Below are 338630 nucleotides of genomic sequence, written 5' to 3' on the forward strand. Positions count from 1 at the left end.
TGATGAGAATAGACTATTTGTTTTGTGATATATGATAAAGACAAATCATTTTTTACAATCTCGTAACCATATATAGTATGCTTCTTTACTATTTCTTTTTCTTCTTCTGTCACTTCATCTGATTTATTTAATATCTCTGGATCAATTTTACTTTTGCCAATATCATGAAGCATAGCTCCTAGAGCTATTTCTTTAATATCCTTTTCTTTTATTCCTAGTGACCTTGCTGTAAGCATAGATAGTATTGCTACATTAACACTATGCTTATATGTATACATATCCGTACCCATAAGCTCTGTCATAGTATATAATACATTTTCATTTTCTTTTAAATTATTTAATATATTCTCTATAATATTTTCAACCTCAAGATGGGCTTGAAGTGGTATCCATTCTATTTTTTCTTTTCCTCTACTCTTATACATAGCCATTTCAAATAATCTTTTTACAGTACTAATAGCTTGAATTCTAACTTTATCATCAACTATACTATGAATCTCTATTCCTTCTGATATTTCATCTTCTATATAAATATATAATATTTGATGCTTTTTTAAGATACTAATTAATTTTTTATCTAATTGAATCCCTTTACTTAGTAATAATCGCCCATCAGAAGAATATATTGACTTTCCTAAGAATACGCCTTCTTTCACATGACTTACACTTACGGGGCGCATATTTTGCCTCCTCTTCAATCATAATATATTTATAATAAAATTTTTCCAATATATATATAATTATATATTACATATTTTAAATTTACAATAAAAATACCTAGAGTTAAAAAACCTCTAGGTATCTATTTTAAATTATATTATACTAATATTGACTTTTATTCGAAGCTGATTTTGCATTTAATTGTTTAGTTTTTTCTAATACTTGAGTATTTGAACTTGATGGAGTACTTGTTATATTGCTCATTCCTGCTGATGCATTACTAGTTGTACTTCCTGTAGTTATATTTGATGTTGTAGCATTTGAAGCAGATTGTGCATTTAATTGTCTTGTTTCTTCTAATGTTGAGTTATTAGTACTGCTAGTCATATTTCCTGTACTAAAATTAGTAGTTGCTGTATTAGTCATTCCTGATCCATTAGCTTTTGATGCCGATTCTGCATTTAATCTTTTTGTTTCTTCTAATTCATAATTATTATTCATATTTTATATCCCTCCAGCAATAATTTTATTATTTTTCTTTGTGTTTTTCAGCACAAATATATCTTATCCATTTTGGATTGCTACATACTTATAAAATCTTGTTAAGTTAGGAATTTAACTATTCTTTATCCGCAAAACAGGATGATATATAATTTAATGTTTTATTTTCATTCAACAAAATTACTTTAAAACATATATTATATATGTAGTAAAATAATTAGATGAGGTGTAATCGATGAGTAAGTACCCTAGAAAATATGAAAACTTATTTCGTAATAATGAGGATTCTATGAATCTCATGGAATATATAGATGAAAATCATGATTTAATATCCCCTATTCAACATATGTGTGGAATGTGTCCTATGTATCCTATAAGTGGTTATCCAATGCAATGTATGCCTATGCAAAATATGGGTCTTCATCCTATGTATAATATCGCTGGTATGAATAACATGCCTATGAATCCTTTTGAAGATGATGATTATGATCATGACGATTATATGGATTTTGACTAAAATATTACTAAATAATTAAGAAGGTGCTCTTCATAAATGAAGAGCACCTTCTTTATACTTAAAACATATCTTTTCTGTATAAATATATAGTTACAATAGTTGCTACGATCATAGTTATTGAAACTACAATCCAAAAAGCATTAGGTTGTGATGAAAAAGGGATTCCTGAAACATTCATACCAAACAAACCAGAAATCATTGTAGGAATGGACATTACAATAGTAATAGATGCTAAAAGCTTCATTACTATATTTAGATTATTGGATATTACAGAGGCAAATGCGTCCATTGTTCCACTTAAAACATCACTATATATACTTGCCATTTCGATAGCCTGCTTATTTTCTATAATTACATCTTCAAGAACATCTTGATCTTCAGGGTATTTTTGCATTAGCTCCATCTTTAACATTTTCTCTAAGGTAACTTCATTAGATTTAAGTGAAGTTGAAAAATAAACAAGAGATTTTTCTAGGGATAAAAGCTGTATTAACTCTCTATTTTTCATAGACTTTTGAAGTCTATTTTGTATTAATGTACTCTTCTTATCTATTTGACGAAGATATATTAAATAAAAACTAGCAATTCTGTATATAATTTGCAATATAAATCTTGAACGTTTAAAAGTGTAAAATGATTTTATTTTACCTACCACAAAATCATTTATTATCTTGCTATCCTTTAAACAAACAGTTATAATGGCTAGCTTCGTATGTATAATTGCAAATGGATAGGTGTCATATACTAATGAATTGTCCTCCATATCTGTAAAAGGAATATCTAGAATGATAAGAGTATTACCATCTTCTATATCTATACGAGAAGTTTCTTCCTCATCTAAGGCTGACCTTAAAAATTCCATTGGAACCTCAAACTTTTTAGATATTAAGGATAGTTCGGCATCAGAAGGATTAACCATATTAATCCAATATCCTGAATCACTAAAATTTATATCCTCAATTTTTTTTAGCTCTTCTCCTACAGTTTTAAATATCGAAATCATATTAAAACCTCCACTATAAAAAGCCTTTGTAAATACAAAGACTTTATATTTTTCCACTTTTTATATTATTACTAATATGGTTTTATGTCAATAAAGATTACTTAGTTAAGTCAAAAACATAATAGCTCTAAGCACTTCAAAATAGTCTTTTGTATTTAATACTATAGACTTAGGTGATGCTAATTTTGCTCCTGGATAAAATGAAAATCTATATGCCTTTGTATGAAGTGTATATCCTATCTCCAACTCAAAGTTCTCAGGCAGTTCAATCTTATATAAACTAAAATCTTCATTTAATGCCTCTTCTACTCTTTTTTCTATAAGTTCAACTGCGAGATCTGGATGAATACTTAAAGTTGATCCTCCTACTCCTTTTAACACAGAAACAGTTTTTATGTTTTCATTTAAGGATTGTACTTCTTCACAAATTCCCGTGTCTCCACTTAAAAATGCACAAGGTACTCCAATATAAGCTGCTGCATAAGCATGAATAATAAATTCACTAGCATTTTGTCCATTTATTTTTATGTAATCTACTTCAAAAGGGTTCATGCTGTGTGCTAAAGGATTTGTATTAGCTCCTCCCCTTGAATGATAACCTGTAAACAGTACTGCATCAAAGGTATCATCTAGTTCCTGCACCATACAGAAAGGATGCCCAGCCCATCCTCTTATTATGTTAACATTCCTTGGCAGTAGCCTTGCATCAAGATTTCTTCCACTATCATGTGCATCCTTAATTAATATCTCTTTAGCTCCAGCTTTTATTGCTCCTTCACATGCAGCTCTTACTTCTCTATTCATTTGCTCTGCAAACTTTTCATAATCTTCCTTGGACTTTTCAGTTTCATCCCAATGAGCTATCCCTGTAGTTCCTTCAATATCAGCGCTGATATATATCTTCATTTCTTAAGTTCATCCTTTCTATTTTTAGTTAGAAGCTTTATCCACATGAAACCAGAAATTCACACCATCTTCTAAATTCTCAACCCCATATTTATTTTTATGCAAATCTTGAATTCCTTTAACTATAGATAGTCCTAAACCTGATCCCCCATACTTCCTTGTTCTTGCCTTGTCTACTTTATAAAAACTGTCCCAAATCTTATCAAGAGCCTCTTCAGGAATGGCCTTACCTGAATTAAATACATCCACACATATTTTATCCTCACCTTGTTTTATAGTAACATTTATAACTCTTTTATCATCTACATGATTTAATGCATTGTTTATATAATTAATAACTATTTGTTCAATTCTCACCATATCTCCATAAGCAATTGCCTCTTCATCTTTTATTAAACTTAGCTTTATCTTTTTTTCTTCAAGGATTGCTCTATACCTATTAATTACTGATTCTATCATTGAAGATATATTGAAAACCTCTTTTTCAAGCTGAAAGTATCCTGATTCAATTTGTGATAAATTTAAAAGATCTTTAACTAATTGATTCATTCTACTAGATTCATTTACTATAACGTTACAATAAAAATTCTTGCTATCATCATCCTCTATTACATTGCTTCTTAAGCCTTCAGCATATCCTTGAATTAACGCAATAGGAGTCTTTAATTCATGAGATACATTTGATACAAATTCTTTTCTTATCTCATCAATTTTTCTTTCTTTTTCTATATCTTCTATTAACCTTTGATTTTTTTCATTTAATTCAGATATGGTACTATCTAATTTACCTGAAAGAAAATCTATATTTTTGCTAAGTTCACCGATTTCATCCTCACTCTCTATACTGCTTATATGTGAAAAATCAAGATTTGCCATACTTTGAGTTATACGATTAAGCTCTAATATAGGCTTTGTAAACTTATTAGAGAATAGATAAGCTACTATGCTTCCTAAAATAAGTGCAATAAACCCAATGAATATTATAAATCTATTAGCAATAGATGCATTTTCAGTAATAGCTGGCAGTGGGGTTCTTATTATAATTATATCTCCTCCATTTAGTCTTCTTATTATAGTTAGAAAGTCCATTTTTGATTTTATATCACTTTGAATCTCAAATACAGTTTTCTTTCCATAGGGTAAATCTGATACATTATATAACTCTATGTGTTGATTTTCATTAAGAGAGGTTTTTATTTTAAGGTCCAAAGAAGTTCTTCTTTCAAATCTTTTTTCCTCTATATTTCTTATGAATGTGCTATATTTTGCCCTGCCCTTATTACTAACAATCAATATATTTGCTCCTGAAGCATTTTCAAACTTTTCTAGTTCTAAAGCAATGTCTATAGGATTTCCTTCATACATTTCATTAATTTTATCTGTACTTTTAATAAGCAAATTCTTTTTTTCATATATGTAGTACTCTTCTAAAAATTGAGTGTTCAAAAACCAAAATAGAAGAACAAAAATTACAACTAAGGTATTTATCCATATAAATAGCTTATATTTTATTGACCTTTTCATTTTTCACCTCAAATTTATATCCATACCCTCTTACCGTTTGAATATATTCTTCTTTTTCTTCTAGTTTAATTCTAAGTCTATTAATGTGGGTATCTACAGTTCTTAATCCCCCAAAATAATCATACCCCCATACTTGATTCAGTATTTGTTCTCTACTTAGAGCTTTCCCCATATTATCAACAAGATATGATAGCATTTCATATTCCTTTGGACTTAAATCAACTTGATTCCCTTCAATTAGTACTGTCCGAGCTCCTTCATCAAGGACAAGCCCATCAAAGGTTTTTACTGATTTCCCATCACCTTGAGTTCTTCTTAGAACAGCATTTACTCTAGCAACGAGAATATTAGGATTAAAAGGTTTTGTAACATACTCATCAACTCCAAGTTCAAAACCATAGAGTTCATCAAATTCCTCACTTCTTGCTGTAAGCATAATAATAGGAACTTTAGATGTTTTTCTAACTTCCCTACATACTGTCCATCCATCATAACCCGGTAGCATTACATCTAGAATTACAAGATTTATATCTTCACACTCCAATATCATATTAAGAGCCTGTTTACCATCTTCAGCCTCAAGTATTGTATATCCTTCTTTTTTCAAAAAATCTCTTACTAATTTTCTAATAAGCATTTCATCATCTACTATTAATATTTTCTTCGATGTCAAAGCTTTCACCTCCAATAATAGGCTAATGCCATATTCATTATACACTATGTTTGTTACAGTTTCGTTACACAGCATTATTTTCCCATAGAAACATTATGCTATAACATAATGTTTCTATGGGAAAATTTAAAAAATCACCCTTTACAGATTTCAGAGTAAAATAAAAACAAGTATTTTACTCTAAACTCCTTATAGGTGATTTAATATTTTCCTTAATATTCAGTTAACTATTCTTGAGCAACCTTTAAAGTTGTTGATTTATCTCCTCTTATTTTTATAGTTTTATCTCTTTTTAATTCTTTATGTTGTGGAAGTAATTTTTTTGCTGCATCTGCTTGTGCTTGGTTAAGTATACCTGCATCTACTAATTCTTTAAATAAATCAATTCTTACTTTAGCAGTATTTGTTTCAAAATAAGCTTTTCTCTCTTCCTCTGTCATTGCTTTAACTTTTTCCCTTTCAGCTTCTCTTGCTTCAGTTCTTTCTTTCACAAATTCTACCATTTTATCTTCTTGTGATTGTGTAATTGTTCCATCTTTCACTAAAGTATCAAAAGCTGTTGCAAAATCTACATTATCTCTCATTTCAACTTTATGTCCTCTTCCTTGAGGAAGTGCAGCCTTAACTTTGTCTGCTTGTGCTTGATTAAGTATTCCTGCATCTACTAACTCTTTAAACAAATCTATTCTTATTTTAGCTGAATTTGTTTCAAAATAAGCTTTTCTCTCTTCCTCTGTCATTGCTTTTATTTTTTCCATCTCAGCTTTTCTTGCTTCATCTTTTTTGTTCATATATTCAACAACTTTATCTTTTTGTGCTTGTGTAATTGTTCCATCCTTTACTAAGGTATCAAGCTGAGCTTTTATATCTCCTCCAAAGAAACCTTGTTTGAATGCTTCTCTCTTTTCTGTTCCAAGTGTTTGTATTTTACTACTTACTTTATCCTTAGTATTTGCAAAAGCTGTTGTTCCTGCTGATAAGGTTACTCCTGCAATAATTACCCCTGCCATCAATTTTACTACAATTTTGTTACTTTTCATTTTTCATTACTCCTTTCAAATATGTTGTATTTCATTTCATACTCTTATTGTATCTATCTATTGTTACAGTTTCGTCACAGGCTCTTGTATTTTCTATAAAAAAATCCTCAGAGCAAAAATACTATTTGCCCTGAGGATTAAATTTATATAAATATGTTTTTTCATTATCATATAATAAAGTAATCATTTAACTTTCTTGGTCCAGCAAGTATATCTCTACCAATAAATAAGGTACCATTGTCCTTTGTCTTAACACTCCATTTCACAAGTATAATATTACCTTCTACGATCTCAATTCCCGTTATGCAACGAGGATGTACACAGCTTCCATCATTAAAATATAATAGTTCACCTACTTCTGGAAACATAGGTCTATGAGTATGTCCAGCAATAAGCATATGCTTTTCTTTTCTTACCCATTCAATAAGCCTTTTTTCTACCGAATCTTTCTTTTTATAATTCTTTGCTGTACTTGTGGGATCATTTACTCCTAATAAATTTAGTGGTCTCCATAAATATCTAACTAAAAATCTACTTAACTTCCATAGTTCATTATTTAAATAATCTAGTTGATGTCCATGCACTAAGAAAACTTTATTGTTTGTATCACTATGCTTTAAAACTAGACCTTCATGAACTTTTATATTGGGGAATAAAGGAATATATTGTTTCTCCCGTTCATCAAAGTATTCATATAAATTCTTTTCTATATAATTATTATCTCTTTTTACTATATCATGATTTCTAAAAATAGAGTGAAATCTACCTTCATTAAAAAATTTAGATAGAAGCCAGAAAACATCACTATGTACTTGAATGATATTGGACAATCTATTATTTTCCCAAAGCTCATCTCCATCACCAATCTCTATATAAGTATAATTGCTATGATAATAATGGCTTAATGCTGCAAAATAAAGATTTTGATTTTTAGAAAAATTGTCCGCCCAACTTCCATCACCTCTATGACAATCACTCATTAAAATAATTCTTGAGGAATCATCAAATAATATTTCTTCTGATGAATCAAAAATTTGAGATATACGCTTTAATGTATTCATGGTTAAACCTCTCTAAGGCATTAATTCTGATTATATATATTTCAAAATTAATCCATAAAGAACAGCTTTAATCTAAATAAAAGCAGGAATTGAATTCAATTCCTGCTTTTATAATATTACTTTAGATAATTTGCAATTTTTTCATACATACCAAACAATTGTTTAGTTTTACCTATTTTTAGTACTTCCATATACATCTCTGGTGACTGTTCTCTAATTGCTTTTATCTTATCTGGGAAATTATCATATTCACTACTTATCTCTTCATACTTATCACATAATAATTTATTCTTTTTTTGTATTATCCAGTCTGTTTTTGTGGTTCTTGTAATAGGCTGCATTGTACGAGTTTTATCAAATTTTAACCCTATAGTATTTCCATTTACAATAAATTCCTTCTCTGAATATCCTGCCTTTTTGAGTCCTTCTAAAAATGCATTTCGCATTTCCTCATCTTTTAAAGTTATGCTTAAGCTCATTATCAATTCTGATGGTTCGGAAAACTCACCAAGCTTAAAAGCTGTTAACCACCAGTGCTTTTCTTTCCTTTTTAAAATTATTTTACCATTTTTCTTCAGATTAAATGACATCTGTAACAAATCTGAATCCTCTGCGCATTCATAAAAAGGTCCTTTAAATATTCCAGTAATATCCACATCTGGCTTATTTGTTGCATATACTCCTATTTCACAGCCAGTTGTTAAATCATACTGACCTTTCCGAAGTTCAATCAACCATCTTCTACCATCATAATCAAAATAAATAGGTTCACAATCTATAATCATCCCTAAAGGTGCTGCAGCTTCATCATACATTCGGCAATATCCCACACTTCTCTGCCATGCATCTATATTTGAATAGAATATATCTTGTTTTGTATCATAGGAGTATCCAGCACCCCTTATTACTTCATCTAATGTATCATCACCTGTACTTTCTTTTGATCCACTACTAGCAAGCATGGCTACTAATGCTGCTAAAGCATATGAAAGCCATTTTGGAACTCCTTTATACTTTTCATATAAGAATACACCTGAAATTATCAATATAGAAATCAATAGAATCAGAGTCCACTGATACGAACTTACTTCTTGAAAAAGGGCTATAAACATAACTAATCACCCCAAATATATTATTTTATATCATAATATTCTCTTAGTAATTATTATGTTAAAAAAGGATAATACTAGCAATTAATACTTTATGCCATACTTATAACTATGAATAAATAATCTTAAAAAACTAATACTATACTTGTAAAAAAGAAAATGCGAGGTGAAAAATATGAATAATCACAACAAACAAGGAATGCACCAAGGCCACAATGACAGTATTGGATGCACAGTTAATGAATGTAAATTTCATGACAATAATGCAGATTACTGTACACTAGAACAAATAAAAGTAGTAAAACATGAATCAGTAGCAAAAACACCAGAATGTACAGATTGTGGAAGTTTTGTAAAACAATAATCTAAAATCAAAAGACTACAAAAAAATATTTTTTGTAGTCTTTTATACTAAGTGAAAATTTAAATATTAAACTTCTCTATATTTTTTTGTAGTCCATCAGATAAGCTCTTTAAGTTATTAGCATGACTTTCTAGTTCATGGATTAAAGCTAACACTTCTTCAGTTGAAGCTGTTGTTTCTTCAATACTAGAGGAGTTTTCTTCTGCTAGTTGAAGTATATTTTCTATGATGTTAACTATATCATCTTTTTTATTATTCATATCTTCATTTTGAATCTTAATTTTACTAATATCCTCTGATAATAACTGAATTTTTTTAGATAGTATAGAGAAAATTTCTTCTGTATCCTGAGTTATCATATTTTGTTCAGAATCTATATTAGTAGCTATTTCCATAGATTTCACTGCATTTTTAGATTTCATCTGAATATTTTCTATTAAACTTTTAATATTTTGAGTAGCATTTGCAGATTGCTCAGCAAGCTTTCTAATTTCATCTGCTACTACTGCAAATCCACGACCAGCTTCTCCAGCTCTTGCAGATTCTATACTAGCATTTAAAGCCAAAAGATTAGTTTGATCTGCTATTTGATTTATTGTATCTATTATTGTTCCTATTTCCTTTGAGCTATTATCTACTTCTATGATTACTTTTCCAACTGTATTTCTTGCTGAAGAATTTTCTTTCATCTTCAGTATTAGTAAATCTATGGTTTCAAGTCCTTTTTTATTTAACTTATTAGTTTCATTTATATCCTCTGTTATATTACTAATAGAAGAAGATATACTTTCAATACTATCAGCTAAAAGATTAGTCTTATCTGTTCCCAGTTCTACATGCTTTGTTTGATCTGAAGAAGCAGCTGATACAGATTCTATTGCTTTTTTCACCTCATCTATAGATGAAGCTGTACTCTTTGACATGTTTGTAAGCTGATTAGATGTCTCAGTAACTAGACCTGAGGATTTTTGTATATCTTTAATTAAGTTTTTAAAGCTATCTACCATCAAATTAAAGGTATTTGTAAGTATACCAATTTCATCATTACTTTTTACATGGATTTTTTCAACTTTTAAGTCATGCTCTGAGATTCTTTTAGCTAAATTAGCTACATTTACTATAGGTCTAGATATACTTCTAGATAATAATATTCCTACTAGTGAAGCTACTATAGCAATGAAGATAGATATTCCTATTAAAATACGCTGAACTCTTAGTAATAATAGGTACTCTTTTTCTACATCATAATCAACTCCAATAAATCCTACAACTCTTTCATTATTATCTTTTATTGGAGAGTAGGCAGAAACAAGTGTACCATACTCATCTATTTGAATTTTTTTAGAAATATAAGGTTGTCCAGAATATACTGTTTCAAACTCTTCATATACAATTTCTTCTACCTCTCCAATAGCTGAGGGTTCTTCTGAAGTATCAATAACATATTCAAATTCTCCATCATCATTTTTTCTCATAGCATAAAGGTACTTTGAACCAGAGATTTTTCTTATGAAAGAAAGCTTGTCTATAACATTTTTATAAGACTCCTTATCTTTATCCTCCTCTGTATTATAACTATTAAACTCTTCTACATTAATATTTTCTAAAGAAACAGCAGCAATATCAGCTGCTCTATTTCCTACGTTAGTAACAGTCATTTGATAGCTTGCCACATATGCAACCGTTGTGAGAAGTAATGTAACTAAAAGAATACTTAGTGTAAAAGTAAGAGTAATTTTTGTACTCAGTTTTTTTTGAAAAAGCTTCTTCATCCTAGTATTACCACCTTATTTATAGATTTTTTAATACTTTATTATATAATATTATCGTTCTTTTGCTACATAAGCTTATAGGGAATACTTTCCCATCCCCTTTATAAAAGCCTAGAAGCATTAAGCTTTAGGCTCTCTTTCTACTATCCTTTTAATCAAAGAATCTTCAATATAATCACTCTTACTAAAACCTTTTCTAAAATATCTAATTTGCTTATACTTAACACCTTCTATTTCAAAATCTAACACATCTATTCTATCTGCTGTATAAATAGTAGGCTCTTTTTTATTTTTCATATAAATTTCAATCTTCATAATTATATCAATCCTTTTTATTTAATCGTTAAACTTATAAAATACCTAAAGTTAATTTATTAATTATTTTAGCATAAATATGTGGTTCCGTCATTCAAATTAATTAATAAAAATATAAAACCTGATATATTAATTTTTATTAATATATCAGGCTTCTTAGTTAGATTATTATTTTTCAGTAGCACATATAAACTCTTTTTCAATTTCCTCTGAAGGTTGTTTTTCTAGTAAACTAAATATTATAATTGCTATAAGTGAAATAAAGAATCCAGGTACTATTTCATATAATGCAAATATTCCTCCAAAACTGTTTAATTGTTTCCATATAAGTACTGTAAGTCCTCCTGAAACCATTCCAGCTAAAGCACCATTACGTGTCATTCTTTTCCAATATAAAGAAAGAATAACTAAAGGTCCAAAGGCTGCTCCAAAACCTGCCCATGCATATGATACTAAATCTAATACAGAGCTTTCAGGGTTCATTGCAAAAATATATGCTACAATGGCAACTCCTATTACTGTAAATCTACTAACTCTTAGTAACTCTTTATCTGTGGCATTAGGTCTAAATAGTGCCTTATAAAAATCCTCAGATATAGCTGACGATGTTACAAGCAGCTGAGAATCTGCAGTACTCATTATAGCAGCTAAGATAGCTGATAATAGTATTCCCGCCATTGCTGCTGGGAAAATATCATTTACCATAACCATAAATACAGTTTCTGAAGCTACTCCTTCTAAAGGTTTTGAAAGAAAAGCTCTTCCCGCTAGCCCAACAATTACAGCTGCTGATAATGAAATAGCCACCCAACTCATAGCTATTAATCTTGCTTTTTTTATTTCATTTGCAGATCTTATTGCCATAAATCTTACTAAAATATGCGGTTGCCCAAAATAACCAAATCCCCATGCCATTAGAGAAACAACTGACATTAACGTAATCTTTGCTCCATCTGTACTAGTAAATGCATTTAATAACTCTACATTCATGCTCTTTAATGTATCAATCGTAGCACCCGGACCACCTACTAGCTTTATAGCTACTGTTGGAACTATTAAAATAGCAAATAACATAAGCATTCCTTGTACAAAATCTGTCCAACATACTGCCATAAATCCACCTAAGAAGGTGTAAAAAATAACAACTACTACTCCAATAGTTAATGCCCAAATATATGGTATTCCAAATACAGTATGAAATAATTTCCCTCCAGCTACAAAGCCTGAAGCTGTGTAAATTAAAAAGAAAATTAAAATAAAAAAGGCAGATACTACACGAAGAACTTTTGTCTTATCTCTAAATCTGTTTTCAAAGTAATCAGAAAGAGTAATAGAATCTCCTGAAATTTCAGTATAATTTCTTAGTCTTTTAGCTATAAACTTCCAATTTAAATAAGTTCCAATTCCAAGCCCCAATGCAATCCAAATAGCTTCCATACCGGCAGCATATGCATACCCTGGTAACCCTAAAAGGAGCCATCCACTCATATCCGATGCTTGGGCACTTAATGAGGTAACCCATCCGCTAAGTTGTCTTCCTCCAAGGAAAAAGTCTTCAGCACTTTCTGTACGCTTATAAAAGAATATTCCTATTCCCAACATAATGCATAAATACAATATAAAAGTAATTAAAATTATAATATTTTTATCCATAATTGCCCCCTCCTTATGGCTAATAATTATACTGTCTTTAGCTAAAAAATACAATATTTTTTTATATTTATACATTTAATTTCATATATCAATATGTCATTAATCATTACCTCCACGCACAAAAATATTCTTCCACAATATCTATGATACTAAAAATCAATACCCCCATAAGACTTAAAATTGCGATACCGGAATACATTTCAATATAATTCACTCGCATCCATGAATCCATAATTAAATATCCCATACCATATTGTGTCCCATAAGTTTCAGTAAAAAATAATATAGATATAGCTGTGCCTAAGGCAAGTCTCGTTGCTGTTATTACTTCTGAAAGAGAAGCAGGTAATACTATTTCTCTAAAAATTTGAACTTTGCTTGCACCAAGAGAATTTAATGCATGATATGTTTCTAGAGGGATTTCCTTTACCGAATCTCTAGCTGTTATAATTATTTGAAAGATAATTATTAAGACAATCATTATAATTTTTGAAGCTTCTCCGAGTCCCAAAAGTAGCATTATTATAGGAAGAAGAGCCATTTTAGGTATAGGATAAGTAAAATAAATCAGAGGTGATAGAAACTTATCTAGCTTCTTATAATATCCTATTAAAAATCCTAGAGGTACTCCTATTGCTATTGAAATAAATATTCCAATGAATATTCTACCTAAGCTATAAAGTACATGAATAGAAATTTTCTCTTTAAATATATTAACAATATTTATATAAACAATTATTGGCGAAGGCACAATAGGGGTTTTTAAGATTAAAAAGATTACATACCATATAATTGTTATAACAATAATACTGTACAAATAGAGTTTTATTTTATTTCTTAAAAACACTTTCACCAACCCTCTTCAATTATTTTTCTAACCTTCTTGAGCATGTCATAATACTCATCTGTAAATCTTGAATTTTCAAGTCCAAAAGCCTTATTCTCTATAATCTTTAATATCTTCCCTGGTGAAGATGAAAGAACCACAATCTTTTTACCAAGATATAAGGCCTCATCTACACTATGGGTTATAAAAATAGTAGTAACTCTGTTTTCTCTCCATATCTTTAAAAAAAGCTCCTGCATTTCTTCTCTAGTAATGGCATCCAAAGCCGAAAACGGCTCGTCCATAAGAAGTAAATCTGGCTTTAAAATAAAAGCACGGGCAATAGCAACCCTTTGCTTTTGCCCACCGCTTAATTCCTTAGGATATCTTCTTAAAACGTTATTAATTCCTAGTTTCTCTAAAATGTAATTTTCATATCCACTTGGCTTTTCACATTTTATTTTTAATCCCATCAGAGCATTATCGTAAACATTTCTCCAAGGTAATAATCCATAATTTTGAGGTACTAATCCTATTCGGTGAATTTTAGTATTAATGTTACTTTCATTTATAAATACATTCCCAGTATATTTGCTTTGTATTCCCCCTAAAACATGTAGTAATGTCGACTTACCACAACCTGATGGTCCAATAAAGGTATATATATCACCATCATCAATATTTATATTTAATCTATCTATTGCTAAAACCTCTTCACTATTTCCTTTATAACTTACCGAAAGGTTTTTAATTTCTATCATTGAAATTCTACCTCACAAATTCATCAGTTACTAATTCTTCGAATTTATAATTATTTTTAATTAGATTTTTGCTCTTTAACCAGTCTAAAACCTCAGTTATATCCTTTTCCTTTGATATCTCTGCCCTTGTATATTTAGGAAGAACAATTGAATCTTTCATATCTTCAGGGAAACCCACTTCTGCAATCAATATGTCTACATAAGTTTCTATGGCTTCTTTATTTATATAATCTACAGCTTCATTATAAGCACTATAAATAGCCTTAATTTCATTTGAGCTTTCTTTGATTGATTTTGATGTAAATGCCATTACTCCTGGATTAATTCCATGCTTATCAGTGCTATCTATAACTACTGCGCCATTTTTTACTGCAAGTGTTGCCATTGGCTCTGGAAGTGTTGCAGCATCTACCTTCCCATTTTTAAGTAATTCTAGTCTTAGTGGTATTTGTGGCACAATCTCCTTGCGAATATCCTTTTCCGTATATTGAAAAGATTGTATTAGCTTATCTGTAGCATATTCAATCAGTGTATTTTGTGAAATTGCTATACTCTTTCCTTTTAGCTTATCAACTAAATCTATTCCCGTTGACTTTCCTGCAAGTAACTTATAATTTCCATCAGTTTTAGAAGTTATTTTTACATCAAATTCTCCCTCTTTAGCAAAAGCAACTGCTAAAACATCTGTTATTACCCCGTCAAGATTTCCACTTTGAAATGCACTATCTCTATCCTTTGCACTTTTAAATTGCTCTATCTTTACTTCTACTCCAGCTTTTTCAAAATACCCTTTTTTATCTGCTATAACAAAAGGTACTGAGTCTGTATCAGGTAGCACCCCTATAGTCATTATTTTTTTTGGTGTTTCCTTACTTATATTATTAGTTTCTTTACTTTTGCTACTGCAAGCTACAAATGTAAAAAGGCTTATGACAGTTAATAAACAAACTATTTTTTTCTTCATATTAATTCCCCCATTTTTGAAATAAATTATTCTCTATATCTAAGGCGTCAAGAACTTTTCCTACAACAAAATTTATAATATCTTCAAGACTCTTAGGTATATGATAAAACCCTGGCATTGCAGGAAGTATAATAGCTCCTGCTTCACTTAGATTAATCATATTTTTAAGATGAATTGTATTAAATGGTGTCTCTCTAGGGACTATAATTAGCTTTCTTTTTTCTTTTAGACATACATCTGAAGATCTTCCTAAAAGATTTTTTGACACTCCATTTGAAATCTCCCCTAGAGTAGACATAGAGCAGGGCATAATAATCATCCCATCTGTCTTAAATGAACCACTAGCTGTAGGTGCAAAGAGATTCTCCACATCATAGACTTTAATATTACTACTAGAGTCTTTAAATCTATTTAATAGTGAATCTGTATCATAATCTGTCTCATATTTCATTACTTTCTTTCCTGAATCAGTTATTATTATATGAACTTCATTACCTGCTTTCAGCAACTCTTCTATGAGTCTTATACCGTATATACTTCCACTAGCACCGGTAATTCCTACTATGTATTTCTTCAAAAAATCACCTCATCATTAGAATATCTGTGGCACTAAATATTAAAAAGACTATACTAACTAACTGATTTACATTATAAGAAGCTATATTTACATTTGTAAGATTATCAACTGAAACCATAGTATGCTCCTTATATAAAAGCCCCGCAATAATAGTTAATCCTATTAAATATACTAAACTCATATTTGCAATAAAATATATATAAATAAGAATAATTTCTGCTGCTATATGAAACAGGCTAGAAATTATTAAAGCATTTTTTATTCCAAATACAGCAGGTATTGAATAAAGCCCTTCTTCTCTATCAAAATCCACATCCTGTGAACCATATATAATATCAAACCCTGATACCCAAAGAGCATTTGCCGCACCCATTACAAGGGCTACCCAAGATATCTTTCCTGTTACCGCAATCCATGCACCTACTGGTGCACCCCCACTTATTATTCCTAAAACAATATGGCAAGCCCATGTAAATCGTTTTGTGTATGAATACACTATAAAGAGAAAAATAGCTGCAGGTAGCAATATAACACAAAGAGGATTCAGCATAAAAGCAGCTAAAGCTAATAATGAAAAGCTAAATATCGTTATAAGAATTACCTCATAGCTCTTCACTATTCCTTTTGGCATATGCCTTTCAGCTGTTCTTGGATTTTTTGCATCTATATCCTTATCTATAAGTCTATTAACTGCATTAGCACCAGTTCTTGCTCCTAAAAATGCAACTCCTATCCAAAAGAATACACTAATCTTCGGCATCCCATCAGCTGCAATAAGCATTGATATAAATGCAAAAGGAAAGGAGAAAATGGTATGAGAGAACATTACAAGTTTCCCATAAGTTTTAATCTTCTGTAAAACCATACTCCTCCCACCTCCTGCTAACCAGTTCCTTTATATCATCAGTCATTTCAATATCATTTGGCCATTCTCTAGTATGACCTTCACTAGCCCATTTTTTAGTTGCATCAATTCCCATCTTATGTCCATAATGAGGTATATCTGATGCATGATCTAGTGCATCTAGTGGTCCTTCTACTATAACTACATCCCTCTTTGCATCTATATTGTTAAATACCTTCCATGCAACAGTAGATAGATCTTGGGGACTTATATTTTCATCAACTACTATAATCATCTTCGTGTACATCATTTGTCCCATTCCCCAAAGAGCACTCATAACCTTCTTTGCATGGCCAGGATATCTCTTTTTTATAGACACTATAATACAATTATGAAAAACTCCCTCTAGTGGAAAATTAATATCTATAATCTCTGGTATTTGAAACTTTAATAGTGGTAAAAAGATTCGTTCTGTTGCCTTACCAAGATAGCAATCCTCCATTGGTGGTTTTCCTACTATTGTAGTTGAATATACTGGATTTTTTTTATGAGTTATACAAGTTAGATGAAATACAGGGTATTTATCCTTAAGTGAATAATATCCTGTATGATCCCCGAAAGGTCCTTCCTCTTTAAGCTCTTCATTAACATCAACATACCCTTCTAATATAAATTCAGCATTAGCAGGAACATATATGTCATTGGTTTTTGATTTAACAATTTCTAGAGGCCACTTTCTTAAGAATCCTGAAAACATCATCTCATCTATTTCCTTTGGTAATGGTGCTGTCGCTGCATAGGTAGTTGCAGGATCAGTTCCTATTGCTACTGATACAGGCATTTTCCCTCCTAATTTTCTATACTTTTCATATATTTCTCTTCCATCTTTATGTAAATGCCAGTGCATACCTGTAGTCTTATTATCATAAACTTGCAATCTATACATTCCCATATTTTGAATGCCTGTTTCAGGGTCCTTTGTTATAACTAAAGGTAAGGTAATGAACTTTCCTCCATCCTCAGGCCAACACTTCAAAATCGGCAGTGTAGATAAATCTGGATCCTCTACAACCTCTTGGCAAGGTGCTCTATCTACTTTTCTTGGAAAAACTGTAGCAAGTCGTGCAACCTTTGGAACAGCCTTAATTTTATTAAGTATTCCAAGATATGTAGACATATCAACTAAATTTTTAATATCCTCAGCTATTGAATCAATATTATCTACTTCTAATGCAAGATTAAGTCTTTCATAACTTCCAAATACATTAATCAAAAGAGGATAAGAAGATCCTTTTATATTTTCAAATAATAAAGCAGGTCCATACCCCTTAGAAATTCTATCAGTTATTTCAGTAATCTCTAAATCACTGCTAACTTCTGCACTTATTCTTTTTAAAAGTTTCTTTTCCTCCAATGCCTTAATAAAATTCTGGAGACTTTTGTATGCCACAATAATTCACCATCTTTCAATATACTATTTGTAAAAATTTAACTCATACTATTAATATTATATTTTCATCTTCCAACTTTCAATAGTTTATTGGAATTTATGTAATTTTTAGAACTTAAATACTTTAGCTTCAGGTGGAGTAAAAAACTTTACTTGAAGCCAAGAACTCTATTTATTTGAAATTATTAATAAAAAATGTTTTAATAAACTATAATAACTATGGTACCTTATATTGAAATGGAGCTGTGAGAAATGAACTTAATGGAAAGTATCTATAACAGAAAATCAGTTAGAAAATATAAAAATGAAGAACTAGATGAGAATACTTTAAATGAAATAGCTGCCTTAGGAAATTCTAACATTAGACTTTATAAGGATATATCAATGCTTGTTCACTTAGTGAAAGATGGGGAAAAAATTCAAGGTATTTCTAAAGGAATCATAGGAAGTTATGGAAAGATAAAAGCTCCTCATTATCTTGTAATCACTTCTGAGGTTAAAGAGGGTTATCTTGAAAATGTAGGTTTTACTTTAGAACAACTAGTTTTGCAACTAACAGGAATGAAAATTGGAACCTGTTGGATTGGAGGATTTATAAAGAAGGAATTACTAAGTGGAATAGTAGAAATACCTACTAATCACGTACCCGTTATCGTAATTTCCTTTGGTTATCCTAGTAATGAGGGTGAGGTTACAAGAATTATTGATTCCAGTTATAAGCGTAAAAAACTTTCTGATTTTTATTCTGGAGATCTTAATGATGAGTGGACTTCTATAATGAACGCAGTTGGTAGAGCTCCTTCTGCTGTAAATATGCAACCTTGGAGATTCTTTAAGGAAGGTAGTTTTATTCACGTATTTTCTGTAACACGTACTTTAATGAAGCACTTAGAAGATATGCATAAGATAGATGTAGGTATTGCTTTATGTCACCTTAAAGTAGCTTTAGAGGCCAAGAATATTTCCTTTGAATTTCTTCATAATGATTTATCTAAGAAGGGCTTAAACTATATAATTTCTCTTAATCTAAATCAGTAAGCTATTATCTATGTAATAAAAACAAACTTAAGAAGACTATTTTTAATCTTCTTAAGTTTATCTTATCTAAGTTAATCTAATTCATATTTTTTCTTTGCTTCTATTCCACTTTTGTTATATTCATTACTCTCAATGGTTTGAACTATTTGATTTTTAGAAAATTCATTTTCCGTTGTTTTATAACCTTTTTTATTATATAGTCTTCTATTAACTTCGTGAGCTTCCCTATTATTCATTAACTTTTCACTCAAAATAGGCCACCTCCATAATCTTTTACTTATTTTGAACTGTATTATCATTAGTTAGGATGTCCTTACTCTTTAAAATTTATCCCTTGACTATCTTCTTGTTTTTCAAAAATTTTACTTTTTAGTAATATTGATTATTTCATACTCTGTTTCCCCATCATTTTCTAAACCACCAAAGACCTTTAATCTATACCCTAAGTCAATCATATACTTATCAGTTTCAATATAGGAGCTATGAGCCATATCCTTCTTTGCCAGTACAACATCACTTTTATATCCATTATAGTTTCTAAATCTACTTTCTAGATTTTCTTTGTCTTTTTTATCCCAATATAATATAAACTTAATTCTACACTCATCTCTATTTATATACTTTAATATATATTGTTTAAGATTTCTTTCATTTTCAGCATTGTTTAAATATTTATCTTTAATAGTAATATTTTTTGAACCCTCATAAAATTTTGCTAGATACTTAGCTAATATATCTGCATTTCCATAAGTAACTTCTATTCGTACAGGTGTTTCATATATATCAAATAATTCATAACATTTATTTTTTACTAGTACTTCTTCTATATCATTTAACTTAACTGTTTGCTTATTTTCTCTTAAAAATGCTTCATAGGTCACAAATTTTATTTTACTATATTTGTTTTTTAAATTATTGCTATAATCTCCAATTAAAATTTTATCTTTAGATGCAAGAGCTGTAGTAATTGCTATATCTTCTTTTGAAAGATTTTCTGGTAAATCTTTTTTAAAATCTTCAATATTAACTTTCTTTATCTTATCTATATCTCTAGATATAGATAAGACCCATTCATCATACTCTTCTTTATAATTATTTTCCTCTGCATCTCTATCCCATATACTTTTTAACTCATCACTTATTACTAATATATGACGATTAATTCTATTTCTTAACTCATCGTATTTGGTGTCTAAATCAAACTTACTTCTTATGATTTCCTTACTTAATGTAATTTCTAATCTCATATGATCACCTACATTAGTAAAATAATATATTTGTCTCTTTTAATATTAGCTTTATTAGATTCATTTATACTGAGCCTTTAACAATAGTAACCTTAATTTTTGCTATTGTTACTTTTACTTTCCATTTACCCAATTTACTCAATTGTGTATAATACTTTTATAGTTGTCTTGTAAAAAGGAGTTTAATTTCAAATGAAAAAAATAGGTATGAGAACTTTCAAAACAGCCTTAGCTGTTTTTCTATGTATGATTTTAGCAAATATTTTTAAATTCGATTCACCTTTTTATGCTTGTATCGCTGCTGTAATTTGTATGCATAGCTCTGTGTCTGACTCATTTACAGAGGGAAAAAACAGATTAATAGGTACGTTTATAGGTGCTGTAGTAGGCTTTTTTTTCACCCTAATAAGTCCTGGAGATATATTATTATCTTCTATTGGTATAATAGCAATAATCTATATATGTAATATGTTTAAAAGTACAAAATCTGTATCTATAGCTTGTATAGTTTTTCTTGCTATCATGATAAATCTACAGGATAAAAGCCCATTGAGTTATAGTACTTCTAGGCTTATAGAAACATTTGTAGGAATAATTATTTCTGTTTTAATTAACTACTATATATATCCTCCAAAATACTTAGATAATCTACAGGAAATAAAAGAGAACTTAATTCATAACATTTTTTTAATATTGAGAAATACAATTTGTTATAATCAATCTATAGAATTAACTGTCTTAAATAATGAAATTTCCGATTTTGAGGATATGTTGAAAAACTACACATCTGAAATTACTCACGGAAAAGATAATCAAGCTGAAATTGAAGAATTTAAAAGAGTATTAAATTTTAGCAAAAAGGCTTATAGCCATTTATTTATGCTTAAGTCCCTAGGTACAGATTACGGATTTAATGACTCTATTAAAATTAAGATAAAAACAATTTTAGAATGGGATATATCAAATAAAGAATTTCAAAATACAGATATGAGCATTATATATAACTATCATGTAGACAAGCTAATTGACATATTAAATTATATTGAAATGAGATGTCATAAGGATTAAATACTTATACAATAAAAACAGAAGAAACCTATTCTTAATGTTTCTTCTGTTTTTACATATTATAAAATACTTATTTTATTATTCTTCAACCTTAATTGCATCTACAGGACATGATTCTTGTGATTCAACTGCTCCGCCTTTTGCATCTTCTGGAACTTTATCTACAATTACATGTGCTTTTCCATCATCTTTCATATCAAATACTTCTGGGCATATTGCTGGACATAGTCCACATCCAATACATGTTTCTTGATCTACAAAAGCTTCCATTTAAATCTCTCCCTTTCATATTTTTAATATTAAATTTACTATTATATCTTTACCAATAGTGCTAAATAATATTACACAATTTTTACTTTTTAAATTTTTTATTGGATGTAGAAACTCCTATATATTACTTTACTTTTGCAACCAATATTCTTTATATGTTTCCCATCTATTATCTTTCCAAATTAATATTGATATATTGTCAAAGTACGTGTGGAAATTTAGATTAAACTGATTTACATATTCCCATATGTCATTAAATCTCTCTCTAATTCTTCTAGACACAATAGTACAATGAAACTTCTTATTTTTACCATCATTTTCTTTCCACTCTAACCACTCTAAACTCTTTAATACATCAATATATTTATCATGAATTTCCACTGCTTCCTTAGATGGCTGAATGTCCATAAAAACTACATTATCTCTAAAATGACTAACTCCCTTAAGGTCTATAGGAGCCTTAAAGTTGCTTCTACAAAAACTCTCTGTAAGATTTTCTATCTCTAATATATTTTCAGCTTCAAAAGGCGCTTTTATTGTAAAATGTGCTGGTAGCTTTTGTCTTTGTACTTTAAATTTATTGCAAACATCTTTTACTAGTTTTTCATGAAAATCTAGTACTTCATCTTTTAATAAACAAACGATAACATAACGCATTATATAATCTTATCCCTTCTATATTACTTTAAGAATAGTATCTTAAATATTTTCATATTATGTTATAAATCATATAATTTTAGGATGGTGTTGCTATGTATGGTAAATTAAAAAAGAGCCATAAACCTTATGCTGAAAAAATCATGTGTGAATTATATCCTGATAAAGAGTTAACTACTGAAATTATTTGCTCAAAGTTTGTTAAAAAATGTCATGCCATTGTGTGTGCCTCTATAAAAGATTTAGAAAAGTGCCGTTTAATAAAACTCATAAATAGTAGTGTAAAAGTAAATGAACGCTCCTATCAATTATCTAAAGAAGGATTAAATATAATATCCTCTCAAATAGTCCTTGATTCTGTAGAAGAACATATTGAAGAATAGTATAAGAGCCACATAAAGTGGCTCTTAATTATTAACTATTTTTAGAATTATAAGCTTCTAAAACTCTTTTAAATTCTGCTCCTTGACCAATAGATGCATACTCTATTTCGCCCTTTCCTCTACTTATTTCTCTATATGCATTAGCATTTTCCGCTCCCGGCATAGATACTATAACATAGTCATCATTTCCAAGCTTTATTCTGTCTATTAATTCAAGTTCAATTTTTTTTCCTAATTCATTTTTAACTGTTATTGTTTGTAATGTTTCCATATGTACATACCTCCTATTATTAAGTAAATAATATTTTATTTCATAACTTAGGTTGCTCAAAAAGCACTAACTATATTTATAAAAAATAAAATTTAATTACTCTTAATAATAATGGGAATATATATTAGTCATATTTTCTTTAAGTTCATATTTTTGATTACTTACCTTGTCCATAAGCTGTTTTATATTACCTTCTACTTCCTCTTCCAATTCATTTTTAAATATAATATTTAAAGCTTTTTCAAATACTCCTTCTATGCTTAAATAAAAACTCTCCTCTACATCTATATCTGAATTAACAAATTCTAAAGCCATATCAATATAATATAGCATTAATTTTACTATATTTTCAGGTTCACTAGAGACTTGCTGAAACTCCATTATAATCTGACTTATTAATGAGTACTTAGTCTTATTTCTATCTTTACTAGATAGAAATTCGTTTTCTATCTTTATTCTGTATTTTTCTAACAGAGATTCTTCTAATTTATTGCTTATCTTTAAATTATAATGCTCTTTAACCTCTGGATATATCTTGAAAAGTTCCACTATTTCCCTTTCTAATTCACTTTTGCACAAAGAACTAAGATAGTCATTCAATTTAGCTTCATTCATATTAGTTAAGCTTTCCCCCTGTCTTTAGTTACGCATATACTCACCTATTAAACGGCTTACTATAATTATACTATCTACCTTAATTTTACAAAAGCTTTTTTTGAAACAAGTTCTTAATTCAAGTGAAAATTAAATCCCCTATTTCTAGGGGATTAACATTTAGCACCTCTTCTGGATACTTCAAATTTTTCTATAGCGTACTCTTCATACTTATCTATTCCTGCCTTTTCTAGAGCTATTGCCAATTGATCTTCTACAGTGTCTATACCCTCAAGGTTTGGTAGTAAAACTCCACTTCTTGAATCAGCTTTTACTATAATTCCATATCTTTTAGGATCTAATTCTTCTCTCGATGCACTTATTGGGGGCATCAATACATCTATTGAGTACTCTAAATCCTCTAACTCCTCAACATCTACAGGTGCAAACCGTGGGTCCCCAACTCCTGCTCCTACAGCATTTCTTATTATCTCTCTAGCAATGCAATCTGTTGCTGGAAATATAGTACCTATACATCCTCGAAGCTCTCCTTCTTTTTTTATGGATACAAATACACCACGTCTTTCATTAAGCATCTTTTCATTAAGTACAGGTACCTTCATATACTCTCCAGTTTTTACATAATGCTCAAGACTTTCTCTAGCTAGCTTTGCATATACATCTTCACAAGCCCTTACTTTTTCTATTTCTTCTTTTTTTAACTTAGTTATACTGTTTAGAAGTTGTCTATTTTCATCTATTTTAGTATCAAATCTCATAACTCCATATCCAATGCCAAAAGGTCCCTCATAAGATAAGAGTTCACCCTTTACCCCATATCCGTCCATAGATCCAAGAAGTATATAGAAAGATCTTAAACCACATTCACCTGCTCCTTTTACAAGCTTTCTATCTAATCCAAATACTCCGAGTATATCTCCATCTCTTAATAACTCAGTAATCTTTTTATCAAATTTTTTACCATTTTCATCAATACCATAAGGACTCTTTGCACTTAATTTATGAGATAAATCACCACTAGCAATTATAACTACCCTTTTATTACTATCTTTTACAGCTTCTTTTACAACCATGCCAAAAGTATATAGTTGCTCTTTAGAAAGTAGTCCATAGGTTATATGTACTAGATTATATTCTTTATATTGCTCATTTATAAAGTATAATGGCACCATACTTCCATGGTCTAATTCTGAAGAGATTCCGTATTGTTGCATAGAAGCTTCATCTACAGGTACTAATATTATATCTTTACTAATTGATTTCTCTCTAATACTTTCTGTTAAGGAAGTATCTATTGAAATATTAAATTCTACTTCTGGAGCATTGAAACTTTCTAGACTTCCTTTTATAGACTCCGAAGTTGCTACTGATAAAGCATCACTAAATAAGGGTCCATGTGGTGTTATAATAATTATAGTATCTGGTTTTAGCTTTGATATCTCTTCTCCAATTTTCTTGCAAGCATCACTTGTTGCCTTTATTTTTTCTTCTTCTTCCTTTCCAACCTCTTTTATAAGAATAGGTGGATGAGGCATTATGTAGTGTCCTAAAATTGTTCCCATAAAAGCACCTCCTATATATTATTCTTTACCACATGTTATTTAAATATCAAAAAAAGATTACCTATCAATAACCATGATAGATAATCTTCAAATAAATTTTAACCTTTAAGGAATGTGTCTCCCATTAAATACTTATCAACATTTTTAGCAACTTCTCTTCCGCCATGTATCGCTTTTACAACTAGAGACTGTCCTGTACTCATATCTCCTGCTGAAAAAACTTTATTTATGCTTGTCATTCCTTCTTCGTTAGTCTTTACATTGCCTCTTTCATCAATTTCTACTTCTAAGTCTTTTAACAATCCTTCATGCTTAGGATGTAGGAATCCCATAGCTAAGAAAATTAAATCTGCATCTATTTTAAATTCGCTATTTGGTACTTCTACCATATTCATTCTGCCACTTTCATCTGTAGTCCACTCTACTCTAGCAGCTATAAGCTCACTAACTTTACCTTCTTTTTCAACAACCTTCTTAGTAACTATATTCCATTCTCTCTCACAACCTTCTTCATGTGAGGTAGAAGTCTTTAGTGTTCTAGGATATGTTGGCCAAGGCATAGTGTCATCTCTTTCTACTGGTGGCTTAGGCATTATTTCAAATTGATATACCTTTTTAGCTCCCTGTCTAACAGCAGTTCCTACACAATCTGAACCCGTATCTCCTCCACCTATAACTACTACAGTCTTATCCTTAGCATCTATATTTTCTTCTTTGAACTTTTCACCTGATACTTTCTTATTTTGTTGAGAGAGATACTCCATAGCAAAATGAATTCCTTTAAACTCTCTTCCTTCCATTTTTAAATCTCTCGGAACACTAGAACCACCTGTAAGTACAATAGAATCATATGAATCTAAAAGTTCTTGCCCTGTAATATCTTGACCTACATCAATACCTGTCTTGAAATTCACGCCTTCTTCTTCCATAACTTTAATTCTTCTATCTACTATATGCTTTTCTAGTTTAAAATCTGGAATACCATATCTTAATAGGCCTCCTAATTTTTCATCCTTTTCAAATACAGTTACCTCATGGCCAGCATAATTTAACTCTGCTGCAGCTGCAAGTCCTGATGGTCCTGAACCTACTACAGCTATCTTTTTACCTGTTCTTACTCTTGGAGTATTGGCTTTAACCCAGCCCTCTTTAAAGGCTCTTTCTATTATAGACAACTCAACTTCTCTTACAGATACTGACTTTCTATTTATACCTAGAGTGCAGGCTGCCTCACATAGTGCCGGACAAACTCTTCCAGTAAATTCCGGAAAATTATTTGTTAGAGAGAGCCTTTTATAAGCCTTCTCCCATTCATCTCTATAGATCATATCGTTCCAATCCGGAACGATATTTCCTAGTGTACATCCCCAGTTACAGAAGGGTGTCCCACAGTTCATACATCTAGACGCTTGCTCACTTATTTCTTCTGAAGTAAGTGGGATATATACTTCTTTATAATCCTTAATTCTCTCTTCTACTTCTCTTTTATTATAATTTTTTCTATCAAACTCTTTAAATCCAGTTAATTTTCCCACAGTAACACCCCCCTTACTCAGATACCTTTATAGATTTTTTATTTTTGTATAATATAGCTTTATATGCACTTGGAATTATCCTTCTAAATTTAGTCTTGTATTCATCCCAATTTTCTAAAATATTTTTAGCCTTTTCGCTATTTGTATTCTCATAGTGTTGTTCTATAAGTTTAAGAACAGTATCTTCATCTTCTTTATCTTGTAGATCTTCAATCTCTAACATTTCTTCAGTACACTTATCAGTAATGCAAGAATCTTCATCTAGTACAAATGCAATACCTCCACTCATACCTGCTCCAAAGTTTCTACCTGTCTTACCTATTACTAGTACTGTTCCCCCTGTCATGTATTCACAACAGTGATCTCCAACACCTTCTACTACTGCTGTTGCTCCACTATTTCTTACAGCAAAACGCTCTCCTACAGATCCATTTACATACAGTTGACCATCACAAGCACCATAAAGTATTGTGTTACCTGCAATTGAATTTTCTTCTGCTTTAAAGCTACTCTTTTCAAGAACTTTAAGTATTATTTTTGCTCCTGAAAGTCCCTTTCCTACATAGTCATTCGCATCTCCTTCAAGAACTAGGGTAAGTCCACTTGCTCCGAATGCTCCAAAACTTTGTCCTGCTGATCCTTTAAAATTAAATACTATAGTATCTTCTGGTAATCCTGCTTCACCATAAGCTTTAGCGATTTTTCCGCTTAGCATTGCACCTACAGTTCTATCTACATTTTTAATTTCAAAGCTACCTCTAACAAGTTTTCCACTATCTAGAGCTGGACTAGCAACTTGTATTAAATGATGATCCATAGCAGTTTCAATTCCATGATCCTGAGCAGTTACACAATAAGGCTTAATTCTCTTAGGCATATCTGGCTTAAATAATATATTTGAAAGATCTAATCCATTAGCTTTCCAGTGATCTACTGCTTCTTGAACTTCTATTTTATCTACTCTTCCAATCATTTCATTCATTGTTCTAAAACCAAGCTGAGCCATGTATTCTCTAACTTCTTCAGCTATAAATGTAAAGAAGTTAATTATATGCTCTGGCTTACCTTTAAAGCATTGTTTAAGGTCTGAATCTTGTGTTGCAATACCCATATCACAAGTATTACAATGGCATTTACGAAGTAGTGTACATCCTAAAATTACAAGAGCTGTTGTTGCAAATCCAAATTCTTCAGCACCAAGTAATGCTGCTACAACTACGTCTTTACCTGTTTTTAACTGACCATCAGTTTGTAGTCTTACTCTGCTTCTTAGATTGTTAAGCATTAATACTTGGTGAGTTTCTGATAAACCTATCTCCCATGGTATTCCTGCATGTCTTATAGAAGACAATGGTGCCGCTCCTGTTCCACCGTCATGTCCACTTATTAATATTACATCTGCATGTGCCTTAGCAACTCCTGCAGCTACTGTTCCAACTCCAGCCTCAGCAACTAGCTTTACACTTACTCTACTGCTTGGATTTACAGACTTTAAGTCATAAATAAGTTGTGCTAAATCCTCAATAGAATAGATATCGTGGTGAGGTGGTGGTGATATTAAGTCTATACCTGGAGTTGAATGTCTCATCTTAGCGATATACTCATCAACCTTTTTACCTGGTAGATGTCCACCTTCTCCTGGTTTTGCACCTTGTGCTACTTTAATTTGTAATTCATCTGCATTAACTAGATAGTTAGCCGTAACTCCAAAACGTGCTGAAGCCACCTGCTTTATAGCACTTCTCTTACTATCTCCATTACTATCTATCTTGAATCTTACTTTATCTTCTCCGCCTTCTCCGGAATTACTTCTTCCTCCAAGTCTATTCATTGCAATTGCAATAGTCTCATGGGCATCTCTACTTATTGAGCCTAAAGACATAGCCCCTGTACAGAATCTTTTAACTATTTCACTTACTGGCTCTACTTCTTCTATTGGAATGCTATTTCCATTCTTTAAGTTAAATAGTCCTCTTATAGTACATCGATTCTTACTTTGATCATTAATAAGACTGGCATATTCCTTATAAACCTTGTAATTATTACTACTAGTAGCAGCTTGAAGCTTGTAGATACTCTCTGGATTAAATAAATGGAATTCTCCATCTTTTCTCCAAGAATATAATCCACCTACCTCAAGTTCATTAACAGGCTTTCTTAATTTGTTATAGGCACTAGTGTGTCTAATTAACACTTCCTTAGCTATAACCTCTTCTCCAATTCCACCTATTCTTGAAGTAGTGCCTTCAAAGTATTTATTTATAAACTCTTCATTTAAACCAAGAGCTTCAAAAATCTGTGCTCCATGATAACTTTGAATTGTACAAATTCCCATTTTTGATAATATTTTAAGAAGTCCCTTGCTTATTGCATTTATATAGTTATTAACTGCTTTTGATTTATCTATATCTTTTATTTCTTTTTCATCTACTAGATTTTCTATACTTTCAATAGCTAAATATGGATTTATAGCAGATGCACCATATCCAATAAGTAAAGCAAAATGTGTTGTCTCTCTAGCTTCCCCAGTCTCTACAATTAAAGAAACCTTAGTTCTTGTTTTTTCCTTAATTAAAAATTGGTGAACAGCTGATAATGCAAGCAAGCTTGGAATAGCTGCTTCATAACTATCTACAGTTTTATCACTTAGAACTAGTATATTATATCCTTCTTTAATTCTTTTTGAAGCTCTGTCACATATTAGATTAAGAGCTTCCTTAAAGCCTTCTATTCCGCTATCAGCTTTAAAAGTTATAGGTATTGTAGTTGATTTAAAGTTATTATCTCTTATACCTTTTATCTTGCTTATATTTTCATTTGATAAAATTGGTTTTTCTATTTCTATAAAGGAGCTATCTGAAATTTTCTTTGCAAGTATATTCTGTTGAGGTCCTATATAATTCATAAGAGACATTACTATACCTTCTCTTATAGGATCTATTGGTGGATTTGTTACCTGAGCAAATAGCTGTCTAAAATATGAAAATAACAGTTGTGGTTTATTAGATAATACAGCTATTGGTGTATCATTTCCCATAGAACCAATAGGCTCTTTACCAACCTCAGCCATATACTTCAAAATAACATCTCTATCTTCTAATGTATATCCAAAAGCTTGTTGCTTTTCTTTTAAAGTTTCTGGATTAATTGTAGATGACTCTTTAACGCCTTCAAAATCATTAAGAGTAAGTCTCTTATTATTTATTACATCTTTATAAGATTCATCTCCACAAACTAATTTAGAAAGTTCTTCTCCTTCAATTATTTTTCCAAGAGTAGTATCTACTAAAAGCATCTTACCTGGTTCTAATCTACCCTTTTTAACGATTTCCTCTGGATTAAATTGAAGAACTCCAAGCTCTGATGCCATAACCATAAATCCACTCTTAGTTATTACATACTTAGCTGGTCTTAAACCATTTCTATCAAGAGTAGCACCTATTTTTTCTCCATCTGTAAAAAATACAGCAGCAGGGCCATCCCAAGGTTCAACTAAAGATCCATGATATTCATAGAATGCTTTTTCTTCCTCAGACATAAATTCATTATTCTTCCATGCTTCTGGTATTAACATTCTCATTGCATGTATATTACTTCTTCCATCCATTTTTAGAAGTTCAAATACATTATCTAATGATGCTGAGTCACTTCCATTAGGTGTTATGATTGGAAATAATTTAGATAATTCATCTCCAAAAGTTTCAGACTTTAATACTCCCTCTCTTGCATTCATCCAGTTTCTATTTCCTCTTATGGTATTTATTTCACCATTATGAGCTAGAAATCTGAAAGGTTGTGCTAAATCCCAAGTTGGGAATGTATTAGTACTAAATCTTTGATGTACTAAACCTATAGCAGTTTTAAAGTTTATGTCATTTAAATCAAGATAAAATCCACTTATTTGTTCCGCAAGAAGTAATCCTTTATAAACTATTGTTTTACGCGAAAGACTACATATATAAAAATACTCTGTATTTCTTTTTACAAGTTTTTTAATTTCACTTTCCGTTCTCTTTCTTATGATATATAATTTTCTTTCAAACTCTTCAACACTACAATCTAGTCTACTAATAAATAATTGTCTTATTATTGGCTCTGTTCCTTTTGCAGTCTCACCAATTCCTCTGTTATCAGTAGGAACATCTCTCCAGCCTAGTAGTTTTTGTCCTTCTTCTTCAACTATTCGTTCAAATATTCCTTCACACTGATGTCTTAATGCAGGTTCCTTTGGTAAAAATGTCATACCTACCGCATATTCCCCATACTTTGGAAGTTCAATACCCAAATTATCACAGCTTATCCTAAAAAACTCATCTGGTATTTGAAACATTACACCCGCGCCATCTCCTGTCTTAGGATCAGAACCAACTGCTCCTCTATGAGTTAAGTTAACTAAAACCTGTAATGCTTTTTTAACTAGACCATGAGTCTTTTCACCCTTAACATTTACAACAAATCCTACTCCACAATTATCCTTTTCAAACTGTGGATCATATAGCCCCTGCTTTTCAGGTAATCCTACTCTATATTCCATAATCTTCCCCCCAATTATAAAATTACGTCTCATCACAATAAAGATTTGTCTTATATTATATATATTTTTTTGCAACTTTTCAATAATAAAATTTCATTTATGCAGCTTTTTTTTAATAATTAACTATATTATACTACATATAGTTGATAATTGCTCATTAAATATAGTATTTTTTTGATAAAGTTAAAAATTTATTATTGGAAATGAGCTTAAGCCTGTCCCTCTCTTGCTTGTAGTTGTTATTTTATCTAAAAAACCCTCAAAGTTGTTAATTTCTTACAACAACTTTGAGGGTATGTTAATTCTCCTGCATATCATTATATATTTTGTTCGCAATTCCTTTGAATTCATAAAAACTTCCTGGAACTCTATTTACACTTTTCACTAAATTATTATTTTCATCATAAATTTCAATATTACCTTTTGTTTCGTTAGATACAAATAAATAATTTTCAATTTTATATTCGTAAACATCTCTTCTTATATACATATAAATAAGTTACTCCTAGAATTAATGATTGACTTTCCCTACTATTTCTTTTGTATTTACTAATTCTTTTAAATAAACTCCCATTACTTTTTGAGTTTTTAATACTCTAACTTGTGCTGTCTCTGTATTGTTTTCTACCTCTTCAATCCAAACTGGTTCTCCTTTATAAACAACTGTTATTTTATCTGGACTAATCATAACTTCATGTGCTTCATGTAAATCCATAATTTTACCTCCTAAAATTCTTATAATATTAGAATTTCTCCAATTTTAAATAAAAGTATGTAAATTATTTTATAAAAATTTATTATACCAAGTTTAAAATCCAAATATTGGTCAAGAATAAAAATATATCACATATTGGAAAGGAGTATTAAACACATGAAATCAAAAATTAAAAAAACTCTTATAATAATTTCTTCTGCAATAGTACTATTTCTTGGAGTATTTTTTATGACAAGGAGCCTAAACAACTTAATAGAAGGTTCACAAAATGAAAAAGAAATAAGTATTGAGGACAATTCTTCAAAAACAGCTACTAAAAAATCAGACAGTCTAGATAATGCTACTTCTAAAATAGAAAATAACAACAAAAATATAGTAATTAATAAAGAGGAACCTGATAAGGTTCAGGCTACTAATACCCAAACTACTGATAAGTATACTGATTATATAGTAAAAGAAGGAGATACTCTATTTAGTATCGCAAGAAACGTTATCCCTTGGAGAAGTCAAGATGAGGCTGTGAAAATTTTAGAAACAATGAATAATCTAAAGAATAGAGAAGTAATATCTGTTGGTAGCCGTTTAATGGTTCCAGTCAATACTATTGATGCAACTGGTTGCACAAAATATACTGTAAAATCTGGTGAAAGTCTTTATACTATTGCCGAGAATTTTTTCCCTGATATGAATATAGCAAAAGCTGTAGACACAATTATGAAAAAGAATAACATAAATGACCCTAATTTACTTAGCGTTGGTTTAGAAATTTATATACCTAATGATGAACTAACTTCAGTTAACTCTAACTCTATTGATAATACAAAAACATCTGAAGCTGATGAAGACGTCGATAGTGACTATACAGATGAAGAATAATATTTAAATAAAATAAACTGCTACGAGATATATGTAGCAGTTTATTTTATTTGGCTTTATTTAATTTTTACAGATTTTGTATGCCAAATTTCATTAGCATAGTTTAGAATTGTATTATCACTAGAAAAACTTCCAGAGTGAGCAATATTAACTATAGACATTTCTTGCCACTTATCTTTTTTCCTGTAAAGATAATCTATTTTTTCTTGAGCCTTAACATAAGAATTAAAGTCTTTAAATACAAAATATTCATCATTTCTATCCATAAGATGATTATATATATTTTTAAACTCTGCACTTGGGGCCCCAAAATGCCCACTTACTATTTGATCTACTATTCTATGAATTCTACTATCACTACTATATAATTCTTGCGACCAGTAGCCTCCATATTTTTCATAATTCATAACCTCTTCTGCGGTTAAACCAAAGGTTACTATATTGTCTTCCCCCACCACATCTCTTATTTCAACATTTGCTCCATCTAATGTGGCTACAGTAATTGCTCCATTCATCATAAACTTCATGTTTCCTGTTCCTGAAGCTTCTTTTGATGCAGTTGAAATTTGCTCACTTACTTCAGCACAAGGAATTATTTTTTCTGCAAGAGATACTCTATAATTTTCTAAAAATACTACCTTTAACTTATCGCCTATACTTTTATCATTATTTATTACTTCTCCTACAGTATTTATGAACTTTATCACTTCTTTAGCTAAAAAGTAACTTGGAGAAGCTTTTGCTGCAAAAAAGAAGGTTCGAGGGACTATATCTAAGTTTGGATTTTCCTTAAGCTGATTGTAAAGATAAATTATATGAAATAAATTTAGTAATTGCCTTTTATAAGCATGAAGTCTTTTAACTTGAACATCAAATATAGATTGTGGATTTATTAAAATTCCATAACTATCTCTTATCTGCATTGCAAACTTCTCTTTATTTTGTTGTTTTATATTATATATTCTGTCCATAAAATTTTGGTCTTTACTATACTTTATAAGGTCTATAAGCTCTTTTGGCTCATTTATCCATCTCTCACCTATAGCTTCATTTATTGATAGGGCAAGTTTTGGATTTGATTGAAGTAACCATCTTCTATGAGTTATTCCATTGGTTTTATTATTAAATTTATGTGGGTATAACTCACAAAAATCTTTTAATTCCCTATTCTTTAATATTTCTGTATGAAGCTGCGCTACTCCATTTACTGAATGTCCTCCCACAATAGCTAAGTTAGCCATTCTTACTTGATTGTCTCTTATTATAGACATTTTATTTAATTTTTCTTGATCATTATGATATTTCTTTAATAATATCTCGTTAAATCTTCTGTCTATCTCTTCAACAATCATATGAACTCTTGGGAGTAGTTCTCTAAACAAATCTACTGGCCACTTTTCAAGAGCTTCTGCCATAATGGTATGATTTGTATAAGATATAGTTTTTATTGTAATATCCCAAGCCTCTTCCCAATTTAACTCTTCATCATCTATAAGTATTCTCATAAGCTCTGGAACTGCTAGAGACGGATGAGTGTCATTAATATGAATAGCTACATATTTATATAAATCTTTAATAGATTTCTTCTTTTTATAATTTCTAATTATACTTTGTATTCCTGCACTTACAAAAAAGTACTGTTGCTTTAATCTCAAAATCCTGCCTTCTACTCTTGAATCATCTGGATATAAAACTTGTGAAATAGACTCTACTGACGACTTATATTCTACAGCTTTTGAATAATTGCCAGTCTTAAAGAATGAAAAATCTAATTCTCTGTCTTTGTCTAAGATTTCTGCACTCCAAAGCCTTAAATTATTTACTGTATTGTTCTTATAACCTATGACTGGTGTGTCATATGGTACAGCTTTAACTGCTGAATAATCTTCATGTATAAAGTTCAATCTGCCATTTAAATTTATTGGTCTTATGCTTCCTCCAAATTTTACAATGACAGCCTTATCTTCTTTTTTAGTTTCCCATATATTACCTTCTTTTAGCCAATTATCTGGTATCTCTACTTGATATCCATTAACAATTTTCTGTTCAAAAAGACCATAATTATACCTAATTCCACAACCATGACCTGGTATTCCTTGCGAAGCCATAGAATCTAGAAAACATGCCGCTAATCTTCCAAGACCTCCATTTCCAAGTCCTGCATCTAGCTCTGCCCCCTCAAGATCACTTATATCTATCCCCAGCTCACTTAAAGCCTCTTCACTTTCTTTTTCTATTCCTAAATTTAATAGGTTACTTCTTAGCAATCTTCCTATTAGAAATTCCATTGAAAAGTAGTAAACTTGTTTGTCGCCTTCTCTCATATATTGCTTATTTGTTTTCAACCAATTCTCTGCACAATATTCCTTTATTAAACTTCCAAAGGCTAAATACATATGCAACATAGTAGTATCTTGAATTTCCTCTGAAAACATGGTAATAAGCTTTTTTAAAAAATCTTTCTTTATTGTCTCTTTATCTAGAATCATTACTTCACCTCCGCAATAATCAATACTTTATAATATACTCTTAAATATTATTTTGTTTATTTGCTATAACTATAATAATTTTTCATCCCTTTCTTATACATTATACATATTACATTTTTCACCTTTCTTATTCTATGATATAGTTTTCCATAAAATGAAAAAAATATAAATTTGGAATGAAGTAAACAAAAAAGCAATACAAATAATTTGTATTGCTTTAAAGTTGTCCATCTCCTATTATGAAGGACCTATCTTAATATAACTATATCTTAAATTGCTGTACTATTTCATCCAATTTTTGAGCAAGTTCTGCTTGACTTTGTGCTGTTACTGCCATTTCTTCTATAGCTTTACTAGTTTCATTCATGCTCTCTCTTATTGTGTCAGCATTTTCACTTGATTTTTGTGATGCATATGCCATGTTCTGTACTGCCTCATTTACTTGACCAACTGTAGCTGTAATTTCTTCAGCCATAGCAGCAATTTCCTCAGACATTTTGCTTACATAGTCTGAGTCATTATAATACTGATTACCTGTTTCTCCATAAGCATAAAACTGTTCATGCACCTGTATGTTTATAAATTCTAATATATCACTACCTGTATCAATACTACTCTTAAATGCTTGCTGAACCTTAACAATAGTATCTTGAATATTTATTACTGCTTGTGCTGATTGCTCTGCAAGTTTTCTAACTTCTTCAGCTACAACTGCAAAACCTTTTCCCTGCTCCCCTGCTCTTGCTGCCTCTATTGCAGCATTTAATGCAAGTAAATTTGTTTGCTCTGCTATACTTCCAATAGTATCTGCCATAACTTTTATATTCTCTACTACTTTTCCACCTTCAATAGCTTTTTCCATATTGCTTTGCTTCTCAGCATATACTCTTAGAGTATCCTCAATAGCCTTTTTGCTACTATTTTTAACTATTGTAGCTCTTTCTTTAGACTCATTTGCTTTATTGCTTCCGTCCATTGCCTTAGATGTAAGCTCATTAATACTTGAATCTACTTCTTCAACAGATGCACTTATCTCCTGTGATGAAGCACTAGATTCTTGCATACCTGCAGCAATAACTTCTACTGATTCATCAATAGTTCCTGTTTTTACTGTTAATTCTTCTATGGTTGCTGAAAGTTCTTGTGAAGATGCAGTTATCTCCTGTGAGTTTTCCATAATTACTTTCACTAAACCACTTACATTTTTCTGTGCTGTATTTAAGGCATCACCAGTTTGTCCTAATTCATCTTTTCTTGTAACATCGATTGGAGTTGAAAAATCGTATTCAGATAATCTTTGTGCAAAATCCTTAATTTTTATTAAAGGCTTCTCTATATCTTTACTTAAGAAGAAAGCTAAAATAACAGCTACAATTAATGCACCTACAAATAGAACTATATTAATCATTATACTTTGCGTCAAATCTTTTTTTATCATAGCTTCATTGCTAGCTATAATTTTATCAATATCCTCTACATAGTTACCTGTACCTATTACCCAATTGAAAGGAGCATATAGTTTTGCGTACCCTCTTTTAAGTAATGGTGTTGTTTCTCCTGACTTTGGAAACCAGTAGTCTGTATATCCTCCGTCTGGTTTTTTACCATTCTCAATTATCTCTTTTATAAAATATGTGCCGTTAGAATCTTTAGACTCTATTCTATTTGTTCCCTCTGTTTTATTACCTAAAAGTACAACGTTTACACCCTCAACAGTATCCGCCCAAAAGTATCCATTTTCACCATACTTCATTACTCTTAATAAACTTGCGCTTTGATTTTTAGCCTCTTCTATAGTCAATTCACCTGTTTGGACTTTTTTATGTATTGCATCTATCATAGAAATTGCAATTTCTACTTGTTCTTTAATTTTAACATTATAATTATCATATAAGGCTTCCTTTTGAATAGCTACTAATTTATTGTTAGTTTGAATGTTTTTATAAGTCATAGTACCACTTATAATTATTCCTGTAATAAAAGCTATTAATGATGTTATAAGGATTATTTTATACCCTATCTTTTTCATATTTAGTCCTCCTAAGTTTAATATAACTTTACCTATAAATTAAGAATATACAATCTTTGCTATAAATGTCAAGACGAAAATATAGACAAGCTGTAAAACTTATGATATTGTTAATTTTTTCTTTAAATTCTAAAATGTATAAAATAATTATTTAGTATTTTATTATCGATTTAATTATTATTTTCTTTACACATATTTATCATAAAATTAATATGGATGCTTATTATTTAATATAAAAAAAATAAAGGTGCCCTAACACCTTCATTTTTTTAAAATTCAATATTCGTTCTATATATCTTTCTCTTATCAAGAGACCATACTGGATTCGAAAACTCCCCTCTATTTGCTTCACTTGTTGCCTTATGCATGTCATATAAGCTAGCATCTAATATATCTAAATAGTGCAACATTTGAGCCTCTGGAATCATAGGCTTTTTAGGACTTCCAAAGTCAGCTTCATAATGATGGGATAAAATCATATGCTGCAATAACATTGTTATTTCCTTATCTGCTCCTACCTTTTGTGCTGCAACTTCTATGTTTTTTACTCCTTGAATTATGTGACCTAAAAGCTGCCCCTCTACAGTGTAATCACTTACAATTCCAAGTTCACTTGCATCCATTTCATCTATTTTTGCAAGATCATGAAGGATTATTCCTCCATATAGCAGATCTGTATTTATAAAAGCATATACTTCACATAGTTTTTCTCCAGCTTTTAGCATAGTAGTTGTATGATATAATAATCCAGCTCTTATTGCATGATGATTTTTCTTAGCTGCTGGAAAATGCATTAATTTATCTTCATAATTCTCTATAATATGAAATAAAATATTTTTTATATCATCATTTTTTATTTTATCTATATAATCCATAACTTCTTTATACATAGCTTCAGAGGTATATGGAGCAGATGGTACAAAATTAGATATCTGAACATTATCCTGTTCGTTAGTTACTCTAATTCTATCTATCTTAAATTGGTTATTATTCTGCCATACCGTAACACTACCTCTTACTTTTATAAGTACATTAGGTTTATATAACTCTTCATCACCTTCATTATAGTTCCAATACTTAGAATTTATTTCTCCTGTACAATCTCCAATAGTAAAATCTAAATATTTTTTACCGTTAGTACTGGTTCTACATTCAGCACTTTTTATAATAAAATAATTTTCAATTTTATCATTAACTTTAAAATCCTGTATATTCTTATCTGTCATACTCAATTTTTAACCCCATCTCCTCTCTTAGTCCATTGCCAACTCCTCATTATTATAAAACAAATATAAATATTTTTCTTTAACTTTTTTACTAGTTATTACCTCAATAGCCTTTGCATAGTAATCTAACTGTACTTTATATCTTTCTTTAACCAGTTCTCCATGTCCTTCTTTATAATAATCTGTTTTATAATCTACAAGTACTATTCCCTCATCTTCTTCAAAATAGCAATCTATTATACCTTGAAGCATAATATATTCATCCTCATATTTATCTTTAGGTAAATCTAAAAATACTTCTGTGCTATTTAATTGTATATGAAAAGGAACTTCTCTATATACATATTTTGATTTTATTATTCTTTTCCCAATCTCCGAACTAAAAAAATTAAGTATTTTTTCAATATCTATGCTCTCTTTTTGCTCTTCTGTAATTAATTCCTTGGCTACTAATTTCTCTATTTGTTTCTTTATACTTTCTCTGCTTAACTCTCCTCTGAAATCAAGCTTTTGCATAACTGCATGCATAGCCGTACCTTTTTCTGCTCCTGTTAACTTTTTATTCTTTTCCATAAAGGCTGGTCTTTGTACAAGACTAGGAGTATATATATCCTGTGAATAATCATTATGCAAACTTCTGATCATATCTCTGCTGTGCATTCTTTTTACCTCGGTAACAGTTAAGAGTGTTGGAAGCTGTGCAGCTCTTGTATATTCATATTCCCATTCTAATCTACGTTTTATTTCATCATGGTACTTACTCTTACTTTCAGTTTCCTCTATATCTACTACTTCCTCTGGTAAATGTTCCTCAATGTTTTCAATTTCATTATTAATTATATCGCTTATATTATGAAATTTAATCTCCCATTTAGAAGAGTCCTCTAGTAAATTTATAAGATTATACTCTTCTATTCCTGCAACTTCTCGAAGCATTTTTCCATCTTTATGTCTTATAACTGCTGGTCCAATCCAATCTAAATAACACTTTCCTTTAGATACTTCATATTCCGTTAACTTGAAGCTACTATCTCTTAATCCATAAGCCCACTTCTTAGCATAATTTTCAATGTTATTTACTCCACCTACCATAATTAGCTTTTCTTTTGCTCTTGTTAATGCTACATATAAAATTCTAATCTCTTCAGAGAGAGTTTCCATTTTTATTTTCTTTTTTAAAGCTTGCTTCAATGCCGTTGGATAGGATAATCTCTTATCTAAATTGATGTAATCTGGTCCGTACCCTAATTCATTATGGAAAAGTATTCTTTTATTTAAATCCTGCATATTAAAATTCTTGCCAAGTGCACATAAAAATACTACAGGAAATTCTAGACCTTTACTTTTATGAATACTCATTATCCTAACTACATTTTCATTCTCTCCTAGTATTTTAGCACTTCCCATATCTCCGTTACTCACCTTAAGCTTATTTATAAAGCTTATAAAATTAAATAATCCCTTATAACTTGTGGTTTCATATTGTCTAGCTCTCTCAAATAATATTCTAAGGTTTGCTTGCCTTTGAATTCCTCCTGCTAAAGCTCCTACATAGCCATAGTATCCAGTATCTGTGTATAGATGCCATATAAATTCATCTATAGGCATATGTATAGATTCATCTCTCCACACCTTTAATTTCTTTAAGAAATTAATACATTTATCTTTTAGACTACTCTCTTCTGCATCTACATCTTCTCTTTCTGAAAGCTTAACTAAGCCCTCATAGAATTCTCCATTTTTATTCTCTAGTCTAATATCAATAAGTTCCTCTGGCGTGAATGCTCCAATTGGCGAACGTAATATAGCAATAAGAGGTATATCTTGCCTTGGATTATCTATTATTTGGAGTAGTGATAGCATAGTTCTAATTTCTAAGGCCTCAAAATATCCATTTCCCACATCCGCATAAGCCGGAACCAAATATTCCTTTAATTCATCCATAAATACAGGTGCCCAACTTGAAGTGCTTCTTAATAGAATTACTATATCTCTATATTCTACCTTTCTATATCCTTTTATATCCTTATCATATATTTTAAGAGTTTCTTCTTCTCTTTCATTTATAAGTTCATTTATCCTTTTAGCTACAAGTCTTGCTTCTATTTGTATCTTAGAGAGTACTTCTTCATCTTCATTAAAATTCTCTTCTTTATTATCAACAAATACTTCCTGTCCCTCATCACTGCTTTTATCTATAATATTAAGCTCTATTGATCCTCCCACAACTGACCCTTTTTCACTATATTCCATGTAGTCAGCTCCTAAGTTTAGAGCTTCACTGTCATCATAGTCCAGTTCCCCTATATTTACGGACATTATCTGTTTAAATATAAAGTTAACAGAATCTAATATCTCTTTTCTACTTCTAAAGTTTTTAAATAAAGTAATCTTTCTTTCCTTTTCTCCCTCATCTAATGAGTAGCTATTATATTTATTTAAAAACAGCTCTGGCTTTGCCTGTCTAAACCTATAAATACTCTGCTTTACATCTCCCACCATAAATACATTTATATTTTTTTCTGTGACTTCATCTTTTCTAGCAATAGAATTAACTATAGCTTCCTGTACCTCATTACTATCCTGATACTCATCTACAAGTATTTCTATATACTTTTCTCTTAAACTAGAAGCCACTTCCGGCATGCTAAGAATATGGAGGCAAAAATGCTCAAAGTCATTGAAGTCAATTATTCCTCTTTCTCTCTTTGCTTTCCCATACCTATCCATAAAATTAATTACTAAGTCTGATAGAGCCTTCATTATTGGATATAACTCTCTTAAATCCTTTGTTGTTTCTTCTCCAGCATATAAAAGTAGCTTTTGCTTCATATCCTCTTTTATTTGCTTTTTAACTTTATTTCTTATTTCTTTTACTATGTCTTGATTTTCTTTATCTTTGCAATTCTTACAAGCTTTAAGTTTTTTAAAGTCAGTAGCTTCAGTAGCTGTTTTAAGATTATCCCAAGAAGAGTCACAACTTAATATTAAATCATTTATCATGGCTAGTTCATCTTCAAAGTTCTCTAGATATGTGTCTAAGCCTCCTGTACTATTTATTATATCTATAGCACTTTCCATTAGACCTTTAAGCCCCATAAGTTCAATTTTTATATCTTCCATTATGACTTTTGCCCATTTAGAACCACCAAAATCATAGGACTCTTCTACATCAAAATCACTTGCCATAGAATTTAAGGTTTCTTTTGGATTTGGAGAACTCATTACAAAATTATATAAATCTAATACAATGTTTTGAAGAGCAAAATCATCTCTGTTGTTGCTGTAAAACTCAACTAAGTCTAAAAATTCCTTGCTGCAACTTTCAACTTCATATAACTCTTCAAACATCTCCTCTATGACTTCACTTTTAAGTAAAATAGTTTCTGTAGTATCGCCTACTCTAAAGCTCGGATCTATATCTAAATAGTGAAAATTACTTCTTATTACCTCTAAACAAAAAGAATGAATTGTAGTTATACTAGCTCTGTTTAGCAGAGTTAATTGTCTTTGAAGCTGAACTGACTTTGGATACTTTATAAGTTCATCACTAATAGACTTTGCTATTCTCTCCTTCATCTCAGCGGCAGCTGCATTAGTAAAGGTTACAACTAAAAGCCTATCAATATCTATTGGATTTTTTATATCTGTTACCATCTTTATTATTCTCTCTACTAAAACTGCTGTCTTTCCTGAGCCTGCCGCTGCAGCAACAAGTAGATTACACCCATGAGTATCAATGGCAGCCTGTTGTTCCTTGGTCCATCTTACCTCCTCCAAATCATTTCACCTCTTTTCTATCCTCTTCTTTTATTTCATGTTCTTTTCTTAATAATTCCCATACTTCTTCGTCTTTCTTATCTTCAATAACCTTATAGTTATTGTCTTCAAATCCATTGTCAAATTGGCATATAGATGAATATAGACAGTAAATACAAGCAGAGAAATCCTTATTTTTATAAGGCTTAATTTTTATTTCTCCCTTTAGCATATTTTCACAAGCCTTCACTAGATTTTCCTTTACATGTTCTCTAAGCATTTTAAATTGTTCTTCCGTTCCAACAGAAGATTTTCCAAGGTTACCATCTTTATTAATTCTTGCTGGAATTATTAGTGATGCCCCTTCTATCTCTCTATCCATTTCCTTTACAACTTCAGGATCTGCAATTAAAAGCCCTTTCATTTTTAGAGCCTTCATAATCTCTTTTTCTATTTCCTCATCTGATATACTTCTACTTCCCTTTATAATAGGATCATCTACCTTAAAATATAAGACCCCTCCCGGAATTACTTCATCTGTCATGTTAACTTCCTCATTTGAAAGTATTGCATCTAAATATGTTAGAAGCTGCATTTGAAGTCCATAATATACGTCTGATAGCTTGAACTCTTTATTTCCAGATTTATAATCTATTATTCTATAATATTCCTTGCCCTGAAGTTCTAGTTTATCAACTCTATCAATTCTTCCTATAAGCTGAACCTTTTCTCCATTAGAAAGCTCTATATGAATAGGCGGATAAGCTTCCCCCTCACCAAAACCTATTTCATATCCTATAGGCTGAAAACCACTTCTCTTTAGGTGTTCTACTATGATAAGAATAGCTTTAATGAGAACTCTCTTTAATCTTTCTGTGAAGTATCTATACCTTGGAGAGCTATCAAATATTCCCTCTGATACCTCTTTAGACTTTTCATCTACAATTCTAGCTACAGTATCTCTACACCATGCCTCATCTATTTCGTACCACTTAAGAGAATTTTCATCCACAGTTTTAGAAAACTCATCAATAACACTGTGCATAAATGTACCTAAGTCTGGAGCACTTATAGAAAAAATTCTTCTTTCTTTTGCTTTTAATCCATATTGAACATAAAAAGCAAAAGGACACTCAGTATACTTTTCTATTCTAGATACACTAAAATATAATTTATTTCCATATAATTTTCTTATCTTATCTTCTCTTATTTGCTCTACATCATTTGTATAAGCAGCCGCTGAAAAAATTACCTTTAATCTATCTTTCCAATCATTATTGGATGAGTACCAATCAAAAACATCACTCCAAAGAGGGCTTGAGTTCTTATTATTATCTCTTCTCAGTATAGATACCAGTTTATTAAAAGTAGGAACTTCTCTTGAAACGTACTCAAGACTTTCTTCATCATTTCCTTCTACTATATCTCCCTCTTCTTTTACTTTATGAAATAGAGCCTTAAATCTTGATATAATAATAGAAGGTCTTAGGGCCTTCCCCTCAAAATCTCCAATAGAATAACATACTCTTAAATACTTTGAAGTAATAGTTAATGTTCTGTATATTAAATACTGTTCATTAAAGCTCTTAGACTTAGTATCTTCTGCAATTTCAATGTCTATTGTTCTAAGTTTATTTCTATCTGAATCCGTAAGTATTCCCTCGTCCTTTGATACCGCTGGAAAAACTCCATCATTAACTCCTAAAATATATAAAAGCTTAACTTCATGGGTTCTAACTCTCTCCACATCTGAAACTAGAACTTGATCAAGAGATGGTGGAATAAGCCCCATCTTATGTTCACCAAACCCTAAGGATAGAATCTTTGTGAACTCCTTTAGCTCAAGTTTTTCTTCTTTAAATATGTCTACTACTTGATCTAAAAGCTCTATAACCATATTCCAAATCTGACTATACTCCATTGCCAGGACTTGATTTCCTTCTTCTTTAAACTTTCTAACCCATATCTCTATTATTTTGTTAGCTTCAATTTCACATAAAAAATTATATAAGGCAGTACATATTTCCTCTACATTCTTTTTACCCTTTAAATCTTCACTAAGTTTATTTAAAGGTTTAGTAACTTGAAGCTTTATATTATTTACCCTATTACAAAGTTCCTCGTTTCCATATTCCCAAAGGTTATTCCATTTGTTTTTTCCTCTTATTCCATAAGCCATTACATAGTTCTCTAGAATATCTATATCTTCCTTATTAATATTTATAAGTCCTGACTTTAGATATCTAAACACAGTCTCATAAGACCAATTTCTATTGAGGACTTCTAGTGCAGAAGTTATTAATACTATAAGAGGGTTATCATCTATTTCATGTTTGTTATCTATAAAATAGGGAATTTCATATTCATGAAATATTGTCTTTACTATCTTTTCATAAGCTCCTAAATCTCTGGTTATAACTGCTATATCCCTAAACCTCAGCTTTTCTTCTCTTGCCATTTTAATAATATCCATAGCTACTTTCTCTACTTCAGCATATTGATTTAGCCCTCTAATTATTTTAATATCCTCTGTTTTCTCTTTATATTGTTCATAGGGATACTTGAAATAATTTGCTTCTAAATATTTAATTTCCATGCTACCTTTAAATCTATCATTACATGTACTTTCTGATATTTTATCTTCTTCAATAGCATAATTATTTTCACCTGCAATACTACGTAGTCTTTGCTCTGTATTTTTAACTGGAGCAAAAACATCTGTGCTATCCATTTCATTATGGGAATCCATACAAAGGGTTATATTTACTCTTTTTACTTTTCCTAAAAGTCTTTCTATGACCTTATACTGCTGGGGAGTGAAGGAGGTGAATTCATCAAACCATATCTCTGCTTCATTAAATAGAGTAGACTCTTCCAATTTGTGATAAAGCATAGATAGTTCATCTTCACTATCTATGTAGTTTTTATGTAAACTTTTTTCAAACTCTGCAAAAATCTTAATTATATCCGAAATCTTATCTTTTAATAATCTATCATCGTTAATTAGACTTAGTGAGTTTTCAAGCTCTTCTGGAGTAATATCATATCTTTTAAATTCTGTAATAATATCTGACACTGTAGTTACAAATCCATGTTGATCTGCAGCTGCTCCAAAAAGCTTAAGTTCCTCCTTTAATCTATTCATAATACTAAAGATTAACATAAGCTTACCTGAAGAATCCATCCGACTTCTGGTTGCCCCTCCAACCTCATTAAACACCTTATATGCCATTCTCTCAAAGCTAGTAACTTCTACATTTATAATTCCTGTACCTTTAATAGCTTTTACAACACTTTTTTCAGCTTGAAATGAGAACTGTTCTGGAACAACTAAAATTAATGGTTTCTCTTCTCCATCTTCTAATCTCTTTCTTATTTCCCCTACGCATTGTGCACTCTTTCCACAACCTGCACGGCCATAAATAAGTCTTAAACTCATTTAACTCTTCACCACCCTATCTAAAAACTCTCCTACTCTTCTATCATACTCTTCAATATTATTTGAAAAAGCTTCTGCATGATGAGAATTAGGAGCAATATATATTTCCTTAATTCCCTTCTTTACATTATACATCTCTTCACTCATATAAGTTGGAACATAGTCATCTGCTTTTCCATGTATAAACATTACCGGGGTATCTACTTCACCTAATTTCTTTATTGGAGATACCTCTTTAAAGTTCCATCCAGCTCTTATCTTAACTATCATACTGATTAATGGCATTAAACAGCATAACCACTCATACTTATATCGTTTTATTAGTTGGTACCTCATAAGTTTAGTAACATCTGAATAAGCACAATCTGCAATACAAAATTTTATTCTAGAATCTATAGCTATATTTTGGAGAACAGTTCCTCCTCCCATTGACTCGCCATGGGTTCCAACTATGATATCATCCCCAAACCTATTTACTAGCCAGTCCGTCCATGCCTTTAAGTCATACTTTTCAAAATACCCAAAGGACACATCATTCCCTCCACTTAATCCATGATATCTATTATCATAAACTAAAACATTAAAATCTCTTTTTAAAAATATGTGCATATATTTCATAGAGTTATATATACAGCACTTAAACCCATGACATATAATAATAAATTTTTTTGTATTTTTATTAGGAAAAAAAACTCCATACATCTTATATCCATAGGAGGAATCTATATATACTTCTTCTTTATCTAAATCAGTTGTAACTTCCTCACAAAGATGCTTTTCAGGATGTATAATTTTATTTGACAATTTCATGCAAACCAAAATAATACCTAACACAATAACAAGAAACAAACTAAATACCCACATTTTCTTATACTCCTTTATAGTTCTTTTTTAATAATACCCTTTAATTTATTGGATATCAACTTTAAGAACCTCTTAAATTAATATAACTTATAAGGTATAATTCTATCCTAAAACTATCCTTAAATAACAAATTTAATTATTAAAACATCTTCACAAGGTTGCAAATGAATTTTAAAATCAAAAAAAGTATTAATACTAAATTTAAAATACAGCTAAATAAATTTAGTATTAATACTTTTTAACCTTTAAATCTATAATATATATCTACCTTTTTCTCTCTTAGTGCCTTATTTTCCGAGATAACAATTTTATCTACTAAAGCCTCAATAAACTCCCTGTTAATATCCTTAAAGCCTAGTATCTTGTCCACTTCTTCTTTGCAGATTTGATAGTATATTTCACTTTCATCTTCATTTTTTAATTTTAAACTCTCTACATTCCCTTGTTTTATTATTAAAAACTGTTGTTTCTTCTGTAAAGCTCTCATCAAGTTTTCAAAATTTCTATAGCTTGTTATACCACTTATCTCCTCAGAATACATCACTTCAAATTGGCTCTCTATCTTTTGTAACTCTCTTTGAATCTTTTTAAGTTCTTTTTTATAAGCATCTGCTGTTATAGCCTTCTTGTTTTCCATTTTATATAACTCTTCTATATCTATATTATTTTCTAAACAATCTGTAATACTTTCTTTTATAGCTTCTAATAAATATTCTTCTTTAATAGAATGTGATGTACATCTTCCCCTTATTTTTTGACTGTTTGCACACTTATATCCTTTATACCTCTCGTTATAAAACATATTTCCACCACATTCATTACATTTGAGAACTCCTTTAAATATGTGAATTTCTCTATTACTTTGCTTAAAGGTCTTTTCTAATTCTTTTTTATCTATTGATATTCTTGTAGTAACTAACTTTTTTATGATTTCATTTAATTCTCTCTTATCATAATTGTACATTATTTCTATTTTATCTTGAATCATAGTCTCCTCCAGCATATTGTTTTTACCATTATATATATGCTGAAAACCTTTAACTATTTCCAAAATTTTCAATACTTATTCTATACTCTCTAGAGTTTTTATAGTATAAAACTTATAGAAATTCTTCTTTTTAATGAAGTTAATTGCTTGCTTTAATTTTTCTTCATCTTCATATATTATTCCTAGTACATTACCGCTATGTGCTCCTATAATTCCAAGTCCTGAAGTGTGTTCCTTTATATTTTCAATATAACTTATCCATTCATAGTTAAGTCTATTCTGATTTCTCTTTATACTCTCTTCAGAAACGTAAGCAAACTTTTCTAAATTATTTTCTGATACTCCTTCTTTTAATATAGTAAAAAGATCAGTTGTATCACTTAAATCAGGTAACTTCCTATTATTAAACTCCACAGTATTTATCTTATCTTTTCCTTCAAAAGCTAATATATTATATCTTAGATACTTACCTACTTTTTCTTTATAAAGGCCTTTCTTATAATCAAATAAGGTCATTTCTTTAAATATTATGCTATCAGTAGGCTCTATGTTTATGCACTCTCTAATAAGCTCTTCTTCATTAAAATCTTTTTCAAACATCTTTAAAAGAGAATAATATGTAGCGCAAAGGTCTGCAGTACTGCTAGCCATACCTTTTCCAGTAGGGATTTTAGAAAAGATATTAATATCTAAGCTTTTATAATACTCTTCATAATTCCATCCTTTTAAAATATTATATAAGAATCTATCAGCCTTAACCCATTTACACTTTCTATAAGGCTTTCTACTTTCAAATAGTTTTACAGTTGTATAAACATTTATAGGACAGGATAAGAGCATATCTTTATTGTTAATTTTTCCTTGAATCACTTCTCCAAAACTTCCCGGATACCTTGTAATAACCTTCATTTAAAACTCAATTCCTGCCCTTACACGAACTCCCTGTTCCATGTAGTGCTTTATTTCTTTCATTTCTGTTACTAGATCTGCTCTATCTTTAATTGAATCTGGAACATTTCTTCCTGTTAGAATTAGTTCCATGTTAACAGGCTTATTATCTATAAGTTTTATAACCTCTTCCTCACTTAAAAGCTTATTCCATAAAACTCCCATTATTTCATCTAAGATAAATACATCACAGCTATTATTTTTAATTACTTCCATAGCAAAATTATACGCTTCTTTCACTTCTTCCTGTAAAGTTATCCTTTCTTCTTCAGTAAGATTCCAAAAGAAACCTTTTTTACTCTCAAATCTAAAAATCTGAAAGTCCTCTCCGATTAGCTTTGCAACCTCTAGTTCTCCCGTTGGGTGAGTTTTAAGAAACTGGAGCATATATACCTTTAAACCATTTCCAACTGCTCTTATTGCTTGCCCTACTGCCGCTGTTGTCTTGCCTTTTCCGTTACCTGTATATACTTGAACATATCCTTTTTCCAATTTTTTTATCATTACTTCCCCTCCTTATCACTAGTATTTACATCTTCTGCAAAGCTACCCATCATTCTTATTTATCTAATATCAACAAATTTATCCTTTGACTCATCGCTTATACCTACATTTTCAAAAGTAGCCATATTATTAGCTACATGAAGTGCTGCTTCTATAATATTAAAAGCAAGGGGACATCCACTACCTTCTCCAAGTCTCATATTTAAATGAAGAATAGGCTCAAGTCCTATATAGTTAAACACATAATTAACAGCTTTTTCATCTGACTTATGGGATGTAAACATATAATTTTTACATTCTGGTTTTAAAATATATGCACAAAGGGCTGCTGCACATGAGATAACTCCATCTATAACTATTGGTTTTTTATTCTTAGCTGCTGATAAAAAGCATCCGCACATTCCAGCAATATCAAATCCTCCAACTTTACCCACCACATCAATAACATCCTCTTTATTAGGATTATTAACCTCTAAAGCTGTTTTTAAAACATTCTTCTTTACTGTAAACTGTTCCTCAGTTAGTCCAGCACCTCTACCAACTATTTCTTCTATATTTACATCTAAAAGTGAAGCTATAATAGTTGCACTAGTAGATGTATTTCCAATACCCATTTCTCCAGTTCCAAACAAGTCATAACCCTCATTACATAGCTTGTCCGTAATTTCTATACCAGTTTCTATTGCTTTTATGGCTTCTTCCCTAGTCATAGCTGGTCCCTTGCACATATTTGCTGTACCATTAGCCACTTTTCTCTTTATTACCTTAGGGTTTGCAATTTCTCCTTTAACTCCAATATCAACAACAGTTAACTCTGCATTAGCAAAGGAAGCTAAAACCCCAACACCAGTTTTCATTTCTGGAATACTATTTGTCATAACTTCAGTAATTATTTGATCGACACAACTCACCCCATCTTCACATACACCATTATCAGAACACATAACAATTATATTTCTCTTCTTTACCTCATTAAAAACCTTTCCTGTAATTCCAGCAAACCTTGCTGCAATCTCTTCAAGTTTTCCAAGACTCCCAAGCGGTTTAGTAAGATTATCAATATGCTTCCATGCTCTTTCCATTGCCACATTGTCCACTCCACTTATGCTTTCAATTGTATCCTTTAATAAATTCATATTATTTTCCTCCTCTTAATTCTCTTTCAAATACCCTTCTACTTTGTTACCATTTTTAAAATCTAGTGCAAATCTTAAAATCTGCTTAAAAGGAAAGTGGCAGTACGCTTTATCCGTACTGCCACTAGAATTAACTTATAACTAAAAAATAAACATCTTAGAGTGAAATAAAACTAAAATGCTCTATCTTTAATAAATATGTATATTCTAATAGACCTTCCCTCCGAAAGCATATTTAAGACTAATTTTAGGCAGGTCTCCTGACTTATGAATCTTCCTCATCTTTTCCTTCCCCTATAGTTAGAGTGGATCCCAAAGATTTGTCATCAAATACAGTAGCGGGGGCTGTTGCGGATTTTAACCGCATTTCCTTTTCACTTTGTTCATAAAAAAGCACCTAAAATTCATATTATGTTTTGTTAGTTTTATTAATTATGAAACTCCTTCTCATTGCTAGAATGAGTACTCTACTGAGTAAGGCACTCACTTCAAATCATAGATTTAGGATGTCTGCTTAAGTATAATTTTTTTTCTCTATATTGTCAAATAATTTATATTATCATCAATGATATTAACACAACTAACTCGTTATTAGCCCCTAAACTATCACCGGTAACCCCTTTAATCTTAGAATTACATAGTGCATTAAATAAACTAGTTGTAACTATCGCTAAGATTAACAATATTACAGTTTTTAAAATAGCGTTTAACAGAAGCCCTATAATTAAGACAAATACCACATTTACTATTACTTCCCTTAAAGTTACAGTGTTAATAAACAAATTCCCCGAACCATTTTCCTTAGCTGGAGCTCCAATATAGCTAAGAAATATCATAGAAAATCTACTTATCATAGGTATTAGAAGTATACCTATGACTCTATACTTCACTAAAAGGAGTCCGTACCCTTGATACTTTATCAAAATATTTAATACTAAGCCTACACAAGCAAATGTACCTATTCTACTATCCTTCATTATTTCTATTATCTTATCACTACCTTTAAAAGCAAAGAAACCATCACAGGTATCGCCAAATCCATCTAGATGTAGTGCTCCTGTAATTAATATCTCAAAGATAATTATAAGTATAACTACAAAGTTTATTGGAATTACTCTAGATAATACTATATATAATCCATATTGACATAGTCCAATCAATAATCCTATAAAAGCAAAGAAATTTGCTCCATTTCTGAAATTGCTCTTTTCACAAGGAAGTGATTTATTTATAGGCACTCTCGTTAATATTTGAAACATAAGTAAAAAATCATAATAATATTTTTTCATATAACCTCCCTGTATTTATTTAATTTTTAAAGATAATCCTGATACCACTAAATATGCCTCATCACATAACTTACCTAATAGTTGATTTATCCTACCTGATATATCTGTAAAGATTCTTCCAAGCTTGTACTCCGATACAAGCCCAAAGCCGACTTCATTTGTTATTATTACAATCTCTTTATGAAACTTTCTAGAAGCATTAATTATTTCTATAACTTGTTCACTAATACCTTCTTCTAAATTCTCAATTTCTTTCTTAGATATATTATCAAAATCGCTATATTTATCAAACATTAAATTGGTTATCATAGTGGTAACGCACTCAAGAATAATATATTTATGCTCTGATTCTTTAATAACCTTATGTAAATTTCTATATCCCTCAAAGGTTTCCCAATTTTGATTTCTTGTTCTTTTATGAATATCAACTCTTTCTTTCATATCTTCATCAGTGATAATTGAAGTGGCAATATATAAAACCTCATCTTTCCCTTTAAATAGCCCTTCTCCAAAGCTGCTTTTACCGCTTCTGCTTCCTCCTGTTACTAAAGTTATCTTACTCATTACCTTCACTCTCCATTGCATCTAACTGTATAATTGAATCAATGTACCAGTTATCATATTGGAATTTAATTATTGATACACTACCATTTTTTGAAACAAACTTCCAAAAGTTTTTTAAATCTCCTCCAAGTATATAACAATAAATTAATCTTATAATTCCACCATGAGTTATAGCAAGACAGTTTTCATAATTTTCCTTCTCTAAGGATTTCATAAATTCTACTACTCTACTATAAGTTTCTGATACGCTCTCTCCCTGTGGAATCCTATAATCTATCCAGTTCTCTTCCCAAGCCTTTTGCTCCATAGAGTAATTATCACATATTTCATTATATGTCTTATTTTCAAAAATCCCAAAATCTCTTTCATTTAATCTATAATCACATTCTATTTCTGTATATTCTAAAATTTTCGCTGTATCAATAGCTCTTTTTCTTTCACTTGAAAATACCTTATCAAAGCGTATATGCTTAATAAAGTTTTTTGTTCTTTTAATTTCACCTATACCTTTTAATGATAATTCATCTTCAAAACTGCCTAGGTATCTCCCCTGGAAATTACTCTGGGTCTCTCCGTGCCTCACTAAATACAAGTTCATGAAATTTGATCTCCCACTCCACTGTTTTTATAATAAATGATATCATAAACTTTATACTTTGTTTATAATTAATTTATAGAAAGTAGATATATATACTTTATAATAGAATTATGAAGGACCTTCATGTCATTAACAAATTTTAAATAAAAAGGAGTTTTATAAATGAAATTCAAGAAAAAAACCGCAATGATTTTAAGTTTCGCTCTTGGTACAACAATGCTTGCTACTACAGCTATTGCTGAAATAGCATCTAAAACTGGCTATGACGTACTAAAGGATTCTATAAAATACACAGCTGAAAGTGCTACTACTAAACTTTCTAGTTATACAATGGATATGTCTTTTGTAGTAAAGGCTGATGGTAATGTTATAGCCTCTGAAAAATCTTTAAATAAATATGATGTTTCAAAAAAAGCCACAGAAAGCATAACAACAAGTATTGATGGTAAAAAGACATTTGATTACTACAACTTCTCTGACAAAAACGGAAGTATAAGCAAAAATAATAATGAAGCTGTTTATTATGTAACTGAATTTACAACTCCTCAAGAAGGTCACATCTTTACAAACCCATTTAAGGAAAAAGGTGCTGAAGATGTTGAAAGAATAGCAGATATTCTTGTAGGTAATTTAAAAGATTATGTTATAGTTAATGAAAAATCTGATGGAAGTAAAGAATTATCTGGTTCTTTAAGTGAGTCTCAGATACCAGCTTTAATTAATGCAGTAGTATCTTTTCAATCTAAAAATGAATTCAGTCATAGACAAAACACAGATGATCTTATGCCTAAAATTACAAAAGATATATTTGTAAAAGAAATTACAGGACATATGCTTGTAAACAAAGATGGATTAATAGAAAACTTACTTGGTACTGGAACAATATCTGGTAAAGATGATAATGGAAAAGAGCATACCCTAACTTTTGAGCTATCTGGAAAACTATATGGTGTTAACTCAACTGCTGTTAATAGACCTAATCTTGCTGGTAAGAAGGTAGAAAAAAATATAGAAAAAGATTATAGCAAATTATCTAATCCTAAAAAATATGTAGGAACATACAAAACTGATATAGTCCTTGAAAAAGAAGATAAATTTGAAAAAATAGGTGAAAAGTTTATAGAAATAACTGAAATAAACGAAACAACTATTGTAGGAAGACATTACGAAAAGTATGCTTCCGGTTACGAAGAATATGCAGCTAATAAAAAAGACTTTAAATTTAATGCAAAATTCCAAGAAAAAGATTTAAATGCAAACTTTACTGCTACTTCTTCTGGTAATAAGGTTGAAGGAAATATATATATAGATCAACATGCTGGAAAAGTATATTTCAATATGAATGAAAGATTTGGTGGTTCTAATTTATTATTCGATAACGACTATAAAAGAGTATTTGAATAAACTAAAAAGTTTATAAATTAAAATTTTCAACTTATAATTGAGAGGTACTAGGTACTAGAAGAGTTTATTCTCATAGTTCAAAACTATGTTTTCTAGTGCTTAGTACCTAATACATATAAAAAATTGTCACTGTTTTTTCTTAAATTAAGTTTTGGAGGTATGCAAATGGAAAAAGTTATTGAAATTAAAAACCTCTCCAAAGTGTATAAAAATGGACGAGGTATAAGAGATATTAACCTGGATATACATAGAGGTGAAATCTTCGGATTTTTAGGACCTAATGGTGCTGGTAAAACAACAGCTATGAAAATTATGACCGGACTTGTAACTCCTGATAGCGGTGATGTTAAAATTTTAGGTCACAGTATATCTGAAGACTTTGAGGGAGCTATGAAAAAAGTAGGTTGTATTATAGAAACTGCTGAATCCTACCCCTATTTAACTGCCTTTGAAAATCTAAAACAATTTTCAAGATACTATAAAGACGTGGATAGTAAAAGAATAGAAGAAGTTTTAGAACTTACAGGACTCATAAAATACAAAAATGAAAAACCAAGGAAATTTTCTCTTGGAATGAAGCAAAGACTTGGAATTGCAGCTGCAATACTATCAAGACCTGAAGTAATAATATTGGACGAACCTTTAAATGGACTTGATGTTGAAGGAATGATTCATATGAGAAATATTATAAAAGATCTTTCTGAGAGAGAAAAAACCACCTTCTTTATATCAAGCCATCTCATTCATGATGTAGAACTTACCTGTACCAGTATAGGAATACTATATAATGGTAAAATGCTTAATGTAGATACTACTGAAAATATATTAAAGAACTATGTTTCCCTTGAAAATTATTTTATTAGTGAGGTAGAAAGAAATGGCAGAATTTAAAGCGGCTTTAACCAACGAGCTGGAAAAACTATATAAAAAGAAAAAAGTTATGGTGGCAGCCTCTATGTCACTTATTTTCATTATACTTGGACAACTATCCATTACTATCTTAAGAAGCGGTTTTGGAGTTCGTGGAGTTTCTAACATGGAGTTCCCCCTACTTGTACTTTCTGTAGTTGTTAATACAATTCTCCCTTTATTTACTGCACTTGTTACTATTGATAGTTTTTCTGGAGAGTTTTCACAAAACACTATGAAAATTACAATTACAAGACCAGTTACAAGGTTAAAATTCTTTACTGCAAAAATAAGTGCTATCTTATTATTTGTTTTAGTAAATCTTATATTTGTAATGGTCTTTTCAACCATAATAGGTCTTATTTTTAATTCAAATACCTTTACAATACAAGGACTTATTAAAATATTAGTTTCTTATACAGTAACATTAGTTCCAATGACAGTACTTGCCCTAACTATTGTACTTCTTACAAATATACTTAGAAGCGGTATAAGTGTATTTTTTGTAACTATTCTTCTTTTTATCATTTTTAAAGGATTAGGATTTGTTTTTTCAAGTTATTCTGGTTTGTTTTTTACAAGTATGCTAGACTGGCACAAATTATGGATTAGCAGCAACATCTCCTTTTTAAAGATTTTCCGTCAATTTATGATGATGCTTAGTTATGATATACTCCTCTTTACAGGTGCTTATTATTTATTTGATAAAAAAGACTTTTAATAATCAAGGTGAGTAAATGCAAATAAAAAAACGTTTAATTATTTATAATACTATAACTGTTGTAATTCCATTGACTATTGTAATCCTAACAATTTTCATTCTTAAGGTTATCCCCTTTAAATCCTTTAATTCAAACATAAACTACGATGATTTTAAAAACTTAGAGTCTTTAAAATATATACTAATGATTTCAGGTGCAGTATTTTTTATATCATTTATAGTTTCTAACATGATTATGTCATATCTATTTTCTAAGAAAATGTTAGATCCTATAACTCATCTTAAAAGAGCTACATCTGAGATTAGTAGAGGTGATTTAAACTTAGAAATTGCAGAAATCGGTGATAAAGAAATTAGAGAACTATGTGCAGATTTTGAAAAAATGAGAATACAATTAAAAGATTCTGTTCGTCTTAAAATAAAATATGATGATAATAGAACTATGCTTGTTTCTAGTATCTCTCATGATTTAAGAACTCCCATAACCTCCATAAAAGGTTATGTTGAAGGGATTTTAGATGGGGTAGCTAACACCCCTGAAAAAGTAGAATTTTACTTAAAAACTATATATTCAAAAGCTGAACTCATTGATGTGATGATTGATGATTTACTTTTATACTCTAAACTTGACTTAAATCAGCTTCCTTTTAACTATGAAAAGACTGATATTGCTAGTTTTTTTGATTACTGCGTTATGGAAAGCACTCTTGAACTTCTGAAACATAATATATCAATTGCACTTGAAAACTACTTGAAGGAATCAAAATATGTGATGCTTGATAGAGAAAGAATGCGAAGAGTTATAATTAATATTATTGATAACTCTCGAAAATATATGAACAAAGAAGAAGGAAAAATAACTATAATGCTAAGAGAAACAAACTCTAGCATTGTTATTGAAATAAGAGATAACGGTTCTGGTATTGATAAAAATCATATAAATAGAATATTTGACAGATTCTACAGAGGTGATTTAGCAAGAACTGAAACAAAAGGCAGCGGACTTGGACTTGCTATCTCAAAACAAATTGTAGAAGCTCATAAAGGCAAGATATGGGCTATTGGCCACGAAGATGCAGGTACTAGTATAATAATATCACTAGCAAAGCTATCATAAGCAGAGTACTCATCTGACGAAGGAAGAGGAGTTACAGAATTATAGGGAGGGTATTATGAAGAAAATTTTAATAGTTGAAGATGATTCGAGCATTGCTGAACTTCAAAAGGATTACTTAGAGCTTTCTGGTTTTGAAGTTACTATATGCACAGATGGTGTAGAGGGTTTAAATGCTATAAAAAAGAATGATTTTAATTTAATAATTCTTGATGTTATGCTCCCTAAATTAGATGGATTTAGTATTTTACGCAATATCCAAGAAGATAAGGACATTCCTGTTTTAATGGTGTCTTCAAAAAAAGAAGAGATTGATAAAATTAAGGGGTTAAGTCTTGGTGCTGATGATTACATTACTAAACCCTTTAGTCCAGGTGAGCTAGTTGCTAGAGTTAAATCTCATATTCAAAATTATGAAAAAATAAAAAGTAAATTTACTATAAAACCTAAGAATAACGTTATCGTTATAAGAGGTCTTGAAATAATTAAGGATTCTAGACAGGTATTTGTAAATGGTAAAGAGGTCTCTTTAGCCCAAAAGGAGTTTGAATTATTACTTCATTTAGCTGAAAATCCTAACATAGTATTTAGTAGAGAAGATTTATTCGAGAAAATCTGGGGACTTGATGCCCTTGGTGATACTGCTACAGTGACAGTACATATCGCAAGAGTAAGAGAGAAAATAGAGTCCTCCCCTTCTAATCCACAGTATATAGAAACCGTTTGGGGAGCTGGATATAAACTTAGAGTGTAAAATAAAATTCTTTGGAGAGCACCCCATTAAAGTGGGGTGCTCTTTAAGTCATGCAAGCTATCTTAAGTAAGTGCTACTATTAGAATTCATTTAACTACTTATAAAAGTATTTCTAATGTGAAACATTTTTAAGACTTGTTTATCTAATACATAAGGTGGATATAATCAAGTCAGATATTGAACACAAAGATGGTATAGGGTATGGATTAGAAATCACTTATATTAGTAAAAAAAAGATAGGTTTAGTTTTTTGGCTTCTTCAATGGTTCATAACGGCAGCTGGCATGAATTTGACAAAAATTTAGTTGATGATTTTAGAAATCTATATAAAAACTTAAATTAATTAGCTCTAAGCTTTTCCTCCATGAAATAGGTAAAATCACTATTGATAATATAAAAAGGGTGTAAATAGATTTGTTTTACACAAATCTATTTACACCCTAATATTCTCAGTAGTAATCTCTAAGTATGTCTATAATCTATTTTCTTGAATAAGCTTCTCATTATAAGCTGATAAGCTTTCTCCTGTTTTTTCTAATTGTTCATCTATTACATTTGCTTCTTTTATATGTTTAATTATTGCATTTGTTGTGGTCTTTAGAACATCATCAATCCCTACAATTTCTTTGTTCATGCTTTCTATATGTCGTTTTTGAGTAGATAAAATATTCATTACCTCTTTTGCTTCTTGTTCTACCTGTGCTATTCCGGATAAGCTTTTCTCTACTTTATCTATAGCTTCACTTGAAGCTTTGACACCATTAGCTATAACATCATTAGACTTGTCCGAGTTGTTTAAAACCTTCTTAGTCTCTTCCTCAATTCCTTGTATTAAACTAGAGATGTCTTTAGTACTCTCTTTAGTCATTTCAGCTAGTTTCCTTACTTCACTAGCAACTACTGCAAATCCCTTACCATGTTCCCCTGCTCTTGCTGCCTCTATTGCTGCATTTAAGGCTAAAAGATTAGTCTGACTTGCAATACCTGTTATTAGCTGAACTACATCATTAACCTTGTTGAACTTTTTTGCTAGCTCATTAATGCTATTGGCATTATTTTTATTTTCTATTTCTAAAGATTTAATGATTTCATTCATCTCCTCAATAGATCTTTTTCCTTCATTTGATCTTTTAACTGCATCTTCAGTAATTTTTATAAGGGTATTTCCTTCTGTATATAAATTATCTGTAGCTGTATTAGTCATTCTTGTTAAATTTGAAATCTCACTCATATGAACTTTTACTTCATTAGTAAGTCCAGTTAAAGCATCATGCTGACTATTAACCATTTGATGCTGCTTTACAGTTTCTTTTAGTGACTTACTTATTGATCCTATAAAATCTGTAGTTTCTCTACGAGATTCTTTTTCTTTTTTCTTTATTTCTTCTGCTATATCTAGAGACATACATACTTCATCTTTAGCTTTTTTTCTCATCGATTACACTCCCCCGACTTTTCTTAAATCTTTAAGAATTTATATCGCCTTCTTAATTATCGTACTTTTACATAAACATCTATATATTTTTAGATACTATTCCTAATAATCCTAGTGCTTTATCTATAATATCCCTTCATTTCTTCTTGTTTTTCATAATTTTAACTAATTATAACATGGTATCTATAGTATGTAAACGCAGACTTAAATCATCATATTTCCTACATTAATCGAATACTTTTTATAATAAAAAATAGATGAATTAAGCTGAAAAATCAGCTTAATTCATCTATTTTAATCCTTGTTACAGAATCGTCTACTCTTTTTTCTTTCTTATCAAAAAGACTAATTTCACATACCACCTTTATTATAATAAAGGACAGCCCCGTTAATACTCCAAGAATAAAATATATATTTGAAAGAAATATATTGGTTTGCCAATCTGCTACTTGTAGAAGGTTTCTTTTTACAATCTCTTCTTTACTATAATCTTTAAGCATAAGCTTAACATTAATTTCTCTAAGTTGTTTTACTAAAACTTTCTTATCATCATTCTCACTTATAGCTTCTAGTTTTGATAATAAATCAGTTAGATAAACTTTGTTTTGTGACTTGATACTATTAGCATAAATTTGTAGATTATCCTTTATGTCAGTTATATCATATTCTATTATATTAATAGGAACTATCTCTTTAAACTCACTGCTAATCTTATCTATATCTGCATTACTAATTCCTTCTTTTTCAATCTTAACTAGTACTACTTGATTTAGCTTATTTGCATACAAAAATTTTGCTCCATTTTCAGTATGATTAAATCCTAGCACAAGAAATAATACTGCTATCATCAGATTAAAAAGTAATAGTTCTCTATTATATCCTAAATCTTCTTTTTCAAGACCTAATAACCTACCTAGTATTTTAAACATTTTACCATCTCTCCTATATCATAATTACATATAACTACCCTATAATTATTGACATAAAAATGATTAGTAATCAGTTTTTTAAAATTCTGCTGTTCCTGGTGTTCTTGGGAATGGAATTACGTCTCTAATATTACCCATACCTGTTAGGTACATTATCATTCTTTCAAAACCAAGACCATATCCTGCATGTTTAGTTTCTCCATACTTTCTAAGCTCTAAATACCACCAGTAATCCTCTTTGTTAAGTCCAAGACCTTCTATTCTCTTTTCAAGAACCTCAAGTCTTTCCTCTCTTTGACTTCCTCCTATAATTTCTCCTACTCCTGGAACTAGAAGGTCTGCTGCTGCAACAGTTTTTCCGTCATCATTTAATCTCATATAGAATGCTTTAATATCCTTTGGATAGTCTGTAACAAATACTGGCTTTCCAAATATCTTCTCTGTTAGATATCTCTCATGTTCAGTTTGTAAATCAATTCCCCATTCTACTGGATAATCAAATTTTTGTCCTGATTTCTGAAGAAGTTCCACTGCTTCAGTGTAACTTACTCTTGCAAAATCAGAGTTAACTACATTGTCTAATCGTTCAAATAATCCTTTATCAATAAAGCTATTGAAGAATTCCATTTCTTCTGGAGCATTTTCTCTTACATAGTTGATTATATATTTAACCATAGCTTCTGCAGTATCTAAGTAATCAGTTAAATCAGCAAAAGCCATTTCAGGCTCTATCATCCAGAACTCTGATGCATGTCTTGCTGTATTTGAATTTTCTGCTCTAAAAGTTGGTCCAAAAGTGTAGATATTTTTAAAAGCAAGAGCAAAAATCTCACCTTCTAACTGTCCACTTACTGTAAGGTTAGTTTGTTTTCCAAAGAAGTCTTGTTTATAATCTATCTTTCCCTTTTCATCCTTTGGAGGGTTTTCAAGGTCTAATGTTGTTATTTTAAACATTTCCCCTGCACCTTCAGCATCACTTCCTGTTATTATTGGAGTGTGTACATAAACAAAGCCTTGATCTTGGAAAAACTTATGTATAGCATAAGCTGCTACAGAACGCACTCTAAATACTGCTGAGAAAGTATTACTTCTAGGTCTTAAGTGTGCTATTGATCTAAGATATTCAAGAGTATGTCTCTTCTTTTGAAGAGGATAATCTGAATGAGAATTTCCTTCTAACAATATGCTTTTAGCATGGATTTCAAAAGGTTGCTTAGCATTTTCAGTTACTACAACTTCACCCTCAACTGTTATACTTGCACTTATAGCATACTTGCTTATTTCTTTAAAATTTTCTAGTTCATCTCCAAACACTACTTGAATGTTTTGGAAGAAGCTTCCATCATTAACTTCTATAAATCCAAATTTATTAGAAGCTCTTATAGTCCTAATCCATCCACTAAGCTTTACAGCTTTTCCAGTAAACTTTTCTGTTTCTCTATACAACTGTTTAATTACTACTGTTTCCATAAAGTACCTCCTGTTTTATATTTAGTTATTTTTAAAATAAAAAAACCTTAATCCTAAATAACACTAGGACGAAGGTTGAATATTCGCGGTACCACCTAATTTGTCATATAAAATATGACCTCTCTTAATGAGCACATCAATTATGCTCTCCAATATATAACGGTTTGGCTCCGTCTAAGCCTACTATCATACTTAAACTAAGTATAATTTCGGTTAGAGATTCTAAGGTGTTCTTCCATATAGATTCAATATCAACCTCTCACCCTCGTTGATTCGCTACAAATGAACTTCTATATATACTCTCCTCTTCACTATCTTTACATATATTCTTTAAATTATGAAAATTAATTCAAAGAAAATTATAATATTAAAAACAAAGTGTGTCAACAAGGCACTGCTATATAGTTTGCTAAATAATAACCTTTTTATTCAAGGCTACATAGATTAGTGTTATAATACATCTATATTTTAAAACTGGGGGTGGATTTTATGCATGTTATTGATTTTCATTGTGATACAATTTTAAACATATATAGAGATAATACAAGCTTAAAAACTAATGACTATAGTATTGATATTGAAAAACTAATAAAAGCAAATTCTCTTGCTCAATTCTTTGCTTTATTTATAAATACAAAAACTACTACTGATCCCCTTGAGGAATGTCTTAAAATGCTGGACACATTCTATAATGAACTTTCAAAGAACAAGTCCTCAATTGCTTTAGTTAGAAATTATAATGAACTAATGCATAATAAAGAAAAAGGTAAAATCTCAGCTTTTCTAACTATTGAAGAAGGAGCTGCTCTTAAGGGAGATATGTCTAATCTTAAAAACTTTCATAAGCTAGGAGTTAAGCTAATAACCCTAACCTGGAACTTTCCAAATGAAATTGGATATCCTAACGCAGCATTCAAATATCAAGATAGAGGACTTACTCCTTTTGGACTTGAACTTATAGATGAAATGAATAAACTAAATATGATTATTGATGTATCTCACTTATCTGATGGCGGTTTTTATGATGTTGCTAAATACTCTAAAGCTCCTTTTGTAGCCTCTCATTCTAATGCTAGAGCCATTACTAATCATCCAAGAAATTTAACTGATGATATGATTAAAATACTATCTAATAAGGGTGGAATTATGGGTATAAACTTTTATGGGCACTTTTTAGGTGGCGGTGAATTTAGTACAATTGATGATATGCTTAGGCACATAAAGCACATAAGACATGTTGGAGGCATAGATATATTATCCATCGGTTCAGACTTTGATGGCATCGACTCCACTTTGGAAATTGAGAATATAGGAGAAATTGATAAATTGATTTATGCTCTTAAGAAAGATAACTTTACTGATGATGAAATAGATAAAATCTTTTACAAAAATGCCTTAAGAGTTCTTAAAGAAATTGGATAACTTAAATAATCACTTTAAATGTTATATATTTGAAGTATAATTATAATTTGTTATGTTATATAATAGATTATGTAGATTTATAAATGATTGTTGAGGTGGGTAAAATATGTATCATTTAAGAAATTATTCAGAGGAAGCTGTAGATAACTTATTAGATAATGTTCTAAGTAAATACGACAATATTTGTAAATGTGAAAAATGTAAATTAGATATAAAAGCCTATACTTTAAATTTAGTAAAACCAAGGTATATAGTTTCTGAGCAAGGAGAAATCTATACTAGGGCAATAAATGAAATTGATAAACAAGAAGTTATTAATATTACAGAATATATAATGAATGGCATAGATATAGTAAGCAAAAATCCAAAGCATTAATCATATTCCCTAAGGGCTGCATTCGTTTTTAGCTATAAGTTACTTATACGCTTAATTCAAATGGAGCCTATAAATTTTTATTTCATATAAATTTAAATTTAATTATTATTAATTTTATTGAATAATTGGTATAATAATACTGGCAAAGTAATTTCTAAAAAGGAGTGACTATGGATGGATTATAGATTAGTATATGAAAAATGGCTAAATGACGAATACATTAACGAAGAAACTAAGAAGGAATTAATAGCTATACAAAGGGATGAAAAAGAGATAGAGGATAGATTTTATAAAAATTTAGAATTTGGAACTGCTGGCCTTCGCGGTAAGCTTGGGGCTGGAACTAATAGAATGAATATATATAATATCTCAAAGGTAACTCAAGGTATTGCTGACTTTATTGTTGAAAAAGGCAAGGACCATATGGATAGAGGAGTTGCCATAGCTTATGATGTTAGACATTTCTCTAAAGAGTTTTCAAAAACAGCTGCACTTGTTCTAGCTGGAAATGGAATCAAATCTTATTTATTTGAGGATATTCGCCCTACTCCAGAGCTATCCTTTACTATAAGAAGATTAAATGCTACAGCAGGAATAATAATCACAGCTAGTCATAACCCAAAGGATTACAATGGATATAAGGTATACTGGGAAGACGGTGCACAAGTACTATCATCTATAGCTGAACCTATGACTGAGAAAATCAATAAAATAGATAGCTTTCAAGATATAAAAACTCTTGATGAAAAAGAAGCTTTAGCTAAGGGTTTATTAAACATTATCGGAAAAGAGCTTGATGACGAATACATAGGTAAAGTTAAGGATTTAGCTTTAAGAGATGATATTGATAAGGATATAAAAATTGTTTACACCCCTCTCAACGGTACAGGAAATATCCCTGTTAGAAGAGTTTTAAGGGAAAGAGGTTTTACTAATATAGTTGTAGTACCTGAACAAGAAAATCCTGATCCTGATTTTACAACTGTAGGTTACCCTAATCCTGAAGATACTAAAGCATTTAAGTATTCTGAAGCTTTAGGTAAAGAGGTTGGTGCAGAGCTCTTGATTGCTACAGATCCTGATTGTGATAGATTAGCTATTGAAGTGCGAGATAAAGATGGAGACTATGTTCCTTTTAACGGAAATCAAACTGGAGCTATACTCATAAAATATATTCTTGAGGGAATGCAGGCAAAAGGAACCTTACCTCACAATGGGGCTATAGTAAAATCTATAGTTACTGGAGATCTTGGGAGCGCTATAGCTTCTGAATATGGAGTTACTGCCTTTGAATCCTTAACTGGCTTTAAGCACATATGTGGAAGAATACCTGAGTTCGAAGCTAGTGGAGAGTATGAATTTATATTTGGATATGAGGAAAGTATCGGATACACAACTGGAACTTTTGTAAGAGATAAGGATGGTGTAAGCTCTGCTATGCTTTTATGTGAGGCTGCCGCTTATTACAAAACTAAGGGCAAAACTCTATTAAATGTTTTAGAAGAGGTTTATAAAACCCATGGCTACTATAAAGAGAAACAAATTTCTCTAAATCTTGAGGGAATAGAAGGAAAAGCTAGAATTCAAAGAATAATGGATAGTTATAGAACCTCTTATCCAAAAAATATAGGACCTATGACTTTAACTAAAGCCATAGACTATCTAGAAGGCTATGAAGATATACCATCCTCTGATGTACTAAAATTTTATTTAGATAATGGAAGCTGGTATGCTGTTCGTCCTTCAGGTACAGAACCAAAAATTAAAATTTACTTATATACAAAAGCTGATACTTCTTCACAAGCCAATGAAAACTTAAAAGTTATGGAAGCTACTATAATGGAAAAACTTAATTCAACTGAGTAAAATTTATAAAAAAGCTTAGCATAAACACTATGTTCTATGCTAAGCCTTATACTTAAATTGAAAACTCAACAGCTTGTCTTACATTTTTATAAAAGTGTAGTGTCCTAAAGCTATTGCAGTTAATGCAGCTCCTGTTGTAGTAGCTACAGTTGCTGCTACATTAGAAACAAGTTCAAATCCATTTTGAAGTAAGCATGCAACTACATCAGCAAGATCATCACCAATTTCTATTTCACATGCAGTAGCTTCGAATGGTGAATTTGGATAAACATCAAAACTAGCAACAGCATTAGTTGCAATATCATATGAAAGCGTAACAACAGCTATAGCTCCATTATTGTTTTCTTTTCCATTATGACATTTTCTTAAATCATCCTCATTGTATCTCAAATTGTCACCTCCTAGTACCCAAATTGTCTTCTTAAGCTTGTCCACTATTTTATTATCTTTAGGTCTGTAGGATTTTATCTTCTGCTTACCATATTATAATATTAAAAAAATATAAAAGTGTTACATATTTTAATGAAAAAAGTAAAAGATATATAACTTTATCTTTTACTCTCTTTTATTCTTATATATTAAATTCTTATAATGACTTTTTTATAGCTGATACTACTGTTGCCATTGAATTTAGGTTATACTCCTCTTCATTAAATCCTCCAAAAAATTCTATACTACTAAAACCCGAATTTTCTAATATATTTTGTAAGTCTTCCCTTAAAAGAGGGTAAAGTGGAACACAATTTTCATATACTCTCTCATCATTATCTTTTGTAATTACTAACTTAGTCTTAAATAGAATTTTATCATCTTTTTTCTCATAATCTCTTATAAAACTAACTCTTTCCTCTGACCTTTCTATTGTAGGAAGTCCCTTAAGGTTTTTTTCTAAAATTCTATCATAGTTTATTATTTGTATAATTATTACTCCATCCTTATTTAAAAGGTTGTATAGTTTATTAATTACTATGCTAATCTCTTCTTTATTATTTAAATGTACTAGAGAATTTCCTATACAAAATATTACATCAAATTTTTCTTCTAATTTATCTACTTCTTTCATATCCATAGCAAAGGCTTTTACACTAACTCCTTCATTATAAGCCTTTTTTTCTATTTTTTTTATCATCTCAGTGTCTAAATCTGCAGCCATTACATTGTATCCTAATTTAGCTAAAGCAACTGAATAATTTCCAGTTCCTGCAGCTAAATCAAGAATTTTATGTTTATCCTTTGATCTTTTCTTAATAAAATTTAATTGTGCCTCTCCAAGTGGAAACACTATATCATAATATCTACTTAATTCCTCATAAAACCCCAAATTTAAATACTCCTTTCTAAATCTTCTAAAATCTTTAGATATTTTTCTTGAAGCTTTTTATCACTAGCTGCTTCTTCTACTTCCTTACATCTCTCATCTATCTCTTTTAAATCTTCTTTTGATAAGTTATTTCTAGCAAAATTATATAATGCATTATCTTCCTTAAATATATGTCTCTTTAAAAGATCCGTGTATCCTATGGTATTAGCTATTATATCTACTCTAGCATCTTCATCTCCCATTTCATAAATTTCAAGAGCATTTTGTAAATTCATCATAAAAAGTCTTCCTAAATCGTGTTCTACTAGCATTCCTTCTACAGTCATTTTTCCTAAATGGTTATCTTCTCCTTCATGTTCTGCAGACAATTTTACAAAAAGAATAGCCTCTTCCTTATTATGATGATGCTTATCTGCATAATTCCTTATAAAATCTATCACCTTGTAAAAATCTTTATAGTCCACCGTATCATGATTGAGTACCTTAATACAAAGCTTTCTTGCCACCTCAAGCATTCTTTTTATATTATTGTGTTCCTGAACCATTATATCTATAGCATCCATTTTTATTTCTCCTTCCGATTTTTGTTTTTATGTTATTAGTATTACCTTATTTTCTACTCACTATTAACTAGTACCTAGTCTATATTTAAAATACTATCACATCCTATAAATAATAGTGGTAACATTAGTTACATATAAATGAATTCTAGAAATTTTTTCTTCTTTTTGGTAAACTAAACAGAAACATTGTGTCTACTTTCCTAGGAACCCTATGGTTCTCCTCGAACATTCAGTGTTTCAGCGCCCTTCTTGCTACAAATTTCTATATAAGAAAAAGAGTAGCCAGTTTTAACTAACTACTCCTTATAAATGCCAATTCCCAAATGTACAACTATTATAACTAGGTATTACTATTTTCTTAGACTCTAATAATTCTATCTTTCTTTTTACTCCATAAGAACCCCTTGCTATTTTAATAATAAAATCTTTTATTTTTATATATTCCAATGATTAAAAATAAAAAGCCTAATAAACAAAATATAAAATATTTCGTGATGATAGTTTGAAATACTACTCTTTGTCCATTTTCAAATACACTAATATATTTAATATATTTAGAATCTATAAAAATAGCTAATAACTCATATATGAGTAAAAACATAAAGCTTATAGTAGTAGATTTTAAAGCATAAATTAGCATATATGATAATGAAGTAAAAAAGAAGCATTGAATGACTGTCTTCAAAAATTCTAACAATACATTATCCCAAAACCAACTATATACTAAAAAAAGAATACCAACATGTATAATATACCAAGTAAATATCAAAGCAGTATGATGGAATTTGACTTTTCCTGAATCCTCAATACAATATAAAAGCTCATTGCCGTCGCCTTCAACATATTCTTTAAATATAAAAGTAATCCACCATAAAGACATAATAGGTATATACTTTTCAACTTCTCTGAATACTAGAGAATAGGCATTTTCAATATTTCCTGATATATTAATCATTCCAATATTTAAAATAGGAATAAAAATATATAAAATTATTAAGGGAATAAAATAATACATCCTTAAATTTTTAAAAGAAAAATAAATAAGTTTTATCTTCATACTTTTATATACCCTTCAATATACACATATATCCATCTTCAATGCTAGGCTCTATCCCTTCATATCCCTCATTCTTACTTGAAAGCACTCTTGAAAAATTCTCACCATTTCTTTCAAAAGTTCTCTCAACAAAGTGATTAGAGCTAATTTCAGTTCCTTCTTTTACTTGAAAAACTTTTCCCTTTGCTATCAATCTAATTTCTTCACTAGTTCCTTCTCTAAGTATTTTACCATCTTGCATAATGATTATTTTATTACAACATGCTTCAACATCCTCCACAATATGCGTAGAAATTATAATTATCCTATCTTCTTTTATATCAGATAATAAGTTTTTAAATCTTATCCTCTCTTCTGGGTCAAGCCCAGCAGTAGGTTCATCAAAGATTATTATTTTAGGGTCTCCTAATATTGCTTGAGCAATGCCTAATCGTCTAATCATTCCTCCTGATAATGTTGATATTTTCTCATTTACTTTATCATCTAAATTAACTATTTCTATGCTCTTTTTGATATATGAGTCCATTGATTCTTTAGGGAGTTTTTTTAGTACTGAAAAATACTCTAGCATTTCATAAACTGTTAATTCTTTAAATAATCCAAATTTTTGTGGAAGATAGCCAATGTACTTAGAAAATGTAGAATTATTTATAATTTCTCGCTCTTCAAATTTTATATTTCCTTTAGTAGGATTGTACAAATTAACTATGCACCTCATTAATGTAGTTTTACCAGCACCATTTGTACCTAAGAGCCCATAAACTCCTGTTTCTAAATTTACTGAAATTCCTTTTAGCACTTCTTTTTTTCTAAAAGACTTATATAACCCTAAAATTTCTAACATTATTGGTGCCCCCTAATTGTTTAAGTTTTTAAGAAATGTTATTGAATCTCTTTTTTGATTGTTATCTTTCAAAAATTTATAAGTATTCTTAATAACATAATCTTCACCTAGTTCATTTATTTTTTTTAAAAATAAGTGAATCATTTCAAAAGATGGATTGTTATTCAATTCTTCTTCTGGAATACGTAGAAACCTATCTTTATTTAAAATATAGTCAAATAATAGAGTATTAATCTTTCTTTTCTTTATATCTTGTGACAAATTAGATTGTAAAAGTCCAAGAGCTATTTGTTCTTTACTTAATTCCCATACAAAGATATGATCTTTAAAACTTATTATTCCATCCCCTAGCATTTTGGAAGAAAATGTTGTTGGGGATTGAAAGATTTTTTTACCACTCACATTAAAATCGGCATCCTCTCCAAGTATTCCCTTATATAATGTTAATGTTTTTTCAATATTTAAAAGAAAACTTATATCCATTTTTTCTAATATTAATCCGTAAAGCAAATTATTCTCAAACTTCTTTTCTTCTAAAAAACCACCAATCAGAGTAAGTTCTTGTGATTCGCCAGAAAAATTATTATCATTTTTATCTAAGTTTGAGTAAATATTTAAATTTGACTTTATAGATACATCAAATTTCGTATTTTGTTCTCTTATTATTGGAATAAATCTAGATTCCTCTTTCATATATATTTTTTTGTACCCTTCAATTGGATAGTAGGGGAAAGATCCTGGTAGTAAAACAGCCTGTAAGTTACTATAAAACACAGGACTGTACCCACTATATAAAATTCTAATTTCTTCTAGCTTTTTATTAGTAGGGTTAATTACCTCCAAATAGTCTCCATTTCTTTTGTAGTCCAAAACCTCATTATTTTTGCTAAGAACTTTTTTAACTTTATAATTTCTATATAGTGTGAATTTATAGCTGTTTAAGGTTTCTTTCTCATCTAAATAAATAATTATATCACTATTAAGTTGCCTATTTATTGTAAATTTCATATTATAAGCTGAAATGTTAAATTGTACAATTTCTTCTTTTTGGATATCATTCATATAATAAAGTTCATCAAAAGCTATAAAACTTTTAGGATTATGATCTTTTTTGACGATACTGCCTGGTTTGGTAAAACTAGATAAGTTTAATATAGCTACAATTATTAAACCTATTGCTATAAAATTTAAAGAATTATATCTTCTCCTGCTTAACTTTACAAGTAAAATGGAACTTAAAAAACTTATCCAAAATAGCAATAAGTTCCACCTGTAAGGTTCTATAGCTAATCCATATAATTCTTCTTCAACCCAATATAAATTTGGAGGTAAAACATTTAATATTTCAATAAATGGATATATATTAACTCCATAACCCATATAGAGAGTATAAGGCACAAATTCAAAAATTGGACTTATTACCACTATTGAAATTATCATCAAGGAATATGCACTAAACCTTGTTAGATATACCGATATAGTACTTCCTATACACACTGCGAAACAAGATACTAAAAAAATGTTAAGAAAATTATTTAAGAATATATGAAATAAAAAGGGTAAGAAATTTACATTCATAACTATATATACGACAAAATTATATATAAAAATATTTAAGGTCATAGTTACTATAAGTATTATAAGAACTACAGTCTTTGAAAAATATAATTTTAAATTTCCCTTATTTAATGCTAGAATGCATTCTGAAAGACTTTCACTTTTACTTTTAATTAAATATTCATAAGATATAAAGGTAAAAAAAACAAAATAAATCATACTAATTCTTTGACTATATTGTAAATAAAAGAATGCATCTTTATGTATAGATAAATTATACATACCTAAAATTAAATATCCATTCACTATAATAAAAAATACTAATAATGCTATAGATAAATATATACTTTTAAAAAAGATTTTAAAATTACTTTTTATTAAATAATTCATTTAAATTCTCCCTTAAGTAATAATTATTATGTAAAGTTAAAATAGGGAGGAGCCCCCCATTACTACCAGATACTCCCACTAGCTGTACAATATGCAGTTCCCCATCCATTAGGGTTTAATTCTATATTCCAATTAACATTACCACCATCTATATATTTGCCATTAGCAGATTGACCTATTGGCATAAGGGTTTCACCTGCTGTCACCCATCCTTTGCCAGCTTGTGCTTTGTTTATAATAGCATAAACACCATTTACTGAAGTAGTACTATTTGTAGCAGTATAACTTGCAGCTGTTTGAAGACCAATAGAAGCACTAGTAACTGATGTGTCTGAAATAGTTAGATATACAGAAACAGCACTAGCGCTACTTGAAAAACTAAGCATAATAGCACAAGATAAAGCAAGACTAGATAATAATTTCCCTTTTTTCACTTTTGTTTCCCCCTTGATTATATTTCTTTGTAAATAATGCATTTTTTACACATTTATTGTATATACTATTATAATATAGCATTTCTTTACAAAAAAAACAATGATTTTATTTATTTGTATATAATATACAAATATTATCTATACTAAAAGAGTTTTTCTGTATTGATTGTGTTTATTTTTTTGTTTATTACCCCTAATATTTTATGAATTTTTGATAAAATAAGGAGAGAAAATCATGTATTTTTACTGATTTTCTCTCCGTTTTTTAATTTAATTATATATATAAATTGTAATAAAGTTTCTACATCTTGATACATAGCCTATCTATTATCTGTGTAGGAACTTTATTTATATATCCAATGAACTTTTGCACAACAATACTGACCCTAGCCAAGATTGGAAAGAACACATTGTTGATTACAGATGACTTTAGCCATCCCCATAACCCCTCTATTAGATTTAACTCTGGACTATATGGAGGCAAATACATCAACTCTAATCTATCTTTCATTTTAGTCAAGAAGGGTTGTACTAATTTGGCGTGATGAATCTTTGCATTATCAAGAATTATAACTATTTTCCCTTGGGGATACTGTTTTAGCGTAGCTTTCAGAAACTCTAGGAATACCTTAGCATCATATCTGTCATGTTCCTCAAAATAAACAGCGCCTGTTGAGTAATTTAGTATTCCTATTAACTTCACTCCAGCATTTTTACCGTAGGTAGGTATTTTTCTTTGATACCCCTTTAGAAACCACGTCTTCTGAATAGCTTGATAATCTCTAATCATAGATTCATCTTCAAACAATATGTGATCAACCTCGCCATTAAGGTGTTTTTTTTAGAACCTCAAAGTCTTTTTTAAATTTCTCTTGTTTTTCTTTATCTGCTTTTGCCAAAACATAAGTGGGTCTAGTATAGCTCAAGTTTAGTCTATATAGAACCTCAGCCATACCCCTATGACTCATAGTAATGTTAAATTCTTTAATAGCCCATTGTCTTATAATTTCAATAGTCCAATTTTTTCTTCCTTCGAAGCCGACTTCGTCTGGAGTATTATTTGTAACAGCTTCAAATATCTTAGCTTCTTGTTCACTACTAAATTTCCTTTTAGCTCCTGTACTCTTTTTCATTTCTAGTCCAGCCAATCCATTTAATTTATAACTTCTTATATAGTTGCCTACGGCATGAGGCTCTAGCCCCTCCATTTCAGCTATCTTTTTATTAGTAAAGCCATCAAAATGTCGTAGTAGCACTGAATATCTTTTATGCATACGCACATTTTTAGTTTGTTTTAAAGCCGCTCTTAATTCTTTAATCTCTTTATCATGTCCAGTAATACTGTTCAAAATTATGGTTTCCATATTAAAATCCTCACAATAAATATATTTTTTATTAGTTTGGATTTTTAAGCAAATTTTAATGATGGTATTTTAAGGCATGTATTTTTAAAATTGCAATTTATATATTATAAACTCCCTATTTCATATTCTAAATTTGAAATAAATTCATAAGTTAACGGCGCCTTGTCCCTTAACGCTTCTCGTTCCTTTTCATTTAAATAATACATGGCAAAGGTCTCTGCAAAATATTCCTCAGGATAATCAACAAAATAAGGATTATCACCAAAAACATTACTAACCTCTTGTTTCCAAAGCTTTTTAAATTCTTCACTGGAAGAAATATCATTTAATACATATTCATCTATAGCATGAGCAGTTTCATGTAATTCTAAGTTTATAGCTCCATGAGCTTCACTAGGTTCACTATAACCTATTCTTGCTACAACTGCTTTGCCTCCAGCACCTGGTACATCATCCCAAGTCTTGCCTGTTCCTTCCCAGCCTCTAGGAGTTACCCCTTTTAAATGCTCATACTCTTCTACTTCTGTTATATTTGTATTTGAAAGTATTATTTTTATATCCTTATCTAAAAGCTCTTGTAACATGGAGTGAGGTATCTTCTCCAATCTTGAAATCATGTTATCAGCTTCTACTCTGTCATAAGCTTCTTCCTGAAAAACTATAAGTTTGTCCATAACTTGTGAAATACTATTGCTGCTTACTACACTATTTGTTGGTATGCTATCTGATTTGCTGAATGATATGCTACTCTGTTTTAGTGATTGTCCATAATCATTATCTTTTATAGATATAGAATATATTCCAAAGGAAACAAAGAATACTATGAAAAAAGTAGTTAAACCTTTATTAAAGCTTCTCATATCTTTATTCATGCTTATTCCCCCTCTAATCTAAATAAATAAAAAAATTCCACGTAACCTGAAAAGGAAAAGTAGAATTTATTTATACAATCATTATACCATGAATCGCTTACTTAAGCTAAGGAACATTTTACCGATTTAATACTAAACTTATCCCCTTTTAGATATATTACTATCTTTTTTTAAACCTTTTTAACCATTTTACATAGAGAAGAATAAGCTATTTATAAAGAGGTGATAAAATGACTAGTAATATTATAGGAAATACTTACTCCATTGAAATCGACACAAGGAATGAAAAACTTAAGTTATTTAAAAATAATGAGATTATAAGAGAATATATTGTATTCATTAATAAGCCATTAAAGCACCCTTTTAAAGGTTCTTGGAGAATAATAAAAAAACTACCTATCCACAAAGAGTTTGGGGGGTACTTCCTAGCTCTAAATATTCCCTATGGAGTACACGGGATTCATAAAGCAAGAAACTTACCCTTAAAATCAGCAGAAAAAAAAGATGGTAGCATAAAAATAAGTCCTCGTGAAGCTAGAGAATTATATACTACCGTCCCTATTGGAACACCTGTAGTTATTTATTAAAATAGGAAATCATAATTTCCTTCATATAGTGTTCTTAAAGGATATGTTATGTGTAGGATGGATTTGAACAAAGCTAGCAGTTCTAAAGTGAAACCTATCTGCACATAACATGCCCTTTAAATATACATAGCTATTGGAAGTATCTCCATAAGTGAAGTTTCGTCATTTAGATAGCTACTTTTATACTTTCCATTAATAGGTGCATCCTTTAAAAACTTTTCTCTAAACCCCTTAAAGTGACCCTCATCTAGAAAATCATAATATGTTCCACTAGATAAATCTACATAGTTGGCAGCATCATTTTTTGTAGACTTCATGACTTTTCCCATTATAGTAACATTATTGTTATATAAGTAATCTAAATTGTCTTGCATATATTTTAGTTGTATGGGTACTATTGCTCTTGCATTTGAGCCAGCTAAAGAACCCGAAACAAACTTTAAACACCTAGAATTTTTCCAATCCTCATAGTAACTTTTCATCATGGATAGAACTTGTTTATTATTTTCTTTATCACCAGGAGAAAAGATATCTTTCATCTCTAGGTATTTAATTATCTCTTCCATATGCTCCATTTCTGCATTCTTGTTAAGAGGAGACTTAAACTCTACATAATCATTTTCCTTTAAGTTATTCACATCCTCAACTGTGGCCACTCTTTTTAATAAATTATTTGCTTCTAATATCCCTTTGGTTTCTAGTAGAACTACTATAGTTTTTGAGATTTTCTCCTCAGTTTTTTGTTTAATAAATTCATCTAATATTTCAATAGTAAAGTTCCCTTGTAGGTATTGTCCTTTAAACACATTAGCCAGTGGGGTTGAGATCTTTACAACTTGTTGGCACCTAGAGCTAATAGTTTTGATTTGAACATATTCCTGTACAACAACAGTGAATAGATTATTTAATAGATTTTCATTTACATATAAAGGTATAATTGCCTTATTATCAAACATTACTAAGAAGCATCTCCTTAAAATTACTTACCAATATTATATTATAAAATCTTATACTCTTTTAGAACAAATTATATTTTGCACTGCCTATTGGAATTTCCTTTAGTTTTCATTGATTTAACTGAAACTAAAAAAGTACAAAGCATCTATCTCCCTTTGTACTTTTATTAAATATTTTTTATTAAATATTTTTTATTAAATATTTTTTATTAATTATTTTTGTTAATTATTCTTTAATCATAGCTCTATGTCTATTCCTAGATTCAACATAATACTTATTAAGCTTTCTTAAGTTTACTATCCATAAATATATTACAAAAGGAAGGAAAAGAGCTAATAAAATTGGTACTCTAGACATTAGTATAAAATTGAATATTCCGTGAAGTGTCATCGGAATTATTAATGATCTTCTAAAGTAATATCTATAACTCTCAGGATTTTCTGAGAACTTTGCAAGTGAAAGATAATATCCCATAGTTACTGCAAATAGTAAATGAGCAGGTACTGAAAATATTCCTCTATAAAGCCCTACAGAAGGATTAACTGAAAATCTAAATACTACATACATTACATTTTCTACTGTTGCAAATCCTAAGGCAGAAAATCCAGCATATATTATTCCATCTAGTTTTTCATCAAATGCTGGATGTTTAAAGGCAGTTCGTAGCACCACTTCTCTTTTAAAAAACTCCTCTGTGAGCCCTGCTACTATAAAGGCCATAAAAGCAGCACTTAATAATCCTGTAAAAATATTAAAAGACATAAGAAATTTTTCTACAATTGCTGTGGGAATAACGGAAAGTGCTCCAAAAATAAATACCTTCATTAAAAGTCTCGGGGGTTCCTTATCATATCTATCTGTTAAATATACTGAAAATGCTAAGACTATTCCTGGTATTAGTGCAATTATAAATAATCTAGTAGCCATTATAGGTTTCCTTTCTTCGTTGGTTTAATAAATTTCCTTAGTTGTTTTTATTTTTTATTGCCTCATCTAATATATCTAGATGTCTTTTTGAATCCTCTATTTGTTTAGTAAATACTATTTTAACTTCTTCTGGAACTCCATTTTGTTGTAAAAACTTCTCGTACATAGCTATACTATCCTTCTCTGATTTAATTAGAAGTACAAAAGCATCTTCTAAGGTTTTTGGAAACTTGAAAAAAAACTCATTTGACTTATCTGAAGGTATAGTTATTTTATGTTTTGACAGTAATTCTAACATTCTGTATACATGAATATTTTCCTCTCGCGCTAATGTAGTCATGAACTCTTTTTTACTATACTTTTTTTCTACATATTCATATCTTGCCCTTTGTAGATATTCATCCTGAATTCCATATTGAATCATATTTTCAAGAGTCAGATTATTATCTGTTCTAGCTGATTCTGCCCCCCATATAGTGCTTTCAACTCTCATCATAGTAAATACTGCATCTTCTTTATTTATAGGTTCTTGCTTGTTATTGTTAAAACTGCAGGATACAAGAGTTAGCATTCCTACAATTATTAAAAAAAACATTAATTTTTTTATTTGTTTATTTGTTTTCATATAATCACTCCTATAATAACTTACTAGTTTATTTTCTCCTAAAGTTATTTAATATATAATCTCTAATATCGAGTAGGAGGAAAATAATTATTTTATTTTCCGTCCTCTCACACCACCGTGCGTACCGGCCTGGTACACGGCGGTTCTTTAAGTAGAATGAATTTTAATATATTGACGTGTTAGGCTTTTTAATCCTAAGTCCGAGAAAAATTGATTTGTTAGTGTTGTGTTTAAAATAGCACTATTAGCTGTTCGCCAGTATCCCTTCCGGGTATTGGCGAATTTTATTGCTCGATAGTGACTCAGTCCCAATTTCTTAAGGTTTTTGTATCTTGTTCTAACCTTCTTCCATTGTTTCCATATACACATTCTTAATCTTTGCCTTATCCAAATATCTAACTGCTCTGTCACTCCCTTACATTTAGCTATTCCATAATAATTAATCCACCCAACGTTTACTTGGTTTAATTTAATTATTCTTTGTTCTAATGTCATAGGTTTTGACCTTGATAGAACTTCTCTGATTTTATCTTTATATCTTTTAATTGATTGTTCAGATATTTTTGCGTTTGCTTTACCAAACATTAGGAATAATGAGAACCCTAGAAATTTTCTCTTCCAAGGTCTTTCGACCGCACTTTTATTTACGTTAACTTTTAATTTAAGCTTATTTTCAATAAAGGAACTTATGTTATCCATAACTCTTTTACCTGCTCTTTCACTCTTAACGTATATATTACAGTCATCAGCATAACGACAGAATTTGTGTCCTCTTTTTTCTAATTCTTTATCTAGTTCATCTAGCATAATATTAGAAAGTAGTGGACTTAGTGGTCCTCCTTGCGGAGTTCCATTTTCACTCTTAGTTACTATACCACCTATCATTATTCCTGATTGCAGATACCTTCTTATTAATTTAAGTACTCTTTTATCCTTAATATCTTTGGAAAGTTTATACATCAAAATATCGTGATTAACCCTATCAAAGAAATTTTCTAAATCTATATCTACGACCCATCTATAACCATCCGTTATATAACTTTTAGCTTTCTCTATAGCATCTTTTGCCGACCTATTCGGTCTAAACCCATAACTATTATCTGAGAAACCTTCATCGTAAATTATGTTTAGTTCTTGAGCGATAGCTTGTTGAATAAGTCTATCCAAAACTGTTGGAATACCTAGCTTTCTAGTTCCTCCACTTAATTTTGGAATTTCAACTCTTCTAACCGGCATTGGTCTATACTCACTATTAAAAATCTCCTCTCTAACGCGTAGCCAGTTTGTTTTAAGAAATTGTTCAAGTTCATGAACCTTCATCCCATCCACTCCGTGACTACCTTTATTAGAGACAACTCTTTTAAGAGCAGCGAACATATTGTTCCTAGATAAAATTCTTTCTAGTGAGCCATATTCAAATTCATTGGTTCTTCCATTTGAAGTTGCCGAAGATTCTCTATGCACTCTTTGCTTATCTTCAAGTTCCACTCTATTTTCCGCACTAGAGCCTACATATTTAGTTTTCTGCAATTTTTGATTATCTTGCGAAACTTTCAAAATTTCTAAACCTCCTTAAAGTTCAGTCCTTCCCACGCTAACGCGTTTAGCGTGATACTATGACCTCTGCTGACTTCTGATAGTTCAGCTACATATCACTATGTAGGTTATCACTTTAGAAATTCATCTTTATTCATGATGTATCTATCAGACCTCCCCAGGTAAGAACAACAACCTTCCTCTCATATATCTGCTATATATACTTCTAAGGATTTGGATAGTGTTGGACTTTGTTTTGTTTTGCAAACTCGTCCATCCCTAGTAAGCCTCACATATAGTTTGTGTACCTCAGACCGAGATTTTGCCTCCGGCTTCCTTCAGATTCCACCTCACGATGGACACCCTTGCCATTGGCTAGTGGTTCCCACTACCAAGCCCACAGCGGACTTTCACCGCCAAGTTGTTGCCCATGCTGGGCACACAAAAAAAAGCTAATGACAAAATCTGATTGTCACTAGCTTTCCCAATATTATAGAATATTTTAAATACAATAATCTCCTATATTTACAAAGTCAGTTTATTTATATCCACACCATAATACTCTGCAAGCAATCTCTTTTCTCCATTAGTCATAGAGATTACTCCTCTTTCTTTATCTATATATTCTGAAACTGATATATTTAAAAGCTCTGCTATATTTTCTGTTGTTTCACTATTCTCTATTCTAACATTTTTAAGATTTTCACTCATACTTTATCACCCCTAACTTTTAGTTAAAGATTAATGGAATATTCTTTAATATCATTTGCTATTTGTAGACAAACTATTCTTGGTAACTTATTTCTCTTATGTAATATAAATACATTAATATTTAATTAGACCATTACTATTTATAACGCAATCTTTCTTCTGTTTATAGCTATACTATAAAAGGCTATTTTTATATATTTTTATTATATCTGCTTCTGTTACTTGTGATGGATGATTTTTAAGTTTATCCTTATTAATTATCATAGCTTTTGCATATTTCATTATTTCTTCTTCTGTTACTGTGACTTCTCTTCCTATAAGTTTTTCAATAAACGCACCAAATTCCTTAAGGCTATTAAACTTTAAAAAAGATAATATATTATTTACTTTACTCATACTTGAAGATAGCTCTAGATATTCCTTAAGTAAAATCCCATTTGCTTTTCCATGGGAAACTCCATTAAAATAAGTTAAAGCATATCCCATTCCATGAGGTAGTGATGTTCCTGTCTGGGCGATTACCATTCCTGCAAGAGTGGATGTTAAAAGTAACTTCTCTCTAATCTCATAGGAAAAATCTCTAGTAATAAGACTTTCCATACATTCACTAAAAAGTGTAAGTCCTTTTTCTGCTACTGTATCACTTAAAAGATTTGCTTTAACTGCTAAATATCCCTCTATAAGATGTGATAGGGCATCTATTGCTGTATTTATAGTTATTTCTTCTGGTGTATTAATTAAGTATTTAGCATCTAAAAACGCTACATCAGGAAATACCTTTTGTGAAAAATTTCTCTTTGTTTTTAGTTTATGGTCTGTAAAAATTGCATAAGGAGTAACTTCTGTACCTGTACCTGCTGTTGTTGGTAACGCTATTAGTGGTACTGACTTTAGCTGAGTACTACTAAATAAATCATCTATATTAGAATCCTTATTATTAATTAAAATACCTATAGCTTTTGCTGCATCAATAGGTGAGCCTCCACCTATACCTATTATAAAATCTACCTTTTCTTCTCTACCTAAAATTGCTGCTCTTTCAACAGTCTCTAGTGATGGATTCTCCTCCACTTCATCAAATATAAAATAATCAATACTACTTTCAGATAACACTGTCATGACCTCATCTAATGATCCATTTTTCTTCGAGGATGTTTTTCCTGTTATTATGAATGCTTTACTCCCATAGCTTTTTATTAATTCTACATTATTAGCTATAACATCTTTCCCGAAATATACCTTTGTAGGCATAAGATATTCAAAGTCTTTCATTTTATAGCCTCCTTCAAATTATTATATATCAAGTGAAACTTAATTCAGGTGTGGTTTGAAACCACATCTGAATACTAGTTGAACTTATCTAGGGACTTAACAGCTGTTATCTCCCACTTTAGAAGTGGGAGTGTTACAGCTGGTAGTCATCAGATAAAATTATACCATATATTTTCTTATGGGATTTTACATATACTAGTTGTATATGTGCATAGATTGCTAAAATAGTGTTACCCTACTTATTAACTCTAGAGATTAGTAAAATTCAAATCTGTATACTAAGGAGATTTTTTATGATAAGAAATACCCCAATAAACCATTCATTAAAACATTTATACTTTTTCTTAATCGTACTTATGTATTTCTTGTTTATTTATTTAGACTTATTAAATACTTACCCTTATAGCTATTACTCTAGGATAATAAAGTACAGTAGCATAGTAATATTTTTTACTACCTCACTACTAATCGGTAACAATGTTTATCCTTTGTGGAATACTCGACTTCTTAAAGGGGCATTATTTTTTACTCTTTGTGCTGATACTTGTTTATTACTTTTAGATTCTTTCAAGCTAGGAATATTCTTCTTTTGTATAGTACAAATACTTTATATCATTAGACACTCTCTTTTGTTTAATATAAATAAAGATATCCTTTTTATCCCTGGAATATTAGTTGTAATACTTCCCATTAGTTTAAATTTTATAAAACCTGAAAAAATTGACTCTGGATTGTTTAAAATAGCCATAATCTATTCCGTGCTTTTAATTACAAGTCTTTTAATTGCTTTAAAGTCTGAAGGGTTAATTCCTTATGCTTTAGTACTTTTCTTTCTTTGTGATATCAATGTAGCTTTATCACATATTTTTGAGGCTTATCCTATGAGTATTGGCAATATTGAGCTTTCTTTCATAACTGGCTTTTTAGTATGGATTTTCTATCTTCCATCTCAACTCCTTCTTACTTTAAGTGGCTTTAAGAATTATAGTATAGCTAAAATAAATCAATAATTTAACACATAGTATATAAATATTTTTATTCAATAAATGTAATTATTCTAGAATGGAGGTGAGTTTATGTTAATTAACTATGCCCATAGAGGTGCTAGTGGATATTATCCTGAAAATACTATATTGGCCTTTGAAAAAGCTATAGAAATGGGTGCAACTGGTATAGAAACTGATATTCAAATGACTAAAGATGGAGTACTTGTATTAATTCATGATGAGAAAGTAGATAGAACCACAGATGGTGTAGGCCTTGTTAAGGACTATACTTATGAGGAACTTTGCACCCTAAATGCAGGCACTAGTTTCTCTTCTATATATAAGGGACTTAAAATACCAACCCTTCAAGAACTCATAGAATTTTCAAAAGATAAGAATATACTCCTTGACCTTGAACTAAAAAACAATGAAGTTCAATATCCTAATATAGAAGAAAAACTTGTAGAAATGATACAATTTTACAATATAGAAGATATTGTTGTAGTTTCTAGCTTTAATCACTACTCTTTAGTAAAAATAAAAAAGCTTTCAAAAAGAATTAAAATAGGTTTACTTTATATGGCTGGCTTATATCATCCTGAAGAATATGCTAAAGCCTTAAATGCCGAAGCACTTCATCCATACTTTCCCGATGTAAATGATTCGAAAATTATAAAGGATATAAAAAAATCTAAAATACTTATAAATCCCTTTACAATTAATGATGAAGCTATCATGAAAGAATTTATTAACTACGGTGTTGATGGAATAATCACAAATTATCCTGATAAGTTAGCAGCCTTATTAAACAACGCAAATAGAAATGTGGAGAAGATATAACCTTCTCCACATTTCATATATAAATAAGTATATTTTTTAAGTTATTTGCAACATCTACTATACAAATAATTGCATATTTGAATTTAGAGCATCCTTTAAGTATTCTGTTGCAGTCATAATCTCCATTTCTGGTATAAACTCTTCTTTTTTAAATCCCATAACCCTTACAGACATTTCACATCCGTAAAACTTTACTCCTTTTTTTCTAGCTCCTTTTAAAAAATCTACTAATTTTGGAGCCTCTACCTCCTCCATCATCTCCTCAAGCATAGCCTTTCCTATGCCAGCCATATTCATTTTAGATAATGGTAGCTCTTCTGGACCCTTTGGTGTTGCAATATCAAACATCTTTTCATAGGCTGTTTTATCTTCTAGAGTCATTTTCTCTGGATCTCTTAATAAGAATAATCCCCAAAATGCACAAAATATAGTTACCTCTACCCCTAGTTCTCTTGCTGAATTTGCAATTACAAGTGCTGCTAAAGCCTTATCATATTCTCCACTAAATAAAAGAAGATTTATCTTTTTATCACTAAGATTGTTTTCCAATTCCCTTCCTCCTCATTGCAATGCTTTGTAATACCCTTATTTTAAGTAAAACACAGATATTTATTCTAAAATTAAATCCATAATAGACCTGCAATAAAGGTAGCTATTACACCAACTGTTACAGGAATAAGGTTCTTTCTAGCAAGGTCAACAGGATTAACTTCACAAATTGCAGCAACTGGTACTACACTCCAGGGTATAATAGTTCCTCCACCTATCCATATAGTAATCACTTGCCCAAAAGCTGCTATTTTCTCTACACTAATATTAATAGATTCACCAAAAGTTTTCGCTAAAGTTCCTACAAGAGGAATTCCTCCAAAGCCTGATCCGCTGACACCAACCAAACTACTTACAACTGCCTGAATTGAAACTACAGTAACCTTTGATAAGGGTATTTTATTTGATACAACTATACCTATATCAGTTAAAAGACCTCTAGCCTCTGATCCCATTATTTGAGTTGCAGTTTCCTCGCTTCCTAAGAAGAAAAATGCTCCTATTATAATTATTGGTGCAAATATTTTCATACCAAACATGAATCCATCTCTTATGTACCCATTTAACTCACCAAAAGCTTCACTTAGACTGTACTTTAGAAAAACAGTAATAACTAAAATTAAAATTGCAGTTCCACCTATTAGAGCAGTAGCTTCATCTCCCTTTATATCAAAAATTAACATTATAACTACATCTAAAATAAATAGAGCTAACGTTAAATTAGAAATTATCTTTGCTTTATACGCATACTTTTCTTTTATGCTCCTATCTTCATTTATATTTTCTTCTATAGTATTATCTTCTACTACAACTTTCTTTTTCTCTATTCTCATAAGTATAAATGCAGTTCCTATGGCAAATATACTCATTACACTCCAAAAAGGTATACTAGCCTTCACTACTTGAAAAACATCTTCTATTCCAGCAGTTTTCGCAGTTGTAGCTGGAGCACCTTGTATAAAGAAGTCACTAGATAGTGCAGCTCCTTTACCAAATAGGCATAGTACTACTGCCACCCAGATTCTTGGTAGTCCTACCTTTATAGCGGCAGGAACCATGATAGCTCCTATAAATACTACAGCAGGTGTAGGCCATATAAACCAAGATGTAACCATCATAGTAATTCCTAGTATAAAAAACGTCATAACCTTGTTCACCATTAGTTTACTTATAGGGGATATCATAATTTCATCTGCCCCTATATCACTGAGAACTTTAGACATACAATTTACTATGGCTATTATAATTATGATATCTATAAATTCTCTTCCCGATACTGTAATAGCTTTATATATTATAATAACTGTTTCAATAGGCTTTAAAGTGTATAAAAATCCAATTACTGCAATTCCAAGAATGCACACTAAAGTAACATCTTTTTTCATTATTATAGTTAGAATTATAGCTATAATAATAAAGATATAAGTATAGTGTATTATGCTCAATGTAATCATATCTTATCTCCTGAATCCTTATGTATTAATAGAATCTTTGATTCACTTATTATAGTTTCTATAACATCTTAGTATTATTCATATAGAAAATTTAGTTATGGGCATAATAAACAGAAAACCGAGACTTTTATCAGGAGAAAATAGAATGAGTATAGACTTTTTAAATATGTCAAAAACCGAATTTATAAAAAAAAGCTTAATGATATGTGTAGGTAGTGTAATAACCTCCATTGGAATCAATCTTTTTATAATACCAAGCAAGCTTCTAAGTGGAGGTTTATCTGGAATTAGTCTTATAATCCACTACTTAACTGGCATTCCAATGGGAGTACTACTTTTATTATTTAATGTTCCACTATTTATCTTAAGCATATTAAAAATAGATAAAAAGTTTACTCTATTTACTGGTATTGGAACTCTTAGTTTATCCCTAGGACTTATGATAACAGAGTCACTAACATTTTTACTTTCTCCAGTGTCAGATGTAAATAGACTAGTTTATTGCATTTATGGAGGAGTTCTAAGTGGCCTTGGGATTGGTATAGTATTTTCCAATAATGGTTCTACTGGAGGTATAGATATAATAAGTGTACTTGCTAAACGAAAATATAATATGGATATTGGAATGGCAAGCTTTGCTATTAATCTTGTTATTGTCACAATTGGTTCAATATTTTTTGGAATTACAGTTGGACTTTATACACTTATAGTTATTTATGTATCCTCTGCAGTTATAGATAGGGTTCTTAAGGGTTTTAGTATTCAAAAGATGCTTATAATTGTAACGAAAAAAGAAAAAGATATATCTCCTGCTATAATGAACAAACTTCAGCGTGGAATTACTATACTTTATGGTGAAGGTGCTTACACTAAAGAAAAGATAAATATTATATATTGTATTGTATCTCCCCGCCAGCTTCCAAGAATTAAACAGCTTGTCCGCGAAATAGATGAAAATGCTTTCTTATCAATTACAGATACATCAGAAGTACAAGGAAAAGGCTTTGTGAATTTCTTTTAAAAACAAAAATCCCCATTACCTGTTGTGGTAATGGGGATTTTATTATTCTCCTAAGAATAACTTAATATCATCTTCTACAGTTCCAATTCCAGCGATTCCAAAGTTTTCAACTAAAACTTTAGCTACATTTGGTGATAAGAATGCTGGTAGAGTTGGTCCTAAGTGAATATCCTTAACTCCTAAGTGTAGTAGTGCTAGTAATACTATTACAGCTTTTTGCTCATACCATGCAATATTAAATGAAATCGGTAAATCGTTAATATCATTAAGCTCAAATACTTCTTTTAATTTAAGAGCTATAACTGCTAATGAATACGAGTCATTACATTGTCCAGCATCTAGTACTCTTGGAATTCCACCGATATCTCCAAGATTAAGTTTATTGTACTTGTATTTTGCACAGCCTGCTGTAAGAATTACAGTATCTTTTGGTATAGCTTTAGCAAAGTCTGTGTAATAGTTTCTGCTCTTAGCTCTTCCGTCACATCCTGCCATTACAAAGAATCTTCTGATTGCTCCAGTTTTTACTGCATCTATAACCTTATCTGCAATACTTAATACTGCATGATGAGCAAATCCACCTACAATTTCGCCCTTTTCTATTTCTACTGGTGGCTTACATTTCTTAGCTTGAGCTATTACTTGTGAAAAATCTTTAGCCTTTCCATTAAGTCCATTTTCTATATGCTTAACCCCTTCAACTGCTGTAGCTCCAGTAGTATATAATCTCTTTATATAAGAGTCCTTAGGTGGAACTATACAATTTGTAGTCATTACTATCGGTCCATTAAAGCTTTCAAACTCAACATCTTGTTTCCACCATGCATTTCCGTAGTTTCCTACAAAGTGCTTATATTTTTTAAATGCTGGGTAGTAGTTTGCTGGAAGCATCTCACTGTGAGTATATACATCTACTCCAGTTCCCTCAGTTTGTTTTAATAGCTCTTCCATATCCTTTAAGTCATGTCCACTTATTAATATACCAGGATTTTTTCCAACTCCTATATTAACCTTTGTTATTTCAGGGTTTCCATAGCTATTAGTATTTGCTTTGTCTAGTAATGCCATAGCATCTACTCCATATTTACCTGTCTCTAATACTAAAGCTGTTAATTCATCACCACTTAATTTATCATTTAGTGTTTCTGCTAAAGCCTTTTGCATAAATCCATGTAAGTTTGGATCTTCAAAGCCTAGGTTATATGCATGCTTCATATATGCAGCCATACCTTTTAATCCATATATTAAAAGTTCTCTTAAAGATCTTATATCTTCATTTTGTGTATTTAAAATTCCAACTACTTCTGACTTTTTCTTTAATTCTTCTTCATTATTTCCAAACCATAGTGCTGCATCATGTAAATTATCATTTTCTTTAGGAATTATTCCCAGAACTCTTTTTATCTTGGAGAATAATGTTGCTTCTTCCTTTGATGTTCCGTTAACCTTCCCACCAGCTTTTTCTAATTGCTTCTTTATTTCTTCACGTAAAGCTAATCCTTCTTTTACTCTTGCTACTAAATCTTTTCTATCAAAGTTAGCATTAGTAATAGTTGTAAATAAACTTTCTACTATATATTTATCAACCTTACTATTAGTAACTCCTAATTCTCTTGCTTTTGTACTATATATAGAAATACCTTTTACAACATAAACTAAAAGATCTTGCAGATTAGCAACCTCTGATGATTTACCACATACTCCTTTAACTGTACAACCTTTTCCACCAGCTGCTTCTTGACATTGATAACAAAACATACTCATATTTGACCCCCCCGTTATAATCTTTCTTATATTTAAATTTTAATTAATATTCTTTTCAAGTAATCAGTTTACAATTTAGATTATAACGGAGAAAAAAACAATAATCCGTACCTATTGTTACGAATTATTGTTTTTAAATTTATTTTTAAGAATAACTTTTTATAAATAATATTTGTTTAAGTATATTATTCTCCTACTTCTTTTGAATACGCTTCTAGCTTAGGTCTTGGTGTTATAACAACAAAACAAGATAAGTTTTCATCTTTGTTATTCTTCATTGAAAATAACTCTTCTCCAGTAAAGTATACAACATCTCCTACTGCAACTTCTTGAGCATTCCCATCTGACGTAACCTCTCCTGCTCCTGCAATAACGTATACTACTAAATCACTATTTTCATGTGTATGTGGTGGAACTTCTTGCCCTGGTACTAAATTAAGTACAAAGTTTAAAACCTTATCTTCACTAAATAATAACCTTTTTGTTACACTCTTTTCTGAATAAACTATTTTATCTTTAATATTTTGGAGTTTCATATTCAATCATCCTCACTTTAACTTATATTTTAACTTTCTTTTATCCTGACTTTAGTGTATCCAAATAGCAAACCTTTTTATGTGATTTAAATTAAATAATAACTACTAATTATTATTTTAAAAAAATAATCCACAACCTTAATTGTGGACTATACATTTATTAAGTCTAATTTATTGTGAATCCCATCTCTATAGCTTCACTTAAACTATTGCCTTCAGCTGACTTAACATTAGTAGATATATTTAAATAATAAGTTTTTCCTGATTCAAAACCTTCTGAAGATTTAATTAATACCTGTTTATTTTCTAAATTGTAGCTTATATCTACTGCAACTATATTTCCTTCTGCATCAGAAACAACTATATTCTCTCCATTTACAGTTTCTGAATCTAATTCTTTACTAAAAGTGATTTGCCAGCTTTTATTTTCAGCTACATCTTTCTTTGGCTCAATTACTTTTTTGTTTTTGTTTTCTCTTATTGATTTTACAACGCTACTTTGTTTTGCATCTAAGTCGCTGATTAGTAAATTTATCTTTTCCTTCATACCTTCAACTTGAGCATAAGCGTCTATTAATTCCTCATTCTCTTCCCCATATCTTTTGCTTAAAGAATCTAATTTATTAACTACACTATTAAGCTTATTAAGCTGAGCATTTAGCTTTCCATAGAAACTATTATATTTACCATTGTCTTCATTTTCAAATTCTTCCTCTGCATCTTCAAGCTCTTCTTCAAGTTCTTCCTGTTCTTCTTCACTTATCTCTTCATCTGATTCTTGAGTTTCATCTTCTAATTCTTCTTCATCTTCTATTACTACTTCTTCATTCGATTCTTCAGTATCTTCTACCGCTTCATCTAAGTCTTGGTTTTCCTCTGCTTCTACTTCTTCATCTTGTGCCTCTTCAGTTTCTTCAGAGACTTCCTCAGTTACTATATTTTCTTCTGAAGTTTCTGCACTTTCTTCTAAAACATTTGTTTCTGTGGTGTTTTCATCTATACTATCTTCTTCACTATTATCTGTAGTAGATATTCCAACCTCGAAATAACTTTTTATTTGATCTTCTATTTTTAGAGTTTCTTTTTCAATTGAACTTATGCGTTTTAAAATTACATCTGTCATCTTAAATAAGTGTTTATTTAATTTCTCATTTTTTTTATTCTCTTGTTTATCTTTTCCTTTAGAATCCTCTTTTTTTGTACTTTCTTTTTCTTTAACCTCTACCTTATTAGTAATAATATTTTTAACATTATTAGGCTTAGCACTTGCATAACTAGTCGGTAATATGAATGTACATACAATTATTGCAGTTAATAAAACTTTTAACCTTTTATTCATAATTATTCCTCCTATGTATTTTTTTAATTAAATTATACTATTAATTAAAACGCTTGTCTATTTTTTTAAACATCAAATTTAGCTTAAGATATATTGTATTTGGTATATATTACCTTTTATAAATCAATTATATATTATAACTTTTTGTCAAATTTAAGAGAATATTATTATTTACCAGATTAGATGCAGTTTTAGAAGTATTAGATAATAAAGCAATAAAGTGCAGGATATATTATTATCCTGCACTTTACTTAGTGTAGCTGTAATTCTATAAAATTATATTTTCAAAGTTAGTACCTTAATATTCTCTTACCTATTACCTAAAAGGAGTCTCTTGATAAACATAGTAGTTAAGCCAATTTGAAAATAATAAATTAGCGTGAGCTCTCCATCTTACTATAGGCTCATTACTCGGATTATCGTCTGCAAAGTAATGCTTAGGTACTTCTATATCTAATCCCTTATTAATATCTCTATCATACTCGGACTTTAAGGTTAATGGATCATATTCAGAATGTCCTGTTACAAATATTTGTTTCCCATTTTTTGATATAACCATATATACTCCTGATTCTTCAGATTCTGACAATATTTCAAGCTCTGGAACCTTATCTATATCTTCTCTTGAAACGTCAGTATGCCTTGAATGAGGTACATAAAACTTATTGTCAAAACCTCTTAAAAGCATTACTCCTTCACCTAGCACATTATGCGGAAATACTCCAAACATCTTTTCTCCAAGTTGATATTTTGGTATTCCAAAGTGGTGATAAAGTCCTGCTTGAGCTCCCCAACATATATGCAGTGTAGATGTAACGTTTGTAGTTGAGAAATCCATTATTTCTTTTAATTGATTCCAGTAATCAACTTCCTCAAACTCTAAATGTTCAATAGGTGCCCCTGTTATTATCATTCCATCAAACTTTTCTTCTTTTATATCCTTAAAGGTTTTATAAAAGCTAGATAAATGTTCATCTGAAGTATTTTTAGACTTATGTTCTTCAATGTGAAGAAGAGTTATATCCACCTGTAAGGGTGTATTTCCTAACAAACGTAAAATTTGAGTTTCTGTTTGTATTTTAGTCGGCATTAAGTTTAAAATAACTATTTTTAATGCTCTAATATCTTGATGAATTGCTCTCTCCTCATGCATTACAAATACATTCTCATCAGCAAGAATTTTAGCTGCTGGAAGACTTTCTGGTATTACTATCGGCATTGTACTACCTCCTTACCCCATTACTTAATTTAAATTTATATAAAAACTGAACTATGAAGTTCCCAATTTCATCATTTTTTTAATGCTTGTTATTTTATTTATGTTCTGTAGCTTCTCTATATTAAGATCTAATGAAACTTCATTCTCACTTTGTACAAAAACTACTACCTCATCCTGGTCATTTCCTTTTTCATTTAAAAAATAACAACTTGTGAAAGACTCACTTAAATCACACATAATCTTTAGTCTATCATCAGTTTTTATTCTAAGCATCCAATCACTTTTATACATCCACTTATCTTTCACAGTAGCTTTTTTTCTCGCTGGTTGAAATACCTTTTTTCCTTTGTTTTCTATAATGTCAATAATATCTCCAAAGACAGCACTAGCTGTCGGAAGCTTACCTGCTCCCTTTCCATAGAAAAATACTTCCCCTACAGCATCTCCATCTAGTAATATGCCATTAAACTCATTTTCCACTTTTGATATTTGACTTGATGTACTTACCATCACCGGTTTTACAGTTGCATATATACCATCTTCATCATTTTTGCTAAGAGCTAGAAGCTTTATATTGCAATTTGCTTCTTTAGCTGATTTTATATCCACTTCATCTATTTCATTTATGCCTATTGTTTTAATATCTTCCCAACTAACCTTTTCATTGTAAGATATAGTAGAGAGTATTGATAATTTTCTAGCAGCATCATATCCCATAACATCAGACTCTGGATTAGATTCAGCAAATCCAAGTTCTTGAGCTAATTTAAGAGCATCCTCATATTTCATTCCATCTTCATGCATCTTTGATAGTATAAAATTAGTAGTTCCATTTAATATACCCTGTAAACTCTTTATCTCATTTCCAACAAGACATTCACTTAAAGGCTTTAGTATTGGAATTCCTCCACCTACACTAGCTTCAAAGTATAATTTAACGTCATTCTTATTAGCCAGGTCCAAAAGTTCTTCTCCGTATTTTGCAATTAAGTCTTTATTAGCAGTTACTACATGCTTTTTCATATTAAGTGCCTTCTTTATATACTCGTAAGCTGGATGAATGCCCCCCATTACCTCAACTACTATATTTAGGCTATTAGTAAATATGTCATCAATATTATCTGTTATTAATTCAAAGTCCTCACTGTTTAAATATTTTTCTATATTTCTTACAAGTACTTTTGATACTACTATGTCTTCGCCTGTTCTATCTTTTAATTTATTTGAATTTTTCTTTATAAGCTCTATAACCCCAGAACCTACAGTTCCACTTCCAAGTATAGCTATATTTATCATGATATCCTCCCCAAGAAATGCTCACCTTCATGTATTAACGCGTTACAACTTTACTAATCTGCCCCAGTAAATATAAATGAGTAAAATAAAAAATCGCTTCTTAAATCTTATAAGAAGCGATTATGCGTTAGCTCATTAATTAATATTAATAATGATAATCATGCTTCTTATCTCTCAGGAAATTCTCCTGCAGGAATTAGCACATTTCCAGTTTAAATAAATTAAACTGGCTGTTGCCGGGCTTCATAGGGCCAGTCCCTCAGCCGCTCTTGATAAGATTTAGCGAACTATTAAATTTTATATTATTTTACATCTATGATTAAACAATGTCAAGATTTTTTTGTAAATAAATCTCTCTTTTTTAATCCATTTGCCTTAATTTGCTGACGCCAACCCATTTCTGCTGCCAACTTATATATAACTCTCGGAAAATTTGGTGATATATATATATTATCTCCTGTAGTACATGTATATATACTATTTGCAATAGTTTTTATTGCTTCTGAAAAATTCTTTTTAGGTCCTTTTCCCTCTGGAATGCTTGCAAACATTGGCAGCATTCCGCCTCCACCAATACCAAGTCCTTGTCCCCAATTAATCTTTGCTTTTTCACACCAATTTTTCATTATTTCTAATGCTATGCTATTTTGCTGCCCTTCATAAAATCCACAATTCACAATAGAATATACAGTTATTTTATGAATTAATTTTGTTTTTAAATATGTTTCTATTTGATAAAGACAGTCTACTAAATGTGAAGGGATTCCATCAAAATATAAGGGAAATGCAAACACTAGTACATTACATTGTACTATATGTTCTAGCTCTTCATTACTTAATTTAGCTGTTCTAAGATTACATTCTATAATTTCATTTTCTTTAGGTAATAAAGACTTTAATGTATGTACTATATATTCAGATCCACTATTTTTTGCTTTAGGACTTCCATTGATTAAAGCTATTTTCATAATAACACCCCTTACCCCATAAATCCTTTTATTTCTCCAATATCATGAATAAATGTAACCTTCCAACTGCTACAATCTAGGTTAATTGCGTTTGCCTTTATTAGTTTTTCTGCTGTTTGTTTTTCTCGTTCCGTGATATTTTCACCGTAAAACCATATATTTAAATTAAACTTATTATCATATCTTCGTCTGTGGTGCATTTCTCCATTCCTGATTGAAAAATATGGATGTATATATGGAATACTTCTATCCATTATATTCTTTATAAATAAACTAAATCCACCATAAAAACATTCACTAATGATATTAACTTCATGACTTTTTGATAGGTATTCTCCCATGTTCTCATATTTGTCTCGTATTACACAAACAGCAGGGGTTTTTACCCAACATCCAAAACATCCTATGCAATTATGAATAGTGTTATCATTAGATACTATTTTTATATTATCTAGTGTACTTGGTAATAACTCTTTAGCTTTTTCTTCTTGTAAATCATGTATTAGTAATTTCATATTACACACCCCTTCAATATAAAAAGTTAGTTAGAATTCTATTATTCTAGCCTTTTCTCCTGTATGCTTAATTGATATTTAATTCCACAAAATGAATCCATTAATATTTTTACTATTTGGTCTTCTGTAAAATCACAATAGTTAGTAGCTATCATTGAGGCAATTCCATGAGTCATTAGCCATATATCAACGAATAACTGCTCAATGTTCTCTGAATTAAGCTCTGTTATTTCCGATATCATTCCTAATCTTTTTTTATTGTCATTATTCTTTATCATTTCAAATATACTTCTGCCTTTGAATTCATCGGACATAAAAAGTAGTTTGAAAAGATTTCTCTCTTTTTTAGCAAAATCAGTATAGAGTAATCCTACTCCTAAAAAAGGATTTTTATGTCGCTCTTCTCCATGTATCATATAGTCATCAAAGATATTTTCTACCTTTTTATATAAATCCCTTTTTAACTTATCCATATTTTCAAAGTTTCTAAATATTGGCTGAATCGAACAGCCTAAAGACCTAGCAATTTCTCTAGCCTTTACACTAGCTATCCCTTTTTCTCTTGTTATTTCAACTGCTGCATTAAGAATATCATCTTCTGTAATCTTTATCTTAGGTGGCATTTATAATTCCCTCACTTTTAAATATCATCTGATACATATCATATGATATTTATTCTATAGTATAATTTTCCTCTTGTCAATTGATAAAAAACTACTTGATATTCTTTTGATAAAATTATATAATATACCCCATAGGGGTATTAAATCCTCAAAGTTAAATATATTAATTATAGGAGGGTTTATCATGAAAAAAAGAAAATCTCATATGAAATGGTCTTGGATTATTATGATTAGTTTTATTGTATTGTCTATACTTGATATAAGATTTGGCTTTCTAGGGTTTCTTTGCATAACAGTACCTTTGTATCATGCAATAAGAGGAAGAGGTAAAATCCACTGTTCTCATTATTGTCCTAGAGGTTCTCTATTAGGAAATTTTCTTAAGCATATATCCTTAGATAATAACATGCCATCTTATCTAAGAAGTAAAAAAAGTAAAGAATATACTATTAGGCTTAATGCTGATTATGTTTACTATATCTCTTATCCACTCTGGCTTTGTTCCTCATAAAGTTGCCTTTGCTGTATTTAGACTTATGATGTCATCTTTAGCTGTAGGGGTTCTTATGGGTATTATATTTAAACCTCGAAGCTGGTGTCAGGTATGCCCTATGGGGTATGGTACAGCTCTTATTAAACAGGCAAAAGATAAAAATCAAAAATAAAAAAAATTAAAAGTCTAAGAATAAAGTAGAGTAGCAACTTTATTCTTAGACTTTTATTATGAAACTGTAAAATTAATCCTAACGTTAATGTTAAGAGACCATCACTAATTTCTATTTTTCATTAATTTTTTCATATACTGAACAATAAGCTCATCTAAATATTGACTTGTAGCTAATCTCGTATCATAGTCCTTATTGGTATCTGTATCTATAGTACAACATACTTCGTTTAATATATTCCTAAGTTCTTCAACTTTATCATTTAACTTCTCAAGGTCTAAATCATTTTTATGATTTATATCCAAATATACTCCCCCTTTGTTTAATTAAACAGAATATAATTTATTAGTAAACAGTTTTATTTCTACCTGTTTTTTTTGCTTTATATAAATTCTCATCTATACTTGATATAATATTAGCTAAATCTAATTTATCATCAGTAATGCTATAGACTCCAAAACTTGAAGTTATACTTATTGTTATATCATTATATATAAATTTTGTAACTTCTAAATTTTTTCTAATATTCTCAGCAATTTTAAAAGCAATAACTTCATCTATATTATTTAAAACTATCAAAAACTCATCTCCACCATATCTAGCAACCCAGTCATTACCCTCTTCAATAGAATTCCTTAGTAAACTTGCAAAATCTTTTAACAACTTATCTCCAGTAAAGTGCCCATAATTGTCATTTATGTTTTTAAAAAAATCTATATCTGTCATAATAATTGACAAAGGGGTTCCTAGTATCCTACTCTTATTTATATCAACTGGAAGTCTTTCATTTATAAATCTTCTGTTATAAATACCTGTAAGCTCGTCCTTTATTATCTTATCATTCATTTCATCTATAATACTCTTAGTGTCAGTAGGTATACTGATATTAATATCACATAGTTGTCTGTTTTGAGTTATATCTTTTACTATCTCTACTATATATTTTTTGTTATTTATATTAACAGGAGTTGCTGTAATGAGAAATATTTTATTTTCTTTATTCTCAAGTTTTACAACAGTATCATCTTCTATATATGCTCTCATAGTAATACAGTTCTCACAAATCATATTCCTAGACCAAAAGCCATAACAATGTTCATTATTTACCTCGTCACTTATATTATTAACCTCTAATATCTTCTTAGTGATGGGATCTATTACTCTTATAACATAATATACATTCCTAAATATAGATAACCTATCTTTAATTTCATTAATAAGACTCATACTTTCACACCCCTTTATCAAGTGAAACTTAATTCAGGTGTGGTTTAAAACCACATCTGAATTATACTGGTAGTCATCAGATAAATAACATCTTTCATATAAAAATAATAATAGCTATTATCATTTTTATCATTATATTATAATCTTACAAAATATTCAATCAATTTGTAATCTGTAATATTTACATGAAAAACAACTGCTCCATTAGCAACTTTACTATCGATTACAGCAATATTCTTCATCATACTATCTAAAATTAAATTAAGAAGTTTAATATTTTCTATATCTCCTCTCATACAAATTCCCCCTTAATTTTTTCTCTATAATTTTTATACTTTCTTCTTCCAAATATAATTAACTACTATGACGTTCATATACATTTACTACTTCCTTTATCCCATCTATTAGAGCATCAATAACAACTGGATCAAAGCTTGTACCCTTTTGATTAACTACAATTTTCATAGAATCAAATATATTATAAGCTTCCTTATATACCCTTTTAGATGATAGAGCATCTAAAACATCAGCTACTGCTACTATCCTTGCTGAAATAGGAATATCTTGGCCTTTAATGCCTAAAGGATAGCCTGTACCATCAAATTTTTCATGGTGATATGCTGCAATATCAATAGCCATCCCAAAGAAATTTATACCTTTCTTTATTAAACCCTCACTAGCATTTTTTAAAATATTAGCACCAATGGTGGTATGTGTCTTCATAATTTCAAATTCCTCTTTAGTAAGCTTTCCTGGCTTTAAAAGAATTGAATCTGGAATTGCAACCTTTCCAATATCATGCAATGGACTAAACTTGTATATATCTATGATAAAGTCATTTATAATTGTTTCTTTATATTTTCACTTGTCCATTAGATTTTTAGCAATAATTTTGCAATAGTCCTGTATTCTTTCTACGTGCTCCCCAGTATCATTATCTTTAGCTTCAATGAGTTTAACAAATCCCATAATAGATGTTAAAATTAATTCCTATACAATAAAACTTTTCTCAATAGAAAGACTAAGACAGTTAGCTATAACCTTTGCAATAATAATATGATTATTATTAAAGACTTTGTCATTTCTACATATAAATTTTAATGCTCCATAACAAATGTCGTTTGCCACTATTGGAATGCTTATACTTGATTTAAAACCTTCTTTTAATAACATTCTAGTATGCTCTGAATTTTCATTGTTTTTTATATACTCTTCATAACTTTCAACAATTCTAACTTTCTTATCTATAATTATTTTATCTGCCACATGTTTCTCTAAAACACCATGACAATCTATTCTACATAATTCTTCACCCTTACATATACACTTACACTCCTTACCACTATCTGAAATGCACATCTGACTATATGTGCTTCCTAGTGGATTAACTAAAACTATTCCTATCATATTATAGGGGAGAATATTTTTATATGATTTATATATAAACTTAAATGCTTCATACAAACCTTCACCTGAATTTAAAAGCGCAGTCAATTGAATCAACTTTTTTAGAAGATCAGCTACCACTTCCCATCATCTCCTCAAAATATAGAAAAACTCCAACATATATATCTGTTCATACTATGGTATACTGTGCATTTAGTTACATGATCCTATAATTATTAACTAAAATAAAGATAAAAATGCTAAAAAAATACCTTAGCCATAATTTACTGACTAGGGTATTTTAGCATTACTTAGAGTATTTTAAACATCCTAAATCCAATGAGTATAATTGCACTATCTGCAAGAATATGCACTATCCAGGAATTTATAAAATTCTCTGACTTTGTATCTATCCAATTAAATAAGAATCCTACAACAACAAGTCCGAAAAGAGCTAGAGCTATTAACCCTAGGTTAAACCAAGTTTTAAATATAGCAATATGATATAACCCAAAAAGTACAGAGGAGTAAACATAGGCTAATCTTTTAGATTTTAATTCATAAAGACTTAGAAATATAAAACCTCTGAAGAAAATCTCTTCTAAAAATGAATTCCCAAAAATTATATATAATCCTACGAAAATAAAACTTGTCGGTGTTATCTTAGATTTATTTTGAAGTTCTGATGCAATTCTAGAAAAATCGATATACTGTCCTAATAACAAATATGCAACTAGTATTATTAAGAATGAACTAATTCCTAATAAAAATCCCAGCTTTAGATGCTTTTTATCTAGTTTTTTAAAATTCAACTCCACTGCTACTGTAGATTTCTTTATTATTTTTACATACAAATATGGTATGAGAGTAAATAATATAACTTTCGCTAATGTCTTAACTACATAGTTTGCTCCTATTACTTGCTCAACAAAGTATAATATAATACATGTAGCTAATGAACTTATTATTATATACTTCTTATTCATAAATTCTCCTTTTACTGTAATAAATCATAGTAGTGATTTATATTATAATAACCTTCACTACTACATGCTTTTTTCTATAAGAATTTTTATTTCATCTCTAAAGTCTTTTGATGTTAAAATATTTCTCGTCATGCCTCCTGATTCAAGCCAAAATGCTCTATTTACTGTTGTGCCATCTTTTAGATGAAACATAACGAAACATCTCTTCCCCACAGTACGAAACTCACTAATTGGAGACTCTAAAACCATATTTACTAAAGCTTCTACCTTTGTCTTATCTTTAATTGTAGCAAGTTCTGTTGTCCCATCTGTTTCACTATTTAATGAGATATACTCTACTTTACCTTTTATATCTAATAGATCTTTTCCTTTTTTAGCTTTTGGATTTGAATCCGCTTCATACACTACAAGCTTTTTATCAAAATATGCCGCTAGTCTAAACTCTGGTGAGTATCCCTTGATTGTATATACTTGTGTCCCCTTATTTAAAAATGCCCCATCTCCATTTTTTATCTTATACTCTGGGTCATTTACATTATCAGCAACTTTAAATTTTATCTTATCAAATTTAATACCAAGATCATCTTCTGTTAATTCCCGTCCCTGCCAATCAATTGATATATATGTTATATCATTGAACTTTATGAAGTTAACCCAATCTATTACTACATTAGGTTTATATGCATTATGCTTAAATGTTTCACAACCAGTAAATATAACTAGACTTAATATAATTAAGGATATTAATCTTCTCATAATGTATCACTCCTTATAATATTTTATTTAACCCATATAATATATACGTAGTTTTTAATAAGTCTGTCCTTAAAATATTCCCACCTGAATTAAGAATTTACTTCAATTTTATATGTTTATCAGTATAATTAATATTAAAGCAAGTTAGTAATCGGATAAACTCTACCGTTATAAGTTATACAATAAGGAAGGAGCATAAGTCATGTTAAGTTTCGTAGTTGCCGTATCTGAAAATAATGTAATAGGTAAAGATAATACCCTTCCTTGGTATCTACCTGAAGATCTAAAAAAGTTTAAGGAAATAACCTTATCAAAGACACATACAATTATAATGGGACGAAAAACCTTTGAGTCTCTTCCAGTAACTCTTGCTGGAAGAAAGCACATAATTTTAACTAGAAATAAAGGCTATATAGTTTCTAATAATAATGTAGAAATTATATATAATCTTGATGACTTGGAACCTTTTATTAAGGATGAATTAGAGTACTTTGTTATAGGTGGGGGAGAAATTTTTAAAATTCTCTTACCCTTCACTCAAAAAATTTATTTAACTATAATACATGAACATTTTGAGGGAGATACTTTCTTCCCAGAATATAACAGAGATGAGTGGAAAATTACTGAGCAATTTGAAGGTGAGGTGGATGAAAAAAATAAACATCCACACACTTACATTACTCTAGAAAGAATTTAATTATAAAAGGACATCGTTGTGATGTCCTTTTATAATTTTAATCTTCATTATAAAAATCTAAAAATGAATATTTCTTTCCGCTCTTTTCCCAACCTAAAATCGAATCCATGCTTACATTTTGTGCTGATTGGAAAATTGACTTCTCTACATCTTTAAAGTTTAGTTTAAGCTCTTTAATCATATCTTTTATTTCACGACGCTTACTTGAAGTTTTTTGTGCAGCAACTACACATCCACAGTTCATTGGGGAAATACCCGCATTTACTGTATATCTTTTAATATCATCCTCATGTATATAGTACATTGGTCGAATTAACTGTAACCCCTCAAAGTTTGTAGCTTTTAATTTAGGTCTCATAGTCTTAAAGTTTCCTGCATAAAGTACATTTAGCATTGTAGTTTCAATTACATCATTAAAATGATGTCCAAGAGCAAGCTTATTACAACCTAGTCTTTGAGCTTCTGCATATAGTGAACCACGACGCATCCTTGCACACATATAACAAGGATAGTCTTTAGCTATTTCATCTACCACTTCAAAAATCCCTGATTCAAACATCTTAACTGGTATGTTTAAGTACTCACAATTACTTAAAAGAAGCTGCTTATTGCTTTCATGAAAACCAGGATTCATTGCAATAAACTCAAGTTCAAAATTCATTTGTCCATGCTTCTTTAATTCTTGAAATAGCTTTGCCATCAAGAGGCTATCCTTTCCCCCTGAAATAGCTACTGCTATTTTATCACCATCTTCTACTAGCTTATAATCTCTTACCGCTCTAGTGAATTTTGACCAAATGTGTTTTCTATATGATTTTATAATACTTCGTTCTATATCTTTTAATGGTTTTCTTTCACTTAATGGGATTAGTAACTCGCATCCACTTCCACCAAGATTACTACTCATTTTATCACCTCGTTATTTATATGCCTATGTTTATTCCACATGGCTATCCTATATTTATTCTATTTTATAATAAATTTAATTTCAATTATTATATATTAGTTAATGATAATTAATGTATAAACTTTACTCTTGTCTTATATGTAACTTAGCTATTTTAAGCACGGCTTCAAAATAGTTGTTGTAATTTAACATATGTTCAAATAATTCTTCATGGGTAGGTTCCTTATATCTATGAGATATTCTATTTCTAATTAGCCTTGATTTTTCGAGAAACATATATAGATCTTCTTGTATTATTCCTTTTTTCTTTAGTATAATTAGACTCTCATGTAGTGTTATTCCTATCTTATATTTTTTTATTTCCTTAAGAAGTATTGATGCAAGCTCTTCTAATATAGTGTGAAAGCTAACAAATAGTTGTCTTAAACTTGATTTGGATAATTTAATAATAAGATCATCATTTTTTCTATTTTCTAATATGTCTAAACATTCATTTATATCTGCAATACACTCTTGCATATCTTCTATTATTTTTATTAATCTTTCTCGATTCATGATAACACATCTACCTTTCTAAAATATATAAAATTCTCATTTTCTCTATATATCTTATCAGTTTCATTATATAAAATATTTAAAGACTTTTCATTATCTGCAGAATAAATAACCTTTCCAGTATTCAGAATAGCTATCTTTACAAATAAGTCTAAGCTTTCACTATTTAGATCTAAAATATCTATCTCTCTATTCAAGAAATTTTCGAAAAATAATTCCATCTCTAAAATTTTATCTAATTCAACGGCTCTACAAGATAGAATCGCTAAGTCAATATCTGACTCTTCATCAAACTCATCATTAGTAATACTTCCGAACATAATCATAGTTGTGATATTATATTTGTTTGCAAGATCAGTTACCTCTTTTGAGTTTAACTTTTCTATTATTTCTGCTTTATCGTATACTCTATGCACTTATTAATCACCTACTTCTAGATATTATAATAATAATTTAATATCATAATACATTATATCAAATTACTTATTCTTTTACACTACGTAGTATTATAATTAAGCTATTTTGAATTTTTTTTAAATTTTTTTCCCCATATAAATCTATAAACAAATATTTTTTTAATACTTTACTCAGATGTTTGAAAAAAAATTAACAATACTACCTTCTTTTTATTACGAATCCATTAATAATCCCTTACTTCATAGTCATAATTATACAAATTTTGCAGTATAGTACCCCTATTGACTAGTGATTAGAATTTATTTATAATAAGATTAGTCAGAATATTAACAATCTTTTCAAAATTACATTCACCCAGGGAGGGAGTACAATATGATCATTAACAAAGAAATTACTTTACCGGATAAAAGTCTAGTTGCTTTCAATTTACTATTATTACTTTACAAGAATAATGATTTAATCGGAAAGTCATTAAAAACTGGGAAGGTTTATGAACACTTGGCTGACTTAATGAAATTATCAGCAGAGCAAAGAACCTTAAAAATGGAAGATGGAAGATGTCAGTGGTTTAATAGTGTAAAATATGCAAAACAAATGCTTATTGATAATAAATTAGTAGTTGATCCAGAGAACGGAGATTGGAGTGTAACTGAAAAAGGTATAGAAATTATAAGAAGCTTTGAAGCACTAAGTGCATAAAATTAGCTATTATAAGAGAAAAAACTAGAGGATTTGAACTACTACATATCCTCTAGTTTTTTATTCAATTAATTCTATGTTATTTAATAATATCCTTACTATCAACTTTTCCTTTAAGTAAATTCTTGTCTTGTAACCACTTAACATTCTTATTCCAATTTTCCTCATCTTGACTTAAGAATTTACCGCTCTCATTCTCCATAAGAGGCATTAATATTTCTAAGCTCTTCTTTTCTATTTCAGCATCAAGTGGGAAACTCTCACTTTGAACCTTTAACACTAAATCTAAAGCTTTATCAGGATTATTTTTAGTGTATTCATACCCCTTTTTAACTGCCTCTAAGAAAGCTTGTATCTTGTCATTATTATTCTTTACACCCTCATCACTAGCTATAAATGCTAATTCGTAATTGTTTGGTACTCCAAAGTCTACAGGATTAAAAGTATCTAAACCAATTCCTTGTTTTTCTAATATAATCTTTTCATGATTAATATATCCACCTATAATTCCATCAACTCTTTTAGTTTCAATACTAGCCATTAAATCATATCCCACATCTACAAATTCAACCTTTGATGGATCTCCACCAGCTTCTTTAACCATAGCCTTTACTGTTTCTTTATCAATATCAAAAGATGGATATCCTACTTTTTTTCCTTCTAAATCTTTTAATGTTTTAACTCCTACATCCTTACGAACCATAAGTTGATTCAATGAACTTCTAACTATGGCTCCAACTGATTTAACAGGAATCTCTTGTCCTCTAGCTAAAATAATTTGTTTTGGATAGCTTATAGCAAGATCTGCCTTGTTTGCTGCTACTAATGTAATTCCATCCTCTGTACCTGCTGGTGTAACTAAGCTAACATCTAGTCCTGCTTCTTTAAAATATCCTTGAGCTTCTGCTACATATAAAAATGAATGTACTGCATTTGGATACCAATCTAAAAGAACACTAACTTTTTGTAGCTCTTTAGGAGTATTTTTCTCCTCCTTAGTGGCAGAATTACTTGAACATGCACTAAATAATAAGCTAAATGACATAAGCATTACTAAAAGTACACTGACCTTTTTAAATTTCATAATTATCCTCCTTTATTCCTCTTCTATATTTTAATAAAACCTTTTCTAGCAAAACTCCTATTGAAAATAAAAGTAATCCTAAAAACGATAAAACCAACACTCCTGAAAAAACTGAATCTGATTGTAACATTCCTGCTGCTCTTTTTACATATATACCTAGTCCTTTTTCAGCTCCTAGCCACTCTCCTATGGTAGCCCCTGCCACACTATATGTAGCAGCTATCTTAAAGCTACTTAAAAAATTAGGCAATACTGAATTGATATGTAGCTTAAAAAATATCTGAACTCTATTTCCTCCTAGCGCTTTTAAAACATCTTCTAAATCCTTATCTACACTATTAAGTCCATCTAAAGTACTTATAACTATAGGAAAGAAGCAGAATAACACTACAACTGCTACCTTTGACCATATAGTATATCCAAACCACATAATCATAATAGGAGATAATGCTATGGTTGGAATTGTCTGAGAAAATACTATAATTGGATATAGTGTTTTCCCAACATTCCTCCAAAAATATATAGAAAAGGCACAGGATATACCTATAATTACAGATATACTAAGCCCTAGTAGAGCCTCTCCTAAGGTTACTAAGGAATGCTTATATAGTAATTGTCTATTAGTTAGTAGTGCCTCAATTACTTTAGAGAACCGAGGTAAAATATATTTAGGAACTTTAAAATATGGTATTAGGAATTCCCAAGCCAAAAATATAAACATTAGAAATATCAGAGGGAATATATAATCTTTAAGTTTCTTCATTTTACATTTCCCTCCTTCTTGTCTTCAAGGACATCAAGGATGTTTAATATATCTCTTTTCAATTCTACAAATTCACTAGTAAGAGTAGTTTCATAGGTTCTAGGTCTTGTAATATTAACATCTATAGACTTTAAGTTTTTATAGGGAAGCTCAGTGCAAATGAGTATTCTATCAGATAAAAGCAGAGCCTCTTCAATATCATGAGTTATCATAAATACAGTGTTCTTTTCTTTTTGACAAAGGTTTAGTAGCCATGCTTGCATCTTTCTTCTTGTTAATGCATCTAAAGAAGAGAATGGTTCATCTAGTAAAAGTAATGATGGATTATTTACTATAGCTCTTAAAAAAGACGCTCTTTGTCTCATACCACCTGAAAGTTCATGAGGGTATGATTTTTCTGTTCCTGCAAGTCCAAACCCCTCAAAATATGTAGCTGCTATATTTCTCGCTTCTTTCTTGCTATACCCATTTAACTCAAGTCCAACTGATGTATTATCTAAGATATTTCTCCATGTCATTAAGCTATCTCTTTGTGGCATATATCCCATAATGTTTTTATTATTTACATTTTCTATGTGTATATTACCCTTTTCCGGCTCTAATAGCCCTAAAATTAATCTAAAAAGAGTACTTTTGCCTGTCCCACTCGGTGCAATAATTGTAACAAATTCATTTTTATCTATACTAAAGGATAAGTCATCAATTATGACTTTATCTGAATCTCTATATTTAAAGGATAAATTATTAATTTCTAGTGCTTTCATTTAAATTACCCAACTTTCTGTTTTATAACATCTATCCTAAACATATCCATCTGCTGAGAATAATCTTTTTAAAAATACAAAAAACTCTTTTCAAATAGTATTCACTATACCAATGAAAAGAGTTAATAATCTAATTACTAATCTATAAAACTTTAGATTAAGCTTTTATATTATTCTACAACTTCCCTTCGCTGGCATTACCCAGTGCAGGTTTAAAGGGTCTGAATAAATTCATCTCAGCCATAATAGCTCCCCTAGTGCACAAATAAATTTTATATCTTATCTAAGACCATGTCAACACTTAATTCTTCTAAAGAGCTATTAATGAGTCTATAAATATATGGCTTGACTAACATATTCAAATATTATATACTTTTAAATAACTGAAAAAGAAAGCACAAAATGGGGTACACCACCGAAAGGGTGTAAGTCTCGTTTTGTGCTTTTTTTGTACAAACTTTTAAGGAGGGTAAAAAATGAAGTTAAATGGATGCACTATTTCATTAGCTACAACTGAAACTCTATATGACTTTTTAATTGCTCAAAACTTTGATGTTAACATCATTGCAGTAGAGCTTAATGGTGAAATTGTTCCTCGCACAACATACAAAGAAGTTATGCTTAAGGATGAAGATACCATAGAAGTTGTTAGATTCGTAGGTGGAGGCTGATTTATGAAAATAATAGTAAATGGAAAAGAAGTAGAGGTTGCTTCTAGTACAGCCTTTGAAGTAAGAAATAAAATTGGAAATGAAACTGATATTGTAATTTTAAATGGTTTTCAAATAGAGGATGACTTTGATATATCTGAAAATGATATATTAACTATAATAACTAAAGGTGCAATGCCTAAAGAAGAAGAGCTTGAGAGTATGATGATGTCAAGACATACTCCCAGTGTACATAAAAGCCTTAAAAAAGGTAAAGTTGCTATAGCTGGTCTTGGAGGTCTTGGTTCTAATATTGCAGTTATGCTTGCAAGAATAGGGGTAGGTCATTTGCTCTTAGTGGATTTTGATATTGTTGAGCCAAGCAATCTAAATCGTCAAAGCTATTACATTAGCCATTTAGGACTGCCTAAAACAACTGCTCTAAAAAAACAGATTAAAGAAATCAATCCTTTCATTAAGGTAGAGACTAAAGATGTAAAGGTAACAGAAGATAATGTTGTAGAAATCTTTAATGGATATGATATTATCTGTGAGGCTTTTGATAAGCCAAAAGCAAAATCTATACTAGTGAATATAGCCTTAGAACAGCTTAACGATACTAAAATAGTAGCAGCTTCTGGTATGGCTGGGTATGATAGTTCTAATTTAATAAAAACAGTAAATCCCATAAAAAATTTATATGTATGTGGAGATTTAGAAAGCAGTGCAAGAATTGGTAAGGGACTAATGGCTCCAAGAGTGCAAATTTGTGCAGGTCATCAGGCAAATATGATTCTTCGTTTACTACTTGGAATAGAAGCTATATAAGAGAGGGTGTATTAAATGAATAATAAATTAATAATTGGTGGACATGAGTTTAATTCAAGATTTATATTAGGTTCAGGTAAATTTTCATTAGATATGGTTAAAGCAGCTATTGAACATGGAGAAGTAGAAATAATAACACTTGCACTACGTCGTGCTAATATAGGTGGAGAGGAAAACATATTAGATTATATTCCAAAGAATATTACATTACTTCCAAACACTTCAGGTGCAAGAAATGCAGAAGAAGCAGTTAGAATTGCACGTCTTGCAAGAGAACTTGGATGTGGGGATTTTATAAAGCTAGAAGTAATCCATGATTCTAAATATTTGATGCCAGATAACTATGAAACAATAAAGGCTACAGAAATACTTGCGAAGGAAGGATTCATCGTTATGCCTTACATGTATCCTGACTTAAATGCAGCAAGAGCCCTAGTAAATGCTGGTGCAGCATCAGTAATGCCTTTAGCTTCACCTATCGGAAGTAATAAAGGTCTATCCACAAAGGATTTCATACAAATATTAGTTGATGAAATAGACTTACCTATTATTGTAGATGCTGGTATAGGTCGTCCTTCTCAAGCTTGTGAAGCAATGGAAATGGGTGTTGATGCAGTTATGTGTAATACTGCAATTGCAACAGCAAATGATATCGCCATGATGTCAAGAGCCTTTAAAGATGCTGTAGTGGCAGGTCGTACTGCATATCTTGCTGGTCTTGGTAGAGTGCTAGATCATAAAGCTGAGGCATCTAGTCCCTTAACTGGATTTTTGGAGGACTAATTATGGAATATCTAAGAATAAATCATATGGAATATTTAGATGGTATGGAGCAAACAGACTCAGACACCATGGACAAGGTGTTAAATCTAGTTAAAGAATATGACTATAATAAGTATACTGCTAAAGACGTAAAAAGAGCTTTAGACAAAGAATATCTTTCAATTGAGGATTACGCCGCTATATTGTCCCCTGTTGCTATGCCCTTTTTAGAGGATATGGCAAGAAAAGCAACCTTAAAAACAAGAAAACATTTTGGTAATTCTGTTTCTTTATTTACACCACTATATATTGCTAACTACTGTGAAAATGAATGTGTGTATTGTGGTTTTAATTGTACAAATAAAATTCAACGTGGAAAGCTTTCTCTAGAAGAAATGGAAGAAGAATTAAAGGAAATTGCGTCTACTGGCTTAAAAGAGCTCTTAATACTAACAGGTGAATCTCGTAATATATCTGGAGTTGAATATATTGGTGAGGCAATTAAACTTGCCACAAAATATTTTTCTACAATCGGTATTGAGATTTATCCATTAAACTCAGAAGAATATGCTTATTTGAATAAATGCGGTGCAGATTTTGTTTCTATCTATCAAGAGACTTATAACCCTGATAAATATGAACAGGTTCATTTAAGAGGACCCAAAAGAATTTTCCCATACCGTTTTAATTCACAAGAACGTGCTTTACTCGGTGGCATGCGTGGTGTTGCCTTTGGTGCCTTACTTGGATTAGATGACTTTAGAAAAGATGCATTTGCAGTAGGCTTACATGCATCCTTTATACAACAAAAATATCCTCATGCTGAAGTTTCTTTCTCAACTCCACGTTTAAGACCTTATATTAACAATGCTGACAATAATCCTAATGATGTTCACGAAAAACAGCTTTTACAAGTAATGCTTGCTTATCGCTTATTTATGCCTTTTGCTGGAATTACTATTTCTACAAGAGAAAGAGCAGGCTTTCGTGATAATGTAATAGGAATGATGGCTACAAAGATATCCGCAGGTGTATGTGTTGGAGTTGGAGGTCATAAAACTGAAGAAAAGGGAGACGAACAATTCGAGATCTCTGATTCACGAAGCGTAAGTGAAGTGCACAATGTAATTATCAGCAGAGGACTTCAACCTGTTTATACAGATTATATTAAGGTTTAGGAGAAGATTAATGTTAATTTGCATAACAAATAGAAAGCTTTGCAAAGATGACTTTCTAAGTAGAATTAATGAACTTGCAAAAGGAAAACCTGATGCAATAGTGCTAAGAGAAAAAGATTTAAGCCTAGATGAATATGAAGCTTTAGCTACTGGAGTAAAAAAAATCTGCCTCATAAATGAAGTTCCTCTTATTATCAATAGTAATATATCAGTAGCAAAAAAACTGGAACTTTCAAAGATTCATTTATCAATGTCAGATTTAAGAGTCTATAAAAATCAGCTAAGTGAATTTACCGAAGTAGGTGCCTCCATTCACTCTCTACTGGAAGCAAAAGAAGCACAAAACCTTGGAGCTTCTTACTTAATAGCAGGACATATATTTGAAACAGACTGCAAAAGGGGAATGACCTCAAGAGGTATACCATTTTTAAAAGAAATCTGTGAATCTGTCTCTATACCGGTATTTGCCATTGGTGGCATAACAAAGGATAAAGTAGAAACTGTACTTTCTGTAGGGGCAAAGGGTGTATGCATCATGTCTGAGGCTATGACTTCTTCAAATCCAAGCACTCTTAAGAAAAGTTTTCGCTTCTATAATACCTAACTTTTTCTAACTTAATAAAATTTATTGTAGCACCTCTAAGACTTTATCATACAATATAAGTGACAAGGGTTTGGAGGTGTTTTGATTTAATGTATATTAACCCAGTTTTTTATTGTCCTTATTGTATTAACCGCGATGTATGTTCCTTCTCAGGAAACTACTACAGAAACTATGCTGACACTTATGATGACTTCAGAAGTAATGATGACTTAAACAATTTTGATGATTTCGACGATTTTGAAGAATTCGAGGAATTTAATAATTTTTCTGATGATGATTACTTATTTGATGGTATGAGAGCTCCTCAGCAAGAAGTAAATAGAATACTAGCACTCCTTACTGTTCAGCAGCCTCAACTTTTTACTACTCTAGAAAGATACGGAGTACGCAGAGCTACAATTAATACTCAATTTAGGATAGCTATAAACTTTACTCTAGATAATGCTTCAAGTCATAGTGGAAACATAAATAGAAGAACAAATGCGATATTTAATGATTTCAGAAGAGATCAATCTTGGATATTCATCTCTCTTCGTGCTGCAGGAGTACCTAATAATGTAATAAACAGTACCTTTAGAAGTGTAATCGAATTTACTCTTAGAAATATGACTACTCCTCCTACTCCAGGACCTGGCCCTTCTCCTGATAGATGGAGTCAATGGGAAGATCTTGGTGGAGTTTTAACTTCAGGCCCTGCTGTTTCTTCTTGGGCGCCTAACAGACTTGATACCTTTGTACGTGGTACTGATAATGCTCTATATCATAAATGGTGGGATGGTTCACGTTGGAGCAACTGGGAAAGCCTCGGTGGAGTTTTAACTTCAGGTCCTGCTGCTGTCTCTTGGGGAAATAATAGAATTGACGTATTTGCTAGAGGTACAAATAATGCTATGTGGCATATATTCTGGAATGGCACTAGATGGAGTCAATGGGAAGACCTCGGTGGCGGCTTAAGCTCATCACCAGCTGTTTCTTCTTGGGCACCAAATAGATTAGACACTTTTGTACGTGGTACTGATAATGCGCTTTACCATAAATGGTGGGATGGTTCACGTTGGAGCAACTGGGAAAACCTTGGTGGAACTTTAACATCTGCCCCTGCTGCTGTCTCTTGGGGAAATAATAGAATTGATGTATTTGCTCGTGGTGAAAGAAACCGCTTATATCATAAATGGTGGAATGGCTCAAGATGGAGTAACTGGGAAGACCTTGGTGGAAACTTAACATCAGCTCCTGCTGTTTCTTCTAGAGGAAATAATAGACTTGAAGTATTCGCTAGAGGCACAAATAATCAACTAATAACTAAATCTTGGAACGGTTCTCGTTGGAGTGACTGGAGTAATGTTGGAGGAACTATAACCTCTGACCCTGCCGCAGTGTCTTGGGGACCAAATAGAACTGATGTCTTTGCTAGAGGTACAAATAATGCTATGTGGCATATTTGGAGAAACTAATATAAAACTCAATCGAGTAGGAGCTGAATAATTATTTTATTCAGCGACCTCTCACACCACCAAGCATACCGTTCGGTACTTGGCGGTTCAATAAGAATTACCTAATCATAAATACTTTTCAGTTAATGTTATAAATCCTTGTTGTCTAAGGTATTTATTAGATAAAGTTCTTGCTAAAATAGGGCTGTTGGATATCCTCCAGTAGCCTTTTCTTGTATTCGCATATTCCCAAGCTTTATATTCATCAATACCGAGTCTTTTGAGATTATCATGTTTTGTTTTAATTTTCTTCCATTGTTTCCAATAACATAAGCGAATCCTTCGTCTTAGCCACTCATCTAAGGTTTTAAGTGTACTTTTCATATCTGCTAATTTAAAATAGTTTACCCATCCAACTATAACTTGTTTTAGTTTAATTGCACGAAGTTCCATACTCATAGCATTACTTCTTCCAGTTATTTCTTTAAGCTTGCCTTTGAGTTTCTTAACAGAATTTTGATGTACTCTTATTCCCATCTCGCCTTTCTTTGGATAAAATGCAAATCCTAAATACTTCAAATATTGGATTTAAGACTTGAGCGATAGCTTGTTGTATTACTCGGTCTACAGCTGTTGGTATTCCTAGTGGTCGTTTCTTTCCATCGGGCTTAGGTATTTCTACTCGCCTTACTGGATTAGGTTTATATTTACCTTCCAATAGTGATTGCCGAAGGCTGGCGCCATTTTCTTTTAGGTATTGTAGAAGTTCATCTACTTTCATACCATCAACTCCATGACTTCCTTTATTTGCTTTAACTCTCTTAAATGCTTCATTTAAGTTGTTTCTGTCAATAATTCTTTCAAACAATCCATTGGTGTATTTATTTTCGGCGTTCTGTTGCTTTTCTAACGTCAATGAAATGCTGGGCGCACCTAAGTAAAAGGACTGCTTAAAATTAGCAGTCCTTTTACTTATCATTCATTTTTTTCTTTTACAACTCTAATAAAACAATTAATATTTTCACACTTAGTCACCCTTCTCATAAAATATAGTAAAGCTAGGTAGGAATTCTCTACCTTTTGCTTTCAATAACTAAAGATAAGGCACCTTTGAGACTATATGAATAAAAAGGGGTGATAAACAATGAGAGTTATTAACCATCCCATATTGGGAGAAGCCCAAGATAATAAAAAGATAATAATTTTCCTAGATGGTGAACCTATAGAAGCCTTAGAAAGTGATACTATTTCCTCAGCACTTTTAGCACATGGCAAAAAAATATGTAGGTATACAAGAAAGTACAATGAACCTCGTGGAGTTTTCTGTGCTATTGGCAGATGTAATGACTGTATAATGACCGTTGATGGTATTCCAAACATACGTGCATGCATAACCCCTGTTAAAGATGGAATGCAAATAAAAACCCAAATAGGAAATGGTACATGGGAGGGATTAGATGAAGAATGTTGAACTAGCTATCATAGGAGCAGGACCTGCTGGTTTATCTGCTTCTATTGAAGCTTCAAAGTATGGTGTTAAAACACTGATTATAGATGAAAATCTATTACCTGGTGGTCAACTCTTCAAGCAAACTCATAAATTCTTTGGGTCTAAGGACCAAATGGCTGGTTCAAGGGGCTATGAGATTGGAGAAAAACTATTATCCCTTGCAAAAGATAACAAGGTTGAAATTATGCTTAATACTAAGGTAATAGGCATTGATGAGAATAATACCTTAGCAACTATAAATAATGGAACTTATACTGAAATAAATGCAAAAAAGATTATATTATGTTGTGGGGCTACAGAGAAGCCCCTTACTTTTCCCGGCTGGACACTACCTGGCATAATGGGAGCTGGTGCTGCACAGACTTTAGTAAATATTCACAGAGTAGTACCTGGGAAAAAAATATTTATGGTTGGCTCTGGTAATGTAGGACTCATTGTAAGTTATCATCTGCTCCAAGCTGGTATTAAGGTAGAAGCTATTATTGAAGCTTCACAAAAGATAACCGGTTATAGTGTTCACGCTGCAAAGCTTCGTCGTTCAGGAATTCCTTTCTTCCTGGGATATACAGTAAATAGAGCAATAGGTAGAAATCAGCTAGAGCAAATTGAGTTAGTAAAATTAGATGAAAAATTCAACAAAATTCCTTCCACTGAGTTACTTCTTGATGCAGATACTTTATGTCTAGCTGTAGGCTTGTCTCCTTCTACTGAACTCACAAGAATGATAGGCTGCACTATGACTTATAATTCTAAACTAGGTGGATATATACCTGTAGTAAAAGAAAATCTAGAGACATCTATTAAAAATATTTATGCAGCTGGAGATATGACTGGAGTAGAAGAAGCATCTATTGCCATAGAAGAAGGACGTCTAGCAGGATTATGCTGTGCAATCGAACTGGGATATTGTGTAGATAAAGAGAATGCTGAAATGACAATGACCCATATTCGTAGCTATCTAGAACAATTAAGAGGTAAAGGGAGGAAGATATAATGAAAGAAGGAATAAAGTACACTGGCTACCCTTCAAGTGCAGAAATAGCCTTAGCTCCTGGAATACCTTCTCTTGAAGATCTTAATAAAAAACCTCTAGCAGTTATTGAATGCTTTGAATGTATCCCCTGTAATCCTTGCGAAAAATCTTGTCCTTTTGGTGCTATAATTATCGGAGAGAAGATTAATAATCTTCCTACTCTTAATCCTGAAAAATGCAGAGCATGTTCTGTCTGTATGACCCATTGTCCTGGTCTTGCAATATTTATTATAGATATAAATTTTACTCCTACAACAGCCTTAGTGAAAATTCCCTATGAATTACTTCCTCTTCCTGAAAAGGGTGATGAAGTTCAATGCTTAAATCGTAAGGGAGAGGTAATTACTCTTGGCAAGATACATTCAGTTAAAACTGGAGAAACCTTTAATAAAACTTATGTTATAGCTATAGAAGTACCAAAAGAATTTGCAATGGAAGTTCGGAATGTGAAAATATAAAGGGTGTGATAAAATGGACAATGATTTTATTATATGTAGATGTGAAGAAATTTCATTACATGAAATACAAGATGCTATTGATAATGATGCTATTACCTTAGATGAGATAAAAAAGCTAACTAGGTCTGGTATGGGATTATGCCAAGGACGTATATGTAGTACCATTATAATCAAATTATTAGAAGAAAAAGGTTATAATCCTAAAGACACTCCCCCTTCTCACAGCCGCCTCCCTGTAAGACCTGTTAAAATACAAGAATATCTAGGAGAGGATTCCGATGAGTAAACTTTTTACTGATGCTGTTGTAATTGGAGGAGGAGTTATTGGTACTGCTATCACCTACTATCTATCAAAAGCAGGGTTAAAACCTATACTGGTTGAAGATAAAAATTTAAATTCAGGTGCTTCCGGTGCTTGTGATGAAGGAATTATCTTGCAGTCTAAAAACTCAGGAATTATGTTAGATATGGTTACTAAGAGTGCTGAAATATATAAGACTCTTCCTGAGGAACTAGACTATAATATAGGCTATCATAATGTGGGAGGAATGATCTTAATAAATGACGAAAAATATCTCCCAGTAATAGAGCGTTTTGTAAAAAAACAAAATAGCCAAGGTCTTAGTATATCTATGCTAGATTATAAGGATACCCACATGCAGCAGCCTGGACTTGCTAAAACTGTTATTGCAAGTGCTTACAATGAGTCCGACTCTAGTGTATACCCTTTCAATCTTACCTTAGGCTATATAAAAGCAGCTAAAAAACTTTGTGCTAGATTTCTGCCTCACAATAAAGTAATAAATTTATCCACAGAATCAGGAAAAATAACTAAAGTTATTACCAATGAGCATGAAATATCCACACCTATTGTTATTAATGCTACTGGATATAGTGCTGGTATAATAGGAAATATGCTAGGAATGGAAATCCCCGTCTTTCCTGTAAGAGGGCAAATAGTAATTACAGAACAAGTGCCTTTTATGATTCATCATCAGATTATGGATGCAAAATTTATCGTAGCTAAGCATGAACCTGAGCTTCTTGATGAAAACAGTATTATATCAAGCTTACATGTAGGGCTTTCACTAAGTCAGGCACCTACAGGGAATTTAATTATAGGTGGTTGTCGTGAAAATGCTGGGTATAATACTAATACTAATTTTGTGGCTATAAAAGAAATCCTTAAAAATGCAGTAAACTTCTTCCCATTCCTTAATAATATCTGTGCCATTAGAACTTTTGCTGGACTCCGGCCTACTTCACCAGACGGATTACCTATATTATGTGGTACTGATATATCTGGATTTTATATTGCTACAGGACTAGGTGGAGATGGAATTAGCCTCTCCCCAATAGTAGGAAAAATAATGTCTGAATTAATTGTAAATAGGAAATGTGATATTGTTGATATGAATGCACTAAATTTAGATAGATTCAAGAAAGGAGAAGATTAAATTCAATCTTCTCCTTTTCTCAATTCAATTTTCTACACATCTGCTATTTTTCTGTTGGAATTAGGTTTAAATAATCCTCTATTCCTCCATTATCTAGGCAGCACTGAATTATCTTCCTTCCTAATGTATCTAAATCATCAGTTAAAAATTTTTTTAGTTCATCCTTAAAGAAATTCTCAAGAAGCATTGCCCCATAGTCATATCCTTCTTCTCCAACCTCTGGTTGTAATCTTACATTTAGTAATTCTCTTGGTATTTCTGTTCCATCTATTTTTAACCTACTTATTGAAAATCCTAAGAGAGGACATTTTGATTCTACCAATCTATTAGGAGAAAACTTAACTCCACCTCTTCTTGCAAAATATTCCCTAGCAAGCCACTGAGGCATGAATCCTACTTTGTATGCACCAACATATTGATTTGGTACAAGAATATATCCAGTGTCGCTTGCATTAATAATCTGTTTTAGTAAAAGGTTCGCCTGATCTACTCTTCTTCCTGTAGAAAATGGCCAGTATGAACCTACCCCTTCACTATGCATTCCCTCTGAGTCAGTTATACTAGGATTTGCGTGACCTCTAGGTGATACAAGTCTCCATAACCAAGCTAAACTTGGAGGTAATATATGAAATAATCCTAATATACCATAAGTAGGATTCTCTTTTGTACACGGTGGTGTCCTTACACCAAAACTTCTTATATCAACTTTTACAGGTTCATGAATAATATTATCAATTAATCTTCTTGGCATTATAACCCTTGGATTAGGGCACGGTTTTCCTGATTCATCCATAATAGGTTCCCACAAAAGACAAGTTGATCCTGGAACACTATCATAGTTCAAGAAAATCAAAGGCTCTTTTGGCTTTATACATATGCTCTCAAGATAAGGATCTGTTCCATACTTAGTTATATGATCTGTTCTTATAAACCAACCATTTTCAGCATCTTTCGTAACTAGTTTTTTTGTTCCATTTTGAAGTTTTGGGTGGCAAAGCGCCATGTCATCTGTTACAGGGTTTAGTCTACAACTTTCATTAAGATACATATGAATTTCTTCATTGTTTACAATATTAGTTCCAATTAAAATACTACCATCCGGTTCTCTATGAAGTTGCTCAGTCATTTCACTCTTACCACTGCCACTAGCACCTTCGTGCATTATAATAACACTATTTTCATAAGGAGTTATTATCTTAACTGTTGATCCGTGCAAAGTTACCCAATCTTCATCTTCACCTTTTGTTAATAAGAATCCATAGACACCTTTTTTTGCACTGGGACCCGGGTATAAATTATATGCAAACATTTCATAAATATCATCGCATCTATTATGAACTACTATTTGTTTTCTATCAAAATGAGTATGCCTAAAAGGAGGTGCTAAATATATTACAGCTTCTATCTTAAAGCCTTCCTTTATCTCGTCAGCAGCTACAAATCCCTGCAAATCAGCAAGTGCTGCTGCAAAAAATCCTGCATTAGAAGGAGCTACTAGAATAGCAGGGTATCCAACTTCCTTTCCCCCTGCCATAAAAGGCATTATTATTAAATCCTGATTAGAAAGCCAGTTAATAGTCTCCTCTCTTGTTTTTGTAAAACTCTCACCATATCTATCATTATAATAATCTTTATCAGAGGGCTTATCATCACCTATGATCATGCAGTTTGGATCTCTTCGCCTTAAGTAGGTATCTGAATAGTTTACTACTACTCCATTTTTACACAGTGCCACAGTTGCTTCCACTTCTCTTCCCTTACCTGGAACATCATAAGCTACCTCAAAGTATTTATTCTCTGTGCCACCTAAAGCAAGCTGAAATAAGTGTTCTCTAGATCTCGGAATAATAATATTCTCACAACTATCTATTATTCTATTTAATTCTTCAGGAATCTTCATAGTCTTGATTATATCTCTCTCATTCATTCTCATGCCTCCAAATTCAGTCTAAGAATAATCACTTTTTAACTTTATATCCTCTATTCATAATATTAATATTCATAGATTATGTTTACAGCTTTTAATAGATCATCTACTGAGGGGCTATTGCAAGAATTATTTAAGCAAAAGAGCCGCGCCAATATAATCAGCAAGGCTCTTTACTTCTACTTAAAATAAAAAAACACTAAGCAAATGCTTAGTGTTTTTAGCTTACCTGGCGATGTCCTACTCTTCCACACCGTCTCCAGTGCAGTACCATCGGCGCTGTGAAGCTTAACCATCGTGTTCGGGATGGGTACGGGTGTATCCTTCACGCCATAATCACCAGATGCTGGTTTGTCAAAATCTTCGATTTTGATAACAAACCAGTACTCATCAGCTACGCTGAGGAGTGTCATTGAAAGAATTTTGTTCTCTCAAAATTGCACAGTGAATTTAATATTTAGATCAAGTCCTCGATCTATTAGTATTAGTCAGCTGAGTACATTACTGCACTTACACCCCTAACCTATCAACCTGGTAGTCTTCCAGGGATCTTACTAGCTTACGCTATGGGAAATCTAATCTTGAGGTGGGCTTCACGCTTAGATGCTTTCAGCGTTTATCCCTTCCCGACATAGCTACCCAGCTGTGCTTCTGGCGAAACAACTGGTGCACCAGAGGTCAGTCCATCCCGGTCCTCTCGTACTAAGGACAGCTCCTCTCAAATTTCCTACGCCCACGGCGGATAGGGACCGAACTGTCTCACGACGTTCTGAACCCAGCTCGCGTGCCGCTTTAATGGGCGAACAGCCCAACCCTTGGGACCGACTACAGCCCCAGGATGCGACGAGCCGACATCGAGGTGCCAAACCTCCCCGTCGATGTGGACTCTTGGGGGAGATCAGCCTGTTATCCCCGAGGTAGCTTTTATCCGTTGAGCGATGGCCCTTCCATACAGAACCACCGGATCACTAAGTCCGACTTTCGTCCCTGCTCCACCTGTATGTGTCGCAGTCAGGCTCCCTTCTGCCTTTACACTCTACGCGCGATTTCCGACCGCGCTGAGGGAACCTTTGAGCGCCTCCGTTACCTTTTAGGAGGCGACCGCCCCAGTCAAACTGCCCACCTAGCAATGTCCTGTGACCAGATTCATGGCCGCCAGTTAGAATTCCAGTACTGTCAGGGTGGTATCCCAAGGACGACTCCACGAAAGCTGACGCTCTCGCTTCTTAGTCTCCCACCTATCCTGTACAGACAATACCGAAATGCAATGCTAAGCTACAGTAAAGCTCTACGGGGTCTTTCCGTCCAACCGCGGGTAGCAAGCATCTTCACTTGCACTTCAATTTCACCGGATTTGCTGCCGAGACAGTGCCCAAATCATTACGCCATTCGTGCGGGTCGGAACTTACCCGACAAGGAATTTCGCTACCTTAGGACCGTTATAGTTACGGCCGCCGTTTACTGGGGCTTAAGTTCATACCTTCGCTTGCGCTAAGCATTCCCCTTAACCTTCCAGCACCGGGCAGGCGTCAGCCCCTATACATCAGCTTACGCTTTAGCAGAGACCTGTGTTTTTGATAAACAGTTGCTTGGGCCTGTTCACTGCGGCCTCCTCTCGGAGGCACCCCTTCTCCCGAAGTTACGGGGTTAATTTGCCGAGTTCCTTAGCAGCAATTCTTCCGACGGCCTTAGGATTCTCTCCTCATCTACCTGTGTCGGTTTGCGGTACGGGCACCAATTTGCTCCATAGAGACTTTTCTTGGCAGCGTGGAATCAGATACTTCGCCCATAGGGCTCCCCATCACACCTCAGACTTAAATTGAGCGGATTTGCCTACTCAACATCCTAAGTGCTTAGACGCACATCCAATAGTGCGCACATCCTATCCTCCTGCGTCATCCCATTTGTCAAACGCATTTTGGTGGTACTGGAATATCAACCAGTTGTCCATCACCTACGCCTTTCGGCCTCGGCTTAGGTCCCGACTAACCCTGGGAGGACGAGCCTTCCCCAGGAAACCTTAGATATTCGGCCAACAGGATTCTCACCTGTTTCTCGCTACTTATGCCAGCATTCTCACTTCTGCACTGTCCACCACTCCTTACGATATGGCTTCTACCTGTGCAGAAAGCTCCTCTACCACGTGTACGTAGTACACATCCATAGCTTCGGTGGTAAGTTTTAGCCCCGTTACATCTTCGGCGCGGGATCTCTCGACTAGTGAGCTATTACGCACTCTTTAAATGAGTGGCTGCTTCTAAGCCAACATCCTAGTTGTCTTAGAAATCCCACATCCTTTCCCACTTAACTTACACTTTGGGACCTTAGCTGATGGTCTGGGCTGTTTCCCTTTTGACCACGGATCTTATCATTCGTAGTCTGACTGCCGGGGTACCAGTATGTGGCATTCGGAGTTTGATAGGGTTCAGTAACTGTTGTCAGCCCCTAGCCCATTCAGTGCTCTACCTCCACTACTTAATTACCCGACGCTAGCCCTAAAGCTATTTCGAGGAGAACCAGCTATCTCCGAGTTCGATTGGAATTTCTCCGCTATCCACAGCTCATCCCATGGTTTTTCAACACCAACGTGGTTCGGACCTCCACGGAATTTTACTTCCGCTTCATCCTGGCCATGGATAGATCACCCGGTTTCGGGTCTACGATATGCAACTAGTTGCCCTGTTCAGACTCGGTTTCCCTTCGGCTCCGCACCGTAGGTGCTTAACCTTGCTACATATCGTAACTCGCTGGCCCGTTCTACAAAAAGTACGCCGTCACACATTAACGTGCTCCGACCGATTGTAGGCACACGGTTTCAGGTTCTATTTCACTCCCCTTCCGGGGTTCTTTTCACCTTTCCCTCACGGTACTGCTTCACTATCGGTCACTAGGTAGTATTTAGCCTTGGGAGATGGTCCTCCCAGCTTCCCACAAGGTTTCACGTGTCTCGTGGTACTCTGGAGTAGATCTACTTCTCTCTTCTTTTTGCCTACAGGGTTATTACCTTCTACGACAGAACTTTCCAGTTCTCTTCGACTAAAAAGATTGAAGCGTTATGATCTATCCGCAACCCCAGAAACAAAGTTTCTGGTTTGGGCTCTTCCCCTTTCGCTCGCCGCTACTGAGGGAATCGATTTTTCTTTCTCTTCCTTCTGGTACTTAGATGTTTCAGTTCCCAGAGTGTACCTCTATATACCTATGAATTCAGTATATAGTACATGATGTTTATCATGTGGGTTTCCCCATTCGGAAATCTACGAATCACAGGCTGTGTGCGCCTACTCGTAGCTTATCGCAGCTTATCGCGTCCTTCTTCGGCTCCTAGTGCCAGGGCATTCACCGTGCGCCCTTTCTAACTTGATCGTTAGACGCTTGTAAACATAAATGTTATACAAGACTTCACTCCTCAGATATACTGAGTGAGATTTATTACTAAAACTAATTACTTAGTTATAGTAGATTTCTTAATATTCACTGTGCAATTTTCAAAGAACAAAAGCAGACATCCAAATCTTCGATTTGTGATGGTCGCTTTGCCAAACACGTAGTGTTTAGCTTCCTAGAAAGACATTAGTCTTTCAAAATTAAACAGAATTAAGGATAAATTGTTTCCAGTCTATGAAAGCTGTGAGCTTTCATTTCTCCCTAGAAAGGAGGTGATCCAGCCGCAGGTTCTCCTACGGCTACCTTGTTACGACTTCACCCCAATCACCAATCCCACCTTCGACTGCTGGCTCCTTGCGGTTACCTCACAGGCTTCGGGTGTTACCGGCTCTCATGGTGTGACGGGCGGTGTGTACAAGACCCGGGAACGTATTCACCGCGACATTCTGATTCGCGATTACTAGCAACTCCAACTTCATGTAGGCGAGTTTCAGCCTACAATCCGAACTGGGACCGGTTTTTTAGTTTGGCTCCCCCTCACGGGTTTGCTTCTCGTTGTACCGGCCATTGTAGCACGTGTGTAGCCCTAGACATAAGGGGCATGATGATTTGACGTCATCCCCACCTTCCTCCTGGTTAACCCAGGCAGTCTCGCTAGAGTGCTCAACTTAATGGTAGCAACTAACGATAAGGGTTGCGCTCGTTGCGGGACTTAACCCAACATCTCACGACACGAGCTGACGACAACCATGCACCACCTGTCTTCCTGCCCCGAAGGGCTTCCTCTGTTACGAGTAATTCAGGAGATGTCAAGTCTAGGTAAGGTTCTTCGCGTTGCTTCGAATTAAACCACATGCTCCGCTGCTTGTGCGGGTCCCCGTCAATTCCTTTGAGTTTTAATCTTGCGACCGTACTCCCCAGGCGGAATACTTATTGCGTTTGCTGCGGCACCGAGGGTGGTACCCCCCGACACCTAGTATTCATCGTTTACGGCGTGGACTACCAGGGTATCTAATCCTGTTTGCTCCCCACGCTTTCGTATCTCAGCGTCAGTTACGGTCCAGAAAGTCGCCTTCGCCACTGGTGTTCTTCCTAATCTCTACGCATTTCACCGCTACACTAGGAATTCCACTTTCCTCTCCCGCACTCTAGATACCCAGTTTCAAATGCAGCGCCCAGGTTAAGCCCGGGAATTTCACATCTGACTTAAATATCCGCCTACATACTCTTTACGCCCAGTAAATCCGGACAACGCTTGCCACCTACGTATTACCGCGGCTGCTGGCACGTAGTTAGCCGTGGCTTCCTCCTTGGGTACCGTCATTATCGTCCCCAAAGACAGAGCTTTACAATCCGAAGACCTTCATCACTCACGCGGCGTTGCTGCGTCAGGGTTTCCCCCATTGCGCAATATTCCCCACTGCTGCCTCCCGTAGGAGTCTGGACCGTGTCTCAGTTCCAATGTGGCCGATCACCCTCTCAGGTCGGCTACGCATCGTCGCCTTGGTGAGCCGTTACCTCACCAACTAGCTAATGCGCCGCGGGTCCATCTCAAAGCGGATTGCTCCTTTGATTATCTTCTCATGCGAGAAGATAATGTTATGCGGTATTAATCTCCCTTTCGGGAGGCTATCCCCCTCTTTGAGGCAGGTTACCCACGTGTTACTCACCCGTCCGCCGCTAATCCGTTCCCGAAGGAACTTCATCGCTCGACTTGCATGTGTTAGGCACGCCGCCAGCGTTCGTCCTGAGCCAGGATCAAACTCTCAATTTAAAAGTTTAATCTGTTACTCATTACTTAAAGTTATTGACTGGCATTTTATTTACCTTAATTTCTGTTTAATTTTCAAAGACCAAGTTTTTTTCACCATCTCTCGACAGCTTATTCATTATATCAACCTGTAAACGTTTTGTCAACACTTTTTTAGTTGATGTCATCTTTCTTAAGAACCCTTAAATCCCTAACCCTTGGTATCTAATCACTACTTTATAAACTAATGTTTTAAAGCTGTTGATTCATACTCAGTGTCTGTTTTTTCTTTGCTCTCTCGAAGCGACAAGGAATATCTTATCACAGAATTATCGACAACTTTATGTAAATTTAGTCTTTAAATTAAAAGAATATCATACTTTCTTCAATATACTCATTAATACTTACTTTAAAGCATACTGATACACTAGGATATGTATGCTTGGCTACATTGAATATATACGACTTAATTGGTCAAATTACATAGCTTTTACTGCCAAAATAAAATTAAACGATTTTATTTCATATAAACAATTTGCATTTAGTCATGTTAAATATTTCAATAACTACACTATTTTGTTGTATAATTAAATTTAGATATAGCAAAATATAATTAGTCTTTTTAAAAAAATATCGGAAAACTAAACAGGAGGAGTTGGAGTGATGAAAAAGATTTTTATTACTATCATTATAATAATATTGTTTATATATACAACTGTTTACGCAGGGGATATACCAGAGTCACTTATGTTTGACAAACCAAAAGCACTCTTCATAGGAAGAATAACTAGTATTAATACAGATACATACAGCATCATCCCTTCTACCGTTATGACGGGAAGTATGGAAGATTCGAAAATTCAAGTTAAAAGATTTGATAAATATTATGGAACAAACAGTAAACCTACAGCTGGAAACTTTTTTGTAGCAGTTTTATTAAATGAAACTACCATTGATGATACTTGGGTATTCAAAACTACCTCTGATGATTATAAAACCTTAAAGCTTGTGAGCCAGCCATATAATATGGTACTTCGTTATGAAAAGTATATTAATGAAGGAAAATACTTTGAAACACAGGAGAGGATGACTGAAGATAGTGAAGTATCAATTACTTCTGCTGATGTCAGTTTAGATAATACAGAGAAAGTTAAAAATAATAAAGAGCAATCTTATTTAATTAATAAAAAATTGATACCATTATTAACTGTTATTATTTCTGGGTTAATATGTTTTTATATAGTTGGACTTAAGAAAAGTCATATCAGATGAATTAAAATATAGTGTTATGTTGGATAAAATGATTTGCTATCCTTCAACTTTGTGCCGTACTCGTAAACTTTTACTAAGCATAATATTAAGTTGATGTAAATCTACTATTATGCTAAACTAGGTAATAAGTTGCAACTGATAATTTACAAAAAAGTTTATATAGTTTAGTTTTCTAGGGTTCCGCAATTTATAACTGGCTGGTCCGAGAGAAGACGCACAGATAACTGTGTACACGGAAGGATAAAAGCCTGGGAGATATTCTAAAAATATTTCCTTGGGCTTTTTTATTTTATTTATTTTAGAATAGTGCTATGAAATATTATTAAGGAGGATACGGTAATGAGTGGTTTCAGTTATAAAAATATTTATATTGAAGATGGAAGAAGGGTACTGGAAGTAAATATACTGCCTGAAAAGCATTGTAACTTTGACTGTATATTCTGCCCTATTGGAAAATCATATAATAAAGTAGATACTCAACAGTCATTTGATGAAATGAATAATTCATTAAATGAACTAGAAAGTATGATAGAAAATTGTAAAGCAGCATTGGTTTATATTAATTCAAAGGGAGAGGCTTTTGTAAATAGCCGAATTAGTGATATTATTGATCTAATCAAAAGTAAGGGAGTACCTATAAGACTATTATCTAACGGATATTTATTGGCGAGAGATGAATATATACAAATAGCCAATAAGTGTGACGAAATTATTGGAGAGATAAAAGCAATTTCAGAAGAAGATTTTCAAAAAATTCAAAGGCCAATTGAAGGCTATACATTAGAAGAATATATTTCAAACATGGTTTTCTTTAATAAACAATATAAAGGAAGATTTCTACTGGAAATTACTATCATTAAGGGTTATAACGATGATGAAGAATCAATTCAAAAGATAAAAAATGTTGTTAATCAAATATCTCCTACTAAGATAATTATTTCCAGAATAGAGGATGAAAGATTCAAGAGAAAACTTGGTATAGATGATGACAGATTTGAGGAAATTTCAAATGCATTAATAAACATGGAGTAATACTAATGTATAATATTATTAAACGATCAATTATATAAGTTTAAATTAATGTTTTATTAGATTTCAAAATAGAAACATTATTAAATAAAAAATTTAAATTCTAAAGGAGATGTGTTAATTGAAAACAATTGGTTTAATTGGTGGAATGAGTTGGGAATCATCACTTGAGTATTATAAAATTATTAATGAAACTACTAAACTCAAATTAGGAGGACTTCATTCTGCAAAATGCTTAATGTATTCAGTTGATTTTCAAGAAATAGAACAATTACAGCACCAAGATAAATGGGATGAATTAACTGAGATCATGGTTAAATCTGCTGAGAAGTTAAAAAATGGAGGGTCTGATTTTATTATAATATGCACTAATACAATGCACAAAATGGCAAGTGACATAGAAGATAGAGTAGGAATAAAAGTCTTACATATAGCTGAAGTAACAGGTGAGAAGGTAATTGAAAAAGGAATGAAAAAAATTGGATTGATTGGAACTAAGTTTACCATAGAAGGAGATTTCTACAAAAAAGTATTAAAGGATAAATTTAATATTGACGTTGTTATACCTGATGAAGCTGATAGACAAATCATTCATGAAGTTATTTTCGAGGAACTATGTAAAGGCATAATAAATGAGACTTCAAAAGAAAAATATAAAGACATAATAAATAACTTAGTGTTAAAAGGTGTTGAAGGAGTAATATTAGGTTGTACAGAAATACCTTTATTGATAAAACAAAAAGATGTTAGTATTCCGATTTTTGACACAACAAAAATACATGCTATTTCAGCGGTTGAATTTGCTTTAGAGAAAGAGTAGCTACCTCATTAAAATACATTGCACAAGCCTTAACTGATGTGCATAAGTCAAATAAAATTTATACAAAAAAATAAAAAACACTAAGCATCTGCTTAGTGTTTTTAGCTTACCTGGCGATGTCCTACTCTTCCACACCGTCTCCAGTGCAGTACCATCGGCGCTGTGAAGCTTAACCATCGTGTTCGGGATGGGTACGGGTGTATCCTTCACGCCATAATCACCAGATGCTGGTTTGTCAAAATCTTCGATTTTGATAACAAACCAGTACTCATCAGCTACGCTGAGGAGTGTCATTGAAAGAATTTTGTTCTCTCAAAATTGCACAGTGAATTTAATATTTAGATCAAGTCCTCGATCTATTAGTATTAGTCAGCTGAGTACATTACTGCACTTACACCCCTAACCTATCAACCTGGTAGTCTTCCAGGGATCTTACTAGCTTACGCTATGGGAAATCTAATCTTGAGGTGGGCTTCACGCTTAGATGCTTTCAGCGTTTATCCCTTCCCGACATAGCTACCCAGCTGTGCTTCTGGCGAAACAACTGGTGCACCAGAGGTCAGTCCATCCCGGTCCTCTCGTACTAAGGACAGCTCCTCTCAAATTTCCTACGCCCACGGCGGATAGGGACCGAACTGTCTCACGACGTTCTGAACCCAGCTCGCGTGCCGCTTTAATGGGCGAACAGCCCAACCCTTGGGACCGACTACAGCCCCAGGATGCGACGAGCCGACATCGAGGTGCCAAACCTCCCCGTCGATGTGGACTCTTGGGGGAGATCAGCCTGTTATCCCCGAGGTAGCTTTTATCCGTTGAGCGATGGCCCTTCCATACAGAACCACCGGATCACTAAGTCCGACTTTCGTCCCTGCTCCACCTGTATGTGTCGCAGTCAGGCTCCCTTCTGCCTTTACACTCTACGCGCGATTTCCGACCGCGCTGAGGGAACCTTTGAGCGCCTCCGTTACCTTTTAGGAGGCGACCGCCCCAGTCAAACTGCCCACCTAGCAATGTCCTGTGACCAGATTCATGGCCGCCAGTTAGAATTCCAGTACTGTCAGGGTGGTATCCCAAGGACGACTCCACGAAAGCTGACGCTCTCGCTTCTTAGTCTCCCACCTATCCTGTACAGACAATACCGAAATGCAATGCTAAGCTACAGTAAAGCTCTACGGGGTCTTTCCGTCCAACCGCGGGTAGCAAGCATCTTCACTTGCACTTCAATTTCACCGGATTTGCTGCCGAGACAGTGCCCAAATCATTACGCCATTCGTGCGGGTCGGAACTTACCCGACAAGGAATTTCGCTACCTTAGGACCGTTATAGTTACGGCCGCCGTTTACTGGGGCTTAAGTTCATACCTTCGCTTGCGCTAAGCATTCCCCTTAACCTTCCAGCACCGGGCAGGCGTCAGCCCCTATACATCAGCTTACGCTTTAGCAGAGACCTGTGTTTTTGATAAACAGTTGCTTGGGCCTGTTCACTGCGGCCTCCTCTCGGAGGCACCCCTTCTCCCGAAGTTACGGGGTTAATTTGCCGAGTTCCTTAGCAGCAATTCTTCCGACGGCCTTAGGATTCTCTCCTCATCTACCTGTGTCGGTTTGCGGTACGGGCACCAATTTGCTCCATAGAGACTTTTCTTGGCAGCGTGGAATCAGATACTTCGCCCATAGGGCTCCCCATCACACCTCAGACTTAAATTGAGCGGATTTGCCTACTCAACATCCTAAGTGCTTAGACGCACATCCAATAGTGCGCACATCCTATCCTCCTGCGTCATCCCATTTGTCAAACGCATTTTGGTGGTACTGGAATATCAACCAGTTGTCCATCACCTACGCCTTTCGGCCTCGGCTTAGGTCCCGACTAACCCTGGGAGGACGAGCCTTCCCCAGGAAACCTTAGATATTCGGCCAACAGGATTCTCACCTGTTTCTCGCTACTTATGCCAGCATTCTCACTTCTGCACTGTCCACCACTCCTTACGATATGGCTTCTACCTGTGCAGAAAGCTCCTCTACCACGTGTACGTAGTACACATCCATAGCTTCGGTGGTAAGTTTTAGCCCCGTTACATCTTCGGCGCGGGATCTCTCGACTAGTGAGCTATTACGCACTCTTTAAATGAGTGGCTGCTTCTAAGCCAACATCCTAGTTGTCTTAGAAATCCCACATCCTTTCCCACTTAACTTACACTTTGGGACCTTAGCTGATGGTCTGGGCTGTTTCCCTTTTGACCACGGATCTTATCATTCGTAGTCTGACTGCCGGGGTACCAGTATGTGGCATTCGGAGTTTGATAGGGTTCAGTAACTGTTGTCAGCCCCTAGCCCATTCAGTGCTCTACCTCCACTACTTAATTACCCGACGCTAGCCCTAAAGCTATTTCGAGGAGAACCAGCTATCTCCGAGTTCGATTGGAATTTCTCCGCTATCCACAGCTCATCCCATGGTTTTTCAACACCAACGTGGTTCGGACCTCCACGGAATTTTACTTCCGCTTCATCCTGGCCATGGATAGATCACCCGGTTTCGGGTCTACGATATGCAACTAGTTGCCCTGTTCAGACTCGGTTTCCCTTCGGCTCCGCACCGTAGGTGCTTAACCTTGCTACATATCGTAACTCGCTGGCCCGTTCTACAAAAAGTACGCCGTCACACATTAACGTGCTCCGACCGATTGTAGGCACACGGTTTCAGGTTCTATTTCACTCCCCTTCCGGGGTTCTTTTCACCTTTCCCTCACGGTACTGCTTCACTATCGGTCACTAGGTAGTATTTAGCCTTGGGAGATGGTCCTCCCAGCTTCCCACAAGGTTTCACGTGTCTCGTGGTACTCTGGAGTAGATCTACTTCTCTCTTCTTTTTGCCTACAGGGTTATTACCTTCTACGACAGAACTTTCCAGTTCTCTTCGACTAAAAAGATTGAAGCGTTATGATCTATCCGCAACCCCAGAAACAAAGTTTCTGGTTTGGGCTCTTCCCCTTTCGCTCGCCGCTACTGAGGGAATCGATTTTTCTTTCTCTTCCTTCTGGTACTTAGATGTTTCAGTTCCCAGAGTGTACCTCTATATACCTATGAATTCAGTATATAGTACATGATGTTTATCATGTGGGTTTCCCCATTCGGAAATCTACGAATCACAGGCTGTGTGCGCCTACTCGTAGCTTATCGCAGCTTATCGCGTCCTTCTTCGGCTCCTAGTGCCAGGGCATTCACCGTGCGCCCTTTCTAACTTGATCGTTAGACGCTTGTAAACATAAATGTTATACAAGACTTCACTCCTCAGATATACTGAGTGAGATTTATTACTAAAACTAATTACTTAGTTATAGTAGATTTCTTAATATTCACTGTGCAATTTTCAAAGAACAGAAGCAGACATCCAAATCTTCGATTTGTGATGGTCGCTTTGCCAAACACGTAGTGTTTAGCTTCCTAGAAAGACATTAGTCTTTCAAAATTAAACAGAATTAAGGATAAATTATTTCCAGTCTATGAAAGCTGTGAGCTTTCATTTCTCCCTAGAAAGGAGGTGATCCAGCCGCAGGTTCTCCTACGGCTACCTTGTTACGACTTCACCCCAATCACCAATCCCACCTTCGACTGCTGGCTCCTTGCGGTTACCTCACAGGCTTCGGGTGTTACCGGCTCTCATGGTGTGACGGGCGGTGTGTACAAGACCCGGGAACGTATTCACCGCGACATTCTGATTCGCGATTACTAGCAACTCCAACTTCATGTAGGCGAGTTTCAGCCTACAATCCGAACTGGGACCGGTTTTTTAGTTTGGCTCCCCCTCACGGGTTTGCTTCTCGTTGTACCGGCCATTGTAGCACGTGTGTAGCCCTAGACATAAGGGGCATGATGATTTGACGTCATCCCCACCTTCCTCCTGGTTAACCCAGGCAGTCTCGCTAGAGTGCTCAACTTAATGGTAGCAACTAACGATAAGGGTTGCGCTCGTTGCGGGACTTAACCCAACATCTCACGACACGAGCTGACGACAACCATGCACCACCTGTCTTCCTGCCCCGAAGGGCTTCCTCTGTTACGAGTAATTCAGGAGATGTCAAGTCTAGGTAAGGTTCTTCGCGTTGCTTCGAATTAAACCACATGCTCCGCTGCTTGTGCGGGTCCCCGTCAATTCCTTTGAGTTTTAATCTTGCGACCGTACTCCCCAGGCGGAATACTTATTGCGTTTGCTGCGGCACCGAGGGTGGTACCCCCCGACACCTAGTATTCATCGTTTACGGCGTGGACTACCAGGGTATCTAATCCTGTTTGCTCCCCACGCTTTCGTATCTCAGCGTCAGTTACGGTCCAGAAAGTCGCCTTCGCCACTGGTGTTCTTCCTAATCTCTACGCATTTCACCGCTACACTAGGAATTCCACTTTCCTCTCCCGCACTCTAGATACCCAGTTTCAAATGCAGCGCCCAGGTTAAGCCCGGGAATTTCACATCTGACTTAAATATCCGCCTACATACTCTTTACGCCCAGTAAATCCGGACAACGCTTGCCACCTACGTATTACCGCGGCTGCTGGCACGTAGTTAGCCGTGGCTTCCTCCTTGGGTACCGTCATTATCGTCCCCAAAGACAGAGCTTTACAATCCGAAGACCTTCATCACTCACGCGGCGTTGCTGCGTCAGGGTTTCCCCCATTGCGCAATATTCCCCACTGCTGCCTCCCGTAGGAGTCTGGACCGTGTCTCAGTTCCAATGTGGCCGATCACCCTCTCAGGTCGGCTACGCATCGTCGCCTTGGTGAGCCGTTACCTCACCAACTAGCTAATGCGCCGCGGGTCCATCTCAAAGCGGATTGCTCCTTTGATTATCTTCTCATGCGAGAAGATAATGTTATGCGGTATTAATCTCCCTTTCGGGAGGCTATCCCCCTCTTTGAGGCAGGTTACCCACGTGTTACTCACCCGTCCGCCGCTAATCCGTTCCCGAAGGAACTTCATCGCTCGACTTGCATGTGTTAGGCACGCCGCCAGCGTTCGTCCTGAGCCAGGATCAAACTCTCAATTTAAAAGTTTAATCTGTTACTCATTACTTAAAGTTATTGACTGGCATTTTATTCACCTTAATTTCTGTTTAATTTTCAAAGACCAAGTTTTCTTTACTGCCTTTCGACAGCTTAGTTATTGTATCAACTTTAAGTTGTTTTGTCAACGACTTTTTTTAGTTGATGTCATCTTTCTAAGAGCTTTTCCTTCTCTAATCACAATTTCATTAAGTTACTGTTTAGCAACTATTTACTTATGATTAGCTGTTGTTTTTTCTGCTCTCTCCAAGCGACAAGGAATATCTTATCATGAACTTAACTCTCTGATTTTTAGTTATCTATCTTTAATATAATATACGTCAACATATCTAGCCAATTCTCCTTATAAATAGCTTTATCTTATGTTGATACGCATGGGTTAGTATATTACTTTTTTTAGTTTATCTTTAGACTTCAACATAACTCTGATAGGTCTGATAGATATAATACTTTCTTTAAAATTAAAATACCAGCGTCATCAAATATCTTCTAATATTTAATGGTGCTGGCATATATTTACTCTCTGTTAGCTTTATTACTTTCTATTTGATTTATCATTCTCTCCGCAGAAGAAACATATTGAGAATTTGGATAGTTATCCTTAACCCTCTGAAAAAACTCAATAGCTTTAGCATGATCGTTAGCTTCTTTATAGCAGTTTCCTATTTGATAAGTAATCCAGGGCATAAGATCTGGATCTGGTTTAACTTCATAAGCTATCTTTAACTTTGGTAGTGCTTCTCCATATTTTCCTTGCTTATATAAACTGTTTCCCTCATTGTATATATTCCATATATTATTTTTATTCATGTCTGATGGCAATTTATCAGTTTCTAATAAATCTTCGTCTTTATTATTCTCTTCTTCAAACTTTGTACTATCTTCTTTCTGAACATTTTTGATATCTTTATTTAATTCAGTATCTTCTTTGCTTTCATTATCCTTAGAAGTTTCATCTATTTTATTTTTGGATGAATCTACTGCCTTGCTAGTAACTTGGCTTTTTTTTGAAGTACTTTCAAGATTTATTCCGATTAAGTAGCTTATAGTAAAAACAGCTATACTAATGGCGATTGAAGCTCCTATAATAAATATTTTTTTATGATGTTCCTTAAAAGTAGTTTTATTATTTTCCTTATTATCAATTGAACTATCGCTAGAACTATTTTCATATCTTTTTATAGACTTCATGGTTTTGGACATAGTTCTTTCAATTATTGAGTTTTTTATATATTCTATTGCTAAATCACTATATAATTCGTATTCTGATAGCTCTTTAAAAGTTTTTTCTGCCCTTCTATATTCTTTATTATTAACATAACACAATCCCAAAAGCTTTATTCCTTCAACAAATTCGTCATTATAGGATAACGCCTTTTTTAAATCCTTTATAGCTGAATCTAAATCCTTTATTTTTATTTCAGCAACGGCTTTATTATATAGAATAACAGCCTTTTTAATATTGTCATTAGCTTCATACTGATTTGATTCCATATCTTCAATACTTATAGGTTGTACTTTTTTTATTTCTAAGTTAAAATCAATCAAATACCTTCCTCCTCAATATTATAGAGATTTATCTTTATAATATTACAAATTAATTACCACATGATCCATAGATTCTATAGCTATACTAAATCTTTAACTAAAATATACCCATGACTATGTTAATAAATTTTGAAGTACTTTTCAATAAATCCACCCAACTGTTCACCTAAAATTAACTATTGGAATCTAAAGTTCACAAATAGTCCAATAAAAAAAAACAGTATCAGGACTTTTAAACATTCTTGATACTGTTCTTTATCTGATAAAGGTTCAGATTTTGTTTCTTCAAGTCTTTTTATAAATACTTCACTTATAAATCTACCCATAATTAATGTTCCATCAACTGAACCTGTTTTATCACTCTTTAAAATTGAAGTAGCTATAATTATCAAAGGACTATTCCTTTTGTCGATACAAAAAAATTACAAAAAATATTAAGTTGATAAAGTTCAATGAATATGTGACTTTATCAACTTAATATCTTCTATCATTTGACTGTCTACTTTATAACAGGCAGTTTTTTTTAGTGCTTTTATCTTAATATGTAATAATTAATATATAATGGCTCCGCGAAAAGGATTCGAACCTTCAACCTATCGGTTAACAGCCGAGTGCTCCACCGTTGAGCTATCGCCGAATACATTATTTATATTATATGAAGATTACTTAAAAATATACTATTCTTTTAATCATTTTTCAAATATGATTTTTAGATTCAATTCTTTTGTATATAAATCGTTTATACTCTTTTATAAAATAAAAAAACACTAAGCGTTTGCTTAGTGTTTTTAACTTACCTGGCGATGTCCTACTCTTCCACACCGTCTCCAGTGCAGTACCATCGGCGCTGTGAAGCTTAACCATCGTGTTCGGGATGGGTACGGGTGTATCCTTCACGCCATAATCACCAGATGCTCTGGCTCTTTAAATCTATGATTTTCTAGAGCCAGAGTACTCATGAACGTTAGTTCAGGAGTTTCCTTTGAGATTGTTCTCTCAAAATTGCACAGTGAATTTAATATTTAGATCAAGTCCTCGATCTATTAGTATTAGTCAGCTGAGTACATTACTGCACTTACACCCCTAACCTATCAACCTGGTAGTCTTCCAGGGATCTTACTAGCTTACGCTATGGGAAATCTAATCTTGAGGTGGGCTTCACGCTTAGATGCTTTCAGCGTTTATCCCTTCCCGACATAGCTACCCAGCTGTGCTTCTGGCGAAACAACTGGTGCACCAGAGGTCAGTCCATCCCGGTCCTCTCGTACTAAGGACAGCTCCTCTCAAATTTCCTACGCCCACGGCGGATAGGGACCGAACTGTCTCACGACGTTCTGAACCCAGCTCGCGTGCCGCTTTAATGGGCGAACAGCCCAACCCTTGGGACCGACTACAGCCCCAGGATGCGACGAGCCGACATCGAGGTGCCAAACCTCCCCGTCGATGTGGACTCTTGGGGGAGATCAGCCTGTTATCCCCGAGGTAGCTTTTATCCGTTGAGCGATGGCCCTTCCATACAGAACCACCGGATCACTAAGTCCGACTTTCGTCCCTGCTCCACCTGTATGTGTCGCAGTCAGGCTCCCTTCTGCCTTTACACTCTACGCGCGATTTCCGACCGCGCTGAGGGAACCTTTGAGCGCCTCCGTTACCTTTTAGGAGGCGACCGCCCCAGTCAAACTGCCCACCTAGCAATGTCCTGTGACCAGATTCATGGCCGCCAGTTAGAATTCCAGTACTGTCAGGGTGGTATCCCAAGGACGACTCCACGAAAGCTGACGCTCTCGCTTCTTAGTCTCCCACCTATCCTGTACAGACAATACCGAAATGCAATGCTAAGCTACAGTAAAGCTCTACGGGGTCTTTCCGTCCAACCGCGGGTAGCAAGCATCTTCACTTGCACTTCAATTTCACCGGATTTGCTGCCGAGACAGTGCCCAAATCATTACGCCATTCGTGCGGGTCGGAACTTACCCGACAAGGAATTTCGCTACCTTAGGACCGTTATAGTTACGGCCGCCGTTTACTGGGGCTTAAGTTCATACCTTCGCTTGCGCTAAGCATTCCCCTTAACCTTCCAGCACCGGGCAGGCGTCAGCCCCTATACATCAGCTTACGCTTTAGCAGAGACCTGTGTTTTTGATAAACAGTTGCTTGGGCCTGTTCACTGCGGCCTCCTCTCGGAGGCACCCCTTCTCCCGAAGTTACGGGGTTAATTTGCCGAGTTCCTTAGCAGCAATTCTTCCGACGGCCTTAGGATTCTCTCCTCATCTACCTGTGTCGGTTTGCGGTACGGGCACCAATTTGCTCCATAGAGACTTTTCTTGGCAGCGTGGAATCAGATACTTCGCCCATAGGGCTCCCCATCACACCTCAGACTTAAATTGAGCGGATTTGCCTACTCAACATCCTAAGTGCTTAGACGCACATCCAATAGTGCGCACATCCTATCCTCCTGCGTCATCCCATTTGTCAAACGCATTTTGGTGGTACTGGAATATCAACCAGTTGTCCATCACCTACGCCTTTCGGCCTCGGCTTAGGTCCCGACTAACCCTGGGAGGACGAGCCTTCCCCAGGAAACCTTAGATATTCGGCCAACAGGATTCTCACCTGTTTCTCGCTACTTATGCCAGCATTCTCACTTCTGCACTGTCCACCACTCCTTACGATATGGCTTCTACCTGTGCAGAAAGCTCCTCTACCACGTGTACGTAGTACACATCCATAGCTTCGGTGGTAAGTTTTAGCCCCGTTACATCTTCGGCGCGGGATCTCTCGACTAGTGAGCTATTACGCACTCTTTAAATGAGTGGCTGCTTCTAAGCCAACATCCTAGTTGTCTTAGAAATCCCACATCCTTTCCCACTTAACTTACACTTTGGGACCTTAGCTGATGGTCTGGGCTGTTTCCCTTTTGACCACGGATCTTATCATTCGTAGTCTGACTGCCGGGGTACCAGTATGTGGCATTCGGAGTTTGATAGGGTTCAGTAACTGTTGTCAGCCCCTAGCCCATTCAGTGCTCTACCTCCACTACTTAATTACCCGACGCTAGCCCTAAAGCTATTTCGAGGAGAACCAGCTATCTCCGAGTTCGATTGGAATTTCTCCGCTATCCACAGCTCATCCCATGGTTTTTCAACACCAACGTGGTTCGGACCTCCACGGAATTTTACTTCCGCTTCATCCTGGCCATGGATAGATCACCCGGTTTCGGGTCTACGATATGCAACTAGTTGCCCTGTTCAGACTCGGTTTCCCTTCGGCTCCGCACCGTAGGTGCTTAACCTTGCTACATATCGTAACTCGCTGGCCCGTTCTACAAAAAGTACGCCGTCACACATTAACGTGCTCCGACCGATTGTAGGCACACGGTTTCAGGTTCTATTTCACTCCCCTTCCGGGGTTCTTTTCACCTTTCCCTCACGGTACTGCTTCACTATCGGTCACTAGGTAGTATTTAGCCTTGGGAGATGGTCCTCCCAGCTTCCCACAAGGTTTCACGTGTCTCGTGGTACTCTGGAGTAGATCTACTTCTCTCTTCTTTTTGCCTACAGGGTTATTACCTTCTACGACAGAACTTTCCAGTTCTCTTCGACTAAAAAGATTGAAGCGTTATGATCTATCCGCAACCCCAGAAACAAAGTTTCTGGTTTGGGCTCTTCCCCTTTCGCTCGCCGCTACTGAGGGAATCGATTTTTCTTTCTCTTCCTTCTGGTACTTAGATGTTTCAGTTCCCAGAGTGTACCTCTATATACCTATGAATTCAGTATATAGTACATGATGTTTATCATGTGGGTTTCCCCATTCGGAAATCTACGAATCACAGGCTGTGTGCGCCTACTCGTAGCTTATCGCAGCTTATCGCGTCCTTCTTCGGCTCCTAGTGCCAGGGCATTCACCGTGCGCCCTTTCTAACTTGATCGTTAGACGCTTGTAAACATAAATGTTATACAAGACTTCACTCCTCAGATATACTGAGTGAGATTTATTACTAAAACTAATTACTTAGTTATAGTAGATTTCTTAATATTCACTGTGCAATTTTCAAAGAACAGAAGCAGACATCCAAATCTTCGATTTGTGATGGTCGCTTTGCCAAACACGTAGTGTTTAGCTTCCTAGAAAGACATTAGTCTTTCAAAATTAAACAGAATTAAGGATAAATTATTTCCAGTCTATGAAAGCTGTGAGCTTTCATTTCTCCCTAGAAAGGAGGTGATCCAGCCGCAGGTTCTCCTACGGCTACCTTGTTACGACTTCACCCCAATCACCAATCCCACCTTCGACTGCTGGCTCCTTGCGGTTACCTCACAGGCTTCGGGTGTTACCGGCTCTCATGGTGTGACGGGCGGTGTGTACAAGACCCGGGAACGTATTCACCGCGACATTCTGATTCGCGATTACTAGCAACTCCAACTTCATGTAGGCGAGTTTCAGCCTACAATCCGAACTGGGACCGGTTTTTTAGTTTGGCTCCCCCTCACGGGTTTGCTTCTCGTTGTACCGGCCATTGTAGCACGTGTGTAGCCCTAGACATAAGGGGCATGATGATTTGACGTCATCCCCACCTTCCTCCTGGTTAACCCAGGCAGTCTCGCTAGAGTGCTCAACTTAATGGTAGCAACTAACGATAAGGGTTGCGCTCGTTGCGGGACTTAACCCAACATCTCACGACACGAGCTGACGACAACCATGCACCACCTGTCTTCCTGCCCCGAAGGGCTTCCTCTGTTACGAGTAATTCAGGAGATGTCAAGTCTAGGTAAGGTTCTTCGCGTTGCTTCGAATTAAACCACATGCTCCGCTGCTTGTGCGGGTCCCCGTCAATTCCTTTGAGTTTTAATCTTGCGACCGTACTCCCCAGGCGGAATACTTATTGCGTTTGCTGCGGCACCGAGGGTGGTACCCCCCGACACCTAGTATTCATCGTTTACGGCGTGGACTACCAGGGTATCTAATCCTGTTTGCTCCCCACGCTTTCGTATCTCAGCGTCAGTTACGGTCCAGAAAGTCGCCTTCGCCACTGGTGTTCTTCCTAATCTCTACGCATTTCACCGCTACACTAGGAATTCCACTTTCCTCTCCCGCACTCTAGATACCCAGTTTCAAATGCAGCGCCCAGGTTAAGCCCGGGAATTTCACATCTGACTTAAATATCCGCCTACATACTCTTTACGCCCAGTAAATCCGGACAACGCTTGCCACCTACGTATTACCGCGGCTGCTGGCACGTAGTTAGCCGTGGCTTCCTCCTTGGGTACCGTCATTATCGTCCCCAAAGACAGAGCTTTACAATCCGAAGACCTTCATCACTCACGCGGCGTTGCTGCGTCAGGGTTTCCCCCATTGCGCAATATTCCCCACTGCTGCCTCCCGTAGGAGTCTGGACCGTGTCTCAGTTCCAATGTGGCCGATCACCCTCTCAGGTCGGCTACGCATCGTCGCCTTGGTGAGCCGTTACCTCACCAACTAGCTAATGCGCCGCGGGTCCATCTCAAAGCGGATTGCTCCTTTGATTATCTTCTCATGCGAGAAGATAATGTTATGCGGTATTAATCTCCCTTTCGGGAGGCTATCCCCCTCTTTGAGGCAGGTTACCCACGTGTTACTCACCCGTCCGCCGCTAATCCGTTCCCGAAGGAACTTCATCGCTCGACTTGCATGTGTTAGGCACGCCGCCAGCGTTCGTCCTGAGCCAGGATCAAACTCTCAATTTAAAAGTTTAATCTGTTACTCATTACTTAAAGTTATTGACTGGCATTTTATTCACCTTAATTTCTGTTTAATTTTCAAAGACCAAGTTTTCTTTACTGCCTTTCGACAGCTTAGTTATTGTATCAACTTTAAGTTGTTTTGTCAACGACTTTTTTTAGTTGAAATTGTTTTTTCTTCGCTCTCTCGAAGCGACAAGGAATATCTTATCACATATAGTTTTAAGCAAATCTTCAATACTGCTTGTCTAGCTCAAAGAAGCTTATATTTCTTTTATTTCCTCTTTATATCATTGCCATGATTATATTGATACGCAAGGCTATGTATACTTCATTATACATAATATATAGGATTTGGCTCATGTGATAATCACTTCTAAATCAAAAAAGCCGCCCTGATCTACTCAGCACAGCTTTTAATTTACTATTAATATAGGTTATGTTATAACCTTACTTTTGAAAATATGTCTTAAATTTATCCATTCTTTAATGCTCTACTAAATGCACTACTGAATCTGCTATAGATTGATTTGTTTCAGTTATCTGCCCGAGACTTGCAGAAATGTTTGATATTGCACCATTAATAGTCTCCATTCTACTCTCAACCGTTGCCGATTGTTCTACAATTTTTAGAATAGAACTAAATACATCCTGTTCATCTGTCTTAGTAGATTCAGCTACATTTCTTGAGTTTTCTGCTAACTTCCTTACTTCATTTGCTACAACAGCAAATCCTCTACCCTGTTCTCCAGCTCTTGAACTTTCAATACTTGCATTTAGGGCAAGGAGGTTTGTTTGTTCAGAAATATTGACAATTTCACCTGTTGCACTTGAAAACTTATTAATCTTCTCCCTAACCCGTTCTATGTTTAACTTTAAATCATTAGATGCAGTAAGAGTAACTTCTACTTCATTTGTTATATTCTCAATTCCAGCCATTACTTCTTGACTGTCAGCATTCATTTCATTTATTGAGTTTAAAACTATGCTTACAACATTTTTTAGGTTTTCAACTTGGCCAAGCTTTTCTTCGTTCATAGCATTTACTTTATTAAGAATATCACCTAATTCATTATTTTTTTCATTTATCTTATCATGCTCTATTTCAAGCTCTTTTCGATTATAACGAATACAATTCTCATAGTTGTTTGCTCCATTATGAATTGCCTTTATCATGGTTTTGCAATCTCCGTAACCACAAGCAAAGCAGTTAATTTTTTCTTCTTTCTCTGAGTACTTATGTAGCTTTAAAAGTATATCTTTATAATCACTCTTTGAAGGCTCTTCCCATTTTTCTATATTTATAGATTTATTTGAGTATTTTCTCGTAAAATCATTGATATTCAGCTTTGAATCAAACAGCTTGTACATTTCATCAATTCTTTTTGTTAAAGGTAGTTTTCCCTTTGCACTTAACTTTTCTTTTTTCATATCATTGAATAACATATCAATATCATCTAAATCAACTTCCTTAGTAGTGCCTGTACCTACATTGCATCCAAAAGTACAATTTAGAATATCTACGAGTAATGGCAAAGGTTTATTTTTATCTAAACGATTCTTATAGTCTTGTAGATATTTATAAGCATGACTCTGTCCTTCAATTTGACGAACCCATGCTCCCTTAACTCTAGCCTCTACATTTTCTCTTAGTCCACCTGGTCTACTATATAATAAACCAATAGAACATCCCATATCGCTGAAATCTACATCTTTGTAAGAGCTTATATTAATATTATTATCTTCTATGTATTCCTTTAACTTTTTAAATGTTACGTTATATTCAATATGCTCATTTGTATTCTTATCCCTAATTTCATTAATCTTAGCTATACATGGAGATAAAAATGCAAGTGCATCATCACAACCTACATATTTTTTCAAATAAATTGAAGTATTTATCATAGGTGACTGAATAGGTGATAACTGCGGTATTAACTCAGCACTAAACTTTTCAATATAGTTAACTATAGCGGGACAGGGCTGTGCGATTACTGAGGTTAAGTTTTCTTCTTTAATTTTTTTGAGATATGCCCAAGTAGTAATATCGGCACCCAAAGATACATCGTATATAAGCTCTACTCCAAGCGACTTTAAATATCCAAATAGCTTCTTGTAATCACTAAAGTTAGCACGAATAGCAGGTGCCACTAGTAGAGATATCTTTTTTCCTCTTTTTAGATCTTCAACAAATCTAGTTATATCATCATAATACTGTCTAGCATTATGATCACAGGCATCAATACAAAGACCACAAGTAATACACTTCTCTGAATCAATCTGAATGATATTTTCCCCATTTATGATTTTTGATACATTTGCACCAGTCACTGGACATCCATTAATACACTTATTGTAGCCTACGCAATTTTCTTGCACTGTATAAATTATTTCTTTATTCATTTGTTTGCCCTCCTTTGATGTAATTACATATGATTTATATAAATTATTTAATATTATACACGCATGTTTTCAATTTTAGCCAAATCTATCCTACATTTCAAACAATATGCAGTAACTATTATACACATATTCCTAGGGGCTTTGTAAAGTACTTTAATTAAATTATCTTAATTAACCGTTTTCATCTATCCTGCTCTAATATATGTATAGGGAAACTCTAGCATTGTCACTTTCAAATTAACTCTTACATCTCTACTCTAATCTTTTAAACTGTTAACCTCTGTTAATTCTATAATGCCAATATTATTAAATGCTTCTTTTGTATCAACAGCAACTGAAACTACTTCTTCTGCTTCTTCTTTAATTTCTTCTTTAATTTCTTCTTTAATTCCTTCTTCCCCTAGGGGCTTATAAGCCCCTTGTTTTATTAGAAATTACATGGATATCTTTAAAAATCTCCTCCATAGGATATCCTAACTTTTCACACTGATTATAAAACTTATCCACAAATTCTACATTCTTAACTTCCTTTAACTCCTTATTTATACACATAATTGTATTTCTACTGTTGATAAAGTTGTACTTTATCCAGTTCAAGATCATTATCTCTTTTGTTTTTTCACAGTATTCTATTTTTCCATAGTTAATAAATCTTTCTAATAGCTTGTCTATAGTTTCTCTATTATATCCATTCTCATATTCAATAAGTCTTTTAGGAAGCTCAAAATTCCCCATTGTTTTGTGCTTGAGCATTGAAAAAGATAAATATAGAAAAACTTTTCTTCTGGTGTTAAATCCATCTCTCCAAAATGATAATTGTAATTGTCTATATAGTGCCATAGAAAGTCCCCCTCTAATATTTTATAAAGTAAATATGCAGATATAGAGAAATGTATAACAAGCGTTCTTATACTATAAATGTCACATAATTAAGATAAAGTTAGTAATATGTATTGTTAGCTATATACTAAAATGAATTAATTTTAGTTATGTGATATAATTACCATTGATTAATATCAATTATGAATCACTATGTTATGTTAGGAGTTTAGGGGGAGAGAATGGAAATGGAAAGAGAGTTATTAAAAAAAGGGGATAAAGTTGTGCTACATGATTGTAAAGAATCAGAAGGTAGGAACTGTGGCAAAATATGGACTTGTAGAACAGATGAAGTAATAACAGGTGAAGGTTATTACAATCAAGGAATAGTATTTTTAGAAGGCTTTGACGATAGTTTTCCAACTACTCATCTTCAAAAAGTTAACGTTAAAAGCCCTGCCTTTAAGTTAGATAAAATAGAAGTAGATTATCTTAAAGAATTTCTTAAAGTAACAGAAAAAAATGGAGTTTACAGTTTACTTTCTGCTTGTGAAAATGATGAGTTTTCAATAGTATCCTTAAGAGATATTATTTTAAAAATAGTTAATTCGTAATATAACTATAAAAACTGAACAATTATTTTTAACACCGTAATATTCAAATCTGAATATTACGGTGTTTTTAAGTCCTAATATAAATGAAGTTTAAAGTAAGTATTATAAATTAAGAATTATTATAAGTTTATTAGGAGATATTATTCTTAGGTGATTAGAATGCATTATACCGATAATCTAGATGAGATCTATAATATTTTTAATAATGTAAATAAGATGTTAATTGAGATATGGAAGGAAGAAATATTATTTAGTTGGCGTTGGTGGCTAGGTTTAATTTTAAGTATTATTCCCTGGATTATTTGGATTAAATTTAGAAGTAAAAAACATACAGTCAGGCTCCTATTTACAGGTATGATAGTTGTTATAACAACAAGCTTTTTAGATTTAATAGGAATTACCTATGGCGCTTGGCACTATGATTGGAAAGTGCTTCCGTTAATACCTATATTCATACCTTGGTATTTTACTTTATTTCCTATTGCTATAATGTTTTTCCTTCAATATAAACCTGCAATTAAAGCCATATATAAATCAATAGTATTTGGAGTCTTTTGTGCATTTATATTTGAACCCCTGTTCTCTTGGTTAGGATTGTATCACTCAACAGGATGGAATCACCTATATTCCTTCATAATATATATACCTCTATATTTATTTTATAATTATATATATAATAGTAAACTTTTTATAGGGGATATTAATTACTAAAGGAGAACTACTATAATGATTTACTTTCACATAACAGTGATGATTATATCTTTATTGATTTGCTATACGTGGGGAGATTGGAAACACTGGAATAAGTATTACTCAACAATTCAGTTTTTTATTATAGGGGATCTAATATATAACGTACTATTCCATAATACTACGCTTTGGAAATATGTATGCCCATCATTAAATCATACATTAATTAATATTTTAATAATGATTACTGTATTTCCATCTACAATTCTAGTATTTATACCCCACTACCCTAAAGATAGGTTTAATCAGGTAATATATATATCCTTTTGGGTGTCACTTTATATTGTTGTTGAATATATCTCATATATTTTAGGATACTTTCAATATGATAATGGTTGGAGTATAGTGTGGTCAGGCATATTTTGTATAATTATGTTCTTGCTGCTATATTTACATTATAGAAAGCCTCTTTTAGCTTGGTTTCTTGCAATAATAACACTTATTATATTTATAATAATATTTGAAGTTGATATATCGGGGTTAGCTTAACTAATTCTTAATTTAAATACCGTATTATTCAAAACTGAATTTTACGGTGTTTTTGCGTTGTAATATAAATGTGTTAAAACTAGATTTATTATCATATTACATGTTTAATAGATACCGTTATCAGTATAGGACATATATGGAGTATTATTTGAGATAAAAAAGAGGAGTTACTCCTCAGTTTTCTTGGTCTTGTAAGTTCTAATTAAATAGGTATGTTGCAAGTATTCAGTAACTGTCAACAACACAGATGTAAGTAATGCATCTAAGAAAGTTATATATACATTTCTAAAAAAGAATTGACTTAGGTAAACTATTGCAAATGCAGCAATAAAATCAACTATTGTACTAATCCAAAATGTTCCCTTTTTTAAAATTAAAACTTCCATCATATGAGCAGCAACGGCTAGAATAATACCAACCATAATAGCTTGTATAAATGTATATTGCAATCCAAAAATATAATTAGAAATAATTAAGGTAATAGGACAAATAATCAACTTCATTATTAAACCAATCATATAGCACCTCCGGCATAGAAACATTATATATTTTTAAAATAAAAGCCCCCATTATATTAGTTTGCAAGTAATAATTGGACCTGTTTTCAACAGGTGGGTATCTGCTTTTTGTCTCACGTACTTTAGAATGTACTAATGTACTTAAAAGTTTCATTACACAAAAAGAGTTAGATTCCCTTTCTTAAAAATGTTGGGCCAATATGTACTTGCATCAAATATATAATAGGAACTCTTATAATTATATTATGTTACATTATTTTAAAAATATAATATGAAGTCCTTATGTAATTATTGCTATTCGTGTAAAGTAGCTATATAAAATACTATGAATTATAAAACGATTATAGTTAGGGAATCTTAAAATGTAAGTAGCTATCAAGTGAAATCTTATTTAGAGAACAATAAAACATCTTACACTGACTCAAATCATCTATACATGTCAATGTTACACCACCTGTTTTCAAAGTAATATTTAATAAATGAGTATGACTAGTACTTCAATAATATACCTACTACATAACAAGCTGACTATTAATAATGAATTAACTTGAATTATATGATATAATTACCAATAAGTAATTCTCAATTGTAGTATCATGTAATAACACTATTTAGAGTAAGTAAACTCGGAGGTGCATTGACATTAAGTTCATTGTATTTTGTGGATTAATTGCATTATCTCTCTTAACTTCTTTTATGTTTAGTTGGGAAAGTCTTAAAAAACACCAAAACCCACTTACAACTATTTATAAATCAATTATAATCAATGTAATTATATTAGGATCAGGGAGTGTATGGTGGTTTTTAACAGAATCAGATGGCATAAGTCAAGGAATAGGAATAATAATTTATTTAGGTTCAATTATAATAATTTCACTAATCAATATTATTAGTATTTACTTTAAGTTTAAGATAGAAAAAAAGAGTTTTCAAAAACACACGTAGTAGTTTGAGAAGTAGTCACCTAAAAACAGGAGGTATAAAAAATGTTCTGTCCAAAATGTAAGAGTGAATATGTAGATGGCTTTGATACCTGTGCAGATTGTGGAAGTGGGTTAATAGAACAATTACCAAATGAATCTGAATCAGAATTTGAATATGTAGAACTTATAGCCATTGCAGAGACTAATAATTTAGGATTAATAGCACTGGCAAAATCAATTCTAACTTCCGAAGGAATAAAATATTATATAAACGATATGTATAGTTACATTCCAGGGCCTAGTATGTTTATAAAAATCCATGTACCAATAACAGAGTCTACAAAAGCAAAAGAATTATTAAAAGATATAGGATTATAAAAAATCAATCTTCATATCTATTATATTAGAAAAGGTGCAGCCTATTTCTAGACTACACCTACTTAAAATTATATTTATTTATTCTCTTCTTCTATCTTTCTACCCATTAATACACCCATTACAGATGCCATCATAAGTCCTCGTGTCCATCCACTTGAATCTCCTAGACAGTGAAGTCCTTTAATATTTGTTTCAAAGTTCTCTTTATCTACAGTGATTTTATTACTATAGAATTTAATCTCTGGTCCATATAGTAGAGTTTCTTTACCTGCAAAACCTGGAACCACTATATTCATAGATTTTATAAAGTTCAATATATTAACCATAGTTCTATATGGAATAGCAGAAGTTAAATCTCCAGCTACTGCATCAGGTAATGTAGGAACTACGTTTGATTGATCTAATTCATGTTGCCAAGTTCTCTTACCTTCTAATATATCACCGTATTTTTGAACTAGTATTTTTCCGTTTCCTAGCATGTTAACAAGTTCAGCTACTTTCTTTCCATATTGTATAGGCTGATTAAATGGTTCAGCAAAGTTATGTGAGCTTAGTACTGCTAAGTTTGTGTTATCAGATTTTCTCTCTTTATACGAATGACCATTTACAATAGCTAAGTCATTATCATAGTTTTCTTGACTAACAAAGCCTCCTGGATTTTGACAGAAAGTTCTTACCTTATCATTAAAAGGTTCAACGTGACCTACAAGCTTTGATTCATAAAGAGCTTCATTTACTTTTTCCATAACTTCATTTCTAATTTCAATACGAACTCCAATGTCTACTGGACCTGCACTATGTTTAATTCCATAAGTTGTACATATCTCCTTAAGCCAATCTGCACCTTTTCTTCCTGCTGCTATAACTACTTTATCTGCAAAGATAGTTTCTTCATTTTGCTTTGTTCTTGAATCTGCTATTACTACTCCTTTTACCATGCCATCTTCAACGACTATGTCTTTTGTTATCATTCCAAACTTAATTTCTACTCCATTATCTAATAAGAAGTTTTGTATCTTTAAATAAATCTCTTGAGCTTTTTCTGTTCCTAAATGTCTTATTGGACAATCTACTAATTTCAGTCCAGCTTCTATAGATTTTTTTCTTATTTCCTTAACTTCTTCAGTGCTATCTATTCCTTCTATCTTAGTATCTGCTCCAAATTCAAGATATATCTTATCAGTGTAATTAATAAATTCTTGTGCCTTTCTTACTCCTATTAATTGTGGCAAATCTCCCCCAACTTCATAACTTAGAGATAGCTTACCATCTGAAAAAGCTCCTGCTCCTGAAAAACCAGTTGTTATATGACAATAAGGCTTACAAGATATACATTCATTTGTTTTATCCTTTGGACAGTGTCTTTTATCTATACTCGTACCTTTTTCAACGATTAATATTTTTTTATTGCTATTTTGTTTAACTAATTCTAATGCAGTAAAAATCCCTGCTGGGCCTGCTCCTACTATAATTACATCATATTTCATAATCATCATCCCCCAGTCAATTATTTGCTATTTAGAAAACATGATAGTTATTTATCTAATAATTTATATAATTCTAGTTTACTTTAAACATTTATAATATTTTCTTATAATCTTATATTTACTTTTTCATTAAACACGTAAGTGAACATTAGTCTATATTTTTTAAATAAAGTTCGACTACATTCAAAGTTTATCTCAATTTATAGAAATTTGCAATACTTTTTATGTAATTTCACGAACCTTTTTTATTATTAGATTTATTATATTCGTAGTTTAAGAATTTTACGTCGTAAAATTCTTTTATTACTTCCACTTTTGTTTTATAAACCCTACAACAGCCGGTATCATAGTAATACATGTTACTACCATAATAGCCTTTCCAAGATTATTTCTTACTATTTCTAGATTGCCAAAATAATATCCAGTAAATAAAAATAGAGCAACCCTTAAAATTCCACCTATAGCAGCATAGCTAATGAATCTTATAAATTCCATCTCTCCTATGCCTGCAACGAAAGACACAAAACTCCTAACAACAGGAATAAACCTTCCCATTATAATAGCTAGCCTTCCGTGCCTTTCATAAAAGTCATGAGCTTTCTCCACATATTCTTTTTTAAAAAACCGTGGATTTTCCTTATGCAAAATTCTTTTTCCAAAAAACTTTCCTATATAATAATTTATAGTATCTCCCACTATAACTGCTACACAAAATATAAATAATATTAAATAAAAATTTAATATTCTAACAGAAGCTAATGTTCCGCTTAAAAATATCAAAGAATCTCCTGGCAAAAATGTTAATACAATTAATCCAGCTTCAGCAAATATTAATATAAATAATATTAAATAAGTAGCTCTTCCACATTGATTAATTATAATATGTATAAACTCCTCAAAGTTTGATACAGTGTTTATAATTCTACTAATGTTCATCCCCATGTTATGTTTCCCACCTTCTTAAGGCTTTTGTTGAAGAAATATTTCATAATATAATAAATCTCTTTATTAATATTTGCTATTCCATCTAATATATCCTTAGTATTTTATAAATCTAACTACTTATTAACTTAAAGGTTATTAACTGCATAAACTTACACAAAGTTCTAGATATGCATGTTAAAACATTTCCTTGTATTCTCTATATTCATCCAATATAATAATTAAATGTACAACTAATAAATATACACTTTATACAACTGTGCTAAAATTCTGACTTTTTATATGTTGTCCTATTACATTATATTATCAATATACTGGAGGTTTTTCAATTATGAAAAATGTTACAAATCGTTGGAGTGTAGTTCTTGGTGCTGTACTTTTACAATTGTGTACAGGCTCTATATACTCATGGAGCTTATTTAACCAGCCCCTCGTGGATAAATTCGGTTGGGAAAAAACTGATATTGTACTTGCCTTTTCAATTATTGTTTTCGTCTTTGCTTTTGTAACAATTTTTTCTGGTAGACTTCAGGATAAGATTGGTCCAAGGATAGTGGCAACTATTGGTGGAGTATTATACGGAGTAGGGTTAATGCTAGCATCTACCGCTACCTCATTAATCCAGCTATATATTTACTATGGGGTTATTGCTGGTATTGGTGTTGGATTTGTTTATGTTTGTCCCCTTTCTACCTGTGTTAAATGGTTTCCAGAGAAAAAAGGGTTCATTACAGGTATTGCAGTAGGTGCTTTTGGTCTTGGAAGTCTTGTTTTTAAGAGTGTAATACAATTCCTACTTCATTCTAAAGGGGTATCCCAAACCTTCTTTTACCTAGGTGTAATTTATATTACTTTATCTGTAATAGGCGCACAATTTTTAAAGAATCCTCCTACAAACTATAACAATACGAGTATTAAAAACACTTCTAACATTGGAAATAACTTTACAGTATTAGAAATGCTTAAGACTAGAGCCTTCTATTTAATTTGGGTTATGTTTCTATTCGGAAGCATGAGTGGTCTTTTAATTATAGGCAATGCTAAGGATATAGGTATTCAATTAGCTAGGTTAGAACCTGCTGTTGCTAGTAATGCAGTATCAGCTATAGCACTTTTTAATGCTAGTGGCAGACTTATATGGGGTACATTATCTGATAAAATCGGTAGAATAAAAGTAGTCTTCTTAATGTTTACTATTACTTCTATTTCTATGATTCTTCTCAGCGTACTTTCTCTAAACTATATCACATTCTTTGCCTGTGTTTCCGGAATTGCATTTTGTTTTGGAGGTTTCCTAGCAGTGTTCCCAATAATAATAGGTGATTTTTATGGTACAAAGAATTTAGGAGCTAATTATGGAATACTTTATCAAGCATATGGAATATCTGCCTTAGTAGGTCCTATTGTGTTTGCAGCTGTAGGTGGACTTAAACCTACCTTTATAATTTCAGCTATCCTAACTATAATTTGTGCTATAATGACATTCTTAGTTAAATATAATACACCTTCAGTTTCTAAAATAGAAGCTAAAGCTTGTTAAAAATGAAAGTAGACTGTTGATATATATTCTTTATCAAACAAGTCTACTTTTTTTATCACTATACTTCTTTTACTGCACTATTTTTAAATCTTGATTTATTAAAACTAGCTTTACTATTTTCCTTAACAAAGATAAGCTTATATAACTGTACAATTACTAATGGCATAAATGCTAATACATAAATTAAACTAAATTGTTGCATGGTAAGAGGTGAAACTTCAAATACACCACTTAAAGGTTTTATTATGATTACCGCATTTAACAGTACTAACCCAAGTCCGAAGGCAACCCATAAAGCTTTATTTGTAAATAAACCTATCTTATATATGGACTCTCTAGCTCTACAGTTAAATCCATGGAAAAGTCTTGCAAGGCATAATGTAGCAAAAGCCATTGTACTTGCAACTCCAGCATCTCCTGTTTTTAAGCCAAATCTGAATGCCACTATAGTACATATAGCAATTACAAGTCCTTCAACTAAAATCTCTATACCAAAATCCTTAGATAAAATAGGAGTGTTTATATTTCTTGGTTTTCTACTCATAATATTTGATTTATGCGGTTCTAAGCCTAATGCTATTGCAGGAAGACTATCCGTAAGAAGATTTATAAATAATAGATGTACAGCTGCAAAAGGTATTGGAAGTGCTGCTAGTGACGCATATAAAACCACTAATATCCCTGCGGTATTTCCTGATAATAAAAATTTAATAGAATTCTTTATATTCTCGTATATATTTCTACCATTAGAGATTGATTTTACTATAGTAGCAAAATTATCATCTGCTAAAACCATAGCAGCAGCATCCTTTGCAACCTCTGTTCCAGTTATACCCATCGATATTCCTATATCTGCTTGTTTAAGGGCTGGAGCATCATTAACTCCATCTCCAGTCATAGCAACAACATTTCCCTTTTCCTGCCATGCCCTTACTATCCTTATTTTGTGTTCTGGAGATACTCTAGCATAAACAGAGATATTTTCCACCTTGTTTTTTAACTCTTCATCACTTAGTTTGTCAAGTACATATCCTTCTATAGCCTCTGATTCATCTTCTAATATACCTATTTGTTTTGCAATAGCAGCAGCGGTAATTTTATGGTCTCCAGTAATCACAACTGGCTTGATTCCTGCATTTATACAGTCTCTTACTGCTTTAGCTGACTCTTCTCTTGGTGGGTCCATCATGGACACTAATCCTAAGAAAACTAAATTATTTTCATCTTGTAATCTTAATTCTTTATATATTTTTATTTCCCTATGACAAAAAGCTAGAACTCTAAGGCCATTCTTTGAGAAATCTTCATTTACCTTTTCAATGTTCTTTTTGTCCTTATCTGTTAAGGCCCTAACCCCTGCTGAGGTTTCTATTCTATCACATCTTTTTAATAGTACATCTAAAGCTCCTTTAGTTATCATAGTAACTTTATTATTTATATCATGTACTGTACTCATAAGCTTTCTATCGGAATCAAAAGGAATTTCTGCAACTCTAGGATATTCTTTTCTTATATCTAATTCCTTTAGATTATGGATTTTTCCAAGGTTAGTTAATGCAATTTCTGTTGGATCTCCTATTTCTTTATCCTCACTTGATATAGCATCACTACATAGTAATCCCATTAGAATAAGTCTTTCCTCCAAAGGATTATTCTTATCTATTTTATCTGAATCTATAGTTTTTCCATCTACATAAACCTTCTTTGAAGTCATTTTATTTTGTGTTAGTGTACCCGTTTTATCAGAACATATTATTGATACACTTCCTAGTCCCTCGACTGCTTGAAGCTTTCTTATTACCGCATTTTCTTTAGCCATTTTTTGAGTTCCAAGAGCAAGTACTATAGTTACAATAGAACTTAGGGCCTCTGGTATAGCCGCTACTGCAAGCGCTACTGCAAACATAAAGGAATCAATAACTTCGTATCCTCTATACATATTTAAAGCAAATATTAATGCACATATACCTAAAATTATTGTAGCAAGTTTTTTACCAAAGTCATCTAAGTTAACTTGTAATGGAGTTTTCTTTTCTTTAGTGTTCTCTAGTAGCGTTGCTACTTTTCCAAGTTCAGTGCTCATACCTATATCTGTAACTACTATGGCTGCTCTACCGTAAGTTACAAGACTTCCAGCGAAGAGCATATTTTTTCTATCCCCTATTGAAACATTATCTTCATTTATAATATTAGTTATTTTCAATACACTTTCAGACTCTCCTGTAAGTGAACTTTCATTAACTTGTATGCTGTAATTGTCAATAATTCTTCCATCAGCACTTATATAGTCACCAGCTTCTAAAAATAAAATATCTCCTAATACTACTTCCCGTGAAGAGATTTCTACTTTCTTTCCATCCCTTTGCACTCTTGCTATCGGTGAAGATAGCGCCTTTAAACTATTTAATGATTGCTCTGCTTTGATATGCTGAACTGTACCCAATACCGCATTTAATATAACTACTGCAAATATAACTAGTGCACTTTCAATATTTCCTAAAAACATAGATATAACTGCTGCAGCAATTAATATTAATACCAATAAATCCTTAAATTGATCAATAAAAACCTGAAAAATATTCTTCTTTCCCCCATCTTTTAATTCATTAAAGCCATGCTCTTCTCGCCTTTTAACTACTTCTTCTGTTACAAGTCCACTACTTGAAACATTTAGTTCACTCATAACCCCTTCTACAGACTTTTTATAAGATTCTTTCATTACCCTTACCCCTTTCATAATTTATTGATTATGTAATAATTCAAATTGTTAGGTCTTACATAATAAAAAAAGACCTTTAATATAATTCTAAATAATAATTAGAATTATATTAAAAGTCTCGTAACCAACTTTAATTGGCATATGACACCAGATTAGCTTCACTAATCGGGCATGTTGATGTCACACTTTATACTACTCCCTTTTAATAGGAAATGTAAGTATTTAATTTTATCTTATTATATCGTAACGATAACTACTTGTCAATAATACTTTACTTATTTTAGTAATTATAAACTTACCTCTTCATCACAAACAACTTTATCCTTTGCTTTTTCTTTCATAAAGTTTTTTATAAACTTAATATCATCATCAATAAATCTGTGTTCAAGTGTACTAAGTTCAAACTTCATAAGTTTAAATACAAATTGAATAGAATACCCTAGTGTACATGCTATAATTACAGTTCCAATTCCTATAGAACCTCCCAGTACATATCCTACTATAGAAGCACTTATTTCAATACTATTTCTTATAAAACGCACAGACTTTCCACTCTTTTTTGTAAGTAGCCTCATAAGTCCATCTCTAGGCCCAGATCCAAAGCCACAACTTATATATAAGTAAGTACCAAAGGCCATTATTATAATTCCTAAAATCATCATTACCGTTCCTATAATAGTACTTGATGCCACAGGGATTAATCCATTTAACATTAATATATCTATAAAAATCCCAATTAGAATCATATTAATTAGTGTACCCCAGCCAACCTTTTCTTTAAAAATGCTATTTATTATTACAATAACAATTCCCGTACTAATGCTAGCTCTACCCATACTTATCCCAGCGATTTTAGTAATTCCATGATGAAAAACATCCCAAGGAGAGAGTCCTATTTTAGCATTAATTGTAAGAACTATACCAACGGAACATAAGAAAAGTCCTACAAGCAACTTAATAATTCGAAAAACTACTTGTTTTATAATAACCCTCTCCCTCATCAATTAATTTAAAGTATTAGATTATCATAACACTAAAATTAGGAAATAACAATAATTAGAAAAAAAAATAAAAAAGCAAATCGCAATAAAACTTTAATATGATTTGCTTATAAAAATTTATATCTTTTAAATTAAAATTTGATTTAAAAACTTTCTGGCTCTTTCAGTCCTCGGACTTTTAAACAATTGCTCCGGTAGTCCTTCCTCTACAATCTTTCCTTCATCCATAAAAACTACCCTATCAGCAACTTCCCTTGCAAATCCCATTTCATGAGAAACAACAACCATAGTCATACCTTCTTTAGCTAAATCCTTCATTACAGATAAAACTTCACCTACTAGCTCTGGGTCTAATGCAGAGGTTGGTTCATCAAACAACATAATTTTAGGTTCCATAGCCAATGACCGTGCAATAGCTACTCTTTGCTGTTGCCCTCCTGAAAGTCTTGAAGGATACTCATCTCTCTTATCTAAAAGCCCTACTTTATATAGAAGCTTTTCTCCTAAAGCTTTAGCCTCTTCTATAGATATCTTCTTAACTATAATAGGTCCCTCAATAACATTTTCCAATACCGTCTTATGAGGAAATAAATTAAAGCTCTGAAACACCATACCAGTATTTTTTCTTATTTCTATAACTTTTTTCTTTTTTTCCTTATAGGACATATCTGAGTTTATTAAAGTTCCTCCTACTTCTACACTTCCTTTACTGGGATTCTCTAACCCATTTAGACAACGCAATAATGTAGTTTTTCCTGAACCACTTGGACCTATAATTACAACTACTTCTTTAGAATAAATATTAAAATTAATTCCTTTTAAGACTTCATTATTTCCATAGTTTTTACTTAAATTATAGACATGTATCATTTACTCACTTCCTCAGCATTAATACATTTTAGATAGTTTAGCTTCAATATGCCCTAGAATAATAGAAAATAAGGTACTCATAAGCCAATACATAAAAGCAATAGCAATGTAAAAAGGCATAACAACTAAATGTTTTGATATTAATAACTGAGAAGCTCGAAGAAGCTCCGTCACCGTTATTATGGATACTAGAGAGGTTTCCTTAAGCATTCCAATAAACGTATTCCCCATAGGAGGAATAGCTACTCTCACCGCTTGAGGTAGAATTATTCTTCTCATAGCCTGAAAATTGGTCATACCTATTGACATAGCTGCTTCCATCTGCCCTTTTGGTATTGATAAAATAGCCCCTCTAAATGTTTCAGATAAATATGCCCCTATATTAATACTTAGTGATATAAAGGCTGCTATTAATGGCGGAAGAATTATACCTACATCCGGAAGGCCAAAATATATTATGAAAATTTGCACAAGCACTGGTGTTCCTCTAATTATAGAAACATAAGCTTTTGCTAATTTAACCAACATAAAATTTCCCGTAAGTCTAGCTAGGGCAACAAAAAGACCAATAATAAGTCCAAAAGACATAGATACTAAGGTTATTATCATAGTGTAATATGCACCTTTAAAGAGTAAGTTTATATCTTGGAATACTAAATCCATGGTATTTTGCACCCCCTTAGATTTTAATTAAAGACTAGGCTCTACCCCAAACCATTTCATAAATATAGCTTTATAAGTTCCATCCTTTTTCATATCTTCTAATGCTTTATCTAAAGCAGCTAAGAATTCTTCATTTCCTTTTCTAATAGCTATTCCAGCAAAATCTTCCTTTATTGGATCTCCTACTGCTTTAATTTTTAAGTTACTCTTTTCAATCTGAGGTTTAATTGCAAATAGGTTATTTACTGTAGCATCTATTCTCCCAGTATTTAAATCAAGCAGAGTTGTAATAACATCGTTATAAGTTACAACCTCAAAGTTTCCAACCTTAGGCATAGCTACTTCTTTAAGATACTTCTCGTCGTTAGTCCCAAGTCCTACTCCAATTTTCTTGCCCTTAAAATCCTCTATTGATTTAATGTCATTATTCCCTTCACTAACAATTACATTAACTGTATTTTTAATATATGGCTGAGAGAAATCCATACTCTTTTTTCTTTCTTCTGTTATAGTCATTTGGCTTATTACAACATCAAATTTTCCTTTTTCTAACCCAGCAATCATCCCTGCCCATTCACTAGTAATAAATTCAGTCTTAATTCCTATTCTTTTTGCTACTTCCTTTGCAATATCAACATCAAATCCATCTACTTCATTTTTATCATTCAAGAAATTATATGGTGGATATGTTCCCATTAGACCAACACGCATTTTCTCTGATTTCTTAACCTCATCAAGTAAAGTAGCTTTTTTGCTAGTATCAGCATTTGACTTACATCCTACAAATATTGAAGCCGTTAAAGTAAAAATCATTAAAATTCCTAATAATTTTTTAGATAATTTCCTCATTTACTCTCCCCCTTGTATAATATTTAGAGAACTATATATTCATGGATTTTATAATAAATAGTATTGTTCCTAAGCATTATATGCTAGTAAATATCTTATGACACAAGTATTAATTGCCCATTTATTCATACTTTTAAATATATACTATTACAAAAATCGAGTAGGAGCTGAATAATTATTTTATTCAGCGACCTCTCACACCACCAAGCATACCGTTCGGTACTTGGCGGTTCAATAAGAATTACCTAATCATAAATACTTTTCAGTTAATGTTATAAATCCTTATTGTCTAAGGTATTTATTAGATAAAGTTCTTGCTAAAATAGGGCTGTTGGATATCCTCCAGTAGCCTTTTCTTGTATTCGCATATTCCCAAGCTTTATATTCATCAATACCGAGTCTTTTGAGATTATCATGTTTTGTTTTAATTTTCTTCCATTGTTTCCAATAACATAAGCGAATCCTTCGTCTTAGCCACTCATCTAAGGTTTTAAGTGTACTTTTCATATCTGCTAATTTAAAATAGTTTACCCATCCAACTATAACTTGTTTTAGTTTAATTGCACGAAGTTCCATACTCATAGCATTACTTCTTCCAGTTATTTCTTTAAGCTTGCCTTTGAGTTTCTTAACAGAATTTTGATGTACTCTTATTCCCATCTCGCCTTTCTTTGGATAAAATGCAAATCCTAAATACTTCAAATATTGGATTTAAGACTTGAGCGATAGCTTGTTGTATTACTCGGTCTACAGCTGTTGGTATTCCTAGTGGTCGTTTCTTTCCATCGGGCTTAGGTATTTCTACTCGCCTTACTGGATTAGGTTTATATTTACCTTCCAATAGTGATTGCCGAAGGCTGGCGCCATTTTCTTTTAGGTATTGTAGAAGTTCATCTACTTTCATACCATCAACTCCATGACTTCCTTTATTTGCTTTAACTCTCTTAAATGCTTCATTTAAGTTGTTTCTGTCAATAATTCTTTCAAACAATCCATTGGTGTATTTATTTTCGGCGTTCTGTTGCTTTTCTAACGTCAATGAAATGCTCGGCCCTCCTACATACTCTTCGAGTTCCACTCTATCCTTTTGTAAGTAACCTTCATTATAAAGTTGTCTGCTGTTATCACATTTCTCTGTGTTGTTCAAAGTTTCAAAACCTCCTATCGTTCAGTCCTTCACCGAAGGTTCATAACCCTTCTGCTACTATGACCTCTGCTGACTTCTTAGATTTCAGCTTTACATCACTGCAAAGGTTGTTATTTCAAAATTCATTTCTATAACATTTATCTAAGATCTCCCCAGGTAAGAATGCAATCTTTCACTCCATCTATCTGCTACATTTACACAGCCTGTTTCGGATAGTTTTGGGCTTGGATTTGTTAGGCAATCTTACCCACAGACATATGCCTTATATGTAGTTTCTATTCGTCAGACCAGAGTTTTGCCGCCGACTTCCTTCAGATTCCATGTCACCATGGACACCCTTGTCTTAAGCTATGCACTTGGCACTATCAACCCGTGCTCGGGACTTTCACCCGTTAGATTGCGCCCATGCTGGGCGCACCTAAAAAGCTGCTGATAAAATCCCCTTATCAACAGCTTCTAACTTTATACAGCTAGCTTATATTTAAATCTTCAAAATCTACTTCTAACTCATCAAGAGTTATTAAGCGAACATCGTATCTTTTGCTACTATCTAAATTATTTCTATCAAATGAAATGATACTAGATCCTTTTCTCCGTGGCATTCCTACAATAAAAATTTGATTATCTAAAATAGTTACTTCTTTAGGATTAAAGCTATATATAAGCAATCCTAATTCGTGATCTTCAATCTCTTCATAGCTCTCTTGGAATCCTATAAGTTTAAATAGATTTTCTTTACTTTCTGCATCTTTAGGAATTGCAAATATTCTTTGCATAGATTCTCTTGATTTTCTAGGTATATATATTATTCTTTCTTTACTCCGTTTTTCAGTTTTAGAATCATATACTGGTCTAGAATACTTTTCATTTTCATAATTAACCTTAAATTTAATCTGTGTCCCACTATCCCTCAGTCCTTTTCCCTTTTCCAATTTTTCTAAACTAGCTATGTATGAAAGCGAAGTTACCGAGTATTTTCTAGCTTGAGCACTGTCTAAGTTTATAAACACTAAAATCAATGCTAATACGGCTATAAACTTTTTCATTTTTCTTTATCACATCCTTTCCACTTATCTTTAGTTTCCCAAGCATTTATATAACTCATGTATAAAATCTAAAAATAATCTTAAAATATAAAAATAAAAGACCAGAAGAAAATGATATGCTCCCCTTAAAGTAGACAGATTAAAAAATAAAAATCTGTTACCAGAAAGGGGAGCATTTTTATGTCCAAAAGAACTAAATACTCAGCCGAAGAAAAGTATGAAATCCTGAAAGAGTATGAGGATGGAGTTAGAACGATATTAGAAATTACTTCTATATATAAAATTAATAGAAGTACTTTAGAAGATTGGAGATATAACTTCGAAAAATATGGTATAGATGGATTGAGAGAAATGATAACTTGGAAGAGGTATTCAAAGGAGCTAAAGGAACAGGCTGTAAAAGATTACCTTTCAGGTAAATACTCACAAAGAGAAGTGGCAAAGAAGTATGAAATATCAAATAAAAGTGTATTGTTAAAATGGGTAGACAAGTATAATAGTCATAGAGAAATAACGGCAACCACGAAAGGAATGAGTCAATCTATGATAAAAGGAAGGTCTACTTCTTGGAAGGAAAGAATTGAAATTGTATTATACTGTATTGCTCACAATAACGACTATCAACACACAGCTGAAACCTACAATGTTTCCTACCAACAAATATACCAGTGGGTAAAAAAATATGAACTAGGTAGAGAGGATGCATTAAAAGACCGACGAGGTCGTAAAAGAACTGAAGAGGAACTAACACCTGAAGATAGAGTAAATTTTGAAATGAAGAGACTAAAAGCAGAAAATGAGCGCTTAAGAGCAGAAAATGCATTCTTAAAAAAATTAGAGGAGCTAGAAAGGGGGCGATTTTAAGCCGTCTACGACAAGAAAATAGCTATAATGCGATTTTACAACTTCATAAAAAAGATAAATTTTCGATATCCTTATTGTGTGAAATAGCAATGATTCCACGATCCTCATATTACAAATGGCTAAATCGCCAAGAATCTGTTGCAGAATCCGAGAATGAAATGTTGATATCAAAGATTATAGAACTTTACGAGGAAGTCAATGGCATTTATGGTTATCGAAGAATAACTATGAATTTGAACCGAAGGTTGGGGAAGCTGTATAATCATAAACGCATCTATCGACTTATGAGACTTTCAGGTCTACAGTCTGTGATTCGAAGGAAAAGGAAACGTTATATAAAATCTACACCTCAACATGTAGCAGAAAACATACTTAATCGAGAGTTTATAGCAGATAGACCAAACGAGAAGTGGGTTACTGATGTTACTGAATTTAAGTATGGAAATTCTAAAAAGGCATACTTAAGTGCTATATTGGATCTTTATGATAAGAGTATTGTTGCCTATGTACTTGGACATTCCAACAACAATAATCTTGTATTCAAGACCCTTGATTTAGCTTTGGAGGCTTCACAAGGTGCAAGTCCAATGATTCATAGCGATCGTGGTTTTCAATATACCTCCATTGGATTCAAACAAAGATTGAATACAGCAGGAATGACACAAAGCATGTCACGAGTAGGTAGATGTATCGACAATGGTCCTATGGAAGCATTTTGGGGTATCCTCAAGTGTGAAAAATACTACTTGCACAAATATTATACATATGAGGATCTATCTAATGCAGTTGATGAATATATCAGTTTCTACAATACCAAAAGATTACAAGAAAAATTAAACGGCCTTAGCCCAATGGAGTTTAGGGCTTTAGCCGCTTAAATTGATTTTTATTATTTCCACTGTCTACTTGACAGGGTGCAGTTCAAAATTTCTGGTCTTTATCTATTTAACCTTATACTAGTTAAATTAAAACTATTTTATTGTAACTTAAAATTATTAACATCTTCTAGAGTTTTAGAAGCCATAGTAGAAAGCATTTCTGCTGTTCTCGCTACTTCTTCTGAAGAAGAATTTAGTTCTTCAGATGAAGCTGCTATTTCTTCTGAAGTTGATGAACTCTCTTCTGCTACCATTGATGCTGTTTCAATTTTACTTATAATCTCATTTTTATCTTTATTAGCCTTATTTATTTCTAAGTTTACACTTTCTATTAACGGAAGAATACTTTCTATTCCTTTAATTATTTCTTCAAAAGAATCTATGGAGTTGTCCACTGTAGTAGCTTGATTTGAAAGTTCCCCATTCACTTCAGTTGTAGTTTCCATAACTGCTTTAGTTTCTGATGAAATTAAAGTTATCAAACTATCAATTTCTGCTGAGGAGCTCTTACTTTGTTCAGCTAATTTTCTTATTTCATCTGCAACAACAGCAAATCCTCTTCCTGCTTCTCCTGCTCTTGCTGCCTCAATAGCCGCATTAAGTGCTAAGAGATTTGTTTGATCTGCTATACTATTTATAAGAGCTGTAATTTCATTAATTTTATTAACACTCATTCCAAGATCAGATATTTTAGTGCTTACATCTTTAAAAGATGAACTTACATTGTTAATAGATGTTACTAATTGTGTCATTTTATCATTACTTGTTTTCGCCATTGTATTTACACTCTTAGCATTTACATTTACACCTTCTACAGATGAAACAATATTATCTATAGCATTTCCAAATGCATCTAAAATATTTGTAATATCCACTAATTCAGCAGCTTGAGAAGCTGATCCCTGAGCTATCCCGTTTATAGCACTAGCCACTTCTTGTGATGATGATGTCATTTCTTCAGACACCGCCGACAATGATAAGGCTTGATCGTTTACAAAAACTGTACTTTTCTTAACTGACGTTAATATACTTCCTATTTCTTGAATAGTCACAGCTAAGTCTTTTTTCATAATTCCAAATTCAGTAGTTTCATTTTTTTCTACTTCTGCTGTAAAGTCTCCTGAAGAGATTACCTTTAGTATACCTGAGAATTCTTGTATAGATAATTTTATTCCACCAAGAATCGCTAAAGATAATGCAGAAACAACACCTATTAACACTATTATAATAATAGTAAATGTCGTTTTACTACTTTGATAGCTTGCTTTAGACTTATTATTAACATCTTCTGCATTCTTTCCATGATAGTCTACAAGTTCTCCTATTAATCTAGATATTTCCGTTCCAACCTCACCAGCTTCTAGTACTAAAGACGTCTCTATCACTTCTCCACGCTGTTTTTTTTCTCTTATGTTATTATATAAGTTCATATAAATATTGTATTTTTCAGATATAGCATTTATTATCTCTAAATCCTTACTCCCCTGAGCTGAAGCTTCGTTAAATCGTTGTAAGTGTTCTTTAATTGTCGCATCATTTTTTGCTATAGCTTGGACATTTTCTTCGTTATATGCTCTATCTATTACCTTTGTAAAAGAGTTTCTTAAAACACCCATTTCTCCATTAATTTGACCTAATCTTTGAATTTTTAAAAGCTGCTTCTCATAAACAGTATCAACGTTTTCACTAAGCTGACTCATCTGTCTTAAGCCTACAAATCCAATTAATCCGGTACTTACAATAGATAATATCCAAATAGTAATAATACCGTAAGTAATCTTTAGTTTTTTCAATTGTTTCAACACTTTTGCTTCCCCCTATTTTTATTTCTATTTATTTATATTTTGTTTATACTTTGTTTATACTTTATTTATACTTTGTTTAAATATTATTATCGTTTAACCTAAAGTTAACTTTATAATATTTACTTTTAATTTTAACTTATTAGAACATAATACCACAAAATACCTTAGTTTATCATACCACAAATAAAGAAAATTTCAATTGCTATTAAAATTACTATTAAAATTACTGCTATATATATATTAAATCATATTTATAGTTCCTCAAAGAACTAAATTATTCGAGATTTTTACATGTAGTTAATCCTTATGTTTTTCCCTTAATATAATAATGAAAAATTTATACTTATCTCGGAATTTCGCTTTTAAAAAACTGTAATTTAAGTTATACTTAATTTCAAAATACAGTATTATTTATAACTATTTTTAACTTTTATTTACCATATTAAAAAGGGGGCAGAATGGAAATGGACAATGTTCTTATAAAGATATTTGAAAAAGAACACCAAGATTATCTTAGAGATGAATCTCGTAAAGTTGGTGAAGCTGAATCTATATCTTTTCCTAAAAATGAAAAAGAAGTTATTGATATATTAACAACGCTAAAATCACATAAAAGTCTAGTAACTACTCAAGGAGCTCGTACTGGTATAACTGCTGGTGCTGTTCCACAAGGGGGCCATATTTTAAACCTAAGCCGAATGGATAAAATAACAGGTCTTCGATATGATAATAATGCTAATACCTTCTTTCTTAAAGTACAAGCTGGTACTATGCTAACACAAATAAAAGAAGCCTTAAAGAATAAAAAGTTTGATGCTGAAGAAAGCTGGGATAATGACTCTTTGGAAGCTCTTAAAGACTTTAAAGCTAGTGAGTCCTACTCTTTCTCTCCAGACCCTACTGAAACCACTGCAGCTATTGGAGGAATGATAGCCTGTAATGCTTCTGGTGCTTGTTCCTTTAAATATGGCCCTACAAGAGATCATATTGAATCCTTGCGTGTTGCTTTGATTAATGGGGACATCCTCTCTCTTAAAAGAGGGGAACATAAAGCTACTGATGGGCATTTTTCTATGACTACAGAATCAGGCAATATAATTGAAGGAAATATTCCTAATTATATTATGCCTAGTGTTAAAAATGCCTCTGGATATTACACTTCACCTGATATGGATCTAATAGATTTATTTATTGGCTCCGAGGGAACCTTAGGTATTATTACTGAAGTGGAATTAAAATTAATAAAATCTCCTGCTGTAACTTATGCTTTAACTGTTTTCTTTAGCAATGAAGAAAAGGCTTTAAAATTTGTTAGAAAAGTTAGAGAAGAATCTACTCCAACAGCTGTAGAGTTTTTCAATAGTAATGCTTTAAACTTACTTAGAAAAGGAAAAGAGACTATTCCTGCTTTTAGTAAACTTTTAGATCTACCTTCTCACTTTCATACTGCTGTTTATATTGAATATCAGGGTAAAGATGAGGACGAGGTTTTAGATATGATTATGAAAGCTGGTGAATTAATAGAAGAATGTGGAGGAAATGAAGATGATATCTGGCTTGCTACAAACCATCAAGCTAAAGAACAGCTTCACTTTTTTAGACATGCAGTTCCCGAGGCTGTAAATCTTCTTATAGATGATCGTAGAAGAACTTATCCTGAACTTACAAAGCTAGGAACTGATATGGCAGTTCCAGACCAAAATCTTGAGGAGATAATGAATATATATAATGAAAGCTTAGAGAAATCTAATCTAGAATCTGTAATCTTTGGACATATAGGAAATAACCATGTTCATGTAAATATACTTCCAAGGGATATGGAAGATTACGCTAAAGGCAAGGAACTCTATAACTTTTGGGCAGAAAAAGTTATCTCCATGGGTGGATCAGTTTCTGCTGAACATGGTATTGGTAAAATGAAAACTCATTTACTAAGTAAAATGCTAGGAGAAAACGGCATAGAAGAGATGAAGACTTTAAAAAATATTTTCGATCCTGAAAATAGACTAAATAAAGGGAATCTTTTTGAGGAATAGATGAAATCTTTATAATTAAGGAGAGTATAACTAGGTTTTAATTTACACAAAACTAGTTATACTCTCTTTCCTAATGATTAATATCTTTCTAAGCAACTATTATATAAAAACTCAAATATACTATCAGCTTCTCTTGTATTGTAGAATTCAACCATTAAAGTGTTGAACTGCAATCTATCCTTTACTTTTATATTGAATATTCCTTGACCATTTGATATTAAAATCATATTGGATACCAGTCTAGAAGTTCTTTTATTTCCATCATAATAAAATTTATTTAAAGCTCCCCATAAAAATATCTCAAAAGCCAACTCTGTTTTACTTTTACATCTTTCTATTAATTTAGGCAATTCACTTATAAAAATCATTTCTAATTCTTCAGCTCTTGGAGGAATAAATTCAGTACCAGCTACTCTAACTTGACCAGTCCTAAATGTACCACTAATTAAGGCTTCATCTTTAGCAACTATATCATTAAATTTATTGAAAATACTAATATCGATTGATACATTATTTTGTATAACCTTATCAAATAAATAATTCCAAGCATTTCTAACACTAAAAATTTGTTGTTCATCACTTACTTTATGCCCACCTATAGTAATTCCATCAAGTAAAGTTTGTACTTCAGGATAAGTAAATGGATTTCCTTCTAAACTAGCCATATTAAACACAACATCTGGCAATAATTTTTTAACCAACATTACTAACCTTTTAATATCTAATGCCGGAAGTATATCCTCATAAGATCTATTTCTATTAAATAACATAATAGACCTCCCCATTAAAATTACTTTTTATTATACCTATAATAGATTATTATACAATCCATATATTATTTATCTTTTAATAGTAATACATTAGAAATAAAACTTAAAATACCTCCAATTAATATTAATACTAACTCATACCAATTAAAGTGATATCCAAATTTACTCCAAAGTATAGAATAATATGGTTTTAATTGAATAATAGAAATAAGCATTATAACACTAACAAACATATTACTTAGATATATATCTTCTTGAGTTAATTTGTATTTTTTTATTATATTGAGTACCACTAATAATAATATTAATACTAGATTTATAATACTAACAAACAGCATCTCATTATATGTAGATATTACACCTAACATAGTAATACTATATCCCGTTAAGGATAACATAACATTTTTTTTCATAACTTATTCTCCTAATCTGATATATTAAACATACAACAACTTATCATTCAAATAAGCTCAAAATGAAGATGTTTTTTATTTAATATATTCTTTTTAATATTTTCTTAATAACGATAATATGAATGGTTAATTGTTTTATCTTTTGAAACATAAATCCTTGAAGTAGATTCACTACCAATTTTAAATCCTTGTGATTCATATGCTTCTTGAAGTTGTATATCTAATTCTCCTACTAATGAACCATTTATAATAAAATAAGCATTATTTCTATTTGGTATAGTAACTATTGGGTCGAAATCCTTAACAAACTTCACCCTTGAAATATTATCCACCTTACAAAATGCAGTACCCTGTACATATCCTGCTATTTCTTCGTTAAGATTAGGATAAAGTTGAACTTCTAATGCCATACCTGAAACTAGATCAAAGAGAGGTCCTTTAGTATCTCTCCATTTTATCACTTTGATATATGTTGATGCTAACGCAGATATTTCTGACGTGGTAAAATTGTTAAAATACTTATTTTTTAAATAGTTAACAGATTTTATATTATTTTCTTTAATCATTAAGTTGTAATAATCCTTAACAGAATATCCTTCCACTACTACATTATCAGATTGCTCTAATTCCGATAATGTACATACTTTAGAGTTAATATTTTCATTTGCTTCATTTTCATAAACCAAGTTAGTAAATAATATAGCTATCAAACAAGTTGATATAATAGCTAAGATTTTTAAAGCCTTTTCATTCATTATTAATCCCTCTTTTAAAAATATTGTTTTCAGATATTAGATAAAAAAGTTCAAAAAAAGTTTCACTTTTCTTCAATTTTTTATATCTAATTTATAGAAAGAACATATTTTTATGCTTAATAAATGACTTTTAGTTTTACCTCAACATCCTATGGGTGGGATTTTATCACCTTTCAAGTAGTTATTCATAATCAATAAAAAGAAAGTTCATAGCAACATATGATATACATATTGCTATAAACTTTAGATTTTACTTATAGGTATATTATACTACTCTTTACTTTTCTCAATTAAGATCTGGTACTTTAACACTGTTCTAAAAACTCTTTCTCCGAGGTGCTAGTACAATTATAGCTTTTTATATTTCTTCCACCCATCTTTGAAAAATAGTAAGTATCTCTTCCAGGTTGCTCGGACCACCATTCCCATGAAATGTATTATTACTAACATTACAATACATCCAATCAAGCTCACTTCGTTCAATATCTACTATTCTAAATTCTTTGTTTTCCAAACTAGTATTAGTTAAATCTATATCTACCATCCACCCAGGATTATCTAATGTTGATATATTAACTCCATAGCAATGTTCCCAATCTTCATCACAATTTTGTAAATACCAGTTTTGTATCCATTTTAGTATATTCAAATATTATCACCTCTTTAGTGGTATTTCCCAAGGTATTGGTGCTCTAACGTCACCAGGTACTGTTTTATCATGTACATGTGGAAGTAGTCTTTCTTTTGTTACCTTGTTAAAATGTGGTTCTCCTATTCCATCATATCTTTTCTGACTATCAACCCCAGTTGGATTCTTTTCATTTACAGTCCAAGTCTCATAATTCGTTATTTCTCCCGTTTTAGAATCTTGTTTAAATGTAGTATGATCCCCTTGTGCATTTGTATCTGGCACAAGTTTATTTTTTGACCTACCGCGTGTAGATGGTTTTGTTTGTTTTTGTTGAGGACTAGCTGTTTGCTTTTTTCCATCAGCTGTACTCTCAACATAGTTTATTTTGTTACTAACACTTGAAACTAATGGCTTAACAACTGTATGGTAAGCATATACAGTTGTTAAAGCTGCCGCAATAACAAAAATTGCTTTTACAGCTATAAATGCAAGAGTTATAGCAAATCTCCCATCAGAATCATACATATTTACTGGATTATTCAAAGAGTAGGTAAACATATTTGTAGTTAGTACTTCGCCAGGCACACCAACTATTCCATCCGCATTAATAAATCTTCCCCACTCCGAATTATAATATCTACTCTGCAAATAATACAACTCAGTCTCGGTATCATACCTATATCCTCTATATCTATAAGGATTTTTAACTCCTACACTGTCTTTCATCGTACCATTTATAGATACTAATTTACCCCAACTATCATAAACATAGCTTACAACCTGCACACCATCTTTATCATGTAGTCCTATTATATCTCCTTGAGCATTCCTTATATACCAATATTCTACCCCATTAAGGTTCATAGATACAAGGTCACTTGAAGCATCATAAGTGTAATATATCTTATCAGTACCATTATCTTCAAAGGTTACCTTGTCACCTACAAGACGATATTTTGTTGTTACTCCATCTACTTTCTTTTCAGTTCTTATTCCATCTACATTATACTTGAAGCTTATATTTTTGCCATTACCAGCAAATTTAAGGAAGCTCTGAAATTTTCATTCCAGAGCTAAGCGATTCACGCCAAATCATATATTTGGGTTCTCTGCTTATGTCTTCCTTCTTCCCAAGTGTATGTGTAGTTATCATAAGTTTTTGGATTTCCTATTGAATCATAAGTTATAGGTTTTCCATTATACTCTGTAAGTTTATCTTTCCAATTAGAGTCTTCATATTTATAATTAGTGTATATTCTGTCTTGAGTTCCATATATGATGTCTAGCTTTTGTGTTAGATTTCCACCAGCAGCATAACTATAGATTACTGTTTTATTAAGAACTTCATTGTCTTCTTGTATTAGCTGATTCAATGCATCGTAGTAGTATATTATTTGCTTTCCATTAGGATCACAAGTGTAGGCTATTTTCTTTGAGTTATTATCTATTTCTTTTACCTTTGCTGTTGTAGTGTTTGCATCAGTTCTAGCTTCAAAGCTGTATTTTGTTGTGAAATTAACTGATTCGCCTACGGCTGTTTTTTCTACTATAGAAAAGTTATATTCAATTTATATATTGCTCTGAAAGTTTTCATAATGACATGATTATTTCTAATAAAATTTTATAAGCCCTAACCCAAACTCCTACGGATGGTGATTTTATCAGCCTTCAAAAGGTCATACATGGTTGATAGAAAAAAGGTTCATAGCAACATATAAACACATATTGATATGAACCTTAAATTTTACTTATATACACAATCTAATTTGTACGTTTCTAGAGTAAACTGTGATACCTTGGCATCAATACTTAATTTCATTATATTTCCTTTGACTTTTTGTTCACAATCTCCGAGGGGCATCATAATATAAAGTTAAACTTTATAATCTACTCCTTCCTAACGCAAAAATCCTCTAAAATACATCTCTATATTTCTTCCAACTGTATTCCTTTTATATACCTTAACTTGTTAATCTCATCATCAGTATTATTTTCAATATAACTAAATTGTTCATGAGCAATATTTATAATCCAGGGATTCCTATCGTCTTTTAAAAAGCATAAATCTTCTAAGAGCATGGGTTCTATCCATGAGTATAGCCCTTTTGCATACTTTTTTATTATTTCCTTTGTTATGCCATTTAGTTTAAAGTAATACACTATAGCATATCCATCAGTCCTAGTTCCCGGCCAACTTTGTTGCTTTCTTTCTTCTACTAAAAAATTACTTAACTCTTTTAACAAGCTCTCTGAACTTTTACTTAAATTACCTTCTTTCCGTCTTACTAGAATAAATTCATTACATATCTTTGTAGCTAAATCAACTAATTCTTCATATGCCTGATCTTTTGGCTCAGTTGAAAAAATCCACATATTTCTCATCTCCTTTTAAATTTTAATAAATAAAGTGTATTTGTTTATTTATCAAAGAAAATATGTCCACCTACGCGACCTTTCAAATGATAGTGGTACTTATTTTCGGGATGCCAATCGTGTATATCAGGCTTATCAGGACTTCCATCCATACCACCTAACGTGCCTGCTAAAAAAACAGCATGTAACTGTGACACAGCATAAACATCTCCACCGGATAACACCCTCTCTTGAGCCTGATTAAGGTTTAAGGGCTCTCTAATGTCTATTCCTCCCCCTTTTTTTCTTACGGCTACAAAATAATCACTCTTCTTTTTTTCCGTCTTAGTGATAGGTATAGCAACTATTTTGGTTTTGGTTTTTGTTTTTACTTGTGTTTTTGACTTCGTTTTAAAAGTTGGCATTGGCAATGTAGTGGTTGATTTCGAAACTAACGGCTTAACAACTGTATGGTAAGCATATACAGTTGTTAAAGCTGCCGCAATAACAAAAATTGCTTTTACAGCTACAAATGCAAGCGTTATAGCAAATCTCCCATCAGAATCATACATATTTACTGGATTATTCAAAGAGTAGGTAAACATATTATGTGTCAGTAATTGTCCAGTAGCTCCTAATACTGAATCTCCATTTATAAACCTTCCCCACTCCGGATTATAATATCTACTTTGTAAATAATACAACCCAGTCTCGGTATCATATCTATATCCTCTATATCTATAAGGATTCTTAACTCCTAAACTATCTTTCATAGTACCAGTTATAGATACTAACTTACCCCAACTATCATAAACATAGCTTACAATCTGAACACTCCAGTAAGGTGGAAGTCGTAAAAAGTTACAAATTTTACAAAATTCTTAAAAACACTTCTAAAAAACTTTAAATATAGCTTAGAACAAATCAAAAATATTTGTCTTGCCAAGTTCAAAAGCATTTGATGAGAACTTAAATTTTATTCTACGGCAAGATTCCTATATGTATAGCCAAATACATGAAATTTGGGAATCCCAAACCCTTTTATTATATGAAAACCGCCCTTGTTTTTGCAAAGGCGGTAATAGGTAACTGTTTTGCTTTTTATTTTTCTCTTAATATCAATACCCAAATTCACTTACTAACTCTTTATTTTTTTAATTGCCTTTTCTGCTTCTTTTCTAATCCATCTTTTATCATGATGTAAAAATGGCTCAATATACTTTATTAATTCATCCTTCTTAAAATACCCTAAAGCCATAATAGCATGACCTACTACATCATCATCCTGTAGTAAATTAATAAGCGTTGGTATAGCTTTTTCACATCTTAGTTTGCCTAATAATATAACAATCATTTGTCTAGATGTTCCATTAGCCTTATCCTTTACCATTTTAATATATTTTTCTTCGAATCTTTTGTCTTGAATTGAATATAAAGCATCTCCTACAGCCCATTTATCTATTGTTATATTATTACTATAATATAATAATATCAAAGTTTCTGTAGCTTCATAGAATCCTTTGACACCAAGCATTCCTACGATAGCCTCTTTGAAATTCTCTTTTTCAAACACATATAAATATTTTATCAATATTGGAATAAAGTTCTTAATTTTTCTTTTCATTGCATTCAATTCATTAAAATCTTCTACATAAAAGCCCATATTATTAGCTTCTTCAATTAATTGTTTCATTAGCATTTCATCTTTATCCATTTCTATCCTCATTGAACTAATCTCCTATAAACATATGAATTATCTTGCCACTATCAATATATTGTTGAAGAGGCCCTGATATTTTTGTATCTGGACGTGTTTTCAAAATAAAATCGTAACCTTTTTCATCTGCCCAAAGACTGAAATCTTTGAGTTGGCTAGTTAACCCTTGAGATTTTACATTTTTAATTTCTGTTAATACTTTCTTTGATTTATCTAAAGCGTCTGGTATCCTGTACTTTGCAGTATTAGTTAAAGACTTTATTCGTTCAGTGTTTTTTATTATTTTAGCAGCCTTTTCTCCTTGTTGCCCTAATTTTCTTGCATTTTCCATCTTTTGAGTAGCTGTTGTTGCAGCCGTTCCAGCTGTAGCCATATTTCCTACTATAGCTTCAGATGCATATCCTAGCCCTGCACCTACCAATGCCCCTGCTGCTGCACCAGCCAGCATATATTTCCAATTCCATCCTGTATTTACTCCTGTAATTACTGCTCCTGCTACAGCTCCAACTCCTGCTCCTATAATCCACCAAGCAATATTTCCTGTTGGATCTTCCATGTTTACAGGATTATTAAGACAGTATGAGAATACATTATGAGTTAAAAGTTTTCCTACTTCTCCACCTAATGAATCCGCATTCAACATGCGACAAAATTCAGGGTTATAATATCTTGAATTCAGATAGTACAACTTAGTCTCTGTATCATACCTATAGCCTCGATATCTATACGGATTCTTATATCCTACACTTGCCGTATTATTTGTTATGTCTGTACCACTACCATCTTTTATGGATATAAGCTTCCCCCAAGAATCATAGGTATAATATGAAATTATAGCTCCATTCTTATCAAGTAATCCAATAATGTCATTTTGAGCATTCCTTATATACCAATATTCTACACCATTAATATTCATAGATACAAGGTCACTTGAAGCATCATAGGTATAATATATCTTATCAGTACCATTATCTTCAAATGTTACCTTATCTCCTACAAGACGATACTTTGTTGTTACTGTTTCGTTGCCTATTGTAACCTTTTTCTCAGTTCTTATGCCATCTACATTATACTTGAATCTTATATTCTTGCCGTTGCCAGTAAATTTAAGTAAGCTCTGAAATTTTCATTTCAGAGCTAAGCGATTCACACCAAATCAGCACTCTGTGTAAGTGACTTGTATCAAATCAAAGATTTGAGCAATATACTTAAGATTTGGGTTCTCTGCTTATGTCTTCCTTCTTCCCAAGTATATGTGTAGTTATCATAAGTTTTTGGATTTCCTATTGCATCATAAGTTATAGGTTTTCCATTGTACTCCGTAAGCTTATCTTTCCAATAGGGTCATAAATGTAGACTATCTTCTTTCCGCTATTATTTATTTCTTTTACCCTTGTTGTTGTAGTGTTTGCAGCAGCTCCAGCTTCAAAGCTGTATTTTGTTGTGAAATTAACCGATTCGCCTACGGCTGTTTTTTCTACTATAAAAAGTTTATATGAAACTTATATATTGCTCTGAAAGTTTTCATATATGACACAGTTGTTTCTAATCATATTTTATAAGCACTTACCACAACTCCTACGGGTGGTGATTTTATCACCTTTCAAAATGCCATTCATAGTTGAGCAAATTTCATATTTTTAAATAGTTGATATAACTAATTTTTTTATAAATCAAAAAGGAGATTCACCCCAAATTGTTGAATATATTAAGTGCAAGCAAAATCACCAACAAAAGGAGTGAACCTCACTTATGTATATTCAACAACAATGTCTATTATCCTTTGAGGAAATTATAAAATATCAACCAAAAACAAAATTAGAGTTGATTCTTGCTCAATTAGATTTTACTAATATCTTGAATTTTTTATCTCCTAAAAGCGCTATGCGCGGCCCGAAAGGGCGGAATCCTTTAACTTTGTTATATTCATTAATTGCAATGCAGTTAGAGCAAATTAAAACAGTGAAAAAACTAGTCGATAGACTTAAAACAGATCCTGTTTTCAGATATACCTGCGGTATTAACATTTTGGATACTGTACCTTCTGCCTCAACATTTAGTAGATTTTTAGATAAAATATCTAGCACTAATGAGCTTGAAAGAGATTTTGAAGCTCTTATATTTAAAGCAAAAGAATTAAACATTATTGATGGTAAAAATGTTGCTATAGATTCTACTAAGTTAAATGCTTATGAAAAATCTAAACCATCATCTAAGCTTAAAAATGATGGAGTTTCTCCTAACTGGGGAGCTAAAAATGATACAGATGGCAATAAAATAAAGTGGTTTGGATTTAAATTACACATACTTGCTGACTGCAAAAGTGAATTGCCATTAAGCATATTACTAAGTCCTGCTAGTTATAATGATGGAGATATAGCTTTACCGATAATAGCTAAATTTAAAAACACCTATGGTCCGACATTTAAACCAGTGAATTACATTATGGATTCAGGCTATGACTATAAAAAAGTCTATGATTACATCACTCATATTATTAAAGCTCAACCTATAATAGCATTGAATACTAGAGGAGCATATGCCCCACCAGAAGGAATGAATGAGAACTTTCATCCAATATGCTCTCTTGGATATCCATTAGCGTATTGGGGAAAGGATGGAAACTATTTAAAGTTTAGATGTCCTCATGCAACTGATAAAGTAAACTGTCCCTCCGGGATGAAATGGTGTAGTAATTCTAATTATGGTCTATGCTATAAAGTAAATTATAAAAAAGAGAACAGATTTTATAGCTATCCTTTAAGAGATTCAAAAAAATGGCAAGATGTTTACAATAAAAGAAGCTCTATTGAAAGATGTAACTCTCGCTTAAAGGAATATCTGAGCACTGATAATATCCGTTCCAAAGGAATCCGTAAGGCTAAAATATTTGCTTTATTAAATTGTATTACATTAGTAGCAGCTACTATTGCAATTAATCAGCCTGACGGCTTAAAGAAAGTAGCGTAAAATAATTTTCAAAAATTAATAGGTTATCCACAGGCACGGTAGTGCTTAGCTTTGCTATTATCTTTTTTAGTGTTTTTAGTAATTTATTTTTATGAGTATTTAAAATCTAATTGTGCAATTTGCTCAGTTAATAAAAATAAAGTTCATAGCAAAATATGATACACATATTGCCATGAACTTTAAATTGTACTTATAGATATATTAAAATACTCTTTACTTTTCTCCATTGAGATCTGGTACTTTAGCACTGTTCCTTGAAGATTTTCCTCTAAGATGCAAGGTGATGACTTCAAGTCAACTTCTTGCTATTGATATTTTTTAATTACTTCATAGGCAAAATTATCTGCTTTTTCAAAGTCTTCAAATATGTCGAAAAGAAAATTTTCATTATTTATAAACTCCTCTGGACCCCAATATTCTTTCAATACAATACTGAAGTCATATTTTTTATTTTTCAACGTTGAAAACAATCCAAATTTTTTATTTATCCAATAACATGGAATAGAATTATCTATAATATGAAATAACTCTATTCTATACCAATCCAAATGTCCTCTACCAATTTTAAGCAAATAACATTTTTCAGTTTTAAATCTTCCTATTGAATATACTTCAAAAATATTATCTCCAAGTTCAACTCCAAAATGAGCATGAGTTTTTTCTAATTTATTTTTGTCGATACATGATACTTTCATTTTACTTACCACCTACTTTATTTTGAAATCAAAAAATATAGGAATAAATTTATGTCCAACATAGTGAACGTCTATATTACCACTTGGATTATCAAATTTCATACTATATTTTTGCCATCCCATCCAATACGGCATCCTACTATCATTCATCTTGATTTTATTCAACATATTTCCTGAACTTGGTGCCATTTTCGCTGCTTTTAGTGCTATTTGTTCATTTAAATTTTGAGGACTTTTCTTAGCTGTTGACGGATAAGAACCATATTCTAGCGAACTTCCTATGACCGTTGCTGCTAGATTTACAGTAGCTTCAAAATTATCATAATTTTTCTTTCCAAGTAATTTAGCCCCATAGTTTTTTCCACTTACTGCTTCACTTGCTCTATTAATACCACATGCCGCTACACCCGTGGCGACTGCAGCACATCCTACAGTTGCAATAGTAGACGCTGCAGTCATCGCACCTGCACCAATATACATTCCAGCAGCTACACCAGCCATGCCCGCTACAACTGGTGCAGCTGCAACAACAACCGCAACAGTAACTGCAGTAACAGCTACAATAGCAGCAGCTTTAAAAATCTGTCCTAAAGTTGGCCAATATCCACTAGGGTCTTCCATATTAATTGGATTATTAAAACAATATGCAAATACATTATGTGACAGAAGAGTACCTATCTTTCCACCTACTGCATCAGCATTGATAAATCTGCCCCATTCAGCGTTATAATAACGTGAATTTAAGTAGTACAGCTGTGTTTCATTATCATACCTATATCCACGATATCTATAAGGATTCTTAACTCCTACACTGTCTTTCATAGTACCAGTTATAGATACTAATTTACCCCAACTATCATAAACATAGCTTACAACCTGCACACCATCTTTATCGTGTAGTCCTATTATATCCCCTTGAGCATTCCTTATATACCAATATTCTACCCCATTAAGGTTCATAGATACAAGGTCACTTGAAGCATCATAGGTATAATATATCTTATCAGTACCACTTTCCTCGTAAATTACTTTGTCGCCAGCTAAATGATACTTTGTTGTTACTGTTTCGTTGCCTATTTTAACCTTTTTCTCAGTTCTTATGCCATCTACATTATACTTGAAGCTTATATTTTTTCCGTTGCCAGTAAATTTAAGGAAGCTCTGAAACTTTCATTTCAGAGCTAAGCGATTCACACCAAATCAGCACTCTGTGTAAGCGACCATCACCAAATTATAAATTTGGAATGTCTGCTTGAGATTTGGGTTCTCTGCTTATGTCTTCCTTACTCCCAAGTGTATGTGTAACCATCATAAGTTTTTGGATTTCCTATTGCATCATAAGTTATAGGTTTTCCATTGTACTCTGTAAGCTTATCTTTCCAATTAGAGTCTTCATATTTATAGTTAGTGTATATTCTGTCTGTGGTTCCATATATGATGTCTAGCTTTTGTGTTACATTTCCACCAGCTTCAAAGCTGTATTTTGTGGTGAAATTTACTGTTCCGCCTACGGCTATTTTTCCTACTATAAAATTTATATGAAACTTCCATATTGATTTGAAAGTTTTCATATACGAAACAATTCCCTTTAAGCATATTTTATAAGCACTGACCGCAACTCCTACGGGTGGTGATTTTATCACCTTTCAAAAGATCCTTCATAATTAATAAAAAAAAGTTCATAGCAACATATAATACACATATTGCTATGAACTTTAGATTGTAATTATAGATATATTATAATATTGTTACATTTGTCGAGTAAAATCTAATAACTTAGAATTGCTCCTTAATTTAATTACACTTCCGTTTAATCTTTGTTCACAACCTCCTGGGAGCATCGCCAAACAAAGTTGAGCTTGCCTAAAGAACATCTTCCATCAAGGATATATTCTATACAATTAAATTTTTCTAAACTATTTCAAATACAATGCTATAAAGATACTCTCCCACGTTATTCTCTGAATATTGAGAAATGTATTCAAATGCTCTTTTCCTAGTTTCTTCAAGAAAACTTTGATTCGCTGATTTATTAATATACCAACTATCATAAGTTGACTCTACTCCGTCTCCGCTAATTAAATAAACATCTCCTCCGAGAATTGCATAACCTTTACTAGTTAAAAAATCAATTACTTTTATGACATCATTTTTCTTCCATGCCATTTCATTTAAACCTATCAGTTCGAGGTTATATCCAACCCTAATTAGTTCTCTTGGTAAAGTATTTGAAAATCTAATATTATAATCTGACATAGTTTGCACCACCTTTATTATTTATTTGGTTTGAACAACCTATGGTTACAAGTTACTCCATCTGGCTCAATAATGTACTCAAATATACCATCCTTTCCCTTATAGGTACCTGGTATTTCTACTTTAGTTCTAACGATTTTATCTCCACCTTTTATTTTAGTTATTTTTCCATTAGCTCCAAATCCTTCAACACTCTTTGAAAAACTATGATAATCACCAAGCTTCATCTGAGCGTTTACTTTATCTGTAAACTTTATATTTTCTAATGGATTAGACTTTACTGCTCCCTTAAAAACATTATCAGCATTTTGAATAAATTCTCTTCCTATCTTTCCTCCTACAAATGGTATTACTGCACATACTACTGTTGCCACTCTTTCTTTTTTATTTAACTTTGTATTTGTTATATAATCTTTTCCTGTTATTACTTCTTGTATATCTTTAGCATCACCAATATAAGGCAACATAGAAGCTATAACCGATACTGCAGCTTTAGATTTATTCCAAATTTCAGATAAAGTCGGCCAATATCCATTCGGATCATCATAATTAATTGGATTATTAAATGAATACTGGAACATATTATACCCTTGGATATTTCCTATTTGTCCTACAGCTGCATCCGCATTAATAAACCTTCCCCATGTAGGGTTGTAATACCTGCTTTGTAGATAATATAACCTAGTCTCGGTATCATACCTATATCCTCGATATCTATATGGATTCTTATATCCTACACTTGTTTCATCATTTGTTATATCATTATTGTTTCCGTCTTTTATAGATATAAGTTTACCCCAAGAATCATAGGTATAACTTACAACCTGAGTTCCCGCTTTGTCAATTAAACCTATTATATCTCCTTGAGCATTCCTTATATACCAATATTCTACCCCGTTAAGGTTCATAGATACAAGGTCACTTGAATCATCATAGGTGTAATATATCTTATCAGTACCACTTTCCTCGTAAGTTACTTTGTCGCCAGCTAAATGATACTTTGTTGTTACTGTTTCGTTGCCTATTTTAACCTTTTTCTCAGTTCTTATGCCATCTACATTATACTTAAAGTCTATATCCTTATCATTGACGTCTATTCCTGCTAGTTGTCTTCCTTGCTCCCATGTGAATGTGTAGTCATCATAGGTTTCTGGATTTCCTATTGCATCATAAGTTATAGGTTTTCCATTGTAGCTTGTAAGCTTATCCTTCCAGTTAGAATCTGTATAACCATAGTTTAATGTAGATATTGGATCTCCTAAAGTTTCTGTTGTATATGCATATTCTGTTTTACTTAGAATATTTCCGCCAACATCATAGGAGTAAGTTATAGACTTATCTAGAACCTTATTGTCTTCTCTTATAAGCTGATTTAATTCATCATAATGGTAAGTTATTACTTTTCCATTTTCAGTAATTGTTTTTATATTACCATTTTGGTCGTAAGTGTAAGATATCCCTTTGCCATTATTATCCATTTCACTTACTCTTGTGGTAGTTATCTTTTCTTCTTTTCCAGCTTCAAAGCTATATTTTGTTACAAAGTTTTTTATTCCTGTATCTACTGTTCTATGGGTTAGTCTTCCTAAGTTGTCATACTTGAAATTCACTTTATTATTTCTACCTGCTGCATATATTGAGTTAATTTCTGCAGTGCTTAGGGATTTATTGTAAGTGCTTAGTCCTTCTAACTGTCCATTCAGCTGATAGCCTCCTGAGTTTGTTCCACCTAGTGCTGTTTTTGCTCCTGTGAAGTCCCTAATATTTGAAATACTTGTGTCTACTTTACTTGTATCTATTAAATACTCATTGCCATTTAGGTACAGTTTAGCATCTAGTTTGTCTCCAACTACAGCCCATGTAAAGGCTGCATAATTCCAAGTGTTTACTGCTACAGCTTCTTCAGAAGTTGTTAGAACATGCCAGTTATTAGTAAGATTCTTATTTCTTGTTGCTAGGACTATTCTATTATTTGAATCTAGATACATACTAATAAATGCAGAATCTTTTCCTTCTGATGCTAGGATATATCTACTTCCTGTACCTTCATTAGCCTTAAACCATACTCCCATAGTACCTTTATCTTTTTTTATTCCTAAGTCATAGAGAACTTTTGTACTTGAGTTAGTGGTAAATACTCTCTTTTGGTTTATATTTGGGTCAGTTACTGTAGTGTCCTTTGTATAACTTTCTCCTGTTATACTATAAGGCTTTGTTCCTCTTGAACCTATGGTGCTATTGTTTAGTGGGAAATATTCTGTCCCTTCACTATTCATTAATGGATTTTTGTAGTATATATCTGTTATTCTGTTATCTTTATCATAATCGTAAGAAGTTGTATATCCACTTCCATTTACTTTTTCTTGGAAAGTACTTAAGTTACTTCCTTTGTCATAGTTATAGGTCATTACGTTGCCATTAGATTCTTTTACTTTTACAAGTCTGTCTGAGGCATCATATAAATACCTATAATCTACACTTGTGCCACCTACTGTTTCTTTAAGATGCCCTAAGTTTCCGTTGGCATCGTAAGAATATTCATACTTCTTGCCGTCACTAGTTACCTTAGAGCTAAGCCTATCTTCACTATCATAACTGTAAGATATACTTGCCCCATTACCGTAGGTAGAGCTTTGAAGTAGTTTTGTTCTATCCTCAAATACATTAGTGATTAAGTTTTGACCTCCTATGCTAACCCCTTTATTATTACCTACATCGTCGTAGTTGAAAGTGTAGCTAAAGCCATTGTGTTCTACTGTTTTTATCTTATCATCTTTATAGGTATAAGTGTTTTTTATACTTGATGCTTCTTCTTCATAATTTCCTCTTCCATCATCACGTATATCACTTATTTCATCTCCTGTTAGAGCACTTCCTGAGTATATAAACTGATCCATTAATCCATTTACTGAGTAAGCTCCACTATTATGCATACCTAGAGAAGTTGTTGCTCCGGCAAAGTTTTTTATAGTGGTTGCAACTATGCCAGTTTTTGTATATACCTTATCATTTAAATATAAATTAAAAGTAAGTTTATTATCTGCACTTTTGCTCCAAGTAACAGCTACATAATTCCACGTATTTGTAGCTACAGCTATATTGTTATCTGTCCCTGATATAACTGGATTCCAACCATTATCACTACTATTTCTTACAGCTAAGTTTAGCTTATTATTTGTGTCTAGATATATACTTAAAACTGAGGAACTAGCTCCTTGAGAGTCAAGTATATATCTTGAAGTAGTGCTAGTGCCTGGTTTTACCCAAGTTGCCATAGTACCTGAATTTAGTCCAAGGCCTAGAGAGTATACGAGCCTTTTATTATCTATTGCCCTTAATACAAACTTTCCATTTTCGTCATCATCAAAAATAGCATCATTTATATAAGGGGTTGTACCCTTTGTTCCTGTTACACTTTCTGTAAGAGGAAATACTTCAAGTCCTTTAGTCTCTACCTCTGTTAATCTATCCATAGAGTCATAGGAATAGAATATAGAGTTTCCTCTTGCATCAGTAGTTTTAACTAAATTTCCTTTAGTTGTATCATAATTATAACTTACCTTATTTCCAGAGGAATCCTCCATTTCACTTAAATAATTTCCATCTGGTGTGTATTCTGCTACAGATTGTATAGTGATTCCACTTGGGTCTCCTATTGTTGATTTTGTAACATTTCCATTTCCACCTTTATCATATTCAAAACTGTATTTTACATTTTCAGCTGAAGTAGCTGTCTCTATATTGTGCTTTCCATCATCATAATATTTGTAGTTAAATTCTCCACCATTTATATTTGTTGATTTAATAAGATCATTATTACCTGAATACTGAAATTGTGATTTTTGCTTCGCTAAATCTTCAGTAGATACTAAGTTTCCTTTACTATCATACTGATAACTTTGACCAAACTCTTCTTTATAGAGCTGAAGTCCATCAAAGTATGCTGTGTTTTCATTTCCATAGTATAAGGCATAGAAGGTTATACTCTTATATGCAGCTGCTGTAACTATTTTCTTTGATACATACTGCCACTCCGTGGAATCCTCATTGAAAGGGATTACTTTCCATTCATAGGATCCATCTAGTTTTTCTATACCTACATCTAGTGCAAAGTGTCTATTTCCAGAAAGAGGTACAGAATCTCCCTTTGCCCAGCCCGATACAACAAATACATCTCCAGCATTACCTGATCCATTTATTTTTTGATATATATTTTTATTTAGTGATGCACTTCCATTAATTCTAAATACCTTTTTACTGTTATCTAGTTTTATAGGGTATGAAGGATCAGAAGAAGTCACCAAAGTATCATTGCTATCTGTATAAGGATTTTTACTCCAAAATTCTGGAGTACCTGTTCCATGAATAAAGTTAGGATTTTCTAGCATATTGTAGCGGTTAGCCAGTGCTCCATCTTCTAACTGAATGGCATCAAAATAAGCCGCTCCGCTTTCCTCTGCTATACCTGCATTTACTTCAACAGTAGCTGTTCCTGTTCCTTTTAAAGTAAATGTCACTTCCTGTCTCTCCCAATCATTGGTTCCCGAAACATAGTCAGAATATACAGTTTTTATATTTCCAGTTTCATCTTGGTAGGTTACAAATACTGCTGCACCTTTTTTATTATCATTTGATACATTGTCCGTCTTTATATAAGCAGATAATGTATAAGTCCTTCCTTCTTTTTCTCCTTTTTCTAGAGTTACTTGTTGCTTATGGAAACGTCTCTTTAAATTATCACTTTTTACAGTCTTTAAAGACTGTGCTCCTAGATACTTAATTGTAGTATCGTAAGTTGAAGAGCCATTAGTATTTCCATCATTTACTGCTGTCCAATTTCCTACTATTTCTGCATTATGGTTCTTTAGGTAATTCATTATTGATTTTTGGAGTTTTGACCCAAAAGAGAGCTTATTCTTTGTTGATTGATCTTTACCATAATCATAATAAAGGGCATTTCCTGCGTCGTCTCTTATGGCTATAGTGTTTCCAAAATCATTAAACTGATATATTTCCTTATTTCCTCTATGGTCATTATAGGTTGTACTATTATATCCATATTTAATATTTATTCCTTCTCCAGCTGAGGTATCTTTGTTAGTCTCTATTATTTGTTTTATACGGTAAGGAACTACGTCATAATATACATAGCTGATTTTATAACCATCAAAGTTTGTAACAGACTCTAAATTATTATTTGCATTATAAGTATAGGTGCTATACTTTTCATCTGGATAGGTTATTCTTGATAATTTTGTTCCATTGTAGGCGAAGCTTGTCCTTCTATTACTTGGATCAATTATACTTAGAAGATAACCATCTGCAATGACAAACTTAGTTATTCTACCTGACCCATCAGTTATAGATTTTAGAACTGTTCCTTGGTAGCTTAATCTTAAAAAGTTACCATTATTATCTGTAATCTTATATAAATAACCGCCATCTGTAAAAATTAGCTTATTATCTTTTTTATCTTTAATTACATATCTTTCATTTGTGCTAGAGGAGTTTATAGTCATAGTAATATCAATGCCTGTTTCATCTTTGTATACTTGTTCTGTAGAATTATATTTTAAATAATGCTTTGTTCCATCTTCATCTGTATAAGCATAGTATTGAATTCCTTCAATTGTTTCAGGCAATACTCTTTGACTTAAATTTAATCTCCATCCATTACCATACCCTATACTTGTAGCTTTTTCATTGCTATTAAATACATGGGATAAAGAAATAGGCATTCTATTTCCATTCATAGATAGATCATTGTGAACAAATATTAAATTACCATTATAGTCATTAACATAGCCTGTACCAGCTCTACCTACATTTTGTGAATGATACGTCCAGTAACCTTCAAGACCTGTACTATCAGTATAAACTATACTAGCTTTTGGTCTTCCTATTAAAAGCCCACTTTGGGAATCGGAAGAAATGAACTGACTATATCCAGTAGCTTCATTATGATTTTTAAGCATTAATCCATTGTTTATTCCTGTGGATGTCCACTCTTTAGCAATAGAGGTTATATCCCATTGAAATGGATCTCCCCCAGCAACTCCGCTTACAATAGCATAATCCTCTATCTTAGAATTAAATCCTGGTTTATTGTTCCAAGTTATTGTACTTGAATTCCATGCTGAGTTAACTTTATGAACATCTATTTGTGTTGGAGTTGAGTTTGCTTGATTTAACCATAAATATAAATAAGCCTTTGTAATTATATTTGTAGATTTTATAGTAGGTAAATTAAAAGATATATAAGACCTATTAGTTCCAGTAATGCTTCCCTTACCTACTTGTAAAAACTCAATTCCACCATAGTTATTATCTGGTACTCCCTCAGCTACATAGCTGTCTTTAATACTGTTTATATCTTGAGGCGTTCCTATGGTTGGATCTATCGTTATAGGGTGTACTCTTTTTTCACTATCTAGCCATTCTTTATTTGGTAAAAGAGTTAAAATATAATTATTACCTTTTTCCTCTAATATAACTTCTATATCTTGACTTAACTCTCCTATGTTGTCGTACATATAAGGTGATTCCATAGTGTATACGAGCTTCTTATTATCTAGGCTATCATAAAAGCTAATGCTTTTATCTTCATTCAATTTTGCAGTTAAATTCTTAGCTTTTAAAATAAATTCGAAGTTAGGATTGTCTATTTTCTCATTTAAGATTATAGATTCTTTAACTTTTTTAGATGTAACATTATACTCTAAGTTTACTTTGTCTTCTATATTCTCATACTTAATCTTTGAGTTTAGATTTTTTAATGTTTTTTTATCTTCTTCGCTATTTTTATCCTTAGTAAAATCAAATAGCGTAGTATTTTCCTCTACATCTATATTTGAAGATTCCACTTGCGCTTCTACTTCTGCAATAGGGTGTTCTTCAATTATAGTACTTTCTGCTGCTTCTGCCTTCGGCTCCTCATCTAGAACATGGGGAGCAACTTCTTCACTATCTCCTTCTGATGTAACGTCTTTCTTACTAGGTTTTTCCGTAGTTTTATTTTGTTCTTCTTTATTTTTTTTATCATCTTTTCTTTCACCATATTTTTTATTGCTTTTATTTACTTTCCAAGATATTTCATACTTGTCTTTGTTTATACTTACTAGTTTTTCTGAATTAGACTTTTTATCTATTTTAACCTTAAAGTCATTTTTCTTATTTTCAAGGACACTATTACCTTGTTTATCCTTAGCTTCAACTAATGAGTTATCTATATCCTGCCACTTACCATTTTCTTTGTAGTGAACTGGATCCTCATATATCACCGCTTCATATGTATTATCATCTAGTAGAAAATGTTTTATATTTTCTTCTCTTTTCTCTTTTACCTCTTTAAGTATTTTAGGTGGATTCTTTGAGTTACTAGCTTGTCCTTCCGTTTCATTTAACTGTGGTTCTATATAGGCTTGTTTACTTTGACTATTTAGTGTTTCCGCAAGTACCTGGGTGGGGAAAGCGGTAACAATAAAAACAGCTATAAGTAGCCTAGATATTAATCTCCTGTAACTGTTCACTATATTTCCTCCTCTTTTGTTAAATGTTAATGATTTATTAATTGAAGTGTATTATGAAATGTACACCTACTTCAAGGAGTAATATATGCCGTAATAGCTACTATGTCACAGTACATGATTATAGTGTTATAGGTTCCTTGTTATGTTAATTAATTAACCATTTTACTGTAAATTTAATTATTCCCTTAATATTTATTTTTGAAAGTTGTACTGATAAGATATATTACACTTATGATGCTTCAAGTAATCTTCTATCTATGAACCTTAATAGTGTAGAATATTGGTATATAAGGAATGCTCAAGGGGATATAATAGGACTACACGATAAAGATGGTGTGCAGGTTGTAAGCTATGTTTATGATAGTTGGGGTAAATTAGTATCTATAACTGGTACTATGAAAGACAGTGTAGGAGTTAAGAATCCTTATAGATATAGAGGCTATAGATATGATACAGAGACTGGGTTATACTATCTTCAAAGCAGGTATTATAATGCTGAGTGGGGAAGGTTTATTAATGCAGATGGATTAGTTGGAGTTACAGGTGAACTACTAAGCCATAACATGTTTATGTATTGCAATAATAATCCAGTTAATATGCATGACCCAAGTGGATATTTGGCATGGTTTATACCAATGGCTATTTTTGCAATAGATATAATTGCAATAGTAAGTGTGTTTGTTATGACTCAAGCACCTGCAATTTCACAAGCAGTTACGGCAATAACTCCACATGTTGATAAAATCGCAGCAGTTCAAGACAAAGTTGGTACTAGTAAAGATGGTGGGAAGAAAACACCTAAGAAAAATAATAAAAAGACTAATAAAAACACTAATAAAGATAATTTAAACCCTCAGCAGCTTAATCAGTATAAATCAAAAGTACTAGAGGGAAAAGATGTTAATTTCAAATCAAAAGAGCAAGCGGTAGACTTCGTAAAAAAGAAGTTTCCAGATTTTAAACAAGAAGTTGCACAATCGAGAAGTAGTCAAGGATGGCATTTTGATTCTCATCCTATAAATGGAAGTGCAAATCGAATAGATCATATAAATATATATAGTAAAAGTAGTACATTTAGAGTACACATAACTTGGGATTAAACAAAAGGAAGGTGGTAAAAATGAGTGAAATTTCAAGAGTAATACTAAGGAACAAAATATATAAGTCTTCAGAATTGCCAATTAGGATAGAAAACTTAAAGGAAGAAAATAATTTCAAAGAATTAACAGAATTTACTCAGAGGTATGGCATTACGAATCTTATAAATAATATTTATAACGAAGATATTATTGATGAAACTTTACAAAAATCATACATATATAGTAGGTATCTTGAAGTATTAAGCAGTGGAATTGAAAATGAAATGTTTAAAGTGGGATACAAAATAAGAGAAGATATGGTAGTAAGAATAACTAACCACATATATGTTTCCCGTATTTCAGAAGATTATATTGTTGATAAAAATAGAATCGTTCCATGGAATTGTATGGAATCAGAAGTTTATATAGCTGATACATGGTGGGAGGAGGATAAGGATATACTTAAAGATTTCGTGAATCTCTCTTATTTGGATTTTATTGTAAAGTACAAGATGTATTAGTAGCAAGGTCAACTTTTTTCGCAAACACAATTCATAGCCATGAAGCTAAGGAAGCAAGGAGCCGATTTCCAGTTACTTTGGAGCACCTCGGAGGAAGATTTTTAGGGAATAGTGCTAAGGTATCAGATCTTAATAGAGAAAAATAAAGAGTAGTATAATATATCTATAAGTACAATTTAAAGTTCATGGCAATATGTATATCATATGTTGCTATGAACTTTCTTTTTATTGATTATGAATAACCACTTGAAAGGTGATAAAATCACCACCCGTAGGAGTTGCGGTCAGTGCTTATAAAATTTGTTTAAAGGTAATTGTGTTGTATATGAAAACTTTCAAAGCAATATATAAGTTTCATATAAACTTTTTATAGTAGGAAAAATAGCCGTAGGCGAATTGGTTAATTTCACAACAAAATACAGCTTTGAAGCTGGAGCTACTGCAAACACTACAACAACAAGGATAAAAGAAATAGATGATAACTCAAAGAAGATAGCCTACACTTATGACCCTAATGGAAATATAAAAACAATAACAGAAGGTAATAATCAAATAATATACTACTACGATGCATTAAATCAGCTAATACAAGAAGATAATCAAGTTCTTAATAAAACTGTAATCTATAGCTATGATGCTGGTGGAAATCTAACACAAAAGCTAGACATCATATACGGAACCACAGACAGAATATACACTAACTATAAATATGAAGACTCTAATTGGAAAGATAAGCTTACAGATTACAATGGAAAACCTATAACTTATGATAACTACACATTTACATGGGAGCAAGGAAGACATAAGCAGAGAACCCAAATATATGATTTGGTGTGAATCGCTTAGCTCTGAAATGAAAGTTTCAGAGCTTCCTTAAACTTAAGTGGAAATGGAAAAAACATAAGCTTCAAGTATAATGTAGATGGAATAAGAACTGAAAAGAAAGTAGATGGAGTAACAACAAAGTATCGTCTTGTAGGAGATAAACAGAGTTCTTGGCTTCAGATAGGGTTTTATCTGAAGCTTAGAAATCGTTATCTAGGGACGTACCCACTCTTTACTCCCTATTTAGAAAAAATGAGAGTATTAGAGTGGGTAGTCATCAGGCAAGGTAACATTTGAAGATAATGGTACTGATAAGATATATTACACTTATGATGCTTCAAGTGACCTTGTATCTATGAACCTTAATGGGGTAGAGTATTGGTATATAAGGAATGCTCAAGGGGATATTATTGGTTTAATTGACAAAGCGGGAACTCAGGTTGTAAGTTATACCTATGATTCTTGGGGGAAGCCATCTCCAGAAGTGAAAGACGAAAGTGGAAATATTTTACCTACATCAGGGATAACTGGTTCATTAGCTAGCACTGTAGGAGTTAAAAATCCTTATCGTTATCGAGGGTATAGGTATGATACTGAGACGCAGTTATATTACTTGAATTCAAGATATTATAACCCTGAGTGGGGAAGGTTTATTAATGCGGATGCATTAGGAGGATAAGTAGGAAAGCTATTATCACATAATGCATTTGCTTACTGCATTAATAATCCAGTGAATATGAGTGACCCAAGTGGTTATTGGGGAATACCATTACTTGCTGCTGGAGCTTTAATTGGAATGGGTATTGGAGTAGCGGCTGAGGTTATGAGACAAGTAGTTTCAAAAGAGAAATTTACAATGAAAAGTATAGCTAAAATAGGGGTAGCCGCTGTTGCTGGAGCATTAGGTGGAGTGTTGATGGCTTCAGGAGTTGGTTATTTTGGAGCAATAACTGGAAATGCTTTAATTAACGCAGGTTCGGGAATATTAAATAATGCAATTGATAACAAAAAAAGTACTATTTCTAGTGTAGGAAAAGATGCTGTAATTGGAGGTGCATCAGGTTTCATTGGAGGAAGAGGAGCTCAGTATCAAGTAACTAAAAATGTTATGTTTCCTACAACAAAATATGCTTATACAGAATTAACAAAGGAAAGTAAAAAAATAGTAATAAAAGAACTGCATAAAGCTACAGCTAAATCTGGGATTACCGCAATTGCTAATATGGCGAGAGATGACAACTTTAGAAGTAACATTTCTAGCAAATTTTATACAGATAAATCTAAAAATCAATATTTAGGTGATGTTATACAAATTATGTAATTCAAAGAGAGGTATATAAATGCAGGTAGAATTATTTGAAATACTTAAAATATTTTCCATGTCATGGACAATAGGATTAATTTTTTCATGGGGTGAACATTCAAATAAATATATTGAAAATCAGTTTATGATAAGGTGTTTATTTATTATAAAAAATAAGCCAGTATCAATAATAGCTTTTTTATGGCAAGTATTAAATTGGGGACTATTATTTTTTGTAATTATAAATAAATTATTAGATATATTAACATACGAATACACTATGTATATATATTATAATGTTACGTACTACGGTATATATGTTATATGTGTACTAGCTATTATAGATGGAATAGTATATGAATTTATAACAGGGAGATAAAAACGAAATAATCACTTTAAATCTCAATATAAATATCTATCAAATATCTCAGAAGTAGCAAGTTCAACTTTGTGTTGCAACATCCCCGGGGGTTGTGAACACAATTTAGAGTTCACAACGATATTTACATTAAATATTGTTGTGAGCTTTCTTTTTACAAATATATAGATGAGTATAAAAGCTGAAAGCTATCAGACAAATTGAGCAGTACTGATAAGATATATTACACCTATGATGCTTCAAGTGACCTTGTATCTATGAACCTTAATGGTTTAGAATATTGGTATATAAGGAATGTTCAAGGGGATATAATAGGGCTACATGATAAAGATGGCACTCAGGTTGTAAGCTATGTTTATGATAGCTGGGGTAAATTAGTATCTATAAGTGGTACGATGAAAGACAGTGTAGGAGAAAAGAATCCTTATAGATATCGAGAATATAGATATGATACGGAGACTGGGCTATATTATCTTCAAAGCAGGTATTACAATCCGGAGTGGGGAAGATTCGTTAATGCGGATACTGAGTCAGGAAAACTAGGAGAATTATTATCACATAATGTATTTGCTTATTGTGCTAATAATCCCATTAATCGCTATGACCCAACTGGAAAATGGTATACACTTACGATGTTTACAAGTGCAGTTGTATCTGCAGTAGTAGTATCTTCTACTGTTGTTATAGCGACAGCAGCAGTAGGTTTTGCAGGCTATGTAGGTTATAGATATTACAAATCTACACATGGAGTAGCATCAAGTAGTTCGCATAGTTCATCTGGAGGGACTAAGACGAAATCTAAGTCGCGACCAGTGACTCAACCAACAGCCAAACCAGCGAAATTTCCTACTAAATCTCAGGAGCTAGACGATATTTTAGGCGTTCCTGGTGTGAAAGTTCCAGATGGTCCATTGACTCCGGGGATAGACAAAACCAAATGGAAGTTGCCAACTGGTAATGTAGTGACTCATGAAAAGCATCCATATGATGTTGGTGCACCTGATTTCCATACTCAGGAACATTATCATGTAGATGGCCCAGGATATTCACATCCTCGTTTTTCACCTGGTAACCCTATACCACCTATATTCTAAAAGATATTGTTTTGATTAAAGTATAATGAGTTCATAGTACTATAATTTGGTTATTGATAATTTATTACTTAGCTTCTTAAGTTGTAAAAGTTAACTTATTTAAATATTAGGAGATGATACAATGCAAAGTAGTGATTTTATTGGATATGTTGGAAATTACAAAGTACATGATAGTAAAGTAGAAGAGATAATTAGTAGTGGCAATGATGTTACAGTATTGCTTAAAAGTCAAGAAAAAGAAATTATTAGTGTTAAATTTTCAAACGTACAGCAAGTTATTGAAGAAAGACCAGTAGGGATGATTTTATATGCAATATGTGAAATGAAAGACATTGCACCATGTCGAAAGTTTGTATTTGCAAATACAGATGAGGAAGATGAAGCCTCACTTATAGTTGTCGCATACGAATATCAAATAGAATAATAAAAATATTACAATACAACTAACTATAAAAGTAGCTTAATCGTAAGCGTCAAAGTTTTAGCGCCTATTTTTGTAGTATTAAATGTATTAAAATATCCTAGTAAGGCTAAAAATTATGCTTTACTAGGATTAATTTATTTCATATCTTTAATTTTCATACTTTCAGGAATTTTATTAGACCAAGGCATAAGATTATCTAAGCTTTCGCTGTCAGATATCTCTATATTTGATAGATTATTAAATAGATAAACTAAGTACCTTTCTACAACAAGTTTATTAGCTTTTGCTGTTTCAACATAGTCAATAAAGTTATCTATAAGCGGAGCTAGTTTCTCAGCTCTTATTTTAAATCTAATATCATAATAATTTTCATCACCTGAATAATTTTCTCTAAGTTCTTTTAATTGTCCCCTCATCAATAATCTTTTGTTTTGATTTTATTAATGAGAGGACATATTATCTAGGTACTTAATTTTTTACGCTTACATATATACTTATCACACAGTTCACCTAGAACTATTTTTATGCTGTTTTTTTTCAATATACATTTTTTTATCAGCTAAACCTAATAGCTCATCAATAGATAGATTTGTGTTGCTACTAAATTCAATTAATCCATGACTTGTTTTAATACTATAAGGTTTTAACTTTAAATCATTTATTTCATTAAATTTATTTTCAATTTTTATCCATATTTTTTCAGCTTCTATTTCAGACTTTTCAGGAAATACTATAATAAATTCATCTCCTCCAAACCTAAAAATTATATCTTTTGTGTCTATAGTGTCTTTAATAACTTTACAAACTGTATTAATTAGATAATCTCCCTCATTATGACCATAATGATCATTTACATACTTTAATCCATCAATATCAATAAAACATATTGATGATATTTTGTTTGATTCCTTCAAGTCAAGAATTCTGCTAAGATACTCTATTCCTTTTCTTCTATTTAAAACTCCTGTAAGTATATCTATAGAAGCATGTGTTAATAACTCCTTCTCCATTTTTTTAAGTTCTGTTATATCTGTAACGTTAGTTAATATGCACTTCTCTCCCATATATTCAACAATTTCATAGTTTGCAATTACCCACTTTTTATCTCCAGAACTAGATTTCTGTTCAACAATATAGTCTTCTACTCTCATAAAGTTATTCAGCTTATTAAGCATTAAAATTCTATCAGCTTTATCTACATACAATTCATTTGCATAAATATTTTTAAATTCTTCTTTTGAATACCCAAAAAATACATGTGCTCTATCACTAGTTGCAACAATTTTACCATCGTGAAAACGACTAATAATCATCGGTGATGGATTTACATCAAACAATTTCCTGAAATTGCTTTCACTCTCACATAACTTGGATTTATTTATAAAGTCTTTTACTCTACTTCTATAGAGAGAATAACAAAATACTACTGCTGCTACTAACATGGTAGTTGAATTTATTTGTTTCGATACTACTAAATAAGAACCTCTATTTATTAATGCCAGTCCTATTATAAAAAATATATGATTTAAAATAAAAGAAAAAAACATAAATACAGGTTCTATTGGAAAAACTACTGCAATAATAAGAAGATCAACTATATATGCATCAATATTACCTGTTAGTCTCTGACTATTTATAGAAGTTACAGCTCCTCCAAATAAGTATATAAAAACATAAAATCTTATAATAATTTTTGAGAGTTTAATCTTTTCCTTATCATTTATAATCTTTGGATAAATTATAAAAAACCCTATAGACATGACAGTAAATGTTATGTGAACTGCTACTAGGGATAATCTAAAAATAGTATCATTAACCCCTTTCAGAGATACTAAATCTATATAGAAATACGGAATAGCCATAATTAAAAGAAAAATAGATATTATCCTTAATCTCCTCAGAGCAAAAAAGCAACTTATTTCCCCAAATTTCTCTTTATTATAATTCATATTAAATATACTTAATTTACTCCTAGCTTTATTTATTAATGATTCCATAATTTTAACCACCCTATCAAATAAACTAAATTATAACATACTTTTGGCATAGGTAATAGTCTGATTAATACACTCACTGGCTTCTGTAAATGTAACATTTCTAACTATCTCCTCTTTGTGAAATGACTCTTGTATAGTTATTTCATGAACAATTGTATACATTGCTATACTCAAATGTTCTTGTATTAGTTTTAATTTCTATGTTTAGTAGCTAAATTATTTATATTGTTTTAATTCACCTTTAGAATATTTTATTCAAGTAAGCGTCAAAGGTTTAGCGCCTATTTTTCACATAAAATTATGTTTTTCAAAAATCTTGTCAGTGATTTTAACTTATAACAAAAATTAAATCAATGTATAAATAACATATTATTTGCAAATATTAATTTTAGACCTAATCCTAATACTTAACCTTGTATTTAGGGTAATATCCATAAATACCTCTCCTTTCCTTAAATTTAATACCTTATTAGACCATCAAAGTTGATTTTATATCTACTTTAATGGTCTTTTATTTTTTATAATATTGTAGATAAATTTATTAACTTTTATTTACTATAAAACATATGATGTATTGTTAGTACTTAAAAGGAGTGTATCATATTGTATCCTTATGATTTTTATGAAATGCCTGATGATGAGTTAGATGACGAGTTAAATGATGAAGTATATGATCGTCAATTACCTCCTGGAAGACCTCCATTTGGATTTCCTGGTGGAGGATTTGGTCCTGGTGGACCTGGTGCCGGATTCGGCCCCGGAGGACCAGGCGGTGGATTTGGTCCTGGCGGCCCAGGAGGCGGATTTGGACCAGGCGGTCCTGGTGGTGGATTCGGTCCTGGTGGACCTAGTGGCGCTCCTATAGGACCTCCTCCTTCATTTACTCCATCTCAATCACAAGCTCAAATACTTGGTGGAGTGGGGATTCAGGCTGTCGACCCTGGTTCAATCAGGAATTGCTTATTTAGATTTACCTATATATGGCCAAGAAACGGACGTCCTTTCTGGGCATTTCCAACCTTCGTAGGAAGAAGATCTATAGCTGGCTTTAGATGGATGGGCCCTAGACGTGGTTGGGTTTACTTTGGATTAGATTTAAGAAGAATTAACAGCTTCGTTTGCTATTAAGATTCATTAAATTAAAAAACTATTAGGTTAGCATAACACTAACCTAATAGTTTTTCTCTTTATTGTTTTAAATGATTTATTTACTAATAAAAATCTTTTTCGCTGTAGGTTTAGGGTTATATTCAAAGGTATACCACTTTAGCATAGCTATTTTATCTCCTAATAAAACAGCTTCTTTGGGAAAATTATTATTTATATATATACTATAGGAAGTATTAAAAAGAAATACTCCATCTCCCCCAGCTTTATATATTTCTCCTGTCCTTTTCATATATTCATTTATAGTTAAGTATGTTTTATTGTGAACATATAAACCAGATTTAATGAGTTCTTCTTCTTCTTTGGTTAAATCATGTCCTTTTACATCTGCACAAATTCCTACATAAAGCTTAATCTTTGTTTTTCTCACCATATTTACAAAAGGTTTAATATCAAAGAAATCATCCTTGTTTACATTAGCAGGAATAAGTATATCTACCAGGCCTTCCTTTATCCAAGTTTTAAGATCATATCCGTAAGTAATATAATTATTATAAGGTATTCTTACAGCTATAGTCTTATCTGGTATCTCTTTTCTTACCTTTCTCATAAATTCATTCATTATCTTAACTTTCGTATCTAAATCTGCTTCTGATGTAATAACATCAGGGTATCTGCAATAGTCTAACGTAACTCCATCCACATTTTTAAAACTTGAAGCTTCCTTTAGTACATTTAATATATAATCTCTAGTTTTAGGATATAAATAACTAAGACCATTTTTATCATTTTGTTTAACATCCTTATAACTACTATAAATACTTCCATTTAGAAATCCATATCTATCTTCTGGATAAAATGTATTCATTCTCAAAGAAGCAAACACATCTAAATTTCTTTCCTCACCAAAGCCAGCTAAAAACTCCAATGGAGATTTACCTTCTTTTAATATACTAAGTACTTGCTCTTTAGCACTTTTGTCAATATTTCTGAGTTGTAATGGGTATTTATCAAAACTCTCGAAGGCCTTTCCTGCATACTTACTATTGTAATTTAAAAACCCCGTAGTTCCCAGACACCAGTTTAAAACACCTACGTTCTTTTCAGCTAAAGGTTTTACTAACATATAGTCTAGAGCAGAAGAGTTTGGAAATATTCCATCACAAAAACTAGAATATCCGTCACTATCGTACATAACTCTTTTTGTCTTCTCTCCTTCATTTGGAGTATTATATAGTTTTATTTCTTCCTCTTTAGCTCCTACAAACTTTATATAAGCTATTCTAGTTGTATCATAATAGTTAGTACTTAACACTAGTGACTCATTTTTAAAATTACTCATAAATGCAAACTTTTCATAAAGATATTGTTCTCCATAATTTTCCTTTGGAGTATAGCTAGAGCTATTAAAGACTTTTATATATCCTTTATCCAAATACTTTTTTACAGTAATGTTCTCTGTTCCTGATGCATACCCTATATAAACTTTAAAGTATCCCTTTAGCTTCAGAGGGACTTTTATACTAGAAATATCATTTCCATCTGTTTCTATAAGCTCTCCCTTTGTACCATCCTCATAGCTGAAACTTCTTACTACCCATCCTTTTGTGTCTTCTTTTATTAAATTTCTCATATTCTTATAAATATAGCTTTTCTCTGGCTTACTTACTATTCTCTTTAAACTGGTACTACACACTACTAAACTATCTTCTATAGTATCCTTATTAAGTCCAAAAGCACTTCCCGAATATAATATAATCATAAATATTAAAGTCAAAAATATTTTTACTTGTCTCAAACGTAGGCCTCCTAAATTATTTTAGTCTACATTAAGTATTATTGTTTATAAGGCCTAAATTTATTGAACTTTTATTTTATGTGGAACTAATTTATAATTACAGTGTAAATTTAACAAAGACCTATAGCTTTTCTGTGAAAGCCATAGGTCTTATAGTTTTTTATGTTTTTAAATAATAATATGCTATTTTAATATATACTTAATAAGTCAACAATTCCTTCTGCCTTTTTATCTGAATTGAACTCAGCCTCATCTATATAAAGAGAAACTACAGGGTACTCAGACTTTTCATAGTCAAATTTACCATCATTATCTTCATTAAAGGCATTAGGATTTCTTAATTTGCATATATCACTAGGTGCGTCTACAAAGATTTCTACAAAGTTTCCTTTTCCTATTACACTTCTTGCATATTCTCTATCTTCCTTAAATCTACTTACAGATGTTACTATTACTATTTCTCCACTATCTGCAAATAAGTTTGCTACTTCAGCAATTCTTCTTGTTTGTTCATGTGCATCAGCTGTAGTAAATGATAAGTCTGAGCTTAATCCAAATCTCAGGTGAGCAGAATCTAGATAGTATACTTTCTTTCCTAGTTCAAAAAGCTTCTTCTCAAGCTTTACTGCAATTTCATTCTTTCCGCATCCTGGTACTCCAGTAAGCCATATTACTTTACCTTTTTGTCCTAGTTTTTCTTCTCTATCTTTTCTTGATACAAGTCTTTTTCTAATAGAGATATTTTTACTTTTTACTTCTCCAACTTCTCTCTTTAAGGAATCCTCTGTTCCAGAAATTATTCCTCCACCACTTGTATTATAGTCATCTATAATTACAAACCTTCCCATAGCTTGTATGTTGCTAAACTCATCAAAGCATACAGGTACTTTTGTTTTAATAGTAACTTCTGCTACATCATTTTTCTTTATAGCATTTGAAGTTTCACTAGTTTTAAGAGTTGCTGCATCTATTACTTTATTTATGCTTATTACTTCAAACTCAGTTTCTTGAGTTGATATTTTCAACTTATATTTTTTGCCAGGAAGTAAATCATTTTTTCCAAGCCAAAATACATTTGCATTAAATATATTGGATGTTATAATATCGTTGTTCTTGTGGCAGATTACTTCTCCTCTTTTATTAAAGAATTCATCTTCTACAGTTATTCCTACAGACATACCAGCTGAAACCGTATCTTTTTTATCTTTTTCTTGCCAGTACTCAATAGATTTTACTCTTGTAGTTTTACCGCTTGGATATATAGCTACTTCATCTCCCACCTTTAGAGTACCTGATTCAATTCTTCCTGCTACTATCCTTCTGTTATCAAACTTATACACATCTTGAATTGGTAATCTAAGTGCTTTTTCTTCTATACCTTTATCTTTTTCAATCTTATCCATGTTCTCAAGAATTGTATAACCCTTATACCAAGGCATTTTTGAAGATTTAGAAGTAATATTCTCTCCATGGAATGCTGATATAGGTATATACTTTTCTGGGTATATGTTTAGATTGTTTAAAAACTCATTAAATTGATCTTGTATTTCATTGAATCTTTCTTCAGAGTAATCTACTAAATCCATCTTATTTACAACAACATATACTTTCTTTATTCCTAAAAGTGAAAGAATGTATCCGTGTCTTTTTGATTGCTCTTGAATTCCTTCTTCTGCATCTATTACTAAAAACGCTGCCTCTGCACTAGCAGCTCCTGATATCATGTTCTTTAAAAACTCTTTATGACCTGGAGCATCTATTATAACGTAGTCTCTTAGCTTAGTGAAGAATTGTATCATAGTTATATCTATTGTTATACCTTGTTTTTGCTCTTCTTCAAAAGCATCTAAAAGATATGCATATTCAAAAGATTTACCTTTTTCCCCTGATATTCTCTTCACCTTATCTATAGCACCCTCTGGAAGAGAGTTTGTATCAAATAATAGTCTACCTATAAGAGTTGATTTTCCATGGTCTACGTGTCCTACAACAACTATATTAAGTTTCTCTCTAGCATTATCCATATCTCCTACCCCCATTACATATAACCTTCTTTTCTAAGCTTTTCTAGTGCATGAGCATCTTCTTGATCTTGAGCTCTTCCTGATCTTTCAGTTTCCTTAGAAGCCTTAAGTTCTTCAATTATCTCATCTAAAGTAGATGCATTAGAATCTACTGGATTTGTGCATGGAGCACATCCAAGACTTCTGTATCTCTTTCCGTTCTTTGCAAAATATAGATCAACTACTGGGATATTTTCTCTTCTGATATACTCCCAAACGTCTATTTCTCTCCAGTTTATAATAGGATGTACTCTTATATGGTTACCTTTCTTAAAATCTGTTTTAAATTGATTCCAAAGCTCTGGTGGCTGATCTGCATAATCCCACTCTGAATCTGCATTTCTTTCACTAAATACTCTTTCTTTTGATCTAGAGCCTTCTTCATCTCTTCTTATTCCTGCAATAAGTCCTTCAAATTCATGTTCTCTAATTATTTGATTTAATCCCTCTGTCTTTAGGGCTTTGCAGCATACAAGTCTTCCATGCTCAGGTCCCATGCCTTCTTCAAGAGCTTGTGTATTTGTATTAATTATCAAGTTAAAATTGTACTGTTTTGCGATTTTATCTCTAAACTCAATCATTTCTGGCATTTTAAAAGTTGTATCTACATGTATAAGTGGAAATGGACAGTTACCGAAAAAGGCCTTTTGCGCAAGCCATAACATTACATTAGAGTCCTTCCCAATTGACCAAAGCATTCCAAGCTTCCCAAAATTTTTGTATGCTTCTCTTAAAATAAAAATACTCTCTGCTTCTAATCTATCCAAATGATCCATAATTTTTCCCTCCATAAATTAATACTTAGTTTTCAGTTAACCCAAATTTTCTATTTACTGTTTCTTGTATTTTATCAAAGACAAAGTTATCAAATAATAATCCTAATAATATAATAACAAGCATTACTGCAACTATTTGGTTTATATTACTAGCCTTTCTTCCTTCTCCTAAAATCTGCCCTAATCCATTCATAGAAGAACCTATCATTTCTCCTGCTATAAGTCCTCTCCAAGCGAATGCCCATCCTTGTTTTAAACCTGATATGATTACAGGTAATGCAGCAGGAATTATTACTGTTCTATAAAGCATATATCCTCTTGCCCCTGACATACTAGCTACTCTTAAATGAGTTGGATTCAGGTTCTTAATTCCCGATTCTGTTGCCATAGAGATAGCAAATACCGAACCAATTACAATAACAAATAATATTGCTTTTTCATTTGTCCCATACCAAAGTATTGCAAAGGGAACCCAGCATACATTAGGCATTGTCTGAAGTGCCCCTATTATCTTGCTTAAGCTCCTTCCAGAATACTTAAATTTTGTCATAACTATACCTAGTGGAAAACCTATTGAAAGAGATATAAAATATCCAATTATAAGTCTTTTTAAGCTTATAAAAATAGCTACTCCTAGAGTGTTATTTCCTGAAAGCCTTCTAATTTCTTCAACTACAATCAGTAGAGAAGGAAACCCTGCAAATCTATAAGCCAATTCCCATACCGCTATCGTCATCATATAAAAGATCATTACTCTTAATGCTCCAGTCTTTATCGTATTCAGCTTTTGCAACCTTCTCCACCTCCTCTTCTAGTTCCTTCATAATCCTAGAAACTGTATAGGTTACATCTATGTCCCCTATTTTTCTCGGTCTTGGAAGTTGTATATTAAACTCTTTTTTGATACAACCTGGATTTGTTGACATAACTACAACTCTATCTGCTAAAAGTACAGCTTCTTCAACACTGTGAGTAATAAAAAATACAGTCTTCTTTGTTCTCCACCATATTCTTTGCACCTCAGCTTGCAGCAAGGTCCTAGTCTGGCTGTCTAATGCTGAAAAAGGTTCATCCATAAGCAGTATATTTGAATCTAAACTAAGAGCTCTTGCTATAGCTACTCTTTGCTTCATACCCCCTGATAGCTGGTGTACAAGAGATTCTTTAAAATTCATAAGATGCATCATATCTAGATACTTTAAGGCTCTTTCTCGTCTCTCACTTTTAGGAATCCCTGCTACCTTCATGCCGAATTCTACATTATCTATAACGTTAAGCCATGGATAAAGTGCATGTTCTTGGAATACCACTGCTCTATCAGGACCTGGACTATTTATCTCTTTTCCATCAAGAAGTATTCTACCTTCTGTAGGCTTTTCGAATCCAGCAACCGCATTTAAAAGTGTAGACTTTCCGCAACCTGAGGGACCCAAAACGCATATAAATTCTCCATCTTTAACAGTTAGATTTATATTCCTAAGGGTTTGTAATTCCTTATTATTTGTTTTATAGGTTTTATATACACCTTCAATACTTAACCCCAAGCTAAATCCCCACCTCTTACTAAAATTAGTACTTATTTGACTCTTTTCTATTTGTCTTTATAACGGTCTCTGTGCCAGTCTTATCTACAATATGCCAATCTAAATCATCACTTTTTTCATCTACATATAGGAATGCTCCATTCCCTCCTATATCTGCACCTAAATAATATTTAATAGCTGCAAATTTACATTCTTTGAGACAAGCTGTGCATCCCCAACAATCTTTCTCATATCTTATATAAGCCTTTCCAGCTTCATCTTTGTATATTAAGTTTCCAGGACAGGCTTCTATGCATTTTTTGCATCCTACGCACTTTAATTTATCAATTTTTATGCTCATAGACTTCATTCCTTTCCACTATGTCCCTTAATATAACTTTTACAACTCCATCTTCATAAACAGAATTTACATACTTAAACCATTTATTATCTTTCCTATCGGGATAGTCGGTATTTTGCTGATAACATTCCCATCTAGTTTCAGTTCTAGACAGTAGGTGTATTATAAGAACCTTAGCTACATATAATCTATCAATTAATTCATAAATAAATAGAAGCTCATGTGGATTTTCTGCTCTAAGTTTCTTAGATATTTCTATTAATTCATCAATTCGTTTTTTCGCTATGTGAAGCTTTCTTTCTGTGTATTTATAATTCTGAGATATCCCACCACAATATTCATCCATAATCTTTTGCATTGCTTCCTCAACTTGATCAATTGTGTAGGTAGAATTTGTGTTTTCGAAAAACTTATTTACTTCTTCTAGTTTTTCTTTAATCTCATTCTCACTAATTGTTTCTAATTCTAGGTTTTCTATATACTTTAAGGAATCTTCTGCAGCTATTTCTCCTTCTGCAAAACATCCAGTTACATACTTCTTTGGACTTCCTCCCGCTACATCTCCAGCTGCATATAATCCTTTTAGAGTAGTTCTTCTGCATGTATCTATCCAATAGCCACTAGCTGTATGTCCTCCAACAATATAAGGTTCAGTGCCTTCAATTTCTACATTTTCAGTAGAAGGAGAGGTGTTATTTTCTATCCACTTTAAGGTTTGTGCTGGTGCCATGTTCAAATATGCCTTTAATAATTCCATCTCCTGCTCTTCACTTATGCCTTCAGTTTTAAGATAACATGGCCCTTTACCCTCTAAGTTTTCTATTACAGTAGAGTATAATCTATTTATTGTTGTTGGTTTCCCATACTTCTTAACATATAATTCTCCAAAGCTATTTACTTGTGGAGTTTTTACTCCTTGAGCAATTGTTCCTGTTGGAGCTATTGTATCTTTACATCTTAGAGCTATGAATCTCATTTCAAAGGTGGTCATTTCTGCTCCAGCCCTTATTCCCATGGCATAACCTGCACCAGTATTAAAAGGACTATACCACATCTTGTGTCTTGAGAAGGTAGGATTATTAGGTTTGTATATTCCTGCGGCTCCTCCTGTAGTGCAAATCACAGCCTTTGAGTATATCACATAAAATTTTTCTTCTCTTACTGAAAATCCATAAGCACCTATTACCTTATCATCTTTAGTAATATAATCTATTATATTAACTCTATTTATAACATCTATATTTTCATACTCATCTAAAGCATTAGCTAAGATTGGTTTTATATTCTCTCCATTTATCTTTATGCTTCGTTTTCCTCTTGTTACATATTTTCCTTCATCATCTTTTAAGATTGTAAGTCCTTTATCTTCAATTTTTTTAGTTACCTCATTTAGTTTTTTAGCTATGGTATAAACTAAATCTTCTCTTATAACTCCATTGAATTCTTCACTTACATAATCTACAAAAGATTCTGGGGTTTCTCCTTCAGCTATATAAGCATTAAGTGCATTAACTCCTGCAGCAAGGCACCCACTTCTTTTAATATCTGCTTTTTCTGCTATAGTTACCTTTATTTTTGAATCTTTAGCGGCAGTTAGTGCTGCAAAACATCCAGCTGCTCCCCCGCCTATTATTAAAATATCTGTCTTTAAAATCTCAGTCTTTAATTGCATCTTATCTCCCCACCCTTCACTTATCCATTGAATTTATTAGTATTAAGATAATCTATGATAGAATCCACACATTCATCTATACTATTTAAGTGAGTTGATACTGTTATTTCTGGACTGATAGGCTTTTCATAAGGAGAATCTATTCCTGTAAAATTCTTTATCTCCCCTTGTCTTGCCCTTTTGTATATTCCCTTAGGATCTCTTTTTTCACAAATCTCTAAAGGACAATCTATATAGACTTCTATAAAATCCTCACCTAAAAGCTTCTTTACTCTTTCCCTATCATTTATAAAGGGTGAAATAAATGTTGTAATAGTTATAATCCCAGCATCCACGAATAGTCTCGAAAGTTCTGATATTCTTCTTATATTTTCTATTCTATCTTCTTCTGAAAAACCAAGATCTGAATTTAATCCATGCCGTACATTATCCCCATCTAGCAAGTATGTTAGCTTTCCCATACTATGCAACCTTTTTTCAAGTAAAGATGCTACTGTGGACTTACCTGAGCCAGAAAGACCGGTAAACCACAAAACAATGCCTCTTTGTTTTAGAAGTTTTTCTCTATCTTGTCTTTTTACATTCATATCATGCCATACTATATTAGTTGCTTTTGTTTCCACCGAATCACCTCATAACGCCTCTAGAGCATTTTTTATATCAAATAATATGTCTTCAATGTCTTCTATACCTACTGAGATTCTTAGTAAATCATCGTAAACTCCCATTGCTATCTTCTCTTCTTCTGTATTACTTGCACATATTGTAGAGGCTGGGTGTATAATTAGAGTTTTTGTATCTCCTATATTTGGTGTATTTAAAATTAACTTTAGGCTATCAATAAATTTAAATGCTTGTTCTTTGCTTCCAAGACGAAAAGTTAGAATTCCACCTACTCCGTCCTTATAATACTTTTTAACTAGTTCATAATTCTTTGAATCCTTTAAAGCTGGATAATTTACTGAAACTACTTTATCACTTGCCTTTAAACATTCAGCTACTTCTATAGCATTCCTACAGTGTTCTTTTACTCTTAGAGATAAGGTTTCAACTCCTGTAAGATTTAAAAAAGCATTAAAGGGTGATAAGGCTGCTCCTATATCTTTCCCAATTTCAGCCTTTAACTTAGCTGTAAATGCCATTTTTCCATACTTCTTTGCGTACTCAGTAAAATTATTAAATTTGCTGTGTTTATATTTTTCACTACCACCATCTATAATTACTCCACCAAGGGCATTTGCTGTACCATTTATATACTTAGAGGTTGAATGTATTACTACATCAGCTCCATACTCTAATGGTCTTATAAGATAAGGAGTAGTCACTGTTGAATCAACTATAAAAATAATATTGTTTTCCTTGCAAACTCTAGATACTTCTTCTATATCTAATATATTAAGCTTTGGATTTCCTATTGTTTCAGTAAATAAAATCTTTGTCTTATCAGTTACTACCGCATTTATATTAGCTTCGCTTAATTCATCTATAAACTTTATAACTATTCCAAAACTCTTTAGGTTATTTATTAGGTTATAAGACCCTCCAAATAAACTTGTTGAGGCTATTATTTCATCCCCAGTTTCTAATATATTTACTATAGCAAGGTATACCGCACTCATTCCAGAGGCTGTTGCTGTAGCAACTAGGCCTCCTTCTATGCTTGCCATTCTTCTTTCAAAGGTCGCAATAGTTGGATTAGATATTCTTGTATATGCATAACCCATACTATTTCCCTTAAATATACCTTCAAGCTTCTTTGCCGAATTATGGGAGTATGCATTTGAAAGGTATATGGGACTATTACTAGCCCCTGTTTCATCTATTTTAAAATTTCCATGAATAAGTTTAGTGTTAAATTTCATAGCCCCACCCCAATTTAAATATTAGAAATATACACCCTTATAACTCTCTATAACTTAGTCTATTTTTTTTCAACTACTAGTAGGTTATATCCTGTGTAATTAGTATCTGTAGATACTACCTTATGACCTTCCCCTTCTACACTCTTTGGAACATTTTGAATAGGCTCTCCATCATCTAGATAAAAACCTCTTTTTTCTCCAGATTTAATCTTTGATAGTTCAATTTTAACTTTTACAAAATTAATCGGACATTGAACTCCTCTAAAGTCTATCACTTCATAATCCTTAATATTAGATGTTTCTTCTGTAGAAGAGTTTAGATCTATTTCTATACTACCCTCTTTTGGAATAGTTATCTCAAGCTTTCCGTTTAGTGATTCATACATTGCTTTTACTTTCTCAATAACATATTCAACATCTAATTCCTTATTTGATATATCTTTTACATCCCCAAGTTTATAATCTATTAATGTATCTATAAGCTCTTTTACCTCTATTTTCAGATAACCAACATCAACAAAATTTTTAATAAATTCCTTAAATATCTCTCTATCTTTATTTACTTGTATTCCTTTAAGAATAAGCAGTGCTCTTGAAGCTGATAATGCTGCATCATATAATTCCCCAGATGCTTTAGAGTTTTTAAATCTTTCAAAAGAATTTCTTGCATTTGATAAATCAAGCTTTATAATATCAAATACTCCAGTACTACATTCCCCTGCTCCACGACCTTCTAATGAGAATCTATTACATGATCCAAAATCATTATAAAGATCAGGATTTTCATTAATATCCTCTATTGTAGAATACTTTGAAATTAATCCTTTTATAGCATCAACATTTCCACTTAAGAACTCATTAAAATCTTCTACTCCAGATTGAACCTTTAATGCTGCAAGTTCAATAAGAAACTTCGGTATTTTCTTAGCTGGAACATCTCCAAAATCTTCTCCTATTTTAGCTCCATCTTCTGAAACCTTTCCTCCAAAAGAAACAGAATAAGCTGGTACAAGACCATCACTTGATCTCTTAGCTCTTCCACTTAAACCTATTCTACCCTTCTGATGTTGACCACAAGAATTCGGGCAACCAGATATAAATATTCTTGGAAGTGAATTTTTTATACTCTTCTCTTCATTCTTAAATGCCTCTCTTATAGCACTAAGGAAGTTTTGTGATAAACAAAGTCCTAGTTGACAAGTAGATGCTCCTGCACAAGCTAGTGAGTTATCAATATCTGATGTTGATGAAAATTCTTTTATTATATCTAATAACTTAACTGCATCCTCTTCTTTTAAATCACGTACAAAGAAGCCCTGAGTGTTTGAAATTCTTATTGATGTTTCATATCCTAAGGTACTTAAAAAGTTTAATACCTTATCTAAATCTTTTGCATGAAGATTTCCACCTTCAGGATGTATATAAACTGAATAATACCCTAATTTCTTTTGACTAAATAAAACATTCTTATATTCATTATCTACTGATGAATTTCCCACGCTATCCTCATGAGCTTTCTCAGTGATTTCTATATTAAGGTCTAGGTTCTTCTCTTTTCTTACTTTTTCAAGCTGTTTATTAAATAGCTGAATAAACTTTTCTTCTCCAAGTCTTCCAACTATATATCTTATCCTAGCCTTATGCTTGTTACTTCTGTCTCCTTCTTTTTCAAAGACTTCCTTCATAGCTTGTGCATAGTAGAGAACATCTTTAGCATCAATAAAATCTGAAAGCTTTATTGATACTCTTGGATTTCCTCCAAAGCCTCCGCCTCCATAGACTACAAATCCTCTTTTTCCATCACTATTTACTTTTGCTATAAAACCTAAATCAGATATACTAGCATTTCCAGTATCCTCTGGGCTATTAGAAAAAGCTAGTTTGTACTTTCTTGGAAGATTCATAGTTGAAGAATCTTTTATCAAATAATCTGTAACTGCCTTAACATAAGGGGTTACATCAAATACATCATCTTTAGATACTCCACTTAGTGGAGAACACTCTACATTTCTAACTGTGTTACCACCTGTTCCTTTTGTTGTTATACCTACATTTATAAGACTACTCATTATTTCATATACTTCATCTAGGCTCTCTACATTTTGGAACTGTATACCTTGACGTGAAGTAATATGCATTTTTCCATTAGCATATTTTTTTGATAAGGCGCTTATAGTCTCAAGCTGTTCCTTAGTTATAACTCCTCCTGGAATTCTAGGTCTTGTCATATATGTTTCTTTTGCTCTTTGTTCATATATTCCCATAGAAACTCTAAATGCTTTAAATCTAACAGAATCTAATTCACCTTTTTTATATTGTTCTGCTTTATTTTTAAACTCTTCTACTGCATCAAAATGTTCTTTTAATATTTCAATCATCCCAATTCACCCCATATCCAGCTTCCACTAAATTTGAAACTTACTTTACATAATTTGATATTCGAGTATTTTTACATTATCCTTACGTATTTCAAAAAGTTTAAAGACTGGCTCTTCCTTTTCTAAGGATAGAATTCCATATACCGCATTTGGATCAAAGGCTAATCTTTTATCTTCCTCCGATGGTCTTGAAGGTGTATATGGATGTGAATGATAGTTACCTATCAATACCATTTCTTTACTTCTTATTTCTCTAATAGCATTAAATTGTTCTTTTGCATCCATAGAGAAATGTTCACTGCTCTCATCTATATTTCTTAAGGAAATTGCTTCTTTTATAAAAACATTTTCCCCTTCTTTAACTCCTGCAAGATAGCCACAACATTCTAGAGGAAATTCTCTTTTTCCCTGTTCTACTATCTTTTCATATTCACTCTTTAGTATATAAATCATATTGATCACCCCTGCATATTGCCTTTCAAGTCACAGGAAGGCTTCTCATAATCTATTAAGCTATCAATACTTGGATTCTCTCCACATACCCCACACTTTTTACTATGGCCAATTTTAATTTTTCTAAATTGCATAGTAATGGCATCATAAGTTAAAAGATATCCTGCTAGAGTTTTTCCAAGTCCTAAAATGTACTTTATAGCTTCTGTTGCTTGAAGAGTTCCTATAACTCCTCCCATAACTCCTAAAACTCCAGCTTCTCTACAAGTTGGTACAACTCCACTTGGTGGTGGTGATTGGAATATACATCTGTAGCAAGGTGTATTATTATCTGGAATATAAGTAGTAAGTTGTCCTTGGAATCTTATTATTCCTGCATGTGAAAAAGGTTTCTTTGCAAGTACACAGGCATCGTTGATTAAAAACTTAGCTGAAAAATTATCTGTTCCATCTATTATAAAATCGTAATCTTGATCTTCTATAATCTTTAAAATATTTTCAGAAGTTGCAAACTCATTATAAGTTATAACTTTTACATCTGGATTTAAATCATTTATAGTTTCCCTTCCTGATTCAACTTTAAGCTTACCAACATCTTTTGTTTGATGTATAATTTGTCTTTGTAGATTTGAAAGGTCTACTACATCCCCATCAACCAGACCTATTGTTCCAATTCCTGCTGCTGCTAGGTACATAGCTGCTGGTGCACCAAGTCCACCTGTTCCTATAATCAAAACCTTTGAATTTAATAGTTTTTCTTGCCCCTCTACTCCAACCTCTGACAGAATAATATGTCTTGAGTATCTTTCTATTTGTTCTTCTTTAAAATCCAATACTTCCACCTCCCATAAAGTATAAGAAATCTATTTCATCATTTTCCTTTAATATAGTATCTGAAAATTTCTCTCTATCTACAAACTCTCCATTTAATTGAACTGAAACCATATCAGGAGCTTCAACTTTTTCTACTTCTAATATCTCCGTTACTGTTATGTTGTCTTTAATATCTTTTAATTCTCCATTTACTCTTAATTTCATTTTTCTTACCCCCAATTAGTAATTGATTTAAATTATAGTAATCCTTTATAATATATTTTAATAACCTAGTATTTCTATAGGCTTTTCGTAATTAATTTTAAGTTATATATAAGTTACCACTTACTATAAGAGATGTCAATATAATTTTCTAGGATTATAATAATATATTTATCTATAATTCCATCATTTAAATTTTATCTTGTGACTGACCTCTCTAATCTTCAGCTGGAGTAAAACTATATGTAAATCCAAAAACTTTATTTATTATTATAAATTTACCTTGACTTATATAGTTACTTATAATATACTTAGAACATAGCTTAAGTAAATAACTACTTCAGTTATTACAATATCGCGGGATGGAGCAGCTGGCAGCTCGTCGGGCTCATAACCCGAAGGTCGTAGGTTCAAATCCTGCTCCCGCAACCATAAAAAACACTCTAATTATTATAATTAGAGTGTTTTTCTATATTCTATTTAATTTTTAACTTCTATAATAAATATGACATTTAATTAGGATATCTTATCTGATATTATATCCAGTTTCTTTAATACTTCTACAAATTTAGTAGTATCAATAGGCTTTGCAGCATATGCTTCACATCCAATTTCAAAAGCTCTATAAACATATTCAGTCTCTCCTAGAGCAGTAGTCATAATAACTTTCACTCTTTCTTTAGGCAAAAGTCCTTTTTGTTTTTCGAAATCTCTTATTGCTTTTAATACTTTTACCCCATCCACTTTTGGCATCATTATATCTAAGCATATAAGGTCATAGGGTTTTTCCTCTTTAACAGCCATTAAGTACGCGTCTAATGCTTCCATTCCGTCTACAACTAAATCACACTCTCCATACTCTTCTAATTATCTCAACGCTATCATCATCGTTAATTATATCTTCTGGAATAGAATTAAAATCCTCTGTTAATTCCTTTAGATTATGAAGAATAGTAAATGCTCGTATATTCTCCATTTCACAGCCTTCTAAAAAATGAATTACTGCCTTAAAAGCATTCTTTTCTATATCAACTTCAGCTTTATTTTGAGATATATAAAATTGTTGTTTTACGTCTTCATAAACTTCACTTTCCTGCTCTAAGGAGTTTTTTTCTTTTAAAAGTTCTAGAAAGTTTTTTATCTCTTTAATTATTGTGGAGGCATCTCCATCAACTTCGTCTCCATTTTTTATTTTCTCTAGTTCCACCTTTATAAAATTTTCAGAAATTACTCGTTTTATGTAGTATTTAATATAAAAATAGAAATTAATTAATATTTATGTAATAACTATAAAAAGCACCCTATACAGGATGCTTCTTAAATTTAATCTAATTTTCTTTTTTAGTTTTTATTCGATGACTAATTATAGCTTTTTCTCAAAACAATAAAAACTTCCTTTCCTAAACTTTACTGTTCCTACTGTTTTATATCCAAGCCTCTCGTAAAGATTACATGCCGGTTCGTTTTCAACAAATGTATCTAATCTTATAGCCTCATACCCCATCTCTTTTCCGTAAAGTTCAGTATAATTCATTATAGCTTTTGCAATTCCCTTCCCTTGAGATTCTGGGTCAATACATAGTCTATGTACAATCAATTGTTTTCCTGAATTAAATTCCCAGTCTAAGTTCTCATACTCCTTATCTTGATGTTCATTTAAAACAGTAATCCCTTTAATAACCCCTTTATCTTCATAAATATAGAGAGTATCCTTATTTAAATCACTATTAATAACCTTAGCATTTGGATAAATATCATCCCATTGATGAATGTTTTTTGACTCCATATCAATAACTACTTTTTTTATTAAATTCATTATTGCTTGTTGTTCATGTATACTTGCTTTTCTAATCATTTATATGCCCTCTCAATATTTATTTTTAATGGGCTGGAGAGTTTAAATACTCCCCAGCCCATTTGTTAAATTATATATTTTTACTCAATCTAAACAATTAAATTTTAAACCTCATAATGATTGTTTGTAGGTTCTGTGCTAAGTCTGATAGTGCCTCACTAGAACCTGCAATATCTTCTATTGAAGCTGTTTGTTCTTCCATAGAGGATGTTGTTTCCTCCGTTGCAGCGGCATTTTCTTCTGCGATTGCCGCAAGTTTTTCTAGTATATCTAATATTTCATCTTTTATATGTTCCATCTCTTGTCCTGAAACATTCAACTTCCTAACAGCTTTTTCTGATTCCTTCATTGCTTCTGAAATTAACACATATTTATCCTTACTATTAATTACACTGTCTGTTTGCTCTTTAGATATTGAAGATAATCTTTCCATTGTCCTTACAGCATCTTGAGCATTACTTTGTAATTCACTTACCACTTCATTAATATCCTTTGTGGATATTGAGGATTGCTCTGCAAGTTTTCTAATTTCTTCTGCTACCACTGCAAATCCTTTTCCTGCTTCTCCTGCTCTTGCTGCCTCTATTGCTGCATTTAATGCCAATAAATTAGTCTGCTCAGCTATAGATGCAATTACATCACTTGCTTGTCCAATTTTATTCGAACTATAATTTGTTTTTAATATAACTTCATAAATTTCCTTTGTAGCATCATTACTTTCTTCCGTTATTTTATATAGATTATCCATTTCATCTATTCCTTCATTAACAACATCTGTAACCTTGCTTGAAGCAATATTCAAATCTTTTACATATCCTTGATCTTTTTCAATAGTTCCTCCTAGTAAAATAGCCTTTGAGGAGCCTTCTTCTGTATTTCGTGCTTGTGATGATGCACTTGCTGATATGCTCTCAATTGTTTTTGATACATCTTCTGCAGCAGCAGCTGACTGTTGTGCAGTAGCTGTTAATTCTTCTGATGCAGCAGATACTTGTGATGAAGAACTACTAATATCTTTAATAATCTCTCTTAGACTAATAGTTATACTTTGTAAGGCTCTAGATAAAGATCCAATTTCATCTTTCTTTTCTAAAAAGCTCTCTGAAACATCTTCTGTAATATCTAAATTAGCAATTTTAGCAGAATGTTCTATTGTTTTAATAATTGGTGTTGCAATTGAATTACCAATTATATATGCAATAACAATACTTACTACTAAAGTTATAACCAGAACTAATATAATAGCTTTCTGTAATGCAGGCAGAGCAGCTAATACTTCTTTTTTATTAGCAGTAATAACAAATATCCATTCAGTACCTTCAATCGGTGCATATGCTGCATCTAAATCATTGTCGTTAAAAGAATAAGTATTGACTCCAGTTTTTTCTGCTAATATCTTTTCAAATAATGTAGCTAAGGATTTTAAGCTTTCATCTTTCTTTGATTCCTCTATTGGATTAAATCCATTTAATACCTTATTTCTATCTGGATGTCCAACAACTATTCCACTAGTGTTAATCATATAGCCGTATCCCTCAGTACCAAAGCCAGTATTATCTACAACATTGCTTAAAGCCATTCCATCTCTACGCCCTACTAAAGCTCCAACCACTTTACCATCTCGTTCAATAGGAGTAACATACATTAAAACAAGTTCCTTTGTTACTTTGCTAATTAATAAATCTGATACATTAGTCTCCCCTTTTAATGCTTTTTTTATGTACTCTCTATCTCCTAGTTTAGCGGTTGTCCCATTCGAGTAATAGGCAGTACCGTCTAATTTTACTACTGCAAGGTCAAGAAAGTTCGTTGCTTTTAATTGTCTTTGTAATATAGGTTGTTGCACTTTCCAATCCATACCTTGGATATCTATTCTACTTGCTATCATTTGTAAGGTTTTTTCTTGTGTTTCGATTCGACTTGCAGCTAATTTTGATGCTTCAACAGCTAGAGAAGCAAGAGATTTTTCTGCTTCTGCAGTAAGGATTTTACTAGACCTTTCTAAGGAAATCCCTCCTAAAGCAATAGATGATACTAAAATTAAGATAGAAAAATAAATAATAAGTTTTGATTTAATACTTTTCATTGTTAATACCCCACTCTAGTTATTTAAATTTATATTTTTATGCTCTACTTAAAAGACTATATATTAAAAGTTTTTTACATGATTTATCTATTTTCATGTATAAATTCTATTATATACCATATTACACTAATCTTTTTTACAATGCAATAAACTACGATTTTTTTATATCTATATTGATATTTTTTGCACTATATCAGCAATTCACATTAAAACTGACCTATCAGCTAGAGAATACACTATATTATCAAGAGATATATTGAAAAAACAACCTCTTTTTTTGATCTTTTTAATACAAAAATTTAATACATATTTAATATCTTTGTTTATTGTATAACGATAGATTTGAATTGGAAGAATACATACGTTAGAAAAAATAGGAGGTGACCCTATGAAACCACAAAATTTAGCATTACATGAAACAATGCAAATTCACGAGATGTTAAACTTAAAAACTGTTTCTATGACCACATCTAAAATGATGGAAGGTGTAGTCTTCGATCAAGACCTTAAAGCATTACTTGAAAAAGATGTTCAACAATCTATTATCGCTATAAATAACTTGCAAAATCTATTATCAAAGACTTTACCAATAAAATAACGGCTTAATAATTAATAATCTTAAGCCTACGAAAAGTGCTTCTAGGAGGTAACACTATGATTAATGATTATTTAGAAGTAAGAAATGCAGAGGGAATGCCTAAACTTGTTGATGGAACTATGTCTCTTGGATTTTTATTAAATGTTAAAAGTGGAGTAAGAAATTGTGCTATTGCACTAACTGAAGCTGCAACTCCAGAAGTAAGGACTATTTTACAAAATCAATTAAATACTGTACTTGACATGCATGAGGAACTTTCTAATCTCATGATAGCTAAGGGATGGCTTCACCCTATTGACTTAAATAAACAATTTCAAATGGATATAGAATCATCACAAACAGCTGTTCAAATCTCTAGTTTAAGTCTATTCCCCGGAGATACCAGTAGACTTGGAACTTTTGCAACCCCAGAAAAGTAATTAAATAAGGATAAGAATTAGTACTAATTTTAAAGATTATTAGAAATACAGGAGGTAACATATAATGAAGGCGGTCACATTTCAAGGCATAAAGAACGTGAAGGTTAAAGAAGTTCCATCACCTACAATTCATAAACCTGATGATATCATCGTAAAGATAACTAGTACAGCAATATGCGGATCAGATCTACATCTTATTCATGATATGGTTCCCAATCTTCCTCAAGACTATATTATAGGTCATGAGCCTATGGGGATTGCTGAAGAAGTGGGGCCTGCGGTTACAAAACTCAAAAAGGGAGATAGAGTAATTATACCTTTCAATGTAAGCTGCGGAGAATGCTTTTATTGCAAACATGATTTAACGTGCATGTGTGATAACTCAAATCCCCATGGTGAAAATGGTGGTTTTTTTGGATATTCAGAAACCTTTGGCGGGTATCCTGGAGGCCAAGCTGAGTATATGAGAGTTCCATATGCTAACTTTACTCCTTTTCGTATTCCTGACAATTGTGAAGTAGAGGATGAAAAATTATTATTAATGTCAGATGCTATGGCTACTGCCTATTGGAGCGTAGAAAATGCTGGTGTAAAAAAAGGTAATACTGTTATCGTACTAGGTTGCGGACCTGTTGGACTCCTCGCACAAAAATTTGCTTGGCTTCATGGTGCAGAAAGGGTAATTGCAGTTGATTATATAGATTACCGATTAGAACATGCTAAAAAATATAATAAAGTTGAAACAGTTAATTTTGAGCAACATAAAAATACTGGAGAATATTTAAGAGAAATCACTCATGGCGGTGCAGATGTTGTTATAGACTGTGTTGGAATGGACGGAAAAATGACCCCTATGGAATTTTTAGGTTCTGGCCTAAAACTTCAAAGTGGAGCACTAAGTGGTTTCGTTATGGCTACTCAGGCAGTTCGAAAAGGCGGTATGATACAAGTAACGGGAGTTTATGGTGGCAGGTATAACGCATTTCCTTTTGGAGATATAATAAACAGAAATATTAATATAAGAACAGGCCAGGCACCTGTAATTCCTTATATGCCAATATTATACAATTTGCTTGCTGAAGGAAAAGTTGATCCAAGTGATATTATTACTCACAGACTTTCACTTGATCAGGCTCCACATGGATATAATGTTTTTGACACAAAAACTGAAAATTGTATTAAGGTTGTTCTTAAACCATAAAGAAACCTTTAAAATTTAACTAAGGAGGTTAACGATAATGAAAGATCAATGTATTACTCCCGCTGAAACCCTTCAAATTCAAGAATTATTAACCTTTAAAAATCTTTGCTTAACAAAGTCAGTTACTATGTCACCTTTACTTTCTGATAGTGACTTAGAATCAATTTTAAAGCATGAAGTTATTACAACTGAGCAACATATAAAGGAATTAAGAGAGCTCCTAGAGCAATCAAGTGTTTCTCTTCCTGAACTTATAACATCTTAAATTAATATAGAAAGAAGGTGTCCTTATGAACTCATTAATAGAGAGCCTTACTGGCATGGATAAGCTTAGTGATCAAGTTATTGCTACTGATTTTTTAGTGTCTGCTAAAAGTGCTGTACGAAACTATTCAATTGCACTAACTGAAACAACTTCTCCCCAAGTGAGAGCAATTCTTAGAAAACAATTAAATGATGCTATTGCTACTCATGAAGCAATAGCAACTTACATGGAGAGAAAGGGTTACTATAATGCCTACGACCTACATGAACAATTTAAGGTGGATATGAAAGTAACTGATGCAGCTTTAAAGCTTTCTAAAAGTTTTATATAAAATTCTTTATACGCCAGTTAAATATAAAAAAAGAGTTAAGGCATCTACTTATAAGAATTCACCTTAACTTTTTTATTGTCTTTTTCTTTAAAACTATTGTAACTAGTTATTAAAATCAATGCAAAAGTCCCACCTAATGTATCAATTAAAACGTCCGTAAACCTGCCTTCTCTTCCTAAAACAAAAAGCTGATGCACTTCATCAGAACAGGCATATAAAAATGTTATTATCAAAGAAATTATTAGACCCTTCTTTAAAGAAAAATTCTTTTTTAAAGCATTGAAGACTAATAGATATAGTATAAAATATTCCATAAAATGAGCTGTCTTTCTAAGTATAAAATTAGCTAACTCTCCAAAAGCACTATTAAAATCTATACCTAAAGAATCTAATATATCTATTGCAAACCTACTATTCTTATCTGATGCTACTGCAGGTTCATTTGAAAATAAAAATATAATTATCATCCAAGCTATTACTAATATCCATTTAAAGTATTTCTTATTTTTCTCCATATCTTATTCCTCACCGTCTAATTTTCACAAACAGGAATTCTCTCTTTGTTAACCTATGCATATTATTTGAATGTACCTACTATAATAATCTGTACACATTATTTTGGTTTCTTCATTATAATAATATAGATAATTTAAGTTTATCACATTTATGTATCCTTTTACCGATAAAAATATAATTAAAACAATATGGATGTCAAATAAGATTTTCCAACTATTTCATTAAGTAAATTCTTGGTATTTTTCTTGTCTTTAAACAACTTATACATTATAATTAAGTTGTTACCTGATGTTTGTAAATTAAAATTAAAATGCTGAATCTTATAGAGCGGGGGAACCAAGTTAAACGGGGTGAATCTTAATTATATTAGGTAGGGTAGTTCCTTTCATCCGAATCCGTCAGCTAACCTCGCAAGCATCTAAAAGGAGGATATATTTATGATTAAGGTATGCTTACTTGGAATTGGAAGAACGGGGCAACAAATAGCCAACGTCTTGCTTGAACAAGATAATATTAAACTTGTAGGTGCAATTTGTAGTCCTAATAGTAACAAAATAGGTATGGACCTTGGAACTCTTCTAGGTAGAAATAACTTAGGCATAGAAATCTACTCTATAGCCGAACTTGAAAAAGTAATTTTCAAATTAAAACCCGATGTTGTTATTGATTTCTCAAATTTTGAGTCAACTATGAAGAGTGCTGAGATATTTGCTAAAATGAAAATTAATATGCTCATTGGTACTACAGGCTTTAGTGATGATAATATTAAAACTCTTCAAGCTCTTCCACGGAAATATCATAACGGTATTATATTTGCTCCCAATATTACTGTAGGTGTGAATGTTATGATGCTTCTTGCCAATATTGCTTCTGGCATATTAAATAATTATGATTTTCAAATTATTGAAACACACCATAAACATAAAAAAGACTCGCCTTCTGGAACTGCATTAAAGCTAGCTGGTGAGATTAAAAAGTCTTTAAAAAATGCTACTGCTAATTCAAAAGAAATACCTATAAGCGCCTTCAGAGTTGGTGGCGTTATTGGTAAACATGAAGTTCTAATAGTTGGTGAAGAGGATAAAATCGAAATTTCACACGAATCCTTTTCAAGAAAAGCCTTCGCACTTGGAGCAGTAAAGGCAGTTAACTTCATTTATAAAAAGTCTGGTTATTATGAAATGAAAAATGTTCTAAACCTTGAAAAAGTTCTATCTGATTATATAGATAACTCAGAAGACTTTGTTATAGAAATCTAGTATATAATAAAAATGTATTAAAGGTCCAAAATCATTAGCTATAAATGTAATCCCCTATAGAGTACACCTTAGAAAAGGGCTACTCTATAGGGGGTTCTTTAGTATAATAAATTACACTTCATCCTTACCTTTGTCGCTAACTGCATGTTTTATTAATGGAAGATTATATTTTTCTCTTATTAAATTTTCTATCTGATTGGCTAAATCAGGATTATCTTTTAAGTATATCTTAGAATTTTCTCTTCCCTGACCTAGTCTTATATCCTTATATGAAAACCATGATCCACTTTTTTCAACTATTTCCTCATTAACAGCTATATCTATAAGGTTACCTTCCCTTGAAATACCTTGATTATAAATTATATCGAATTCAGCTTGCTTAAAAGGAGGAGCAACCTTATTTTTTGTTACTTTTACCCTAGTTCTGCTTCCTAGAAATTCATCACCATTTTTTATAGTATCAATTTTTCTTATATCTAGCCTTACTGATGAATAAAATTTCAGAGCTCGGCCACCTGTTGTAGTTTCTGGATTACCAAACATAATTCCTATTTTTTCTCTTAATTGATTTATAAATATAACAATACATTTTGACTTATTAATTGCTGCAGTAAGTTTTCTTAATGCCTGAGACATAAGCCTTGCCTGAAGCCCCATATGGGAATCCCCCATCTCTCCTTCTATTTCAGCTCTTGGTACAAGTGCTGCTACGGAATCCACAACAATTACATCTACAGCATTTGATCTTACAAGGGCCTCTACTATTTCTAAAGCTTGTTCTCCAGTATCTGGTTGACTAACTATTAAGTCCTCAATATTGACTCCTAACTTCCTAGCATAAGCTGGATCTAAGGCATGCTCTGCATCAACAAAAGCTGCTATACCACCCTTTTTTTTGTGCCTCTGCTAATATATGTAGTGTAACAGTAGTCTTACCTAAAGACTCAGGACCATATATTTCTATTACTCTGCCCATAGGCACACCACCTACCCCTAATGCTATGTCTAGAGCTAGACATCCTGTTGGTATAGCCTCTATATCCATTGTTGCGCTTTCTCCAAGTTTCATAATAGAACCTTTTCCGAATTGTTTTTCTATCTGACTCATAACTACTTCTATTGCCTTAATTTTATCATTATTTATATTTATTTAGACCTAACATCCCTTCTTGATGTTGTTTTTGGTGAAGCTTTTTTCTTTTTAGCATCTAACTGTGCTATTTTCCTTTCTAATTCTGCTTCTTCACGTTCTTTCAACTTACTCTCTATCTCTAGTTCTATTTGCTCTTGATATATACGTAATTCTTCTTCTATGATTTTATCAACCTCTGGATTCAATATCTTTATAAATTTTTTAAATACTTCAGGATATACAAATACTCTTACTGTCGTTTCCCACTGAAATTATATCCATATTCTATTGCTATTTGCTTGTGTAATAATTCCAGACCCAAATTTAACATGCTCCACTTTTTCATTTAATATATTCATTTTCTACTCCCACTTAGAGTTAATAAAATTTAATATTCGTATCACTTTTGAGTAAACGTTTTTATATTCTCATTTAAAAAAATTTCACTCTTTATCTATTGCTATAGGAACTACTGCCTTCCCCATAAATAAAAAAACATCACTCGTACTTTTAGTATTTTAGCACATAAAAATAGAGTGATGTAAGTAAAATTTTTGTTACAATTTTTACTTTCTATAAATAGTAGCTACACTCTCTATATTCTTTTCAAGTTAACCACTACTAACTCTGGAGTATTCAAAACTCTTAAAGGAATAATACTATTTCCTAGCCCTCTACTGACAACCATTGATGTTACCCCTTCATTGTGTATTCCCTCTGTATACTTTGGAAAAAATCCTTGATTTGGTGCAACTACTCCACCAATAAAGGGAATTCTTACTTGCCCTCCATGAGCATGACCACTAAAGACTAAATCCATACTCGTCTCCTTATATACACTAAACTTTTCCGGTCTGTGTGATAATAAAATATTAAAATGTGTATCTATATCTTTAATTAGTTCTTTGATGCTACTTCTAACGTATTCACTACTATCATCCCAAAGATAGTCACTTTCCCCTTGCTGTATTGCAGGATCAGCTATTCCCATTAGTCCAATGTTATCTCCACTTTTATTTAATACTACATATGAATTATCAATGATTTCCACATTTAATCTTATTAATTCTTTCTTTAAGTTATCATATTCTACTGATAATTGTTCATGATTTCCTGTTACATAATATATAGGTGCTACGTTAGCTATTTCTTCTATAAATTTTACTACTACATCAATTTTAGTATTCCTTCTATCAATCAAATCCCCAGTAATTACGATAATATTTGGATTACTATCTTTAATTTTTTTAGGTAATCTTCCTTTAAAATCCTTGTTATGCAAATCAGAAACTTGAACAATTCTATAACCATCAAAACCCTTAGGAATTTTAGAGTTAGTATATTCATAGTTACTTATTCCGATATGGTTGTTTTGATATATAAAGGATATAGTTAGAGCTATTATAATAGAAAATATCCTACCTATAATCTTGATTTTTCTCGATTTAATCTTCATAAAAAACCTCACTAAATTAAAATACTATATATGTTAAATCTCCCTTACATTTTCATATCTTTTTCATAGAAGTAAATTGCTTTACCTTCTTGAAATTCAGAAGCTTTATCCTTAGTAATAACATTTTCTAATCTTTTACCATCTTCATATGTAATTGCAAATATAAAAAATGGCTGTTCAGAAACATTCCTTGTAAATGGGATAACATAAAAATTTTCGCATTTATCTTTTCCATCATAAATGGTCGACTCTGCCAATTCATCTATTGTTCGGACAGTAATCTCTCTAATTTTCTCATCAAAAAAAATTCCAAACAATGTTGGGTTTATATTTTGATTTTCATTCAGTAACTGTGCTGAAAAAAGAAAATCTTTACTTTCTTTAATATCACTATTGATATGTCCTCCACCACCTAGCCACTTATACCCTACTAGTGATTTCTTTACCATATCAACAAAATACATATTATCAGCTCTACTATTTACTTCACCTACTGAATATACCATAGTTCCATTTTCTGTTTTTTTAGTTGCAATAAATTCATAGTTTTTAACTCTATCTCTCATTTTATTTATAGGCTCAAATGGATGACTTCCTTTATTAATACTAAAATAAACAAAAGAGATTACAATAATAAAAAAAATTGTTACCCACGTATAACCTTTTTTAAACTTGTTTTTTTCCATTATTACCTCCTATAAAATTCATGTTGTTTCATATAACATAATATTACTGTAACTTTCTACCGCATTTTGAACAGTATATTAGTTTATGAGATTCTACTCTATAATCAAATATAACTCCACAAGAAGGACACTTATACTTACGTAAAAAATAAACTGCTATGGCAAAAATTATGCCTTAACTACCCCATTAAATGCAACTATAGGCATAGGAGTAAATAGCATTATTATACGCCCTATATTTTTATACTTTGTTGCTGTCTTAAACTTTTTCACGTACTTCATCATTATTCATATACCCTACCCCGTTTAAATACTCTCTTTATCATAAAAACATCTTCTTTTCTTAAAAGTATATATCAATACTATAACTGACCATGTTACATTTCCATAAAAAGGCTGTTGACTGTATTGATTAGACAAGATGACACTTACTACTAAAAAGTATATAGAATAAGTCATCATTAGCCAGTAACCCCACTTCTCAAGTCTTAAATATCCTGCGGCCATTACTAATGAAATCACTGAAACTATTACTGTCATTGCACTCTCTGGCATATTCGGAACTCCAAATCTCGCTGCAATTCCAAATTGATCTATAGTATTAGTAAACAATGTTACTATCAATCCCAAAGCACCAAAAACATAAAAAGCTCCAATTAAAGTGACTCCTAAAGGTCTTTCTTTACTCATACATATTCCTCCTGGTAAATTAATCATAGTATGTTATAGTATTAAATTAATCTAACATTATATATTAAACTATATTACACTTATATGTTATATCTTAACATTAATTAAGTATTATTTACAATATTAAACAAATATTACTCCAGATTTCCACAACAAAAAAAATCATGAGTATACAGTCTTACAGCTGCTATCTTCTCATGACTTTTAGATTATCTATTCTTATTAGGCTTTATGGATTAACTCCCTTAACCGATGGACATATCTACGAAAATCTTTTCGTTGTAATATATTATGGTAAGCTTTTACTACCATAACAGAACACTTTGTCTTTTCTATAATTTCATCTGAACGGAATCCTGTTGCATACTTTTTTATTCCCCAATCCAAAGATACTCCCATGATAAGTAAGTCATAATTCTTAGAGAATTTAACAACTTCATCTGTTAAAACTCCTTCGATAATCTTAATACTTGTATCTGAACCAAATTTATTTATAGATAAATTCATCTATTCTTTTAATTCATCTTCATTATACAACTCATCAACAATTCTCATCACAGTAATTTCAGCATCAAAAGCATCAGCAATTCTTTTTACAATGGGAGCTGTTAATTGTGAATACTTTCCTCCACCATATGGAAACAATATTTTCTTAACTTCTTTTAAATTATTGCTCTTTAATATACCTATATCTGAAGGAACCTTTTGAAGTAGTTTAGGTACTATACTTCCATGTACATTATGAGCTAATCTCGAAGCGTGCCATCCCATAATCATTAAAGATGCTTTTCCCTCTTCAATGCTAGATAGTATTCCATGAGAAATATCTCTAGAAAAAACAACAAGAGACTTCACAAAGGATTTATTTTTCATCTCATACTTATTCAGCTTATCTAAAATTATATCATGACTATTTATGCGTTCTTTTAATTCCTTATTTGCTGAATCCATTGGTGTAAAGGATGGTACATTTGTAACATATATTGGAATAACAGTTGTATTATTTTCTCTTTCAGCGATTTTTTGTCCAAAGAACAATAACGTATCTATCGTTTCAGGATTAGATACAGGAATGAATACTTTTCGGGCCTCATTATCTAATTCATCAGCGTCTATATCTAAAACCGGTATATCTAGAGATGAAATTCCTTTAGGAGCCTTCTGTAATTTAGGTATACCTATATAATAGTAAAGCAACCCTGAGAGAATAATACCAAAGGGAACTAATAATGCAATAAAATCCGAATATGCCAATTGTAAAACTAAAAATGCATTCAATACTATTCCTAAAGTTGGCGTAAGCGGATATAGGAGAACTTTAAATTTTCTCTCAGCATTTGGTTCTTTCTGTCTAAAAATTATTAATGCGACATTAACCAAACTATGTCCTGTTAAAGCAAGAATACTTGTAACATTAGATATATGTTTTAAGTCACGAATAGTTACAGAAATTAGTACAATTAATCCTGTTACTAAAATAGAGACTATAGGGGTTTTTGTAGAAGTATTAATCACTTTAAATATTCCAGGAAACTTATGATCTCTAGATAACGCAAAAGAAGTTCTGGAAGATGCCATAACTGTTGTGTTAATAGATGATACCGTAGCTAATATCCCCGCTAAAGCAAAGAGATATCCTCCTGCAACCCCACCTATATTTAACAGCCGTATCTGTCAAAGGAGTTTTTGTAACTGCTGGAATTAACGTTTTCCAATGGCTAATTCCACTTCCTACAAAGAAGGTTGCTGTTTTAATAAAAATAACAAATAGTGTAGAAATTATAATTGCTTTTGGGATAGTCTTTTTAGGGTCTATAACCTCTTCACTTACCGTTGTAATCATATCATAGCCTATGTAAGTCGTGTATAAAAATCCCATAGAATTAAGCATACCAGTAACTCCCTTAGGAAAGAATGGGAGTTGATTATTCAAATCTACATGAAAAACTCCATAAAAAATATATACTAATAATAAAATTATTAATCCTACCGTAATAATATCCTGAATTTTTCCTGACTTTTTTACTTCTTTAATATTTGTAAATATAACATAGGCAACTAGCAAATATGCACCTACCATTTGAGGAATAAATGGTAAAAAGCAGTTTAGGAATTTGCCGAATCCCATAGCAAAAGGTCCACATACTATAGCATACCCCATCCACACAAGAAACCTAATACACCATTGTCAGTAGCCTCACCAACATAAATATATCCCCCTCCTGACTTTGGAATAATTGTTACTAGTTCTGCAAAAGAAAGACCTGTAAAAAGAGCAGCAATACCTGCTAAAAATATGGATAAGGAAGCTGCTGGACCTGAAGTTTCATAACTAGTTCCTGCAAGCACAAAAATTCCCAAACCTATCATCGTTCCTACACCAATAGTAATACAAGAAAACATACCTAAAGAACGATCTAATTTTTGTTTCAAAGTATATCACCTTCTCTTAATTTAGTTATTGTTAAAATAGTATTATTTATTCATATTAACGTCAACTATGTATCTATATGTTCTCCAAACACAGAAGGAGAAAATCAGATATTCATTCTGATTTTCTCTCTATATTTTTGAATAAGTTTATTTTTTTTTGAATAATATGCATAAAACAATAACCCTATGCCATAATAAATTCAAATGAAAATACAGGTGGTGAGAAAATCATGATTAACAAGATAATTTTATGGTCATTACTAATTACTCCATGGTTTACTTTGCTCCTTATGAAAAAAGAGAGCATTAAACGATATATCGCTACTACAATATTTACTTCAATGTTAGTAACAATAGTTTATGAAATCGCCTATGTATATAAATGGTGGACTTTATTAGTGCCTATAGTTCCTTGGGGTAACATAACAAATGTGAGCTATGCATATGGTACATTTTTTATAGGGACATTGTGGATTTTTCACTTTACATATAGGAAATTCTGGCTATACATTTTAACAAATATAGTAGTTGATGGAGCAGATGCTTTTTTGATAAGACCCCTTATGCAGTCAAGGAATATTATTCATTATACAAATATAAGCAAATTAAATTTGTTTTTTGTGATGATTACCCTTGCTTTAATTGCTTATGTGTTTCAACGGTGGTATGAAAATGATTAAAATTTATCCCCAAACACAAAAAGAGAAAATCAGGTGTCTATTCTGATTCTCTCTATATTTTTGAATAAGTTTATTTTTATTTGAACAACTATTATTCAAGAGACACTATTCCCTATTCAACCGTAACTGACTTTGCTAAGTTTCTAGGCTTATCAACGTCACAGCCTTTTTCTATAGAAATATAGTATGATAAAAGCTGTAGCGGTATAACTGAAAGAATCGGTGCTACAATAGGCATAACTCTTGGAATATACATAGCCTCATCTACAGTTTTTTCAATTACATCGTGACCTTCCATAGCAATTGCTATAACCTTTGCTCCTCTTGTTTTTACTTCCTTGATATTACTTAGCATCTTATCAAATAAGTGTTCTTGAGTTGCAAGAGCAATTACTGTTGTATCATCTTCAATTAAAGCTATTGGTCCGTGTTTTAATTCTCCTGCTGCATACGCTTCCGAGTGTATATAAGATATTTCTTTAAGTTTTAATGAACCTTCCATTGCTACTGCATAGTCAAGTCCTCTTCCTAAGAAATACATATCTTTATCCATGCATATCTTCTTTGCAAATTCTTTTATCTTCTCTTTATCATTTAACACTTCAACTGTTTTTTCTGATAGGTTTAAAAGCTCTGATTTTATTTTTTCTATTTCTGTACTTCTAATACTTTCTTTACTTTCTGCAAGGTATAGAGCAATTATATACATTGCTATAAGCTGAGTCACATAAGCCTTCGTTGACGCAACTGCAACTTCTGGTCCTGCCCAAGTATATAATACATCATCTGATTCTCTTGATACTGCACTTCCAACTACATTTGTAACTCCTATAACTCTTGCATTTTCAGATTTAGCAAGTCTTAAAGCTGCTAGAGTATCTGCTGTTTCTCCAGATTGACTTATAACTATCATTAATGTTTTGTCAGTTATAAGTGGTTCTCTATATCTAAATTCTGATGCAACATCAATTTCTACTGGAATCTTAGCTAGCTTTTCTATAAGGTTTTTTCCAACTACTCCTGCGTGATATGCAGTTCCACAAGCAACTATATAAATCTTATCTATTTCTGCTATTTGCTCTTTAGTAAGTGTTATACTATCTAAGTTAATCTTTTGACCCTTAACAACTCTTGATGTCAAAGTATCTTTTATTGCTTTTGGTTGCTCATGAATTTCCTTTAACATGAAGTGTTCATATCCACCTTTTTCAGCTGCATCTGCATTCCATGTTACATGATATATTTCTTTATTAACTACTTCTTTTTTAGTATTATATATAGTTACTTTGTCTTCTTCTAAAACAACAAATTCATTATCTTCAAGTAAGTATACATCTCTTGTATGATTTAATACTGCAGGAATATCTGATGCTATAAAGTTTTCACCTTCACCAACTCCTACAATTAAAGGACTATCTTTTCTAACTGATACAAGCTTATTTGGTTCATCCTTACAGATTACCCCTATAGCATAGCTGCCTTCTAATCTTTTTATTGTCTTCATTACAGCCTCTAATAAATCTCCCTCATAATAATAGTCTACAAGATGAGGAATAACTTCTGTATCTGTTTCTGATTGAAATTTGTATCCTTCTGACATTAACCATTCTCTAAGAATTATATAATTTTCTATAATACCATTGTGAACAACAGCAATAGTTTCAGTTTCATTAGTATGTGGATGAGAATTTAAATCTGATGGTGCTCCATGAGTTGCCCATCTTGTATGGCCTATACCTATGTTCCCATTTAACTGCTGTCCTTCAAGTATTCCTTCAAGATTCAAAAGTCTACCTTTACATTTTTGAACAGTTACTGTTCCGTTCTCTATTACTGCAACACCAGCTGAATCATAACCTCTGTATTCAAGCTTTGATAATCCTTCTACTAAAACATCTGCTGCCTTTTTACTACCTAAATATCCTACTATTCCGCACATATTATTGTACTCTCCCTTTTGATGAAATTTTTGTGTAATCTCAGGGAAGCTTGTAATTGATGATGTACCTGACTAGATTTGTGCTGAAAATTGCTTTTCAGTTTTGCTAGTCTTTATCGGTAGTACAATACCGTGGGGCATCCGCCGAAACTTCGATACTCCCCACCCTCGTCAACTCATTGAGCTCTGGCGCTTCTATTTCTATTATACGAGTTTTGTCCCTCCTCTTAAATTTTCTTTTTCTAGACAAGCTTCCTATACATTATATTTTACATTATATTATACGTCAATGTATTTAATGTTGTTTCATATTTAATTCATTATTTGTTAAAAAATCCTGCATTCCTAATGATATATTTGAGATTTATTAAAGATATATTAAACTAATTTGAGTTTCAGCTTTATTTTGTATGTAATAATTGTTAATAAAAGCTTTGAGTAAAATTAAATAAGAGACTTAGCTAGACGTTTTAAAATTTTCGTAGAAGCCTCATGGAGGAGGCTTCAGCTTTAAGCATTAGGATGATGCATTTAAAGCGTTAGAAAATTTTAGATAAGTATAGCCTTAGTCTCTTTAATTTTACGAAAGTTTTTTGGAGGATTATCACATATATTTATTGCTGAAATTCAAATTAGTTAGCTTTCTCTTCAATCATCTTAGCTAAAGCATGTGCCACGTTGTCTAATTCTGCTTGGTCTTCCCCTTCTATCATAACTCTAACTAGAGGTTCTGTTCCAGAAGGTCTTATTAAAACTCTTCCACAGCCATGGAACTTCTCTTCAATTTTTTTTATCTCTTCAGCTATCTCTTTGTCCACTTCATGGATATTTTTCATGTTATTTGGAACCTTTGCATTAACTAACACTTGTGGTAATTTAGTCATCATTGAAGCCAGTTCTGATAACTTCTTTTCACTTTTCTTAACAACTGCTGCAATTTGAAGTCCTGTTACAAGACCATCTCCAGTTGTATTATAATCTAGGAATATTATATGTCCTGATTGTTCTCCCCCAAGTTTATATCCACCCTTAACCATTTCCTCTAAAACATATCTATCTCCAACTTTTGTTTTTATTGTAGATATCTGTTCTTTGTTAAAGGCTATATCTAGTCCTAAGTTACTCATAACAGTAACTACTATCATATCATCCTTAAGTTTTCCTTGTTCTTTTAAATGCTTTCCACAAATAGCTATTATAAAGTCACCATCAATAAGATTTCCTTTATCATCTACAGCAAGACATCTATCTGCATCTCCATCAAAGGCAAGTCCTAAATCACAACCTTCTTTTACAACATACTCCATAAGATCTTCTGGATGTGTTGATCCACAGTTCTTATTTATATTTATTCCGTCAGGTTTATTATTTATAACATGAACTTCTGCCCCTAGCTTAGTAAAGCATTCTACAGCAGATATGTATGATGCCCCGTTTGCACAATCAAGAGCTATTTTAAGTCCTTTTAAATCTCCATCTATAGTGGATTTAGCAAACTCAATATAATCTTCTAATGCAGTTTGTCCTAAAACCTTTCGCCCTAATAAAGCACCTGTTGGTGATGGAACACCTTCAAAATTATTTTCTATTATACTTTGTATTTTATCTTCTAGGTCATCACTTAATTTATAGCCGTTTCCATTAAAGAACTTAATTCCATTATATTCTACTGGGTTATGAGAAGCTGAAATTACAACTCCTGCATCTGCGTTATATTCTCTTGTAAGGTATGCTATAGCTGGTGTTGGAACTACTCCTACACATATAGCTTCTGCTCCCACAGAAAGAATTCCAGATACTAATGCAGCTTCAAGCATGTCTCCTGATATTCTCGTATCCATTCCAACTAAAATCTTAGGTTTATGGGCTCCTTCTGTTAATACAAAAGCACCTGCTCTACCTAGTTTATATGCAAGGTCAGCAGTTAATTCTTCATTTGCAATCCCTCTAACTCCATCTGTTCCAAATAATCTACCCATCTTGTTACCTCTCTTTTATGTTTTATACATTCCTATTAATTATATTACATAATTAAGCTTTTAACAATATGAGTAGATTTTCCAATATTATAATACTAAATTTAAATAGTATTAACTTTAAATTTTTAAATCATCTATCTTTACTCATATATCAAATATAATTTTTCCTTTAGCTATTACATTATTAATCTTTAGATCTTCCTTATTAATTATCACTATATCTGCATCATTTCCATTTCTTATTCTACCCTTTTTGTTAAGCTTTAAAATATCAGCTACATTTGAAGTTATAACTTTTATAGCCTTATTAATATCTATATTCTCCTGAAGAATAGCATCACGTACTTCATTATACATGGAGCTTACTTTTCCAACACCACTCCCTATACATTCTCCTAAATCATTAAATATAGGAAGACTTCCCTGTGCATCTGAAGAAAAGGTTATGTTTTTAATATCTACTCCCCTGTCTAATATCCTTTTAAGTCCTCTACTACATTTAACTTCTCCTTCAGCTAAAAACTGCGGAGTGGTACTTGTGGTTAAATCTATTCTTCCGCCTAGCTTTCCGTACTCTATTCCTTCATTAAATAACTTCTCATTTCTATTTATATGGGTAGGCAGAAATTGAGTTATAGGAATCTCTGTATTCTCCACTGCTTCTCTTAAATATTTAAGTCCCTCTCTACCATCCCCAAGATGAATATTAACAATACCAGCTTTTCCTGAGAGAATTCCTCCTCTTCTTGCTTCTGATGCTAGTTCTATAAACCTTTCTAGGCTTGGTTGTGACCCTCTATGATCTGATAGAGCAACCTCTCCAACCCCTATTATCTTATCTATTAGAATAATATCTTCTTCTATACTAGACATAAGTGGCTTTACTGGAATTTTATAAGATCCTGTATATACATAGGTACTTATCCCTTCTTCCTCAAGTCCTCTAGCTTTAGCAATAAGTCCTCTTATATCTCTTGTTATTCCATCAGTTCCAAGGCATCCAACTACAGTTGTAACTCCTCCTTCTATTATATCTTTAACATTGATTTCAGGAGTTCTAAACTTAAAACCTCCTTCTCCACCCCCACCTAAGATGTGAACATGAGAATCTATAAAGCCTGGAAAGAGAATTTTGTTTGTGCCATCTATAATTTCAATAGGTACTTGTTTTTCTGAAATCTCTATTTTATCCCCTATATACTCTATTTTATTTCCACATATCAACAGGTCTTTTACACCTAAATATTCTGGTGAGTATATTTCTGCATCTTTAATTAAAATCATTTTCTATAATGCCTCCAAAGTTTTTATATTCCGTATTCTGCTCCTTTTAAAATAGCTTTTTCATTTATATCATTAAATTCTTTCCTACCATAACTTCTCAATGTTTTTAAAATCTCTTCCATAGATACTATTTCTGTATTTTTAACTAAAGCCCCTAGAAGTATCATATTGGCTACCTTTTCGCTGCCTATATTTTCTGCCTCACTTTGAGCTGGAATACTTATTATTCTAATATCTTCTCTAGTAGCCTCTCTATCTATAATATCCTTATCCATTATTAAAAGTCCACCTGATGCTAGCATTGGTTCAAATTTATCTAAGGAAGGTCTGTTCATAACTACTATAGTTGATGGCTTTGTAATTATAGGTGAACCTACAGATTCATCTGATATAGTTACAGAGCAATTACAAGTACCACCCCGCATTTCTGGACCATAGGAAGGGAGCCAAGATACATTCATACCCTTATCCATTCCTGCATAGGCTAGAAATTTACCCATAAGCAGAATTCCTTGCCCACCAAAACCTGCAAATATAATCTCTTCACATCTCATGCTACTTCCCCTCCCTAGTTGAATCCTTTTTTATACCTAGAGGATAATAAGGTATCATATTGTCTCGAAGCCACTGCATAGATTCTACAGGTGATAGTCCCCAATTTGTCGGGCATATTGACAGTACTTCTATTAGTGAAAAGCCCTTACCTTCAAGCTGATTTTGAAAAGCTCTTTTTATAGCTATTTTAGCCTTCATTATATTTGGTACATTATCTACAGATACTCTCTCTACATAACACGCTCCTTCTAATGTTGCTAACATTTCTGATACTCTAATTGGATATCCTGATGTTTTTACATCTCTTCCATAAGGAGATGTTTCAGTTATTTGTCCTGGCAAAGTTGTGGGAGCCATCTGCCCTCCAGTCATTCCATAGATACAGTTATTTACAAAGATTGTAGTTATGTTTTCTCCTCTTGTAGCTGCATGAACAATCTCTGCTGTTCCTATAGCCGCTAAATCTCCATCTCCTTGATAGGTAAATACTATAGAATCTGGTTTGGCTCTTTTTATACCAGTGGCAACTGCTGGAGCCCTTCCATGTGCTGCCTGAAACATATCACAGGCAAAATAATCATAAGCAAGCACTGCACATCCAACGGGAGCTACTCCTATGGTTTTATCTAAGACTCCCAGCTCATCAATAGCCTCTGCTACTAATCTATGAATGACTCCATGAGTACATCCTGGACAGTAATGAGTAGGTACATCTAATAGTGCTTTTGGGCTTTCAAATATTATACTCACTATCTTCCACCCCCTATAATTTCCCTCACCTTATTTAATATGTCTTCTGGATGTGGAACCATTCCGCCTGCCCTTCCATAAAACACAACTGGTTGTCTACCATTTACAGCTAATCTTACATCTTCAACCATCTGTCCATGACTCATTTCTACTGTTAAATATCCATACTTTGTATTTTTAATAGTGTCCTCAAAAGCTTCTACTGGGAAAGGCCATAAGGTTATGGGTCTAATTAGACCTAGGTTTATTCCTTCCTTTTTCGCGCTCTTAATAACATTTTTGCATATTCTTGATGTAGTTCCGTATGCAACTAAAATTAAATCATTCTCTTCATGACAATTAAATTCCTCATACTTAACTTCCTTCTCTTTTATGTTTCTATACTTTTCAAAGAGACGCATATTATGCTGTTCTAACTTCTCTGGCTGAAGATATAGTGAATTTATAACATGGTGCTTTTCTCTTCCTCTAAGTCCCTCTGCCTTCCAGTTATCTTTACTAGGTAACTCTCTTTTTACTCTTTCCTTAAATTCTACTGGCTCCATCATCTGACCCAGCATACCATCTCCCATTATCATACAAGGTGTTCTATATATATCAGCTACATCAAAGGCTTCTTGTATTAAATCTACCATCTCTTGAATAGAGGCTGGAGCGTAAACTGGCATATAAAAATCTCCGTGTGCTCCTCCCTTTGTAGCTTGAAAATAATCTGATTGAGATGGTTGTATACTTCCAAGCCCTGGGCCTCCTCTAACTATATTAATAATGACACAGGGTAGCTCCGCCCCAGCCATATAGGATATTCCCTCAGCCTTTAAACTGATTCCTGGACTTGAAGAGGATGTCATGCATCTTGTACCTGTTCCAGCACAACCGTATACCATATGAATAGCTGCAATTTCACTTTCAGCTTGAAGAAAGGTTCTTCCAAGACTCGGCATTCTTCTAGACAAATAAGCTGCTACCTCAGTTTGAGGTGTTATTGGATAACCAAAGAAACACTGGCAATTTGCTTTTATTGCTGCTTCTCCTATAGCTTCATTTCCTTTCATTAAAACCTTGTCACTCATACCTATACCCCCTACTTTTCAACTGTAATTACGCAATCTGGGCACATTTTTCCACAAGAAGCACATCCAATACACTTAGTCATTGCTTCCTCTGTAATGGTAGCTGGATGATATCCTTTTTCGTTTAAAATCTCTGAAAATTTTATAATCTTCATAGGACATACATTTATACACAGTCCACATCCCTTGCACCTAGTTTCCTTAAAGGTAACTCTTGGCATAAATATCCATCCTCCTCTTATTTAATTTTTTTTACTCCTCCCAAGGCTTTTTCATAAAAATATTAATAGGGAATATTTCTCCCCTTACTTTTCCGCTTAATTTATCTGATAAATTTTCTTCGCATACTGTATACTTATAAGGAATATTTATTCTATTTGATAGTTCATTAATAATCTTATCTCCATCTAAAATATGTTCAGCCGTCGTCTCACTAGATAAATTCGTGTTTGAAATTAAATGGGTTATTTTAAGTCTAGAAGATTTTTCAATTTCTTTTATATATTCCTCTGTACTTACTGAAGTTGATGTAAAAGGACGATTATTATTCGCTACAAAATACATATTATATTCTTCTTCACAAAAGTATTTATAATATCGCCCTAGCACTAATGCACCTGCATCATCTCCCCCTACATCTATAATAATCTCTGAGCTTTTATCATTAAAAATTGTATTTACTTCTGGAGGTATTACCATAAGCTCTACATTCATATAGCTTGCTTTAGATGCTATTACCCTTATCCCCTTCTCTTCTAAAAGATCCTTTATCCCCCTTATGCAGAAGTATGGATTAACTATATCTAGATCTACTATAGTAACTTTTTTACCTTGCTCTCTGAGTTTTATTGCATAGTTAATTGATATTTCTGTTTTTCCACTACCAAAATGACCTACAAAAATTCTTATTCTGCTCAAGTTTTATCACCCAATTTCTATAAGATTAAAAGTATCCATTACTAAATATCTATACATTTTATTCATAAGTGTTACTTTAAGTAATCGTATATATTTCAAGTAATCGTATACATTTTAATTTATATAACCCCTTTTTTAAATTATATTATATATTACTTAGTTTTTATAATCAAAGTTCTTACATTTTCATATACAAATTTAAAGCCAAGAGATTGTTTTAATCTCTTGGCTTAGTTATATTCATCTTAATATTCTTTTATATTTTCTTTTCCTTTTAATACATTTAAAGCTCCATTAGCTAGGGCTAATAGTTCATCTTCTCCTGGATAAATAGTTAAAGGAGCAATAAATGCCACTCTCTCCGCTATAGACTTCACAACATTTTTACTATATGCAATACCACCTGTAAGAATTATCGAGTCTACTCTACCTGAAAGTACTGCTGCAAGCTTACCTATTTCTTTTGATACTTGATATATAAAAGCATCAAATATTAACTTAGCTTTAGTACTTCCTTCTTCAATCATAGCTTCTACACTTTTAAAATCATTCGTTCCAAGGTAAGCTACAATTCCGCCTCCCCCACTAATCTTTTTCTTTACCTCTTCTATTGTATATTTCCCCGAATAACAAGCCCTTATTAAATCTCCAATAGGTACTTCCCCACTTCTCTCTGGTGAAAATGGCCCTTCTCCATCTAAAGCATTATTTACATCAATTACTCTTCCATTCTTATGAGCACCTACAGATACTCCTCCACCCATATGGGTTACTATTAAATTTACGTCTTCATACTTTTTATTATTTTCTTCAGCATACCGTTTTGCAACTGCTTTTTGGTTTAATGCATGGAAAATACTTCTTCTCTTTATTTCTGGTAGTCCTGTTATTTTAGCTATTTCAATCATTTCATCTACTACAACAGGATCTACAATGAATGCAGGTATATTTAATGGCTTTGCTATTTCTCTAGCTAGAATACCACCTAAATTTGACGCATGCTGTCCTTGAATTCCTATTTTTAAATCCTCAATCATTTTTTCATTAACAGCATAGGTTCCACCTTCCAGGGGTCTTAAAAGCCCGCCTCTACCAACTACTGAATCTAAAGTATCTATCTTAATATTTTTTTCTTTTAATATATCTAGTATAACTTTTTTTCTAAATTCAAATTGATCATAAATATTATTATATTGACCTATTTCCTCTAAGGAATGTCTTATAGTTTCTTCTAATACTTGTTTTTCATCTTCATATATTCCAATTTTAGTTGATGTAGATCCTGGATTAATTACTAATAACCTATGTCCCACATTTGTTCCCCCTCTATCAATATTGTTTCTTATATATCAAGCTCAGAGTTGTTTTTGGACTTATTAAAAATGAATATTTATAAAATATGAAGTGATTTATTGTATTAATTGATATTCTTTGATACAAGTGCTGCTAAGGCAATAGAGTACATCTTAGATTCAGGAGTATCCGCTCTTGAAGTTAAAATAACTGGCGCCGATGCTCCTACTAAAATTCCACCATTCTTAGAATCTGAAGTATAAGTTAACGTTTTATACATTATATTTCCCGATTCTATATTAGGCATTAAAAGTATATCTGCCTTCCCAGCTACAGGTCCATCTATTCCTTTATGTTTTGCAGCTTCCTCAGATAGAGCATTATCAAGAGCTAAAGGCCCATCAATTATACATCCCTTTATTTGTCCTCTATCATTCATTTTAGATAAACTTGCTGCATCGACAGTAGCAGGCATATCTACATTTACAACTTCTACTGCACACACAGGAGCCACCTTAGGTTTTTTTATGCCAACAGCATGAGCTACCTTTACAGCATTCTCTATAATTTGAACTTTATCTTGCAGGGTTGGGTACATGTTAAAAGCTGAATCTGTTAAAAATAATAATCTATTTATCTTAGGATTTTCAAAAACAGCAACATGAGATATAAGCCTACCAGTCCTAAGTCCTAATTCTTTATTTAATACAGCTCTTAAAAAATCTGCTGTAGATATTAAACCTTTCATAACCATATCCGCTTTTCCAGTTGAAACTAGCTCTACAGCCTTTAAAGCTGCACTCTTATGGTCTTTCTCTTCAATAATTTCAAAATCATTTATATTCATTCCAATTTCTAATCCCAAGGAAAGTATCTCTTCTCTATCTCCTACAAGTATTGCATTTGCTATATTATTCTTTTTAGCATCTCTTATAGCTTCTAACACAGGCTTATCTTGTGCTACTGCCACTGCTACTGTTCTAGTCTGTTGTAATTTCAATTTTTCGAGAATTTCATCGAAACTATTAATCATAAACTTCTCTCCTCATATAAATGCTTATAGTTATTGTATATATTTATTTCATGACTCATTAATACGCCTCATTATAATGAGGCGTATTCTTTAATTATATTTTCAGCAGCCTTTATTCCGTCCACAGCTGCTGACATTATTCCTCCAGCAAAACCAGCTCCTTCTCCTGAAGGATATAAACCCTCAAGAGAAATACTTTGAAATTTTTCATTTCTTTCAATCTTAACTGGAGCTGAGGTTCTAGTTTCAATTCCAGTCATAACCACATCATCTTCTGCAAAACCACGAATTTTTCTGTTAAACTCTGTAAGTCCTTCTTTTAGAGTATCTATAACTCCTACTGGAAGACATTTTCTTAAATCTTCGAAGTGGTATCCTGGACTATAAGTCGGTTTTATTCTTCCGAGTTTTGTAGATACTCTATCATTTAGAAAGTCTCCAACTAATTGAATAGGGGCTATATGTCCTCCACCACCTAATTTATATGCAAGACTTTCATAGTGTCTTTGGAATTCCATTCCTTTTAAAGGAGTATCTCCACTAAAGTCTTTTTCACCAACAGTAACAACAATAGCCGAATTAGCATTTTCCTTATTTCTTGCATAATTACTCATACCGTTAGTTACAAGTCTTTCATCCTCTGAAGCTGCTGCTACTACCTCTCCACCTGGACACATACAGAAGCTATAGACAGCTCTATTTGTCTTGGTACTTGTATGTGATAATCTATAATCTGCTTCCTTAAGTCTTCTATGTCCTGCTAATTTTCCATATTGATTTTCATCAATAAAGCTTTGGAGATGCTCTATTCTAACTCCTATTGCAAAAGGCTTTGGAGTCATAAAAACTCCCCTATTAAATAACATTTCATAAGTATCTCTTGCACTATGACCTAAAGCTAGTACTAACGCCTCACATTGAATTTCTTCCCCATTTACAACTATTGCTGTAATCTTGTTATTCTTAGTTTTTATATCTTCTAGCTTGCTGTTAAATCTTACTTCTCCACCTAAGCTTATAATTTTTTCTCTTATGTTTTTTACTACTTCCTTTAATATATCTGTTCCTATATGAGGTTTACCCATATAGGCAATCTCCTCTGGTGCACCTGCGCTAATAAACTCACTTAAAACAAAATCACATCGTGAATCCTTAATTCTAGTTGTTAGTTTACCATCTGAAAAAGTTCCTGCTCCACCTTCTCCAAATTGTACATTTGACTCAGTCTTTAGCTTACCACTTTTCCAAAAGCTCTCTACATCCTTTGTTCTATCTTCTACTTTTTGCCCTCTTTCTATTACTATGGGCCTATAGCCATTTTGTGCAAGTACAAGAGCCGCAAACATACCTGAAGGTCCCATTCCAATCACTATAGGTCTTTGATGTAACTTCTTACTACCTTGCATAATTTCATCTACTATCTGCTCTTTTTCTAGCTTTACATCCTTGTCATTTGCTCTTTCAACTACTTTAACTTCATTTTCACATTCTACTTCTACACTATAAGTAAATTTGATAATATTCTTTTTTCTAGCATCTATAGATTCTTTTATTATTTTTAAACCTTTAATACTAGCTTTATCTATTCTTAACTTTTTCGCTGATTTTTGCTTTAATAAATCGATGTCTTCTTCTATATCTAAATTTATATTATTTATTCTAATCGACATATATATCCTCCATTATCATTTGTATATGATTGCTATAACTTTCTATAAAGATTATTTATTTTATTATTCCTTTACTTCTTCATCTTCTTTTTCATTTTCCTCAATAGTGACTTTAATAGTCTTAGGTGTTTGAGATACTATATTAACTATTGGAGAAATATCTATAATTACAGGTAAGTTATATTCTCCTTTTCCTAAAGTATCTAGATTAATATAACCTTCTAGCTTACTACTGTCTAATCTATTTATTGCATCTTTTCCCCCAGATACTAAAATTACTGTACTGGTGCCTTCTAGCTTAGCACTGAGTCCTTCTCTGAGCTTTACTGGCTTAACATTAATAGTGAAAGTTTTTTGAATTATTCTATCTAATATAACTTCGCCTTCAATAACATTATTATCTTCTACTAACTTTATATTATTAGGCAAATTTAATTTTACACTAATACTAGTTTTCTCATCCTGTAGTTTGCTAAGGTCAATGGCTTCTGTACCTATTTCATTAATACTATCTAAATATTTTGAGTCCCCAATTATCTGAACCCTACTTTTTACAAGATTAATAGATTTTAATGCTAAATCTCTAGGCAATTCTCCTGTAGTCTTAACCTTTATTCCAACTTCCTTTACTTTTTGAATTGTTACTATTATCTCAGCTTTTTCAGGACGTATCTTTACATCCTTTACATCTCGTCCAATCTTATCAGTAGCTTCTAATGGTACTGTAAGGTTTAAGCTTTTATCTAGATCATTTAATACAACTTCTGTTATAACTTGAGTTACTGAACTCACATATTCCTCTGCTCCACTTACTAATACACTTTCTGGTTTTATAATAGGTTTTTCATTATAAAATCCACTCTTAACATTTCCTTTTGTTTTTACTTGCACAGGTACTGTTTTCTCTATATAATTATCTACCTTTGCTGTTATCCACATATTATCATCATTAATAATATTAATATCTACTCCTGGTCTTTTTACTATAGTAATAGGAATTCTATTGTCTCCTTTTCTTAATGCATATACACTTAAGTCCGCTATTATTTTAAAGTGGTCAGGCTTAACCCCATAAACATCTGAAGCAGTTCCTGTTATTTTAAGTGACGTGCTAAAACTTTGATTTGGTAGAAGTGTTAATCCTGATTTTATTAAGTAATCTTCATTAATAATCTCAATAGGGATATTAGATATTCTGTAAGTTGTGCTTATATTATTATCATTTGATGTATATAACCATAGGACAAAAGCAGCAATAATACATAGTACTTTTATAATTATTTGTTGCTTGCCGTTTTGAACCAAGATTTCACCTTCTCCCTATATGTAACTTTTTTACTTTGCCTATATTTAATAATTTTTATTAATATATCTTTTAGTCTATCTTTTGTATAGTATCTAGTAAGATTACCATTAACTGCAAGAGAAATTACTCCTGTTTCCTCAGATACTGCTATAATCAATGCATCTGAAACTTCTGAAATTCCAATAGCTGCTCTATGTCTTGTGCCTAATTGCTTATTAATAGTATTGTTACTTGTAAGTGGCAAAAAACATCCTGCTGCTGCAATTCTATTATTTCTAATTACTGTAGCCCCATCATGTAGAGGTGTATTTACAACAAATATATTTTCAAGTAATGAAGTCGATATAATGGCATCTAATTTGGTACCAGTACTTATTACATCTCCCAAACCCGTAGTTTGCTCAATTATTATAAGTGCTCCAGTTCTACTTTTTGATAAACTTTCTACTGCTTCAGCTATTCCTGCTATTATTTCCTCTATTTTTCCTTCATCTTCGAATATATGTTTATCTATAAATGCACTTCTACCTATATGTTCTAATGCTTTTCTAACTTCAGGTTGAAATATAATAACTAAAGAAAGCACTCCTATTGTTATAGTTTTATTTAATATCCAATTTAATGTGGTAAGATGTAGTAATCTGCTTATTGGTATAAGTAAAATTATAAGTAAAATTCCTTTTAATAATTGTTCAGCTCTAGTCTCATACATTAACATATAAAACTTATAAAAAATAAATGATACCACTATAATATCTAATATTACATATCCATTAATGTTCTTTACAGTATTTATTAAGATATGAAATAACTCCACTGTTTTCACCCCTTTACTCTTATATATACTATAATTATACACCATTGTTATATTATTAATAATAACTATATGCTTTTGTTAATAAAATATTTAATAAAAGTTCTGTAGGAAACGTATACAAATTTATGATATACTAAGGTAATATTTACTCAAATTTAAAATACAGAAAGCTGATGAAGGAGTTGATATTTTGAAGTATCTAGATAAAAAAGTACTAAATATCATAATCATTGTGATTTCTGCTCTTATTCTAGGACTCGGGGTTTTTTATGGTACTTATCACTTTTTTATAAGTAAGTCTTATTCTATCTATCACGCTAAGGTGAAATCCGAACTAATCAATATACATAAGATAAATGAAGAGTCTAATAACTTTACTAAAGGTACTACTATTGATACACAGAAAATACTAGATAATATATCTAATTCTATTTCAACACTACAAACTTCTTATTCTAAGTTAAAAAATCTTATTACTGCTGATAAATATAAGGATGATCATAATATCCTACTAGCTGGACTAGATAATAATATAAAAATATATAAGGAAATCCTTAATATAGTTAAAGACACTAAGAATAAAGATTTAGTTAACTCAATATCTGAGCTGCAAAAATATAGAGATGACTGTTTAAATTATTATGCTTTAATATCAAATAAAGATCTAAATATAACTCTTCCTGAAGAAACTCTAGAGTTAATAAATAATACTGTCCTGTTTACTCAAAGACAAGTTAGATTAAATATTGATAAACAAATTTTAACAACTCAAAATAAAGATTTTTTTAAATCGCTAAATGAAATGCTAAATCAGTTTAATGAAATAAAAAAGGATTATATGCCTAGTGTATTAAATGCTAGAAAAAATATAGCTGGATATGATATTTTACTAAATAATATATCATTAGCGGAGTCTAAACTTTCAAACATTAAAACTAGTACTATAAATCTAAATATAACCAAAGAAGCTTTACCTATTTATCAAGCTTTTACAAAGTTATTATCTGATTATGATTTATATATGCAAAATTTGAAATATGCCATCAAAACAGAAAAACTTACCATTGCAGCTGATATATCAAATAAAGATTCTTTAGATAAACTTTATTCTCAATCAAATAACCAATTAAAGGTTATAGATGAAAACTATAAAAGCTTTACAATGCTACATAAGCAATTTGAAAATTCCCTATCTTCTAAATAATTTTTGTGTAACTATGTTTATAATTTGCTATAGAAACTTGCTAAATCATGGGATTTTAGCAAGTTTCTATTGTTAAAATTAATTATTTTTTGAATTATTTTTTTTACACTGGGTACAATATCATTAGCCTACTTAAACTAAAATTCCATAATTTTTATAAGGAGAGGGTAGTAAAAATGAAAAAATTTTTAGTTAGCATAACTATTATGCTTTCTATGTTGACATCTTCATTTTATTATGCCAATGCTAAAATGATATGTAATTCTGATCCAAAATACTTATACAAGGAAGAATCTCAAGTAGTAACTGTTTTTAATTCTGGCATCAGAACTATAAATGTTAAAAGTCAAAAGGAAGAATCTCAAGTCATAACTGTTTTTAATGCTAGAGGTAGAACTATAAATGTTACAAATGAAGATGTACATTTAATGGCACAGATAGTCTACGCTGAAAGTTGTGCCGAACCTTATGAAGGTAAGGTTGCTGTGGCATCTGTTATATTAAATAGACTTAAAGATGGAAAATTTCCTGATAATATTCAAGGTGTAATTAAACAAAAATCTGCTTTTTCTTGTGTTAGAAACGGAATGATAAATGTTACTCCAGACGAAAATTCTTATCGTGCTGTAATGGATGCTTTACATGGTAAAGATCCTACTGGAAATGCTGTATTCTTTTATAATCCAAAAATAGCAACCTGTTCTTGGATGAAGAATATAGATAAACAGAACTCTAAGGTCATTGGCAATCATGTCTTTTTCATAGTAAACTAAAATAGTATAAAATTTTTAATATAGATATTCTAAAAATACAAACACCAAGGTGAGCTGAAGTAGTAGATTACCTTGGTGTTCTCTATATTATAATTCTTCAACTGCTGTTAGTGCTGCTACCTGACCTTCTCCGGCAGATTTTATATACTGATAAGGCTTTCCAGTACAATCACCTGCAGCATAGCATCTCTTTATATTTGTTCTCATATGTCTATCAACTTTTATGTGATCATTTTCAATTTCTAATCCTGGAACTAATTGTCCTGGAGATATACTATCTCTTAAAACAAATATTCCATCTGTTTCTACTGTATTATCTTTTAATACTAACTTTGTAACTCTGTCATCCCCTACTATCTCCATAGGTTTATCACTTAAAACTTTTATATTAGAATTTAAACTTAAATCACCTTTATACATTGGAATATAGAATACATCAGATGCAAGTTCACTAACAAAATTTGCTTCCTCTTCTGCTTCTTTATTATATCCGATGATACTTACTTTCTTTCCTTTATATAATGGAGCATCGCAAGTTGCACAGTATCCTACGCCTTTTCCTAAAAACTCTTGCTCACCTTTTAGTAATTTGCCGTACTCAATTCCAGTTGCTATAATTACGGCTCTAGATTCATACATATTTTGATTTACCATTAGAGTGAAGTATTCTCCCATAGCATATACTGAGTCTATTCTTTCTTCTACTATTTCAATTTCCATGTTTTTAATATGTTCTTGAAATTTGTTCTTTAAATCTTCACCAGTTATATCATAGAAACCTAAGTAATTATTTATTTTTGGAGCCTTAAGTACTTTAGGACTAATTTCTTTACTACCAAAAATTATTACATTTTTATTTCTTATTTTAGCATTTATAGCTGCTTCAAGTCCTGCTGGTCCACTACCTATAATAGCTATATCATATCTTTCACTCAATTTATACACCTCCAAATAAGCAAAGCCGACAACACATATGTATTGTCGGTCTTGTCTTTATATATGCTTTCCAAGTATATTTACAAAATCTTGTTTTGGTCTAAATCCTACAACATTTTCAACAACTTCCCCATCTTTAAATACCATAATATTAGGTATACTAGCTACTCTGTATTTTTGTGCTATTGCAGGATTTTCATCTACATTAACTTTAAAGAAATTAGCTTTTTCTCCTATTTCTTCTGATAACTCTTCTATTACAGGTCCTAGCATGTTACATGGTCCACACCATGGTGCCCAAAAATCTATTAAAACAGCTTTTTCGGAGTTTATTACTTCTTGTATAAAGTTTCTTTCTGATATTTCTCTTACCATTTGCTATCCCTCCAATAATCTTTTATATACCTATAAGGGGTATATAATTATATTACAACTAATATTTTTTTTAGTCAAGAAATAAATCTAGACTATTTTATCTTATATTATTGTACCCAATAAAAATTCTTTTTAAATAGCAACTTTACAAATTAAATTTATTTCTTATCTAGTATATTCTTTATAACTGAATTATTGTATTGTGAATCAGGATAATTTATAGATAGTCTTCTAGCATATTCTTTAGATTTATTTAAATCCATATCTTTATTTATAAGAACTAACCTATATAATACTTCTTCCATATAATTTCCTTTTGGAAATTTATCTACATATTCTATATAATATTTAATAGACTCATTAGTATCTTTTTTATTATCATAAGCAGAGCCTAGTGAATAAAGTATATGTGGATAAAGATAACTACTCTTGCCATACTCATAAGCTTTAGATAAATGCTCTATAGCCTCATCATAATTTTTATTATTATTAGATTCATCTCTACCTCGAATATATAAATCTTTTATCTCTTCTTCATCAAGAATTATTTTCTCTTGTTTTGGCAATTCTATATTTTCTTCTTTTTTACTTTGCAATTTATCTTCTAACTCATCCTTAGTTGTATTACTCTCATTCGATTTATTTTCTACATTTATATTAGTAGGATTTTTAGCCTCTTGAATTTCTGGTATATCTTTTTTAAACTTGCCTATTCCAAACACAGAAAGACTTATAAATATACATGCTATTATCCCTATTAGTAAACTTTTATTCAAATTATTGCTTTTGAGAAACTTGCTTTTATTTACTCCATTTTTAATAAGATTTTTTCTATTACTAAGAGCTATTTCATTCTTTTTATCTATTTCTAAAGCTTCGTTTATATAAGTAATCGCTTCTTCATATTGACCTAAAGTTATATAGCATGTAGAAATAGCATTATTAATATTTATAGAGTTATAGTCGCTTTCTCTACATTTTATAAGTAGTGTTAGAGCTTCTTTTATATTTAATTCATTAATTAATGATATAGCAGAGGTGTACAGTGAAAACCTCTCTTCATCTTCCTTTAATCCTTGGAGATATCTTCTTGCTACTTCATCATTATTTACTTCATAGTTTAACTTCCAAAGAGAACGTGCTCCTTCTAAATCTCCCTTCAGATAATATAATAAGCCCTTAAGATTTATAACAGCAGTATTCCTCATGCTTAATGATATAGACTCTTCACATAAAGCTATTGCTTTATCAATATATCCACTTTGATATTTATTTAAAGCTTTTACATATAACTTCCTAGCCTTATCCATATAACTATTTCCAATCTCCCTAGGGTTTATTGTATATTTATAGTTTTTATTTCTGTGTGAGTTTTTATAAGTTCTTCATCATCATAAACTAGTATCTGCAGTTCTAGTTTATTATTATTTTTCTTAACTGATATTACTTGTTTTTTATGACTACCAGTATTATATATACTCACCACTTTTCCTGTCTTAACATTTATTTTATACAAATCTCCACCTACTGATACAGTTCCATAACCTAATCCAATTATGCTTACTATATTCTCATCATCTATCCATTCAATAGACTTTGGAGTATTTTGTTCTTCTCCTGGAACTATTTCTAATGCCCATTTTTCACCAGTTGATAACTCTTTTACAAATATTTTTCCTACGCCTTCTTCACTTGCATCAGGTCCTCTACCTTCTATAGCTGCGCTAAGTTTATTATTTATTGAATTAATAAATTTAGTAGAAAACTCTGGCTCATCACTCTTTTGTAATTTGTGTTTCACAAACTTAATTTTAGTAGCTGTTGGTTGAATATTTTCATTTTCTTCATTTTCTTCATTTGCTTTATTTTCTTCATTTGCTTTATTTTCATTATTATTATCTTCTACTTTATCATCTTCTGTTTCATTCTTAGTATTTTCTTCTGCATTAGGTTTCTTATTTGTCTCTAATTTTTGATTTTCATTTACTTCATTCTTCTTTGAACAACCAGTAAAGGTTATTGCAGAAAATATCATTAGTAAACACATACAACTAATTAATACTTTTTTATAAATAGGCTTTCTTATTTTGTTTTCCATATAATACCTCCACTAAACTCTTCTATACCTACTAATCTTCGGTAATGAAAAAATTATTTATCATATATCTTTCCATATAAGTATTATTTTTATTATCGTTCTTAACGTTACTAAGCTTAAGTTCAATATCTACATTATTAACTATATTTATATCTTCAACTTTTTTTAAATTATCTATTATCTTATATACTTGTATTGCATTGCCACTATTTATGTTCAAAACATATACTTCTTCTGAAGTAACCACATTTTCTTTAATTTCGTCAATTACTAAAAATAAATTTTCATTATCAGCCCATTTTATAAATCTAGTAAATACATTTCTATTTTGTAATTTTGTATCTAATGACCATACTTCTTTTTTCACTAGATTTTCTACGTAAATTTTTTCTACAGAGGTATATTCCTTTTTAGCTAATGAAGCCACTAATTTAGTATTAGGGGATTTTATCCCTTTATCTAAAGATTTACTTGTATTTCTATCTAAGCTGATCTCTCTACTAAAACTTATACTTTGCATTAAATTAATATTTGCACCTGTAAGAGACTTTATCGGTTCTTCCTCTTTACTGTCTCCTGTATTATCTAGTTCTTTTTCTGATAATACATAATCTGGTGCATCTAAATTAGCCATTTCTCCATTCTCTGATGAACCTTCAATATTATTTCCATCGTTATTTATATTATTAATAGAGCTATTGATGCTATTATCCCTTAATTCTTCTTGTAGAGATTCTGTAGTGTTTTCTACATTATTCAATGTTAAATTATTTTCCTGTGATAATTTAGAAGTTTCATCTTTAATACTTATCTCATAACTAATTTCATCTCTAATATCACTTTTCTCATCTGTATTTCTTGTTTGTACTTTTTGAGCCTGTTCAGTACTTAAAATATTATTTTTATCTTCTATAGCTATTTTCTCTAAATTTTCCTTTTTTCCTGCTGAAATTTCATCTATTACCTTAAATCTTGATATTGGATTTACTAACATTACAAATAATACAGCTGCCGCAAGGGGACCAATTATTTTAATATATCTTAATAAGCCTCTATCCGATTTCTTAGGTTCACAATTTTTGTACTTATCTGTATCAATTTTGCTCATTATTTCTTCTTTTTGGCTAGTAAAATTGATATCTTCTAAGGTTAAAGATTCTATAAATGCTTTTTCTATTAATAGTTCTTCTTCATAGATTTGTTTGCATGCATCGCATCTAAGCATATGCTCTTCCATTTGATATTTCATATTTTCTTCTATGTCTTCTTCTATGAACTTATTTAAATTCTCTGTGAATATACTACAGTTCATATTCACACCCCTTCTCATTAACTTCTATGTATTTTTTAAATTGATCTTTTATTTTATAATATCTTCTCTTAACAGAAGATTCACTTATTTGTAATATATTTGATATATCGTTAAAGGTTATATTTTGAGAATACCTTAGCGAAATTATTTGTTTATCTAATTGATTTAAACTTGATAAATATTTCTCTACTGATTCTTTTGTTTCATTAAATATAATTGTTTGCTCTGGTGATGCTTCCTTTGAACTTATATTAATTATTTCATCAATGTTATCCTCATTAAGTTTTTTATATTTCCTTACATAATCTATACATTTATTTTTTGCTATTCTTAAAATCCAGTTTGAGAACTTATAATTGCTATCAAATGTATAAAGCTTATTATATACAGAAATAAATACCTCTTGAGTTATATCTTCAGCTAATTGCTTATCTTTTATCATAGAATAAACAAATCTCACTACAACTATTTCATATTTATTTACAACATCTTCAAAGCTTTTTACATTTCCTGAAAGAACTTCCTGAACTAAGGTCACATCTTCTTCACTATTGAACAAGTGATTTCCCCCTTCCACCTGCCTATTAATCTATACGAATATTATACCTCAAAAGTTATATAAAAGAAAAATGTTCCTTGAATATATTTTGATCATCATAAAATTTCGACAAATTTATATTTTTTTTTAATTTTTTCTTTATTTTTTTTGTTTCTTAATATAAAATTAACATTGATGTGCTAAAATCTTAACGTAATTAACACTGCTTTAACAAAACTATTATACGGGGGATTGAGATTAAGTATGGATTTTATAATGATTTTTAAATTATTAGGTGGCCTCGGTCTATTTGTTTATGGAATGAAACTCATGGGTGATGGACTTCAAAAAACTGCTGGTGATAAACTAAAAAGAATTCTAGAAGCACTTACTAGTAATAGAGTTTTAGCTATTATAGTTGGAGCAGGTGTTACTGCAATAATTCAAAGCAGTAGTGCTACTACAGTAATGACTGTTGGATTTGTTAATGCTGGTCTTATGAGTTTATTTCAAGCTGCTGGAGTAGTTATGGGAGCCAATATCGGTACAACGATAACTGCCCAATTAATTGCTTTTAAACTAACTGATGTAGCTCCTCTTATTCTAGCTATAGGAGCAGCTATGGTACTATTTTCAAAGAAGAGAAAGACTAGAGATCTTGGAGATATTATTCTTGGATTTGGTATTTTATTCGTAGGTATGTCTATGATGGAAGGCTCCATGAAACCTCTACGTGAACTACAAGAATTTAGAGATCTTATATTAACTTTAGGAAAACATCCACTATTAGGAGTTTTTGTAGGAATAGGTATGACTGCTGTAGTTCAAAGTAGTAGTGCTACTATAGGTATACTTTTAGCTCTTGCTTCAAACAACTCACTTCCATTAACTGTTGCACTACCAATACTTTTTGGTGATAATATTGGTACTTGTGTTACTGCACTACTTGCAAGTATTGGAACTAATAAGAATGCAAGGCGAGCATCCCTATTTCATCTTTGTTTTAATACTATAGGTACGCTTTTATTTATGGCTGGACTTCCTTTTGTACTAAGATTTATACCTATGCTTGGAGGGGATATTCCAAGACAAATAGCAAATGCCCATACTTTATTTAATATAAGTAATGTAATAATACAGGCTCCATTTATAGGCATACTTGTTAAATTTGTAAATAAACTAATCCCTGGCGAGGATAAAGATCCTAATGCTCTCTCTCTAGAATATCTAGATAGAAGACTTCTTGAAACTCCATCTATAGCTGTTGGGCAAGTAGTTAAGGAAATTGTAAGAATGGGAAAACTTTCTCTAAATAATTTAGAGACTAGTATGCAATCTTTCCTTAATAATGATGAGAGTCTAGTTGAACATGTATTAGAAAAAGAAAAATTAATTAATTATCTTCAAAGAGAGATAACAGACTTTATGGTTTTCTTAGCACACACCAATTTATCTGAAGAACAATCTCAACTAACAACATCCCTTTTCCACGTAGTTAGTGACGTTGAAAGAGTTGGTGATCATGCAAAGAATATCGTAGAATTAACTGAACATAAAATAAAGGATAAACCAGACTTTTCTGAAGATGCTGTTGCTGATATAAAAGCTATGTATGCTCTTACTAAAAATGCTGTAGAAAGTGCTATTTCTGCTCTAGAAACTTTTGATTTTAAACTAGCTAAAGAAGTTATAGAAATTGAAGGTAAAATTGATAGCATGGAAGAACAGTTAAGAAAAGAACACATTGATAGACTTAATAATAGATCATGTAATGCCGCAGGCGGAGCAATCTTTGTTGACTTATTAACTAATCTTGAAAGAGTTGGAGACCACTCAAATAATATAGCTCAAATGGTGCTTGATCAAATATAAATTACATTTAATCTATAAATTAAAAGGAGTAGAAAACCTAAATTTTCTACTCCTTTTTTCTATGGAAACTCTCCATATATTCACTATACTTATTAACTATATACTTTACAATTTCATCTCGTTTATGTTTATCTTGCTCTATACATATCCCTGCATCATCACCACATATAAAACACTGACGAGGCTCATATCCTAGCTGCGTTCTGCTCAGTTTATTCATGTTAATATCAAACACTTCTATATTAACGCATTTGCCTAGAATATGTTTATCCTCAATCTGTATTGCTATATCTTTTAGTTCAACAGCATCTTTATTAATACTCATCAAGACTAGAGGCCCTTCTCTAGTAATTCTTAGTATTTTAAAATTTATAAATATACTAAAGATATCTGAGAGCAATTCATCTATACTTTCAATTATATTATTAGTTATATCATTATCTTTATTAATCCCAGGATAATTAACTTTTAAGATTAATAAAGGCGCATTATACTTTTTTATGATACTCTCTTGAAAATCATTGGACATGACATATAAGAAAAGATTAATATCTCTTCTATTCCCCCTTGCTATTATAGATGTTGAGTATATACTATTTTGTAGTATAATATTAAATACTTTATAATTAGTATAATGTTATTATATATCAATAGTTACTAATTAAATGCTTTTTAAATATTCTTTTTGTCCAATCTCATAAAGATTATTTCCTTTACTATCAATTATAACTACAACTGGTAAATCAACAACTTCAAGTTTTCTTATTGCCTCTGAACCTAAATCTTCATAAGCAATAACTTCTGAGTTAATAATCGATTTAGCTATTAATGCTGCCGCTCCACCAATAGCTCCAAAGTATACTGCGCCATTCTCTTTAATAGCTTCTATAACCTGAGGTGATCTTTCGCCCTTACCTACCATACCTTTTAACCCTAGATTCAATAATTTAGGCGTATATGAGTCCATTCTATAGCTTGTAGTTGGTCCTGCTGACCCTATAACTTTTCCTGGTTTTGCAGGTGTAGGTCCAACATAATATATTATCTGATTTTTAATATCTATAGGTAGTTCTTTTCCTTCTTCAATTAATTCCATCAATCTTTTATGTGCAGCGTCTCTTGCAGCATATATAGTTCCACTAATAAGAATAGCATCTCCCGCAACTAACGTATGTATTATATCCTCACTTAATGGTGTTGTTATACTTTTTTCCATCTTATCACCTACTTGTATAATTAGTTTTTATTATATTTCTTCTGTAGCATGTCTTGTCACATGACAATTAATATTTATAGCTACAGGTAATCCTGCAATATGTGTTGGATAGGTCTCTATGTTTACACCTAATGCAGTAGTTTTCCCCCCAAAGCCTTGTGGACCTATACCCATACTATTAATCTTTTTCAACAAATCATTTTCCAAAGCTTCATAATAAGGATTAGTGTTTCTAATATTTATAGGTCTTATTAAAGCTTTTTTAGATAGATATGCTACTTTGTCAAAGTTACCTCCTATACCTATTCCCACTACAATAGGTGGACAAGGATTAGGTCCTGCATCTCTTACCGCATCTAATACAAACTTTTCAATTCCCTCTACCCCATCTGAAGGCTTCAGCATTTTAATTCTACTCATATTCTCAGAACCAAATCCCTTAGGTGCTACGGTTAGTTTCAATTTGTCTCCTGGAACTATATCATAATATATCATAGCTGGTGTATTATCTTTAGTATTTATTCTACTAAGAGGATCTCTTACTATAGATTTTCTTAAATATCCTTCTTCATATCCCCTTCTTACACCTTCATTTATAGCCTCTTCTAATATTCCACCAACTACACAAACTTCTTGTCCTATTTCTACAAATACGCATGCCATCCCAGTGTCTTGGCAAATTGGAGATTGCTCTTCTTCTGCAATACTAATATTAGTATTGATTTTTTCTAAGATATTTTTACCTAATTCCCATGTCTCATCTTCATGAGCCTTAATCAATGCATCCTTTATGTCTTCAGTTAAATAATAATTTGATGTAATGCACATTCTCTTTATACTCTCTATAATTTGTGATATATTTATTTCTCTCATATGATTTAAACCTAATTGAAATTAATCAGGTTACCTCCCTTCATGTTCATAATATATAATATTACTTTATAATATATGTAGTTTTTAATCAATAACTCTTTTCTCTAAAATTATTAAGTAGTAATAAAAATACCTATTCTTTTACCTTATATTCTTTTCAATATAAAAGTTATTATTGTTCAATCATTTAAATATATACGACATATTTCCCTGGAAATATGTCGATTATATCTTATTGCTGTATTTTTGTATATATTTCATCTAATTCATCATATATGTCATTGTCATACACTTCTTCATTATGCTTTAAATCATTACCTATTTCTTTACCTCTTTTCATATTGAAAAACTCCTCAAGAGAATCTGCTATTGATTTAGCTATTTTCTCTTGATACTCATCACTTTTTAATTGTTCTTCTTCATTGGCATTTGATAAAAATCCACATTCAATTAAGACAGATGGGATATTTTCATGACATCTTAATAATTTATATGCTCCTTTTGCACATTTCTCTTTTCTGTTATTAGTTTTATCTAAGTCTCTTATTAAGTTTTGTTGGATTATATGAGCAAGTATTCCATCTTCCCCTTCTCTACCATACCAAACTTGAGCACCATGATATTGACTCTGCTGAAACATATTTAAATGTATACTAATAAATACACTTGGATTAACTTTTTCTTTCATCCCACACCTATTTCTCAAATCTTCATTTTTTTTATCTCTTATTCTTCCTACATCTGAGTATAATCCCATATCTGTTTCTCTAGTTAATATAACTTCAATACCTTTTTGTTCCAGCTGTTTTTTTAACTTTCTAGATATTTCTAAGTTAATATTTTTTTCGATAGTCCCTCGTTTTGAAACAGCTCCTCCATCAATTCCTCCATGTCCTGGATCTATCAGGATAGTTTTCTTTTCATTATTATTATCTACTTCCATATATGCTTTAACTGTTATGCTATTAATGCTAAAAAGCATCATAGCGATTATAATTGATATTATTATGTTAAATTCTATTTTTAATCTTCTTATTATCCTCATATTTACTCCTCCTAACATAGTGCTCTTTTTATTTTGTCCATTACTGTTATTAATTACTTTATGTAATTTTTTCAAAATAAAAAATTAATAATAAAATTATAAATAGCATAAAAATATCCATATTTTAATTATTTTATGTTAGGTATATAGAAAAGCTTAGAACTTACTATTCTTATATACTACTTCACTACCACTTACATACTCGGCAATGTTTGTAGCATGATCTCCTATTCTCTCAAAGTTACTTATGATATCTAAAAATATTGCTCCAGAATATGCATCACACTCTCCATCATTCAGTCTAGATATATGCTTTATTCTAAGTTTCTGTTCTAGCTTATCAATTTTACTTTCTATCTCTAGTGTTAATTCTGCCTTGTTAATATCATTTTCTTTGAAGCTAAGGATACTTGTACTCACTGCTTCTATCACATAATTATATATTTTATTCAACTCTTCATTAGCCTCTTTAGAAAAAGTAATTCTCTTATTTATTTTCTCTGATGCTAATTCAGCCAGGTTTTCACAATGGTCTCCTATTCTTTCAATATCATTTATAACATGAAACATATTAAGGACTCTATTTTTTTCTTGCTGAATTAATTCTGTACTAGCTAACTTAACTAAGAATATAGTAATTTCGTTCTCTAAAAGATTAATAGTCTTTTCATTCTCATACACTTTTTTTATTAATTCCTCGTTATCATTACTAAAAGCCTCTACAGCTATAATTAAATTCTCTTTAGCCTTATTACCCATGCTTATAATTTCATTTATAGCTTGTCCTACAGCAATTATAGGTGATTCTAGTATTCTATCATCTATATGTGTCATTTTTACACATGTATAATTATCATTTCCCTTTACTAATTTACCAGATAAAAATACTAAACCACTAATGAATGGAGTCATTATAATTGCATTTATTAAATTAAATGTTGTATGAATATTTGCAATTTGTCTTGATATATTATGAGGATTTACCTTAATAATTATATAAAGCATTGCTGGAATGAGTGGTATAAATATTATAGTTCCTATAACATTGAATAGTAAATGAATGTATGCCGTTTTACGTGCCTCTACACTTGTTCCTATACTGGATATTAGCGCTGTTGTACATGTACCTATATTATTGCCAAACAGTATAGGTACTGCAACCTCTATAGGTAATACACCAATCTCTCCTAAAGCTAAAAGTATTCCTGTCGTAGCTGATGAATTCTGTATTAAAGCAGTCATAATTATACCAACAAAAACTCCTAAAAATATATTTCCCTTTAGTGAAATCATTAAGTTTATAAAATAATCTGATCTACTTAATGGTTCCATTGTATCTTTTAGAAAATTCATTCCTAAAAATAATATACCAAGTCCTAATATAATTTTACCTATTTCTCTAGCTTTATCTTGTTTTGAAAAAAATACCATAAAAGAACCTATTCCGATAAATAGTAATAAAGACTCGCCTAATTTAAATGACATAATTTGAGCAGTAATTGTTGTACCGATATTAGCTCCAATTATAACTCCTGCTGCTTGATTTACACTCATTAAGCCTGCATTAACAAATCCAATAACCATTACCGTAGTAACACTACTGCTTTGTATGAGTGAAGTAATGCCGGCACCTGTTAATACAGATTTTATAGAATTGGAGGTTAGCTTATCAAAAAAAGTCTTTATCTTATTTCCAACTGCATTTTCTAATCCTTCTCCCATTAATTTGATTCCATAAAGAAATAGTCCTAATCCAGCAATGAATCCTATTATCATACTTACTATATCCATAACCTCCCCCCAATAAGTTCTTAGATTGAGTCAATTTAGTATTCTATGAAAAATAAAAAGCAAGAAAGAGTTCTCTTTCTTGCTTTGAATATAAACTTTTTATCTCTTTGAGAACTGTGGTGCTCTTCTCGCTTTTTTAAGACCGTATTTCTTTCTTTCTTTCATTCTTGGATCTCTTGTCATGAAACCAGCTTTCTTAAGTTCTGGTTTTAAAGTCTCATCTGATTTTACTAGTGCTCTTGATATTCCGTGTCTTATAGCTCCAGCTTGACCTGTGAACCCTCCACCATGAACATTTACTATTACATCAAATTTGTCTTTAGATCCTGTTAAAACTAATGGTTGGTTTACAATGTATCTTAGAGTTTCTAATCCAAAATAGTTTTCTGCATCTCTTTTATTTATTGTAACTTTACCATCTCCAGGTACAAGTATAACTCTAGCTACTGATTTCTTTCTTCTTCCTGTTCCAAAATATTGAACTTTAGCCATCTATATGTATCCTCCTTTCAGTTCTTTATATTAGTATTTTAACTCTAAAACTTCTGGTTTTTGAGCTTGTTGATCATGTGTTGAACCTCTATATACTTTTAATTTAGTAAGCATTTTTCTTCCTAAAGGTCCTTTTGGAAGCATTCTTCTTACAGCTTCTTGGAAAACAAATTCTGGTTTGCTTTCTAATGCTTTTCTATAAGTTACTTCCTTTAATCCGCCTGGATATAATGAATGATGTCTTAACATTTTTTGATCTAATTTTTTTCCTGTTAATAAAATTTTGTCAGCATTTAATACTATAACAAAATCTCCAGTGTCAACACTTGGTGTGTATTCTGGTTTGTTTTTTCCTCTTAGAATTGTAGCCACTTGACTAGCTGCTCTTCCTAATGCTTTTCCTTCAACGTCAATAACATACCATTTTCTTTGAACTTCATTTGTTTTTGCAACGTATGATTTCATCATTTTCCCTCCTTGAACTTTTCCTATTACGTATATGTTTAATCTCTTCTATATCAAGACCAGGACTATGGTCTTATATAATATCTTATTATTTACAACAAAAATTATTATAATACAATTAGCCGGGTGTGTCAACACATCTTTTAGTAATAAATATTAATTTTTTTATAATTCTCTCATTCATTACTAATAGTACACTTGTTGCAAATATAATCCTTGTGCTGGAACAGCTCTGCCAGCTTTTGTTCTATCTTTTGCTGCAATTATATGTTTAATTGCATTTGGTGGAATTTTACCCATACCAACATCTAAAAGTGTACCTACCATAATTCTAACCATATTATAAAGAAAGCCATCTCCAGTTACCTGAATTTTAATATTCTGCTCATCTTTATATATATTTAAGTTGTAAATAGTTCTCTCCGTTGTTTGAACTGAACTTCCTATGTTTTTAAAAGAGTCAAACTCATGAGTTCCAAGAAAATATTTACTTGCCTCAATCATTAAATCTATATCTAAATTCTTATTAAAATGATAAACATAATCTCGATTAATTACTGGCCGTTCCTGCCTATTTAGTATGTTATACAAATAAGTTTTCCCTTTACTATGATAACGAGAATGAAACTCTAGATCTACTTTCTCCGAATTTAATATAACTATATCCTTAGGTAGCTTTTGATTAATTGCAAGCTTAAACTTTTCAGATGGTATAGTACTTTCAGTAATAAAGTTACATACAAATGCCTTAGCATGAACTCCTGAATCTGTTCTACTACATCCAATTACTTCAATATTTTCTCTGGTTATTTCTGAAATCACATCTTCAATCTTTTGTTGAATGGTCATGACATCTTTCTGCCTTTGCCACCCCGAATAATTTTTTCCATCATACTCGATAGTAAGTTTTATATTTCTTTTCACTTTTAACACTCCACTAAAATAAATATATCTAAGTAAAGCTTCTACTCAATATAGAAAGAACTACTAATATAATCATTATTGTAATTGCAATAAAATCTCTATTGCCTAATTTTAATATTTTCATTCTAGTTCTTCCTTCTCCGCCTTTATAACATCTAGCTTCCATAGCCATAGCAAGCTCATCAGCACGTCTAAAAGAACTAATAAATAATGGCACTAATAATGGAACCAAGTTTTTAGCTCGACTAAAAATGTTACCTGAATCAAAGTCAGCTCCTCTTGCCATTTGTGCTTTCATTATCTTGTCCGTTTCATCCATTAAAGTTGGTATAAATCTTAAAGCTATAGTCATCATCATAGCTAGCTCATGGGCTGGCAATCCAATTTTTCTAAAGGGATTTAGAAGTTTTTCTAAGCCATCAGTTAACTCAATTGGTGAAGTTGTGAGAGTAAGTAGTGATGTTCCTACTACTAGAAAAACTAGTCTAATAACCATAAATCCTGCTAGAATTAATCCCTGTTTATATATCTTTAAGAATCCCCATTGTAAGAGAGGGGCTTCTCCAGCAGAACCACCTGTCATAAAAATATTTAAAAGTGCTGTTATTAATAAAAGAATAAGTATCGGTTTTACCCCTTTATATATATACTTAATATCAACTTTAGAAATAATTATAGCAATAGCTGTAAATATTAAAATAAAACCATATCCTTGAAAATTATCTATAATAAATAGATCTATTATAAATATCATCGACAGCAATATTTTTACTCTTGGATCCAAATTATGAATGAAAGACTCGCCTGGTACATATTGACCTATAGTAATATCTTTAATCATTATTATTAGCTCCCTTTAAAAAATTCAATACTTCACTTTTGGCTTGCTCAATAGTAAATATATCTTCTGATATATTGAATCCTTTCTTTCTCAATTCCCGCACTAAATAAGTTACTTGTGGAACTGCAAGCCCTACTCTTTCTAATGTTTCTATTTCCTTAAATACTTCACTTGGTGTGCCATCTAAGATACACTTTGAATCATGCATTACTAATACTCGTGTTGCTAGTTTTGCAACATCCTCCATGCTATGAGAAACTAGTATTATTGTCATATTATACTCTGCTTTAAGTTCTCTAATTCTTTCTAAGATTTCATCTCTACCTTTTGGATCTAATCCAGCAGTAGGCTCATCTAGGATTAGAACTTTAGGCTCCATAGCTACAACTCCAGCTATAGCTACTCTTCTCTTTTGACCACCACTTAGATCAAAAGGTGACTTATCTTTATATACATCATAATCTAATCCTACTATTTTCATAGCTTTTTTTACTCTTTTATTTATTTCATCGTCATTCAATCCTAAATTTTTAGGACCGAATGCTATGTCTTTTTCAATAGTCTCTTCAAATAATTGATACTCTGGATATTGAAATACAAGTCCTACCTTCTTTCTAATGCTACTTAATTTTACACTTTTAGAAGCTATATCAATACCATCTATAATTATCTTTCCATACGTTGGCTTTAACAGGCCATTTATATGTTGTATCAATGTTGATTTTCCTGAACCTGTATGTCCTATTAATGCGACAAATTCACCCTCTTCTATACTTAGGTTTACATCATTTAATGCAACCTTTTCAAAGGGTGATCCAGGCATATATACATATTTTAAATTTTCTATACTAATTGACATAATGCATCCACCATCTCATTTATAGTTAATATATCCGAAGTTATATTAATTCCACTTTTATTTAACTCATAGGCAAGTTCTGTCATTTGTGGGACATCAAGTCCAATTTCTTTCATTAATGATACATTAGCAAAAATTTCTCTTGGGGTTCCCTCTTGTACTATCTTACCTTTATCCATAACTACTATTCTATCTGCTTCAACAGCTTCTTCCATATAATGAGTTATTAACACTATTGTAATTCCGTATTTACAATTTATTTCCTTGATAGTATTGATAACTTCTTTTCTGCCTGAAGGATCTAACATAGCTGTAGGCTCATCAAATACTATACAATCCGGTCTCATTGCTAAAATTCCAGCAATAGCTATTCTCTGCTTTTGACCGCCTGATAATAAATGTGGCGCATGCTTTATATATTGGTACATATTAACTTTTTTTAATGCGTCATCTACTCTAACTCTTATTTCAGTTGGGTCTATTCCCAAGTTTTCTGGCCCAAATGCTACATCTTCTTCTACTATAGTAGCAACAAGCTGATTATCTGGATTTTGAAATACCATTCCTGCTTTATTTCTTACTTTCCATATGTTTTGTTCATCACTAGTATCCATATCATCTACATAAACTTTTCCTTCAGTTGGAACTAAAAGTGCATTTATATGTTTAGATAATGTAGACTTACCTGAACCATTATGCCCAAGTACTACTAGAAATTCTCCTTTTTTTATGTCAAGACTAACTCCATCAACAGCAATCTTTACATCTTGATCATTTGCATTATATTTATATGTAACATTGCTACACTTCACCATATATTCGCTCATATACAAAATCACCCCTTTACATATTATAATCTCACATAATAGTAAAATGGGGACTAAGCTAGAAATACTTAATCCCCTTATAAAGTGATTATACTAATTCAAGTATAACTATTTCTGCTCCGTCGCCTCTTCTTGGGCCCATTTTTAAAATTCTAGTGTATCCACCGTTTCTTTCTGCATACTTTGGAGCAATGTTTGCAAATAGATCTTCAACTACTGCTTTTTCAGTAACATACGCTAAAACTTGTCTTCTAGCATGAAGATCTCCTCTTTTTGCAAGAGTTATCATCTTTTCAGCTATGTTTTTAGTTTCTTTAGCTCTTGTAACAGTAGTTTCAATTCTACCATTTTTTAAGAAACTAGTTACTAAATTTCTTAGCATAGCTCTTCTCTGATCAGTTGGAAGTCCCAACTTACGTTGTTGTGCCATGTTTCATCCTCCTTTACTCATCGGATTTCTTTAAGCCTAAACTTAATGCTTCAAGCTTTTCTTGCACTTCTTCAAGTGATTTTTTACCTAAATTTCTAACTTTCATCATATCATCCATATTTCTTTCAGTTAACTCTTGAACAGTGTTTATACCTGCTCTCTTTAAGCAATTATAGCTTCTAACTGAAAGATCTAATTCTTCAATAGTCATTTCAAGAACTTTTTCTTTTTTATCTTCTTCTTTTTCAACCATAATCTCAACATCATCAGCATGGTCTGTAAGAGTCATAAATAACTTGAAATGTTCAATAAGAATCTTAGCTGAAAGACTAATCGCTTCTTCAGGCTTAATAGTTCCGTTAGTCCATATTTCAATTGTTAATTTGTCATAGTCAGTAATTTGACCTACTCTAGTGTTTTCTACTGAAAAATTAACTCTTTTAACTGGAGTATATATAGAGTCAACTGGTATAGTACCTATTGGCATGTCATCTCTTTTGTTCTTACTTTGAGCAACATATCCTCTACCTCTACTTACGTTGATTTCCATAGATAATTTTGCATCATCGTCTAATGTTGCTATATGTAAGTCTTTACTAATAACTTCCATATCTGCATCACAGGTAATATCTGCACCAGTTACTTCTCCTGGTCCTTTAGCATCAATATATATTGTCTTTGGTCCATCTCCATTCATTTTCAATGCTAATCCTTTAATGTTCAGTATTAAATCTGTAACATCTTCTTTAGCTCCTAAAACAGTAGAAAACTCATGAAGAACTCCGTCAATTTTTATCGAACTTACTGCAGCACCAGGTAAAGATGACATTAATATTCTTCTAAGTGAATTACCTAAAGTTATGCCATATCCTCTTTCCAACGGCTCTATTACAAACTTTCCGTAAGTGCCATCTTCAGCTGCTTCTACACATTCTATTTTGGGTTTTTCTATCTCTAACATACGAACCCTCCCTTAATGGATTATAACATACTGAGGGCAACTGATTCCATTCTAATCACCATTCTTATTTGCTGTATAACTCAACGATTAATGTTTCATTTACTGGAACATCAATATCAGTTCTAGCTGGCTCAGCAATAATTTTTACTTCATAATCTGCAGTACTTCCTTGCATCCAAGCAGGTACTGTTCTAGGATTTTCAGCAAAAACTTTAAACTTTTCACTAGCTCTGCTCTTTTCACGAACACTGATAACATCATTTGCACTAACTTTGTAAGATGGTATATCTACCTTTTTACCATTTACTAAAAAGTGTCCATGATTTACTAGTTGTCTAGCTTCAGATCTTGAACCACCAAAACCTATTCTATACACTACGTTATCAAGTCTCATTTCAAGAAGTCTTAACAAGTTTTCACCTGTAATTCCTCTCATTACAGTAGCTTTTTCATAATACTTTCTAAATTGTCCTTCTAATACTCCGTAAATCTTTCTAGTTTTTTGTTTTTCTCTTAATTGGATTCCGTAGTTAGAAAGTTTTTTTCTGCTTTGTCCATGCTGTCCTGGAGCATAGCCTCTTCTATTAAACGAACATTTTTCAGTATAGCATCTATCTCCCTTAAGGATTAGCTTCATACCTTCTCTTCTGCATATTCTACATACAGGTCCCGTATATCTAGCCATTTAAGTAACACCTCCTGCTTTTATATATTATACTCTTCTTCTCTTTGGTGGTCTGCAACCATTGTGTGGAATTGGTGTAACGTCTTTTATTAACGTTATTTCAAGTCCTGCTGCTTGTAGAGATCTTATAGCTGCTTCTCTACCTGCACCTGGTCCTTTTACATATACTTCTATACTCTTTAAACCGTGTTCCATTGCAGTACCTGCTGCAGTTTCAGCTGCCATTTGAGCAGCAAACGGTGTGCTTTTTCTTGAACCTCTAAATCCTAATGCTCCTGCACTTGACCATGATAATGCATTGCCAACAGCATCAGTTAAAGTAACTAATGAATTGTTGAAGGTTGATTTTATATGTGCACAGCCGTGTTCAATGTTTTTTCTTTCTTTTTTTCTTCTAGTTTTTCTTGCTTTTGCTTTAGCCACTTATCATCCCTCCTTACTATTTTTTCTTCTTACCACTTATTGCTCTCTTTGGACCTTTTCTAGTTCTTGCATTAGTCTTAGTCTTTTGTCCTCTTAAAGGAAGACCTTTTCTATGTCTTATTCCTCTATAACATCCTATTTCAACTAATCTCTTTATATCAAGAGCGATTTTTCTTCTTAAATCTCCCTCAACAATAAGTCCATTACTGATGTAATCTCTTATAGTGTTTACTTCATCTTCAGTCAAGTCTTTAACTCTTGTGTCAGGATTAACTCCAGTCTTTTCAAGAATTTCACGTGATCTGTTAATTCCTATCCCATAGATGTATGTTAGACCTACTTCAACTCTTTTTTCTTTTGGTAGGTCAGTACCAGCTATTCTTGCCATTGGATTCTACACCTCCTACTTTCCAACTGTTATTCTTTTAATTTATCTTAGCAGCCGCATTTACCTTAATTTATATATCTTGCAATCATACTTATACATGATATTGCAATTTTGTAAATTTATCAACTGTTAAATTAAGTTTTTATCTTATATTAATTAACCTTGTTTTTGTTTATGTTTAGGATTTTCGCAAATAACCATTACTTTGCCTTTTCTTTTTATAACCTTACATTTTTCACATATAGGTTTTACTGATGGTCTTACTTTCATCACTAACCCTCCTTGTTATTTTGCTCTCCAAGTTATTCTTCCTCTAGTTAGATCATATGGAGAAAGCTCAACTGTAACTTTATCACCTGGTAAGATTCTAATGAAGTTCATTCTTAATTTGCCAGATACATGTGCTAATATTTTTTGACCACTTTCTAATTCAACTTCAAACATAGCATTAGGTAAAGCTTCTATAACTGTACCTTGCATTTCTATTACATCATCTTTTGACATAAGGCACTTAACCCTCCTTAATATCGCACCTATTTTCTAAGCACTTTCTTAGTTTAGAATTACTAAAGGTTTTTCCGGAAATAATCAACTCTTTAATTTCATTTATTACCTGATTGGTCACATTTAAATGTTTTAACTTTTTCTTCTTAGGCTTTTCGATTTTTCTTAAATCTCCATCTATAATATTTACATAATCTTTATCAATTATATTTAATATTATAGAGGGTTTGCCTGAATCTCTTCCAGCTTTTGAGTAAACAACCCTACCTATAAGTTCTTCGTACAAAATAGTCACCTCGATTAACCTAAATTAAAGTTAACATTTCCGGGCCATTATTTAAAATTGCCACGGTATTTTCATAATGAGCTGATAACATTCCATCTTTAGTAACTACGGTCCAATTATCCGGTTGTACTCTTACATAAAATTCCCCAATATTAATCATTGGTTCAATTGCAAAAATCATACCTTCAACTAACTTGGGTCCTCTTCCAGGCCGTCCAAAATTGGGTACTTCAGGAGCTTCATGCATTTCTGTACCAATGCCATGACCAACAAAATCTCTAACAACAGAACATCCTTGGCTTTCAGCATACTCCTGAATTGATGAGGATATGTCACTTAATCTATTACCTACAGTAGCCTTTTTAATTCCTCTAAAAAAGCTCTCTTCAGTTACTTTAATCAAGTTTTCAGCTTCCTTTGAAATATGACCCACAGCGAAAGTCCTTGCTGCATCACCATGATACCCATTAAGTTTAGCTCCACAATCAATGCTAATAATATCACCTTCTTGTAGTACTCTCCTTCCTGGTATACCATGAACAACTTCTTCATTAATAGAAGTACATATTGAAGCAGGAAAACCAGAATATCCTTTAAAGGATGGGATAGCATTATTCTTTCTTATATACTCTTCTGCTATTTTATCCAATTCACCAGTAGTTATTCCTGGTTTTACATATTCTTGCAATAAAGCTAAAGTTTCACCTACTACTCTTCCAGCATGTCTCATATAGTCTATTTCTTTTGCAGTTTTAATTATTATCATTAATTACTGCCTTCAATATAATTTGAAATGTCTGTAAACACTTGATCAATAGATTGTGTACCATCAACCACAAATAATTGATCTTTAGACTTATAGAATTCTGCTAAAGGTTGAGTTTGTTTTTCATATACATCTATTCTCTCAGATACGGTTTCTTCACTGTCATCTTTTCTTTGAACAATCTTGTTACCGCAAGCGTCACATATCTCATCAACTTTCGGAGGGTTGAATTTAATATGATAACTAGCTCCGCATACCGGACAAACTCTTCTTCCTGTCATTCTATCTAGTATAAACTCACTTGGAACATTTATAAGCAATGCAGTATCAATCTTTTCTTCTCTTGTTTTTAGAAAATCTTCTAAAGCTTCTGCTTGGTTTACTGTTCTTGGAAATCCATCTAGTAAAAATCCAGTCTTACAATCTTCATTAGTTAATCTATCTTTTACTATATCAATTGTTAACTCATCTGGAACTAACAATCCTTTGTCCATATATTCTTTCGCTTTAACACCTAATGGTGTCTTTTCTGAAATATTTTTTCTAAATATATCTCCAGTAGAGATATGAGAAATTAAATATTTTTCACTTATTAATTTTGCTTGTGTTCCCTTTCCTGCTCCAGGAGGTCCTAACAAAATTATTCTCATGCAACATCAACTCCAAATTCTTTTACACTTCTATTTAAGAAATCCTTTATAATGTCTTAACATTAATTGAGATTCAAGCTGTCTCATAAAATCTAGAGCAACACCAACTTGAATTAGTAATGCTGTACCACCAAAAGATATTCCTTTAAATGCCGTTAATCCTTCTATACCCATTGGGATTACAGCTATAAGTGCAGCAAATATTCCTCCAAGTATAGAAACTCTCATTAATACTTTTCCAATAAATCTTGCTGTCGGCTCTCCTGGTCTTACACCCGGAATAAATCCCGCAGATTTATGTATATTTTCAGCCATCTCATCTGGTTTAAACGTAACTTCTGAGTAAAACCAAGTAAAAAATACAACTAGAACTATAGTCACTATAACGTATGGTAACGTGTTATGCTTAAATATACTATATTTACTCATAGTTATAAATTTGCCGAATGCTGATTCTGGAATAAAGCTAGCTATAGTTGCCGGAAATTGCATAACTGACATAGCAAATATTATAGCTATAACACCAGATGAATTCATATTTATAGGAATGTGTGTTGACTGCCCTTTAAACATTCTTCCACCAGATTGCTTAGCTGCATATTGTATAGGTATTCTTCTCTCTGACAAATTAGTTGCTACAACCGCAACAAATAATGCAATTATTAATACTAGTAGCATAGCAACCTGCACAATACTTACTGCTCCTGTTGATTGAAAGCTCATAACTTGTGCAATTTGACTTGGAAGTCTTGATATAATATTTATAAATATTATAAGTGAAACACCATTTCCAATGCCTTTTACAGTAATTTGATCACCTAACCACATTAAAAATACAGATGATGTAGTTAGAGTGAGTACTATTAAGAACACATCAAATTTAGATACATTTGAAATTGCTCCATAGTTTCTTATTAGTGCATAAGTACCAAAGGATTGCAGTGCACCAAAGACTACTGCACAGTATCTCGTATAATTTTGTATTTTCTTTCTTCCTTCTTCACCTTCTTTTGAAAGTTGCTCTAATGAAGGAATTGCAATAGTAAGTAACTGAAATATAATTGATGAGTTGATATAAGGTATAACTCCCATAGCAAAAATACTAAAACTACTTAGTGCTCCACCTGACATCAAATCATAAAAACTAAATAACGTTCCCGCTTTTGCAAGATTCGATAGTGCATTAGTATCAATTCCAGGAACAGGAATATGATTTCCCATCCTGATAATTGCTACCATTAGTATTGTAAATAGTATTCTATTTCTTAATTCGGGAACTTTCCAAGCATTACGTAAGGTTGACAATTTATATCACCTCTACTTTTCCCCCAACAGATTCTATCTTTTCAACTGCACCTTTTGTGAACTTAGTTGCTTTAACTGTAAGTTTTCTTTCTAATTCACCATTACCTAGAACCTTAACACCATCTTTTATCTTACTGATTACTCCATTAGCTTTTAATAACTCTGGAGTAATTTCTGTTCCATCTTCAAATATGTTTAATCTACTTACGTTAACTTCAACATACTCTTTAGCGAATATATTAGTAAAACCTCTTTTAGGTAATCTTCTATATAAAGGCATTTGACCTCCTTCAAATCCTGGTCTTGTGCCTCCGCCTGATCTAGAATTTTGCCCATTGTGTCCTCTTCCTGCAGTTTTTCCTAGTCCTGAACCGTTTCCTCTACCAACTCTTTTAGCAGATTTCTTAGAACCTGCAGCAGGCTTCAATTCATGAAGTTTCATGTTTTACACCTCCTCTTATTGTACTTCTTCAATCTCTAATAAGTAATTCACTTTATTTATCATACCTCTTATTTGAGGAGTATCTTCGTGAACAACGTTTTTGCCTATTTTTTTTAATCCAAGAGCATGAACAGTAGCAATATGATCTTTCTTTCTACCTATAGTGCTCTTTGTTAGTGTCACCTTAAGCTTAGCCAAGGTTGATCCCCTCCTAACCTAGAATCTCTTCTACAGTCTTGCCTCTTAATTTAGCAATCTGTTCAGCGGTTCTTAATTTTGATAATCCTTCTAATGTAGCTCCGACCATATTTCTTGGATTATTAGAACCTAATGATTTAGCTCTAACATCCTTTATTCCTGCTAATTCAAGTACGGCTCTAACAGGACCACCAGCTAGAACTCCAGTACCTTCTTCAGCTGGCATAATAATAACATCGCCTCTTCCGAACTTACCTTCTATTCTATGTGGAACAGTCGTTCCAACTATTGATACTTCAACTAAATGTTTCTTTGCATCTTCAATACCTTTTCTTATTGCTTCAGGTATTTCAACTGCTTTACCCGTACCAACGCCTACGTGACCATTTTCATCACCTACTACAACAAGAGCACTAAATCTAAAGTTTCTTCCACCTTTAACAACTTTAGCAACCCTGTTTATGAACACAACTTTCTCTTTTAGGTTTAGCGTGTTAGGATCTACTCTCATAGTTTTCCCTCCTTCTCTAGAATTTTAGACCTGCTTCTCTCGCAGCATCAGCAAGTTCTTTTACTCTTCCATGATATACAAATCCGCCTCTATCAAAAACAACATCTTCAATTTGTTTTTCTAAAGCTCTTTTTGCTATCATAGATCCAACAACTTTAGCTGCTTCTTTATTACTTCCTACTTTTCCTTCAAACTCTTTATCTAGAGTTGAAGCTGAAACTAGAGTTACTCCAGCAATATCATCAATTAACTGAGCATAAATATTTTTTTCACTTCTGAATACTGCTAATCTTGGTCTTTCAGCTGATCCAGAGATCTTATTACGTACTCTCAAATGACGTTTAACTCTAGCTTTTTGTCTATCTTCTTTCTTGAACATTATATTCACTCCTTTCTGCTGTTACTTGTGTTACTTCTTGCCAGTCTTACCTTCTTTACGTCTTATAACTTCGCCTGCGTATTTAATTCCTTTTCCTTTGTATGGTTCTGGCTTTCTCCATACTCTAATATTAGCTGCTACTGAACCAACTAATTCTTTATCTATTCCACTAACAACAACTTTAGTTGCTTCTGGAACTGTGAATTCTACACCTTCAACAGACTTTATTTCAACTGGATGTGAATATCCAAGATTCAATACTAAATCTTTTCCTTTTAATTGCGCTTTGTAACCAACACCAACTAATTCTAAAGTCTTTTGGTATCCTTCCGTAACACCAACGACCATATTTTTAAGTAAAGCCCTTGTTAATCCATGTAGAGCTCTGTGTTGAGCAACATCACTTGGTCTTGTAACAACTATTAATGATTCTTCTAAAGCTATGTTTATATCTTTGTGCATAGCTCTAGTTAATTCTCCTTTTGATCCTTTTACTGTAACAACGTTATCTGGTGTTACATCAACTTTTACTCCATTAGGTATTTCTATTGGAAGTCTTCCTACTCTTGACATTACCACACCTCCTATCCACGTTAAATTACCAAATGTAACAAATAACTTCTCCACCTAAACCTGATTTTCTTGCTTCTCTATCCGTAACTATTCCTTTAGAAGTTGAAATTATTGCAACTCCTAAACCGTTTAGTACTTTTGGTATACTATCTTTCTTGCAATATACTCTTAATCCTGGCTTTGATATTCTCTTAAGCCCTGTAATTATTCTATCTTTTCCTTGATATTTTAAAGACATTCTAAGCATCGGAACTGCTCCATCTGCATACTCTTCTACATCTTTTACATATCCTTCTTGAAGTAATATGTTAGCTAAAGATTTTTTTACAGTTGATGATGGAACTTCCACAACTTCATGTCTAACTATATTTGCGTTTCTAATACGAGTTAGCATATCTGCAATAGGGTCTGTCATAACCATCTATTATGCCTCCTTTCCAATAATTATATTACCAACTAGCTTTTTTACATCCCGGAATTTGACCTTTGTATGCTAATTCTCTAAAGCAAATACGACATATACCGTATTTTCTTAAAACAGCATGTGGTCTTCCGCATATTCTGCACCTTGTATATGCTCTAGTAGCAAACTTAGGTGTTTTATTCCACTTTTCAATCATTGCTTTACGTGCCACGTTCTTCCCTCCTTATTATTGAGCAAATGGCATTCCAAGATACTTAAGCAATTCTCTTGCTTCTTCGTCAGTCTTGGCAGTAGTAACAAATATAATGTCCATACCTCTTACTTTATCCACTTTATCATATTCTATTTCTGGGAATATAATTTGTTCTTTAAGTCCTAAAGCGTAATTCCCTCTACCATCAAAAGATTTAGAAGATACTCCTCTGAAGTCTCTAACTCTTGGTAAAGCAACACTCATTAACTTATCCGCAAATTGATACATTCTTTCTTTTCTTAATGTAATTTTGCATCCAATAGGCATATTTTCTCTAACTTTAAAGTTAGCTACAGATTTCTTTGCCTTTGTTGTTACAGGCTTTTGTCCTGTGATTTGTTGTAAGTCAGCTACAGCTGCTTCTAATAACTTAGAATTATCCTTAGCTTCGCCCACGCCCATGTTTACAACTACTTTTTCAAGCTTTGGAACTTCCATTAAATTCTTATATCCGAACTTTTCCATTAGGGCTGGAACTACTTCATTATTATATTTTTCCTGTAGTCTATTCATCAAGTGAACCTCCTTTCAAATTCTATAGTACTTCTCCGCACTTTTTGCAAACTCTAACTTTTGTTCCATCTTCTAGTAATTTCTTGCTAACTCTTGTAGCAGAATTACATTTAGTGCAGTGTAACATTACTTTTGAACTATTTATTGCTGCTTCTCTCTTCACTATTCCACCTTGCATATTCGCCTTATTAGGTTTAACATGCTTAGTAACAATATTAACATCTTTAACTAATATTTTTCCATCTTTAGGGTATACAGCTAATACTTCGCTTACTTTCCCTTTATCTTTACCTGAAATAACAATTACTTTATCCGTTCTTCTAACGTGAACTTTAGCCATCACAGCCACCTCCCTTTTATAGAACTTCAGGTGCTAATGATAATATTTTGTTGAACTCTTTATCTTTTTCTCTTAGCTCTCTAGCTATTGGTCCAAATATACGAGTTCCTTTTGGTTGCTTATCATCTTTAATAACAACAGCTGCATTATCATCAAATTTTATATATGAACCGTCAACTCTTCTTGCACCTTTTCTTGTTCTTACGATAACAGCTTTTACTACGTCACCTTTTTTAACAACCCCGCCTGGTGTTGCACTTTTAACGCTAGCAACTATTACATCTCCAATATTACCATACTTTCTTCTTGAACCGCCCAAAACTCTGATACACATAATTTCTTTTGCACCAGTGTTATCTGCTACTTTTAATCGTGTTTGTGGCTGTATCATATAAACGACCTCCTTCCAACCATAAGATTACTTAGCTTTTTGCATTATTTGAACTAATCTCCATCTTTTATCTTTAGATAATGGCCTAGTTTCCATTATTAATACTGTATCGTTAATTCCTGCCTCATTATTTTCATCATGAGCTTTAAACTTTACAGTTTTATTTATAGTTTTTCCATACAATGGGTGACGAACTTTTCCTTCAACTGCAACTACAATAGTTTTATCCATTTTATCTGAAACGACTCTACCTATTCTAGTTTTTCTGTTACCTCTTTCCACAGGATAAACCTCCTTTCAGCTTGCTATTGCTCAAGAACTTGTAATTCTTTTTCTCTAATTACGGTTTTAACTTGAGCTATTGATTTTTTAACCATTCTAATTCTCATTGGGTTTTCTAATTGGCCAGTTGCTAATTGAAATCTCAAGTTAAATAACTCTGCTTTCAGATCAGTTAACTTAGCTAATAGTTCTTGAGAGGAACTTTGTTTTAATTCTTTTAATTCATTAGCCCTCATTTACTTCACCACCCATTTGCTCGAAATCTTTTCTTGTAACGAATTTAGTCGTAACTGGAAGCTTATGTGAAGCAAGTCTCATAGCTTCTCTAGCAACATTCTCTTGAACTCCTGATAACTCAAACAATACTCTGCCTGGTTTAACTACTGCTACCCAGTATTCAGGTGATCCTTTACCAGAACCCATACGAGTTTCAGCTGGTTTTTCAGTTACTGGTTTATCTGGGAAAACCTTAATCCAAAGCTTTCCACCTCTTTTTATATATCTATTTATAGCTATTCTGGCAGACTCAATTTGGTTGCTTGTTAACCAACCACATTCAGTTGCTTGTATAGCATAATCACCGTATGCAATGAAGTTACCTCTAGTAGCTTTTCCCTTCATTCTGCCACGTTGTACCTTACGATGCTTTACTCTCTTTGGCATCAACATAAATTATTCCTCCTTTCTTATTGGCCAACTTCTTCCATTTTAACTTTCTTTTTCGGAAGAACTTCACCTTTATATACCCAAACTTTAACACCTATTTTTCCATAAGTTGTATTTGCTTCTGCAAATCCATAATCGATATCTGCTCTTAATGTTTGTAGAGGAATTGTTCCTTCATGGTAATGTTCAGTTCTTGCAATTTCTGCTCCACCAAGTCTTCCTGCGCAAGCAGTCTTAACTCCCTTAGTTCCACTCTTCATAGCTCTTTGAATTACTTGTTTCATAGCTCTTCTAAATGAAATTCTCTTTTCTAATTGTTGAGCAACATTTTCAGCCATTAACTGTGCATCAGTTTCTGGTCTTTTTACTTCTACTATGTTGATTACTGCATTTTTCTCAGCTGTTAATGCTAAAATTTCAGTTTTTAAATCCTCTATGCCTTTTCCGCCTTTTCCAATAAGCATACCTGGCTTAGCTGTGTGAATGTTTATTTTAACTCTTTTTGGAGTTCTTTCAATTTCTATTTTAGCTATACCTGCTGAAAAACATTTATTCTTTATAAACTTTCTTATTTTATTATCTTCGATTAAGTTGTCTGCAAAATTTTTCTTATCTGCATACCATTTAGCATCCCAGTCTTTTATTACGCCGACTCTGAGGCCATGTGGATTTACTTTTTGTCCCACTAGATTTCCCTCCTTCTATGCTCTTTCTTTTACTACTAATGTAATATGACTAGTTCTTTTCATTATTGAATATGCCCTACCTTGTGCACGCGGTCTAAATCTCTTTAAAGTTGGACCTTGATTAGCATACGCTTCTGCAACATATAATTTATTAACATCTAAGTTAAGATTATTTTCCGCATTAGCTGCAGCTGATTTCAATACCTTATTAACTACGGTAGCTGAATTTTGTGGAGTATAATTCAATATAGCAAAAGCTTCATTTACATTCTTACCTCTTACTAAATCTAGAACAACTCTTACTTTTCTAGAAGAAATTCTTACATACTTTGCTATAGCTCTAGCTTCCATTCTGGTTCCTCCTTCCTATAACTATCTTACACGTGATGACTTTTCGCTTTTATCTACGTGACCTTTGAATGTTCTTGTTAAAACAAATTCACCTAATTTATGTCCTACCATGTCTTCACTTATAAAAACCGGAACATGTTTTCTTCCATCATGGACAGCTATAGTATGACCTAACATTTGAGGGAATATTGTTGAACTTCTTGACCAAGTTTTTATAACCTTCTTTTCTCCCGTTGCGTTCATAGCCTCAATTTTACTCATTAATGAATCTGCAACGAAAGGTCCTTTTTTAAGTGATCTACTCAAACTAGTGTCCTCCTTTCATATATTTTGAATGTGTAGGAAGAGAATAGATATTCTCTTCTTTAACACCTATATATTATTTTTGGCCTCTTCTCTTAATAATCATTCTATCAGAATACTTCTTATTCTTTCTAGTTTTATATCCAAGAGCCGGCTTACCCCATGGAGTAACTGGACCTGGTCTTCCGATAGGAGATTTACCTTCTCCACCACCGTGTGGGTGATCGTTAGGATTCATTACTGATCCTCTTACTGTCGGTCTCCATCCCATGTGTCTCTTTCTTCCTGCTTTACCAATGTTAATTATATCATTAGTTAAGTTTGAAACTGTTCCAATTGTAGCTCTACATTCGATTCTTACGTATCTCATTTCGCCACTTGGAAGTCTTAATATAGCATACTTGCCTTCTTTAGCCATAAGTTGCGCTGATGTTCCAGCTGATCTAACTATTTGGCCTCCTTTTCCAGCTTGTAATTCTATATTGTGTATAACTGTACCTACTGGTATGTTTAATAGTGGTAGTGCATTTCCAGCTTTTATATCAGCATCTACACCCGACACCAAAACATCTCCAACTTTTAATCCTGCTGGTGCTATTATATATCTTTTTTCACCATCTAAATAAGTAATTAAAGCTATATATGCTGTTCTATTTGGATCATATTCTATTGTACTAACCTTTGCAGGTATTCCATCCTTATCTCTCTTGAAATCTATTATTCTGTATTTTCTCTTTGCTCCGCCACCACGATGACGAACAGTTATTTTACCTTGTGCATTTCTTCCCGCGTTCTTCTTCAGTGAAACAAGAAGTGATTTTTCCGGCTTATCAGTTGTAATCTCTTCAAAAGTTGCAACTGTCATTTCTCTCAACGAAGGCGTAACCGGTTTAAACTTTTTAACTGCCATCTAGATTCCCTCCTTCTTATAGCTTATCTGGCTTACCACCAATAACTGCTTTTTTACAAACTACATTCCTTCAAAGAATTCAATAGTTTTGCTTTCAGTTGTTAATGTTACTACAGCTTTTTTATAGTCGGCTCTCTTACCTGTATGAACTCCAACTCTTTTCATTTTTCCCATTATTCTTGCTGTATTTACTTCTTTTACATTAACTCCGAACACTTCTTCTACTGCTCTTTTTATTTGTGATTTATTAGCATGAATATCTACAATGAAGGTGTATTTTTTGTCTGCCATTACAGACATGCTTTTTTCAGTTATTACAGGTTTTTTAATTATATCGTAACTGCTTAACATCATTATGCATACACCTCCTCAATTTTTTCAACTGCTTCTTTAGTAACAATAAACTTTTCATGTTTTAATATATCATAAACATTTAAGTTATTAACTGGTATAATAGTTGCACCTTCTATGTTTCTAACTGATTTATAAGCAATCTCGTCAGCTACTGGAACAACTATTAGTACTTTTTTAGCTTCAAATGCATTTAACATTTTAACTATTTCTTTAGTTTTTGGAGTTTGTAACTCTAAACTTTCAAGTACTAGTAAATTGCTATCATTAACCTTGCTTGTTAAAGCAGATTTCATTGCAACTCTCTTCATTGATTTAGGAATTGCCATTCTATAGTCTCTTGGTTTTGGTGCGAATACTATACCACCATGTATCCATTGTGGAGCTCTAGTAGAACCTTGTCTTGCTCTACCTGTTCCTTTTTGTCTCCATGGCTTCTTTCCACCTCCAGAAACTTCAGCTCTAGTTTTAGCTGATTGAGTTCCTTGTCTCTTATTTGCAAGTTGTGCAACTACAACTTGATGTAATACACTTGCATTAACTTCAACTGCAAATACGTTGTCAGATAATTGCATATCTCCAACTTTTTGTCCTTCTCTGTTAAATAAATCTACTGTAGGCATTCTTTATCCTCCTTTCTTCCAAGTCTTAAGCTTGCTTTACTGCATTTCTTATAACTATATAGCCTTTGTTTGGACCCGGTACTCCGCCTTTAATTAAGATTACGTTCTTTTCAGGCATAACTCTTACAACTTCAAGATTTAAAACAGTTGTATTTCTGTTTCCCATATGTCCTGGCATTTTTTTGTTTTTAAATGTTCTTGATGGATCAGAAGATGCTCCTTGTGAACCTACACCTCTATGATACTTAGAACCATGAGACATCGGTCCTCTACTAAAGTTCCATCTTTTTATTGCACCAGCGAATCCTTTACCCTTTGAAACGCCTGATACGTCAACTTTTTCTCCTGCAGCGAATATGTCAGCTTTTATCTCGCTTCCTACTTCGTATGCATCGATATTTTCTAATCTTAATTCCTTAATAATTCTTTTTAGAGCAACTCCCGCTTTTGCAAACTGCCCTTTTCTTGGTTTGTTAACTAACTTTTCTCTTATGTTCTCAAAACCTACTTGTATAGCGTTATATCCCTCTTTGTCTACAGTCTTCTTTTGAATTACTGGACATGGACCTGCTTCTACAACTGTAACTGGAACTACTCTTCCATTTTCATCAAATATTTGAGTCATTCCAAGCTTTCTTCCCAATATTGCTTTTTTCATTTCTTGCACCTCCTAAAATATTAGCGGATCGTCTCCGATCATAATATCCTGTTATCTCTATAATTATAATTTTATTTCTATATCCACACCTGCTGGTAAGTCTAATCTCATAAGAGCATCAACAGTTTTTGGTGATGGACTTAATATATCAATTAATCTCTTATGTGTTCTAATTTCAAATTGCTCTCTAGAATCTTTATACTTGTGTGTAGCTCTTAATATTGTAACTATATCCTTCTCAGTCGGTAGTGGTACTGGCCCAGCTACTTTAGCTCCTGTGTTTTTTGCAGTTTCAACAATCTTTTCAGCTGACTGATCTAATATGTTGTGGTCAAAAGCCTTTAATCTAATTCTTATTTTTTGATTTGCCATTATATTTCCCTCCTTTTCATTCCTCTTTAATAGGTATGTAACATCAGTGTTGAGTAAACTGTTCCAGGTGTTCCATGAATTTGTTTAAACCAAGAGCACAACAACACTGCCGCCTGATTCATGATCAAGCATGCTCAGCTAAGAAAACCTGGATAATCCAGCAACCTCTTGCTTCATCGCGTCACAACTCTTATATTGTATAATATTTTTTTTATTTTGACAAGTATTTTTTCATCTTTATTAAAAATTCTTTTCGTAGTATACAATATTTACAAAAGATTCATTTGCAAATAAAAAGAGAAGGGCGTCCCCTTCTCTTTCTACTTACTCTATAAAGGCCTTTATATTTGTAATCTTAACTATTCTAATATTGTAGTAACAACTCCTGAACCAACTGTTCTTCCGCCTTCTCTGATAGCGAATCTTAGGTTTGGCTCCATAGCTATTGTTGTTATTAATTCAACAGTCATGTCGATGTGGTCTCCTGGCATAACCATTTCTATTCCTTCTGGTAATGCGATTGAACCTGTTACGTCTGTTGTTCTAAAGTAAAATTGTGGTCTATATCCGTGGAAGAATGGTGTATGTCTTCCGCCTTCTTCTTTCTTTAATACGTATACTTGACCTATGAATTTTTTGTGTGGGTTTACTGTATTAGGTTTAGCTAATACTTGACCTCTTTCGATATCATCTCTTTGAACACCTCTTAATAATGCTCCGATGTTATCTCCTGCCATTGCTTCATCTAGTAATTTTCTGAACATTTCTATTCCTGTACATGTTGTTTTTGAAACTTCTTCTTTCATTCCAACGATTTGTACTTCGTCTCCTGTATGAAGAATTCCTCTTTCAACTCTTCCTGTTGCAACTGTTCCTCTTCCTGTGATTGTGAATACATCTTCTACTGGCATTAAGAATGGTTGGTCAATCGCTCTTTCTGGTGTTGGAATATATTCATCTACTGCTGCCATTAAGTCTAGTATACATTGATCATCGCCATCTTCGATTGCTTTTAATGATGATCCTACTACTACTGGACATCCGTCTCCGTCAAATCCATATTCGCTTAATAAGTCTCTTACTTCCATTTCTACTAATTCTAATAGTTCTGGATCGTCTACTTGGTCTGCTTTGTTTAAGAATACTACTATGTGGTTAACTCCAACTCTTGATGCTAGTAGTATATGTTCTCTTGTTTGTGGCATTGGACCATCTGCTGCTGATACAACTAAGATAGCTCCATCCATTTGTGCTGCTCCTGTAATCATGTTCTTTACATAGTCAGCATGTCCTGGACAATCAACGTGTGCATAATGTCTGTTTGCTGTTTCATACTCAACGTGTGCTGTGTTGATTGTGATTCCTCTTTCTTTTTCTTCTGGTGCTTTATCTATATCTTCATATTTTTGCACCTTTGCTCCACCTGATTTTGCAAGTGTCATTGTGATTGCTGCTGTTGTTGTTGTCTTACCATGGTCTACGTGACCAATTGTTCCTATGTTTACATGTGGTTTTGTTCTTTCAAACTTTTGTCTTGCCATTTCTTTTTCCTCCTAACATTATTAGCTATATTTTTATTATTTAGTTACTACTTTTTCTACTATACTCTTTGGAACTTCTTCATAATGATCGAATTCCATGCTATATACACCTCTACCTTGTGTTCTTGATCTAAGGATAGTTGCGTATCCAAACATTTCAGAAAGTGGTATAAATGAAGATATAATTTGAGCTCCTGATCTTGCAATCATTCCCTCAATTCTACCTCTTCTTGAGTTTACATCTCCCATTACATCTCCCATGTACTCTTCTGGTACAGTTACTTCAACCTTCATAATCGGTTCAAGTAATATTGGAGTTGCTTTTGCCATAGCATTTTTAAATGCCATAGAACCTGCTATTTTAAATGCCATTTCTGATGAGTCAACATCATGATATGAACCATCATAACATTTTACCTTAAAGTTTATAACAGGATATCCTCCTATTATACCACTTTGCGAAGCTTCCTGAATACCTGCATCAATAGCTGGAACGTATTCTCTTGGAATAGCACCTCCAACAACAGCATTTTGGAATTCATATTCCCCTTCGTGAGGTATCATCTCAATCCAGCAATGTCCGTATTGTCCACGACCACCTGATTGTCTTACAAACTTACCTTCAGCCTTAACAGCATTCTTGATACTTTCTTTGTAAGCAACTTGCGGAGCACCAACATTACATTCTACTTTAAATTCTCTTTGAAGTCTATCAACAATAATTTCTAAATGAAGTTCACCCATACCAGCAATAATTACTTGACCTGTTTCTTGGTCAGTATATGTTTTGAATGTTGGATCTTCTTCAGCAAGCTTAGCTAGTGCTATACCCATCTTTTCTTGTGATGCTTTTGTTTTAGGTTCAATAGCTACATGTATAACTGGTTCTGGGAATTCCATACGTTCAAGAATTACTGATGAATTCTCATCACATAAAGTATCTCCTGTAGTTGTATTCTTTAATCCTATAACAGCACCTAATTCTCCAGCATATAATTCTTCAACATCTTCTCTATGATTAGCATGCATCTTAACAAGTCTTCCAATTCTTTCTTTTTTGCCCTTATTACTGTTTAATACATATGTTCCGCCAGTCATAATACCAGAGTAAATTCTAACGAAAGCTAACTTACCAACAAATGGGTCAGTAGCAATCTTAAATGCTAGTGCAGACATTGGCTCAACATCTGAAGAATGTCTTTCCATTTCTTCTCCATCCAGACTTGTTCCCTTTATAGCTGGAATATCGATCGGAGATGGTAAATATGCTAAAACTGCATCTAGTAAATGTTGAACACCTTTATTTCTATAAGCAGTACCACAAAGTACTGGAACTATTTCATTAGCTATAGTTGCTTTTCTTAGCCCAATGATGATTTCCTCTTCAGTAAGTTCTTCACCTTCAAGATATTTCATCATTAAATCTTCATCAGTTTCTGAAACCGCTTCTATTAAAGCTGCTCTATATTCCTCTGCTTTATCTTTTAAATCTGCCGGAATCTCAACTTCTTCAAAAGTTACTCCCAATTCTTTATCAAAAATAACAGCTACATTTTTCACAAGATCGATATGTCCGTCATAATGATCTTCTTTTCCTATTGGAAGTTGTATTGGCACTGCATTAGCTCTCAATCTTTCTCTAACAGTGTTAACTGACATATAAAAATCTGCACCTAATATATCCATTTTGTTTACAAATATCATTCTTGGTACTTTATACTTATCTGCCTGTCTCCATACTGTTTCTGTTTGAGGCTCAACGCCGCCCTTTGCATCAAGTAACGTAACAGCTCCATCTAATACTCTTAGAGATCTTTCAACCTCAACAGTGAAATCTACGTGTCCTGGTGTGTCGATAATGTTAATTTGATGTTCTTTCCAGAAACATGTTGTTGCAGCAGAAGTAATTGTTATACCTCTTTCTTGTTCTTGAACCATCCAGTCCATTGTTGCTGCGCCTTCATGTGTTTCACCTATTTTATGATTTTTTCCTGTATAGAACAATATACGCTCAGTACATGTTGTTTTACCAGCATCTATGTGCGCCATTATACCAATATTACGGAATTTTTCTAACGGGTATTGTCTAGCCACGGATCTTCCTCCTCTCAGTAAGTACACTATTAACTTTAGTTAAAGTGAAATTTAAAATTGGATAAAACTGTTTTGGAGATTCCAAAACAGTTTTATCTTTAAATTTTAATTTTAATTAGTATTTGTAATGTGCAAATGCTTTATTCGCTTCTGCCATTTTATGTGTGTCTTCTCTCTTCTTAACAGCAGCACCAGTGTTATTAGCAGCATCCATTAATTCTCCTGCTAATTGTTCTCTAGCGTACTTTTCTCCTCTTTTTCTTGCAGCGTCAATCATCCATCTTATGCCTAAAGTCTGTCTTCTTTCTGGTCTTACTTCTAGAGGCACTTGATAAGTAGCTCCACCTATTCTTCTAGCTTTTACTTCTAATACTGGCATAACATTGTTCATAGCTGCTTCAAAAACCTCCATAGGTTCTTTTCCTAATTTTTCTGAAGCCATTAAAAATGCATCATAGCATATTTTTTGAGCTACTCCCTTTTTACCATCTAACATTATAGAATTTATAAATTTTGTTACTACCTTACTATTGTACACTGGATCTGGTAATACATCTCTTTTAGGCGCGTTTCCTTTTCTTGGCACTTTTCTTCCCTCCTTAACATCATTATTTTAAATCATAGGTACTCGGCTATACCGCCGCAAAGTGCTCTCTTCTGCAAAATATTTATTAACAATAATCTATATAAATGCTGAAGACATAGCACTGTTTTCAAAAACTATTTTTTCTTTGGTCTCTTAGCACCATACTTTGATCTTCCTTGCATTCTGTTAGCTACACCTGCAGAGTCTAAAGCACCTCTAACTATATGGTATCTAACACCTGGAAGGTCTTTTACTCTTCCACCTCTTATTAAAACAACACTATGTTCTTGTAAGTTATGTCCTACACCTGGGATATAAGCAGTAACTTCATATCCATTTGTAAGTTTTACTCTAGCTACTTTTCTTAAAGCTGAGTTTGGTTTTTTAGGTGTTGTTGTTTTTACAACTGTACAAACCCCTCTTTTTTGAGGACATTGTTTTAATGCTGGTGCTGTTGATTTTTCTTCAACTGCTTTTCTACCTTTTCTTACTAATTGGTTAATCGTTGGCATTTTTCCACCTCCTTAGTTTTAATATTGCTATATAAATTTTTGTGATTAGCTAAGTATTATCTCAGCACTAGTGCAACTGCGGCTCCTACTTCAATTCCACACAATATTCCTAGTTCTTTGATCGTATCTACATAAGTAACTTCGAGTAAGTTTCTTTTTGCTAACTCTATAATAGGAGAAGTTAACTTAGTTTCAGCATTTTTCGCTACATACAAACATTTACCTTGACCACTTTTAATATGTTTTGTAGTCTGCTTAAGGCCAATAACTTTTTCTCCTTGAATTCTAGACACCATTCAAGAACCTCCTCAGAACGTTATGTTAGAGACAAGGATGCCCCTGTCTCTAATCATAAACAATACATACAAAATGTATTTTATCATTTTAACTTATCAATGTCAACAGAATCAGCATTAAGCTTCGTTAATATTTATTAACTCTTCTTCAATTTCTTCTTTATCTGTATTTAGTTTAATTGATCTATACCTTATCATACCTGTTCCAGCAGGAATTAATTTACCTATTATTACATTTTCTTTTAATCCTAATAACGGGTCAATCTTACCTTTAATTGCTGCATCAGTAAGAACTCTAGTTGTCTCTTGGAATGATGCCGCTGACAAGAAAGAGTCTGTAGCTAGTGCTGCTTTTGTTATTCCAAGTAAAGCAATATCACCCACGGCTTCTTCTCCTCCAGCAGAACGAGCTTTTTCATTCATTTCATCAAAATCGAACATATCTACTAAAGTTCCAGGCAACAACTCAGTATCTCCTGATTCTCTGATTTTAATTTTTCTAGTCATCTGTCTTATAACAACTTCAAGATGCTTATCATTTATATCAACACCTTGTAGTCTATAAACTTTTTGAACTTCTGACAATAAGTAGTTCTTAGCTTCTTTAGGTCCTTTTATAATTAAGATATCATGAGGATTAACCGAACCTTCTGTTATCTCATCTCCAGCCTCTATCCTTTGGTTATTAGTAACCTTTATTCTTGATCCAAAAGGTATATCGTAGCTCTTTTGTTCATTTTCTTCATCAATTACATGAACAATTCTTTTCTTTTTAGTTTCTTCCATCTTTACTACACCTGATATCTCAGATACTATTGCCAATCCTTTAGGTTTTCTAGCTTCAAATAACTCTTCAACTCTAGGAAGACCTTGAGTTATATCTGCTCCCGCAACTCCACCTGTATGGAACGTTCTCATAGTAAGCTGTGTACCTGGCTCTCCTATAGATTGTGCTGCTACTATACCAACAGCTTCTCCATTATTAATTTTCCTTGCAGTTGCCATATTCATACCATAACATTTTGCACAAATTCCATATTTAGATTTACAAGTAAATGCAGATCTTATTCTAATCTTTTTAATTCCAGTTGCTGTAATTTTTTCAGCTAAATCAATATCCATATAAGTATCTTTTACAGCTAAAATTTCCCCAGTTGAAGGATCTTTTATCTCTTCAGCTGAATATCTTCCATTAAGTCTTTCAGTTAAGCTCTCAATTATTTCATTTCCTTCTTTAATTTCAGAAACTTCATAACCTTCTTGAACTCCACAATCCTCTTCTCTAACTATAACATCTTGACATACATCAACAAGTCTTCTTGTTAAATATCCTGAGTCAGCAGTTTTTAAAGCTGTATCCGCATTACCTTTTCTAGCTCCGTGAGTAGATATAAAGTATTCTAATACATCTAGACCTTCTCTAAAAGATGCTCTGATTGGTAACTCTATGATTTTACCTGATGGGTTTGCCATAAGTCCTCTCATACCTGCAAGCTGCTTAATCTGTGACTTAGAACCTCTGGCTCCAGAGTCTGCCATCATGAATATAGGGTTAAATTTATCAAGATTTCCCATAAGTGCATTAGCAACATCTTCTGTAGTTTGAGTCCATCTTTCAATTACTTTTTCATATCGTTCATCTTCAGATATAAATCCTCTTCTATACATTTTTTCTATCTTTTCTATAGACTCATCCGTATCAGCTAATAGTTGACCCTTGTTTTCTGGAACTGTCATATCTGATACTGATATAGTTATCGCTCCTATAGTAGAGTAATGATATCCTTTTGCTTTTACATTGTCTAGCATTGTAGATGTTAGAGTAGAACCGTACTTATTGTAGCACTTATCTATTACTTTTCCTAAATTGTTTTTATTTACTAGGAAATCTATTTCTAATTTAAATTCATTTTCTGGTTTAGTTCTATCAACAAAACCTAAGTCTTGTGGTATAGCTTCATTGAATAGTATCTTTCCTGGTGTTGTTTGAATTATACCACTTACTAATTTCCCATCAGTGATTTTTGAAATCCTTACTTTTACTTTAGCATGTATCTCAATTACTCCTGAGTTATATGCCATTAACGCTTCATCTGGGCTTGAGAATATTTTACCTTCTCCTTTAGCACCATCTTTGTCTAAAGTTAAATAGTACGCTCCCAAAACCATGTCCTGCGTAGGTACACATACAGGCTTACCATCAGAAGGCTTTAAAATATTATTAGCTGCAAGCATTAAAAATCTTGCTTCTGCTTGTGCTTCAACAGAAAGCGGTACGTGAACTGCCATTTGGTCTCCATCAAAGTCCGCATTATATGCAGTACACACCAATGGATGAAGCTTAATTGCTCTACCCTCTACAAGTACTGGTTGGAAAGCTTGAATTCCTAATCTATGAAGAGTAGGGGCACGGTTTAACAACACTGGATGTTCTGATATAACTTCTTCAAGTACATCCCATACTTGTGGCATAACTCTCTCCACCATCTTTTTCGAACTCTTAATATTATGTGCTGCTCCGCTTTCAACTAACTTCTTCATAACAAATGGTTTAAATAATTCAAGAGCCATCTCTTTAGGAAGTCCGCATTGGAACATTTTCAACTCTGGACCTACAACGATAACCGAACGTCCTGAATAGTCAACACGCTTACCAAGTAAGTTCTGTCTAAATCTTCCTTGCTTACCTTTTAGCATATCAGATAATGATTTTAAAGGTCTATTTCCCGGACCTGTAACTGGTCTTCCTCTTCTACCATTATCAATTAAAGCATCTACAGCTTCTTGGAGCATTCTTTTTTCATTTCTTACTATAATGTCTGGTGCTCCTAAATCAAGCAGCTTTTTTAATCTGTTGTTTCTGTTTATAACTCTTCTATATAAATCATTTAAATCAGATGTTGCAAATCTTCCTCCATCCAACTGAACCATAGGTCTTAAATCAGGTGGAATTACAGGGATAACATCAATTACCATCCATTCAGGTTTATTTCTTGATTTTCTGAAAGATTCAACTACTTCTAGTCTTCTTATCGTTCTGATTCTTTTTTGTCCTGTATTAGTTTTTAGGCCTTCTTTTAATTCAATTGATAGATTTTCTAAATCTATTTCTTGAAGAAGTCTTTTAATAGCTTCTGCACCCATTCCAGCATCAAAAGCCTCATCTCCGTACTTATCGATGCTCTCTCTATACTCTTTTTCACTTAAAAGTTGTTTTCTTAATAGTGGAGTTTCTTTCGGGTCTAAAACAACGTATGATGCAAAATATAGTATTTTTTCTAAAGACCTTGGTGACATATCAAGAATTAATCCCATCCTTGATGGTATACCTTTAAAATACCATATGTGTGAAACTGGGGCAGCAAGTTCTATATGCCCCATTCTCTCACGTCTAACTTTGGATTTAGTTACTTCAACTCCACATCTATCACAAACTATTCCCTTATATCTAACTCTTTTGTATTTACCGCAGTGACATTCCCAATCCTTTATAGGTCCAAATATTCTCTCACAAAATAGTCCATCTTTTTCTGGCTTTAAGGTTCTATAATTGATAGTTTCAGGTTTTTTAACTTCCCCTCTCGACCATTCCCTTATCTGTTCTGGTGAAGCTAATCCTATTTGTAACGCCTCAAAATTATTTAATTCTATCAAGGGTAAATCCTCCCTCCATATTAATGTTCATCATTAAAATCTTCTAGTTCCAGTCCATCTTCTAGTTCATCTAGTGGCAATTCATCATAATCTATCTTTAATTCATCATCGAAACCTTCAATATCATCAATGTCATCTAATGCATCTTCTTCTTTAACATTTTCTATATCATCACTAGGCGAAGTCAGTAGTATATCTTCAGCACCTTCTATGTTTACTCCTAGGTCTTCCATTTCTTCTTCTACAGACTCTCTTATTTTTATTTCTTCATTAGCACCACTTAAAACTTTTACATTTAAGCATAACGCCTGCAATTCTTTTATAAGAACTTTGAAGGATTCCGGCACTCCTGGCTCAGGTATATTTTCACCTTTAACTATAGACTCATATGTTTTAACTCTACCTACTACGTCATCTGATTTTACTGTTAAGACTTCTTGAAGTGTATAGGCCGCTCCATAAGCTTCCAACGCCCAAACTTCCATCTCTCCAAATCTTTGACCACCAAACTGTGCTTTACCACCTAATGGCTGCTGAGTAACTAATGAGTATGGTCCTGTTGATCTAGCATGTATTTTATCATCAACCAAGTGATGAAGTTTAAGTATATACATGTATCCAACAGTAACTCTATTGTCAAATGGCTCCCCTGTTCTTCCATCGTATAGAACCGTCTTTCCATCACCATTGTAACCCGCTTCTTTTAATAGATCTACAATTTCACTTTCTAATGCACCACCAAATACTGGTGTAGCTATATGCCATCCCATTCCTGCTGCCGCCCATCCTAAATGCACTTCAAGAACCTGACCTATATTCATACGAGATGGAACTCCTAGAGGATTTAAACATATCTGAAGAGGTCTTCCGTCTGGTAAGAAAGGCATATCTTCTTCAGGTAATATTCTTGAAATAACACCCTTATTACCATGTCTTCCTGCCATCTTATCTCCCACAGATATTTTTCTCTTTTGAGCTATATAACATCTTACCAATTCATTTACTCCTGGTGGTAATTCATCACCATTCTCTCTTGTAAACACTTTAACATCTACGATTATTCCCGCTTCTCCATGTGGTACTCTTAGGGATGTATCCCTAACTTCTCTTGCTTTCTCACCAAAAATAGCTCTTAATAATCTTTCTTCTGCAGTAAGTTCAGTTTCTCCTTTTGGAGTAACTTTTCCAACTAGGATGTCACCTGATCTTACCTCTGCACCTATTCTAATTATTCCTCTTTCATCTATATTCCTAAGGGCATCTTCTCCTACATTTGGAATATCTCTAGTAATTTCTTCTGGTCCAAGCTTCGTATCTCTTGCCTCAGCTTCATATTCTTCAATGTGTATAGAAGTAAATATATCATCACGAACAAGTTGTTCTGAAATAAGCATAGCATCTTCGTAATTGTATCCTTCCCAAGTTACGAATCCCATACGAATATTTTGGCCTAATGCTATCTCACCAAAATCTGTTGATGGTCCATCTGCTAATACATGACCAGCTTTAACTTTTTCTCCCTTATCTACTATAGGTCTTTGGTTTATACAAGTTCCTTGGTTAGATCTCTTGTATTTTAAAAGCTTATATCTATCAATTCCACCATCTAAATCTCTTTTTATTTTTATTTCATTAGCACTTACATAAATTATAGTACCATCATTTTCTGCTTTCGGAAGTACTCCTGAGTCAACCGCTGCCTTATATTCTATACCAGTACCTACTATTGGTGCTGCTGGTTTTAAAAGTGGAACCGCTTGACGTTGCATATTAGATCCCATAAGCGCACGGCTGGCATCATCGTTCTCAAGGAATGGTATCATAGCTGTAGCAACCGAAACTATCTGTCTAGGTGATACATCCATTAAATCTACCTGTCCTTTTGGAACAACTATAACATCCTCACGTGTTCTTACTGTAACCCTATTATCTATAAAATGACCTTCTTTATCTAACGGTTCTTTAGCCTGAGCAACTAGATATTGATCTTCTTCATCTGCTGTTAGATAAATTATTTCATCCTTTACTCTTGTTTCTCTTTTATCTACTACTCTATATGGTGTTTCAATAAATCCGTATTCATTAACTCTAGCATAACATGCTAATGAATTAATAAGACCTATATTAGGTCCTTCTGGTGTCTCAATAGGACACATTCTTCCATAATGAGAGTGATGAACGTCTCTTACTTCAAAACCAGCTCTCTCTCTTGAAAGTCCTCCAGGGCCTAAAGCAGATAGTCTTCTCTTATGAGTAAGTTCTGATAACGGATTTGTCTGATCCATGAATTGCGATAACTGAGAACTTCCAAAGAATTCTTTTATCGCTGCCGCTACTGGCCTAATATTTATTAATGCCTGAGGGGTTATAACTTCTTGATCTTGAATGGTCATTCTTTCTTTAACTACTCTTTCCATTCTAGATAAACCAATTCTAAATTGATTTTGAAGTAATTCACCAACTGATCTTAATCTTCTATTACCTAAATGGTCAATATCATCTATATTTCCAATATCGTATGCTAATCCCATCTCATAACTTACAGTAGCATATATATCATCTATCACTATATGTTTTGGAATTAACTCATGTATGTTCTTTTTAATTTCCTCTTTAATAGTTTCTTCATCTGTATAATCTTCAAGAATTTTCTTAAGAGTTGGGTAATGTACATTTTCTTTAATCTTCAAATCAGATATATCAAAATCTACGAACTTATGTATATCTACAAAATGATTTCCTATTACTCTTATAACTTTATCTTCTATTTGTACATCAACAGAATTTATTGCAGCATTTTGAATTGCTAGAGCTTTTTCTCTATCAATAATTTCACCTTTTTGTACTATTATTTCTCCCGTAAAAGGATTAACAACGTCTTGAGCTGCTTGTTGATTAAGTAATCTTATATATATCGCTAGCTTTTTGTTGAATTTGTATCTTCCCACTCTAGATAAATCATATCTTTTTGCATCAAAAAATAAAGAGTTTATTAATGACATCGCACTATCAACCGTAGGTGGTTCACCCGGTCTTAACCTCTTATATATTTCTAATAATGCTTCTTCCTTAGTTTTAGTATTATCTTTTTCTATAGTAGCCTTAAGTCTTTCTTCTTCTCCAAAATAATCTATTATTTCAACATCGCTTCCTAATCCAAAGGCTCTAACTAGAACACTTATAGGAAGTTTTCTGGTTTTATCAATTCTTACATATATTATATCATTTGAGTCAGTTTCGTATTCTAGCCATGCTCCTCTGTTTGGAATTACTGTAGATGAAAAAAGTTTTTTTCCTGTCTTATCTACATTGTAATTATAGTAAGCACCTGGTGATCTAACTAACTGACTTACTATAACTCTCTCCGCACCATTGATAACAAACGTTCCCTGTTGTGTCATCAACGGAAAATCACCCATAAATACTTCTTGTTCTTTTACTTCTCCAGTTTCTTTATTTAGCAACCTTACTTTAACTTTTAAAGGTGCTGCATAAGTAGAATCTCTTTCTTTGCACTCCTCTACAGAATATTTGATGGCCCCTTTGTCTAAGTTATGATCAATAAACTCCAAAACAAGGTTTCCAGTATAATCTTGTATAGGATTAACATCTTCAAATACTTCCTTTAGCCCTTCCTTCCAAAACCATTCATAAGAATCTAGCTGTACTTCTATGAGGTTAGGCATAGGACAAACTTCATTAACTTTTGAGAAACTCATTCTTGTTCTTTTACCAATTTGAATAGGATGTACCATTAAAATTTCACCCCTTGCTTAAGAATAACAAAAAATGTAACAATCTAGGATTAATTCATCCCAGAATAAAGACACTCATCACATTAGTATAACCAAAAATTACAATTTAATTCACTAATTATAATTATTAACAACTTTTTTTTAGACTTTCATGCATTAAATTATATTATCATAATAGGTTAAATGTGTCAACATCCATTTTTTCTGGACATAAAAAAGGCACTTGTAACAAGTGCCTTTTTACTAAAGTCAAATTACTATTTTAATTCTACAGTTGCACCAACCTCTGAAAGTTTAGTTTTAATTTCTTCTGCAGCTTCTTTAGTTATAGCTTCTTTGATTGTCTTTGGAGCTCCATCAACTATTTCTTTAGCTTCTTTTAAGCCAAGACCAGTTAATTCTCTAACTACTTTTATAACTTTGATTTTTTCTGATCCTGCACTAGCAAGAACTACATCAAATTCAGTCTTTTCTTCAGCAGCAGCAGCTGGCGCTCCTGCAGCAGCAACTGGCGCTGCAGCACTTACTCCGAATTCTTCTTCACATGCTTTAACTAATTCATTTAATTCTAAAACTGACATTTCTTTTATAGCTTGAATAATTTCTTCTCTTGTCATTTTTAATAGCACCTCCATATTTTTTTAAAAGTTAATTATATACTTCATTTATTACAACTATTCAGCAGTTTCAGCTGAAGCACTTTTTTCTGCTATAGCATTTAATAAGTATGCAAGATTTGATAATGGAGCTTTGAAGCTTCCAAGTAATTTTGCAATAAGTACATCTTTCGGTGGTATTGTTGCAAGTTCTTGTATTTGAGCTTGATTGAATACTTCACCTTGAATTATACCAGCTTTTAGTTCTAATTTCTTATGAGTTTTTGCAAATTCATTAAGAACTCTAGCTGGAGCAGTTGAATCATCATATCCTATTGCTACTGATACTGGTCCTTCTAAGTATGTTTCTATACCACCCATACCTAGTTCCTTAGCTGCTAAAGCAACTAATGTATTCTTATAAACTTTATATTCTACACCAGCTTCTCTTAGTTTTTTTCTAAGTTCTGTATCTTCTTCAACATTTAATCCTTGGTATGTAGAAAGAACAACAGCTTCTGCTTTTTCTAGCTTTTCTCTTATTTCTTGAACTTTAGACTCTTTTAATTGTCTATTTTTACTTATCATAGTAGCCACCTCCTTCAACAAAAATCAAAGCCCCTTCGCAGACAGATGCAAAGAGGCTTAAAAATATCGACTCACCGAATATCTTAATCCTCGGTAGGTTGGTTCCCGTTATGCTCATCGCACCTACTGTCTACGGAGTGTTATCATATTAATTTTCACAACATGTCACATTATATCAGTTTGAGTTACCTGTGTCAAGATTAACCTAAAACTTTTGATGGATTAATTTTAACTCCTGGTCCCATAGTGCTTGATATTGATACTGACTTAACATATTGTCCTTTTGCAGCTGCTGGTTTAGCTTTAACTACTGCTTCCATTAAAGCATTAAAGTTATCAGCTAATTTTTCAGTTCCGAAAGATTTCTTTCCTATTGGAACGTGAACTATAGCAGTCTTATCTACTCTATATTCAACCTTACCAGCTTTGATGTCTGCTATTGCTCTAGCAACATCAAATGTAACAGTTCCTGATTTAGGGTTTGGCATTAAACCTTTAGGTCCAAGTACTCTACCTAATCTTCCTACTAATCCCATCATATCTGGTGTAGCAACAACTACATCAAATTCAAACCAGTTTTCTTTTTGAATTTTATCGATGTATTCTTCTGCTCCAACATAATCTGCACCTGCTGCTTCAGCTTCCTTAATTTTATCACCTTTTGCAATAACTAAGACTCTAACTGTTTTACCAGTTCCGTGTGGAAGAACTACTGCTCCTCTAACTTGTTGGTCTGCATGTCTTGGATCTACACCAAGTCTTACATGTAACTCGATAGTTTCATCGAATTTAGCTTTTGCAGTTTTTAAAGTAAGGTCTATAGCTTCAGATGGTGTATATAAAGCATTTCTATCTATAAGCTTAGCACTCTCTAAATAATTTTTACCTTGCTTTGCCATACTCTTACCTCCTCGTGGTTTTAGCGGTTCTGTACCTCCCACTAATTTAAACGCATATTATTCTTCAACAATTATTCCCATACTTCTAGCAGTTCCTGCCATCATACTCATAGCTGCTTCTATTGATGCTGCATTTAAGTCAGGCATTTTAGTTTCAGCTATTTTTCTTAATTGTTCTTGATTGATTTTTCCTACTTTTTTCTTATTTGGTTCTCCTGAACCACTCTCTAATCCAGCTGCTTTTTTAATTAATACTGCTGCTGGTGGAGTCTTAAGAATAAAACTAAAAGATCTATCTTGATATACTGAAATTATAACTGGAATAGTCATTCCTGCTTGATCTGATGTTTTAGCATTATATTCTTTACAGAAAGCCATGATGTTAACTCCATGTTGTCCAAGCGCTGGTCCAACTGGTGGCGCCGGAGTTGCCTTTCCTGCTGGAAGTTGAAGTTTTATCATCCCTACTACCTTTTTTGCCATAGTTTACACCTCCTCATATGTGGTAATGCGAGTTTAGCACTCTCCCACTTTATAAGACTTAGTCTTATAGTAGATTAATCTAGTTTTTCTATTTGATTAAAATTAAGTTCAACAGGAGTTTCCCTGCCAAACATATTAACTAGCCCTTTTATTTTTTGTTTTTCAGTATTTATTTCTTGTATTAATGCAACAAAGTTTTTCAATGGTCCTGAAACCACTTGAACACTTTCGCCTACTGAAACATCTACATTTATAGTTTGTTCTGATATACCCATATTTGCTACTTCTTCGTCAGTAAGGGCAACTGGTTTGGAACCCGGGCCTACAAAACCTGTAACTCCTCTTGTATTTCTTACTATGTACCATGATTCATCTGACATAATCATTTTTACAAGCACATAACCCGGAAATACCTTTTTCTGAGTTATCTTCTTCTTACCATCTTTAATTTCCACAACTTCTTCCATAGGGACTTTTATATCGTGAATTAGTTCTTGTAAGCCTCTATTTTCAATTGTTTTTTCTAAATTCACTTTAACTTTATTTTCATAACCAGAATAGGTATGAGCTACATACCATCGAGCTTTTTCTGCCATAACTTTAGGATGAGGATCTACCTCATTCCTACCTCCCTTTTTTTCATTATTTAGTGAAAATTAATCTATAAAGACTAGCGAATCCATAATCCATCAAGCCTGTCATTGCCGCATAAATACAACAAAAAAGCAAAACTATTATGGTAGATTTCTTTATTTGATCTCTTGGTGGCCAAGTTATTCTTTTAATTTCTGCCTTCATTTCTTTTAGGAACCTGCCTATATTTCTTGATGATTCTACAGGTTTTTTTTCATTCAAAGCCATTCTATTCACATCCCTATTAATTTAGTGAATACGAGCAACTATTTTGTTTCTTTATGAAGTGTGTGGTTGCGGCAGAATCTGCAATACTTTTGCATTTCCAATCTTTCAGGATTGTTTTTCTTATTTTTCATAGTATTGTAATTTCTTTGTTTACATTCTGTGCAAGCTAAAGTTACTTTTACTCTCACAATCTACACCTCCTAATTCTGCGTACACACACAGGCATTGCTACATTTATTTAAGTTAATGTTAAGCGCTTAATATTTTTTTGCGTGTTACTTAACAAATCTATCACAAGTTGCTGTATATGTCAAGTTTTTTATGTGATATAGTAATTTTTTAACTTCATATATAATATACTATATATTTTAATGATTTTTCTTTTAAAAGGACTAAGTTTTAAAACCTAGCCCTATTTGTTTTAACTATTCTAATATTGTAGTAACAACTCCTGAACCAACTGTTCTTCCGCCTTCTCTGATAGCGAATCTTAGGTTTGGCTCCATAGCTATTGTTGTTATTAATTCAACAGTCATGTCGATGTGGTCTCCTGGCATAACCATTTCTATTCCTTCTGGTAATGCGATTGAACCTGTTACGTCTGTTGTTCTAAAGTAAAATTGTGGTCTATATCCGTGGAAGAATGGTGTATGTCTTCCGCCTTCTTCTTTCTTTAATACGTATACTTGACCTATGAATTTTTTGTGTGGGTTTACTGTATTAGGTTTAGCTAATACTTGACCTCTTTCGATATCATCTCTTTGAACACCTCTTAATAATGCTCCGATGTTATCTCCTGCCATTGCTTCATCTAGTAATTTTCTGAACATTTCTATTCCTGTACATGTTGTTTTTGAAACTTCTTCTTTCATTCCAACGATTTGTACTTCGTCTCCTGTATGAAGAATTCCTCTTTCAACTCTTCCTGTTGCAACTGTTCCTCTTCCTGTGATTGTGAATACATCTTCTACTGGCATTAAGAATGGTTGGTCAATCGCTCTTTCTGGTGTTGGAATATATTCATCTACTGCTGCCATTAAGTCTAGTATACATTGATCATCGCCATCTTCGATTGCTTTTAATGATGATCCTACTACTACTGGACATCCGTCTCCGTCAAATCCATATTCGCTTAATAAGTCTCTTACTTCCATTTCTACTAATTCTAATAGTTCTGGATCGTCTACTTGGTCTGCTTTGTTTAAGAATACTACTATGTGGTTAACTCCAACTCTTGATGCTAGTAGTATATGTTCTCTTGTTTGTGGCATTGGACCATCTGCTGCTGATACAACTAAGATAGCTCCATCCATTTGTGCTGCTCCTGTAATCATGTTCTTTACATAGTCAGCATGTCCTGGACAATCAACGTGTGCATAATGTCTGTTTGCTGTTTCATACTCAACGTGTGCTGTGTTGATTGTGATTCCTCTTTCTTTTTCTTCTGGTGCTTTATCTATATCTTCATATTTTTGCACCTTTGCTCCACCTGATTTTGCAAGTGTCATTGTGATTGCTGCTGTTGTTGTTGTCTTACCATGGTCTACGTGACCAATTGTTCCTATGTTTACATGTGGTTTTGTTCTTTCAAACTTTTGTCTTGCCATTTCTTTTTCCTCCTAACATTATTAGTCCTAATTAATAAGTAAATTAATTTAATTAATTTCGTAAACTTGTCCTGGTGTGTTGTCATTTATTAAAAATTCATGGAGCCCACGACCGGGATTGAACCGGCGACCTCCACCTTACCAAGGTGACGCTCTACCTACTGAGCTACATGGGCATCTCCAAAGTGTTAGTCAAACTCTTAAGTTATCAACATTAATAACTCAATCTAAAAGCCCCTACACCAATTATCTATTTTACTAGTTTCACTTTTTCTTGTCAACAATTTTTCATGTTTTTATTTAAGCACTTTTCAAGCTTTCTCTTAACTCTTTGCAATGCATTATCAATCGACTTTGAATGTCTATCTAAATCACATGCAATTTCCTGATAAGACTTGCCTTGAAGGTATGAATTAAGCACCTCTAATTCAAGCTCAGAAAGAGCTCCTTCTATTTCACTTTCTATATTTGTAACTTCTTCTCTACTTATAATTAATTCCTCAGGATCCGAAACCTTTACTGTAGATAATATATCTAATAAGGTTCTATCTGATTCTTCATCATATATAGGTTTATTTAATGAAACATATGTATTAAGAGGTATATGCTTTTGTCTTGTAGCTGTCTTTATTGCTGTTATTATTTGCCTTGTTATGCACAATTCTGCAAAAGCCTTAAATGATGCTAATTTATCTAATCTAAAATCCCTAATAGCCTTATATAAACCAATCATTCCCTCTTGATAAATATCTTCCTTATCAGCCCCTACTAAAAAATAAGATTTTGCTTTGGCTTTTACAAAATTTTTATATTTATTTATTAAGTATTCTTGAGCTTGTATATCACCTGATTTAGCTTTCAATACTATTTCTTCATCTAAAACCGCTTCTATTTCTACGTTTGTGACTTCTTCACCAATGCTTATCTCATTTCCCAAGATAACCCCTCCACTTTTGTATAATCAAAATTAGATTATGTCCTATCATTGATTATACATTAACAGGAAATTTCCAGTCAAGAATTTTTAATCACTTCTTCTGATTTTTTCAAGTTTTTCTAGTATTTCCCTGGAGATTCTATCTTCTAGTAATGCTCTTTCTGATGCTATGTTTTTTTTTGTGTTAATTCTTATCTTCGCTTCAGTCGCTACTACATCATTATAAAATTCCATAGAGGACATCCTAATAGCTCCTCTTTGAAAAGTAAGTTGTTGCTCTAGAGAATCAGATGTAACAACACACACCTCAATTTTTCTACCTACTAAGTTTATATATCGTTCAATAAAGCTATCTGCTGTTTCCCCTTCTTTTGTAAAGATAACTATTACATTTTGTAACTTTTCTCGTTTCTCAATGCTACCTTTTACCATATGTGCATCAAATACTATAAAAATCTTATAACCTTTATAGGCTGCATAATTCTGAATAATTTCAATCAATTTAATGCGCGCAGCCTCAAAACTATAATCTTTAATTTTATTTAATTCGGGCCAACTATTTAATACATTATATCCATCAATAAATACGTTCCTCACGACTTAGCTTATTCCATTTTTTGTTTTAATACCTCATACATCATTATGCCAGCAGCTACAGATGCATTTAAGGATGTTATATTCCCTATCATTGGTATCTTTACAAGTACATCACACTTTTCTTTAGTTAGCTTTGATATTCCTCTACCTTCACTTCCTATTACTAATGCTATAGCTCCCGAAAATTTAGTTTGGAAACAATAACTTTCCCCATCCATATCAGCACCATATATCCATATATCTTTTTTCTTAAGCTCATCAATAACTGAATTTATATTTGATACCTTAGCTATTTTCATATACTCAATAGCTCCAGCTGAAGTTTTGTAAACAGTAGGAGTAATACCCACATTTCTTCTTTTAGATATTATTATTCCGTGAACTCCAGCAGTTTCAGCAGTCCTAATTATAGATCCTAAATTATGAGGATCCTCAATTTCATCTAGAACTAATATAAATGGTTTTTCTCCTTTTTCTTCAGCATAAGCTAAAATTTCTTCCACCCCAAAATATTTATAAGGTGTTACTATAGCAATAACTCCTTGGTGTGATCCTGTTACAGACATTGAATCTAGTTTTTTTCTATCTACTTCTTTTATTACTATGCCTTTCTCTTTAGCTATAGCAAGAACTACACTTATAGATCCTACTACGTCTCCCTTAGCAACTAATACACTCTCAATAGTTCTATCGCTTTTTAACGCTTCTATTACAGCATTTCTTCCTTCTATTAAATCTTCTCTTACTTCTTTATTAACTATTTCTTGTTTTAATTCTTGTTTCGGTTCTTGTCTTAGCTCTTGTCTAGGCTTATTCTTAGAATCTTGTCTTGGTCTTCCTTTAAAATCTTCCTTTGATTTTTCCCTAAAATCCCTTTTACCTTTATTGTTTCCATCCTGCTTTGATGTATTATTTCTTTTAAAATCTCTCATTGTTGTTACCTCTCTTATCTATCATTAGATTTACTTGCTAACTTTTCTTATATTAATTATTTCCAAAAATTCATTAAACAATCTTATACTTTTGAGTATTTCTCTTTAACTTCATTTATGCTTCCACATGTCATAGAGCCTTCTGGACATTTACCCTTAAGACACAGAGGACCAATATTCTTAAACAATATAGGAGCAATGCCAACTACAAGCTTTAACATTTCATCTGCCAAACTGTGAATCTCCCATTGAGCTCTGTTACAGCATCTATGCTGAAAAAAGTTTATTAAGCTTCTTGCATTCATAGTGATCATGACCTTAGTTTCACATGCATTAGGAAAAACATATCTCGAATCTTCAATGGCCTTTTTTTCAGCTTCTAGATTCTTCATACCTTTCACTATGTATTTTTCCTTTAATATTTGTACAAGTTTATCATAAGCATCCTGACTATCTTCCATAGATTTTATAAATATGGTCTTAGCATCTACGTCTTTTTCAATTTCTGGTGGTATAATATATTCAAACTGATCTAGTTTTACATATCTTTGACTTTGTTGAGAATAAGATGCTATTCTATGTCTCACTAATTGATGTGTTAACGATCTTGAAACTCCTTCAACGCCAAATGTGAAAGAAACATGTTCAATTGGCGACATGTGCCCATAGGACATTAGTCTATTTAAAAATTCTTCACTTTTTTCTTCACTTAGCGTTTCTATTATATCATCAATCCCTACAGCACTATAACAAAGTTTTGCAGATGCCGCAATAACCTTTTCAGGATTTGGAGTATGTTCTATTAATCTAACTTTCAACGCCACTTCCTTCTCCCCCTATACTAAAATTATTCTAATCCATAATTATCTTTAGTAATTCATTAAGCCTATCTACCTGTTCAGTTATATATAAAAAACCAATTAAAGCTTCAAAGCCAGTAGCTACCCTATATTCCTGAACATCTGCATTTTTAGGGACAGTTCCAGACTTTGCATTTCTACCTCTTTTAAATATTGCATGTTCTTCTTCAGTTAATATACTCTCAAGCCTTTTCATAAACTCACTTTGGGAATGAGCTTTAACAAATGATATAGCTTTTATATGAAGTTTATGAGCAGATATATTTCTATTTTTTTCAACTAAGCAAGTTCTTATAAAAACTTCATAGATAGCATCTCCAATAAAAGCTAATACTAAAGGATTTAACTGTTTTGCCTCATTTATAGAAAACTTATCTTTTAATAAATCAAATTCCATACTATTTTTTCTCCTCTATTAAAGCCTAATCATTAAACTAATAATACTATAATTTGCATGAATATAAAAGCACAGTATATGATTTTTAGTAGTATAATCCTATTTCTTTTTTACATACAAAAAGAAGTAGGATTATATAATAGTCACTACTTCTTAAAATATTCGAAGGATTATTCTACTCTTTTCCACCTTACTCCTTGTGGAGTATCTTCTAGTACTATTCCCTTATCTTTAAGTTCATCTCTAATCTTATCAGATAAAGCCCAATTTTTCTCTTTTCTCGCTTGTTGTCTTTGTTGAACTAACATATCTATTTCAGCATCTAAATCATATACAGTTGATTTTTGCAATATTCCTAAAGTTTTTCCAAGTTCTCTTATTAATTCTAAAGAATATTGAACTAACTTCTTAGATGAACTTATACTTACATTAGTATTAATATCTTTTACAAGATCAAATATTGTAGCTATTGCATCTGCGGTATTAAAGTCATCATCCATTTTTTCAATAAATTTAGCTTTATAGGCATTAAGAGTTTCTATATAAGTTTTTTCTTCCTCGGCTATTTCATTAACCTTAACCTCTTCTAAAAGCCTTTCTAAATTTCCTATTGCATTGTACAGTCTTTCATTTGATGACTTTGCACTATCTAGTAATTCTTGATTAAAGTTTAAAGGTGTTCTATAGTGTGCAGAAAGCATGAACAACCTAACTATTTCAGCATCATAGCGTTCTAAAATTTCTCTCGTTGTAAAGAAATTATTTAAAGACTTTGACATCTTTTTATTATCTATGTTTAAATAAGCTGAATGCATCCAATAGTTTGCAAAAGGCTTACCTGTTCTGGCCTCACTCTGAGCTATTTCATTTTCATGATGTGGGAATACTAAATCTGTACCACCAGCATGAATATCTATAGTTTCACCTAGCAATTTATGCGCCATACACGAACACTCTATGTGCCATCCTGGTCTTCCTTTTCCCCAAGGAGTATCCCAAGAAGGTTCTCCTGGTTTTTCACTTTTCCATATAGCAAAATCCATAGGTTCTTCTTTTCTTTCATCTACGTCAATTCTTGATCCTAGTTGTAATTCATCAAGATTTTGCCCAGAAAGTTTACCATAAGTTTCAAATCTCTTAGTTTTAAAATATACATCCCCGTTAACCTCATAAGCATATCCCTTATCTATTAAATCTTTTATAAAACTTACAATTTCATCGATGTATTCCGTTGCTCTTGGGTTGCAGGTAGCTCTTTCTATATTAAGTCCATCAGCATCCTTATAATACTCTTCTATATATTTATCTCCTAATTCTTTTACTGTTATATTTTCTTCATTAGCCTTTTTAATCATTTTATCGTCAATATCAGTGAAATTCTGGACAAAATTAACTTTATATCCTTTATATTCTAAATATCGTCTAACAGTATCAAAAACTAGGAATGTTCTCGCATTTCCTATATGAAAATAATTATATACAGTAGGTCCACATACATACATACGGACTTCCTCAGCTTTAATCGGAACAAACTCTTCTTTTTGTCTTGTCATAGTGTTAAAAATTTTCATCCTAGTGCCTCCTAATAAGTTATATCTATATCATATAAATTATATCGTAATTATTACTCCTGTATAAATAATATTCTTTTAAAGGTGGTTTCACCTCAAATGACTATATCGTTAATTTCTTTTCACCAACTTCTCTAGATTCTAATATAGTTTCACCAATAACTAAATCCTCTGGAGTTGTAATTTTTATATTGCTGTAACTTCCCTCATATAAATAGACCTTATGTTTACAACGTTCTACAACCATAGTATCATCAGTAACCTGAATCCCATCCTCCAAGGCTTTATTATGAGCTTCCAAAATTAAGTCATATTTAAAACACTGAGGAGTCTGAACCGAAAACAAAGTTTCTCGCTGAGGGGTATAACTAGAAAAGCCATCTTCATTCTTAATTTTTATAGTATCTTTTGGTGTTACACCACAGGCGCATGCATTATATACTCTAGCATAGTTTATCCCATCTTCAATTATACTATCATCTACAAAGGGTCTAGCCCCATCATGAATCATCACGATGTGGCTACCTTTTGCAGCAAATAGTCCATTCATAACAGAACGTTGTCTTGTATTTCCACCTTCTACTACACATTTTATTTTTCTAAAATCATACTTTTTTACTATGTTATCCATAGTAAAGTCTATTTCTTCCTTAGCTATTACTATGATTATATCGTCAACATTCTCATTATTTTCAAATGCCTTTATCGTATAATATAAAATAGGATTACCTTTTAATTCTATAAACTGCTTACTTATGTCAGATTTCATTCTAGTCCCTTTACCTGCTGCTACAATAATGGCACAGTTTCTCATTAACAAAACACCTCTTTAGCAGTTATATAATCCATCTAATCACTGTACTTCAATTATCTACCTTTTTGTTTTGCAAATATCATTCTACCTGCAGCAGTTTGTAGTACAGAAGTAACTATAACATCCATAATCTCTCCTATATGTCTCTTTCCACCTTCAACAACAATCATTGTACCATCATCTAGGTAAGCTATTCCTTGTTCCTGTTCTTTACCATCTTTAATTATTTGTATAGTCATTTCTTCTCCCGGAAGTACAACAGGCTTTACTGAATTAGCAAGTTCATTTATATTTAGAACAGGTACTCCCTGAACTCCTGCAACCTTATTTAAGTTATAATCATTAGTTATTACTTTACCACCTAAAAATTGAGCAAGCTTTAGAAGTTTACTATCAACTTCATCTATATCCGGAAAGTCCTTCTCTGTTATTTGAACTTCAACAGCCAGCTCCTTCTGGATTTTACTTAGTATATCTAGTCCTCTTCTCCCTCTATTTCTCTTTAAACTATCTGATGAGTCCGCTATATGTCTTAATTCATCTAACACAAAATGAGGTATTATTAAGGCACCTTCAATAAATCCACTTTGACATATATCAAGAATTCTTCCATCTATTATTACTGATGTATCCAAAACTTTAGGTATACCCTTGTTTTCAGTTTTAGTCTTTTTTTCTTTAATTGACCCTACTTTTTTTATGTTTGATATTGCATTAATTAGTTCTTCTTTTTTCTTTATAGAAATATCTACCGATATAGCAGTTATTATTAATACTATAATTACTCCAATAATTTTGCCTATAAGGACATCATTAAATAGGCTAACTATAGGTACAGATATTAACAGTCCCATTAAAGCACCAAATACTCCTATTAAAATTTCTATAGTAGGAACTTTTTGTATAGTATCCTCTAAATAGTTCATAACCTTAGATATTACAGAATTAAATAAAGGGGATATTAGATAAACTATAAGTCCAAAAGACAAAGTTGAAAAAGTTAAAAATGATACCCTTAAGATAGTTGTACTGTTAAAGTATGCTAGTTTGTTAATTTCCAACAACCATTGCCCTAATATAAATCCTAATATAAATCCTATTATACTAAACAGTCCCCTTAATATTTTATTAAACATTTCCTTTCACCTCCTTGATAATCTTTACATTTTATTTAAATCTTGATTAAATAGTATTAATAACAATATATCTCATTATATTCTTTATTTCAACTAACCTTAATACTATTTATAACTTGTTCATTAAAAAATAACATATTATACATTATCAATATATATTCTAGTCCATTATTTAACTTTTTAATCCCCCTATCTATAAAAAACATATTGTTTTATTATATACATACACCATGTACCTCTAAATGTATCACTCTTGTTGACAACATTATCTAATAATAATTATAATTATTATAATAGCTATTATACAAATTTAGTAATTTAAGGAGCTGATTAAATGAAAGATGTTATTTTCGATAACTTTCAAAACGCAGTAGATGAGTGTCTTCTTCGCCACAGAAGTTTACTTGATATAATGACAAAATTACAAGAATCACAAGGAAGAATAAATAGAGCAATAGCCAAATCTGTTACTAATTGTGGTTGTATTAAACTTGATGCTACAAAACAACAACTCCCAAAAGGCGAAAGTATGGATATAGAAACCTTTAAACAGCATATAAATACACATCTAAAAGGAGAGATATGCGATAATTGTCGTGAGGTTTTCGAAAGAGAAATTGGAAATAACTTATTTTACTTAACTTCTTTCTGTAACTTGGTAGATTTAAACCTTTATGACATATTTTTAAAAGAATACGATAAGATTAGTACTCTGGGAAAATATACTTTCAGATAATAAGATAGCACAAAATAAGCAAAACTTATTTTGTGCTATAATTGCTTATCTATTATAACTTGTTCTCTAAGTCTACGAAGGCCATTCTTAATGGCTTTAGCTCTAGCTTCTCCTATACCTTCCACATTATCTAATTCTTCATAAGAAGCTTCCATAACTCCTTTAAGTTCCTTAAAATTATTTATTACATTATCAATTACATTAACTGGTATTCTAGGTATTTTACTAAGCATTCTATATCCTCTAGGTGAAATTAGAGTGTCCACTAATGGCACTCCACTATATCCTAAAGATTTAGATATAGTATCTAAGTCTAAAAGTTCTTCTGATGACATATTTTGAATCACTTCGTATACTTTACTATAATCCATGTTGTTTTGCGCATAGTCTCTAATTAAAAGATTTTCATCTTCCTCAACATTTCTCACAAGCTCACTTAACTGCATAGAAATAAGTCTTCCTTCATTTCCAAGCTCAATTATATTCATTTCTACTTCATCAACTATTCTCATGACCATCTCAGTTCTTTGAATTGCAGTCATTACATCAAATAAAGTTACTAAGTCTTGAAACTCAAGTAAATTGAGGTTGGCCATTACCCTATCTAAAACTGATACATATTTCTCTAAGGTCTGCACTGCTTGATTAGCTCTAGCCAATATAACACTACTGTCTCTTAATATATATTTAATATCACTTTTATACACAGTAATTATAGTCCTTCTTTGAGATATAGCAATCACAATACATCCCGTATGTTTAGTAACTCTATATGCAGTTCTATGCCTCGTTCCAGTCTCGTAAGTTGGTATTGATGCATCTGGTATTAATTGAGTATTAGCATAAAGTATTCTTTTCAAATCACTACTTAGAACTATAGCTCCATCCATCTTTGCTAGTTCATATATATATGAAGGGCTATACTCTGAGTCTATATTAAATCCTCCATCTACAATTCTTAAAATTTCTTCTGAATCACCAAGTATTACAAGTCCTCCAGTCTTCGCTCTTAAAATATTCTCAAGACCTTCTCTTAATTGAGTACCTGGTGCCATTATTTTTAATATTTCCATAAGTTTTTTATTCTTATCTAATCTCAAGGTTTTTCCTCCTTTCTCCTTTCATTTGCTACACATCTAGAAAACTTTATTCATTATTTCTTTTAAATATGAAATACCTATAATGTTTCCACCTTTTATCTGAAGTTTTTCTTTATTTCTTAATGGAATAACTATATTTTCAAACCCCATCTTTATAGCTTCATTTACTAGTCTCTCACACATAGCAATGGGTCTTACCTCTCCAGTAAGTCCTATTTCTCCGAACACTATCATTTTGTTTAATTTAAACGCTTTACCTTTCGCACTAGAAATTAAGGCTAATGCAACCCCTAAATCTCCATATGTACCTTCAATATTTAAACCACCTACTACATTTACATATATATCACAATTATAAAAAGGTATCTTCATCTTCTTTTCTAGAACTGCTAAAATTAAATTTAACCTTGAATTATCTACCCCAACAGCTGTCCTTCTTGGCATTATTGCCTTTGTTTCACTTACTAATGCTTGTATTTCAACTAAAATGGGACGTGTTCCTTCCATTATACCTATAACTACGGATCCTTCTGCATTAAAATTAGTTTCTTCCAAAAAAACTTCTGATGGATTTAATATTTCTTTTAAACCTTCCTGCCTCATTTCGAAGACACCAATCTCGCTAGTTGTTCCAAATCTATTTTTCATAGTTCTCAATATTCTAAACTCTTGAGTTCTTTCTCCCTCAAAGGAAAGAACCGCATCTACCATATGTTCTAAAACCCTTGGCCCAGCTAATTCACCCTGTTTTGTTACATGTGCTACGATAAATAATGGTATATTCTTTGTCTTTGAAATTCTCATGAGTTCATTTGAACATTCTCTAACTTGAGATACACTTCCTGGCGCTGATGTAATAGATGATTTAAATAGTGTTTGAATAGAGTCTATGATTATAAATACAGGACTTACACTATCAATATGTTTTTCTATTTGTTCTAAATTAGTTTCTGAAAGTATGTATAGTTGAGAAGATATATTACCTATTCTATCGCCTCTCATTTTTATTTGCTCTCCCGATTCTTCCCCTGAAACATATAGTACTGTTCCTACTTTTAAAGCAATATTGTTCGCTGTTTGCAATAACAGTGTAGATTTTCCTATCCCTGGTTCTCCAGATATTAGCGTAAGGGAGCCCTGTACAATTCCTCCACCTAACACTCTATTTAATTCAGTTATACCTGTATCATATCTTTCAAACTCTCCTGATTTTATATTTAATATACTCTCTGGCTTATTGTTGCTGCTAAGTCCTGTGCTTCTGGTTAAAATTTGAGGTTCCTTTGTTTCTTCAACCATACTATTCCAAGCAGAACATCCTGGACATTTACCAAACCATTTTGGAGCTTCATATCCACACTCTTGGCACATAAATATAGTTTTGCTTTTCGCCATTTCTATCATTCTCCTACCTAATCACTCAAATTAATATTATACAACACTTTCATATGAATTTGTAATAAAATACAAAATTTTTGCATATATAATAGTTATAAAAAAACCGTCAGCACAGTTTTAACTGTTTCTGTCGGTCTTTAATTTGTTTATTTTATTTTTTTATTCTTTCCTTTTAAATACTAGTTTACCTTCCTCTACTGTAGCGAACACACTATCTCCTTTTTTAATATGTCCTCTTAAAATCTCCTCTGATAAATTATCTTCTACAATTTTAGTTATAGTACGTCTTAGAGGTCTTGCTCCATATGCACTGTCAAATCCATCTTTTGATAATAACTCTTCTGTAGCTTCATCAAAATTAAGATTTATTTCTTGTTCCTTTAATCTACTTGATACTTCTCTCAGCATTAGCTTCACTATATATCTAAGATGCTCTTTTTCTAAGGAATGAAATACAATCGTATCATCTATTCTATTTAAGAACTCAGGTCTAAATGAACTTTTAAGTTCATTCATAACATTTTCTTTCATTTTTTCATATTCATTTGAAGCAGCATCTCCTGACACTGCAAAGCCTAATGCCTTTTGTTTCTTTATTGTAGACGCTCCAACATTTGATGTCATTATTATTATAGTATTTTTAAAGTTTACTGTTTTTCCTTTTGAATCAGTAAGTCTTCCATCTTCTAGTATTTGAAGAAGAATATTAAAAACTTCAGGATGTGCTTTTTCTATTTCATCAAATAATACTACTGAATATGGTTGACGTCTTACTTTTTCTGTTAATTGACCACCTTCATCATGCCCTACATATCCTGGAGGTGAACCTATAAGTCTTGATACAGCATGCTTCTCCATATACTCTGACATATCAATTCTTATCATATTATCTTCGTCACCAAACATAGCTTCTGCAAGTGCCTTTGAAAGCTCCGTTTTTCCAACCCCAGTAGGACCTAAGAATATGAATGAACCTATAGGTCGTTTTGGATCTTTCAACCCTACTCTAGCACGTCTTACTGCTTTTGAAATAGATTTTACTGCTTCCTCTTGGCCCACCACTCTATTATGAAGAATTTCTTCTAATTTTAATAATTTTTCTGATTCAGTTTCTGTAAGTTTCTCTACAGGTACGTTAGTCCACTTAGCTACTACTTCTGCTATTTGTTCTTCTGATACTGTTTGAGTGGCTCCATGGTTTTGTTTTTTCCAATCTATTTTATGGCTATCTAATTTTTCTCTTAATTCTTTTTCTTTATCTCTAAGAGATGCCGCTTTTTCAAAATCCTGTACTCTAATAGCATCTTCTTTTTCATTTACAGCCTTTTCAAGCTCCTCCTCTATTCCTTTTAGGTCTGGCGGAACTGTTAAATTTTTAATTCTAACTCTTGCTCCAGCTTCATCTATCAGATCAATTGCTTTATCTGGAAGGAACCTATCTGTAATGTATCTATCGGATAGCTCAACAGCTGCGTTTATAGCGTCATCTGTAATCTTAACTCCATGATGAGCTTCATATCTATCTCTTAGGCCCATTAAAATTTGAACAGCTTCTTCTTTACTAGGTTCTCCAATATTGACTGGCTGGAATCTTCTTTCTAAAGCTGCATCCTTCTCAATATATTTTCTATATTCATTTATAGTTGTAGCTCCTATACACTGAATCTCTCCCCTTGCAAGAGCGGGTTTTAAAATATTTGATGCATCAATTGCTCCTTCTGCCCCACCTGCACCAATAATTGTATGAATCTCATCAATAAATAAAATTACATTTCCGTCCTTTGTTATCTCTTCCATAACTTTTTTTAATCTATCTTCAAATTCACCTCTATATTTAGAACCCGCTATTAGTGACGAAATATCTAAAGTCACAACTCTTTTATTTCTTAATATTTCAGGGATGTTTCCACTAGCAATTCTTTGAGCAAGACCTTCAGCAACAGCTGTTTTACCTACTCCTGGATCACCAATTAAACATGGATTATTTTTAATTCTTCTACACAATATCTCAAGAACTCTTTCTGTCTCTTTATCTCTACCTATAACGGGGTCAAGTTTTTCTTCAGATGCCATTTGTGTTAAATCTCTACTGTATTGATCTAGAGTCGGGGTGTTATTTTTAGGTTTTGGACTTCCTTGATTCGTAGTTCCTTGTACAAGTTCCTGATTAAAGGTCTTTAACAGTTCTTTTTGAAGCTTTTCAAAGTCCAATCCTAAGTTATTTAAAATGGTGTAGGCAACACCTTCTGACTCCTTTATTAGTGCTAATAATATATGTTCTGGAGTAATATAGTTATGATTTAACTTTCTAGCTTCAAGTGAACTAAGTTCTAGTAATCTTTTTGTTCTTGGGGTTAGAGGAATTTCATTTTTACTTAGCTCTAATTCTCCCTTACCTTCATATTCCTCAATTAAACTTTTTACATTTTTTTCTGTTATATTCATTTCGTTAAGTAATTTGTTGCCAGGCCCTTCCGTTTCTTTTATAATGCCGAGTAATATATGCTCTGTTCCTATATATCCATGTTTAAATTCTTGTGCTTCTTGTTGAGCATAATGTAATACTTTTTGAGCTCTTTCAGTAAATCTACCAAACATCATTATATAATGCACCTCCTTAACTTATATGTGTATATCTTTAAATTTTTCTTTAACTAAGTTTGATCTATATAAACTTTTTTGTTTTTCATATCCTTCTCCGCCATAATTTTTTTGAATAGTGGCAGACTGAGTATCTACAAGTAACTTATTAAGCATAGTTTTATCAACATTTTTAAGTATTCCCATTTCTACTCCTAATCTTACATTAGAAAGTAAATTTAATGTTTCCTTTGAACTCAACATTAATGCTGACTTTAATATACCAATAGATCTATAAATCTTATCTTCTGTCTCAAGTCTATTTTTACTTAAAATTCTTTCTCTTGCTTGATTTTCTCTATTAATAATTTGATTAATAACTCCTGTTAAGTTATTTAAAATTTCATCTTCTACTAATCCTAATGTAAGTTGATTAGATATTTGATAGAGATTCCCTTCACCTTGAGATCCCTCTCCATTTAAACCTCTTATAGTCATTCCTACTTGAGTGAGAGCACTTAATAGTCCATTTATCTCTTTATTAACTGTTAGTGCAGGAAGATGAAGCATAACAGATGCTCTAAGACCTGTTCCTAGGTTTGTGGGACATGAGGTTAAAAATCCTAACTTAGGATCAAAAGCATATTCTAATTTCTCTTCTAATAAATCATCTAATTTAGTAGCATACTCTAGTGCCTCTTTTAAATTAAGACCGCCTGTTATACTCTGAAGTCTTATGTGATCTTCTTCATTTATCATAATACTAACTGTTTCATCTTTATCTAATATAAAAGCAGCTTCACTGCTATTCATAATAAGCTTTCTACTTATTAGATGTTTTTCTAAATAAGATTGATTAGATATATCATCATTTTGCCATAAATAAATAGTATCAAATCTTTCTTCTATCTCAGGTGATAAATAAAAAGCTTCCTCTACCTTTTTTACAATATCCTTACCCTGATTTTCATTTAATTTATTAGGAAAAGGATGATTTTTTATGTTTCTTGCCAATCGTATTCTACTGCTTAAAACTATATCTTCATTTTCCGTCTTAGCTTCTACCCAATTCCTCATTCCTTCACCTCCAGTTTAATTAATATCTTTTTCAATCTTCTTTATTTCATCTCTTATCTCAGCTGCTTTTTCATACTCTTCTAATGTAATAGCCTTCTGCAATTCTTCTCTTAATTGAAGCACTCTCTTCTTTTGCATTAATTCCTCACCAGACCTTTTAGGTATTTTACCTAAATGCTCTAAATTTCCTTGTACTCCTTTTATAACAGATAAAATAGCCGGTTTAAAATAATCATAACATTGGCTACACCCTAGTAATCCACTCTCTTTAAAGTCCTTATAAAGTAAATTGCAATTATCACATCTTAATTCTATATCATTATTATTTTTATGACTTTTATTAACATACTCCATTAATCCACTTAATATATTCGGAAAAGCAAATGGTGCCATAATATCCATATCTGAAACCAAATTTAAATTTTGATTTTTACTAGCACATTCATGACATAAATTAGCTTCTTTCTTAACCCCATTTGTTATCTTTGTAATATGAATAGTAGCATCGTTTTGCCCACATGATTCACAAATCATACAAATCACCCCTTGTATATATTCAACACTTATATATAATAAATTTCCTAGGTAATATTTTTAATTTATCAGTATTCTTTACATGTTTTTTAATCTTTATAACAATATAACATTTAGCATTGATCTTAGTATTTGTGCTCTAATATTATTCTTTTGTTCCGCAGGAGCAACTATAACTCTATCGTTAATTGCTACTTTCATTATACTAGCCTCTCTATCTGTTATTAATTCTCTTTCTGCTAAAACATCTATAATATTATAGGCACCGTCACAAGTTATATTATTTTCTATTTTTTCATTCATAGCTTTTAATAAATATTCATTTGTATATGATTCAATCTTTTTTATTTTGATAAATCCTCCACCACCTCTTCTACTTTCCACATAATACCCGCAATCTGCAGAAAATCGTGTTGTTAAAACATAAGTTATTTGCGAAGGTGCACATCTAAATTGATTAGCTAATTCATTTCTTCCTATCTCTAGTTCTCTAGTATTAGTTTCTTTTAAAAGATCTTTTATGAATTCTTCAATTATATCCGATAATCTAGCCACTATATCACCTCAACTGACTTTGTCTTTCTTTGACTTTCATTAATTTAATAATAATATTTCTTTTATTTATATTCAATTTCTGAATTTAATTGTTTTTTATGTATTTTTTTATTTAACTTCTATTATCTTCATTTTTCTTAACATTACTCACAATTTATTGAATATTTAATTCACCCTTACCTTTTCCAAGATATGTTCTAAATAAATATCTACTAATAAGTTAAAAGGTTGTTTTTGCATCTATTTAAGATACAAAAACAACCTCTTTGTTAATTCATCATAACAATTAAACAAGCAACAAGAACTACTCCAAATAAAGCTACTGAGTATGTTACACTATTAAATTTTCTACTCAGTTCAAGCAATCTTTCATTTAAACTCAGAAAAGGCTCCGAGTTATCCTTTGTATTGCTTACTACTCTTCCAGTTTTAACTTCTATACTTCCTACAAACCTCAGGCCATTACCAAGTACCCTTACTACAACTACAAGACACTGGTCTGCAACTTTTGATAGCCCATGGCTTACATCAAACAATACTTTACCTATAGGCATATATACATGTTTCTCAATACTGAACCAATTAGTAGTAACATTTTGGTAAGTCCACGTTTCTCCAACACGGATTCTTAAATACTTTCTTATAAAGAAAACATATATCATAGCACCTAAAGCTATAGTAGTAACTGACCCTTTAATATCTCCAAAAGTATAAAAATGTAATTCTGCAGGCTTTATTGCAAAATAAGCAAGTGCAGGTTTCAATATAGCTATTATACTTCCTGGTCTTACTCCTATATAAATTATAGCAGCAGCTAGAACCCCCATCGGAACTATTGCTTTAAGTGAAATACTTCTTTTTGCTTCAACGCTTTCTTCACCTTTCTCAACAAATACTGCTATAAATATTTTTAAAAGGTATGCAACAGTAAAGCTACTACTTAATTTAAACACAATTTCAGCAACTATGAAGATGGCCCCACCATACATATGATGAGCTTCAGCTAAAGCGTGGTGTATTAAATTTTTACTTACAAAACCATTAAATCCTGGCATAGCAATTATTCCAAACATCCCTATTAAAAACAGAATCTTTAATGGAGTGTTATTTCTTCCGAAGCCCTTGATTTTATCAATATCTAACTCATGCAACTTTATATATATAATACCAGCTATCAAAAATAATAGCACTTTAAAGATAGCATGATTAATTACATGATATAGAGTACCATAAGCAGCTAGTGCGCCGTGATCTTTTAACAAGCCTATAAGACCACTCCCCACGAGAATGTATCCTATTTGACTCATACTGCTATAAGCAAGTATCGCCTTAATGTTTTTTTGAAACATAGCTAGGAATCCACCTAAAAACATATTTACAAACCCTAGAACTAATATTATAGTAGCAACAATTAAGTCATCCTTCACTATTGTTTGAATAGTAATCAAGATACCAAATATTCCAGTTTTTAATAATATCCCTGATAGTATAGCACTTGCAGGTGCAGGTGCTGCTGGATGTGCTTGTGGTAACCATATATGAAGCGGAACAATACCCGCTTTTATACCAAAACCTATTGTTATTAGAAGTACTATAAGATATTTTATACTTCCCATATCTTTTACCGCCATTGGCAGTTCCATAATGCTTAAAGTATTTGTGTAATAGTATAGAAGGAATAATCCCATAAGCAGTATTAGCGCTCCAGTAAAAGCCATTACCTTATACGTATGTCCAGCATGATGACAATGATCATTTTCATCATGTATAACTAACGTATAAGATGTAAGAGACATTATCTCGAAAAAAGTAAACAGATTTATAAAGTTCTCAGATATAAATATACCTATAGTACTCCATAGAGTAAGCATAAAAAACAGATAGTATCTATTTCTATATTTGTACTTTTTTAAATATTCATTAGAGTAAATTGTAATTACTGTCCATGCAAAACTTGCAATCAAAACAAAAACATATCTAAATGCATTAATGGTTAAGTGTATTCCCATTCCCATAATATAAGGTATAGAAACGTCTACACTCCCCTGTCTAATATGCGGAAATAAAGCAATTACAGCTATTAAAACAATTACAGTCATGAAAATATTAAAAACATCTCTGAGCTTTTCGTTTTTCCTTCCAATAATAAATCCTATAAAAGACCCTATGAAAGGGAAAAGCATTATAAACATCAATATTGACTTTGGATTCATAAAATTCATCCCCCTTTATATTATCTCTCTCGCAATTTCCTCTACAAAGGAAATTATCGGATTAGGAAGCAATCCTAAAACTACTACAATCACAGTTATAATAACAATTGGAGCTAGCATCCTTTTAGGAGCTTCTTCTATAATGATATTTTCGTCATTTCCGCCTTTAAAAAATGCTGATGTAACTAAAGGAAAAAGATACGAGGCAGTTAGTACAGCACTTAAAAGTAGGGCTACCGGGAATAACATTTCACCTGCTCCGAGTCCTCCCTGAGCTAAAAACCACTTACTTACAAACCCATTAGTTGGAGGTATTCCTATTAACGAAAGTGAAACTATGGTAAAGCACCACATAGTAATGGGCATTTTTTTACCAATTCCTTTCATCTCACTTATATTTTTCTTGCCTGTTGTATACATTATTGCCCCAGCAATAAAGAATAACGTAATCTTTATAACTGCGTGATTTACTAAATGAAGTACTGCTCCAACAAATCCATTCTTATTCAATAAAACAATTCCTAACATTATATATCCTAATTGACTTATGGTTGAATAAGCCAATCTCTTTTTTAGATCATCTTGAAGAAGAGCAATAAAGGAACCTAATAAAATAGTTATAACAATTAATATTGTCATATATATATTTCCTTTAATCTGTCTTATTGCATCTACTCCAAAAATATAATAACACATTCTAATAAGAGCAAATATTCCAGACTTCACAATAACTACAGAGTGAATAAGTGCACTTACAGGTGTAGGTGCACCCATAGCTGATGGGAGCCAAGAATGAAACGGAACTAAAACCGCCTTAACTCCAAAACCTATAAACATACTTATAAATATTCCTAAATATAAGTTAACTTTATCCGCTGAAATAAGTCCTATTATTCCATGTGGTTGAAAACTTAAATTGTTGGTCATACTAAATATTAATATCATTCCTAACAAAACAAGTGTTGCTCCACCAACAGAATATACTAGGTATCTCTTTCCGCTTTCTAATGCTTCTTTAGTACCTGAATGAATAACTAGAGGAAATGTAGCTAAGGTAAGTAATTCATAGAAAATATATAGAGTAAATAAATTCCCCGAAAATCCTATACCCATTGTAACACCTAAAGTTAAAATAAAAAATGTAAAAAACTTGGTTTCCTTTCCTTCACGCTTCATGTATTCCATTGAATAGAAACTAGTGAAAATCCATAAACTAGATACCAAAGTTGTAAATAAAATTCCGAGTTTATCAATTTTAAAATATATATCTATAAATTCATTTAGTGTAAATAAGTGAACTTGACTTTCTCCTAGAAGGTAGAACACCCCCATAACTATCATAAAATTAACTATTATTACTGACCCTACAAAGAAGTTTCTTTGACTCTCCTTAAATTTTATTGCTGGAATCATCATAGCTACTAAGAAAGGAAAGAACACCGGAAGTAAAATTAAGCTATTCATTAATATCTTACCCTCCTATATTATACTAGTCTTTATTAAACTTATAATTTCACCTGAAGCAAATCCTATATAAATCATAGCCACTACCAAACAAATAATTGGAAGTAACTCTTTTATGGATTTCTCCCTAGTTTTGTACACTTTGTCCTGTAAATTTTCTTCTCCAAAGAAGAAATTGATTATTATCGGAAAATAATGAGCTGCATTTAATAAACTACTAACTAAAATAACTCCTACTATAATCACTTTATTTACCCCAATGCTTGCTAAAGCTAAATTCCACTTACTTACAAAACCCGGCAATAAGGGTATTCCTGTCATAGATAAAGCTCCTAATACAAATAAGGCAGAAGTAACAGGCATTTCTTTTCCAATACCTCTTAGTCCACTTATTTCGTTACTACCAGTTTTCTCAACCATAGCTCCAACAGATAAGCATAGTATTGATTTTGTAACCGCATGTCCTATCATGTGGAATATTGCTATTGTAACTCCAAATTCAGTACCAAGCCCAATTCCTAAGAAAACATATCCCATCTGTGCAACACTTGAATAGGCTACCATTCTTTTAATCTGTTTTTGGAAAATAGCAAAAACCGAACCCATTATCATGCTTAGACTTCCAAGAATTAATATTATGTCCATCACTGGTAATTGTCCTATTATATCCATACCAAAGGTTCTATATAAAACCTTAATTAGTAGTACAACAGGAGCTTTTAATACCAATGCAGATAATATAGTCCTTGATGACGGTGGCGCACTAGAGTATGCATCTGGAAGCCATGTGTGCAGTGGAAATGTAGCACTTTTAACTCCAAGTCCTATAGTAAATAAGCTTAAGCAAATAAGAATTGTCCTTGGATGTTCACTATATACATTTATCAGCTCTTTGTGAATAAGGTCTATATTTAATTGACCCGTTATGGAATACACCAAGGTAATACCAATAAGAACAAGTCCGGATCCCAAACAACTCATAATAAGATATTTAATAGTAGCTTTTTTATTATCTTCTTGATTTTGCACTACTACTATTCCGCATGAAGCTAGTATTAAAACTTCAATAAAAATAAAACCATTAAACAAATCATTAGTATAAACTACACCTAATAATGATCCAACTAAAATATTAATTAACAAATAGTATAAGGAAATTTTGCTACTACCAATTTCTTTATTAACTCCATAAACGGAGTACCATACAATCATTAAGGATACAAAGGTAAATACTACCCCCATAATAGCTTCTATATTTCCAATATAAAATTCCATACCTACAGGTCCATTAAAATAACCTAAACTATAGTAAAACTTTCCTTCCCTTAATACATAAAATGCTGTTCTAATAGATAGTATAAGTCCTAAAGCTATAGAAACTACACTCATTGTTTTCACTAACTTTCCACTCTTTATGAATGGCATCGCAAAAGCAGCTATAAATAATATAAGAATAATTATTAATGGAAAACTCTTAATAATCAATATTCGCATCTCCTTTCATGTTTATAATTTTGTCTAAACTCTATAATCCAATATTTCTTATGGATCTTCATCACTAGAAATCTTATTATATCCTGTTGTCACACCACCTTTTAATATATTAATCTATTTCTTCTAACAGAAGTCTCAACTGAACTTTTTTAGTAAACGTTGCCACATACAAAAGTCCTTATAATAGTACCCTGGCTTACCTTCCTTAGGTACCTATTACTAAAAGTTCTAAATATATCAAGATAACTTGAAATGTCATTTTAAATATCTCTTTTACTTGTTATGTTAACTTTATAAAGCAACTATCATGCCAACTATTCAATATCTTCTTTTTCTTTTTTCTAATATCTCATTTTTACTGGCTTTCACAATATATTTTTTTTTATTCCCATAAAAAAAAAGCAATTATATTTTAGTATAATTACTTTTTATGTTTCATTTTAAAACACTTCGACTATTTTTGTCTATTTTCATGTTTCACTTTGAAACTTATGTTTCATTTAGAAACACATTTACCCCTTAGATCTCGTCAATATTATATTTTTTCATCTTTCTGTACATGGTAGTTCTTCCTATAGCTAATATTTTTGAAGCTGCTGCAATATTACCATTGCATTTCTGTATAACCTTCTTTATATACTCCTCTTCAACTTCATCTAAGGTACTTAATTGTTTTCCAAAATCCATACCTTCTATAGAATCTTTCTCTATAATATACGATGGTAAATCATTAGCACTAAGTATAGTCTCATTATCTACCATATTTATAACTCTTTGCATTACATTTTGTAATTCTCTTACATTCCCTGGCCAATTATAATTAATCATGCTATTATAAAAACTTGCTGAGATTCCCTTAATTACTTTGTTAGTACTCTTACATAATTTTTCAACAAAATAATCTATTAATAATTTTATATCACCTTTTCGCTCTCTTAAAGTAGGTGTATATATAGGCATAACATTAATCCTATAAAATAGATCTTCTCTAAAGTTCCCGAGTTCAACTTCCTTCTTCAAATCCTTGTTAGTAGCTGCAATTACTCTAACATCTATTGGTATAACATCATGTCCTCCAACTCTAACTATAGTCTTATCTTCAAGAACTCTAAGTAAACTAACTTGTGCATCAAGTGGCATATCTCCAATTTCATCCAAGAATATAGTTCCTCCATCTGCCAATTCAAATTTTCCAGGATGTCCTCCTCTTTTAGCCCCTGTAAAAGCCCCTTCAATATATCCAAAAAGCTCACTTGATACTAATTCTCTAGGAATAGCTCCACAATTTAAAAATACAAAAGGATACTCTCTTCTATCACTTTCATTATGTACCGCTTGTGCAAACATTTCCTTACCTGTTCCACTCTCTCCTTGAAGTAATATTGTTGTATTGGTCTTTGCGGAGAGGGCGGCTAGTCTTATTGCTTTATTTATTACATCACTATTACCTAATATGTCACTAAAAGTAAACTTAGCATTAGCTCCTACGATTTTATTTATTAAGCTATGAACCATTTTTGTTTCTCTCAAAGTAATTACTACTCCTCCAGCTGATTTTATAGGAGTAATATTAACAATGCATGCTTTTTTCCTACCATTTCTAGTTTTGAAATTAACTTCTTCTTCATCATTACTTTTTGCATTAATAATTGCTTGAAGAATATCCTCTCTATTTTCTGAACTTAGTATAGTTTTAATATGTTTTCCAATAATATTAGTTTCACTCACCGAAAGCAACTTACGCGCAAACCTATTAATACTTATTATATTCCCCTTATTATCTACTCTAATTATTCCCTCTGAAATAGATTCAGTTATCTCATAAAATCTCTCATTTATTGCTTTCAACTCTTTATTGTATTCTTCTAATTTAATTTCTTTTTCTATAGCTTCTGCTGCCGCTACTACCATTCCTAAAGTATGAGGATGTACTAACTCACAACTTCCAGTCATACTTAAGACCCCTAAGATAACTCCATTTTCATCTTTAATAGGACAAGCTGAAGAGGTTAGCTTATGGTACTGCTGTAAGTAATGCTCTCCTCCCATAACTTGTATTGGCTCACCAGTAAGTAATACCATTCCAATAGCAGTAGTTCCCATTACTTCTTCCTTTATATTGTAGCCATCCTCTAATCCTAGAGGAAAATACATATTTGCTGTTTTCTCTTCCCCAATATGCCCTAAAACAAATCCATCTTTGTCTGTTAACCTTATTATAAAATCTGTATTTTTAACTATTTTATACAAACTACTCATAAAGGGCTTCGTTGTCTTTAATAATATACTTGAATCTTTCCATCTTTTCTTTAACTCATTTTCATCAATTTTTATAGTAAAATCCTTTGTATAAGGATCTATACCATAGGCTTTACTTCTTCTCCATGATTCTCCAATATTCTCTTTAATTATTTCTTTATCAAAATATCCTTTTTTAATAAACTTTTCCCATTCTCTTATGAATTTTTCATTTTGATTTATAAGTTTTTCATTTTGGTTTATGAGTTTTTTCACCGTCATCAAACCCCTCCAAATTAACAGAGTTCCTCACTATAAAATTTGTTTTTATTATTAATATTATACCATAATGAAATATCACTAGTATTTAATAATAAAAAAAACTGAATTCTATGAAAATTTCATAAAATTCAGCTCTACAAGTCCTACATTTAAAATCATACTTCCCTGTTAATTATATAACACATTAAATTCCTGACATATCCTTTTTATTACTTATCAAAATATCTATCTAACAATCCCTTAAATGCCATTCCATGTCTTGCTTCATCCTTACACATCTCGTGAACAGTATCGTGAATTGCATCATAGTTTAACTTTTTAGATAATGTAGCTAAATCCTTCTTACCTTGACATGCTCCATGTTCTGCATCAACTCTCATTTGAAGGTTTGTTCTAGTATTATTAGTAACAACCTCTCCTATTAATTCTGCAAATTTTGCAGCATGTTCTGCTTCTTCAAAAGCTATTCTTTTATATGCCTCTGCAATTTCAGGAAATCCTTCTCTATCAGCTTGTCTGCTCATGGCTAAGTACATACCTACCTCCGTACACTCTCCCATAAAGTTAGCCTTTAAGCCTTCTAAAACTTCAGGATCTACATCCTTTGCTACCCCTACTTTATGTTCGTCTGCCCACTCTAATGAATCACTTTCTTTCTTTTCTATAAACTTATCCACTGGTGCCTTACATTGAGGACATGCTGATGGAGCTTCTTCCCCTTGATGAATATATCCACATATTGTACAAATAAATTTTTTCATATTTTATTCCCCCTATATTATTTTAATTTATATTTTTTATTAAGTAATAATAATTATTAATTGCTATATTTATACTATACATTTTTTTAGTGATTTTTTCAACCTACTTATAAGTCATAAATGGCTAGTTTATGAATATAACTAGGTATTTCTTTAATTATCTTATCTTTACTATTATATTCTTTGTTTATAATTTACCTATAATTTATATTGACATCTCATTTTTATATTTTTTATAAACCTACCCGACAGGAATCTTAACCTTTAAAATCTTCAAAAAAATTAATTTTAAAACCAAAGTGCATTACTATAATTAATCACGTGGAAGTAGTTTCTTGTTTACAGTTATCTTGAGTAGAGGTAAAATTATTCATAGGATAGTATCATATGCTCCTATATCTAAAAAGAGGGGGAACTAGTAGTGGAAAATAACTCTACAATCAAAATATTAACTCCAGTTAATATAGTAGGATTCATACTAGTTATGATGGCGGGATGGATTAATACAGTTGGATTAAAGCTTTTTCTAAATGAAAGAGTTTCATTTATGACAGGTCGTGCTGCCGAACTCGGTGAACTGATAGCTATAGGAAATATAAAAGAGTTCTGGTTTGTAATGTTTATAGTTGTTGGATTCATTCTTGGTGCAGCTATATCAGCTAAGATTACTAGAAAATGGGGCCTCATAGGTGGCTTGAGTTTTTCAGGAATGATTTTAATGATTGCGGCGTTTGGTATATATGAAAGAGATATAAACTTTATATCTCTAGCAATACCTATGGCAATGGGAGGACAAAATGGAGCCACAAGTTTGACACCAATTAACCGTACCACTCACTTAACTGGTCCAGCTACTGATATCGGGATAAATTTGTCTTCTAGTAACTGGAATAATATTGTATTTTGGTTACTTAGGTTAATATCATTTCCAATAGGTTCATTTATTGGACTTGAGTTTATAGAAAAATTCATAGTACAAAATCATATCGATAGATCACTGACACTTATAATTCCATCTATTATAATTATTTCAACTGGTATTATTCAGAAAATTACTGTAGATATACCTTTACTAGAAAACATAATAAATGAGAATGAGCAGTGTGATTTTACAACAGAAGATGAAGTTATAGCCTATGAGGAAGTATTGAAGCTTAGAGATGAATTAGAGAAGTTAGTTCTAAAAGAAAGAACATTTATTAATGAGTATCACCTAATGGAGGTGGGTTATAGTGAAATAGCCGCAAATATAGATAAAACTGATTCTGAGGTGAAGCATCACTAATACTTAGACAGTATATATTATCTATTTCTAATTCTAACAACTAGTTAATTATATTTTACAAAAGGTATAAAACTTAAATATTAAAGTTTTATACCTTTTGTAAATCTTTGTAACATTTATATCCACCTATTTCATAAGAATTCTTGATTCCTCTTACAACGGCTTTTTCTATAACTTTTGCAGCCATAAGTCCCACTACATTTATATCCGCCTCAATTTTTCCTGTTGCCATAGTAAAAATAGTATCTCCATCATGCATTGTATGTACAGGGTAGATACTCCTTGCAAATCCATTATGAGCCATAGCGGCCACTTTGTTCGCCTCAGATTTACTTAGCTTTGCGTTGGTTACTACAGCACCTATAGTAGTATTTCCATTGAAAATTTTTTTCTTATTATTATACTGACTTATCATTATATCCTCTGTACTTCTAAATGAAGTTCTTTCTTCCTCTAGAACCCCTCCAATAACCTTCCCATTTTCACTATCTACTACATTTCCTAAACAATTTACAGCTACGACTGCACCTATCATTAATTCTCCTACTTTTACACTATATATACCAAGTCCACCTTTCATAGCATATTCTGGACCCAATATTTTTCCGATAGTTGCTCCAGTACCAGCTCCAACATTTCCTTCTTGAACTTCTCTATTATTAGCATTTACACAAGCTTTATATCCCATATCCTTGTTTGGTCTTGTTTTATAATCACCTATAAGCAAATCGAATAAAGCTGCCCCACATACTATTGGAACTTTAGTAACTCCTACATCAAAACCTACTCCTTTTTTCTCTAGATACTCCATTACACCCCCAGCAGCATCAAGTCCAAAGGCACTTCCCCCAGTTAGAAGTACTCCATGTATCTTATCTATCATATTTATTGGATTTAAAAGATCCGTTTCTCTTGTCCCCGGTGCTCCTCCCCTTACATCTACACCTGCAGTTGCTCCTTCCTCACATAAAATTACAGTACATCCTGTAACTCCATCTAGATTTTCAGCATGCCCTATTTTAATTCCTTCAATATCAGTAATTTTTATAACTTTCATAATAAACTCCTTTTACTAATTATATTAATATAACCCAATTTAGTTATTTTATTTCTGTATAAATAAAAGCAGTAAAAACATCACCTGTCTTTACTGCTTAATAATATTCAATTTAGTTTTTTCTTACTTTTTTTAAGGCCATGATTACACCAACTGTAATTATCACAGCTACAATAATTTCTGGAATTCCATTTGTCATAGCTACTGCAACCATTACTTTTGCTACAGTATCCTGTGAAATTTTCTTAACTACAGAGTATTCATTTGCATAAAGAAGGTACATCATTCCTAAAAACCCTATTGTATTAATTGCTGTACCAACAGCTGCACTTAATCCTACTCTTATCTTTTCATTTTTAATAGGTATACCCTTATATACATAATAAGCTACAACACCAATTAAAATTCTTGGCAATACCGATACTAATGGGTTTAAATATGCCACTAATAATAGATTTCCAGTAGTAATAGCACGAACAATACTTATAATACCAAATATAAATCCCATAATAGCACCTATAATAGGTCCTTCTAAAATTGCTGCAATAATAACTGGTATGTGCATTATAGTTGCTGGTACTGGTGGCACTGGTATAATACCAAGTGGAGTAAAGCCAAGTATCACTGAAATAGCTGATAACATAGCAAGTGTTGTAATTTTTCTTGTACTAACCTTATTACTAGTGTTTAACTTAATTTTTCTTTCCATATCTCTTACCTCCGCTCTTATTCCTTTTAGGATATAAGTCGAGTATCCGAAACTTAAATGTTGTAATTATATCTCTAATTTAAGTTCAGCTTCTATACTAGAATACCGACCAAGAACATTTTATCACCTTTTTATATAAAGTTAAAGAATTATTTCAAAAATTTTGTAACCATTTACATCCAATTAATTATTTAGCTAATTCATAGATAGCATGAGCATATATCTTGCTATTTTTTATAAGATGTTCTATTTTAATATATTCATTAGGTTGATGATCTAAGTCTGGTTCCCCAGGAAATATAGGACCAAATGCTACTATATTAGGCATCTCCTTTGCATAAGTTCCTCCACCAATAGAAAGAAGCTCTGCCACCGATCCCATTTGTTCTTCATAAACTCTCGATAAAACTTTTATAGTATGATGATCTTTTGGAAAGTATAGTGGTTTTTGATGTTCCATATTTTCTATTCTTATTTTTGTTCCTTTTATAGCTGAATCTATTCCTTGCATCATATCTTCATAATTACATGTAACAGGATATCTTAGGTTTAAGGTCATTCGTGCTAAATTATTCTGAATATCTATAACTCCAACATTGAAGGATAACTTTCCTGACACTTCATCCTGAAGTCCTACTCCAAATGACTCTCCATGAACTTCCATGCCGATATATTTATTCATAAATTTTATAAAACTTACTATATCACTCTCATTTAAAGAAAGTTCCTCTAAAAATTCAAACAACTGCATTATAGCATTTTTACCTAAATGAGGTAAACTTCCATGAGCAGACATTCCATAGGACTTTACAATAACTAATTCATCTTCAGGCTTTACTCTTATATCATATCCTGTTCTATCTTTAAATTCCTTAGCTAGATTTATAACAATATTTTGATCATTTATAAGCACTCCAGCTTCACAATAATCTGGAACCATATTTGCTTTTTCCCCACCTTTAATATATTTAATAGTACTTTCAGTTTGAGTATTCTCTAAGCTCTGCACTAAATCAAAGGTAGTTAATCCTTTCTCTCCATTTATAATAGGATACTCTCCATCTGGAGTAAATCCGGATATAGGTGGCTTCTCTGTTCTAAAATAATACTCTATTTCTTCTCCACTTCCACTTTCCTCATTAGTACCAAAAATTATTCTTACTTTCTTAGAAATCTTTAGTTTTAAATCTTTTATTGCTTTTAAGGCATAAATTGAAGCTATAATAGGCCCCTTATCGTCCATAGCTCCACGTCCATATATCTTATCATCTTTAATCATAGCTTCATAAGGTTTATGTATCCATCCATCTCCTTCTGGAACTACATCAACATGACCTAGAACTGCTACATATTCTTCCCCCTCACCATATTCTGCGTACCCTATATAATTGTCCATATTTACAGTTTTAAAACCAAGTCCCTTGGAGAGTTCTAAGCAATATTCTAATGCCTTCGCTGGCCCCTCACCAAAAGGCATTCCTTCTTTCGCCGCTCCAGCTACACTCTTAATTCTAACCAAATCTTGAGTAGACTTTATTATTTCTTCTTGCATTTCATCAATTATTAAATTTATTTCCATGTTTTTCTCCTTAAAAATCATACTAATTAAACAGTTATAATATATTATATTTATTTAACCTATGTTTTATTTATATTTCAATTATATCTATTAATAATTAAGTATTATTGTACCATAACTCCCAACATATTACTTGAAACTGGTTTAAAAAATCTTAAATTGTCAACACTCTAGGTAATATAAAATTTTTACATTAAAGGAGAGTCATATGGGAGATATTTTAGAAATACGTAAAGAAACTAAAATAAAAATCTTAAATTATATAGAAGAGGGCAAAAAACTATTTGCTCTTAATCAAATAGATAAAGCATTTGATAGATTCAATAAGGCACTTAAACTTAATAGTAACTATGCTGAAACATATCTTGTAAAATGCGAAGCTTATATAGAGCTGTTTGAATTTCAAAAAGCTAAGGATTGTATTAAAAAATATTTAAAACTTAGTAATGATACTTATAAAACTTATCTTAATATGGTAGAAATATATACTGCTAGTGGTGATTTTAACAAAGCTTTGATATTTTGTAATAAATTAATTGATCAAAAGCCTGATGATGCTTTAGCTTACTACAAAAAGGCTTGTTTATTAAAACAAATGAACAATATAATAGGTGCTATCGATTGTTATAGTACGTGTATAGAGCTTCAATCTGATCACTATGATGCCTATTGCGATAAAGCAGAGTTGTTAGTGGCTCTTTGCAACCACGAAGAGGCCCTTCTGCTTTACGCAAAAGCTATTTCTGTAGATAAAAGTAATTCTGATGCTTATATAGGGAAAGCTCTTGTATATATGGATCTACAAGATTACCCCTCTGCTCTTCCTCTTGCCAAAAGAGCATATGATTTAAATCCCTCTGATGATTGGTGTAAATGTTACTTCTTTATTATAAAAGATATGATTAACAATACCTCCTCACCAAAACTAAGAGTAATTAAATAGATACTTTTAAATATAATATCAGAATTCTTTTAAAATTCTATTGCAAATCTATTCCATAAAACATATAATATGTAATATATTTGAAATGAGTTTGTGCATTTGAGATTAGTCAGGGGGGGATCTATTATGGCAGATAAGCCTAAAGTTAAAGTTAAGATTAACAGTGAGGTTAGTAAACCTTCTAAGACAGATAAAGATATTAAGATAAAACATCCTTTTTTATTTTCAAAGGATATTATAGAAGATTGTCTTTCAACCTGCTTAGAGTAGCTTTTCACAGGTCAGTAGATAGATAGAACCTATGAATTAATTCATAGGTTCTATCTATAGTCTAATTATTAAGTTTAGAAATTCTTAATTTTTTTCATAATTTGTTATACTACTTACAGTATTATCTTCCCCGGCAAAAACTACTATTGGTTTATATTGTCTCGCTTCTTCTACACCCATTTCACAGTACGCCATAATTATGATTTTATCTCCAGGCTGCACACATCTAGCTGCAGCTCCATTCACACATATAACTTTGCTATCTCTCTCTCCTGGTATAACATATGTTTCAAATCTACTTCCATTATTTATGTCTACTATCTGAACCTTTTCATATTCTAAAATATCAGCTGCTTCCATTAATGTCTTATCAATAGTTATACTTCCTACATAATTTAATTCAGCTTGAGTAATAGTCACTCTGTGTATTTTTGATTTAAGCATGTGTAAATTCATTATTATTTTTCCTCCATTTCAAATGTAAAATTATCTATAAGCCTTGTTTTTCCTATAAATACTGCTATAGCTACAAGAATTGATTTTTCTATATTTTCAATAACTTTTAGCGAAAGACTATCCACTACTTCTATATAGTCTATCTTAGCTTGTACCTCACTATTTATTTCTTCTTCTATTGCAGTTCTTAAAATCCTTGTATCTCTTACACCTTCATCTAAAAGCTTCTTAGCTTTATTTAAGCTTTTAGAAAGTATCACTGCAGCCATTCTCTCTTCTTCAGATAGATACTTATTTCTGGAACTCTTAGCTAGTCCATCCTCTTCTCTTATTATAGGACAACCCACTATTTGTACATCAAAATTTAAATCTCTAACCATTCTCTTTATAACTGCTAACTGTTGAGCATCTTTTTCTCCAAAATAAGCCTTTTCTGGACTAACAATATTAAATAACTTAGAAACTACAGTACATACTCCACTAAAATGTCCTAGTCTTTTTGATCCACAAAGACCTTCTGTCAAACCATCTACATTTACGTAAGTAGCTGCCCCTTCAAGATACATTTCAGATGGCTCTGGATTAAATATAAGAGAAGCTCCAGCCTCCATACAAAGCTTTTTATCTCTTTCTATATCTCTTGGATATGTGCTTAAGTCTTCGTTAGCGCCAAATTGAGTAGGATTTACAAATATACTTACTACTACTTTGTCATTTTCTTTTACAGCTCTTTCAATTAAACTTTTATGTCCTTCATGAAGATATCCCATAGTAGGTACAAAACCTACAGAAAGACCTTCCTTTTTCCATTCTTTTATATGTGATCTAACCTCATTTATAGTAGATACTAAATTCATCTTAATCACGCAGTAGCTTCCTGCTTCCTCCCCACCTATCAATCTATTTTAATAAAGTTTATCTAACACTTCTTCATTAATCTTAAAAGAATGCTCTTTAGACGGAAATGTTCCTTCCTGAACTTCTTTTATATATCCTTTAAATCCTTCTCTCATGATATCCCCTACACTCGCAAACTTTTTTACAAACTTTGGTACTATATCTGTAAACATACCAAGCATATCTTGATACACAAGAATTTGACCATCACATTCTGCTCCTGCCCCTATTCCAATAGTAGGAACTGATACTTCCCTTGTTATAATTTCAGCTAACTTCTCAGGTATACCTTCGAGTACTATAGAAAACACTCCTGCTTCTTCTAAAATTTTAGCATCTTCAATAATACTTCTAGCCAACTCTTCTGTTTTACCTTGAACTTTAAAACCACCAAACATATTTACTGACTGTGGTGTTAGTCCTATATGCCCCATTACAGGAATCTGAGCCTTTACAATAGCCTTAATTTGTTCAGCGACAATAGCTCCACCTTCCAATTTAACTGCTTCAGCTCCTCCTTCTTTTATTAATCTTCCTGCATTTACTACAGCATCATAAACTGATGTTTGATAGGACATAAATGGCATATCCCCAACTACAAGTCCACTTTTTACCCCTCTTGCAACTGCTTTAGTATGATGAATCATATCTTCCATAGTAACACTTAAGGTGTCTTTGTATCCCAAACATACCATACCTAATGAATCTCCTACTAAAATTCCATCCACTCCTGATTCATCAATTAATTTAGCAGTAGAGTAATCATAGGCTGTTAGCATAGTCAGTTTTTTGCCCTTTTGTTTAGCTTCTTTAAACGTTGTTACTGTATTTTTCATTTAAAGTCCTCCCAAAAATTTTTGTAAATTCTCATAATTGGTTTGTGGATTTTTAATCTTAGAAAGCTCTATTAAATTCAAAGAAAGGGCCTTATATAATTTTAAATCCTCCCTAGGCATAGCTTCTATATGATGTTTGATTGTTCCTAGATCACATCTTTCCACGGGTCCTGTCAATGAATCAATGAAACCTTTACTTTTAATATTATTAATATTGTGCTGGATTAGTGGAAATAATCCATTAATAGCTTCTTCATGACTGATACCACATTCCTGAAGATAATTACAGCCTAAATTAATTAAAGATAGTGCTAGGTTTGATACCATTACATTTGATAAATGATATAATGCCTTTTTTTCACTATTAATTTTTATAACTATATTACCTAAACTTTCTAAAAAACTACATAGATAATCTAAGCGTTCTTCTTTTCCTTCAATGGTGAAGGATGCACTTTCTAAACTTTTATAGGAATTATATTTATCTGAGAAAGGAAACATAGGATGAATAGAATATCCGAATGCACCTGAATTGCTTATATTTGAAAAGACTTTAGAAGATAACGAGCCACTAGTGTGGCATAGAATTTTGCCCTTTATATTTAAAACACTGATTTTCTGCCAAATATCATATATACTATCATCGGAAATGGTTATAAAAATTGTATCACTATCTTTTATAAGGTTATCTAAATTTTTATACATCTTTGAGTTTGTAAATTTACTGGCTTCACTTGCAGACTTTTCAGTTCTACTATAATACCCTGTAACATTTACTTTATTTTGTGAAAAGTATTTTCCTAAAGAAAATCCTACTTTTCCAGCTCCAATAAACCCTATATCCAATAAGCATCACTTCCTTTAAAATATCTTTAGAAAATGATACAAAAAAAACCTCATGCTATATTGAGGTTCAATAATCTCTTATAGCCGTCTCATTCCGAATGATATGAGCAGAATAGTTATAAAGTTGAAATTCATTTAAATTCTAAATGTAAATATAATCAAAACGGTGTAGCTCACTATTGATACTACCCATCTTTTTGAGTTTATCACATTTATGTATATATAACAATGATTAATATTGCAAGAATAAAAAAAACCCCAAATTATCTTTGAGGTTTCCATACATATTCTCCACTTTTATCTATATATCCAAAGTTTTTACCTGATTGTACTAAAGCTAATCCGTCTACAAATTCATAAGCTTCATCAAATTTGGGTGTTATTATCGTTTTACCTTCCATATTCAAGTATCCCCACTTATTTCCTACCTGTACTCCTATCATTCCTTCGCTTACAACATCTACATTATCATATTCCAATGGAATAATCACTTCTCCATTCTTGTTTATATATCCAAACTTTTCGTCTTTACCTACAGCTGCGTATCCATTATAAAAATCATCAGTTTCATCATAGTTTGGATCTATAACTATTTCTCCATCTTTATTTATAAATCCAAGTCCTGATTTCACCTCAACTGAAGCGAGTCCCTCAATAAAGTCATTAGCCACAAGATACTTTGGCTCAATTACTATATTCCCTTTTACATCTATATATCCATACTTTCCATTTAGATCTACTGCTGCTAGACCTTCACTAAAGCTATGAGCATAATCATACTTAGGCTCTATAATTACATTTCCTTGCTTATCTATATAACCTTGCTTTCCTCCTATTTGGACTAATGCTAATCCATCACTAAAACTATATGCATCTAAAAATTTAAAAGGTATAACTTCTTCTCCCTTTACATTTATATATCCCCACTGATATCCAAATTGCACTGCAGCAAGTCCCTCAGAAAATTCATTTACTTCCTTGTATTTAATCTCTATTATTACTTCGCCTACAGAATTTATAAAACCTAAATTATCTTCTATCCCAACTATAGCTAGATTTCCTTGGAATTCTTCTGCATAATGGAACTGAGGCTGTATAACCATAGTCCCTGTTTTATCTATATATCCATATTTACCCTCAAGTAATACTGGATATAAGGTACTCATTTTTTCCATTTTTCTACCTCCTTAATTTATAAGTATATTTTTCTTCATATTTAATCTAAACTTTTAGAATATAGACCTTATCTATTATAAATACACTATTAATAATATTATCTTGTTATTTTACTTTTATATTTATGCTTTATTATTAATGTGTTAAACTTAACATATTAAATTATATTAAATTATATTAGAAGAGGTTTAATACCATGGAAAACAAAAATGTCAATTGCAGAGGGTGCAAGCACTTTTATATAACTTGGGATAAGCTATCTCCCTATGGATGTAAATCTATGGGGTTTAAATCTAAAACCATGCCTTCTGTTATAGTAACTCAAACCACAGGAAAAACCTGTTTAAGCTTCCACTCAAAGCCTAATATTAAGTAATATCTATTATATAATAAAATTCTAGACTTTTCTAATAAAATAAGCTAGAAGATAATTTAAACTTATCTTCTAGCTTATCTATATACTAAGTATTAATATCCATAGTATGGAGGATAGTATCCATAATCAGGTCTTCTTCTTCTTCTCCTTCTCGGTCTTCTCCTTCTATGATCTCGTCTTCCTACTAACTCATTTAAAAGGACTATTCCGATTAAATCATTTACAAATCCTCCACTATAACCGTATCCATATTGTAGTGGTATTCTATCATCGTCTCTATGCTTATTGTCCTTCTTATCATCATCGTCTTCTAAATCATCCTTTATTTTTTCATATATATTTTCTGTAATTTCTTTTATTTCTTCTCTCGTTGGTTCATAATCATCTCCATGCTTTAACTCCATATCACAGCAAAAATAACTCACCCAAGGATATATCTTACTATATATCGGAGGATACTTTTTCTCTAAATCATCGTCCCAATCTTCAACATTTTCTATTGCCTCATTATTATTGTAATCATAAGGATTAAAATACATATAAACCTCCTAAGTTAATTTAATTAATCTACATTTAATATACTATTCTGCAAACATAATATAGTTAATGTTTTTTCTAAATTATTTATATAAAATATCTAAAAGATTTTTATATTTTTATATGATAGAATAGTATCTAAGCTTATTTAATACAAATAATAAGTGATGAATAAGTTTAAACTTGACAAAAGAAGGTGATACTTTGAGTAGTAATTTACAAATAAATTTATCTGATGAAGCTTATTTAGAATTAAAAAAACTTTTAGAACTTAATAGTACTGATTATTCTTGTATTAGATTTTCTCATTATAAAAGTTGCTGTAAAGGTCCCAGTGTAGATGTATATTTAGATGACCTTATAGATAAAACTGAATATTATATTAAAGAGGTATCTGGTATTCCATTTATATTTGATAAAGATATAAACTCTAATATAAAAGAGATAGAATTAATATATAAAGATTCATCTCTTATGATTAAAGCCACCCTAATAGAGCCTAAAATTAAAGATTGTTCATCCTGTAGTGGTGGTGGATGTTCTTCTAAAAAAGACAGTAATTCTTGTGGTGGTTGTGGTCATCACTAATAAATTATAGATGATTTTTTAGGGGAGGGTTAGTTCTATGCACTTTCTTATTACTTTATTAAAATTATTAACATACTTAAATTTAATTTTTGCTCTTCTAATAATATTTTTTGAAAGAAGAAATCCTTCCGCAACTTGGGCTTGGCTAATGGTTCTAATCCTTATACCTGGTATTGGATTTATTTTGTATTTGCTTTTAGGACAAAATTTAAGCACTATAAAAATGTTTAATTTAAAAACAGAGGAAGATAGATTTCATACAGAACTATTATTGCAAGGGAGGCAACTCTCAGAGGATACACTAGAATTTCATGACAAAGAGATGATTAATTATAAAGATATGATGTATATGCATTTAATTAATAGTCAGTCTGTATTTACTCAAGACAATTCTATTGATATATATACTAATGGTCATGATAAATTTAAAGAACTATTTCGTTCAATCGAAAATGCTGAAGATCATATTCACATGGTTTATTATATAATAAAAAATGATAAGCTAGGAAATAGGCTTATAGAGACTTTAACAAAAAAAGCTTCTGAGGGTGTAGAAGTTCGATTTTTATATGATGGAATGGGTGGTATACGATTACCTAGAAATTTTTTTAGTAAATTAAAAACCGCAGGTGGAAAAGTTGCATGTTTTTTCCCCTCCCTACTTCCTTTAATAAATATACGTGTAAATTATAGAAATCATAGAAAAATTGCAGTAATAGATGGAAAAGAAGCTTTCTTAGGTGGTCTTAATATAGGAGACGAATATCTCGGTGAAAATAAAAGATTTGGATATTGGAGAGATACTCATCTTAAAATAGTTGGAAGTGCTATCAATTCACTACAGCAAAGATTTTTACTTGATTGGCGTTATGCTTCTAATGAAAAAATACCCTTTGATAAAAAATACTTTCCTCTACTTCAGTTCCAAGGAGAGAGTGGTATTCAAATAGTCTCTAGTGGACCTGATTCGGAATGGGAGCAAATAAAAAATGGATTTGTTAAAATGATTTCTTCTGCTAAAAAAAGTATATATATACAAACTCCATACTTTATTCCCGATGAAAGCATTTTAGAATCACTAAAAATTGCCTCTCTTTCTGGCGTAGATGTGAGAATTATGATTCCTAATAAGCCAGACCACCTTTTTGTATATTGGGCATCCCTCTCCTATATTGGAGAATTACTTAAAAGTGGTGTGAAAAGCTATAAATATGATAGAGGCTTTGTTCATAGTAAGACTATTGTAGTAGATGGTAAAATATCTTCTGTTGGTACTGCAAATATGGATGTTAGAAGTTTTAAACTTAACTTTGAAGTTAATGCTTTTATATATGATAGTAATATATCAAAAAGATTAAAAAGCATATTTGAAGAGGATATGGTATTCTGTACTGAAATAACCCATGAATTATATTATAGTAGATCTATTATAATAAAATTTAAAGAGTCTATATCAAGATTACTATCACCAGTATTATAAAAAGCTATGTTTATGTGGTTTGAATTTTATATTTCTTAACACATAAACATAGCTTATATTAATTTATAATTATTATAGATCTTCTACTTCTCTTCTCTCTTGCTTCTTATTTCCTATTTTCTGTCTTCTAACTTCTAGTTCCTCTACTACACTATCTAAACTAACCCCTTGATCTACCATAAGTACTAAAAGATGATACATTAAATCACATAACTCATTAACTAGTTCATCATTGTCTTTATTCTTAGCGGCAATGATTACTTCTGTACTCTCTTCTCCTACTTTTTTTAAAATCTTATCTAATCCTTTTTCAAATAGATAGTTAGTATAAGATTCACTTATTGGGTTTTCTTTTCTATCTTTAACTACTTCATAAAGTTCTCTAATAGCATCTATATTATTCAAATATACCCCCTCTTTCTTTTAAAACCTTTATTACTTTATAATTCTCTATAAAAACAACTTCTCTCTCCAGTATGACAGGCCGCCCCAGCTTGTTCTACCTTTATTAATATAGTATCCCCATCACAATCTACAGAAATACTCTTAACTTTTTGATAATGCCCCGATGTTGCACCCTTGTTCCAGAACTCATTTCTTGATCTACTCCAGAACCAAGTTGTTCTACTTGTAATAGTCTTTTCAAGAGATTCCTTATTCATATATGCCATCATCAAAACTTCACCATTTTCATAGTCTTGAATAATAGTCGGAACTAATCCCTCTCCTTTTTCAAAATCTATTGTATCAATAAAGTCCTGTGCATTCATTATTATCTCACCCCTTTGCTCACTTGATGTAGTACTGTATTCTAACTGATATTTAAATATAATCTCCGAAATTACAATCTAACCTCTATAGATTCTTTATGCAGGTGTTCCTTAACTTCACTTATACTAAGCTCTCTAAAGTGAAACAATGATGCCGCTAAAGCTGCATCTGCGCCACTTTCAATGAATATCTCGGCAAAATGCTCTAGCTTTCCACAACCTCCAGATGCAATTACAGGAATATTAACTGCCTTACATATTGCATCTGTAAGAGAAATATCATATCCTTGCTTTGTACCATCTGCATCCATACTTGTTAGAAGTATTTCTCCTGCACCTAGCTCTTCAGCTTTTTTAGCCCATTCAATGGCATCAAGTCCAGTATCAATTCTTCCTCCATTTATAAATACATTCCATCCTAAATTATCTTCTCTTTTCTTCCCATCTATAGCAACTACAACACACTGACTTCCGAACTTATCTGCAGCTTCTTTTATAAGCATTGGATTTCTTATAGCTGAAGAATTTATAGATATTTTATCTGCTCCTGCTCTTAAAATATCTTTAAAATCATCTACAGTTTTAATCCCTCCCCCTACTGTAAGAGGAATAAACACCTTCTCTGCAGTTCTTCTAACTACATCAATCATAGTAGCTCTTCCTTCGTGAGTTGCCGTAATATCTAAAAAGACTAGTTCATCTGCACCTTCTTTATTATAAAATTCTGCAATAGCAACAGGATCCCCTACATCTTTTAGATTTACAAAATTTACACCCTTAACTACTCTTCCCATATCCACATCAAGACAGGGTATTATTCGTTTTGTAATCATAAGCTTCACCTCTTTCTAGGTATGATTTTTACATAAGTACTACTTTCTTATTTCATTTCATCTATAATTTCTTTGACTTTTTTTATAAAAAACTCCATTTCTTCTTCAGAACCTATACTTACTCTTAAATAATTATCTATTTTATCTTTGCTAAAATATCTAACTAATACACTTTTTTCTCTTAGTTTAGAGAACAATTCACTAGCAGAGTAAATAGGATGAGTTATGAAAATAAAGTTAGCCTTGGAAGGTATAACTTTGAATCCAAGTTCTTCTAACTGAACAATAACCTTTTCTCTTGTATTTATTATCCTTGATGTACATTCCCTAAAATAGTCTTCATCTTTTATTGCTTCTACTGCAGCAGCAGATGCTACTCTATCTATTGTATAAGAGTTAAAAGAATTCTTTATTCTATTTAGTCCATCAATAAGTTCTTCACCCCCAAGAGCAAATCCTACCCTGATTCCTGCTAAGGAACGTGATTTAGATAATGTTTGTATTACTAAAAGATTAGGATAATCCTTTATAAGGGCTACTGCTGAAGTTCCCCCAAAGTCTATATATGCTTCATCAATTATAACTACCTTATCAGAGTTATAATCTAAAACTTTTTTAATTTCCTCTATAGGCATATATTTTGCTGTTGGCGCATTAGGATTCGGAATAACAACTCCGCCATTTTCCCTAATGAACTCATCTACTTGTATAGAAAAATTATCATCTAACTCTGCAAGTTTATAATTTATATTATATAACTTAGCATATACTGGATAAAAACTATAGCTGATCTCTGGAAATATAATTGATTCATTAGAATTAAAAAAAGCTAAAAATGCAAAGGCTAGAACCTCATCAGATCCATTTCCAATAAAAACTTGACTTTTGTTTAATTCATAATAGTTAGCAATAGTTTCTCTTAGTTCATCACAGTCAGGATCTGGGTATAATCTTAAATCACTACTAGCTACATTTTTTATTGCCTCCAATACTCTTGGAGATGGAGGATATGGACTTTCATTTGTATTTAATTTAATATATTTCTTATCTTTAGGCTGCTCCCCACAAACATAGGGTTCTATATTCTTAGTGATTTCACTCCAATATTTACTCATAATTAAAACACCTTCTATCTGTAATCTTCTTTAAATTATCTACATTCTTCTATAGCTTCTTTCAAATCTATATTACCTGAGTATATAGCCTTACCTGTAATTGCTCCGTGAATACCCATTTTATTAATAGCTTTCAAATCCTCTATATCTTTAATTCCTCCAGAAGCTATTATATTGCAGCTTACGCTTTTTTGAATATTATAAAGCTGCTCTAAATTAGGACCTTGCAGGGTACCATCCTTGCTTATATCTGTAAATATAATAGTCTTAACTCCTAATTTCTCCATCTCTTTTGCAAAATCTATATAGTTAACTTTGCTTACATTAATCCATCCATCAATAGCAACAAATTCATCTTTTGCATCTATTCCTATTGCAATTTTATCTCCATACTTCTTAACAGCTTCCTTTACAAACTCTGGATTATTAAGTGCTGCTGTACCAAGTATTACTCTACTTAACCCTATATTAATTAAAAAATCAATTGTTTCAATATCCCTTATACCACCACCAAGCTCAACTGGAATATTAACTTTTTTTATAATCTCAGAAACAATATCATAATTTACACCCTTACCTTTTAAGGCACCATCTAAATCTACCATATGAATAAATTCTGACCCTGCTGCTTTAAAGCTTAATGCAGTTTCTAAGGCGCTTTCTGCTACAACCTCTGACTTATCAAAATCCCCTTTATACAATCTTACACATTTACCATCTTTTAAATCTATTGCAGGTAAAATAATCATTTAACCATCTCCCCAAAGTTCTTTAGCATTTTTAATCCTATATCTCCACTCTTTTCTGGATGAAATTGTATTCCATAAATATTATCCTTACTAACTACTCCCGGAACCTTTACTCCATAATTTGCATAGGCATTTAAGTTTTCAGCCTCTTCAATTACCGCATAATAAGAGTGAACAAAGTATACGTGACTGCCTTCCTCTATATCCTTTAAAATAGGACTTTTAACTTCATAATTTAAACTATTCCAACCCATATGAGGTACTTTTAGATTCACTTGAAGTTTTTCTATTTTTCCTTTTAATAAACCTAATCCTCTACTACTAGTACCTTCTTCACTACTTTCAAATAAAAGCTGCATACCAAGACAAATTCCAAGCAGTGGAGTACCCTTTTTTACAGCTTCTTCTATTACCTTGTCTAAACCCAGCTCTCTTATATTATTAATAGCATCCGGAAAAGCACCTACCCCTGGAAGTATTATTCCCTTACTATTTAAAATATCATTTTTATCATTTGTAATCTTACAATCTATCTTTAATAAATGAAGAGCATTTTCTACACTCTTCAAGTTTCCCATTCCATAATCTATAATAGTAATCACAGTTTTAACACCACCCTCTTCTAGTAAACATTAGTCAGTTTTTAGTTTAGCTACTCAAAAATTATAGACCCACCAACTAATGGTTACTGATTCTATATACTCCCTTTTGTAGACATTACTCCTTTTATTCTTGAATCTATATCAACAGCCTCTCTAATAGCTCTTCCTAAGGCCTTAAATATCCCCTCTATCATATGATGATTATTCTTTCCATATATAACTCTAGCATGGAGAGTTATTTCTGCATTAAAGGCAAATGCTCTTAAAAATTCTTCTACAAGTTCAGTATCTAGCTCTCCAACTTTATCTGCAGTAAAATTAAAATCACATACAATGTAGGGTCTTCCACTTATATCTAGGGATACGGTAGTTAAAGCTTCATCCATTGGAACAAAAGAAGTTCCGTATCTTTTTATACTCTTTTTATCTCCTAAAGATTTTTTTAAGCACTGTCCTAAAACTATTCCTACATCCTCTACTGTGTGGTGTCCATCTACTTCTATATCTCCCTTAGATTTTATAATAAGATCTAAAAGTCCATGCTTTGCCATTAAATTTAGCATATGATCAAAAAATCCTATACCAGTATTAACTTCATAGTTTCCTTCACCATCTAGATTTAAACTTATATCTACTTCCGTTTCCCCTGTTTTTCTATATACTGTTGCTTCTCTTTTTTCCAAGGAAATCCCTCCTACTATCTACTTTCTGAGTTTATTCAAATCTTACCTTAATCGAATTTGCATGTGCAGTTAATCCTTCTGTATCCGCAAGAGTAATTACTTGGTCTTTAACCTTTGAGAGACCTTCTTCTGAATAATATATAAAACTAGACTTTTTAATATAGTCATCTACTGATAATGGTGAGAAAAACTTAGCACTTCCACTCGTCGGCAATACGTGATTAGGTCCGGCCATATAATCTCCTAAAGGTTCTGGTGCATATTTTCCTAAGAATATAGATCCTGCATTTTTAAGTTCTCCCATGATTGCAAAAGGCTCTTTAACCATAACTTCTAAGTGTTCTGGAGCTATTATATTAGACATCTCTATAGCATCTTTTATGTCTTCTACCACTATTATTCCGCCATAATCTTTAAGCGAAGTTAAGATAATGTCTTTTCTTGATAAAGTCTCAACTTGTCTTTCTAACTCTTTTTTTACCTCTTCTGCTAATTCTTTGGACGTAGTTACTAGTATTGATGATGCAAGCACATCATGCTCAGCTTGTGACATTAAATCAGCAGCTATATACTTCGCATCTCCAGTTTCATCAGCTATAACTAAGATTTCACTTGGACCTGCAATCATGTCTATATCAACAAAACCATAAACACTTCTCTTTGCCATAGCCACATATATATTTCCCGGGCCAACTATTTTATCTACCTTTGGTATAGAATCCGTTCCATAAGCAAGTGCTGCAACTCCTTGAGCTCCTCCAACCTTATATATCTCATCTACTCCAGCAATATCTGCTGCTACTAAAATATTGGGATTTATAGTTCCATCCTTTGATGGTGGTGTTACCATAACTACCTTGTTAACTCCTGCTACCTTAGCTGGAATTGTGTTCATTATAACTGATGAAGGGTAAGAAGCTGTTCCTCCAGGTACATATATACCTACAGTATCTAAAGCTCTTATTTGTTGCCCAAGAATTATGCCATCTTCCTTATTAACCATCCATGAGTTTTGTTTTTGTTTCTCGTGAAAAAACCATATGTTTTCTTTGGCTAATTTTATTGCATCTACAAATTTTTTATCCACAATTTTATAAGCATTTTTTATTTCATCCACAGTTACTTTAATATTCTGTGGGTTAACTTCTTCACTATCAAACTTATTAGTATATTTTATTACTGCTGAATCCTTATTTTCTCTTACATCCGCTAAAATACCCTCAACTGCAATAACTACTTCTTTATGCACAGTTTCTGCTCTATTCTTTAAAATATCAACATAATAACTTTTATTACTTTTATCTAAACTAACTATATTAATCATCAGTATATCCCCCTTTACTCTTGAAGCAACGTACTAATCTTCTCGATTATACTTGTTATTTCTTCTCTCTTAGTTTTCATACTAGCTTTATTTATTATCATTCTTGCACTTATAGGACATATTTCCTCTACAATAATAAGTCCATTCTCTTTTAAAGTAGATCCTGTCTCAACAATATCTACTATTGCATCAGCAAGTCCTACTATAGGTGCAAGTTCCACTGAGCCTTCTATTTTAATAAGTTCTACATCAAGGCCTTTATTTCTAAAATATTCTCTTGCTACATTTGGATACTTTGTAGCTATTTTTTTTCTATTATATCCTTCTTCCAATTTAAATTCAGGAAGTGCCGCAACTGCAAATCTACATTTACCTACTTTTAAATCAAGGACCTCATAGAACTCTTTATTTATCTCCATTAAAGTATCCTTACCTACAATACCTATATCCGCTGCTCCATATTCTACATAAGTTGTTACATCTGGTGCTTTAACTAAAAAAAAGTCTATGTTATATTCCTCATTTTCACAAGTAAAAATAAGTTTTCGCCCCTTATCTTGTAACTCTCTTATATCTACTCCAATGGACTTAAAAGTTTCTAAAGCGTGCTCCTCAAGTCTTCCCTTAGTTAATGCTATTCTTACTTTTTTCAAACTAACCCCTCCATCTGCCCTTATCTAAGCATAGTCAAAAATTTCTCTTTATTTAGAAAACTAAATTCCCCTAATTGAATGTTAAATACTTTCACATTATCCTCATCTAATATAGTTATCATCTTATCTATACTCGCTTCTCTAGCATACTCAAGTGACTTTTCTTCATCATCAAATAAACTTAGTTCACATATAAGTTCTTTCTGTCTAATTATCTTTTGTAATTCATAAGCCTCACTTATAAACTCTTCTTTATAAAACACACATACTTTTTTGTTTTCTTTTGAAGTTAATAGATTCTGCTTTTTAAGTGCTATAGTAATATTATCTACATTAATAGCAAAACCCGTAGCTGGAAGATTTATTCCAAACTGCTCAATTAAATTGTCATATCTTCCTCCACTTAGAATATAATCGCCGACTTCATCAGCATATCCTTTAAATATTACTCCTGTATAATAGTCAATATTTTGTACCATACCTAAATCAATAGTTATATAGTCGTTTAGTCCTATCTTTTCTATAATTCTATATATACCATGGATATTATCTAAAGCATCTATTGCCCTCTTATTTGTTGTTAAATCTCTAGCTTTATCTACAGTCTCTATATCTCCAAATAATTGAGGAAGCTTTTCTAATACCTTAATGCTTTCCTCATCTATATCATCTTGCTTATCCTTAAGAAAATTACTAAGAGTGATAAAATTTTTATTTTCAATAAGTTCCCTAAGTTTCTCAATTTCATATTCATCTAATTTAATGTCCTGAATTAATGCTTTAAAAAAATTAGCCTGACCTAATTCAATTTTAAAATTCTTCAGTCCTAAGTCCAATAGGGCATTTATAGCAGTAATTATTACTTCCGCATCAGCTTTTAAATTTCGTACCCCAATTATTTCTACTCCTGATTGAGTAATCTCACTCATTTTTCCATTTAAGTTCTCATTTATTCTAAAAATATTCGATGTATAGCATAGTCTTAATGGATATATACTATCTTTTATTTTAGTAGATGTTATTCTTCCAATAGGAGTAGTCATATCAGGCCTTAAAACTAGTATTCTTCCTGCACTATCAAATAACTTATACATTTTTTCTTGAGAAATAGACTGATTATTTGAATTAAATACATCATAAAATTCTAAGGTAGGAGAAATTATTTCAGAAAAACCACTATATTTATATACTTTTCTTAACCGCTCTTCTATAGTTAATTTAATATCACATTCTTCAAACAATATATCCTTCATTCCATCCGGTATATACCTTTTCCATTTACCCATTTGTCCCGCCCCCACTTTATTAATTTAACGCTTTACATTAGTAAACTATAAGAAAATGATAACTATTTTTTACCTATTTGTCAATATAAATATAATAACACAAAAAAACTTAAAGCCTCATATGCTATATCTCATATGAAGCTTTTTTTATTACAGTAGACTATTTCCAAGAACCTCTTTTAATTTTTCATTTCTATCGTAACTAGAAGCTACTGAATTTACTGTAGGAATATTTCCCTTGTATTCTCCCATAGTATAGTAATTTTCTAAGACATTGGCCTCATTCTTTTGATAGTAATGTGGGATTTTTATAACATTACCATTTGTTTCTTGCTGCATTGATCCATAGTTTTCCATCTTTATTTTCTCCTTCCTGATAAATATGAAAATTATTATTTTTTAACATATCATATATAACATCTGAATTTTCTATACTTTCATTGCTTAAGGTTATAGTGAACTTATCATTTACATCTACTATTCCCATATAATCATGTATCTTACTATAATCGCCTAAATTAATTTTGCTTAAAATATCTAGCTTATATTCTGACATTAAAATCTCCCTTTCGATCTAATTTATCTTATTTTTTGTATTTTTATATTAAATATACATAAGACTTTTATACTAGATATTGGTTGCATTATAATAACTACTTTGTTTGATATATGTACCCATAAATGTTATAATTTATTTAAAATCTAAACATTTATACAAGGGGGAGATTTAATGAAAAATCTTAAAGGAACTAAAACTGCTGAAAACTTAATGAAAGCTTTTGCTGGTGAGTGTCAAGCTAGAACTAAATATACTTACTATTCTTCTCAAGCAAAAAAAGATGGTTATGTACAAATATCAAATATATTTATGGAAACTGCTGAAAATGAAAAAGAACATGCTAAAAAATTTTTAAAATACTTATTAGAAGATACTAATCTTCATGGTTCTGCAATTAACATAAACGCTTCTTATCCCGTTGGATTAAGCGATACAAAAGCTAACTTAGGCTATGCTGCAAATGGTGAAAATGAAGAATGGAATGAATTATATCCAGCTTTTGCTGATGTTGCTGAAGAAGAATGCTTTGCTGATATTGCTTCAACTTTTAGAGTTATTGCTAAGGTTGAAAAAGAACATGAAGAAAGATATAGAAAATTACTTTCAAATATAGAAAACAATACTGTGTTTTCAAGAGAAGAAACTACTCTATGGAAATGTGGAAACTGTGGTTATATTCATGAAGATTTATCAGCTCCAAAAATATGTCCAGCTTGTACACATCCTCAATCTTATTTTGAAGCTGTATGTAAGAACTACTAAAAAAATAAACTCTCGAGCTAATAGAATACTCGAGAGTTTATTTTTTTATTATATAAATATTTATTCTTTAATAAAAACTTTTTTTATGATCTTTTCAGCCTCATGTTGTGGAAGCTCTTCATACCTTTCAAATCTCATTTCAAAGTTTCCTCTTGCCCCTGTTATTGATCTTAAATCTGTTGCATATTTAAATAATTCAACCATAGGTGCCTCTGCTATAATTTTTTGTTTTCCTTTTAGTGTCTCCATTCCAAGAACTCTTCCTCGTTTCTTATTAATATCTCCAATTACATCACCCATATATTCCTCTGGAACTTCTATTTCAATATGCATAATAGGCTCTAATAAAACAGGTTGAGCTTCCTGAATTCCCTTTTTGTATGCTATAGATGCTGCAACCTTAAATGCCATTTCTGAAGAATCAACAGGGTGATAAGAGCCATCATAAAGAGTTGCTTTTAATCCTATTACCGGATAACCTGCTAATATACCTTTTTTTAAAGACTCTCTTAATCCTTTTTCAACAGCAGGTATATATTGTCTTGGAACTACCCCCCCAACAATTTTATCTACAAATAATAAATCTTCTTCGCCATCATCTCTAGGCTCAAATTTTATTTTTACATCTCCATATTGACCATGTCCTCCAGTTTGTTTTTTATGTTTTCCCTGCACTTGAGATTGTTTTTTTATTGTTTCCCTATATGATACTTTTGGTGTTTGAAGTTCAACTTCAACTCCAAATTTAGTTTTCAATTTATTTGCAACTATTTCTAGATGTATTTCACCAATACCTGATATTATAGTATCTGCATTTTCAACATCTCTTGAAATATGAATAGTAGGATCTTCATCTAAAAGTTTAGTAAGTCCTGTAGAAATTTTATCCTCATCCCCTTTAGATTTTGTTAATACTGCCATAGAGATAGATGGTTTTGGGAAATCTATTTCCTCATATGCTACTGATGATTCAATCTCACATAAAGTATCTCCTGTATTAGTAAATTGAAGTTTTGATACAGCGCCAATGTCTCCTGCAATAACTTCTGGTGTTTGTATTTGTTCCTTTCCCTTTAAAAAATACATTGCTCCAAATCGTTCTATTTTTTTCTTATTTACATTATAAACACCTGAATCAGCTTTAGCCTTTCCTGTAATAACTTTAAATATTGATAATTTCCCTACAAATGGATCTGCAATAGTTTTAAAAACAAATGCAGAAAAAGGTTTATTTTCATCAATATCTACCTGCACATTCATATCCTTTTCTTTATCATTTGCGTTTTCAGATTTTACATTCTTTGGCGCTGGAAAACATTCTATTATATCTTCTAAAAATGTACTTATACCTATACCTTCATAAGCAGAGCCACATGTAACAGGCGCAATTTCTCCAATTTTTACAGCTTTAATTAGTCCACTATATATTTCTTCACTACTTAAGTCGCCTTCTTCAAAATATTTATCTAGTAAGACTTCATCAGTCTCAGCTACTGCTTCTATTAATATCTTTCTATATTCGTTAATTTTTTCTATAAGTTCATCTGGAATACTTGTAATATCCATTTCTCCAGTCTTAGAATTATATATTCTTGCTTGTTTAGATATAATGTTTATAATCCCTAGGAAATCGTTTTCTTTGAAGATTGGATATTGTATAGATACTACAGATGACCCAAACTTCTTTTTTAAGTCTAATAGTATTTTTTCATAATTATTATTTTCTTTATCTAATTTATTAATAAAGAATCCTCTAGGCTTATTGTGATTACTTATATAATCCCATGCTTTTTCAGTTCCTATCTTAATGCCTGATTTAGCTGATACTGTAATTATTGCTGTATCTGCTCCTCTTAATCCTTCAATCATTTCTCCTACAAAGTCAAAATATCCTGGCATATCAATTATATTTATTTTTACATCTTTCCAATTACAAGGTAAAATCGATGTAGATATAGATATTTTTCTCTTTTTCTCTTCAGTATCATAATCACTAATTGTATTACCATCTTCAACTTTTCCAAATCTATCACTACTTTTGGTGTAATATAATATAGCTTCAGCAAGTGTAGTTTTTCCTGAACCACTGTGACCAATAAGTCCTATATTCCTTATATTTTGAGTTTTATAATCTTTCATAATAACTCCCCCTCACTTTAACTAAAAATATTTATATAAGCACTAGAAAAGCAATTTATTTCTATTTTTCTATTATTAAATTCTATTATAGATTCCCTTGCTATATTACTTTAAAAATAAAAATAGCACTATACTTTCTAATGAAAGTATAGTGCTATAAATTTAACTATTATGTTATGTATATTTTGTTCAAAAAATAAAAATGGCTCCGCGAAAAGGATTCGAACCTTCAACCTATCGGTTAACAGCCGAGTGCTCCACCGTTGAGCTATCGCGGAACATTTACCTGGCGATGTCCTACTCTTCCACACCGTCTCCAGTGCAGTACCATTGGCGCTATGAAGCTTAACCTTCGTGTTCGAGATGGGTACGGGTGTATCCTTCATGCCATAATCACCAGATGCTCTAGCTCTTAAAATCTATGATTTTCTAGAGATAGAGTACTCATCAGCTATGCTGAGGAGTTTCATTACTTATTTGCGTTGACAAATACAAAAGAATGTTTGAATTATTCTTTCAAAATTGCACAGTGAATTTAATATTTTAGATCAAGTCCTCGATCTATTAGTATTAGTCAGCTGAGTACATTACTGTACTTACACCCCTAACCTATCAACCTGGTAGTCTTCCAGGGATCTTACTAGCTTACGCTATGGGAAATCTAATCTTGAGGTGGGCTTCACGCTTAGATGCTTTCAGCGTTTATCCCTTCCCGACATAGCTACCCAGCTGTGCTTCTGGCGAAACAACTGGTGCACCAGAGGTCAGTCCATCCCGGTCCTCTCGTACTAAGGACAGCTCCTCTCAAATTTCCTACGCCCACGGCGGATAGGGACCGAACTGTCTCACGACGTTCTGAACCCAGCTCGCGTGCCGCTTTAATGGGCGAACAGCCCAACCCTTGGGACCGACTACAGCCCCAGGATGCGACGAGCCGACATCGAGGTGCCAAACCTCCCCGTCGATGTGGACTCTTGGGGGAGATCAGCCTGTTATCCCCGAGGTAGCTTTTATCCGTTGAGCGATGGCCCTTCCATACAGAACCACCGGATCACTAAGTCCGACTTTCGTCCCTGCTCCACCTGTATGTGTCGCAGTCAGGCTCCCTTCTGCCTTTACACTCTACGCGCGATTTCCGACCGCGCTGAGGGAACCTTTGAGCGCCTCCGTTACCTTTTAGGAGGCGACCGCCCCAGTCAAACTGCCCACCTAGCAATGTCCTGTGACCAGATTCATGGCCGCCAGTTAGAATTCCAGTACTGTCAGGGTGGTATCCCAAGGACGACTCCACGAAAGCTGACGCTCTCGCTTCTTAGTCTCCCACCTATCCTGTACAGACAATACCGAAATGCAATGCTAAGCTACAGTAAAGCTCTACGGGGTCTTTCCGTCCAACCGCGGGTAGCAAGCATCTTCACTTGCACTTCAATTTCACCGGATTTGCTGCCGAGACAGTGCCCAAATCATTACGCCATTCGTGCGGGTCGGAACTTACCCGACAAGGAATTTCGCTACCTTAGGACCGTTATAGTTACGGCCGCCGTTTACTGGGGCTTAAGTTCATACCTTCGCTTGCGCTAAGCATTCCCCTTAACCTTCCAGCACCGGGCAGGCGTCAGCCCCTATACATCAGCTTACGCTTTAGCAGAGACCTGTGTTTTTGATAAACAGTTGCTTGGGCCTGTTCACTGCGGCCTCCTCTCGGAGGCACCCCTTCTCCCGAAGTTACGGGGTTAATTTGCCGAGTTCCTTAGCAGCAATTCTTCCGACGGCCTTAGGATTCTCTCCTCATCTACCTGTGTCGGTTTGCGGTACGGGCACCAATTTGCTCCATAGAGACTTTTCTTGGCAGCGTGGAATCAGATACTTCGCCCATAGGGCTCCCCATCACACCTCAGACTTAAATTGAGCGGATTTGCCTACTCAACATCCTAAGTGCTTAGACGCACATCCAATAGTGCGCACATCCTATCCTCCTGCGTCATCCCATTTGTCAAACGCATTTTGGTGGTACTGGAATATCAACCAGTTGTCCATCACCTACGCCTTTCGGCCTCGGCTTAGGTCCCGACTAACCCTGGGAGGACGAGCCTTCCCCAGGAAACCTTAGATATTCGGCCAACAGGATTCTCACCTGTTTCTCGCTACTTATGCCAGCATTCTCACTTCTGCACTGTCCACCACTCCTTACGATATGGCTTCTACCTGTGCAGAAAGCTCCTCTACCACGTGTACGTAGTACACATCCATAGCTTCGGTGGTAAGTTTTAGCCCCGTTACATCTTCGGCGCGGGATCTCTCGACTAGTGAGCTATTACGCACTCTTTAAATGAGTGGCTGCTTCTAAGCCAACATCCTAGTTGTCTTAGAAATCCCACATCCTTTCCCACTTAACTTACACTTTGGGACCTTAGCTGATGGTCTGGGCTGTTTCCCTTTTGACCACGGATCTTATCATTCGTAGTCTGACTGCCGGGGTACCAGTATGTGGCATTCGGAGTTTGATAGGGTTCAGTAACTGTTGTCAGCCCCTAGCCCATTCAGTGCTCTACCTCCACTACTTAATTACCCGACGCTAGCCCTAAAGCTATTTCGAGGAGAACCAGCTATCTCCGAGTTCGATTGGAATTTCTCCGCTATCCACAGCTCATCCCATGGTTTTTCAACACCAACGTGGTTCGGACCTCCACGGAATTTTACTTCCGCTTCATCCTGGCCATGGATAGATCACCCGGTTTCGGGTCTACGATATGCAACTAGTTGCCCTGTTCAGACTCGGTTTCCCTTCGGCTCCGCACCGTAGGTGCTTAACCTTGCTACATATCGTAACTCGCTGGCCCGTTCTACAAAAAGTACGCCGTCACACATTAACGTGCTCCGACCGATTGTAGGCACACGGTTTCAGGTTCTATTTCACTCCCCTTCCGGGGTTCTTTTCACCTTTCCCTCACGGTACTGCTTCACTATCGGTCACTAGGTAGTATTTAGCCTTGGGAGATGGTCCTCCCAGCTTCCCACAAGGTTTCACGTGTCTCGTGGTACTCTGGAGTAGATCTACTTCTCTCTTCTTTTTGCCTACAGGGTTATTACCTTCTACGACAGAACTTTCCAGTTCTCTTCGACTAAAAAGATTGAAGCGTTATGATCTATCCGCAACCCCAGAAACAAAGTTTCTGGTTTGGGCTCTTCCCCTTTCGCTCGCCGCTACTGAGGGAATCGATTTTTCTTTCTCTTCCTTCTGGTACTTAGATGTTTCAGTTCCCAGAGTGTACCTCTATATACCTATGAATTCAGTATATAGTACATGATGTTTATCATGTGGGTTTCCCCATTCGGAAATCTACGAATCACAGGCTGTGTGCGCCTACTCGTAGCTTATCGCAGCTTATCGCGTCCTTCTTCGGCTCCTAGTGCCAGGGCATTCACCGTGCGCCCTTTCTAACTTGATCGTTAGATGCTTGTAAACATAAATGTTATACAAGACTTTACTCCTCAGATATACTGAGTGAGATTTATTACTATAACTAATTACTTAGTTATAGTAGATTTCTTAATATTCACTGTGCAATTTTCAAAGAACAATTGGTGGGTCTAAATGGACTCGAACCATCGACCTCACGCTTATCAGGCGTGCGCTCTAACCAGCTGAGCTATAGACCCTAATGGTGGAGATAAAGAGATTCGAACTCTTGACCCCCTGCGTGCAAGGCAGGTGCTCTCCCAACTGAGCTATACCCCCATATTATATAAATTTCTAGAATAACCTCTAGAAATTTCAAAAGACATTAGTCTTTCAAAATTAAACAGAATTAAGGATAAATTTTTCCAGTCTATGAAAGCTATGAGCTTTCATTTCTCCCTAGAAAGGAGGTGATCCAGCCGCAGGTTCTCCTACGGCTACCTTGTTACGACTTCACCCCAATCACCAATCCCACCTTCGACTGCTGGCTCCTTGCGGTTACCTCACAGGCTTCGGGTGTTACCGGCTCTCATGGTGTGACGGGCGGTGTGTACAAGACCCGGGAACGTATTCACCGCGACATTCTGATTCGCGATTACTAGCAACTCCAACTTCATGTAGGCGAGTTTCAGCCTACAATCCGAACTGGGACCGGTTTTTTAGTTTGGCTCCCCCTCGCGGGTTTGCTTCTCGTTGTACCGGCCATTGTAGCACGTGTGTAGCCCTAGACATAAGGGGCATGATGATTTGACGTCATCCCCACCTTCCTCCTG

At 32.1% G+C, this 338630-nt stretch carries 332 protein-coding genes, 6 tRNA genes, 12 rRNA genes, 1 other RNA gene, 4 pseudogenes, 5 riboswitches and 2 other annotated features (2 of these 362 only partly in view); of the genes and pseudogenes, 73 read left to right on the forward strand and 282 right to left on the reverse strand.

What is annotated here, in order from left to right; genetic code table 11:
* Both ACX0KU_RS02260 and ACX0KU_RS02265 read right to left on the reverse strand, forming a co-directional pair.
* Window positions 1–680, reverse strand: the 5' portion of a protein-coding gene (locus tag ACX0KU_RS02260) for an HD-GYP domain-containing protein (RefSeq protein ID WP_472991303.1). It extends 406 nt beyond the left edge of the window; the window shows 680 of its 1086 coding nt (coding positions 1–680); it begins with the start codon at window positions 678–680; its stop codon lies off the left edge, out of view.
* A 142-nt stretch (window positions 681–822) separates the two neighbouring features.
* Entirely contained in the window at window positions 823–1161 is a 339-nt protein-coding gene (locus tag ACX0KU_RS02265; RefSeq protein ID WP_472991304.1) for a spore protein, read from the reverse strand.
* A gap of 235 nt (window positions 1162–1396) precedes the next feature.
* Between ACX0KU_RS02265 and ACX0KU_RS02270 the strand changes: the two genes are divergently transcribed.
* Window positions 1397–1678, forward strand: coding sequence for a hypothetical protein (locus ACX0KU_RS02270; protein ID WP_472991305.1), 282 nt, complete (start codon window positions 1397–1399; stop codon window positions 1676–1678).
* Between the two features lie 58 nt (window positions 1679–1736).
* Here ACX0KU_RS02270 and ACX0KU_RS02275 read toward each other — a convergent pair whose 3' ends face one another.
* The 7 genes from ACX0KU_RS02275 to ACX0KU_RS02305 form a co-directional block, all read right to left on the reverse strand.
* A complete protein-coding gene (locus tag ACX0KU_RS02275) occupies window positions 1737–2681 on the reverse strand; it encodes a magnesium transporter CorA family protein (protein ID WP_472991306.1) in 945 nt (314 codons plus the stop codon).
* A 105-nt stretch (window positions 2682–2786) separates the two neighbouring features.
* The gene (locus ACX0KU_RS02280) at window positions 2787–3587 is read right to left on the reverse strand and encodes a M55 family metallopeptidase (RefSeq protein ID WP_472991307.1); all 801 of its coding nucleotides are present in this window, start codon (window positions 3585–3587) and stop codon (window positions 2787–2789) included.
* Between the two features lie 24 nt (window positions 3588–3611).
* On the reverse strand, window positions 3612–5111 hold the full coding sequence (locus tag ACX0KU_RS02285; RefSeq protein WP_472991308.1) for a sensor histidine kinase: 1500 nt from the start codon (window positions 5109–5111) through the stop codon (window positions 3612–3614).
* Window positions 5089–5784, reverse strand: coding sequence for a response regulator transcription factor (locus ACX0KU_RS02290; RefSeq protein WP_472991309.1), 696 nt, complete (start codon window positions 5782–5784; stop codon window positions 5089–5091). Before ACX0KU_RS02290 ends, ACX0KU_RS02285 begins: the two co-directional genes overlap by 23 nt.
* A gap of 227 nt (window positions 5785–6011) precedes the next feature.
* Window positions 6012–6824, reverse strand: a complete 813-nt coding sequence (locus ACX0KU_RS02295; protein ID WP_472991310.1) for a hypothetical protein — start codon at window positions 6822–6824, stop codon at window positions 6012–6014.
* A 167-nt stretch (window positions 6825–6991) separates the two neighbouring features.
* A complete protein-coding gene (locus ACX0KU_RS02300) occupies window positions 6992–7885 on the reverse strand; it encodes a metallophosphoesterase family protein (protein ID WP_472991311.1) in 894 nt (297 codons plus the stop codon).
* 116 nt (window positions 7886–8001) lie between these two features.
* The gene (locus ACX0KU_RS02305; RefSeq protein ID WP_472991312.1) at window positions 8002–8997 is read right to left on the reverse strand and encodes a DUF4474 domain-containing protein; all 996 of its coding nucleotides are present in this window, start codon (window positions 8995–8997) and stop codon (window positions 8002–8004) included.
* Window positions 8998–9169: 172 nt separating this feature from the next.
* Between ACX0KU_RS02305 and ACX0KU_RS02310 the strand changes: the two genes are divergently transcribed.
* Window positions 9170–9358 carry a DUF1540 domain-containing protein gene (locus tag ACX0KU_RS02310; protein ID WP_472991313.1) on the forward strand — a complete coding sequence of 63 codons (189 nt, stop codon included), beginning with the start codon at window positions 9170–9172 and terminating at the stop codon, window positions 9356–9358.
* Window positions 9359–9417: 59 nt separating this feature from the next.
* On the opposite strand, the gene ACX0KU_RS02315 is transcribed toward ACX0KU_RS02310, so the two are convergent.
* The 9 genes from ACX0KU_RS02315 to ACX0KU_RS02355 all read right to left on the reverse strand — a co-directional run bounded on the left by ACX0KU_RS02315 (window position 9418) and on the right by ACX0KU_RS02355 (window position 18520).
* Complete coding sequence (locus ACX0KU_RS02315) at window positions 9418–11130, reverse strand: methyl-accepting chemotaxis protein (protein ID WP_472991314.1); 1713 nt, start codon at window positions 11128–11130, stop codon at window positions 9418–9420.
* Between the two features lie 120 nt (window positions 11131–11250).
* A complete protein-coding gene (locus ACX0KU_RS02320; RefSeq protein WP_472991315.1) occupies window positions 11251–11445 on the reverse strand; it encodes a hypothetical protein in 195 nt (64 codons plus the stop codon).
* A gap of 168 nt (window positions 11446–11613) precedes the next feature.
* On the reverse strand, window positions 11614–13098 hold the full coding sequence (putP, locus tag ACX0KU_RS02325; protein WP_472991316.1) for a sodium/proline symporter PutP: 1485 nt from the start codon (window positions 13096–13098) through the stop codon (window positions 11614–11616).
* 106 nt (window positions 13099–13204) lie between these two features.
* On the reverse strand, window positions 13205–13849 hold the full coding sequence (locus ACX0KU_RS02330; RefSeq protein WP_472991317.1) for an ABC transporter permease: 645 nt from the start codon (window positions 13847–13849) through the stop codon (window positions 13205–13207).
* Window positions 13850–13947: 98 nt separating this feature from the next.
* Window positions 13948–14685, reverse strand: a complete 738-nt coding sequence (locus ACX0KU_RS02335) for an ABC transporter ATP-binding protein (protein WP_472991318.1) — start codon at window positions 14683–14685, stop codon at window positions 13948–13950.
* Window positions 14686–14692: 7 nt separating this feature from the next.
* Window positions 14693–15649: an ABC transporter substrate-binding protein gene (locus ACX0KU_RS02340; RefSeq protein WP_472991319.1), complete on the reverse strand. Its 957-nt coding sequence runs from the start codon at window positions 15647–15649 to the stop codon at window positions 14693–14695.
* A gap of 1 nt (window position 15650) precedes the next feature.
* Window positions 15651–16226: a UbiX family flavin prenyltransferase gene (locus tag ACX0KU_RS02345; RefSeq protein ID WP_472991320.1), complete on the reverse strand. Its 576-nt coding sequence runs from the start codon at window positions 16224–16226 to the stop codon at window positions 15651–15653.
* 4 nt (window positions 16227–16230) lie between these two features.
* The gene (locus tag ACX0KU_RS02350) at window positions 16231–17091 is read right to left on the reverse strand and encodes a UbiA-like polyprenyltransferase (RefSeq protein ID WP_472991321.1); all 861 of its coding nucleotides are present in this window, start codon (window positions 17089–17091) and stop codon (window positions 16231–16233) included.
* The gene (locus tag ACX0KU_RS02355; RefSeq protein WP_472991322.1) at window positions 17072–18520 is read right to left on the reverse strand and encodes a menaquinone biosynthesis decarboxylase; all 1449 of its coding nucleotides are present in this window, start codon (window positions 18518–18520) and stop codon (window positions 17072–17074) included. The genes ACX0KU_RS02350 and ACX0KU_RS02355 overlap by 20 nt, the downstream gene beginning before the upstream one ends.
* A 252-nt stretch (window positions 18521–18772) precedes the next feature.
* On the opposite strand from ACX0KU_RS02355, the gene ACX0KU_RS02360 reads away from it, so the two are divergent.
* Window positions 18773–19558: a nitroreductase family protein gene (locus tag ACX0KU_RS02360; RefSeq protein WP_472991323.1), complete on the forward strand. Its 786-nt coding sequence runs from the start codon at window positions 18773–18775 to the stop codon at window positions 19556–19558.
* 71 nt (window positions 19559–19629) lie between these two features.
* Here the strand turns inward: ACX0KU_RS02360 and ACX0KU_RS02365 are convergent, their stop codons facing one another.
* Together ACX0KU_RS02365 and ACX0KU_RS02370 are read right to left on the reverse strand one after the other, a co-directional pair.
* Window positions 19630–19809: a hypothetical protein gene (locus tag ACX0KU_RS02365; RefSeq protein ID WP_472991324.1), complete on the reverse strand. Its 180-nt coding sequence runs from the start codon at window positions 19807–19809 to the stop codon at window positions 19630–19632.
* A 111-nt stretch (window positions 19810–19920) separates the two neighbouring features.
* Window positions 19921–20805: a hypothetical protein gene (locus tag ACX0KU_RS02370; protein ID WP_472991325.1), complete on the reverse strand. Its 885-nt coding sequence runs from the start codon at window positions 20803–20805 to the stop codon at window positions 19921–19923.
* 192 nt (window positions 20806–20997) lie between these two features.
* Here ACX0KU_RS02370 and ACX0KU_RS02375 point away from each other — a divergent pair, with 192 nt between their 5' ends.
* Window positions 20998–21873 (forward strand): FUSC family protein, encoded by an 876-nt coding sequence (locus ACX0KU_RS02375; RefSeq protein WP_472991326.1) that lies wholly within the window; start codon window positions 20998–21000, stop codon window positions 21871–21873.
* 78 nt (window positions 21874–21951) lie between these two features.
* On the opposite strand, the gene ACX0KU_RS02380 is transcribed toward ACX0KU_RS02375, so the two are convergent.
* Together ACX0KU_RS02380 and ACX0KU_RS02385 are read right to left on the reverse strand one after the other, a co-directional pair.
* Window positions 21952–22143, reverse strand: a complete 192-nt coding sequence (locus tag ACX0KU_RS02380; RefSeq protein WP_472991327.1) for a ferredoxin — start codon at window positions 22141–22143, stop codon at window positions 21952–21954.
* 129 nt (window positions 22144–22272) lie between these two features.
* Window positions 22273–22800 (reverse strand): 2'-5' RNA ligase family protein, encoded by a 528-nt coding sequence (locus tag ACX0KU_RS02385; protein WP_472991328.1) that lies wholly within the window; start codon window positions 22798–22800, stop codon window positions 22273–22275.
* Window positions 22801–22895: 95 nt separating this feature from the next.
* Between ACX0KU_RS02385 and ACX0KU_RS02390 the strand changes: the two genes are divergently transcribed.
* The gene (locus tag ACX0KU_RS02390) at window positions 22896–23183 is read left to right on the forward strand and encodes a hypothetical protein (protein ID WP_472991329.1); all 288 of its coding nucleotides are present in this window, start codon (window positions 22896–22898) and stop codon (window positions 23181–23183) included.
* 31 nt (window positions 23184–23214) lie between these two features.
* Here the strand turns inward: ACX0KU_RS02390 and ACX0KU_RS02395 are convergent, their stop codons facing one another.
* The 7 genes from ACX0KU_RS02395 to ACX0KU_RS02425 all read right to left on the reverse strand — a co-directional run bounded on the left by ACX0KU_RS02395 (window position 23215) and on the right by ACX0KU_RS02425 (window position 32415).
* Entirely contained in the window at window positions 23215–23454 is a 240-nt protein-coding gene (locus ACX0KU_RS02395; RefSeq protein ID WP_472991330.1) for a DUF1292 domain-containing protein, read from the reverse strand.
* Between the two features lie 102 nt (window positions 23455–23556).
* Window positions 23557–24069, reverse strand: a complete 513-nt coding sequence (locus tag ACX0KU_RS02400) for a DUF6155 family protein (RefSeq protein WP_472991331.1) — start codon at window positions 24067–24069, stop codon at window positions 23557–23559.
* A 152-nt stretch (window positions 24070–24221) separates the two neighbouring features.
* Window positions 24222–25631 carry an AmmeMemoRadiSam system protein A gene (gene amrA / locus ACX0KU_RS02405; RefSeq protein WP_472991332.1) on the reverse strand — a complete coding sequence of 470 codons (1410 nt, stop codon included), beginning with the start codon at window positions 25629–25631 and terminating at the stop codon, window positions 24222–24224.
* Window positions 25632–25729: 98 nt separating this feature from the next.
* Window positions 25730–27166 (reverse strand): glutamate synthase subunit beta, encoded by a 1437-nt coding sequence (locus ACX0KU_RS02410; RefSeq protein WP_472991333.1) that lies wholly within the window; start codon window positions 27164–27166, stop codon window positions 25730–25732.
* Window positions 27167–27179: 13 nt separating this feature from the next.
* On the reverse strand, window positions 27180–31700 hold the full coding sequence (gltB, locus tag ACX0KU_RS02415) for a glutamate synthase large subunit (RefSeq protein ID WP_472991334.1): 4521 nt from the start codon (window positions 31698–31700) through the stop codon (window positions 27180–27182).
* A 298-nt stretch (window positions 31701–31998) separates the two neighbouring features.
* Entirely contained in the window at window positions 31999–32190 is a 192-nt protein-coding gene (locus tag ACX0KU_RS02420; RefSeq protein WP_472991335.1) for a hypothetical protein, read from the reverse strand.
* 21 nt (window positions 32191–32211) lie between these two features.
* A complete protein-coding gene (locus ACX0KU_RS02425) occupies window positions 32212–32415 on the reverse strand; it encodes an H-type small acid-soluble spore protein (RefSeq protein WP_472991336.1) in 204 nt (67 codons plus the stop codon).
* 156 nt (window positions 32416–32571) lie between these two features.
* Between ACX0KU_RS02425 and ACX0KU_RS02430 the strand changes: the two genes are divergently transcribed.
* Window positions 32572–33291: a LysM peptidoglycan-binding domain-containing protein gene (locus tag ACX0KU_RS02430; protein ID WP_472991337.1), complete on the forward strand. Its 720-nt coding sequence runs from the start codon at window positions 32572–32574 to the stop codon at window positions 33289–33291.
* A gap of 56 nt (window positions 33292–33347) precedes the next feature.
* Here ACX0KU_RS02430 and ACX0KU_RS02435 read toward each other — a convergent pair whose 3' ends face one another.
* The 13 genes from ACX0KU_RS02435 to ACX0KU_RS02495 form a co-directional block, all read right to left on the reverse strand.
* Entirely contained in the window at window positions 33348–35780 is a 2433-nt protein-coding gene (locus tag ACX0KU_RS02435) for a glycogen/starch/alpha-glucan phosphorylase (RefSeq protein WP_472991338.1), read from the reverse strand.
* A 262-nt stretch (window positions 35781–36042) separates the two neighbouring features.
* Complete coding sequence (locus tag ACX0KU_RS02440; RefSeq protein WP_472991339.1) at window positions 36043–37809, reverse strand: methyl-accepting chemotaxis protein; 1767 nt, start codon at window positions 37807–37809, stop codon at window positions 36043–36045.
* Window positions 37810–38078: 269 nt separating this feature from the next.
* Complete coding sequence (locus ACX0KU_RS02445; protein ID WP_472991340.1) at window positions 38079–39035, reverse strand: 3'-5' exoribonuclease YhaM family protein; 957 nt, start codon at window positions 39033–39035, stop codon at window positions 38079–38081.
* A 27-nt stretch (window positions 39036–39062) separates the two neighbouring features.
* On the reverse strand, window positions 39063–42815 hold the full coding sequence (gene addA / locus ACX0KU_RS02450; RefSeq protein ID WP_472991341.1) for a helicase-exonuclease AddAB subunit AddA: 3753 nt from the start codon (window positions 42813–42815) through the stop codon (window positions 39063–39065).
* A 1-nt stretch (window position 42816) separates the two neighbouring features.
* Window positions 42817–46233, reverse strand: a complete 3417-nt coding sequence (gene addB / locus ACX0KU_RS02455; RefSeq protein ID WP_472991342.1) for a helicase-exonuclease AddAB subunit AddB — start codon at window positions 46231–46233, stop codon at window positions 42817–42819.
* Window positions 46234–47097 carry an alpha/beta hydrolase gene (locus ACX0KU_RS02460; RefSeq protein WP_472991343.1) on the reverse strand — a complete coding sequence of 288 codons (864 nt, stop codon included), beginning with the start codon at window positions 47095–47097 and terminating at the stop codon, window positions 46234–46236.
* A 238-nt stretch (window positions 47098–47335) separates the two neighbouring features.
* Window positions 47336–48148, reverse strand: a complete 813-nt coding sequence (locus ACX0KU_RS02465; protein WP_472991344.1) for a recombinase zinc ribbon domain-containing protein — start codon at window positions 48146–48148, stop codon at window positions 47336–47338.
* Window positions 48149–48160: 12 nt separating this feature from the next.
* Complete coding sequence (locus ACX0KU_RS02470; protein ID WP_472991345.1) at window positions 48161–48994, reverse strand: GHMP family kinase ATP-binding protein; 834 nt, start codon at window positions 48992–48994, stop codon at window positions 48161–48163.
* Window positions 48995–49534 (reverse strand): cob(I)yrinic acid a,c-diamide adenosyltransferase, encoded by a 540-nt coding sequence (locus ACX0KU_RS02475; RefSeq protein WP_472992392.1) that lies wholly within the window; start codon window positions 49532–49534, stop codon window positions 48995–48997. It abuts the gene before it with no gap.
* A gap of 62 nt (window positions 49535–49596) precedes the next feature.
* Entirely contained in the window at window positions 49597–50673 is a 1077-nt protein-coding gene (gene cobT, locus ACX0KU_RS02480; protein WP_472991346.1) for a nicotinate-nucleotide--dimethylbenzimidazole phosphoribosyltransferase, read from the reverse strand.
* A 233-nt stretch (window positions 50674–50906) separates the two neighbouring features.
* Window positions 50907–51089: riboswitch (cobalamin riboswitch) on the reverse strand.
* A 135-nt stretch (window positions 51090–51224) separates the two neighbouring features.
* Window positions 51225–51962, reverse strand: coding sequence for an adenosylcobinamide-GDP ribazoletransferase (gene cobS / locus ACX0KU_RS02485; RefSeq protein ID WP_472991347.1), 738 nt, complete (start codon window positions 51960–51962; stop codon window positions 51225–51227).
* 15 nt (window positions 51963–51977) lie between these two features.
* On the reverse strand, window positions 51978–52526 hold the full coding sequence (cobU, locus tag ACX0KU_RS02490) for a bifunctional adenosylcobinamide kinase/adenosylcobinamide-phosphate guanylyltransferase (RefSeq protein ID WP_472991348.1): 549 nt from the start codon (window positions 52524–52526) through the stop codon (window positions 51978–51980).
* Window positions 52519–53124 (reverse strand): histidine phosphatase family protein, encoded by a 606-nt coding sequence (locus ACX0KU_RS02495; protein WP_472991349.1) that lies wholly within the window; start codon window positions 53122–53124, stop codon window positions 52519–52521. The genes cobU and ACX0KU_RS02495 overlap by 8 nt, the downstream gene beginning before the upstream one ends.
* 162 nt (window positions 53125–53286) lie before the next feature.
* Between ACX0KU_RS02495 and ACX0KU_RS02500 the strand changes: the two genes are divergently transcribed.
* The 6 genes and pseudogenes from ACX0KU_RS02500 (at window position 53287) to ACX0KU_RS02525 (ending at window position 58331) form a co-directional block, all read left to right on the forward strand.
* Window positions 53287–54528, forward strand: coding sequence for a hypothetical protein (locus ACX0KU_RS02500; protein WP_472991350.1), 1242 nt, complete (start codon window positions 53287–53289; stop codon window positions 54526–54528).
* A 165-nt stretch (window positions 54529–54693) separates the two neighbouring features.
* Window positions 54694–55419 (forward strand): ABC transporter ATP-binding protein, encoded by a 726-nt coding sequence (locus ACX0KU_RS02505; protein WP_472991351.1) that lies wholly within the window; start codon window positions 54694–54696, stop codon window positions 55417–55419.
* Window positions 55406–56158: an ABC transporter permease gene (locus ACX0KU_RS02510; protein WP_472991352.1), complete on the forward strand. Its 753-nt coding sequence runs from the start codon at window positions 55406–55408 to the stop codon at window positions 56156–56158. The genes ACX0KU_RS02505 and ACX0KU_RS02510 overlap by 14 nt, the downstream gene beginning before the upstream one ends.
* A 181-nt stretch (window positions 56159–56339) precedes the next feature.
* Window positions 56340–57275, forward strand: a pseudogene (locus ACX0KU_RS02515) (sensor histidine kinase); the annotation flags it as partial.
* 55 nt (window positions 57276–57330) lie between these two features.
* Window positions 57331–58026 carry a response regulator transcription factor gene (locus ACX0KU_RS02520; RefSeq protein WP_472991353.1) on the forward strand — a complete coding sequence of 232 codons (696 nt, stop codon included), beginning with the start codon at window positions 57331–57333 and terminating at the stop codon, window positions 58024–58026.
* Between the two features lie 155 nt (window positions 58027–58181).
* Window positions 58182–58331 (forward strand): hypothetical protein, encoded by a 150-nt coding sequence (locus ACX0KU_RS02525; RefSeq protein WP_472991354.1) that lies wholly within the window; start codon window positions 58182–58184, stop codon window positions 58329–58331.
* Window positions 58332–58498: 167 nt separating this feature from the next.
* Here ACX0KU_RS02525 and ACX0KU_RS02530 read toward each other — a convergent pair whose 3' ends face one another.
* The 3 genes from ACX0KU_RS02530 to asnS form a co-directional block, all read right to left on the reverse strand.
* On the reverse strand, window positions 58499–59461 hold the full coding sequence (locus ACX0KU_RS02530; protein WP_472991355.1) for a methyl-accepting chemotaxis protein: 963 nt from the start codon (window positions 59459–59461) through the stop codon (window positions 58499–58501).
* Window positions 59462–59736: 275 nt separating this feature from the next.
* Window positions 59737–60390: a hypothetical protein gene (locus ACX0KU_RS02535; protein ID WP_472991356.1), complete on the reverse strand. Its 654-nt coding sequence runs from the start codon at window positions 60388–60390 to the stop codon at window positions 59737–59739.
* 78 nt (window positions 60391–60468) lie between these two features.
* Window positions 60469–61860, reverse strand: coding sequence for an asparagine--tRNA ligase (asnS, locus tag ACX0KU_RS02540; protein WP_472991357.1), 1392 nt, complete (start codon window positions 61858–61860; stop codon window positions 60469–60471).
* Window positions 61861–61921: 61 nt separating this feature from the next.
* Window positions 61922–62181: a binding site (T-box leader), on the reverse strand.
* A gap of 168 nt (window positions 62182–62349) precedes the next feature.
* Between asnS and ACX0KU_RS02545 the strand changes: the two genes are divergently transcribed.
* The 3 genes from ACX0KU_RS02545 to ACX0KU_RS02555 all read left to right on the forward strand — a co-directional run bounded on the left by ACX0KU_RS02545 (window position 62350) and on the right by ACX0KU_RS02555 (window position 65524).
* Window positions 62350–63282, forward strand: a complete 933-nt coding sequence (locus tag ACX0KU_RS02545) for a dipeptidase (protein WP_472991358.1) — start codon at window positions 62350–62352, stop codon at window positions 63280–63282.
* A 106-nt stretch (window positions 63283–63388) separates the two neighbouring features.
* The gene (locus ACX0KU_RS02550) at window positions 63389–63658 is read left to right on the forward strand and encodes a late competence development ComFB family protein (protein WP_472991359.1); all 270 of its coding nucleotides are present in this window, start codon (window positions 63389–63391) and stop codon (window positions 63656–63658) included.
* 174 nt (window positions 63659–63832) lie between these two features.
* The gene (locus ACX0KU_RS02555) at window positions 63833–65524 is read left to right on the forward strand and encodes a phospho-sugar mutase (protein ID WP_472991360.1); all 1692 of its coding nucleotides are present in this window, start codon (window positions 63833–63835) and stop codon (window positions 65522–65524) included.
* A gap of 78 nt (window positions 65525–65602) precedes the next feature.
* Here ACX0KU_RS02555 and ACX0KU_RS02560 read toward each other — a convergent pair whose 3' ends face one another.
* The 9 genes from ACX0KU_RS02560 to ACX0KU_RS02600 form a co-directional block, all read right to left on the reverse strand.
* A complete protein-coding gene (locus ACX0KU_RS02560) occupies window positions 65603–65914 on the reverse strand; it encodes a hypothetical protein (RefSeq protein WP_472991361.1) in 312 nt (103 codons plus the stop codon).
* A gap of 196 nt (window positions 65915–66110) precedes the next feature.
* Window positions 66111–66845, reverse strand: a complete 735-nt coding sequence (locus ACX0KU_RS02565; RefSeq protein ID WP_472991362.1) for a class I SAM-dependent methyltransferase — start codon at window positions 66843–66845, stop codon at window positions 66111–66113.
* Window positions 66846–66847: 2 nt separating this feature from the next.
* Window positions 66848–67408, reverse strand: coding sequence for a hemerythrin domain-containing protein (locus tag ACX0KU_RS02570; protein WP_472991363.1), 561 nt, complete (start codon window positions 67406–67408; stop codon window positions 66848–66850).
* Window positions 67409–67820: 412 nt separating this feature from the next.
* Window positions 67821–68465, reverse strand: coding sequence for an ABC transporter permease (locus ACX0KU_RS02575; protein ID WP_472991364.1), 645 nt, complete (start codon window positions 68463–68465; stop codon window positions 67821–67823).
* Window positions 68466–68469: 4 nt separating this feature from the next.
* Window positions 68470–69309 carry an ATP-binding cassette domain-containing protein gene (locus ACX0KU_RS02580; protein WP_472991365.1) on the reverse strand — a complete coding sequence of 280 codons (840 nt, stop codon included), beginning with the start codon at window positions 69307–69309 and terminating at the stop codon, window positions 68470–68472.
* A gap of 12 nt (window positions 69310–69321) precedes the next feature.
* A complete protein-coding gene (locus tag ACX0KU_RS02585; RefSeq protein WP_472991366.1) occupies window positions 69322–71256 on the reverse strand; it encodes an ABC transporter permease in 1935 nt (644 codons plus the stop codon).
* 62 nt (window positions 71257–71318) lie between these two features.
* Window positions 71319–71690 (reverse strand): hypothetical protein, encoded by a 372-nt coding sequence (locus ACX0KU_RS02590; RefSeq protein ID WP_472991367.1) that lies wholly within the window; start codon window positions 71688–71690, stop codon window positions 71319–71321.
* A gap of 301 nt (window positions 71691–71991) precedes the next feature.
* A protein-coding gene (locus ACX0KU_RS02595; protein ID WP_472991368.1) for an IS630 family transposase occupies window positions 71992–73054 on the reverse strand; the annotation gives its coding sequence in 2 pieces (ribosomal slippage) (window positions 71992–72522 and window positions 72524–73054; 1062 coding nt in all).
* Window positions 73055–73158: 104 nt separating this feature from the next.
* The gene (locus ACX0KU_RS02600; protein ID WP_472991369.1) at window positions 73159–73926 is read right to left on the reverse strand and encodes an anthrax toxin lethal factor-related metalloendopeptidase; all 768 of its coding nucleotides are present in this window, start codon (window positions 73924–73926) and stop codon (window positions 73159–73161) included.
* Between the two features lie 230 nt (window positions 73927–74156).
* On the opposite strand from ACX0KU_RS02600, the gene ACX0KU_RS02605 reads away from it, so the two are divergent.
* Entirely contained in the window at window positions 74157–74513 is a 357-nt protein-coding gene (locus tag ACX0KU_RS02605; RefSeq protein ID WP_472991370.1) for a L,D-transpeptidase, read from the forward strand.
* A 116-nt stretch (window positions 74514–74629) separates the two neighbouring features.
* Here the strand turns inward: ACX0KU_RS02605 and ACX0KU_RS02610 are convergent, their stop codons facing one another.
* From ACX0KU_RS02610 to ACX0KU_RS02635, 6 genes are all read right to left on the reverse strand, one after another.
* Window positions 74630–75469 (reverse strand): hypothetical protein, encoded by an 840-nt coding sequence (locus ACX0KU_RS02610; RefSeq protein ID WP_472991371.1) that lies wholly within the window; start codon window positions 75467–75469, stop codon window positions 74630–74632.
* Window positions 75470–75695: 226 nt separating this feature from the next.
* Window positions 75696–76397 carry a PrsW family intramembrane metalloprotease gene (locus tag ACX0KU_RS02615; RefSeq protein WP_472991372.1) on the reverse strand — a complete coding sequence of 234 codons (702 nt, stop codon included), beginning with the start codon at window positions 76395–76397 and terminating at the stop codon, window positions 75696–75698.
* 37 nt (window positions 76398–76434) lie between these two features.
* Complete coding sequence (locus ACX0KU_RS02620) at window positions 76435–77022, reverse strand: ferritin family protein (RefSeq protein WP_472991373.1); 588 nt, start codon at window positions 77020–77022, stop codon at window positions 76435–76437.
* Between the two features lie 147 nt (window positions 77023–77169).
* Entirely contained in the window at window positions 77170–78579 is a 1410-nt protein-coding gene (gene ltrA, locus ACX0KU_RS02625; protein ID WP_472991374.1) for a group II intron reverse transcriptase/maturase, read from the reverse strand.
* A gap of 504 nt (window positions 78580–79083) precedes the next feature.
* A complete protein-coding gene (locus ACX0KU_RS02630) occupies window positions 79084–79269 on the reverse strand; it encodes a hypothetical protein (RefSeq protein WP_472991375.1) in 186 nt (61 codons plus the stop codon).
* Window positions 79270–79443: 174 nt separating this feature from the next.
* Complete coding sequence (locus ACX0KU_RS02635) at window positions 79444–80541, reverse strand: iron-containing alcohol dehydrogenase family protein (RefSeq protein WP_472991376.1); 1098 nt, start codon at window positions 80539–80541, stop codon at window positions 79444–79446.
* 629 nt (window positions 80542–81170) lie between these two features.
* On the opposite strand from ACX0KU_RS02635, the gene ACX0KU_RS02640 reads away from it, so the two are divergent.
* Together ACX0KU_RS02640 and ACX0KU_RS02645 are read left to right on the forward strand one after the other, a co-directional pair.
* Window positions 81171–81551 (forward strand): hypothetical protein, encoded by a 381-nt coding sequence (locus tag ACX0KU_RS02640; RefSeq protein ID WP_472991377.1) that lies wholly within the window; start codon window positions 81171–81173, stop codon window positions 81549–81551.
* Window positions 81552–81617: 66 nt separating this feature from the next.
* Window positions 81618–82367: a glycerophosphodiester phosphodiesterase gene (locus ACX0KU_RS02645; protein ID WP_472991378.1), complete on the forward strand. Its 750-nt coding sequence runs from the start codon at window positions 81618–81620 to the stop codon at window positions 82365–82367.
* Window positions 82368–82424: 57 nt separating this feature from the next.
* Here ACX0KU_RS02645 and ACX0KU_RS02650 read toward each other — a convergent pair whose 3' ends face one another.
* Both ACX0KU_RS02650 and ACX0KU_RS02655 read right to left on the reverse strand, forming a co-directional pair.
* Window positions 82425–82916, reverse strand: a complete 492-nt coding sequence (locus ACX0KU_RS02650) for a DsrE/DsrF/DrsH-like family protein (protein WP_472991379.1) — start codon at window positions 82914–82916, stop codon at window positions 82425–82427.
* A 71-nt stretch (window positions 82917–82987) separates the two neighbouring features.
* On the reverse strand, window positions 82988–84370 hold the full coding sequence (locus ACX0KU_RS02655) for a TRAP transporter large permease subunit (protein WP_472991380.1): 1383 nt from the start codon (window positions 84368–84370) through the stop codon (window positions 82988–82990).
* Between the two features lie 145 nt (window positions 84371–84515).
* On the opposite strand from ACX0KU_RS02655, the gene ACX0KU_RS02660 reads away from it, so the two are divergent.
* Window positions 84516–85391 (forward strand): YitT family protein, encoded by an 876-nt coding sequence (locus ACX0KU_RS02660; protein WP_472991381.1) that lies wholly within the window; start codon window positions 84516–84518, stop codon window positions 85389–85391.
* A gap of 42 nt (window positions 85392–85433) precedes the next feature.
* Here the strand turns inward: ACX0KU_RS02660 and hcp are convergent, their stop codons facing one another.
* From hcp to ACX0KU_RS02700, 8 genes are all read right to left on the reverse strand, one after another.
* Complete coding sequence (gene hcp / locus ACX0KU_RS02665; RefSeq protein WP_472991382.1) at window positions 85434–87155, reverse strand: hydroxylamine reductase; 1722 nt, start codon at window positions 87153–87155, stop codon at window positions 85434–85436.
* A gap of 185 nt (window positions 87156–87340) precedes the next feature.
* Window positions 87341–87691 (reverse strand): cupin domain-containing protein, encoded by a 351-nt coding sequence (locus ACX0KU_RS02670; RefSeq protein WP_472991383.1) that lies wholly within the window; start codon window positions 87689–87691, stop codon window positions 87341–87343.
* A gap of 166 nt (window positions 87692–87857) precedes the next feature.
* Window positions 87858–89030 carry an Ig-like domain-containing domain gene (locus tag ACX0KU_RS02675; protein ID WP_472991384.1) on the reverse strand — a complete coding sequence of 391 codons (1173 nt, stop codon included), beginning with the start codon at window positions 89028–89030 and terminating at the stop codon, window positions 87858–87860.
* A gap of 316 nt (window positions 89031–89346) precedes the next feature.
* Window positions 89347–90249, reverse strand: coding sequence for a homoserine O-acetyltransferase MetA (metA, locus tag ACX0KU_RS02680; RefSeq protein WP_472991385.1), 903 nt, complete (start codon window positions 90247–90249; stop codon window positions 89347–89349).
* A 51-nt stretch (window positions 90250–90300) separates the two neighbouring features.
* On the reverse strand, window positions 90301–91545 hold the full coding sequence (locus ACX0KU_RS02685) for a homoserine dehydrogenase (protein ID WP_472991386.1): 1245 nt from the start codon (window positions 91543–91545) through the stop codon (window positions 90301–90303).
* 164 nt (window positions 91546–91709) lie between these two features.
* A riboswitch (SAM riboswitch) is annotated at window positions 91710–91824 on the reverse strand.
* Window positions 91825–91874: 50 nt separating this feature from the next.
* A complete protein-coding gene (locus tag ACX0KU_RS02690) occupies window positions 91875–92513 on the reverse strand; it encodes an NADPH-dependent FMN reductase family protein (RefSeq protein ID WP_472991387.1) in 639 nt (212 codons plus the stop codon).
* 11 nt (window positions 92514–92524) lie between these two features.
* Window positions 92525–93028, reverse strand: a complete 504-nt coding sequence (locus ACX0KU_RS02695; protein WP_472991388.1) for a flavodoxin family protein — start codon at window positions 93026–93028, stop codon at window positions 92525–92527.
* Between the two features lie 41 nt (window positions 93029–93069).
* A complete protein-coding gene (locus tag ACX0KU_RS02700) occupies window positions 93070–93651 on the reverse strand; it encodes a TetR/AcrR family transcriptional regulator (RefSeq protein WP_472991389.1) in 582 nt (193 codons plus the stop codon).
* A 184-nt stretch (window positions 93652–93835) separates the two neighbouring features.
* Between ACX0KU_RS02700 and ACX0KU_RS02705 the strand changes: the two genes are divergently transcribed.
* Window positions 93836–94162, forward strand: a complete 327-nt coding sequence (locus tag ACX0KU_RS02705; RefSeq protein WP_472991390.1) for a hypothetical protein — start codon at window positions 93836–93838, stop codon at window positions 94160–94162.
* Between the two features lie 258 nt (window positions 94163–94420).
* Here the strand turns inward: ACX0KU_RS02705 and ACX0KU_RS02710 are convergent, their stop codons facing one another.
* The 7 genes from ACX0KU_RS02710 to ACX0KU_RS02740 form a co-directional block, all read right to left on the reverse strand.
* Window positions 94421–94621: a Spo0E family sporulation regulatory protein-aspartic acid phosphatase gene (locus ACX0KU_RS02710; RefSeq protein WP_472991391.1), complete on the reverse strand. Its 201-nt coding sequence runs from the start codon at window positions 94619–94621 to the stop codon at window positions 94421–94423.
* Window positions 94622–94661: 40 nt separating this feature from the next.
* A complete protein-coding gene (locus tag ACX0KU_RS02715; protein WP_472991392.1) occupies window positions 94662–95543 on the reverse strand; it encodes a GGDEF domain-containing protein in 882 nt (293 codons plus the stop codon).
* Between the two features lie 137 nt (window positions 95544–95680).
* Window positions 95681–95839: a hypothetical protein gene (locus tag ACX0KU_RS02720; protein ID WP_472991393.1), complete on the reverse strand. Its 159-nt coding sequence runs from the start codon at window positions 95837–95839 to the stop codon at window positions 95681–95683.
* A 58-nt stretch (window positions 95840–95897) separates the two neighbouring features.
* Complete coding sequence (locus tag ACX0KU_RS02725; RefSeq protein ID WP_472992393.1) at window positions 95898–96389, reverse strand: HD-GYP domain-containing protein; 492 nt, start codon at window positions 96387–96389, stop codon at window positions 95898–95900.
* Between the two features lie 144 nt (window positions 96390–96533).
* Window positions 96534–97070 carry a hypothetical protein gene (locus ACX0KU_RS02730; RefSeq protein ID WP_472991394.1) on the reverse strand — a complete coding sequence of 179 codons (537 nt, stop codon included), beginning with the start codon at window positions 97068–97070 and terminating at the stop codon, window positions 96534–96536.
* A 170-nt stretch (window positions 97071–97240) separates the two neighbouring features.
* On the reverse strand, window positions 97241–97915 hold the full coding sequence (locus ACX0KU_RS02735) for a CPBP family intramembrane glutamic endopeptidase (RefSeq protein ID WP_472991395.1): 675 nt from the start codon (window positions 97913–97915) through the stop codon (window positions 97241–97243).
* Window positions 97916–97975: 60 nt separating this feature from the next.
* Window positions 97976–98671 carry a hypothetical protein gene (locus tag ACX0KU_RS02740; protein WP_472991396.1) on the reverse strand — a complete coding sequence of 232 codons (696 nt, stop codon included), beginning with the start codon at window positions 98669–98671 and terminating at the stop codon, window positions 97976–97978.
* 202 nt (window positions 98672–98873) lie between these two features.
* On the opposite strand from ACX0KU_RS02740, the gene ACX0KU_RS02745 reads away from it, so the two are divergent.
* Window positions 98874–99368, forward strand: a complete 495-nt coding sequence (locus ACX0KU_RS02745) for a dihydrofolate reductase (protein ID WP_472991397.1) — start codon at window positions 98874–98876, stop codon at window positions 99366–99368.
* A 37-nt stretch (window positions 99369–99405) separates the two neighbouring features.
* Here ACX0KU_RS02745 and ACX0KU_RS02750 read toward each other — a convergent pair whose 3' ends face one another.
* The 3 genes from ACX0KU_RS02750 to mntA all read right to left on the reverse strand — a co-directional run bounded on the left by ACX0KU_RS02750 (window position 99406) and on the right by mntA (window position 101246).
* Window positions 99406–100275, reverse strand: a complete 870-nt coding sequence (locus ACX0KU_RS02750; RefSeq protein ID WP_472991398.1) for a tRNA 2-thiocytidine biosynthesis TtcA family protein — start codon at window positions 100273–100275, stop codon at window positions 99406–99408.
* A gap of 123 nt (window positions 100276–100398) precedes the next feature.
* Entirely contained in the window at window positions 100399–100830 is a 432-nt protein-coding gene (locus ACX0KU_RS02755) for a DUF4145 domain-containing protein (protein ID WP_472991399.1), read from the reverse strand.
* Entirely contained in the window at window positions 100827–101246 is a 420-nt protein-coding gene (mntA, locus tag ACX0KU_RS02760; protein WP_472991400.1) for a type VII toxin-antitoxin system MntA family adenylyltransferase antitoxin, read from the reverse strand. Before mntA ends, ACX0KU_RS02755 begins: the two co-directional genes overlap by 4 nt.
* A gap of 373 nt (window positions 101247–101619) precedes the next feature.
* Between mntA and ACX0KU_RS02765 the strand changes: the two genes are divergently transcribed.
* Window positions 101620–101946 carry a winged helix-turn-helix domain-containing protein gene (locus tag ACX0KU_RS02765; RefSeq protein ID WP_472991401.1) on the forward strand — a complete coding sequence of 109 codons (327 nt, stop codon included), beginning with the start codon at window positions 101620–101622 and terminating at the stop codon, window positions 101944–101946.
* A gap of 79 nt (window positions 101947–102025) precedes the next feature.
* Here ACX0KU_RS02765 and ACX0KU_RS02770 read toward each other — a convergent pair whose 3' ends face one another.
* The 3 genes from ACX0KU_RS02770 to ACX0KU_RS02780 are packed head-to-tail and all read right to left on the reverse strand — an operon-like array spanning window position 102026 to window position 104557.
* Window positions 102026–103030, reverse strand: coding sequence for an ABC transporter substrate-binding protein (locus ACX0KU_RS02770; RefSeq protein ID WP_472991402.1), 1005 nt, complete (start codon window positions 103028–103030; stop codon window positions 102026–102028).
* Window positions 103020–103793, reverse strand: a complete 774-nt coding sequence (locus ACX0KU_RS02775) for an ABC transporter permease (protein WP_472991403.1) — start codon at window positions 103791–103793, stop codon at window positions 103020–103022. Before ACX0KU_RS02775 ends, ACX0KU_RS02770 begins: the two co-directional genes overlap by 11 nt.
* Window positions 103790–104557, reverse strand: coding sequence for an ABC transporter ATP-binding protein (locus tag ACX0KU_RS02780; protein WP_472991404.1), 768 nt, complete (start codon window positions 104555–104557; stop codon window positions 103790–103792). The genes ACX0KU_RS02775 and ACX0KU_RS02780 overlap by 4 nt, the downstream gene beginning before the upstream one ends.
* Window positions 104558–104723: 166 nt before the next feature.
* Window positions 104724–104823, reverse strand: a riboswitch (TPP riboswitch).
* 210 nt (window positions 104824–105033) lie between these two features.
* On the opposite strand from ACX0KU_RS02780, the gene thiS (ACX0KU_RS02785) reads away from it, so the two are divergent.
* From thiS (ACX0KU_RS02785) to ACX0KU_RS02810, 6 genes are all read left to right on the forward strand, one after another.
* On the forward strand, window positions 105034–105228 hold the full coding sequence (thiS, locus tag ACX0KU_RS02785) for a sulfur carrier protein ThiS (RefSeq protein ID WP_472991405.1): 195 nt from the start codon (window positions 105034–105036) through the stop codon (window positions 105226–105228).
* Between the two features lie 3 nt (window positions 105229–105231).
* Entirely contained in the window at window positions 105232–106035 is an 804-nt protein-coding gene (thiF, locus tag ACX0KU_RS02790; RefSeq protein WP_472991406.1) for a sulfur carrier protein ThiS adenylyltransferase ThiF, read from the forward strand.
* Between the two features lie 15 nt (window positions 106036–106050).
* A complete protein-coding gene (locus tag ACX0KU_RS02795) occupies window positions 106051–106818 on the forward strand; it encodes a thiazole synthase (protein ID WP_472991407.1) in 768 nt (255 codons plus the stop codon).
* A gap of 2 nt (window positions 106819–106820) precedes the next feature.
* Window positions 106821–107975 (forward strand): 2-iminoacetate synthase ThiH, encoded by a 1155-nt coding sequence (gene thiH / locus ACX0KU_RS02800; protein WP_472991408.1) that lies wholly within the window; start codon window positions 106821–106823, stop codon window positions 107973–107975.
* Window positions 107976–107985: 10 nt separating this feature from the next.
* Window positions 107986–108579 carry a thiamine phosphate synthase gene (locus tag ACX0KU_RS02805; protein WP_472991409.1) on the forward strand — a complete coding sequence of 198 codons (594 nt, stop codon included), beginning with the start codon at window positions 107986–107988 and terminating at the stop codon, window positions 108577–108579.
* 89 nt (window positions 108580–108668) lie between these two features.
* Window positions 108669–110033: a PLL family lectin gene (locus tag ACX0KU_RS02810; protein WP_472991410.1), complete on the forward strand. Its 1365-nt coding sequence runs from the start codon at window positions 108669–108671 to the stop codon at window positions 110031–110033.
* 105 nt (window positions 110034–110138) lie between these two features.
* Here the strand turns inward: ACX0KU_RS02810 and ACX0KU_RS02815 are convergent, their stop codons facing one another.
* Both ACX0KU_RS02815 and ACX0KU_RS02820 read right to left on the reverse strand, forming a co-directional pair.
* The gene (locus ACX0KU_RS02815) at window positions 110139–110549 is read right to left on the reverse strand and encodes a group II intron maturase-specific domain-containing protein (RefSeq protein WP_472991411.1); all 411 of its coding nucleotides are present in this window, start codon (window positions 110547–110549) and stop codon (window positions 110139–110141) included.
* Window positions 110518–110991, reverse strand: a complete 474-nt coding sequence (locus tag ACX0KU_RS02820) for a hypothetical protein (protein ID WP_472991412.1) — start codon at window positions 110989–110991, stop codon at window positions 110518–110520. Before ACX0KU_RS02820 ends, ACX0KU_RS02815 begins: the two co-directional genes overlap by 32 nt.
* Before the next feature lie 165 nt (window positions 110992–111156).
* Here ACX0KU_RS02820 and ACX0KU_RS02825 point away from each other — a divergent pair, with 165 nt between their 5' ends.
* The 5 genes from ACX0KU_RS02825 to ACX0KU_RS02845 are packed head-to-tail and all read left to right on the forward strand — an operon-like array spanning window position 111157 to window position 114470.
* Entirely contained in the window at window positions 111157–111483 is a 327-nt protein-coding gene (locus ACX0KU_RS02825) for a (2Fe-2S)-binding protein (protein WP_472991413.1), read from the forward strand.
* Entirely contained in the window at window positions 111470–112516 is a 1047-nt protein-coding gene (locus ACX0KU_RS02830; protein ID WP_472991414.1) for an NAD(P)/FAD-dependent oxidoreductase, read from the forward strand. Before ACX0KU_RS02825 ends, ACX0KU_RS02830 begins: the two co-directional genes overlap by 14 nt.
* The gene (locus ACX0KU_RS02835; protein WP_472991415.1) at window positions 112516–113013 is read left to right on the forward strand and encodes a 4Fe-4S dicluster domain-containing protein; all 498 of its coding nucleotides are present in this window, start codon (window positions 112516–112518) and stop codon (window positions 113011–113013) included. Before ACX0KU_RS02830 ends, ACX0KU_RS02835 begins: the two co-directional genes overlap by 1 nt.
* Before the next feature lie 13 nt (window positions 113014–113026).
* Window positions 113027–113299, forward strand: coding sequence for a (2Fe-2S)-binding protein (locus ACX0KU_RS02840; protein WP_472991416.1), 273 nt, complete (start codon window positions 113027–113029; stop codon window positions 113297–113299).
* Entirely contained in the window at window positions 113292–114470 is a 1179-nt protein-coding gene (locus tag ACX0KU_RS02845) for an NAD(P)/FAD-dependent oxidoreductase (protein ID WP_472991417.1), read from the forward strand. Before ACX0KU_RS02840 ends, ACX0KU_RS02845 begins: the two co-directional genes overlap by 8 nt.
* Window positions 114471–114513: 43 nt before the next feature.
* Here ACX0KU_RS02845 and ACX0KU_RS02850 read toward each other — a convergent pair whose 3' ends face one another.
* From ACX0KU_RS02850 to ACX0KU_RS02865, 4 genes are all read right to left on the reverse strand, one after another.
* Window positions 114514–116397 (reverse strand): DUF4914 family protein, encoded by a 1884-nt coding sequence (locus ACX0KU_RS02850; RefSeq protein WP_472991418.1) that lies wholly within the window; start codon window positions 116395–116397, stop codon window positions 114514–114516.
* Between the two features lie 227 nt (window positions 116398–116624).
* Window positions 116625–116741, reverse strand: a 5S ribosomal RNA gene (rrf, locus tag ACX0KU_RS02855).
* A gap of 114 nt (window positions 116742–116855) precedes the next feature.
* Window positions 116856–119760 (reverse strand): 23S ribosomal RNA (locus ACX0KU_RS02860).
* Between the two features lie 286 nt (window positions 119761–120046).
* Window positions 120047–121555 (reverse strand): 16S ribosomal RNA (locus tag ACX0KU_RS02865).
* Together the 16S, 23S and 5S rRNA genes form the textbook arrangement of a ribosomal RNA operon.
* Window positions 121556–122194: 639 nt before the next feature.
* On the opposite strand from ACX0KU_RS02865, the gene ACX0KU_RS02870 reads away from it, so the two are divergent.
* From ACX0KU_RS02870 to ACX0KU_RS02880, 3 genes are all read left to right on the forward strand, one after another.
* Entirely contained in the window at window positions 122195–122803 is a 609-nt protein-coding gene (locus ACX0KU_RS02870) for a hypothetical protein (protein WP_472991419.1), read from the forward strand.
* Window positions 122804–122964: 161 nt separating this feature from the next.
* Window positions 122965–123060, forward strand: a riboswitch (guanidine-I (ykkC/yxkD leader).
* Between the two features lie 82 nt (window positions 123061–123142).
* The gene (locus tag ACX0KU_RS02875; RefSeq protein ID WP_472991420.1) at window positions 123143–123835 is read left to right on the forward strand and encodes a radical SAM protein; all 693 of its coding nucleotides are present in this window, start codon (window positions 123143–123145) and stop codon (window positions 123833–123835) included.
* 118 nt (window positions 123836–123953) lie between these two features.
* A complete protein-coding gene (locus ACX0KU_RS02880; protein WP_472991421.1) occupies window positions 123954–124652 on the forward strand; it encodes an aspartate/glutamate racemase family protein in 699 nt (232 codons plus the stop codon).
* 108 nt (window positions 124653–124760) lie between these two features.
* Here the strand turns inward: ACX0KU_RS02880 and rrf (ACX0KU_RS02885) are convergent.
* From rrf (ACX0KU_RS02885) to ACX0KU_RS02935, 11 genes are all read right to left on the reverse strand, one after another.
* Window positions 124761–124877, reverse strand: a 5S ribosomal RNA gene (rrf, locus tag ACX0KU_RS02885).
* Window positions 124878–124991: 114 nt separating this feature from the next.
* Window positions 124992–127896: ribosomal RNA gene (locus ACX0KU_RS02890) — 23S ribosomal RNA — on the reverse strand.
* 286 nt (window positions 127897–128182) lie between these two features.
* Window positions 128183–129691 (reverse strand): 16S ribosomal RNA (locus ACX0KU_RS02895).
* A gap of 531 nt (window positions 129692–130222) precedes the next feature.
* A complete protein-coding gene (locus ACX0KU_RS02900; protein WP_472989686.1) occupies window positions 130223–131254 on the reverse strand; it encodes a tetratricopeptide repeat protein in 1032 nt (343 codons plus the stop codon).
* 176 nt (window positions 131255–131430) lie between these two features.
* Window positions 131431–131646 carry a CHASE4 domain-containing protein gene (locus ACX0KU_RS02905; protein ID WP_472989684.1) on the reverse strand — a complete coding sequence of 72 codons (216 nt, stop codon included), beginning with the start codon at window positions 131644–131646 and terminating at the stop codon, window positions 131431–131433.
* 170 nt (window positions 131647–131816) lie between these two features.
* Window positions 131817–131891, reverse strand: a tRNA-Asn gene (locus tag ACX0KU_RS02910).
* Window positions 131892–132049: 158 nt separating this feature from the next.
* Window positions 132050–132166 (reverse strand): 5S ribosomal RNA (gene rrf / locus ACX0KU_RS02915).
* A gap of 111 nt (window positions 132167–132277) precedes the next feature.
* A 23S ribosomal RNA gene (locus ACX0KU_RS02920) occupies window positions 132278–135182 on the reverse strand.
* A gap of 286 nt (window positions 135183–135468) precedes the next feature.
* Window positions 135469–136977, reverse strand: a 16S ribosomal RNA gene (locus ACX0KU_RS02925).
* Window positions 136978–137457: 480 nt separating this feature from the next.
* Window positions 137458–139374 carry a [Fe-Fe] hydrogenase large subunit C-terminal domain-containing protein gene (locus tag ACX0KU_RS02930; RefSeq protein ID WP_472991422.1) on the reverse strand — a complete coding sequence of 639 codons (1917 nt, stop codon included), beginning with the start codon at window positions 139372–139374 and terminating at the stop codon, window positions 137458–137460.
* 408 nt (window positions 139375–139782) lie between these two features.
* Window positions 139783–140214: a hypothetical protein gene (locus ACX0KU_RS02935; RefSeq protein ID WP_472991423.1), complete on the reverse strand. Its 432-nt coding sequence runs from the start codon at window positions 140212–140214 to the stop codon at window positions 139783–139785.
* A 227-nt stretch (window positions 140215–140441) separates the two neighbouring features.
* Between ACX0KU_RS02935 and ACX0KU_RS02940 the strand changes: the two genes are divergently transcribed.
* The 3 genes from ACX0KU_RS02940 (at window position 140442) to ACX0KU_RS02950 (ending at window position 142046) form a co-directional block, all read left to right on the forward strand.
* Window positions 140442–140807: a hypothetical protein gene (locus ACX0KU_RS02940; protein ID WP_472991424.1), complete on the forward strand. Its 366-nt coding sequence runs from the start codon at window positions 140442–140444 to the stop codon at window positions 140805–140807.
* Window positions 140808–140966: 159 nt separating this feature from the next.
* Window positions 140967–141518, forward strand: coding sequence for a CBO0543 family protein (locus ACX0KU_RS02945; protein ID WP_472991425.1), 552 nt, complete (start codon window positions 140967–140969; stop codon window positions 141516–141518).
* A 39-nt stretch (window positions 141519–141557) separates the two neighbouring features.
* Complete coding sequence (locus tag ACX0KU_RS02950; RefSeq protein ID WP_472992394.1) at window positions 141558–142046, forward strand: CBO0543 family protein; 489 nt, start codon at window positions 141558–141560, stop codon at window positions 142044–142046.
* Between the two features lie 167 nt (window positions 142047–142213).
* Here ACX0KU_RS02950 and ACX0KU_RS02955 read toward each other — a convergent pair whose 3' ends face one another.
* Together ACX0KU_RS02955 and ssrS are read right to left on the reverse strand one after the other, a co-directional pair.
* Window positions 142214–142564, reverse strand: coding sequence for a DUF2512 family protein (locus tag ACX0KU_RS02955; RefSeq protein ID WP_472991426.1), 351 nt, complete (start codon window positions 142562–142564; stop codon window positions 142214–142216).
* 41 nt (window positions 142565–142605) lie between these two features.
* Window positions 142606–142796, reverse strand: a non-coding RNA gene (gene ssrS / locus ACX0KU_RS02960) — 6S RNA.
* 464 nt (window positions 142797–143260) lie between these two features.
* Between ssrS and ACX0KU_RS02965 the strand changes: the two genes are divergently transcribed.
* Together ACX0KU_RS02965 and ACX0KU_RS02970 are read left to right on the forward strand one after the other, a co-directional pair.
* Window positions 143261–143509, forward strand: coding sequence for a hypothetical protein (locus ACX0KU_RS02965; RefSeq protein ID WP_472991427.1), 249 nt, complete (start codon window positions 143261–143263; stop codon window positions 143507–143509).
* Window positions 143510–143550: 41 nt separating this feature from the next.
* Complete coding sequence (locus tag ACX0KU_RS02970) at window positions 143551–143865, forward strand: putative signal transducing protein (RefSeq protein WP_472991428.1); 315 nt, start codon at window positions 143551–143553, stop codon at window positions 143863–143865.
* Between the two features lie 74 nt (window positions 143866–143939).
* On the opposite strand, the gene ACX0KU_RS02975 is transcribed toward ACX0KU_RS02970, so the two are convergent.
* Entirely contained in the window at window positions 143940–145352 is a 1413-nt protein-coding gene (locus tag ACX0KU_RS02975; RefSeq protein ID WP_472991429.1) for an NAD(P)/FAD-dependent oxidoreductase, read from the reverse strand.
* A 303-nt stretch (window positions 145353–145655) separates the two neighbouring features.
* Window positions 145656–146294, reverse strand: a complete 639-nt coding sequence (locus tag ACX0KU_RS02980) for a VTT domain-containing protein (RefSeq protein ID WP_472991430.1) — start codon at window positions 146292–146294, stop codon at window positions 145656–145658.
* A gap of 331 nt (window positions 146295–146625) precedes the next feature.
* Here ACX0KU_RS02980 and ACX0KU_RS02985 point away from each other — a divergent pair, with 331 nt between their 5' ends.
* On the forward strand, window positions 146626–147834 hold the full coding sequence (locus ACX0KU_RS02985; protein WP_472991431.1) for an L-lactate MFS transporter: 1209 nt from the start codon (window positions 146626–146628) through the stop codon (window positions 147832–147834).
* Window positions 147835–147892: 58 nt separating this feature from the next.
* Here the strand turns inward: ACX0KU_RS02985 and ACX0KU_RS02990 are convergent, their stop codons facing one another.
* The 8 genes from ACX0KU_RS02990 to ACX0KU_RS03025 all read right to left on the reverse strand — a co-directional run bounded on the left by ACX0KU_RS02990 (window position 147893) and on the right by ACX0KU_RS03025 (window position 156129).
* A complete protein-coding gene (locus ACX0KU_RS02990) occupies window positions 147893–150553 on the reverse strand; it encodes a cation-translocating P-type ATPase (RefSeq protein ID WP_472991432.1) in 2661 nt (886 codons plus the stop codon).
* Between the two features lie 287 nt (window positions 150554–150840).
* On the reverse strand, window positions 150841–151554 hold the full coding sequence (locus ACX0KU_RS02995) for a YczE/YyaS/YitT family protein (protein WP_472992396.1): 714 nt from the start codon (window positions 151552–151554) through the stop codon (window positions 150841–150843).
* 126 nt (window positions 151555–151680) lie between these two features.
* Window positions 151681–152424, reverse strand: a complete 744-nt coding sequence (locus ACX0KU_RS03000; RefSeq protein WP_472991433.1) for an amino acid ABC transporter ATP-binding protein — start codon at window positions 152422–152424, stop codon at window positions 151681–151683.
* A gap of 18 nt (window positions 152425–152442) precedes the next feature.
* The gene (locus ACX0KU_RS03005; RefSeq protein WP_472991434.1) at window positions 152443–153087 is read right to left on the reverse strand and encodes an amino acid ABC transporter permease; all 645 of its coding nucleotides are present in this window, start codon (window positions 153085–153087) and stop codon (window positions 152443–152445) included.
* A 27-nt stretch (window positions 153088–153114) separates the two neighbouring features.
* Window positions 153115–153936, reverse strand: coding sequence for a transporter substrate-binding domain-containing protein (locus ACX0KU_RS03010; protein WP_472991435.1), 822 nt, complete (start codon window positions 153934–153936; stop codon window positions 153115–153117).
* Between the two features lie 282 nt (window positions 153937–154218).
* Entirely contained in the window at window positions 154219–154596 is a 378-nt protein-coding gene (locus ACX0KU_RS03015) for a group II intron maturase-specific domain-containing protein (RefSeq protein WP_472991436.1), read from the reverse strand.
* Window positions 154565–155083: a hypothetical protein gene (locus ACX0KU_RS03020; RefSeq protein WP_472991437.1), complete on the reverse strand. Its 519-nt coding sequence runs from the start codon at window positions 155081–155083 to the stop codon at window positions 154565–154567. The genes ACX0KU_RS03015 and ACX0KU_RS03020 overlap by 32 nt, the downstream gene beginning before the upstream one ends.
* 470 nt (window positions 155084–155553) lie before the next feature.
* The gene (locus tag ACX0KU_RS03025; protein WP_472991438.1) at window positions 155554–156129 is read right to left on the reverse strand and encodes a hypothetical protein; all 576 of its coding nucleotides are present in this window, start codon (window positions 156127–156129) and stop codon (window positions 155554–155556) included.
* A gap of 180 nt (window positions 156130–156309) precedes the next feature.
* Here ACX0KU_RS03025 and ACX0KU_RS03030 point away from each other — a divergent pair.
* Window positions 156310–157871, forward strand: a protein-coding gene (locus ACX0KU_RS03030; protein ID WP_472989708.1) for an IS3 family transposase whose coding sequence is annotated in 2 segments (ribosomal slippage) — window positions 156310–156946 and window positions 156946–157871 — 1563 coding nt in all. Because the reading frame shifts where the segments join, the coding sequence is not laid out codon by codon here.
* 98 nt (window positions 157872–157969) lie between these two features.
* On the opposite strand, the gene ACX0KU_RS03035 is transcribed toward ACX0KU_RS03030, so the two are convergent.
* Complete coding sequence (locus ACX0KU_RS03035; RefSeq protein ID WP_472991439.1) at window positions 157970–159676, reverse strand: methyl-accepting chemotaxis protein; 1707 nt, start codon at window positions 159674–159676, stop codon at window positions 157970–157972.
* A gap of 464 nt (window positions 159677–160140) precedes the next feature.
* On the opposite strand from ACX0KU_RS03035, the gene ACX0KU_RS03040 reads away from it, so the two are divergent.
* Entirely contained in the window at window positions 160141–161712 is a 1572-nt protein-coding gene (locus tag ACX0KU_RS03040) for an FAD-binding oxidoreductase (RefSeq protein ID WP_472991440.1), read from the forward strand.
* A 77-nt stretch (window positions 161713–161789) separates the two neighbouring features.
* Here the strand turns inward: ACX0KU_RS03040 and ACX0KU_RS03045 are convergent, their stop codons facing one another.
* The 10 genes from ACX0KU_RS03045 to ACX0KU_RS03090 all read right to left on the reverse strand — a co-directional run bounded on the left by ACX0KU_RS03045 (window position 161790) and on the right by ACX0KU_RS03090 (window position 169266).
* Complete coding sequence (locus ACX0KU_RS03045) at window positions 161790–162482, reverse strand: Fic family protein (protein ID WP_472991441.1); 693 nt, start codon at window positions 162480–162482, stop codon at window positions 161790–161792.
* A gap of 65 nt (window positions 162483–162547) precedes the next feature.
* Window positions 162548–162895 (reverse strand): hypothetical protein, encoded by a 348-nt coding sequence (locus ACX0KU_RS03050; protein WP_472991442.1) that lies wholly within the window; start codon window positions 162893–162895, stop codon window positions 162548–162550.
* Window positions 162896–162999: 104 nt separating this feature from the next.
* The gene (locus ACX0KU_RS03055; protein ID WP_472991443.1) at window positions 163000–163650 is read right to left on the reverse strand and encodes a hypothetical protein; all 651 of its coding nucleotides are present in this window, start codon (window positions 163648–163650) and stop codon (window positions 163000–163002) included.
* A 358-nt stretch (window positions 163651–164008) separates the two neighbouring features.
* The gene (locus tag ACX0KU_RS03060) at window positions 164009–164299 is read right to left on the reverse strand and encodes an immunity 53 family protein (protein WP_472991444.1); all 291 of its coding nucleotides are present in this window, start codon (window positions 164297–164299) and stop codon (window positions 164009–164011) included.
* A gap of 6 nt (window positions 164300–164305) precedes the next feature.
* Window positions 164306–165145: an RHS repeat-associated core domain-containing protein gene (locus tag ACX0KU_RS03065; protein WP_472991445.1), complete on the reverse strand. Its 840-nt coding sequence runs from the start codon at window positions 165143–165145 to the stop codon at window positions 164306–164308.
* Window positions 165146–165363: 218 nt separating this feature from the next.
* Window positions 165364–165654, reverse strand: a complete 291-nt coding sequence (locus ACX0KU_RS03070; protein WP_472991446.1) for a hypothetical protein — start codon at window positions 165652–165654, stop codon at window positions 165364–165366.
* A gap of 553 nt (window positions 165655–166207) precedes the next feature.
* Window positions 166208–166654, reverse strand: coding sequence for a hypothetical protein (locus ACX0KU_RS03075; RefSeq protein ID WP_472991447.1), 447 nt, complete (start codon window positions 166652–166654; stop codon window positions 166208–166210).
* A gap of 44 nt (window positions 166655–166698) precedes the next feature.
* Window positions 166699–167406, reverse strand: a complete 708-nt coding sequence (locus ACX0KU_RS03080; protein ID WP_472991448.1) for an RHS repeat-associated core domain-containing protein — start codon at window positions 167404–167406, stop codon at window positions 166699–166701.
* Between the two features lie 365 nt (window positions 167407–167771).
* A complete protein-coding gene (locus tag ACX0KU_RS03085; protein ID WP_472991449.1) occupies window positions 167772–168359 on the reverse strand; it encodes a HEAT repeat domain-containing protein in 588 nt (195 codons plus the stop codon).
* A gap of 4 nt (window positions 168360–168363) precedes the next feature.
* Window positions 168364–169266, reverse strand: a complete 903-nt coding sequence (locus tag ACX0KU_RS03090) for a putative toxin (protein ID WP_472991450.1) — start codon at window positions 169264–169266, stop codon at window positions 168364–168366.
* An 836-nt stretch (window positions 169267–170102) separates the two neighbouring features.
* On the opposite strand from ACX0KU_RS03090, the gene ACX0KU_RS03095 reads away from it, so the two are divergent.
* Entirely contained in the window at window positions 170103–171320 is a 1218-nt protein-coding gene (locus tag ACX0KU_RS03095) for a transposase (protein WP_472989904.1), read from the forward strand.
* A 305-nt stretch (window positions 171321–171625) separates the two neighbouring features.
* Here the strand turns inward: ACX0KU_RS03095 and ACX0KU_RS03100 are convergent, their stop codons facing one another.
* The 5 genes from ACX0KU_RS03100 to ACX0KU_RS03120 all read right to left on the reverse strand — a co-directional run bounded on the left by ACX0KU_RS03100 (window position 171626) and on the right by ACX0KU_RS03120 (window position 181800).
* Window positions 171626–172015: a hypothetical protein gene (locus tag ACX0KU_RS03100; protein ID WP_472991451.1), complete on the reverse strand. Its 390-nt coding sequence runs from the start codon at window positions 172013–172015 to the stop codon at window positions 171626–171628.
* A 12-nt stretch (window positions 172016–172027) separates the two neighbouring features.
* Complete coding sequence (locus ACX0KU_RS03105) at window positions 172028–173143, reverse strand: RHS repeat domain-containing protein (protein WP_472992397.1); 1116 nt, start codon at window positions 173141–173143, stop codon at window positions 172028–172030.
* A 155-nt stretch (window positions 173144–173298) separates the two neighbouring features.
* Window positions 173299–173586 carry a hypothetical protein gene (locus ACX0KU_RS03110; protein ID WP_472991452.1) on the reverse strand — a complete coding sequence of 96 codons (288 nt, stop codon included), beginning with the start codon at window positions 173584–173586 and terminating at the stop codon, window positions 173299–173301.
* 340 nt (window positions 173587–173926) lie between these two features.
* The gene (imm40, locus tag ACX0KU_RS03115) at window positions 173927–174271 is read right to left on the reverse strand and encodes an Imm40 family immunity protein (protein WP_472991453.1); all 345 of its coding nucleotides are present in this window, start codon (window positions 174269–174271) and stop codon (window positions 173927–173929) included.
* 17 nt (window positions 174272–174288) lie between these two features.
* Window positions 174289–181800 (reverse strand): DNRLRE domain-containing protein, encoded by a 7512-nt coding sequence (locus ACX0KU_RS03120; protein ID WP_472991454.1) that lies wholly within the window; start codon window positions 181798–181800, stop codon window positions 174289–174291.
* Between the two features lie 257 nt (window positions 181801–182057).
* Here ACX0KU_RS03120 and ACX0KU_RS03125 point away from each other — a divergent pair, with 257 nt between their 5' ends.
* The 8 genes from ACX0KU_RS03125 to ACX0KU_RS03160 all read left to right on the forward strand — a co-directional run bounded on the left by ACX0KU_RS03125 (window position 182058) and on the right by ACX0KU_RS03160 (window position 187425).
* Window positions 182058–182900: an RHS repeat-associated core domain-containing protein gene (locus tag ACX0KU_RS03125; RefSeq protein WP_472991455.1), complete on the forward strand. Its 843-nt coding sequence runs from the start codon at window positions 182058–182060 to the stop codon at window positions 182898–182900.
* A gap of 20 nt (window positions 182901–182920) precedes the next feature.
* Complete coding sequence (locus ACX0KU_RS03130) at window positions 182921–183400, forward strand: hypothetical protein (RefSeq protein ID WP_472991456.1); 480 nt, start codon at window positions 182921–182923, stop codon at window positions 183398–183400.
* Window positions 183401–183796: 396 nt separating this feature from the next.
* A complete protein-coding gene (locus ACX0KU_RS03135; protein ID WP_472991457.1) occupies window positions 183797–184237 on the forward strand; it encodes a hypothetical protein in 441 nt (146 codons plus the stop codon).
* A 343-nt stretch (window positions 184238–184580) separates the two neighbouring features.
* Window positions 184581–184904, forward strand: a complete 324-nt coding sequence (locus ACX0KU_RS03140; protein WP_472991458.1) for an RHS repeat-associated core domain-containing protein — start codon at window positions 184581–184583, stop codon at window positions 184902–184904.
* Between the two features lie 57 nt (window positions 184905–184961).
* Window positions 184962–185546 (forward strand): hypothetical protein, encoded by a 585-nt coding sequence (locus ACX0KU_RS03145; protein WP_472991459.1) that lies wholly within the window; start codon window positions 184962–184964, stop codon window positions 185544–185546.
* A gap of 19 nt (window positions 185547–185565) precedes the next feature.
* Window positions 185566–185907, forward strand: coding sequence for a hypothetical protein (locus ACX0KU_RS03150; RefSeq protein WP_472991460.1), 342 nt, complete (start codon window positions 185566–185568; stop codon window positions 185905–185907).
* Window positions 185908–186107: 200 nt separating this feature from the next.
* Window positions 186108–187001, forward strand: a complete 894-nt coding sequence (locus ACX0KU_RS03155) for an RHS repeat-associated core domain-containing protein (RefSeq protein ID WP_472991461.1) — start codon at window positions 186108–186110, stop codon at window positions 186999–187001.
* A gap of 121 nt (window positions 187002–187122) precedes the next feature.
* Window positions 187123–187425: a hypothetical protein gene (locus ACX0KU_RS03160; protein WP_472991462.1), complete on the forward strand. Its 303-nt coding sequence runs from the start codon at window positions 187123–187125 to the stop codon at window positions 187423–187425.
* A 134-nt stretch (window positions 187426–187559) separates the two neighbouring features.
* Here ACX0KU_RS03160 and ACX0KU_RS03165 read toward each other — a convergent pair whose 3' ends face one another.
* The 3 genes from ACX0KU_RS03165 to ACX0KU_RS03175 all read right to left on the reverse strand — a co-directional run bounded on the left by ACX0KU_RS03165 (window position 187560) and on the right by ACX0KU_RS03175 (window position 189584).
* Window positions 187560–187841 (reverse strand): transposase domain-containing protein, encoded by a 282-nt coding sequence (locus ACX0KU_RS03165; protein ID WP_472991463.1) that lies wholly within the window; start codon window positions 187839–187841, stop codon window positions 187560–187562.
* 90 nt (window positions 187842–187931) lie between these two features.
* Window positions 187932–189422 (reverse strand): sensor domain-containing diguanylate cyclase, encoded by a 1491-nt coding sequence (locus tag ACX0KU_RS03170; protein ID WP_472991464.1) that lies wholly within the window; start codon window positions 189420–189422, stop codon window positions 187932–187934.
* A 30-nt stretch (window positions 189423–189452) separates the two neighbouring features.
* Window positions 189453–189584 (reverse strand): hypothetical protein, encoded by a 132-nt coding sequence (locus ACX0KU_RS03175; RefSeq protein ID WP_472991465.1) that lies wholly within the window; start codon window positions 189582–189584, stop codon window positions 189453–189455.
* Between the two features lie 441 nt (window positions 189585–190025).
* On the opposite strand from ACX0KU_RS03175, the gene ACX0KU_RS03180 reads away from it, so the two are divergent.
* Window positions 190026–190550, forward strand: a complete 525-nt coding sequence (locus tag ACX0KU_RS03180; RefSeq protein ID WP_472991466.1) for a hypothetical protein — start codon at window positions 190026–190028, stop codon at window positions 190548–190550.
* Window positions 190551–190626: 76 nt separating this feature from the next.
* Here ACX0KU_RS03180 and ACX0KU_RS03185 read toward each other — a convergent pair whose 3' ends face one another.
* From ACX0KU_RS03185 to thiS (ACX0KU_RS03245), 13 genes are all read right to left on the reverse strand, one after another.
* Window positions 190627–192327 (reverse strand): glycoside hydrolase family protein, encoded by a 1701-nt coding sequence (locus ACX0KU_RS03185; RefSeq protein ID WP_472991467.1) that lies wholly within the window; start codon window positions 192325–192327, stop codon window positions 190627–190629.
* A gap of 188 nt (window positions 192328–192515) precedes the next feature.
* Entirely contained in the window at window positions 192516–194351 is a 1836-nt protein-coding gene (locus ACX0KU_RS03190) for a GTP-binding protein (RefSeq protein ID WP_472991468.1), read from the reverse strand.
* 14 nt (window positions 194352–194365) lie between these two features.
* Window positions 194366–195166 carry a sulfate adenylyltransferase subunit CysD gene (gene cysD / locus ACX0KU_RS03195; protein WP_472991469.1) on the reverse strand — a complete coding sequence of 267 codons (801 nt, stop codon included), beginning with the start codon at window positions 195164–195166 and terminating at the stop codon, window positions 194366–194368.
* A gap of 25 nt (window positions 195167–195191) precedes the next feature.
* Entirely contained in the window at window positions 195192–195905 is a 714-nt protein-coding gene (locus ACX0KU_RS03200) for an ABC transporter permease (RefSeq protein ID WP_472991470.1), read from the reverse strand.
* Window positions 195871–196710, reverse strand: coding sequence for an ABC transporter ATP-binding protein (locus ACX0KU_RS03205; protein WP_472991471.1), 840 nt, complete (start codon window positions 196708–196710; stop codon window positions 195871–195873). The genes ACX0KU_RS03200 and ACX0KU_RS03205 overlap by 35 nt, the downstream gene beginning before the upstream one ends.
* A 25-nt stretch (window positions 196711–196735) precedes the next feature.
* Window positions 196736–197050 carry a 4Fe-4S dicluster domain-containing protein gene (locus tag ACX0KU_RS03210; protein ID WP_472991472.1) on the reverse strand — a complete coding sequence of 105 codons (315 nt, stop codon included), beginning with the start codon at window positions 197048–197050 and terminating at the stop codon, window positions 196736–196738.
* The gene (locus tag ACX0KU_RS03215) at window positions 197034–198722 is read right to left on the reverse strand and encodes an adenylyl-sulfate reductase subunit alpha (RefSeq protein ID WP_472991473.1); all 1689 of its coding nucleotides are present in this window, start codon (window positions 198720–198722) and stop codon (window positions 197034–197036) included. The genes ACX0KU_RS03210 and ACX0KU_RS03215 overlap by 17 nt, the downstream gene beginning before the upstream one ends.
* A gap of 20 nt (window positions 198723–198742) precedes the next feature.
* Window positions 198743–199309, reverse strand: coding sequence for an adenylyl-sulfate kinase (gene cysC, locus ACX0KU_RS03220; RefSeq protein WP_472992399.1), 567 nt, complete (start codon window positions 199307–199309; stop codon window positions 198743–198745).
* 45 nt (window positions 199310–199354) lie between these two features.
* Window positions 199355–200584 carry an O-acetylhomoserine aminocarboxypropyltransferase/cysteine synthase family protein gene (locus ACX0KU_RS03225; RefSeq protein WP_472991474.1) on the reverse strand — a complete coding sequence of 410 codons (1230 nt, stop codon included), beginning with the start codon at window positions 200582–200584 and terminating at the stop codon, window positions 199355–199357.
* 59 nt (window positions 200585–200643) lie between these two features.
* The gene (locus ACX0KU_RS03230) at window positions 200644–202962 is read right to left on the reverse strand and encodes a sulfurtransferase TusA family protein (RefSeq protein WP_472991475.1); all 2319 of its coding nucleotides are present in this window, start codon (window positions 202960–202962) and stop codon (window positions 200644–200646) included.
* Window positions 202963–203007: 45 nt separating this feature from the next.
* Window positions 203008–203415 (reverse strand): M67 family metallopeptidase, encoded by a 408-nt coding sequence (locus ACX0KU_RS03235; RefSeq protein ID WP_472991476.1) that lies wholly within the window; start codon window positions 203413–203415, stop codon window positions 203008–203010.
* Window positions 203416–203420: 5 nt separating this feature from the next.
* Window positions 203421–204248, reverse strand: coding sequence for a HesA/MoeB/ThiF family protein (locus ACX0KU_RS03240; RefSeq protein ID WP_472991477.1), 828 nt, complete (start codon window positions 204246–204248; stop codon window positions 203421–203423).
* Window positions 204238–204453 (reverse strand): sulfur carrier protein ThiS, encoded by a 216-nt coding sequence (thiS, locus tag ACX0KU_RS03245; RefSeq protein WP_472991478.1) that lies wholly within the window; start codon window positions 204451–204453, stop codon window positions 204238–204240. The genes ACX0KU_RS03240 and thiS (ACX0KU_RS03245) overlap by 11 nt, the downstream gene beginning before the upstream one ends.
* Before the next feature lie 353 nt (window positions 204454–204806).
* Here thiS (ACX0KU_RS03245) and ACX0KU_RS03250 point away from each other — a divergent pair.
* A tRNA-Met gene (locus ACX0KU_RS03250) sits at window positions 204807–204882 on the forward strand.
* Window positions 204883–204966: 84 nt separating this feature from the next.
* Here ACX0KU_RS03250 and ACX0KU_RS03255 read toward each other — a convergent pair.
* The 4 genes and pseudogenes from ACX0KU_RS03255 to ACX0KU_RS03270 all read right to left on the reverse strand — a co-directional run.
* Window positions 204967–205317, reverse strand: a pseudogene (locus ACX0KU_RS03255) (response regulator); the annotation flags it as partial.
* The gene (locus tag ACX0KU_RS03260) at window positions 205295–205657 is read right to left on the reverse strand and encodes a hypothetical protein (protein WP_472991479.1); all 363 of its coding nucleotides are present in this window, start codon (window positions 205655–205657) and stop codon (window positions 205295–205297) included. The pseudogene ACX0KU_RS03255 and the gene ACX0KU_RS03260, both read right to left, overlap by 23 nt.
* Window positions 205658–205813: 156 nt before the next feature.
* Window positions 205814–206305, reverse strand: a complete 492-nt coding sequence (locus ACX0KU_RS03265; protein WP_472991480.1) for a GNAT family N-acetyltransferase — start codon at window positions 206303–206305, stop codon at window positions 205814–205816.
* A 97-nt stretch (window positions 206306–206402) separates the two neighbouring features.
* Complete coding sequence (locus tag ACX0KU_RS03270) at window positions 206403–208391, reverse strand: methyl-accepting chemotaxis protein (protein ID WP_472991481.1); 1989 nt, start codon at window positions 208389–208391, stop codon at window positions 206403–206405.
* A gap of 388 nt (window positions 208392–208779) precedes the next feature.
* Here ACX0KU_RS03270 and ACX0KU_RS03275 point away from each other — a divergent pair, with 388 nt between their 5' ends.
* The 5 genes from ACX0KU_RS03275 (at window position 208780) to ACX0KU_RS03295 (ending at window position 211205) form a co-directional block, all read left to right on the forward strand.
* Window positions 208780–208989, forward strand: a complete 210-nt coding sequence (locus ACX0KU_RS03275; protein WP_472991482.1) for a spore coat protein — start codon at window positions 208780–208782, stop codon at window positions 208987–208989.
* 56 nt (window positions 208990–209045) lie between these two features.
* Window positions 209046–209408, forward strand: a complete 363-nt coding sequence (locus ACX0KU_RS03280) for a spore coat protein (RefSeq protein ID WP_472991483.1) — start codon at window positions 209046–209048, stop codon at window positions 209406–209408.
* 64 nt (window positions 209409–209472) lie between these two features.
* Complete coding sequence (locus ACX0KU_RS03285; RefSeq protein WP_472991484.1) at window positions 209473–210609, forward strand: zinc-dependent alcohol dehydrogenase; 1137 nt, start codon at window positions 209473–209475, stop codon at window positions 210607–210609.
* Between the two features lie 37 nt (window positions 210610–210646).
* Window positions 210647–210874: a spore coat protein gene (locus ACX0KU_RS03290; protein WP_472991485.1), complete on the forward strand. Its 228-nt coding sequence runs from the start codon at window positions 210647–210649 to the stop codon at window positions 210872–210874.
* 25 nt (window positions 210875–210899) lie between these two features.
* Window positions 210900–211205 carry a spore coat protein gene (locus ACX0KU_RS03295; RefSeq protein ID WP_472991486.1) on the forward strand — a complete coding sequence of 102 codons (306 nt, stop codon included), beginning with the start codon at window positions 210900–210902 and terminating at the stop codon, window positions 211203–211205.
* 44 nt (window positions 211206–211249) lie between these two features.
* On the opposite strand, the gene ACX0KU_RS03300 is transcribed toward ACX0KU_RS03295, so the two are convergent.
* Entirely contained in the window at window positions 211250–211720 is a 471-nt protein-coding gene (locus ACX0KU_RS03300; RefSeq protein ID WP_472991487.1) for a VanZ family protein, read from the reverse strand.
* Between the two features lie 302 nt (window positions 211721–212022).
* A riboswitch (cyclic di-AMP (ydaO/yuaA leader) is annotated at window positions 212023–212154 on the forward strand.
* Window positions 212155–212158: 4 nt separating this feature from the next.
* On the opposite strand from ACX0KU_RS03300, the gene dapB reads away from it, so the two are divergent.
* On the forward strand, window positions 212159–212980 hold the full coding sequence (dapB, locus tag ACX0KU_RS03305; protein WP_472991488.1) for a 4-hydroxy-tetrahydrodipicolinate reductase: 822 nt from the start codon (window positions 212159–212161) through the stop codon (window positions 212978–212980).
* A 111-nt stretch (window positions 212981–213091) separates the two neighbouring features.
* Here dapB and recA read toward each other — a convergent pair.
* From recA to ACX0KU_RS03345, 8 genes and pseudogenes are all read right to left on the reverse strand, one after another.
* Window positions 213092–214124 (reverse strand): annotated as a pseudogene (gene recA / locus ACX0KU_RS03310) (recombinase RecA).
* A gap of 2 nt (window positions 214125–214126) precedes the next feature.
* Window positions 214127–214318: a hypothetical protein gene (locus ACX0KU_RS03315; protein ID WP_472991489.1), complete on the reverse strand. Its 192-nt coding sequence runs from the start codon at window positions 214316–214318 to the stop codon at window positions 214127–214129.
* Window positions 214319–214707: 389 nt separating this feature from the next.
* Window positions 214708–215568: a metallophosphoesterase gene (locus tag ACX0KU_RS03320; protein ID WP_472991490.1), complete on the reverse strand. Its 861-nt coding sequence runs from the start codon at window positions 215566–215568 to the stop codon at window positions 214708–214710.
* Between the two features lie 44 nt (window positions 215569–215612).
* Complete coding sequence (locus tag ACX0KU_RS03325) at window positions 215613–216254, reverse strand: hypothetical protein (protein WP_472991491.1); 642 nt, start codon at window positions 216252–216254, stop codon at window positions 215613–215615.
* 306 nt (window positions 216255–216560) lie between these two features.
* Window positions 216561–216944: a hypothetical protein gene (locus ACX0KU_RS03330; RefSeq protein ID WP_472991492.1), complete on the reverse strand. Its 384-nt coding sequence runs from the start codon at window positions 216942–216944 to the stop codon at window positions 216561–216563.
* 222 nt (window positions 216945–217166) lie between these two features.
* The gene (locus ACX0KU_RS03335; RefSeq protein ID WP_472991493.1) at window positions 217167–217451 is read right to left on the reverse strand and encodes an adenine nucleotide alpha hydrolase family protein; all 285 of its coding nucleotides are present in this window, start codon (window positions 217449–217451) and stop codon (window positions 217167–217169) included.
* Entirely contained in the window at window positions 217452–218615 is a 1164-nt protein-coding gene (locus tag ACX0KU_RS03340) for an amino acid permease (protein WP_472992400.1), read from the reverse strand.
* Window positions 218533–219323 (reverse strand): annotated as a pseudogene (locus ACX0KU_RS03345) (APC family permease); the annotation flags it as partial. The pseudogene ACX0KU_RS03345 and the gene ACX0KU_RS03340, both read right to left, overlap by 83 nt.
* 284 nt (window positions 219324–219607) lie before the next feature.
* Between ACX0KU_RS03345 and ACX0KU_RS03350 the strand changes: the two are divergent.
* Window positions 219608–220057 (forward strand): hypothetical protein, encoded by a 450-nt coding sequence (locus tag ACX0KU_RS03350; protein WP_472991494.1) that lies wholly within the window; start codon window positions 219608–219610, stop codon window positions 220055–220057.
* A gap of 112 nt (window positions 220058–220169) precedes the next feature.
* Here ACX0KU_RS03350 and glmS read toward each other — a convergent pair whose 3' ends face one another.
* The 13 genes from glmS to cdaA all read right to left on the reverse strand — a co-directional run bounded on the left by glmS (window position 220170) and on the right by cdaA (window position 234719).
* Window positions 220170–221996, reverse strand: a complete 1827-nt coding sequence (gene glmS, locus ACX0KU_RS03355; protein ID WP_472991495.1) for a glutamine--fructose-6-phosphate transaminase (isomerizing) — start codon at window positions 221994–221996, stop codon at window positions 220170–220172.
* 632 nt (window positions 221997–222628) lie between these two features.
* Entirely contained in the window at window positions 222629–223975 is a 1347-nt protein-coding gene (gene glmM, locus ACX0KU_RS03360; RefSeq protein ID WP_472991496.1) for a phosphoglucosamine mutase, read from the reverse strand.
* Between the two features lie 144 nt (window positions 223976–224119).
* Window positions 224120–225259, reverse strand: a complete 1140-nt coding sequence (gene iadA / locus ACX0KU_RS03365) for a beta-aspartyl-peptidase (protein ID WP_472991497.1) — start codon at window positions 225257–225259, stop codon at window positions 224120–224122.
* 23 nt (window positions 225260–225282) lie between these two features.
* A complete protein-coding gene (locus ACX0KU_RS03370; protein WP_472991498.1) occupies window positions 225283–225813 on the reverse strand; it encodes a 2-oxoacid:acceptor oxidoreductase family protein in 531 nt (176 codons plus the stop codon).
* Between the two features lies 1 nt (window position 225814).
* The gene (locus ACX0KU_RS03375; RefSeq protein WP_472991499.1) at window positions 225815–226564 is read right to left on the reverse strand and encodes a thiamine pyrophosphate-dependent enzyme; all 750 of its coding nucleotides are present in this window, start codon (window positions 226562–226564) and stop codon (window positions 225815–225817) included.
* On the reverse strand, window positions 226564–227637 hold the full coding sequence (locus ACX0KU_RS03380; RefSeq protein WP_472991500.1) for a 3-methyl-2-oxobutanoate dehydrogenase subunit VorB: 1074 nt from the start codon (window positions 227635–227637) through the stop codon (window positions 226564–226566). The genes ACX0KU_RS03375 and ACX0KU_RS03380 overlap by 1 nt, the downstream gene beginning before the upstream one ends.
* Before the next feature lie 11 nt (window positions 227638–227648).
* Window positions 227649–227858: a 4Fe-4S dicluster domain-containing protein gene (locus tag ACX0KU_RS03385; protein WP_472991501.1), complete on the reverse strand. Its 210-nt coding sequence runs from the start codon at window positions 227856–227858 to the stop codon at window positions 227649–227651.
* 31 nt (window positions 227859–227889) lie between these two features.
* The gene (locus tag ACX0KU_RS03390; RefSeq protein WP_472991502.1) at window positions 227890–228555 is read right to left on the reverse strand and encodes a nucleotide-binding protein; all 666 of its coding nucleotides are present in this window, start codon (window positions 228553–228555) and stop codon (window positions 227890–227892) included.
* Between the two features lie 245 nt (window positions 228556–228800).
* Window positions 228801–229868, reverse strand: a complete 1068-nt coding sequence (gene buk / locus ACX0KU_RS03395) for a butyrate kinase (protein ID WP_472991503.1) — start codon at window positions 229866–229868, stop codon at window positions 228801–228803.
* A 104-nt stretch (window positions 229869–229972) separates the two neighbouring features.
* The gene (gene ptb / locus ACX0KU_RS03400; protein WP_472991504.1) at window positions 229973–230881 is read right to left on the reverse strand and encodes a phosphate butyryltransferase; all 909 of its coding nucleotides are present in this window, start codon (window positions 230879–230881) and stop codon (window positions 229973–229975) included.
* A gap of 71 nt (window positions 230882–230952) precedes the next feature.
* Window positions 230953–232551 carry an NAD(P)/FAD-dependent oxidoreductase gene (locus ACX0KU_RS03405; RefSeq protein WP_472991505.1) on the reverse strand — a complete coding sequence of 533 codons (1599 nt, stop codon included), beginning with the start codon at window positions 232549–232551 and terminating at the stop codon, window positions 230953–230955.
* Window positions 232552–232614: 63 nt separating this feature from the next.
* Window positions 232615–233856: a CdaR family protein gene (locus ACX0KU_RS03410; RefSeq protein WP_472991506.1), complete on the reverse strand. Its 1242-nt coding sequence runs from the start codon at window positions 233854–233856 to the stop codon at window positions 232615–232617.
* Complete coding sequence (gene cdaA / locus ACX0KU_RS03415) at window positions 233829–234719, reverse strand: diadenylate cyclase CdaA (RefSeq protein WP_472991507.1); 891 nt, start codon at window positions 234717–234719, stop codon at window positions 233829–233831. Before cdaA ends, ACX0KU_RS03410 begins: the two co-directional genes overlap by 28 nt.
* A gap of 145 nt (window positions 234720–234864) precedes the next feature.
* Between cdaA and ACX0KU_RS03420 the strand changes: the two genes are divergently transcribed.
* Window positions 234865–235878 (forward strand): hypothetical protein, encoded by a 1014-nt coding sequence (locus tag ACX0KU_RS03420; protein ID WP_472991508.1) that lies wholly within the window; start codon window positions 234865–234867, stop codon window positions 235876–235878.
* Window positions 235879–236054: 176 nt separating this feature from the next.
* Window positions 236055–236651, forward strand: a complete 597-nt coding sequence (locus tag ACX0KU_RS03425; protein ID WP_472991509.1) for a cell wall hydrolase — start codon at window positions 236055–236057, stop codon at window positions 236649–236651.
* 87 nt (window positions 236652–236738) lie between these two features.
* Here the strand turns inward: ACX0KU_RS03425 and ACX0KU_RS03430 are convergent, their stop codons facing one another.
* From ACX0KU_RS03430 to ACX0KU_RS03455, 6 genes are all read right to left on the reverse strand, one after another.
* Entirely contained in the window at window positions 236739–237587 is an 849-nt protein-coding gene (locus ACX0KU_RS03430; protein ID WP_472991510.1) for an NAD(P)/FAD-dependent oxidoreductase, read from the reverse strand.
* A 57-nt stretch (window positions 237588–237644) separates the two neighbouring features.
* Complete coding sequence (trxA, locus tag ACX0KU_RS03435) at window positions 237645–237962, reverse strand: thioredoxin (protein ID WP_472991511.1); 318 nt, start codon at window positions 237960–237962, stop codon at window positions 237645–237647.
* Window positions 237963–238120: 158 nt separating this feature from the next.
* Complete coding sequence (locus ACX0KU_RS03440) at window positions 238121–239272, reverse strand: tetratricopeptide repeat protein (RefSeq protein ID WP_472991512.1); 1152 nt, start codon at window positions 239270–239272, stop codon at window positions 238121–238123.
* A gap of 26 nt (window positions 239273–239298) precedes the next feature.
* Window positions 239299–240060 carry a DUF4652 domain-containing protein gene (locus tag ACX0KU_RS03445; RefSeq protein ID WP_472991513.1) on the reverse strand — a complete coding sequence of 254 codons (762 nt, stop codon included), beginning with the start codon at window positions 240058–240060 and terminating at the stop codon, window positions 239299–239301.
* A 31-nt stretch (window positions 240061–240091) separates the two neighbouring features.
* Window positions 240092–241372: a DUF4652 domain-containing protein gene (locus ACX0KU_RS03450; protein ID WP_472991514.1), complete on the reverse strand. Its 1281-nt coding sequence runs from the start codon at window positions 241370–241372 to the stop codon at window positions 240092–240094.
* Window positions 241362–241931: an RNA polymerase sigma factor gene (locus tag ACX0KU_RS03455; protein WP_472991515.1), complete on the reverse strand. Its 570-nt coding sequence runs from the start codon at window positions 241929–241931 to the stop codon at window positions 241362–241364. The genes ACX0KU_RS03450 and ACX0KU_RS03455 overlap by 11 nt, the downstream gene beginning before the upstream one ends.
* A gap of 243 nt (window positions 241932–242174) precedes the next feature.
* Between ACX0KU_RS03455 and ACX0KU_RS03460 the strand changes: the two genes are divergently transcribed.
* Window positions 242175–243782 (forward strand): Na/Pi cotransporter family protein, encoded by a 1608-nt coding sequence (locus ACX0KU_RS03460; RefSeq protein ID WP_472991516.1) that lies wholly within the window; start codon window positions 242175–242177, stop codon window positions 243780–243782.
* A 46-nt stretch (window positions 243783–243828) separates the two neighbouring features.
* Here the strand turns inward: ACX0KU_RS03460 and citX are convergent, their stop codons facing one another.
* The 67 genes from citX to ACX0KU_RS03795 form a co-directional block, all read right to left on the reverse strand.
* Complete coding sequence (gene citX / locus ACX0KU_RS03465) at window positions 243829–244311, reverse strand: citrate lyase holo-[acyl-carrier protein] synthase (RefSeq protein ID WP_472991518.1); 483 nt, start codon at window positions 244309–244311, stop codon at window positions 243829–243831.
* Window positions 244312–244443: 132 nt separating this feature from the next.
* Window positions 244444–244998, reverse strand: a complete 555-nt coding sequence (locus tag ACX0KU_RS03470; protein WP_472991519.1) for a Fe-S-containing hydro-lyase — start codon at window positions 244996–244998, stop codon at window positions 244444–244446.
* A 30-nt stretch (window positions 244999–245028) separates the two neighbouring features.
* Complete coding sequence (locus tag ACX0KU_RS03475; RefSeq protein ID WP_472991520.1) at window positions 245029–245871, reverse strand: fumarate hydratase; 843 nt, start codon at window positions 245869–245871, stop codon at window positions 245029–245031.
* A gap of 232 nt (window positions 245872–246103) precedes the next feature.
* On the reverse strand, window positions 246104–246916 hold the full coding sequence (cwlD, locus tag ACX0KU_RS03480; RefSeq protein WP_472991521.1) for an N-acetylmuramoyl-L-alanine amidase CwlD: 813 nt from the start codon (window positions 246914–246916) through the stop codon (window positions 246104–246106).
* A gap of 156 nt (window positions 246917–247072) precedes the next feature.
* Complete coding sequence (locus ACX0KU_RS03485) at window positions 247073–248707, reverse strand: Na/Pi cotransporter family protein (protein ID WP_472991522.1); 1635 nt, start codon at window positions 248705–248707, stop codon at window positions 247073–247075.
* A 99-nt stretch (window positions 248708–248806) separates the two neighbouring features.
* Entirely contained in the window at window positions 248807–249199 is a 393-nt protein-coding gene (rpsI, locus tag ACX0KU_RS03490) for a 30S ribosomal protein S9 (protein ID WP_472991523.1), read from the reverse strand.
* 30 nt (window positions 249200–249229) lie between these two features.
* Window positions 249230–249664, reverse strand: coding sequence for a 50S ribosomal protein L13 (gene rplM / locus ACX0KU_RS03495; protein WP_472991524.1), 435 nt, complete (start codon window positions 249662–249664; stop codon window positions 249230–249232).
* A gap of 186 nt (window positions 249665–249850) precedes the next feature.
* Window positions 249851–250588 carry a tRNA pseudouridine(38-40) synthase TruA gene (gene truA, locus ACX0KU_RS03500; RefSeq protein WP_472991525.1) on the reverse strand — a complete coding sequence of 246 codons (738 nt, stop codon included), beginning with the start codon at window positions 250586–250588 and terminating at the stop codon, window positions 249851–249853.
* A gap of 28 nt (window positions 250589–250616) precedes the next feature.
* The gene (locus ACX0KU_RS03505; RefSeq protein ID WP_472991526.1) at window positions 250617–251429 is read right to left on the reverse strand and encodes an energy-coupling factor transporter transmembrane component T family protein; all 813 of its coding nucleotides are present in this window, start codon (window positions 251427–251429) and stop codon (window positions 250617–250619) included.
* Entirely contained in the window at window positions 251422–252288 is an 867-nt protein-coding gene (locus ACX0KU_RS03510) for an energy-coupling factor transporter ATPase (RefSeq protein WP_472991527.1), read from the reverse strand. The genes ACX0KU_RS03505 and ACX0KU_RS03510 overlap by 8 nt, the downstream gene beginning before the upstream one ends.
* Window positions 252273–253115, reverse strand: a complete 843-nt coding sequence (locus ACX0KU_RS03515; RefSeq protein ID WP_472991528.1) for an energy-coupling factor transporter ATPase — start codon at window positions 253113–253115, stop codon at window positions 252273–252275. The genes ACX0KU_RS03510 and ACX0KU_RS03515 overlap by 16 nt, the downstream gene beginning before the upstream one ends.
* 88 nt (window positions 253116–253203) lie before the next feature.
* Window positions 253204–253545, reverse strand: a complete 342-nt coding sequence (rplQ, locus tag ACX0KU_RS03520; protein ID WP_472991529.1) for a 50S ribosomal protein L17 — start codon at window positions 253543–253545, stop codon at window positions 253204–253206.
* Between the two features lie 13 nt (window positions 253546–253558).
* On the reverse strand, window positions 253559–254506 hold the full coding sequence (locus tag ACX0KU_RS03525) for a DNA-directed RNA polymerase subunit alpha (protein ID WP_472991530.1): 948 nt from the start codon (window positions 254504–254506) through the stop codon (window positions 253559–253561).
* Between the two features lie 64 nt (window positions 254507–254570).
* Window positions 254571–255191 carry a 30S ribosomal protein S4 gene (gene rpsD, locus ACX0KU_RS03530; protein WP_472991531.1) on the reverse strand — a complete coding sequence of 207 codons (621 nt, stop codon included), beginning with the start codon at window positions 255189–255191 and terminating at the stop codon, window positions 254571–254573.
* A gap of 27 nt (window positions 255192–255218) precedes the next feature.
* A complete protein-coding gene (gene rpsK / locus ACX0KU_RS03535; protein ID WP_472991532.1) occupies window positions 255219–255614 on the reverse strand; it encodes a 30S ribosomal protein S11 in 396 nt (131 codons plus the stop codon).
* Window positions 255615–255630: 16 nt separating this feature from the next.
* Window positions 255631–256002, reverse strand: coding sequence for a 30S ribosomal protein S13 (gene rpsM / locus ACX0KU_RS03540; RefSeq protein ID WP_472991533.1), 372 nt, complete (start codon window positions 256000–256002; stop codon window positions 255631–255633).
* Window positions 256003–256158: 156 nt separating this feature from the next.
* Window positions 256159–256272: a 50S ribosomal protein L36 gene (gene rpmJ, locus ACX0KU_RS03545; RefSeq protein WP_002509257.1), complete on the reverse strand. Its 114-nt coding sequence runs from the start codon at window positions 256270–256272 to the stop codon at window positions 256159–256161.
* Between the two features lie 15 nt (window positions 256273–256287).
* A complete protein-coding gene (gene infA, locus ACX0KU_RS03550) occupies window positions 256288–256506 on the reverse strand; it encodes a translation initiation factor IF-1 (protein ID WP_472991534.1) in 219 nt (72 codons plus the stop codon).
* A gap of 7 nt (window positions 256507–256513) precedes the next feature.
* On the reverse strand, window positions 256514–256795 hold the full coding sequence (locus tag ACX0KU_RS03555; protein WP_472992401.1) for an RNA-binding protein: 282 nt from the start codon (window positions 256793–256795) through the stop codon (window positions 256514–256516).
* A gap of 16 nt (window positions 256796–256811) precedes the next feature.
* The gene (map, locus tag ACX0KU_RS03560) at window positions 256812–257558 is read right to left on the reverse strand and encodes a type I methionyl aminopeptidase (protein ID WP_472991535.1); all 747 of its coding nucleotides are present in this window, start codon (window positions 257556–257558) and stop codon (window positions 256812–256814) included.
* A complete protein-coding gene (locus tag ACX0KU_RS03565; protein ID WP_472991536.1) occupies window positions 257558–258208 on the reverse strand; it encodes an adenylate kinase in 651 nt (216 codons plus the stop codon). The genes map and ACX0KU_RS03565 overlap by 1 nt, the downstream gene beginning before the upstream one ends.
* A 30-nt stretch (window positions 258209–258238) precedes the next feature.
* Complete coding sequence (gene secY, locus ACX0KU_RS03570) at window positions 258239–259513, reverse strand: preprotein translocase subunit SecY (RefSeq protein WP_472991537.1); 1275 nt, start codon at window positions 259511–259513, stop codon at window positions 258239–258241.
* Between the two features lies 1 nt (window position 259514).
* Complete coding sequence (gene rplO, locus ACX0KU_RS03575) at window positions 259515–259955, reverse strand: 50S ribosomal protein L15 (protein WP_472991538.1); 441 nt, start codon at window positions 259953–259955, stop codon at window positions 259515–259517.
* Window positions 259956–259970: 15 nt separating this feature from the next.
* The gene (rpmD, locus tag ACX0KU_RS03580; RefSeq protein ID WP_472991539.1) at window positions 259971–260153 is read right to left on the reverse strand and encodes a 50S ribosomal protein L30; all 183 of its coding nucleotides are present in this window, start codon (window positions 260151–260153) and stop codon (window positions 259971–259973) included.
* 13 nt (window positions 260154–260166) lie between these two features.
* Window positions 260167–260664 carry a 30S ribosomal protein S5 gene (gene rpsE / locus ACX0KU_RS03585; RefSeq protein ID WP_472991540.1) on the reverse strand — a complete coding sequence of 166 codons (498 nt, stop codon included), beginning with the start codon at window positions 260662–260664 and terminating at the stop codon, window positions 260167–260169.
* Between the two features lie 16 nt (window positions 260665–260680).
* Entirely contained in the window at window positions 260681–261043 is a 363-nt protein-coding gene (gene rplR, locus ACX0KU_RS03590; protein WP_472991541.1) for a 50S ribosomal protein L18, read from the reverse strand.
* Window positions 261044–261073: 30 nt separating this feature from the next.
* Complete coding sequence (rplF, locus tag ACX0KU_RS03595; protein WP_472991542.1) at window positions 261074–261616, reverse strand: 50S ribosomal protein L6; 543 nt, start codon at window positions 261614–261616, stop codon at window positions 261074–261076.
* Window positions 261617–261641: 25 nt separating this feature from the next.
* The gene (gene rpsH / locus ACX0KU_RS03600; protein ID WP_472991543.1) at window positions 261642–262037 is read right to left on the reverse strand and encodes a 30S ribosomal protein S8; all 396 of its coding nucleotides are present in this window, start codon (window positions 262035–262037) and stop codon (window positions 261642–261644) included.
* A 28-nt stretch (window positions 262038–262065) separates the two neighbouring features.
* A complete protein-coding gene (locus ACX0KU_RS03605) occupies window positions 262066–262251 on the reverse strand; it encodes a type Z 30S ribosomal protein S14 (protein ID WP_472991544.1) in 186 nt (61 codons plus the stop codon).
* A 15-nt stretch (window positions 262252–262266) separates the two neighbouring features.
* Window positions 262267–262806, reverse strand: a complete 540-nt coding sequence (gene rplE / locus ACX0KU_RS03610) for a 50S ribosomal protein L5 (protein ID WP_472991545.1) — start codon at window positions 262804–262806, stop codon at window positions 262267–262269.
* 22 nt (window positions 262807–262828) lie between these two features.
* Window positions 262829–263146: a 50S ribosomal protein L24 gene (rplX, locus tag ACX0KU_RS03615; RefSeq protein WP_472991546.1), complete on the reverse strand. Its 318-nt coding sequence runs from the start codon at window positions 263144–263146 to the stop codon at window positions 262829–262831.
* Between the two features lie 16 nt (window positions 263147–263162).
* Window positions 263163–263537: a 50S ribosomal protein L14 gene (rplN, locus tag ACX0KU_RS03620; protein WP_472991547.1), complete on the reverse strand. Its 375-nt coding sequence runs from the start codon at window positions 263535–263537 to the stop codon at window positions 263163–263165.
* Between the two features lie 27 nt (window positions 263538–263564).
* Window positions 263565–263819, reverse strand: coding sequence for a 30S ribosomal protein S17 (rpsQ, locus tag ACX0KU_RS03625; RefSeq protein WP_472991548.1), 255 nt, complete (start codon window positions 263817–263819; stop codon window positions 263565–263567).
* 23 nt (window positions 263820–263842) lie between these two features.
* Window positions 263843–264055 (reverse strand): 50S ribosomal protein L29, encoded by a 213-nt coding sequence (rpmC, locus tag ACX0KU_RS03630; protein ID WP_472991549.1) that lies wholly within the window; start codon window positions 264053–264055, stop codon window positions 263843–263845.
* Window positions 264045–264488 carry a 50S ribosomal protein L16 gene (gene rplP, locus ACX0KU_RS03635; protein ID WP_472991550.1) on the reverse strand — a complete coding sequence of 148 codons (444 nt, stop codon included), beginning with the start codon at window positions 264486–264488 and terminating at the stop codon, window positions 264045–264047. Before rplP ends, rpmC begins: the two co-directional genes overlap by 11 nt.
* A gap of 17 nt (window positions 264489–264505) precedes the next feature.
* Window positions 264506–265171 (reverse strand): 30S ribosomal protein S3, encoded by a 666-nt coding sequence (gene rpsC, locus ACX0KU_RS03640; protein WP_472991551.1) that lies wholly within the window; start codon window positions 265169–265171, stop codon window positions 264506–264508.
* 15 nt (window positions 265172–265186) lie between these two features.
* The gene (rplV, locus tag ACX0KU_RS03645) at window positions 265187–265522 is read right to left on the reverse strand and encodes a 50S ribosomal protein L22 (protein WP_472991552.1); all 336 of its coding nucleotides are present in this window, start codon (window positions 265520–265522) and stop codon (window positions 265187–265189) included.
* A 21-nt stretch (window positions 265523–265543) separates the two neighbouring features.
* On the reverse strand, window positions 265544–265828 hold the full coding sequence (gene rpsS / locus ACX0KU_RS03650; protein WP_472991553.1) for a 30S ribosomal protein S19: 285 nt from the start codon (window positions 265826–265828) through the stop codon (window positions 265544–265546).
* A gap of 73 nt (window positions 265829–265901) precedes the next feature.
* Entirely contained in the window at window positions 265902–266735 is an 834-nt protein-coding gene (gene rplB, locus ACX0KU_RS03655; RefSeq protein WP_472991554.1) for a 50S ribosomal protein L2, read from the reverse strand.
* A 60-nt stretch (window positions 266736–266795) separates the two neighbouring features.
* Window positions 266796–267089, reverse strand: a complete 294-nt coding sequence (gene rplW / locus ACX0KU_RS03660; protein WP_472991555.1) for a 50S ribosomal protein L23 — start codon at window positions 267087–267089, stop codon at window positions 266796–266798.
* Window positions 267089–267709, reverse strand: a complete 621-nt coding sequence (gene rplD / locus ACX0KU_RS03665) for a 50S ribosomal protein L4 (protein ID WP_472991556.1) — start codon at window positions 267707–267709, stop codon at window positions 267089–267091. Before rplD ends, rplW begins: the two co-directional genes overlap by 1 nt.
* Window positions 267710–267734: 25 nt before the next feature.
* Window positions 267735–268367, reverse strand: a complete 633-nt coding sequence (rplC, locus tag ACX0KU_RS03670) for a 50S ribosomal protein L3 (RefSeq protein ID WP_472991557.1) — start codon at window positions 268365–268367, stop codon at window positions 267735–267737.
* 63 nt (window positions 268368–268430) lie between these two features.
* On the reverse strand, window positions 268431–268739 hold the full coding sequence (gene rpsJ / locus ACX0KU_RS03675; protein ID WP_268059724.1) for a 30S ribosomal protein S10: 309 nt from the start codon (window positions 268737–268739) through the stop codon (window positions 268431–268433).
* A 359-nt stretch (window positions 268740–269098) separates the two neighbouring features.
* Window positions 269099–270280 (reverse strand): elongation factor Tu, encoded by a 1182-nt coding sequence (tuf, locus tag ACX0KU_RS03680; protein WP_472991558.1) that lies wholly within the window; start codon window positions 270278–270280, stop codon window positions 269099–269101.
* 36 nt (window positions 270281–270316) lie between these two features.
* Window positions 270317–272374 (reverse strand): elongation factor G, encoded by a 2058-nt coding sequence (gene fusA, locus ACX0KU_RS03685; RefSeq protein WP_472991559.1) that lies wholly within the window; start codon window positions 272372–272374, stop codon window positions 270317–270319.
* A gap of 115 nt (window positions 272375–272489) precedes the next feature.
* Window positions 272490–272960: a 30S ribosomal protein S7 gene (gene rpsG / locus ACX0KU_RS03690; RefSeq protein WP_472991560.1), complete on the reverse strand. Its 471-nt coding sequence runs from the start codon at window positions 272958–272960 to the stop codon at window positions 272490–272492.
* 134 nt (window positions 272961–273094) lie between these two features.
* The gene (rpsL, locus tag ACX0KU_RS03695) at window positions 273095–273472 is read right to left on the reverse strand and encodes a 30S ribosomal protein S12 (protein ID WP_472991561.1); all 378 of its coding nucleotides are present in this window, start codon (window positions 273470–273472) and stop codon (window positions 273095–273097) included.
* Between the two features lie 56 nt (window positions 273473–273528).
* Window positions 273529–273768, reverse strand: a complete 240-nt coding sequence (locus tag ACX0KU_RS03700) for a ribosomal L7Ae/L30e/S12e/Gadd45 family protein (RefSeq protein ID WP_472991562.1) — start codon at window positions 273766–273768, stop codon at window positions 273529–273531.
* Window positions 273769–273885: 117 nt separating this feature from the next.
* The gene (gene rpoC, locus ACX0KU_RS03705; RefSeq protein ID WP_472991563.1) at window positions 273886–277422 is read right to left on the reverse strand and encodes a DNA-directed RNA polymerase subunit beta'; all 3537 of its coding nucleotides are present in this window, start codon (window positions 277420–277422) and stop codon (window positions 273886–273888) included.
* Between the two features lie 20 nt (window positions 277423–277442).
* Window positions 277443–281177: a DNA-directed RNA polymerase subunit beta gene (rpoB, locus tag ACX0KU_RS03710; protein ID WP_472991564.1), complete on the reverse strand. Its 3735-nt coding sequence runs from the start codon at window positions 281175–281177 to the stop codon at window positions 277443–277445.
* 257 nt (window positions 281178–281434) lie between these two features.
* Window positions 281435–281794 carry a 50S ribosomal protein L7/L12 gene (rplL, locus tag ACX0KU_RS03715; protein WP_472991565.1) on the reverse strand — a complete coding sequence of 120 codons (360 nt, stop codon included), beginning with the start codon at window positions 281792–281794 and terminating at the stop codon, window positions 281435–281437.
* Between the two features lie 57 nt (window positions 281795–281851).
* Window positions 281852–282361 carry a 50S ribosomal protein L10 gene (gene rplJ, locus ACX0KU_RS03720; RefSeq protein WP_472991566.1) on the reverse strand — a complete coding sequence of 170 codons (510 nt, stop codon included), beginning with the start codon at window positions 282359–282361 and terminating at the stop codon, window positions 281852–281854.
* 14 nt (window positions 282362–282375) lie between these two features.
* Window positions 282376–282515 (reverse strand) — a sequence feature (ribosomal protein L10 leader region).
* Window positions 282516–282561: 46 nt separating this feature from the next.
* A complete protein-coding gene (gene rplA / locus ACX0KU_RS03725) occupies window positions 282562–283260 on the reverse strand; it encodes a 50S ribosomal protein L1 (RefSeq protein ID WP_472991567.1) in 699 nt (232 codons plus the stop codon).
* 57 nt (window positions 283261–283317) lie between these two features.
* Window positions 283318–283743 (reverse strand): 50S ribosomal protein L11, encoded by a 426-nt coding sequence (rplK, locus tag ACX0KU_RS03730; RefSeq protein ID WP_472991568.1) that lies wholly within the window; start codon window positions 283741–283743, stop codon window positions 283318–283320.
* A gap of 74 nt (window positions 283744–283817) precedes the next feature.
* Complete coding sequence (gene nusG / locus ACX0KU_RS03735; RefSeq protein WP_472991569.1) at window positions 283818–284339, reverse strand: transcription termination/antitermination protein NusG; 522 nt, start codon at window positions 284337–284339, stop codon at window positions 283818–283820.
* 46 nt (window positions 284340–284385) lie between these two features.
* The gene (secE, locus tag ACX0KU_RS03740) at window positions 284386–284604 is read right to left on the reverse strand and encodes a preprotein translocase subunit SecE (protein ID WP_472991570.1); all 219 of its coding nucleotides are present in this window, start codon (window positions 284602–284604) and stop codon (window positions 284386–284388) included.
* A 38-nt stretch (window positions 284605–284642) separates the two neighbouring features.
* Window positions 284643–284792, reverse strand: a complete 150-nt coding sequence (gene rpmG, locus ACX0KU_RS03745; protein ID WP_472991571.1) for a 50S ribosomal protein L33 — start codon at window positions 284790–284792, stop codon at window positions 284643–284645.
* Between the two features lie 237 nt (window positions 284793–285029).
* Window positions 285030–286211 (reverse strand): elongation factor Tu, encoded by a 1182-nt coding sequence (tuf, locus tag ACX0KU_RS03750; protein ID WP_472991558.1) that lies wholly within the window; start codon window positions 286209–286211, stop codon window positions 285030–285032.
* A 100-nt stretch (window positions 286212–286311) separates the two neighbouring features.
* Window positions 286312–286387: transfer RNA gene (locus ACX0KU_RS03755), tRNA-Thr, on the reverse strand.
* A gap of 101 nt (window positions 286388–286488) precedes the next feature.
* On the reverse strand, window positions 286489–287148 hold the full coding sequence (gene sigH / locus ACX0KU_RS03760) for an RNA polymerase sporulation sigma factor SigH (RefSeq protein WP_472991572.1): 660 nt from the start codon (window positions 287146–287148) through the stop codon (window positions 286489–286491).
* An 87-nt stretch (window positions 287149–287235) separates the two neighbouring features.
* Window positions 287236–287745 (reverse strand): NYN domain-containing protein, encoded by a 510-nt coding sequence (locus ACX0KU_RS03765; RefSeq protein WP_472991573.1) that lies wholly within the window; start codon window positions 287743–287745, stop codon window positions 287236–287238.
* An 8-nt stretch (window positions 287746–287753) separates the two neighbouring features.
* Window positions 287754–288677 (reverse strand): 23S rRNA (guanosine(2251)-2'-O)-methyltransferase RlmB, encoded by a 924-nt coding sequence (rlmB, locus tag ACX0KU_RS03770; RefSeq protein ID WP_472991574.1) that lies wholly within the window; start codon window positions 288675–288677, stop codon window positions 287754–287756.
* 83 nt (window positions 288678–288760) lie between these two features.
* Window positions 288761–289495, reverse strand: coding sequence for an FAD-dependent thymidylate synthase (gene thyX / locus ACX0KU_RS03775; protein ID WP_472992402.1), 735 nt, complete (start codon window positions 289493–289495; stop codon window positions 288761–288763).
* A gap of 34 nt (window positions 289496–289529) precedes the next feature.
* Window positions 289530–289934, reverse strand: coding sequence for a Mini-ribonuclease 3 (locus tag ACX0KU_RS03780; RefSeq protein WP_472991575.1), 405 nt, complete (start codon window positions 289932–289934; stop codon window positions 289530–289532).
* Between the two features lie 170 nt (window positions 289935–290104).
* The gene (gene cysS / locus ACX0KU_RS03785; RefSeq protein ID WP_472991576.1) at window positions 290105–291505 is read right to left on the reverse strand and encodes a cysteine--tRNA ligase; all 1401 of its coding nucleotides are present in this window, start codon (window positions 291503–291505) and stop codon (window positions 290105–290107) included.
* A gap of 103 nt (window positions 291506–291608) precedes the next feature.
* On the reverse strand, window positions 291609–292319 hold the full coding sequence (ispD, locus tag ACX0KU_RS03790; RefSeq protein WP_472991577.1) for a 2-C-methyl-D-erythritol 4-phosphate cytidylyltransferase: 711 nt from the start codon (window positions 292317–292319) through the stop codon (window positions 291609–291611).
* Between the two features lie 53 nt (window positions 292320–292372).
* A complete protein-coding gene (locus ACX0KU_RS03795) occupies window positions 292373–293455 on the reverse strand; it encodes a PIN/TRAM domain-containing protein (RefSeq protein ID WP_472991578.1) in 1083 nt (360 codons plus the stop codon).
* A gap of 334 nt (window positions 293456–293789) precedes the next feature.
* On the opposite strand from ACX0KU_RS03795, the gene ACX0KU_RS03800 reads away from it, so the two are divergent.
* Window positions 293790–294191, forward strand: a complete 402-nt coding sequence (locus ACX0KU_RS03800; protein ID WP_472991579.1) for a DUF1573 domain-containing protein — start codon at window positions 293790–293792, stop codon at window positions 294189–294191.
* Window positions 294192–294226: 35 nt separating this feature from the next.
* On the opposite strand, the gene disA is transcribed toward ACX0KU_RS03800, so the two are convergent.
* From disA to ACX0KU_RS03855, 11 genes are all read right to left on the reverse strand, one after another.
* A complete protein-coding gene (gene disA, locus ACX0KU_RS03805) occupies window positions 294227–295291 on the reverse strand; it encodes a DNA integrity scanning diadenylate cyclase DisA (protein WP_472991580.1) in 1065 nt (354 codons plus the stop codon).
* Between the two features lie 36 nt (window positions 295292–295327).
* Complete coding sequence (radA, locus tag ACX0KU_RS03810) at window positions 295328–296686, reverse strand: DNA repair protein RadA (RefSeq protein WP_472991581.1); 1359 nt, start codon at window positions 296684–296686, stop codon at window positions 295328–295330.
* Window positions 296687–296848: 162 nt separating this feature from the next.
* Window positions 296849–299290 carry an ATP-dependent Clp protease ATP-binding subunit gene (locus tag ACX0KU_RS03815; RefSeq protein ID WP_472991582.1) on the reverse strand — a complete coding sequence of 814 codons (2442 nt, stop codon included), beginning with the start codon at window positions 299288–299290 and terminating at the stop codon, window positions 296849–296851.
* A gap of 21 nt (window positions 299291–299311) precedes the next feature.
* Window positions 299312–300346 (reverse strand): protein arginine kinase, encoded by a 1035-nt coding sequence (locus ACX0KU_RS03820; protein ID WP_472991583.1) that lies wholly within the window; start codon window positions 300344–300346, stop codon window positions 299312–299314.
* A 15-nt stretch (window positions 300347–300361) separates the two neighbouring features.
* Window positions 300362–300880: a UvrB/UvrC motif-containing protein gene (locus tag ACX0KU_RS03825; protein ID WP_472991584.1), complete on the reverse strand. Its 519-nt coding sequence runs from the start codon at window positions 300878–300880 to the stop codon at window positions 300362–300364.
* Between the two features lie 96 nt (window positions 300881–300976).
* On the reverse strand, window positions 300977–301435 hold the full coding sequence (locus ACX0KU_RS03830; protein ID WP_472991585.1) for a CtsR family transcriptional regulator: 459 nt from the start codon (window positions 301433–301435) through the stop codon (window positions 300977–300979).
* Window positions 301436–301704: 269 nt separating this feature from the next.
* Entirely contained in the window at window positions 301705–303648 is a 1944-nt protein-coding gene (locus tag ACX0KU_RS03835) for a complex I subunit 5 family protein (protein ID WP_472991586.1), read from the reverse strand.
* A 15-nt stretch (window positions 303649–303663) separates the two neighbouring features.
* A complete protein-coding gene (locus ACX0KU_RS03840; RefSeq protein WP_472991587.1) occupies window positions 303664–305112 on the reverse strand; it encodes a complex I subunit 5 family protein in 1449 nt (482 codons plus the stop codon).
* A 15-nt stretch (window positions 305113–305127) separates the two neighbouring features.
* Window positions 305128–306597, reverse strand: coding sequence for a complex I subunit 5 family protein (locus ACX0KU_RS03845; protein ID WP_472991588.1), 1470 nt, complete (start codon window positions 306595–306597; stop codon window positions 305128–305130).
* A 528-nt stretch (window positions 306598–307125) separates the two neighbouring features.
* Window positions 307126–309126: a sigma-54-dependent Fis family transcriptional regulator gene (locus ACX0KU_RS03850; protein ID WP_472991589.1), complete on the reverse strand. Its 2001-nt coding sequence runs from the start codon at window positions 309124–309126 to the stop codon at window positions 307126–307128.
* A gap of 209 nt (window positions 309127–309335) precedes the next feature.
* Complete coding sequence (locus ACX0KU_RS03855; protein WP_472991590.1) at window positions 309336–309887, reverse strand: NADH peroxidase; 552 nt, start codon at window positions 309885–309887, stop codon at window positions 309336–309338.
* A 421-nt stretch (window positions 309888–310308) separates the two neighbouring features.
* Between ACX0KU_RS03855 and ACX0KU_RS03860 the strand changes: the two genes are divergently transcribed.
* Window positions 310309–311172, forward strand: coding sequence for a YoaK family protein (locus ACX0KU_RS03860; RefSeq protein WP_472991591.1), 864 nt, complete (start codon window positions 310309–310311; stop codon window positions 311170–311172).
* A gap of 88 nt (window positions 311173–311260) precedes the next feature.
* Here the strand turns inward: ACX0KU_RS03860 and ACX0KU_RS03865 are convergent, their stop codons facing one another.
* From ACX0KU_RS03865 to pepV, 3 genes are all read right to left on the reverse strand, one after another.
* On the reverse strand, window positions 311261–312229 hold the full coding sequence (locus ACX0KU_RS03865; RefSeq protein WP_472991592.1) for a P1 family peptidase: 969 nt from the start codon (window positions 312227–312229) through the stop codon (window positions 311261–311263).
* Between the two features lie 112 nt (window positions 312230–312341).
* On the reverse strand, window positions 312342–312938 hold the full coding sequence (locus ACX0KU_RS03870; RefSeq protein ID WP_472991593.1) for an ECF transporter S component: 597 nt from the start codon (window positions 312936–312938) through the stop codon (window positions 312342–312344).
* A 187-nt stretch (window positions 312939–313125) separates the two neighbouring features.
* Entirely contained in the window at window positions 313126–314517 is a 1392-nt protein-coding gene (gene pepV, locus ACX0KU_RS03875) for a dipeptidase PepV (RefSeq protein WP_472991594.1), read from the reverse strand.
* A gap of 208 nt (window positions 314518–314725) precedes the next feature.
* On the opposite strand from pepV, the gene ACX0KU_RS03880 reads away from it, so the two are divergent.
* Together ACX0KU_RS03880 and ACX0KU_RS03885 are read left to right on the forward strand one after the other, a co-directional pair.
* Window positions 314726–315460 (forward strand): tetratricopeptide repeat protein, encoded by a 735-nt coding sequence (locus ACX0KU_RS03880; RefSeq protein ID WP_472991595.1) that lies wholly within the window; start codon window positions 314726–314728, stop codon window positions 315458–315460.
* A 126-nt stretch (window positions 315461–315586) separates the two neighbouring features.
* Window positions 315587–315730: a hypothetical protein gene (locus tag ACX0KU_RS03885; RefSeq protein WP_472991596.1), complete on the forward strand. Its 144-nt coding sequence runs from the start codon at window positions 315587–315589 to the stop codon at window positions 315728–315730.
* Window positions 315731–315814: 84 nt separating this feature from the next.
* On the opposite strand, the gene panD is transcribed toward ACX0KU_RS03885, so the two are convergent.
* From panD to ACX0KU_RS03910, 5 genes are all read right to left on the reverse strand, one after another.
* Window positions 315815–316186, reverse strand: a complete 372-nt coding sequence (gene panD, locus ACX0KU_RS03890; RefSeq protein WP_472991597.1) for an aspartate 1-decarboxylase — start codon at window positions 316184–316186, stop codon at window positions 315815–315817.
* A gap of 2 nt (window positions 316187–316188) precedes the next feature.
* Window positions 316189–317043 (reverse strand): pantoate--beta-alanine ligase, encoded by an 855-nt coding sequence (panC, locus tag ACX0KU_RS03895; RefSeq protein WP_472991598.1) that lies wholly within the window; start codon window positions 317041–317043, stop codon window positions 316189–316191.
* Between the two features lie 48 nt (window positions 317044–317091).
* Window positions 317092–317919: a 3-methyl-2-oxobutanoate hydroxymethyltransferase gene (gene panB, locus ACX0KU_RS03900; protein ID WP_472991599.1), complete on the reverse strand. Its 828-nt coding sequence runs from the start codon at window positions 317917–317919 to the stop codon at window positions 317092–317094.
* Window positions 317920–318765, reverse strand: coding sequence for a Rossmann-like and DUF2520 domain-containing protein (locus ACX0KU_RS03905; protein ID WP_472991600.1), 846 nt, complete (start codon window positions 318763–318765; stop codon window positions 317920–317922).
* A 263-nt stretch (window positions 318766–319028) separates the two neighbouring features.
* On the reverse strand, window positions 319029–319940 hold the full coding sequence (locus ACX0KU_RS03910; protein ID WP_472991601.1) for a WG repeat-containing protein: 912 nt from the start codon (window positions 319938–319940) through the stop codon (window positions 319029–319031).
* 197 nt (window positions 319941–320137) lie between these two features.
* Between ACX0KU_RS03910 and ACX0KU_RS03915 the strand changes: the two genes are divergently transcribed.
* A complete protein-coding gene (locus ACX0KU_RS03915) occupies window positions 320138–320317 on the forward strand; it encodes a uracil-DNA glycosylase (protein WP_472991602.1) in 180 nt (59 codons plus the stop codon).
* A 92-nt stretch (window positions 320318–320409) separates the two neighbouring features.
* On the opposite strand, the gene ACX0KU_RS03920 is transcribed toward ACX0KU_RS03915, so the two are convergent.
* Window positions 320410–320856, reverse strand: coding sequence for a hypothetical protein (locus ACX0KU_RS03920; RefSeq protein ID WP_472991603.1), 447 nt, complete (start codon window positions 320854–320856; stop codon window positions 320410–320412).
* A 202-nt stretch (window positions 320857–321058) separates the two neighbouring features.
* Between ACX0KU_RS03920 and ACX0KU_RS03925 the strand changes: the two genes are divergently transcribed.
* Together ACX0KU_RS03925 and cls are read left to right on the forward strand one after the other, a co-directional pair.
* The gene (locus ACX0KU_RS03925) at window positions 321059–321442 is read left to right on the forward strand and encodes a hypothetical protein (RefSeq protein WP_472991604.1); all 384 of its coding nucleotides are present in this window, start codon (window positions 321059–321061) and stop codon (window positions 321440–321442) included.
* Window positions 321443–321479: 37 nt separating this feature from the next.
* Window positions 321480–322922, forward strand: a complete 1443-nt coding sequence (gene cls, locus ACX0KU_RS03930) for a cardiolipin synthase (protein ID WP_472991605.1) — start codon at window positions 321480–321482, stop codon at window positions 322920–322922.
* Between the two features lie 72 nt (window positions 322923–322994).
* Here the strand turns inward: cls and hisE are convergent, their stop codons facing one another.
* From hisE to ACX0KU_RS03990, 12 genes are all read right to left on the reverse strand, one after another.
* Complete coding sequence (hisE, locus tag ACX0KU_RS03935) at window positions 322995–323327, reverse strand: phosphoribosyl-ATP diphosphatase (protein WP_472991606.1); 333 nt, start codon at window positions 323325–323327, stop codon at window positions 322995–322997.
* A gap of 35 nt (window positions 323328–323362) precedes the next feature.
* Complete coding sequence (gene hisI, locus ACX0KU_RS03940; RefSeq protein WP_472991607.1) at window positions 323363–323692, reverse strand: phosphoribosyl-AMP cyclohydrolase; 330 nt, start codon at window positions 323690–323692, stop codon at window positions 323363–323365.
* Window positions 323693–323763: 71 nt separating this feature from the next.
* Window positions 323764–324525: an imidazole glycerol phosphate synthase subunit HisF gene (gene hisF / locus ACX0KU_RS03945; protein ID WP_472991608.1), complete on the reverse strand. Its 762-nt coding sequence runs from the start codon at window positions 324523–324525 to the stop codon at window positions 323764–323766.
* Window positions 324526–324572: 47 nt separating this feature from the next.
* Complete coding sequence (gene hisC / locus ACX0KU_RS03950) at window positions 324573–325640, reverse strand: histidinol-phosphate transaminase (RefSeq protein WP_472991609.1); 1068 nt, start codon at window positions 325638–325640, stop codon at window positions 324573–324575.
* Window positions 325641–325675: 35 nt separating this feature from the next.
* A complete protein-coding gene (hisA, locus tag ACX0KU_RS03955) occupies window positions 325676–326389 on the reverse strand; it encodes a 1-(5-phosphoribosyl)-5-[(5-phosphoribosylamino)methylideneamino]imidazole-4-carboxamide isomerase (protein WP_472991610.1) in 714 nt (237 codons plus the stop codon).
* On the reverse strand, window positions 326386–326991 hold the full coding sequence (gene hisH / locus ACX0KU_RS03960) for an imidazole glycerol phosphate synthase subunit HisH (protein ID WP_472991611.1): 606 nt from the start codon (window positions 326989–326991) through the stop codon (window positions 326386–326388). Before hisH ends, hisA begins: the two co-directional genes overlap by 4 nt.
* Before the next feature lie 92 nt (window positions 326992–327083).
* Window positions 327084–327674, reverse strand: coding sequence for an imidazoleglycerol-phosphate dehydratase HisB (gene hisB, locus ACX0KU_RS03965; RefSeq protein ID WP_472991612.1), 591 nt, complete (start codon window positions 327672–327674; stop codon window positions 327084–327086).
* A 31-nt stretch (window positions 327675–327705) separates the two neighbouring features.
* Window positions 327706–328998 carry a histidinol dehydrogenase gene (gene hisD / locus ACX0KU_RS03970; protein WP_472991613.1) on the reverse strand — a complete coding sequence of 431 codons (1293 nt, stop codon included), beginning with the start codon at window positions 328996–328998 and terminating at the stop codon, window positions 327706–327708.
* A gap of 14 nt (window positions 328999–329012) precedes the next feature.
* Window positions 329013–329651, reverse strand: a complete 639-nt coding sequence (gene hisG / locus ACX0KU_RS03975) for an ATP phosphoribosyltransferase (RefSeq protein WP_472991614.1) — start codon at window positions 329649–329651, stop codon at window positions 329013–329015.
* 20 nt (window positions 329652–329671) lie between these two features.
* Entirely contained in the window at window positions 329672–330937 is a 1266-nt protein-coding gene (locus ACX0KU_RS03980; protein ID WP_472991615.1) for an ATP phosphoribosyltransferase regulatory subunit, read from the reverse strand.
* A 150-nt stretch (window positions 330938–331087) separates the two neighbouring features.
* Window positions 331088–331294 carry a hypothetical protein gene (locus tag ACX0KU_RS03985; RefSeq protein WP_472991616.1) on the reverse strand — a complete coding sequence of 69 codons (207 nt, stop codon included), beginning with the start codon at window positions 331292–331294 and terminating at the stop codon, window positions 331088–331090.
* Window positions 331254–331493 carry a hypothetical protein gene (locus ACX0KU_RS03990; RefSeq protein WP_472991617.1) on the reverse strand — a complete coding sequence of 80 codons (240 nt, stop codon included), beginning with the start codon at window positions 331491–331493 and terminating at the stop codon, window positions 331254–331256. Before ACX0KU_RS03990 ends, ACX0KU_RS03985 begins: the two co-directional genes overlap by 41 nt.
* A gap of 174 nt (window positions 331494–331667) precedes the next feature.
* Between ACX0KU_RS03990 and rbr the strand changes: the two genes are divergently transcribed.
* Complete coding sequence (gene rbr, locus ACX0KU_RS03995) at window positions 331668–332258, forward strand: rubrerythrin (protein WP_472991618.1); 591 nt, start codon at window positions 331668–331670, stop codon at window positions 332256–332258.
* Between the two features lie 60 nt (window positions 332259–332318).
* Here the strand turns inward: rbr and fusA (ACX0KU_RS04000) are convergent, their stop codons facing one another.
* The 7 genes from fusA (ACX0KU_RS04000) to ACX0KU_RS04030 all read right to left on the reverse strand — a co-directional run.
* On the reverse strand, window positions 332319–334397 hold the full coding sequence (gene fusA / locus ACX0KU_RS04000) for an elongation factor G (RefSeq protein WP_472991619.1): 2079 nt from the start codon (window positions 334395–334397) through the stop codon (window positions 332319–332321).
* Between the two features lie 203 nt (window positions 334398–334600).
* Window positions 334601–334675, reverse strand: a tRNA-Asn gene (locus tag ACX0KU_RS04005).
* 6 nt (window positions 334676–334681) lie between these two features.
* Window positions 334682–334798, reverse strand: a 5S ribosomal RNA gene (gene rrf, locus ACX0KU_RS04010).
* A 143-nt stretch (window positions 334799–334941) separates the two neighbouring features.
* Window positions 334942–337846 (reverse strand): 23S ribosomal RNA (locus ACX0KU_RS04015).
* 134 nt (window positions 337847–337980) lie between these two features.
* A tRNA-Ile gene (locus ACX0KU_RS04020) sits at window positions 337981–338057 on the reverse strand.
* A gap of 3 nt (window positions 338058–338060) precedes the next feature.
* Window positions 338061–338136 (reverse strand) — tRNA-Ala (locus ACX0KU_RS04025).
* 124 nt (window positions 338137–338260) lie between these two features.
* Window positions 338261–338630 (reverse strand): 16S ribosomal RNA (locus ACX0KU_RS04030); it runs 1139 nt beyond the window's last position.

The sequence above is a fragment of the Clostridium sp. X genome, from assembly GCF_055755365.1.

Excerpts from the sequence above, each read along its gene's own strand:
- ACX0KU_RS02390 (WP_472991329.1), top strand. The coding sequence starts at position 22,896 with ATGTATGGTAAATTAAAAAAGAGCCATAAACCTTATGCTGAAAAAATC.
- ACX0KU_RS02875 (WP_472991420.1), top strand. The coding sequence starts at position 123,143 with ATGAGTGGTTTCAGTTATAAAAATATTTATATTGAAGATGGAAGAAGG.
- ACX0KU_RS02975 (WP_472991429.1), bottom strand. The coding sequence starts at position 145,352 with ATGAAATATGATGTAATTATAGTAGGAGCAGGCCCAGCAGGGATTTTT.
- panB (WP_472991599.1), bottom strand. The coding sequence starts at position 317,919 with ATGAAAAATACAGTAACAACGTTTAAAGAAGCTAAACAAAAGGGCAAA.
- ACX0KU_RS03275 (WP_472991482.1), top strand. The coding sequence starts at position 208,780 with ATGAAACCACAAAATTTAGCATTACATGAAACAATGCAAATTCACGAG.
- radA (WP_472991581.1), bottom strand. The coding sequence starts at position 296,686 with ATGGCGAAAAGCAAAACTATATTTATGTGCCAAGAGTGTGGATATGAA.
- ACX0KU_RS03990 (WP_472991617.1), bottom strand. The coding sequence starts at position 331,493 with ATGTCAGAATATAAGCTAGATATTTTAAGCAAAATTAATTTAGGCGAT.
- rplO (WP_472991538.1), bottom strand. The coding sequence starts at position 259,955 with ATGAAACTTCATGAATTGAAGCCTGCTGCAGGTTCTAAGAAATCTGCT.
- ACX0KU_RS03820 (WP_472991583.1), bottom strand. The coding sequence starts at position 300,346 with ATGAGGAATTGGGTAGAAGCTAAGACGGAAAATGAAGATATAGTTTTA.
- ACX0KU_RS02700 (WP_472991389.1), bottom strand. The coding sequence starts at position 93,651 with ATGCCACCTAAGATAAAGATTACAGAAGATGATATTCTTAATGCAGCA.
- ACX0KU_RS03460 (WP_472991516.1), top strand. The coding sequence starts at position 242,175 with ATGGATTTTATAATGATTTTTAAATTATTAGGTGGCCTCGGTCTATTT.
- ACX0KU_RS03525 (WP_472991530.1), bottom strand. The coding sequence starts at position 254,506 with ATGTTAGAGATAGAAAAACCCAAAATAGAATGTGTAGAAGCAGCTGAA.
- ACX0KU_RS02775 (WP_472991403.1), bottom strand. The coding sequence starts at position 103,793 with ATGAAGAAACTTAAAGATTATATATTCCCTCTGATATTTCTAATGTTT.
- ACX0KU_RS02340 (WP_472991319.1), bottom strand. The coding sequence starts at position 15,649 with ATGAAGAAAAAAATAGTTTGTTTATTAACTGTCATAAGCCTTTTTACA.
- trxA (WP_472991511.1), bottom strand. The coding sequence starts at position 237,962 with ATGGTAAGAGAAATATCAGAAAGAAACTTTATACAAGAAGTAATAAAC.
- ACX0KU_RS03210 (WP_472991472.1), bottom strand. The coding sequence starts at position 197,050 with ATGAGCATAAAAATTGATAAATTAAAGTGCGTAGGATGCAAAAAATGC.
- ACX0KU_RS03050 (WP_472991442.1), bottom strand. The coding sequence starts at position 162,895 with ATGAAAAAAAATGTTATGTTATCCTTAACGGGATATAGTATTACTATG.
- ACX0KU_RS03470 (WP_472991519.1), bottom strand. The coding sequence starts at position 244,998 with ATGGAAAAAAGTATAACAACACCATTAAGTGAGGATATAATACATACG.
- ACX0KU_RS02735 (WP_472991395.1), bottom strand. The coding sequence starts at position 97,915 with ATGAATAAGAAGTATATAATAATAAGTTCATTAGCTACATGTATTATA.
- ACX0KU_RS03915 (WP_472991602.1), top strand. The coding sequence starts at position 320,138 with ATGGAAAACAAAAATGTCAATTGCAGAGGGTGCAAGCACTTTTATATA.
- cobS (WP_472991347.1), bottom strand. The coding sequence starts at position 51,962 with ATGAAAAAATATTATTATGATTTTTTACTTATGTTTCAAATATTAACG.
- cobT (WP_472991346.1), bottom strand. The coding sequence starts at position 50,673 with ATGAATTTATTAAAGGATACAATTGAAAGCATAAGTGGAGTGGACAAT.
- ACX0KU_RS02715 (WP_472991392.1), bottom strand. The coding sequence starts at position 95,543 with ATGAGTCTTATTAATGAAATTAAAGATAGGTTATCTATATTTAGGAAT.
- ACX0KU_RS03350 (WP_472991494.1), top strand. The coding sequence starts at position 219,608 with ATGATTAACAAGATAATTTTATGGTCATTACTAATTACTCCATGGTTT.
- ACX0KU_RS03225 (WP_472991474.1), bottom strand. The coding sequence starts at position 200,584 with ATGAAATTTAACACTAAACTTATTCATGGAAATTTTAAAATAGATGAA.
- rpoB (WP_472991564.1), bottom strand. The coding sequence starts at position 281,177 with ATGGTACATCCTATTCAAATTGGTAAAAGAACAAGAATGAGTTTCTCA.
- rplP (WP_472991550.1), bottom strand. The coding sequence starts at position 264,488 with ATGTTGATGCCAAAGAGAGTAAAGCATCGTAAGGTACAACGTGGCAGA.
- thiF (WP_472991406.1), top strand. The coding sequence starts at position 105,232 with ATGAAAATAATAGTAAATGGAAAAGAAGTAGAGGTTGCTTCTAGTACA.
- ispD (WP_472991577.1), bottom strand. The coding sequence starts at position 292,319 with ATGAGAAACTGTGCCATTATTGTAGCAGCAGGTAAAGGGACTAGAATG.
- ACX0KU_RS03100 (WP_472991451.1), bottom strand. The coding sequence starts at position 172,015 with ATGAAAGTATCATGTATCGACAAAAATAAATTAGAAAAAACTCATGCT.
- ACX0KU_RS02695 (WP_472991388.1), bottom strand. The coding sequence starts at position 93,028 with ATGAAATTACTAATACATGATTTACAAGAAGAAAAAGCTAAAGAGTTA.
- ACX0KU_RS02270 (WP_472991305.1), top strand. The coding sequence starts at position 1,397 with ATGAGTAAGTACCCTAGAAAATATGAAAACTTATTTCGTAATAATGAG.
- rplD (WP_472991556.1), bottom strand. The coding sequence starts at position 267,709 with ATGCCTACAGTAGATTTATTTAACAGAGAAGGACAAAAAGTTGGAGAT.
- rpsJ (WP_268059724.1), bottom strand. The coding sequence starts at position 268,739 with ATGGCAAATCAAAAAATAAGAATTAGATTAAAGGCTTTTGACCACAAC.
- ACX0KU_RS02945 (WP_472991425.1), top strand. The coding sequence starts at position 140,967 with ATGCATTATACCGATAATCTAGATGAGATCTATAATATTTTTAATAAT.
- ACX0KU_RS03045 (WP_472991441.1), bottom strand. The coding sequence starts at position 162,482 with ATGTTATTTAATAGAAATAGATCTTATGAGGATATACTTCCGGCATTA.
- ACX0KU_RS03000 (WP_472991433.1), bottom strand. The coding sequence starts at position 152,424 with ATGATACATGTCTATAATTTAAGTAAAAACTATGGAAATAATGAAGTC.
- glmS (WP_472991495.1), bottom strand. The coding sequence starts at position 221,996 with ATGTGCGGAATAGTAGGATATTTAGGTAGTAAAAAGGCAGCAGATGTT.
- ACX0KU_RS03265 (WP_472991480.1), bottom strand. The coding sequence starts at position 206,305 with ATGATTAGAAAAGCAAGTATACATGAACAACAAGCAATAATGAATTTA.
- rplR (WP_472991541.1), bottom strand. The coding sequence starts at position 261,043 with ATGTTCAAGAAAGAAGATAGACAAAAAGCTAGAGTTAAACGTCATTTG.
- ACX0KU_RS02280 (WP_472991307.1), bottom strand. The coding sequence starts at position 3,587 with ATGAAGATATATATCAGCGCTGATATTGAAGGAACTACAGGGATAGCT.
- pepV (WP_472991594.1), bottom strand. The coding sequence starts at position 314,517 with ATGGAAATAAATTTAATAATTGATGAAATGCAAGAAGAAATAATAAAG.
- hisC (WP_472991609.1), bottom strand. The coding sequence starts at position 325,640 with ATGAGTAAATATTGGAGTGAAATCACTAAGAATATAGAACCCTATGTT.
- ACX0KU_RS02600 (WP_472991369.1), bottom strand. The coding sequence starts at position 73,926 with ATGAATAAAGATATGAGAAGCTTTAATAAAGGTTTAACTACTTTTTTC.
- ACX0KU_RS03150 (WP_472991460.1), top strand. The coding sequence starts at position 185,566 with ATGCAGGTAGAATTATTTGAAATACTTAAAATATTTTCCATGTCATGG.
- rpsM (WP_472991533.1), bottom strand. The coding sequence starts at position 256,002 with ATGGCAAGAATAGCTGGTACTGACCTACCAAAAGAAAAAAGAGTTGAA.
- ACX0KU_RS03405 (WP_472991505.1), bottom strand. The coding sequence starts at position 232,551 with ATGTCGATTAGAATAAATAATATAAATTTAGATATAGAAGAAGACATC.
- ACX0KU_RS02675 (WP_472991384.1), bottom strand. The coding sequence starts at position 89,030 with ATGAATAAAAGGTTAAAAGTTTTATTAACTGCAATAATTGTATGTACA.
- rpsI (WP_472991523.1), bottom strand. The coding sequence starts at position 249,199 with ATGGCTAAAGTTCAATATTTTGGAACAGGAAGAAGAAAGAAATCAGTA.
- tuf (WP_472991558.1), bottom strand. The coding sequence starts at position 270,280 with ATGGCAAGACAAAAGTTTGAAAGAACAAAACCACATGTAAACATAGGA.
- ACX0KU_RS03075 (WP_472991447.1), bottom strand. The coding sequence starts at position 166,654 with ATGTGGATTTTTTCAACTGAGCCAAAAGATCAGGCATATGAAGAATTA.
- ACX0KU_RS02840 (WP_472991416.1), top strand. The coding sequence starts at position 113,027 with ATGGACAATGATTTTATTATATGTAGATGTGAAGAAATTTCATTACAT.
- ACX0KU_RS03215 (WP_472991473.1), bottom strand. The coding sequence starts at position 198,722 with ATGCAATTAAAGACTGAGATTTTAAAGACAGATATTTTAATAATAGGC.
- ACX0KU_RS02350 (WP_472991321.1), bottom strand. The coding sequence starts at position 17,091 with ATGGTTTTACAGAAGATTAAAACTTATGGGAAACTTGTAATGTTCTCT.
- citX (WP_472991518.1), bottom strand. The coding sequence starts at position 244,311 with ATGTCCAATGATTTTCAAGAGAGTATCATAAAAAAGTATAATGCGCCT.
- tuf (WP_472991558.1), bottom strand. The coding sequence starts at position 286,211 with ATGGCAAGACAAAAGTTTGAAAGAACAAAACCACATGTAAACATAGGA.
- ACX0KU_RS03130 (WP_472991456.1), top strand. The coding sequence starts at position 182,921 with ATGAGTGAAATTTCAAGAGTAATACTAAGGAACAAAATATATAAGTCT.
- hisA (WP_472991610.1), bottom strand. The coding sequence starts at position 326,389 with ATGATTATTTTACCTGCAATAGATTTAAAAGATGGTAAATGTGTAAGA.
- ACX0KU_RS02820 (WP_472991412.1), bottom strand. The coding sequence starts at position 110,991 with ATGATAAGTAAAAGGACTGCTAATTTTAAGCAGTCCTTTTACTTAGGT.
- nusG (WP_472991569.1), bottom strand. The coding sequence starts at position 284,339 with ATGGCAGAAAAAGCTCGATGGTATGTAGCTCATACCTATTCTGGTTAT.
- ACX0KU_RS03865 (WP_472991592.1), bottom strand. The coding sequence starts at position 312,229 with ATGAAAGTTATAAAAATTACTGATATTGAAGGAATTAAAATAGGGCAT.
- ACX0KU_RS02870 (WP_472991419.1), top strand. The coding sequence starts at position 122,195 with ATGAAAAAGATTTTTATTACTATCATTATAATAATATTGTTTATATAT.
- ACX0KU_RS03910 (WP_472991601.1), bottom strand. The coding sequence starts at position 319,940 with ATGGAAAAAATGAGTACCTTATATCCAGTATTACTTGAGGGTAAATAT.
- ACX0KU_RS03450 (WP_472991514.1), bottom strand. The coding sequence starts at position 241,372 with ATGAACTGTAGTATATTCACAGAGAATTTAAATAAGTTCATAGAAGAA.
- ACX0KU_RS03095 (WP_472989904.1), top strand. The coding sequence starts at position 170,103 with ATGTATATTCAACAACAATGTCTATTATCCTTTGAGGAAATTATAAAA.
- ACX0KU_RS02750 (WP_472991398.1), bottom strand. The coding sequence starts at position 100,275 with ATGAGTAGTAATCTTGGTGGAAGTGGATGCGAGTTACTAATCCCATTA.
- imm40 (WP_472991453.1), bottom strand. The coding sequence starts at position 174,271 with ATGTCAGATTATAATATTAGATTTTCAAATACTTTACCAAGAGAACTA.
- cysC (WP_472992399.1), bottom strand. The coding sequence starts at position 199,309 with ATGAATGTAAAAAGACAAGATAGAGAAAAACTTCTAAAACAAAGAGGC.
- ACX0KU_RS02510 (WP_472991352.1), top strand. The coding sequence starts at position 55,406 with ATGGCAGAATTTAAAGCGGCTTTAACCAACGAGCTGGAAAAACTATAT.
- ACX0KU_RS02570 (WP_472991363.1), bottom strand. The coding sequence starts at position 67,408 with ATGGATGCTATAGATATAATGGTTCAGGAACACAATAATATAAAAAGA.
- rplE (WP_472991545.1), bottom strand. The coding sequence starts at position 262,806 with ATGAATAGACTACAGGAAAAATATAATAATGAAGTAGTTCCAGCCCTA.
- ACX0KU_RS03145 (WP_472991459.1), top strand. The coding sequence starts at position 184,962 with ATGAGTGACCCAAGTGGTTATTGGGGAATACCATTACTTGCTGCTGGA.
- rpmC (WP_472991549.1), bottom strand. The coding sequence starts at position 264,055 with ATGAGGGCTAATGAATTAAAAGAATTAAAACAAAGTTCCTCTCAAGAA.
- ACX0KU_RS03005 (WP_472991434.1), bottom strand. The coding sequence starts at position 153,087 with ATGGATTTAGTATTCCAAGATATAAACTTACTCTTTAAAGGTGCATAT.
- rplB (WP_472991554.1), bottom strand. The coding sequence starts at position 266,735 with ATGGCAGTTAAAAAGTTTAAACCGGTTACGCCTTCGTTGAGAGAAATG.
- ACX0KU_RS03285 (WP_472991484.1), top strand. The coding sequence starts at position 209,473 with ATGAAGGCGGTCACATTTCAAGGCATAAAGAACGTGAAGGTTAAAGAA.
- ACX0KU_RS02545 (WP_472991358.1), top strand. The coding sequence starts at position 62,350 with ATGCATGTTATTGATTTTCATTGTGATACAATTTTAAACATATATAGA.
- hisF (WP_472991608.1), bottom strand. The coding sequence starts at position 324,525 with ATGATTACAAAACGAATAATACCCTGTCTTGATGTGGATATGGGAAGA.
- thiH (WP_472991408.1), top strand. The coding sequence starts at position 106,821 with ATGGAATATCTAAGAATAAATCATATGGAATATTTAGATGGTATGGAG.
- ACX0KU_RS03040 (WP_472991440.1), top strand. The coding sequence starts at position 160,141 with ATGGACAATGTTCTTATAAAGATATTTGAAAAAGAACACCAAGATTAT.
- ACX0KU_RS03700 (WP_472991562.1), bottom strand. The coding sequence starts at position 273,768 with ATGGTGTCTAGAATTCAAGGAGAAAAAGTTATTGGCCTTAAGCAGACT.
- ACX0KU_RS02770 (WP_472991402.1), bottom strand. The coding sequence starts at position 103,030 with ATGAAATTTAAAAAGGTCAGTGTACTTTTAGTAATGCTTATGTCATTT.
- ACX0KU_RS03160 (WP_472991462.1), top strand. The coding sequence starts at position 187,123 with ATGCAAAGTAGTGATTTTATTGGATATGTTGGAAATTACAAAGTACAT.
- ACX0KU_RS03065 (WP_472991445.1), bottom strand. The coding sequence starts at position 165,145 with ATGAACCTTAATGGGGTAGAATATTGGTATATAAGGAATGCTCAAGGA.
- ptb (WP_472991504.1), bottom strand. The coding sequence starts at position 230,881 with ATGATTAATAGTTTCGATGAAATTCTCGAAAAATTGAAATTACAACAG.
- ACX0KU_RS02310 (WP_472991313.1), top strand. The coding sequence starts at position 9,170 with ATGAATAATCACAACAAACAAGGAATGCACCAAGGCCACAATGACAGT.
- ACX0KU_RS02670 (WP_472991383.1), bottom strand. The coding sequence starts at position 87,691 with ATGAAACTCCAAAATATTAAAGATAAAATAGTTTATTCAGAAAAGAGT.
- ACX0KU_RS02460 (WP_472991343.1), bottom strand. The coding sequence starts at position 47,097 with ATGTGGGTATTTAGTTTGTTTCTTGTTATTGTGTTAGGTATTATTTTG.
- ACX0KU_RS02495 (WP_472991349.1), bottom strand. The coding sequence starts at position 53,124 with ATGAACTTGTATTTAGTGAGGCACGGAGAGACCCAGAGTAATTTCCAG.
- ACX0KU_RS03380 (WP_472991500.1), bottom strand. The coding sequence starts at position 227,637 with ATGAGTGACAAGGTTTTAATGAAAGGAAATGAAGCTATAGGAGAAGCA.
- cysD (WP_472991469.1), bottom strand. The coding sequence starts at position 195,166 with ATGGATCATTTGGATAGATTAGAAGCAGAGAGTATTTTTATTTTAAGA.
- ACX0KU_RS02630 (WP_472991375.1), bottom strand. The coding sequence starts at position 79,269 with ATGAGTGAAAATCTTAAAAATGTTAGAATAGAGAATAGTGAAACAACA.
- rplA (WP_472991567.1), bottom strand. The coding sequence starts at position 283,260 with ATGGCAAAGCAAGGTAAAAATTATTTAGAGAGTGCTAAGCTTATAGAT.
- ACX0KU_RS03840 (WP_472991587.1), bottom strand. The coding sequence starts at position 305,112 with ATGAATAGCTTAATTTTACTTCCGGTGTTCTTTCCTTTCTTAGTAGCT.
- ACX0KU_RS03885 (WP_472991596.1), top strand. The coding sequence starts at position 315,587 with ATGGCAGATAAGCCTAAAGTTAAAGTTAAGATTAACAGTGAGGTTAGT.
- ACX0KU_RS02575 (WP_472991364.1), bottom strand. The coding sequence starts at position 68,465 with ATGAAGATAAAACTTATTTATTTTTCTTTTAAAAATTTAAGGATGTAT.
- ACX0KU_RS02400 (WP_472991331.1), bottom strand. The coding sequence starts at position 24,069 with ATGAATGAAGCTAAATTGAATGACTATCTTAGTTCTTTGTGCAAAAGT.
- ACX0KU_RS02620 (WP_472991373.1), bottom strand. The coding sequence starts at position 77,022 with ATGAAAACAAATAAACAAATAAAAAAATTAATGTTTTTTTTAATAATT.
- ACX0KU_RS03855 (WP_472991590.1), bottom strand. The coding sequence starts at position 309,887 with ATGAAAAAATTTATTTGTACAATATGTGGATATATTCATCAAGGGGAA.
- metA (WP_472991385.1), bottom strand. The coding sequence starts at position 90,249 with ATGCCGATAGTAATACCAGAAAGTCTTCCAGCAGCTAAAATTCTTGCT.
- ACX0KU_RS02980 (WP_472991430.1), bottom strand. The coding sequence starts at position 146,294 with ATGGGGATGAACATTAGTAGAATTATAAACACTGTATCAAACTTTGAG.
- ACX0KU_RS02645 (WP_472991378.1), top strand. The coding sequence starts at position 81,618 with ATGTTAATTAACTATGCCCATAGAGGTGCTAGTGGATATTATCCTGAA.
- dapB (WP_472991488.1), top strand. The coding sequence starts at position 212,159 with ATGATTAAGGTATGCTTACTTGGAATTGGAAGAACGGGGCAACAAATA.
- rplX (WP_472991546.1), bottom strand. The coding sequence starts at position 263,146 with ATGGCTAAAGTTCACGTTAGAAGAACGGATAAAGTAATTGTTATTTCA.
- rplW (WP_472991555.1), bottom strand. The coding sequence starts at position 267,089 with ATGATGTTAAGCAGTTACGATATAATTAAAAAACCTGTAATAACTGAA.
- glmM (WP_472991496.1), bottom strand. The coding sequence starts at position 223,975 with ATGGGTAGATTATTTGGAACAGATGGAGTTAGAGGGATTGCAAATGAA.
- rplC (WP_472991557.1), bottom strand. The coding sequence starts at position 268,367 with ATGAAAAAAGCAATATTGGGAAGAAAGCTTGGAATGACTCAAATATTT.
- ACX0KU_RS02370 (WP_472991325.1), bottom strand. The coding sequence starts at position 20,805 with ATGAGATTAGAAATTACATTAAGTAAGGAAATCATAAGAAGTAAGTTT.
- ACX0KU_RS03270 (WP_472991481.1), bottom strand. The coding sequence starts at position 208,391 with ATGAAAAGTATTAAATCAAAACTTATTATTTATTTTTCTATCTTAATT.
- ACX0KU_RS02685 (WP_472991386.1), bottom strand. The coding sequence starts at position 91,545 with ATGATAAATATAGCTATACTTGGAAGTGGAACTGTAGGTTCTGGGGTT.
- putP (WP_472991316.1), bottom strand. The coding sequence starts at position 13,098 with ATGGATAAAAATATTATAATTTTAATTACTTTTATATTGTATTTATGC.
- ACX0KU_RS02375 (WP_472991326.1), top strand. The coding sequence starts at position 20,998 with ATGAAAAAAATAGGTATGAGAACTTTCAAAACAGCCTTAGCTGTTTTT.
- rplQ (WP_472991529.1), bottom strand. The coding sequence starts at position 253,545 with ATGGCACAACAACGTAAGTTGGGACTTCCAACTGATCAGAGAAGAGCT.
- ACX0KU_RS03300 (WP_472991487.1), bottom strand. The coding sequence starts at position 211,720 with ATGGAGAAAAATAAGAAATACTTTAAATGGATATTAGTAATAGCTTGG.
- ACX0KU_RS03280 (WP_472991483.1), top strand. The coding sequence starts at position 209,046 with ATGATTAATGATTATTTAGAAGTAAGAAATGCAGAGGGAATGCCTAAA.
- ACX0KU_RS02420 (WP_472991335.1), bottom strand. The coding sequence starts at position 32,190 with ATGTATATAAGAAGAGATGTTTACGAATATAAAATTGAAAATTATTTA.
- ACX0KU_RS02765 (WP_472991401.1), top strand. The coding sequence starts at position 101,620 with ATGATCATTAACAAAGAAATTACTTTACCGGATAAAAGTCTAGTTGCT.
- ACX0KU_RS03385 (WP_472991501.1), bottom strand. The coding sequence starts at position 227,858 with ATGCCAAGAGTTACCTTTAAGGAAACTAGGTGCAAGGGATGTGGACTG.
- amrA (WP_472991332.1), bottom strand. The coding sequence starts at position 25,631 with ATGGGAACAATTTTAGGACACTACATAATGCCTCATCCACCTATTCTT.
- addB (WP_472991342.1), bottom strand. The coding sequence starts at position 46,233 with ATGAGTTTAAGACTTATTTATGGCCGTGCAGGTTGTGGAAAGAGTGCA.
- ACX0KU_RS02300 (WP_472991311.1), bottom strand. The coding sequence starts at position 7,885 with ATGAATACATTAAAGCGTATATCTCAAATTTTTGATTCATCAGAAGAA.
- ACX0KU_RS02605 (WP_472991370.1), top strand. The coding sequence starts at position 74,157 with ATGACTAGTAATATTATAGGAAATACTTACTCCATTGAAATCGACACA.
- ACX0KU_RS02275 (WP_472991306.1), bottom strand. The coding sequence starts at position 2,681 with ATGATTTCGATATTTAAAACTGTAGGAGAAGAGCTAAAAAAAATTGAG.
- ACX0KU_RS02580 (WP_472991365.1), bottom strand. The coding sequence starts at position 69,309 with ATGTTAGAAATTTTAGGGTTATATAAGTCTTTTAGAAAAAAAGAAGTG.
- ACX0KU_RS03320 (WP_472991490.1), bottom strand. The coding sequence starts at position 215,568 with ATGAAGATTAAATCGAGAAAAATCAAGATTATAGGTAGGATATTTTCT.
- ACX0KU_RS02320 (WP_472991315.1), bottom strand. The coding sequence starts at position 11,445 with ATGAAGATTGAAATTTATATGAAAAATAAAAAAGAGCCTACTATTTAT.
- ACX0KU_RS03170 (WP_472991464.1), bottom strand. The coding sequence starts at position 189,422 with ATGGAATCATTAATAAATAAAGCTAGGAGTAAATTAAGTATATTTAAT.
- rbr (WP_472991618.1), top strand. The coding sequence starts at position 331,668 with ATGAAAAATCTTAAAGGAACTAAAACTGCTGAAAACTTAATGAAAGCT.
- ACX0KU_RS02635 (WP_472991376.1), bottom strand. The coding sequence starts at position 80,541 with ATGAAAGACTTTGAATATCTTATGCCTACAAAGGTATATTTCGGGAAA.
- ACX0KU_RS02950 (WP_472992394.1), top strand. The coding sequence starts at position 141,558 with ATGATTATATCTTTATTGATTTGCTATACGTGGGGAGATTGGAAACAC.
- ACX0KU_RS02995 (WP_472992396.1), bottom strand. The coding sequence starts at position 151,554 with ATGAGGGAGAGGGTTATTATAAAACAAGTAGTTTTTCGAATTATTAAG.
- ACX0KU_RS02740 (WP_472991396.1), bottom strand. The coding sequence starts at position 98,671 with ATGAGAAGATTAATATCCTTAATTATATTAAGTCTAGTTATATTTACT.
- ACX0KU_RS03165 (WP_472991463.1), bottom strand. The coding sequence starts at position 187,841 with ATGAGGGGACAATTAAAAGAACTTAGAGAAAATTATTCAGGTGATGAA.
- ACX0KU_RS03190 (WP_472991468.1), bottom strand. The coding sequence starts at position 194,351 with ATGGATAATGCTAGAGAGAAACTTAATATAGTTGTTGTAGGACACGTA.
- cobU (WP_472991348.1), bottom strand. The coding sequence starts at position 52,526 with ATGAGTAAGATAACTTTAGTAACAGGAGGAAGCAGAAGCGGTAAAAGC.
- ACX0KU_RS02555 (WP_472991360.1), top strand. The coding sequence starts at position 63,833 with ATGGATTATAGATTAGTATATGAAAAATGGCTAAATGACGAATACATT.
- ACX0KU_RS03175 (WP_472991465.1), bottom strand. The coding sequence starts at position 189,584 with ATGTATACAATTGTTCATGAAATAACTATACAAGAGTCATTTCACAAA.
- ACX0KU_RS03090 (WP_472991450.1), bottom strand. The coding sequence starts at position 169,266 with ATGAATATTAATGGTGTAGAATATTGGTATATAAGGAATGCTCAAAAT.
- asnS (WP_472991357.1), bottom strand. The coding sequence starts at position 61,860 with ATGGAAACAGTAGTAATTAAACAGTTGTATAGAGAAACAGAAAAGTTT.
- panD (WP_472991597.1), bottom strand. The coding sequence starts at position 316,186 with ATGAATTTACACATGCTTAAATCAAAAATACACAGAGTGACTATTACT.
- ACX0KU_RS02265 (WP_472991304.1), bottom strand. The coding sequence starts at position 1,161 with ATGAATAATAATTATGAATTAGAAGAAACAAAAAGATTAAATGCAGAA.
- ACX0KU_RS02520 (WP_472991353.1), top strand. The coding sequence starts at position 57,331 with ATGAAGAAAATTTTAATAGTTGAAGATGATTCGAGCATTGCTGAACTT.
- ACX0KU_RS02440 (WP_472991339.1), bottom strand. The coding sequence starts at position 37,809 with ATGAAAAAGATAGGGTATAAAATAATCCTTATAACATCATTAATAGCT.
- ACX0KU_RS02550 (WP_472991359.1), top strand. The coding sequence starts at position 63,389 with ATGTATCATTTAAGAAATTATTCAGAGGAAGCTGTAGATAACTTATTA.
- cysS (WP_472991576.1), bottom strand. The coding sequence starts at position 291,505 with ATGAAAATTTTTAACACTATGACAAGACAAAAAGAAGAGTTTGTTCCG.
- ACX0KU_RS02705 (WP_472991390.1), top strand. The coding sequence starts at position 93,836 with ATGAAAAAAAGAAAATCTCATATGAAATGGTCTTGGATTATTATGATT.
- ACX0KU_RS02305 (WP_472991312.1), bottom strand. The coding sequence starts at position 8,997 with ATGTTTATAGCCCTTTTTCAAGAAGTAAGTTCGTATCAGTGGACTCTG.
- ACX0KU_RS02835 (WP_472991415.1), top strand. The coding sequence starts at position 112,516 with ATGAAAGAAGGAATAAAGTACACTGGCTACCCTTCAAGTGCAGAAATA.
- hcp (WP_472991382.1), bottom strand. The coding sequence starts at position 87,155 with ATGAGTATGTTTTGTTATCAATGTCAAGAAGCAGCTGGTGGAAAAGGT.
- ACX0KU_RS02285 (WP_472991308.1), bottom strand. The coding sequence starts at position 5,111 with ATGAAAAGGTCAATAAAATATAAGCTATTTATATGGATAAATACCTTA.
- ACX0KU_RS03325 (WP_472991491.1), bottom strand. The coding sequence starts at position 216,254 with ATGGAAAAAAACAAGTTTAAAAAAGGTTATACGTGGGTAACAATTTTT.
- ACX0KU_RS03290 (WP_472991485.1), top strand. The coding sequence starts at position 210,647 with ATGAAAGATCAATGTATTACTCCCGCTGAAACCCTTCAAATTCAAGAA.
- ACX0KU_RS03985 (WP_472991616.1), bottom strand. The coding sequence starts at position 331,294 with ATGGAAAACTATGGATCAATGCAGCAAGAAACAAATGGTAATGTTATA.
- ACX0KU_RS02940 (WP_472991424.1), top strand. The coding sequence starts at position 140,442 with ATGGAAAGAGAGTTATTAAAAAAAGGGGATAAAGTTGTGCTACATGAT.
- map (WP_472991535.1), bottom strand. The coding sequence starts at position 257,558 with ATGATAATAATTAAAACTGCAAAAGAAATAGACTATATGAGACATGCT.
- thiS (WP_472991405.1), top strand. The coding sequence starts at position 105,034 with ATGAAGTTAAATGGATGCACTATTTCATTAGCTACAACTGAAACTCTA.
- ACX0KU_RS03515 (WP_472991528.1), bottom strand. The coding sequence starts at position 253,115 with ATGAGCGAATATATGGTGAAGTGTAGCAATGTTACATATAAATATAAT.
- ACX0KU_RS03235 (WP_472991476.1), bottom strand. The coding sequence starts at position 203,415 with ATGATTTATATACTAAAGAGTGAATATGAAAAGATAGTAGAACAGGGA.
- rpmJ (WP_002509257.1), bottom strand. The coding sequence starts at position 256,272 with ATGAAAGTAAGACCATCAGTAAAACCTATATGTGAAAAATGTAAGGTT.
- ACX0KU_RS03085 (WP_472991449.1), bottom strand. The coding sequence starts at position 168,359 with ATGAGGATAGAAATGGATAAAGATGAAATGCTAATGAAACAATTAATT.
- ACX0KU_RS02295 (WP_472991310.1), bottom strand. The coding sequence starts at position 6,824 with ATGAAAAGTAACAAAATTGTAGTAAAATTGATGGCAGGGGTAATTATT.
- thiS (WP_472991478.1), bottom strand. The coding sequence starts at position 204,453 with ATGAAATTAAGAGTAAATGGAGAATTAAAAGATATTAAAGACAACATA.
- ACX0KU_RS03920 (WP_472991603.1), bottom strand. The coding sequence starts at position 320,856 with ATGTATTTTAATCCTTATGATTACAATAATAATGAGGCAATAGAAAAT.
- rlmB (WP_472991574.1), bottom strand. The coding sequence starts at position 288,677 with ATGAGAGATTTTAAAAGAAATAATACATCAAAGCAGGATGGAAACAAT.
- ACX0KU_RS03980 (WP_472991615.1), bottom strand. The coding sequence starts at position 330,937 with ATGGGTAAATGGAAAAGGTATATACCGGATGGAATGAAGGATATATTG.
- ACX0KU_RS03445 (WP_472991513.1), bottom strand. The coding sequence starts at position 240,060 with ATGGAAAACAAAATAAGAAAGCCTATTTATAAAAAAGTATTAATTAGT.
- ACX0KU_RS02935 (WP_472991423.1), bottom strand. The coding sequence starts at position 140,214 with ATGGCACTATATAGACAATTACAATTATCATTTTGGAGAGATGGATTT.
- ACX0KU_RS03825 (WP_472991584.1), bottom strand. The coding sequence starts at position 300,880 with ATGATTTGTGAATCATGTGGGCAAAACGATGCTACTATTCATATTACA.
- ACX0KU_RS03440 (WP_472991512.1), bottom strand. The coding sequence starts at position 239,272 with ATGGATAAGGCTAGGAAGTTATATGTAAAAGCTTTAAATAAATATCAA.
- ACX0KU_RS03475 (WP_472991520.1), bottom strand. The coding sequence starts at position 245,871 with ATGAGAGAAATAAATATATCACAAATTATAGAGAGTATAAAGAGAATG.
- ACX0KU_RS02955 (WP_472991426.1), bottom strand. The coding sequence starts at position 142,564 with ATGATTGGTTTAATAATGAAGTTGATTATTTGTCCTATTACCTTAATT.
- ACX0KU_RS02780 (WP_472991404.1), bottom strand. The coding sequence starts at position 104,557 with ATGAAAGCACTAGAAATTAATAATTTATCCTTTAAATATAGAGATTCA.
- ACX0KU_RS03425 (WP_472991509.1), top strand. The coding sequence starts at position 236,055 with ATGAAAAAATTTTTAGTTAGCATAACTATTATGCTTTCTATGTTGACA.
- infA (WP_472991534.1), bottom strand. The coding sequence starts at position 256,506 with ATGTCAAAAGATGATGTAATAGAAATGCAAGGTACAGTTATAGAAGCT.
- ACX0KU_RS03010 (WP_472991435.1), bottom strand. The coding sequence starts at position 153,936 with ATGAGGAAATTATCTAAAAAATTATTAGGAATTTTAATGATTTTTACT.
- ACX0KU_RS03880 (WP_472991595.1), top strand. The coding sequence starts at position 314,726 with ATGGGAGATATTTTAGAAATACGTAAAGAAACTAAAATAAAAATCTTA.
- ACX0KU_RS03485 (WP_472991522.1), bottom strand. The coding sequence starts at position 248,707 with ATGGATATAGTAAGTATGATAATAGGATTCATTGCTGGATTAGGACTA.
- ACX0KU_RS02745 (WP_472991397.1), top strand. The coding sequence starts at position 98,874 with ATGTTAAGTTTCGTAGTTGCCGTATCTGAAAATAATGTAATAGGTAAA.
- ACX0KU_RS03015 (WP_472991436.1), bottom strand. The coding sequence starts at position 154,596 with ATGGGAATAAGAGTACATCAAAATTCTGTTAAGAAACTCAAAGGCAAG.
- ACX0KU_RS03850 (WP_472991589.1), bottom strand. The coding sequence starts at position 309,126 with ATGACGGTGAAAAAACTCATAAACCAAAATGAAAAACTTATAAATCAA.
- ACX0KU_RS02610 (WP_472991371.1), bottom strand. The coding sequence starts at position 75,469 with ATGTTTGATAATAAGGCAATTATACCTTTATATGTAAATGAAAATCTA.
- ACX0KU_RS03125 (WP_472991455.1), top strand. The coding sequence starts at position 182,058 with ATGAACCTTAATAGTGTAGAATATTGGTATATAAGGAATGCTCAAGGG.
- ACX0KU_RS02850 (WP_472991418.1), bottom strand. The coding sequence starts at position 116,397 with ATGAATGAGAGAGATATAATCAAGACTATGAAGATTCCTGAAGAATTA.
- iadA (WP_472991497.1), bottom strand. The coding sequence starts at position 225,259 with ATGATTTTAATTAAAGATGCAGAAATATACTCACCAGAATATTTAGGT.
- gltB (WP_472991334.1), bottom strand. The coding sequence starts at position 31,700 with ATGGAATATAGAGTAGGATTACCTGAAAAGCAGGGGCTATATGATCCA.
- ACX0KU_RS03025 (WP_472991438.1), bottom strand. The coding sequence starts at position 156,129 with ATGAAAAAGTTTATAGCCGTATTAGCATTGATTTTAGTGTTTATAAAC.
- ACX0KU_RS03055 (WP_472991443.1), bottom strand. The coding sequence starts at position 163,650 with ATGAATGAAAAGGCTTTAAAAATCTTAGCTATTATATCAACTTGTTTG.
- ACX0KU_RS02845 (WP_472991417.1), top strand. The coding sequence starts at position 113,292 with ATGAGTAAACTTTTTACTGATGCTGTTGTAATTGGAGGAGGAGTTATT.
- ACX0KU_RS02530 (WP_472991355.1), bottom strand. The coding sequence starts at position 59,461 with ATGAGAAAAAAAGCTAAAGATGAAGTATGTATGTCTCTAGATATAGCA.
- ACX0KU_RS02930 (WP_472991422.1), bottom strand. The coding sequence starts at position 139,374 with ATGAATAAAGAAATAATTTATACAGTGCAAGAAAATTGCGTAGGCTAC.
- rplV (WP_472991552.1), bottom strand. The coding sequence starts at position 265,522 with ATGGAAGCTAGAGCTATAGCAAAGTATGTAAGAATTTCTTCTAGAAAA.
- ACX0KU_RS02585 (WP_472991366.1), bottom strand. The coding sequence starts at position 71,256 with ATGAATTATTTAATAAAAAGTAATTTTAAAATCTTTTTTAAAAGTATA.
- ACX0KU_RS03780 (WP_472991575.1), bottom strand. The coding sequence starts at position 289,934 with ATGGAATTTGATTTATTAAAAGATAAGTTTTCTATAAATGAGGCAAAA.
- ACX0KU_RS02615 (WP_472991372.1), bottom strand. The coding sequence starts at position 76,397 with ATGGCTACTAGATTATTTATAATTGCACTAATACCAGGAATAGTCTTA.
- ACX0KU_RS02315 (WP_472991314.1), bottom strand. The coding sequence starts at position 11,130 with ATGAAGAAGCTTTTTCAAAAAAAACTGAGTACAAAAATTACTCTTACT.
- ACX0KU_RS03335 (WP_472991493.1), bottom strand. The coding sequence starts at position 217,451 with ATGAATTTATCTATAAATAAATTTGGTTCAGATACAAGTATTAAGATT.
- ACX0KU_RS02395 (WP_472991330.1), bottom strand. The coding sequence starts at position 23,454 with ATGGAAACATTACAAACAATAACAGTTAAAAATGAATTAGGAAAAAAA.
- ACX0KU_RS02380 (WP_472991327.1), bottom strand. The coding sequence starts at position 22,143 with ATGGAAGCTTTTGTAGATCAAGAAACATGTATTGGATGTGGACTATGT.
- ACX0KU_RS02335 (WP_472991318.1), bottom strand. The coding sequence starts at position 14,685 with ATGATAGAAATTAAAAACCTTTCGGTAAGTTATAAAGGAAATAGTGAA.
- ACX0KU_RS02535 (WP_472991356.1), bottom strand. The coding sequence starts at position 60,390 with ATGTTTAAAATACTAGGTAGGTTATTAGGTCTTGAAAAAGAAGATTTA.
- ACX0KU_RS02985 (WP_472991431.1), top strand. The coding sequence starts at position 146,626 with ATGAAAAATGTTACAAATCGTTGGAGTGTAGTTCTTGGTGCTGTACTT.
- ACX0KU_RS02430 (WP_472991337.1), top strand. The coding sequence starts at position 32,572 with ATGAAATCAAAAATTAAAAAAACTCTTATAATAATTTCTTCTGCAATA.
- ACX0KU_RS02830 (WP_472991414.1), top strand. The coding sequence starts at position 111,470 with ATGAAGAATGTTGAACTAGCTATCATAGGAGCAGGACCTGCTGGTTTA.
- rplL (WP_472991565.1), bottom strand. The coding sequence starts at position 281,794 with ATGACAAGAGAAGAAATTATTCAAGCTATAAAAGAAATGTCAGTTTTA.
- ACX0KU_RS03505 (WP_472991526.1), bottom strand. The coding sequence starts at position 251,429 with ATGATTAAAGATATTACTATAGGTCAATATGTACCAGGCGAGTCTTTC.
- ACX0KU_RS03510 (WP_472991527.1), bottom strand. The coding sequence starts at position 252,288 with ATGTCAATTAGTATAGAAAATTTAAAATATGTATATATGCCTGGATCA.
- ACX0KU_RS02795 (WP_472991407.1), top strand. The coding sequence starts at position 106,051 with ATGAATAATAAATTAATAATTGGTGGACATGAGTTTAATTCAAGATTT.
- ACX0KU_RS03080 (WP_472991448.1), bottom strand. The coding sequence starts at position 167,406 with ATGAAAGATAGTTTAGGAGTTAAGAATCCTTATAGATATAGAGGATAT.
- ACX0KU_RS02435 (WP_472991338.1), bottom strand. The coding sequence starts at position 35,780 with ATGATTCTAGATAAAGAGACAATAAAGAAAGATTTTTTAAAAAAGCTT.
- rplK (WP_472991568.1), bottom strand. The coding sequence starts at position 283,743 with ATGGCAAAAAAGGTAGTAGGGATGATAAAACTTCAACTTCCAGCAGGA.
- ACX0KU_RS02500 (WP_472991350.1), top strand. The coding sequence starts at position 53,287 with ATGAAATTCAAGAAAAAAACCGCAATGATTTTAAGTTTCGCTCTTGGT.
- ACX0KU_RS03795 (WP_472991578.1), bottom strand. The coding sequence starts at position 293,455 with ATGTTTAATAAAATATTAAGGGGACTGTTTAGTATAATAGGATTTATA.
- ACX0KU_RS02690 (WP_472991387.1), bottom strand. The coding sequence starts at position 92,513 with ATGAAAATAGCTTTAATCAATGGAAGTCCTAAAGCAAAAAATAGTGGA.
- rplF (WP_472991542.1), bottom strand. The coding sequence starts at position 261,616 with ATGTCAAGAGTAGGAAGACTTCCAATAGAAATACCTAATGGAGTAAAA.
- ACX0KU_RS02825 (WP_472991413.1), top strand. The coding sequence starts at position 111,157 with ATGAGAGTTATTAACCATCCCATATTGGGAGAAGCCCAAGATAATAAA.
- ACX0KU_RS02445 (WP_472991340.1), bottom strand. The coding sequence starts at position 39,035 with ATGACAGATAAGAATATACAGGATTTTAAAGTTAATGATAAAATTGAA.
- ACX0KU_RS03140 (WP_472991458.1), top strand. The coding sequence starts at position 184,581 with ATGAACCTTAATGGGGTAGAGTATTGGTATATAAGGAATGCTCAAGGG.
- cdaA (WP_472991507.1), bottom strand. The coding sequence starts at position 234,719 with ATGGTGTATAATTATAGTATATATAAGAGTAAAGGGGTGAAAACAGTG.
- ACX0KU_RS03200 (WP_472991470.1), bottom strand. The coding sequence starts at position 195,905 with ATGATGACGATAGCGGTATGGGAATTGGCTTATAGATTTGCAGGGTTT.
- panC (WP_472991598.1), bottom strand. The coding sequence starts at position 317,043 with ATGAATTTAGTATCTACTATAAATGAGGTTAGATCACATATAAAAGAA.
- cwlD (WP_472991521.1), bottom strand. The coding sequence starts at position 246,916 with ATGAGGATAATAAGAAGATTAAAAATAGAATTTAACATAATAATATCA.
- ACX0KU_RS03330 (WP_472991492.1), bottom strand. The coding sequence starts at position 216,944 with ATGAGTAAAGAAAGACCTTTAGGAGTCACTTTAATTGGAGCTTTTTAT.
- ACX0KU_RS03815 (WP_472991582.1), bottom strand. The coding sequence starts at position 299,290 with ATGATGTTTGGTAGATTTACTGAAAGAGCTCAAAAAGTATTACATTAT.
- secE (WP_472991570.1), bottom strand. The coding sequence starts at position 284,604 with ATGGCTTTGAATGAAAAAAAACCTGTAGAATCATCAAGAAATATAGGC.
- ACX0KU_RS02755 (WP_472991399.1), bottom strand. The coding sequence starts at position 100,830 with ATGAATCGAGAAAGATTAATAAAAATAATAGAAGATATGCAAGAGTGT.
- ACX0KU_RS02965 (WP_472991427.1), top strand. The coding sequence starts at position 143,261 with ATGTTTAGTTGGGAAAGTCTTAAAAAACACCAAAACCCACTTACAACT.
- rplM (WP_472991524.1), bottom strand. The coding sequence starts at position 249,664 with ATGAAATCATACGTTGCAAAAACAAATGAAGTTCAAAGAAAATGGTAT.
- ACX0KU_RS03870 (WP_472991593.1), bottom strand. The coding sequence starts at position 312,938 with ATGGAAAGAAAAATTAAGTTAAACACTAGTAATAAGGTTAGTACAAGA.
- ACX0KU_RS03835 (WP_472991586.1), bottom strand. The coding sequence starts at position 303,648 with ATGAATCCAAAGTCAATATTGATGTTTATAATGCTTTTCCCTTTCATA.
- ACX0KU_RS02505 (WP_472991351.1), top strand. The coding sequence starts at position 54,694 with ATGGAAAAAGTTATTGAAATTAAAAACCTCTCCAAAGTGTATAAAAAT.
- ACX0KU_RS03565 (WP_472991536.1), bottom strand. The coding sequence starts at position 258,208 with ATGAGAATAATTTTGTTAGGACCTCCTGGAGCAGGAAAGGGAACACAA.
- ACX0KU_RS02810 (WP_472991410.1), top strand. The coding sequence starts at position 108,669 with ATGTATATTAACCCAGTTTTTTATTGTCCTTATTGTATTAACCGCGAT.
- ACX0KU_RS02990 (WP_472991432.1), bottom strand. The coding sequence starts at position 150,553 with ATGAAAGAATCTTATAAAAAGTCTGTAGAAGGGGTTATGAGTGAACTA.
- ACX0KU_RS03230 (WP_472991475.1), bottom strand. The coding sequence starts at position 202,962 with ATGATTGAAATATTAAAAGAACATTTTGATGCAGTAGAAGAGTTTAAA.
- ACX0KU_RS02655 (WP_472991380.1), bottom strand. The coding sequence starts at position 84,370 with ATGATTACATTGAGCATAATACACTATACTTATATCTTTATTATTATA.
- rplJ (WP_472991566.1), bottom strand. The coding sequence starts at position 282,361 with ATGATAAGTAAAAATAGACAATTAAAAGAGTCTAAAGTTCAAGAAATA.
- hisI (WP_472991607.1), bottom strand. The coding sequence starts at position 323,692 with ATGAATGCACAGGACTTTATTGATACAATAGATTTTGAAAAAGGAGAG.
- ACX0KU_RS03110 (WP_472991452.1), bottom strand. The coding sequence starts at position 173,586 with ATGAAAACTTTCAAATCAATATGGAAGTTTCATATAAATTTTATAGTA.
- rplN (WP_472991547.1), bottom strand. The coding sequence starts at position 263,537 with ATGATACAGCCACAAACACGATTAAAAGTAGCAGATAACACTGGTGCA.
- cls (WP_472991605.1), top strand. The coding sequence starts at position 321,480 with ATGCACTTTCTTATTACTTTATTAAAATTATTAACATACTTAAATTTA.
- ACX0KU_RS02970 (WP_472991428.1), top strand. The coding sequence starts at position 143,551 with ATGTTCTGTCCAAAATGTAAGAGTGAATATGTAGATGGCTTTGATACC.
- rpsL (WP_472991561.1), bottom strand. The coding sequence starts at position 273,472 with ATGCCAACGATTAACCAATTAGTAAGAAAAGGTAGAAAAGCAGTTGAA.
- rpsH (WP_472991543.1), bottom strand. The coding sequence starts at position 262,037 with ATGGTTATGACAGACCCTATTGCAGATATGCTAACTCGTATTAGAAAC.
- ACX0KU_RS02470 (WP_472991345.1), bottom strand. The coding sequence starts at position 48,994 with ATGAAGGTTATTACAAGGTATCCGGGAAGTTTTGGAGAAGTGATTCAA.
- ACX0KU_RS02805 (WP_472991409.1), top strand. The coding sequence starts at position 107,986 with ATGTTAATTTGCATAACAAATAGAAAGCTTTGCAAAGATGACTTTCTA.
- ACX0KU_RS02815 (WP_472991411.1), bottom strand. The coding sequence starts at position 110,549 with ATGGGAATAAGAGTACATCAAAATTCTGTTAAGAAACTCAAAGGCAAG.
- ACX0KU_RS03295 (WP_472991486.1), top strand. The coding sequence starts at position 210,900 with ATGAACTCATTAATAGAGAGCCTTACTGGCATGGATAAGCTTAGTGAT.
- ACX0KU_RS03800 (WP_472991579.1), top strand. The coding sequence starts at position 293,790 with ATGAAAGATGTTATTTTCGATAACTTTCAAAACGCAGTAGATGAGTGT.
- ACX0KU_RS03370 (WP_472991498.1), bottom strand. The coding sequence starts at position 225,813 with ATGAGATGTGAAGAGATTATATTTGCAGGTTTTGGTGGGCAAGGAATT.
- ACX0KU_RS02425 (WP_472991336.1), bottom strand. The coding sequence starts at position 32,415 with ATGGATTTACATGAAGCACATGAAGTTATGATTAGTCCAGATAAAATA.
- ACX0KU_RS02660 (WP_472991381.1), top strand. The coding sequence starts at position 84,516 with ATGAGTATAGACTTTTTAAATATGTCAAAAACCGAATTTATAAAAAAA.
- ACX0KU_RS02360 (WP_472991323.1), top strand. The coding sequence starts at position 18,773 with ATGAACTTAATGGAAAGTATCTATAACAGAAAATCAGTTAGAAAATAT.
- rpsD (WP_472991531.1), bottom strand. The coding sequence starts at position 255,191 with ATGGCTAGATATACGGGACCTGTATGTAGAATATGCAGAAGAGAAGGT.
- hisD (WP_472991613.1), bottom strand. The coding sequence starts at position 328,998 with ATGATTAATATAGTTAGTTTAGATAAAAGTAATAAAAGTTATTATGTT.
- ACX0KU_RS02720 (WP_472991393.1), bottom strand. The coding sequence starts at position 95,839 with ATGAGAGGAGATATAGAAAATATTAAACTTCTTAATTTAATTTTAGAT.
- fusA (WP_472991619.1), bottom strand. The coding sequence starts at position 334,397 with ATGAAAGATTATAAAACTCAAAATATAAGGAATATAGGACTTATTGGT.
- rpsE (WP_472991540.1), bottom strand. The coding sequence starts at position 260,664 with ATGAGAGTAGATCCTAACACGCTAAACCTAAAAGAGAAAGTTGTGTTC.
- ACX0KU_RS02385 (WP_472991328.1), bottom strand. The coding sequence starts at position 22,800 with ATGCGTTATGTTATCGTTTGTTTATTAAAAGATGAAGTACTAGATTTT.